This is a genomic window from Alteromonas sp. CI.11.F.A3 (assembly GCF_032925565.1).
Lineage (GTDB): Bacteria > Pseudomonadota > Gammaproteobacteria > Enterobacterales > Alteromonadaceae > Alteromonas.
The window spans coordinates 2016429-2477801 of sequence record NZ_CP136708.1; the positions used below are offsets into that span (position 1 = coordinate 2016429).

A 461373-nucleotide genomic window follows, 5' to 3' on the forward strand; every position below is an offset into this window, starting at 1 on the left:
AGCAGCTTATCGCCAAAGGCACCAGCGCAAAACGGCCTGCTTATTTTTCCCATCACTATCTACCCTTGTTTTTGCCGTTAACGACAGAGGTTCGACAGTACCTTGAAGGTGTTGTTAAAGGGCAAGTGGCGCAACGTTCAGTCAATACCATGTGTACAAATTTTGATGCAATTGAAGTCTCGCCGGAAAATAACGCGCGGTTAACCAACGTGAACACACCAGCGCAGTGGGATGCCGCTAAAAAATTGCTATCTTTGGCCGGAAATTAACGACACTTCAACGAACATGGCCGTACTTGTTAGTGTGTTTATTCATCAGCTAGCTTATGATTTAAACGGTTGTTACCAAGCCGCTTATAGTAAACGACTTGTATAAAATAGTTTGTACCAAAACGCTTGTGCTAAAACGTTAGTAAGACAAAGTTCATCAATTACACCAAATTCAATATTGCTCGTTCAATACATTTAAGGGTTAACGCAATGCTTTGTATCTCTTTACCATCCGCTAAATCTTTTATGCAGATAGCTGGCTTTTGCATTGGCAGCGTAGTGGTTTCTTTCACGGTGAGTGCCGCTAATGTCGAGCGCCAAGCCAGCGTTAGAAACCAAGCCTCGGCGAATGGTCAAGAGCTGCTATCCCCCAGCTTGGTTAACGTTGAACGCTATTCTGAAGCAGATGTTAGCCATCCGGTTCCTCAATTCAAGGTGGATGCAAGCTGGCCTAAAATGCCGAAAACATTGATTATTGGTCAGGTGCCAGGGTTGTCGGTAGATAAAAACGATAACCTGTGGTTACTACACCGACCGAATTCACTAAGTAAGCTTGATGTCGGGCTTACCAACAATATGGGGCTTTGCTGTGAAGCTGCCCCTCACGTTTTACAATTTTCACCACAAGGCGACTTACTGAATGCGTGGGGCGGGCCTGAAATATCACCTTCAATAAACGGTGAAAACCAGTGGCCAGCAACGGTCCATGGATTATACGTGGATGATGAAAATACGGTGTGGTTGGGCGGAAATGGTGACGGTGACCATGTGGTGCTTAACTTCACGGAAAAAGGGGAATTTATTCGCCAGTTTGGTACTCGCGGTAAAACAGACGGAAACTTAAGTAAATCAACGCTAGGTAACCCTGCCGATATTTTTCATAACACCCACACTAATAAAGTTTTTATTGCTGACGGGTATATAAATAAACGGGTGACGGCGTTTAACACAGAGGCCAACGAGTTTGACCAATTATGGGGCGCGTACGGTACAGCACCTGGCGGCGGCACCCGTGAAGGTGCGTTCGATGTTTCTCAAGCCACGGCGAATGCCAGTGCTACCAGCACACAAGCACAAAACTTTGGTGATATCGTACATTGTGTTACTCAAGCAAGTGACGGCAGAATATATGTGTGCGATAGACGAAATAATCGGATTCAAGTATTTAAAGCTGATGAAAGCGGCACGGTTAATTTTATGCAAGACGTAATAGTGGCGGGCGAAACCGGCGGCTTAGGCACAGCCTCTGATATCGCGTTTTCGCCCGACAATAAATACATGTACGTGGCCGATATGATGAATGGTCGCATTTGGATTTTATTACATGAAAACTATCAAGTGCTAGGTAGTTTTGGTCGACCTGGTCGCTATCCGGGGCAGTTTACTTGGCTTCATAGTGTGGTAGCTGATAGCGAGGGTAACCTGTACACCTCAGAAGTCAGTACAGGCCGACGAGTACAAAAATTTGTACTAACCGGCTTTGAGGCTACTCAATAAGATTAATCTACAAGGCTAGTCAATAAAGCTGGGCAGCAGAACTGGGCAACAGAGCTAGCGCTAGACATAAATCCAAACACTTAGCACTCGCGCTAAGCCGAAGAATAAATAGCAGTAATAGGGATGACAATGGCTCGCCATTCAAGCGTTAAATCATATTGTGTAAGAAGTAAGCGTAATAAAAATTTGAGCCTTGGGGCTACTCTATTTATTAGAGGGGCATTTATTAAAGGGCTATTTAGTACAAGGCCGTTCACTACAAGGCGGTTCACTACAACGCTATTACGTTCAATGCCAGTAAGTTCGGTGCTAGCAACATCAGTGTTATCAAGCGCATTACTATTAAGCACAGTGGCTGATGCCAAATTAGATGTAGCTGAACATAATCAAAGCCTAAGCCATTCTGCAGCCTCAAGCCAGAGTGTAAACTTAAGCCAAAACATAAACTTGAGCTCGGGAGCCAAAGGGGTACTGGAAAAGTCTAGCTGCACCGCTAACAATGATACCAACCTTGAAATAAAAGGCGCGGTACTGCTAATACACGGTTGGGCAGGGCAAAAAGATGAAGTGGGCGACTTATATAAAGATTTATCGCACCAGTTAAGCGCGCATTGTATTGCTTCTGTCAGGTTTGATGTTCGAGGGGAAGCGGAACGTGAAGCAAGTAATTATACGCTATCGAGTACCTTTAAAAGCCGGGTAGAAGATGCGCAGGCCGGGCTAGATTACTTGCAAGCGCAGTATCCTAACACGCCATTGGTGGTTGTAGGGTTTAGTTTAGGGGGCGCGACGGCTATGGAGTTGGTTAGTACGCACCCTAAAACCTTTGATGGCATGGTGTTATGGTCTACAGCGCTAAACCCGAATGAAATAGTGACGAATAGTCAAAACTTTAAAGAAGTTCGACAGGCTTTAGAACAAGGGCAAAGCACATTAAAAAGCTGGGTTGATTTAACGCTCACCAGAAAGCATTTGTTGGGCATGTTGGGCTACAATCCCATTCGAAACTTAGGTGAATTTGAAGGGGAACTATTAGCGATAAGAGGCTCGAACGACTATTTACCCGCTCATGAAAAGGTTATTTTTGATGCGAGTAATGCGGTGCGTGAAGATGCCTATTACATAGGTGGCGCCGATCATATCTTCAACGTATATGAACCTAATAAAAGCAAAAAAGAAGAAGTGCTGAATTTATCTGTTAATTGGATCAAGCAGCTACTAAATTAACGAAAGTTGCTGTTTCAGCAAAAGACTGAAACCATCAATTGAATAATTAGTTTCAGAAAGTCCAGCTCACAAGGCCCAGCTTAGAGCGCCCAGCTCAGATAACTCAGCTAAGAACGCCCAGCTCAGAAATGTCAGATCAGTAAGCAAGAGTCGGATAAAGGCGAGGATATAAAAGCTGCTGTGTTAAGTGTTACGGCTTTTCAAAAATTCCATTAACGCGTTTTCGGGTAAGGGTTTTGACCAGAAATAGCCTTGCCCAGTGTCGCAGCCAAGTAACAGCAGCTTTTGCAAGGTCTCTTCATCTTCAATTCCCTCAGCCACCGTCTGCAAGCCTAAACTGGCTGCCATGTTGATAATAGCGCCTACCAAAGACTCATCGTGCTCCGAGAAACACAACGGGCTTATAAACGATCTATCTACTTTAAGCTTTGAAGCGTTAAAGTTTCGAAGATAACCCAAGTTAGAGTAACCCGTACCAAAGTCGTCAATGGCAATGGTAATGCCAAGCTTGCTCAGTGAAGCGAGTTGCTTTTGTATTTGCTCGGTTTCATCAATCAACAACGATTCGGTTAACTCTAGTTCTAATGCTTCTGGAGGTAAGCCCGCTTCATACAATGCACTTTCAATAGTGCGTTGAAGCTGGTCATCTTTAAATTGCATCACCGATAAATTCACTGCCATACGTATGTCAGAATGTCCCTGCTGGCGTAATTGGGCACAAAATTGGGTGGCTTGACGCACTACCCAGCTACCTAACTCATTAATTAAGCCACTACTTTCTGCCAAGGGGATGAATAAGTCTGGCGGGATCATACTCCCATCAGGTTGAGGCCAGCGTAGTAATGCTTCTAGGGTTTTAATGTTGCCACTCTTTAAATCTACGATGGGCTGGTAGTGCAGCTCGAATTGTTGTTCACTCAGCGCTGGGCGCAAGAGTTGTAGCATTTTAAACTTGTTTTCGCTGGCTTTGTCTAAACTCTCATCGTAATGGTGATAGGTATTGCGGCCATCTTGTTTCGCTTTATACATAGCAATATCGGCTTTTCTGCATAGCTGCTTAAAATCGGTGCCGTCTTTTGGTGCGCTAGCTGTGCCTAATGAGGCTGAAACCCTTACTTGGTTTTGAAATATATCGAAAACAGATGCGCACTGCCCAATCAGAGCATTAGCGAGCGATGTCAACTCATCACTTTCAGGGTTGAAAGGGGCAATAACCAGAAATTCATCACCACCGAAGCGGATGAGATATTGTTTTGGCGACAAGATTTCTGTGAGCTGTTGGGTAAGTGATTTAAGCAATTGATCGCCCGCCGCATGGCCTAACGCATCGTTAATTGGCTTAAAATTATCTAAATCAATAAACAGTAATGCTAATGACTGCCCATGTTCTTCACACTCGCTTAGCGATAAATTAAATAGGGTTTCACCATACAGCCGATTAGGTAAATTGGTTAGGCTGTCGTGGTGCGCCAAATGCTGAATTTGCGTGCGACTTTGCGCCACTTTGATATTTTCGCCCTGAAGCGATGTCATTAAGTCTTTGATATCACGAACTAAAATGTAAACACTAAAACCTGTGACGATAAATATCACTAGTGTGAAAATTAAATGCTCCCAACTAGTTGAAGGGATATGGGGTGTAATAATACCTTGGAGCGACAACCCGACAATAAGCACACATTGCAAAGTAACAAAAGAAAGTAGCGTTATGAACAAGCCTACACCGCCTAAAATAGCGGCGAAAATTACTAGGGTGGGGTAACCCAAAATAGCTATGTCGAATAACCCTGCACCGGTTGCAGCTAGGGCGAACAACATGGAAGATAATGACACCAGCAGGGTAGATGCTGAGGCAAGTACTTTATGTTTATATGCGAACACAAACGCGGCAATTAAGCAGGTAAGGCCGACGGCAATAATAATAAAGGTAACATTGCGCGCCACAGAAAGAGAAGCCACCAGCCCGAGAGCAGACACTCCACAAATTTGCATGAGTCTACGACGACGTATTTGATTAAACGCGTCTTTATCTATGGTTAAAGCAAAATTTGGAATTGTAAGCTCTTTCTAGTGACTAATGGTATTGAGAGATATATTTATAATAGCGCACTTTCCTAGTAGGGTAGATTAATTCCAGCGCTTGTATTAATACCTTGTGCCGCTTGCCGATACTTTTGTGCAAAGTGAGAATGTGCTATTGATGGTGTAAAAGCACTTCTTGGTTGCTAGCCCTGCTGCTCTAACAATTTTTTACTCTGCCACTCTGCCACTCTGCCACTCTGCCACTCTGCCACTGGGCTAGTTCAATATATTTGCTTCAATACAGTAGTCACTTCTTTTGACACTTTTTCATACTCTAACGATTCCACAAAGCCTATGGAAAATGTTTTAGGCGTATTCAAAAACTTGTTTTTTTCTTGGCGGCCAAAGCCGAGCACAGTCATGTAAGGGCGGCTTACGTAGTTGTCGGGGTGAGTATCATCGTCATGGTTTAACAAGAAAATCATTCGTGGAGATGATTCATCGCCAAAGGCATACCATTCAGGGTAAGGTAAATCGCCCTTGAATGAATCATTGATAGGGTGGCGTATTTCAGTAGCAGAATTATACCAAAAGTCGGTGTCATCCATGCTACCGCCAGGCACACCTTCATATTGCACCCAATAATGATAGCCGGGGCTTACCGTTGTCATTGTGAAATCACAATGGGTAGGGTAGAAGTCCCACTGTCCTACCCATTTCCCATTCCCGGAAGTAAATGCTATGCGTACGTGATTGTCCTTTTCAAAGAGAACGGTACTTGTGGCACTGTCAGTCCCCGCATTCATGGCGTGAAAATAACTGCCATCTTGTTTATGGATGGCATTGGGGAAGCCGCGGTATTCACCTTTGTGGCCTGAACCCTTAATGTTGTTAAAACCAATCCAGTCTACCCCGTCTTTATCAAGCATGCTCGATAACCCACCACCTTGCTTTTCAAGATAGTAAGTGGCCGACGGGGTTGAAATAATATAGGCAGGTACAGGCCCAGCCGACTCATCTATACCCTCAGTTAAGTTTACCCTGTAATTCTCATTACTCATTAAGCAACCGAAAAGCATGAGAGAAAGTAAACCCATACCTAACCAGTGTGCCAATGTTTGTAGGCTTGATACACAAGTAAAAAACTTGCTTATAAACGCGGTAAATAGCTTTATTCTAAGCATGGCTTTTTACTCAACGATGCGGTGTTACGGGTAAGCTCTTTTTTGGCACTGTGTTTAAGCAGTAAACCTATGGTTAACATGATAAAAGCGCAACCTAAAAACATGAGTCTGCCCCACAGAGGATTAGGAATTAGCATCATAACGAGCATGCCCGCACTCATAATAATAACCATCACACCTAATTTATTGCGTTGTTGGCGGTCGTAATCGTCTTGCTCAAAATCTGCAATTACTGGGGTTTCCACATCGTCAAAGAAACGCTCGGTTTCTGCTTTATGCGCGTCTTTTTCGGGGTTGTAAAACAAGGAGGTTGCACAGAAAAAGCCAGCGGTAATAACCAGTTGAGCAACGATAATAAGCATGAGATTAAGATCAATTGACTCACGGCGGGTAAGTGCTTGTTCTAGCCCAATCCAGCTAGCAAAAAGCTCAGGTGTGAATACATTCATCATTAACCAAGAAACGGTTAGGCCTATGGCGACGGTTACCCAAGGCGCCCACTGGGGCGTTCTTTTAATAAACAGGCCAAATATTAAGGGAATGAGTAGCGGAACTTGAATCATCGTAGATACATTCATCATCAACTCAAACAAACTTAGCTCTTTTAATGATTTAAAGAACAGTGCAACGGCGATAACCATAATACCGCTAATAAAACTGACTAAACGGCTAACATTCAACAGGTGTTTATCTGACACTTGTTTCTGTTTTTTCAGCAATAAAGGTTGGTATAAGCTTCGTACAAAAATACCCGCGTTTTTATTAAGCGCTGAATCCATTGACGACATAGAAGCCGCGAATAACCCCGCCAGCAACAACCCAACAGTGCCAAGGGGCATAGCATTACGGGTGAATACAAGATACACCGCATCGCCCGCTTTATTGCCTAACTCAGGGTAGGCGGTTGCGGCATCAGGATACAAGATGGCCGATGCCCAAGGGGGAATAAACCAAATAATACTGCCAACGCCCATCAATACCATGGCAAGTAATGCGGCTTTTCGTGCGTTAATGGTGTCTTTTGCGTTTAAAAACCTAAACGAATCGTTCAGGTTCATAATGGTGATCAGTTGTTTTGCCAAAAAGAAAACAAAAGTGCCAACAAGCAGTAGGCCGTAGTTCATGTCTGGCCCCATAACAAAATCGACAGGGAAATCGGTTACTAAGGCAACGGGTCCACCTACTTTTACAAGCGCTACAATGGCGCAGGCTATCGAGATAATAGCCACAATAAGGGTTTGTACAAAATCGGACGCTACCACGCCCCAGGCGCCAGACAATACCGATACAAACAGCACGGTAAGGCCAGTAGCAATAATGGTTACACTGATATCGGCATTAAATACGGCACTAGAGAAAACACCAAGGGCGTTTAACCACACGCCAGCGTTTATCATGCTAAAGATGATCAGCGCCCAAGAGAAAAACTGTTCGTTCTGGCTACCGAAGCGACGTTTAATGCCTTCGGTGGGGGTGTCCACACGCATTTGTCTAAAGCGAGCCGAAAAATAGAGCCAGCCACAAAAATAGGCAAAGGTATTAGCGAAGAATACTAAGCTTATGGCAAAGCCATCACTAAAGGCTTTCCCCGCTGCGCCCGTAAAGGTCCAAGCAGAAAATTGTGCCATAAAAGCGGTTGAGCCAACCATCCACCATAGCATTCTACCGCCACCACGAAAGTAGTCGCTGGTGGAATTTTTGGCCATCGATTTAAACGCAAAACCGATACCGAGGATCAGTAAAAAGTACCCTGCAATAACGAGATATTCATAGACCATGGGACACCTTTAATTACAGTTGGCTAACGTCTATCCAATTGTCATTTCGACGAATGAGATCGATGAGTTGCTGGTATTGCGCTCCTTCTTTAAAGGTTTGATAAGGCGCAACGGTTTCACCTTTCACATCGTTCACTAATTCGCGAATTAAATAGCGCCAATTACGTTCGGTGTCACCTTCGCCTTCGGGAGTGTTGTCTATGATGTCTTGCGGTAGTGGCAATTCAGTCCACTGGTTGTTTTCATCATAATAATAAAGTGGGCCGCTGGCATAGTGACCTTTTATAAAGATGGCACTCTTGCTGCCGTAAACAACGATATGGTCGTCGGTAAAGCGGGGTTGTAAACCACCATGTTTAAACAACACCGAGACCGGTTTTGCTGCACGTTCACTTTTTAACTGTGCTAGCACGGTGTACGACCATTCTACATTCGATTCCCCCCATTTGAGATTGGGGTCGTTAAGGTCATTGGGAATAAAGTCGCGGCGCTTTTTGAAGTTATGTACGCCTTCAACAATCGGGGCTTTACCCAAATCATCCCGTACTTCACCCATCATAGATAAGATTTCTTCACCCACAATGGAAGTGACAATTGAAAGCTTATGGGTAAAGTTGTTATTTAAGCGCCCGCCACCGTCTTCTTTGCGGTGCGACCAGCCAAAAGGAATGTCACGCTCTAAGTTAAAGTGTGAAATACACTCTACTTCTAGTGGCTCACCAATCATTCCTTGTTCCACTAAACGTTTGGCGTGAATAACATGAGGCATGTAGCGAAAGCTTGAAGCAAAAGCGGTTTTCACCCCTTTTTCTTTGGCTAATTCATACAGTTTTTTAGCAGAATCACCGGTGGTAGACAGGGGCTTGTCACTAAACACATGGCAGCCAAATTCAATAGCTTGAATAATGGGTGTTTCGTGGGCGCCGCCGGGGGTGGCAATAGACACTATGTCTGGCTTGCAATCTTCAAGCGCTTGTTGCCAGTCGGTACTGAAGTAAGGTATTGAAAGTTCTTTCGCTACGTTCTCTACGACGCTTGGGGTTCTGCCCACAATACCAACCACTTCTGCACCCGCATATCTAAAGGCTTCTGCATGCCCTTGGCCTGCAAATCCAGTGCCTTGAATTAATACCTTAATAGGGTTACTCATGTTCTTTCCTTTATCGAATTTGTTATTACAGCGCTAAATAGCTTTACCAGTTCCACACAGTGCCATCTTCTAATCGGCTCACCGGTAAATAAGAGCGTTTGTAAGGGTATTTTTGCGCTGCTAATTCATCAAAATCTACGCCCAAGCCAGGTGCGTCTAAAATGGCAACCGTACCGTCTTTAACTTCATAGCGATGGGGAAAGATTTCGTTAAGTTGTGCATTACCAAAACCAACGAACTCCTGAATACCAAAGTTTGGTGCCCAGATATTTAAATGCATATGGGCAGCAAAGCACACTGGCGATAAATCGGGTGCTCCATGAGGCGCGGTTTTCACATTATAAATATTGGCAAAATCGGCAATGCGGCGAAGGCCGGTTATACCGCCCGCATGGGTAGCTGCTGTACGGATATAATCAATAAGCTGATCTTGAATAAGGTCTTTGCATTCCCAAATGGTGTTGTAGGTTTCACCTATGGCCAGTGGGGTAGTGGTGTGATGCCTAATTACCTTATAGTTTTCTTGGTTTTCAGCCACGGAAGCATCTTCAAGAAATAACAGGTTATAAGGTTCTAATAGCTTACCCAGTCGCGCCGATTCGATAGGGGTTAGCCGGCTATGCACATCATGAAGTAGGTGAACGTCATTGCCTAAGCGGGCACGGGCTTGCTTGAAAAGGTCTTCCACCATATTAAAGTATTTTAGGGTAGACCAAGGTTCTTCCGGAGGGAGAGGGCGGTTGCCTTGTAATTCAAAGTAGTCTTTCTTATCGCCAAGCACGCCGTAAGTAACCCCTAACCCGGGGATGGCAGTTTGCAAACGTACGGCTTTGAACCCCGCATCAATATGGGCTTGCGCTTTATCAATGGTCTCTTCAATAGTGTCGCCGCTCGCATGTGCGTACAAGGTGACTGCCGTACGGCTTTTTCCGCCCAGCAACTGATAAACAGGCATATTAGCGGCTTTGCCTTTTATGTCCCACAATGCCATATCAATAGCAGCAATGGCGGCCATATTTATCGGGCCTTTACGCCAATACACCCCTTTGTAAAGATATTGCCAGATATCTTCGATGTCGTGAGCATCACGGCCAATCAAGCAAGGTGCAATATGCTCTTCAAGGCATGTGACCACCGCCATTTCTCTGCCATTTAACGTAGCATCGCCAATACCGTAAATTCCGCTATCTGTAATGACTTTCACGGTAACGAAATTACGTCCCGGACTGCACACAAATACCTTAATTTCTTCAATCTTCACCAGTCTTCCCTCAGCGTTGGATGAAAACATAAAACGTTTTAGTAAAACGTTTTAGTTGACTAAACCTAGCATACAAATGCATAATGTCAACAAGTTGTTAACAATGATTCAATGAACCTCAGGCTCTTCGAAAAAGCTATGCAAAAAGTGAAATTGGCGGATGTGGCGCGCCTAGCCAAAGTGTCGAACAGTACGGTATCTCAGTACATTAATGGGCGTTTCGACTATATGTCGAAGGAAACTGAGCTTCGAGTTCGGGCTGCTATTAAAGAATTAAACTATACGCCTAACCGCTTTGCTCAAGGTTTAAAAACCACTAAAACTAAGACAATAGGGGTTATCGTTCGTGATATTACCGGTTTTGATACCAGTCGAACTATTCGTGGTGTGGACGACTTCTGTAAAAAAGCGAATTACAACGCACTTATTTACAACACTGATTTTGATCCCGTGGTTGAAGCCAAGTCGCTAGAGGCATTATTTCAGTTGCAAGTAGACGGAATAATCATAGCGTCATCGGGTAAAAACAATGGCCTCATTGAAGAGTATATTCATAAGGGGCTGCCCATAGTCCACGTGCAATTAGAGCATGACGGCAGCGAGAAGAATCTTGTTTTATCTGATTACCGCAAAGCCGCTTTTGATGCCACAGACTATTTAATCAAATTGGGGCATGAGCGAATTTGTTTTGTGACACAAGAATTCCAGAACGTTAAATCGAGGAATGAGCGTTATTTAGGTTATACCGATGCGCTTAAAAAGCATGGTATTCAATACAACGAGGCGCTAGTGCAGTATTGGCAACGAGAAACAGGATTTGAGCATTCACCAAAGGAAATTCTTCAATCAGATGCGGCACCTACCGCGTTTTTTACTCAGCATCTTGCCATTACTACAGAGCTTTTAGCGCATTTAAACCAGGAAGGAGTGAGTGTTCCTGATGATGTTTCTTTGTTAGGTTTTGATGATATTCCCATGACAGAGTTTTTCAAAGTACCTGTTACGGTAGTAAAACAAGAACCCTACATTATAGGAAAGGAAGCTGCCCAACTTCTTCTTGAATTGATAGAAGATAAAGACAGGCATTCACAAAAAATTATGATTTCCTGTTCCGTAACACAAAGAGACTCTTGCGCTAGCCCCCCCAAAAAAAGGGGGGGGCGATAAACGCTAGCGGAATACGTCAAGCGTGATGTGAGGCGTAGGAATATCACTTTACTTATTGGAAATAAAAAAGCGCTTTCAATGTCCTCATTAAAAGCGCTCTTGTTGCGTTAGTTTATTTGGTTAGAAGCTACCGACTACCGTGACAGAGTCGTTCGCTAAACTCTCATCCACAAAGCCAATAGTATTGGGATTATCAGCAACAAGTTGCAGCATTTCTTCTTGTGTAGATACCTCTTCAGGAGGTGTGCCTTGGCCAGTAAAAACTAATTTAGACCAAAACGCAGAATATTGGCTCTCCGACTTACCTAAAACGCCCGTGTTAAAGGCACCACGAACTTCATTACCTTGTTCAAATGTTAAAGGAAGTGCTTTGCTACCGTCAGGAAATGCTTTCATTTTACCAAGGTAGATTCTTTTGACTGCTTCGGCATCGATACCCGACCCATTTTTTGCACTAACGATAATTACGTTTGCTGCACTTACAGGAAGTGCAAACATTAAACTAAGTAATAGGACCGCTTTCGCTTTCATTTTCATTATTCCTTAAAATACTAAATCTAAAGATACTGCTATTGCAGGGAGCATTTGCTCTATCGTAAGGCGTTAGCGCCGCTGCATCTGTGTCGTCGAATCTAGCATGTATCCTGCTAGGTGCGATAATATGAATTCATTCTTCGAACTCAGAATAGTATAGGTTCGATGTATTATCAGTGAAAGTTTACGAAAAATCTTAGACCTTCTGTACTGAGCGTTAGTATGCCTCTTCCTTAATCAACAAAATAAGTAAAGAATCAAGCTAAGGTTACTGCAAGTCCATGTTAACTATCGCTAAACTGAATACTTCATACAAATGACTGAATACAAGTATAAGGATAGGTTCCTTATTATCATAATAGGTGAAGTTTTCGCGAACTTCCATTTATGGCAGGCTAAGCGTGAACAAACTTGATTGGTATGTTGGTGTATTATCTAAGATTAACCAATGTAGAAAGGTTTCTTATTACATCTACAGATGTTCAAATTCATCTTTGTGGTAAGCAAATTGATTAATAAAGTGGGAATATGGCAAAACCGAACAAGAAAGGGCCAGTTCGAACGGTACAAATAACCTGTGCGAAATGCAAAACGCCTATTTTCAAATACCGAAAAGGTGGCAAAGGCGCGCTGGTTAAGTGCTTTAAAGAGCGTATTGTTGAAGATTATACCACTACACCCTGTATATGCCCTAGGTGCGAGCAACCCTTTGCACGGGAAGCCACAATAAGAGGCGCGCCTGCGTTTAAAATTATTGGTGGGAAAGTGCATATGAAGTAGTGGCAAAGCGCTCGAGAGATTAACGCTTCACCACTATCTAGAGGAGGTGATTTCAACTCCTTTAACGGTAGAAACTTATATCGCGGCCTGTAATTTTTCGTACAGCGTATCTTTTAGCACGGCACGATCATGCTTCAATTGATGCAATGTTTCGTCGGTGGTTGGGCCACCCTTTAGCTCAAGTTTGCGAATTTCTTCATCTAAAGCGTTGTACTGTTTGTTTTCGCTGGCAAACGTACTGTCACTTTCTACCAGTTTCTCAATGGTATCTTTGTATTCGGGAAAGTCAGATTGCAATGAGTGAACTTCACCTAACATAATATGCTCCTAAATTTTTCGATGCGTTAATTTGATTGGATAGTGTTATTTAATATCTTGTACGGCGACGACTAGATCATTCCAATTACGTTGATTTTCCATGTCGTATTCCATGCCTTTAATGTCTGCTTCGTTAAAACGTTTAACAGCGGGGGTTTTACTGGTGGCTTGATATAACCAGTAAGCTTCTGCACGTAACGCTTCATCTATAGGCTTGTCGATAGATTCGTATACCGCTTGTTTACAGGCATTAATCGATTCTGCGGGAAACAGGGCAATGCGTTTAGCTAGGGCATCGACATAAGGACCAATTTCGTCAGGCTCCAGGGCTTTATTAATGGTGCCGTAAGCTTCGGCTTCATCGGCGCTGAAATCACGAGCACTTAGAATAATTTCTAGGGCGCGGCCTAGACCGGTTTGGCGCGCCATGCGAGACGCACCACCGCCGCAAGGCAATATGCCCATGCCGACTTCCATTTGCATAAACTTGTATTTACCACGCGCGGCGAATCGCATATCGCAGGCCAGTGCAAATTCATGACCGCCACCTCGGGCAAAACCTTCAAGTTTAGCGATCGTGGCTTGAGGTAATTTGCTAATACGTTCTAATACCACTTGAAGGTCGAGCAATTTTACATCGCCACGTGCTACCGCTTCTGTAGACATGTCTTTTAGCAGGTTGGTGTCATAGTGACATACCCAAATTTCAGGGTTAGCTGATTGAAATGCCACCACCTTAACGGTGCGGTCGCGCTCAAGGCGCATGGCAAGACCCATTAAGTCTTCTAACATCTCTTGACCTTGCACGTTAACAGGGCCGAAATCGAAAGTAATGGTGAGTATTGCACCGTCTTGCTTTGCGGTAAAAGTGGTGTAGCCGTTATAAGCCATGTTCATATTCCTCTGGTCGCATTCGTTTGTTAATTCATTTTTTAGTTGTGTTTAACTTGCCAATGAAAGACTAGCAGCGATTGAGTGGCTTAATAATCGGTAAAACCGTGAATACAGTTTATGTTTTTTGTTGAAGGTAACAGCTAAATAGGGGATAAGTTGTGATTCAGACATAAGAAAACGGGGGGATATAAAGTGTAAGAGGAATTTTATAAGTTGAACGAACTATCTGTTGCGCTGGACATTTTTCGTAACAATTTCAAATATCATTTGCGACTGCCTACGTTGCGTGACACGCTAAACCTGATTATGCTCCTTCGCGATTATACCTAGGGCAATGCTCCCTTTTTACGGGCAATACTCTCTTTCAAAGGGAATACTCTCTTTAAGGGGCCCCCTCTCTACATGGAATTATAAGATATGAGACGAATCATAACGTTGTTTAGTTGTGTTTTGGCGCTGCTAACGACTCAAGTGTTAGCAAAAGATGTGGAATACCGTTTACCATCTTCCGTTACGCCAACCTTTCAAGACATTCATTTAAACCTAGATCCTGATGCACCAAACTACTCGGGTTCTACCCGCATTAGCATTACGGTTAATTCAGCCACAAAAAAAGTGGGCTTTTATCAGCAAGACCTTACCGTTACACATGCCGAGCTTAGTCAAAATGAGCGCGTAATAGCACTTAATGTTGAACAAGGTGAATACAATATTAATTGGGGCATGGCTGAAGCTGACATTGCGCCGGGCAAATACACCCTAATCATCGACTTCGAAGGCAAGGTGAATACGTCATCTGATGGCATGTATTTGTCTCGATTTGAAGAAACAAACTACATCTTTACGCAGTTTGAAGATATGCATGCACGTAAAGCCTTTCCTAGTTTCGACGAACCCGCATTTAAAATACCTTACCAAATGACCATCACGGCGCCCGAAAAACAAGTGGTGGTATCGAATACGCCGGTTGAAAGCCATGATGTAAGCGAAGGCATGCAGACCGTTAAGTTTGAAAAAACCAAACCTATGCCAACCTACTTAATTGCTTACACTGTAGGGCCATTTGATAGTGTTGAACTAAAAGGTTTGTCGGTACCAGGTAAAATCTACGTACCTAAAGGCTATGCAGACAAAACTAAGTTTGTGGTGAAGCACACCCCTGAAATTTTAGCCACGCTAGAAGACTTTTTCGATATTAAATACCCTTACAAAAAGCTCGATTTTGTCGCTGTACCTAACTTCACTCATGGTGCAATGGAAAACGTTGGGCTAATTACTTACCGCGACAGTTTGTTATTGCTAGCAGACGAGCCGGGTTTAACCGAACGTAAAGGGCCGCTTAACGTTATTGCACATGAGCTGGCGCATCAATGGTTTGGTAACTTAGTGACCATGGCATGGTGGGATGATTTATGGTTAAACGAAGCATTTGCCTCGTGGGCGGCAAGCTACACCATGATGGAACTATACCCAGAGCTTAATTTTGCAGATCGTATTGTGCAAGAGTCTGCGTTTGGTGCCGATGCTAGCCCTACGGTTAAACCAGTTAAAAAAGTAGTGCGCATTCAACCCGATGTTATGGATGGCTTGGGGCTGAACTACTCAAAAGGCGAGTCTATTCTGCAAATGATAGAGTCGTTAATTGGTACTGAAAAGTTCCGTGAAGGCGTGCGTAACTATATGAATACCCATGCATGGGGTAATACGGTTGCTGATGATTTGTGGGCTGCACTTGATGGTGTATCAGACATTAATTTAAGCGCCATGATGAAAGCCTATTTAGAACAACCTGCTTACCCACTGATCTCTATAGACGATAAAGGTACTATTACACAGGAGCGTTTCCATTACGCGGGCGCAACCGTAGATGCACAAACGTGGGCAGTTCCGCTTAAACTTACTTATAAAGTAAACGGTGCAATAAAGCAGGAAGTGGTATTTATTGATAAAGCCAAAACTCAATTGCCTCAACTTGCTGAAGCTGACTGGGTTTTCCCTAACGATAACGCCACAGGCTATTTCCGCTGGGCAATTACAAGTAAGCAACTTGATAACTTACTTGGCGATTTGAATGTGCTTAACAAGCGCGAAAAGAAAAACGTGCTTTATAATATGCAAGCATTGCTTAACGCGGGTAAAGTTAACATTGATAGCATAATGCCAGTATTAAATGCCTTGGCGAAAGATAACGACCCAGTTGTTAAACGTGCTGCGATAGGTGTTTTGGCTGAGTTTGATTACTTAGTTAATGACGACAATAAAGCAAATTATGCTGCATTGTTGAATCAAGAGTACTTGCCTTTGCTAAACGAGCTTACGCTTCAGCAAACTAGCGATGAATCGGAAAGCGTTATTAGCCTACGTAACCAGCTTTACAGCCTGCTTGGAAATAGAGCAAACAACGAAACCTTGATTAAGCAAAGTGAATCGCTTGCTAAGCAATACATTGAAGATAGCAGTGCCGTTCCAGCGGGTATTGCCGGTACCGCTATTGGGGTTACTACGAAGCATAGTGAAGAAGCGCTATATGAAACATTGGTAGCTGCATTTAAAAAAGCACAACTTCCTAATGTTAAACGCACCTTGCTTTATTCAATGCGCTATACCGATGAAGCCACGGTAAATAAAATGCTAGATTTAGCATTAACCGACGACATTACTCCGGCGAATACACTTTATATGTTGGTAAGAGTCTCGCGTAATTTAGAGCTTAAAACCGTGTTGTACAAATGGTTAAACTCAAATCTAGATGCATTGATTGCGAAGATGCCAGATTACCATGTATCGCGTATGCCTGAGTTTGTATCAACTACCTGTAGTGCTGAAAACGTAGACATGGCTAAAGCATTCTACGAGCCAATCAAAGATAAGCATGAAGGCATGGCCCGTAGTTTCGACATTATGTTGGATGAATCGAAACAGTGTTTACGTTTAAAAGCGACATACCAAGAAGACTTTAATAAATTCTTAGCCAAATACGGCAACTGAATATAAGATTAAATTAATATCTTTATAAATCAACAATATTACTGTGATTCGACGCAAGAGGCTGCCATCCGGCAGCCTCTTTTTTATTTTCTACCTCAAAATGTCACAAAAGAGAGCACTAAGCGTCAATTTTGTTACAAGGCCACTTTTTACACAGAATTTGCACAGTTAGTTTTACCTGTACCGAAGTACACTTGAGTTAAACAAAAAATAAACTTATTTAACTAGCGTAAGTTCATGATTTTCATTGTTAAATAAAAAACTGATATTATTTTGCACAAGTTCTTGCTGTGTATACGCAAGTATATAATTTTATACGTTCCTAAAAAAAGTGGACAATAACAACATGGCACAACTGGGTAAACAAGGGCGAGCGAAGTTGAGTAAGTCAGCTTTGTGCGTAAAATTAATATTGGGTAGTGTGCTAACTCTGCCACTTTCTTTTAACGCTTTATCAGATGTAATTTGGGAAGAGAACTTCGACGCAGCCGCATTAGACGGCAAGGGAGCCGTTGGAGGCGACACAGTTACTATCGATATGGATGGTGTATCTCGCTGGAGTATTGATGTTTCAGATGCTGATTTAACGGCGGCTTCTGATTGGTTTAAAGTCGATGGCGGTCAATTAAGTGCTCGTGATGTAGATGGCGAAGCAGTGTGGTTGTCTGAAGTTATTGTCGTAAACGGCTTGACCGACTTGCAGCTTGATGTCGAAGTATCAGAAAGTGGTACGCAAGAAGACTTAGATTATGTTGATGTGATGTACTCAGTTGATGGTGGAGAGTTTGTCTTAGTCACTAATACATTGGGTACAGACACTCATACTCTGGTAGATGACTACACTGGTATAACCGTTAATTCTGCTATTCCTGATGCAAGCACGGTTCAAATAAAACTCGCTATGAAGAACAATGCTGGGACAGAATCTCACTTTGTAAACAGCGTTGTTTTATCAGGCTCAACTGGCTCAGAAGACGGCGGTAGTGAAGGAGAAGGCGGCGATGATGGTGAAGTATCTGACGACACACTTCGTACGTTAACCGAAAGTTGCTTTAACTGCCCTGATTTAACTGCGGTTAAATTACCCAGCGAATATGTTGAGGCTGATTATTATGCGCAGCTTGATACCGCAATAACGAACAATGAAAGCGCTGAAACACTTAAAGCGCTGGCACAAAATATTATCTCGCTAGACCACCATCAGCTTTCTTATTCAGAAGCATGGACTGCCCTTACCGATACCGATCAAGACCCAGCCAACCCAGACAATGTAGTTTTGTTCTACATGGGAACGTCGTTAGCTAAATTTAGTAACGGTAGCGGTACCCAAAGCAGCAACCAAGATAACTGGAACAGAGAACACGTTTGGGCAAACAGCCATGGTTTCTCTAGCAATAGCCTTGCAGCCTACACCGATATTCATCACCTTCGGCCAACCGATATTTCGGTAAATGGTTCTCGGGGTAATTTAGACTTTGATGAAAGCGATGGCGAATTATCGGAAGCGCCAGCGAACAGCATTGATAGTGACTCTTTTGAGCCTCGTGATTCAGTAAAAGGCGATGTAGCGCGCGCTATGTTTTACATGGACGTACGTTACGATGGAAGCGATACCAGTGAATCGGAAGAAGATTTGGTATTGGTTGACCGTTTAACCAGCACTGACGAAGCGGCTCATGGCAAGCTTTGCGTATTGTTGCAGTGGCATGAAAGCGATCCAGTGGATGAATTCGAGGAAGAACGAAACAGTAAAGTTTTCGAATTCCAAGGTAACCGTAACCCGTTCATTGATAAGCCTGAGCTTGCTTCACTAATTTTCAATGCAAGTTGTGATGGCAGTGACGCTGGTGATTCAGATGGCGGTGGTTCAGACGGTGGTGATACAGGCGGTTCAGACGGTGGTGACTCAGATGGAGACACTACGGACGGAAGCACAGGTTCAGGGCATGCAGTATTCATTTCTGAATACATTGAAGGCAGTAGCTTCAGCAAGGCCGTTGAAATTTATAATGGTTCTACAGAAGCCGTAGATTTAAGTAACTATAAACTTAAGCTGCTTTCAAACGGCGCAACCGCAGTAGGTGATGAGAAAGTACTAGCGCTTAGCGGCACATTAGCGTCTGGTGCCGTGGCTACCTTTAGTCATGAGAGCGCTGATGACGCACTGACAACAGGTTCAACGCTAAGTAGCTTTGTGATGAACTTCAATGGTGATGATTACATCGAGCTAAGTTACGGCGATGTGACTATTGATGCTGTGGGTACGTTTGGGGTAAAAACTAACTGGGGTAAAGATGTAACCCTAGTGCGTAAAGCTTCTATTACCGAAGGTAATGCAACCCGCAACCCCGCTTTCGATCCCACTAGCGAATGGGATAGTTACAGCCAAAACACCTTCGATTATTTTGGTTCTCACAACGGTAGTGTAGTAGAACCTACAGATCCAACCGACCCAACTGATCCGACAGACCCTGTTGATCCAGTTGACCCAGTCGATCCGGTAGACCCAACGGTTGAATTGGTACTTATCAGTGAACTGCAGGGTGACGGTGATGCTTCACCATTGGCTGACACAACCGTGATTATTGAAGCGGTTGTGACTAAGGTAGCTGAAGATTTATCTGGTTTCTTCGTTCAAGAAGAAGCGGCTGACTCTGATGGTAACGATGCAACATCTGAAGGTGTGTTTGTGTATGCAACTTCGCTTGATACTTACCCTGGGGTAGGTGATTTAGTGCGCATGCAAGGTGATGTAGTTGAGTATAACGACTTAACTGAGTTTGTATTATCAGGTGAAGTTGAAGTATTAGGTGCGGGCGGCAGTGTGTTATACACCGAACTTAGCATGCCATTTAGTGCTGATACTAACCTTGAAGCCTATGAAGGTATGCAAATTACCTTTACACAATCTTTGTTAGTGAATGATGTGTACAACCTAGGCCGTTACGGTCAGTTTAACGTGGGTTCTGAACGCGTGATGATCCCCACTAACCAATATCCTGCGGGTTCTGCTGGCGCGCTAGCATTAGCGGAAGAAAATGCCCTTAATACGTTATTGGTAGATGATGCTTCAAACAGCCAAAACCTAGATGGTATTCCATTCCCAGTAGGTGGGCTAACTCACACCAATCCACTTCGCCTAGGCGATACGGTTGAAAACCTAACAGGTGTCATGCATTACTCGTTTGGCGAGTACCAATTATTGCCTGTAACCGACCTAGAGTTAGTACGCACAAATGCACGTACAGCTTACCCATTAATCGGCTTAACTGGCGATGTGAAAGTGGCTAGCTTTAACGTACTTAACTATTTCGATGGACCAGACTTCCCGACGTCTCGCGGTGCCACCAATGAATTTGAATTGGTACGCCAAGAAGCAAAAATTGTTGCAGCATTAGCGGCAATGGACGCAGATGTTGTTGGTCTTGTAGAAGTTGAAAATGATGGGCACGGTGAAGATTCTGCTATTGCAACGCTAACTGCAGCGGTAAATGCTGAAATGGGCGGCGATGTTTATAGCTATGTGTCAATTGCTGAAGCGTTGGGTACTGATGAAATTGCAGTAGGCATGATTTATAAGCCTGCAGTAGTTACACCATTTGGTAATGCAGTGACGTCGTCTGAAACACCGTTTGACTATGGTAACCGTCAACCACTTCTTCAATCGTTTACAGTGAACGCCAATGGTGAAGCATTTACTCTTGCCGTAAACCACTTTAAATCGAAAGGAAGCTGTTCTAGCGCTACAGGCGATAATGCCGATTCAGGTGATGGCCAAGGCTGTTGGAACGCATTGCGTACCGATGCGGCAAACGGCTTGGTTGCTATTGTAGAAAACAACAGCGATACCTTGTCTGACCGCTTGTTGATTATGGGCGATTTGAACGCGTATGCCGCAGAGGAGCCTATTTTGGCCCTTGAAAGTGCAGGCTATACCAACCTAGTTAACACCTTTGGTGGCGACTCGGCGTACTCATACACCTTTGATGGCGAGCTAGGTTACCTAGACCATGCACTATCAAGCCCTAGCTTAACCGAATATGTGGTTGATGCGACGGTATGGCACATTAACTCAGATGAGCCTCGAGTGTTTGATTACAACGAAGAGTTTAAAACGGACGCGCAAATCACCGATTATTATGGTGCTGATGCGTATCGCTCTTCAGACCACGACCCAGTATTGGTAGTACTTAACTTCCCAGATGCGGTTCAACCTGGTGATTTTGATGGCGACAACGACGTAGACTACAACGACATTATGGCGTTCTACGGCTTGTTCTTATCAGGTGGCGCGAACGATTTGGCAAATGATTTTAATAACGATGGCGCGGTGAGTTTTTACGATATCAACGCCTTGATGGCCATGTGTACCCGCGCTGGCTGTGCAGTAGAATAAGTAGGAATTAGAAAATGAAAAAATTTATTATTGGTTTATTTGCATTAGTTGGTTTTAGTGCTCAAGCAGCGGTTATTAACATTAGTACTGACCAAGCATCGTATAGCGTGGGTGATACTGTTACGGCTACTGTTAATCTAGATGTAAATGCATTCTTAGCATTGAGTGGAACTCTACCTATAATCGGCTTAGAAAACATTTTTACATATGATCCGATAAGCTTAACTTTTACAGGCGGTTCTGTAACTTTTGGTGACAGTTCAGGTTTTACCTTCTTTGATGGGCTGCTCCCCGGTGTTCCAGGAATGCTAGCAGTGTCTTCAGTTGGTTTCTTTCCGCTTTCTTCAATGTTGGAAATTTTAGAGGATCAGCAATCTCTTGCTGGAAGCTTAGATTTATACACGTTGAATTTTTCAGCAGTAAGCGCTGTGAACGACTTGGCATTCGGTGTTAGTGGTACTGTTCTTAATTCTAATGGCGTACCGTTACAGGCGACGACTTCTTCATCGCAGTTTTCAATTACTGAAGTACCAGCACCAAGCACCGGTGTCTTAGCACTACTTGCTTGCTTCGGTATGATGGTATCGCGGGTTAAGGTTCGTCGCTAATCGAGATATCCTAGCGATAAAGTGAAATAAGCTTTTTACAAAGCGTTTTAATAAAACCCAGCATCTGCTGGGTTTTTTATATTTTAAAACTCGCTAATCATCTTAAATTTCTCGTTCAAGCGACCCGTAAAAAATACGATCAAATTTCTATTTACAACAAGCTTAAAATAAACCACACTGGTTAAAAATACAGTTTAGTGAGAATGTTATGTCTGCCACCCAAATGCGAGGTAATGAAGGGCGAGAATTCGGCCTTAACGATGCTTCATCTTCAGAAAATGCCAATCTTGATACCATTAGTTTTGCTCAGCGTCAGCGGTTGGCGTATATCGATTTTTGTTTGCTGTTTAAAGGGGCGATTTATCGCCAAGATTTAATTGGGCGTTTCGAAGTGGGCTTGTCTGCGGGCTCTCGCGATTTCAGCCTGTATAAAGTGCTGGCGCCAAATAATCTAACCTACGACGCAAGAGATAAGCGTTACTTTCAAACCGATACTTTTGTACCTTTGTTCGAGCACGATCCCCGTAGAACCTTGGTGAAGTTGGCGAACGATATATCAGACGGTTTCGATGCTATCGGAGATATTCATTTTCCGGTAGAAAGTGCATCGTCGTTAAATGTGCCCGATATTTATGTGGTAGCAAAACTAGTGCAAGCCATTGTTAATAATAAAGCGGTGAGTGTTATATATACATCGCTTTCCAGTGGTTCGGGGGCGCGAGAATTGGTACCCCATAGTATTGTAGATAATGGCCAGCGTTGGCATGTACGCGCGTTTGATAGAAAAACAGGAAGCTTCAGGGATTTCGTGCTAACCCGTATTAGTAAAGTCACCTTAAAGACAGCACCAGCACTTAGTGAACAAAGTCTTGCCGATGAAGCTTGGCAACGAAAAATAGCCTTAGAAGTGGTGCCGCACCCGAAGAATATAAATCATCCTACTGCCATAGAGCTTGATTATGGTATGGAAGAGGGGGTACTTCAGCTTGAAGTTCGCGCCGCTATGGCAGGGTATTTACTTCGCCGGTGGAATGTAGATTGTACTAAACATGCCAGTCTGCGAACGGGTGAATACCAACTGTGGTTGCGAAACCAAGAAACGCTGGAAAATACCGATAATCTTGCCATTGCACCAGGGTATATAAGCGAAGAAAAACGCTACGAGTAACAGGGTGTCTGTTACATGGCGGTATATTGATAGTTTATGGGCGCGTTACCACTTTTGTGTAAATTGCTTAATGCTTGAAAGCAGCAAATCTTTATTTAATGGCTTGGTAAGAAAATCATTCATACCTGCGTTTAAGCACTCTTCTTTATCTTCAGGGAAGGCATTGGCCGTAAGGGCGGCGATAGGGGTGTTCACCTTTAATCCGTTGCGAATGATGCTAGAGGCCATAATGCCGTCCATGACGGGCATGTTGCAGTCCATTAATATGAAATCGAATAAGTGCTTAGCACAGGCGGCAACGGCTTGCTCTCCATCTTTTACATGCACAATTTTATAGCCTTCGCCTTCAAGCATAGCTTTCACAATTTCGGCATTAATATCATTGTCTTCTGCAATAAGAATGCGCAGTCGTGGCGTTGCCTTAACGGGAAAGCCGGCAGGCTTACTTGCATGCGACACGAGCTTTTGTAAATCGAGTTCTAAATCTTTACGTATGATCGGCTTAGCATGTGAGCGCCAAATAACGTCTTTTACGGCTTGTTCGCAGTTTAATTGTTCTAGTTCTGCCGAAATCAGAATAATTTTTGGAAATGGCGAGATGTCTAGTTTCACCAATTCGCGTAATAAATCAACGCCGCTCATCTCTGGCATTGCTAAATCGAGAATAATAACATCGTATTTGTTGGGCGTATCTTCTAGAAAGTCCTTGGCGCTTGAATAAGACGTAGGAATAAGCGACATCGCGGCAACGACGTGTTCTAGGTATTCTCGGCTTGTCAGTAAGTCATCCACAATAGCGCATTTCAATGTGGCATCGGTTTTAACTTCGATGGCGGGTAGAGACTGTTCAACCACCGGAAGGATTAGCGTAAATTCACTCCCCGCTCCTAAGGTGGAGGTGGCTAAAATATCACCGTCCATTAATTCCGCTAATTCTTTAGCAATACTTAGCCCCAGTCCAGTGCCCCCATAATGACGGGTGGTAGATTGGTCTGCTTGTTCAAACTTTTGAAAAATGGTCGACAATTTATCAGTATCGATACCTATGCCGGTATCTTTAACTGAGAACCGCAGGGTATTGCCATTCGCTGTCGCAGCCTGGCTAACCGATAAGGTTACGCTACCTGACTCGGTGAACTTAATGGCGTTGCTTAATAAGTTATGTAAAATTTGTGCAATTCGGGTGATATCACCTTGAATAACGGGCGCTAGTGTTTGCTGTTTATTATAATGAAATGCTAAGCCTTTGTTCTGGCAATAAATGCGCTGTATAGATACCACCTCATCAAGCAGTTGAAGCAAGTCGACAGGGCTTTTCTCAACAACAATTTTTCCCGCTTCAATTTTTGATAAATCTAGAATGTCATTTATAAGGGTAAGTAACTGTCGTCCAGCGGCTTTAGCCTTTCTTAAGTAATTTTCACTCTTGCTTGGATTATCCATCGCAAGTTCAATCATGCCAAACAACCCGTTCATAGGCGTGCGTAATTCGTGACTCATGCTCGATAGAAATTCAGATTTAGCTCTATTGGCTTCGTGAGCCTTTTGCGCTTCTGTTTCTGCTTTGTCTGATGCTTCATACAAGTGTTGTATCGTCTTTTTAATTTTTCTATCCATAGGCGCAAAAATGAAAAAAGCTTCAACCCCTAGCAGGAATAATGTGGCAAGCCACAAATAAAACTCTAGTGATGAGACCGCATCAACATTGCTTTTAGCCTCTTTTTCAAAGATGTAAACTACAGTATTTAACTGCTTTAGCAGCCCCGTGGCTTGTTCTATAGGAATGGTAATAGAGGATGAACATTGGGGCGTCTTAACAAGTGCCCTTGCTTGCGCAATGTATTGATTAACTTTGGCATCGAGTTGGCTAGCACCGAAATACATGTCAGAAACAGAGCTTGGTAAAGAGGGCAAAGAAGTAAGTTTTTTATGATTACTTGAAAAGGTACTAATAGCCGCTTCAAGTATGTCAGTAGACGAATCGCTGTCTTCGCCACAGGCATTTATTTTTTGTACAAGTAATGCAATACGCTGGGAGAGCATTCGCTGCTGTCCTGCAATATTGATGATTTCTGCATCGAGACGCTGATCGTTCAGCAGTGTTCGCATTGTAAACACAGATGCCGTGACAAGGCAGGCAATGAGAAGCAGCGCTAGCGTGTACCGTATGCGAATGGACATAAAAATTACGTTTTTCTTAGAGTACCTAAAAGATAATTGATACCAAGCATTTACGCAATTTAAGATCTTCTGAATTAGCCTCAAGTAGTAGATATTGTGCTTACATTGGGTGCCAGTTTTGTAAAATAGCTGCTTTATTGTAAAAGAGGCTTTCTACGTCAGTAAGGGTAGGGCGTGCTTCGTTCTCAAGTGCGCCAGGGCCATGGCTCTTAAATTCAGCAAACCTAGCATCGGTAAGCGGACTAAAATATTTTTTACTCCCTTCCTTTGTCTTACCCGACATGCTACTCCAACCGCTTGTTGAAATGTGGGTGTCCATATAGGTGTTGATATATAGTGAGTGTCCAATAGCGTAAGGTGACGCATACTTTCCATCTGTAAAAGCGGTAGTAGGATGCCAAGGGCGGCCAAGGGCAACGGAATGGTTAGGTACACCGGCTTCACGAGCCAAGTTGCAATTAAAAAATACAAATCCAAATGGCCGAGTGTTAAGGGTGCTTGGCGCCGTTATATAGCCTGTAACGCCTTTCCCAGTATGTCGTTTTCGTGAAACAATATCTACGCTATCGAAAAAAGCGGTGCCACCACCGAAGATAAAATCAATATGTCCTGCCACTAAGCCACCTTTCATGTAGGCTCTGTTTCCTTTGAGATAAAGTGTATCTTGATAGCCCCACAGCTCGATATTATCTAAAAGCGTTTTATCTGCGGTTACTGCGGTTTTTAACGCGACCGCTTGAGTCCCTGATACGCGATTAAGATCATCTTTTGCGCGAATTTCATTCGCAGGATAATCAAAGCTATTCAATATGCTTAGGTTTGAAAGGTGAACGTTTGATGCGGTTATCTCGACGGTGGCGGTTCTTCGAGTGCCAAAAACCTCATCGGTATCTGGATGTATTACCTGACCAGCATACCGAGAAAAGACGATTTTAGTTGTCTTTCTTTCTAAGCCTCTAAGGTGAACGTTAGGCGTTTGAATTACTACCGATTCCTGATAAATGCCAGGTTGAACTTCAATGACCCACATCCCAGAATGCTGGGTAGGAATGGCGTTAATTGCATCAGTTACCCGCGTGTATTGTGGAAGGGGGGAATCCAGTGTGACTTGGCTAACAAGCGCATTTGCTTCGGGTTTTTGCGTTGCTTCTGCGCAACTCATAAAACATAAAAAAAACAGGGCCAAGCGCTTTTGTGAGAAAGCGCTAGCTATATAAAATGCTAACTGAATCCGCTCCTGACATTTACCTTCAATTATTACGCGTAGCCGTTTAAGCATCACGCAATCCCACTTGGTTTCCTGCAATGACAATATTAGATGTCTGTATTGCCTCCACGTTCTCAATGACAGATGGTTTTTCAACAGAGGCAATAGAAATGTCGTGTAGGGACAACCCTGTAATTGGGGTATGATCATAGCCTCTTAGCATAAAGGCTCGGTCTGCGCGTTTTACTGTCATATGCTCTACTGTAATTCCCTCTAGTTTCGGTGGGAAATTTCCAGCATCTCCCTCTTCATAAAAGAAGTTAACTACTATTGCGTCTTTTACATCGCCAATTGAGATATGCCGATAATTCAGATTTTTAAGATGACCGCCTCGTATACTGTTGGTTTTAATTCGTATACCTCTGTCTAAGTTAGGGCTACTCATCACGCAGCGTTGTGCATAAAGGTTACGAACCCCGCCGGAAATCTCACTCCCTATGACTATCCCGCCGTGACCGGCTTTCATTTCGCAATCTTCTATAATGATGTTTTCACTCGGTTGATTTAGCCGTCGGCCGTCTGCATTTCGTCCCGATTTGATGGCAATACAATCATCACCAGTGTCAAAAACACAAGATTGTATGAGAACATCAGTACAGCTTTCTGGATCACACCCATCTGAATTAGGGCCAAAACTTTGGCAGTGAATATTGCTTACCGTCACATTTTTACATAACACGGGATTAACTAACCAAAAGGGAGAGCGCAGTATGGTGACTCCCTCAATTAATACGTTTTCACACAGGTAAGGTTGAATAAAAGGAGGGCGAAGATAGTTTTCGTCAAATACCCGTTCAGAAACAGGCGTGCCATCTTCAACCATAACTTGGAGTGTATCTCTGGTGTACTTTTGATTCTCAACGGCATGATCGCCCCATTCAGAAGTTTTCCACTTTCCTTTCCAAGGCCACCAATTATCGGCAGAAGCCCCGCCATCTAAAGTGCCTTGACCCGTAATGGCAATATTCTTCTGCTTGAAAGCATAAATCAAAGGGGAGTAGCCCATTAATTCCATGCCTTCCCAGCGGGTGTGTACATAGGGCTTGTAGTGTTGACTATCAGTAGAAAAGTGAAGCGTGGCTCCCTCTTCAATATGCAGATTAATATTAGATTTTAAGTGAATGGGCCCTTTGCAAAAAAACTCCCCTTTGGGCACCACGACCTTACCCCCCCCTATAGATACGAGATGCGCGATAGCCGCATTGAGCGCGGGTAGGCTATCGCTATGTAGTGCATTGGGTAAGGCGCCAAACTGCTCAATGAACACGGTATTATTGGCAAAGGTGGGCCTAACTACACGGTCTCGGATTAACTGTGCCTCTTTATCCCACTGTGCTTGGCTTCTTGTCGCGTTTGAGGGCGTACTTGTAGCTGATATAGAGCAACCTGCAGAAAATGGGATAACAGGGGATAACGTAGCGGCCAGCCCTGCTTTTAAAAGATGACGGCGGTGTCTATTTAATGTCATAAAAACTCCGTGGCGGAACACTTCTCAATGATTAGAATTACTTGCCTAGGTATAACGCAGCCAGAATAAACGGACCTACGCCTTTTGCATCATTAGCGCGAATAGGCTCACTAAGGTAATAATCAAAAGAGCCATCTCGATAAGGTTTGCCGCCAAGTCCTGCAACTGCGCAAACTTGGTTTAAGCTGATGACATTATCGGATGGGTTTACGGAAATCATCTGATCAATAAGTCCTGCAAATCCCTTTTCCGCATGGTCTCGGTAATGCTCTGGTAACAGTTTCAACGCTACACCCTTTGCGATAGCGTAGGTGATCATCGACGTCCCAGAGGCTTCTAGATAATTCCCTTCTCGCTGTGCTAAATCGGTAACTTGATACCAGGTGCCCGTATTGTCTTGATAAGCAAGGGTGGCATCAATGAAGGTTTGGAATTTTGATCTCAGCCATACTGATTTAGGGTGCTTTGCTGGCACAATTTCTAACACATCAACCATTGCCATGGCATACCAACCTAGCGCCCGTGACCAATGATGTGCGGATAAACCGGTAGTTTCATCTGCCCACTTCTGGGCTTTCGATGCGTCCCAACCATGACGAGGTAAGCCAGTTTTTTCGTCGTATAGGTTAGCTTCTATAAGTTCAAACTGAAGAAACACATCGTCTAGTTCTGCCATGTCGCCATATCGAACGATATATTCGGCATAAAACGGAGCGCCCATATAAAGCCCATCTAACCACATTTGCTGTGGGTAACGCTTTTTGTGCCAAAAACCGCCTTCGTTGGTTCTTGGATGGCTAACAAGTTGCTTTCTTAATAAATCCGCTGCTTTTTTATATTTAGTTTGCCCCGTTTCTTCATATAAGAAAAACAATACTTTTCCTGGGTTTACCATATCAATATTATATTTCTCAATATCGTATGTACTAATGCTCCCATCGTCATTCACGAGCATGTCGTAGTAGCCAAGTATGTAGTCTAAATAGCGTTGGTCTTTTGTATGCTGGTACACTTTAGAGACTGCCAAAAGGTTCAGGCCATGAACATAATCCCACTGGGCCGATTCATCCCAATCTATTTGCCACGCTTCTGGAAAACGCACCATTTCAGATTCAATCATCCGTTCCGACCATGGTTTGGTGTTATCCAATATTGATGGCTGTGCAACAACCTGTGGGGAAAGAAGTAATACAGTGGCGATCGAAACCACTTTGGCAATACGTTTAATCATAATATGACCTTAAAACAAAGTTAAAACTATAAATGCTACCGGTAGCATAATGAGGTGCATTTATTATCCTGTCAACGAAAAAATACCATAATCTTAACAGCTTGTTTACGCGGTGTGTTTGTCGTTTAAATTGCATTAACTATCTGAAAATAATAGATAATAATTGTTTCGATTACTTTCTTGGCTTAGTTTCTTCTTATTCCCGTTTTTAAAGGGCTGTAGAGGATTAACAAGTAAAGGAATGATAATTTAATAAAAATCGTTGCCACCGGTAGCATTTAAATATAGGATGTAAATCAAATGTAAAGCGTGTTGTTTTTTATACATGGTTTATGTTTTCCCGAGAAGCTAATGTATTTAAGAATTACATACTGTATTGCCCTACAGGCCTTAAATTTTGTCGGGTTATGAATACTGGAAGTTTAAAACTAAAAGTTAATTGGTGTGAAGTTATCAGGAATGATTAAAGGCATTTAAGATAATTGATAAGTCGTCTGTGCTACCGTATATTTACTCAGTTTGTAAATGAAATGTTTCACGGTGGCAAAAGGCTGACGGTCTGTATTTTTAAAAAAGCCACACAACATGACGTTGTAATTCCTGCACCTCAATAAAATATAAAAACCGGAGAAACAACCATGGTACTTAGAAGAAAACAGCTTGCTGTGCTTGTTGCATTAGCGTTGTCAGGTGCGCACGTGAATGCTCAACAAGTCGCTAACGAAAGCGCCGAACCACAGGACGAAAACCTAGAGATTATTGAAGTTTCAGGGTTTCGCGGCTCGCTGAACAAGTCGCTTATGGAAAAGCGTACTTCAGTTAATAATAAAGAATCTATTGTTGCTGAAGACATAGGTAAGTTTCCCGATTTAAATATTGCTGAGTCAATTCAGCGCGTGCCAGGGGTTGCTATTTCGAGAGAGGGTGGAGAAGGAAGACAAATAACGCTACGTGGGCTTAGTCCCTCATTCACCCGAACCACTTTAAACGGGATGGAAGTTCCCGCAAGTACAGATGGCACAGATTCAGGCGGTGGTGTTAACGGCGGTCGTGGGTTCGACTTTAACGTATTTGCGTCGGAGTTGTTTAACCGAGTAGACATTCAGAAATCACCTACAGCCTCAATGGAAGAAGGAGGTATTGCAGGTACAGTCGATTTATATTCTGCCAAGCCTTTCGATTACGAGGGGTTTAAGCTAGTTACTTCGGTGCAGGGTGGTTATAACAATGTGACAGAAGAAACTGATCCTCGTGCCGCATTTATGATTTCAAATCGTTTTGCTGACGATAAAGTGGGTGTGCTTTTCTCCGCAGCGATGTCTGAACGTACGGTTCGACAAGAAGGCTTCGGTACTGTTCGTTGGACTAACCCCGTCCAAGATGGTGGTGGGTTGTATGCAGATACATCTGACACGGTCGTTTCCGGTACACCTGATGTTGGAAGTTGCATAGACGATGGCGTTGAGGTAGACCCCCTAAATTGCCTGTGGACACCACGATTACCTCGGCCAGATTACTTTGGCAATGACCAAGAGAGGGTAGGGTTTACTGGTTCCATTCAGTGGGCACCAAGTAACGATTTAACATTTACGCTTGACGGTTTAGTCTCATCACTAGAAAACACGCGGACGATGTATAACTTTTTCCACATGTTCAGAAGTACGTTCGATGAAATTACGCCTACCGCAATTACGGTGCATCCGAATGGCAAGCAAGTACTTGCAGGCTCTTATGAGGGCATAAAGTCAAGAATTGAAAGTCGATTACAAGAATCCACGACGGATTTTAGCCAGTTTGTTTTGTCCGGTGAATGGTTTGCTTCAGAGAACGTAAAAGTGGAAGCGATGTTTGGTACCGCTGAGTCTGACGCACGTTCAGAGCAGTACCGTTACAACATGACGCTGTTAGAAAGTACAACATATGGCTTTGATTTTACCAACAATGAGAATGCACCAGTGCTTACTTATGGTTACGACGCTAACGATGCTAGCAATTATAACCTCAGTGATGGACGCTTGCGAGCTACCGATGTTGAACGTGAAAATGACACGTTCAAAGTAGATGTTTCTTATTTTGGCGATGAAGTAACCATTAAAACAGGCTTTGCGTATAACGATAGAGTGGTTACGTACGCTGAAGAACAAATTAATGGGTTCCCTGATCAAGATTCAGCGGTAGGCTACGCTGAAATGATGCCGGTGGATGATTTTGGAAGTGGTTTTGACGGCCCTCTTGAGCCTTTCCTTGTTGCTGATTTTGATGCCATAAATGCCAACTTGTTGGATGTGGTTTGGACACCTCGTTCGGCCCAAAGTTGGCAGGTAGGTGAAGAAACCAGTGCCTTGTATTTTGAAATGGATACAAGTTATGAGATTTCGGATATGTTGCTACGTGCCAATTACGGTGTGCGATATGTGAATACGACCACAACGTCTGAAGGGTTTGTTCAGGGAGAAGCGGTTCAAATTGAGAATGACTATAGTAATTTTCTTCCTGCTGTAAATTTAGCGCTTGAAGCCACTGATGATGTAGTAGTTCGACTTGCGGTCACTCAATCGATGACCCGTCCTAGCCTAAATTCATTGAACCCTGGTAATCCAAGCTTCGATTACATAAATGGTTCTGTTTCTGTCGGTAACCCTTTCCTAGACCCTTTCACATCAAACAACGTGGATTTCGGTGTTGAGTGGTATTTCGATGATGAAGCATTATTAGCCGCGACGGTTTTCTATAAAGATATTGATAACTGGATCGTGCGTTCATCAGAAGAACGATTTGTTGACCCTGCTTACTTTGACTTTATCGATAATGATGCCCAGTACGACCCGCAAATTGCGTTAGATCCTCGTGAAGTAGCATATGAGCACAGTAGTCCTAATAATGCAGACGAGCGCAGTATTAGTGGTTATGAACTTATTTATCAGCAGCCACTTACCTTCCTGCCAGGTGTTTTTGAAAATATGGGGGTGGTGTCTAACTATACTCGTGTTAACGCCGATGACATCGAAGGAATGAGTAAGACGTCATACAACTTCACGCTTTATTATGAAACAGATGTTTACGGCGCTCGTATATCGGTCAATAAACGAGACGATTACTTAACAGATTTCACAGGAAGTAATGGAAATGTCGCTCATGGCACGACAGGGCCAACTCAGGTGGATTTCTCATCGTTTTATAACTTCAATGAGGCACTTACTTTTACGTTAGAAGTCATTAACCTTACCGATGAATATGAGAGATTGTTTACGACAGGTGATGGTTCACTAAACCTTGTTCGTGAATATAACCATACCGGAAGACAGATTTTCTTAGGGGCACGTTACTCCCTTTAGCCTAGTGTGTGTGCCGCAACTTGCGGTTGTGTCCTGGCCATCATTTATTGATGGCCTTTTTTTTAATAATGGCAACACGAATAAAACAATGGAAAAATAATGAGACAGAAACGAGCGATTGCGCTTTCACTATTAATTGGAATGGCCAGTGCAAAGGCTGAAACACAGCTACCATCAATTAGTCTTCATCTGGTGGGCGACTCTACCATGTCCAACAAACCTAACTTAGCTTATCCAGAGCGAGGTTGGGGGCAAATTTTACCTGAATTTGGATTGCCTCAGCTTAGCATTAAGAATCACGCAGCCAATGGCCGTAGCACCAAACGTTTTGTCGATGAGGGCAGATGGAGTAGTGTGCTTTCATCACTATCTGCAAATGATTATGTGCTTATTCAATTCGGGCACAATGATCAGAAAAGCGAAGATCCTACCCGTTATGCCAGCGCCGATATAGATTATGCTAATTACCTAAACCAGTTTATAAATGACGTTCAAGATAAAGGTGCCCACGTCATTATTGCCAGTTCTATTTGCCGGCGTCATTACACGGATACTGGCACGCTGAAAAGAACATTAACTGACTATGCAGCGGCTGCACGGCGTGTTGCGCGTGAAAAATCGGTTTTATTTGTGCCCATGAATCATCAAACCTGCCATTTCTTAGCAAAAATAGGCGAGGCTGAAAGCCAACAATACTTTATTCAGGTTCCACCCGATTTATACGGGCGATACCCAGAGGGTAAGGTCGATAACACACATTTGAATGTAATGGGCGCAGCTAAAGTCGCCCAGTTTTTTGTAAGGGAATTAAAAACGTTAGACCACCCCCTTAGCGACTACTTTTACCGAGATACCTTATAAAGCGCTCAATTGAGCGCAGCGTTGGAGGTAATCAGCATCTTTATTGAGAGGAAGGCGCAGTATTAGTTAAAGGCTATGACTTTAGCGGCGGTATGTGACTTGAAAATATACCTGAAGGAATAATCGCGCCAGGGTAGGTAATCACTGTCGCGGCGACTTTTGCCCCAAAACTTGCACTTTCGACAGCAGGTTTGCCTGATAAACGAGCAGCCATGAAGCCGGCATTAAAAGCATCTCCTGCTGCGGTCGTATCTACTACTGCGCTGACGTGTTCGACGGGCACAATACATTGCTCTTTTTGTGCAAGAATGTGAACGCCAATCGCACCGTTTTTCATTACCACTTCGGTAATATTTTTATCCTCGAGGTAGGCGAATATATCATCAGCACATGTGTGACGGAAAAGCATCAAATGATCATCTGCGCCCGGAAATGCTAAATCTGCTTCTTGGTAAGCTCGGGTAGTCCAATGTTGAGCGGTGTCTTCATCTTCCCACAGGCGAGGGCGATAGTTCGGATCAAAGGCGATTTTACAGCCTTTTCTTTTTAGTTTTTTAATTAAACTAAATAGATTTTCACGCTGTGCATTGTCTAAAATTGCGATTGAAATCCCACTAAAGTAAAACCAGTCGGCACTGATATTATCATCAGGCATGAGGTTTATGGTTTGCGTGGCGGCAGACTGAGCGCGCCAATACGCGAAGGTTCGTTCACCCTGATTATCATTACGAATCATATACAAACCCAAGTTGCGCTCGGTAGAGCGAAACACAAGGTCGGTGTTAATCTCGTGCTCCCCCATTTTTAGTAGCAATTCATCACTTAAAAAATCGGCCCCAATGGCGGTTAAGTAACTTATCGATGATACGGGTAAGCAACGCTTGAAATACACTGCAGTGTTATAAGTATCTCCGGCGAAACTTTTAGCCATTGTATCGCCGTGTTGGGTGCGAAGTTCAACCATACACTCGCCAAAAATAATCAGCCTTTTCATACTAATGCCTCACAAATACTAGCAGTAAAATGTCTCACAATAGCTCTCCCAAAAGTAGTTGTAATGTTTCATCAACGCCGCGTGAAGACCATGCGCTTAATGATTTTACTTGCGCTAATACATGGCCGCGAAATACCGAATTTGTACTAAGTTCAGCAAAGATTACGGTTTCATTAAGTAAAGCATTAGTGACTGCAATGGGCTCAAAGGCATTTTGAGAGGCCAAGTTGATTAGTGTGGATGCTTTCGGATCGGTAATGGCGTCACCCGATCTAGCTTTGTGAGTAACAAACAAGCACCATGCTGCGATAGGAACGCACAGCAAATTAATCTCTCGTTTGGCGTGTAGATTGTCACGAATGGTGTCTAGTATTCGAAAAGGCAGTTTTTGTGAGCCATCCCACGCAATTTGAGAAAGCATGTGTCGAATATGCTTATTATGATATCGAGCGACAATATCGTCAGCATACTGATTAAGGGTTTGAATGCTATCGGTTTTAATCGACGGTATAATTTCTCTTTCCAAAAGTTCGCTAATTAGGGCCTGTATTGCAGGAGTAGAAATAGCGTCATAGACAGTCTCCTTGCCAAAAAGCAGGCCAACATAAGCCAGTGTAGAATGGGTACCATTCAGTATCCGTAATTTTGCTTTCTCAAAGAAGGTAACGTCCTTGGTAAAGGTAACGCCTACTTTTTCCCACGGTGGTCGAGGTCCTGAAAAATGGTCTTCTATGACCCATTGAGTGAAGGTCTCACGCTGAATGGGCCAGTCATCTTTAAGTCCTAGGTTGGCACTCACGTTAGATTTCACTTCATCGTCAGTTGCAGGGGTAATGCTATCTACCATAGTGCAAGGAAAAGCGATGTTGTCTTGAATCCAGTGAGCCAATTCTGGTGAAAGGTAATAAGCAAAATCAATGACCGCTTTTGCGAGCTTCTTGCCATTATCGGTTACGTTATCACAGCTTATGATGGTAACGTCGGCATCGCCAGAATGTTCTCGCGCTTTTAAAGCTTGGGTGATAAGGCCTACAGCACTAATGGGAAAGTCTGGGTTTGCAAGATCGTGTTGAATATCAGGGTTCTCTACATCGAGGCTTCCGGTGTTATTTAAGCAGTACCCTTTTTCGGTCACGGTTAAAGATATTATCTTAGTCGCAGGGGAGCATAATGCAGCGGTAATGACACCTCTATCTTCACTTAGCGTAGAGAGAGTCTTAATCGCACCTATCACACGTAAAGATGGCGTATTATCGACAACCGCAAGGGAATAAAGATTGTCTTGGGGGGCCAGTGCTTTTTTCAATGTATTGCTTCGCATCGACACGCCGTGAATGCGCCAATTCCCACCGTAGGCCAATGCTAAATCAGTATAATAAGCTTGATGTGCACGGTGAAAAGCGCCGGGACCAATATGTACAATACCACATTGTGATTTATGCACGTCGTAATCAGGAACGGCAACGTCACGGCTTAGTTGATCGAGTGTTTTTATACTAAGTTGCTTTTCCATGCTTATCCCAACTTATACGCTTGTTTCGCAAAATCGTATGTGACCTTTTTAGCAATACTAGCGGCTTCGGTTTCGCTGATGCGATGCTGAACAACTAGTTCTGCTAAGAATCGACAATCTATCCGCCGGGCAACGTCATGGCGAGCAGGAATAGACAAGAAAGCGCGAGTATCATCGTTGAAACCGACGGTGTTAAAGAAACCTGCTGTTTCGGTTACTTGGTGGCGAAAACGTAACATACCTTCTGGGCTGTCGTGAAACCACCAAGCAGGCCCTAGTTTTAAACACGGATAATGGCCAGCCAACGGCGCTAATTCACGACTATAGGTGGTTTCGTCTAAGGTAAATAAAATAATATTTAAACTAGGCTCATTTCCATACTTTGAAAGCAAAGGGCGAAGCGCACGAACGAAATCCGTCTGCATAGGTATATCGTGACCTTTATCACGGCCAAACTGGTTAAACAGTGTAGTATTGTGATTTCTAAACGAGCCCGGATGAATTTGCATAACCATGCCATCTTCAACGCTCATGCCTGCTAATTCCGTTAGCATTTGAGCCCTAAATAGCTCCTGTTCTTCGGCATTACTTTGCCCGGTGCGAACCTTATCAAACAGAGCAATACACTCGTTAGTACTTAAATCAGCGGTATTAGCAGTAGGGTGGCCATGGTCGGTGGCAGTTGCGCCGTGGGCTCTGAATACAGTGCGTCGGGCTCGAATAGCGTTTAAGTAACCTTGCCAAGTCTGAGTGTCTTCGTTGGTCAATGCACCTAATTTTTCTATATTGGCAACAATATCTTCCCGCGAAGCATCAACCACATCGTCAGGTCTAAATGTGGTGATAACGCGTTTATCCCACCCAGTACCTTTTAATGCACCGTGGTGAGGAAGCTCATCAAGCGCCCCTTCAGTGGTAGCGATGAGTTCTATATTGAATCTGTCCATCAAAGCCCGTGGTTTGAAACTGGCGTCCTGAAGTTTGGTGGTAATATGCTCGTAGTATTCGATGGCATTATTGCTGCACAACATGTCGGTAAGACCAAACACGTCATGAAAGACGGTATCTAGCCACATTCTTGATGGAGTAGCGGCAAACAAATAATAATTGTCTGCAAGGATTTGCCAAATTTTGCGCGGGTCAGACTCAGTCGCCCCGCCATCCCACCGAGGAACGCCTAATGATTCTAGTGAGATACCTTGGCTATACAGCATCCTGAAAACATAATGATCGGGGGTGATGAATAGCTCAGTGGCGTTAGTAAAATTTTTATTTTGTGCAAACCACCGCGGATCGGTGTGCCCATGAGGACTGATAATCGGTAAATCTCGTATTTCTTGATAAAGCGTACGGGCTACTTTTTTAGTGGCCGAGTCAGATGGGAATAGTCTGTCTTCATGTAATAAAATTGATTCCATAACAATCTCTTCTTAAAGCGTGACGCCACGTTTCCAAATAGCAATTTCATGGCTGCCATTTTTCTCGTTGCAGGTTAATTGACCCGATGCTACTGCAAGGCATTGTTGGAGCAGCGCGTTGGCACACTTATCGATAGACATGCCTTCCAACACTTGACCGGCGTTAAAATCTATCCAATGTGGCTTCTTATTAGCGATATCTGAATTTGACGATATCTTTATTGTGGGTACAGGGAAGCCGAGGGGAGTACCTCGACCTGTGGTGAATAAAACAATATGTGCGCCAGACGCGGCCAATGCAGTTGCACTAACTGCATCGTTACCTGGCGCCTGAAGCAAATTTAAACCGTTAACCGTTCTCGGTTGACCGTAGTTGAGTACAGACTGCACCGTCGATTGCCCTCCCTTTTGAACCGCGCCCAATGATTTCTCTTCTAACGTGGTAAGACCCCCAGCTTTATTGCCTGGTGATGGGTTTTCGTAAATGGGTTGATTGTGGGCAATGAAATACTGTTTAAACTGGTTAATTAAGGTTTCTATATCGTCAAAAACAGACTTGTTTTTGGCGCGGTTCATCAGGAGTTGCTCGGCGCCAAACATTTCTGGTGTCTCAGTAAGAATAACCGAGCCACCTAATTGACACGTCAAATCAGTGACTCGACCCACCGTCGGGTTTGCGGTAATACCGCTAAACGCATCGCTACCGCCACACTTCATGCCTAGCACTAACTCGTTGGCACCAATAGGCTCCCGTTTATCCTCATTAAGTGTTTTCAATAAGGAGTAAACAGCATTTACGCCAGCTTCAACTTCGTCTTCAACTTCCTGCGCATTGTAAAAACGCAGCCTCGAGTCGGGCTTATCAATTTCAGGTAACATCGATTTAAGCTGATTGTTCTCACACCCCAGCCCAATAACTAAAACGGCGCCAGCATTTGGATGCGAAGCTAGCGAGGCGAGTATCGTTCTTGTGTCATCTAAATCGTCGCCCAATTGAGAGCACCCAAAAGGGTGGGTGAATGCTCTAAAGCCATCACACTCGCCAAAGTATCGACGCTCACATTCTTGCGCAATGCGTTCTGCAGTTCGATTAACACAACCTACCGTGTTGATGATCCAAACTTCGTTGCGGATCCCTACTTTACCGTTCTCACGGCGATACCCCATAAAAGTGGGGATATGGGCAGGTTTAGCTAATGCTGCGCGTGTCGGTGTGTATTCGTATACTTCACTGCCATTAAGTTTGGTCTTTAAATTGTGGCTATGTACGTGCTCTCCCAATTTAACACTTTGCGTGGCGGCGCCAATTTCAAAGCCATACTTAATAACTGGGGTGTTAACCGAAATATTGCGAAGTGCCACCTTATGACCAGCAGGTATCTGTTCAGTAATAAAAATTTTGTGACTTTCAATAAAGGTACGTGCGGCTATGTCCTGTGTTGCCACTGCAACATTATCACTGGCATGAACTTTCACTAACAAGGTTTGTAAACTCATCGCGTACCCTCAGAATTTGCGTTACTAGCACCAAAAGCTTGGGCTAACGGACGTACTAAACAGATTGGTTGTTTTTAACACTTTGTAATATACGTGCCACCGGTGGCATAGTAAAGGGAAACTAATCATTTTTAGTCGAAGCGGCTAAAAATTAGACTCTTTTTATAGAATCACGAATAATAAGGTGGGGTTTAACTAAGTAGGTCTCTGTTTCACTCACTTCAGTGCCTTCGATTTGAGCGATTATTTTCCGAGCCGCTAGTGCGGCCATATCGCCGACAGGCCTTTGAACTGTAGTTAATGCAGGAATTACACGTGCTGCCAGCAAGTTGTCATCAAAGCCTGCTACCGACAATTCATCAGGAACAGTAATGCCCATTTCATGTGCAACCTTGAGTACACCAGCGGCCATCTCATCATTGTTAGCAAAAATAGCTTTTACTCGAGGCGATTGAATGAGCAAGGTTCTGGCGCACTCAATACCACTTTCGTAACTGTTTTTACCTTCGATAATGCGGTCGATGGGAACTTCAACTTGTAAGTCATTCAACGTTTCCAAAAAGCCTTCAAGTCGCTCCTTAGATGAGTAATAGCGTTGTGGCCCGCTAATAATGCCGATGTCCCTGTGTCCTAAAGACACCATATAGCGGGCTAAGTCACGAAGAGCTGCCCGATCATCAGAGACAACAATGTTGCTGTGGTCATCTAAGTCCACAGAGGCCATTCGAACGTAATTAATCTGCTTTTCTCTGAGTGTTTCAGCTAACTCTTTCGCTTCAGATACCGGTGGCAATATAATGACACCATCTATTCGAGAACGACTGACGAATTGGATACAGTTACTAATAAAGTCGTCGGTATTGTAGTTGCAAGGGTGAACAACCAGCTCATAACCTTTTTCAGAGCAGACACTTAGTACGCCACGCTGAACCTGATCGATATACAGTGCATCGGGGTTATCGTAAATAAGCCCGATAAGAAATGACCTACTGGCAGCAAGCCCTCGGGCTTGCTTATCAGGTGAAAAGCCGGTTTCCTTTATTACTGCATCAATTCGCTCTCGCGTTGTTTTGCCCACATTAGATGCGCCATTAATGACCCGAGATACCGTTCGTTTCGATACGCCAGCAAGGCGGGCTACATCATTAATTGTGGGGCGTTTGTTCATTATCGGTAAGTTTCCGCAGGTTGAGTATTGAATTTACTGAACATTATTGAATGAATAGTACCATAAAATAAAGTCATTCCATTTGACACCAGTTCGTTGTCATATTTTAAAAGCCTAGCGCCCTGGGTAGGGCTTCACTAAACCAGGGAACGTAGGTAACTAACATCAATACAACAAACATGGCAAAGTAGAGAGGGAGCAACGGCTTGATAATATTTTCTAATTTTGTTTTTGCAATCGCACAGGTAATAAAAAGCACCGCACCTACTGGAGGAGAACACAACCCAATAGACAAGTTTAAAACCAGCATTATACCGAACTGTAGTTCAGACATACCCAATTGAATGGCAACAGGTAAAAATATGGGCGTAAAGATAAGTACGGCCGGCGTCATATCCAAAAAGGCACCCACGACAATAAGCAACAAATTGATTAATAGTAAAATTAGAATGGGGTTGTCGCTAATTGCCAGCAATGCATTGCTTAAGGTTTGCGGAATATTTTCATACGACAGTAACCAACTCATTGCGGTAGATGCTGCAATTAATAGCATAACAATCGCTGTGGTTTCTGCGGATTTCAACAATATACTAGGAAGTGCTTTAACTTCAACTTCGCGATAAAACACCACTGCAAGTAACAGAGCATAAACCACGGCAATCGCGCCTGCCTCGGTGGCAGTAAAGATACCGCCCACAATTCCGCCGATGACTAATACAATGAGAAATAATGAGGGCAGGGCAGCCCCTACTTTCTGTAACACTATTGATAAGGGGAGTCGGGCAGACAGTGGATAGCCTTTGGCTTTGGCATAGCAAAAACACACAATCATTAATGCTAGCCCCACCATAATTCCTGGTACATAACCTGCCATAAATAAAGCGGCAATTGACACACCGCCACTGGCGATGGCGTAAACAATGAGGATATTGCTAGGAGGGATTAGCATCCCTGTAGTTGACGCGGCGGCGGTTACTGCAGCGCTGAAATTTGGTTCGTAGCCTGCCTTTTTCATTTCAGGTAGCATAAAGCTGCCAATAGCGGATGTGGCAGCAACCGCAGAGCCTGATATAGCGCCAAATAGCATACAAGACACTACATTGACCAGTGCCAAGCCTCCTGGTAAGGCACCAATAAGCGCCATAGCACATTCGATTAATCGCTTTGCAATGCCACCTCGACCCATAATCAGGCCTGAAAGTACGAAGAAAGGGATAGCCAAAAGGGCGAAACTATTTAATCCTCCAGCCATTCGCTGTGCAATAGTAATGGTTGCAGGGGCTAAATCCATACTCATTAACATCGCGATTAGAGTGGCTAATCCTATACTGATAGAGATGGGGACATTGAGAAGTAAGAGTAAAAAGAACCCGACAAGAAGTACTAAGCCTGTTAATTCCATTCGTTAAGCTCCTTTTCAGGTGAATGCCAAAGCGTAAAAATGTTCACTATGCTGTAAATAACGATAAGTCCGCCTGAAAGGGGAAGTACTAAATAAATTAATCCCATCTTTATGCCTAACGCCGCAGAAATTTGATCGAGTTCTAGTGTTAACATCACTAATTCAGTTCCACCGTAACCCATAACCATCGCACAGAAGATGATGACGCATACTTCGACTAAGGTTAATAGAACGCGCTTTACCACAGGGGATTGACGCTCTACGAGTAAATTAAAACCAAGATGAGCATGTTGGCGATACGCGTAAGCTGCGCCTAGTATGCCTATCCATATGAGAAAAAATCGTGAGAGTTCTTCTGTCACAGACGCGGGATCTTGTAAAATGTATCGCGATATTACCTGCCAAATTACGGTGAATAATATACTTGTCATGGCAATAATTAAGGTTCCAGCCAGTAACTTGTCTAGCGTTTTAATAATCATCAACTTACATCGCTTTTATTTGCGTAATGAGCTCACCAATATGGGTGCCGGCGAAACTATCGTGAAAGGGTTTGACCGCGTCTACGAATGGCTTTTTATCTGGACGAATAACGGTCACCCCTTCTGCTTCAACTTGTGCCAGTGACTCTGAAGTTGAGGTTGTCCAAAGCTGGCGCTGAAACTGAACTGAATCTTGCATTGCTTTGGTTAGCCATTCTTGTTGTTGTGTGCTTAAGCCTTCCCAAACGGGAAGTGAACAAAGCATAACGTCGGGAACACTGGTATGTTCGTCTAAGCTGTAGTATCCAGCTATTTCGTAATGCCTAGAAAGGTGATAACTCGGCGGGTTGTTTTCTGCACCATCTACTACGCCTTGCTGGAGTGCAGTATAAAGCTCTCCCCAAGAAACAGGCGTTGCAGCGCCGCCCAGAGCTCTTACTGTTGCAACAGCGGTAGGGCTATTGAGTACCCTAATTTTCATTCCTTTTAAATCGCTAGGTGTGCGGATAGGGCGATCGTTGGTATAAAAGCTTCGACTGCCCGCATCGTAATAACCCAACCCTTTCAAACGAAAATCTTCAACGCCACTTAACAGGTCGTTACCCAGTTCACTGTTTAGCACTCGCCAAAAATGTTCATTGTTTTTGAAAATATAGGGAATACTGAAGATTTTCATGTCAGGTGAAAAGCCTTCAAGGGGGCTCGCCGAAACCTTGGTCATCGCCAAAGATCCAATTTGTAATAGCTCTATCATTTCCCTTTCGGTACCTAATTGGCTACCGGGATAAATGATGACTGTCATCTTACCATCTGAATAGTATTCAAGGCGTTCACCCAAAAACTCCATGGCTTTATGCACTGAGTGCTGGGTGTCTAGGGTATGACCTAAACGCAGTACGGTGATTTCGCCGCTATTTTCATGCTGAGAGCACGCAAAGAGCGTAAAAACGCTAATTATTAAGATCATAAACTTGCTAAAACACTGCATAATACTATCCATGCCATTCATTAACGTAAGGCTGAAGGTGGGAACTTGTCCATGTCATCGTAGTCGAGGTTTTCACCCGCCATACCCCATATGAACGCATAGCTTCCTGTACCTACGCCACAGTGAATGGACCAGGGTGGGGAAATAATGGCTTCTTCATTTGCCACGAACAAATGACGTGTTTCATTGGGTTCACCCATAAAGTGGCACACACGATTTTCTTCATTCATATCAAAATAGAAATATACCTCGTTCCTTCTATCGTGCTGATGCGCCGGCATTGTATTCCAAACACTGCCATTGTGAAGGCGTGTTAGCCCCATTTGTAATTGGCATGTGTCTACAACGGTATTAATGAGTAATTGCTTAATATCTCGCTCATTAGAGGTTTCTTGGCTGCCTAAATGCAGCACGTTGGCATCGTCCTTACCTACTTTTTTACAGGGGTAGGCATGGTGAGCAGGCGCTGAATTCATGTAATATTTAGCGGGGTTATGCGCATCGTCAGACGCGAAAGAAATCTGCTCATTTCCCTTACCAATGTACAAGGCTTCTTCGGGAGCAAGGTGGTACTCAGTACCATTAACAGTGACTGTGCCTGCACCACCAATGTTGATGATGCCAACTTCACGGCGTGCAGTGAAGTAAGGCATTTTTAACTGATCTTCAATAGTATCAAGGGTTAGTACATTGGTGGTTGGTACTGCGCTTCCCAACATGAATCGTTCATAATGGGTGTAAATCCAAACCACTTCGCCCTTCGACATGAGAGAGGAGGTTAGAAAAGCATCTCGTAGTTCTTCGGTGTTATAAGCGTTAGCTTCTTTTTTGCCAATGGCATAACGAACATCAATATCTGGATTCATCATCTTGTCCTTAATTTATCTTGCGAGAAAACCGCCATCCACCGCGAGGGTGTGGCCGCTTACGTAATTGCTTGCTGAACTTGCTAGAAAAACAGTTGCCCCAGATAGATCGTCAACTTCACCCCATCTCCCAGCGGGAATTCGAGAAAGAATTTCTGCGCTGCGTTTAGCGTCATCTTGTAGGGCTTGGGTGTTATCGGTTTTGATATAGCCCGGCGCAATAGCATTAACTTGAATGTTCGAAGCTCCCCATTCATTGGCGAGCGCTTTGGTTAAGCCCGCGATAGCGTGCTTGCTCGCCGTATAGGCCGGAACCGTTACACCACCACTAAAGCTCAGCATGGAAGCAATATTAATAATTTTGCCGCCACCATGAGAAATCATATGTTTTCCAATGGCTTGACTTAGTAAAAATGCAGCGTCAAGGTTCACTTTCATCACTTGTTGCCAAGCATCTAAAGGAAACTCTGTAGCAGGAGCTCGAAATATAGTGCCGCCATTATTGACCAATATATCGACTCGTTTGCCATGTTTGATGGCTGATTTCGCTAAATTCCCTACTGCGTCTAGGTCGCTTAAATCAGCACTGATCGCCTGTGCACTACCACCTATAGCTTCTATTTTGTGAAGCGTGTTTTCACATCCACCTTCTTGTGAACTCGAGCATATAACGTGAGCGCCAGCACCGGCTAAGGATAAGGCCAGTGCCTGACCAATTCCCCGGCTTGCTCCGGTAACGAGGGCGGTTTTCCCTTCTAAATTAAAGTTCACCATATTCATTTCCTCTCATTTTCAGAAAACGTGTTTTCACTCTAACTAAATTTACACATTAAGTTAACAATTTATAAAATAATTGCCACCGGTGGCATTTGTCAATATATTGTTTGATAAATAATGCATTGTTAATCAGTGATTGGAGATGAAAATATGAGATTTATTATAGGTTTAGTGCTAATTTTGCCAATAATATTAACGGCGTGTTCTGAAGGCGAAAATAATAATATACCCAGTGTGATGGTTAAAAACCCAACAGAAGGTGGGTTTGTCACTCAAGAGGTTTCAATACCATTGGAACAAAAATATCGTGGTTGGTTATTAAAAGAGGTTGCATCGGAATGGCGAGAGAACCCAAATGGTGAGGCCACTTTGTACGCTTACATCGAGATGAAACCCGGTGCAGAAAAAAAACTCTCTTTAGTTCAAACCAAAGAGTCGGTAACCGACACCGCCCACGCTGAGCTATCAGTACGCTCAGGGGGGCAATGGGAAGGCGCGGCTTATACTGCAGGTGGTTTTTCATTTCAGCCTGTAGAATCTTTTACAGCACCTTCACAGCTTACTGACCACTCTTACTTTTTAAAGTATGAAGGACCCGGTTGGGAAAATGACAAGATAGGCTATCGACTGTACCTAGACTGGCGAAATGCTATCGATGTTTTTGCTAAAACGTCGGATGAAGTGATATTGCCACAAGTAGGCAACGATGGTTATGACGCTTATCATAAACTTGCTGATTGGGGCGGTGATGCGTTGAAAGTAGGGAAGTCACTTGGGCTGGGCGCACTAGGAAGACAAGTCGAAGAAGGGGTTCTGCACTTTCAATATGTTGACGATACCCGATGGGCATTAACTGAGAATACCCATTTAACTGCAGCCTTCAATGTTAGCTACAGTAATTGGCGTACACGGGAAGACTCAAATGACGGGGTTGATGTGGAAACCCGCTATAAGATTAATACCGGAGATGCATCAACACGTATAACGGTTAAAACGTCATCTCCTACATCGAATATAGTTACAGGGTTAGTAGCACATGACGGAATGACGAAAATCGCATTTGAAGAAGGCAAATGGGGCGTTATTGCTACATGGGGGGAGCAGAGTGTGTTAAGTGACAGTGACTTACTTGGCCTAGCTGTGTTTTATCAACTAGATGAGGTTAGTGGTGTAGCTAAAGGTGAGTTCGATCATTTGATTACTTTTAAACCCGTTACCTCGTTCGAGTATGAAATTATGGCGTACTGGCCTGCAAGAGATAGAGCAGAAAACCCAAAGGCTAGCTTCGAAACCTTATTGCTTCAAAAGGTTCGGGCGTTAAACCACGGTATACAAGTAATGTAAATTGCAATTGCTGGCGGTTTAAACAATCGCCAGCAAATTGAACGTTATGCGGTGTTTGCTGTAAAAGGGTATTCTCATACCGAGTAATGCCTATTTTGAGATGGCATTATTAGTTTTGCCTACAACGCAGGCAAAATTTCAAATTGAATAGGTTTATAGCGAAAGTTATTCGATTCGCCCGCAGAGCATGCGGTAAGGCCTACAATCATATCCATTTTTGCTTCAAAAATAGTGTAGTCACCAGCTTTACTTGTAGGCGGTAACACGGCAATTTTTCCTTCGGGGCTCACATCCACGTTCATAAAGGTATTGAATGTTGTGCCAATGTGATGTGCAGGAATATCGAACTCAGCAAAAGCGGCCACTAGGTTGCCATGGCATCCAGGTACGGGAGTTTCACTAGGGTAGAAGTGTTTGAAGGTATCCACACTGCAAGGGGTTAAAAGAAAATCGTGTTCTTCCACCGTATCTTCAATTATATCAAACATCACCTGACTCTCATTGGAATAGAGCTTACAGCCAGCTGCAAAATGGGTACTTTCATTATAATCTAGCGAACGGCCTGACGACATGAACTCATTTTTATCGTGGGCATTAAAAGCATATAAATCGGCAACTTGTTCCCCTTCAGGATCAATAACTTTAAGTCTTTCACCTTTTTTAATGGTGAATGCTGTGCCGCTTCTTGGTTGAATGGTTTGTCGCATTGCTGCCTCGTTATTTTCTTTATTTGAATTTGTGTAAATTAGTTTTGACTTGCGTGGAAAGGACATTGCCAACGCTTGGGTTGCTGCTTTCCGCTGTATTGATAAGCTTCTGACTGCTCACCGTGATTTTGCAATAAGGTATTTTTTGACCCACAGAAGGCTTCGTCTTGCTGACGAATGTGGTCTCTTAAATCTTCAAACTTGCCTTGCTCACGAAGTAATTCGAATTGTTCGTGAAGATTAAACACCAGTGCGGGGCGTTCGAAGCGTCTGCTTTTTCGCTTCGCACCTGGGTGGAGTCCAATGATAAAAAACGCTTTACCACCCAAGCTAAAACTAAAGTTAGGGCTATGCGGATTTTCGTCTACTTGGTTATCCCAGTCATGCATACAGGTGTCGATATCATGAAGTTGCTGAAGCTTGCGCCACAGTAATTTATCAAAAACAACCTCGCTCAAAATTTCCGGTTGTTCAAAAGTTAGTACCAGCGAGGAATACATGTCTTTTTCTAGCTCAAAACGATGAATGAAGTCGTAGATGTCCGTCAAGATGTCGGTGTCATTCATGTCGCATCGAAAATTATCGTACTGTTTTACCGTGATTTTACCTTTGTTCAAAGCAGTTTTAGCCCCCACGCAGGGGTACTCAGCTTGATCAATAAATGCAGCAACCTTGTGTTCTAAATCAGGTTTTAAAATAGACATACTCACTCCTTGATTAGTCTTCCCACGAGTTTTAAGCAGATTGCTTAATCATCGCTGTATCGTGTTCTTGCGATGAATTATCGTTTTCAAAGGCCGGTTTTTCGCGCTTAGGCAATTGCAGAACATGAATGCCAGCGGTTTCAAAATCTTCATTAATGTAACCGGCTTCTGCATATGCATTTAGCACATCGATACAAGGGTTAACGCCCCATTTCGCGTGATAACGCTCGGCGTTTCTGACAAAATCTAGAAGGTGATTAATAGGGCAACGGTAATTAGGTCGCTCTGGAGCAAAGGTCTGCAATTCGATTTGATTTAAAGAAAAACCCAGTGAACGACAATTGGTAAAAAAGTCTTCGTCGTTTAGTCCGAAGCCGTCGTAACCTTCATCGAAACCGCCGGTTTTCTTAAAATCTGTCTTGCTAATAAAAAACACTGTAGAACAAATGCTATCGTCACTAAACTTTCCATGATCATCTTCCTGTTGTCTTGACGGAATTTCGTTATTGTCTTCGTCTGGTAATTCTTGGCTTTTAATGTGGCATAAAGTGTCGTGGGGAAAAGTCCATTGTGACTCTGGAACGAATGTCACTTTGGTAAATACCACTGAGCCTGGACACCACGCGTTCATCCCCTTGGCGATGAAATTTTTATCCACGATGGCATCAACATTTATGTAAGCTAAAAGATTACTCTTGGCTTCTTGTAAGCCTCGGTTGCGTGCTCTAGCAATGGGTAACGCGCCGCTAGCCACAAACTTATGCACGATGTTAAATTTCTCACTCTTCGCTAGTGAAAGCGTTGAAGGAGAACACATCCAAACAATGACAAGTTCATCGGGTAGTGGGTTACACGACTCAAGCTGTTCTATGAGTCTGCAGAGTTTTTCTGTACGACTTTTTACTATCGTGACAACACTGACGGGTGAATGCATGTAAACCTCCTAATTTCCCTTTGGTGAGTGATTGATAACTGAACTTCTGTCATCGCTATCAAACGTCGCACTAACTGTCTTATCTGTAATGCTTACTTGCAGGTTAACTAGCAATAATTAGACCTTAGTCTAATATGTTGAAAAGTTTGGAGATTATTTCTTTTGGCGGAAGGCGGTAGCGCTTAGGCTTGCAAAGAATTCACTCAGTGTGAATCTATTTCATAGTTTTAAAATAGGGCCAATACCCCATTTTAGAAAAGGTTTTCTGTTTACTGGGAGGACTCCTACTCACTGGTGAAGAGTGTTAGTCGCATTAACATCACTGGCTTTAGCAGTAACTGGTTGCGGCGTACTTACCTGATTTATTTTAGCTTCTATCCCTATTTCATCTGGTAAGGTTTGTGAATATTCGATGGGTTCATTTCGAACACATAAGGTCTTTAAATTGAAAACTTGGCAGCTGCCTTTATAACGCTGGGTATCGGCTACAAGGTAATGACATGCTTCGCCCTTCGTTTTTGTTTTGCAGGCTTCAAATGCTTCGTTGTGAATATGACCGCTGTGAGCCAAAACTGTCGTCGAGCATGTCATCGCTAGTACCGTTACCAATGAAAGTAGAGGTAAACGTTCGGGTGACTTTTCAAATAATATCTTGAGTGATTTGGCACATATAGACATCATTCATTTACCTCTATACTGCCTTGAGCACCTTGGTAGCAGCCGATAAACATATTTTCTGCCGCACTTGCTGCATGATAGTGATAACCTCTTGTATCGTCCTCATGGCCTCTACATTCATCAAGATCGTAGTCTTCCTCTCCATTGGCATTCAACATGCCGTAGATACCGTAGCCATCAAGTGCATAGCCCATTAGGTTGGCATGCTCATCAATACTGGTTACTACTTCGCTACACCCTAATGACGCGTGATAATGATAGCCTTCAGCGGGGTTCACGTGGCCACCACAATCGTCGAATGCTGCAATGGTATTTGCCGCCAGTATTTGGGACACAGGAGCAGGGCCTGCTATCACTACGCCATTGAGTGAAACGCCCAAGTCAGCACCAATAGAGTCAGGGTTTGATAAAGGCACTGGGGTAACTGGAATAAGAATAGTTTGTTGCATACCGCCGTCGTAATAACTAATTGAACACTGAACGCAGTGATTTTGATATTCTGCTGCTACATTTGGGCGGGCTGCAGCTTCACACGCCACTTGTGTATCGGTCACAAAAATATCGCCAGTATCTTCATCGTATAATTCCCAGTCATCGCCATAAAGGGTTTTAACGTCAACAAAGAATTGCCCTTCCAGCTGATATACGTCGCCACTTCCGTCAAACCATATACCGCCTTTGGTGGCATCGTCTGCAATATTAGAAGGGCAAAAGGGGCCAATTTCCGTATTGGCAGGGGCTCCATTGATAATGACTTTGTAGCATTCGGTAGTGGTACCATCCGTAAGCGTACAAGCTGTGGTAGTAATAGTTTCGGCCAGGCCGGCGGCTAGGAAATAGTCTGGGTTGGGGCCAATAACGACATTGTCGGCGTCGCTATCACCATCGCTATCGCCATCTGAATCTGAGCCAGTGGAAGTATCGCTTGCTGTTGTTGAAGTGTTATTGGAATTGTCGCTATCAGAGCAGGCGGATGTGCCTAGCAACGTAAGTACAAGCAGTGCGTAAAATGACGTCTTCATAAAATGCCCCAGAACTGTCTTTTAGGTTTGAATATTTATTGGAATACCAAATCAAAGACTATCGCTAAAAAGTGCAGTTTAAGTGCAGGTTCAAAGAGGCTTTAATGAAGATGTATAGCAGGCTACTGTACTTTTTTACTGTACTTTGTAGCCTATGCCGTATACCGCATGAATAGGACTGATGTGTTCTGCCGTAGCTAACTTGTGACGTAGGTTTTTCATATGGCTGTCGATAGTGCGGTTACTGACCACTCTGCCATCTTCGTAGCCAAGTTCCATAAGTTGGTCTCGCGAGTAAACGACACCGGGTTTCGTCATCATCGTTTTCAACAACCGAAATTCTACCGGCGTAAGCTCAATAATGTTGCCATCCACAGCGCATTCAAAGCGAGACATATCCAACTCGATGTGGCGAAAAGTGAGTTTTTCTGATGAAGACTCCGTTTTGGTTTGTTGGGTACTACGCCGCAATACAGCTTGTATTCGTGCTACCACTTCACGCGCTGAAAAAGGTTTACATACATAGTCATCGGCACCCGCTTCAAGACCAATAAGTCGGTCTATTTCATCGACTCGGGCGGTCAACATGATAATGGGCACCATGGAAAAACGACGTAACGATTTGCAAATGGTGAGTCCGTCCACACCGGGCAACATCCTATCAAGAATAATGGCCGCGGGAGCTTCTTTTTTTACCGTATCAACCACATGGGTGCCTTCGTTCAGTACGGTAGATGTGAACCCTTCTAAGGCTAGAAACTCAACTAAAATTTGCGCAATTTTATCTTCATCTTCAACAATGAGTACATGTTTGTGCGATGTCATTAGTTATTATCCGTAGTGAAATGTTTGGGCAGCTCTGCTGTAATTTTAACGCCGCCGAGTGACGAAACTGACGCGCTAATTTTGCCACCATGGGCCTCTATAATTTGTTTACTAATGGATAGACCAAGGCCGGCACCTTGCGTTCGACGCCTACGTGAGGCATCTTCTCTAAATAAAGGTTCAAATAATGCCGCTGCATTTTCTTTCGCAATGCTGGGCGCTGAGTCTTGTACAATAATAACAATAAATGAAGGTTGTTCTGAAACCAATAACTCTACAGTACCGGGCGCATCGGTGTACTCACATGCGTTAACTAACAAGTTAAGCATAAGTTGCTTCAAGCGCTGGTGATCGGCATTAATAGTGATGTTGGGCGGGCAGGAAAACGTGAAGGTAAGCCCTTTTGTATCAAAAATATGCGCAAGGCTTTCGCTTTGTTGCGCTATTACTTGGCTCACATCCACTGACGAGAAATGATAAGAAAGCCCGCCAATATCTGACAGTGATAATTGATATAAATCTTCAACCAATAAAGACAAGCGCGAGACCTCTTGGTCAAACGAAGCCAGTTGTTTTTGATCAAGTGGTCGAATTCCTGCTTTTATCAGTTCAATTTCGCCAGACAGTATGGTGAGGGGCGTACGAAGTTCATGAGAAATATCAGCTAGCCATTGGCTTTTAGTATTTTTATGCGCTTCAAGGGTATTTCCCAATGTGTTGATGTGGCGCATTAGCTCGCCAAACTCATCAGGACGGTTTTCTGGCAAGTTGGTTTTATATTGATGTGCGGTAAGGCCTTTAACGCTTTGTAATATAGCCTTAAAAGGGCTTAGCATGCGGGGCGCAACGCCTAATGCCAGTACAAGCGAGGCGATAAGTGATACTAGCCCTATAAAAATAATGGCGTGCAGCTGTTGTGCAGAAAAAGCACGAGCCACATCTGAGTCAGGTGTTTGGGGTGGGTAACTGGTAAGCCAACCTATGAGCTCTCCGTTAACTTCAAGTTGTAAACTGACTTCATTTCGTTCGTTTTCGTCAGCATAGGAATCTTGCCCCGATATGATTTCCCCAGAGGCATTAGTCAGTAATGTAGGTGGGCCGGCAGATATATCGTCAATCTGATGCCTAGGGGGAGGGAATCCACCGGGTCGAGGGCGCATGCCGGGGCGGCGATGAGGCATGCCAGTAGGTGCAACACGCTCTATTTCGATATTTTCCCAACTATTATTATTGCTGCGGTACTCTGCAATAAGCACGCGACGTAAACTCATCAGGCGCTCTCGTTCCTGATTTTGAATAAATTCATTAAAGCCTTGCTCGAAGCTCCATCGTGCAAGTGCTAGTGAAAGCGACAAAGACACACAGGTAAAGCCAACAAGAATAACAAGTAATTTATGGGATAGTTTCATTGTGCTGAGTATATCTATGCTTGTACGTTGCTAACAATTGTTTCTGCTTTTATTCCGTTACTTCTACATGTTCTCTGCACTGAATCTGCACATTTAACGCGTATGCTGAATGTGAGTTAGTTAATCTTCTTAGGAAAAGTCATGAAATTGTTAAAGCTTGTATTCGTTGCCACGCTTCTCACAGGAAGTTTAAGCGCATTTGCGCAACAGGGTCGTCCGAATGGTCCGCCACCTGAAGCTATTGAAGCATGTGAAGATAAATCTGAGGGTGATACAGTCTCTTTTGAAACCCGTCGCGGTGACAGCGTGGAAGGTACTTGCGAATTGGTTGAGGAACAACTGGTAGCGGTTCCTGAAAACCATCGTCAACAACGTTAATTTCCCCAGTATATTATTTCTTTACCCATCTAAAAACGTAAGCTGGCAGTGTAAATATGCACCGTCAGTTTTTGCTTTGTTATTACAGAACGCTCTAACAAAAAAATACCGAATATGTCATACTAGTCAATCATTAAGCTAAGCATTAATAGCGCGCCCTTTTGTTAGGTTTTTCACAGCGCATTAGCTTAAAATATCTTATTGGAGGCCTAGTATGCAATACAGTGACGAGCGCCTTAACGAGCTAGTAAACGCCAGAAATTCAGAGGTTCCAGACGTATTTAGCATTCAGTGTGATGGCATTGAACTTTATGTTCACGTTAGCCCTTACGTATGGATCCGCCCTTGGGAAGGACGTGACCACACGGCTTTTTCAGTGGGACTAGCGCCAGGATGCCCAAATGCCTGTAGGTTGTTCGGTAAAATTGATGTGCCTTATTTGCATATTTCGCTAGAGGCCCTCAAGCAGGCCGCGGTTAAGCGTGTATCTGAAGCGGGAATATCGTTTTTAACCAAACGAGGAGCAGGGGTGAAAAGCTTTGCTATTCACCCTAGAGGCGGTTTGACATCAGTAGACGAAAGCCGTGCTTACCACGACGCTTACGTAAATGGATACCGCTATGTAGTGCATGTTTATCAGTTACGAAGTGGCGGGCTTGGAAAGCGCTTTGCTGAATGGTTTTTTTTCGGAGAGCCAGAGCCGTCTGTGATCTTAACAAAATTACGTCGTCAGCAAGATAATCTTGCAGACTCAATGCATTTTGAAATATGTCAATTGTCGACGGAACTTCCTAAGTCAGCGTAAATCTTAATTAGTATAATAAACTATGGTTCACTTGTGAGCGTATTCAAATCTTTATAAAGTGAGTAAAAGTCAAGTGGAGAGAGTTGTGAACTCTGAATCGGTAGTTGAACTTCGCAACTATGAAAAAAGCCAGTTAAAACAAGTTAGTGTTATTTCTGGTATTTCACCCAATGCCATGCGAAGGGTATTTGGTGGATGGATATTATTTGCTGCATTAGTAGGAATAATTGTTTCTGTTGCACCGGATTTAGACAGTCAGTTTATTGGTTTAACCTTGTTTGTTTTAGTGGCCTTCACCGTTGTAATGTTTTGGCAGAGCCGAATATCTGAAGGGTGGCCAGCCATTATTTGCGATGACGATTACATAGGTGTGGTACGAGATCCTGTTCTGCGTGAATATGTGTGCGTCAAAAAAAGTATTATCACCGATGCTCAACCTTCACTGATTAAACCGAATAAGAAAGCGGTTGAAATGAGTTTAGACACCAGCGCACTTAGCGAAACCGACACCGCCATTTTGAAACAAGCGGTGTGGCCTCGAGAAGACAAACTTATTGGTCTTGCACACTTTAAACGTCGTGAAGAAGCATGCGAAAGCGTAATGTGGTGTGTTAATCACAATACGAAAGCGGTTAGGTCAGTTCCAGCACATCGTGTGCCTACCTAGTCGTAAGCCTTTTCAATATTAAGCCGCTTTATAGCGGCTTTTTACTTTCTGTATTTAGGCTTTTGGCTTTAGTTTCAACCGCGTTAACAGCGGGTAATGATCTGAGCCAATATCAGGTAGTTTCCTAATGTCTTCAAGCATAAAGTGACTTGAATGAAACACATGATCCAATGGCCATTTAACTAATGGGTAGTGGGCATGAAACGTATTGAAAAATGCACGACCAATTCTTGGGTCCAGCATACCGCTTATTTTCTTAAATTTTCGGGTAGTAGGTGACCATGCCACATCGTTTAAGTCACCCGCCACAATAATAGGCCCGTCTTTTTTAGCTATTTCATGGCCTACCATAGTAAGTTCCACATCTCTGGGCTTAGCCGTTTTGTTTTCTGTGGGGCTAGGAGGCTTCGGATGTAAAAAGTAAAGTGTCACATCTTGTCCATCCATATCGATAGTAACAAGCATGGAAGGCACATCATCTTCTACTAAATAGTTGAGCTTGGCAGTTTTCAGTGGGTATTTACTGTATAAGTGCATGCCATACAGATTCTCTAACGGGCAATGCTGCTGGTGAGGATGAGTTTCGTTTAACGCCGATAGGGCTATTTCCCAGCGCTTGTTAGATTCGAGAGTAACGACGAAGTCTGGATTGGTGTCACGCACATGCTTCAATAGCTTGTCGTAATCTTCATTGGGCATAAAAACATTGCTAGATAAAATACTAATACTCTCTCCAGCATCTTGAGAAGATGCTTTAACCACTTCCTTTTTATAAAAGAAGGTATAAGGCAAGATCCAAATAGCTTGGTAAATCGCGCAGGCAATTAATCCAATATAAAGCAATGCGATGATAAGCGTGTTAAATGCAGAAAGTTCCGACGGATACATAACCCCTCGGGTAATCAAGACTATCACCATTAAACCTAGCAGCTGTAGCCGTGGAAATTCCCATACCCTAACCAGCCAATGCTTCGACGGGAGTGAAGGCGCTAAAGTGGCAGCGATAAGAAATATCGCCATGGTGTTCAGTAAAATATTCATTGTCGTTCCTGACTAAGTTGTTTTTTGCATTATTAGCTTGCTTGCAAACGCTTTAAAAAAGGCAAACTCGGCTATTGTTGGATTAATAATAAGTATATTGGTTAATGAATATTCAATTTTCGTTCCGGTTAGGCAAATTGTAGGTAAAAAATGCTCATAGGCCGAAAAGTTTGCAGAGATGTTAACAAGTGATAACTAGGATGAAAGTAGGGTAACTTGTTATAAATCAGTTGTTTGCTATGTTGGCTCGAGTTTCGCATTGGTTATTGGGAGTTTCAACAAAGGAGAACTGTTATGAAACGCACATTACTTTCTATACTTGTAGCGACCTCGATGACAACCGCAGCTTTTGCTGGTGACATGGAGACAGATAACAAATGGGAAAAAGGCGCTAAGGATGCGTGGATAGACGGCAAAGCCGAAGCAACATTACTATTCAACGGCAACCTTGATTCATTCGATATCAATACAGATGTAAACAACGGCAATGTTGTTCTAACAGGTAAAGTAGATCATTCAGTTGATAAGAAATTAGCGGAAGAGCTAGTTTCAAATATTGACGGTGTTATGTCAGTAGACAACCAACTTTCTGTTATTGAAGAGAAAGATATGGAAAAAATGGCAAGCGACATGTCAGATGACGCTGAATCAGAATATGATGAGCAGACGGGCACGCTTACTGATGCCAAAATTGCTACCGTAATTAAAACTCGTCTATTAATGGATAGCGACATCTCTGGCTTCGATATTGATGTAGATGTTGAAGCAGGTAACGTTACACTAACAGGTAACGTAGACTCAGATGCCGAGCGCCAGCTTGCTGTTGAAATAGCCAAAAACGCTTCAGATGTGAAAAACGTTGAAGACAATTTGCAGGTTATTACTGAAACAGCAATGAAAAACTAAGCAGTTATTAGTGAAATAAAAGGGGCCAATGGGCCCCTTTTTTATGTCTGGATAACGGTAGATTTCTATAATAACACCCTGTATTAAGTCAAGAAGTGTTGTTAGCCACTTTTTTCTATATCCCGTTTTTTCGCAGCAATATGTAGTATTTTCCCATCCACTTTACAACTTTTGTCTTACAACCTTTGTCGGATTTTCTTCCTATCCATTGCTGCGTATACTCTTCGCGGTAATGAGGTAGCGTTAAGAAATTTGGAACACAATGTGCAATACAAGTTGTAATTAAGTTTTTAAGTTACAACGTGCAGTAGTCATTTAGAACCAATGCGTTCTTACATGGATAATCGCAAGTTAGTATAAAAGGAAGTGAATGATGAAAGTATTAAATTGGTTAGTTTCAGGTGTGTTGATTTCAATGCTTATTGTACTTGCAGGCGTGTTAACAAATAACATGGCTTATGTAGGTAAAGCGAACGCTGATGATTCAAACAAAGCCCATCACGCCTCTATCGTAAAAATAGAGCGCATACTTGCTCAGACCGAGTTCGATGTATCTCAAAAGCGTGATTTATTACGTAAAACACGTATCGAGTTTTACCTTGCAGAAGCAAAGCAGGCAGACCTGCGTAATTGGACGTTCAAGCGTGATGATTTGATTGACCGCGCAAAGAATATTTTAGTTCACCACCAGACACAGTTTACTGCAACGACAACTGAGTTTGCGAGCATTTAAGCTCGCCAACTCTGTATCAGGTAATTTAGCAACTGTCAGTGGTTTAAAGGCCACGTTGGGTTTCTAGATAGGTAGCAAAGCTACCAAGCCAATGACTCCCCATATAATGCATATCGTTTATAACAGAATCTACTCCCGCTACCTTATGTGCACGTGCTGCACTATTTATTGCTGCTACACGCTTATCGCCTGAAGGCAGTGCTGAAGCGATACCTTCAAGCATCCATGCACGACTTAAATTTAAGCCATCTAAGTGCGCAAGTTTACCATCACTTTTATCCACTACCGTCGCTAGGGTTATCCAAGCAGCATCTCCATCAGTTGGAATGCTGGGTAAAAAAGAAGATAGCCACGTTGCATAATTCTCACTTGAATACACTCGTCGCATCAAATCGGCTTCGGCAATACAGGGGGATAAGAAATCTTGGCCTGATGGTTCATAAGCCAGTGGGCAATTCACATCAGTTGCGTATAACCTGGTGATGGTTTTAGTGAGCAAGTTTTCAAATGCAACATCACCAGCCGTGCGGCTCCAGTCCAACATAAGGCCGAATGCAAACGCGGTTTGACTATGTTCGCCCACGCGAATCGGAAACGACAGTTTAGGAAGCCAATCTGTTACATTAGCCACGATTTTTTGCTCGAGTGGGAGTAGGGTGGTTAGCCATTTTTTTGCCTCAGGTGAATTCCATTCACGTAGTTCACTGGTTAATTGTAAAAACCAAGCAAGCCCATAAGGACGTTCGAAGCTTGTGCCTGTACCCTCACGGTTAAAGTAAGCGACTTCACCAGCGATATTCTCTTCGGTAAAACTGATGTCGAGGTGTTTTATAATGTCTTGGTAGTGAGGCGTTTCTGGATATTGGCTTGCAATTCGGGTTAATAACCAATGCCCATGTACAGATGAGTGCCAATCAAAGCAGCCGTAAAACGCAGGATATAGCTGTTTAGGCGGCTTAACGTGTTCTGCCCCCGTCATCATGTGTTTAATGATGTTTGGGTACTCTTTATGAACACAGGCTAATGCGAGTTGGGCAAAGCGGTTTGCAACCGTTAAGTCACTCGATGATGCATTAGAGTCGGCGTTGTTCGCCATTAGTGATGGAGAGACTAGGGTGAGCACCAGTATAAGCTTACGAAGCAGGGTCAATTTCATAAAATAAATGCCAATGGGTTTTAAGAATGAAAGTGCCAAGTTATTTCCTGTAAGGGTAAAATAACTTGGCGGCAAGAATGGGACTATTTGCCTAGGCGCTTATAAAGGCTTAGGCAACGATGCGATATAGGCTTCAACAACTGTTTTTACGAAGACTTGGCAAGCTTCTGCTGTATCAGGGTTATATTCACCGTGATTGGTAATGTTGTTAGATAAGATACGAATACCAAGAAACGGTACGCCATAAGCATGGGCAATTTGCGCTGCCGACGCAGACTCCATTTCCTCTACGCTGGTACCTAGATTCTTGTGAAGCCATGCAATGCGATCAATTTCGTTGTTCCAAAAATTACCGCTGCCAATGGTGCCTTTCACAACGTTTCCAGTTTTGTGCTCCTTACTTAACGACATGGCGAGTTCAAGTAAGGTTTCGTCACCCGCATAAAAGCGAATTTTTTCAGCATCTGTTGCACTGTCACCTTCGCCGGCACTGCCTTCTGACGCCATTAAATCCATAGGGATCCAATTCAGAGGGCGAGAGCCTTCACCCGCTTCTAGTTTGGGGGTCTTGAAGTTACTCGCATTAACGCTTTTTTCGCCCAATACGATATCGCCGACATTAAGTTTAGGATCGTGCCCGCCTGACGTACCTTGGTTAATGATGATTCTTGGCTGGTAACGGCTTATACCTATGGCCGTTGCCGCAGCTGTATTTTCTAAACCTTTCCCTGTTTTTGCCACCACGATAGGGTGGCCATTTAATGTTCCTAAATAGAAGGTAGCGTTACCTGAGTGCTCAACACGTACGTCGGTTAATAGTGACGCGAAGTATTCTGCTTCAATTGGCATTGGCCCTTGAATCATGATTGGCGCTAATGGGGTTTCAGAAGAGGTTACTGTTACGCTTTTCATGGAAGATTCAGCCATGGTGTTAGCGCTAAGTAGCGCAAAAAGCGCGGAAAAAAGTGGTGCCATTATTTTCATTATTATTCCGTTTAAGTAAGAGTGGTCAGTAAAACTGCAAGTAAAAGACGCCATCCATTTCTACCAGTTCAGTATGTAAATTACAATGTGAATAGGCGGTAGGTGCAGGTGAAATAGCATGATGAATACGCATAAAAAAAGGCAGCCACTGGCTGCCTTTAAAACGTTTTAAGTGCGAATAACGCTTATTCTACTTCGACAATCTTAAGGGTATTAGTTGCCCCAATTTTTTCCATTTCATCACCGTAAGTCAAAATGATGTTGTCGCCACTTTGCACTAAACCTTTGGCTTTAAGTGCCGCCACTACATCATACTTTAACTGACCAGGTTCGCTTTTCGATGAATCGAAATAAACAGGCTTAACACCACGGAACAACGCCATAGTATTTAGTGTGCCTTCATGACGAGACATCGCAATGATAGGTAACGAGGTAGTAATACGCGACATCAATTTAGGCGTGTTGCCGCTTTCAGTTAATCCTACAATCGCTTTTACGCTAGGTAGGTGGTTAGCTGCATATACTGCTGACAACGCAATTGATTCGCTGGTAGATGAGAAAAGCTCATCCATGCGGTGCTTTGAAATTTTAACGCTAGGATGCGTCTCTGCACCTTCACATACACGGGCCATCGCTTGAACAGTTTCAATTGGGAAGCTACCTGCCGCTGTTTCAGCAGAAAGCATAACCGCATCTGTGCCATCGAGAACTGCGTTAGCGACGTCCATAACCTCTGCGCGTGTAGGCATAGGGCTATCAATCATCGACTCCATCATTTGCGTCGCGGTAATAACGATTTTGTTTAGCTGGCGTGAACGGGCAATCAGCTTTTTCTGAACACCCACTAGCTCGGCATCACCAATTTCAACACCTAGGTCACCACGCGCCACCATTACCGCGTCTGAAGCACTGATAATGTCAGTAATAGCTTCATCAGTGGCTACGGTTTCAGCACGCTCTACTTTGGCACAAATTTTCGCATAACAGCCTGCTTCTTCAGCCAGCTTTCTTGCGTAATTAAGATCTTCACCACTACGAGGGAATGAAACCGCAAGGTAATCAACGCCAATCTCAGCCGCTGTGATAATGTCTTTCTTATCTTTTTCAGTCAGGGCTTCAGCAGATAAACCACCGCCTTGACGATTAATGCCTTTGTTGTTTGATAATTTACCGCCGACAGTCACTTCTGTTAGCACTTTACGGCCTTCTACGCCGGTGACTTTAAGTTGAATACGCCCGTCATCAAGTAACAAAATATCGCCAGCACTGACGTCATCAGGTAGCGCTTTGTAGTCGATACCAACTTGCTTAGCATCACCAGCATCGCGGTCTAGTTCAGCATCAAGCGTGAAACTATCGCCGATAGACAATTTAACCGGGCCTTCAGCAAAACGTGCAACCCGAATTTTCGGGCCTTGTAAATCGCCTAAAATGGCAACGTACTTACCTAAATTTTTAGCCGCTTCTCTTACGCGTTTTGCACGCTCGATATGATCTTCTGCTTGTCCGTGTGAAAAGTTCATGCGAACCGTGTTTGCACCGGCGGCAATTAGTTCTTGGATTTTTTCGAGTGAATCAGTGGCAGGGCCAAGCGTTGCAAGAATTTTCGTTCTTCTGGTCATTAGGAGTCCGTCGCAATTTTTAAGTGATGTAGCACAAATAGATATATGGCTAGCCTGTGTAATTTGTACAAAGGTTAACCTGTAATCGCTTTACGTAATTTTATTACAGAATAGTAGATGAATCTGACATAAATGTGAATGAAAGATGAAGAATTGGGAACTGAGCCGACCAGTTACGTCATTCATCTCAATAAAGAGTGTTAATGCCATTCACTGCCTTTTCTGTATTTTAAATAATCAATAGTTAAGCTTGTTTCCACTTAACTAGGGTAGCAGGTATGGAGAGAAAATGTGGTTAATTACCGAATAGGGTAGGAAGCTAGTCGCTTAGCGACGTTCTTAAAATGTAACGAATCCGAGTTAGTCTCCTCAGAATGCAGCAGAACATAAAGATAGACTGACTCGAATGTAATAAAGAGAAATGTTTATTCGTTGCGCTTTTCGTAGCGCGAACCGCGCAGGGTGTCTTTCACCCGCTTTAAATTCTCTCTGAATTTGTTACCGCGGCGTAATGTGAACCCTGTAGCGAGCACGTCAATAAGCGTAAGCTGCGCAATACGTGATGCCATTGGCATATACATATCGGTATCTTCCGGTACCTCAAGAGATAATACGTACGTACATTCATGCGACAATGGACTGTCGGCTGAAGTTATACCCACTACCGTTGCATCGTTCATGCGAGCAATTTGTGCAATCTCTACCAAGCTTTTGGTGCGACCCGTATGTGAAATAAGCACCACAACATCGCCAGTCGAACAATTCATGCAACTCATACGCTGCATCAAAATGTCTTCAAAGTAGACAACAGGCACATTGAAACGGAAAAATTTGTTTAATGCATCGTGTGCCACAGAGGCGGATGCGCCAAGCCCAAAAAACGAAATCTTCTGTGCTTGAGTTAACAAATCTACAACGCGATTAACCACTTGCACGTCTACAGACTGACGCGCAACTTCCAGAGAAGCCATGGTCGATTCGAAGATTTTGTTGGTATAATCTGCTGGCCCATCATTTTCATCAACATGACGGTTTACGTAGGGCGTTCCATTTGCGAGACTTTGTGCTAAATGAAGTTTAAAGTCTGGAAAGCCTTTAGTATCTAAACGTCGACAAAAGCGATTAACTGTCGGCTCACTAACATCCGACATTTTAGCCAAGGTTGCTATACTCGAGTGAATAGCTGTTTGCGGATTCGCAAGGATCACATCAGCCACTTTTCGTTCTGATTTGCTGAATGACGCTTTATTTTGTGTAATTTTTTCTAAAATATTCATACAAAAATGGCAATTAGTAAGGGAAAATTGATGTAGGTTACCCGACTCATAGTACCCAATGTGACGGAAGTGACAAGAAAAATGTAATTTTTTGACATTTTTTATCACTTGCGGGGAACAAAAGGGGGCTGGATAGGGTACTAACCCGTTAATATACAGAAATGAGATTCAATAGTTTCCAAAAGTTGTAATTTTACTACATTTGGTGTTAACTATATGCTAATAACACGTGGATGGCGTTAGAAGGTACGTCTACCTCACGTTAGTTTCACACATACATTTAAAAGGTCGACGAAAATGGTATTGGAAAATTCCTACGAACCCTGTGATTTCGTGCTATTTGGCACATTGGGTGATCTTTCACGACGCAAATTACTGCCGTCTTTATATCAGCTTGAAAAAGCAGAGCTCATTCATCCAGATACAACCATTGTTGGCGTAGCCCGACATGAAATGGAATTAGAAGACTATATAGCCGAAGTCCATACAAACTTAGTAAAGTTTGGCGATAAAGAGCTTTGTGAAGAAACTTGGGAGCGTATGAAAGCCCGTCTTCATTATGCATGCGTCGATATGAAAGATATCGGTAGCTACTGCGTTTTAGAAGATCATGTTGACCCAGCGCGCACCATGGTGTGTTATTTAGCAACACCGCCTTCTATCTATGGTGACATTTGTCGTGGTCTTCACGGCTGCAAAATTATCGATTCAAGTGTACGTGTTGTACTTGAAAAGCCGATTGGTCACGATCTTGAATCGTCAAAAGTGATTAACGAGCAGGTTGCTGAGTACTTCGACGAGAAACAAATTTACCGTATCGATCATTACCTAGGTAAAGAAACCGTACTTAACCTTGTTGCACTTCGTTTTGCTAACTCTATTTTCGCCACCAACTGGGACCATAACTGTATTGACCATGTTCAAATTTCAGTAGCGGAATCAGTCGGTATTGAAGGGCGTTGGGGTTATTTTGACGACGCGGGTCAAATGCGCGACATGGTGCAAAACCACTTACTTCAAATTTTAAGCTTAGTGGCCATGGAGCCACCAACGACACTAGATGCAGACAGCATTCGTGATGAAAAGCTTAAAGTACTTAAAGCACTGCGCCCGATTAATTCATCGAACATTAGCGATAGCACGGTTCGTGGTCAGTACACCGCAGGTTTTGTGAAAGGTGAAGAAGTTCCAGGCTACTTGGAAGAAGAGGGTGCTAACACCCAAAGTAGAACGGAAACCTTCATTGCAATTAAAGCAGAGATTGATAACTGGCGCTGGGCGGGTGTTCCGTTCTACCTTCGTACGGGTAAACGTATGCCGTCGAAAGTCAGTGAAGTGGTTATCTACTTCAAGCGTCAGCCACATAACTTGTTTGGCGATAGCTTTAAGAACTTGCCGCCAAACAAATTGGTAATTCGACTTCAGCCTGATGAAGGCGTTGAAATTACTGTTATGAACAAAGTCCCGGGCTTAACCAGCTCTGGCTCAATGGATTTACAAAAATCTAAGTTGAACTTGAGCTTCTCTGAAGCCTTTGCCGACGATCGTATTCCTGATGCCTACGAAAAGCTGCTTCTTGAAGTCATGCTAGGCAACCAGGCGCTGTTCGTTCGCCGTGATGAAATTGAACAAGCCTGGACATGGGTTGATTCAATTCTTGAAGCATGGAAATCGTCTAATGAACCACCAGAGCCTTATCAGGCTGGCACGTGGGGACCAGTAGATTCAATTGGCCTTTTGGCACGAGCGAATCGCAGTTGGTACGAAAGCAAAACGGTAAGGAAGAAGAAATAATATGGCTTTAACAACCCTTTCATTTGATACACCCGATGCGCTTACCTCAGCATTTGCTGAAGACTTGGTTAGCATTCTTAAAACTGGTATTAAAACCCGCGGGCGTGCTTCGCTTGTGGTAAGTGGCGGCAGAACGCCTCTTGCACTTTTTAAGCAGTTGAGCGAAACCGACATAGAGTGGGACAAGGTAGATATTACCCTTGCTGATGAACGTTGGGTGGAAGAAGGTCATGAAGCCAGTAACACCAGCTTAGTTAAAGCGAATCTTATTCAAAATAAAGCCAGTGCAGCGCATTTCGTTGAATTAAAAAGCGATGTTGCTGATGCTAGTGAAGGCGTAAATGCTGCTGAAAAAGCGATTGCAAGTATGTCCCAGCCTTTTGATGCGCTTATTTTAGGCATGGGTGAAGACGGTCATACCGCATCGCTATTCCCCTGTTCTGAACAAGTCAATGATGGCTTGAGCATGAACAGTGGTCGCACATGTATTGCTGTACAACCTACAACTGCACCCCATCAACGTATATCACTTACGTTGCCGGCGTTGCTAAACAGTCGACATATTTTTCTGCATTTAACCGGTGAAAAGAAAAAGCAGGTACTGCTTGATGCACTGGATAATGCTACCGAAGCGCAAAAGCCCATCACGGCCGTGGTAAACAGAGCCCCGGTAACCTTGATGTGGGCGCCATAGGAGACAATGATGGATTCAAGAATTGCAGAAGTTACGCAGCGTATAATAGAGCGTAGCAAAGACAGCCGTAAGGCATACTTAGAAAAAATTGAACACGCACGCCGCCAAGGTCCTCACCGCGGAGTGTTGTCGTGCGGAAACCTAGCGCACGGTTTTGCAGCGTGTGGAACAGAAGATAAATCTGATTTGCGCTCGATGACAAAAGCAAACGTAGCGATTGTATCTGCTTACAACGACATGCTTTCTGCACACCAGCCTTACGAAACGTATCCTGCGATTATTCGCGATGCAGTTAAAAGTGTAGGCAGTGTGGCTCAGTTTGCTGGCGGTGTTCCCGCTATGTGTGACGGTGTTACTCAGGGTCAAACCGGTATGGATTTGAGCTTGATGAGCCGTGACAACATTGCCCAAGGTGCTGCTATTGCGCTTTCGCACAACATGTTCGACTCAACCCTTATGCTAGGTATTTGCGATAAAATCGTACCTGGATTATTAATGGGTGCGTTAAGCTTTGGTCACTTACCAACGGTATTTGTACCAGCCGGTCCTATGCCTTCAGGCTTACCGAATAAAGAAAAAGCCCGTGTTCGTCAGGAATACGCAGAAGGTAAAGTAGGCCGTGATGCGCTACTTGAAGCTGAATCTCAGTCTTATCACTCTGCGGGTACATGTACTTTCTACGGTACTGCAAACTCTAACCAGTTAGTGGTTGAGATGATGGGCCTTCATTTACCTGGATCTTCGTTTGTAAACCCAGGTACAGAGCTTCGTGATGCCCTAACGAAAGCGGCTTCAATTCAAGCGACACGTATTACTGATTTAGGCGATACATACCGCCCAATCGGTAACATTGTTGACGCCAAAGCTATTGTAAATGGCCTAGTAGGCTTGCTAGCAACAGGTGGTTCAACAAACCACACTATGCACTTAATTGCCGTTGCTCGTTCAGCTGGTTTCATCATTAACTGGGATGATTTCTCAGATATTTCTAATGCTGTGCCATTGATTACTCGTATATACCCTAACGGCTCTGCCGACATTAACCATTTTGTTGCCGCTGGTGGTATGTCATTGCTTATCAAGCAATTGCTAGATGCTGGGTTGTTGCATAATGACGTTAATACCATTTGTGGTGAAGGACTAGACTTCTACACCAAAGAGCCAATGTTGAAAGACGGTGAACTTGAATGGCGTGACGGTCCTACTGAGTCGTTAGACAAAGAAGTCCTTGCTACGGTAGAAGCACCGTTTAAACCAGATGGCGGATTAAGTGTACTAGAGGGTAACCTTGGTCGCGGTGTAATTAAAACATCAGCGCTTCGCACCCCACATTGCACCATTAAAGCGCCAGCGGTTGTGTTTGAAGATCAGTTCGACTTAGACGCTGCATTTAAAGCGGGTGACCTAGACAAAGACTGCATTGTTGTCGTTCGTTTCCAAGGGCCTTCTGCTATTGGTATGCCAGAACTGCATCGCTTAACACCGCCTCTTGGCGTGTTGCAAGACAAAGGCTTCAATGTGGCCTTGGTTACTGACGGTCGTATGTCTGGTGCCTCAGGGAAAGTACCAGCAGCAATCCATGTTACCCCAGAAGCCTATAAAGGCGGCTTGCTTGCAAAAGTTGAAGCGGGTGATTTGATTGAGCTAAATACAGAAACAGGTGCATTAACCTTGCACGTTGATGAAGCTACCCTTGAAGCCCGTGAAGCGAAACCTGCTGATATTGGTCACCACCATATTGGAATGGGCCGTGAAATGTTTGGCGGCATGCGTGCCATACTTACTGGCGCTGAAGAAGGTGCATGCTCGTTGTTCTACAACCAGGAGCAGGCGCTATGAGCCAGAAGTTTGTGGCCGATGTAGGGGGCACTAACATTCGCGTTGCTCGGGTTACCGAAACAGGCGTTACCGATATAAAGAAATACATGTGTAATGATTTTGCCAGTATCGACTTGGCAATTTCACAGTATTTTAGTGATATGCCTGAATACCAATTCACCGAAGGGTGTATTGGTATTGCTTGCCCAGTATTGGGCGACCAAGTCGTGATGACTAACCATAGCTGGGCGTTTTCGCAAAACGCGCTACGCTCGCAGTTGAAGTTAGACTCATTGTTTGTGATTAACGACTTTACCGCGGTGGCACATTCATTACCGGTTCTGAAAGACTCTCAAGTTGTTCAAATTGGTGATGGCACGGCGAAAGCCGGTGGTAATATTGCAGTATTTGGTCCAGGTACTGGCTTGGGTGTAGAGCATATCACGATGACCTCTACTGGGTGGCAAACCCTAGACGGCGAGGGCGGTCATGTTGACTTCTCTCCTGTTGATGAAACCGACGTTGTGGTATGGCGTCACCTGCAAAAAAGTTTCGGCCGTGCTTCTGCTGAGGAAGTGATGTCTGGCAGGGGATTACATAATATCTATACCGCACTAGCACAAGATGCAGGTAAAGAAGCTACATTCGCTGAACCTGCTCAAATTACAGAAGCCGCATTAGCGGGTACCTGTGATATTGCTGCTGCCACGTTAACGCAGTTCTGCAGAATTATGGGCAGCTTTGCCGGTAATTTGGCGTTAAATATGGCCACGACAGGTGGCATTTTCATCGGCGGTGGTATAGCAAACCGTTTCCCTGAATTCATTCAAAATAGTGACTTTAGAGCCCGTTTCGAAGCAAAAGGGCAGATGAAGCACTATGTGAAAGATATTCCTACTTATTTGATAGCAGAGCCTGATCACGGCTTATTAGGTGCAGCTGCTTATCTTCAACAACATACTGCGAGCTGATTTATGACAAGTAAATGGAAATATTCGCCAGCTGATATCTTTGCTGCTGGCCCTGTTGTACCTGTATTGGTTATCAACGATGTGGAAAAGGCAGTTCCGCTAGCAAAAGCGCTTATGGCCGGCGGTATTAAAGTATTGGAAGTAACCCTTCGTACACCAGCTGCTATTGACGTAATCAAACGTATTGCTGATGAAGTGCCTGATTCTCTTATTGGTGCTGGGACAGTAACAAACGCACAGCAGCTTAAAGCGGTAATTGAAGCGGGTGCCAAATTTGCAATTAGCCCTGGTATGACAGCTGATTTGTTAAAAGCGGGTATGGAAGCAGAAATTCCACTTATCCCAGGTATTTCTTCAACGTCTGAACTGATGAAAGGGAAAGACGCGGGTTACACCCATATGAAATTCTTCCCAGCTGAAGCATCTGGTGGTGTGAAAGCGATTAAAGCTATCAGTGGTCCATTCCCTGAATTTACATTCTGTCCAACTGGCGGCATTGGCCCAGGTAACTACAATGATTACCTAGCCCTTAAGAATGTTGTTTGTGTTGGTGGTTCTTGGTTAGCGCCAGACGATGCGATTGAGTCAGGTGATTGGGATCGTATTACGCAACTTGCTAAAGAAGCGGTTGCGGGTGCCAACATCAGCTAATTAAAAACATTAAAAAAAGCCCCGGTAATGGTGACTGATATGACGTCATTTATTATCGGGGCTTTTTATTTAAGCCGTTAAACGGCTCGCTAGCGCATTACACAGGCGTTATCGTTTGCACCATGGCATGAGACTCACTTGGCTGTAGTGTCTTGCCTTGGGTGATAGACGACTCTACACACACCATATGTTTATAACCAAACGGATCCATATCAGAAATTGACGCAGCGCCTTGCCATGGGTTCCATACCACCAACGAGTCATGACCTTTTGAGCCAACATCGGTAAAAGGGGTATCGTTTACCACAATAGACGCCTTTTCTACCGCGCTCATATGAATACGGTCGGTTTCACCGGTAAAAGTATAATTTTCAGGTGTGGGTTTTATCGCCCAGTCATCCAGTTTATCTTTATAGTCACCGGTTATACCGTCAAGGCGAACCGCTTGAATATGATCAACATGAAAGTAACTGTGTAACGCGCAGTTGTAAGTAAAAGGCACTACGCCTGTGTTTTCTGTAATTAACGATACGGTGAGGGCGTCACCTACAGTAATTGATAGGGTAACTGCACAGTCATGTTCAAAGCCTTCCGCTCGCGTGAAGGAAGGGGTAAGTGTAATATGCGTGCCAGTTTCATCTTCGCTTGATGATGTTAATTGCCACACTTGTGTACGCAAAAAACCATGGGCAGGCAGCTCACCTTTCGCTTTGCCATGATCGTCACTAAACCATGGCCAACACACAGGTATTCCACCGCGTATAGGGCGTTCACCGTTAAGGTAGGCATGGGGGCTGACCCATAAGCGTTCTTGCCCATCTTTTTTTGGAATAAAAGATAAAACATGTCCGCCAAATAAACTGATTTTTGCTGACCCGAGGTGGTTATCTACCTCTAAAAACGTCAATCCGTTTGATTCGCTTACTTGCAATGATTCTGTTGACATAAATCCTCCATGAAGCAACGTGTTGATTGTACCGTTGTCGAGATTTCCACAAGGTCTCGCATTCCCATTTAATAATGGCTTATTGTGCTATGAAAACAAAAAAGGTGCGAATAGTATTCGCACCTTTTTTTCAGTCTATTAACAATGTCTTCAATAACTGAGCAACCGAGTTGCCGTTATTGATAAACTTGATTACTTAGAAATGTGAGCAACCAAGTCTAGAACTTTGTTTGAATAGCCCCATTCGTTGTCGTACCAAGAGATAACTTTTACGAATGTGTCGGTAAGTGCAATACCCGCTGTTGCATCAAAAATTGACGTATTAGCGTTGCCGATAAAGTCATTTGATACTACTGCGTCTTCAGTGTAGCTCATGATACCTTTAAGCTCGCCTTCAGACGCTTCTTTCATAGCCGCACAAATAGCGTCGTAGCTAGTTGGTGTAGCTAGGTTAACAGTAAGGTCAACCACTGAAACGTTTGGCGTAGGAACGCGGAAAGCCATACCCGTTAATTTGCCGTTAAGCGCAGGAATAACTTTACCTACAGCTTTAGCTGCGCCAGTAGACGATGGAATGATGTTTTGGCCAGCGCCACGACCACCGCGCCAGTCTTTCATAGAAGGACCGTCAACCGTTTTCTGTGTAGCTGTCGTTGCGTGAACTGTTGTCATTAGGCCGTCTACAATACCGAACTTATCGTTAAGTACTTTAGCTAGAGGCGCTAAACAGTTAGTTGTGCACGATGCGTTTGAAACAATAGTTTCGCCTGCGTAACTTTCATCGTTAACACCCATAACGAACATCGGCGTGTCATCTTTAGAAGGTGCGGACATAACCACTTTCTTCGCACCCGCTTCGATGTGCTTAGCAGCCGTTTCTTTTGTTAAGAACAGACCTGTCGACTCTACAACTACGTCTACATCTACTTCATTCCATTTAAGGTCTGAGGGATCTCTTTCAGAGGTGATGCGGATAGTTTTACCATTTACAACTAAGTCGTTGTTGTCTACTGTAACTTCACCGTCGAATAAACCGTGCGTTGAATCGTATTTTAACAAGTAGGCAATGTAATCTGTATCTAATAAGTCGTTAATAGCAACTACTTCGATGTCTTCACGGGCAGCAGCCGCACGCATTACTAAGCGACCAATGCGACCAAAACCGTTAATACCGATGCGAATTGTCATGACGTACCTCGATTATTTTTGAATATGAAAATAAATTACGTAAAGTATGGATCAAAATGCCATAATTGGCAAAACAAAAACGCTAAACTGTTGGAAAATTACGAACAACAGCTTATGCAATCGTATTCAGTTTTCATAGCGCGACTGTTTCTAGAATAATGTTAATATTTTGTACGTATAAGCAAATTTGCTTAGTGCAAATCAAGCGTGCCTCTCACAGGAATACAGGAACAAGTTACGATGACACAAGATCTTCTGCAACAACTGGTTGAAATGCGTGGAATAGAGACTCAATACGTCGACGCATGGGGCAAACCAGCAACCATCGCAGAGTCAAGTAAGGCAAAATTACTTAACGTGCTGGGTTATGACACCGCCAGTGAAGAAAAGATTCAGTCGCAAATTATAGACGACATTAGCTCAGTATGGTTATCTCCTTTGAACCCTGTTCAAGTGGTTCGTAGCGATGAAGCTATTGTTATCGTTGTGCGCCTACCTATAGAGCTTGTAAACGATGAGCATGTGATTACAGTTCACTGTGAAAACGGAAAAATTGAAAAACATACGTTTATACCGGTAGACCAAGAAATGACGACCATGGCGCACATCGACGAGGTGGAGTTCCATGAGTATGTAGTGTCGTTGCCACTTAACTTACCGCTTGGTTATCACACCATAGCGTTAAGTGCGGACGATGATCAGTTTGCAGAGTCTCGCATTATTGTTGCACCAAAAGCCTGCTATACCCCAGAGCCTATTGCGGCTGGCAAAAAGATTTGGGGATTGAGCGTGCAGCTTTATTGTGTGCGTAGTGAGAAAAACTGGGGAATAGGGGATTTCACCGACCTCGCAACGCTAATTGAAAAAGCAGCTGGCGTAGGGGCAGATTTCATCGGGCTTAATCCTATTCATGCACTTTATCCTGCCAATCCAGACGCGTGTTCTCCCTATGGTCCTAGTTCTCGCCGCTGGCTAAACTACTTGTACATTGATGCTTCTGCTATTGAAGGTTTTGATGACGAAAGTGTTCAGGCCGTTGTGAATGCTGAAGCGTTCCAAAACACGCTGACCCATGCCCGTGAAACAGAACACGTAGACTATGAGGCTGTCGCGCATATTAAATTGGCAGCGCTTAAAGCGGTGTTTGATGTTTACGATGCTCGCCATCTTCGTAAAAATACCAAGCAAAATAAAGCATTCAAAGTGTTTGTTGCCGAAGGCGGTGAAAGCTTAGATATGCTAGCGGTATACGATGCGCTTCAATCTCACCTTAAAGCGAAAGGGAAAGACTGTTGGGGATGGCCTGTATTCCCTGAAGAATACAAAGATTACCATAACCCCGCCGTCGCGAAATTTAAAAAAGCCAATGCTAGCGAAGTTAAATTCTACCTATTCTTGCAATGGATAGCGGCGCAACAGCTAGAAGCGGCAAGCAGCAAAGCCACTGACTGTGGTATGACAATTGGTTTATATCGAGATCTTGCTGTAGGAGTAAGTGAAGGTAGCGCTGAAATTTGGGGCAACAAAGATTTATACTGCACTGATGCAAGCGTAGGAGCTCCGCCTGATATCTTAGGGCCGTTGGGGCAAAACTGGGGTCTTCCTCCAATGGATCCCCGCAAGCTTTATGAACAAGCTTACCAACCTATCATCGACTTATTTTCAGCCAATATGGCGTCGTCAGGCTCGCTTCGTATTGACCACGTAATGGCTCTGCTACGTTTGTGGTGGGTAGTGAAAGGTGATGATGCGAAAGAGGGCGGTTATGTGTATTACCCGGTTGATGATTTGTTGGGTATCTTAGCCCTTGAAAGTCATCGTAACCAAAGCTTAGTTATCGGCGAAGATTTAGGCACCGTGCCTGAAGAAATTCGCAGTAAGTTGGCAGACAATGGTGTGTACTCATACCGAGTTTTCTTCTTTGAGCAAGCAGACGACGGTGGTTTCTTCTCGCCAAGCCATTACCCTGTGCAGTCTATGTCTACGCTCACCACGCACGACATGCCTACACTTATTGGCTACTGGCACTGTTTAGATTTGGCGCTAGGTAAAGACATTGGCCTTTACCCTACAGAGGAAATTCTGCAAACCCTTTATACCGACCGTCACGCGAATAAACAGTCTATATTAGACTCGCTACATGGCCATCACTCGGTAGCAGATAATGTGGGTAGAGATGTTAACGCTACTGGCATGACAGCGGAACTTAGTAAAGGTATGCAAGTACATATGGCTGGCGGCTCAAGTGCTTTATTAAGCTTACAGTTAGAAGATTGGTTACAAATGGACAAGCCTGTGAATATTCCAGGTACATTTAATGAGTACCCTAACTGGCGTAGAAAGCTGACCAGGAATGTTGAGGCTATTTTCGATACTCATGATATAACAGAGTTAGCAGCTCAATTAACGCAAGCGCGTAAGCAAGCTAGCGCTTAAGTTATAATTTCCATTTTTAAAATGAATATGTTGGCGTGCAATTACGTGCGCCTTTGCCTAATATTAGGGCAGTAAACCCGCGTTTTGTTGCGGGTTTTTAATAGGAGTAGCAGATGCAGGTAACGCGGATAAAACAGATAGCGCAGCAATTAGAACATGCAACATGTTCTCAGCCGTTTTCCGTTCTTGGACCAATTGAAACAGGAAGTAAAACTAAGATTCGAGTATGGCGTCCAGACGCTTCATCCGTCGAAATAAGTTGGCCAGATACCGCATTGCCAAAAATTACTCTGAAACCTATCACTGAAGGTGGTTTATTTGAGGGCGAACTCACGAAGGCCCAAAGCGCGCAGGTTTACTCGGTGACTATCACCACTAAAGCGGATAGCTATAGCTATTGCGACCCTTATCAATTCGCTGACAATGCTTATCATGCTGTACATTACATCGACAGCAAACCAGAGAATTTGTATCACCAAGCCGGTGCTCAGCTCATTACCGTTACGCCTGATGAAGGCGAAGCACTCGCTGCCACCCGTTTTTGCGTTTACGCACCAAACGCCTCGTCAGTTTCACTAATTGGTGACTTCAACCAATGGGACGGGCGCTTACACCCTATGGAAAAAACCTCACTGGGGTATTGGGTATTAGTGGTTCCAAACTTAGGCGAAGGCGAACGTTATAAGTACCAGATAAAAGATGCCCACGGGCATGAGTTACCACATAAAACCGACCCATTAGGGTTTAGCGCTGAGCAATATCCTTCTCATGCATCGAAAATTTTCAACCACGACAAATATCAGTGGAACGATGACGCATGGCTAGCATCACGTAAGCAAAATAAATACACGAATCCTATGAGTATTTATGAAGTGCACCTTGGCTCGTGGAAACGCCCTGGGATTGAAAGTGGTCAGCGTTATTTAACCTACGAAGAGTTGGCTAACGACCTTATTCCTTATGCAAAAGAGATGGGCTATACCCATCTTGAACTATTGCCGGTTTCAGAATTTCCGTTTGATGGTTCGTGGGGATATCAGCCAGTAGGCATGTTTGCCCCAACCAGTCGTTTCGGCAACCCAGATGCATTTAAGCACTTTGTCGATAAATGCCACCAAGCTGATTTAGGGGTAATTATTGATTGGGTGCCTGCACATTTCCCAGAAGACGGTCATGGCCTTGCACGGTTCGATGGCAGCCATGTTTATGAGTATGAAGATCCAAGACGAGGCTGGCATCCTGATTGGAATTCGTGCATCTATGATTTTGGTAAACAAACCGTTCGCCAGTTTCTCGTCGCCAATGCATTATTCTGGTTAGACAAGTTCCATGTAGATGGATTAAGAGTAGACGCTGTTGCCTCTATGCTTTATCTCGACTACTCCCGCAATGAAGGCGAGTGGATACCGAATGTCGACGGTGGAAACGAGAATTACGAAGCTATCAGCCTGCTGCGTTGGATGAATGAAGAAGTGTATAAGCACTACCCTGATGCAATGACTATCGCCGAAGAGTCGACTTCTTTTCCGGGAGTGTCACGACCGGTGTTTGAAGGCGGATTAGGTTTTGGCTTTAAATGGAATATGGGGTGGATGCACGATTCTTTAACCTATATTGCTAAAGATCCTGCCTACCGTAATTATCACCATGGCGAAATTACTTTCAGCATGGTTTACGCGTTTGACGAAAACTTTGTACTGCCAATATCTCACGATGAAGTGGTACACGGTAAAGGTAGCCTGTTACACAAAATGCCTGGAGATGAATGGCAGCAAGCCGCCAACTTACGCTGTTATGCTGGCTTTATGTTTGGTCACCCAGGTAAGAAACTAAGCTTCATGGGTAATGAATTTGCACAAAGCAAAGAATGGAACCATGACACCAGCTTAGATTGGCACCTTCTTGAACATAAAAAGCACAAGGGTATTCAAAGCTTGTATAAAGCCTTGAATCAGTTTTATACCCACACCCCTGCCATGTACGAACAAGATCACAGTCATAATGGTTTTGCATGGATTGACCATGAAAATGCAGACCAAAGTGTGGTGTCTTTTGTGCGCACGTCTTTAGATGGTAAGCAAAAAGTATATGTAATTTGTAACTTTACGCCTATTCCTAGAGAACATTACCGCGTAGGTGTAGATGGGGCAGGTGAGTTGGCGCTTGCACTAAATACAGATAGTCAGGTATTTTGGGGTAGCGATTATCCTGTGGACGGCCATGTAACGCCTACTCCGATAGCATGGAATAACCGAGACCACTCAGTTAGTATTAATTTACCCCCATTATCTACCGTATTTTACATTACGAAATAGGAATTACGTTGGACGCGAAACAGAACGTCACAGAGACAAGCCATGTTTTATTGGGTGAAGCGTTTCCACTAGGTGCTACGCCGTATGATGATGGGTGCAATTTCGCAGTTTATGCGCCAGATGCGAAAGCGGTGGCGTTATGTCTCTTTCACAACGATACCGAAGAGCCTATGGAAGAAATATTACTGCCTGAAAAAAGCGGCGATATTTGGCATGGCTTCTTTCCCAATGTAAAAGCAGGCCATTTATATGGTTACCGTGTAGAGCGTGGGGAAGGGCAACTTCACGGCGTGCCTACCGATAAACTACTTATCGACCCTTATGCGAAAAAACTCAGTAGACCCATTCATTGGGATGCAAGGCAATATAAATTCGACTCGCAATTTATGGTGCCAAAGTGTGTGGTGGTGGCTGACGCCGATTACCCTGAAAGTGCTATTCGCAAGGTAGATATTCCAAAACACAAACGTATTGTTTATGAAGCGCATGTAAAAGGGTTAACAAAGTTACACCCCGATGTGCCAAAAGAACACAGAGGCAAATACCTTGGGGCAAGCCATCCTGCGGTTATTGCCCACTTAAAAGCACTGGGCATAACCACGGTTCAGTTCATGCCAATGTGTTCGTTTATGCCAGAGCCTTACATTACGGAAAAAGGGTTAACGAACTACTGGGGCTACAACCCCGTTAACTTTTTCGCACCTGAACCTCGCTATGCCAGCAAAGATGCATTGGCCGAAATTAAGCATATGGTTGATGAATACCATAAAGCGGGGCTTGAGGTGATTGTAGATGTAGTTTACAACCACACGGCAGAGGGCGGTAAAGGCGGCCCTATTTTGTCGTATAAAGGTTTCTGCCCCTACCAAGCGTATTTGTTAGAGCAAACTAAGCGGGGAGAGTTGGTTTATTCGAATCACTCTGGCTGCGGTAATACAGTACACACTTCTCATCCTTACATGATGACCCTCATTTTAGACGCCATGCGTTTCTGGGCAACCACTATCGGGGTAGATGGCTTTCGTTTTGACTTGGCGGTTACCCTAGGGCGCGAGCCTCAAGCCTACAACAAATATGCGGGGCTAATTCGTGCCATCGGACAAGACCCGGTTTTAAAGCAAACTGTATTACTGGCTGAGCCTTGGGACATTGGGCTTGGTGGTTATCAGGTGGGTAACTTCCCCACGCCTTGGCTAGAAGTCAACGATAAGTACCGAGACACGGCGCGGGCGTTTTGGCGCGGTGATGAAGGTCTAGCAGCCGATTTTGCTACGCGCTTTATGGGGTCTCGCGACTTATTTCATAAAGGCTACCGTCATATTTCCACATCGGTAAATAACATTACCTATCACGATGGTTTTACGCTGCATGATTTAGTGAGTTATGCCGATAGGCATAATTTGGCTAACTTGGAAGAAAATCGAGATGGCCACGGGCATAACTTATCGGCTAACTATGGCGCTGAAGGTGAAACCCAAGATAAAAACATATTAGCGCTACGTGAGCGGCAAAAGCGGAATTTATTCGCCACACTTATTTTCTCGCAAGGCACGCCGCATATTTTAGGTGGCGACGAGCTAAGTCGTACGCAAAACGGTAACAACAACGCCTATTGCCAGGATAATCCAATTAGTTGGACGCAATGGGAAATGAACAAGCGTCAACAAGATTTCCTTAGTTTTTGTCAGTATGTTATTCGCCTAAAACAAGGCTCTACCTTGTTAAGCGAGATAAAACTAGAGGATGACCCTTACTCGTTATCCAAAAATGTCAGCCAAATTAATTGGTTCAAACCTGATGGCACCGATAAAGCGTCTGAAGATTGGAACGCAGCACACAACAAAGCTTTTGGTGTCGAAATCAGAGGGTGCGCGGTGGGTGAGCAAACCCCAGAACATTGGTTTATGTGTGTAAACGCCAGTGACAACGACGTGAGATTTAATTTGCCAAGTTTGTCACCGAAAGGAGGGTGGTCGTTGCATTTAGATACTCGTTACGCCTCACTTAGCGAGCAACCTAAAATCTGTATTCAAAAGGTCTTTTTACAAGCGGGTAGGTCTCTTACCTTGTTTAGTTTTAACGAATTTACCTCGTAAGCTTTACCTCTGACGAAAAAAATAGCATACCGAACGGATATCGGCACGGTATGCTGTTCTTTATTGGTACAGGTGGTATTATGCTCTCCCATCTGAATGTGAGGGTTTTTCTATGCAAAATGAAGGTGGAAGTAAGCACGCCACAACAGCGTGTGATATTGGTTTTATCGGTTTAGGCGTAATGGGTAATAACCTTACAATGAACTTGGTAGACCATGGTTATCGAGTAGCATGTTTCGATTTAGATCAGCACAAGGTTGATGCGATTCTTGCAAAAGACGCCAGTGAGCGAGATGCCAACGCTGAACCTCGCGTAGAAGGTTGTAGCTCTTACACCGAATTACTTAGCAAACTAAAAGCCCCTCATCTTATTATTCTTTCTGTTCCAGCTGGCGACCCTGTCGACCACGTGTGCAATCATCTTATTGATGCGGGTATTCATGCCGACGATATCGTGGTTGATACTGGCAATAGCTTGTGGACAGACTCCGTTGCTCGCGAAGAGCAATACAAAGGCAAGTTTATCTTCTTTTCTACTGCTGTTTCTGGTGGTGAAGTAGGGGCACGCTTTGGGCCATCATTAATGCCATCAGGTAACCCTTATGCGTGGACTCGCATTGAACCTGTACTTAAAGCGATTGCCGCTAAGGTAGACCCAGAAACGGGTAAACCTCTCGAGAGTTTCGTGCCAGGTAAACCTATATTAGAAGGCGAACCTTGTGCTACCTATATTGGCCCAGTTGGCGCAGGCCATTATGTGAAAATGGTGCATAACGGTATTGAATACGCCGATATGCAGCTAATTTGTGAAACCTATCATGTTATGCGCGAAGCATTGCAAATGTCGCCTTCTGACATTGCAGCCGTATTTAGACGCTGGAATGAAGGTAAGCTAAATAGCTACCTGATGGAAATTAGCGCTGAAGTGCTAGACCAACTCGACCCTGATACCCAGCAGCCTCTTGTTGACGTAATTCTTGATAGAGCAGGGCAAAAAGGCACTGGCCTTTGGACTGCGGTAAGTGCATTGCAAGTGGGTAGCCCAGCCCAAACCATTACGTCTGCCGTTTTTGCGCGCAGCATTTCTAGTTTGAAAGATGAGCGTGTGGCAGCAAGTAAGGTACTTAGTGGCCCTGAACCTGTTGTTCATTCTGATGAGCAAAAAGAAGACATCATTAATAAACTAGAGCAAGCGTTATACTGCTCTAAAATTTGTGCTTATGCGCAAGGCTTCCAGCTAATGGCTATTGCTGCCAAAGAACACGGTTGGCAGTTAGAGTTTGGTGAAATTGCCAAGATTTGGCGTGCAGGCTGTATTATCCGCGCGGTGTTCTTGCAGTCTATCTCTAAGGCATACGAAAACAACGAAGAGTTGTCGAACTTGCTGATGGACCCTTTCTTTGCCAATCAAATTTCTGAGTTCCAATCTGATTGGCGTCAGTCAATTGCGCAAGCCACTATTGCTGGTGTGCCGTGCCCCGCTATGATGTCATCGTTAAGCTATTATGATTCATACCGCACTGCAGTATTACCGGCTAACTTGCTACAAGGTCAACGAGACTTTTTCGGTGCCCATACATACCAACGTGTAGATAAGCCTGCGGGTAAAAAGTATCACTTAGAATGGAGTGATCCCCAACGTCCGCAAACTTCTATAAAGCGCTAACACGGTCCCTGTACCAAATTGAAAGGTGTGCCAGGTTCTATTGGCGCACCTTTTTTCTTTTTGAGGGTTAAATTTTAGGAGAAACTATGTCTGAGCAAAAATGGCAAGAAACGCTGTCTGAAGAAGAATACCGAGTGTGCCGCAATGCCGGGACAGAGCGACCTTTTACTGGGGCATTGTTAGATGAAGCCCGGGAAGGAACCTATGTTTGTAAGTGCTGTGGTGCTGATTTGTTTTCATCACAAACCAAGTTTGATGCTGGTTGTGGTTGGCCCTCTTTCTTTCAACAACTTGAAAACGATAACGTTGGCTATCGAGACGATAATACCCATGGTATGCATCGCGTAGAGATTTTCTGTAAACAATGTGATTCCCATTTAGGGCATGTGTTTCCAGACGGGCCAGAGCCAAGCGGGCAGCGCTATTGTGTAAATTCAATTTCACTGACGTTTAAAGGCAATGGTGATGTTGTGGTAAAAGGCTAGGCATAAGCGCCGTAGCTAATACATTGAGTAAGTGATTTTCACAAGGTAAACAGTCGAACAAAAAATATACAGTTATGATTGCCTTGATGTTAGAAATAAAAAAATCCGCCTTTATTTGGCGGATTTTTTCTTTTTTTAACACTTATTTTATGCGAAAAAAATGTAATTCATTTTCATTATCACAGCCTATTTAGCTTAAGTGCACTTGCATCGAACTGGCTATTATCAAGAGCAGAGACTATTTCACTCACTACGCTGTCTAAAATATCAATCGGTAAATTAAACTTTTGACCGATTGATTCCCGTCTAGCTGAGGGGATTTTTTCGTCAAAGTATTCACTTACGCCTAGCCATACATAAGCCATTCTGTAGTTTTCTTTATCCATGCCTAACGACACCAATGAGAGGTAAACCGCACTGTCTATATCATCTGCATCCTTGTATAGGCTTAGCGCTTTATACAAGGTATCGATAGTGCGCTCAGGATCGGTTTTAATTTGCGCCGAGGCCAAAGAGATGAGCAATTCAGGATCTTTAACTTTGTTACTCGCGGCATAGCGCTCAAACCGGTGAAATGCCTCTTTATCATTGTGACGAGACCAATGGTAGTAAGAAAGGTAAGGGTCGAGGGAACGTTTCGTTTCACGGGCTAATCGAGTAAGTTCGCGTTGAGCAGTCATTACTCCCTTAAGGCGGGTGGCTTCTTTGCCTTTACGTTTCACGTGTTCAATATGCTGAACTTCTTCCACACACACTAAGTAATCTTCAAATGCTAATAATAATGGGTATTTGAATGCTTCTGAGGTGTCTGCTTGGTGATTGTATCTCAACCTTATAATATCAGCACGTTCATGACGACAACGTGCATCTAGGCTCAAATCTAAACACATCTCACTGTGGGTTTCGCAAATTTCACTAATAGTCGGTTCGAACCAATCGCTACATCCAGACAACATGACGATCATCGATAGCGTGGCAATAACATTTTTATAACCTGTTGGAAAATTACTAAATAAAGTGCCTAGAACTGGCGAATTTTGTGATTTCATGAAATTTATCAACAATTTGGTCATCCTTGTTTGTTTCTTTAAGATACTGCTCGTCACCGTCAGACGAAATCTTCACCTAGTGTACCCTAAAATATTAAAAAACTGACGTGTCACATACCGTTAATTTACGTCGATAAAGGCAAAAACATGAACCAACAGTTTGAGCAGGAATTACAAAGCAGCTGGCAAGAGCGTCAGGAATACGCGGAAATGATGTTGCCCCTTATCGGTAAGCTATACCGAAATAGCGCAGTAGAAATTTCAGTTTATGGCCGCTCTTTATTAAATGCCAGTGCGACTGATGTGATAAAAGCGCATCGCAAAGTACGCTTGCACGAGGGAGTAAAATTGCGACTTCGGGAGAGTTTCCCAATTTTACTCGCGCTAAGCGAAATGCAGATTGCCCCTGCTCAAATTGATATTGGTAAATTGGCCTTCGACTTTAATTACGGTTCGGCGGTAGACAACGACGACTTAAATGCATTTTTAAGTGAGAAGTTAGGCGACGTTATTGATAAAGAGGACGATCAGAAGCCTCAAGACGTTGTACTTTATGGCTTTGGTCGTATAGGTCGTTTATTAGCGCGTTTGCTAATAGAACGCCAAGGTAAAAACAACAAACTACGTCTACGTGCCATTGTGGTGCGTGGCGGGCGCGATGGCGATTTAGAAAAACGTGCTAGCTTGCTTCGCCGCGACTCAGTGCACGGGCCATTTAATGGCAGTATCTCTATTGATCATGAACGTAATGCATTAAAAGCAAATGGCTCATTTATTCAAGTGATTTACGCAAACAGTCCAGACGAGGTTGATTACACACAATACGGTATCGACAACGCGATTATTGTTGATAATACCGGTATTTGGCGTGACCGCGATGGTTTAGGTTTACACCTTAAAGCGAAAGGTGCGTCTAAAACCGTACTAACGGCACCAGGTAAAGGCGATATTAAAAACATCGTTCATGGGGTTAACCATGAAGAGATTACGCCAGACGATACCATTCTTTCAGCAGCAAGTTGTACTACCAATGCGATTACGCCTGTGCTTAAAGCGTTGGATGAAGAATACGGCATTGAAGACGGTCATGTTGAAACCGTGCATTCATACACCAATGATCAAAACCTCATTGATAACTATCACAAGGGTGACAGACGTGGTCGCAGTGCGCCGCTTAATATGGTTATTACCGAAACGGGTGCAGCGAAAGCGGTATCGAAAGCTTACCCTAAGCTTGCTGGCAAGCTAACCGGTAACGCTATTCGGGTGCCTACGCCGAATGTATCATTGGCTATTTTGAACCTTAACTTAACGAAAGGCACAGATAGAGTAGCAGTGAATGAATTTCTGCGTGATGCCGCACTCTTTTCTACCTTGCAACACCAAATTGATTACACGGCCAGTAAAGAGATTGTGTCTACCGACTTAGTGGGCTCTCGAGCAGCGTCAGTGGTCGATTCCCAGGCGACGATTGTAGCCGATAAACGCCTTACGCTTTATGTTTGGTACGACAATGAGTTTGGTTATAGCTGTCAGGTAATGCGTGTTATCCGTGATATGGCAGGACAAAGCTTCCCAACATTGCCGCTTTAATATTCAATTTGAATAAAAAACCGACCACCTAGGGTCGGTTTTTTATTTGTGTAAACAAAACCGTGCCTTCAAGTGGCATAAATAGCGCATTGGCACATGGTATTTGTGTTGCTGACTATGCTAAATTACCGCTCAAATAAAGAGGGAAACGACAGTTTATGCATATTTCTAGTCTATTCGACAGCGGTAATATTGAGGTGCTAAGCGCACAATCACCTGAAGACATTCGTCTTGCTATACCTAAAGATAATCAATCTGAATTTGCTCAATGGTTTCACTTTCGCTTAGTTGGCGAGTCGTTTGTTACCCATACAATGACTATTACTGACTTGGCAAAGTCAGCTTATCCAGATGGTTGGAAAGGCTACAATGTGCTTGCGTCATACGATCGCCAAACCTGGTTTCGTATTCCCAGCGAGTTTGACGGCGATAACCTCACATTCTCACTTACCCTCGAACAGCCTAGCGTTTATTTTGCTTACTTCATCCCTTATAGCTACGAAAGGCATCTTGACCTAGTGCACGATGCGCAGATGTCATTGCTATGTGAACATCGCTTTCTAGGTTTAACCCTAGATGGTCGCGATATGTCTATGCTAGTGATTGGTGAAGAGACACCGAATAAGAAAAAAGTGTGGGTTACCGCCAGACAGCATCCAGGTGAAACCATGGCCGAGTGGTGTGCAGAAGGGCTCATTTACCGTTTGCTTGATGAGCAAGACGGACTGGCGCGACAATTGCTGGATAACGCTGTGTTCTACGTCGTCCCTAACATGAATCCTGATGGTAGCGCACGCGGTCATTTACGTACCAACGCGGTAGGCACCAATTTAAACCGTGAGTGGGCAACGCCTAGTGCAGATAAAAGCCCCGAAGTGCTTTATGTGATGGACGCCATGGAAAAAATTGGCGTAGATATGTTTGTCGATTTGCACGGTGATGAAGCATTGCCGTACAATTTTGTGGCAGGCTGTGAAGGTAACCCAAGTTACTCTGACGAAATCAAAGCGTTAGAGGACACCTTTAAAGATGCATTGTTAAATGCAACGCCAGAGTTCCAAGACGAATTTGGATACGACAAGGACGCGCCAGGTGAGGGGAACCTAACCGTGGCAGCCAATGCAGTAGGTGAGAAGTTTAACTGCATGTCTTACACCGTTGAAATGCCGTTTAAGGACAACGCAGATGTACCAGATGAAATTTATGGCTGGTCTGTTCAGCGCAGCAGACAGCTTGGCGAGGATTTACTTATTGCCGTAAATGCCGTAGTAAAGAAGTTAAATGGTTAATACGTTAAATTAGCATCACAAAAAAGCCCCTTTTCAACGGGGCTTTATTAATAAATACAATAATAGAAATCATAACAACAAGATAATAAAGGGGTGATACCTTGGAAGGGTTATATAGTTTTCTCGTCATACTGGATGGTTTTTTAGGCGGCGCAGGGTGGTTTCCTTACGTATTGCTAGGTGTAGGTTTGTTCTTCACTATCTACCTTAAATTTCCTCAAATTCGTTTTTTCAAACACGCATGGCAAGTGGTAACTGGGAAGTTCGACAAAGAGAGCGATCCAGGTGATACCACCCATTTCCGCGCACTGACTACCGCGTTATCAGGTACGGTTGGTACCGGTAATATCAGTGGTGTGGCGTTCGCCATATTCTTAGGTGGTCCCGCCGCTTTGTTCTGGATGTGGGTAACTGCCTTTTTAGGTATGACTACGAAATTCGTTGAGGTAACCCTTTCTCACAAATACCGTGTGAAAACCGAAGATGGCACCATGGCGGGTGGTCCCATGTACTACATGGACAGACGCTTAAACATGAAATGGTTAGCGGTGGCGTTTGCTATTGCCACTGTAGTGAGTTCATTCGGAACAGGTAACTTGCCGCAGAGTAACGGTATTGCGCAAAGTATCGAAGCCACGTTTGGTTTTGAGCCTTGGGCAGTAGGTAGCGTGTTAGGTATTTTACTTGCGCTAGTTATCCTTGGTGGTATTCAACGTATTGCTGCCTTTACTGCGCGAGTCGTGCCGGTAATGGCGGTTATTTACCTTATTGGTGCGTTAGCGGTAATTTTTGCCAACATCGAAAATATTATTCCGTCATTCACGTCAGTAATCAAAGATGCGTTCACAGGGTCAGCAGCTGCAGGGGGCTTTTTAGGGGCGTCACTTGCGTATGCATTTAACCGTGGTGTAAACCGTGGTTTGTTCTCGAACGAAGCGGGTCAAGGTTCTGCGCCAATTGCTCATGCTGCGGCGAAAACCAAAGAGCCAGCGTCTGAAGGTATGGTGTCGCTACTTGAACCTTTCATCGATACTATCATTATCTGTACGGTGACTGGTTTGGTTATCTTGTCTTCTGGTGTATGGAAGGAGAAGCATGAAAACGTATTCGACCGTTCAGACATGTTCTTCGTTCAAGGCCAATATGATGACAGCGATCAGGCCGATGTCGATAAACTTTACGGTTACCTGAATGATGTAGAAGGTAACGAGATAAAAGCGTACACAGGTAGCATCACGGTAGTAAATGGCACTGCGGTTAGCGATGGCTTTACCTTGTTAAATTCACGCTCAGTTGCTGAAGATGTTAAATACAACATTGGTAGCGAAGACTTGTTTACCGGTACGCTTAAAATCGAAGAGGGTAAACCCGTACGAGACAACCTAGAAGTAAGCGGTAAATCATTGGTGCACTCTGCTGCACTAACGACCATTGCCTTTACACGCGGATATTTCGGTAACTTCGGCCAATACATAGTGTCTATTGGGCTTATGCTGTTTGCGTTCTCAACCGCGATTGCGTGGTCGTATTACGGTGACAGGGCGATGACTTACTTGCTCGGCCCCCGCTCGGTAATGCCATATCGTGTTATTTACGTAGCTGGCTTTGTATGGGCTGCCTTTTCCGATACCACATTGGTATGGGCACTGTCGGCAGTGGCCATTGTAGTAATGACTTTACCTAACCTATTTGGTATTGTGCTGCTCAGTAAAGAAATGAAAGAAACCGTTAATGATTACTGGTCTAGACACAAAAAATAATCGTTAGTGTGAATGTGGTGTGCAAGCCAACGTGGTAGCCTTTTAAGTTTGGCTTTCACACCACAATTTCAATTAAATTATATTAATGCTCATCTGCCTTTGAATAGGCTTTGCAATACGCATTTCAATACGTAAAATACTCACCTCTAAAACCAATGCTACCTGGTTATTTCCGCATCATTCCTACAGGAGCAAACTATGGCACTCGTTGACTGCCCATCGTGCAATAAAAAAACGTCTGACAAAGCAAAAATATGCCCGCATTGTGATTTCAAAATAGGCGATGCTTCCTCAGAAGATATTGAACGTAAGAAAAATCTACAAAAATTCAAAAAGTTACAGAGCATTCAAAATCAATCGCTTATTGCCATGATTATATTTGTGGCGGGATTCGGTTTTATGTATTGGGGCGGAACAAGACCCGGCGACTTGCAACATAATCTCGCTATTGTAGCCAGTATTGCAGGCTTCGTGTGGTATCTTGTCAACCGCGTAAGAATTGTACTTATTAAACGATTCCGTTCATGAATATAGAAGTATTACTAAATAGTATGACGCCAGAGGTGTACGAACGCCTGCGTCAATCGGTGGAAACCGGTAAATGGCTTGATGGAACACCGTTAAGTGAAGATCAGAAAGCCAGCTGTATGCAAGCAGTTATGCTGTATCAAGCAAAAATTGAGAAATCGTCGGAACATATGACGGTAAATGAAAGCGGCGAAATAGTGCATAAAAGTAAATCAGATTTTAAACGTGCACTTTCCAAGCAAGAAGATGATAACAACACTATAGCGCGGTTTAAACAGGATGATATTTAGTCGGTTCTTTGCTCCTTCTCACACCAGTCAGAATCCCGAAAAAAGATTGGAAGCCATTCAAAACCTGTCGCCGGAAAAGCCTACAGACAAAACAATTTTACATGAATTGGCATTTAACGATGCCAATGCTGATGTCAGCCTTGCAGCCCTAAGCAAATTAAATACTTTTGTATTGTGGCTTAAAATGTCACAAAGCGCGCAACATGCGAAAGTGAAAAAAATTGCTGAACGCACCGTTGAAGCCGCATTGATGGGGCAGGGTGATGTCAATATAAACGCGAATGAAAAAGCTTCATTCTTGCGCGAAAGTGCCAATGGTGAATTAATTCAGACCGTGTTGGTTAATGACGCAAAGTTGTTGGCAGACAAAAGCTTAGTAATGACATTGCTTCACAAAGTCGATAAACCTGCTTTTACTCAAACCATTTTTCTTCAACATGCAGATAACGCACTGCAACAGGCTATTTTAGCCACAATTGAAGATAGTAGTGTGCTACAAAAGCTGGAAAAGAAATGCCGAGATAATGCTATTTACGGCGCTATCGTTGCAAAACTTCAGCTATTAAAAGCCCAAGCTGAAAAGCCTATTGAGTTAATGCGACGTGTTACTTTATGTTTGTCTAAGTACCAAGCGTTGGTAGATAAATCAGACGTTGAAGATATTGATAAGCGCCAAGCTGAATTGTTAGCTGAATATAACGACTTAATGTTAGATGCATCGATATTAAGTACAGAAGAAAAGACCGCAGTAGACGCTAAGTTCGCCCGTATTAGCGAAAAAGTAACACGTCACTTATCGCGTATTCGACCTGAATGGGAAGCGCAAAAAACGGCAAAAGAAAAAGCTGATATAGAAGCCCTTTGCAAGCAGCACTTATCGCATGCCACCACGCAAGTTAATTGGCTTTATGGTGAGCGTTTATGCGAGGCTACCCTTGCTGATGTAGCGGTGGTAAATGAATCGGTACGCGCGTTAGAAGTAAGCGCAGAACACATGGCTTCATTAGGTGGCAGCAAAAAACTGCTAGACGAAGTTCGTGCTGGCATAGCGGCATTAAACAACAGTTTAGAAGCCTTTTCGATGCAGCAGCAGTACGGTCAAAAACTTCTAATTTGTTTGTCTCAAGTAGAATCTCTTGCAGAAGAGTCCCTTGCAGAAGAGTCTAAGCAGCAGGCGGCAGGTACGCCTACTGAACCAGCAACAAGTGCCCAAGACGCTAAAGAAAAAGGCGAAACAGAACAAACGACTGACGTGTTAGAAGCTGCAAGCACTGATGCAACTGAAAGTGCTTCTGTTGAAGGCGAAGCTGTTCAAGCCAAAGTCGGTCAAGCCAAAGCCGCTCAAGACAGCAACGTTAGCCAGAAAGCGCCAGAATCGATTGAGGCTGAATTTAAAGCGTTAAGTGAAAAGTATCACGATTTACGCAATGAACTCATTGCAGTACCAAGCGCCCTTAATAAGCGCTGGCATGCAGCTTCCCGTGTTTTCAATCAGAAAAAACAAGCTAAAAAAGCAGAGGTAGACCACGCGCTTCGCCAGTGTAGAAAACAAATCAGTGTGGTTGATAACTTGATTGCCCAAGGTAAATACCGCGCGGCTATTACCAAGTTTGAAAAGCTATCTGCAAGCTTCGAATCTGTGCCTGAGAATGTGAAAAAACAATTGGCTAAGCGTTTTGAGAAAACCGCTGAAGATATTGCTCACCTTGAAGGCTGGCAAGATTATATCGCGGCGCCTAGAAAACCTGCACTGGTAGAAGAAGCGCAGGCGTTAGCGGCAACCCCTGTTGAAGATATTAAACAGCGCGGTGAAGCTATTCGTTATTTACGACAGCAGTGGCTTTCGTTAGGCGCTGGCAGCGACGATGACACACTACAACGTGCTTTCGATGCGGCATTAGAACTTGCATTTCAACCGTGTCGCGAACATTACGCAGCATTAGATGCCGAGCGTGAGAAAGCGCTTAAAGCTCGTCAGGCATTAATTGAGCAAGTTGCTGCCATCGATTTGTCACAAGACGAAACGTTGTTGGCTAAAGTGTTCGATAGAACCGTTAAACAATGGCATGAATGTGGCCAAGTTGAAAAGCGTGATTACGAGTCGTTAAAGCAACGTTGGAATAAAACCATTAGCCCGCTGCAAACGAAAGTGAACCAGTGGCATGGGATGAATAAAAAAGCGAAGCAGGAACTCGTTGCTAAAGCATCAGCGCTGTCAGCACAAGAGGATATTGCTAGTGCCACTGAAACAGCGCAGCAGTTGCAACACGATTGGAAAGCCATAGGCCATGCCGGTAAGCGTGATGAAAGCCGATTGTGGCGTGAGTTCCGCCTAGCAAATGATGCATTGTTTGGACGCTTAAAAGAGCAGCGTAAGGCACAGTCATCTGCATTTAATGAAACCTTTAATACCCTTTTTACTCAATTAAATGCTATTGACTCGGAATCTGATGAATCGGCGATTGCTACTTCAATTCAGGATATTGAAACACGTGCGAAAGATTTGCCTGGTGCAATGCGTGCAAAACTCGATAAGAAAATAACCGGTATTCAAAAGCAGCAGCAAACACGCGCTCAGCAGCGCCACGTTCGTAAAGTACAACAGCGGGCTCAATCGGTTATTTCAGTGTTAAGTGAAAGTTTGCGGGCAGGCGACTTTACTAGTATCAGTGATGATGACGCTGACCTGCTAGGAAAGCGTTGGAAGTCTGCGCTGTCTAAACCTACACCTGTGCAACAAAGTCGTCATTGGCTAACCGTTGCGTTGGAAGCCGCTACTGATATACCCAGCCCCCAGAGCGATAGCAGTATGCGAACCAATGTACAGCTAACCATGATGACGGCGAAACTTGAGAAAGGCGAGAGCCTATCTCCTGCGCAGTTGTTGGAAGATTGGATTGCGCATGGGAAAGTTGATGACCAAGAAACGCATTTACTTGAACGAGTAGTGAATGTATTGGATAACAATCCAGAGGTGGTTGCTTAAAATGAAAAGCCAAGTTGAATTTGGTTTTGCCAGTGAGATGACGGCATATCGTTTTATCAACACGGTTAAACATATGGATGTTGATTCACTTGTCGTGAAGTTTGGACGCAGTGATCGTCACGTGTTGGTATCTTACCGTTACGCGGTAGCTGAGTTTGATAGAACGTTATCAGAGTTAGACGATTTAGCGCGAGAGCTTGGCGGGGAAGAAGTATAAAAAAAAAGCTGATGGACAAAGTCCATCAGCTTTTTTCATGATAAAGCGTGAATTAACAATCTTTATCTTCGGCGTTTGCGCCTTCTTTAACATCTTCACAAGCATCTTCTACTGCGTTGCCTGCATCTGTTACAATTTCGTCTAGCTCTTCGCCTGCATCTTCTGCGTTGTTATCGCCGCATGCGGCAAGTGTTAGTGCGAATGTACCAGCTGCTAAAAGTTTTAATAATGATTTCTGTGAGATCATGTCCGTTCTCCTGTTTCCTAAAAGTATCTTAAAGATTTAAAAATATCTAAAAGCGTAATAAATTTATGCTCGTGGTGACCGACCGCGTAAGGCATTCGCGACTAGTGAAATGACTAGTAAGGCGATGAACACAAAAAATAAAAATTGTGCGATACCTGTTGCTGCACCTGCGATGCCGCCAAAACCAAAAACTGCTGCAATAATGGCGATAATGAAAAAAGTAATTGCCCAACCTAACATAGCTAAATCCTCTTTTTGCTCCGTTACTGACATAGATACTAATGCGAACTCCGTGCCTAAATGTTAAGCTTATGATTTAATACGTTTTATTTTTTATTTGTGCTACTTTAGGCTAGTAATTTCTTTGTGGGATAAACAAGGTTTACAGAGCATTTGCACTTTTTACATAGCTAAAGCAGGTAGGAAGCAAAGAAGCATTCACGATTTGCAGATGCTACTATCACTTTTTAACTCTCGTTATACTAAAGGGCGCGAAATGGCAAAAACTCACTCCGCATTTATAGGTTTAATGCAACGGGCAAGAAATGTGAAACGATGGCCTTTAATGGCACAGTTTCAAGAGGAGATGTTGTCTACACACATCTACGAAGCCTCTATGGTAGCGCATATGCTAGGCGCAATAGCCGCGGATGTGTTTAACGAAGATGTCGACCCTGACCGAGTTGCTGCTATGGCTATATTTCATGAAGGTAGCGAAATTGCGGGTATGAGTGATATTCCAAGCCCTGTGAAATATCACGACCCTGAAACTACTGCTGCTATTAAGAAGCTCGAGCGCAGGTTTGAGGCTATGCTGATACAAACCTTGCCTGAGCCGCTACAGAAGCGTTACCAGCCTTTAATAGAACAAGATAAAGATGACATTCACGTGCGTCTTGCTAAGGCGGCTGATGTTTTATGTGCGTATCTTAAGTGTGATTATGAGTTGTCGAAATCCAACTCAGAATTTTCAAATGCTATGTATGAAATGGAAGTGCAATTGCAACAGTACCGAGAACGATTTCAGTCAGTAGAATATTTTTGTAAAGTTTTCTTAGAAGATGCCAATGCGACGTTAGATGAACAAACAAAAGATCTGGATTGGGTCGAACGTGCTAATACATTACATTTAGACTCCGAAAAAAGTAATAAATAGTATTGCATGTTGAAAATAGAAAGACCGCCAAATGGCGGTCGTTTAACTACACAATATTTGTCAGCTGAAACGCTTATTTAGCGTTGTCAGCCTGATTTGCCAAAATTTCCTGAACAGACATCGCGTTTTTCCCTAAGCTAGCTTTGGTATTGTTCATTCTTACCAAGATAGAAAAGTAAACATCATTAATTTGAGTCTGCGTAACGGTATTTTGTCCCTGGCCTGGTGCAGGTTGTGCCACTTCTGTACATCCTGACATGGTACATTGCTGGTTAGTTGCAAACGGTTGGGGTTTATCCGTGCTGTGAGTTACCGCTCTGGCCATAACAGGTTTTTTATCAACATCGGTTTTAACAATTGCCAACCATTCGTAGTTTTGTTTGTTTGCGAGTTCAGCTGCTCGGCGCAATGCGAATTGCTGAATGACATCGGCAGGGGTTCGGTCAGTAGCTTTAAATAAAACTCGGTATTCATTGTCGGTTAGCTGAACGCTTGAGTAACCGTAACCTTCTTTAGTCACCGCAGATTTGTACGGCGTAGGGGAAGCTATAGGTGTAGTAGTGCACGCGGTAAAAAACACACTGCATGCTAGAGCCGCTATTTTCATTTTTATTGGAAGGCGCATGATAATTCCTAGTATTAAATTTGGTTACTATTATCTTAGAAATGAGAGCGCGGTGGTGCGCACAAAAGTCATAATAGCTTGATTTCTTTTGCTCTTGGGGGCATCAGTATTAATGCCCTTGTAAGCTCCAGCAGCAATAATACCTAATAATACTTCAGGTTTGCCCATAAGCAGCCGACAATCTCGTTTCGCTTCTTCAAGTGATGCTTCTGCGTGATGTTTTTGTGCTAAGTAGTTATGCTGGCACTGTCTAATGTCTTCCAAGTTCTTCTTCAGAAAAATATTCATGATAAGTGCTCCATAGTTGTACGCTGTCGAACGGCAATCCCGTAGTTAAGTGTCGCTACTTCATTAAAGATTGCATTAACGTTGCGAGCCGTTTTAGGTTGATAAAGCGAAACGCACTTTGTGCATACATAAATGCGATGACGCTTAATACACTATTTACGAGTAACAATATAATCATAATAAGAAGTGCCGGCATGCCAGCATGATGCATAGCCAATCCTATACATGAATTGAGTAAAATCCAGCAAAAGCCACCTAATGCAAATGCAGTAAGTGCACCAAATATGGTAACAAAAATAGATTTAGTAATGAGTTGAAGTTCGGCGTTAACCAAGTCAACTAATGCAAAACCTTGATATTTTTTCTGGGTGAAAAGTGCCTTTAGTGAACTAAATGCTTCTTCAAACGAAATGTCTGGGGGAGTGGCGGTAGACGAAGTGCCGGATATGTCTGACTGGTCAGTGCGAAATGTCGCCTGACTTCTCGGAGAAGTCAGGCGAAACGGATTTTCGCTGCTCAGCGTGTATGTGGCATTACGAAAATCTGGTAAAGGCTGCATGCTTTATTTCTTGCGAAACAATGAAGTAACTAACATACCTGCTGCGAATGCCATACCAGCAGTTGCTAATGGGTTTTCGATAGCATACTTACGTACACCAGAAGATTGCCATTTTTGCTCAGCTAAACGTTTTCGTTCAGACATATTGTCGGCAGAGCGACTTGCAGTATTTCGAATATTGTCCTCAGCTACGGCTGCACTATCGGCCAGTTTATCAACTGACGAATGAAGTGTTTCTTTTAACTGATCCGTGACTGGGTGACTAGGCTCGGTTACGCTATTCGCTTTCGCTGTTTTTGGCGTAGTAGTTTGTGTTGCCATAGTACTCTCCTTAAGTTTGCTAGATTGCACATAAGAAGTTGCAACGGTTGTACCAATATTGCAATTTGTTTAGGCTGCTGTTTTTAAAGGTTTTTATTCTTTCCTTAGCGTTGAAGTTAATTCTAAAGTTAAATTCAACGTAAGAGTTTCAAGGTAGGCCGTGTAATTATTTCGTAATTATTTCATGGTGAACAAACTGGGTGGCGTAAAAAGTTAGCAATTTATGGTAACTAACTTAGCCTGGTGGCGTCTTGTTAAGACACCACACTAATTAAATCTTCTTTACTAACAGGCTTTAGAAGTGACTGACTCACGCCTAAATGCTTCATAGTATCTTTATCCGGCTCGTTGCCACTCACAATAACCAGTTTCGCTTTAGGTTGAATTTGATTCAACTCGGCGGCTAGGTCATATCCATGGTAATCAGGAAGCGTTAAATCCATCAATACATGGTCAAATACCACTTCGTTCATACGCTCGATAGCATCCGCGCCCGTATTTGCCGTAATGACATCATGGCCTTGATGAACTAAAAATAATTGCAATAACTCTGCAGCATCCTCATCATCTTCTATTACTAATACTTTCTTTGAAGTCGGTTGAGGTTGAGTGCATTGGGTGACTGTTTTAACGGTTTCTATTTTTGACACGGCTGGTCCTTGAGAGCGCACCAAATATTGGTCGAGCACTTCAGTAAGCGCTGCTCGTTCAATAGGTTTACCAATAACATTATTAAATCCGTCATCCATTAAAGACTGTTTTAATCCTTTACGGCTAGCGGCTGTGACGGCCACAACAGGTACGTTGCTCTTGTGTCGCCTAATTGCATGAAGCGCTTCAATGCCATTCATTACAGGCATATGGATGTCCATTAACACTAAATGAAAGGGGTCGTTATCTTCTTCGGCTTGTAGTACTGCCTCTAACGCTTTAACCCCGTTTTCAGCATAAGCTACAGTAGCGTGACATTGACTGACTAAATGCCCTGTTAAGCGACGAATTTCACGAATATCATCAACAATTAGTACTTTGCCGGTAACTTGTAAATCCAAATTGTTCGATTCTGTTTTGCTAGGTGGCTTAAGCGTAAGATGTGTACGACTTTGCTCACTAATATCACCAGGGTCGATGGAAAATGAAAATCGACTGCCTTTGCCAAACACGGAATCAACACTAATGCTACCACCTAGCTTAGTGACAAGCTCACGGCTTATCGCTAAACCTAATCCAGCTCCGCCATGGTTCGCGCGCATAATATCTTCGATTTGTTCGAAAGGTTGAAAAATTTTATCTAGCTTATCTGGTGGCATGCCAATACCAGTATCTTCAACAATAAAGTGTAATCGCTCATTCGTTTTGCCAGGCGCGGGTGGACGAATCTCTACTGTAACCGTAATTTTTCCGGTATCGGTAAATTTTACGGCATTGCTGACTAAATTGATTAACACCTGGCGCAAACGGGTAGGGTCAGTTTTAACCACTTCTGGAATCTTGGTTTCTGCAATAACGTCGAAAATAAGATCTTTATCTTTGGCGGCCAATCGCATCAATGAGTGAATATCAGTGAGGAAAGGGCTTAAATGTACCTCTTTGATATTCAGCTCAAGTTTGTCTGCCATAATGCGAGACATATCCAACAAATCATTTAACAAGCTTAGTAAATGTTTTCCGTTGGAATGAATAATAGAAAGCTCTTGCGCGAGAGGATCATTACCTTTGTCGTCTAATAGTAGTTCTGTATAACCTAGAATAGACGTAAGCGGGGTGCGAAGTTCGTGACCTAAGTGGGCCAAAAACTTATCTTTCGCTTTATTTTGCTGTTCAACTTTATGTCTTTCTAATCGTTCGTTTTCTATCTCTCGTCGAACCATGGCGTAACGAATGGTTCGCATGAAACGTGGCGACTCAATTTCTGTTTTTTGTAGGTAATCGGCTGCACCTGCTCGCATTACCAATTCGTCAACTTGAGAGTCTGACTGACCAGTTAGAATAACAACAGGGAGGTTGAACTGATTCGATTTTAGTACTTCCAACACATCTACTGCGTTTTCAGCACCTAGCAAATAATCGAGTAAGCACAAGTCGAAATTTCGACGCTGTAACGCGTCTATGGCGTCAGCACTGTTGGTTACCCAGGTAAGCTGGAAACGGGGTTCTTCACATTGAAGTAAATAATCCGATGTTAGGAAATAATCATCTTCGTCATCTTCAATCAGTAAAACCCGGATAACTTCGGTCACTGTGCGCTCCATAAAACATTTAGCCGTAAAACTTAGCGCTGAATAACCAGCACTTTAAAACATTACGGCCCTAATAATTAGCGCCGTACAACTTGAGTAACACTTTATTGAGCCCATCAATATTGACTCATAACACGTTAAATCGGATGAAAAGGGCGATTAATCGTGGGGCAATTCTACAAACTCAATCCAGTAGCGACCTAGCGCGCGCATAAGCTCGACAAGTCCCTCGAAATTCACAGGTTTGGTGATATAGGAAGCACAGCCTAAATCGTATCCGCGAAGCATGTCTTCTTCTTCTTTGGAGGTAGTAAGAATGACTACTGGGATCCCACGTAGTTTAGGGTCAGTTTTCAATTCTTGCAGCGCTTCTCTGCCGTCTTTACGTGGCATGTTAAGGTCTAACAGAATTAAGCTAGGGCGGGGGAATTTGCTGGCATCTGTGTATTTGCCTTCATGACGTAAAAATTCGAGTAATTCCACGCCATCTTCAACACAAAATAAGTTGTTTAACACACGGCTTTCTTTCAGTGCGTCTACGGTTAATAGACGATCGTCCTCATCGTCATCTGCCATAAGGATATTAATAGGTTGGGATTGTTTACGCGTCATGTGTGGTATCTCCATTATTATTTAGAGAGCCAAATGGCTCGCTGTTTGTTGGCAGAAGGATAGTAAAGGTTGCGCCTTCTCCTGGCGAGCTTTTTGCCGAAATTTGACCATTGTGCCGCTCAACAATGCGTCGACATACCGCTAGTCCGATCCCCGTTCCTTTATATTCGCTTCTTCCGTGTAAGCGTTGAAAGGGGGCAAAAATCTTTTCTGCAAAACCTTGCTCAAAACCAATACCGTTGTCTGAGATTTGAATTTTAATCCAGTCATATTCATCAGCTAACAATATGTCTTTCATGTCAGAATCACTAGGCGGGGTAGCGGTAATTTCAATAAGGGGTTCTTTGTCGGCGGTTTGAAATTTTAGCGCGTTAGACAGCAAGTTTAGAAACAGCTGATCAATTTGTGATTTGTCTGCGCGAATAGTCGGAATGTCCTGCACAATCACTTTGGCGCCTTTTTCTTCAATAGCTATTTCTAAGTCGCCTAACACGCCATCGATAACCTCACTAACGTTTACCTGTTCAAAATCTTTACCCCGTGTAGACACGCGAGAAAAAGACAAAAGATCAGATATCAACATAGACATACGCTCTGCCGCATTAAGCATACGGGCGAGAAAGTCTTGCCCACGTTCGTCCATTACATCTTTATAGCCCGAGTCTAATCGATTACCAAAGGCGCGAATTTTCCGAAGTGGCTCTTGCAGATCGTGAGACGCTACAAAAGCAAAATCCTCGAGTTCTCGGTTACTGCGGGCTAACTCATCTGAATAAATACGTAATTCTTGGGTTCGTTCTGAAATTTTATGCTCTAGGTCTTCATTAACATCTACAAGCGTATCTTTGTGTTTTTCATTTTCTCGAATGTTGGCTTTTAACAACAAGAAAATCGAGATAATAAGAAACAGGGTGGTACCTGAAGAAATTAATAAAGTATTCACTGAGTCACGTCTTAGCTTCATTAAACTGGCTAAGTGCGTACCTTGAATATCCCTTTCAGAGGAATCGATGCGCTCGAACATATTTTCGAAGTCGTTGTATAAATCTAGACCTCTGTCACTTTCAAGCAACGTGAAGGCTTGCTCTATATCACCTACTCTTACTAGCTCTACAATTCGCACCATACCGTTAATTTTAACGCGAGTAAGGGCGAGTAGCTTTTCTATCCGCTCTGATTGTTCCGGCAAATCAGACGCCAAAGCACTCACTTCAACTTCATCAGCAAGGGCAGTAAAGTTATTCAGTGTTTGTGTGTACTCCTCCAGATAAGCTTCATCTTCAGTAAGAAGGAAACCACGTTGACCTGATTCGGCGCGCAAAACGGCCACGTGCAGCTTGTTTACTGCACTTATTACGCGACTGGTGGTAAACAAGCGCGCTTCTAGGGCCGATAAGTCATCAAGGGTTTGCACCACATAAAATGAATTCGCAGTAATAATAGCAATCACGAATACCACCATGATTACCCAGCTGTATAGCGAAGACAAAACTTTGTTTAGCATTACATCAATCCAATAATGTGTCGCCAAAATCTGAAGTCATTTCAGAAAGGGAGTCACTGCAGTCTTTAGCACTGGAAATTATTTTATCCAATGCTGCCATCGCTTTTTGGGCGGGAACTTCACCATTAAGCGCCATTTTTACCAATTCAGCTTGCATCGAAATGCGATTCAGCGGTTTGCGTGCATCGTGTACATAGGTGCTCAATCGGGCAAACTCATCTTCAGTCATAACTTTTGTCCTGCCTTACTAGTCTTCTTTGACCAAATCGCCATATGCGTGAAGTCGGTTGTATAGGGTCTTGGTACTTATGCCCAGCATGTCAGCGGCCATGGTTTTATTCCCATTAACCTTCTCAAGCGTGGCATAAATAAGTTCCTTTTCAACATCTTCAATAGTACGTCCTGCTTGAAGTGCTGGTGCTGTACTTTGTTTTTTAGCAAAAGGCGATTCAATCGTTTTAGGAAGCTCTATGACCTGTTTTGTCGGGTCGCTCATAATAGCAGCACGATGAACAAAGTGGCGTAATTCACGAACATTACCTGGCCAATCGTAGGCTTGTAACGTGTTTAGCTGACTTTCTTGCCAACTAAATTTAGAGCCATTATCTTTATTAAACTCTTCAATAAAGGTTTTTGCTAATAAAGGAATATCTTCTTTGCGTTCGCGCAAAGTGGGTATGGTGATTGGAAACACCGCAAGTCTGAAATAGATATCTTCACGCAGCACTTTGCTTTGTGCTATTTCTTCCATGGTTCGGTTGGTCGCTGACACTACGCGGCAGTTAACCGGAATAGTTTTAGTACCGCCAACACGGATAACCACTTTGTTTTCCAATACGCGCAGTAAGTTTGGCTGCATGTCGATAGGCATTTCAGTGATTTCATCTAAGAACAAACATCCGCCCTCAGCTTGTTCGAAAACACCTTCTTTACGGCCAACAGCGCCTGTAAATGCGCCTTTCTCGTGGCCAAATAATTCACTACCAATCAATTCTTTTGAAAAGGCACCGCAGTTAGTCACTACGTAAGGGCCTTCACTTTGTGAAGCGCGGTGAATGGCGGCTGCAACTACCTCTTTCCCTACACCACTTTCGCCAAGTAGCATAACGTTCGCACTTGTTCTGCTTACTCGTTCAATTAATTTGTAGAGTTCTCTCATTGGCGCAGATTCGCCAATAAGCAAGTCGAAATGCTTTTCGATTTTTTCGCTGGTATCTTCAGCAACTTTAGGTTTCCCCGTTAATACTGCTTCAATGTCTTCACGTTGAATAGGCTTAACAAGGTAATCAATATTGGGGCCGCATAAACCTTTAATGACACCCTTTACCGATGGGTGCCCAGTAATAAGGGTAATGCGTGGACGTTTGGGAAGTGCGTTAAGTTCATCGAACAAGTGTGCACCGCTGCCATCAGGCAACATGAAATCAAGTAATATATGATCAAAGGTTTCTTTCTTTAACCAGTCTCTCGCTTCACCTAATGTGGCAGCAGTTAGGACTTCGTGACCGAGAAACTCAATAATAGTGCAGGCCACCTCGGTAAACTCGGCATCATCATCTACAAGCAAAACAGTTAACACTTGAATATCCCTTTTTTATTGACCAACCACTTCCTGATAGCTTGTCTCAGCACATTGGGTGGGTAAGTTGACCAGATTTTATAATTATTTGTGCATTATTACATTCAAACGTAGACGTTGTCGCATTCATACTCAACTTTGGTTGAATAAGGCAGCAATATCTTGGGGCTGACCTCAAGATGCGATCCTCGCATCATGTAAAAGAGGGCTAGCTAAATATAATCCACACACTGACATATCTTTAGCTGATAAAGCACATATTGTGCCGATTGCTACCAGAAAAGCGCAAATTTGAACGCTGACCCACTTCAGTGGCACAGTTATCGCATTATTAATCTCATAGTAGCTTTGTAACCGAACGCAAAAATTCAGCGCTTGTGCGTATTTTTCTGAAAAATTTATCTCAGATTTTTACTTACGGGTCAGCGCAAAATATAAGCGTTATGTACGGTGATACTACTGAATTAATTTAATTTTTGATGGAATACCCAAAGCGTATTGCGCTTCGCTATCACCCAAGACGCATAGGTTTCAATGGAAATTAGGCATAAGCCTTAAGCCATAAATAGGGAATAAAAATGTTTGAGGAAACTGGCGCAAGGTCAATGACACTTTATGAGTTGTTGGGCAAGATGCAGCCCAAAAACACCACCGACGTCATGGCGTTTTCGGAGTTCTGGAATGCCATGGAAAAGAGGGGGTTTGGACCTATGTTGGCTTTGCCTGCGTTTATTGCAGCAACCCCCATAGGTGCCATTCCTGGTGTACCTACCATAACCGGTGTGACAATTTTACTTATCGCAATGCAAATTTTACTCGGTCGCCGTCATCCGTGGCTTCCTGCTACCATTATGAAAATTGAAATGGACGCCGATCGAATTGAATTTTTGGTTAATAAAATGAAACCTGTGGCGGTGCGATGTGACCGATTCTTAATGCCACGGTGGTTTTTTATGCGCCAGCCTGTGTTTCGCTCATTGATTGCACTTAGCTGTGCGGCGTGTGGATTGTTGATGGTGCCACTAGAATTAGTACCCTTTATGGGGTTAATACCGGCGTTTGCGGTATTGATTATGGCTATAGGTATGGCAACGGATGACGGCGCTGTAGCACTCTTTGGGCTATCCATTGCTCTATTTGGTTTCTTGTATGGCGGCCAACAGATAGCATTAGGGATTGGGTAACTTAAGCATTGGGTAAATTAAGTATTGGGTAAATTAAGTATTGGGTAAACCAAGCGCTGGCTAAACTTAATATCGGGCAAATTAGATATTCGTTAGATACCCGAGTTCTTGCTTTTTAGGCTTTGCGTTAAGTACAGCTTAGCTATAACACTTTGCTTTAATTAAACTGCCACAGCTTATGCTATCGATGCAGAGACTCTATGCATTGATCAAGCATGCCATCAGCAGAGGGAAGCTGCATCGATTGATATCTAAGTTCACCGATAAAGCTTCTTGCTGCGGGCCCAAGGCCGTCACCATCTTCAAATGTGAGATAAAGCATAGCGCGACGCAATCCACTGTTGCTATCAATAGGAAGCGGAAGCAACAGCCCTTCTTCTAATTCTTTTTTAATGATAGCGATAGGGAGCCAAGCAAACCCAAGCCCTTGAGAAATCATATCTACCGAGGTTCTAATATGGCTCACCGTCCAGCGCTGCTCGGCGCCAAGCCAACCTGCATCAACTTTACGTTCAGCCGATGAATCTCTTACTACTATTTGACGATGCGACTTTAGATCTTCTAACGTTAACGCGCGGTCAAGTGCGTGCAGAGGATGATCGACATGTGCCACCGCGGCAAAGTCTATCTCGCATAAATCTTCACTGAATCCGCCGGGGTAGGGGAAAGGTGAAATCGCGATATCGACATTACCACTATCAAGTAGGGAGTTTGCCCCGCTTAATACGGTTTCTTCAATTTCGATACGTAGCAGCGGGAACTCTTCAGACACTTTGCTCAGTACGTTATAGAGTAAGTCTGATGGAAAAATAATATCAACGGCGATACGAAGAAGAGTTTCAGTTCCCGCTTGTAAACTAGCCGCTACCGCTTCTAACTTTTGAGCTTCATTTAAAACGAACGCTGCTCGACGATACATCAACTCCCCTTGAGGAGACAGTTTTACCTTGCGTCCACTGTTTTCGAACAACACAACGCCAATGGCATTTTCTAATTTTTGAACCGCGTGATGCACACTAGACTGGCTTTTGTGAACCAATGCGGCAGCTTGATTGAAGCCTCCAGCATCTACCACAGCTTTAAACATGCGCCATTGTTCTAACGTAGATTTTAACATCGCGAGCTCTAATTGATTATTCTGTCACTGTATAGAGCGGTTATACCACAAGCGGCCAGAGGCTGTCAGCGCTTATGCGTCGGTGGCTTGCTTAATATCGCCTATTGAACAGGTTACCACGCTCACATTGTCATACCCCATGTTCATTAGCTGTTCGGCTGCCAATTTAGCGCGAATGCCCGAGGCGCAATGAATATAGATTGGAAACTTGGCATCTTTACATTTTTCGATAACTTTCATTTCGAGCACGCCACGAGGAATATTTAATGCGGCTTCTACAGGGCTAGATGCAGCCTCGGCGGGCTCACGAACATCAAGTAATAAACCATGATTAGAAGATATTTCCTGCATCGCTTCTTTAGCCGTAATACAACGCAGCGGGAAAGGGATATTAGCGAGTCTAGTAGTGATATCAATTAACATTAAAACACCTTGAAAAATAATGATGAGTTTACTATATAAGGAAATTGCTATGTTTTCTAGCACGTATTTTCATTATATATTTTATAAAAAAATGACATTGAGTTTTGGCGTTCGCCGCTATAGTAGTATACTTTAGTATAAGAAGGCGGGTTGGTAGCTCGTCTACGTAAATTTAAAAGTGAGTTGTTATGACTGATAATCTAGCCGTTGATAATCTATCTGTAGATACGAGCGAAATGGCTCAATATACAATGGAAGCTGAGCTTTATCTAAAGCAGTTGGCGAATAAAACCCGTTTAATGGTTTTATGCTCTTTAGTGGACAAAGAGCTATCTGTAACCCAAATGTTAGACCATGTAGACGTTTCTCAGCCTGTGATTTCACAACATTTGGCCCTATTAAGAGAATCTAAGATGGTGGCCACACGCCGGGACGGACAAACCATTTACTATCGACTAGCCGACGAAAGAGTGAAGCAAACCATTGGTCTGCTCCACAAGTTTTTTTGCGCGCAGAACGATTAACCTTAGTTGACGTAAATCTAATTTACTCAAAGGCAGTTAATCGCTCTTGCTCAAATGCTACTCGACTTAGCTAGACAAGCTTCGCATTCGCTATCAACGCCTCTACGTATGCAATATCACCCAACTTATCAAGGTCAACTTCCGGTCTAGCCATCAATCCCTCGTGGGTGAGGTTGACCGAGACATTATGAGAAGACCAATCGATACTTTTGATGTCTGAGGGCAGTACCGCCAGCTTTTTACCACCCGGTAACCAGTTGTTTGTATCTACCACTAACAACTGAATTTTCCAGCCATCAGTATCAAACACAAAATCGCTAATATGCCCAACGTTGTCGTCTTGGGTTGCCACTTCGTAGCCACTAACCTCGCCACAAGCTCTTAAGTGATTCTCAGGTTTATTATCTAACTCTTCTTTACCCATGGCTGCTAGCTCAGGATCGGCTAGTTCATTTGGGTGAGCGAAATCGCCCCACGCGCCTGGGCCAATCCAGTAATAGCCATAACCAAAGTAACGAAACAGCGTTTCTTCGAACTCTCTTGAAACCGGTTTGTGCTCGTCAATTGATGGGCTGTTTTTAAGCGTGTCTGCCGTCATGGAAACATCAACGGTTTCTTCTTCCTGATCAACACGGGTCACCGAGATAGGTGAGATCACCACTTTCCTGCTAAGAGGAAGCCACGTATTCGTATCGGCAACTACGTACCTAACAACGAAATCTTTATCGTCGAAAAGTATGTCTCGTACGCCGCCTATGTCCTTATCGGTAGCATGAATTGAAAAATGTTTAATCTGTTTATATGACACCATCATCGCTGCGCCTCCTTTGCCTTCAGGCTTGGGTAATTCATTAGATATTGTTCTACTATTTTCCAACAGCGTGGTTTGCGTAAAATAGCAATTTCACAATGCTAAGTTATTAATATAGAACCATCTGTTTGAAAATTACAAATATGCAAAGATTTGTTCGGGCACAATCTAGATATGGATCAACAAACAGAAGAATAGCGAGGGAAATATCACAAATATAGGCAACCAGCCCGATTTGCTCTGGGCTGGTTGTTAGTAGGTCGAATGCAAAATTAGGCTACATCGAATGCTTCATCGCTGTAATCTTCATCGTAATCCGATTGGTTACTCGCAGCGCTGCTATGCAATGTGTAGAAGTGTTTCTTGCCTCGAGATAAGCGTACGTACTTGGCCCAAGTGCGCTCTACAGCGTTTTCAGCTTCCACTTTACCACTAATAAAGTCTAGAAAATGAAGCTCATCATCTGTCTCTGGTGATAGCTCCCCGCATTCTAGTGCCAGTAGGGTCTTTCCATAACCGGTTAGTATATCTGCTTCACCAATACTGAAGTCGCCAGATTTTCGAAAGCCATAAGGAAATTTTTGTCTGTCTATAAAAGGTTTTTGAGAAACGCGAATTGATAAATTTTTCATGGTTGTACCCAGCATTGAGTTGTCTTCAAGCGAACTTTTAAGACAAAAGAATCAGAACATAAAACAAAACATTTTTTTCTTCTCAATAAAAAATTTTGTTGGAAAATATAACGCGCAAAAATGTACAAATTTATAGGGTGTGAAAAGCGTGGTTTTGCAAATATCGCTTCTTTCTAATTTGTTTAAGTTATTGATAATTAATTGTTTTTATGGTTTTCTAGATGTGGCAATGAAAAAGCGCTCAGGTCTAGGAGGATTGAGGCAACGAAGCGAATTACATGACCAAAACCCACTACAAAAAATTATTGTCGCAACGATGATAAAAATTCGTTTTCTATTTTTGGTGCCAAGATAATAATGACGAAGTGGCAATAACCTAGAGATAGACATGAGTAAAGACTATCGTTACCAAAGTGAAGAATTGGACTCGGTAGAAGAGGAAGACTTTCACACCAAGAAGGTGGGCACTAAGCGCCACCAAAGCGTAAAAAATAAACAGAATCGTGACTTACAACGTCGAGAAAAACAGCGCCGTTTAATGCACGAAGGCAGTTGATACGCTTCTTAGTTGAAAATAAATACAACGCACTGCTTTAATAGCAGTGCGTTGCTGTGCTTTTGTGTTTACATGCCGTATTATCTGTGACAGTTTACAATCACTTATTTATCGGTTTTGTAAGAAGCATGGATATACGCTTTCTCACCACATTTATTGAAGTTGCAAAAACCCGACATTTTGGCAAAGCAGCTGAAAATCTTTATCTAACGCAATCTGCGGTAAGTGCGCGGATCAAGTTGCTAGAAGAATACTTTCATACCACGCTTTTCATACGCCAGCGCAATAGTATTCAGCTAACCCAATCGGGGGAGAAGCTGTTGCCGTATGCACGCCAGCTTTGCAGTACGCTAAATGAAGCCAAGCAAGAACTGCAAATTCAGTCTTCTGAATATGTGGTGTGTGGGGCAACGCAGTTAGCCAGTGAATTAATGTTGCCTACCACTTTAAGTCACCTTCACAACACATTTCCTGATTGGTCTGTTAAAGCAGAAGTACTTTCTCTCGATGGTTTGTCCCGTCAATTGCACGAGCGTGTAACCGATTTGGCTTTTTCAACCGAACCGCTAAAGTCAGAAGAAGTTAAAAGTGAAGTGTTATTAGAGAACCAGTTAGGGTTATACCGAATTGGTGAAGGCAGTGATGTAGTAGACGCGGCAGAGTTTGTGGCCATTGATTGGGGCAGCAAAGCCAGAGATTTATTGCTTACGTTATACCCTCAACTTCGTGATGCTAAATTACGTACGAACTCGCTCAACTTAGCCCTTAATAACCTACAATATGAAGGTGGCGTTGCTGTACTTCCTAAAGGAACGGTAAATCAACTTGATCCAACTATCACTATTTCACTAATACAGCCTTTAGAAGGTATAACCATGAAAGTTTATCTTCACACCATGAAACAAGTCAGGCGTGTAGGGCTAGAAGCCTTAATTACCAGCATATCGACCATACACCCTGCCTAATAGCAAAGAGAAAATTATGACAACTCAACACCCATTATTACAAATGAACGCGTTCGAACGCCTAGAAGCTAGCGTTGAATTAATTAAAACCTCGGGCAAACTTTTCATTCTTAAAGATGAACATGGTTGCGTGATGTTAACGACAGATGATGAAGATGGCATTCCAGTATGGCCGGAATCATCTCTAGCTTTGCTATGGGCAACTGAAGATTGGTCAGACTGTGAAGCAATGGAAATTTCTACCAAAGACTTTCTTACCAAATGGGTGGGCGGCATGACGCAAGATAACCTTACGGTTATGGTTTGTCCGGTACCAGGAGAGGAGGGTGAAGTGATGGAACCAGAGGAATTTGCACAGCAAATTTAATGATCCCATCATTTGATTTTAGCGTTTCAATATTAACGGATTATTATGATTGAAGAGGAGCTACCATGTTTACTGAACAACCGACTATGAACAGTTTGTTTGAACAGTTAGGGCTAGATAGTAGCGATGAAGCGATAGACAGTTTTATTGAAACGCACAAAGGATTAAATAAGAGCCAACATATTTTCGAAGCGCCGTTTTGGTCTGAAAGCCAAGCGGCTTTCTTGAAAACGGCTATTGAAGATGACGCTGATTGGGCTGAAATTATCGACCAACTCAACGTACGTTTGCATTAGTCGCCTGACGATAAATCATTAATTCTTGATTCTAAATCGGCAAGGGTGGCTTTTACTTCTAGTAAAGCCGCCTTTAGTGTTTCAACGGTATCAGCACTTTCGCTTGTGCTTTCACTTTCACCATTATTGTTATTCGCATTTGGCTGACAAAATGTATGGTTGTAGCGTATCTCTCTTTTACCCGACTCTCTTGGTAGTGAGTAAATAAGTGCATCTGGCTGGTAAGCAAGTAAGCTGCTGATGGTTGCTTCTACATCGCTGATATCAGCAAATTGCGCTAAACGCTGGCATCGGCCTCGCAATTCACCGGGTGTTTGAGGGCCGCGCAGTAAGAGTTCAGTAATAATGGCCTGCTGATGATCGCTAAGTTTTATATCTCCAAATTCGGTATTACAAAAACGGTGGGAATATTTGTCTACTCGGCTACCATAGCCTGATGAAGCTTGAACAATTCGTTTACCTTTCAATCCATCAAGTATTTTAATGACTTCGTCTTCGGTTAACTGAGTGACAGGTAATCGGTTACTTTTTTGGTTACATCCATTGGTGAGCGCATTAAGCGATAACGGGTACTGTTCGGGCGTAGTCACCGACTTTTCAAGTAGTACACCAATAACACGTGCTTCCATATCAGATAAAGTCGTGGTCATGATAAATATTCGGTCTTTAAGTATTTACGTATGAAAGTATAGTAACAACTCTCATGGAAGTTTTATATTCTAACCTGAAAGCAGTTAAAGGAGTGGTTAAGGTTTGATAACGCCGAAAAAAGAGGAGCTTTGGTTTTTGCCGTTAGGGGGAACTGGGGAAATAGGCATGAACCTGAACCTGTATGGGCATGATGGCAAGTGGTTGATGGTAGATTGTGGCGTGTCGTTCGATGAACCGCTTATACCTCCTTATCGCTATACTGGCACAACCAAGCAAACCCATCACAGGGTGGTGGCGCCAGATCCCACCTTCATTGCGGCGCAAAAGGAAAATATTGCCGGCATTGTTATCACCCATGCGCATGAAGACCATGTAGGCGCATTGCCGTATTTATGGGCGCGTTTTCAGTGCCCCATCTATACCACTTCTTTTACTGCCGAAGTATTACGTCGTAAACTTGCGCAAACCAAATTAGTTAATAAAGTACCCATAGTAGAGATAGCCTCTGAGCAAACGCTGACATTAGGGCCCTTTGATGTGAGCTGGTTATCGGTAACCCACTCGCTGCCCGAACCTTATGCGTTAAAAATAGCCACGTCAGCGGGCACGGTTTTACATACTGCCGACTGGAAAATCGATGCGCAGCCAATTACCGGTAAGCCTTTTGACAGTAATACCTATCGCGCACTAGGAGATGAAAACATTCTTGCTATGGTTGGAGATTCTACCAACGCAACAAAACCAGGTTTTTCTATCTCTGAACGCAATTGCTACGACGGTTTGTTAAGCACAGTTAAACCACTGCAGGGCAGGGTCGTTGTGACGTGCTTTGGCAGTAATATCGCGCGATTAATTACCCTTGCTAGGGTGGCCCAAAAAACCGGGCGTTATATTGCTTTGTACGGGCGCTCACTTATCAATATGTACAGCATTGCCCGCCAACAAGGAATCTGGCCTGTAGACTTGCCCGTGGCAGATGCGTTTCATTTAGGCTACTTGCCACCATATGAAGTGCTCGGCGTGGCAACTGGCAGTCAGGGAGAGAAAAATACCGCCCTTTCTCGCATGGCCAATGACAGTCACCCTCATTTGCAGCTAGACAAAGGGGACACTGTTATTTATTCCGCTATTGCCATACCGGGTAACGAAGACAGTATTAAGCGAGTAAACAGTGTGCTTAGTGCTAGAGGCGTTAAGGTCATAATGAGCGAAGATAGCCAACTGCCCATTCATGCAAGCGGACACCCATGCGCTGAAGAACTCAAACTCATGTATCACTGGGTAAAACCTCAAATTGCTATTCCTGTGCATGGCGAAGAGGTGCACCTTAAAGCTCACGCCATGATTGCTAAAGAATGTGGTGTAAAAAAACACTATGTGGGGCAAAACGGTGACTTGTATCGGCTAGCGCCTCAACCAAGCATTCGACGGCAAGTTATTAATACTGGGCGAATTCCTGTTCAACAAGATTAATAAAGTTTAACGCAAGCGCGACTCAGTAACTTAATGGTACTGGCTGCAATTTACTCAAACATTCTGATACACTATAAAAAATAATAATAACGATTCATTCATACGAGTTGTCATGCGCTGGTACCTAATCTCAGTTTTATTTGCTGTTTGTTTCGTTAGCACTGTTAGCTACGCTGAGTCTCCCCGTCTTTCAAATCCAGTATTCCAATCGCTGTCCACTAAAAATGGGCTTCCACAAGATGTTGTGAACGATATTGCGATAGATAAAGATGGCTTTGTATGGATAGCCACTGATGGCGGCGTGGCGCGATGGGATGGCGTAAGAACAAAAATTATAAAGGGTCCCAACGACCTTTTCGTCAATGCTTCAATAAACAAAATTAGCTTAGAAACTGACAAAGCACTGTGGATAAGCACATACGCATCGGGTGTTTACCGCCTTGATTTCAGCACCCAAGCTATCACCAAACAAGTGGCATTACCGTTTTCAACCCAAGAAGATTGGTTTCAGGATGTGAGTCAGTTTTATTGGCAAGATGAAGCTACCTTGTTTATTGCCATGCCTGAACAAGTTGTCCGTTTTGATACTCACACCATGTCTTACGAGACGGTTTTCACACTAAGTGACGAACTCATTGCACAACGGCATTTCATTCGAGATATTATCGTTGTAGACGGCTGGCTATTACTGGCCACCAGTGATGGATTAGATGCGCTCGATTTATCCAACGCTGATGCAAAAACCGTTTCCGTTAATTACCTGAGTGGCGTTGAGCCCGATGTTGATAACCTAAACACTAAATTTCTGATGCACGACACGGAAGGTAGGATTTGGGTAGGTACGGTTAATGGGCTATTTCAAACCACGAAAGTTGAATTATTGTCTCATGTGGGTAGCGATAAGCCCTCGGGGTTCCAGCAAATAGTCAGAAGCCGCAATATCTGGACGATGGAACAGCGTGACGACAACGCATTTTGGTTTGGCACCAACGAAGGTCTATTTGAATTACAACTTAGTCAAAACAAGTGGCTAAGTGAACACATCCTTGAGCCTCATAACGGCAGAACCGAGCTCTCTAACAAACGCATTGTTGATATTGAAACCGATTATGCTGGTAATTTATGGTTAAGTTCGGTTTACGCGGGGGCATTGTATTTTGGCGTAAAAAGCGCCGAAATTTATGCTATTCAAAACAACCGAAATGACAAGAGTACCACCCTAAGTGATAGTGTGGTTTGGTCTCTAACCCAAACCGATAAAGACGTGTTATGGATTGGTACCGAAAACGGGTTGAATCGATTCAACCTCAAAGCGCGCACATCGGAACAATTCATTACCTCTGATAGTGAATTTGTGGCCGAAAGAGAATGGCTAATTGAAAAGTTAGTTCCCACAGGCGATGGCAGGTTGTTTGTGCAAACTTACATGGGGATCCGGTTGTTCGACCCCAGTACAGGAAAATTATCCATACCACCATTGCAATCATCGTTTGATAGCGATGTGTTCAATGCGTGGAATTCAAGTATTACTATAGGCGCTGACGGCGACTTATATTTTGTCGGTAATCATTACTACCGCTACAACTTAGAAGCGGAAAAATTAGATATAATCGATTTGGACGAGGATATCTTCGATATTAATTTTTCCATTGGCTTTTTAGGTGCCTCTCCTTATCACGATAACCGTCTGTTTCTCGCCATGGTTGGCGGTCTATGGTTGGTCGACACCAATACCTTAGAGCATGAGTTGGTATATCGCTTTTCAGAAAAACAACGCGCTAATGAGCGTTCGATAACGTCGTGGGTTATCGATAATACCGGTGTATTGTGGCTAGCTTTTAGTGGTTATGGGTTATTCGGTGTAGATGCCGATACCTTTGAACCGCTTTATAAATTAAACGAAAGTAACTTGCTGCTCTCCAACATCGTTTACGGCTTACAAAAAGACAGTAACGGGGATATTTGGTTTAGTTCGCATTCTGGACTGCACCGATATTCGCCAGCCTCAGCGCAAGTACAAAACTTTATTTACGGCCGAGAATTATCAGTGTCGGAGTTTAATCAAGGGGCATCACTTGAACTTATTGATGGGCGTCTCGCTTACGGCTCAACATCAGGTGTTGTGGTTTTCTCTCCCGCGTTGCTCAAACAAATTGGCAGCAATTCGAACCTCGTTTCCAGACAAACAGCAATTACTGATGTGAGTGTCGATTCACGTGAGCTTATGCTCCCATTAGGCAATCTAAACGGGCAGAATATCAGTTTAGATTATCAAGACTACGGAATGACTATCCATTTTTCATCCTTGTCGATGAATGGAGTAGGTAAAGCCAAGTATCACTACACCTTATTGCGCAACAAACAAGTGGTTAGTGATGGCGTGTCAGAAGACGATAAAATTACCTTAACTAACTTAGAGCCAGGCCGTTATCACTTTACCGTAGGCCCTCTTGCCAGCAGTGTAGAATATACCGTTTTACCCGCCACGTTAACGTTTGATATGCCTTATGTCCCGTGGCGCTCGCCCTTTGCCTATGCAATGTATTTCACCTTGATACTACTGATGATTATTGCGTACGTGGTTTCACGTCAGCGTCATTTACATCGACTCCAAAAAGCGCAGCAGCAAGCGTTACTTTTCAACGATGCGTTTCGCCAAACCCGCGACTGGGTGCTTATTTTTGATAAAAATAAAGTACCTGTAGCTGCAAACCCCGCATTTGAAAACGTATTTGATTTTAACGCCAAAGAATCGTTAGCAAAGCAGATTGACAGGCTTTTCACTCGTTACCCTACATTGGAATGGCAGCTATCTGGTAAGCTCAGTGATCTCAAAGGGGGAGAGTTCTGGAAGGACGAAGCAATTATTGAGGGTGCTGACACTAAGCAGTACGACGTACTTATAGATATTAGTGCCGTTAAAGGAAGTGAAAAAAGCAACGAAGCTGACCATTATTTGCTAGTAGTATCGGACATTACTGAACAAAAAAATGCGGAACGGAAACTGCTTAAATTAGCTAATTATGATGGTTTAACAGGGTTAGTTAATCGCAGTTTGCTGCTGGACAGATTAGAACATGCCATTGCAGGCGCGCGTCAACAAAACACTCATGTAGCAGTATTGTTTGTTGATCTGGACCGCTTTAAAGGTATTAACGACTCACTTGGCCATGATTATGGCGATAAGCTACTTAAAGTGGTGGCAAATCGGATGCGTAATCTAGCCTCTGATGCAGGTACCGTAGCGCGTTTGGGCGGCGACGAGTTTGTGATTGTTATTGAAGATATGGAAACCACCGATGGGCTTACTTCTTTTGTGGCGCAGTTAATCGAGTCGGTTGAAACACCTATTTCGCTGGCTAACGAAGTGCTTCGAGTATCATGCAGTGTGGGTATTGCCTTTTACCCCGACGATGCCACAGAGCCCGCCGAGCTTATCAAACAAGCCGACGTGGCCATGTATTCTGCAAAGAAAGACACCCTGAGTGGTTTCACATACTTCACAAAAGACATGAACGACAGAGCGAAACATAGGCTCATTACAGAAAACTTGATAAAGCGGGCTTATTCAGAAAAAAGTTTCTTTAATCACTATCAGCCCATTATTAATACTCACGACAAAACCACCATCGGGGTTGAGTTGTTATTGCGTGGTGAGCTAGATGGTAACCCTATTTATCCAGACGTATTTATTCCCGTTCTAGAAGAGCTAAGGTATATCATTGAGGTGACTCGGGCGGCCATGCGTAGGGCTGCCGAAGATTTAGCTATTTGGTATGAAGAGGGTTTTAAAGGGTTTGTTTCAATAAATTTATCTGCTCTTCATTTTAAAACCGAATTTGATTTAGAGGGTGTTTTTTCCTTGCTAGAAGAATTCAATCTGCCAAAAGAAGCGTTTCGTTTTGAAATCACGGAAGGTGTATTAATGGATGATAGCGACAATGCGCTGCGTCAAATCGAGCGCTTCGTTGATGCAGGATTCATTCTAGCGTTAGATGATTTTGGCACAGGGTACTCGTCACTAAGTTATCTCAAGCGTTACCCGCTATCGGTACTCAAAATTGATAAAAGCTTCGTTAACGATATGGCACCAGGCAATGCTAACGATGCTTTGGTGTCGACCACAATAACCCTCGCAAGTAGTTTGAATATGTTAAGTGTTGCTGAGGGCGTAGAAACCGAAGAGCAGGCGTTGAGTTTGTCTGAAAAAGGATGTGTGTTACATCAAGGCTACTTTTACGCTAAGCCTATGCCGAACGGTGAACTTTCCTCCTATCTGTTTAAGCAATGGTGAATGAAGCGTACTAATTTAAGTGCGCCGTTATCTTCTAAAATGGTGGAATAATAGGTATTTGCTTAAAATTAACGCGTATTAGATCATCATAGAAGTTAAGTCTAAACTATAAGAAATCTAAATTGCAGGCGCTACGCCACGTCATTCATCGCATGAAATGTAAACGTCCGTTTAAAAAGCTTGTTATTCATCTGAAAATAAGGCTTATTAGAGATCTGTGAAATGATTGTAAAAATAAGCTACATTATAACAACATATGAGTGACCTATGCCGCTAGACATGACAGCAAACGCAAACAGCACTGAAGTGATTAAATCGCCATTAAGTATGTTGTACCACTGGGAGCAAACCAGTGGGGACGACGTTTTCCTTACTCAGCCTGTTAATGGTGAATATCAAGATTATACGTGGAAGCAAGTGGGTAACCTTGCTCGCCGCGTAGCGAAACGACTTGAAGAAATGGCATTGCCTGCAGGCAGCCGTATCGGTATTTTTTCGAAAAACTGCGCCGAATGGTTTATTGCCGATTTAGGTATAATGATGGCAGGGCACGTCTCAGTGCCGATTTTCTCTACTGCCGGACCTGACACCGTACAATACGTTCTCAAGCACGCCGACGTTCAATTATTGTTCGTAGGTAAGTTAGACAATACTGCAGAGCAAGTAGCGTCTATTCCAGCTGAATACAATACTGTTGCCTTTCCCTATCCGAATATTGATACCAAGCAGCAATGGAAAGAGTTTATTGATTGTTCGCCTATAGACGATTCTCCTGTTCAAGATATGAACAGCATCATGACCATTATTTATACGTCGGGTAGTACGGGTCAACCGAAAGGGGTAGTACATAGTTATTACACAATCTGCTGGGCTGCACAGCAATCGCTAGAGCAACTTGATGTTAACCGTGACGATAGGCTTCTAAGCTATCTTCCTCTTGCTCACATCACTGAGCGTGTGCTCGTTGAATTGGCAAGCTATTACAGTGGCGGTAAAATTCACTTTGTTGAAACGCTATCGTCGTTCCAACGTGATGTACTTCATTGTGAGCCTACATTGTTTATTTCTGTGCCTCGTCTTTGGACTAAGTTCCAGATGGGCGTATTGGCTAAAATGCCGCAGAAAAAACTCGATACCTTACTTAAAATCCCCATTATTAATAAGTTAGTAGCGAAGAAAGTACGTAAAGGTATTGGTATCGACAGTGCACGTTTATGGGCCAGTGGTTCAGCGCCGTTAGCACCTGCTGTTATTGAGTGGTTTGCTAAAATTGGTGTTTATATCTCAGAAGGTTGGGGTATGACGGAAAACAGTGCTTATGGTACGAGTAGCGTGCCTTTCCGCCACGACAAAATTGGTTGTATCGGTAAAGCTTATCAGGGCGTAGATGTTCGCATTTCAGAAGAAGGCGAGATTCAAGTTAAAGCGCCATGTAACATGCTGGAATACTATCTTGAGCCAGATAAAACAGCAGAAGTTTTCACTGAAGATAAGTACCTTCGCACGGGCGATAAAGGTGTTATTGATGCAGACGGTTACGTTAAGATCACCGGCCGATTGAAAGATATTTTCAAAACAGCTAAGGGGAAATACGTAGCACCAGCGCCTATTGAAGCTAAATTCATGGAAAACCCAATCGTAGAGCAGGTTTGTGTAACGGGAAATAATCTTCCTCAACCTGTGGCTTTGTTGGTGCTAAGTGAAGATGCGCAAAAGCATGATAAGCCCAGTGTTGAAGCTAGTCTTAAAAAGACTTTCGAACATATCAATGCGAAGCTGGAAAGCCATCAAGTGATGGATCGTGTGGTTATCATGAAAAATGAGTGGAGTATTGAGAACGACTTACTTACGCCAACGCTTAAAGTGAAACGCCATGTGCTTGAAGAGCGTTTTGACGGTGTAATTCAAGGTGAATACAAAGAAAAATTAGTATGGGTAGATGCTTAACTCAATAAGTTAGCAGCGTAAATAATGATAAAGCCGAGCATATTATTATGCTCGGCTTTTTTGTAAGTGCAGCTAGGTAAAAGCGAATAGCCCAATGTCAGTTAAATTAGGCTGTGTATCTTGCCTGAAGCCCTTTATACACGTTGTCACTGAAATTAGCGTCTGATAGGTTTAAGTCATTCATGACTTCAACCAAATGTTCGTTATCTTCACGTCCTTGCCATTCTTTTTTGTAGGTGCCTTCTTTATAACCGTTGTCTTGACGGAAAAAGTTTAGAACGTTTTTGCCCACGTATTGACGATAAAGTTCGTCGGCATGCATATCGCACTGCTCAACAATTTCCATGAAAAGCGGCACACTAAAACGTTTAGCGGCACAAAGCCCTGTCATCAATTCTAAGTTGTCTAACAGCGATTGCTGTTTTGGTTGGTAGTCTCTACCGTCGAAAGTAACGGTTACATCACCTAAAGCTAATTGTGCGGCAATGCTTTCAGCAGCAGTACTGACTTCACCTTCAGAATCGATGATGCACGCAGATAGCGCGAAGTGCCAAATATCGACCAATTCCATTTGCAGTTGTGGCAAATCTTTTTGCTGTGCTTTCCACCATTTCCAGCCGTGGTGTTCAATCGCTTCAACAGATTCCACCATAGCGGCTCGCAAATAACCGTAGCCTGCATTAATCCAATCGGGATTAACTTTTGTGTTCATTTTGTCTTGTAGTGCGAGCATGGTGGCAAGTTGTTGTTGTGTAAGCATTATTATTCCTAAAACGATGTCTTTATCAAATTAAGCGTTACGTTGCGGTAAGCCTAATTTCTAATTGAGGAAATTGTACTGCAATGCGAAGAGTCAGTGAATGTTTATTGATGACTTATTTAGGGTAATGCTGTTGCAGGTTTAGTCCGAAACACGGGCTGAATTCATGGTGCATAAATGGTGCACCTGCACCATTAGTAACCTAAGGAAAGACTTATATAAAACACAGGTTTAATTAAGCTGTTGATTTTATTTGAATTAAAAGTTGGCACTTAACCTGCAAAATCATTTTTGTTAACTGTGTTATGCAGTAGCGCTAACGTGAATGAGCGCCAGGCAACGCTTATTCACGTTGCTACTGGGTAACCCGTAAACCTTACCCATACAGGTTTTTCGTGTCCTGAGGCCTGTATGGGTTTTTTTCTTTTTATTGTCTCTTCCTAGTAGTCATCAACTAAACGCTTTCCTTTAATAATATCGCTTAAATCTGTTTAAATTCAGCTTACCTCTTCATTGAATTACGATACACTCAATATCATAACGCCCGCTGAATACGACAAAGGATTTTCCGATTGCTCGCGCTTTATCCATCGAACAAACTTGAACACCTCAGCTTCCTTCTTACTACGCTAATCAAGCATCAACCTAATGGCGTTTTTACCCCTGAAACCATACTGGTAGAAAGCCCAGGCATGCAGCATTGGGTAAGTATGCAACTTGCTAAAGAGCAAGGCGTGGCGATGAACCTTGATTTTCCTTTACCGGTTCGCTTTATGTGGAACACGGCAAGGTTAGTGTTGGGTAAAGATAAAGTACCTAAGCAGTCGCCTTACCGACGAGAAGTGCTTGCATGGCGCATTGATGCACTTTTACAGGAACCATCTCTACAATCTACAACAGCGTTTGAGCAGGTTAATAAATACTGGTTACAAGCGGGAAGTGAGCAAGAGCAGGGCGTACAGCGATTGCAATTGGCAACCGCATTAGCCGATGTATTCGAGCAGTACTTATTATATCGCCCAGATTGGTTGTTTGCGTGGGAAGAAAACCAGCGCAAAACGAATGATGAGTCTGAAATTTGGCAAAGTGAAATATGGCGTCATCTAGCCAAGCAAGAACCTTTGCACCCAGCAAGGCTACACCAACTTACCCTTACCGCGTTAAATAACGACGGTCATCTTGAAAGCGGCGTTAGCGAATTACCCAACCGTATTGTGGTGTTTGCTATTAACACCATGGCGCCGCAGTTGATTGCCTTTTTCGATGCGCTAGCGGCGCACATCGATATTCATATTTTTCATTTGAACCCCAGTGTTAATTACTGGGGCGATGCGAAAAGCGATAGCGAACTCGCAAGGCAGCTGCGCATGGACGGGCTAGAGAAATGGATGCAGACGGATCAAAGTAACCCGTTATTAGGTAATTTGGGTCAACAGGGCAGAGAGCTTTTTAATTTGCTCACCGATTTAGACACGTTTGAAGTCAGTGCCTTCGATGCCCCCATTCCAGCTGATAGTGAAAGCGGTGAAATCTTATTACTGAACCAAATTCATAACGATATATTAGAAGCGTTACCGGCAACGCCTTTCGCAAGTATAAAAAGCACAGAAGCAGACGCCTGTGGAAACACGGATGACAGTGTCACCATTATGTGTACCCATTCAGCGCTACGTGAAGTACAGGTGCTGCACGATCATTTACTGCACTGGTTATCGCAAGACACTTCACGAACGCCATCTGATGTGCTGGTGATGTGCCCCGCGATAGAAAACTACGCCCCATTTGTAGACACGGTATTTCATCGTGTGGGAACCAAAGCGCTAGGGGGCAATGGACCAGTGCGCTTGCCATGTTCTATTGCCGATAGAAGCCCAATGGATGCAGAGCCTCTTATTGCTGCTTACATGACACTCCTTCATTTGCCAGATAGCCGTTTTGGTGTATCAGATATTGTCGATTACTTGCAACTAGATGCGGTACAAAAGCGCTTTAGTATTGCGCAAGATGATATTGACCAAATGACAGTATGGCTTAAGCAAGCTCATATTCACTGGGGGTTAGACGGCAGCCACAAAGCCAATGTATCGGCAGGAGCCACCCATGAAAACACTTACAGCTGGTGGTGGGGAATTAGGCGTTTATTGTTAGGTATGTTAGCGCCTGATAGCGAAGGTATTATCGATGACATGCTGACCATTCCCGATGTGGAGGGGCAGTCGACGGTAACTCTAGGTAAGCTTATCCATGTTATCGAGCTGCTTGGCAGATTTGCTACTGAGCTTAATACCCCGCGAAGCCCGAATGCGTGGGGTGCCGATTTATTAGCACTGCGTGATACCTGCTTTACCCCAACCAAAGAGCAAGAGCACAGCTGGGATCTTATTGCTAAGGTAGCCGCTGATTTGGCTGCTCGATGTGAAGAAGCAGGTTATACCTACGATTTAAGTTTACGTCAGGTGAGGGAATTACTGCTAAGTCGTTTCTCGTCTCCCGATGCAGGTAACCACTTTATGACGGGGCAAGTCACGGTGTGTTCTATGCTGCCTATGCGTAGTATCCCGTTTAAAAAAGTGTGCATATTAGGGCTTAACGATAGCGAGTTTCCTCGTAAGTCTACACCGTTAGGCCTCGATTTAATGGCGGGGCCTGATAGAAGAGTAGGCGACCGTTCCCGTCGTTTAGAAGACCGCTATCTGTTTTTAGAAGCGATTATTTCGGCCAGAGAAAGCCTGTATTTAAGCTACCAAGGTAACGATGTAAAAAATAACAGTGAGCGTCAGCCTAGCTTAGTATTGGGCGAATTTCTGGATATGTTAGATACGGGCTATCAGGTAAATATTGGCCATTATTTAAAACATGCGCCATTGCACCCGTTCAGTGAAAGTGCGTTTACCGGCACACTTCCTAGCTATGAAACGGGCTGGTTGCGCTTAGCCCAATCACTACGTGATGCTGTTTCGACTGCCGCCGAAACCGAAAGCCCTGAAATAGAAAGCCCTGAAATAGAAAGTTCACTCACGCCTTTGGCGGTAGACAGCACACCTGAAAACACCAGCTTTCAGTGTATGCAGGTGGCACGCGCGTTTCGCGACCCACTAGAGTTCTTTTCGCAGCAACGATTAGGGGTAAACTTATCCCAGTCATTCACCTTGTTAGACAATAGCGAACCTTTTGAAACAAATGCGCTAGTGCGATACCAAGTACTCGATGCTATGTTTTCTTCCAGTGCTTCATTTGATGATGCGAATGCAGCAACCCTTCAGCACAGCGATAGAGTAGTGCAATTCGCCGCGCTTCGTGGTGATATTCCCAATAACCCTGTGGCTCAAGAGGAGCTAGAGCTGTGGAAGGAAAGCGCGGTAGCCCTTACCCAAGCGATGGGGCCCCATGATGCCGAACCTAAACGATCGCAATTTGCAGGCAATCACTTTACCTTTACTGCCAGTGCGCTTGAAGGCGGAAACAGCCTAATGCAGCCGTGCGCAGGTAAGGTGAATGATATAAGAGCCTTAGGGTACTTTATGACCCAGCTGGTGTTTAGCGCAAGCGATGAAGTAACACCCCACACTCAATACCCGCTAGATATCTTTTACTGCGATTGGGTAAAAGGTGAAACCAAGTTAATGAAGCGCACGTTTCCAGCAGTGGACAAAAACACTGCCCGCCAAATTTTGTTAAGTATTGAATCATTATTCGTTGGCATATTAAGCGCCCCAACGCCCGTGTATAGCTCATTAATGAGTTCTGTTGTAAGTGGTACTAAGAAATCACCTGGCACCCTTTTGGCAAACAAAGTCACCTTACCCACATTTCTTGCTAGCCTTGAGGCCCACGGTATACAAGGTATAGAAGATATTGGTGATCAAGGTAGTGTTGATACCGAAAACTCAGAGGAACTCGGCAAGTCGCTCATACCTGATATACGCGCATTTTTTGCCAGTGATGATGCCCAGCGCATACTTAAAAATTGGCTACAGTCATCGGGGCAATTTACCGCTGATATCGCGAGTAACCCTTATGTTAAATGGTTATTTCCTGATGGCGTGAGTTGGGAAGATGTGCCAACCACACACGCATTTTTAGTGTTTGCTTTGGTCGTTAACATTTCATCAGAGGAGCAGTTATGAGCTTTTCTAACCGTGAAGCATCCACAAGTACTTTGTCTACAAGAGCCTCGTCCACAAAAGAAGCCCAATTGCTAAACGTGCCAGCCATGCCATTAAAAGGACGGCATTTAATTGAAGCCAGTGCGGGCACGGGTAAAACCTATAACATCACTCGTTTATACTTACGCTTATTGTTAGAGAAAAAACTTAACGTAAAAGAGATTTTGGTGATGACCTTCACCAAAGCGGCCACCGAAGAAATTAAAGGCCGTGTGGCCAAAACGCTACGAGAAGCCACCGCGTTTTGGGAAGCGTGTTTGGAAGTCGATGACTCTGATACAGGTGTTAGCAGTACAACTGATGAGAATGACAATAGCGCTCTCGGTTTAAATGAAAACACTGACTTAGCTGCGCTATTAAACAGTACCGATCCTGTTTATGCCCATTTATATCGGGCCTGTTCACCTAAAGACAGTTTGGCTCTGCTAAAAGCCGCGCAACTTGAACTCGATGATGCATCTGTCTTTACTATTCATGGCTTTTGCCAGCATGTGATTGGGCAATTAGCGTTTAACAGTGGTTTTGCAATGGCGCTGAACTTAAGTAAAGACACTAGCGACCTTTATTTGCAAGCGGCGCAAGATTGGATAAGAAAAGTCTCGCAGAATGAAGCCGACTTCATGTTGTTGGCTGAACAAGGCTGGCATGTGCCAGAGAGCCTATTAAATGAATTTTCTTCAAGTGTAAGAAGCGCACTTACACCGGTTTTGTTAGATGAAGAAACCATAGAGAAGGCTTTTACCGCTAGCCTGCACGAAAACGAGAGTACTGCGCCTGCACAGTTTACGTTCCATTTTAATAATATTGTGGATAACGAAACGCTTATACATGAGCAATTACTTAAAAAGCCTGATCATAAGGCCGTGCGCACGCCTGAACTCGCTGCACTTAAATCTTGGCTTGAAAGCGCTGAATATGAGCCGTTACCGCCAGAGGGCGCCGCGTTTCTTGATGGCCGCCGGTTTGGACGAAACAAGTCTGGGGTAAAAGAAATTCTTGCGCCTATCAAAGGCTTTGCCGATGCCATATTAGCGGCATGCAAAGAAAAGCAAGATAACCTCGATAAAATTCCTGTTTTTACTCTGGTTAACGATGCTATTAGTTTTATTAAAGCCAATGTGGCGGCGCAAAAGCAGCAACTTGGGGTTATCGATTTTGACGACCTTATTCGTATGCTCGCCGATGAAGTGGTTAAGCCTAATAACAGCTTAGTGCCCGAGCTTAGAAAGAAATTCCCCGTTGCCTTAATTGATGAATTTCAAGATACCGATGCCAAGCAATACGCTATTTTAGATGCGGTCTACCCCAACGCAGACGCTAGTGTCGTCGATGTGAATGCTCCAGAAGACACGGGCTTCGAACCCGGCTTAGCTTTCGAAAAAGATGCTGGCGTTGAATCAAGTGCAGGCAAGCGAAACAGTGACAACGCGCTACTCATGATTGGCGACCCTAAACAAGCGATTTACCGCTTTAGGGGCGGCGACATTTTTACTTATTTAAAAGCAGGGCAGCAGGCGGATTATCGCTGGGTAATGAACACCAACTGGCGTTCGGTGGCCGGCATGGTGAAGGCCTATAACCGGTTGTTTTACGGCGCGCCGGTTCCGCAAACACCTGCGCTACAAGAGCCCGACCTACAAGAACCAAGCTCGCATGCGTCAGTTCCAAAAGAGTCTAGCGCTAGAAATGTGTTTGGCTTTAATATTCAATATAATCCGGTGGAATTTACACCCAAAGCCGCGGCAGCAACGCACCCACTTCACGATCCTAATGCTGAGCGTGATGCAATGAATTACGTGAGTTTTAGTTTAGATGAAAAAAGTGATGCGAATACGCTGCGTCGTGGGTTAGCGCAGTGGATAGCGCAAGAGATTTACCGTTTGTTTAACGAGGTGACTTTTGTAGATGAAAAGAAACCCGCTAGGCCAGTAAAACCTGCTGATATTGCCATATTGGTAAAAAACCGTAATGAAGCCTCGGTAATTAAATATGTATTACAGCAACAGGGGTTAGCCTGCGTTTACTTAAGCGATAGAAGTAATTTATTTGCTACCCCAGAGGCTAAAGATGTACTGCGATTACTCAATGGCGTGTGGCACAACACTGATACTAGCAAGGTGGCCTCTAGTTTGGCTTCACCTTTATGGGGATACACTCCGCAAACCCTCGTTAACTTGTTGTATCACGAAGACGATGCGCTATGGGATGAGGCTTACGACAAGGTCACCTCACTACGTGATATGTGGCTGCAAAAAGGCTGTATGAGCGTATTACTGCACCTGATGCAAGAGAATTACACGCCATATGGTTCTGAAGTAGAGCGTGCGCTTACTAATTACCAGCATCTAGCGGAAACCTTAGAAAAAGCGGGGGCAACGCATCAGCGCCCAGAGCAGTTACTTGATTGGCTACACAAGCAAATTCATCAGCCTGAAAGCGATGAAGAAATGACCCTTAGGCTCGAAAGTGATAGCCAGTTAATACGCTTGGTGACTCAGCATGGCTCTAAGGGCCTAGAGTATCCCATTGTGTTCGTCCCCTTTGCTACAGGTTACCGTGATCCAGCGAAAAGCGGAAAGTCTTACTCGCAAATATTTACTTACTACGATGAACAGAGCCAAGAATTGCAGCTGCAATTGGGCCGCACTAATACGGCAATTGAACGGGTACGCAAAGAGGGCGACGCAGAGGAAATGCGATTAGCCTATGTCGCCGTTACCCGAGCTGCCCATCGATGTTATATGGGCGTATTGCCATTAGACGGGCATGAAAAAAGCGCCTTGGCCCATGCACTTAACATCAACGACGATGAAGGCCGTGATTGGGGCACTATGCTAGACGCCATTGCTAATGAAACCGATGCTCACGCCACTCACATTAGTGCCGATTCGCTAGCGCATGAGTATTCAAGCTTTGACAGCACAGAAGTGGTTGTTCCCTTAAGTACGTTAACTTTTGAAGGGACAAGTAGCGAAGATTGGCGGTTATATTCTTTCTCGGCCATTAGCCGCATGACGGTAATGTCAGCAGGCCAAGCAGCAAAAGAGGTTAGCCAAACAGTACACAGCATTCCTGTTATGCAAACAATGCGAGACGAGGAGATAACATCAGATGATGGTTTTGCGGTTAGCTCGGTTGAGGTTGTTTCTGAGAACCAAATACGCTTTACCTTACAAAAAGGGGCGAGCGCCGGTAATTTACTGCATGACTTACTTGAGCTTAACGATTTTTCAGCGCCCAATTGGAATGAAAATGGGGCTGAACTTGCCGTTAGATTTGGGTTAGAGGCATCGCGTACTGAAGATTTATATACCTGGTTAGACGAAGTACTGGCTACGCCACTGGGTACAAACCAGTCGCCAAGTCATTTAACCCTGTCGGATCTTTCACTGGGGCAAACCCTTCGGGAAGCGGAGTTTTATTTTCCAATGAACGACAGTAAATGGAGTGAACTAAAACACATATTGTTTGAGCATAGAAAGTCTGTGGCAAAGCAGCTTGCATTAGATAACGGTGGCGAATCTGATACCAGTTTATCGATATCAGAGGCTCTTCCAGCAGAGCCAGTACCAGCAGCGCCTGTTCCGTCTTTAATGATGTCGGCTCTTGAAGGCATGATGCACGGATTTATCGACTTAATATTCACCCATGAAGGTAAGTACTATGTTGCCGATTATAAATCTACGTGGCTGGGCGATAGCGTATCGCACTATATGCCTCAGGCATTAAACGCCAATAATCAGCATCATTTGTACGACTTACAGTATTTAATCTATTGCTTAGCACTGCACAGATACCTTAAAAATGCCATTGTTGACTATACGCCGGAAGCGCATTTTGGAGGCGTGTATTATTTGTATTTACGGGGCATGCACCCAAGCAATAAAAACGGGGAGGGCGTCTTTTTCACGCCCATAGATTCGGTAACGCTGCAGGCTTTAGATAACTTGTTTTTAGGCCCAGTGATTTCAGAAGACGAGGCTTCATCAGAAGAGACCTCAGCCCAGAAGCCTTTAAATAACGAGGCATCAAGCGAAGCGTTTTCAGAAGACAAAGCCTCAAATGGCCCGTCACCCGATGCAGTACAAGGGGAGTTGGACCTATGATAAACAGTAACGAGTATTTAGAACAACTTTTCGGTATTGAAGCAATTGATCGTTTTGTCGCACTGGAATTCGCGTATTGCGAAAGGCTAACTGACGCTGAGCAGGTCATTTGGTTACATTTGCTGGTGACGTTGTCATTTATGCAGCGCAGCGGCCACAGTTGCTTATTACTGACTGAAATCGCAGGAACTCGGCTGTTTGTTGAGCCCGAGAGCAATCCAGAGAGCGAGCCCGAACTTGAACCCGGCACTGTTATTCAGTCACAAGCAGAACCTGATCCTATAGGATCAAGTACAGATACATCATCTCGCAAATTAGGCTACGCATTTCCGGGCCTGACCGAAATGATCAGTGTGATTAAAAAGGCACTGGGCAGTGAAAAAGGTGACAAGAATAACAAGCTATTCCCGCTATTTGTCTATCAATCAGGCAAATTGTACAGCCGCCGCTACTATAACTTTGAACAAGAGATTGCTGCCAGTATTGCAAATAGAACGCATGTAACAGCGCTAAGCGAAGACGGTCTATCACGGGTTAAGGCGCTATGGCCAGCTATGTTTCCAACTAACACCACTGATGAGCAAGACTGGCAACAAATCGCGGTGGCGAAAAGTTTAGTGCAGCAATTTAGTGTTATTAACGGTGGCCCTGGCACAGGGAAAACCTACACCGTACTCAGGCTGCTATTAGCGCTGCAAGCATGTAACCAGAATGAGCGCATAGTACTGGCTGCGCCCACCGGAAAAGCGCAGCAGCGCATGACCGAATCTATCGTGAGTAATTTGGAAACCTTAAGGGGTAAAATTGATGACAACCTGTTAAACAGTGTACCTACTGATGCGGTTACGCTTCATAGGTTATTAGGATTACGGGAACACACCATTGCTACGCGCTACAATCAGCAAAGCCCGCTTATGCTCGATGTGCTTATTGTGGATGAAGCGTCCATGGTTGACTTGGCGCTAATGGCCAGAATTATTCGCGCTTTACCGCCTCATGCACGTTTGTATTTTATTGGTGATGCCGATCAGCTGCCTGCTGTAGAGCTAGGTAACGTACTTGAGCAACTTGTACACGATAGCGACGAAGCAGAATTTGCCGAAACAGGTATACATGACAATAGTCATAGCCTAGGCGCAGTCACTAGTGAGCTACGCCAGCATATCGCCACTCTTTGCCCACATCTGCCTTTGCTGCCCGTGAACGAGAATGCCAAAACCTGGGTACATACCTTGCAAGCGCCTCAGCGATTTAAAGGGCAGGTGGCTGAAGTTGCTAGCGCTATCCAGGCCGGAAAAAGTAAACAGGCGCTTGATGCTATGCATTCGGAGGCTCCCGTAGACAAAAGCCCAAGCGAGAAAAAACACTGGCTACACGATGGTGTATTTATTCAACCTGAAAGCCGGTTTACAACCAGCGCGTTAAAAAAACTGGCACAAGAAAGCTACGAACCCGTGTTTAAAGCGCAAAGCGCCAAAGAAGCGCTTAGTTTGCTCAATCGCGTGCGATGGTTAACCCCAGTTCGAAGAGGCGACATGGGCGTTGAGGGGTTAAATATATTGGTGTTCGATGCAATCAAACACAATATTAAACGCCGAGAAGGTTTTTTCTACCAAGGCCAACCCATTATGATTGTGAAAAACAATCATCCACAGCGCTTATCAAACGGTGAGGTGGGAATTATCTGGCCTGATACTAACGGTAAACTATTGGCTTGGTTTGAAACTCAAGATGGCGGCCTACGTTCAATTTCGTTATCTCGGGTGCCTGCGTTTGAAACGGTATTTGCAATGACAATACATAAATCCCAGGGCTCAGAGTTTAAATACGTGGTGTTGTTACTGCCTAGGCCTGAAAGCGAAAAAGCAGCGGGTTTGTTTCATAGAGGGCTGGTTTATACTGGCCTAACACGGGCGAAAGATGGGTGTTTGGTTATAGCGAACACCACAACATTTAGCGCAATGGTAGAGCGGCGAGATAAGCGTTTTTCAGGTTTGTCAGAGGCAATTAAAATGCGTGTGCTAGAAGATGAAGAACGTGTTACCACTCCCAGTTAAAAGCTCAGACGAAACGCCAGTAGCTAAAACTTAGACGCTAAACGCAGGTAGGTTAACGGCTCCTGCTCACCTATTTGCGCATGGCTATATGTTATTAATTACACAGGGGTAAAGTAACATAATCCATATTCTTGAATGTCTCTGGGCGTTTTCGCTAGCAGGTATATGCGAAGCGCCGACGTAAAGCGTAATATTCCATTTTCCGCGCTAATAAATTGTGATGGTAGTGTGGTGGCAGTATTGCCTTTCACATTATCCATGCCAAGGGGATGCTGACCTGAACAAATATTAAAATAAACCAATCCCCCCATATCTACCCATCCTAATAAATTGTCAGGTTTAACAATGAAGCTGTCGTAAGTAAGTAGGTCTGTGTGAAAAGTAATACTCGCACCAAAGACCGGCTTGCTCGCAACCGCAATATCCGCATTACGCGTTAAGCTAAGTTTATACAAGCCATGATGTTCGGCACGAATGTCGTGGTTTGTATTGCTGTTGTCTACTAACGAGAGCATACACACATTGTCATAATGGTTTAAAGATAGATGTAGTGTGGTTTATGTCAGGCAAAATAGCGTTGATATGGATCAAAACGGGCTAAATCTCTCTTTATAGCTTAAGTCCTCGCAAATTATCTGTTTAAAAAATGTACAAATCTGTTTGTGTGAGCCATACTTATTTATCTTAATTCGACATGGATGTATGGATTATGCACACAGGCAGACATGAAGCCCTCAAACGTTACAGCCTACTTTTGCTCATTGCTATTTTGGTGGGCTCTGCATACTACTTTCTTCGAATTCAGCAGAATGAAATTCAGCAAAACCATGGTTACCTGCGGCAGTTAAACGAGGCGGGCAAGAGCCTACAGCAGTCTATTGATATGCTTTTAACAAGCGTGAAAGAAGAGTTTAAGCCTCAAGAAACTAAAAACGAAAGTGGAAATGAGAGCGAAAATAGAAATGAAAAGGTCAGTGAGTTTAAAAAGCGTATTAGTTCGAATGAAAACTTTAAACACCTTGTGATAGTGAATAGTATCACTAAAAATGAAGTAGAAAATGATGTTAGTACTGAAGAACCCGCCAAGGTCGAAGCAAATAAAGAAAATGGCGAATTTGACGCAAAGTCTCGTATTTTTAAAGTTCATGTAGCGCATAACACGGTAACAGTGCCCATCGCTGACCTTATCTCGAGTCATTTAAGCCCGTTTCCATTGCTTGTCATCAGTGATGAGAATGGAGAGGTCATTGCGGAAAAAAGACATAGTAATTTCGCGAAAGCGCTATCTGATCTTCGCTTTTCAAACGTAGAAGAATTACTCGGCGAAAAGGAAAATAATGAAACGGGTGCTAAAGGTAATCTAAAGGCGAGTGATTCTGTAGATAGGCAAATTGCTGGGCTATACCTTCGGGTTTATCGGCAACCCATTACAATAACTGGCCTAAATGCTGGAGGTACAGACGATTCGAAGACTCTCTACCTGTTAGCCTTCGTAGAAAAAAAAGAAGTGGTCCTCAATAACCTTAAAATTGGTAACAATACGGCGTTATGGATAGTACTTTTTTTAACACTGCTCGTTGCTACACTTCCTATTCTTAAAATTCAATACTGCGCTCCCACCTATAGCTATACGCGTTCTGATGTTACCCAATGTATTTTAGGATTATTTATTTTACTTGGGGTTGCCACGATAGCGATAAGTGATCAGCTCTTTTTTAGATATTGGCTTCAACAAAAGACGTTAGATTCTGCACATATACATAAAATGATAAGTTCAGATTTCGATAAAGAGTTATCGGAACTGTTGCTATTAGATTCTCGTTATTTTAAGAGAAGCCAAAGTGAAGTCATTTCAGGCTGTGTAGATTCAGGCGGTAGCGAAAAGAGTGATAACGCTACTGGTTTCTTGAATTGCTCACTTATCAATGAGCAATCAGTCGCTGATACCAGCGCTTATTTTATTGAAAACTGGTTCTTGCTCGGCAAAAGCGGTGTGGTGAGTCGCTATAAAGAGAATAGGCCTGACATGATTTTTCGCCCGCATAAAAACCTCCATAACTTTAAAAAAACACCTTTGAATGAACGGGAGTACTACAAACGAGCGTGGAATGAAGGTATGTGGCGCTTAGACACGCAGCTTGTTGGTAAATTTCACTATAAAACCACAGGGCAAAAAGTTTGCTGTGAACAATTGCTTGAATCCACTAACTCCATACCTCAGCAATTTTTCATTGAACGAATACGCAATATCGATGATGCAAGGTTTAATAGCCAATTGGTTTTCGAACATATCGATAAAGAAGGTGAAAATGGCACAGGCGAAATAACCAAGCGTATAAGCTCTATAGGTACGCTACTGACCAGCTTAAATCAGCGCATAATGCCGAAAAATATAGGGTATGCCGTTATCGACCAAGTGGGGAAAGTGCTCTACCACAGTAACGAAGAGCGAAGTTTAGTGGAGAATTTCGTGGCTGAAAACGGACACGATTTACAGCTTTTAACGACGCTATCCAACTTACAGAATATAGACGTTTACCAGCCCGCGCAGCTACAGTTAGATTATCGCGGAGAAGAACACAGCATGGTTATTGGGCCATTGCACTCTACTATACCTGAATGGGCGCTTGTGGTGTTCTACAACCAAGAAGAAGCGTCGCAAGTTAATATGCTGCTGGTGTTTCTAGCGGTTATCCTTTATTTAATACTTTTAATTCCCTTAGTACTTATAAGCCGATATGTTAGCTCGCAAGGTGTGTGGGCGCGTTTGTTTCATTATCAGTACGATGATGAAAATAGCACCACATCTAACGCAAACGTCATAGGGGGAGAGCGTAAAACCTATCGCTGGTTGGCCTTATGGATTTGGACTGCCTGCGCTATGCAACTTTTCACCATTGGCATTATCGATACCGTTATTCCACGGTTGGCCTTTTTGTCTTTTACGTTAACTTTCATGCTCATCATTTTGCAATTTATCTTTGTGCCCGTTGAAGTAGAGGGTAAGAAGTTATCATTAAAGGCTTTAGCATGGCGATACGTAAGCACGCCTAGTTTATTAGTTCGAATGCCGTTCTTTATTCCGTTGGTTTGCTTCGTCATGCTGTCTTTACTGCTTTTATCGGGAGTTTTCGCAAACACTGAAAACAGCCATGTATCGCATTCAAACTTCGAGTCGTTACTTTTTCCACTAATCGGAATAGGACTATTTTTGTTTAGTACTTATTTGATGTGGATGAAGTCTGTGCGCGAGGGAATTGCTGTTCAACCAAATAAAAAGCCCAGTACGTTGTCTGAGCTGAGCAGTCGCGTGCCGAACAGCTACATTTGGTATTTAGCGGGATGTATTTATCTTATTACGGTGGTACCTACGGTTATATTAGTGAATAGCGTAAACAGCTACATGCTAGAAGGGCAGGCAACCTTCCAGAACCAACATCTATTAGAGATGCAGCAACATGTCTCATTGGAAAGCCAGCAGTATCGAGCATTAATGTATCAAGAGCCATTGAGCTCAAGACAAGGGCTACCCGCTGCTAACCCCGAGATCCCCTTCAAGACTATATTCCCAGCATTAGAACGAGAGAATTGGGTAACATTAGATAAAGCTGAAGACTATTCATCGGTATTGAACAACAACACTGATACTTTTATTAACGCTATTGTCAGTAGTTTAGCGTTGCAAACGGATTCTGCAGCCGAGTATCGATTCAAAGCGGGTACCGATATAAAAACAACCAGTAACCACATACTCCATTACTCTTCACAACGCTTCATGCGAGCATCCAGTGCCTTTTATATTTTACCTGTGCTAATGATTACTGCTGTTTTCGTATTCAGTGTGTTTTGTGCAGCCCTATTGCTGATTAGTCGCAAGCTGTTAGGTGAGCATATCTTTGACAGCTATCGCTTGCGCCCGCCCTCTGAAGCAGAAGAAAGCGAGTATATTTGGAAGCAATTGACGCCACAAAATTCTACACGTATGCAGGTGCAATTTATCAGTCAACTCAGCCAATCTGACTTAGAAAACGCATTTTTAGCCCACGAACATACAATTTTCGAGAATAAAGTAGGTGACATTCAAGATTGGCTCACTCGAGTGAAAGAACCCGATTTCAATAAAATAATTAAAATAGATGAACTTGAGAACACGCCAACCATTATTTTAAAAGGGCTAAATAAAGCACTGCTTGATCATGCCGAACGGGATGCCGCATTTGAGCTTATTCAAACTCTTCAAAAACACAAGTGTCACTTGATATTAGTATCTGAAATGTCGCCGATGCAGTTACTTAGCCACGCCGAGAGCTTCCCTGCGTTTGAAACTGAACATTTACCGAGTAAAAACGAGCTATGGCAGTGGAGCAAATTACTTCGCAGTTTTTCTATACATTATTATTGGGTGGCCAGTAAGAAAAATACCCTCACCACATCGCCTACCGCCATTTCGGTACTGGCGCATGAATCTACACATTGGCCCGATTTACTCGATGTGCAACGGGCGTTTTTAGTTTACCACCTAGAAATAAAACTAAAGCGCTCAGCAGAAAATATTGATGCAGTATTGTCGGCGCTTAATGGCGTTAATGTGACTCACCTAAAAGAGGTGCAACACGCACTTAGACTGGACGATTTCTGGTCTCCTCAGCAAATAGTTGAGTTTTTTGTTCACCATGCCCGGCCTGCTTATCGCATGCGGTGGGAGCAATGCACAACGAACGAGCGGCTTATTCTGTTACAGCTCGCTCAAGGTGCTAAGTTAAACCCAGCCAGTGCTGAAATTGTTGGGCATTTACAACGAAGAGGTCTTATTTATCGAGATTGCGGATGGCACTTGGTGAATGAGAGTTTTAGGCAGTTTGTCATGAGCGCAGAGTCTGCGAAGCACATTGAAGTATGGCTTACAGAAACACGGTCTAGTATTTGGCATAATTTGCGGCCACCATTATTAATGCTGGTGGGGCTATTATTTCTGTTAGTGATTTTTAGTGCCAATATTGCCTTCGACTCTATCATTACTACATTAGCGGCGGTACTAGGCGTGCTACCCATGCTAATTACGAATTTGTCGAGCCTTAGAACATTGGAGATATTGCCTAAGGATTAACAAATTAAAATAGTAAAAGAATAAAAAATCACCTATTTTTTTTGATCTCGACATGCACCAATATGCACCAAATCACAGCATGATTTTTATCGTATTCGGTGCACTTCAATGAATTTGTGATTTAAGCAACTTGAAAAGGAAATGATGAAAAATAAGACCATTGCAACTCATGCTTTTATGCGCCTTTTAGCCCCAATAGTTATATAAAAGCGTGTAATAACTATAACCAGGGTGATAATAACTATGCTGCTAATTTAGGCTATTTTCTCTTAACTTCTAAGATAATAGTCAAAACACGAGTGATGAAATTTCGGCACTAATCCCTCTTCTTGCCAGATAACGGGCGACATTCTATCGTTGCACAATGCCATGTTCCCCTATACCTAAATACCAGAGTTTCACCGCCTTATATGTGGATTCTACGAAAGCTTATGTAAGGAAGAATTAAAAACACAATTTAGCTATTTATGAGCAATGTACATTTTTGAGCATTGCGCGCACTAAATAAGTGCAATGAATTCAGTGGGTTACTTAAAATTCTCACTTGCATGCCCGCTTGTTACCCATTAGTCTAAAATTCGGTGTACATATAAGGCTTAGTGGCAAATGAAACAAGAATTAAAAAATAATCCATCAGTTAACTCATCACGTCGTAAATGGTTAAAGTCAGTTGGTCTAGGTGCTGGCGCAGTTGCGCTAACAGCATGTGTAGACTCTAGCGTTAAAGAACTTAGCGCAGCAGGTATGAAAACGGATCATTTTCCTACTGCTACCCCTAATGTGAGTGACGGCCTTGTTCGTTTATCGTCTAATGAAAACGCCTTTGGCCCTTCAGCTAAAGCCGTAGATGCCATGCAAGGTGAATTATTCAACTTAGCACGCTACTCAGATGCTACGGTGGATGTGCTTAAAAGCAAAATTGCTGCACAAGAAGGGGTATCTGAAGATCAAATTATTGTTACCAATGGATCTTCTCCAATCTTATTTGGTTACGCCGATTGGATTACAAAAAACGGTAATAAACTGGTAACTTCAATGGCTACTTACGAGGGTGTACCTCGTGGCGCTGAATTCATGGGCGCTGATGTAACTTATGTTCCGCTAGATGCAGATATGAATTTCGATTTAGACGCGATTGAAGCTGCTGTCACTGAAGACACTACTGCCGTGTATATCTGTAACCCTAATAACCCAACGGGCACAGTGGTAGATGCTGCTAAGCTTACCGCGTTTGCAAAGCGCGTGTCTAAAAAGGCGCAGGTATTTATCGATGAAGCTTACATCGAAATGTCAGACGCTTATCCTGCTAACGTACAATCAAAGTTAGTGGCAGAAGGGCATGATGTCGTTATCTGCCGTACTTTCTCTAAAATTCACGCCATGGCAGGTCAGCGTTTAGGTTATGCCATTTTACCAGCGGAACAAGCTAAGAAGATGGGTGGCATGTTGCGCATGGGTGGTGTGAACTACTTAGCATTAGTTGCGGGTATGGCCAGCATGGAAGATCATGCAAACCTAAATACCATGCGCACGCGGGTAAAGGTTGAGCGTGAGAAGCTAACAGCCGCAGCTGAATCACTTGGGCAGGCTTATGCGAAAAACCCGCAAGGCAACTTCATCTACATGGATACCGGTATGCCACATGACGAGTTTGCAAAGTTAATGAAAGCGCAAGGTATTAAAGTGGTTGGCCGCACATGGCCTGGCTACGACACATGGTCGCGAATTAGTGTAGGTATTCCTGAAGAAACTGACGCGTGCGTAAAAGCATTAAAAACAGTGTTAGCATAATGCCGAAAGGTCTTTAAGGCCGGTAAGATATTAGAAAGACTAAATGCTGGTGAATTTGTTGTTGGCTTAATTGGTTCTAACAACAGCAAAATCACCGGCTTTTTATGTAGCCTTGATATAGCCTAGACCGACACACATTAGCATTACATACGCTTGTTATTTATTAATAAGGTTGCGCTCAATTTGCTATTAATGGTGTCGTAATGCGTCAATTAGCTCACCTTTGCTCATGGTTGAGCGACCCGAAATACCGACTTCTTTTGCTTTGTCGTACAGTTCTTGCTTCGTACGTTCTTCATACTTTTTACTTTCACCACCTTTTTTCGAGGGCGACTGCGCATCGTTGGCTTGCGCATTGGCAATTCTGGCTGATTTTTCTTTGCTGTAGCCTTTATCCCGAAGTGCTTCATACGTGTCGTCGTTTTTAATCTGTGCAGCGTGTTGGTTGGCCATGGTTATCTCCTTTACTCTTTTTCTCATCGGTAGTACCAAAAAAGTCGATAAGATTAATTTAGCCTTACTTTGTATACTTCAACTTGGCAATTTTGGTGCACTGATAGGTAAGAGGTAATAAGAGTTAATGAGCTAATGTGCGGAATAAACCCCACGTGTTCCTATGTGGCTAGTACCGATCCCTTCATCCATTTGCATACCGAGGGCAAGGATCTGCGAGGGGGCAGGCATCTTGTTGTTCAAAGGTTAGGAGTGAATAAGACGAAATCTGTTCAAACCTTTACACTTTGTTGGCAATTATCTGCTATGCAAAAGATAGGTGAGCATAAGCATGAAGGAATAGGGAGAGTGATAAGACTTAAGGAAAAAAGGCTAACTGAGGAGGGAGATGCAAGTGTGTAAAAAACAAAAACGCCGCGTGAAAAGTGACTCACAGCGGCGTTTTAAAGACGTAGTGTTATAGCAGTAGATTATTTCTCGACGTTAAACGTAAGCCCTGCTTTTTCAGTGAGACGAGAAATTAATTTATCGCCCAACGCAGATGCAGGTGTAAAGAATCCGCCAGAAAGTGACACATCTTTACAAAGGCAAAGGGCAGATTCTGAAATCATTTTACTGGTTGAGCCATAACCTGGGTCTTTATCACCGGTTACCGATACCGCCAGGGTCTCGCCATTAGTTGCCTCACCAATAAACATAACATCGTAAAACCCATTTTCACGTTCTTCTTTACTTGGGCCTTCACCCGGCTTAGGGCCACCCTCACCACCTAATGACTTGTCTTGGGCAACGTGGTTCGCCATCGCTTCGCCTTTCTCGCCCGGGCCAGTAAGCATCATTTCATCATACTGGAAGGCTTTACCGTAGGCGAAGTTCGCCAAGTAGTTAGAACGGTGTACGTTCTTAGTATTAATAGCTGCCATAATAAAAGGCGCAGCCCACGAACCTAAAGACTCGTCGTAGTATGGCTTGGTGCCATCGGGTTGTGGGTGACTTTGGTTAGCATCGGCAAGTGAGAACGGGTTAATAAGTGCAGACATGATTGATTTGTCTTTATGTGCCGCTACCATAGTCGCTTTTAAGCTGGCTGCTGTACCTCCAGAAAACGTACCCTGCATTTTTCTTACACGGCCTTTAACATATTCAATCGCTGCACCAGTTTGCTTTTTAGCGTGTTCTTGTAAAAAGTGAACGCCCAAATCGAAAGGTACAGAGTCGAAACCACACGAGAACACAATATTAGCACCAGTCTCTTTTGCTTTGGCTTCGTACTTGTTGATCATCTGGTGCATCCACGCAGGCTCACCACATAAATCGGTGTAGCCAGTGCCGTTGTCAACGCAGGCTGAAAGTAGTTTCTCACCGTAAATTTGATAAGGCCCTACAGTGGTCAGTACGACTGAAGTACGCTTAGTCAGCACATCTAGTGCTGCGTCGTCATCACCATCTGCAACAATACTTACTACCGCATCGCTAATGCCCAATTCGGCTTTAACATCGGCAAGCTTAGCTTCGTTGCGACCGGCAACAGCCCATTTTACGCTACTGTCGCTGCCATATTGGCGTTGAAAATACTCAGCTACCAATTTACCTGTGAAGCCTGTGGCACCAAAAATTACAACATCAAATTCCCGTTGATCGCTCATAAATATCGTGTCCTATTTTATTTTTCATGGAAGACTTATGTGCAACCAATATACGCAATCCATCAACCTTAAATTATTTTTTTAGGTAATAATTGAGTATTGATTTGGGTGTGAATACAAATGAAATTCACTACCAGTATAAAATGCGCACTCTTTCTTAAATTGATAAAGCAAAATAGATAAAGCAAAACAGTTAAATCGACATAGCTAAAAGCAAAAAAATAACGGCTAGCCAGTATATGTTTCAACAAATCGTTTTATCCGGGCTAAGCCTTCTTTTAACCGGCTTATCTCTGTGGCAAACGATAACCTCACATAACGGGTGGCATTGTGTTCACCAAAGTCATCACCGGGTGTTAATGCCACATATTCTTCTTCCAATAAACGGTCACAGAATTCAATGGCGGTAAGGCCAGTGGGTTCAATATTGATATACGCATAAAACGCGCCGTCTGGTGTGGCATCAATACTCAAGCCCATGTCTGCAATGGCTTGCATCACAAACGTAGCGCGGGTGCGCAATAGTGCTTTCTTCTGTTCACATTGGGCCAGTGATTCTGGTGTAAAGCAGGCGAGCGCCGCTTGCTGAGCAAGGGTAGAAGGGCAAATAAATAAATTTTGCGCTAATCGCTCCATAACTTGTGTCATGCCTTCGGGTACCACACACCAACCTAAACGCCATCCCGTCATACCGAAGTATTTGGAAAAGCTATTAATTACAATGGTATTGTTATGAAGGCTCTCATTCGCCAACACTGTGTTTAGTGGGGTAGGTTGTTCTGCAGTAGAAGGCGAGCCTTCACGTAAATCTAAGTTTAGGTAAATTTCATCAACAATAAGAAAACCATCGTTTTGCTTACAGGTTTCACCAATACTATATAATTCATTTTTAGCAATAGCGGTGCCGGTTGGGTTAGCGGGGCTGGCGATGAGGACGCCTTTGGTTTTACTATCCCAGTGGTGCGTTACATCGTTATGCGTTAACTGAAATTGTTGTTCGCTTGAAGTAGGCACTAATGTAACTTCGCCGCCAAAGGTGTTTAAAAATCGACGGTTACAGGGGTATGAGGGATCGCCAAGTATCACCTTATCGCCGTTTTCAACTAACGCTGCACTCACTAATAACAAAGCCGCAGATGCGCCAGCGGTAACCACAATGCGCGAAGCCGGAATATCAACGTTGTGCTGTGTTTTATAGAACTGGGCTATGGCGCTGCGAAGTTCAGGCAAGCCTAGCGCTGAAGTATACGGGTAATCAGCCTGAGACAGCGACTGCTTCATGGCTTCAACAACCGGTGTGGGCGCGCCAAAATCGGGCTCACCCAAATTTAACCGTATAACATCGTGCCCTTGATTGCTAAGCGCAGTGGCTTTTTCACCATAGGCCATGGCTAAAAAAGGAGATAGGGTGGTGGCTCGTGTAGCGTACTTCAACATGCTTTATTACAACGTGGGGTGACAATGCCCAGTACTATATCAATTGTGCAAACCTAATTACCAACAAAGTCGCCATACCTAATAACAAAAGCAGGTAGCGTTAACGTGTAGTCATTATCAATAGCGGTGCTAGACGCAATCTTTAATAGCAATGCACACAAGTATTAGTTACCAATGGCTAGGCTAGCACCTCACCTATTAAAAATTCCCTTAATTCACAGTGTTTTTCGATGAATAGCCATATGCATAATCAATCACTTACGATAGGGTAGAAGAGGTATAAGTTGTGATGATATAAAAAGTAAAATACAGCGTACGCGTTATTTAAAAGGAAATCAGTCGTGTTGGTCGAAAACAAACAAGGTAATAAAAAGGCGAAGGGTGAGAAGCCGTTCTCATTTAGCGCTGTTCGGTGGTTAATGATTGTCGTCGTGTCCGCTTTTTTCGCGACACCGGTATGGGCAGCCTTACCTACTATCAGCGAATTCACCGAAGAGATGTCCGCCAAAGATGGGCTTATCCCCGTCTATTATGATGATGAAACTGACAAAGTGTATTTATCGATACCCAACGATGAGCAACAGTTTTTATTTCAAAGCAGCTTACCCTACGGTGTAGGCTCTAACGACATTGGCTTAGATAGAGGCCAGTTAGGACGCACTCGCTTAATTACCTTCGAACGCTTTGGCAATAAGCTTATGCTGAAGCAGTTAAATACCAAGTACCGCGCAGCCCATGGTAGCGCAGCTGAAAAACAGAGTATTAATGAGGCCTTTGCTAGTTCGGTATTAGCCGGCTTTGTCATAGTGGCAAAAAGTGATAGCGCTAATTTAATCGACTACACACCTTTTTTATTCAGCGATATTCATGGTATCGGCAACCGGTTGTCAGCTAAAAAACAAGGCAGCTTTAAAGCAGACAAAAACCGCAGCGGGGTGTATTTACCACGCACAAAGGGTTTTGAGAAAAACACCGAGCTTGAAGCCTTAGTCACATTCGCTGGCAGCAAGCCTGGTAACTATGTATCTGATGTCACGCCAGATCCTGAGAACCTTTCCGTACACCTTCATCATTCATTTGTTGCATTGCCTGACGATGGTTATACACCGCGTGCTTATCATCCCTACTCAGGGTACTGGAAATTCCGCTATTTTGATTACTCAACGGCAATTAACGAGCCTACTGAGCAGCGTTTTATCACCCGCCACCGTTTAGCCAAGGTATCACCACATGCACCTATAAGCGAAGCGGTTGAACCTATTGTGTATTACCTAGACCCAGGTATTCCAGAGCCGGTGATGTCTTCATTGAAAGAAGGCGCAAGCTGGTGGAACCAAGCTTTCGAAGCAGCAGGCTACAAAAATGCATTCCAGGTGAAAGTGTTGCCTGAAAATGCCGATCCTATGGATGTACGTTACAACGTGATAAATTGGGTGCATCGCGCTACCCGTGGCTGGTCTTATGGTTCATCTGTGGTCGACCCTCGCACCGGTGAAATTATAAAAGGCCATGTGACGCTGGGTTCACTGCGTGTCCGCCAAGATTATTTAATCGCACTAGGGCTTACCAGCCCATTTTCAGGTGACAATGCGAGTTCGCCAGAACAAGAAGTTATGGCGTTAGATCGCATTAAGCAGCTTTCGGCTCATGAAGTAGGCCATACCCTAGGTATAGCGCACAACTTTGCTGCCAGTGAAAACGAAATGGCTTCAGTGATGGATTATCCACACCCTCGAATTACTTTAAAAGATGGAAAAGTAAGCCTTGAAGGGGCTTATGATAAGGGCATAGGCGCATGGGACAAACACGCTATTGTTTATGGTTATCAAGAGTTTGGTTCAACCAATGAAGAAGCCGAAGGCTTGGCTAAGCAAATTGTTAAAACCCGTAATAAAGGGCTGGCGTTTAAATCAGATTCAGATACAAGAAGCTCTCGTCATAGTTCAGCTAACGGGCACATGTGGGAAAATGGCGCCGATCCGCTAGATGCTTTTGATGAAATCTCTGCGGTTAGACGTCATGCGCTTGATCAACTGGGAATGGATACCTTAAAGCCCAATGCTAGCTTATCTTCATTGGAGAATGCGTTAGTGCCCATTTATTTACTGCATCGTTTTCAACTAGAAGCGGTTGCAAAGCAAGTGGGCGGCTTAATATACGAATACGAGCGTAAGGGAGATTACACTACGCCTCAGGGCCAGCAAGACGTAGCGCCACAAGTACAGCAACGTGCCATGCAGCAGCTTATAACGGCTACTACCGTACCTTATTTAGCTATTCCTGAAGCCGTATTGGCACTTATACCACCCACTGCCTATGGTGACGATGTTACCCGCGAGCATTTTCAAGGAAAAATGGGGCTAATGCTCGACCCAGTATCTGCAGCTGCATCTGCCAGTGATTTTGCATTGTCTTTGTTATTGCATCCAGAACGTTTAAACCGCTTGGCGTGGCAAAGTAGCCGCACAAAAGAACTCATTGGTGTGGAAGGGCTTGTACGTCAAATATTGAACGTACATTGGTATCGTGCGAAACACAAACGCGGCGGTAAAGGGGATTTAGTTGCTACCCGCCTACAATTAGTTGCATTGAATGCCATCATGAAAGCCGCAACGAACCCAGCACTAGCGCCTGAAGCTAAAATGGCCATGCACAGTGCTTTGCTTGAGTTTGATGAATGGCTAGATGATGACAGTGACAGAGATGCTGACGAAGTATTGCACACGTATTTCGATACTTACTGGAAATCAGGGCACTGGTCTGGCGCGTTTGATGTGAAGCCATTACCTCCGGGGTCACCTATCTAACTTCGCGTTAAAAGCGTTGAATGTTACGCGTACATTTATCACTAGCAGCTAGAGCGCAACAGCTAGCACATAAACATAAATAAAAAAGCGGCTAACCTAACAGGTTAGCCGCTTTTTTCTTTTTTAGTTTAGTTGTTAACTGAGTTCTTAGCTTAGTTTTTAGCTTCGTATCTATTTGTGTTATCAAACTCAACGCTATTTCGTCTATTAAGCTAAGTCTATTAAAGCTATTAAGCTAAGTCTATTAAGGCTTTAACTTTGACTTTTTAAGAGCGTCAGGTTTAAGCCTCTTTTACAAACTGCTCATTTAATACCTGATACAAATATTCTGGCTTAACGGGTTTTACAATGTGTGCATTCATACCCACGGCGAAGCTTTTTTCTATCTCTGTTTGCATGGCGTGAGCTGTCATCGCCACAATTGGAACGTCTAATTTTAATTCTTCTCGAATTTTTTGAGCTGCAGTTAACCCGTCCATTACTGGCATCTGCATATCCATTAGAACAAGATCGAAGACGTTCTCTTGCTCCAACATTTGCAAAGCAATTAAGCCATTCTCTGCAACACTGACTTTTGCCTTTGTATCGGCTAAAAATAGCTTAGCAACTTTACGGTTAATCGCATCATCTTCTACAAGCAGGATGTTTTTCTCAGAAAAATCGGGTGGCACATTGGCATCGCTTTCTAATGTCGCCATTTGAGGTTTACCCTTGGTAGACATTTTCAATAAGCAATTCTGCAATGAGCTGCTATTAACGGGTTTTTGCAAATAATATTCCACACCCACCGGGCGGCCAAGGGTCTTAAGTGACTCGATATCATAAGCTGACAGCATCGCTATGTTCGGCTTACCTTGGCTGAACTCTTGGTTAATAATTGATGCTAATTCGATGCCATCAATATCCGCCATTTTCCAATCAATAATAATTAAATCATACGGTGCGTTGCTTGCCATAGCGGTGCGCAGATACATTAACGCTTCTTTACCACCAGTGGCCAAGTCTGGGTTTATATTAATACGCAACAAGGCTTCCGCTATTGCCTGTCTTGAAAGCATAACATCGTCAACCACCAACACTTTTAAATCGGATAAGGTTAAGTTTCCTAAGCTACCGGGCTGTGGCATTTGATTATGCTTTTCAACCAACACCGTAAAGAAGAAAGTAGCGCCTTGACCCAGCTTGCTCTCTACCCATATTTCCCCGCCCATTAGCGAGACAAGGTGCTTACAAATTGATAAACCTAACCCCGTTCCACCATATTTACGGGTAATCGATTCGTCAGCTTGCGTAAAGGCATCGAACAGCGATTCTATTTGATTTGTTGATAGGCCAATGCCTGTATCTTTTACTGAAAACTCAAGTAAAACACCGTGTTCAGAGTATTTTTTATTAACCGATACGAACACCATGCCTTCGTCGGTAAATTTAATCGCATTGCTTAGCAGGTTATTCAGCACTTGCTCAATACGCAGAGCGTCACCAGAGACTTGCAAGGGAACATCTCTTGCCACGTACTGTAATAATTCAATACGTTTCTCTCTGGCATTTAACCCGTGCAACCGAATGACTTGCTCAACCAGTTTGTCGAGTTCAAATGCCTCAGATTCAATATCAAGTTTACCCGCTTCAATTTTTGAAAAATCTAGCACATCGTTTATTACCCCTAGCAGGGTTTGAGACGACTGTTCAATTTGGGTTAAGTTGGTTTTCTGTTCTTCATTAACGACAGATTTTTGTGTCAGCTTGGTAAGCCCCACTATCGCGTTCACGGGCGTTCTAATTTCGTGGCTCATACGGGCCAAAAATTCTGACTTCGCGTCGGTGGCTTTTTGTAGATTTAACGCAAGCTCTCGCAATTCTCGCTTCTGTTTAAGTGTGATAACAAACATAAAGAATAAAAGAACAGCTACGCAGCAAATAGTAACAATGATGTACACTTGAAACGTACTATTTTGTTCTGACAGTTGCTGACTAAGTTCTAATTCAGTAATTTTTTGTATCTTTTGATCGGTTTCCAAACGTGCTCTATTAAACGCTAATTGCTCTGATTGACGCGTATCAAAAACCTGCTGCTTTAATTCTGAATGTTGTAAAAGAAATTGGTAAGCATCACGATATTGGCCTTGAAGTAGCGCAATATTGGCTTGTATCTTTAAGCCTTCATACTGATATTCAGTAATATCTAAATCTTGTGCAATTGATAAGAACTTCAACACCGTTTGGGTGGCTTCATCAATACGTTCTAACTTGAGTAAAACCTCTGACCGCAACGCAAGCCCCGCAAGCTCTCGTTGGCGGTGTTTTCCAGTAACTGCATACTTTATAATATCTTCAGTAACCGCAAGCGCTTCTTCATGGTTACCTAATTGAAGGAGGGTTTTTGCCAGATAGAAATTTAAGATGGGAGCAAATTTATCGGGATCAGTATTTACTTGGTCAATCAATGATTTCGCTTGTTTTATTTCTCCCTTAGCCAACAGGCCCGATACAATAAAACCGTACCCTTGCTCTTCATAATAGGCGTTGCCGCGTTTAATTGATTCAGCAACCAGTTGTTCACCTGTATTTATTAGGTTATCTGCCCATTGATTCGATTTCGCATACAAATTTCCTATGGCTTGCAGCGTATTCTGTATGTAGGTGGTGTCTAACGACTGATGGATACTCAGGCTATTAAGTAGTAATTCTAATGATTCACCGTATAAATCAAAGAAATAAGTTATTATTCCTTGTCGTCTTAACGCTTCGGCAAGTTGCATCTGGTTACCAGCTTCTGTGGCTAGCTTCTTTGCCTGTGTTGCCTTTTCGTAGGCAAGTTGATAGTTACCCTCCAGAATGTACGAATGACTTTTTAGATTAAGCAAGTGAGCTTCATAGGCTGGAAGGTCTTTGTCTGCTAAATACCTCTCGGCTTGGGTAAGAAGCTTCTTTGCGAGGGTGGGGTTAACGAATACATTCTTATCGGCAGTTTGTAATACCTTATCAATATCAACCGTTGCGTCTTGAGGAAACACAGGAAAGCTGGGCAGTGCTAAAAGCACTACCCACAAAAGGCGCAACAATCTCATGAAATTATATCCATCTAGCCAGCATCAACCTATTTCGAGTGACTAATTTCTAGGTTATCTGCGCCTTCAGCCTCACATCGGCTCTTTATCGCATTAACATCGTTTTTAGCACATATTTGAACATCTTCATCAGATAGACCAAATGCTTTAGCCGTGCCTTTAGGATCGCTTACATACTGCTGTTTTAACGTCTCATCTTTATCCATAGCGATTAAAAACTTTACCAACAAATCATTCATTTTTTATTCCTTTATTTTATGTGGTTAGAAATTTAGGTTTTAGCCAAATAGCTTTTGTTCAAAAAGGGCAGGGGTTAAATCTAGTTCTGCCATCGATTTCATATCAAAATCTGGTAACCCTTTAGAGGGGATAACCAACGTAGTAATAGGTTTTGGTATTACAGCGGCCAAATCTTTAAGTTCAAGATATTCTATTCGAGGTGCGGCAATGGGGATAGTAGAGGCTTCATAAACAATAATGGTGTGCTCAGGAGAAAAGTACTTTAACAATTCGTTTCTTAGCTGCGTTAAGCCCGGGTGCGATGCACGATTTTTGTTATGCGTGAAATCGGCAATACTGCCAATCTGCCAGATAATCTGCATCATATGAGGATCTAAGGTATATTGCCTTAGCAGAAACTGAGTTGCCTCATAAGACTGGCATCCATAATGTGCGGGGTCTAGCCCTAAATCTGCTACTAAGCAGTCTTCGGCAGAAATCCCAGGCAGCATTTCGGCGTCATACCCTTCGCTTTTTAATTGTTTAATGGCCTCATGTGAGGGATTGACAAATACCCCAGGGTGACCATAAAACGCCGCCACCACTTTTTTTCCTGCTTTGACTTCATCAACAATGCGTTGGGTCATTTTTTGGTAGGTGAGTGCCCGAGACTTGCCTTGCTCGTAAAGGTGGCGTAAACACACCACATTCGAGTTAATCATTTGCAGATTCACAAGCGCTGACTCTGTTACAACGCTCAATACGATATCGGCTGTTTTAAGTAGGCTTTCCGTAATTAAGGTCATTTGGCCAGATACAGTAATACCTGTACCAACTACTACCAAAGATCCTTTTGATTCTATGTTCATTCCATCCATTTCCATTGAGAGTGGGGTACGTATAGCCTTAATTGAATATAATGGAAAATATATCCATTGTTAATCACTTTGTGGTTATAACCGATATGGTTTTGTCGTAAAGAAAGCGAGTGACTTAACGTTAACATTGATTCGCGCTCATTGGTGACCCTAAATCTATATTACATGCTGGTTAGTTCCAAACGTTTTATCGTTCAGTTTAAAAATAGTATTGTGCAGTTAGAGCACTAAGTTCTGCATTGCCAAGTGGTAAGTAACGTTAGTTAATTTAGGGATTTATAATGTTTAAACATGGTGGTATGACGAAAACCAGTTCAGTTATAAAAAGCTCAGCTTTATTTCTAGTGGCACTGGGCGCATTGTCCACACTGTCTGCTTGTACGTTTAGTCATGATCCTCGTGCTGAAGCCGAGAAGCCAGTTTGTGTTGCAGTTTTAACGAACAAGCTCAATTGCGAGAACGAACCGCTGGCTTATAGTGAAACCAATCCTCATAGTGATTTTGACCAGCAAATGCTTCCGGTCAATCAGCGTGAAGACATGATTGAAAGTGAGTTGGAAGATAATAGACGCAATCGTTAGTACCAATATCGCGTTGCATTTACTTTATTATAAAATGCAACGCGCATGGGTTAATCTTCAATAAGCCCCTTACGGCTGATAAGGCAATGAAGATTGATGCAAAATAATACGCACTTTGCCATCTTCACATTGCTTAAAGACAAAACTTTTGTTCACAAAGATGTGACTGTCGTCTTCCCCAATAAAGTGAACATTGCACTGCACAATGGCTAGTTCACCATTTAAAATAAAATTTTCTTTGCTGTACCACACTTTAACCCAAGGCTTAAGCTTAAAACCGTTGTCGTCGGGGTAGTCGCTGTTTCCACCTACAAAATACGAAAGCGCGCCTTCTTTAGTCGGGCGGAACGTTTGCTGACCAAACGTCAAAGTAGGCTTAAACAACACATGACCATTGTCATAATCATAGCTGTCAGAAAGTACCTGAAGAGAAAACGCTTGAACGTCTCCACCTTCGGTATGAACTTTTCCAACTTTTACTACATTGTCGCACCAAGTTTGTAGTGCCGTATGCACCATCTCTTTAGTAAACATAATGTATACCTCTCCTTTAAAATATCTTTTGTTGGCCTTAAAGCTGGTTACCAAATTTTAAAACGATTTGGGCATTTGCGCAAAACGCCGGCACCGTTTTCACACTTCGTTACTACATAAAAAACGTCGGGTATTGATTAATAATTTATGTTTTTGTTATGTGATAATATAACAATTACAGCTTAAAGATTTGGCTACAGTTAGCAATAGTAATTGGAGATAGCTTTTATCTATCAAGCATTAATGAGCTTCTATTTCATCATCAGTAACACGAGTTAACACAAACAGATTTTTTTATAAATATGTATTGGCATATTAAGGTGCACCCAGTGTGCAAAATAATAGTTACGGTGCGCTTGCCAACGGGGTAGTAAAACTCGAATAGGCTTTTGAAAGCGCTATAATGGCATTTGAAAGCAAGCAAGTTAGGTTGTGGAAGGTTAATAGTAGAAGCGGATAACCTTGGCCATTATCGTTAGCTTGCACTTGGCGAAAAAAAGGCGGTAACAGCCGTGCGCTAATAAAGCGTCAACTTTAAATAAACTGATAGTTATGATTTCTCGGTTTTTGTCTTGCTATCAACGGTTTTTTTTTCTGCATCGACTCGCTCACTAATATGGCCATGCCTTCGAGTCACTTTATCTCGACAACTATGGTATTGTGCTTCGGATTCCTCCCAGCATTGACTTTTATTTCCATCCAAACATTGAGTCAGAACAGCAACTGCCAGTTCTTTACAGGGAACAAATTCAGCGTTTGTTACCGATGCTGTCACCGAGTGGCAAACAAATACTGTTATCAAAAATAGGTAATGTATTTTAAATTTCATATGAACAGCCTAAAAAATTGAAGTCAGTTTTGTTCAGTTTAGTGAGTTTTGCCATATTACAATACAAATAGCGTTTATTGCTAATACGGCTAACGAGGCTAATTCGTTAATAAACCGACTGAGTTTCTAGTCGATGAGGCAGAACCTGAAATAGGTTCAACCATTATTGTTAGATGTATTTTACTATTTGCCACCAGCAATATCGATAAATGATCCTGTCACGTAAGACGCTTCACCTGATAATAACCACGCAATAGCATCAGCAACCTCTTGGGCACTACCACCGCGACCCATTGGGATTTGTGAGCTAAGGCGATTTACGCGGTCGGGCTCCCCTCCGTCTGCATGAATATCAGTGGCAATGAAGCCAGGGCGAACGCTATTGACTCTAATATCTTGGCCGGCAAGCTCTAAGGACATACCTGTGGTGAGTGAATCCATAGCACCTTTCGATGCTGCATAGTCTACGTATTCAAACGGGGCACCTGTACGAGATGCAATCGAAGATACATTCACAATTGCGCCATCACTTTGAACTTGTTTTACAAAAGCTTTCGAGCAAAGAAAGGCGCTTAGTACATTCGTAGTCAATATTGTTTTGAAGCGCTCGGCACCGATATCACAAAATGCAGTTTTGGTAAAAAGCACGCCGACATTGTTCACTAGGTGCGTAACAGCGCCGAACTCAGCGTTTACCCTGTTAAACATATTCTGGACCTCTGCCTCCACGGAGACATCCGCTTTATGCGTAACTGCAACGCCGCCGTTGTCATTAATTGAAGTACACAAAGCTTCTGCATGGTTTTTATTTTTAAGGTAGTTAATGCAAACGCGATAACCTTGTTTAGATAGCGTAAAAGCGGTAGCGGCACCAATACCTCTGCTGGCCCCTGTTATTATTGCAACTTTGGTCAAATTTGGGTCCTTACTAGTCTTACGAGGCACTGTAGCGTATCTGAATGGGATTAAACCAACCATAGGTCGATTCAGCGAAGTACTCTTTATTGTTTACCGCCTTTTTAATAGTAAGTGTTGTATCTGACTCCCACGAAATAATAGGGGCAGCATCGTTAGGGTGCCCATCCATACGAAATATGTTACCAACATCATTTTCCAAGGTTTCATCAGTGTCCAAAATAGAAACCTGAGTGCTAAAACCTGTGGTTGCCCCGCAATCTCTTTGAAAGATTACTGCTTTTAGTTCGCCATTAGGAGACAACGTTTCAGAATAAAAATCGTTACCGCACATATCAGGAAGCCAATTGTAAAAGGTCATGAAAGCGATCACACATATGACAATGGCTATTTTTCCAATGGTATTCAAACGAGAATCCTTTTATGAATTGCGCTTATTTAACGTACATAAAATTCATTCACATTTCGAGCTATTAACGCTACAGCCAGTTGATGGCTGCTACTCAAAGGGCTAGTTATTATTTACCGTCGACACTTTGAATAAACTGCTTATACAAGTCTTCTGAGGGCACTAACATCTTGTAATTTAGCAGGTGGTCTAATTCTGGGGAATCAACATGCTTACAGCGAGATAGCTCGTTTTCTGTCATACGTTGGCAGATAGAAACCGCCATAGAAGAGGATGGCCATATTTCATCCATTCCCCCCGAATATAGCACAACATTACCGCGAATATTCTCAACTGCGATTGTCGCACTTCCGCCATCATTTCTATTTTCTAAAGATTGAGAATATAGGTCTAACAATCCTTCAACAGGTCCAGTTGGGTTGAAGGCAACAAAGGGTAATTCCTTTTCGTTTTGACTCCAGCTGGAGCCAGGTACCGTCTGCCAATCAGCTAGAATACCCGCCCACACCACAGAACTGGGCGCAATGGCGATTACACGATCAAATACAGTGTCGCGGGACGCAAGCAGCAACGCCAACTCGGCGCCTTTAGACCAACCAACCAGCGTGATATGTTTTTGTGCGGGGTGTTTTTGTTGAAGCCACGCTGTTGCTTTTTCGAAATAGGCGAGAGGAATTTTCTCTAATTCTTTGGGAAGTGTAGCGGCTTTAAAATAAGCAACGGCTAATGTTGGGTGACCATTTTCGGCGATGACTTTGGCAAGCTTTGTGGGAATTCCGCCTTCTGAACCACCAAGCACAATAACCGGCTGCTTGTATGAATTGGCGGGTTGCTGATAATAGTGACCCACAATACCATCTTGCTCAACGCTAAGAATTTGAGGGGCTGCACTTGAAGTAAATACTGTCACGAACGAGAATAAAAATAGTAAATAATGCTTCATTTCCAATTTCATATTTTGCTTTACCCTTGATAGCTCTAATGCTGAAAATACCCTTAAACCTTAAGCATTTTACAGAAGAATTAAAGGGTTATGATAAAGTAAATCAGCACGGCCTTTTAACAAAAAGGTTTTAGGAAATGTTTCCGGCAAAACCCTGTCTCGTACTTTTTATATGCAATATATTTAGTGAATGCTGGCGCTACTCTGAGCCAAATATGCCACGAAAAAGGGCGGTAAATACACCTGACATACTGTCTTCTATGGCATCGGTTTCGGGTGAATTCTTTTTAGCGTGCATTACGTTTGATTCTTCTTGTTCTCTTTTTTCTGCGCTAGAAGATGCCCCGTCAAGAAAATCACTCACCGTTTTGTTAGAGGTGGATGCGCACCCTGACGAAATGGCTGACGCTATCAAAACGGCGATTAATTTAGTTTTCATTTAATTCCCTTATTTTGTAAGTATAAAGCGGCAAAATAGAAGCGCTATAATACGAATCAGCGCCCATATTTGCACCCTAGCTTTAATGTTTCAATCTCATTGTTATCTTCGCATTGGTTTATCTCAGCCAAACCAAGATCAATATGCGCCACTATATAACCGTACTCTTTTTTTGAGAGTAAGCCTTGTTTGAATTTTGCTTTGGCCACTGAATGATCCCATTTTTTGTCACAAGGTGGCTGCGGGATTGAGGTGTTTACGCCAATCAGGTATTCATTCTCATCATCGATAGCATAGCCTTTAGCAATAAAGTTTTTCGCGCACAAGCTAAGCGCATACTCCACAGCAAATTTATCTACGCTGGGCAAGCCAGTAAACGCTACATCACAGCCTAAATTGCGCTTGCCACTTTTGTCGGTGTAGTAGAGCTTACCCGTGGTACAGCCACCAATAAATATGAAAATGAGAACGATAAATATAAACTTCAAGTGTTCCACTAGCCTTGTTTATCTAACTAATTCGCCAAGAATATTAACGTGCAATACACTCGCTTTCCTTCAGCGCGATTATTTGTCTTAGGTACTCTGTTCTTTGTATTGCGGCATTTCCTGTTACAAAGATATTGGAAGCCAATAAAATGGCTAGATAACCATTACCAATAGGGGAGATAAACACGTTGTTGATGAGAATAAAAATTACAACGAATAGAAACGCAAAACCGGGGACGTAGTAGGCACGAGAGAATTTTTTCTCTAAGTTCTGAATTTTAGTTATCTTTTGTAAAGCTAATTCAGCATCAATATTGTCCATCTTTTAATAGAACGTTCCTGATTAAATTAACGAGAAATATAACACCCAACTAGCGTTGAGTGGCTACAGCAGATTGTTACAAGACATTTCACACACTGTTGATAGTTTCTTTTCCCAACTCTAAAACGTATTTTTTCTCTTAACTCATATTTTCAATTTACTCCAATCCTTGCATCAAAGCCTAACCAGTTATTAGAGCGCAACTACTTGTGGGCGCGATTAGGGGAGTCGGTAACAGGTAATTACTCCAGCTTGCGGAGCGGATATTTTTTATAGCCAATAGCAACTTACTTTTAAATAAGCAGCTATCCTAGATAAACCCATTGTCATGCAACTACGCCAAAGATTCGACCTACAACTGCTGTTAATGCCATTGCAAGCGCCCCCCAGAATGTCACTCTGATTGCACCTACTGTAATAGATGCTCCGCCAACACGTGCGGCAGTAGCACCCAGAGCGGCATTAAGGCCTCTTCCTTCGTATATCTTTGCAAGTTCTTCTATTTCAGACTCGAAATTCTGTTCCAGCGATTTTTTTTCAATGGCGAGGTCGGCGTTTTCAGTATCTGACTGAGAACTAACCGAAACATATTCACCAGCAGCCATAGACATAGCCCCAGCCACTAAACCTGCAGCACCTGCGAGAAGAATCCCATCATGAGAAGTGCTAGCAGCTGCAACGCCAATAATAAGGCTTGCAGTAGATACAATTCCGTCATTTGCACCAAGTACTGCTGCACGTAACCAACCTACGCGTTGTGAGCGATGTATTTCACTATGAGTCATATATTTTCTCGATGAATCTTTTTACGGATATCGATTAAACAGCAGGCTAAGACATGCAAACCTCTAATCACCATCCGAGCTAATATCTGTATTTCCTGGTGAATTAACCAAAAGTCCTTTTTCTGGGATATCAGTGTTTAACCCTTTAATTATTCCAAAACCAATTATTGGGCCTATGATCGGAACTAACAAAACCAAAGGCTTATGAGCTTTTAATTCACTAATTTTCTGTGCTGTGAATTTGTTTTTCTTTTTATGTTGTAGATTGGATATTACTTTTGAAAATTGAAATAATATCGAGCTTGCTAGAGCAATGTGCACTAAAAAAACGATTGCTAAAGTTATGACAAAGTTCAAACCATTCATTGCATATAGCCTTCAGCGGCCGAAGTGAGTGTGTTGATTGGGTTGTTATGTGCGTACAATTTTAAACCTTTTACAAACCCACTTTATAATAAAAATAATCCTAGCTACAAAGTGGATGGTATTTGTTTTAAGTCATTATTTATTTGCCCATCGGTAACAATAAAACCACCCGACGGGTGGAATCAAGAAGTTGAGCAAGACGGCGTAAATGGCAACCAACCCGATATTGTCAGCCTTTCCTTTAGCAAATTTGATGGTAAAGAAAATTACAACTAACGCGAGAATGAATAGTGCTTGTCCCCAAAACGTTGCATTTAGATTCATAAAAATCCTTATTGATGAAGTTCCCAAGAAGCATATAACTTTTAAATAAGGGGCGTAGACGTGTGGGCTAAAATCCGAACGAAGTGAGCAGCCCACATGTTTGCGTCCCAGCCCGAGCTGCGGGCGAACTTAAATTTTTTGTTATGTTTCAAACCTATGAAGCATAAATGAATAATTCCCTTTTAATGTAATCCGTTTTATCGCGTTGCGAGCTTTAGGCTGATATTCGCGCCAATTCCAATGATTGTCTATGAGAATAATTTTCGATATGCCAAATCGTTCTAAATCATCTAAGCTGTAATCCCATCCTATTAAATCATTGCCAAAAAGAGATGTTAATTTATCCCACATGGTCATTTCATTTTGTCCGTACACAGTAATAAGATTATCGACTCCTATTCTATGATAAAAAGCAGCTTCTCTTTTTCTCATTTTGGGTAAATAGCTAGAATAAAATGATTCGTCAGAATCTGTGGTATCCCACTGTTTCTGCCAAGCACTTCCGTGCCACATTAAAATTGTGTCTTTATGCAAGTATTTAATATTACCTGCGGGTAAAACATAGTTTGCACACGAGGATAAACAGAGATTTTTTATTTCTATATTTAGCTTATTGCTGTGTATCCACTCACCGAGGTCCATCCCTGCACTAATTTCTCCACCTGAACTTGAAATAATAAGTATTTTTGGCTTTTCCTTTGACTTTTCAAATGCTTGAAAAATCGCTAAGTTCGAAGACTTAGTTATCGACCCTTCGTATACTAAAACGTCATTTTGGATGCCTACAAAGAAATTGCTTTCTACATCATTTTTTTCAGCGTCCAACGACGTGCAGGCTACACTCCCTAAAAGAACAAAAATAAAGAGAAATTTCATCTGACATCCACTTGAAACATAACACTAAGTTTTGGGGAGCAGGCACGGGGTTATAATCGCGAAGCGGCCCCGTGTTTGCGTCCCAGCGAACGAAGTGAGTGACAATAGCGTTTTGTTATACGCAATGATACTACCAACCATTGGTAATATATGAAGCAAGGTCAAAAAGTGCGTCTACCTTGTCGCTTCGTCTATGCCAGTTGTCATGTTTATGAGGAAGACCTTTAACTTCGATTCTCTCGTGTTCTTTCATCAACTCGTGACGAAGAATTGCTCGATCCTTTTCGCTGAGCATCAAAGACTGCAACTTTTCAAGTTCGCCAGTATCCAGCCATATTGCACCACAACCTGGGCATTCATCTATTTCAACAGCATGTAATGGACTATAGAAACGTCGTAGCATTACTGTGTCTGAGCACACAGGGCAACTTACTCTTTGCGTAAGATCAGCTACTTCATTATGGAATTGACTTAAATGGTTAGCTAAAGCCTTTCCTCGTTTGTCGCTCGGGCATTCAAAATTTTTGAGAGTTTGATTTTCTAAAAGTACACCGCCACAAGCTTCACTTACATATACGGATACCCTGCCAACATTGACTTTTTTAAGAGGTGTTTTCGTTCTAGGGCAATACATAATTTATAAACATCCTTATTGCAACTAACACCCCAATAACTGGTAATTTCTTGCTGGCGAAAATGGCGCTGCCGCCAGCGAGGAATTGTCCGAGCACGCCGAGCGTGCGTTGTTTATTGGCTTGTTAGGCATCATTGAGCCTTCGTTTTACAAGGGGGCCAACTAACGTGAGTAAGCTGTAAATAGCTAAACTAAATACACCCACCAGTATAAGAGGACCGCTAGATAAGAAAACTAGCATATAAAGAAACTGACCAACAATAGTACCAACATAGATGCTAGCTAACGAAGCGGTTTTAGGGATAGCAGCTATAAAACCCATGATGATCAAAGATACTGAATAGAATAGAGGGAAAGCATCCCAAGGCTCTACTTCGCCAGTTATATAAGGAGACAAGAACCAAACAATTGCGCCTAAAAGTGCTGCAAATATTGCATTTGAAGTAAAATTTTTCATTGTTCCTTCCATGGTGCCTAATTTTAAGCTAACGGGCAGTGACGGAATGGCACAATATGCGAAGCATGCCATTTTGCACCTACCTGATATTTGGTTAGGTGTCTACTTTATAGGGGGAGCTCTCCAGCGAGCCCGCGAGCGAGTTAATGCGTTTGTTATATTTTTTTGCCCTCAACTTTTCAACGAACTGCTCTGTAAATCGAAACCTGCGAACATTTTTCCCGGGCTCCGAATTTTCCGTTACAAAGCCATGAGACTCTAAGATTGCCACTTGATTTTCCAGACTTGAATGTTTATCAATGTAATAAACAAGATAAGGGGCATCGAAGTTGAACATCCATGAGCTGTCTAGTAGATAAAAATTCCGGTGATGTATTAAATCTGGATTTTCTAAATCTTCTTTCATCTCTTTCAGTAGTGGAAGGTGCTGGTTCCAAATGTTTTCGAAAAGAGATGCATCTTGTTTGTTCTTTTCTTTATTTCGTCTCTTATCGGTATATTTATCGGCAAAGTATGTGCCTCCTGCGCCTGTTGCTACACCTATTAGAAAAGCAACTCCAGTTGTAACTATGTCCATAATTGTCACCGAAAAATATAACTTCTAGATAAGGGGCGCAGGCATGTGGGGCATAATGGCGAAGCCGCCCCACGTGTCTGCGTCCCAGCGAACGAAGTGAGTGAGTTGATTGTGTTGTTAGGCTTTGCCACTTTAGCTTATTTAAACCTCATGTTGCATAAGCGCCCAATTTTTATCTTGGTTTTCCATAACGAAACACAATGGTTCCATTTTTTGATTACCTGTAGAGTATGTTGTTACAAAAACACAACCGCCGGACTCTCTAGCTATAACACCTGTGACAAGTGAGTTAGCACCTTCAATTCCATACATGCCAATCTTTTTACGAAAATCTTTTGCAATTTTCTTTATAGTTTTTGACTTTGGTGCGTTGAAATACCAAAAATGCCAAGAGCTCCATCGAATCATAATGCATTTATACTTCTCGTGTTCTTCTTGATTTAGTAGCCGCGCTACAGAATATAAAGACCCTTGTGGTGTGAAGGATAAAAACTCTTGAATGAACCTAGAAATTTCCTTTTCCATTATAAAACCAGTTGCCTATGTGAGAAGCCTAACACCTCGCATAACGGGCACTAACATGGCGCGCATAATAGCCGAAGGCGCGCCGTGTTAGTGTCCCAGCGAACGAAGTGAGCATGTTTATGCGTTTGTTAGGCCTTGTCAAAACGAAGCCACTGAGTTTCTGTGCCTGCTATTGGAACAAAGAACAGTGTTCCAATAGCCCCCTTTTTCTTTGACACAATCAATGAGTCTGATTTGAAGTATAATGTAAACTCCCACCATTCTTTTGCTATGGCACCGCCGCTGTTAACAACTGAACTGCGAGCTACAACAAAACCACCATTTTCACACCCTTTGAATTCGGATGTATTTATACTAAGTGTTTCAACTATTTCGGAATCTAAAAGTAAATCAATGCTTATAGTGCTTGCGGAAGCGACAATCGATACTCTTAACTGATCTGCGAGATGACTATATTGAGCATCGGGGACGAGCATTGCTGATAACTTATCATCTCCATACTCAGAAGAGCGTAAACCCTTGTTGCTCACCAATATGGTTTCGTCTGAACAGTCAGAAAGCAGAGTCCCCCACTCACTAGGATAATCGTCTCTCATTGAACATGAGCCAAGAAATAGAGAAAATAAAATGATCGTCACTGACTTCATCAAAATAGGCCTAACACCCCACTTAGGGGCAAATACACGTAGGCTAAAATTGGAGCGAAGCGACTGAGCCTACGTGTATTTGTCCCAGCCCGCTTGCGGGCGACTACAGTGGATTGTTATGCCTTTTTACACCAAAAAAGCTCCAGATTGAGAATGCGACAACAACCATAAAGAGTAACGCCCCTGCTGAAGTTGATTTACCCACAAATTCATTTTGTGAATAAATCTGACTACCGTTTATAGATACCTCTATTACTTTGCCAGAAGTTGGTGAATCTTTGAAATAGCTAAAGGATACGGATTTACCGATTATTGTGCTTTCTTTCTTCCCAGAGCATCCTGTCCGATAGGCAAATTCTTTAATAACATGAAATTTTGTCTCATCGCCTTTAACTTGAAAAAATGGCCTTGCGTATTTATCGGTAGGACATTCGGCATAATCAATGCGCTGTGCTAAAAGTGACTCTATTGGTTTCTGTACGGGATCACCGTACATCATTTTTACGGAAAGAACTCCGAGCAAAACTAAAAAGACAACTTTAAAAATGAGAACTAATTTTTTCATTTACCTGAGGCATAACTTTTAAATAAGGGGCGCAGACATGTTGGGCATAATGGCGAAGCCGCCCCGCGTGTTTGCGTCCCAGCGAACGAAGTGAGTGACTTGATTTTTTTGTTATGTTCTAAGCCACTGAGATTACTCAACACCATTTTTACCGAACGTGTAACCACAATTGGGCCATGTATCATTGGGTAGTTTAAACCGCTTTAACGAAAGCACAACCTGATTTCTTTTACACTGTGGACAGAAGTGATTAAGCGAATTTATTAATATTGCTATAGCGAAAACGAAGCTGCCGATATAGAACGGGTTAGTATAAAAAGTCATGCTTGGTGCAGAAAACTGAAAGCCAACAATACAGACAATTAAAGCTAATAACCAAAGTTTAAATTTTCTGCTTTTATTCAATTCACTAAATCCATTTAAAGAACATAACTTTTAAATAAGGGGCGCAGGCATGTGGGGCATAATGGCGAAGCCGCCCCGCGTGTATGCGTCCCAGCGAACGAAGTGAGTGGCTTAATTTTTTTGTTATACGCGTTTTTCAACGAAGTGCATACCCCAGCGGTTTGATGCAGAAAGCATAAAGGCAAAATAAACGATTGAAAATACACAGCCCAAGAATGCTTCACTTCCTGTTTTAATGAGTAGAGATTTAAAGAAATTCACTATGAGGCAAAACAGAGTTATAAACCAAATTGCTTTTATAACGTTGTCGTAAGTGTGGTTTTTTAGAATGCCGCTGTGTTCTTGGAAGCTGAAGAAAAAGCCTGAAAGTTTGCAAGTAAGCCAAGTTAAGAAAAAAGATGAAAATGAAATGAAGATTGCAGCTGCTATTTCTTGAGTAAACACGCCAATTAAGAACGCTGAACCACACCAAACTAGTGGTAACTTAAGCCCTAACTTTTGAGTAATGAGAAGATACTTAGGTTTTTTAAGCTGCATTTCTATCCTTGATGCTCATAGCGTATAACTTTTCGATAACGGGCGCAGGCACGTGGGGCATAATGGCGAAGCCGCCCTGCGTGTTTGCGTCCCAGCGAACGAAGTGAGTGACTTAATTTTTTTGTTATACGCCACTTTTTGATTCAATACACTTATTAAGATAGTTAATTAAGCTTTTAATTTGTTGGACTGTCACGTAACTACCTAGAAAGCCGGTGCTACTGAAATAGAGGAAGCCAAGAATATAAGCTTTAACTTTAAACCCTTTTTCTTCATCATATTTTTTGAAACTCAGACGAACTGACATAAATCTACTGACTCTTATTTTTATTGTAGCGCGAGGCTTATTAGGGGTTAGTTGGCTTAATTTTTCGACAATTACTTTCAGTCCGTTAAGGTTACTGGGATCAAACTGTTCTACCGAGTAAGAGCTTTCTCCAGCGCAAAAAATTCTATAACAAAATGAATTTGGTGATTCCTTCGGAGCGCCGAATGTGAAAATAGCTGAATCGATCTTAATTCGAGAATATACCTGCTCAAACTGCAAAAACTAAAAACTCCATGGCGTATAACGCTAAGCTTTGGGGCGCTAGCACGTGGGCTAAAATCCGAGCGAAGCGAGTCAGCCCGCGTGTTAGCGTCCCAGCGACCGAAGGGAGTGGCAACAGCGTTTTGTTAGGCGTACAACTGAAAGTACGCAGCTTTGCTGCCACCACTAGCCAATTAGACCGCGTGTTTAAATTATTAAATTTAAGATAAAACAACCCTGTGCGAAATGCCAGATGTTAACGACATCGCTGGATAAAAGAGCGAGTTTAGAAGACTGGTGATGTTGAATGTTGGCGTTTCGGTGTTGATAAAATGCGCGTTGCTAAAGCCGTTGAAACGACCGAAAAAGCAAGCCGTAAAGACAACCTAGCGAATCAACCTTGTTGCTGGAATGTCACGGCTGAACCTACTTTTGGATGCTGTAAGTAAATGACGCCTAACACCCCGCTTAGGGGCAATAACACGTGGGCTAAAATTTGGAGCGAAGCGACTGAGCCCACGTGTTATTGTCCCAGGGAGCTTGCGACCGACTACAGCGGTTTGTTATGCGTTGTTTAACCTGTCGATCAACGCTTTTCCATTACGATTTTTAGGTAGTTTTGTAGAACGATAGATTAGCTGATCCGGCTTCACTTTCCCGGACTCTATACCTAAATCTCGAACAAAGGAAAAACATTTGACCAACAAAGATGTTAAAGACTTGTAGGTTATATTTGTAGCGAACTTTTTCTTGCGCATATATGCACTCAAATCATTGTGAGCATAAAGTTTATTTCGAATTTTTTTTAAACCTGTTTCTTTGAAATCAGATTTCAAAGATTCAAGTACCGAATGTATTTCTTTTGAGTCGGCTTTATCGCTAATACTAACTAAATAATCTAACGTTAAGTTTTTGTCATTCCCAGAAGAAGCAGGATCAAATAGAGCACTTATTCGGCAAATAATTTCAAAAAAAAGCGCCTCTTGAAGTTTTGCAAAGCATTCAGGGAAAGTTTTGTTAAGGGAAGCTACCGATTCTTCAGTCCCATAAAGTTCTTCATAGAGCTCGATCTTTGTTTGTATTTCCGAAATCCTTTTTTCAATTAGGTAAAATTCGTTCACAGATCCTTCCTAGACGCATAACTTTTAAATAAGGGGCGCAGGCATGTGGGGCATAATGGCGAAGCCGCCCCGCGTGTTTGCGTCCCAGCGAACGAAGTGAGTGACTTAATTTTTTTGTTAGAAGCCTGCACGCCGTTGTTCCTTAAGAGGATCGTGTGGATTTACATTACCACCAAATGTTTGTTTATACACTTTGCCTAAGTCTGACGTGATTTCCAACGTTATAAGATAGGGTGAGCCCAGAGCCGAACGCCAATAGTGATACTGCTTTTGATATTTTTCATTAAAGCTAAAAGTAACAGTAGCTGACGTAAGCCATGATGAGGGAATTTTATGAGAATTCAGCATATTAATGAGTGATTTCCGCATGCTTTTAGCAAAAGGTTCGAAGTGGTTTTTTAAGCTGTTATGCTCTATTTCTAACAGATTGATTGATATAGAAGAGATGTTCTGTTGCTGTGCGAGCAAGCATAGTTGTCCTGTAGTCCAGTAACCAAGATGATCGTTATTGCGGTTATTTAGCATGTGAGCAAAGTTTCTTACAATTCCTTTGAATTCTGAACGACGAGCCATGATTCTCCTTGGCTTCTAACTTTTAAATAAGGGGCGCATACATGTGGGGCATAATGGCGAAGCCGCCCCGCGTGTATGCGTCCCAGCCCGCGCAGCGGGCGAACTTAATTTTTTTGTTAGATACGTTTTTACTATGCAAAAGGAATTGAGGCAACAATACATCCAAAGCCAATTGCAAACATGACTCTAATATTTTGCTTGCATTGAATTAGTAGAGTTAGGGCTTCAGAATTTGTTTCGTTAACTAGAGTATTAGAATTTGAAAAAGCTCTATTCTGTATTTTGTAATAAAGGCTCAATGTGCTTCCGTTGTACCCGATTAGTTGTTTTAGTTTCGAAGCAATTAGTAAGCCTCTGCTACCAAAAAATAAAAAATTAAGCATGCAAGCCAAAAAGAGAAATAATGTCATGGATACCTGCGAGTATCTAACACCCACATAAGGGGCGATAACACATGGGCTAAAATTAGGAACGAAGTGACGCAGCCCATGTGTTAGCGTCCCAGCGAAGCGACTTAATGTGTTTGTTATGTTTCGGTGCTATGAGCACACTTTGCCTCTTCAAACTCCCACACGCCGGCAGATTCTCCTGATTCTAAAATTGAATAAGCTTTAAATATATCAGTTGAAGGCGGTACATCAATACTTAGTAACTTTGATTGAGAGCCTTCATATGTACAGCCAATATTTTCTAGTTTCTGCCAATATTGCCTGAATCTATCACTTTCAAGAACACCAGCTTTGAGCAGTACTCGATAAGTTGAATGACCTGAGTTTTCAACAATTTCTACAACGTCCGGAATTCCATTACCTATTGCTTTTACAACATCAAGATAACTAAAACCATAAGCTGCGAACGGCGAGTTCTGTAGTCTGTAATGACCGTTGCCCAAAGGCTTTGCCCACATAGTTTCTGTACAGGCATTTTGAATATTATCCGATGTCAGCGTAATACTGACTTTTACTAAATTTTCCAAAATATCTTCCGAGAAACATAACTTTTAAATAAGGGGCGCAGACATGTGGGGCATAATAGCGAAGCAGCCCCGCGTGTTTGCGTCCCAGCCCGCGCAGCGGGCGTACTTAATTTTTTTGTTATAAGCCATTTTTAATACAACCTACTTTAGCTAAATTAATCACTACAGCCACCACCAGAACCCTCATTACCCGAATATAAGTTGCTACTACCAGAATTGTCCGCAACTGGATTGCCGCTATTTACTTTAGGGTTTATTGAGCGAAGGACAAGCAAAGTAATAGCAGGACCACCTACCGGAATAAACCGATTAACAAGTAACGTAATAACTCGAGAGCTATTATTGATGAACAATGTGCTGTTAACAGCTAGAGTATTAAAAAATGCCCAAGCCAAATGAAAACAAACAATTCCAGCTAATAAGTAAACCATGAGTTAGGTTTTCCTGGTAGCATATAACTTTTAAATAAGGGGCGCAGGCATGTGGGGCATAATGGCGAAGCCGCCCCGCATGTATGCGTCCCAGCGAACGCAGTGAGTGACTTGATTTTTTTGTTATGTGCGTCCCTAAAATTACCTAGAATTTGCATTTAATCTGATACTCCTTTTCTCCAGTTTTCCATTTTGCTGACTAAACCTGGATAGCGCCAGTCCATGATATAGATAAAAGGCGATAAAAAAAGAACAACCAAAGCCAATAACAACAGAGATTCTCTAATAGAGCTGATACCCAATTGGTCAATTTTGGTTTGAATAATAGATAGGAAGAGCAGCATGCCGAAAATAAAAGGTAGCATTAAAAGATAATGCTTAATCAAATTAGAAACTGTTCTTTGTTTAGCTATATGGCGAGTTTGAAGCCTGCAATGAAGCTCTACAGTTAACGCATTTAGGATAGTTGCAATTACTGCTATTAAAGCTAATTCAAACAATTAAAATATCCATATCATAGAAGCACATAACTTTAAGCTAAGCGGCGCAGTTGCGTGGGGCACAATGGCGAAGCCGCCCCGCGTAAATGCGTCCGAACGACCGAAGGGAGTGACTTAAGCGCTTTGTTAGAAGCAGAGCCTATTCCCTTGGCATTTTTAAAAACTAATAAATCCAGCATACGATTGATTATTAACATAAACAAGTAGAACGACTGTGCAGTGATGTAGTTGATTTGACTGAAGCAAGCCGCCCTATGAATTACCAAGTGCAATGGCGCTTGCTGACTTAAAATAAAAACTAGGCGATGAAGCGCCTATTGCACAACCTTTGAAGTAAGCGCGGTGACATTAAAACTACCAATGCTAGGGCGATGTTGGAAACAACAGAATAGGGTGGTTGAACTGATATTTTTATAAAGCCAAACGCAGTTTAGGCTGCCGCCTTCTAACTTTTCAATAACGGGCGCAGGCGCGTAGGGCATAATGGCGAAGCCGCCCTGCGTGTATGCGTCCCAGCGAACGAAGTGAGCGAGTTAATTGAGTTGTTATGTGCGTTCACGTCATTACCCCGTTTAGCAGCATTCCAGGCATGAAAAAGCTAAAGGCGAATATACCAGAGCCTGTCAAAGCTAATGCCAGACAACAAAATGATGCTTGTAATGCGAAGACGCTAGGTTTTGCAGAATTACTATGCCTGATAGAAATTAATGCGAGATTAAGAATGTTTTTAAACTGTACGTAGAAGCGTTGTAGCCAAGCCGAAAGAGGTTGAAAGGCGACAAGCAAAAATGCAAACGCTACTTCGATACCGCCAAACTGCAAGAGTAGCGCGATTTCGGGAGCTAACGCTGCAATTACCAATATGCAGATGCCTATTACAGCCTTCTGAATGAATGTTAAATTTTCCCAATTTCTCATATAAATCCTTTTAGCACATAACTTTTAAATAAGGGGCGCAGGCATGTGGGGCATAATGGCGAAGCCGCCCCTCATGTATGCGTCCCAGCGAACGAAGTGAGTGACTTGATTTTTTTGTTAGGTGCGTGCCTAAACCAACCTTTAATCAACTTTTTATACTTCCATCTGTAGAGTGGCAGTCTTTGCGATTTTAGAATAAATCATTGCATGGTCATTGTCATTTTGCTCCAAGTATAATTCCGAGATCTCTGTAGCAACCGATACAACGTATGAAAGCAGGTTGTACTTTTGCGCTAATTCAAGAGCCTTTAAATACACAGCTAATTTCACTTCACTATCCACAGTGAAGTCAGCAAGAGTTTCCCACTGAAACGGGTGATCTAGAGCTGAGTTCTTGTGAGTTTCGCAAATGACTCTAAGCTTATTATGTGCTTCCCAGTAAACTTTTGTTGAAGGCTCGTTGGTCATAGTCAAAGCGAGTTCTAGTATTTGTTCATGGAAAGGTGGTTTGAATGCCATTGAAGCACCTAACTTCCCACTAAGGGGCGATAACACATGGGCTAAAATTAGGAACGAAGTGACGCAGCCCATGTGTTAGCGTCCCAGCGAGCGAAGCGAGTGCCTTGAGTGGTTTGTTATAAGCCACTGTTTAAATTAACTTAGTACTAGCCAAAGGCCAAATAACAACGCAATAAGTTTTAATGCAAGTTCCCCGACTGACAGTAGAGCAACTTTTTTTGAGGCATCTGGATTAGACCAACCACCGGCGAGATCCTCATCTAGTGTTACGAAATGGCCCAGAAAAATTAAAAATAAAATTATCAGACCTGGTACACCTGAAATTACCTGATATTGCTCTATTCCTAACAACCTGAACAAGGCAGATAGCATTAGGGAAATGAAGATAGTAGTACCAAAAATAATCTGAAATTTTTTCATCTACAACGTGGCTTATAACTTTTCAATAACGGGCGCAGGCACGTGGGGCATAATGGCGAAGCCGCCCCGCGAGTATGCGTCCCCGCGAACTAAGTGAGTGAGTTAATTGAGTTGTTATATTCGTTCATAAATCGCACCGCAAATTGTAAAAAGTACCAAGCTAGTCCATATCCATAAAGCCACTATATTTGATTTATATCCGCCTTGGCCAAGCTTTGAGCTACTACCTGCAAGTTCTTTGAAAGCCTCTGAAAGAGTTTTCTTTCTAATAAAACCGAAAGACACGGGTAAGCCTATAGATAAAATACAACCAATTGTGAGCGGCCATATCTGGTCATTTGGCACTTCAAAAAGATTGTAAATTGCGATGCCAACTAATAACCCAGATAGAAATAATAGGAAATGGCATAGACTAATCAGCACTGACGGCTCGCGCTCATGATTCATGGCCAAACTTTCCTCAAAGAATATAACTTTTAAATAAGGGGCGCATACATGTGGGCTATAATGCGAAGCAGCCCACGTGTATGCGTCCCAGCGAACGAAGTGAGAGACTTAATTTTTTTGTTATGTGACTTTGCTAATTTAATCTTCGAACTCTTCGGGTATTTCTTGTTTGAATATTTGGATAGCTTTCTCAACAAGAGCAAGCGGTAACTCTTTTTTGTATAAAGTTACTTCTCTTGTTCTTTTCGTATCATCTCTGAAGATTTCCATGATCATTTTTCCATGGCAATAAAACTCTACTCCTATACCATCTCTGTCGCCTACATCACTAGCGATGGTATAAGACTGTATTTCCCAAAATCCCATTTCCATAAGGTCAACAACCAGTCACATAACTTTCCAATAACGGGCGCAGACATGTGGGGCATAATGGCGAAGCCGCCCCGCGTGTATGCGTCCCAGCGAACGCAGTGAGTGTGTTGATTGGGTTGTTATGTTTCATTTGCCTGAGACTGCCACCAAATTGTTCTATTTTTGAATGCATACAGTACAAGAACCAAATAAAAGGTAGATATGATTAGGTAGTTCAATACACTGAATTCATCTAACTCGTAAATCCCGAACAGTTCGTCAATTACAGCGATTACGAACACAGATTGCCAGAACAATCTGGTAAAACACTTAAATCCTACTGAGTAAAATAAACAACCAACCAAAACAAGTGTCGTAATTGAACTTCGAATAAACTGTAACGAATCTGGCGAATCTACGAAGAATGAGTACTTTACGTAGACATAAAGATGAAAAAGAAACCACGGAAACCAGATTAAGCGAAGCGACTTCCATTTAGTGAACTCCATTAAAACTTCCTTGAAACATAACTTTAAGCTAAGCGGCGCAGTTGCGTGGGGCATAATGGCGAAGCCGCCCCGCGTAAATGCGTCCGAACGACCGAAGGGAGTGACTTAAGCGCCTTGTTAGAAGGGAAGCCTATTCCTTTGGCCTAATTAAAAACTAATGAAGCCAGCATACGATTGATTATTAACACAAACAAGTAAAACGACTGTGCAGTGATGGTTTTGATTTGACTGAAGCAAGCCGCCCTATGAATTACCAAGTGCAATGGCGCTAGCTGACTTAAGATAAAAACTTGTCGATAAAGCGCCTATTGCGCAACCTTTGAAGTAAGCGCGGTGACATTAAAACTACCAAAAGCCAGAGCGATTTTTGAAACAACAGATGAGGGTGGTTGAACTGATATTTTTATTAAGCCAAACGTAGTTTAGGCTGCCGCCTTCTAACACTAAGCTTTGGGGCGTAGGCACGGGGCTATAATCGCGAAGCGGCCCCGTGTATGCGTCCCAACGACCGAAGGGAGTGCCAACAGCGTTTTGTTAGTTACCATACCAATACAACCTATAGATGCCAAAGATTAGACAATAGAAACCTGTCACTGAATATATAACCTGAAACACGGTAAATGAATAAGGATGTTTGTCCAAGCTTATCTCAATAGCACTAAATGTTTTTGACACTTGAATAGAGGAATACAATTGCCAGAAAGACAACGATGAAATAATAAATGAGAGTGTCGTGGTAAGTTTGCGATCAAAGGAATTAGTTAAGTAAAAGAATAGCAAAGCAAGGAAAAAGCCCAAGCCAATAATAATAACAGCCCTAGCAATATTGGGAGATGATTTGGCTTTTGAAACTTCCATAGTTCTCTACTTGGTAACTAACTTTCCAATAACGGGCGCAGGCATGTGGGGCATAATGGCGAAGCCGCCCCACGTGTATGCGTCCCAGCGAACGTAGTGAGTGAGTTTATTGGTTTGTTATGTACGTGCCAATTACAACCGCACAAACTTTGTCACCTTATTCTTTAAAAGACGAACAAGTTCGGGCTGCATGCGCTCGTAATTGTCTGGTATGTCTAAGCAAGCCAGTTTTTTACCTTTAAGTAGATCTTTGTACTTTTTGGCGACTTTGATTCTGTGAGATTTTTCCATAACTAAGATGGCGTCGGCCCATTCAATAAGATCGCCTGAAAGCGGTGTTTCGGCATCTGCATTTGTGCCGCACCCGATTGCGTTGATTCCTTCATATTCAGAGAAAACTTCCTCACCGGTTGGGCTACGCAAACGATTTTCTGAACAAACAAATAATAGGTTCATATTTCCTTGAGTACATAACACCCCACTAAGGGGCGATAATACATGGGCTAAAATTAGGAGCGAAGTGACGCAGCCCATGTGTTAGAGTCCCAACGAGCGAAGCGAGAGGCTTGAGTGGTTTGTTATAACTCGTTGTTACCACTACGATTCTCTTTATCTATTGTATCGATTTTTGTGTTTAACTCATCGATTGATAGCTGAATTTGACGCAAAACTGGGTTCGAAAAAGCGTGGTTTCTTATTTCCTCTTCCCTAAATCCTAGCTTTGAATCCAAATAGCCTAAAATTAAAGAACAAACCACAAACAGAACCAATATCACAGGTACTGCCATAAGAGGTCTTTCAATAACGAATTGACTAACAGGGTTGTTTTCTAGTGAGTTAATGAAAACAAATATGATGAGTAAAAATTGAATATAGCCAATATACATCTTTGAACGGTCAATATAGACCTTCCATCGAATCAAAGTCCGTTTATTAAACTTTCCTTTCAAAAGTTTCTCCTAGAGTTATAACCTTAAGCTAAGGGGCGCTAGCGCGTGGGCTAAAATCCGAACGAAGTGAGTCAGCCCACGTGTTAGCGTCCCAGCGACCGAAGGGAGTGAGCTTTAGCGCTTTGTTATATTCGCTCATAAATCGCGCCGCAAATTGTAAAAAGAACCAAGCTAGTCCATATCCATAAAGCTACTTTATTTGATTTATATCCTCCTTGTCCAAGTTTTGAACTACTACCCGCAAGTTCATTAAAAGCCTTTGAGAGTGTTTTATTTCTAACTAACCCGAAAGACACAGGTAAACCTATAGATAAAATACAGCCAATAGTTAGTGGCCATATTTGATTATTTGGTACTTCAAAAAATTTGTAGATTGCGATGCTAACTAATAACCCACATAAAAATAATAGGAAATGGCAAAAACTAATTAGCACTGTAGGCTCGTGCTCATGATTCATGTTCGATATTTCCCCAAAGAATATAACTTTTAAATAAGGGGCGCAGGCATGTGGGGCATAATGGCGAAGCCGCCCCGCATGTATGCGTCCCAGCGAACGAAGTGAGTGACTTTATTTTTTTGTTAGGTGCGTTTATGAAAAATGACACAGACCTGCCTTTTTAATGTAAGGAGCTAAAGCCGCTATCGTTGTGTTGTCACGATACCAAACAATATAAGTATAATCCCATTCCTCTGAGATAACGCATTCTAGTTCTGGAATTACAAACTGATAAAACTGTGAAGAGTCTTTATTCAATGATTGTTCATAGCTATCAAGAACAGTCGAAACGTTGGTTATTTTAGTTAGTGTTTCAGTGCTGCAATTTGCCTTTTGAATTTGAAACTTACTTTCTAAAAGAATTAAGAAATTGTGAAATCTTTGCCACTCATGCTCAGTGACCGAATCCAGTTTGTACTGGTTGTTTTCACCAAGCCAACCAGGCCATAAGGAAATGTATTCCTTTCGAAATTCCGATTTTACGTCCGAATCCTGAAAATATTTGTGATACATGGTTTTACTTGAAGCACCTAACATTTAAGTTAAACGGCACGCTTGCCGAGCAAGAGAAACCCGCCGTTGGTATTCGTGTCCGTTTGAACGTGTTGTTATACGAGCACGAGAATCGATGTAAGGTCTTTTATTTAATTAATTCCGTGTACCTAGCAAATTTTCCCTGTTACTCAGCCGCCGCGCGAGCAGTCTCTCGCAGTTTGAATGCTACACTTTTAGCGTAAGCGATGCCTTTATCAAGCCGCGTCTTATACGGCATCGCTTACGCTAAAAGCGTGACATAAAAGCTCAAACGTTACTACTGACCTTTGGGCCTGTTTACGCAGTTTGTTACGAGTCAGGTGACCTTGGGAACCTGAATGCTCGTGCCGTATAACTTTAAGCTAAGGGGCGCAGTTGCGTGGGGCATAATGGCGAAGCCGCCCCGCGTAAATGCGTCCCAGCGACCGAAGGGAGAGGCTTAAGCGCTTTGTTAGAAGCAGAGCCTATTCCTTTGGCCTTATTAAAAACTAATTAAGCCAGCATACGATTGATTGTTAACACAAACAAGCAAAATGCCAGTGCAGTGATGTAGTTGATTTAGCTGAAGCAAGCCGCCCTATGAATTACCAAGTGCAATGGCGCTTGCAGAATTGAAATAATAACTCGGCAATAAAGCGCCTATTGCGCAACCTTTGAAGTAAGCGCGGTGTCATTAAAACTACCAATGCTTGGGCGATGTTGGAAACAACAGGTGAGGGTAGTTGAACTTATAATTTTATAAAGCCAAACGTAGTTTAGGGTGACGCCTTCTAACTTTAAGCTAAGGGGCGCAGATACGTGGGGCATAATTGGCGAAGCCGCCCCGCGTATAGGCGTCCCAGTGACCGAAGGGAGTGGCTTAAGCGCTTTGTTAGAAGCAGAGCCTGCACCTTTGGCCTTATTAAAAACTAATAAGGTCAGCATACGATTGATTATTAACACAAACAAGTAAAACAACAGTGCAGTGATGTAGTTGATTTGACTAAAGCAAGCCGCCCTATGAATTACCAAGTGCAATGGCGCTTGTTGGCCTAGAAAAAGAACTTGGCGGTAAAGCGCCTATTGCGCAACCTTTGAAGTTAATGCGGCGAAGTTAAAACCACCAAAAGCCAGAGCGATGTTGGTGAAAGCAGGTGAGGGTAGTTGCATTGAGATTTGTATTAAGCCAAACGAGGTTTAGGCTGGCGCCTTCTAACTTTTAAATAAGGGGCGCAAGCATGTGGGGCATAATGGCGAAGCCGCCCCGCATGTATGCGTCCCAACGAACGAAGTGAGTGACTTAATTTTTTTGTTATACGCGCTTTTCAACGAAGTGCATACCCCAGCGGTTTGATGCAGAAAGCATAAAGCCAAAATAGACGATTGGAAATACACAGCCCAAGAATGCTTCACTTCCTGTTTTAGCGAGTAGAGATTCAAAGAAATTCACTACGAGGCAAAACAGAGTTATAAACCAAATCGCTTTTATAACGTTGTCGTAAATATGGTTTTTTAGAATGCCGCTGTGTTCTTGGAAGCTGAAGACAAAGCCTGAAAGTTTGCAAGTAAGCCAAGTTAAGAAAAAAGATGAAAATGAAATGAAGATTGCAGCTGCTATTTCTTGAGTAAGCACGCCAATTAAGAACGCAGAAGCACACCAAACTAGTGGTAACTTAAGCCCTAACTTTTGAGTAATGAGAAGATACTTAGGTTTTTTAAGCTGCATTTCTATCCTTGATGCTCATAGCGTATAACGCCCGCATAAGTGGCGCAACAAAGCTTGGCTATAATAGCGAAGAATGAGCGAAGCCAAGCTTTTTGCGTCCATCCTTAATGCGATTGTTATATTCACTCGTTAATATCGGGCAAAACAGTTGCGTCAAATAATATACGATGTTGGCTCGGATTCCTTTGGCAAAGCAATGTATGCTTTTTATAGTTTTTAGGACCCACAATACATAATTTCATTTCCGATTGACACCATGGACAATCACATGTGATTTTCGAAAGATAAATCCCATCTTTTGTTCCCGCCTCCAAATTATTTAAGCCCCAAAAATGGGTAAACCTAAATCTTTTTAAAGTAAAAGAGAGCATTACAAAAGTTAAAGAGATGCCTAAACCAATTATGAATAAATGAGGGATGTAGCTCAGAGAAGTGAAATATGGGAGTAAAAAACCAATAATGCTCGCAAGACTTCCCCAAGTTCCTAATTTTAAAATAGAGGAACGGTTAGCAACTTTACCATTTGATGACCAGGGTAGGTTTACTAAGTGACGCTTTATATTCAGGATATTCGGATCAATTTTATTCGAGTCATTGTAATTATCGCCAATATGAATAGAGCTATCGACAATTTCTGACCCAATTGTATTTACACTTTTTTTACCACTAGAAATCGAGTTACCACTAGCTTCTTTTTTTGTGCCGCACGAAGAACAAAATATATGTTCAACAGCCATTTCATTACCACAGTTTGAACAAAACACAGATTTGAATACTCCTTGTGAATATAACAATTTAGTGTACGGAAAAAATCCTTTATGCAAGGTGGAAAATTTCCATATTTCATTGATTTATTAACCGAGTCTATTTTTTAAGTTTCTGAATGGCAAGTCATTATTAATAACCCCTGAACCACACCATGGGAAAGGCGGAAAAATTCCGTAATAGATCGAGTATATGCAACTGAATCTTTAACTGTATAAAAAAAACAGTGTTTGTGCGAAGTTATTTTAGTTTGATAAATTCTAAATTACCGCAGTAGTCATTCACTTGCTATGGGTTAGAGTAAATGCGCTAAATATAACTATGTTGATACAAATAGGCAGTTTTTAGCGACTATTACGCCTGCTAAATCTTGTATTCGAATACTATAATGCACTACATAGAGCAGCTTAAACCTTAAGCGCGTCACCAATCTTTTAATAGTGCTTACCTCTGGCTAGGCGGTGACCGCGTAATCAACTTTGGCAGGTAATTTTATGGCGACTAACAACCAATTTGGCCCTAAAGGCTGGACTCCCGAGCGTTTAGGATCTCTTACGGAAAAAGCGTTTCTCATCACTGGCGCAAATACCGGCGCAGGATTTCAGGCTACGCGAATCTTGCTATCGAAAGGGGCTAGTGTGGTAATGCTAAACCGTAACCCTAGCAAATCGGAAGCTGCCATAGCCCGGCTAAAAAGTGAATTTGGTGATGAAGCTAAAGTTAGCTTTATACAATTAGATTTAGCGGAATTGGCGTCAGTAAGGCGCGCGTCGAAAGAAATATTAGAAAAGGTGCCTAAAATCGATGCACTGATGTGTAATGGCGCAATCGCTCAAATCGCCACGCAACAGCTTACCGTTGACGGGTTTGAAAGTCAGTTAGGGGTAAATCATTACGGTCACTTTTTATTATGTGGTTTGCTTTTTGAAAGAATTGACGCATCACATGGCAGAATTGTAGTGGTGTCTAGTGAAGGCCATAAAATGGGTTTAAAAGCTATTCAATTCGATGACATGAATTGGGACAAAAACTACCATCCAAATAAAGTGTATAGCCAAAGTAAGCTAGCTCAAATGATGTTTGCCTATGAACTGCAAGACAAAATCAAAGCGGCTGGGAAGAATGTGAAGGTCTACGTTTGCCACCCTGGGGCTTCAAATACATCCCTTATCAGGGAAAGCGCGAGCTTTATGACGCGGATCTCTTGGGCATTTATGGTTAAAATCGGCTTAGCGCAAACCGCAGAAAAAGGCGCTTACCCAGAGGTAATGTGTGCAACCGAAGAAAACTTAAAAGAGCGTGCTTATTATGGGCCAACTGGCATCATGAATTTTGGTGGCCCAGTAGGTGAGGGTAAGCTTGAATCATTTGTTTTGCAAAAAGACGCGTTAACTCGATTGTGGTCGCTTTCTGAAAAAGAAACCGCTATTGATTGGCCGCTTTAATTTAACAAGTAAGACGCTTTGTGTTTGGGCTAAAAGATGAAAAGATTAATTTTGGGTGTGGGTATCAGTATGTTAATTACAATGAATTCATCGGCTAACGATAGTAGTAAGTTTGCCGATACTCAGCAGGCTGTTCAAAGCTCGGAACAAAGCTCTGATCAAGGTGCAATACAAGATGTTGAGGGCAACGTTTATCGTACAGTTAATATTGGCGATAGAGTATGGCTGGCTGAAAATTTAAGGTCGACTAAATTTCAGGATGGCACTGCGGTAAATACGGGCTTCATTCCTGATGATAACGACAAAAACCTATCAAGCTATGGCAGGCTTTATGATTGGAATGATGTTTCTGACGCCCGAAATATTTGCCCTGTGGGGTGGCGAGTTGCATCAGATGAAGACTGGAAAGCGCTGGAGTCTGCTATTGGTATTGCCGAATCTGATCTGGATAAAGAAGGGTGGAGAGGCGAAAACGACATTGCGATTACACTTAAAGCTTCACAACCAAATACAGTGTTTAAGCGTTTTGACCAGTCCCAAGTAAATAAGCATAAATTTTCTGCCACGCCAGCGGGTGTGAAGTTGGGTAATTGGTATATTACCCAAGGCATGTATACTGAGTTTTGGACAAGCAGCAATGCAACTGAAAAAGAGGCGTTTGCTAGAACACTTGCATATTCGTGGTGGAACTCTCATAAAGGAGAAATTCGCCGCGCCAAACTCAAAAAGAGTTATATGTCCTCGGTTAGGTGCGTAAAAATTTAGGTTTAATAATGTTCCTTTTAACGACTACAAAAACCGTTGCTGTAACGGTTTTATTGCTAATGCTTTTTCATACTGCGGGTTGTGCTAATTCTGAAGCAAAGTCCCTTAACTACCAAGTGGATGATGAGCTGGTGGTGCTAGCCCATGGATTAGGGCGAAGTGATTGGGCGATGTGGCGTTTTGCCCAGCGCTTAGAACACGCGAACTATAAAGTATGTCGATTAGACTACGCTACCATAGGGGTTAGTGTGGCGTCGGTATTAGATGAAACAACCAGCCAAATTGATGCGTGCTTACAAAATGCCCCCAAAGTACATTTTGTAGGGCACTCCCTTGGTGGTTTAGTCATTAGGGCGTATCTGCAAAACCACGAAGAAGCGTTAGAAGCTGTGGATGTGGGTGAGGTAGTACTAATCGGTACGCCAAACAAAGGCAGTGAACTGGCCGACTACTATAGTGATTCTTGGTTGATGAGCCTAGGTGGCGGAGTTAGTCGTGCGTTGGTAACAGGCACAAGAAGCTTGGGCAATAACCTTGATGCAATAGATTTCAATATAGGCGTTATTGCCGGCACCAAGCCATTGGGTTTAACGAACGACAGGTTCAAGGGGCCAAACGATGGTTTGGTATCAGTAGAATCAACCAAATTGGAAGGCATGAGTGATTTTATCACCATCGAGGTTGGCCATTCTCAAATGCGATATAGCGAAGAAGTGGCAAATCAAACTATTCACTTTTTGCAAAAAGGCGCATTTGACCACTAGTACCTAGCACCACACCGCTCACCTTTTTTAGGTGAGCGTTTCGTAATTAGTAAATACTTTATATAGCTGTGTGCCACTTAATACCGATGCCGACGGAAAGTGCAAAATAGGTATTAAATCGCATGGGGCGTTCAATAAACGGCTGCCATTATCGTTATCAAGCTCGTCGATATTTAGAATTTTAGCTAGGGGCTCACCAGCCTTAATATTTTCTCCCGGTTTTGCCATGTATTCCACCATACCGCCCCAGTCAGTAAACAGGGTTTTATAGTCTTTCAGCATTACTCCCAACCGAGTCATATCGTCAGGCTTAACATCACAATTATGCAGTGCGCCTTTTGCGTTTAAGTAACTGAGTATACTTAGCGCATCCACATCGCCTTCGGTGAAATTAATCACCTCCTGGCTACCCATTTCAAGCGTAAAAGCTTCAACGTTAAATTCAATACTTCGCTGCAGATTTGCTTCAATACTTTCTTGTAGCGTCCACCATGGACAAAAAGTAGCTTCATCTAATGCGCCAGCGAAAACGTTGGGAATAAAAATGCAGTGGGGAATATTGAATAGGCTAGCGCTGGGCTTAGCGTACTCAGGCACATAAATATGGCGTGTGGAAACAGGGCCGTTATGTAAATCTAGTACAAAATCAGCATTCACTGCTAATTGCTGTAATTTTAAGTTAAGTTGCTGCGTTAAGCCTAAACCCCAAGGTGTGGCAAGTTTAGTATCAATGGCGCTTGATAAAAACGTTCTGAAACGTTGTTTTATGCCTTGTACCGACTCTTCTGGAGTGACGGTGTTAGCAAATTGCTCAACACTGTCTTTGTCGAAATGATAGCCTCGGTTCCAATTGGTGCCGTTTACAGGATCGAAGCGGCCCATGGTGTACTCACCGGCTTTTATATTCGTGCCCACAGGGTTGCAATTGGGTACCAAGATAACTTCACCACAAATATCCATGTCTTTTAAGCGTTGGATAAGGTGGTAAATCACTACGTTACCTTGTACTTCGGCGCCATGTATCGAGCTTTGAATGTATACGGTGGGGCCGGGTCTTGCGCCTCGCATTCGGTAAATAGGTACATTCATGTTTCTGCCAGAGGCGTTTTGCGCCACGACAATATGTTGTTTAACAACCTTAGTTGTCATAACTCTCTCTTTTTTGTTCGTTGTTATTCATGTCGTTATTTGTTGCTGATGATTTCGCAATCGCTCATCTAAGCTGTTGTATAAGCGCTTACTTTAGCGTATCGCTGATACTTATCATTACTGTCATGCGCTACCGTCGTTATTGTCGGTATCTTTATTTTGCTCACCGCAAACATCACACTGCATAGTATTTGGTAAGGTCCATTGTTGCCATTCATGTTGTAAGCCGTCGAAGGTTAACAAGGTATTCAGCGGCACTGAACCTACTCCCATCAGTACTTGCATGGCAAGCAGCGCTTGGTAGGTGCCTACAATATTCACGATGGGCGAAAAAATGCCTGCTTCTGTACAGCTTAATTCGGGAGCGCTAAACAACCTGCGTAAGCACGCATAGCATTGGCTCTCGCCAGGTTTGGCTACAAATAATTGACCTTCAAAGCGAATGGCCGCACCGGAAATTAAAGGTACGCCGTGTTTATAACATAAGCGGTTTATGAGGTCGCGGCTTTGAGTGTTATCGGTACAATCCAGCACAATGTCGTGCTCGCTAAACAGTTTGTGGGTAGTTATTTCAGTTTTCTCTATTTCTGTAGAATCTGTCTTAGTAGCATATACTCCAGAGTCGCCAATCCCAGAGCTATCTATCTCAGTGCGTTCTGCACCAGAGCTATTTACCCCAAAGTCGTCTTCGCGAGTTAGTGGCGTGTTATCTGGTTGCAAACTCGCTTCAATACCTACAATGTCGCAATCGCTATTTATTTGCGCCAGCCTAGCTTTTGCCGCCATCACTTTTGACTGTCCAATTTGGCTTTCATCGAACAAGGTTTGGCGGGGAAGGTTGGTGTGTTCAACAATATCGTTGTCTATGAGTGTAATTTTGCCCACACCACTGCCACATAAGCTTGTAGCCGCCGCATTACCTAAACCACCTACACCAATCAGTAGAACGCGAGACGATGCCAACAATTCCTGCCCATCTATATCAACTTGAGGCAGCACAATTTGTCGGTTGTATCGCATTACCTGCTTAGTTGATAGCGGGGTTTTCATTTACACAGTACCCTTATAGATGAATTGGTGTTGTTCACGTTGTGCTTTTAAGCCCTACCACTATTTTAAATCATATTGGTACATGGCAATGCGTCATACGACCAACACACAACAATTTTCAGATTAGGCGCTGCATTTTACAAAATAAGCTTTTAAAATCGACGCCTTGTAAAAACGCAGCGCCTGACTAAAAAACCGAAGCGCCGCTAGTGCAGTATATGTTGCCGCATACATCAATGTGGTAAGCTGAACGTAACATGATGTATTAATTAGGCGTACTTTATCAAAGCCTGAATAAATGTCGCATATCAATTTAGGATTTCTTATGTCTGTAGTTAGTCAGCCGCTTAATTTGGCGGTACTTACCATTTCTGACACCCGCACACTTGAAAACGATAAGTCAGGGGATTATTTAACTGGCGCATTAGAAACAGCTGGGCATAACTTAGGCGACAGAGCCTTAGTAAAAGACGATATCTATCAGCAACGCGCTATAGTGTCAGCGTGGATAGCAAACCCCGACATTCACGGAATATTAATTACCGGTGGCACCGGCTTCACGCATAGAGACTCTACGCCAGAAGCTATCAGTGTTTTATTCGATAAACAGGTTGATGGATTCGGTGAATTGTTTCGCCAAGTAAGCTACGAAGAAATTGGTACTTCTACCATTCAATCTCGCGCTATTGCAGGTTTTGCCAATAATACCGTCATCTTTTGTTTACCAGGTTCTACAGGTGCCTGTAAAACCGGTTGGGAAAAAATCATTGCTAGCCAATTAGATGTCGATTTCAAACCTTGTAATTTCGTTAAACACTTGGTGTCGTAATGGCCACATTTAGTCATTTAAACGCGGGCGGCGAAGCTAACATGGTGGATGTTAGTGATAAGGCGGTAACGGTCAGAGAAGCCACTGCTCAAGGCTATTTATATGCTAGCGCAGAGGTTATCAGCCAAATAAGCAATGCTACTATTGCTAAGGGCGATGTATTTGCCGTTGCACGTATTGCAGGTATTCAGGGCGCAAAGCGATGTGCCGATCTTATTCCTTTGTGCCATCCACTAGCGCTCTCGAAAGTCGATATTAACTTTGCCATTGAGCCGGAAAATAACCGTATAAAAACCACTTGTTTTTGTAAGCTAAGTGGAAAGACAGGGGTGGAAATGGAAGCCCTTACCGGCGTTAACGTGGCTTTGCTTACCTTGTTTGATATGTGTAAAGCTATCGATCCTGGTATGCGCTTAGAAGGCATTCAAGTGCTCGATAAAAAAGGCGGTAAAACGGGGCATTGGCAATCTATCGGTGAACCAGTTAGCAGCCATATCAAAGACACGAACCCATTAGGTGAGTAATTTACCTTCATAGGAATCAACATGAATGTAACCGTGAAAACCTTTGCGCAATTACGTGAAATTACCCAAGAGGGCAGCTTTACCTTAACGCTGCCTGATAGTACCGTCACTATGGGGGATGTTATTACTTTGCTAAAAAGCCGAAGTGACAAATGGGTGCAAGCCCTTGGTGCCACTGCTGATAGCGATAATAGCAGTGTACTAATGGCGCGAAACCAGCAACTGTGCGATATACAAACTCATGTTCAACCAGGTGATGAACTTGCCTTTTTCCCACCAGTAACGGGGGGATAATCATGTTTGCATTAATTGGCGATGCCGACTTCGATCAACAATGGTTATATAATCGCTTACGCCAAGAAGCTAGCCAAAAAGCGAAAGGCAACGTAGGCGCTATTGTTACCTTCACCGGCTTGGTACGAGATAACAATGCTGATGGCAATATTTTAGGCATTGAGCTTGAGCATTACCCTGGCATGACAGAGCAAGCCTTAACCGACTTAGTGCAACAAGCCATCACTCGATTTTCGCTAACCTCGGCAGGCGCGGTGCACCGTGTTGGCCGATTGTATAACGACGAGCAGATAGTATGGGTGGGTGCAGCCGCACCCCATCGCGCCGCGGCCTTTGAAGGCGCTAACTTTCTAATGGATATGCTTAAGCAATCTGTCCCCTTGTGGAAAAAAGAGTTTACCCGAGATGATTCACGTTGGGTTGAGGTAAAAGCCTCAGACGACAAGGCCGCTTTGGCGTGGTTACGAGAAAAATAGAAATGGCGGTTAGCGCAAAGATACTTGCTTGTTCACGAATAATACCCGCGAGTTTGAGCACGGGAGTAGGTAAACTTATAGGCAGCGCGGGTACGTTTCTGTCTGTTGTCTTTTTTACTCTGAGCTTTGCTTGCAATGCGGTAGTATCAAACACGTATCTTGAGTCGGATAATGATTCCGCTAATTATGGCAAAGCAGTGCCCATCTTGTCTTCGCCATTACGGGTAGCAGTAGCCGCAAATTTTGCCAAGCCCTTACGAAATATCGCCAATGATTATTTTAAGAAAAGCGGGCAGGAAGTCAGCATTACCGTTTCTTCCAGTGGAACCCTATTTGCACAGCTTACCCATGGTGCACAGTTCGATGTATTCCTCTCTGCCGATACTGCTAGGCCAAATGCGCTGGTAGAAGCCGGGCGTGTTAACGGTGAAGATGTGCATGTTTATGCTAAAGGTAGGTTGGCCTTTCTGTCATCGAATACCACAGCTTCAACACCTAATTTTACCGCTGCTTCCTTGGCTGGGAAAAAGCTGGCTATCGCAAACCCTAAACTTGCTCCTTATGGCAACGCAGCAAAACAGTATCTTGTTAATACCAAGCAATGGAACACTGTTTCCCCGCATATTGTGATGGGGAAAAACGTACTTCAAACCTATCAGTTTTTTACTACAGGTAACGCCGACTATGCCTTGGTGGCATACTCACTTACACTGACAGATAAGCAAATTAATGAGGCTGGTGGGCGTGCTGCTACGGCATTGCTCATTCCCGATACCCTGCATCAGCCTATATTACAAAGCCTTGCGGTTACTGCTGCCGCCGATAGAAAAGCCGCAGCGTCAGCATTTTCTCGTTATTTATTGTCGTTAGAAGTACAGGAAACCTTACCCAATTGGGGTTACCAACCCGCTAATGATTCACCACCGGTTAGCGGAAATTCGCGTATTAGTGAGAGCAAGAAAGTAGACAACAGTGCCACTAGAGGCTTACCGTAAATGCTAGAGAATAACGCCTTTGCCGCAGTAGGCTTAACCCTAAAATTGGCGTTTTTAACCAGTGTGCTATTAATGGTACTGGTTACGCCTTTGGCGTGGAAGTTAGCAAATTGGCAGCATAAATTAAAACCCGTGTTTATGTCGGTGCTTGCATTACCCTTGGTACTTCCGCCCACCGTGCTCGGGTTTTACCTGCTGGTGGCGTTTTCGCCGCAAAGCCCAGTAGGGGAAGGGTGGCAATGGCTCACCGGCCATCAACTTGCGTTTAGTTTTGATGGCTTAGTAATAGGCTCTTTTATTTACTCGCTCCCTTTTGCGTTACAGCCGCTGTATAGCGGCTTTACTCAACTCGATAAACGGTATGTTGAAGTGGCGCATTCATTAGGTTTTGGAAAAATTGAGACGTTTTTTCGCATCATACTCCCCATGTGCAAAGCGCCGTTTATAGTGGCATTTGGCCTTAGCTTTGCCCATACCATAGGTGAATTTGGTGTGGTGCTAATGATTGGAGGCAATATTCCAGGTGAAACCCAAGTGCTCTCAATTGCGTTGTATGAGCATGTTGAAGCCTTAGAATATGGCCAAGCACATGCACTTTCGTTAGGGCTACTGCTGTTTTCATTTTTGCTGCTTACGCTGCTGTATCGCTTTAATGGAAAAGGAGGGCAAGGTTGGAGTTCAATGTCTCGTTAGTAAACCGCATTAGTGCGAAAGCCGTGTTGCCAGATTCCATGCAAGTTGTGGGTATTACCGGGCCGTCAGGTGCCGGGAAAAGCAGCTTGCTTCGCGCGTTAGCGGGGTTCGAGCCTGAAGCGACGGTAAGTGTTAATTGGTTTGGCGAAGGCGCTAAATCAATAGCTAACGCTAAAGCGGGTTCAGCTACAAAGACGGTAAACGCGATAAACAAAAATAGCGCGCTTGCCCCCGTGCGAGTGGGCTTAGTATTCCAACAACCTATGCTATTTCCTCATGTAAATGTAAAAGGTAATTTAGCACTGGCGCAACGTCATGCAGGCAGCAAAGCGTTAGCGCTAGAGCATGCCCTTGCTGGGTGTGAGTGCGAACACTTGTTGCATAAATCAATAGATAGCCTTTCAGGTGGCGAAGCGCAGCGAGTGGCGTTAGCGCGAGCACTAGTTAATGGGCCAGATGTGTTAATGCTTGATGAGTCGTTAAGCGCATTAGATGCTACGTTACGCAGTAAAATCCTACGATTTTTAGTAAAAACCTGTGGGCGCTTAAATATAAAATTGATCATGGTGTCTCACGATGTTCAAGACTTAGCCTTATTTTGTGATGGGCTAATAGCTATTGTAGATGGGGTGGTAGACGTAACCGGCTCAGTAGCTTACGTTATGGCAAAAATCGCCAGCCAAGGTAGCGTAGAAAATCCCTGTGCCATATTAGAAGGTGAGATAATTCGAAACTCGGATGATTTTCCTCACCCGTTTACTCGTTTAAACGTAAGCGGCAATATATTGTACGCTAAAGCGACCGTTCAAAGTGATAACGAACAAAATAACTACACTGAACATGGGCTAAACTCGAACCCGCGTCAAGTGCGAGGAAAAATAGCCGTTTTTGCCAGTGAAGTGAGTATCGATACCAATACACAAGTGAACGTACCCTCTAGTAGTATTTTGAATGCGCTACCGTGCGAGGTGGTGAAAATTTATCACCCTAAAATACTGCAATCAAACAACCCGCAATCTAACAGCCAGCAACTTCAAACCGCAATCGTAATACTTACCCACGGTGATCAAACGCTATATGCCAGAGTAAGTACTTTATCGATTGAAAGGTTGAAACTTGAACCTGGTTTGTCCGTGGTGGCCAGGTTCAAACTTCAGTAGATGTGCAGCGCGCTTTAAAGCGAGGCGTTTGATATTTCCGCGATCTAAATTCCCACGACCTCCATTCTCGCGATATAAATCCTCGCGATCTGAACTCCTGCTTCCTAAATCGCAGTAGAATAGCGCGAGATATGATGGTCTTTATTAAGGTAAGCATCAAACCTTGCACATATTGCTCTTATGTAAATCCGAGACTTATCTGGAACACTAATATAACGGTCGCTAAGCTCAATAATACCGTCGGCCACCAAGGATTTAAGGCTTGTTAATTCAATACAGAAATAGCCATTGAAGTTAATATCGTACTTATCTTCAATGTCTTTTTTGTCTAAATACAAATTGCACATTAAAGACATGATCACATCTCGGCGGATACGATCGTCTAAGCTTAACGCAATGCCATTGGCCGTTAGCGGTGAGTCGTTATCTAACCGGTTATAATAGTCTTTAAGTTGCTTAGGGTTCTGACCATACGCATTGCCTATTGTGCTAATAGCCGATACACCTAAACCAAGTAAGTCACTGTTTTTATGGGTAGTGTAGCCTTGAAAGTTTCGGTGTAATACATGGTTGTGCTTAGCCATGGCTAAAGTATCACTGGGTTTAGCGAAGTGATCTAAACCAATCATCTCAAAACCTGTTTTAGTAAAGCTCTCTACTGCCATTTGGTGCAGTGCCGCTTTTTCATCAGGGGTAGGTAGAGTATCTAACGGTATTTTTCGCTGGGCTGCGAACCTATCGGGTAAATGGGCATAACTAAAAAGAGAGATTCGGTCGGGAGACATGGCTTTTACCGCCACTACCGTGGTGCGAAACTTCTCCATAGTTTGTTTGGGTAAACCATAAATCAAGTCTAGATTAACCGAGGTATAGCCTATGTTTTTTGCACTAAACACTAATTTTGCAATGTGAGCCGTACTTTGAACCCGATTGATAGACTGCTGAACATCCACATTAATATCTTGCACACCGAAGCTAACGCGGGTGTAACCTAACTCATTTAAATCCTCTAAGTAATCACAAGTCACATTTCTAGGATCTAACTCAATCGAAAACTCTGCATCACTGGAAATAAGAAAGTGTTTCTTAATCAGATACATTAAATAGGTATGTTGTATTGCTGAAAGGAAGCTAGGAGAACCTCCACCTAAATGAAGCGCTACCACTTTTTTATCTTTATATAGCGACTTTTTCGCTACCATCTCTTTTTCAATATAGCTAAGGTAATGGTCGGCTTTTTCGTTGTGGCGGGTCACTATTTTATTGCAGCCACAGTAATAGCAAAGCGCTTCGCAGAAAGGGATGTGAATATACAAACTTATGGTATCGGCACCGCAGTTTTCAGACGCGCTCTCTAATAAGCCGTCATTCACCGCCTCAAATTTAAGTGCAGTAGGGTAAGAAGTGTAACGTGGCGCCTGTTGTGCATACTTTGTAATTGTACTTGTGGCTTGTTCAATTGGCGAATTCATAGTTATCTTCTGCTTAGTTTGCTAGTAAAGTAGCGAAAGACCCACATACACGGTGTCTTTCTTTCGTGTTAAACCCATTTCATCATTAATAGTAATGCAAACTAGTAAGGTGTTTATTGATCTCGTTCAAGGTTTTGCTCTTAAACATACTCATTATAGTCAGTTTTCCAATTTTGCTAGTGCAAGGCTTGCGGGTAAGGAAAAAAACGCTCAAATTACCGGAACCTACGGGCAGTAGAGTGGGCTGTTGCCATTGCATTAACAAGGTCGCGAGCAAAGCAGATTTTAAAGACCATGCGCATTCAAAATCTTCATTGGCGTTATTAATTGCGGGAGATTCCGCCGCCGCTGGTGTGGGAGTATCTACCCAAAAACAAGCACTATCTGGGTGGCTAGTGGAAAGCTTATCAGCAAATTACTGCATTAATTGGGAGTTAAAGGCCAAGACAGGAGCTAACAGTACTGATTTGTTATCCATGTTGCAGCGGGCTAAACCAAACTCTGAACCTACTGTTGATTCTAATTCAACGCCGCCTTCACTACTTACTTCTACGCAAATACTCAATTCTACCTATGACTTCCACACGCCTATTGAATGCAGAGCGTTTGACGTGGCGGTAATTTCAATAGGGGTTAATGATGTTACTGGTTTTACTTCTTTGCGGAAGTGGCGTAGCAACCTAACGCAAATAATTGAAATACTAAAAGCGCGATACCAGTGTAAGTTTATTGTATTTACTGCGCTGCCTCCCATGCACGAATTTCCCGCGCTACCTCAACCATTACGGTGGGTATTAGGGCAAAAAGCGAAGTACCTTAATGCAGCCTTGCTAAAGCTGGTGAACAAATATCATGGGGTTAACGTACTCACCCTAACGCTAAATCCAATAGATAATAGCCAATCAAACAACACACACAATTACATGGCCGATGACGGTTTTCATCCGCAAGTTGCGGGCTATCATCTGTGGTCTAACGCTGTTGTGAAGTTAGTGAACGAAGAACTTGATGAATTGGTCGGTAAAAATAGCCATGTTGGTTGAAGCTGGAAGGTTCACCCCTACAATGCATTATTCATTTATCAGGTGTTGAAAAAACAACAATATTTAACGGCTTCGCGCTGGAGGTGCAATGAAAAAAGTAACAATAGATATGGTGTCAGATGTAGTTTGCCCTTGGTGCATTATTGGTTACGAACGTCTACAAAAAGCCATCGCGCAATTAGACGATATAGAAGTAACCATTCAATTCCACCCGTTTGAACTTAATCCGAACATGCCGCAAGAAGGCCAAGACGTTCGTGAACATATAATGGAAAAATACGGGCTTACACCAGCACAAAGCGATCAAAACCGACAACAACTTATTGATGCAGGTGCATCAGTTGGTTTTGAGTTTGATTACTTCGACGGCATGCGCATGGCGAATACCTTCAATGCACACCAAGTGCTGCACTATGCAGGGGAAAAAGGTAAGCAAGAAGCGCTAAAATTACGCTTGTTTGCCGCATATTTCAGCGAAAGAAAAAACGTGAACGATACTGACGTGTTAGTAAGCGAAGCCGTGTCTGTAGGGTTAAACGAGCAAGAGGTACGTGAACTTTTGGCTAATCAAACTTACGCCGATGTGGTTCGAGAGCACGAGAACTTATGGTTGCAACGTGGTATTCAAAGTGTGCCTACTTTTGTGATTGGCAATAATGGTGTTGCAGGCGCACAAGACCCAGACACTTTAGCGCAATTTATTGTGCAAGCATCAACCGAGCAATGAGTAACCAGCTAATACACCTTTTAGCCCAGTGGCATCCGCTAAAGGATTCTCACCAGTGGGTGCTGGGGCTTATTTATAAAACGGAAGGCTCTTGTTACAGAAAAGCCGGGGCTGTGATGTTGTTCAGCGACGCAGGGCACCAGCTTGGTGTGTTAAGTGGGGGCTGCCTTGAGTCAGATATCAACAAGCAAGCCCAGCGGGTAATGCAAGATGGTAAGTATCGCACAGCGGTTTATGATGATAACGACGAAGAAGATATTGCCTTTAAGTTAGGTGTCGGCTGTGGCGGGGTTGTGCATTTAGCGCTGCTGCCCGTAAATAGCGATAATCATTATTTACAGTTACATACTGTGTATTCTCATTTGGTAAGTGGGAAGGCTTGCTTATGGAAGCAAGAAATCAATGGCCAGCTTTCCTCTTCTGTTAGTGTTTGCGACAGTCAACAAGCCAGTTCAAGAGAGCCGGCTGGCACTACCTCTTTGGTGAAGGCTGAAGTTAAAAAAGTGGCTGCTTTACTGGATACCCAAAACGGAAAGCGCTTTTTAACAGTACCTTGTCAACCGCCTCCACACTTACTTATTATTGGCGGTGGATACGATGCAACCTTTGTGGTGAAGATGGCGGTACAGCAAGGATGGTCGGTGAGTGTGTGGGATCCTAGGCCAGCACAGGCAAGGGTAGAGCACTTTACCGATGCTAACTTTATTGTCGAGTCTACTGAAGCCGAAGCACTCAAGTTGCATATCGCAGAGCATAATATTGATGCAGCGGTGCTGATGTCCCATCACCGTCAAATAGACAGCAAAGCCTTAGCAACATTAAGTCGGCACCCGCTGAAGTACGTGGCAATGTTGGGGCCTGTTCATCGTAAAGAAGAAATGTTTGCGCTAGCTGGGGTGACAGAGAGTGACTTTCAGGGCTTCTTTGCTAGCCCGGCTGGGTTTGATATTGGCGGCGATTTACCTGAAAGTATCGCGTTGTCGATTATCGCTCAGTGCCACGCAGTGCTAGCTCAAAAGCTACCATCATTAAAGCAGTAGTGTGGAACTCGCGGTTAATATACACAGCTTTACAAATCGACAGCCCCATAGGAAACGAGAATATGGGGCATTTTTAAATATTTAAAACGCATTAACTTAGCAAAGGCAAACGTTAAAAACGCTTTCTTACCGATACACCAAAGGTGCGAGGTGCGCCGGCGTAAGCCATAATTTTTCCTTCTTGCACTGGCACATCAAAACCGCTTCTGGCGATATATTCTTCATCTAAAAGATTTCGAGCCCATACAATGACTTCGCTGTCCCATTCATCAAGATGAAGTGCAAGTCGAGCGTTAATAATCTCGTATGAACCAGACTGTTTATACGGGTCGTTCGAATCATCCAAATATACATCGCCCGTATATTGATAATCTGCGCTTATTGTAGCGTCGTAACTCGCCACTGAAAAATGGTGGTCTAGCATAGCTGAAAAGCTGTTTTGGGGCTCGAAGCCCACCCTGTCACCGTCTCGTGCGCAATATGGGTCGGTAGGTGACGCTCTGCCCGGATCGTCAATACCAGTATGCCATGAATAAGCCACCCAACATGTACCCTGTTTGAAGGTATCGAAATTGGCTAACGTACGTGATGCATTAAGCTGAAGTTCTGTATTTGCGCTTATCAACCAAGTAGTTTCAACCTCCAGTCCTTTAACATGAATGTCGCCTGCGTTTTGTAGGTTAAACCCTGTGCCAGTAAAAGTGGTCGCTTGAAAATCTTTAATAGTAGAATAATGTGCCGCAACATTTACCCGCACACCATATTCAGGCCAGTCCTGTTTTAACCCTATTTCTGCACTGCGGGCCTTTTCAGCCTCAAAAGTGGCATCTAAAGACGGTGAAATGCGGTCGGTATTAGTGCCGCCAGCCTTATAACCTGTTGCTAAACTAGCATAAATCAGCTGGTTTTTATTAGGCTGATAAGCAAGCTTTACTGTGCCCGTTAGCTGGTTATCATCTATTTTTTCGTTTAAATCGGGTCGTGGAAGCACCGCTGATGATCCTAAGAAGAAATATCCCCAGCCAGCTTGTTGAAAAGGCGCTAGGGCATTTAATGAGGTTGGGCTAATGGCACCTCCAGTACTAAGCGCTGCGCCAATATCGGTTAATGCGATTAACGCCGCTCCTATGTTCGGTTTACTATCGGGGGCGCCGTTTAACCCATCAATGGCAGGGCCTTGTTCGGTGTACCTACCATCTATCGACTTCTTTTCATCGGTAAAACGCAGTCCAGTCGTTAAGGTAAGTGAATCAGAAAGCAACCAGTCAGCTTGAGCAAAAAGAGCAACACTGTCTTGTTCTTGATTTGCTGTATGCATAAATACGGTATTGCTTGGAGCAGCTACCCCAGAAGGGGCGATCAACCCACCTGTGGCTGCGCTGAGTCCATCAATTGCATTTGCCAAGGGAAGTAATTGGGCACCTGCAATGCTAAAGAAGCTATCGAATGCCGACTGTGTCGTGGTATTAAAGGTTAAATCTAAATTTTGGCTGAAGTAATATGCACCCAAAAGTCCACGAATTTTGTCGCTTTTATAATGCAGTCTTAATTCTTGAGAGAAAGACTGTTGTTTTGCATCGTTAGTGGCGGTTAGCAGATCCGCATTTGAAAAATCTGTATCTACATTATCTATGCTGTCAAAAGCCCGATAGGCCGTAATTCCCACTAAAGACCATTGTGTATTAAGAGCTACATCAATTTGAGCCGAGACACCTTTATCTTCCATTTTTGAAAGAGGTGGCTGAGACAACGACGTGGTGAAGTCATAAAAATCGTCTTTGCTATAAATGGTGGCATTAAAGGGAGGCTGTGATAACAACGCATCGGTGCCATATTTTCCAGGAATTTCATTTGCCTGAAAATTATTTTGCCAAGTAAGCGCACCGCAACAACGCTCGTTTAACTCACCGTAATCGGCAATAATACGAACGCTCACGTTTTCTGTTGGCGTATAAAGCCACTGAGCCTTTACCGCTGAGCGATTTTTATTGTTTAAACTTTGCCCAGAAGTGGCATCGGTAATATAACCATCACCCTCGGTCTTAAAGCCAGAAATACGCATGGCTAATACATCACCAATTAACGAGAATGAAGCACCAGCGCTTACTCTCAATAATGAATCATTGCCCGCCAGTACTTCTACAAACCCATCGGTATCAGTATGACTTGGCGCCACAGAGGTAAGTGTCATTGCGCCCGCTGCGGTATTTTTACCAAACAAGGTGCCTTGGGGGCCGCGCAGTACTTCAATAGCGACAATATCGACTAAATCGTTTATAAGGGCATTTTGCCTTGAACGATAAACCCCATCCACATATAAACCCACAGAAGATTCGAAACCGAAGTTTTGTGAAGATGTGCCAATACCGCGAATAGAAAACCCTGAATTAGTCACGCTTTGATTTTGAAAAGCACCAAAAGCTGGTACATAGTTTTGTAAATCAAAAACGTCTTTAACCACAGTTTCAATTAAATCGTCTCCAGATAGGGCGGTGACGGCAACAGGCACTTCTTGTAAATTTTGTGCTGTTTTTTGAGCCTGAACAGTAATGTGCTCTAAGGCGCTATCTTGGCTGTAAGCAAGCGAAGATGTGCAACTCGCCGCAATACCTAGTGAAACACCTAGTGCGACAAGTGTGTGCTTGGGCAGCAATTTTTTCATTTTTATTTTTACCTAACATCTAACCCATTTCAAACGAATAGCGTCGTTTGACTACAGCTAGAACCTTAGCAGTAATTTTACGCTTTGCATCATTATGCAAAAAAGAACGTAACAACCTAGTGTTGTAGTAATTTTAAGTCGTTATAACAATGGTACGCATATTTCGAAAACCAACCGTTTTAACGACATTGTGGCGTGTGTATCCGCCTTATTTCCCCATAGCCTAACATGATGTATTCCCATTCAAAATATCAATTAAACTTATGGCGCTACTTTTCTTACCATGGTTAACATATTGATAACATCAGAGAGTAGTATGACTGACATCTACCTAGTACGCCACGGGCAAGCATCTTTTGGCGCAGCAAACTACGACAAACTCAGCGACTTAGGTGCACAACAGTCCGAGTGGCTTGGGCACTATTTCAAGCAGCGCGATATTACTTTCGATAGTGTTTTTATGGGTGACATGGTGCGCCACAGAGAGACCGCCGAAGGTATTGCAAAGGGGGCAGGTTTTTTACCCCAAGCAAACATCAATAGTGAACTGAACGAATTTAACTTCCAAGCTGTGGCAACGGCATTTTTAACCCGATACCCAGATCAAAAAGTCCCCGAAGGTGCGTCTCGCGCTGAATATTATCGCTTGCTTAAAAAAGCCATGCTGGCATGGGCAGCCAATGAACTGGACCATAACCTGTTAGATGAAAGTTGGGCGGGCTTCGAAGACAGGGTTGCCACCATGCTAAGCGCACTTCAAAGCTCAGAAGCTAAGCGAGTGCTAGTGGTGAGTTCAGGTGGTGCTATTGCCATGATGTTAAAACACATACTCGGATACGACGCTCCAATGGTTATTAACATGAACTTGCAGATTAGAAATGCGAGTTTTTCTCAGTGCTTCGCGAATACTCGCGGCGTGCATCTGAACAATTTCAACAGCGTACCACATTTAGATGTTGTGGATAGATTACACGCTGTGACATACAGCTAAACAGCGCTATCAGCGGATAAGGACAGTTATGAACTTTGAATATAATGAAAGAACACAAACGCTTTTAACGAAATTAAGAGCCTTCATGCAAGAAGAAGTGTACCCAATTGAAAAGGAATATGTTCACGCGGTAGAAAATGGTGAGAACCGGTGGCAAACCCCCGATATGATGCAAACCCTCAAACAACGCGCTAAAGACGCGGGCCTTTGGAATCTATTCTTGCCCGAGGAATACAAACCTTATGGGGCTGGGTTATCAAATGCTGAGTACGCCCCTTTATGTGAAGAGATGGGGCGCGTGTTGTTTAGCTCAGAAATTTTCAATTGTAGCGCGCCAGATACCGGCAACATGGAAGTATTGGCGAAGTACGGAAATGAAGAGCAAAAAAAACAATGGCTAGAGCCGTTGCTTAATGGCGAAATTCGTTCGGCATTTGCCATGACCGAGCCAGCAGTAGCTTCAAGTGATGCGACTAATATTGAAACCTCTATTACCCGCGATGGCGATGAATACGTAATCAACGGACGCAAATGGTACACCAGTGGTGCCATGAACGAAAATTGCAAAATCATGGTGGTAATGGGTAAAACTGATTTTGAAGCTGCTCGCCATCAACAACAGTCGCAAATTTTAGTGCCAATGGATACTAAGGGTGTCACCATTGTGCGCCCAATGGCTGCGATGGGTTATTTTGATGAACCAGTAGGGCATGCGGAAGTATTGTTCGATAACGTGCGTGTTCCAGTAAGTAACTTATTACTTGGTGAAGGCAGGGGTTTTGAAATTGCACAAGGTCGCTTAGGGCCAGGTCGTATTCATCACTGCATGCGTTTAATTGGCTGTGCGCAGCGCGCCTTAGATTTAGCCTGCGAGCGAGTAGAGCAGCGTGAAGCGTTTGGTAAGCCACTTAGCAAGCAGCAGTCAGTGCGAGAGAGTATTGCGCAAATGCATTGTGACATTGAGCAAGCTCGCTTATTAACACTTAAAGCCGCCGATAAAATGGACAGATACGGCAATAAAGTCTCTCGCGATATTATTGCTGCGATAAAAATTGTTGCACCTAAAATGGCGTGTAAGGTTATTGACGAAGCTATTCAAATGCACGGTGCTGCCGGTACAAGCCAAGACTACGCCTTGTCAGCCATGTACGCGTACGCCAGAACCATTCGTTTAGCAGATGGCCCTGATCAAGTGCACATGATGCAACTGGGTCGCAATCTTATTGCCGAAAAGAACGCTTAAGGAGTATCTGTGGCTACGCACACACTAGATATAGACACGTTAAATCGCTACTTAAATAAGGCGTGCCCAGAAATAGGCACGGTATTGTCGGCAGAGAAATTCTCTGGTGGGCAATCTAACCCTACGTTTAAATTAAATGCTGATTCTGGCGTTTATGTGCTGCGTCGCCAACCGCCGGGGAAACTGCTTAAGTCTGCCCATGCGGTTGATCGCGAGTACCGCGTGATTAATGCACTCAGTAATACAGAAGTACCTGTGCCTAAGGTTTATCACTTGTGTGAAGATGCCGACATTATAGGCAGTATGTTTTACATCATGGCTTACGTTGAGGGCGACATCTATTGGAACAGCGCCTTACCGGAAGTCGATAGCCCCAAAACCCGTGGTGCCATGTACGATGAAATGAACCGCGTGTTGGCAGTAATGCACAGTGTTGATATTGAAGCCGCTGGGTTAACGAGTTACGGCAAACCCGGGAGTTACTTTTCACGTCAGTTAAGCCGCTGGACTCAACAATACCGTGCGTCTGAGCTAGAACACGTTGAAGACATCGAACAGCTTATTACCTATTTAGAAGAAAATTTGCCTGAAGACGACGGGCAGATAGCCTTAGTTCACGGTGATTTTAGGTTAGATAATATGATGTTTGATATGTCTAACCTTGATGCACCTAAAGTGATTGCGGTACTTGATTGGGAACTGTCTACCTTAGGGCATCCATATGCTGATTTAGCCTATCAATGCATGCAATTGCGTTTACCGAGTGACATTGCCCACGCTTCCGGCTTAGGCGGGTTAGACAGAGACGCGCTAGGGATTCCTAGTGAAGAAGAATACGTAAATGCCTATTGCAAACGACGGGGCATCGACAAAATAGACAACTGGACGTTTTACCTCGCGTTTAGTTTTTTCCGTTTAGCGGCCATCCTGCAAGGGGTGGTAAAACGAGCCCATGACGGGAATGCATCAAGCGACAAGGCGATGCAATTAGGCGCTATGGTGCGCCCTTTGGCACAAATTGCGAATAAAACAATTCATCATAACGGGTAAACCACCGAATACGGTTGTGAACCTTATTTACTTTGAAACGGGCTTGAACGCCATGCGGATGGTGATTGTGCTCACTCGCGGTACTAATAAATAGGCGCGAGTGGGATTACTTAAGCGCTAATGAACAACTTGTCGCCCGTTGATAAACGAGCGGTAAGCAAAGAAACGAATGATAAGGAGTGGCTATGAAAGCGATTGTATGTGAGGCATTTGGACCAATAGACGATTTAAAATGCAAAGAAATTGACGATCCAGTAATCAAGCCAGGGCACGTAGTCGTGAATGTAGAGGCGGCTGGTGTAAATTTCCCTGATGGGCTACTGGTGCAAGGTTTATATCAAATGAAACCGCCATGCCCATTCGTGCCAGGAAATGAAGTGGCTGGTGTGGTAGCCGAAGTGGGAGAAGGTGTAAAGCATATTAGTGTAGGACAGCGCGTTATTGCATTGTCTAACCTAGGTGGCTTTGCCGAGAAAGTATTGGTGCCTGCTACGCATGTTATGCCATTACCCGATCCTATCGATGTAAAAGAAGGTGCTGCACTAGTGACTGCGCACGCTACTGCCCACCATGCGCTAAAACAGCGAGCCAAAATTCAACCGGGTGAAACCCTTGTGGTAACAGGCGCGGCTGGCGGTACTGGCTTAGCGGCAGTGCAAATAGGTAAGGAAATGGGGGCTACGGTTATCGCCGTTTGCTCTACTGAAGAAAAGCTTGCGCTGGCCAAAGAGCATGGCGCAGATATACTTATTAACTACAAAGAAAAGAACCTAAAAGATGCCATTAAAGAAGCCACAGACGGTAAAGGCGCTGATGTGGTTTACGAATGTGTTGGTGGCGATACTTTTCACGCCTGTAGCCGCAGTATGGCGTGGGAAGGGCGTTTGCTTGTAGTTGGTTTTGCGGGTGGTGAAATTCCTCAATTCCCTGTGAACTTATCGTTAGTGAAAGGCTATTCAGTAGTTGGCGTATTTTGGGGTTCATTCACCCAGCACGATCCAAAAGGCTTTGCCGCTAACATGCAAGAGCTTTTAACCTGGTATGTGCAAGGTAAAGTGAAAGTTGTGGTAGATGAAGCCTTACCCATGGACCGTGCTACCGAAGCCATGGCTAAAGTGATGAACCGCGAAGTAAAAGGCAAAATGGTTATTACACCATAGCGTTTTGGAAAAATAACCTGAAAGCGTTATTAGGTATATACGAAAGATAAAAGCGACAAGGCATGGCTAACGACAGCAGATCACTCTGCTGCCTTCCATGCCTTTTTTATTGTTTAAGACTTTTGAAGCTCAGTGATATGCAATAGTTCGCCGCTAGGGCCCCACAGATAAAATACCTTTCCCCACGCTTCTATCGAAACGTCTGATATCTTGAGTTTATCGGTGGCTTTTTTACATAATGAATGTGCCGCTTCAATATCCTTTACGCAAACCTGCAGCATGAAGTTTTTTGCCAAATCTTCCTGATAGAAATTCTGTAAAAAGAATTGGCAATCGCCATTTTCAAATAAGGTTAATTCATCGGAAACAAATTCACCTTTAAAACCGATTTGGCCGTAAAAACTTTTCGATATTTCGTAATCTTTACTGGGAATGAATACTTTGATGTGGTCAACAACCATGCGCTTCTCCAACCATTGTCTAACTGACTTTTAGCCGTATTGTGGCATACTAATGATGTTGATTATAGGCCGCCAAATGTAGATGAATACAGATAAGTGTAGATGAGAAACGGCGCTTATATCAGCAATGTATTTAGCTGTTGGCTATAATAAGCACATGCCAATAGGCTTAAATAAGCTGGGGTCGAAGCAGGTTGGTCGAGCTAGAAGCAGAGCGGCAATTGCTTACAGGTATGCAAATATTTATGGGCTTACAAGCATTGACTGGTAATTACTGAGCTACAACAATACCTTGTGGCAAAGCTGTATGGAGTAAGCGCGTAGCGTTAGATGCAGAACGCTTTTGTGTTGAAACAGAAATCAAACGTTTAAGCGCAAAAGAAGAAGACTGGCTTCGTACTTTCTTAACGGTAACGGGTGAATTCTGCGTAGGGTTTACAAGCTGAAACCCAGATGTTGATGCTGAAGCAGACGTTGCGTATTGCGTTGATAGCTCGTTGGCTAAACCGTTCGAAGATAGGCCTAAACCAACAACAATGCTGCTCATAGTAATGAAGTGTCTTAATGTCATTTTCATAAGTACTCTTAGCGTATAGCTTCTTAGCGCACAGATTGGCTAGGTAAAAAGTCAGAAGCGACTAACAAGTCGCTTCGTCCGAAGGTTTTGTTTGTTCCGCTTCATTACAACTAAAGTCGCACTAAAACAAAACATCACCCTTTATACTAAGGTATGAAAACTTATACTTTTGGATGCCTGTTTAAACCAGCAACAGGCATCCGCCAAGCGCTTACCATGCAGTGACGCCGCCATCTACCGCAATAGTTTGCCCATTCATGTAACTATTACCTGGTGACAACATAAGGATCATGGCATTTACAATTTCTTGAGGCTCGCCTAAGCGTTTCATTGGGCTTCCCATGCCAAGTTGAGTTTGTGCTTCTTTGGTGTTGTAACCGTCCACATTTAAAATGTTGGTAGGGCTATAAAAAGGGCACACTGCATTTACACGTACATTCTTTCGGCCATATTCAACAGCAGCAGTTCGAGTCACGCCTGCAACCGCATGTTTAGCGGCGGCATACGCGCCACCTTTCGGTGCGCCGCCTAAACCGGCAAGGGAACTCACATTTAATATATGTCCTTGCTTCTGCGATAACATCTGCGGTAATTGATACTTCATGCCAAACATCACGCCTTTTACGTTCACAGCAAACTGAAGGTCTATTATCTCTTCGGTCATTTCATGCATAGGGGCAGGAACATGGGCAATGCCGGCATTGTTGATGGCGATATCTAAGCGACCAAATTTCTCTTTTGCTAACTCCACCAAGGCTTTGTTCAATGCCTCACTGGCAATATCGCCCGCTTTCGTTACCACATCGGTATAGCTTGCAACGTCAGCGCGACATGACGCTAAGTTTTCTTCATTAATGTCCGATAGCACCAGTTTGGCGCCTCGACTCCCTAAACCTTCTGCTAATAAGCGGCCAAAACCGCTGCCCGCGCCGGTGATTAATATTACTTTGTCGCTAAAATCTAACAATGAATCCATGGTGGTTCCCTTAAGCTTGTCCAGTTGCGTTAATAAAAGTGATAAGAAGATCGGCCAATTCAGGTCCTTTATCTTCTTGTACGAAGTGTCCGCCTTTCACTACCGTGGTGTGCTGCACACCTCGACAGCCAGGTATCAAAGACTGCATGAGTTTGTCGCCCCCAGCGGTTACCGGATCGCTGTCACTGAATGCGGTCATAAATGGCGTATTAAATTGTTTTAATCTTTCCCACGCATCTCGGTTTGCTTGGTTTTGGGGATCGTCGGGTGTGGCGGGTACTAATAAAGGAAACTGTCTGGCTCCTTCTTTATATTCTTCAGAGGGGAAAGGGGCGTCGTAAGCATCTAATGTTTCTTGAGAAAGCGTAGATACGGTTCCACCTTTAATTACACCTGATACGGGAAATATCGGCACATCCTGTGAGAATCGACGCCAGTTTAAAAACGCCTCCGGTGGTGTATGTTCACCAGTTGGTAAAAAAGTGTTAGATGCCATAACGCCAGCAAAACGATCTGGCATGTCGGCGACTAATCTTAAGCCCAACAACCCTCCCCAGTCTTGACAAAAGAGCGTGACTTTTCCTTCAATGGTTTGATTAAACCAGTCTTTCAACCAAATAAGATGTCGGGCATAAGTGTAATCTTCCCGCCTGGTGGGCTTATCTGAACGGCCAAAGCCAATTAAGTCAGGCACTAAAACATTAAAGCCTGCATCGGCCAATATCGGAATCATGGTGCGATACAGATACCCCCATGAAGGCTCGCCGTGCAAAAGAAGGATAGTGTGACCATCCTCTGGACCACACTGATAGTAGGCCATGGCTATTTCGGCGCTAACCGTATCGGTAACCTGAACGTACTTCGGCTTATAAGGAAAGTCGGTAATAGAAGAGAATGCACTTTCAGGGGTTTTTAAGACTTGCATACTTGCCCACCTCAAATGTAAATTGTATGTAACAAATTGTCGTGTAAGTTAACAAAAACACTAGTAAGGTAATCTGTCAAATCTTCCTTATACCCTATCGAATATGCGCTCAAGGGGAGTTGGGCACAAATAAAGGGGTTGCTGTCTATATTAAATATTGTGATGAATGTCTATAACACCAATAAACTTGGATGATTGACAACACTGCAATAACATCCGGTTAACGTGAATAACAGGATACCGTTATGACAGAGATGGAAAACAAGGCAGTGGACTACGCAGTCCAACAGGGCGTAGCAACAATCACTATGCAAAGTGCGCCAGTAAACGCACTTTCTCGTGCAGTACGAGTGGGTCTAATAGATGGCATAGAAAGCGCATTAAGCGATGACAGTGTTAGCGCTATTGTAATCACTTCTTCTCTCGCCCTATTTTCAGGCGGCGCTGATATTAGTGAATTTTCCGGTGGCGATTTATCGCCAAACCTTCCTGAAGTACTCGACAAAATCGAAAATGCAACTAAACCTGTAGTGGCTGTATTGCCCGGACCAGCATTTGGTGGTGGTTTAGAAGTGGCGCTAGCGTGTCATCACAGAATTACCTTTGCTGGCAACCAGGTTGGTCTTCCAGAAGTTAACCTAGGCATATTGCCAGGTGCAGGTGGAACGCAGCGTTTACCACGTTTAGCCGATCCTGCTACCGCTTTAACAATGATAGTTACCGGTAAGCCTACTCCGGTAGTGAAGCTTCCAGGTGTATTCGACAAGATTTCTGATAAACCGGAACATTTGCTTGAAGACACTAAGCAGTATCTTGGTGCATTAACTGCTGAAAACGGTATTAAACGTACCAGTGATATTACGCTGACAATGTCAGAAGAAGTGCAGGGCGTATTTGATGCCGTTACCGCCCAAACGAAAAAAGCAGCCCGTGGATTTTTTGCTCCACTAAAATGTATTGAAGCGGTAAAAGGCGCTTATACGTTAGCCTTTGAAGATGGCCTTAAGCACGAAGGTAAGCTGTTCATGGAATGCATGAACACACCGCAAGCCCGAGCTCAGCAGCATTTTTTCTTTGCTGAACGCGCTGCAGGACATGTAAGTGACTTCGATAAAAACACACCTGAACGAAGCATAGAGAAAGTTGCCGTTATAGGCGCTGGCACCATGGGTGGCGGTATCGCCATGAACTTCGCGAACGCGGGTATTCCAGTCACCATGCTAGAGCTTAAGCAAGAAGCGCTAGATAAAGGCTTGGCGCTTATTCGTAAGAATTACGAAAACTCAGCGAAAAAAGGTAAGTTAACCCAAGAGCAAGTGGAAACACGTATGGCGCTACTAAGCGGCACCACCACGTATGACGACCTAGCAGATGTTGACCTTGTTATTGAAGCTGTATTTGAAAAAATGGAAGTGAAGAAAACTGTTTTCACTACCTTAGATAAAGTCTGTAAGCCAGGGGCTATCTTAGCATCTAACACGTCTACGCTTGATGTAAACGAAATTGCTGCGTGCACTTCACGACCTCAAGATGTTATCGGTCTTCACTTCTTCTCGCCTGCTAACGTTATGAAGCTGCTAGAAGTGGTTAAAGCACAAGATACGTCAGCAGACGTTATCAAAACCTGCATGAAGTTAGCCAAGCGCATTAAGAAAGTCGCGGTATTGGTTGGCGTATGTTTTGGGTTCGTTGGTAACCGCATGATTGAACCATATGGCCGTGAAGCTAACCGTTTATTGCTTGAAGGCGCAAGCCCTGAGCAAGTCGACCGTGTGCTTACACAGTTTGGTATGCCTATGGGGCCATTTACCATGGGTGACATGGCAGGGTTAGACATTGGTTACTATGTACGCCAGTCTCGCCAAGCCTTTATTTCACATGACCCTTCTTACGGTGCAGTGGCTGACCGATTGGTAGAGAAAGATCGTAACGGTCTTAAAACGGGTCGTGGTGCTTATCTTTATGAAGCTGGCAGCCGTGTTCCAATTCCAGACCCTGAAGTACTAGAAATTGCTAAACAAGAAGCTGCGCGCCTTGGAGTTACCCAGCGCGATGACATTAGCGATGAAGAAATTCTGGTACGTTGTCTATACACCTTAATTAACGAAGGCGCATGCATTCTTGAAGAAGGTATCGCGGCTAAATCTAGCGATATCGATGTTATCTATGTATATGGCTATGGCTTCCCAGTTTATCGTGGCGGCCCTATGCAGTATGCCGATGAAGTTGGCCTTGGGGAAATCGTAGATAAGCTATCTACCTACGCTGAAAGACTGGGTGACTACGGAAAAATGTGGTTACAACCAAGCGACCTATTAATCAAGCTAGCGCAAGAGCGCAGTAGCTTCGCAAAATTTAAAAACTAAGGAGTACGCTATGCGCGATGCAGTAATAGTTAGTACCGCAAGAACGCCTATTGGCCGTGCCTATAAAGGCGCACTTAATAATTTACCAGCCCCTACATTAGGTGGTCATGCTATTCGCAACGCGGTACAACGTGCAGGTGTCGATCCTGCCAGTATCGACGATGTGATCATGGGCGCAGCCCTAACGCAAGGCAGTGGCGGCATGAACATAGGTCGCTTAGCGGCATTAGCAGGCGATTTGCCGGTGACTGTTGCAGGTATGACTTTAGACAGGCAATGTAGCTCTGGCATGTATGCCATTGCTAATGCGGCAAACAGTATTCGTACTGGCGATACCAATATTATGGTAGCGGGCGGGTTAGATTCTATTTCTTTGGTTCAAACCAAAGCCATGAACATGTCTCGCGCGGTAGACCCACAATTAGTGGCAAAGCATAAAAGTATTTATATGCCTATGCTGCAAACTGCTGAAGTTGTGGCACAGCGTTACGGTATTAGCCGTGACGTGCAAGACGAATACGCTTATCAAAGCCAAATGCGCACTGCGGCAGGTCAAGAAGCGGGTAAGTTTGACGACGAAATTGTGCCAATTACGGCCACTAAAGCCATTTTTAATAAAGAAACTGGCGAGACAAGTGAGCAAGAAGTGACGTTATCGAAAGACGAAGGTAACCGTCCCGAAACCCAACTTGAAGGTTTGCGTTCGCTGAATCCTGTGATTGAAGGCGGTTGTATTACTGCGGGTAATGCGAGTCAATTGTCGGACGGCGCTAGTGCTACCGTGATTATGGATGAACACTCTGCCGCTAAAGGCCAAGCGCAACCATTAGGCATTTACCGTGGTATTGCGGTAGCAGGTTGTGAACCAGATGAAATGGGTATTGGCCCTGTGTTCGCTATTCCTAAATTGTTAAAGCAACACGGCTTAACCATGGACGATATTGGTTTGTGGGAACTTAATGAAGCCTTTGCTGTTCAAGTGCTTTATTGCCGCGACAAGCTGGGTATTCCTGATGAATTACTAAACGTAAACGGTGGTGCAATTTCAATTGGTCACCCTTACGGAATGAGTGGCGCACGTATGGTGGGTCATGCATTAATCGAGGGCAAACGACGTGGTGCTAAATACGTTGTTTGTACTATGTGTATTGGCGGCGGTATGGGTGCTGCTGGTTTATTTGAAGTTATATAGGTATTTGGTATGGAAGGTTATAAAGCTCCACAACGCGACGCCATGTTTGTTACACATGAGCTATTAAACTATCAAGAACATTATCAAAAGCTTGGTTTTGACGAAGCATCAGAAGATTTAGTGTCAGCTATCTTCTCTGAAGCGGCTAAGTTTTCTGAAAACAGCCTAGCACCCATCAACATGTCTGGTGACGAAGAAGGGTGTAAGTGGGTAGACGGTGAAGTGACTACGCCTGCTGGTTTTAAAGAAGCTTATCAACAATACGTTGAAGGCGGCTGGCCAAGTATGTCTCACCCTGAAGAGTTTGGTGGTCAAGCATTGCCATACTCACTGTCATCTATTATTGCTGAATGGTTCTCGGGTGCTAACCACTCATGGGCTATGTACCCTGGCTTAAGCCAAGGGTGTATGGAAACCATCAAAGCACACGGTACTGAAACACTACAAAACCAATATTTACCAAAGCTTATCAGCGGTGAATGGACAGGTACCATGTGTTTAACAGAAGCGCATTGTGGCTCTGATTTGGGTATGCTTAAATGCCGTGCAGAACCACAAGACGATGGAAGCTACAGCTTAACGGGTACGAAGATTTTCATCTCAGCCGGTGAGCACGATATGTCTGAAAATATCGTTCATATTGTACTTGCCCGTTTGCCTGGCGCCCCAGAAGGCACTAAAGGTATTTCGTTATTTGTAGTACCTAAGTTCAACGTTTCTGATGAAGGCGAAAAGCTAGATCGCAACGGCGTTGCTTGTGGCAGTATTGAACACAAGATGGGTATTAAGGCTAGCGCCACCTGTGTGATTAACTTTGACGGTGCGAAAGGCTTTTTGATTGGCCAGCCAAACCGTGGTCTTAATTGCATGTTCACCTTTATGAACACTGCCCGTATTGGTACTGGCCTTGAAGGCTTAGCAGCTTCTGAAGCGTCTTTCCAAGGTGCATTGCGTTACGCTAAAGATCGTATTCAATTTCGTTCTTTAACTGGTCGTAAGAACCAAGATGGCCCAGCAGATCCAATTATTGTGCACCCTGATGTTCGCCGCATGCTACTTACGCAAAAAGCCTTTGCAGAAGGTAACCGTGCATTAGCAGCTTACTGCATGCAGTTGGTTGATGTGACCCTTTACGGTGATGATGCACAAGAGAAGAAACTGGCTGATACCAAGCTTGCTTTCTTAACACCTATCGTTAAAGCCTTCTTGACAGAAACAGCGCAAGAAAGCACAAGCTACGGTATGCAAGTTTACGGTGGCCATGGTTTCATCAAAGAATGGGGCATGGAACAGTTAGCACGTGATACCCGTATTTGTACCATGTACGAAGGCACTACAGGTATTCAAGCTATCGATTTATTAGGCCGTAAAGTGATGGGCTCTAATGGCGAATTGCTTAATGTTTTTGTGCAAGAAGTGCGTGAATATTGCGAATCGCTTCGCGGTAAAGCGCAGTTCAGTGCGTGGACCAATGCATTAACGTCTCATTTAGATGAGTGGCAGCAACTTACCATGGATATTGGTAAAGCGGCAGCCTCTAATCCTGATGAGATTGGTGCCGCGTCGGTGGATTACCTTATGTACTCAGGTTATGTGACAGTCGCTTACTTCTGGTTGAAAATGGCTGTTAAATCACAAGAACAACTTGATGCAGGTAGTACTGAGACCGAGTTCTATAAGAGTAAAATCTTAACCACTGGTTTCTATTTTGATCGCTTACTAACGCGCACCCGTTCACTTGTATCAGCCATGCACTCAGGCTCAGACAACCTTATGTCTATGCCAGAAAGCATGTTTGCTATCGAGTAAATACGATACGTAATGAAATGCCGAGCACCTGCTCGGCATTTTTTTCTTTACTGTTTTGCGAAAGGCTAGATATGCCACTAAACGCAGTAACACCTCACACCATTTCTATTCAACACCACCGTATTTATTATCTAGAAAGAAAAGGGCAAACCTCAGATAACCCGTTACTTATTTTATTTCATGGATTCCCTGAAAATGCCCATGCATGGGAAGCGCTCATCAATGCCTTGCCAACTGATTATCATATTATTGCGCCTGATTTACCGGGCTACCATCAATCAGAGCCGTTAACAGATAGCAGCGATTACCAAGTTCCTTCCTTGGTTTCTCGAATGGGGGAATTTGTTGAAACAGTTAGCCAAGGTCAAAAAGCGATATTAGTAGGTCATGATTGGGGTGGGGCGATAGCGTGGCCGTTAGCCGCTTTTCAGCCTAATTTATTTCACAAGCTGGTGATTTTAAATGCAGCGCACCCAAGCACCTTTACCCAAGCGCTTAAAACAAGTAGCGCACAACGTAAGAAAAGTGAGTACATAAAAGCGCTAATAGCAGACGATGCTGAGGTTGTCTTGCAGCAAACCGATTTTGCGTTGCTTAAGGGGATGTTAGGCTCTGCTATGTTTGACGGCGCCATGCCCAAACACGCCATGTCCAAAAATAAAGACCATAAGGCTAGCCCAGATAGCTACGGGCAAAGACTACTTCGTAGTTGGCGCAATACTCCAACATTGTCAGCCATGCTGAACTATTACCGAGAAATGCCACAAACGGCACCCGATGAGCACGCACCTGAAACAGAATTGTCACGCTTACGTGTCCCGGTTCTACGCGTCACTTTACCTACATTGGTATTATGGGGGCGTTTAGATGATGCGTTTGATGAAGGTATCTTAGATGGTTTAACAGCGTACGTTCCCGACCTACGAATTGTGTATCACGATACGGCAACACATTGGGTTCATAGAGAGCAAGCGAGTTGGGCTGCAAAAGAAATAACTGATTTTGTAACGTAGGATTTTTTAAAAAGAAGTATGAGAAAAGCGATATTGGAAAAGGGGCGTGGCCCCTTTCGGGGCCACAAGCACGGCTTCCTGCCGTTACCATGTTGAACTGCTGTATCTTTACATGGTGCGAAGTATCTTAAAAACTAGATACGTTCGTTAAGTTCGCTAGAGATAGGGCTTGATTGAAGACCTTGCTCAGCAATCCACGCTTGAAGTGTTTTACCGTCTGCTTCTGGGTTTTGTAGTTCACGGCTTGGCATTTTCTTAACCAAAAGTGTACCTACATCTACCGCGTTGTTTACGATAGCAGTACGGATTAGGCTGTTGCCGTTACACGAAATACCTGAATAGTAATCATGCAATTTTAATTTGAAATCTGATTGTACACGACGCATCTTTTTACGTAGTTCGCCTTTATCGTCTGCTTGAACGATAGTACAAATGTTGGCTAGCGCTTCGTTTACATCGGCTTGTGCTGCGTTAGAGAAAGCTAGAGTAGATGCTGCGATAACTAAAGAAGTTTTAACAATTTTCAACATGGTTAATTTCCTTTCGTATTTAATGTTTAATTTAAAGTTTGTCTGTTCGGTTCGGGAATAATTAAAAACCAAATGGGCAAGTCAGAAAACATGCAAGCAAATAACAAGGTATCCCAAAGTATACCTTATACGAAAGTTGTAGAGGTGTTGCTAGGTTCTAGCCCTTTATTTATAAGGTGCCAACTAAAGTATAAGAAAAAATTGAAACGGCAAACCTACGTCAATTTATCGGTGAAAAAAGCGAAAAATAAATTTGAAAAGGTAAATGAACGTGGTTTTTGCTCACCTAGCCAGCTCAGAATCGCTAATTTTTTACGTTTTATTTGAAATTTGTTGGATAACAAGCAGCGTTTAAGGAAAATTTGGCTTTATCAAGAAGAGTGGGCGTGGTGGTGGCGTTATTAATAAGCACTATTGATTAGCGTTGTTGATAAGCACTAATAATTAGCACAATCGAATGGCGGTGTTGAACTGCAGCATTGAATTACATTGATAATAGGCGTAGATAAGTAACCAATACGATGACTCATCTACGCGCTAAGAAAAAACGCACTAAAAAATACGCCCTAAGAAAAAAGCCCGTTAGCTATTAAGCAAGGCTTGGGCAGTGGTTTCATTGGTAATGAGTGAATTGATAAGCTTGGAACGCAAGGCACCTAATATGGCATCTTTTTTATTCATACCTGCCGCAATTCCCACTACTGGTTTTTCTGAGGCTAGGGTTAATTTGCTACTGGTTACCCTTCGATTCACTTCACAATCAACAATAGCGCCTTCACGATTGTAAACCCAACCGATAATCTCTCCAGTGGCACCCAAAGAAGACAAGCTTTGCGTTTCGTTATCATTAATGAACCCATCTACATGCAGTGGAGATGTGTTCCCCAAATTACCAATGCCTACAAAAGTAATATCTGCTTGTCGAGACAGTTTGTGAATACGCGCAATGTGAGCTTGTTGATGCAATTGTTCGCGCTCGGTTTCCGAGCCAGCAATAACAGGTAATGGCATAGGATAATGTTGGGCTTTTACTCTATCGGCAATGTGCACGGCTACATCATAGCGAGTAGCCTCACCGTTGTTGGCAATGTTTCCCACTAAAGACACAATTTTGTGCTGCGGGCAGCTCATCAACGCCAGTTCGTCAGCACACGCGCGTAAAACGCGGCCAGTACCAAACGCAATAGTCTGTGGTGAGTCAGATTTGAGCGAGCGCTCTATGGCACTGGCACCTGCTTGCCCCAAGCCTAAGGTAGAGTTTTCGTCGCCAACCACAGAGGGCACGACCTCACAAAATTGCAGACCAAAGCGCTGTTGAATAGTTTCAGCTAACTCCATGCAACGGGCAATAGGGTGCTCGAGTCGCACCTTCACTAGCCCTTCAGACATGGCCAGCGCCACTAAGCGCTGGGCACTTTGTCGAGAGGTATTTAAACGTTTCGCAATTTCGTCCTGTGTCTTACCGCCTACATAATAAAGCCACCCAGCACGAGCAGCTTCGTCAAGACGTTGATTTTCTAGTTGTTGTTTTTTACTCATTTATTCTTGTTCCATCAATCAGATACCAACATAGGGTAGGCTTGTATAAAGTTATCCCAATGTGAAATGGTTGTCGTGTGGTTTGTTGGCATATCCTTCAAATGACTTCCCCCCGTGTAGTGAATAACCTGCATGTTTGCGGCAATACCAGCCTCAATACCCGCAGGGGAGTCTTCAATAACAATACAGTGTTTAGGCGTAACACCCATTTTTTCAGCCGCGTATAAAAAGAGATCGGGGGCTGGCTTCCCGTGTTTCACAAGAGAACGTGTAAATATATTGCCAGTGAAATACTGGCTTAAGCCAGTACAAGATAAAGCGTACTCTGTGCGCTCCGGCGAACTGCTAGTAGCAAGACAATAGGGAACTTTTAGCCTAGATAGTAGGCTTTCAATGCCCAGAGTCGGCATTAAATCATTAGAAAAGCTTTGCTTAAGCAAAGTGTGAAATTCATCTTTAATTTGAGTGGTGACAGTCAGGCCAAAATCATGATGAATTTGCTGTTCAACATGTTGCATACTTTTACCAAGAAATTTACTGATAAAATATTCCGCGTTAATCGACACGCCATAAGTCTCAAGCAAGCGCTGCCAGCTTTGCATTGATAACACTTCACTATCAATTAACACGCCATCACAGTCGAAAATGACAAGGCTGCTTTCTATTGTCATGTAATTCCTTATGCCCACTTATATATTGCTAGAACAAATTAAAGCCCGAATGAAAGCCTAAATAAAAGTATCGCAGTGTATGCTATCCCTATTGTTTCCTAGGTGTTATTTCCAGTGTTCATTCTAGATACGCATGTACTCTACAAAGATGAAATTTTACGTATAAGCCCAGCAATAAACCACTTCAAGTTTACCTAATTAAGCTATTTATCACTTTTTATGACTATTTCTCACCATTCTTGTCAGTAGAATACTGCCACTAAGGTAAATGAGAGGAGAGTATTAATCAGGCTGCCAGGCCGTATTACTCTAAAATACTTATTTTACTTACGCATAACATATCGTGCCCTTACCGTGTTTTTAAGTCAACAAACCCCTGTGGACATAGCAATAGCAGTTCAACTTAAACAAGAATGAACCTACAAGTAATGACATTTATTGGATACAAATTAACTTGTTAACCGAATTATAACGTTAGGCTTGTTAATTCCGTTTACATTTAAACATCGATATGTAAGTATTGCCCATGAGAAATAACTCACGGCAGTGGCAAATGCCCATTTGAGTTAACGGTTACTGAGCCAAACCTAAAAATTTCTAATTATGTTTTGGGTGTAGGCGTCGTTTTTATGAGTGTTAACGTACTGATAATAATATTCATAACAAGTGTAGTTTTGGTACCTAGCAGTAGAATGCGCAGCGGTCTTACCAAAGCGGTGAATAAAGTAGCGAGATAGAAAATGAAAACAGATTCAAGCAATGTCGACATTGCACAGATAGGTGACGAGCAACTCCCAGTTGCTAAACACCAATTGAAGGGCTGGAAGCACTTCATGGGACTTTATGCTGGTGAGCACGTTGCAGCCACCGAGTTTGTGTTTGGTGCTACCTTTGTTGCCCTAGGCGCAACCATGACCGACATTCTGTTTGGTTTACTTATCGGTAACATATTAGCGGTACTTAGTTGGACGCTAATCACTACGCCCATCGCCGTAGATACACGCCTAAGTTTATATACTTACTTGCACAAAATTGCAGGTGATTCGATGACGAAGCTCTATAACTGGGCCAACGTCATCATATTTACCGTCATATCTGCCGCGATGATAACCGTATCAGCGACAGCGGTCAGATTCGCATTGAATATTCCCGCCCAACTTGATTGGTATCCAACGAACCTTGCGTTTGTAGGTGTTGTTGCAGCGGTTGGCGTTATCGTGGTGTTTGTTGCCATGTACGGCTTCAACGCGGTGTCTGACTTTTCGCGTATTTGTGCACCATGGTTATTCACTATGTTTGTGTGTGGTCCATTAGTGCTTATGCCAGCATTGGCTGATGCAGTGATTGGTCAAACATTCTTAACAAGTTGGGCTGACTTCATGCACATAGGCTCTGTGTCGGTATGGACGGGTTTAACCCCCTCTGGTGAACAGGGCATTGGCTTACTTGAAGTTATTGGTTTCTCTTGGGCTGCCAACACCATCACCCATTTTGGCTTGATTGATATGGCTATGCTTCGTTTTGCAAAGCGTAAAGTATACGGTCTTACTACGTCAGCGGGTATGCTTTTTGGTCATTATGTAGCATGGATTTCTGCCGGTATTATGGGCGCAGGTACTGCTATCATCGTTCAAAAATCTATTACAGAATTAGATCCAGGTGACGTTGCATTCCACGCGCTAGGTTTATCTGGCTTGGTCATTGTTATCGTTGCTGGTTGGACTACTGCGAATGCTAACTTGTACCGTGCAGGCTTAGCAGCGCAGGCTATTTTTAAAGATAAATCTCGAATTAAAACCACCGCCACAGTAGGCATGGTTACCGTTGTTATCGCGTGTTTCCCATTCGTATTTACTAAACTACTTCCTTTATTAACTTATGCTGGACTATTAGTCGTTCCTGTTGGCGGCATTGTATTCGCTGAACACGTCATCTTCCCACGTATTGGTTACACACGCTATTGGGCACATTTCCAAAACTTAACGCACAGTACACCTGCGGTAGCGACCTGGGGATTAGGGCTTGTATTTGGTTTTGGTCTTAACGCATTAGATATTATTTCTTTCTACTATCTGTTTATTCCAACGTGGATATTCACCATCATTGTTTACACCTTATTGGCAGCAAAATATGGTGCAAAACGCCAATACGTTGAAGAAAAAGCAGAAATGGATGCGTTCGATAAAGAAGTTGAAGTGCAGCAGGAGCGTCAAGCCGCCGAGCTTCCAACCCCCGCAATAGACACTTCAATGTTATCGAAATTACTGCAAGTTGTGTCTTGGGGTAGCTTATTGGTGACGACGTTATTAGCCATTAATGCCTTCTCGTTAAGCCCAGATGTAGCCAATTACGAAAGTAACAGAGAACTGTTCTTTAACTTAGCTTTCGTATGCACAATTATTTACTTTACTACTGCTTACTGGTCAATGCGTCGCCACAAAGCACTTGCGAAATAGAGGTTTTTTATGCAACCAGCAACTAATATGCGTTTGAACCGTACTGCGTTATCTTCTCTTGATGAGAGCATCGCTGTACCTCAGTACGATGTATCTCGTGTAGAAGCCGGTATTGTTCATGTTGGCGTGGGCGGCTTCCACCGTGCCCACGAAGCCATGTACGTAGATGCGTATATGAACGTAACAGGTGACACGTCATGGGGTATTTGTGGGGTAGGGCTGCGTGAAGCCGACCGCCATATGCAATCACTATTAAAAGAGCAAGACTACCTTTATACATTGGTAGAAAAGCACGCAAATGGTGAACGTAAAGCCCGTGTTATTGGTGCCCTTACCGACTTTTTGATTGCGGGCGATAGCCCCATGGCCATCATTGATAAAATGGCGTCCGAGGCAATTAAAATTGTTTCGCTGACTATCACGGAAGGTGGGTATAACTTCGACCCCACTACCGGTGAATTTATTTCACAAAACCCTGATGTACAGCATGACTTAGCGAACCCAGAATCACCAAAATTAGTTTTCGGTTATTTAACGGCTGCGCTTAAAAAGCGTAAAAAAATGGGTCTTGCACCTTTTACTGTGATGTCGTGCGATAACATTCAACATAATGGTGATGTACTCAAAGCCATGTTGCTGTCTTATATTCGTCTTGCGGATGATGATTTTGCACATTGGGTTGAGCAAAACGTAAGCTTTCCTAATTCAATGGTCGATAGAATTACCCCAGCGACAACCGATGAAGACAAAGCAGCATTAGTTGAATCAGGTATTGAAGACAACTGGCCTGTAGTATGCGAACCGTTCGATCAATGGATTATTGCTGATAAGTTTTGCAATGAACGCCCAGCGTTTGAAGATGTTGGCGCACAGTTTGTTGATAATGTGGCACCTTACGAAAAATTGAAGTTGAGAATGCTTAACGCGGGTCACTCTGTGTTGGGGTTAACGGGTTCACTTGCCGATCTTGATACAATTCATGAAAGTGTAGCCCAAACAGAACTTCGTTCTCTGCTAGCTACCTTCATGGTAGATGAAGTCATGCCAACTCTAGATCCGGTTGCAGGTATTGATGTTCACGATTACAAAAATATTTTGCTAGCACGATTTGCAAATCCGTACATTAAAGATTCACTGTCTAGAATATGTTTGGAAAGCTCTGCAAAAATTCCTGTGTTTTTGTTACCTACCATTCGTGAGAACTTAGCAAATGGTGGAAAAGTCGATATTAGTGCCCTAATACTTGCAGCGTGGAGTTTCTATTCAGATAAACGCACGTCGCAAAAAGGTACGCCGCTTGTTATTCAGGATCAACTTGCTGATGAATTGCACAACGCTGCTTCACGTTACCAAGATGATGCTTTGTCTTTCTTGAAAGTGAACAGTGTTTTCGGTGATTTAAGTGATGAAGCAGGCTTCACGCCTGTATATCAAGATTACTTGAGCCGAATTTATAGCGGTGAGTCTATTTTAGAAATAGCTAAATCGCTAATAAGTGCACCAAGCGAGCCAGCGCTCGTCTAGTAGATACAAAGAAAAGAGGCGACCTTGTGGTCGCCTCTTTAAGTGCAGATTACTCTGCAACCATGTTGAATCTTTTCACATGGTATGTGAATTCTTTAACTACAGCTCAAGGCGGTTTATAAGCGTCCGTTCAGGACTGTGGCAATTTCATTACCTTCCAAGCCATTTTCAGAAACCCATGCTTGCAACGTTTTACCGTCAGTTTCTGGTGCTGATAAATCACTCTTTGGCATCTTCTTAACTAGCAGTGAACCTGCTTCTACAGCGTTGCTTAGCATTGCGGTACGTATCAGGCTGTTGCCGCTACAGCTAACACCTGAATAATAATCTTTTAGTTTAAGGCGGTAATCTGATTCTACAGAACGCATTTTCTTGCGTAGCTCACCTTTATCATCTGCTTGTACGATAGTACAAATGTTTGCTAATGCTTCGTTTACGTTGGCTTGCGCCATGCCAGATACACCCAAAGTTGCTGCGATAACTAGCGAAGTTTTAACGATTTTCAACATGGTCAATTCCTCGGTTTAATTTAAAAGTATGTTCGTTCGTTGGGTTCTATTAAACGCAAAATAATTGAGGTTAGAAAGTCTGGGTCTAATACTAAGGTATATAGTTTAATATCTAAGTGGCGTTGAAAAGAGAGGCGCAAAAAAAAGGCACACCACTAAAAGAGGTGTGCCTTGGAGAATAATGAATAAACGTTAGTGGCTTTTAAAGTGGCTCGACACTTCCATAATCTGCTCACGCATCCACATATGAGCGTAATCGTGATCTGCACTCACGTGCCAATATAAGAAATACTCGACGGTAGGTAGGTCGAAAGGTAATTCATAAATGGCTAAGTCGTAATGCTTTGCCAAATGAAATGGCAAACAAGCTATAAGGTCGGTTTTCACAATTGTGCTGGGCACAGTTAGAAAGTGTTGGCTTCGCATAACTTCTTTACGGCGTTTACCCATTCTATCTAGCGCTACATCAATAGGGCCTGCACCTGATTTACGTTGCGACACATTAATGTGACCTAAGCGTAAAAAGGTGTCTAAATCTAAACCGTTCTTTAAAGCAGGGTGATTCTTTCGTGCTAACACCACAAATCTATCTTGCGCTATTTTCTCTTTGCATAAATGCGGATCGCTGAATGTAGACGCGTCGGCGAAGAAATCCAAGGTGCCGCTTGCCATCGCAGATACTATCTGACTACGAGGGATCTCGTAATTAGTTAGGCTAATATTGGGCGCTAGGTTTTGTAACCGCGACACCAGTCTTGGCATAATGCTAACTTCTAGTAAGTCTCTGCTAGCAAAATTAAATGCCTTTTCTGCAGTTAGAGGGTCGAAGGTATGACTCTCTTGCACGCTTTTTCTTAGCAAGGCTAAGGCTTGTCTCGCAGGTACAATAATATTCTGTGCAACAGGGGTGGGTGTCATGCTATGACCAGTTCTTACGAACAAAGGGTCATTCAACATTTCCCGCAAGCGAGCCAGTGAATTACTCACCGCAGGTTGTGTAATACACAATACATCAGCTGCTTTTGTTAGGCTTCCCGCTGTATATATGGCGTCGAATACGGCGAAAAGGTTTAAATCAATTCTATTAAGATTCATTGCGCAATCCTTGTCTGGCGAGTGCCAGTATGAAAATACCAAAAAGTTACCGGCGAATTCTTTGGGTTAATATTATTTTTACCTTATTGTAACAAGATTATTTATAAATACCTATTATTAAAAGTTAATTGAAACATTCAATACATCAATAGTACTGTTCGTCTTAAATTAACTACCATTGGTCAAAAATTATGAAAACTCTCATCGACTTAGAAGTTGGGGAAACCCTTGAACAAGCTGAATGGCTCACCATTTCGCAAGACATGATTAATCAATTCGCTGAAGCTACGGGTGACTATCAGTGGATACACCTTGATACTGAACGGTGTAAAAAAGAAAGCCCATTTAGAACTACTATTGCGCATGGCTTTCTAACCGCGTCGGTTATGCCTAAGGCCTTTGAAGGTGTACTTGCAGCATCTGACAAAATTGCATCAACCATAAACTATGGTATCGATTCATTACGTTTTTTAGAGCCGGTGAAATCAGGTGATGCAATCAAATATCACTTCAAATTGGTAGAAGTCGTCAATAAACCCGCTGGAAAGCTATTTAAAATGGAATCAAGTTGCGTGCTGGCCTCGTCAGGCAAACCAGCACTGGTGGGGACTTTTCTCATGTTGGCAGTAATGCAACCTAGCGAGTAAGAAAGTAGCTGTGAGTACTCTATATTTGTACTCTACCGGCTAGGAGGCTCGTTAGCGTTGTTGGGGATGTTGGTAGTTTGAACATCAATACGCGGACTCTCTTGGTCGGTATTAATGGCGCGTATTGGATAGGGAATAATAATCCCTTCTGCGGCATATCGCTTATGTAATGCCTTTATAAACGCTGATTTTATGAAGAAGCGATGGAAGTATTCTTTTGCTCTTAACATCACCGTGAAATTGATGCTGGAATTATCAAAGGTGTGGTACACCACGAAGGTATCGTAATCGTCTATTCCCCATTCGTGAGAAACCAATATTTCTTTGGCGACCTCAAGCGTGACCTTTTCTACGTGCTCAAGATCAGAGTTATAATGTACACCTACATCGACCGGTACTGATAACTCTTTACTCGGGTAGAAATAATTAATTATTTTTGATTCCGCTAATACACTATTTGGCACAATAATAGTGTTATTGGGTAACATTTTTATCCATGTGGAGCGCCAACCAATACGCTCTACAAAACCTTGTTCTTTACTCTCTAATTCAATGAAGTCGCCTACTCTAATAGGCTTGTCCATAACCAGCTGTACCCCTGAAAAGAAGTTTTCCAAAGTGGGTTGAAGGGCAAGCGCAACGGCCAGCGATGTGATACCTAACGACGCGATAATGGGGGTAATTGAAATGCCTAACGTACCCAACATAATCAATATACCAATGCCTACGATAAGGCCTTTCACTATACCTTTAATAATGCCCGTGCTACTTCGAAGTGAATCTGAGCGCTGTGTTTGATTGGCAAGTAATCCAACAGCAAAACGATTTAAGAAAAGAATAGCGGCAGTGATCAGTAATATTTTAGACGCAAGGGAAATAGAGGTCGCATAGGACGCGTTTACAATATCGTACTTATCGAACAGCCAGTTTAAAATCCAAATATCGATGACGAAAATAAGGATAGTGAGGGGCAGGTTTAAAGAGTGCGCCAGTAACGAATCGTAGAAATGTGAAGTGCGATCGGTAAGCGACAAAAACTTTCGTAGAAAGATGCGCTTAATTAAGAACATGAAAAGGTTCGCAAGTATCACAGTAACGGTGATAACTAATTCAGGCACTAACATTAAGCCTGCAAAGTTAACTTCTGGCATGGCTTTCCCTTGACCAATAACATACAAATACGCAACGAAGTCATTCACACTTCAACTGTCTAAAAGCAATGCGTGAATATATACACTTATATATGCAGCAAATAACGTTCCAGCCAAATTTACTCAATTGAACCTAGAAAGTAATTAAGAGTATCGGGGTTAATTATTATCTGCACAGACGTAAGTTGTTATTGCCATAGACCTTTCAGCGCGGGCTGTCGCGGCATGTTTGTGGTTTTCTTAAAAGGCGTGTCAGTGCAAGGCTGCGAAGAAGTAAGCAGGGAGATCGTTTGATTCAATGCTAAACAAATGCATTAAATTAGTGCAAATCTTTTATCTTTCTTTTTGTGTTTTCATCTTCAAATCGTTAAAAAGACATACCAATTGCAAGACCGGCAACCACCGCGCTTTCGTGATTTCTATGATAGTCGTAGTGCAGTTGCGGCGAGACCGTAATGCCAGATATCTCAAACTCATATAATAAACCTAACCGTGCAACTTCCATTTTATGGCTACCGTGAAATTCTACCCCAGGGCCAATCTGGGCGATAAAGTGGTTAGTAATGTGAAGGTCCGCAACCAGTAAATAGGTGTAGGCGTCTAAATCTTCAAATGCATATTCGGCCACGAAGCCAAGCCCCAAGAAGTCGCTGATACGATATTCATAATCAATACCTAGGGTAAACGCGTTACCGCACTCTTCTGTATATGTTGTGCCTACAAGGGCGGAAAGATGATGAGGTGACGTTTGCCAATGATGAGCATTTCCTTTTGCAGCAACAGTGGGGGCAAATGCCAAGGCTGTAATCAATCCTATAGCTATTTGTACTCGCATGGTGTGCTCACTACTCTTTATATATTGATGGTGTATGAATAGAAAAACGCTTCTAACACGCCTTTAATCGTAGGTAAGATATTGAAACCTTACAAATGAACTTTAGTTGCAATGCGCATACAACAGATAAATTAGTCATTCCATTTTGATGACTTAAATAGGTAAACTCTAGGCAAGGGATGCTGACTAGACAGGCAACTGAAAGCTAATCGAGAGGCAATAACGAATTAATAGTAAGGAGCGCTGCGATGAACAACGAAGAAGAAACGACTAAGTTTATTGAGGCTTGTACTACTCAGCTTGTTAGTTTATACAACGCAAGTAAAGAGGGAAAAAACGTAGATGCAGATAAACACCGAGTTCAAGGGTTTATGCATGCAGGCGAGCTTCTTGGGGTAATAAGCAAAGGCGAAGGGCAGGCGCTTATCGCTGAGTTACACTTACAGGTTTTTGGAGAAACTATTGACGATAGAGCAAAAAGAAAGAGTAAACTGGAAGCGTTAAAGGCGTCAGATCCAGATGCCTATATTGAAATTCCAGCGATAGAAAGACGTTAACTGGCATTAAGCATCTGTATTGTAAGCCACGACTATAGGCGTCTACAGCGTGGCCTAAATACAATATTCCTGTGAAATTAATTAGATGCGTCTTCAGCACCTTCTTCAATCGCTTCACCAGCGCTTTGAATATCTTCTCCAGCACCTTCTACCGTTGCACAGCCATTCATACCTACCACAGCAGATGAAAACAACAGAGCTGTGAAACTACCTCTAAGTAATTTCGATGTTAAAAATGACGACAAAACTGACTTTTTCATGGCATATCTCCTGGTTTAATAATCAATGTTTTTTGGTTGCTTCACTCATCGCTTGCTTCGCTATCCGCATCTGGTTGATCGCCAGAACTGCGAGTAGGGTTAGATTCGGTTTTTGATGTGGTCTCTTGCTTTTCAAGCATATTGTTAAGGTTATCGCTTCCCTTGGAATTAAAATCCAATGTACGAATAGGGAAGGGAATTAAGATATCGTTTTCTTCTAATACACGTTTAACAGTACATATCGCTTCGTGGCGCACTACCATAAAGCCGGGATCGCCTGGGTAACGTATCCAAAACCAAAGCAATAGATTGATACTTGAGTCACCAAATGACGCTGCGTAAACCGCAGTTTCATCTTTCTTAATAACGTAATCTTTTTCATTCATTGCATCAGTGATGACTTCGGCCGCTTTTTCCACGTCATCGGCGTAAGAAATACCCACGGGAACTTCTATACGCCTAATCCCTTCAACTGAATAGTTAGTTAAAATATTTCTAAATAGGATTTTATTGGGAATGATTTCACGTTGACCATAAAAGGTTGCTACCAAGGTGTTTCGTAAATTAATTTCTTCTACTGTTCCAAAAACACCCTCAGCTTCTACCACATCGCCAATTTCGAAGGGCTTACGAATACCCATCGCAATTCCCGCAATAAGGTTTTCCGTCATATCTTGAAATGCAAAGCCGATGGCCAAACCCACAATACCCGCACCGGCCAGTAAAGATGTCACCGTACCCTTAAGGCCAACAAAATCCAAAGCGATGAAAATACCGAAAACAATAATGAGAGACTTGATAATAGAAGTCAGTAATTTAGCAATTTGACGAGATTCAAATGCCCTTCGCATGACCTTTCCGACAATATTTCCGACTACTTTTGCCAATATGCCGAAAACAATAGCAATTAATATCGCTACTACAAAGTTGGGTAAGTGCTTAATTCCGCTCTCGATCCAACCCTCAAGCTTCTGGTTTATCAGTTGGTAAACGTCATCAATATTCGGAAAATCCATAGAACTCTTTCATTTATCAAACAATATGCAGTGACTATTCAAGATCTATTCCGTAACATTTTTTCTGTAAGGCACTGTTTTAATGGGTGAAAACTAAATTAAACGTTTTTGGAAGTGAATGATTGATAAGAAAAAAATACAAGAGTGGGAAATAACTACGCAATAACTAAATGAATTTTATAGATGTTAGACAAAAGTTTATGTGGTCTGACCATGTGTAAAATTAATGTAAATATATTATTCACAATAAATTTACAAAGTATGTGATGGCGCTTAACATCAATATTGCAGGTCAAAGATTGTTCATTGACCTTTCACAATAACAATGAGAAATCGTCCAGCCTGTTGCTAGCGGAAAGTGTGGGTTTTGCCGGTAGTGATGCGCCCAGATTTGGAATCACACTATGAAATTTAAAACGCGTAAGACTGCAGTAGCTGCCTTAGTCAGTTCTGCCTTATTTTGTTCTCCTTTTTTAGCCTATGCGCAAGATGCTAACGAAGAAGTTGAAGCTGAATCTAAAAGTAAAAAAGATGTAGAGTTAATTCTTGTTACAGGGAGCTTTGTTCGTCGCAGTGAGAACTTTGAGTCACCTTCACCGTTAGCGGTAGTAGACAGCGTTGCTATCGATTCAATTGGTGCAAAAAATATAGCGGATATTACTCAAACATTAACGATTAATACTGGCGCAGAGAACAACCCTGATGCCTTTACACAAAACGCCACAGCCGGCACCTCAAACATTAACTTACGTGGGTTAGGTGTTGCATCTACCTTAGTATTGTTAAATAACAAACGCCAAGTTGTGACTGCGCAACCTACTAACGAAGGCTTAAATTTCGTAGATACAAGTTCACTCGTGCCTATGATTGCCATTGATAGAATGGAAGTCGTAAAAGATGGTGCATCAGCCTTATACGGTTCTGATGCGGTTGCAGGGGTGGTTAACTTCATTACCAAACGTAATTACGATGGTGCGATGGTCAGTGTTGATTATCAAGACGGCGCCCATGGTGATAACAAAGAATATATATTCCAAGGTTTATGGGGAGCAACAGGCGACAATGGTAGCGTACTAGCAGCCATAAGCTACACAAACCGTTCACCGTTATTTCTCAGTGACCGACGTCTAAGTCGCCCTCAAGATGACACCAGTGCGTTAGGTAACCCTGCATCATACTTTGTGACTATTCCTGGCGCTGGACCATTACCTATTATCGACCCTTACGGGTGTGAGGAGTTTGGTGGTGCACCTAACTTACTTGCCCCTAGTGGCACAATTCCAGGATTAGAAGTTGGTTTCTGCGGCTTCGATTTTGGTAAGTTCTATTCTTATGTTGCCGATGAAAGTCGAATTAATTCCTATGTAAGAGCGGACTATGAGTTTGCTAATGATATTACATGGACAGCTGAGCTTAGTATGGCGCGTAACCGCGCTGAACGTGGCGGGGCGCCAAGTTTCCCTATTCTAACATCACCAATTGTTCCTGATTACCACCCCCAAAATCCATTCGGTCAGTCTGTTGCTTTCTTTGGCCGTGCTGAAGGGAATGGCTTCGACGGCGATCCGGCAAACACAGAATCAGACACTTTTAGATTCAGTACTAATTTACAAGGTGTGACTGATAGCGGTTTCTGGGAAGTAAGTTATACCCGTGCAGTGAATGATTTCTTGTTCAAAGTACCTGATGTACTAAACACAGAGTTCCAGCTTGCCTTGTATGGTTTAGGTGGCTCGGCATGTGATCCTATTGCGGGAACACCGGGCGAAGGGAATTGTGAATTCTTTAATCCTTTTGCTACTTCCTATACATCAGCACCTAACTCAGATTACGTGGTTGATTCATTCACCGGCACTGAGATTATAGATTCAAAAGCTGACCTTGAAGTGTTCGAAGCCTTTACTTCATTCGATATCTTTGAAATGAGCAGTGGTTTTGCTGCATTAGCAGTAGGCGTGCAATATCGTGAAGAGCAGTTGAGCCAAGACTATGATGATTTGGCTAACCAAGATAGCTTTACATTTGTTATTGGTAACCCCGATATTGATGGTAGCCAAGATGTTTGGGCCGCGTTTGGTGAGCTAGCTCTACCATTGAGTGAAGATTTAGATGTGCAACTAGCGGTACGTTATGAAGATTACGGCGGTAGCATAGGTAGCACTGTTGACCCTAAACTCGCTGTGTCCTATCGCGCTACCGATGAGTTTTCACTACGGGGTTCGGTGTCTACATCGTTTAGAGCACCTACTGTGTTCTTAGCACAAGGTGGGGCAACGTCATTACAGCAACTCATCGACCCTGTACAAGGCGCTACAGCGTTTGTTGCGGTGAGAACATCAGGTAACGAAGATCTAAAACCAGAAGAATCTACCGCATATAATATTGGTTTTTCATACGAGCCCTTCAGAGATTTCTCTATAGAGCTTGATTACTGGAACTTTGAGTTTAAAGATTTAATCATTCAGGAAAATGCGCAAGCAGTATTAAATCTTGACCCTACCGATACAGACCGCATTATTCGTGCTGGCGACCCGCTAAATGGTCCTGTGTTACAAGTTAACAATACTTACGTGAATGCAAGTGAGATGGAAACCTCGGGTATCGATTTTGTGACTAGTTACAAAATTGACACTGAGTTTGGTAGTTTCACGCCGTCGTTGAACGGTACCTACACCATGAAATATGACCTGATGGATCCACAAGCGGGTAATATTGATGGGGCAGGGCGCAGAAACTTCAACAATATCGGGGTTTCTTCACCAGAGCTAAGAATGAACTTTGGGCTGGCATGGAAAAACGGCGTTCATGCCGCTAACTTATTTGTTCGTTACATCTCGTCGTATGATGATGACCAAAACTGCGCAGATGGCACCACGAACTTAGGTGCGTGTACAAATGGCTTATACGAAGTAGACAGCCATGTCACTGTAGATGCTCAGTACAATATCGACTTAGGCTCGCTATTTGAGACGGAACAAAGTTATGTTGTCACTGTAGGTGGATTGAATTTGTTTGATGAAGATCCTCCTCAGTTGTTTACTAACAGTGGTTTCGATTCAAAAGTGCATGACCCCCGTGGGCGTCAAATTTATGCACGGTTAGCGGTAGAGTTTTAAAACTTAATCTTCTTAACCTAAAAAACACTAGCGGCCTATGTTGCATGCTCATAATAATGTGCATTCCCATAGGCCGCTTTTTTATGTAAAGATTTCTCGCCAACATTTATATGCCTTCTCCTAGGCTTTCTTACCTAAAAAGCTGAAATCATGATGCGTATTGTTTACATTGCTTACTTCATGCGAAGGAGGCTTATATGAGTACGCGACTAACTAATGAAGAAATTCAAGAAAATCTCGATACCCTAAATGCAGGTTTAGAAGACAACGACCGCTGGGCGTTAGGCGATAATGCTATTGAAAAGACATTTACCTTTAAAAGTTTTATTCGTGCATTTGGTTGGATGTCGCAAATTGCGATTTGGGCAGAAAAATTAAAGCATCATCCGGAATGGTTTAATGTTTATAACCGTGTAGAAGTAAAATTAACAACCCATGATGTGGGTGGTTTGAGTGAATTAGATTTTAAATTGGCAACAAAAATGGAAAGCTTTAAACCGTAAAAGTATAAGTTTTAAACGTAAATTGTTTGATGATTGTACGTTGCGATTAAAAAAGAAGCATGCAGTCAGAAAAGTGAAATAATTAAGTAATAAGTCCTTGTGTTACAAAAGTGCGTATGTATAATACGCCCCACGTTGAAGGGAGACATCAAACACCTCAAGCCAACAACGTTATTTTCTGGCGCGGGATGGAGCAGTCTGGTAGCTCGTCGGGCTCATAACCCGAAGGTCGTAGGTTCAAATCCTGCTCCCGCAACCACAGAAAATTAAACGATTTAAATACTGAGTTGTCTAAGTTTAGAGGCAAGCAGTAAAATGTACAGACGCGGGATGGAGCAGTCTGGTAGCTCGTCGGGCTCATAACCCGAAGGTCGTAGGTTCAAATCCTGCTCCCGCAACCACATTATAACCCTGGCTTTTGCCGGGGTTTTTTGTGTCTGAAATATAAGTGCATGGTCGTTATTTATTAAACGCTACACTTTATTGAACGCTACACCCTTTTAAACGCATTTTCTGTTGCTCTTCTATTTTTAATCATTAAGTACATCCTCCATGTTTCAATTAACCCTCTATGATGTCGATAGTAACGACTCACGCTGATAAGCTAAAACGCAACATTAGAAGAAGATTGTGGCCACACGCGTGGGCAATTTAATTTACAGCGCGTGTTTAATTAGCAATCGTAAAGTGGTAAAAGTAACCCTAATATTAGAAAAAGAAAAAATATACCGTTGGCATATTTAATAATTCTTTAATTCCTTTCGCTTCGAAAAACACGCTTTTGGGTAGTATGATTCAAGAATATTTTACGATAGGGCAAGAGGTAACCTTGCTTGACGGAAGTTATGATTTTGGCTTGGTAGCACTGTCATTAACGATTGCCATTTTTGCGTCATTTATGGCATTTAACGTAGCCAGTCAGGCGTCCGTTTCCACCAATAAACTTAGGAAGTATTCGTTGCTCACTGCCGGTAGTGTTGCCATGGGCGGTGGAATTTGGGCCATGCATTTTTTAGGAATGCTTGCGTTTGAGCTTTGTACTGCTGTTTCATACGATGTTGGCATAACGTTGGCGTCATCGGTACCTGGGATAGCGGCGGCATGGGTTGCGCTCTACCTTATGACAAAGCCTACAATTTCATTTACCGAAATATTAATTGGCGGCGTGTTAGTGGGGGCAGGCATTGGAACCATGCATTACAGTGGCATGGCGGCTATGGAAATGTCGCCATTGCTTCGTTATAACCCCGCATTATTTATACTCTCCATTATTGTTGCTGTGTGCTTAGCGATGCTGGCCCTTTGGATAAAGTTTGGTCTTAGCGCTGTGAGTGGCAAACAATCGAAAATGGGTAGGGACGCTTTTATAGCAAGTTTAGTTATGGGGCTTGCCATTGCCGGTATGCATTACACAGGAATGTTTGCGGCTAGATTTGTTATGCCGCCTGGCATGGAGTTTACCTCCCAACCATCTGAAATATCTGTTTATCTTGCGTTATCTATTGCAATGGTAACGGTCACGCTTATAGCTATCGTGTTGGGTCTTAGTCTGTTGTTCAAATACAAAGACGTGAGTTCCCGGGCTATAGAAAGTGAGAAGGTTCAGCGCGCCATTACCGATACAGCAGTAGATGCCATTATAACGGTTGATAGTACAGGCATTATCCGAACCGCTAATCCCGCTGTTACTGCCGTAACAGGGTATTTACCAGAAGAGCTTATTGGTCAACCAGGTACAATACTGGCACCGGCCGATAAAAAATCCATGTACGGCCAAGATTTTTTACAACAACGGGTAGTGCCAACGGAACAAATAATTGGTACCAGCCGTGAGGTAACCATCGTTGCCAAGGGCGGTGAGTTTATTCCAGTTCAACTAGGCATTGGGTATACCAAGTTAGATGGAAAAGCACTCTTTGTTGGTTTTTTCTCAGATTTAAGAAAACGCAAGGCTATAGAAGATGCACTTCGCGAAAGCGAGGCCAAGTTTAGAAGCTTTATTTCTAATATCCCAGGTATTGCCTACCGATGTTTGAATGAACCAGATTGGCCCATGGTATTTATTAGTGACGCAGTCTGCGAAATTACCGGGTATCCCGCAGATGACTTTATTCTGCCAAACTCTAAAGTTACTTTTGGTTCGCTATGCCACCCCGATGATGTACAGCGAATAACAGATGAAGTTGCTGATAATAAAATGTTCAGTATTGAGTATCGGATTATTACCAAGTCTGGTGATGTCCGATGGGTTACAGAACATGGTGTTCATGTTTTCGATGAAAATGGTGACATTGCCTATTTAGACGGCTTTATTTCAGATATAACGGCGCGTCGGGAAATGGAGGAGGAGCTCAAGACGGCAAAAAATATAGCCGAGCAAGCTGCAGCAGCTCGCACCAACTTCCTTGCCAATATGAGCCATGAAATAAGAACACCAATGAATGCCATTATTGGGTTCAGTGATTTAATGCTTGCGGAAAAAATGCCGCCAGAACAGCATGGGCACCTTACCACGGTGAATCGTTCAGCACGTTCACTGCTGCATCTATTAAACGATATTCTTGATAGCGCTAAGTTAGATAAAGGCAAACTCGATTTAGATTATCGCGACTTCATCATTCGTGATGAAGTTGATACGGTTGTCTCAACATTTTGGTTAGAGGCTAAACGCAAAAAAATTACCTTAGAAGTACAAGTGGGCAGCGAAGTCCGCGAGGCTTACAATGGGGTTCCAGAACGTATCAGGCAAGTACTTAATAACTTAATTGGTAATGCGGTCAAGTTCACCGGCGATGGAAGTGTCGTGTTACAAGTCTCCAGCGATGGCTCATTTGTTTATTTTAAAGTAAAGGATTCGGGTATTGGCATGAATAGCGAACAGGTTAATCGAGTATTCGATGCTTTCGCTCAAGCTGATGCATCAATGAGCAGAAAGTATGGCGGAACAGGGCTAGGTACAACCATATCGAAACAGCTTGTTGAGTTAATGGGCGGAAACATATGTGCGCAAAGTGAACTTGGTAAAGGCAGTACGTTTACCTTCCGGCTGCCATTAGTGCCCGCTATAGCGCCTAGGGCAGTGGAAGAAGGTAAGCCGGTTCAATTGCCTCCAATGCATATTCTTATTGTTGACGATATAGCTCAAAATATAGATTTGCTATCTTTATTACTTGTGCGTTCAGGGCATACCGTTGAAGTGGCGCGAGATGGAAAAGAAGCGCTAGAAAAAATGAAGTTGCCTGGTATTGAGTTGGTATTGATGGATTTACAAATGCCGGTGTTAGATGGCCTTGAAGCATCTGTGCAAAGACGAAAATACGAAGCGCTTAATAATTTGCCGTCACTGCCAATTATTGCATTAACCGCCAGTGTACTAGTTCAGGATAGACATGCCGCAACTGATGCGGGTATGGACGGATTTGCCAATAAGCCTATTGATTACCCGGTGCTTACCCGAGAAATGGCGCGAGTGCTGGGCAAGGAAATTGATGAGTCAGCAACACTCATCGTTAATGACGACAAAGCAGAGCAACCAAAATCAAGTAAAGTGGTAGACGTCAATCGGGCAATTATGCTTTGGGGCGATGCGCAAACTCACCACAATGAAGTGGCGCGATTTACCCGCGAAAACGAAAGTAAAATAGCGCAAATAACGACAGCGATTTTAGATAATGATGCTCCTAAAACAGCCTCACTGGCTCACGGGATAAAAGGCGTTGCTGGAAACCTATGTTTAAACCCTCTGATGTCTGTTTGCCGTGACATAGAGAAAAATGCACATGCTGGCGAATTAGATATTTCCTCAGTACAGCTACTTAAAAAGTCATTTAATGAAGTGATTACGTGGTTGCAAGGCACCACTGAGACAGAAGCGGTGCAGGTTAAGCAAGACGTCGACTATGCTGTGTTGTTAGCACACCTCACTAAATTGAAACGTAGTGTCGAGCAAAACATGCTTGATGAAAGTGAATTACAAGAAGTAAAGACGCTTGCTAGCGGCGAATACAAAGAAGTCATAGCCTCCATTATCATGGATGTTGATGATTTTGAGTTCGAACGTGCCGAAGCGCAGCTCGTTGAGCTTATTGATACTTTGGCCAGAGAGATTGAAACGCAATAATGTTAAGACAAATTGAGAAGCCTACTTTATTACTCGTTGACGACGAGCCAGTAAATTTAAGAGTCTTGAAGCAGTTGTTAGCTGTGGACTACCAACTCATTTTTGCTAAAAATGGTGAAGAGGCCATAAGAATAACGACGGAACGTCAACCACAGCTTATTTTGCTAGATATCATGATGCCTGGGCTGACCGGCTTCGAAGTCTGCAGAATATTAAAAGGCCGAGAAGATACACGCCACATTCCTGTTATATTCGTTACCGCATTAAATGATGAGCATGATGAAGCAGAAGGTTTCGAGGCTGGTGCAGTAGATTATATTACTAAACCCATCTCACCACCGGTGGTAAAAGCCAGAGTAAAAACCCACTTGTCGTTAGTGCAGTCTGATGAACTAATGCGTACTCGATTGCAAGTGGTTCAGCGCTTAGGGCGCGCAGCGGAGTACAAAGATAACGAAACTGGCATGCACGTATTGCGTATGAGTCATTACTCAAAAGAGTTGGCGCTAGCATACGGGTTTAGCGATGAACAAGCTGAAATATTGCTCCACGCAGCGCCTATGCACGATATTGGTAAAATCGGCATTTCTGATAGCATCATGTTGAAGCCAGGTAAACTGACAGACGAAGAGTTTGCAATTATGAAAACTCACCCTGAAATTGGTGCAGAAATTTTAGGTGAATGCGATTCTGCGCTGTTGGTAATTGCAAAGTCGGTGTCACTAACCCACCATGAAAAATGGGATGGCACTGGATACCCCAACGGGCTAGCGGGAGAAGATATTCCTATTGAGGGGAGAATTTGTGCTGTAGCAGATGTATTCGATGCGCTTACCAGCAAACGGCCTTATAAAGAGCCGTGGAGCGTAGATAAAACATTAGCCTTTATGGAAAGTCAGAAGGGAAAGCATTTCGATCCGGCGCTAATTGATTTGTTAATGGCAAAATTACCTCAGATATTAGAAATAAAAGAAAAGTGGAAAGACGAAGACTAGTCAAAGACTAATAGAGCCTGTGCTATGAAGCATGGGCTAACAACTAATAGTCGAGTGCTGTTGCTTAATGTGGCGCCAATCAGTATAATGCGCTCATTAAGTGATGGTAGCGGGCTCCCTCAGTGTTCAGGAAAGTAACGCTTCCATTCTCAGCAAACTATCACCTACCGGTGTTTTTTACCCATGTGTTTGCATTTGTCTTTTCGACAGATATGGGTTCAGAATTTTAATAAAAGCCCCGCTAGTCCGGGGCTTTTTGTTGTATTAGACCCTGGAGTCAGCCTAGCTGAGCTAGGTGATGACAGGTGGGCTTAAGGCCCTTTTTTCGTTTTTGGAGGTTTGCATTGGCAAAACTTGAAGAGAAACTAACCGAAATGCTTAACCCAGGCGTAGAAGCTTTGGGGTTTGAATTGGTTGGGATCGAATTTGTACGAGCGGGGAAACATTCAATTCTTCGCGTTTTTATTGATCATGAAAACGGTATCTCCGTAGATAATTGTGCAGATGTAAGTCATCAAGTGAGTGCGATATTGGATGTTGAAGATCCAATTAGCACAGAGTACAACCTAGAAGTATCTTCACCAGGTATGGATAGACCGCTTTTCAAAGAGAAGCATTATGTTGATTCAGTAGGTGAAGTGGTTCAGGTTCGTTTATCTATGCCGATGGACGACAGACGTAACTTTAAAGGCAAAGTATTGGCTTGCGACAATGGCGTAGTCAGTATTGAAGTGGATGGCCAGCAGTTCCAGTTAGCTGTGGCGAATATCGAAAAAGGTAACGTTGTTCCCACATTCGAATAACGGAACAGCAATGCTTTCATCGACGAAAGCTTGAGTGAGGCTAAAATGAATAAAGAAATTTTGTTAGTGGCGGAAGCCGTTTCAAATGAAAAACAAGTGCCTAGAGAGAAGATTTTTGAAGCGCTGGAATTTGCAATAGCCAGTGCCACCAAAAAGAAAAATGAAGGCGATATTGAAGTACGAGTAAGTATCGACAGAACCTCTGGCGACTTCGACACATTCCGTCGTTGGTTAATTATTCCTGATGATCAGGAACAAGAGAACCCGTTTGCAGAAATCACCCTTTCTGCTGCACAAGTAGAAGAGCCTGAGCTTCAATTAGGCGATTATGTGGAAGATCAGATTGAATCTATCAAATTTGACCGCATAACTACGCAGACCGCGAAACAAGTTATCGTACAAAAAGTACGTGAAGCTGAACGCGCGCAAATGATTGCAGAATACGAAGATAAAGTCGGCGAGTTGGTAACCGGTACGGTTAAGAAAGTAAACCGCGACAACATTATCATCGATTTAGGTAATAACGCCGAGGGTGTTATCTACCGTGACGATATGCTTCCTCGTGAAACGTTCAGACCAGGAGACCGTGTTCGCGGCTTACTTTATGTAATTCGCCCTGAAGCACGTGGTGCTCAATTGTTTATCAGCCGTACTCATCCTGACATGCTTGTAGAGCTATTCAGACTTGAAGTACCAGAAATTGCTGAAGAAACACTAGAAATTAAAGCGGCGGCTCGTGATCCGGGTTCGCGTGCAAAAATTGCCGTTAAAACTAACGACAAACGCTTAGACCCAGTTGGTGCGTGTGTAGGTATGCGTGGTTCACGCGTACAAGCAGTATCGGGCGAATTGGGTGGTGAGCGTGTTGATATCGTATTGTGGGATGAAAACTCTGCACAGTTTGTTATTAACGCCATGGCCCCTGCAGAAGTTGCCTCTATTGTTGTGGACGAAGACAGTCACATGATGGATGTAGCTGTAGAAGCTGACAACCTTGCTCAGGCAATCGGTCGTAGCGGTCAAAATGTTCGTCTTGCTAGCCAGTTAACTGGTTGGGAACTGAACGTGATGACAGTAGAAGATCTGAACAAGAAACATGAAGAAGAAAACGCGAAGGTGTTGAATATCTTTACCGCTGGCTTAGATGTAGACGAAGAGTTTGCTGCTATGTTAGTTGATGAAGGGTTCACCACGTTGGAAGAAGTGGCATACGTGCCAGCAAGCGAGCTTCTTGCCATTGACGGACTTGATGAAGATACCGTTGAAGAATTGCGTAATCGTGCACGTGCATTCCTTACGACCCGTGCATTAGCAAACGAAGAATCGCTTGAAGGCGCAGAGCCTACCGAAGCCTTACTAGGCCTTGAAGGAATGAGTAAGCACGTGGCCTATGTGTTGGCCAGCCGCGGCATTACCGACCTTGAAGAACTGGCCGAGCAAGGCACAGATGAAATTAGTGATATTGATGAACTAGACGAAGCTACTGCGGGTGCGCTGATTATGGCAGCACGTAATATCGTTTGGTTCAATGAAGAGTAAAGGTCAACAGGGGGAATAATACGTAATGGCAGATGTATCTATTGAAAAGCTCGCCAGCGACATTGGTACGACCGTTGACCGATTGGTTGGCCAGTTTAAAGACGCGGGTATTACAAAGAATGCCGGCGCTCAGGTTACTGAAGAAGAGAAAAAGAAACTGTTGGATCATTTAAGTAAGCAACACGGCAGCGCATCCGAACCACAGCGCATGACACTTAAACGCAAGACAACCAGTACTATTAGCGTAGGCAAGTCTAAAGAAGTTAAAGTAGAAGTACGTAAAAAGCGTACATACGTTAAGCGTACTGATGCTGAAGAGCAGCAGCGTTTAGCAGAAGAAGAAGCGAAGTTAGCTGAAGAAGCACGTTTGAAGCGTGAAGCAGAAGAAAAAGCTGCTGCTGAAGCAAAACAAGCTGCTGAAGAAAAAGCGCGTAAAGCGGAAGAGTCAAGAAAAGCTGCTGAGGAAGAACGTGCACGTCGCGTTGAGCAAGCTAAGAAAGACGCTGAAGCACGCAAGAAAGACGAGCCTGAAATGTCGGCTGAAGAAAAAGCTGCTCAAGAAGCTGCTCGTCAGGAAGAAGAACGTCTTCGTAAAGCGCAAGAAGAAGAAGCGCAGAAGAAGCTTGAAGAAGATGCTAAGAAAGCGGCTGATGAAGCACGTAAACTAGCAGAAGAAAACGAGCGTCGTTGGAAAGAAGAAGCGGAAGCTCGTAAGAAAGCAGAAGCCGAAGAAGTTCACTTACATTCAAACCGTTATGCTCAAGAAGCAGAAGACGAGCAAGACGCCCAAGTTGAGCGTTCTTCACGTCGTCGCAGAAAGTCTAAGCGTAATGCGGGCGAGCACTTGAAGCAAGGCTTCAACAAGCCAGCTCAACCAGTAGAGCGTATCGTTAAGCTTGGTGAAACTATCACGGTTGGCGAACTTGCTAGCAAGTTAGCCATCAAGTCGAATGAAGTTATCAAAACCATGATGAAAATGGGTGAGATGGCGACAATTAACCAAGTTCTTGACCAAGATACAGCAGTACTTGTTGTTGAAGAAATGGGTCATAAATTTGAGTTGGTTAACGACAACGCGCTTGAAGAAGAATTGTTAGCTGATGATGGTACAGGCGGTGATAAAACATCACGTGCACCTGTTGTTACTATCATGGGTCACGTTGACCACGGTAAGACATCACTACTTGATTACATTCGTCGCGCGAAAGTGGCAGATGGTGAAGCGGGTGGTATTACTCAGCATATCGGTGCTTATAAAGTACAAACAGATAACGGTGAAATTACGTTCCTAGATACTCCTGGACACGCTGCGTTTACTGCAATGCGTGCACGTGGAGCAACGGCAACTGATATCGTAATCTTGGTTGTTGCGGCAGACGATGGCGTAATGCCACAAACAAAAGAAGCGGTTCAACATGCTCGTGCAGCTGGTGTACCGTTAATCATTGCCGTGAACAAGATGGATAAAGAGTCAGCCGATCCAGATCGTGTTAAAACTGAGCTTTCTCAACTGGAAGTTATTTCAGAAGAGTGGGGCGGTGAGCACCAGTTCTGTAACGTTTCTGCTAAAACCGGTATGGGCGTTGATGGTCTTCTAGAAGCCATTAACCTTCAAGCTGAGTTGTTGGATTTACAAGCGGTAGCGAAAGGCCCAGGTCGCGGTATCGTTATTGAATCTCGTCTTGATAAAGGTCGTGGCCCAGTGGCTTCAGTACTTATTCAAGAAGGTGAGCTGAAAGCGGGCGATATCCTACTGTGTGGCGAAGAGTACGGACGTGTTCGTGCAATGCGCGACGAGCATGGTCAAGAGCTTAAGCTAGCGGGTCCATCTACTCCTGTTGAAGTACTAGGTTTATCTGGTGTTCCAGTAGCCGGTGAAGATGCTGCAGTGGTTAAAGATGAGCGTAAAGCACGTGAAGTAGCGGCTAAGCGTCATCAGAAGAAGCGTGAGCTTAAACTAGCTCGTCAGCAAAAAGCTAAGCTTGAAAACATGTTTGCGAACATGGAAGCCGGTGACGTTAGCGAGCTTAACATTGTACTTAAAGCTGATGTACAAGGTTCTGTTGAAGCAATTGCTGAGTCGTTGATTAAACTTTCAACGGCAGAAGTGAAAGTGAACATTGTAGGTAGCGGCGTAGGTGGAATCACTGAAACTGATGCAACATTGGCAGCAGCGTCTGGCGCTATCGTACTAGGCTTTAACGTTCGTGCCGATGCAACTGCACGTCGCGTGTTAGAAGCTGAAGAAATTGATTTACGTTACTACAGCGTTATCTATAGCCTAATTGACGAAGTGAAAGCAGCAATGAGCGGTATGCTTGCGCCAGAATTCAGACAAGAAATTATTGGTCTGGCTGAAGTGCGTGATGTATTTAAATCGCCTAAGCTTGGTGCTATCGCTGGTTGTATGGTTACAGAAGGTGTGGTTAAGCGTAGCAATCCAATCCGTGTACTTCGTGAAAACGTAGTAATCTATGAAGGTGAACTAGAATCTCTACGTCGCTTCAAAGATGACGTACAAGACGTACGTAACGGTATGGAATGTGGTATCGGCGTTAAGAACTACAACGACGTAAAAGTTGGAGACCAAATCGAAGTCTTCGAAATCGTTGAAGTTAAACGCGAAATCTAATTGCCTAACTAAATCAGTATAAATAAAGCGGGGGCACAAGCCCCCGTTTTTGTCTGTCACTTTTCTAAAAGAGAAGAGGTTGTTTATGAGCTACGCTTTACAAGGCGAAGTTTAATAACCAGAGTGACTGGCAACAATCGCTGATTTAAAGACAGGAGAAACTTATGGCTCGTGAATTTTCACGTACCGACAGAGTGTCACAGCAAGTTCATAAAGAAGTGGCTAGCATTCTGCAAAATGAATACAAACACCGCGTAGGCGATATGCCGTTGATTACTGTGTCTGATGTAGATGTAACACGAGATTTAGCCCACGCTAAAATTTACGTAACTATCTATAACAGCACAGAAGAAGAAGGCAAAAGACAAATAAAACAGCTGGCTGAGTTTCAGCCGTTTATTCGTAGTATTTTGGCTAAGCGTTTACGCATGCGCTCTGTGCCGCACCTGCACTTCTTTGAAGATAAATCAATTATCGAAGGTATGCGCATTTCCAACTTGGTATCGCAAACCGTTGCGGCAGATGACGCAAAACGAGATACCGACGAGTCAGAAGAGAAGGAATAAATGGCAAGGCGTCGTAAAGGCCGTGATATTAACGGCATAGTATTGCTAGATAAGCCATTAGGCGGTTCTTCAAACCAACTACTCCAGAAAGTACGCTGGTTGTTCAAGGCTTCAAAAGGTGGCCACACAGGCGCGTTAGACCCTCTCGCCAGCGGAATGTTACCTCTATGTTTAGGAGAAGCGACTAAATTTTCTCAGTTTTTGCTAGATGCTGAGAAAACTTATGAAGTTACCGCAACCTTAGGTATTCGTACTACTACCTCTGATGCAGATGGTGAAGTGGTTGAAGAAAAGCCGGTGACAGTAGACGAAGATACGGTACGAAACACGTGTTTGCAATTCCTAGGGAAGAGCAAGCAGGTACCTTCCATGTTTTCGGCGCTAAAACACCAAGGCAAGCCTCTTTATCACTATGCTCGTCAGGGTATAACGGTTGAGCGTGAAGCCAGAGATATAGAAATATTTGAACTTGAAGTCATGCGTATTGCGCTTCCTGAAGTGGATATGCGCGTTAAATGCAGTAAAGGCACTTATATCCGCTCGTTAGTAGACGATATTGGACAAATTCTTGAGTGTGGCGCTTACGTTACGCGCTTGCATCGTACTGAAGTGGCCGATTACCCAACGGATAAAATGGTCTCTCTTGATACGCTAATTGCTACTCAAGAAGCGCTTGCTGAGGGCGACTTTGCTGCACTTGATGCCTTTATGATACCTATGGATACCGCGGTCAGTAGACTTCCTTTAGTCTGCATTAATGATGCTGAAAAACATCGTTTCGATAACGGTCAAAGTGTCAAAGGTACCTGTAGCGAAGCATTAGTAGTTGGCCAGCCTTACCGAGTTTACTTTGGTGAAAACGAACAAGGTTTGTTTTTAGGCGTAGGCGAAGGCGTTCAGGATCCCAAGGACCAAGCTGGCTCTAATGGCGATATTTTTGTGAATCCCAAAAGACGGGTTGTGTACAACCAATAAAGTTTACACTTTCCCTTGCTAACTCGCGCGCTGTCATTATAATACGCGCTTCATTCCGTCTGGCTGAATTAGTGATCGGCCGGACATAATTTAGGAGAATGTTATGTCACTAACTAAAGACGAAACTGCAACAATCATTGCTGATTATGGCGTAAAAGAAGGTGATACTGGTTCACCTGAAGTTCAAGTTGCGTTGTTAACTCACAACATCAACAAGCTTCAAGGCCATTTTGCTGATCATAAGAAAGACCACCACTCACGTCGCGGTCTTCTACGTATGGTTAGCCAGCGTCGTAAGCTTCTAGACTACCTTAAAGGCAAGAACGCTGAGCGTTATCTTGACCTAATTAAGCGTCTTGGCCTACGTCGATAAGCTTAAGTTTTTAATGAAAAAAGCACCCTAGGGTGCTTTTTTTATGTCTGTAAAACATTGCCCCCATAGTAAATGTTGCGTATGTTTAGCATTGGTAATGCTTTAAGCATATGGAAATTACTAAAATTAAGAGGGATTTATGTCATCACAGATTGATTACTCAACGTATTCATTAGAAGAATTAAAGCAAGCTCGCGCTACAGTTGACGAAATCGAGCACCCAGAACGGGCGCAAGAGTTAGAAGAGCGAATTGTTCAGTTTGAATCATCAGGAAATCCTTCCACAGAAACGTCCTCCACAGTATCTACCCCAAGTGTTTTAAGAAAAGGTAAGGTTTCCTTTCATGGTACAGCGTCAGAATTCTTTTCTATTTGGATGGTGAACCTATTGCTCACCATTGTGACACTGGGTATCTATTCTGCGTGGGCAAAAGTAAGAACCAATCGATATTTTTATGGGAATACTGAAATTGATGGTCATCGATTTTCCTATCTAGCAAATCCATTACAAATTTTAAAAGGCCGTATTATTGCGGTGTTTTTATTTGCTAGTTATTTTATTTTAAGTGCAGTAAATCCTATTGCAGGCGCATTTATGGTGTTGGCTTTAATGCTACTCACGCCCTTTATGATAGTGCTAGGTCAGCGTTTCAGTATGCGCATGACAGGCTATCGAAATGTTCGATTTAAATTTAACGGCGGCTTTGGTGGCGCGTTCGTGGTTTTTGTAGTTTTGCCTATTGTTAGCCTATTTACTTTGTACTTAATGTTGCCGTGGGCGCTAAAGAAGGTAGACGAATACCTAGTTGACGAATCTGCTTTCGGTGACAGTAGTTTTACTACGAAACTGAGCACGGGATCTTACTATCTTGCGTCACTTGGCGCTGTGGGTATAGTCGCGGCAGTGTTTATCGTTGGTGCTAGTCTAATGGGTTTTGGCTTTAGTAGCCTTATTGAAACATTAGAAAACGGCGCACCTTTATTGATGCTCGCTCTGATCGGCATGTATCTTATTGCTTTTGCTATTTCATCTAGCTTTTATACCGCCCTTATTCGCAATCATATTTATGAAAATAGTGAAATACCAAACGTGGCGCAGTTTAGTTCTAATGTGGGTGTAATGCCGCTGATATGGCTTAGATCCACCAACGTTATTGCTATTGTTCTTTCCTTAGGGTTTGCTATTCCTTGGGCGAAAATTCGCAGTGCTCATTTCTTTGCTAATGCAACTGAGGTTACTGTGTTATCAGGTATTGATAGCGTTACGTCCATTAATACCGGTTCTGTGGGCGCGACAGCTGAAGAAGCGGCTACGTTGTTCGATGTTGATGTCGCGTTAGGCTAGCTTAATGATAGATGGGCAGTTATATCAATCAGAAGGTTCATCGGTTACACCTATTACCGCGAGTATTGAAGATAATATACTGGTCATTCGTTTCAAAAACGAGGATCAGTGTGTTTCTGACAGCGGCCTAGGAATAGACGAAAGTAATACTGTCGTTAATACGAGTTTGGTCAGTGGTGAAAGCGCTGAACCGTTAAGGTTTCAGCAATCTGAAGTTAATGCGAAGTCAAAACTGGGCAACTTGCCACGAGAAATTACCCTACCTAACGACCGTTTACTGGTTTGTGCGCCATCACCACTGTTAAATCAGTGGTTAGATGGTGGGGCAGGTAGTCGTATCTCTCAAATGGAAACGAAAAAGCCTTGGTTAGTTGCGAGTGTTTTATTAGTACCACTTTTACTCTACGTTATTTTTGTACAAGGTATGCCGTGGGCGGCCGTTAAATTTGCTGACCAAATACCTGACTCCATTAAAACCCTAGCTTCACAGCATACGTTAAGTGCACTAGATTATTCTATGCTGGAGCCTAGTACGCTACCCGATTTGCAACGTGAGCAGTTAATGATGGGGTTTAACGCCGTTGTAGAGCAAGTTAGCGAACCCGGTTTTGAGAATAATATACGGGTACATTTCAGAGATTCCGAGCTTATTGGCCCCAATGCTTTTGCGTTACCCGACGGTACCATAGTGTTTACCGATGATTTGGTTACACTGGTAGATGGTAACCAAGCATTACTTGATGCCATATTGTTACACGAAATAGGCCATGTGGCGCAAAACCATTCCATGCAAATGGTGGCCGAGTCTTTATTTGCCACCTTGGCGATAAGTTACTTTTTCGGTGATTTAAGCGGCGCAATTGAGTCTTTTATGGGAATAGGTTCTAGTGTTGTACAAAATCAATACTCGCAAAAGCATGAATGGCAGGCTGACAACTTTGCTATTTCAAAGTTAAAATTAATGCATCGAGATCCCGCTGACTTTGCAGAAGTAATGCGTAAATTATCGATGGAAACTGACCAGCAGGGCGCTGAAAATAGTTGGTTTCAATCTCATCCATCAACAAAAGCACGTATAGAGAATGCTGAAAGCGCAGCATATAATGATTGATTGGTATTGGTCGTTCTAGTGGTAATGCCGAGTGGAATACTTAGTGTTTATACCTAGTAGAATGCCTAGTGTTAATGCCTACAGTTATAAGGGGCTAGCGAGTGTTATCGCCTAGATTTTGGCGTGTTTGTCTGTGTGGAAGATCGTGCGATTTCGGCCGTCGTCTTTCGCCTGGTAAAGCGCGTCATCGGCTTCTTTAATTAATGTTTCAACTTGCAAAACTGTGTCATGTTGCGGCATGAGTATTTGCGTCACGCCAATACTCACCGTAATTCTATCTGCTCGCGAGTAACGTAACTCTGCAATCCTTTCATGCAAATACTTACAATAGAGTCGGGCATTGTCTTGGGTTGAGTTATATAGCACTATCAGAAATTCTTCGCCGCCCCAGCGGGCAACAACATCAGTTTTTCGCGTGGCAGATTTTAATGTTTTTGATAGTAATCCAATAACCTCGTCGCCTACATCATGACCGTGGTTATCGTTAATGTTTTTAAAGAAATCAATATCAATGAGTAAGAAAGACACAGGAACGAATTTTCGATTTACCTGATCGAGTAGCTTACGAATATCCGCCGAGGCAGCACGACGATTAAGTAAGTTTGTAAGCGGGTCGAGTCGGGAAAGTAGTGTGAGCTCGTCGGTTTTTAATTCCAAGCTGTCTCTTACTTCTATGAGCTCTTGATAAAGCTTATCGCGGCTTTTAGCTGAATGCATAGACCAGTAGAGTTGTTCGCCATGCAGTGTAACATTTGCCAGTACAGGTAACCGTTCTTGTTGCGCAGTGACTAACGTCATTTGAAGTTCTGAAAATCTACCCGTCGCGAGTAATGACGGTCTCACATAGCTTTCAAAAAAAATTAAACTCGCCCGCGAAATAATACTGGAAACGTTGCTTCCCGCCATCTCTTCTCGTGAAGAGCCGAGAAATTCCAAAGCATCTTTATTGCAGTAATCAATGCTTCCGGATCGTAAATTCGACACTAAAAGTAAACTTGGAAATAGGTCGAGCAGTTCCTCATTCAAGAGACAAACTGCGCTATTTTTTCTGCAATAGTGACGGGGTTTGTCATATGCAAACAATGGCCGTGAGCGTCAATCACTTCAAGCGATGACAAAGGTGTTTTTTTATGCATATATTTCCCCACTTCGACTGCTGCTAATGAGTCGCTGCGACTTTGCAGAATAAGAGAGGGAAAAGAAATTGTAGGAAGGATATTTCTATAATCGGAAAAGAAGGTGGTCTTTGCAAAAGGTTTCGCATACTTAGGGTCGGTAGAACAAAAGCTGCTTTCCAGTTCTTTTACTAAAGTGGGGTCGTTCTCTCCGCCCATCACTAATGGCGCAAGGTAACTCGCCCAGCCGATATAGTTTTTGTCCATTAAGTTAATAAGCTCTTCCAAGTCTTCTTTTTCGAAACCGCCAAAATAGTCTGGTGGTAAATTCAGGAAACAAGGAGAGGGGCATACCAACACAAAATTTGAAAAATATTGCGGGGCGATAACTGAAGCGAGATAACCAATAATACCGCTTACTGAATGGCCAATAAACGTGACCTCAGTTAACTCAAGCGCTTCACAAATATCGATAACATCTTGTGCATACCCTTCTAATTCTTCATACCGAGATTTATCAAAAGCACTAACATTAGATTTTCCGCAGCCCACATAGTCAAACAGCACGATTTTGTATTTCTGCTCAAGATAGGGGGTAAGGTACTTCCACATGTTTTGGTCACAACCAAATCCATGTGCAAGCATAAGAGTTTTTGTGCCTGAACCAATAATGTTTACGTTATTGTTGTCGATAATATGATTAGCACTGGATTGAAAAATCATAGTTGTAGCCTGTTCTTACTTGAGCAAAAAAATAGCCTCAAAATTGCAACACACAAGGCTCTCCACTTATATAATGTTTATAGCATCGAAGGGGTACAGAATATATGCTACTTATGGTTAATAACATCAGCGCAAAAAAAGGAGCCGATAGGCTCCTTTAAAAATACATTCAAATTTGAGGCTAAGATTAGCCTTCAGATACGCTCACTGCAGACGATGGCGCAGAGTTTGTAGAACTCGTTGTGCTTCGCGAAACTACTTTAGTGGCTATCTCTCTTAACTCATTTTCAAGGCTGGTAATACGCCCAGAAAGGGAGCTGTTACGCTGCTCTAACACCGATAATTTGTCAGACAAGTTGCGTACTTGTTGCTCGCTGCTGCGTTTATCACCAGAAACTTGTTCTAGTTGAACATTCAAGGCCAAAATTTCATCGGCCAAAGAAGCCAATTGATTTTTCACTGAGCCAACTTGGCTCTGCTGGCTAGTCATATCATCGGCAACCTTCTTAATGTTGCCCTGAAGCGCAGTTTGAACGTTACCCACTCTATCACCTAAGTCAGCAATTTCTTTTTGATTGCGGCGCCACGCTGAAGCCCAAAGTTTGTCCATCTGTTCCCACAAATCATTGGTCTTACTGGCTAGTTCATTTACTTTAACCTGCAAAGCAACGGTCGACTCACCCATTTCTTCACCAGTAGCAGAAAGCTTTTTCTCTAATTCAAGAATGCGTTTTTCAGCTTGAGAAGCGACTACTTTTTGTTGTTCTACCAATGTGTACAGGTAGTAACATCCGCCACAGGCACCAAGAGCAATAAGTGCGATAAGGAATACCCAGAGGCCATTACCGCCACCACTGCTTTTTTCTGGGGATTTGGGAGAGGGGCTGGTAGGCGATGAGGAATTCGAAGGCGCTTTGGTTGGCGTAGGCTGACGCTTTTTTTGATAATCGCGACGATCTTCATCATCTAAACGAATAGTTGGAAAATCATCATTATTCGAATTATTTGCCATAAGTTCTCTATTTTCTCTTGTTAAAGCATTGGGTTGACTGCTGCCTACTTAGATGTAGGCGCAGTAACCGAAATATCATTGTTAGCGCATAATAACATCGATATTATATTGAATTAATTATAAATACCAATGGCGATTACGTATCGCTGTCAAACCATTCTACACGATACAAATCGCGACGGCGATCTAGGTAATTCCTAACAGAACCTTCATTTTGAAGTTTAGTCAGCTTATCTAAGTCTAGGTCTACAATCAGCGTCATTTCCGTATTTGGCGTGGTTTCTGACACAATTGCATCGTGGGGGAATGCAAAGTCGCTAGGTGAAAACACCGCAGTTTGACCGTATTGAATATCAACATTGTCTACTTTAGGTAAGTTACCTACACTGCCTGCTATAGCCACATAACATTCATTTTCAATAGCGCGAGCTTGGGCACAACGTCTAACCCGTAAATAGCCGTTCTTGGTATCTGTCCAAAAAGGAACAAATAGAATCTGCATTTCTTGCTCAGACAGCAACCTTGCAAGTTCAGGGAATTCCACGTCGTAACATATCAGTACCCCAATTTTGCCGAAATCTGTATCGAATACTTTAAGGCTATTACCGCCTTTCATTATCCAATCTTTCTTTTCATGTGGGGTAAGATGCAGCTTGTACTGACTTTCTATGGTGCCATCGCGCTTACAGATATAGCTAACGTTGTACAATTCATCTTCTTCTACCACAGGCATAGAGCCCGCGATAATAGTGATATTGTACGACACAGCAAGATGCGAAATAGAAGTCAGAATTTCATCGGTATAGGTGGCTAAGTGCCATATTGCATCAATTGAAGTATCAGACGGGCTTAGCCCCATTAACGGTGCGTTAAAAAATTCAGGAAACAATGCCACATCGCAGGAATAATCCGACAACGCGTCCACAAAATATTCAACTTGCTGAAGAAGTTCTTCCACATTATTGAAGTAACGCATTTGCCATTGAATACAACCGATACGAGCGCTCGATTTACGGCCAGTGATAAGCGATGGATTATTAGGCTCATAATAAATATTGTGCCATTGCAGTAGCGTGGCATAGCCTTTCGAAGCTTCGTCCTCAGGCAAATAGGCACTGAGTACCTGTTTTACTTCAAAACCATTCGATAGCTGAAAAGTAAGAATAGGATCGTAAATGTCTTTAGATTTAACCTGTTCAATGTATTCATAGGGCGACAGTTCTTTTGCGTAATTCTTATAAGTAGGAATACGCCCGCCAGCCATAATTGACTTCAGGTTCAGGTTTCTGCATAGCTCTTTACGTGCCTCGTACAAACGCCGGCCTAGTCTCAGCCCTCGATAGTCGGGGCAGACAATAACTTCAACGCCGTACAACACATCCCCGTTTGGATCGTGAGTAGTAAGATAAGCATCGCCAGTAATTTCATCGTAACTGTGTTTGTCACCGAATTGGTCGTAATCCACTATAACCGAGATAGCAAAGGCCACCACCTTGCCTTTGTCTTCAATACAAATTTGACCTTCTGGGAATGTGGTGACTTGTGCCTTAAAGTTGTTATAAGGCCAAGCACCTCCAACGTTTGCATACACGTTATCCATTAACGCTTTTACGTCGTTGTAATCATCTAGGCGCAAATTACGCAGCGCTAAATGATGTTCGGTTTCTTCAATGACTGTTTGATCCTGACTCATGCCTTTACCACCGGTGGTTGTTTTTCATATTTGAGCATAATTATTTCCGTGGGGCTAACGGTATTAATTTTTGTGTGAACACGTTTTTAAAGCAAGTTTTATTCCTATTAAAACCAATGTGTTACAACTAGGGTGATTAGGTCTTTTAATATTGTTCGTAAACTGTTCATTTATTGCTTGCTGCACTAGTCACTTAAGCGTATAAACCCGCATCCGTTTACTCGCGCTACTGCTGCGCAGAGCCAGAATCAAGCATGGAACGTTTCTCGTTAGATTTACCTTCACCCCTTTATGTTTTTGATGAAAATTATTTCACTAATATCGTCAGCGATTTACACGAAAAGGGCTTTAGTATTAGGCCATTAGGCGTACCAGAGTTTGTTATAAATGCATTGGTCGCCTGCCAAGATACATTGTCTAAGCAAGCATATCGGCGCGCGGGCATTGGTCGGGCTCAACAATTTCAACACCACGAAAAAGTGAGAAGCGATGAGATATGTTGGATAGACGGCTCGTCGTCAGAAGGGCAGTTGTGGCTAGAATGGTGTGAAGCGTTAAGGCTCTATATTAATCGCCATTTGTTCATGGGGTTATTTTCGTTCGAGAGCCATTTTGCCTGTTACGCGCCGGGTAATTTTTACAAACGTCACTACGATGCTTTCAAAGGCCAAAGTAATCGAATGTTGTCGGTGGTGACCTATTTGAATGATGATTGGCAAGCGACCGATGGTGGCGAGTTAGTATTATATGCTAATGAACAAGATAACATTGGTGTGAAGGTATTACCTGAAAAGGGCACTATCGCCATTTTTCTGAGTGAGGTGTTTCCACATGAGGTACTCACCGCAAAACGTGAACGACATTCAGTTGCGGGGTGGTTTAGGTTGAATACCAGTATTAATGAAAATATTGATCCACCAAAGTAATTCACCTATGGCTAAACCCTTGCTTCTAATGCTAGTATCGAGACTATAAGTCAAAAGTATAATTCCCAAGTGATGCAGTTACTGTTAAACCCCAACAGTAGGTTATTGGCTTATAATATCGTAGATAGTTAAACCCTCCATTTAACAGATGTGGTAACTACGGTAAGTCTTAGGGATAAGAAGAAAAGTGATTGGTTGAATGTTGGAAAAAATTCCTGCCCCCACCTCAAAAGAGGATTTGCGCGTTCTGGTTATCGACAACCAGGGTTTAGTGCACGATGTAGTAGCCTCTGCGTTGCATGCTATTGGTATCAAACATGTAGTGAGTGCATTTAATGCCTTTCACGCTATTCGTTTGTGTGAAGAAAAGCGTTTTGACTTTGTGCTGCTTGCATTCAATGTGAGTCACGATAAAGACGGTTTTCATTTATTCGAAGAGCTTAAGCACTTAAATCATATCAATGACACCACCACGGTTATCTTTCTAAGTGCTGAAACGTCGCCAGAATTGGTTAATTGTATTGTTGAGTTGCAGCCTGACGATTTCTGGGTGAAACCATTAAAGCCTAGCAGTATTGAGTCTCGTTTAAATTACTTACTCCAGATACGCTATAAGCTTCATAAAATGCTGCATTGCATGAAGGTTGGCGACTATTCTACTGCGATGTACTATGCAGAGCGCCAATTAAAAGACGTATCACTATCCGACTATCACCCCAGAATTAGGCGCCTTATTGGCGAATGTTTGCTGCAACTGCGTGACTATGAAACGTCTGAAAATTATTACCGTGAACTACTGCAAACCATGGATCATGCGTGGGTGCATATTGGTTTAGCCCGTTCGTTATTGCGTCAGGATGAGCTAGAAGAAGCTCAACTCTTGGTTGAAGATTTATTACTACGTCCAGACACTCGGTTTTTAACCTACGACTTGCTAGCACAGTACTTTATTGAAAAAGAGCAGTTCGAGTTGGCTTACGAGCAAATGAAACAAGCGAGTAAGTTAGCACCTCGTAATATTGAACGTAATAAACGATTGTGGGATTTGGCTAGGCTTAACCACGACAAAGTAGGTCAGTTGTCTGCAGTTCAAAATATGGCGAAGTTTGCCAAAAATTCTATTCATGACTCACCTGAGCTTTCTTTAAATGTAATTCGATCTACCATCGATTTAGCCACTAGCCTTGGTGCTGGGGAAGGCGATAGATACATACAACGGGCGCAAAGTGATTTAGAAGAGATCAGTCAGCAAAAAGGGGTGCAAACCCAACTTGGCGATCAAATTGATGTTATTAAAGCGCGTATGTTGTGCCTTCGAAATCAAAAGAAGTCGGCTGAAGAAATCATGAACGCCAGTTCAGTGCATACTACTGGGCAATCGATGGAAGATAACCTAGACAAAATGAAAGCCTTTCATGAGCTAGGCATGCGTGAGCAGTGCATCAGTATTTTAGAAAAGCTTAAAACGCAAATTGAGGGTGATACCTTTTCTTCCCAAGTCGTCGATGAATATCTCAAACAAGAGTCTATTGAACGCACTGAGATACAGTTCACGACTAAAGAATTGAAGAACATGGCTACGGTGCACTATAAAGAGAACCGGTTGCAGCCTGCTTACAATAACTTGCGACAAGCACTTACTATTTCGCCTAAAGACAAACAAATTGCATTGAGTTTAATGAAGGTGTTGCTTCAACTGCACAGTACTCAGCCATTAAATGATGAGCAGTTGGAAGTGGTCACACTGGCAGCACGTATGTTAACCAACGAAAAGTTATCATCTTCACAAGCGGAAAAGCGCGATCAGTATATTGATAAGTTGGGGCTTGAGGTAGAAGCACCACAGGACAAAGAAGCCTTAGGCGTTCTTGGTCACCCTACACCTTAAATGAGTAAAGCGGACAGTGAATCTGCCTGCGTAAACTAAACCATGCGCCAATAGGGCAATACACGAATACAAAGCAGGTACAAAGTACATATAAAAAGGGGATGGTTTAAAAAACCATCCCCTTTTTTAATTTATAAACCGCCAGCGTTTATTTGTGGCGGTTACGTTTAATAAATTTACTTAGCTGAACGGCGGCGAAAGGTTAGAACACCAGCCATTAATGCTAAGATGAAACCCATAGAGCCGCCTGAATCGTTGTCATCTTCAATAGGATCAGCTTCATCAGGTAATTCTGCTTCTAAGTTGAAGGTTGCAATGAACGGGTCGTGATCTGAGCTGCGGAATGGACCTACATCAGTAAATGCATAGCCGTCTTCATCAGGGTAGTAAGAAAGCGCTTGGTCGTACTGGAATTGGTAAACTTCAGGAGAGTTAATGCTCCAATGTGCACCGTCTACCGCATCAGCAAGCATGGTTTCACTTGCGAGTACATGGTCTAAGCTACCTACTTGCTCTGTACCGTAGAACCAGTAAGAGTAACCTTCAGCATCAAACTCTTCTGCAAGGTTAACGTAACCATAGTTGGCCGTTACTTCTACAGAGGCACCGTCATCCATACCTGTGTTAGCTGCGGTCATTACCGTGTAGCCTTGAGTTTCTGCTGTGTAGTCGGTAAGAACAGCAACAGGATCTTCAGCACTGTATGAGTTCAAATCACCTAATACTAGAATACGCTCTGGTAAGCTATCATTGCTTAGTGCTTCACCAAGGGTAATAGCAGCAGAAACACGAAGCGCGTTACAGCTACCTTGAATAGCATCAGTTTCGCTTACGTCTTCAGCAATATCTTCACCACACTGTGAACCTTTCGATTTAAAGTGGTTAACAGCAACTGCAAATGTTTTTCCACTTTCAACATGGGCAAAAGATTGAATTAAAGAAGGACGCATTTGTGCCACGCTATCTTCATCAATTTGCTGAATTGGCATGTCTACTACTTGTGCATCACCTTCAGGCGTTACAATAGCAGCGCGGTATAACAAACCAACAGTAATAGCATCAGTACCAATTGCTGTGCTATCAGCAGTGCTGATAAACGAGTACTGTTCAGTATCAGCAAGCTCAGCGTTTACCGCAGCAACTAAGCTAACAATAGCACTGTCATCGCCAAAGCCGTCGTTTTCAATTTCCATTAGGCCAACCACGTCAGCGTTTAAGCCTACAATGGCTTCAACGATACGCGCTTCTTGTAAAGCGAATTCAGTTTCGTCTTCTGCGCCACGGTTTAAATCGAAATCGTAGGTTACATCGCCGTTTGCATCTACTTCGCCATTGAAGTAGTTCAAAACGTTGAAGGTAGCAATTGATAAATTACCTTCAGTTACTACTGGGTTCGCTTCGCGAGTAGAGGTTACTGTGATCACATCGGTAGGATTAATTCTAAACGCACCGAAGCTATAGTTTAGCGGGCCGCTGGCAGACACAGTATCACCAATACGAATAGCATTTGCGTAGCTAAAGGTAGGGAAGTAGTTAATAGCGTCTGGGTAACTAGAGCTGCTGTTATCTTCAATTTTAAGTAAGCTAGCTTCTGAAGCGGCAACTGCTTCAACGTATGCATCTGAAAGTGGTGCTGCAACGTCGCTAGGCTGGCGTTTGACGCCGTCACTTACTTGAATTTCACCGTAACGCCATAAATCGTTTGTGCTCGTTACCGTAGCGTCAACAACAGAAGCTAACATGCCTTCAAACGGCTCAAGAGAATAATCGAAAGGCATATCGATAGTCGTCATCAGAACGTCATCGCTTGCGCCACAATCTAGGACAGTTACATCGCTGTCCAGGTTTAGCGTAGTCATGCCGTAATTTTCAACTACTTCACCGTATAGGCGAGCAACGTTACCTACCGCAATGGTAGTACTACCGCTAACGAAAATACCTTCAGAAGTAGCATCATCACCATCGCTATCAGCCGTTTCTTCTTGTAGGAAGAAACCGCCCGCACCCATGCCAGTAACAATGGCTTCAACGATATGCCCGTTGCCTACTTCTTCTGACGCATCGCCACTACCTTGAATGGTGCTAATAAGCGTTGCTGCATCAGCACAAACGCCTAGCTCGATTACTGGCTCTTCTGGTGGAACTTCATCATCACCGCCGCCTTCAGTACTAAAAGTACCTTCAGGGAAGGGCGTAGTTGCGGCAGCATTGGTCGCAGCATCGTCTAATGCGTCAACGCCACTGTAAGTCCAGTTGTCAGACGAGAAAGTACCGCCATTGGCGACTGAACCATCTTTTCGGTAAGCCCAGCCGTCTAGGTATTCCCACGCTGTGCCATTACCATCAACATCAATGTCACCGAAAGTATCAACAACGGCTTCGTTTTCGAAAAGCTCTACCGCATCATCGCCATTAATACCCATGGCCGAAGTATCGTAATCTGGTGCATAACCGAAAAATTCAGTAAAACCATCAATTTCAGATGCGACATAAATATAGCTACCCGCTGAGGCGCTATCTGCTGGGAAAGTAAATTCTACGCCATCAGTACCGCCGCCATTGTTGGCTGAGCCAAGCCCGTATACTGATAAGTCGGCAATATCGTTTACAACGTAAAGCTCAACAGCTTTTGGAAGGCCACCGGTAAGTGACGCATCAACAACACCGCTGATAACTAAGTCGCTGGCATTGGCCGAAAATGCAGTAAGAATACCTGCTGTTATTAGTGACAATGAAGTTTTCACTGGTTGTTTCCCTCTTAGGTCTTTTATTATTAGGTCTGTCAAAGCAGACCCTCTTTGTTATTGCTAGACCTAGCCTATAACTATAATGTCAACGCAGGAATGACTTAACGTTATTCAAGTTTATTTTTAATTAAATAATGATAATCAATAGGTTAACTCATTTAAATAAGGTTATTTATGACATTGGCTCGTCATAAAAGGCATTTCGGCATCTATAAATAACCCTACAACGACTAAAAAGTTTTCAATGCGCTCGCGTTGTCACAAGACAATAAACCCCCGTATTAATTATTTTTTAGCGTATCGCAAAACCAACTGTGATCATCGATAACTTGCTTTGCATAATGGTTAGCACTCGTGATTAGTGCACTATTAGTGTGGTGGTTTAACGCTTTTACAGCGCTTTTTGCAAAACGCGTACTTCGTCTGTCACCACGGCAATGCGCTAAGGCGAGGGTGTACCCGCACAGTTTAGCGAAGTAACCAAAGTCGCCGTTTCGCGCTTTATTTCCCATACCAATATCATGAGGGTCTATTCCTACTTTTGCGTGGTGGCGTGAGCGAATTAACCAGTGAGCGTTGTTCCAAATAACCTCATCTAACAATAAGTCTGGACGGCGCTGCATTCGTCGTTGACTGCGGGCGGTTAAGTGAGCAGGGTTTAATTGATTCACTGGGCACACATTGTCGAAATAGAATAAGGGAGCGGCTTTGCGTTGTTGTTTGACCTCAACAATGTGGCAGTAACGAAAGCTTTCAGCGTTATGCGGTTTTTTAGGGCCAACTAAAAAATAAAAGCGGCGCATATTTACCGAACCTGTGCCGGCATTTTCTCTGCTGGTGATATCGACGATATCATCATCCATATAAGGTGCGAATGCCTTTAATACCTGTTGATGTTCCACTGGGCTCAATGGCGTGTACTTATCGGTGATGTGTTTAAATTTAAGGCCGTCTTGGGTTAAATGAACCGCTTTAGCTAGCGCACTTTTAGATTCAAACTTTTCTCCGCAAGAAGAGCGCTCTAATGCTTTGTTATAGCATTTTTTCAATTTGCCATCAGGCTCTTGTTCCATAGCTTCATTAATAACCGTCGAATTTTCAGTAACCCGCTGGCACGTAGCCACGTACTCTTGAATAAACAGAGATTGAGCATGGTTAACCTGGTGGGTGTCTACCACAGATTTTAACGGGTCTGGCACATCTATTAAAAAGCGGCCTTCAGAAATACCTTTGCAATGGGCTTCTACAAGAGACAGAGAAGTAAGGTAACGAAGAATATCCCAATGTGCATAACCTACACAGGCATCATCAAAATCGTTTGGCGTAAAAATAACGGTGTCACCGTGAGAGCCTTCCTCAGTAAGAAACCCAAAATTAGACGTGTGGCAATCACCCATTACACTGGTTAGTGACATCGAAAAGCATGCCTCTGGCACTACTAGATGGTGATTGGCTAAATCGGCATAAAATAGTTGTGCGCTACCGCGGTAAAACACGAAGGGGCTTTGAGCCATTTTTAAATGTTTAGCTAAGTGGGGAGAAGGTGGGGTGCCATCAATTCTAGCAATTTCTTGATTAAGAAATTTCGCGCGATCCATAACTGCCATGCCGTTGTAACAATGATGGCGTTAACATTACCTTTATTGGTTTTTGAATGCGAGGCTTGCGTGGGGAGGTGGAATGTGAGAAATTTCGCTTGTTCGGGATTTTTGCGATTAATTTATATTATTGATTGGTAAATTTGATTGAAACATTCAAAAATACCAATTAGTTTTTTTAAAAAAAGCGCGCTATTCTTATCACCAGTTTCAACGAAGTCGATTTTGCACAACAGCAATGTGCTGGTAACAAAACGGGCTTTGTAATTTTTCGTACTGTTTGTATTTATAGACTAAGAGTCGTAAATACAAAACAACACTCACTAAATGGAGAAAGTAAACATGGCATTAATTAACACTGCTATCAAACCGTTCAAAGCACAAGCATTTAAAGACGGCGAGTTCATCGAAGTAAGCAACGAAGATATCAGCGGTAAGTGGGCAGTATTTGTTTTCTATCCAGCAGATTTCACATTTGTTTGCCCAACTGAGCTTGGCGATATTGCTGACAAATATGAAGAACTTCAGTCTCGTGGCGTTGAAGTATTTTCAGTATCAACCGATACTCACTTCACTCACAAAGCGTGGCATGATTCGTCTGACACTATCAACAAAATCAAATTTGCAATGATTGGCGACCCTACTGGTGAAATCACTCGCAACTTCGATTGTATGCGTGAAACTATGGGTCTTGCTGACCGTGCAACATTTGTTGTTGACCCAGAAGGTATCGTTCAAGCGATGGAAATTACTTCTGAAGGTATTGGCCGTGATGCAGACGATCTAGTTCGTAAAATCAAAGCTGCTCAGTACGTTGCTTCTCACCCAGGTGAAGTTTGCCCAGCTAAATGGAAAGAAGGCGAAGCTACACTAGCTCCTTCTCTTGACCTAGTAGGCAAAATCTAAGCAACCGCTTAGCGCTTAAAAGTAAAAAGGGAGTGGGTCTCCACTCCCTATCTAATTAATTTCCAATTCCTGCTTATATTGTTAGCCTGAAAAATGGTTGGCGGGGATCGGCGTGTCGAAAATAAGGCAGATTACCGTGTTAACTAAAGAAATTTTACAAGCATTGAAAGGCTATGCTGAGTCAATGCAGAAAAACGTAACCTTCGTCGTACAGACCGGTGAACACAGCAAGCGCGAAGAGCTTGTGTCGTTTCTGTCCGACATTGCTGGTGTAAGTGACAAATTAAGCCTTGAAGAGCGTGACACCAATGGTGTACTGCGCAGCTCTATCAGCTTTTTATTAGAAGCTGATGGTGAAGATACAGGCATTCGCTTTTCTGGTATTCCTGGCGGTCACGAATTTAACTCGCTTATCTTAGGTATGCTTCACGTATCAGGTACCGAGCTTAAAATTGATGACAGCGTAAAAGCGATTGTTAAAGGCGTTAAAGAAGAACTTAACTTCGAAGTATTTATTAGCTTAAGCTGCCACAACTGCCCAGAAGTAGTTCAGGCGCTCAACCAATTTGCGCTACTTAATCCAAACATTACGTCTGAAATGATTGACGGTGGTTTGTATCAAAATGTAGTAGCAGAACGTGACATTCAAGGTGTTCCAAGTGTTTACCTTAATGGCGAGCTGTTTGCTAACGGTAAGGTAGATGCATCGGTGCTTATCGACAAACTTATCGAACGTGACCCTTCGCTAAAAGAGGCGAACAAGGGTGAGTCGTTACCGTTACAAGACGTTACCGTAATTGGTGGTGGTCCAGCGGGTGTGGCATCAGCAATATACAGTGCCCGAAAAGGCCTGAAAGTGACTGTGGTTGCTGACCGTTTCGGTGGCCAAGTGAAAGATACTATGGGTATTGAGAACCTTATCTCAGTATCTAAAACTACAGGTCCTGAGCTTGTAGGTAATTTAATGGAGCACATGAACGATTACGATATCACGCTTAAAGAGCATGTTCGTGTAGATTCTGTAGAACAGGGTAATGTTAAAACCATTACGTTATCGTCTGGCGAACAAATTCGCACTCGTTCAATCGTTGTAGCCACTGGCGCACGCTGGAGAGAGCTGGGTGTTCCAGGTGAAAAAGAAAACGTTGGTAATGGTGTGGCGTACTGCCCACACTGCGACGGCCCTTTCTTTAAAGGAAAAGATGTTGCGGTAATTGGTGGTGGTAACTCGGGTATTGAGGCGGCGCTTGATTTAGCAGGTATTGTTAAGTCAGTAACGGTTTTTGAATTTATGCCGGAATTGAAAGCTGACCAAGTACTGATTGACCAAGCTGAAAAGCGTGAAAATATCACGATTATTCGAAATGCAGCTACCCATCAGATTACCGCCGAAAACGGTAAAGTTAATGCTATTGAGTATCAAGATCGCAATACTAACGAATTACACTCGCTTCCACTATCGGGCGTGTTCGTACAAATTGGTTTAGTGCCAAACAGCCAATTCATGGAAGGTGTAGTAGACATGAGTAAGTACGGCGAAATTGTGATTGATACGAAATGCAATACATCAGCGCCAGGCATCTTCGCGGCGGGCGACGTAACAACGGTGCCATATAAGCAGATTGTTATTTCAATGGGTGAGGGCGCAAAAGCATCACTAGCAGCATTTGAATACTTGCTAAGCCATGAAGTTATTGAAATGGAAGAAGAAACACAAGCGGCTTAGCGCTTTTAAAACGCCACAAATAAAAAAGCTGACGTAAATCGTCAGCTTTTTTGATCGTAGCGTTAAAATCATGCAAATAGGAATGGTTTTTATTTTCATTATTGTTGTTATTTTGGTAAATTATCGGCAAATATAAACGCAACTCTACTAATAAGCATAATAATTAATGAAGCACTCACCCATTACCTTAGCCACACTAGTGGCGCTTTCACATACTGTTTTCCCTCAATTTGTATTTGCACAACAAAGTTCAGATATCGCTGAAAGTGATATAGAAAAAGTTGAAATTGTCAGTAAACGTAGCCCATTTGGTGCAACAAAAACAAATACGCCAATTGTAGATTTAGCGAGAACTATTTCTATTGAATCTGAGATGGATCTCAAACTCAAAGGTGTGCTAAACCTTTCTCAGTCAGCGACCTACATGGCGGGCGTCACAGGGGAATCCTACGGATTTGCCACTCGGGTAGATTCTGTATCATCGCGTGGATTAAGTATTCCTCGTTATAGGGACTCTATTCAAGAACTCTTTGGCAACTATAACTCGACCCGCGCCGAGATATACACCATGGAGCAGGTTGAACTACTCAAAGGCCCAGCGTCTGTACTTTATGGGCAAGGTTCACCAGGCGGCATTGTAAATTATGTATCTAAAACACCTACACTCGGAAAGGGAAGCGAAATAGTGGGTAGTTATGGCTCGTTTGATAGAGCACAAGTGAGCGTTGACTTAAACGCTACTCTTAGCGAAGACGAAAAATGGTTGGGCAGATTCGTTGGTGTATATCGAGACGCGAACACCCAAGTCGACCATGTTAATGACGACACCCAAGTATTCATGCCTTCAGTGTCTTTTCTCCCTTCTGACAATACGACATTGACCTTGATTGGCTTGTTCCAAAACACAGACAGTGACACTGCGGCGCAGTTTATTCCGGTTGAAGGAACACTCTTGCCCTTGGCTGATGGCAGCTATCTACCTGACCAAGACATCTATGCGGGTGAGCCAGGTTTCAACAAATTTGAAACTGAGTCTAATCAGGTAACATTATTAGGGGAGCATATCTTCAACGATACCACGTCTATGTCTTTTACGGCATTATGGCGCGATGGTGAGGCAGATTACCACCAAGCCTGGCCAACATTTACTGGCGGCTCACGCTATCTAAATGCGTTTATTGGGGCACCGGTAGCACCCACTGATACTTATGTTGCCCGCACCTTTTATCAAGCTGATAATACTTTTAATCAACATGCGGTCGATATTCGCCTAAATAAACTCGTTGAAACCGGAATGTTTGAACATGAAATATTGGGTGGTATTCAATATCAGAATGTTGATACTGATGCGAACTCCGCATACTACGCAGGCGGTGGCGTACTTCAGGGCGACTTCCGTTATATATTAGATTTAGCTAACCCGATTTACACTGGGGCACCCGAACAAGCTATTTTCGATGCCATTTATAACGATAGCCCAGAGCAGAATGTTACAGATACGGGCTTTTATCTTTCAGACCACATCAGTTACAACCAGTGGCGCGTTACGCTAGGCCTTCGCCACGACAGGGTGGATAACGATAATGGTGCTTCCGAGCAAAATGACTCTCAAACTTCATACTCTGCGGGCGTCTTGTATCGTTTCGATAATGGCATTTCACCTTACTTGAGCTACGCTGAGTCGTTTGAAACTGTCGTTGGGCTAGATGATAACGATAATCAGCTTAAGCCAGAAGAAGGGCGTCAGTTCGAAGCTGGGGTGAAATATGCATTTTCCGAATTGCCAGGCTATATGACGTTGTCATATTACAATATCGAAATTTCAAATCTTCCTAACCCGAATAGTCTGCCAACTGATGCAAGTCAGCAACAAGGTATAACTAAGATAGATGGCGTAGAATTGGAGGGACGTGTGCAATGGGGGCAAGTATCAGCACAATTTGCAGCTTCTATCATGGATGCTGAGGATCCAAATGGCTTCGACCTCTCTGCACAGCCAGACAGTAATGCCTCACTATGGTTAAGTTGGACGCCTGAAATTCTTGCCGATGTCACGCTTGGTGGCGGAGTTCGTTATGTAGGGAAATCTGTATCAGAAAATGCAGCCCTACGTTATGAAACACCTAGTTATGCTCTGGCAGACCTAATGGCGGCCTATCAGTTTTCAGACAACCTCAACGTTCAGCTTAACGTACGTAATCTAACAGACAAAGAATACCTTACATCTTGTTTATTCAGAGGTGACTGTTTCCCAGGCTTGCGCAGAACGGTGAATGCTAGTGTTACTTACTCATTTTAAAAGGTTTGAAATATGTTGATGTTATTGACAGCAGGTAGCCTATCGATTGCCTCTATGGCGGCCGTTTATGAAAGTTGGCGTCGCCAAAAGTCTTTGGTGCTTTATATAGGCGTAGTTATCTGGCTTCTATCTGCACTGATATGGTCTTATGCCAGTGGATGGGAGTTTGGGGTTTTATATGCATTGTGTTTACCCGGTATTCTTGTGTGGCCTTTTATTGGTAAAAACCAATCGACATTGCCTGTGCCTAGAAATATACCGCAACCGAAAATACTGCACTTTTCACTGCAATCAAGCATGCGAAATTTAGGTCATGCATGTGTGGTGTTGGTTTTGCTGTTAGTGACAAATGTGACGCTAGCGCTAGGGATATGCACGTTACTGCCTTTTGATACCGCTGGAAAATTAGCATCAAGTATTGTGTTGCTTCCTATTCTCTGGGGGCTTGCCGCTTATCATTATTTAGCCACTAAGCGTAAAGTTATCGCAATAATTACATACATTCTCGTTGCAGCAATCAGTACTGCCGTTCTTTACGCAGTGCCGATTTAGGAGAGCACAATGAATAAAGCAACAAAACAATCAGCGTTGAATGCACACAGTTGGATAGGTGTATTTTTAAGTGTACTCCTTTTTTTAGTGTGCCTGTCAGGCACTATTGCCGTGTTCCATTTGGAATTTGAACGCTGGGAACAACCGCATATTCCAGAATTTGAAACCCTAGATGATGGGGCAGTAGAAAAGGCGATGGACAGCTTTTTAGCTCAACATCCAGAGGAAACCGATCACCTATTTGTGGTACTCCCTACATCAGGTATACCTCGGTTAGTGGTTGAAAACGACCATGCAGCATATTTCGCAGATGAACAGGGGAATTTGCTAGAAAGAGAAAGCGTACTTTTCACTGAAATGTTGGTGGACTTGCATTTATACCTCAACCTTCCCAAAAGCTGGGGCATGATTCTTGTGAGTGCTTTGGGTGCGATTATTTGCACGCTTATTGTTACGGGGATTATAGCGCATAAACGTTTGGCGCGAGACGCGTTTAAGTTACGCCGCGGTGGGAATTATCAACAAAGCCAAATTGATTTACATAATCGCTTTGGCCTTTGGGCAGCGCCCTTTCATTTGATTATTGGCGTGACGGGAACGTACTTTGGGTTAGCCGGAATTGTACTGGTTCTTGTGGCACAACTAAATTATGGTGGCGACAGGGAAGCGGTAATAAACCAAGTATTTACGCCCGATCCTGTCATTGAAGCGCAAGAGGGCAAACCTGAAATAGGCAAAGCCATCGCGCAAATGAAAACCATAGCGCCAGAAAACCCGCTTATATTTGTGACTGTTCACGAGGTGAACAAGCCAGAACAATTCATCGAAATTTATGCGCAAGTTCCGGGGCGACTGATTTACGGTGAAGCATACCGATTTGATACTGCAGGTAATTATTTAGGTACTGCCGGTTACGATGATGGCGTATGGGGTAAGCAATTGTTGTGGGCGGTCTACCGCCTTCACTTTGGCGATTTTGCAGGGATACCAAGTAAAGTGCTGTATTTTGTTTTGGGTATTATGCTAACCATGTTGTGCGTATCGGGAATGGAAGTATGGTTATCTAAAAAAGCTCATCCTGTACTGGCCACACGGTTATGGTATTGCACGGTATGGGGCAGCGTAAGTGCATTAGCATTCACGGCAATAGCAGACATGTTCTTCGCGGGTTCGTTAATTGCAGTGTTCTGGGGAATAATGGTTTTAAACGTAGCGCTGACGGTGGCCGTTAAAAGACTTACCAAACCAGTGTGGCTGATAATTTCAGGTATCAGTGTGTTAATGCTATTATTTACTTATAGTGCTGTAAACGGGCAAAATGCACTTTCGGTGGCGTCGCTGCAATTAAACATACCCATGCTGATATATGTGGTGTGGAGTATTTTTCGAGGTAACACTTTGCTTAAGCGTGAAACTCTATTGTTGAATTTTCAAAAAGAAAATCAGGCAGCAATCCCAAATAGTCATAGTGGTAACGAAACTAATAGCGATGAAGATACTCATCAGAGCACGACAAAATCTCATGCGCCTCAATCGCCTATGGCTTAAAAGCACTATCCGATAAACATTAATAGGTTTGTCGTGTGAACGAATACAGCGCGTCTTTTATTTAGTTTATATAACTAAGTGAAAGACGCGTTTTTTGTGCCTAACTTTTGTTTTTTACCTAAACCTTCAGCTTAATCTGCATCTCAGCCTTCATCTAAACCTTCAAAGTTATCTCCGTCCTCATTTTTACTTTCCTCTTAACCTAATCACTTACCCTTTTGATAAAGGTTTATTCACCTACTTAGTGGGCATTGTGTTGTCATGGTTTATCTACCTATAGCGTTTAAACATATTGAATAATCACCAATCTGAATTTAACCCTAGAGTAAGAACATGCTATTGCTACGGTTCTACATTTAGATGGAATTACAAAAGGTAGCGCATGCGAATTATACTAATCATCGCTTTATTGTCAGTGACGGGATATTTACTGCTTTGGCCCGTGCCGGTTGAACCTGTAGCTTGGGAAGCTCCAGAAAATAGCGGTTACAGCGGCGTTCACCTTACTAACGAATCACTATCCCGTTCTGATAGCCTTTCCCTTGGCAACGAATTCGGCCCCGAGGATTTTGCACTGCGAAGTGATGGCACTATTGCTACTGCAACGCATTCTGGTGCCATTTTACTGTTAGCCCCTAACGCTACGCACTTTACACCTTGGGTAAACACTGGCGGCCGACCACTAGGCTTGGAGTACGATGCCAATGATAACCTTATTGTGGCAGATGCCTATCTAGGCTTACTTTCAGTTTCACCCTCAGGCGATATCACCTTGTTAACAGACAGCGTTGATGGAACGGCCATTGTGTATGCTGATGACGTAGATGTGGCAGAAAATGGCATGATATATTTTTCTGACGCCACCACTAAATTTAGTGCTAAAGCCTATGGCGGCACCTTAAGCGGCAGCTTGTTAGAGATTTTAGAGCATAAGGGTCATGGCCGATTGCTAGCGTACAATCCAGATACCCGAGTCACTAGGGTATTAATGGACGGGTTAATTTTTGCTAATGGGGTTGCCATCAGCCAAAACCAGCAGTCTGTATTAGTAAACGAAACAGGCAGCTACCGCGTGTTACGTTACTTCATTTCTGGGCCTAAATCAGGTTTGGTGGATGTGTTCATCGATAACTTGCCTGGCTTTCCCGATAATATTGCCACAGCGCCAGACGGCGGTTACTGGGTAGGGTTTGCTTCACCTCGTTCCGCCTCGTTAGACGATTTATCCAACTCTCCCTTTTTACGTAAAGTGGTACAGCGACTGCCTGCTTCACTGCGCCCTAAAGCAAAAGCCTACGGCCATGTAATAAAAGTTAACGAACAAGGTGATGTGACGAGTGACTTACAAGACCCAACGGGACATTATCCGCTTACAACAGGGGTGTTAGAAACGGCGGATATGCTATACATTAGCAGCTTAACTGCCCCTCATGTAGCGGTGATTGACAAAGCAAATTTACCAAAGGGAGATGATGAATGAAGCGTAATTTACCTGTAGTGCTATCTGTTATTTTATGTGCTTTAGGCAGTGTTTCTACTGCGCTTGCGGCAGATACTCTTGCGGTTAAGAAGAATAACACCGACAAAGTAATCTCTGAAAACAGTTTTAAAACACAGGTTATCCCACAGGCTAATGCAGCCATTGATGAAGGCGAGGGTTGGATATTTTATAGCTACCACAATGATGAAACCTTTGGCACAAGCCAATCATTGGCGGGGATGGCAGTGATTAAACCTGGCGTAGAAATACACCCACCTCACGAACACAGTGACGAAGAGTTTCTATTAGTGACACAGGGCAGTGGGGAATGGAGCGTAGAAGGTGAAGTGTTTAAGGCAAACATGGGTGATATGTTGTACGCCGCACCATGGGATGAACACGGAGTAAAAAATACCGGAGAAGTAGACTTAATCTTTGTGGTATTTAAGTGGCACAGCAAAGGTATTGCTGTGCCTACAAAAAGTGCTTACAAGAAATAAGTAACAAATCACTAGTATTTAGCGATAGGGGAAACTAGCGTTTTGCTGTTGGTTTCCCTCTTCGCTGTGAACTAGGCGTGTTTTGTCCGCTGTTTCTGCCGCCACTTCTGTTAGAAGTGGCGTTATCGCGACCGGCATTTTTTCCGCCTCTATTCTCAGTAGAAGCACCAGCGGCATTATTTTTACCACGACCTTTGCGTTGGAAACTTGGCGGTAAACCGGTGTGTTTGGTTAACGCACGTTCCCCATTTCTACCTTTCGCCGCTTTTTTACGTTTCTCATCCGCGGTTTCTGGTGGCACTAAGTGCTGTGCACCACGGCCTATTAAGTCTTCGCGACCCATACTTTTAAGGGCTTCACGAATTTGCGCGAAGTTTTTGGGATCGTGATATCGAAGCATAGCTTTGTGCAGACGCCTATGTATTTCACCTTTAGCGGAAGGCACGTCTTCACTGTCTTTTGTTACCTTACGAAGTGAGTTTACTTCGGTGTGGTACATAGTCGTCGCTGTTGCCATTGGTGAAGGATAGAAGTTCTGCACTTGATCAAGCTTAAACTTATTCTCTTTCAGCCAAATCGCTAAGTTCAACATATCGTCGTCTGTGGTGCCTGGGTGCGAGGCAATAAAGTACGGAATAAGGTACTGTTTTTTGCCTGCTTCTTGCGAATATTTGTCGAATAACTCTTTGAAACGGTAATAGCTGCCCATACCTGGCTTCATCATTTTCGATAGTGGGCCGTCTTCGGTATGCTCAGGTGCTATTTTCAAATAGCCGCCAACGTGGTGCAAGGCTAATTCTTTTACGTACTCAGGATCTTCAACTGCCAAATCGTAGCGTACACCCGAAGCAATAAGAATTTTCTTCACGCCGGGCAATTCACGAGCACGACGATACAAATCAATAGTCGGTTTATGGTCGGTGTCCATGTGCGCGCAAATACTTGGATATACACAAGACGGGCGACGACAGGTAGCCTCGGCTTTCGGGCTCTTACAGCGCAAACGATACATGTTTGCGGTAGGGCCACCTAAGTCTGAAATAACACCAGTAAATCCAGGTACGGTGTCGCGAATTTCTTCAATTTCACGAATAATCGAGTCTTCAGAGCGGCTTTGAATAATTCGGCCTTCGTGTTCTGTAATAGAACAGAAGGTACAACCACCGTAACACCCGCGCATAATGTTGATACTGAACTTAATCATATCGTAAGCGGGTATAGTGGCATCGCCATACACAGGGTGAGGCACACGCTGATACGGAAGGTCGAATACCGCATCCATTTCCTCTGTTTCTAAAGGCATGGCGGGTGGGTTTATCCAAATATGACGGTCGCCATGGCGCTGCATTAATGCACGAGCACAGCCAGGGTTGGTTTCTTGGTGCAAAATACGTGATGTATGGGCATACAAGACTTTGTTGTCTTTTACCGTTTCGTAAGCCGGCAGCTTCACGTATACATTTTCCCAAGGCTTGCGGCGCGTTGGGGGTTGTATCACAATTGGTGCAGCTTCTGGCGCTTCGCTGTTTGCTTTATCGTTATCTTGCGAGTCGCACTCAGGCTCCATTTGATAAGGGCTTGAGATAGGCTCGATTTTACCAGGGCGATCTAACGAGGTTGAGTCAACCCCTTGCCACTCAGGTAACGCTTCTTTCACAATGATAGCGGTGCCGCGAATATCACGCATTTCGCTGATAGTTTCACCGGCTGCTAAGCGGTGAGTTACTTCAACGAGTGGGCGCTCGGCGTTGCCGAAAAATAACATATCGGCTTTTGAGTCGAACAATACTGAACGACGTACCTTTTCGCTCCAATAATCGTAATGTGCAATACGGCGTAAGCTAGCTTCAATACCGCCGGCAATAACAGGCGTGCCTTTAAAGGCTTCACGGCAACGTTGTGCGTATACGGTAACCGCACGGTCTGGGCGCTTACCGCCCACATTACCTGGTGTATAAGCATCGTCGTGGCGAAGCTTTTTGTCTGCTGTGTAGCGGTTGATCATTGAATCCATGTTGCCCGCAGTAACACCGAAATAAAGATTCGGTTTACCAAGGGTCATGAATGCATCTTTGCTCGTCCAATCAGGTTGAGAAATAATACCAACACGAAAACCATGCGCTTCAAGTACACGGCCAATCACCGCCATACCGAAGCTAGGATGATCAACATACGCATCACCAGTCACTAAGATTACGTCACAGCTGTCCCATCCTAGGGCATCCATTTCCTCTTTAGACATGGGAAGAAACGGCGCAGTACCAAGGCAGTGCGGCCAATATTTAGGGTAGGAAAATAGACCGCGATCGGCCTTAATGGTGGCTTGCATAAGGTTCACATATAGCAGAGAAAAAAAAGAATTAAGTAGGTCAGTACATCATAGTTCATATTGCTTATGGCAAATACAAAACTGCCTAAAGCGCACATAAATCGCTTAAAGCGAATACAAACATTGCAGACCGAATACATATTATACCAGTACACAGCAACCTAGGTATAGCGCTGTCGTTAAATTCACCGCCTTTGTTATACTGCTTTGCTATATCAATTAGGATAATAAAGAGAAAATGTATGGCTTACTGGTTATTTAAGACAGAACCCGATGCATTCGGCATTGATGATTTAAAAACACGGCCTGAGCAAACTGAGCCTTGGGATGGGGTACGTAACTATCAAGCAAGGAACTTTTTGCGGGATAAGGTCGCTATTGGTGATAACGTGTTTATCTATCATTCAAGTTGCAAAACAGTTGGTATTGCAGGCGTTGCAAAAGTGGTAAAAGCAGGTTACCCAGATGAAACCCAGTTTAATCCCGAGTCTAACTACTATGATCCTAAATCGACGCCAGAAAACCCGCGATGGTTTCGCGTAGATGTAAAGTTTGTAGAAAAATTTGAAAGCGTATTGCCGTTATCAGTCATCAAGGCAATGCCTAGTATTACAGAAATAGGGTTGGTGAAAAAGGGCGGTAGGTTATCAATAATGCCAGTGGAAGAAACAGAATGGCAGCAACTTTATGCTACTGCCAAAATGAACTAAACCTGCTATATATAAGTAAATATTTATTTACTTTGTAAAGCTGCTTTACAACCATGCGAATAGTCGTGCTAGTAGGGTTTACTTACCTAAAGCAAAACGTGTATCTGCGTCGCGAAGTATATAAAGCGCAAAACATGCCGCCCACATTGGCCATGCAGCGAAAAATAACAAGTTATTGAAGGCATCAAAGTATTGTGCGAAAGCCGACAACGTAGATCCGCCGTGAAGCAAGAAAATTAAACCGTAGGTGTAACGCTTTGCTATACCGGCAACGAAAGCAAGGACTAATGCCAACTGAAATGCACCTAAAATGTACACGGCCGTCTCTGGTACGCCACCAATTGAATAAAAATGTTGAAAGATTTTCATGCTGTGTGCAGGGTTAACGAATTTGTCTAATGTCCATACGAACATAACAATGAAAACAGAAACACGAAGGGCGAGTAGAGACCAACTGAGGCGATTAGAAATATCAGTGGTTTGTTGAGATTGCATTGTAACTCCTATTTATTTGTGTAGCGATAAAGAACGGGCGTTTTCATATTAAATTTCAAAAACTTTCATAGAAAAAAATAAATATGCTTATGAAATATTTTTAGCCGGGTGTCGGTCTTGTCGAGTAAGCAATCTTGTAAGGTAAAAATACGAATGAAAAATAATATTGGGCTTGCCATCAGTGCACTGGCTCTATCTGTAAGCCAAGGGCTGCAAGCTCAGCAAGCTGACACGCTTGATACCATCGATGCAAATGACATAGAAGTCGTTGAGGTTACTGGAAATCAGCAAGCGCTAAACCCGTTAAACCCTGGCGACAATACGCTAAGTGGTTTATTTGGCGCTGGGATGTCGGCAGCCGATACGCCACGAGCAGTAACGTCTTTATCGGCTGAAGCTATGGATGCGCTAAACATCAATACCTTACATGATATTGTTAAAGCCGCGCCGAACGCCTATGCATCTAGCGGTTTTGGTACGCCTAGCTTGCCTAGTATTCGTGGCCAGTTGGGGGAGCTATTCCAAGATGGTATACGTCGTCAGTCGGGTAACAACGGTTTTGGTTTACCGGTTTCTTTCAACAGTGTTGAACAATTAGATGTGGTTAAAGGTCCATCGCCAGTACTTTTCGGTAGTACACAGCGAAATGGCGGCTTTGTGAATCTGCAAACCAAAACCGCCCCAACAGCAGGAACCGAAGGCAATATCACATTAAGAGCTGGGCGCTGGGATCAATATTCAGCGCAGCTTGATTATGGTACTGCCATTGAAGAAGGCAAAAGCGGTATTCGAGTAAGCGCTGAATGGTTAGATCACGATAGCTTCTTTGATTTTGCAGAGCGTGAAAGCAAAAACCTGTTCATTGCATATAGATACACACCGAGTAATGCTACAACCTGGGATATAAGCGCAGAATACTATGATGCCGAGTACCCAGATATTGCAGGTATTAATCGCCCCACGCAAAACCTGATTGATAACAACCTTTATATAACAGGCCAAGGTGTACAAGCGAATGGCAGTACCGTACCTGGTGCTGGCGCTATTATTTCGCCTACCGGTGAAGTGGTTATTCCCCGCAGCCAAGTTTATACCCATCCTGATGATATTAATGGCGCTGAGTCTGCCGTTCTTCGAAGCAACTTATCTCATCAGTTTTCAGACAGCCTTGTATTACGAAACATGACGTACTATCAGCACCTTACCCGTGAAGAGATTGCACAAAATAGTTTTGTAGAGATTATAGATGGTGCCGATGCGTTCGAGAATCGCACTGAATTAGATGTGGTTTGGAATGATAAGCAAACTACCACATTCGGTTTAGCGCTGCGTTACAACGATGTTTTAGGTTACAGCCAGTTTACGACTGAAGCTGACAGTCCAGTAGATTTAACTGGTCCGTTAAGTAATCGCGTAATTCCGTTAACCGATGCACAGAAAGCCCGCTTGGTTGAGCTTCGCCCCGGTATTTTTGTTTCACCTGGTGGACAGTACGATGTAGATGGCGATGGTGCAGGGGATTACAATCTATCTGACACTACCGATTCAACCACCCTACAAACTGGCTTAGCGTTTCAGCAGCGCTCTCAATGGACAGAATCGTTTTCAACCATTGCCGGTGTTAGATTTGACTATTACGATGTAGAAGCGCGAGATCCGCTTGCTCCTGAAGGTGTCGTTGCGGCTTCTGACACTTATAACGATATACTTGAAAGCGTACAACTAAGTGCGGTGTACAAGCTGACAAAATCACTTAATGCTTATGTGGCGTGGTCAGAAAATGATGCCACGTCTAATAGCATGGCTGGTGGCACCACACTTACCAGTGCAAACGAAATCAACCCGCTAAACTTTGCCACTGAAAATACCCTTTATGAAGTAGGGCTCAAGTATTCTCCTGATAGTCATTGGTATGGTGAGGTATCGGTGTTTGATCAGACACGTAGCCTACGTAACCGTGATGGTAGTAACAGTGGCGTAAAAACCAAAGGCGCTGAGCTACAAGTTTTCTACCAAGGGCAAGATGTATGGGTAAATGCGGCATACAGTTATTTAGATGCACGCTTTGATGATTCGGCCTCTTTCCAAGATACCGCGCAAATCGCCGATGCTTTTGACGATAGCCGACCAGATATTATTGAAGGTAATGGTGTAGGGTCGCCGTCTTTTGCAGCGTTTGCTCCGTCTGACTCGTTAGTGCAGGGTATTCCATCGCAAATAGTGTCAATTAATGCTGGCTGGCAACTTACCGATGATTTACAAATTGGTGCCTCGGCCTTATACACTAAGTCGTTCCCACTCGACTTTCTACAAACCGTATTTATTCGAGACCAAATCAACATTGATGTAAATGCCGATTATCAAGTTAGTGATGATATGCGCCTACGTGTTGATGTTATTAATATTACCGATGAAGAGAATTGGCAGCCTGTGTTTGAGGGGGGCTACTTCGGCGCTACCTTGGCTATGCCGAACACGCCTCGCCACGTTCAATTCACTATGCAATACGCGTTTTAAGCGCAATTAAGGAATAAAACATGTTCAAGAAAATTGCACTTGTCGCCGTGTTGGTGGCTGCCGTTATTGGCTTTTTTTACTTTGATCTAAATACCTATCTTACCCTTGAAGGGTTGAAAGGGTCATTAGATACCTTCACACAACAAATTGAAGAAAACCCACTTGTGAGTATTGGTGTGTTCTTCGCGATTTATGTGGCAGTAACGGCTTTGTCGTTGCCTGGTGCAGCCATTCTTACCTTAGCCGCAGGTGCTTTATTTGGGCTGGTGCAAGGCTTTATTATTGTGTCTTTTGCTTCAAGCGTAGGGGCTACCGTAGCCTTTTTAGTTGCACGCTTTATTCTGCGCGATACGGTAAGAAAGCGTTTTGGCGAAAAGCTTAAAAAGATTGATGAAGGTGTTGAAAAGCAAGGTGCCTTTTACCTGTTCACGCTGCGTTTAGTTCCCGTGTTCCCGTTTTTTCTAATAAACCTATTAATGGGTTTAACATCTATTAAAACATGGACATTCTACTGGGTAAGCCAAGTCGGTATGTTGGCTGGCACCGTGGTATACGTGAATGCGGGTACGCAGCTTGCGCAAATAGACAGCTTGTCGGGCATTGTATCGCCGGGGCTTATTTTATCGTTTGTATTACTCGGTATATTCCCGTGGATTGCTAAGGCCATTGTGGCATTTGTTGAACGCCGCCGCGTTTACAAAGGCTATAAAAAACCCGCTAAATTTGACAGAAATCTTATTGTTATTGGTGCTGGCGCGGGTGGCTTAGTCACCAGTTATATCGCTGCAGCGGTAAAAGCAAAAGTAACGCTAGTGGAAGCCGGTGAAATGGGCGGTGACTGTTTGAACTATGGTTGCGTACCAAGTAAAGCCCTCATCAAAACTGCCAAAGTAGCTAACCAGATGCGTAACGCTGAAAATTACGGTTTGCACGGTGTTGAACCTACTATGTCTTTTAAAACAGTGATGCAGCGTGTGCATAACGTCATTGCTACGATTGCGCCAGTAGATAGTGTAGAGCGTTACACAGGTTTGGGTGTAGATGTAGTGAAAGGCTACGCAAAAATTATCGACCCTTGGACGGTAGAAATTAAGCAAAACGACGGCGGCATGCAAACCCTAACCACCAAAAGCATTGTCGTGGCGACAGGTGCAAGCCCATTTGTACCACCGTTGCCGGGTATTGAAGAGAGCGGCTATGTAACATCTGATACTTTGTGGAGCCGTTTTGCTGAGTTAGATGAAACCCCTAAACGCATGATTGTATTAGGTGGCGGCCCAATTGGGTGTGAACTAGCACAAGCCTTCGCACGCTTAGGCAGTGAAGTAACCCAAGTTGAACGTGCACCGCACCTTATGGGCCGAGAAGACAAAGAAGTCGCTGAATTTTCAGAAGACGTACTCCGCGATAGTGGCGTGAACGTATTAACCAGCCACGACGCCCTTCGTTTTGAAAATAAAGATGGCGTTAAAACCCTTGTAGTCGCCAAAGACGGCAATGAAAGCGCGATTGAATATGATGAAGTCATCGTGGCGGTAGGGCGTAAAGCACGTCTTGACGGCTTTGGTTTAAAAGAGTTAGGCATTCAGTTTGATCGCACTATCGAAACCGATGAATACCTACAAACCTTAATGCCAAATATTTTTGCGGCGGGCGATGTAGTAGGGCCGTATCAGTTTACTCACGTTGCGGCACACCATGCATGGTATGCCGCGGTAAATGCCTTGTTTGGTACCTTCAAAAAATTCAAAGTAGATTACCGTGTTATCCCATGGACGACCTTTATCGACCCCGAAGTGGCACGGGTAGGCCTTAATGAAAACGATGCAGCAGAGCAGGGTATTGACGTTGAAGTAACTCGCTACGAGTTTGAAGAGCTTGATAGAGCCATTGCTGAGAGCGCAATTAAAGGTTTCATTAAAGTACTTACTCCGCCGGGCAAGGATAAAATTTTAGGGGTAACCATTGTTTCTGAACACGCTGGTGATTTATTAGCAGAATTTGTATTAGCCATGAAGCACGATTTGGGCTTAAACAAGTTACTCGGCACTATTCACGCGTACCCAACGTGGGCTGAAGGGGCTAAAAACACCGCAGGTACTTGGAAGCGTGCGAATAAACCAGAAAAGTTACTAAGCTATGTGGAAAAATTCCACACGTGGCGTCGTGGTTAATAAGCGAGTAAATATTATGTTTCCTATTAATGCGATAAAGCTAAAAAAAACAGCGCTAGAGTCAACCTTAGCGTCAAGGTTAGCTTCATATGCAATGGGTGCGTTACTACTGGTTATGCCAGTGGTAGCTCACGCTGAAGCTTCTCTACACCAACCCTTTTCAGCAATGCTAGCTAAATACGTTGTGCCTATTAACCCTGTTGATAAAGGCAGGGGGGATGGAGAGGCGGACTTGCAAGGTATAAGCTCTAAAGGCACGAGCACACAAGTTGTTTATTCGGGCTTTAAATCGTCTCAAACTGAACTCACTGCTTATCTAAAGAGCTTATCAGCAGTGTCACAAGATACGTTTGAACAGTGGGATCAAAACACGCAGTTAGCGTTTTTAATTAATGCGTACAATGCGTATACCATCGATTTAATATTAACTCGCTACCCTGATTTAACCTCTATTCGTGACATTGGGGGTTTCTTTTCGTCACCATGGAAACAAGAGTTTGCTGTGTTATTGGGTAAAAAACGCAGCCTTGATGATATAGAGCACGGGCTCATTCGTGAAAAGGGTGTGTATAACGAACCTCGTATTCACTTTGCGGTAAACTGCGCGAGTATTGGTTGCCCTGCATTACGTGAAGAAGCCTATGTGGGCGATAAGTTAGATGAACAATTAGAACAGCAAACCGTTCGTTTCTTATCTGACAATAGCCGCAACTATTACGATGGGAATACGCTACACATTTCGAAAATTTTCAGTTGGTATAAAGACGACTTCGAAATGAAATGGCGTGATTCATCAAGCCTCAATGGGTTTCTTGCTCATTATGGCAGTGCATTATCATCCAACGATGGTAAGTCACTTGATAACGATGACATAAAAGCGATTAAGTCTGGTAATAGCGAAATTGAGTTTTTGGATTACAACTGGGCATTGAATGACCAAGAGTAATTTAATGTTAGCGGCGTTAGGCAGTTTGTTTCGTCTAACGCCACTGTGCCTGTTTACTACCCCAACTGTAAAACCAAGATCGACTGTAAATGTACAATCAGTTATTCATGTAGCAGTTCAAGTGACAGGCCTCTTAAAAACCGTATTTACCGCAATAGCCGTCGCCATGCTTGCAACGGCGTTAGCTTATGGATCGGAAGCTGCACAATCGCTAGGTCAAATAAACCCTGAAGTTCAAACAAGCACTCGACTAAAAGGCCAGCCTCAAAATCAATCACCAGCTTCTAATCAAAAGCTAGGCGATTCGCCTACCGTGCAGTTTCATGCGTGGGGCGGCAGTGCCCAAGTGAATGGATATATTCAGTGGGTAGGCCAGCAAGTAAGTGACCAATATAATATTACCTTGAACCATGTGAAACTAGCCGATACCAGCGATGCGGTATCTCGGGTACTCGCTGAAAAAGCGGCGGGTAACAACAACCAAGGTAGCGTTAACTTAATTTGGATTAATGGCGAAAATTTTGCTGCCATGAAACGCCACGATTTATTATTGAAAGACTGGGCTAATAGCATTCCTAATTTTGCCCTCACGAACCCGGCTCGTAACCCTGCTATGATCACCGATTTTGGTATTGCTACCGACGGGCAAGAAGCACCGTGGGGCAAGGCATCTATGGTATTTTATTATAATAATCAGTTTGTAGAAAATCCTCCGCTCAATATTCATGAATTACTTGCCTTTGCCAATCAATACCCGGGTCGATTTACTTACCCATTACCCAACGATTATTTAGGCATCAGCTTTTTAAAGTATGCGGCCATAGCGTTAAATCAAGATCATCAAGACTTGCTGTATAAGCCGGTAACTGACAACGCATTAACGAAAATCATCCCCGTGCTTTTTGAATATTTAGATGCGTTACACCCTCTGATGTATAAAGAGGGGGACTATATGGTACGCCAAGCTTCGCAACTTCAGCGTTTAATGGGAACCAGCGAATTATTGTTGGCATTTTCGTTTACCGCCGCCGAAATACCCAGTGCAGTAAACCGATTTGACTTACCTAAAAGCATTCGCACTTACGCGATGCAAGATGGCAGCTTAGCGAACGTGCATTTTATCGGCATTACCTATAACACCGAAAATGTTGCAGCGGCTAAGCAAGTGGTGGATTTTTTATTATCTCCTCAAGCACAAGCAAAAAAGCAGCAGTTGGCGGTATGGGGTGACGATTCAGTACTTGATTTTTCCATGCTAGCTGCCCACGACAAAGCGTTGTTTAAACCCATATCACACCATGCTTCTGCACTTAACAAAGAAAAGACAGTACCACTTTTCGCTGAACCTCATAGCAGTTGGACAGATGCGATACGACAAGCGTGGTTTGCACGCTATGGTGAGCGTTTCTGATGTCGGTTCTAATGTCTGTGCTTTCACGAACTCAATGGCTTCGCAGCATGACGCTTTTTCAACGTATAACGGTGATTGTACGGGTGTTACTTATTTTGCTGTTAAGCCTGCCGGTATTGGCGGGGCTAATTGGCGTGGTGTTACCTGCCTTTGGTTATTTTCCGGCACTGGATGCTCATCATTTTACCTTCAGTGTTTTTGCTCAGCTATTTGCGATAGATGGCATGGGTAAAATGGCATTGTTATCGTTTTCCACCGGCTTATTAGCCACCATGATTTCCGTTGCGAGTGCCTTTTTGCTCTTGGCGGTGTTTTATCGTTCATCCTATTTAAACAAGCTACAAACTTGGTTAAGTCCGCTATTAGTCTTGCCCCATGCGGCTGCGGCCATTGCGCTGTTGTTTGTACTTTCACCTTCAGGCTTCTTTTCGAGCATTGTTACAAATGTGAGTAACATACTAAGTAGTATAGGGATAAGTGAAGCAACAAATGTAGATGGCGCCAGCACACTATTGCCGCCGATGTGGGCATTTCCGTACGACAGTTACGGTATATCTATTATTATTGCGTTGGCACTTAAAGAACTGCCTTTTGTGTTTTTAATGGCAGTAAGTGTGATGTCGCAGCCACACGTTAAACGTAAGTTAGACGGTTATTTTAATAGTGCAACGGCGCTAGGATACTCGCCGGTAACCGTGTTCTTTAAAACCGTTTTCCCCATCGTGTATCCCCAAGTACGTTTACCTATATTGGCGGTGTTAGCTTATGCTACGGCGAATGTGGAAATTCCTTTATTGTTAGGCCCCAATAACCCGCCCACGTTAGCCGTGGCGGTAGTGCAATGGTTTAATCATGTAGATTTGTCGATGCGCTTTCAGGCATCGGCGGCTGCATTGCTTCAAGTCGCTGTAACTTTAGTGGCTATTAGTGTATGGATAGTGGGTGAAAAAGTAGCGAAGCATACACAAGTTCGCTTCTATTCAAATGGGCATCGGCATACAGGGCAAACTCTTAGCACCATAGTCGCCTACGCCATAGTGGCCATTTATACGCTGCTAATACTCTCGATAATCATCAGCACGATATTGTGGTCTGTTGCTACCTTTTGGCAGTTTCCAGCTTTTTTACCAGAAGGTTTTACTTTGCTGCATTGGAAAACCACGCTTGCTGCGCTGGCCGAACCTTTCAACAATACCGTATTGCTTGCTGTGTTAGTGAGCGGTTTTTCGGTGATAGTGGCTACATTGGCGTTAGAAGCAGAATCTTTAAACGGCAATAGCGGCAATATCGCGGATAACGGGCATAAAAGTAATCCCTCATCTTACTTTAACGGTTGGGCAGGGGCGTTGCTGTCACTTACTTTGTTTTTACCACTGCTAGTACCAGGCGTCGCCTTCTTATATGGCCTAGTATGGTTTCAATTAGCCTATTTCAACGAGGCAGTGTGGTTTCATTTGTTTATTAGCCACCTTGTGTATGTTTTGCCTTATGTGTTTATTTCGTTAGCGGTGGCTTATCGTAAGTTTGACCCTAGATATATTCAAGTTGCCTACGGCATGGGAAAAACGCCATGGCAGGTGTTTGTAAAAATAAAACTACCCTTATTGTTTGCTCCCATGCTGGTGGCTTATGCGTTAGGGCTTGCCATTAGTTTTAGCCAATATTTGCCTACCTTACTAAGTACCGGTGGGCGTATTGCTACCGTTACTACAGAAGCGGTGGCAGCGGCTTCGGGCAGCAGTGCTAGGTTAACAGCGGTGTACGTGATAGTACAAACGCTTATGCCCTTACTAGGCTTTATATTGGCGTGGTGGCTACCCACAATTTGTTTTAACCCGATGGGGCGCTATACGCTTCTGCAAACAAGGAAATCGAAATTATGACCTTGAAGTTAGATAGGGTGAGTTTGTTTCGATACACAGATACCTTGCTTTCACTCGATGAAGTAATCAACCCTGGCGAAGTGCTGTCTATCATGGGGCCAAGCGGCTCTGGCAAATCGACCTTATTGAACGCGATTGCCGGGCAGTTAACTGCGCCTTTTTCCATGACAGGAAGTATATACATTAATGATAAGTGCATTGATGACATGCCAGCTCATAAACGTGGGGTAGGCGTGCTATATCAAGATCCTTTGCTTTTTGAACATATGACTGTTGGGCAAAATATTGCGTTTGCATTGCCTTCTAGTGCGCTTAATAAAACGCAGCGCGAGCAACGGGTTAGTGAAATGTTAGTCGAAGTGGGGCTTAACGATTTACAACACAGACCCGTACAGACCTTATCAGGCGGGCAACAGGCGCGTATCGCGTTGTTACGAACTTTGGCTGCGGCACCAAGTGTGGTGTTACTCGATGAGCCATTTAGTAAATTAGATGCTACCACCAAAACTCAAATGCGAACCTGGGTATTCGGTCAGCTTAAAGCTCGTGGGCTACCTACTTTGTTAGTTACGCACGACAATGAAGACGTAGAAGCTGCCCAAGGGCAATTAATAGAGATAGAAACATGTTAGACGCTAAAGTTACGCCTTATATAAAGCCGCTGTTAAGGCCCATGATAGTGGCGCTTAGCAAAGCCTGCGTTACCCCAAATCAAGTTACCTTGGCTGGTTTTGTTATTGGTATGTTGGCGGTTCCTGCCATTATTAATGGGTGGTGGGTATTGGCGTTCATTTGTATCATAGCGAACCGAGTATTCGACGGTATAGATGGCGAACTTGCTCGCTTTCAGCAAAGTAGCAGTAGTGCAGGTGGCTTTTTAGATATTTGTTTAGACTTTCTATTTTACGCGGCAGTACCGTTAGCATTTGGAATTGCAAACCCTAGTGAATGGGGCGTACCTGCGTTAGTGCTAATGGCCGCGTTTGTAGGAACGGGCAGTAGCTTTTTGGCCTTCGCCGTCGCCGCAGAAAAATTTAATATAGAAAAACCACAGTTCAAGAATAAGAGTTTTTATTATATGCAGGGGCTCACCGAAGGCACCGAAACCATACTCTTGTTTTTAGCATTTTGTACATGGCCGGCATATTTTCCGGTGTTGGCTTATGTTTTCGCGGCAGCATGTGGCATTACCATCATAACCCGAGTTTACAGTGGTTTTACCACCCTTAAAGCCGTAGAAGGCATTGATGACTACTGTAGTAACAAAGAAAAAGAGAAGTCATAGTGGATAACACTGCACTTGTTCGAGTTAGTCTATTTTTAGGCATATTCGCGATAATGGCTCTGCTGGAAGCATGGCTGCCAGCGAGGCAATCGGTATTGGGGCGCGCCAGCCGGTGGAAAGGCAATCTGAGTATGGTGGTATTAGGTGCGCTGTGTTCAAGAGTAGTGTTGCCTGCCAGCTTAGTAGGTGTGGCCTTGTGGGCTGATAATACTAATGTGGGGTTATTCAACAGCCTAAATATGAGCCACTGGGTTCTGGTCGCTTTTAGTGTATTGCTGTTAGATATGGTGATTTATTGGCAGCATCGGCTATTTCATAAAATTCCTCTTTTATGGCGTATTCATAAAATGCATCACGCTGACAGCCACGTAGATACCACCACAGGGCTTCGCTTTCACCCTATCGAAATTATATTAAGCTTATTCATTAAAGCGGTGGTGGTTGTCGCTTTTGGGGTACCTGCTGTTGCGATAGTTATTTTCGAAGTGGGTTTGAATGGGTTTGCCCTGTTTAACCATGCAAATATTCGACTGCCACAGAAGTGGGATGACAGAATTGGGATGCTTATTATTACCCAGCGGTTGCATCGCATTCACCACAGCCAGCGTAAAGAAGAATCTAATACTAACTTTGGCTTCAGTGTGTCTTGGTGGGACAAGCTATTTGGTAGTTTTAAAAGCCGTGCAACCATGCGTGATGAAGATATTGCTATAGGCCAAAAAGATTACCCAGCAACCAACGATAATGCAGGCATAATAGCTTTATTGAAAATGCCATTTAATCGCTAAATGCCACGTGGCAATGCTCACTAGCCTATGCCATCCTCACTAGTCTATGCCAGTCTCGTTAGACTATGCCAGAGACTTTGAGTGTTAGGTACACGGTACCTAGCTGAATTATCATTCCTAAGCCAATAAAAACACCATCTCGGTTGGTCATGCCTATAGCTGTTAGTGTTAGTGCAAATGCAGGGAGTGCTACTGCGAAAGGCACAACCTCAAGAGGGATCATACAGAGTGATGCTATAGCACAATAACCCGCTACTATATTTTTCCATGGCGCTTTTGATAGTACTGCTAAGCGTGGTTTTAACAGCTTTTCGGTTTTTTTAACGTAAGGTTTTGCTCTATCTACAGCATTTTCTAGCTTGTCTTGTTTAATTTCCTGTTTGGTAATTCTATTTGGTAGCCAAGGTGCACTTCTGCCCAATGCGACTTGTATGCAAATTAGAAAGAGGATTATACCGCATAGTGAGGGCACGCCAGGAATAGCACCGGTAGGCAGTAGGGCAATTAACGAAGGTATAAGCAGCAGTGGGCCAAAACCTCTGTCTTCAAAGCGAGCAATAATATCTCCTGCGCTTTGCTTTTCGCCTCCGTCTTCATCAATTAACTTGTCCAAAAGCCCACTTATTGACTCATTCATATCAACCCATCCATAAGTTACCTCGCATCTTAATGAAAGAAACTATGGTGAAACATAGCTGCTGTAACTTATTACGTAAGTACCATGTAATGGATTACTGCAAAAATTCTTAACGTTAAATCTATTTGCTGAAAAGCGCGTTTTATTAATATGTACTAAAGTAAAAGCTAATTATTTAACTTCTATAAGGGGTATATGTGAAGCCAAATGAAGGCATAGCATTGTTGCGTTAACTTCCTACGTGTTTATTGTTCAAACGCCTTGGAGAAACAAAGTTTGATGTCAGCACTGCATTTGCACGTCAATTCGGTGAGTCATGTGTATCTGATGCGTTCTTAGACAGCCTACGTTTTTTCGATCCTATTACAAAAGATGAGTTGTCAGGCAGCTATCACCCTTTTGCCATTGCAGAGGAAACACTGCACCTTTGCCAGTGGGTTCGCATACAATCTTATGAAAGAGGAATTCAGTTTTTTATAGAAAGTGCTGTTATTACCGTTGACGGCGTTACCTTAGTGGTGATTAACGCGAAGGCGGTTCAAAATAATTTGTTCATCGCACCTGAAGAGTCTTCACCTGTGGGTAAACACATTGCCTTTAATGGCTTACTTTCAACACTTTCTTCGCAACTGATTAATACTACCAGTGACAAAATTGATAGCCTTATAGAAAATATTCTGGGCGCATTCGGTGAATTCTGCGACCTTGACCGTTGCTATTTATTTGAATTTTATGATGACACAAAGTTTGCCTGTAACACCCACGAATGGGTTGCTGCAGGAGTAACGCCTTATAAAAACGATCTGCAAGCGCTACCGATGGAATCCATGCCTTATCTTAATAGAAAGATTAAGCAAGATGGCCTTTTTAAGGTGAATAATGTGGCCTATTTACCGAAAGAGGCGACGGGAGAAAAAGAGGAATTTGAGCGAGAGCGCATTTGTTCGATTCTTTGCGCCGCGATTGAATTAGATAAAGGCATTTTCGGCTTTATCGGCTGTGATATCACGGGTAGCCCTTACACGTGGCGTGATTATGATATTAAGTATTTACAGCGTATAGCCCAAATGTTGGCTAATACATTACAAAACGCCCATAACGAACGAGCACTGCACCAAGCAAAACAGCAGCTTATAGAGGCCAACCTTAAGTTAGCAAAACTTGCCAATATTGATGGTTTAACGGGGATAGCAAACAGAAGGCTGTTTGATGATACCTTACAAAGCGATATACAAAGAAGTGTGCGATGTAAAACGCCCCTAAGTTTGTTGTTGATTGATGTTGATCACTTCAAAATTTACAACGACTGCTATGGTCACGTAGCGGGCGATAAGGTATTAATTCAGGTGGCGGAAATATTAAAGAAAACCTGTATTGGCAATGATGACGTGGTGGCAAGGTATGGTGGTGAAGAATTTGCGGTCATTATGCCCTTCACTGACATGAGCTCAGCGTTAAAAGTGGCCGAGCGTATTCGCAGCAATATCGAGCAAGCATCCATCGTATTCAAGCAATCTAGCTACAACAGTAGACTGACCATAAGTTTAGGTGCTTCTACTATGGCATTTAGTCACCCAGTGAGCCCTAACGAATTGATACAGCGAGCAGATGCTGCACTTTATTTGGCTAAATCGTTAGGGCGTAATCGCGTTGATATATGGGAAACCCATGAAGCTGCACTGCGTTAAAGCGTAAGCACCAATTTTCCAATATGTGCTTTCTGCTCGAAGTCTGTTTGCGCTTGTTTAATATCTTCAATGGGATAAGTTTTAGAGACAAGCGGGGCAATGTCGCCTGCTTCAATACGCTTCACTACGTTGCCAAATACTTCTTCACAAATCACAGTACAGCCCAGCAATTGTAAATCTTTTAAGTATAGGGTTCTAACATCTAAGGTTACGCTATGCCCAGCAATGGCGCCCGATACTGCGTAGCGACCAAAGGGGCGCATCATATCAAGCAGTTCTGGCCATCTTGGGCCGGCCACTAAATCGATAACAACATCAAAGGGCTTATCTTTCGCATACGCTACCCAATTACAGTCGCGCGTTAGCGTATCGTCGGCCCCTACCGCTTTCAACTCTTCTTGTTTCGATTCACTGGTAATGGCGACTACAAAAGCGCCTCTTGCTTTTGCTAGTTGTACTGCAGCAGAACCAACGCCACCAGACGCGCCAGTAACGAGTACTCTGTCTCCAGCCACTACATTAGCGCGGTGCAGCATGTTTTCAGCGGTAGAATATGAACATGGAAATGAAGCAAGTTCGGCATCGGTCATGGTTGTGTTGATGGTGTAGGCATGTTTTGCAGCTACTTTTGTATATTGAGCAAACCCACCATCACACTCTGACCCAAAATACCAAGGTGCAGGTAATTTAGCACCATTCGCTTCGGTTAAGCAGGGTTCAATAATGACTCGTTCACCAATGCGTGAAGTGCTTACCTCACTGCCTACAGCTACAATATAGCCGCATACATCTGCGCCTTGAATAAGGGGAAGCGCTAGCGGTGTGCCAGACCAAGATGCATCTTCTGCGTCGTTATCGCCTTTTGAATACCAGCCTTTGCGGGTATTTAGGTCTGTATTATTGACACCTGCGGCGGCCACCTTAATAACAACATCAGTGGCAGCTGGAATAGGCAGAGGGAGATTGTGACGAATACTTAGGGCATCAAGGTCGCCATGATGAGTAAGCACCACCCCTTTCATGTGTGAGGGAAGTTGTGACATAAATCGTCTCCTTTAAGACAAACCGTGTTTAATAAGTGTCTGATCTAGCAAAGCTTGCGTTGTGATTAGCGCTTGTTTACCCATGGTTGGCCACGCAGCCGACATCCCTTCATGCATAATGAAAAGTGAATTAGACAGTGATTCGTTTCGGGTTAAGTCAAAAAGCCATTGGCGCACGTCGGCTTTATGCGTATTTACGGCTGTGGTTACCTGTGCGTAGTTTGGGTAGCTAGATAAGGCTTGTAATGACATACACCCGTTAGGGGCGTATTGGGCTAACCACAAGGCCAAACGTGAAAAAACATGCTTTACCGCTGCTTTCATATCGTCTGGGCAGTCTGTTGCTAGAAATGATAAATACCGCTGGTGGCGATGGGTAAGTGCCCCAATGATCATATCTTCCTTAGAAGGAAAATATTTGTATAACGTTTTTAGCGTGGTACCTGTTTGTTCTTTTAAGAAGGCGACATTAGGCTGGGTGAAGCCATAAGCGCTAAAAGCGCTTTCTAACCGTGCAGCAATGTCATTTCTTCGCTCATCGGGCGTCATCTTGCTCTCCAATTTCAGGTCAACGTCTAGGAAAGGGTAGAATGCTTGTTCTACCCTGATGGGGTGAAGGGTAGAGTAATCATTCTACCTTTGCAAGTTGTGTTATAAGATTTGTGAGTAACCTACTTATATTGAGACTTTTTTATGTCATGGGTAACGCTAATTTTTGTTGCTAACGCTTTTGACTAAACCACACATGTGAGCGTTTGTAGTTACTTTTTAATGTGACTATTTATGGTAACTTTGCGAAATGTGATTATTTATAGTAACTTTAATGAAAGTGCTTTATTACGGTAACTTCCAACCGTTGAAATTAACCGCCGAAGTTATATTGCATCTGTATAAAAATACAGGCAATCTAAATTGCGGCTATGATGCAGATAACATAAAAGTGGGTGCAAGCTAGATATGAGTTTTTGATTATTAACCAAAATCAGCTGCTACCCCAAAGAGTAAATAAAGGGAAAGTATGGATAATACGAACAAGCGGCAGGCGGTAATAACCGGTGATATCGCAAACTCCCAGCAGTTAACTAATACCGATTTAGCTCATGTGTTAGAGGTGCTAACCAATGAACTGAAAGAACAATCGGCAATTTACAGCGGACAATACGACGTCTTTCGTGGAGATGCTTTTCAGGTTGTTATTCCAGAGTCTAAAAGTGCCATGCTGGTGGCCATTTGCATCCGGTTAGCATTAAAAGCCTGCACGCCCACTACAGATATACGTATTAGCGTAGGTGTTGGTAAAGTGAGTTTTACTGATGGGAAAGTGAAAACCGGAAATGGTGATGCCTTCGTTCGTTCGGGTAGGACGCTTGATAGTTTGAAGTCACAATATCTTGCCTTTTCTAGTGACAATGAAGCTTTCAATAAACACGCAAGCTTGATGACTGCCTTTGTTGATAGCCATATTACTTCCTTAACGCAAACACAGTCAGAAACCTTACTGGCCTATATTAAAGCAGAAGATAAAGGTCATGAGAATATAGCGAATACGCTGGGGAAAAACCGCAGCAATATCACTCGTATTTTAAACGCCAGTCAATATCATCTCGTCAGTGATTATTTAGATTATATGGCAACAGAAGTGGAAACGGAGCAGTAAGCATGGAGCAACTTAGCATGGTAATAGGGCTATTGGTTGCCCATTTACTCGGAGACTTCTATTTTCAGCCAACTCACTGGGTGGAAAGCCGAAACACTAAACATCTTCAATCCCCTGCATTATACCTTCACGCTTTATTGCATGGGGTATTAGCTCTTATTGCCTTACTCGCGATGTCGGCCATAATGGTACTTACTACAAAAGAGTCGTGTATGGCAGATATCGACTTTACCGCACTTTTAATGGTGGCTGGCGGGATATTAATAAGCCATTTTATTATAGATGCAATAAAGTCTTACGCGGGAAGCACAACCTTAGCATTTGCAATCGATCAAGCGGCACACATTGGCGTTATCGTTATTTTATGGGCGCTGCTTACTGCTCAGGTCGAGGCACTGTTTGAGCAAATTTTACTGATTAACCATCAGCATCTGACCATACTCTTGGCGTACTTAATTATTCTAAAACCAACGTCTATTTTTATAAAACAACTCCTGTCGCCATGGAGTAAAGAGCTTGATGAGCATGCTAAACCAAAAACAGCCAGCACGTTAGTACAGCTTCCCATACAAAATACGCTTGCTATGGCTGGGCAGCGAATTGGTTATTTAGAGCGTTTGCTTATTTTAACTTTTGTACTGATTAATCAATTTGCAGCAATAGGCTTTCTACTTGCCGCTAAATCAATTTTTCGGTTTGGTGATTTGACGAAAAGCGAAGATAAGAAGCTAACGGAATATGTATTGCTGGGTACATTGACGAGTGTGGTAATTACGCTAGCGGTAGGGCTTACCGTTAGATGGTTTATTGGAAAACTTTAGCTTTCGATAGTTTCTAACATCAATGTGGCTGCCGCATCAACCTGTAGAGGAGGGTGGTAGTAATAGCCTTGTATCACATCGCAGCCCATTTCACGCAGTCGCACAAGTTGGTCTTCTGTTTCCACACACTCGCCCACCGTGGCTAGGTTAAGCCCCTTGGCCAACATGACAATTGCGCTCACAATGCCATCGTTAGATTTAGACTTCCCGAGTTTCTGCACAAAACTGCCATCAATTTTCAACTTATCAATAGGCAAGGTGGAAATGTAACTTAAGCAAGAATAGCCAGTACCAAAGTCATCAATAGAGACTTTAAAGCCTAATTTTTTTAACTTTTTCAGTGACGTTAATGCAAATTCCGTAGAACTTATAAACGTGTTTTCAGTGAGCTCAACTTCAATAAGCTCAGGGGGTATTTGATTAGACGCCATAATATCCGCAATTTGCTCGGCGCAATCTAATTGAGTAATAAAACAAGCCGGCAAGTTAATCGCAACAGGCACTAAAGGAACACCTTGCTCCCGCCATTGATGCATCTGAGTACTTACCCGGTTTAATATCCATATACTGAGAGAATTGATAAGGCCAGCTTCCTCAGCAATAGGAATAAAGTCTGAAGGAGGAATATAGTTACCTTCACTATCTTGCCAACGTATTAATGCTTCCATGCCTTGAACACGACCTGTGTAGGCACAAATTTGAGGCTGATAAACCATATGAAAAGCATCTTCAAGTTTTAACGCTTGTCGTAATTGCCCTTCCACAGACAGTCGATTCAGTGAATTTTCTAACATGCCGTTGTTAAAAAAGCAGAACTGACCAGGCCCGTTTTCTTTAGCATGGTACATGCTGGTATCGGCATGCTTTAACAACGTTATGCCGTTTTCACTCTCTGTTTCATATATCGCAATACCAATACTGGTAGAAATGTGAAGTTGATGCCCTTCCAATTGCATGGGTTCACTCAAACTGGTGATGATTTCCTTAGCAAGGTACGCTAAATCATCTTTAGAGTGAGTTTCTTCAACCATAACCACAAATTCATCGCCACCCCATCTAGACACACTGTCTCGTTGCATCACGATTTCAGTCAGCTTCTTTGAAACTTCAATAAGCACTTTATCGCCAATATCGTGGCCCAAACTGTCGTTAATAAGTTTAAAGCGATCTAAATCTAGGAACATGACGGCCAGTGGGCTGCTATATTTATTGGCTTTGCTTACCGCAAGCTCCAACTGATCTACAAAAAGGTGGCGATTGGGTAAGTGCGTTAACGCATCATAATTGGCACGTTGATAAAGCTGGCGAGTTCGAAGTTCTACCAAACTTTCAAGTTCAGTATTGTGAGCCTTTAGCTGCTCTTGGTGATTTTCAACGGTTGCCAAAATATCGTTAACGCCAGAAAATAACTCGCCTAATTCGTCGTTACGTACTTCTGGCAGACGAGTGTGATATTCACGGGATGTGGCTACTTTTCTAATCAGTGAGATCAGTTTGTTGATGGGGCTGGTAAAGAGTTTCTGTAAACGAAAATTAAGCAAGTATGAAAGCAGCATACTTAACAACAATACGCCTATTACCACCATCATTGCTTGATGCTGTTGTGTATCTAGCGAGTACGTACTGGCAGATAGCAAGAGGTAACCAATAATTTCTTTATCAAAAACGATAGGCTCTAGAAAATAAAGCGCATCGTCCTTAAATGTTTCCCCTAGAGGAAGCTGCCTAGGGGAGGTGAGGTCTAAGACACCGTCTCTGGCGTATTCGGCGAATAGGTTAAAGTCCGCATCGTAAACTTTGGCAGTTAATGTAGCTTGTAACTGCGATGCCGCAAACAGTAAATCCTGGGTAGACTGAGCATCATTAAAAAGTACCGATGAGCGGCTAGCCGATGCCAACAATGTAGATTGGCTGCTAAGCACATTCACTAAGTTAGTTTTGTGATCATCGACGAAATTTGAATAAAGCAAACCCGCAACCAGACACAGAGATAAGAAGTTAACCGAAAGGACGGCAAGCAATTGTTTGGTAAAAAACGACGTAGAACGAAATATCATTTTATTTTCGCTACCTTCAACAATTCCGAGCTAATCGTTAACTCAAGACGTTCAGCCTCTGCTAAATCAATTTCAAACCTTAACCGATTGTTTTCTTCATAAAATGTAAATACCGCTGGGCGTTCAATAAGATTGGGTAAATCACTGATAATGATGGTTGAAGTGGCAAGGTTTACTAGGCTGTCATCATTTTCGATGAGATAGGCAAAGGTGCAGCTTTGTTTTCCGTCTAACATAACGATGCGAATGGACGCACCGCTGCTTGTGGGGCGGCTTTCAACTAACTGGGTTAAAAACTGCTGAAATGCTTCATCATTCTGTACACAAAAATTGACTGGATCAGTATTCATACTGCTCCATGTCATAAACTTTGTGAAGTTAAACATGTAAGCCGCTTTAACTTTGTCTAGTTTTTTTAAGTCGGCATAAGCCGAGTGACTAACGGCTAAAGTCAGAGCGACAGCAATGAATAATGAACGCATGTACAACGTTTAATACAACACGGAGAATTGAAGGCCTGCGCGCCACAATTCTTGGGGTTGAGGGCCATTTAGGTTTTGATATACAGGCTTACTGACATCGGCGACCACTTTTAACCAATCAATAGGAACAAACGAAACGCCCCCAAACACACTCACTTTTTCTCCGCCGTATAAATCAGGGTTAGTAATACTGGCAGGGTACGAGTAATTGCCACCTGTGGTAATTTCATCGTCCTGTCCGTGAATAGATTCTGAATAGCCAAATGCTGCACCAGTGAACAATGCCGTACTTTGAGAAAGTGGGAAGTTGTATTTACCACTGAGTTTATAGTTGTTGCCTAAGCGATAGTTTCTATCGTTAGTACCTGTACGAAGCATGGCTGATAGGGTAACGGTAAACGTGTGTTCCCCTTTATTTTGATAGCTTACTTCGATAGGAAAATCGTAGGTTCCTGAGCCTAATTGCATGGTGTAGGGGAGTTGTTGATCACCCGGATCTCTAGGCGTATCGCCTTGCTCATCAATTGAGCCGGTTGGCAGGCTAAGCCCTGCGGTAACCCACCAACTAAACTCACTGTTGTCTTCTAACGCGTAACTTGCTGAAAGCGCAATATCGCCCAAGCCTGAAGATGAAATAACGAAATGATCGTAACCTGGTACCACACTAATATGGTCAGTTTCTTGATGAATAAAAGGAACTTGAATACCGAGCTTTAGGCGTTCATTTACTTGGTAACCTAGTTGAATAATTTTAGCGTGTTGCTTGATAATCGTCGGCACAACAGGGAAGTTACTTGAAGTGCGCGTTTCTTGTCCAAAAGAGAACAACACATCATCAAGGCTCACGTCGCTATCATTGACTTTATAACCATCAAACTCTGCGGCTTTTAGTTGTACAGCGAAACTCCACTTATTAGGCGAAGATTGTTCACTGTCACTTTCGTTTATATCGATATCAAGCAAGGCTTGGAAACTTAATTCTGCGAATTCTGAAGGCGTACTTTGTGCTAGGGCTGCGGGTGTAAAAGAAACTAAGCTAACGCTGGCTATTCTCAGAAACTCTCTCATTAGTGCGCTCCGAGATTGGCCAAGAGGAAAGTAAAAATAAAGTATTGTTATACTATTACAAACTTCTTATATACTCGTCAACCACTATTGCAGCTTATTCAACCAATTGATTAGAAAAGAATAAATTAAAATAAAATGAAGATTTTTCACCTATTTATCGCGTTTAAAGAGCGAGCTTTAAGACTGCTAGAAAACACTATATGCACTATTGGTGCGAATATAAATAGTCGTCTCTTGCTTACTTTTATTCACGAGTTGATGGTTAAAAGTACCAGTAGATTCTACGTAGCTTCCCGCACTTAACGATACCGGTGAAGTAACCTCCACAGATTGATATTCAACGTCACCCGCTATAACTACAGCGCGAAATTCGCTGGCTTGTGTGCCAATAGTACCTTTAAAGCCAGCCGGTAACTTAACCATTGAGCCGTTGATATCGGCGGTGTTGCCCCACAAGTACGTTGATGAAACACCTAGTACACTTATGTTAGGCAGCTGGGCATCGTTTAACCACACTATGTTATCTTTATGCAGGTTTAGTGGACGTTCGCCGTTGTCGAAATGCTCACTAGATGGCTTTACTAGGTAAGGGCCAGAATCTATTTCTAAGTAAATTAAGTTTGCGCTGTCGTTAGCTGCGGTGGTGTGATTTTCACCAGCAGGTTGAGTCCAAAAAGAACCAGCTGGCATCCACATTTTGTCAGCGCTTGGGTCGTCATTGTGCATAGCACCTTCAATCACAATACCGCGATAGGTAATGTTGTGAATGTGCGGTGGAGACTCAAAGCCTTTATTAAAACGTACCAGCATACCGGTTGCCGTATCTTTAGTACGATCGCCCCAAAGATCTGCTGCACCTGGGCTTTTATCGCCGCGAAGCGGGTTTAGGTAACCCCACTCAATATCGGTTGCCGCCACCACCTTAGATGCTGTCTGGGCTGCAAACGCTGCTGTGCCCACCAACGATGTAGAAAGTACTATGGCGCTTGAAAAAGCAAGTGCGAGCGTTGTTGCTTTAATTGTGAATTTCATTTTTTAACCCTTTAACTTGATTGCTTGGGCGTATTTTATGAGCTTACAGACAGTGGAAAAATGGGCAAATAGCAAATACACTTTCGCTAAAACGTGGATAATAAATAAGGTAATTAAATCTATTGTCTCGCTTTAAGCTGTAATAAAGCGGATCTGATTAACGTTTATACCCTCGAACTTACGCAGCGTTAGTCACATTAACTCACGCGCTAGCAATTGAAAAAGAAGATGTTATGAAGACAGAAGACCTGCAAGTATTGCTCAAGGTGGCAGAATTGCATTCAATTACTGCTGCGGCTAATCAACTAGACATTAGTTCTTCTGCCGCAAGCGTTGCGCTAAAGCGCCTAGAGCAACAGTTAGGCACTCAGCTATTTGTGCGAACCACCCGCAAAATTCGGTTATCCCCGGAAGGGGAGCGTTTTCTGCCCTTATGTCAGCAAGCGGTAGATTTGTTGCAACAAGGTGTTATGCGTATCAGTGAAAAGCAGCAAGACATTAATGGCGAAGTGAAAATGGCCATGTCTTCCGAGATGGGCCGTAATCTAATGCGGGTTTTGCTGAACGATATTATGAATGAGCATGAAGACTTGTCGCTAAGGTTGCAGGTAAGTGACAGCCGAGTCGACTTCTATCGCGACGGGGTAGATGTTGCTTTAAGAGCCATGACGAAAAGCGCAGTGCAGGAACTTAATATGTATGGGTTCAAAATTTGTAATATTCCACACTTTATCTGCGCATCTCCCAGTTATATAGAAAACCATGGCGAGCCTACCACTCCTGAAGAATTAGCCAATCATAATGCATTGCTTTACAAATTATACGAGCTAACCCACGACGGTTGGGATCTTTATAAAGGGGAAGGTAAAGAGAAATTCAAAGTGAAAGTGAAAAGCAACCGCGCAGTGAATGACGGCGATATTGTTCGCCGATGGTGTGTGGACGGCGTGGGAGTAGCGAAAAAATCTGTTATCGATATTGCAGAAGATTTAATTGCTGGGCGACTTCAGCGGATCATGCCAGTTTATCACATACCCCTTACGGAAATGTGGCTGGTATTGCCTAGCAGGCAGCTTATTACCCCAGCTATACGGCTCATTCGCGATGAACTGAAAGTGAAAATCAATCAAATAAGAAACGTACTTCTTGATAACAACATGATAAGTAAAGAAGAGTGGCCGTTAGATGAATAAAGCATCAAATAAGGATTTTATGTAAATATAGTTGAAATAAAAAAGGTGTTTAATTACCATGCGCGGCTGATAATGAGATTGGTTATCATTTGCAACTAAACATCGGACACATAATGCACATAAACTTCACACACACTTCTAAAGTTGGCGCAGCGACTGCGATTTTCTCTCTTTTTTATACCACTGCAATTTCAGCACAAGCAGTGCAGTCGGAAGATGCAATACCACTTGCTCAAGCTAGCAAAGAAACACAAAAAGAACAAAAAGTTCAAGATGAAAATTTAGATGTTATTACCGTTTACGGTCGTCACAACAGATTAATTCTTGAATCGGGTACGGCAACGAAGTCAAACATGAGCCTCATGGAAACTCCTGCTGCTGTAGTTGTGGTTGATGGAACATTATTACGAGAGCAAGGCGTTGACACGCTGCAGGAAAGCATTCGTAATATTAGTGGCTTGACCCAAGACGGTAACAATTATGGGGTAGGTGATAACCTTGCCATACGTGGTTTAGGTGTGAATTATACCTACGATGGAATTTATGCGGGTGCTGATTTAGGGAATAGCTATAACCCAACTCGTTCAATGACTAATGTAGAAAGTATTGAAGTGTTAAAGGGGCCGGCAACGGGTCTTTATGGAATGGGTGAAGCTGGCGGTATTATCAACCTTATTGAGAAAAAGCCAGAATTTGAAGAGCAATATGAGATAAAAGCATCGGTAGGTAGCTGGGACAGTTACTCATTAATGTTTGACGCAACGAACGCGATAAATGACTCGTTAGCCTATCGAGTTGTAGCTAATCATGAACAATCTGACGGTTACCGTGGTCTTAGCGATGAACGTAGTGAGTTGTATACTTCGTTACGATATGACCATTCTGCTGATAACAGGTTTTTAGTTTCGGCGGCGTATATTGATGATGCTATTCAAATTGATTCTATCGGTCATCCTGTCCGCCTTATCGACTTAACGTTATTAGACGCAGATGCGGGCAGCATTACTGCGCAAGATCTAGTTAATGATGATACCAACAGCGGTGGTTTACAACTAACCGATGATCAAATAGCCGAGCTAGCAGCATCGTTAACATCTACTGATGGTGTTCAGCCATATGATTTAGGCGATACTAGCCTTATTTCACCGTTGTCAGAACCTAATGAAGGCAAAGAGTTCCGTGTTAAGGTGCGTCAAGATCTGAACTTCGCTGATAATTGGACACTGACACAACAACTTCAATATCGCACCTATGAAACAGATTATATTCGTCAAACCAGTGCATACAACTATGTTTATACAGAGCGTACAGACATCATTAACTTAGCGCCTCGTGCACCATTGGTTATTGATGATGTTCTGTATCCGTTTGCTGCTCGCAGGCAGGAGTACCGAAATATTGTTGCCGATGAAGAAGTGTGGCAATACTTTATTGATGTAACGAATACATGGTCAGCTGGCGGTGTTGAGGGTGAACACTTATTTAGCGCGAACTATGAAGATCATGAAATGTCATATGCACAGTGGTCTATCTGGGACGCTGATGATACGCGAAGTGATGCAGTGCCATACATTTTAGATATTCGTAATCCAAATTGGCCTACTGGCACATTCGATGATTACAACCCATCTTTACGCAGCAAGTATGAAAAAGAAGTATCAAGCTGGGGCGTGAGTTTCCAAGAAGTATTGTACTTCAACGAATACTTTACGGGGCGTTTTGGTGGAGCTTACGGAGCAGTTAAACAAACCTACTTGAACCAATTCAGCGACGGCAACCCTGAGTACGATGCTGATGATGATGGTTTTACTTATAATGTAGGCTTAACCTATAAAGTAACCCCCAATGTCTCTACCTTTATCAACCATTCAAAGGGTAGAACTGCATACAGTGTATTGGGGTCGTTGAGTGAAGAAAATAACCGACCTGATTCAGAATCGATTTCATGGGATTTAGGACTGCGTTTTACTGCTTTGTCTGAGCAGTTGCTTGGTTCAATCGTAGTGTTTGATACCGCAAGAACCAACCTGCAATACACTAACCCACTGTATGAAGATAACATTGACGATCCGGCATATAACATTGATGTTCCTGAGTTTTATTACGATGAACAAGAGCGTACTACCGGTGTTGAAATTGATATTAACTTCGATATTAATGAACAATGGGCATTAAATACTAATGCAACGTACCAAGAACCTGTCACTGAGCCTGGTGATTTTGCAAGCAGTACAGACGAAGAGCAAACCAAAGGTATAGCGGAAAAAACCGCGAGTGCATGGTTAACCTATAGTCATGTGTTTAGTGCATTGCCTGCACCAGTAAAATTCAGCGTAGGGGTGTCTTATGAAGATGAGCGTACTATTTCTGCCTCGTCTTTCGGTATTGACTATGCCTTCGTAGACTCATATACCGTGTGGGATGCAGCTATTAGCTACGTATCAAATGACTGGGACATTCAGCTAAACATCAAAAACCTTGATAATACCGATTACTACAGCAGTGCCATGTACCTTGGTGGACTTCCGGGTGAGGAAAGAAATGCCAAGTTATCTGTAGCTTACCGCTTTTAACAAAAGCATTCACAGTAAGACAGGTAATACAAAGTTTGACTAAAAACGTAGACATTATACTGCGTAGCATAGCCGCCATTATTGGCGGCTATGTGCTATCCGCACTCTCATCAATTTATTTAACCTACGGGTTGGTAAACTTACTATATATAAATGACGGCGTAGCAGTGTTATCCGCTAGCATGCTGAGCTATATCGTATTTTTTGCTTTTTTCATTGCCAGCTTCGCGATTTCCAATATTGCAAAATGGTTAATTTTCTTAATCTTATTGATTGCAGTGGCAGTGTTATTTTTACCCTTGGTTGACGTACTGTGAAAACAACATTTAGAAAATCGATGATATGGCTTCACACATACTTAGGCTTAATAACCGGGTGGTTGCTGTTTACTATTTTTGTGACGGGAACCCTTAGCTATTTCACGCCAGAAATAACCTACTGGATGATGCCAGAGCGACAGGCTATCGTGATAGATGAACAGCAACAAAACCAAGTTTATACACAAGGCCAGCGCTACCAAGTTGAGAAGTCTATAGACTACCTAGAAACGCACGCAACAAATGCCACTTCATGGCGGGTTTATTTACCCACACAGCGAGATCATCATTGGTATGTTCAGTGGAGAGAAGGCAAAACGCGCCATTTAGTAAATTTTAATAAAGATGCCATACCCATAGAGACAACCACAGACACCAAAGGTGGCTTGTTTTTCAGAAACTTTCACTACACCTTGCAGCTAAGAGGCTACGGTGGGCGTTATATTGCAGGGGTTGCTGCTATGGCCATGCTGCTTGCACTTTTTACCGGAATATATACCCACAGACGTTTTTTCAAAGATTTCTTCACTCTAAGAAAGGGTAAGGTAACAAAGTGGACAACTGATTTTCATGCATTAATCGGCATCGTCACGCTGCCTTTCTGCTTAATGATTTGTATCAGCGCTATTATGATTTACGCCATTATGTACATGCCGTTTTCTGCCAATATGCATTTTGAAAAGGGCGAGCGGGGCGTTAATAAAGCCATTATTCCATCGTTGCCGCCGCTTGATAGTAATGCACAAGCGATAAATAGACTAAGTGAAAACCAGGACATTGCTTATTCCGCTATTGTGACGAATCTGCAAGCCCAATGGCAAGAACCCAACGCTATCAGACGAATTACCGTAGAATCGCCATCCAAAATAAATAGCCGATTTATAGTGGAGCGTACTAAAAGCTTATCGGTTTCAAATCGCGCTGAGCGTTTGGTTTATTCGAGTTATACCGCAGCACCCCTTGAAGGTTATGCCGATGAAAGTGCGCCCGCCACGATTAGGCGAATAATGTATGGTTTACATCAAGCTAACTTCGCCACTATTGGTTTGCGCTGGCTACTATTTAGTTTAGGTGTATTAAGTTGTGCACTTATTGCAACTGGGTTAGTGATTTGGACTAACCAGCGCCGTATTAACTATCTTAAAGCTGTTGATATCCGTACTACTCCAGCGATAGGTAAAAACCCGAGCAAGCTCCCCATATCCCTACAGATTATGGAAAAAGGTAATGTGGTAGCAATAATGGGGCTCGCGATTGCCACGTCGGCTTTTTTATTAGCTAACAGAATAATACCCACAGAGGTAACTAATCGTTCAGGCTTCGAAATTAATACGTTTTTTATTACCTGGCTATGCAGTGCAATTCACGCTGCTGTCAGGCCAATAAAATATGCATGGTATGAACAAGCATGCGCAGCCGCAATAAGTTATCTAGTGTTAGCGGGGGGAAGCGTGTGGCTCTTTTATGAGAGAACAATGCATGCATTTAATGCAGTAGATACAATATACCTGAGTTTTATGCTTATGTTCGGTATATGTAGCGTTGGGTTTATTGCCTTAGCTTATTGGTTAAGAGGGCGTTTAGATTATAAAAGGACACCTTCTTATCTGTCTCGATTAAGCAGTGAAACTTGCACAAATGAGATTCAAAATAATACAGAGAGTAAGCGGTAATGCTGGCAGTCACCGTTTTAATTATAGTCGGTATTAGTTTGCTCGCATTAGGAAGCAATAAGCATTTCAAGCGAGTGGGGTCGTTGTTTGGCCGTCAATTTAGTCGCAGTCGAAAACGTTATGTCCAAAACAGCATGCGTATTGGTGGGTGGCTATTGATGATGCTTTCTTTTGTTGAAATAGTAAACACGCCCGAACCGCTGGCAATATCACTGGTGTGGTGGTTTGCTTTAATCGCCGTAGCCATATTGTTAGTCGCGGTACTAATTAATCAGAAAAGTCCTTGATAGCAATTGCAATGGCTAATCACTCTCACGTACTTCCAGCGCTTCAATATTAATAATAGTAGAGCGGTTTAGGGTTATTTTAAATCGCTGAACTTGCTGCTGTTTTTGTTTGTTGGTATGCATTAGTACCACATTGATTTGATAGCGCCGTTCAACCGCCTGCTTAGTTATTTTATTGTTCTCTAATGAATACAGCCTACCTTCGCCTTTTTTCAGAAAGCGTATGAAGGGGGTGAGATTAAAATAGATACGTTGCTGTATGTCGTCGTAGCCAGGTAAGAAGCTTTTCGCATTTACGCGGGTATCACTACGAAAGTGAAGCAACTGTGCAGCTTGTTTATTTTGCTGCCTGCGGGTTTGGTACAACTTATCAACCTGCTTAGGTAAATCTTTATTACGAATGTATTCAAGCCAAATAGTTTGGGTGGCAATTCTACTTTTATTTACACTGTGGCTATAAATAATCTTCCACTTCGGCAGACCTTTTTGAATACGCCGCCAAATTACCCGAGTAATGTCTTCTTTAAAGATTTCTCTTAGCCCGTAAATAACACCAAGAATTCCCACGAAGGCCACTGTCACTTCAGTAAAGTTGGTACGTGCGTTTAGCACCAACACCATCACCGCAGCCATAATTACCGCTGTTACCGTACCCTTAACTAACCGGTTCAAATAGGTGTTGAGGCTTTTCGTTTTCTTTTGAAATACTACGCCGTATTCAATTAAACGCTGTAGTAGTCGCATTTTGTTAGTTATACGATTTGGATCGTCTAACGTAATCTGCGAGTTATATTGATTATCTGCACGGTACTGATTTTCTCGTCTACAAAAGTCGAAAAGAAATTTCCGCTCACTGGAATAATCGCTACTTTTCGGGGCAGAGGACAGCAACTTTAAAAACGACTGTTCTACCTGCCAACTCAAATAATTATCAGCATTCTCAAAATACGCCCGTAACTTTTCATCAGAAGGGGTGTAGCGCCTAAGCTTTTTCAATAGATCTGAGGTTTGCTCTGCTAGCACAATGGCTTGTGGGTAAAACGATTTGCTATCTTTAATCTTTAGCGTTTGCTTTACATCGGTGTCGAGAGCAGTACGGATTTGATACGAGTACAAGTTTAGATTTAAGCGGTAATCACTTTGCTCGCCTTTTTTCTGACTAATAAAACGACTACGCACCAAGGGAACATGGAGTTGATCGGAATGATAAGCACTGTGGTTTTGAATACTGTGGTGAAAATACTGTTCTTCGGTGAGGGTCTTCGAGCTAATACCCATTTCATCAGGCAGTGAAAAAAACAGGTCAAGACGCTGATGATCACTCGGCTGTAGCTGATAATCGACTCTTAAAGACAGGTTTTCATCTTGTGTGAGTTTAATCTTGTGCACTTAGGTAATTTTCGCCTTATTCATCACAGTGTTACCGCTTCTTACGAAAGTATGCACTAATTTGGTTTTGTTACGAACAATACTACGAATTATATCGCACTTATAGGGCGCTATTATACTTTGAAACCATTCATGGCAAATAATTCTGTCTATCTACTTAAGCAATAAACACTGATTTCCACAAATTTTTTTGGTTGTTTTATGAACGATCCATAGATTAGTGCTTAGTGTAAGAAATTGTTCGTGTTCTATCTAATCAGCAATTCTAAAAAGCGAATATTCTAACTGACTGTTGCAACCACCCCTCAAAGCTGTACACAAATAAAACTAAATAGAAAGAATTCGGCTAATAAAAAAGCAAAGTGTACACATTTTAAACCCTCCGTTTCGGATAAAATAAAGCGCCTTAGATTTAGCTCAAATCAATTTTAAACAAATTCAGTCTTTGTCAACGTTGAATTATTAGTGTTATTCCCTTAGTATTTATTTTTATTGAACGATCAATTAATAAAAAATACACATTACTTAGATAGAGTTGAATGTCTTCTCTAGTCTTCAATACTGAATAGAATCGCTACTTGAATTAAAGTTTCGATGATTAAAGCTTCGATTGGCAGTTATATGAGGGTTTCAACGTATTTGTAGACTGCGGTGAAAACGCTATCTGTAAACGTTTTAAAAACAATTAACGGATTCAAGACGTTAATTAAACGGTATGTGTGTTATTCGAGCGCTCAGGCCTGCGTAAAGCAGTAAGCACGCCTGACGAAGTAAATTTGAACAATGTTAGCGAGTTCTAATCTGCTGACAGTTATCAAAATAGGTTTTAATGTGACGACTCCGGTTTATCAAAATTTTATTCATGGCCAGTTCATTGCTAATAAAAGCGGCGAAACATTTGCGGTTAAAAACCCCGCTACCGACGATGTTATTTATCACGTTGAAGTGGCTGATGAAGCTGTTCAACAGGCGGCAATAGCAAGTGCAAAAGAAGGCTTTGCTACTTGGTCTGCCATGGCACCGGTTGAACGCAGTCGTATTTTATTAAAAGCAGTAGCGTTACTACGCGAACGTAACGATGATCTGGCTAAAATTGAAGTGCTAGATACCGGTAAGCCTTGGCAAGAAGCTGAGTGTGTTGATGTTGTAACCGGTGCTGATGTCATTGAGTACTTTGCTGGCCTGGCTCCTACGCAAGTAGGCCAACAGCAGATGGTAGGCGAAGACTTCTACTACACACGAAAAGAGCCACTTGGTATTTGCGCAGGTATTGGCGCATGGAACTACCCATTACAAATTGCGTGCTGGAAATCAGGCCCTGCACTAGCGGCTGGCAACGCATTAATTTTCAAACCTTCAGAAGAAACACCATTAGGTGCCATTAAACTGGCTGAAATTTTCTTCGAAGCGGGCGTACCAGCAGGCGTGTTTAACGTTGTACAAGGTGCAGCAGAAGTAGGCCAATGGTTAACCCAAAACCCTGATATCGAAAAAGTGTCTTTCACTGGCGAAGTCGGTACAGGCAAAAAGGTTGTGGCTAGCGCAGCAGGTTCGTTAAAAGACGTGACTATGGAACTTGGCGGTAAATCGCCATTGTTGGTGTTTGAAGACGCCGACGTATCGCAAGCGGTCAGCGCTGCTATGCTGGGTAACTTTTATACCCAAGGTGAAGTTTGCACCAACTGTACACGAGTGTACGTACACAAATCCGTATACCAAGCGTTTATCGACGAACTTAAAGCTCGGACAGAAGAAAATATTATTGCAGGCGACCCGCTCGATCCGAATGTGAATTTAGGCGCGCTTATTTCTAAGAATCATCAAGACCTAGTGATGAGCTACATCAACAAAGGTGTAGAAGAAGGCGCGACCGTGTTAACCGGTGGTACAACCTTAAGCCCTGAGTCTGCGCCAAATGGCTACTTTGTGGCTCCTACCATTTTTACCGATTGCACCGATGACATGACGATAGTTAAAGAGGAAATCTTTGGCCCGGTAATGAGCGTGTTGGTGTTTGAAGATGAAGCCGATGTGATTAACCGTGCTAACAATACTCACTTAGGTTTGGCTGCTGGCGTATTTACCAAAGATATTAAACGCGCACATCGTGTTATCCATAAGCTACAAGCGGGTATTTGTTGGATAAATAGCTATGGTAATTCACCGGCAGAAATGCCAGTTGGCGGCTATAAGCAATCGGGTATTGGTCGTGAAAACGGGATAGAAACGCTAGATCACTACACACAAACGAAGTCAGTTTATGTAGGCATGACCGACATAGAGAGCCCATTTTAATGAGTAAGCAAGCATATGATTACATCATAGTGGGTGCTGGCTCTGCAGGTTGTGTGTTGGCTAACCGACTATCAGAAGACGCGAACAACAACGTGCTTTTGTTAGAAACCGGCGGCAGTGATAAAAGCATTTTTATTAAAATGCCAACAGCATTGTCGATTCCGATGAATAGCGATAAATACGCATGGCAGTTTCACACCGAAGAAGAGCCGTTTCTAGATAACCGTAAAATGCATTGCCCTCGAGGTAAGGTATTGGGTGGTTCTTCATCTATAAACGGCATGGTATACGTTCGCGGCCATGCAAAAGATTTCGATGAGTGGGAAGAACACGGCGCACAAGGCTGGAACTACCAAGCTTGTTTACCCTATTTCCAAAAAGCCGAGTCTTTCTATTTAGGTAAAGATGAATACCGAGGTGGAAAGGGCCCGTTAGGGGTTAATAATGGCAATGAAATGGCCAATCCTTTATACACCGCTTTTATAAAGGCGGGACAGGAAGCCGGCTACGCAGAAACGGCAGACTATAACGCTGCTCAGCAAGAAGGCTTTGGGCCTATGCACATGACCGTGAAAGACGGCGTGCGCAGTTCAGCCAGTCGTGAATATTTAGATCCAGTCAAATCCCGCAAAAACTTAACATTAGTGACCGGTGCGTTGGCCGAAAAAGTCCTACTTGATGGCAAAAAAGCTGTGGGTGTGCAGTACAGCGTAAACGGTAAACGTATTACTGCAAAAGCGAATAAAGAAGTGGTGCTTAGTGCAGGCTCTATTGGCTCGCCACATCTTCTACAACTTTCGGGCATTGGCGACAGCGACACCCTTAAAGCCGCTGGCGTAGAAGTTAAGCATCACTTGCCGGGGGTAGGGCAGAATCTACAAGACCATTTAGAGTTCTACTTCCAATACAAGTGCAAACAGCCTATTACGCTAAATGGCAAATTAGGGCTGATTTCAAAAGGCTTAATTGGTGCGCGTTGGATGTTTACTCGCAAGGGGCTAGGGGCTACCAATCACTTTGAGTCTTGTGCGTTTATTCGCTCGAAGCCAGGTGTTGAATGGCCTGATATCCAATATCACTTCTTACCAGCCGCTATGCGTTACGATGGGCGCAGTGCCTTTGATGGTCATGGTTTTCAGGTGCATGTTGGTCACAACAAGCCTAAAAGCCGCGGTGCCGTAACCATTAAAACGGCTAACCCTACCGACGCACCCAAAATTCAGTTCAATTACTTGCAGCATCAAGATGACATTGAAGGCTTTCGTGCCTGCGTGCGCTTGACCCGTGAAATTATTGAACAAAGTGCGTTTGACGATTACCGAGAAGATGAAATTCAACCTGGTAAGCATATTCAAACTGACGAAGAAATTGATGCATTTGTGCGCCAAGCAGTAGAAAGCGCCTATCATCCGTCGTGCTCATGCAAAATGGGTGAAGATGCCATGGCAGTTGTGAACTCTAATACGCAAGTGCATGGTATTGAGAGCCTACGGGTAGTGGATTCTTCAATTTTCCCAACAGTACCAAACGGTAACTTGAACGCGCCCACTATAATGGTGGCTGAAAAAGCGGCCGATTTGATATTGGGCAAGCCAGCAGTAACGCATTCACAGGTTAACGTTGCTATATCAACTAATTGGGAAACGGTTCAGCGCAATTCAACGATTTAACCTGAGCCGCTTACACGTGCCAAAAAGGCATTTTTGGTGCGTATGGAAATATAAAAACAGGAAGAAAGATGAAGCATTATCGATTTTTTTGGGGAGCAAGTAATGACCTTATGGCTTAATGCTGGGATCATTTTTACCCTACTAGCCATTGTGGTTATTCTCGCTAAATGGGGAAATGTGAAGTGTATCGGTGTAACACCGGTTAGACTTTTCACCTTTATCGCCATTCTATTTACCTCGGGCTTAGATGTTGGCTTAATCATGTTTCCGCTCACTGAGTTCGGGGGCTATGAAAACGTAACAGCGAATCCTGAATATGCCTTTACCAATCCTATCGCCATTGAATTTGGCTATTGGGGCTTCCTTATTTGGGGCTTCTATTTTCTTACGTGTTTTTATTTTTGCGTAGTAGAGCCTAAGGTTAAGTTTTTCGAAATACCTCTGGTGAAGTTTATCAATAACGTTGTCATTATTGGTACCTGTGCATTCACCGCGTTTTTGCTTTTATCAAATCTGCCATGGTATTTACCTGCTTTAGGGGATGGTGAATCAATAATCCCCGTTTTCTATTTAATCGTATTTGCTGCTATCTGCTTTGCAGTTTACTCAAGTACTGACATCAAATACGTACGATTGTTGAGTATTTCTACCACCTGGTTGTTCATCGCACTAATTGGCTTTATGTGGGCAGGCGCTTTTCTAGGAAGCGATAGCCAAATTGCCGCATTTACCCACAATTTGGAACTAATAGGCAGTTATTTTGGAAACATAGAACATTTTGTATTGCCGCTAAATGATTACCATGAATTTTACTTATTTTGGTGGTTTGCGTGGAGCATCATGATTGGGCAATTTACCTCTCGCTTTGTAGGAGGGTTGAAAACCTATCAAGTGCTAGGCGCAATGCTGGTATTTCCTTCTATACCGATTGCTGTCTGGTTTAGCGTTATTTATCAGTACCACGAGGCAGGCATTCCAACCACAGGGTTGAAAAATTTTGCGATGGCCTTTGTGGGGATAGTGTTCGTTATTAACTCCCTAGATTCGCTTATTCGTTTGTATACCGACAATTTGAATTTGACTGTCAAACGGTTCGGGAAGCTTAAGTACATTGGGTTTAACGTAATCATACTGTCGTTACTTACCCTGCTTTTCAAATTAGAGTTCCTACAGATTCAGTGGGTTGGTGCACTAGTTATTGGTCTGTTCTTTAGCTGCGCAATTTTCATGCTGTACCGTAAGCCAAGAACAGTAAAAAATATCGATAGTTCACCGAAAGACAACAAAATTGATTTCACAAAAATAGATTCAGGGCAGTAAACGTCTTGAACAAAAACATTACTTTACATTTAAAACACTTAATAGAACAAAACACACTTAACGGGAGTTTTATGAACACTTATATGCCAAAAAAGCGTAGTTTCATTGCTTTATCAGTACTTGCAGGGATGTCATTAACATCAATGCATGCGTTAGCTCAAGAAGCGGAAGCGCAAGCAGCTGAAGAAGAAAAAGAAAAAGAAGTTGAATCAATATTGGTGACTGGACGTAATGTTTCTTACGCAAACAGTGCCATTTCAACAGAAATGAAAAAACAACAGACCCCGATGACTAGCGCATTGGCTCTCATCGATAACTTGCCTGGGGTACTGGTTACTGAAGGCGACCCATTTGGCTCTGATGAGTGGTCTACAACAATTTCAATCCGTGGTTTCCAAGTGAACTTAGATTCACAACAAATCGGTATGACTGTTGATGGTATTGCCAACGGTAACTCGAACTACGGTGGTGGTACGAAAGCCAGCCGATATATTGATACCGAAAACTTACGTAGTACGGAAGTTTCTCAGGGTACCGCTGATATCAGTTCTCGTTCGAATGAAGCGCTAGGCGGTACGATGGATTTCACAACCATCATGCCTGCGTTGGACGAGCAATTAACAGTAAGTACAACGTTTGCAGAATACAACGCCAGTAAAATTTATGTTCGTTATGATACAGGCGAGATTGCACCAGATACGTTTGCATGGCTTTCATTATCTACACAGCAAAATGATGATTACATGGATGGGTCAATCACCAATACCCGTGACCATTTAGAAGGTAAAATCATTAGCACAGTAGGTGAAGTAGACCTTACTGGCTATGTGAGTTACGACGATGCACAAGAATACACTTATCAGCGTGTTTATGGTTTAGCGCAGTATGCTCAAAACCCCGATTGGGATGGATTAACGGAAAGTTGGTCTGGCATTCCATATCAAGATCAGGTTTATCGTGGAGGATGGGTTACCGAGCGCGAGAACTTCTTCACCTATTTAAAAGCCGATTTCTCAGTGGGAAGCATCGATTTTAGCACTAACGTTTATTATCACGAAAATGAAGGTACGGGTAAGTGGAACCCATACTATATTGCTGATGTAACCGACGACGGTGCAGGTAATGCAAACTCTGAATTAGATTCGTCTACTACAGCTTATGGCGGTGCGTCACAAGGTTTAATCTACTTTGTAAATAGTGCTGGCGAAGCTTTATCACCGGTTGATGGCTGTGTAAGCTCAATCAGTTCACCTTATGGTGGTGGCGGTGCTGAAGTTGATCCAAATTGCTATGAACAAGGTGCTATTGCAGTAAGCTCTAATCGCCACACACATTACAATAAGAAGCGTTATGGCGTAAACGGTGATTTTGTTTGGCATACAACTATTGCCGATATGGACAACGTAGTTCGCGGTGGTTTCTGGTACGAAGATTATCAGCGTGACGAATACCGCGATTGGCACAAGACCATTGATGCTTCAACGAGTTCTCGCTATGAAAACACTCCTTATTGGGTTCAGTACGACCGAGAATTCCCGGTTGAAACGCTTATGTATTATGTTGAAAACGAACTTGATGCAGGGTTTGCTAAGCTTCGTTTAGGGGCAAAGCAATTTAATGTTGATGTGTCTAAAGAAGACCAATTTACGCCTGAAAATAACTTAAACATATCATCTGATTCTGATGTACTGATTTCAGCTGGTTTCGTTGCACCTTTACCGGTTGACGGTTTAGAGCTTTTCGGTGGGTACGCAGAGAACTTTGCAGCGGTTAAAGATGCTGTATTAGAGCGTGACGATACTGATATCAGTACGGTAGAGCCAGAAACCGCAGACAATATCGATTTCGGTTTGCGTTATTCAACACTAGGGTTTAATGCTAGCTTAACGTATTACACTATTGAATTTGAAAACCGCATTACCTTTGTTAGCAACGAAGATGTAAATGGTATCGATTTCTTAGAATCTGCGGCAGGCGGCTACATCAATGACGGTGGTATTGAATCTGATGGTATAGAAGCATCAGTTGATTACAACATCACTGATTCACTAGGCATATATGTTTCTTATACCAAAAACGATTCAACTTACACTGACGAAGGCGTTAGCGGTAACACCGTAATAGGCTCGCCAGAAGATATGGCTGTGGTTAGCTTTGACTATACTAAAGGTGATTTCTACGCTGGCTTTAGCACCAAATATGTAGGTGAGCGTTTCTTAGACCAAGCTAATACACAAGAAACTGACTCTTACATTGTTAGTGACCTATATCTAGGTAAAACGGCTTACGATATTGGCGGCGGCATTGATAGCGTAGAGCTAAGCTTTACGGTAAACAATGTGTTCGACGAAGACTACCTTGGTTCTATTGCTGCAAACGCTGGATGGATTGGTGCACCTCGCATCGCTTCTTTCAACGTTCGCGTTGCTATGTAATTAGCACTGCGTAATTAGAGCTATGTAATACAATAGATAAAGCCGCAATCAGAATTTCTGGTTGCGGCTTTTTTTTCAATTGCTACCACATATTTTCGCTCTTCAGATTTATTATTTTTCTACTTACTCAATTCACTAAAGCGACTTGTTATTGCCACATAAGGTGTTTCTATGAAGTTTTCGACGCTTAGCCCTGCATTATTGGGTATCTCATTACTGGTATCGGGTAGTCTTGTATCTCATGCGAGTCATGCCTCGGTTAGTATCACAAAAGGCAAAACAGCAATTCCACATGGAAATGCTATTTCCAATCAAGATTTAACCATTCAAAACGATAAATTGGCATTTGCTATAGCAGTAGACTCAGCGCCGCCGTGGGGGGTAGCAAGAGGCTGTATAGTTGATATTGCTAATGTGAAAGCTGATGGCACTTTGAGTAACGACCGCGTTGCTTTTGCCGATTTCATTCCAAATAACTGGTCTAGCTGGCCCAACACCTACACCAAAATTGATATTCTCAAAGACACGGCTGAAGAAGCGGTAGTTAACATTAAAAGAGACTTTGGTGACGCAGAAATAAGTACCACATACCGCCTTTCTGAGGGTTCAGACCTTATTCATGTTGAAACCACCATGACTAATAAAGGTGATAGCGATATAGAAGCGCTTTCGGGCTACACATTATGGCCAGATTCCGGATACAAATTCGCTGTTCCTCGAAATCACACCATCGATAAACCATTAGAAAATAAATGGTTATCAGACCGTTTTGTAGGTTACGACGAAGAATGGGCCATTGCATTACACGCACCTTATATGCGTGAAACTAAAAATCAATCACGTGATTTATACGCGGCACATATACTTAGCCCTTCACAAAGGATGACATTCTCGGGTGATTATCAGGTGTTGCCACGCGGTGACTTAGCGCCCGTTGTTAGCGCTGAAATAAAACGTAAAGGGCTAAAAAACGGGACAATTCAAGCGCACATAAGTACTCAGGAAGGGCAAGACGTAGAACAAGCCGCTATTGTCATATCGCAGAATGGTGTGCCTTACATGTGGGCGATGGGTGATGGCAAGAATGTGGCATTCACACTGCCGGTAGGAGACTACGAAGTGTACGCTACAGGCAAACAACATTCAGACAGTAAAACGCGCCTGATAACAGTTGAAGAGAATGCGACCCAAACACTTTCATTCGATGCGCTTCGCGCACCCGGCAAAATAAGCCTTGATATTACCGATGCAAAAAGTCAGCAGCCCATAGATGCAAAAATTACGATAGAGCAGGGTAACCAACCACTTATCGAATATTTGGGTGCGCGAACCTTTTTTACTGACCTTGATAATATCGGCAACGCCGTATTTGGTTTGGCACCGGGGGAATACGAATTAAGCGTTTCACATGGTGCGGATTTTAATGCCCAAAGTACCATGATAGCGGCAAGTGTTGATGCAAATAAAACAACAACCGTAGCAAGCGCTATTGATGTAAAAACCTATCCCACGAAGCACGGTTGGTACGCGGGCGACCTGCATCATCATGCCGATGTGTTAGAAGGGTCAACTAATCCGAAAAATTTGGTTCGTTCTCAGTTAGCAGCTGGTTTAAACGTGCTGTTTGTTAGCGATCATGATTCCACTAAAAACAACGACACCATTCAAACACTGGCCGATAAGCGCAATGTACCCTTTATACCATCTATTGAAGTGTCGCCGTCTTGGGGGCATTTCAATGCGTTTCCTATTAATAGTGGGGCGCAATTAACGGTTGATCCTGGTGTAGATGATATACACAGTATTATTGAAGATGTTCGGCGCATGGGTGCTACTGTTATTGCCTCAAATCACCCCTACATACCTTATGGCTATTTAAGCAGTTTAGATAAAGGCACAGCGCCAGGGGGATTTAATCCTAGCATTGATTTATTCGAGTTAAATGCAGTGGTGCCTAACACCCCAACCATTAACAAGGCGCACCAGTTGTGGAGTGAAGGATTACCGTACTACTTTACTGCAGGTTCAGACACCCACGACGTATTAAACCAAACCAGTGGATTGAATAGACTATTCGTTTATACAGGAAGTAAACCGACAGCTAAAGCCTTCGCACAAGCAGCAAAAGACGGTCATTCTTACGTATCTTTTGGCCCTGTTATTTACCCCGAAAATGTGATGTTTGGCGATACTTTGAAGCTTGCAAAGGCACAAGCACAAACGATCAGTTTCGATTTGGTGGCGGTAAATGGGCTTAAGTCTGTGCAGTTAATTGGTAGCGATAGCACTGCAACTGCTACCAAAAAGCAAAGTGCCGCGAGCAGTGTAGTGCTTGAAGATAAAAAACTAACTGGGGATCACGATTCCGTTAGTTTTAAAGTACCACAAGTCTCTGGATGGGTAGCGTTAGTTGTAGAGGATAACGAAGGCCGTAAAGCCTATACCAACCCTATTTGGCTTGAGCTGGTTGATGAGAGCCAGTTTTAGTTAATGTTAAACGTGGGTCAGAGTGCTTTTGTTAGTAAAGGTATTCTGACCTCATTTCTTTAGTTCTTATTCGTCAATAAATAGAAAAGCTGATAAAAACGGTCAATCTTGAGGTAGATGTATATTCGTTATTCCTAGAGCTATTTGGTTACATATAAAAAGAGCCATTCGGTTCGCATTTATCGTATTCGACCGAATGGATATAGAAATAGTGTCATTTATTAGTGAGCTTAATGCTTCCCCATATGCAAAATTAGCACATATATCGATAATTTAAAAAATTAGGCCGCTTTGATGATAATTATTTTAAGCCTCGATCATTTATTCGAATAGTACTTGAAATCACTGTACTTCAGACTTCCTAATTTCTAAAAAGTTAGTCACTACTAACCTAAAATTTATGCCAGTATAGATGCATATTTAACCACCAGATATTGGGTTGCAATCAAACACAAAGCTCACTATCTTGTGATCAGACGATGGATTGTAAGAGCGAGAGAAACTCATGGATGAGGAGGGAAAGGCCAGTTAGTGGCTGGCCTTTCATTAACAGGAACTCATTGTGTTTGGTAATGGATCCCAAAGAAGACTAACATTTCCCGTGCGAATCTTCATGCTCAAAGTATCGTAAAACACCATGGAAAATCAATAGAACTAGTTCGTTTTTTTCACTCTATTGCTTAGGTTGTCGGATTTTTTTAAGTATTTCAATGAGCTCCAAAATATTAACAATTTTAGAGTAAAAGAAATGAAAATATTATATTACAAGGATTTATCGTGTCCCTTTAAGTACGGTAAAGTTTGTTTAAACCCTGAACTAGAGCCCATGGTTTGTGATAAGCCTACTATTACTGGAGGGTTTGAATTATGAGCGGCAACTACACTGATGGTAAATTTGTTTACTGCCGATTTAGACGTAAACGCAATAGCTCTGAATTGATGGACGCTCACGACTATGGGTATCAAGCATGGCGAATACCGATAAAAGCTAAAGCTAAGTAGTTGCTAAAATAGTTGGTTGGGGGCTTTATAGCCCCCTTTTTACTTTTTAACTAACTGTTTCTCAACTAGTAGCAAGGGCAGGATTGCGATTACGCAGTTGTAAATAACTTAGTCCCCACATGATAAACCCACCAAAGAACAGCATAGCCGATGCGTAGCCGGTTTCGTTGAAACTAGCGCCAGATGCCAACATAGCACCGCCTAACATAGGGCCAATGGCATTTGCCGTATTAAACGCGCACTGCACTAGGGCGCCTATCATTGCATGTCCCGTGGGTGAAACATCTAACAACATCGACTGAATAACAGCGGCTAAGCCAACACTTGCGCCTAGTAGGAATACGGTAAGGTATAGCCACCAAATATTGCTCGCCGCAAATACGTACATAACAGCTACGCCAACACTACATAGTAATGCTATACCTGTGGTGCGAAGAGGGGATTTGTCAGCAAGTTTACTAATAAACCAGTTACCGATAGTGGTACCAATACCGAACATCATCATGGCTACCGAAATAGTGACTTCTGGTGAGTTAGTCACGTTTAATATGGTATCGGCAAGGTAGGTATAAATACAAAAAACGCCACCAAAACCCACAAATATAATACCTGAAATTGACCATACCAATTTATTTTTAAGTACGCCAAACTCCTCTCGTAAGTTCGTTGGAGTAGTCACCGGGCTACTAGGTACGAACAGATAAATAAGTGCAATGGTGATGAGCGCAAGCACCGCCACTATAGCCATACACACGCGCCAACTCATATTCTGCCCAATCATGGTAGCCATGGGCACACCAACGATTGTGGCAATAGTTAAGCCAGCAAATACCATCGACATATAGCTGGCGCGTTTTCCAGTAGGCGCCATACTAGCGGCAATTAACAACGCGGTGCCGAAATAAGCGCCGTGGGGTAACCCAGACAATACACGATAAAACACCAACTCTGGCAAGCTTGAAGCGATAGCACTTAAGCCATTAGCTATACACATCATTGCTGCAAAGATAATTAATGCAGTGCGACGGTTGGTTTTATTGGTGAGTAACATAAACGAAGGCGCGCCAATGACCACACCAATGGCATAGCCGCTTATTACATTGCCGGCCATAGATGGCGTAACATCGAAACTTTCAGCGATAAGAGGCAACATCGACATAGATGAAAACTCGGTGAGCCCTAACACAAACGTGCCAAGAGCCATCACTAACATAGGCCAAATTACAGTGCTTCGGTTTGAAGGTGATGCAGACATAAATACCTTAAAATTTTAACAGCTACCGCTGATAGGGGCGCCATCAATAACAAATACGTTGTGAGAACTTGTGCGATAGAAAGCAATTAACGCGTTAACGCTAACATTTGATATAGCAACTTGGTGTAGTAGGGATGTTTTGAATCAATGTAGGCCTAATTAACAAAACGAAAATACGCAGCAACATTGAATAGTGAATTTTTATTATTTAAGCATTATACGTTATTAACGCTTCATGTTTCTATTACTAGCGCCATAGATAGCCGAGTTTTATCGGTCAAGTGCTGAGATATCCAAACAGGCTTACTTCTTATTTGCCCATAAATGCAAAAAGCCCCTAAAAGGGGCTTAAAGCGAATTGGTGGAGCTGGCGGGAAGTGCCACCTAGTAAAGAGGCTGATAATTAACCTATACGATACATAGTCTTATACTTGTATGCAAACCCACTTTTATAATAATCATGACACTTAATCGTGACAGCGTGTAATCTCAAACCCTGACCAATGACCCTAAATTAACCTCGAATAATAAATTAACCTTTTTAGTTAATTTATTTTAACTTTTGGGTTGAGTTTTGTCGTGGGTTAGGTTAAGGTTGCATAGTGATATACATTTAGTAAAGCTTCTTGGAGGAGGTTAGCATGGCACTTACAGAGTTTGGAAAAGCCGTCAGAAAAGCCCGTATCGATACAGGATATACGCTTAAGACAATGGCCGAAGAACTAGGTAAATCTGCTGCGTTTTTTAGTAGTATGGAAACGGGTACTAAAAAGATACCGAAAGACTGGGTAGTAAAGATTTCGGAGTTTTTTGAAAGCAAAGATTATTCAGTACCAGAACTTGGTAAATATGCAGATGTTTCAAACCGAAGCGTTTCATTGGACGGTCTTTCACAACAGCAGCAGATGTTGGTTGCAGGGTTAGCTCATTCACCCTTTACACCATCAGAGTTAAAGAAAATAGCGGAAGTTTTGGATCAGTGTAAGAATAAGTAAAAGGGGAAATGTATGCCTGAAAGTTATCAGCTTAGAGGAATAAGAGTAAGACCTTTAAGTGAAATAGAAATTGCAAAAAATGCTTTAAGTGTATGCGAGGCTTTTCGTCTTACGAAACGAAAAGTCAAAAGTATTGACCAGTTTTTTGAGTCTTTATATATCCTTGGCATCACTATAAGCGTCATCGAGTCAGAAGAATGGCTGCAATTGACTAAAGGGTTTTGCAATCCCTCTGAACGCAAAATAATGATACCAGAGCATATATACCAAAATGCTTGTATCGGCGAGAGAGAGGCTCTCGCTGTCATGTTCCATGAGATAGGGCATCTCTTTCTCAATCATCAACCAATTCTACACTTTTCCGACGTTTTGCCAAAAGTGGAAGAAGACGCTGAATGGCAAGCAGATACATTCGCAGAAGTGATTTTAAAACATTTAGGATATGATCTTGAACAGCTTAGTTTAGACTTTTATATGTAAAAAACCCCATCCAAAAAAGGATAGGGTCTTCGCCCCCTGTCAAAGTTGCAGCTTTGATTAGGGATTGTTCTAACCCGAGAATTTAGCGAGTCATAACTTATGTTTTACAAGTTAGAGTATAGACTTCTTTTTTTAAAAATCAAGACACACTTGTGGGCGACGTTCTCTCAACTTGAGAAGAGTAAGCGCTATGAAAAGTGGTTATTGTCCTAAGTGTAAGCAACCTTGTGAAGTTAGCTTTGTCAGCCATTTTAAACGCAATGGCAAAGTTTTCTATCCTAAAAAAGGCAAGCGTTGTTTTGTCATTCCACACTGCACTAACTGCAGTAAATAAGTAGTTGGCCCGCTGTGAGGCGGGCTATTTCTTAGGATTCTGTGATAAAACGAAAATACGTTAAAGCACTGTTTATTTTATTTTTAGCAACGGCAATATGTATCCTCAACGACTATATAAATACCTCAGTTTTAATTCAGGCTCTCTCAAAGCGATAACCGATGCTGAATTAAAATTTACACTCCCGGTTGACTTTAATGACCCATTTGACTGTCTGGCATCATATTCAGATGAGTTTGTGAGCCAAAGTATCAAAGTGCAGCGGAACAATCTCTATGATAGCTCTGGACTCAAGAAATTGTCCCCAGCAAAAAAGTTACTCGCTGGAGGGCGAGCAAAACGTAAAGCTCAGTCGAAGGCCAAGGAAGGAGGGATTTATTCGACTCTAAGAAGTAGTGATATAGGTGTTTTGAGCTTAACCAGTAACAAAGACAACTTATTAATGTGGTCGCATTACTGTAAGAACCATACTGGCTTTGTAATGGAGTTTGAGCCACAGTGGTTTGGTGAAAGAGGGGACTGTGAAAATTCCCTAGTAAGGCTGGAATCGTTAGTCGCTCTTAAAGTTATTTATTCAAAAGAAAGGCCTGTCCTAAATGGAAAGGAATCCGGTCAAGATAGGTTGGATAAGTTGCTATTAACAAAGTCCATAGATTGGGAGTATGAAAGCGAGTACCGCGTAATAGATCATTTGAGAAGAGGCGGAATTCATCCATACAAAAGAGAGCTTTTAAAAGGGGTATATATTGGTGCGGAAATGCGCTCGGAGGATGTTGAAACCATCAAAGAAACGGTCGCCATGACGAACAAAAAGCACAACATGGATGTAAGAGTATTTCAGAAGAAACTGTGCGAAAGGAGCTTTAGTCTAACTGAACACGAAGTCATTCTTTAGTCTCGATGGACCTCCACATATGCAAACGTGTGATTCAAAATTGAGCTTAAAAAAGCGCCACTGGCAAAACAGAAGTAAGTTAAATAAGAAACAACCTGTCTAGTACTTGGTTGCATCTTACTGTTGCCTCATCTGCTTTTCTTATCAAACGTTATTGATAATTTGACATGGGAACACGAACCAATAGGTCAATGTAAGGTAGGTATACAATTCCAGCTCAACACTTGAACATATCTTACTCACAAATTTGATTATAAGGCGAATTGTTTCGTTTCGGCTAGACTTTGACAGCGCTTCACATAGTTCCTCACAGTTTGGGCAGAATACAGCTTGTTTCGGTCAGTCCTTAATCCTATTTGGTTCAGTCTATTTGCCATTTCTCTATAGCTAAGTTTAGTTTCAATCATTGGGCTTAAAAGAGGTAATAATCTTACTGCCCGCTTATTAGCTTCTTCAGTCTTTTTTCTGTTTCGAGCATTAGTCTTGTCGCGTAATCCTCCAAGTTTTGCTCCCTGTTCTTTTTTCTCAAGCAGTGCTGCTTTAGTCCTTATACTAATGAAGTCTCTCTCTTGCTCTGCCAAAGCCGCATAGATATGAAGCTGAAATTTATCTGCGTTTGGCATTGAGGCAACTTTGAACTTCAAAAAGTTGTCTTCCATCAAAGTTGCTATGAAAGAAACTTTTCTGCTCAACCTATCAAGTTTCGAAACGATTAGCGTAGCACTGAGGTGTTTAGCCCTCAATATGGCTTCTGTGAGCGCCTGTCGCGAAGAATCATTACCGCTAACTATATCTGTGTACTCGTCTACTAAATTGCCATCAGAGACGTAATTAGTGATGAAAAGATTTATGTCTCGTCTTTGTGCTTCCAAGCCTAATCCGGACCGACCTTGGTCTTTCGTACTTACTCTAAGGTAGGCAATATATTTTTCGCTCATAAGAGCTCTCCATGAGTGTTGTAAAAAACAACAACGGTGGTTGTGTGTTTTACATCTTAGGATAGCCGCCTTAATATGTCGGGCTAAATCAGCTCATCCAGCCAAAGCATTTTAAGAAGTAACTCGACCCAGATGTCTATTATCCCTTTATTGAACTTAGTGAAAGCAGAGCGAACTTTTATTATTGATACGCTGATTTACGACTCACCATTGCTGGTTGGGGTTGGTCTTAGTTTAGGAACAAATTACTGCCTTGAGATACAGGTTGGAAATGATAGTAGATCGAGGCAACCGCTAAGTAACGTTGACGAGCTAAGAAGATATTTGAATGTGATATCTAGCGACGCTTTCGATGAGGAGGCTCTATCACAAGAGACGAGCATATTTGATTATATCGATACAAGTCAGGCTAAGAAGAGAAGTATAACGAAAAAGACTTTTCTACCATTGAGCTGCTCTCATGCAAAAGCCATAGTAAGCAGCGATAGCGCCCGATTAAAGAATCACGAGTTTCATCTAGGCTCAAGTCAATCTCTTGATGTGTTCATTGTACCCAACCGACACCATGTCCTTTCTAGTAAGAATATCATCGTCAACTTACCTGTGTATGATTTTAACTTAAGCCTGTTGCTTAAAAAATTCGAAACAAAATACAAACACCAATTTGACCGTGTTAACCGGCTCAAAATTATATCCAAAGCAAAGGGGCATTTACACCCCGCTCTGTTCGGGGCGCTTAGATTTTCTATTGAGCATAAGCGCCTCCCTCGCAAATGTGGCAGAAATAGAACGGATGAAGCTGACATGTGGGAGTTTATTAGGCATGACTATGTTGACTCACCTCATACGGCCAATGCAGTTATTTATGAGGGAACTATGATTAGGCAAGAGGATATCTGGAAACAGTATAATGAAACCTATTCGAAATACTTGATTGCCGCAATTTGTTAGTAACCTTCTGTATTTAAAGTAAAAGTCATTTAATCGATGTTATGTCGAATTTCTATCACTTTTAGTGTTTGACCGTGAAAATACGATTTTTCAACGAAATACTTTAGTTGGTTAATATGGATAACACTTTAAACGCTATTCTTAAGCCCGCAGAGGCTCAAGGGGCGAACGTTAATTTATTTTGGACGTTGGCCCAAAACACCCCTCCATCACACCCCTATAACACCATATATGTGCAGTTTACAAAAGCTTATACATGTCGGTCACTAACTATAAGCAGTCAGGCGCACAATTATGTCTAAAATTAGTAGTGCACATATTCATGAGAATCGCCGTAAGCTCGATTCAGCCTACGTTTCAGTAGGTAGGCAATTGCGTGGTGTTAGTAGCGCTCTATTATATGGTCATCTTTACAAGTCTGAGTCTGGTAGAGAGTATGAAAGCAAAGCTGTGGAACACCTTGTTGATGAAAGAAAAAAGCTAATTCTTGAGCAAAGAGAGCTGCCTTGTAACCCCAAGCGCAATAATCGCGATATGCAAAGGACGATGCGACTGAAGAGTCTTCTTGGAGATGGTTATTTCAATTACAAATATAACATTGAACTTACTTACTTATTCGAAGAGCTAAAAGAGTCGGTTGATTTTCGAAAAAGCAAGATTTGTCATATTACCGTTCAATTTAAACATGATGTTAGCGATAGGGCGCGGGCTAGTGAGGGTGAGTTTAAAAAGTTTAAACAAAAGCTCGCAAATCTAATGAAGGGGGCGCTAGGAGAAGATGTAAGAGGTTTTCTTGTTATAGAGAGGTCTTATGTTAAATTCGTGCCCGGCCGCTCTAGAAGTCGTCTCACGGCGCTGCACGCACATTTTGTTATCGAGCATTGCTCAACTTTGTCTAAATCGGATATTAATAACCGAGTGAGACAAAAATTTAAGAGGGTGAGTGAGCTATACGATACGAGCGTAGGTGTATTCCATGATTACACTGTAAGAAGACCCAAAGATGCAAAGGTAAAGACCTTCAAAACACCGGTTGACCTCGGACTAGTTGACTATCTATCGAAAGAATTTGATAAGCCGATGATTAAAGGTGTAAAGAACTACTCAGTCTTTGGTAAAAATCTAAATGTCAGAATCCGGCGTGAGTGGCGTTTCAAGCAACGTGTTGCTCTAGATAGGGCTTATGCGGGACTAGATAAGAAAGTCGGTGTAGAGCGCTTAGAGTTCGATATAGTAGCGTATTTTGAAATGATTATAAATTCTGTATCACGCCCACCTAAGTTAGATAAGTCTCTGTCTGAGGTTGCTTGATTATTATACCATGTCGGTATGCATTTTTTATGAGGCGACTTCATAAGGGGGAAGCTTTGGTTGGTTCAATCACATCGGAAGTGAGGTTTCTTTTAAACAACGGAGTTAATGAGCATCAAGCCAAAACGGCTAAGTTTTGTATATACGCTCATAAGTCTGCTGTGGGTCTTTATATAGGAATGAGTGAAGACCCTGCAAGGCGCTGAAATGAGCACCAGAGAAGCGCTACTGAAGCAATTGATAAGAACCACAACAATCCGTTTAAAGCCGCTCTGAGATCTTTCCGGGAGGCTTTACTCACTTCGTCATTGCGACCGCTAATACTAAGATTGCTGCCTTGAAAAAAGAAAGTGCGGCTATTGATTACTACAAACCTGAATTGAACTCGTCTTCAAATTTGACAAGCTATGAACGAGTTTATGATTTTAGGCCACTAAACATGTCGACAGCTATTTCTTGTGTTTTGAAAGAGAAGAGCAGGTCAAAGAACGACAACTCAAAAACAGACAAAGACAGAGTCACTGTTGAAGCGGTAGTATATCTATCGGGCAATAGGAGACGATTGAAAACTGTTAAGCCGGAACCTTTTGATAAAGTGATGAACATATCGTGCAATAAAGCCGCTCTAGATGATTTTGAAGCTGGAATTATTGTCCAAATTAAAGTAGCTGTAACAGGAGGGCAAGTCAGAAGTGGGTATTTAAAAGCAGCGAATACATAGTTCATTCGAAAAGTCATCGCAAAAGCTAAGTCCTAGATAAAAGTCCTCTTTTAGGTGGGTATGGCTTCATAAAAAAAGCCTAACTCAACTTCGGTTTCTTATACTTATCATTGTCGCTGTTGTTGGCTCGATAGTTTAACAACTTATCGAGCTTATCAGTCATTGACAGCTCCCATCCGGCCACAGCTTTCATAGCCTCATAAACACTCGAAAATAATGGCCGCCTTACGGTCTTTTTTTCCTGTGAATCGTGTCACGCAACTTGTTCGCCAACTCCCAAAGCATCCTCTTTCTACGAATGTTTAGTTGTATGTATGTCATGTTTGACATACAAAATAAGCTTAGTAATCAGTAATTTAATCTTTGATTTCTATGATTTTCTAACTACTCTTTTAATTTGGGTTTTAGAGTGGTTTATGATTAATGAATATTCATAGATTTACAGCTGAGCACAAGGCTTCAAGTCAACCCAAAGTGCCATGTAGCTTATATATTCAGCGTTTAAAAAGACTAATAGCGCGAAGCCTGCTAAGCGAGCAGTCCAAAGAGGACGCGCTGCGGTTATCCAATTCTGAGTATCGTGCTAAGTACAATAGTCGGAAATCTTACATTGAAGTGGATGGTTGCGAAATCTGCCTGAATGTCCTTTATGAGAGTAACTCCGATGGCACTATCAAATATTGTAACTTTAGAAATCGTATAAGAACTTACTCTAACAGGTTGAAAAAGTACGGATTTAAACATGACGAATCCATAGTTGTATTCGCTGCAACCTTTATTAATGTAGAGTGGGCGAGGGTAATCGGCTCAGGTAAAGCCAGGCCATTTCATTATACGGGTAAACATTTTAAGGCATTTACTGGTAGGACCTTCTGCTCTCTGTACCATTTTTTGATAAAGGTTCAACTTCAAGTACGCTTCAAGTTAATACGTTCAAGGTTGAAACAAAAGTGGCCCTTAGATAGAGCTTTACTTGAAGAAAAGCGTGAAGCGAATCGCAACGCTGGTTCTGTATATTGCCTAACGTGTAATCCCAGTCAGAAAAGGTATGTAGGCATTACTTGCGGTAGTATCAACTCTCGGTTTAAAGAGCATGTCAGAGAGGCGTCAACGAACTCAACTAGATTAATAGCTTCCGAGATAAGGCAGTTTGGCGCTGAATCTTTCGGTGTTAAACCCTTAGCCTTAAATGTACCAATTGATAGCCTCGGAGAACTAGAGAGAGTTTACATCGCTAAGCTAAATACTCTCCGCCCGTTTGGGTTAAATGCGAATCGGGGTGGGCAAGTAAGCTATACAGCTGGCAAGCAAATCAAAATCGAAGGCGAGACATTTGAGTCAATTACAATCGCCTCAGAAATCATTAGTGCAAAGACCGAGGGAGCGGTGCCAGCTTATATTATTGAAAGTCGTATTAGGAGCGGTAAGGTTAAATTAGGCGAGCTTATAAAGCCTTGTAGAAGAGCTAGCAAACACAGTGAGGCTGGGACGCCACTGTTCCGAAGACACAAAGACTTGTTAAAGAGAAAGACGCTAGATGAGCGGTGGAAGGTTTACGACTTATTTAAAGCCGATGTGTTAGAAAATATTTCATTTAAAGACGTAGAGGCAAAGAGATTAGTTCTGGCAAAAAAAGACAGCAATCAACCATACTCTAAACAAAACTTCGAATGGGTTTCCAAATTAGAAGTTACAGTTAAGCGTTGTGGGAAGAAGTGTGTGGTTGATGGTCACTTATATGCCTCTGTGGAGGCTGTGGCGAGGTTCTTTGAAATACCTGCAAGCTCTCTTAGGTATGAGATAAAAAATAGCTCTAAAAGTGTTGAGGGGGCGGTTTTTGCGATATTGGAGAGGCGAACTAAAATTACACGCTCGAAGTGATAAGTAATACAGAGGGGTTACGCCAGCGCAGTTCAATAATGTATGTCTAAACTCAACAGAATAAACTATGAAGTAAGATAAGTGTTTCGAAGGTTTGTAATTGCGATTTTCTTGTCTAGTTAATTCAATTCTAATAGGGACCGAACATATTAATAGGTCTAGCTGCAATAGTATTCTGATTCGGACGCTAAAATTGCAAATCTAAAGCAATGTCCTAGGTGTAAGCTATCGCATTGGTGGGTATAGCTTCTTAAAAAAGTTCTTATAAACTTCGTTCCTTATACTTGTAGAGATGATTAATGAAAAATCACCTGGTTAGTAGTGCGTAGAGCTTTGGGTTATATCCACATTGAGCCTCAGTCCGCTTATGTGTCTCTTAACTATCAAATCAACATATTTATCAAACTTTCGCGATAAGTCGCGCTAGCGAGGATTATAGGGCGCTATGTTAGTAACACCAAGGAATGACCGTAGCCATACACAGGTTAGGGAGACAAGATTGTATACAGTAATAACAGAAAATGACGAATCTAAGTGGGTCGACGAAACTGGCTCTCTTTATCATTTTCCGAAGCGATATGAGAAATACCTCCTCGCTGGTACACAAGTCCTTTACTACAAAGGCAAAATTAAAAACGTCCAGTATCGAAACGCCCGACTGTCTGATAGTCCGCATTATTTTGGTGTTGCTAGGATTGGTAAAGTTTACAAGGATAGGCAAAGCTCACAGTGTGCCAGTTTCGACTTATGAAGAGCCTAGAGCTTTAAATCCTGAAGTCGACTTAGTTCCCTTATGTGCAAACTGTCACTCGATAGTACATCGCCGAAAAGACAAAACACTTAGCGTTGATGAACTAAAAGCTATGATTAAAAGCGCCTCTGGTGTTGTATAAGGGTAGTCAGTGAAGTCAGTAGTAACAGCTTTAACTATCTCATGTTTCGCAATCACTCTTAGTCAAGGTCACGCAGCTCAGCATATCAATTTGGTTAAGAAGTCTTCATCCGGCATATGTCATGATGTTGGTAGCCGGTGGCACTCTAAACTTAAGCGCTTCAAAGCCTACGCGACAATCGACGCCTGTTTAGCCAAAGGTGGGCGCATGTACTCAGGTTACCGAGTAACGAATGGGGAGGGTATAGATAGTGAATATAGTAGAGATTTGTTTCCGCACTGGGTTGATGATGACAAAGATTGCCAAGACACAAGGGTCGAGGTTTTAATTACTCAATCAAGTGTCCCAGTTGTATTCGCTGATAAGTCGAATTGTCAGGTAACTACGGGGGGCTTGGTACGACCCCTACACTGATAAAGTATATTACGATGATGATGACCTCGATATTGACCATATAGTGCCTCTAAAGTGGGCTTATGAGCATGGCGCTGATGATTGGTCGCTTGCATTAAGGAGAGAGTTCGCGAACGCCCCTATGAACACAATCGCTGTTTATGGAAGAGCAAATCGGTCAAAGGGGGCAAGAGGGCCTTCAGGGTGGATGCCACCAAATCATTACTATCGATGTGAGTACTTAGAACGGTTTATAGCAATTACCACAATTTACTCTTTAGAATTCAAGCATCGTGAAGTTAGAGTGATTAATCAACAGTTAATTGCCTGTGCAACTGAAATGTAATAAAGAGTGTGATATCGAATCGCTAGTACGGTGTGTTTGTATATTGAACCTGACCATTCTAGATGGGCTACTAAATTCTGTAGCCCCTAATAACTGAGTTTAAACAGGAAAGCCCTTTTCTTTGCTAATGTAGGAAAAAGGAAGTAGTATCAAATTAACTGCCAGAACATAATTTTATTGTTCACATTCCGTCGAAATGTCATTCGTCGCAAAAAGTGCTTTAAAAGCACTAAATCCGCAACAGCTCCGACCAGTTAGGCCTTGCATTTGTGTAGTATTGATGGTGGATGGCTATGAGCCATCTTTACTTTCAATCAAAGCCATGATTAATTTCTGGCAAGGACAACAGCAATGAAGACCATCTCAAAATTCAGAGTACGTCAAAAACTTCAAGTTATATCAAAGCTTGGAGATAGCCACGTTGTGCTTGGGCAAAAGTGTAAAGGTATTACAGACCGATTTTTTATTGTTCGTGATAATTTCGAGCGCATATTGGAAGTTAACTCATCTATTTCTGTTGATGCAGAGTTACAGCGCGATACTAAAACTGGTCGTGTTCGTGTAATAGAACATAACGATATTAGGTTGCCGCTAAATGATATCAAGAATAATTTTGCATTAAACACAGGCGTCTCTGTGAGCTGCTAATTGCCCTTTTTGACTGGTAATGGATTACTGTGCCCCAACTGATAGGACAACACGACAAAGTTATAATCTCATGCACTGATGTTGAAGAAGATGGCTATATTTCGAGTACTTCTGAAAATATCACTATTGAAGAGTTGATTGATGATAATGTCGTAAAAGTAACGATATACACTTTCTCAGATAACAAGGGTATGATTGTTGTTGAGCGCCACGGTATTTCAATTGCTAATTTTAATTTCGATGTACTCTCTGCTCAGCATACACTAGTTCAAGCATTTATGCTTCAGAACAGGGCCGTCGCTCAAATCACCAGCGCTTTAGTAAATGACGCCTTCCGCGGTTATGGTATATCACGCGCTTGCTACTCATTACTAAGTCGCCAATATGTTGTTTGTTCAGATGAAAAGCAAACCCTCGATGGTGCTGCTTTGTGGTATTTTAATATTCCGAAAATTGACGGTATCACAATGCATATTGTCTATCGATACGATAAACCAGATTACATGATTGATGAATGGGCAAGCCAAAAAGCTTGGTCTGGCGACAATGCCTTAGTGAATTTCGCGCTAGATAGCGGAATTCCTGCTACTTGTGATGAAGATCACAGTAAGACTGTTTTCGTTGCAGTACCAAACTTTTACCCTTTCAGTTAGGATTGGATTCTAGTTCGCGTTGCATTGAGCTCAGCTTCCTCATTATCAGTTCAGTCCCTTCTCTTAGTAGTCCTCATTGATGTTCAGAGCGCGTGTGTGAATTAGCTGATGCATTTACTAACGAAGCAATTAATTCTATTTCGTCAACTTGATTTATGAGCTCTATTTTAGTCATGTAATCCCCCTCGCTGTCAGAGGAATTACTATAGACTATGTAGACGCATAGTCGATACTGTACGCAGGGATAGTTAAGTACGAAGACCCTAAACGCCAGAGTACTTTTGCCTCTTGATGAACCTTTCATAAGATACATTTTTCCAATCAAAGCCAAAGTCGATGGCATCAATGTATTTCTTTATGTAAGGGAGGCTGTAGCTGCCGTGGTTGTAAGTTTGAGCGCGCACGCTGTCATCACTATGTCCTGTAACATAATAGCTCTCATCGCGCCTCAGGGGGCTCCCATCGATTTGTGTTTTATCGAGCAGAGAAACAAAGGTGTGCCTAAACGAATGAAACGCTAAGGGAGTGCCTCTGTCATTTTTTCGAGGTACGTTGGCGTACTCAACGAAGAATTCGTTGTACCATCGAGAAACCATATTGCCTTGACCTTTAGTCGAGCTTAGTTTTAAGTCTCCGAACAGTAAACCTGTCTTTTTCCGGCCGATAAATTCAACTAGGCCGGCATTTAAAACCGCTTCAGCGATTGGTATGTTTCGAATTGAATCTGATGTTTTTTTAGACTTTGATACCCCTTCATCTTTAAGGGCTGGCGTTTTCCAAACATCATTGACTGAAAACACGAGTACGCCGTCAACAGTAGTTATATCCTGAACTTCGAGGCAGGCGATTTCCGATATGCGCATCCCCGAGTGTGTCGCAATGAGAGGGGCCCAAAAGTGGAAGCTTTTTGGCATCTCGCGAAAGCGCTTTTCATTCGTATAAATGTAGCTTTCAAAAATCTTCTTTATATGAAGTGATTCATACATGCCTCGTGTTTCTTTGACCTTGCTACCCTTTGATATAGCAACCTTGAGATGCTTTGAGTAGTCCAAATCGACAAAGTGGCGTTCATGTAACCAGGTTAGAAACCCCCTTATGTCTGAAAAGTGCTTTTCAAGCCCTCCAGTCGAAAGGGGAGTTCCAGTTGAGCGTTTGGCAGCTTCAGCCCACCAAGCTGAAATCTCATCTGCCTTCTCTAGATTGACTTTGAGTCGTTCTTTACCAATATTCTTAGGTAATGATTTAAGAGTGTTAAAATAGCGCTCTATTGACCTGCTATCCAAAGATGTCGACATTGTTTCGAAACCGACTATCTCCGCAAACCGAGTAAAGTTTGATAATGCTTGCTTTGTCGTTCTATCGCCCCAGGTGCTCTCTTTATATGCGCAATAGCCGTCTATAAGCTCACCGAGAGAGCGAGAGTTGGTTGGCTTAGGAGTTGAGCTAGGATTTGCCGAAGCCCCTGTGGCTAGAGCTGAGAGCAAAGTATTCTCTTTGTCTTTAGAAAGACGCAATTCGAGCTCTAACCGTTGAACCTTTTCTTCAAGTTGTTCAGTAGATTTGAATACATCGTCGACTTTATTGTCCAATCTTCGCTGTCTGATGGGGGCCATCCACTTAACAATCGAGGGGTCGGTCTTCGCTTCTACAACCTTCTCTATCATTTCTTTTAGAGTGTCTTTAAGTTGAGTGATTTCTGAGTCATTCATATGTTTATTAATTCTAAATTCTGCCAGCATGGAGCTCGCCGAGGGCATAACTGCACAGTAGCGTTCGAATGCGAGAGCGTACTCTTTGGTTTTTAATGAGAATTGAAGTTGAAAATGTCCCTGCTTTGCTTTTGTCAATATACTAAAGCGCAAACAGTAAACACCAAATCTGTTCTTATATAGATAACGGTTTTTCATTTCGTGACACCAAATCGTGACACACCGTTTTAGCAACACAAACAAAAAAGGTGCAAATCATTGTTTTAAAACGATTTGCACCTCTGAATTGGTGGAGCTGGCGGGATTTGAACCCGCGTCCAGAAAATGTCTACCTTTGGTACTACATGCTTAGTTTGTCTTTTCTTTAACTACTTTAGACCCCGACAAACAGGGTTCTTGGTAGCTGTCCCGATACTATTTCGCGGTTCAACCTCAGGAGAGTTTCCCTCGCTAGTTTGCTTGGATGACCTTCCGAATCCACGCTAGCAAACAAAGCTGTGGTGGAAGGGCCTATACCGGTTATTAAGCGGCTAGTGCGTAGTTTTCGTCGTTTGCGACTATTTGTATGCGGCTTTTTTAAGAGGCCAGCCGCACCTCTGCATGCACCTCCGGCTTCCAAGATCCTGTCGAATCCTAATCAGCCCCGAGTGTGAAAGCGCAGTATAACATAACTAGCTTGCGGTTAAATGATTTCTTTATATTTTGCTTTCAAAAGATGCATTTATCGTCAATAAGCATTAAAGTGTACCGGCTTAAAATTACATTTGAAGTGCTAATGTCATCTGACTCAATAATTTATACGCCTTATACCTTACCTTGCGGGGTAGTGGTACGTAATCGCCTTGTAAAAGCAGCGATGGAAGAGAACATGTCGAGTGCTGGCAGTCTACCTGGCAGTGCCTTATACACCCTTTATCGATATTGGGCGCATGGCAACTTGGGCATGGTCATTACGGGTAACGTTATGGTCGATCGTGAATCGATGACGGGCCCGGGCGGCGTTGTGCTAGACAAAGGTTCTCCCTTAGAACCTTTCGAGCGCTGGTCTAAAATTATCAAATCAAATGGCGCGCTGGCGGTGATGCAAATTAACCATCCTGGTCGTCAGGTATTTAAAGCCATGCAAGGCAAAGCAATTGCGCCTTCAGCCGTGCCGCTTGATATGGGTAAGCACTCGAAATTGTTTGCCGTTCCAAAAGAAATGACCTGCCAAGACATTCACGATGTCTGCAAACGCTTTGTTGAAACCGCAGTGCAAGCCCAAAAGGCGGGGTTTGATGGCGTGGAAATTCATGCAGCGCACGGTTATTTACTTACTCAGTTTTTATCGCCGCTTACTAATCAGCGACAAGACGAGTGGGGCGGTTCCATTATTAACCGTGCCCGTTTACTGATTAATATTGTTAGCCAAATACGCGCAGTATGCCCAAGTGGCTTTATTGTTATGGTTAAACTTAATTCTGCTGACTTTCAGCGAAATGGGTTTAGTTTTGATGATGCCTGTGAAGTGGTCCGTCGGTTAGAAGCGTTAAGAGTGGATGTAGTGGAATTATCCGGCGGAAGCTACGAAGCGCCTGCTATGCAAGGGCAAACTCGAGACGATACTACCCTTGCACGTGAAGCGTATTTCCTTGAATTTGCGCACACGCTTGAAACTAAAACCGATATTCCGTTAATGACAACGGGCGGTATTAAGCGAGCTGAAGTTGCCGAAAAAGTCATTCAACAAGGTTGTTCATTGGTGGGGTTAGCCAGTGCTTTGGCTATTACGCCTGATTTAGCCAAAAAGTGGCAGCAAGAATGGCGTTATTCGGGTGTTATTCCGCATTGTACGTGGAAAGATAAATCGTTAGCCAGCTTGGCAAATATGGCCATGGTTCGCCGTCAGCTTAGGCGCTTAGGTAATAACTTAACGACCTTACGTTCGCCATCGCCATTGTGGAGTTTGGTACTTGATATGATGCACCGCAAATCGATGACCAAGCGTGACGTTAATGCTAAAAACGGCAGTGTACAGCTTACCAATCAGACAGGTAGCAGTGGTAAAACCGTTAGCTCTAGTCATGTTAAGGCAAACCAACTCAACAAATAACGTGCAGCTTAAAGTAAAACACAGCGTTAAACGCTGTGTTTCATCATTCTTTCTTTCTGACGCTGCCAGTCTTGATCTTTCAATGAGTCTCGTTTGTCTCGTTCATGCTTACCTTTGGCAAGATTGATTTCTAACTTAACCCAGCATTTCTTCCAATACATGGCAGTGGCCACAATAGAGTAACCTTGTCGGTCTCTTGCGCCCATTAATCGGTCTAGTTCGCGTTTTTTCAATAATAATTTACGCGCACGTTCGGGTTCACACACAACGTGAGTAGATGCTTGGTTTAACGGGCTAATGCGACAACCTACCAAATACGCTTCGGCATTTTGAATAATCACATAGCAATCGGAAATGTTAACTTTACCTGAGCGAATACTTTTAATTTCCCAGCCTTGAAGCTGAATACCGGCTTCAAATTTGTCCTCTAGGAAATAGTCGTGACGCGCCTTCTTGTTTTGCGCGATAGTACCTGTGGTGTTTTTGTTGGCTTTATTCTTTTTCATGCTCGCTATTATACTGATTGCTGTATGAATGTCTGTATACCCATCACAATATTTATTAGTTCATTTACTAATATTTAGTGTTCACTCTAGCGCTCACCCAATACGCGAGGGTAATGTTACCTTACACAACAATGTGGGGGCGAAACGGAAAAAGCGAAGATGAGAGAAGGGGTTTTTCTGTGGTATTTTTTCTATGGTATAATGCGCCTTTCGATATTTATATAGTGAAGTACATGGCGAGTATACAACGCAGTGCATTGGTAGCACACAGCGCCCAGGCTATGTTCGACTTGGTAAACGACGTTGCGGCCTATCCGCAGTTTCTGCCAGGTTGTCGAGACAGCAAGGTTTTAGAAGCATCTGGCGAAAACATGAAAGCCTCATTGCTAGTGGCAAAAGCAGGCATTAAACAATGGTTCACTACCCATAACGAACTTGAACCAGGTAAGCGTATTGATATGCAGCTTGTCGATGGGCCATTTCGCTATTTAACCGGCGGATGGACATTTTCTGCGTTATCCGACGAAGCTTGCAAAATAGAGCTAAACCTAGAGTTTGAATTTACCAACAAGTTAGTAGAAATGGCGTTTGGCAAAATCTTCAATAATTTGGCAGCGAATATGGTTGTTGCGTTTACCGAACGTGCTAGGAGTGTTTACGCGTGAGTGAAGGCTTAATGAATATTGAAGTGGCTTATGCACTTCCTACTAAGCAATCTTTGGTTGATGTGGCGATAAAAGAAGGCGCAACCGTAGAAGAGGTAATTCAAGCGTCGAACCTGCTTAACGAGTACCCAGATATTGATTTATCAAGTACCAAGGTGGGCATATGGAGCAGGGTAGTTAAGTTACGTGATACTGTAAAAGCTGGCGACCGAATCGAAATATACCGCCCGCTTATTGCCGACCCGAAAGAAATAAGAAAACGCCGTGCCGAGAAAGCCAAAGAAGAAGGCCGCGCCGATAAAGTTACTGGTGGCCGGGTAAACCCATTGAAAGCTGCTGACAAACAAACAGGTAAGCAATCTGTCTAAAACCTTGGTTCAAAGCTCGCTTAATGCTCGTTACATTGATGCTTCGCGCTCTCACTGAAAAGCTTTTATAAGTACAAAAAAACAGCCAGCATAAGCTGGCTGTTTTGTTTTATTTTTTCTAGTTTCGTTTTGTCGTAAGCACTGCTTAAGACAATTTACGCAAACAGTATTCACTACACTTAGCTAGGTTTTTCCGAAATACTACCAAGCTCAAGGAACGGTGAAGCATCAATATCTTCAGCATCCATCATGCTTGCAATTCGCTGAACGGTAGCCACCATTTGGCTTTGTTCCCACTCTTTTAGTTGCGAAAAGCGCTCTACGAAGTGTTCTTGCAGTGGGCGAGGGGCATCAATGACTGCCACTTTTCCTTTTTCAGTAAGGAAAACGCCTACTTTACGCTTATCTTGCGTACTTCGGATACGGGTTGCTAAATCTCTGCCTTCAAGGCGATCAAGAATATTAGTAATGGTGGCAGGGCTTAGATTTATGTTTTCAGCGATTTCTCGCACCATAATTCCAGGCTTCTCCTGAATATTTTGCATTACTAACAGTTGCGGGCCTGTTAGCCCAACATGCTTGCTCAATTGTTTGCTGCGTAAATCCACGGCGCGGATCACGCGCCGTAGTGCAACCAACAATTCTTCTTCTTTTCGCATTTTATTCCTAATAAATCTGCAACCCTAACCCAAGCTACTTAAGCAAATGGATAAAGTGTTGATGCTTTTGAAACTGATCAATTACGTCATTAATAACTGAGATTTTCGACCATCCCATAATGTCGTAGTTTTGACCACCTTCACTTAAATGAACTTCTGCGCGATAGTACGTGGGCTTCTCGCCTTCGTCTACCTCTTGTAGCTCACTTGGGCCAAATTCTGGTTGATGAGTGGCTGATGGGTACACTGCGTATACAAAATCAGGGTCGCTACCCATGGTTACCGTTAACATAAGTGATTCATCGGTTTCATCAATCAAAATTTCAAATTGCTGAGTTTCGAACTCTTTACCTACTTCCGACATAGCAGGCTTAACAATTTTTTGCATATAGCGTCTGACGGCATTCTCATCTGGGAAAGTCACAATATTTTCTAATCGGTCTTTCCAGTTTTTATCGCCATCGTTGTGCTGCGGTGTACCTGCAAGCACTTGTAAGCTTTCTCGCTTGTACGCTTCAACTCGTAGTGCTTTTAGTAAGCCCGCAATGGCGATAAGCAGCACTATTGCGAAGGGCAGCGCCGAAGCAATGGTCATGGTTTGAAGTGCCCCCAAACCACCAGCATAAAGCAGAACCGCACTGACTACACCTACACCAACGGCCCAGTAAATTCGTTGCCACAATGGTGTGTCGTTTCTACCGTGCGAACACAGCATGTCTACAACCATAGCACCGGAATCACAAGATGTAACAAAAAACACGATGACCATTATGACGGCAATAAAGCTTAATATCGACGAGAACGGGAATTGCTCTAAGAACACGAATAGGGCGACAGCACTATCCTCGTTAACCATGGTGGCTAATATATCCTTACCATGCACTAACACTTGGTCGATGGCGCCATTACCGAATACGGTCATCCAGAAAAGCGTAAAAGCAGAGGGGATAAGTAATACACCCATGATGAACTCACGAATGCTACGGCCGTATGATATACGTGCAATGAATAAACCTACGAAAGGTGCCCACGCTAACCACCAGCCCCAATAGAAGATGGTCCAGCCACCAATCCAATCGGTTTTGTCATAGGCGAATAAGTTGAAGGTATTTCTAACTAAGTCAGATAGGTAAGCCCCCGTATTTTGCATGTAGGCTTGAAGTAAGAATACGGTTGGCCCCAATACTAGAACAATAAGAAGCAGCAAGATGGCTAAAACCATGTTGGTTTCAGACAAAATACGAATACCTTTATCTAACCCAGTCGCAACCGAAATAACCGCTAGGCCAATTACGCCAGCCATTATTAATATTTGAACGGTGGTATTTGAAGGTAAGCCAAATAAATAGTTAAAGCCTGCATTAACTTGTGATGCACCTAGCCCGAGTGACGTTGAAACACCGAACACGGTAGAGGTGACGGCAAAGATGTCCACAACGTGACCAGGCCAACCGTAAATCCTATCACCAATCAACGGGTACAGTGCAGAACGTAGTGTTAGCGGTAAGTTTTGACGATATGAAAAATAGGCCAATATCAAAGCCACTACAGCATAAATTGCCCATGCATGGACACCCCAATGGAAAAAGGTGGTTTTCATGGCTTCTCGCACTGCATCAATACTTTCCGCTTGTGCAGTTGGCGGTGCAAGAAAATGCATTAACGGTTCGGCTACCCCGAAAAACATAAGTCCAATACCCATACCTGCAGCAAACAGCATAGATAACCAAGTAGTGAACTTAAATTCAGGTACGGCATGGTCGGGGCCCAGCTTAATCTCGCCATAACGAGACATGCCAAGATAAACCACAAACAACAAAACAATTGCTACCGTCAGTACGTAGAACCAACTGCCATTCGTCACTATGACGTCTTGAATAGTTTTGAAAAGTGAATCGGCGGTTTTAGGCAAGGCTGCTGCAAAAATGAGCAGGCAAGCTATAATTATGGAAGACGTGTAAAACACGGGTTTATTTAAGGGTGATGTGTTCTCAGTTTCGCTCACGCTAGTATCAGTCCTTTCTCTTATCTGTCGACTTAGAGTTGTTACGTCGAAATATACAGCATGGAACAACTTTTATAAACTTTGATTGTAATTATTAGAACTGATTCTTTAATTGATTGGTGTTTTTATAATTTCACGTTATTAAACGGGGGGAAACTAAAGTATAAGTGATTAAATAATCGTTAGAGTAGAAATTAATCACCGTTTGTGGGTTAATATAAATGATATCTTTGAACAGCATTTTAAATAAACTCAGTTCAAAGAATAAAAAATCACATAACAGGGAAAACACACATTATGCGTAAAACTCAGCTTAGCTGTGCAATTGTTGCTGCATTGGCATCTACACCGTTGCTCGCTCAAGAATCTGAAGCGCCAGCGAAACTTGAAACTATAGAAGTTACAGCCACTAAACGCGCCGAATCTATCCAAGACGTTCCTGTCGCCGTTACTGCACTTAATGGTAAAGCACTCGAAAATTTAGGCATCGATAATTTTCAAGACTATGTTGAATTCTTACCTAACGTAGTCTTTCAGGGTACAGGCCCAGGCCAAAACGAAATTTATATTCGTGGCGCGGCAACTACCCAATCAAACATCATGTTATCTTCTGTTCAAGCACTACAACCCTCTGTTGCTTTCTATGTAGATGAACAGCCTGTATCAATGGCTGGTCGTAACTTAGACGTGTACGCTACTGACGTTGCGCGTGTTGAAGTGCTTCCTGGGCCACAAGGTACGTTGTTTGGTGCAAGCTCTCAGGCAGGTACAATTCGTTTGATCACGAATAAACCCGACCTAAACAGTTTTGGTGCTGGTTTTGATACTAACATTGGTTTCACCAAAGGCGGTGAAATGAGTAACTCGGTAACGGCTTACTTTAATTTGCCACTGACCGACAAGTTAGGTTTCCGCGTTGCGGCTTACAACGATAAGCAAGGCGGCTGGATAGATAACGTAATGAACGTTCCCGGCGAAGGTGGTTACATTGGAAGTGCGGTAGTTATCGACCGTATCTCTGGCGGCGTACTTGCTGATCCAGTTGCTATGGATCAAAACCGCGTGACTAGCCCAGGCGTTAACTCTAACGAAGAAGCATCTGTTGTATCACCACAAAATGATGCGCTTGTTGAAGAAGACTTCAATGATGCAATCTACACGGGTGCACGTTTCGGTTTGTTATATGAATTTAACGATGACTGGGATTTGTTGGTTCAACATACTCAACAATCGTTAGATACTGAAGGTGTATTTGCATACGACCCTACGCTTGAGGGCGAAAGTTCTGCGCTTCGCTTTCAACAAGAAGAAAACAAAGATGAGTTTGGCTTAACAACGTGGACACTAGAAGGTCGTTTAGAAAAACTAGATCTTGTTTACACTGGTGGTTATTTAGATCGTGAAATCGATACCTTAGCCGATTACACGGGGTACACAAATGGTGGTGCTTTTGCAGCGTACTATGTATGTAACCACTATGAATCTGGTGTTGAAGCTGAAGATCAGCGCTGCTTAGATCCTACCAAGTACTTCAAAGAAGATACCACTACAACCCGTTCTACACACGAGCTTCGTTTTGTTACAACCATGGATATGCCTTGGCGTGTAACCGCTGGTTTGTTCTATGATGATCAAGAAGTGGCCACAGTAGGGCAGTTCAAAATTGCCAATACAGACGGCGAACTAACGCGATTTGGCTTTAATAACCTACAAAGAACCCTAGTAGGTACTGATGGTATTAATAGCGACGGTGGTCCGTTCCCATCAGAAATAAGCTTTATTAACGACATTACTCATACCGTTGAGCAAATTGCGGTATTTGGTCAGTTTGAATACGACATTACCGATTCACTCACCGCTAGTGTAGGCGCACGTTGGTATCAAATTGATGATAAATACACAGGTTCAACTTCTACTGTTGACGTAACACGCCGTGTTCAAGCATTTGGTTCACTTGACCCAGATGAGTTAGCCGCCGTTGGCCTAGACCCAGATGCAGTAAATGCTGCTATTGCTAGTGGCCAGCTAGAAACGGATTTATTAGGTAGCGATGGTGTACTTACCGTTGACGATACTATCTTCAAGTTCTCACTAGATTGGAAGGTAAACGACGATTTATTATTGTTTGCTAACTACTCTGAAGGTTTCCGTCCGCCGGTAACCAACCGTGTTGGTGGTGGTTTGGCGAAAAACCAAAGTGGCGCATTTGAAAACTTCCGTATTCCTGTGTACTCAACCACAGATACCCTCGATAACTACGAGCTAGGTGTGAAGGGCGATTTCTTAGATGGTATTTTACGTGTAAACGCGACGGCGTATTACTCTGAAATTAGCGACTTACAAACGTCGCGTTTTGACCCTACCAATATCTCATTCTTAGTATTTACCGACAACGTGGGTGATGCAGAGATTCAAGGTTTAGATGCTGACATAACTTGGTTAGCCACAGACGATTTAGTGATTAACGCCGCATTCAGTTTACTAAATACTGAATTAACTAGCGTAAATTCTGAATTAGAAGGTATTGCAGCAGGTGTAGGCTCTGAGCTTCCTTATTCTGCAGGTTTCTCTGGTAACATTAACGCCCGTTACTTCTTCGAATTAGAAGGCGACAAGCGTGGTTATGTGAACGGCTCTGTAAGCTACACGGGTGACCGTTATGCGGGCATGGTAATGGACGCTTACGTAATGGAAGATGCAACGCAACTAATTTATGGCACAGGTTCTGGCCTTAAAATTGAAAAGCATGCAGATGTTTACGAAGGGGTAACCTACGCTGATTCAAATGGCAATACCTTCGAAGGTGGCCGTTACGTACAAGAGTCTTACATGCTAGCTAACTTGGCCGTTGGTGTAACTAACGACATTTGGAAAGCCGAGCTTTATATCGATAACGTGTTTGATGAAAGCGCGATATTAAATATTGATACTCAGCAGTTTACACCTAAGGTAGTAACGAATCGCCCACGTACAATTGGCGTGCGCTTTTCTTACGATTACTACTAAACACAAGTTGTGTAATCTGACTTTGGTGTAATTTGAACTTCATGTAATATGTTACACCTACCTAAAACGGCATGCCTTAGGGGATGCCGTTTTTTTATGTTTTTAGGCATGCTGTATTTATGAATTCACAAGAACAACAAACTCTTACTGCACTAAAACAAAGTTTGATGCAGTCTAATCATCAGTATGTTATTGCGCAAAGTAAGCAGTTTCTGAATGCTAAACCCAGCGAAGACGCTACCCGCGAAGCCATGTATGTAATGGCCGTGGCCTATAGACTTGCCGGAGAAATTAAAAGCGCAATAAGTACATTGTTGCAGCTTGTCGAAATATTTCCTGATTACGGCAGAGGCTTTCAAGAATTGGGCTACTGTTATGCACGCGATGCTGCCCATAGCGATGCTGCGAATGCTTTTTATCAAGCTACACGTTTCAACCCCGCACTTGTTGCAGCATGGCAGCAGTTAGAGGCCGTATACAAGCGAGACAATCAACCTCAAGCTTTGGCACTCGCACAACAACACATTAGTTTCCTGCAAAGTCTGCCCAAACCATTGCTTGGCGCACATGACTTAATGCACGAAGGCCAGTTGCATAAAGCAGAACAGGTATGCCGTCAGTTCTTAGCCAAAAACAAACATCACTCTGAAGCCATGATGCTGCTCGCTGAATTAGGGGTACAGTTGAAGGTATATCATGATGCCGAGTTTTTATTAGAAAGCTGTGTTGCGCTTTACCCTGAAAATGATAAAGCCCAAGCGGCTTATCAAAGTTTGCTGGCTAAATTGGGCAAATTCCCGCAGGCGGCTAAAGTGGCACGAGCGCGCTTAGCACAACAGCCAGAAAGCTTTTCCATAAAAGTAAGCTTAGCCCATGCGTTAGTGGGTGTTGCTGAGTTAGAAGAAGCCATTGGTATTTATCATAGTTTACTCGCCGATAAGCAAGATCGCCCCGCACTGTGGGTTGCGCTAGGCCATGCGTTAAAGGCCAAAGGCGATGTGAAAGAGGCAATTGCTTCTTACGAAAAAGCCGCTGTGTTTGCGCCTGATTTTGGCGACGCGTACTGGAGCTTGGCTAATACGAAAACTTATCGTTTTGATGATAACGCTTTGACGGAAATGCAACAGCAAGAAGCGCTTGAAACCACAAAGCTAGACGACAGAATTCACCTTTGCTTTGCGTTAGGCAAAGGCTTTGAAGATGCCAAGCAGGCCCCCAGAGCATTTGAATATTATAACAAAGGCAACATCTTGAAAAAGCGCACGCATCGCTTTGATATTGCTCGCACAGAAGCGGCACTTGAAGCCCAAGCATCGGCTTGCGATGCAGAATTAATGAGTGAGTTCAGCGGCTGCGATGCGCCCGATCCTATCTTCATTGTGGGGTTACCTCGCGCGGGTTCCACCTTATTAGAGCAAATTTTGGCGTCTCACTCTATGGTAGATGGCACCATGGAGTTACATGATATTTTAGGGATTGCATCTAGCTTAAGTAATCAGAAGAAAGCGTATCCGTACAATCTTGCCGATTTATCCGATGAAGCGTGCATTGCCCTTGGCGAAAAATACATGGCGCAAACCCAAGCTTATCGTCAGTCTGCCCCATTTTTTATTGATAAAATGCCGAATAACTTTGTGCATATTGGGCTTATAAAGCGCATTTTGCCAAACGCAAAAATTATCGATGCTAGGCGCGACCCCATGGATTGCTGCTTTAGTGGCTTTAAGCAGTTATTCGGGGAAGGGCAGGAGTTTAGCTACTCCTTAGATGATATTGGCCGTTATTATTGTGCTTATGAAAAATTAATGGCCCACTGGCATTCTGTATTGCCCGATCATATTCTAACCGTTCAGCACGAAGATGTGCTTGATGATTTAGAAGGGCAAGTGCAGCGCATACTTGATTATTGCGGTCTGCCATTTGAACCGGCTTGTTTATCGTTCTATGAAACCAAAAGGGTAATTAAAACCCCCAGTTCAGAACAAGTACGCCAGCCTATTTACAAAACTGGCATGCAGCAGTGGAAGCCTTTTGAAAGTTACTTAGATGAACTTAAGCTAGCATTAACTAAACGAAGCGACATGTCTTAGGAAACGTTATGTCTTTGAAAAATAGCTTCACATTGATGGCTCAATACAATCAGTGGATGAATGAGTCTGTATATTCAGCGGCATTGCAATTAAGCCCCGCTGAATTGAGTGAAGATGTGGGCGCTTTTTTTGGATCTATATTAGGCACGCTTAACCACATATTGGTTGCCGATATTATCTGGCTTCAACGATTTGCACAGCATCCTGATAGGTTCAGCGAGTTAGACAGCGTAATAGCAATGCCGCTTCCTAAAAAGCTAGATGAAACCCTTTTTGACGATATAGCGTTACTACGCGAGCAAAGAGTGAAAGTGGATGAGGCTATTTTGGCCTTCGCTAATGCCTTATCAAGTGAAGTGCTTACCACTGACTTGTCATTTCACGATACTGCGGGCGTGCCGCATACGAAAAACTTCGGTCAACTTATACTGCACTTATTTAACCATCAAACACATCACCGCGGACAAATTACTACATTACTTTCTCAGCGTGGAGTAGATGTTGGGGCTACCGATTTACTGGAGATAATCCCTGAGATTAAGAACACCTAAGTTGTTAAACAAAAAACTCATTTTCATTCTCCAAAATTGTCCTCTCTTCAATTTTCAGACAGGGCTTCAAATCCACTTACCAAGTCGGAAAGCTCTTCATCAATGCCTTGCTGCCTTTGACGGTGAAATTGTCGGGAAAGCTCGGTTTGAATTTCTTCTATATTTTTTTCAGCACGTTGCATGGCAGTTAATCTACTTGCGTTTTCACTGGCCAATGATTCAGTACATGCCCTATACAAAGTAGTAAATAAATACTCGCCAATTAACGCACTAAACGTTTTCTTTGAATCAGTGAGCAATTGAGGTAAGCAACGGGAAGGCCAAGGCGTTACTATTAGCTTTTGTTGCCATTCGTTATCAAGCGGCAATACCTTCTGACTATATGCTTCATACTTTGCATTGGGTAAACTGCGGTTAAACACAATGTGTAGTGCAGATAATTCATTTGATTGCAGTAGTGCTTCTATTTCTTGCAGCAATGAAGTGACCAATCCTGTTACTGCATTAATTGAATTAGGGAGCGCAAATGGCTGCTCTATAGGTATATTCAAACTACTTAAGTGAGTCTGAATACGTTCACCAATGGGCCACACTCGCTTTTCACCTGGCAGCGCATTCATCCTGTTTAACAGATGGGAAACCAACGCGTCGTTGAATTTACCTACTAGTCCCTGATCGGAACCAATGGCGATGAACCCAACTTTCCCTAAAGACGTGGTTTTGTTCGCTGTCGCATAGTTTACGGCTTTGATATTTACGTGATTATGACGAAAATAAGCCACTAACCCGAGCTGTACAGTTTTGTAATAGTCATCGAGTGCTGAAACCGCCATTTCATACTGGCTAATATTGGCTGCTGCCATTGCTTTCATGGTCCTCACCACCGATTTTAAGTCTGTGGCACTATTAATTTTACGCTGTAGTCCGCTGCTCAGCTCTCCCACGTTAGCTCTCTCACATTATCTCTCTCATATACAGCTATACATATTAGCTCTGTCACGTTAACGCTCCTCGCCAGAAAACGTTTTAGTAACGGGTGTTGGTTCCACACTAGCCAGTTGTGTCTTTATCATGGTCAGCACAGTGTCGCTCTCTTCATCGGACAATGGCTGTGCTGATGCTAATTTTTCATGCAATGCTGGGGCTAATGTACCAAGCCCCTCTATGATTGAAGCTTGCGCGCTATCAATTAACGCAAGCGCAATGGTATCCAGAAGCCCTTTGGTAAGGGCGAGTAAAATGGCAATTTGCGCGGCTACTGAAAAGGGATGGGATTCCGCTTGTTTCATGCACGCTCGAATGCGTAATCCATGCTCTATGGCTAAAAGGCTATCGGAGTCTAGTCGTGCACCAAACCGTGCAAAGGTTTCTAGTTCTTCAAATTGGGCATACGCTAGCTTTAGGGCACCAGCGACTTTCCTAAAAGCGGGTCTTTGTGCTTTGCCGCCAACGCGAGACACTGACTTCCCTACATCTACCGCCGGCAGTACGCCAAGGGAAAACAAAGTCGGCGATAAGTATATTTGGCCATCAGTAATGGATATTAAATTAGTCGGTATATAAGCCGACATATTTTGCTCTTCAGTTTCAATAATAGGCAGGGCGGTGAGTGAGCCGCCACCTAGTGCTTCGTTTAGGTGTGTGGCACGCTCTAAAAGCCGAGAATGCAGATAAAAAATATCTCCTGGAAATGCTTCACGTCCAGGCGGTCTGCGAAGTAATAATGATAGTTCGCGATAAGAGCGAGCATGCTGCGTTAAGTCATCGTAAACAATAAGAACATCTTTACCTTGTTGCATAAAATACTCGGCAATACTGGTTGCGGCATAAGGTGCAATGTAATCTAGCCCGGGAGGATCATTTCCCTCTGTTACCATAACTACTGTGTATTCCAGTGCATTGTTGCGTTGTAATGTGGTGATGGTTTTGGCCACTGACGCCGATTTTTGACCTATGGCGCAATAAACGCAAAGTGCATTTTTGTCTTTTTGATTTAAAATAGTGTCGATAGCTATCGCTGTTTTACCCGTCTGACGGTCACCCAGTATTAACTCTCGTTGGCCGCGACCAATGGGCAACAAAGCATCCAACGCTTTTACCCCTGTTTGTAGAGGCTCGGTGACAGGGGAACGTGACATAATTTCTGGTGCCGGTCGTTCAATGGGGAGCCGTTCTCGGGTAACAATATTGCCTTTAGCGTCTAGCGAATTGCCCAATGGGTCGATAACTCTGCCTAGTAGCTCATAACCCACTGCTATATCCATTACGCGGCCAGTCCGCTTAACTTCGTCACCTGCATGCAGCGCAGTGTAGTCGCCTAGCATTATGACGCCAATCTCATGCTCATCAATATTAAATGCTATACCGTAAATATCGTTTGGGAAAAGCAGTAATTCTTCAAAGCCAGCACCGAATAAGCCTGACACAATCGCAATGCCAGCTGATACGCTTTCAATGGTGCCCATTTCCTGCAAGCTGACGTCAGGATGATTAGATTCACGGATATACTCAAATTGATCAAATACATATTGATAGCGTTTTTTTAAGGCATTGGTAGTAGAGTCGTTCATGTTATGACCTTAACTGCTAGCACTTAGCGAATGGTGTTCGTTGTCGACGGGCATACTTGTGCCGTTCTCTTGGTATTGAACATCAAGAGACATTTCTACCTCACGTTGCAATGCATTTAACGTTTCATTAGCGCTCCAACTGAGTTTCCAACCACCAAAAGCAAGTTCTAAACCCGCAATCAACTGAGGATCTACCTCTAAGTCGAGGGTTATAGTCAGACTTTCGCCGCTAGTCTGTTCAGTTAGTAGGCCTTGTAAATATGCTTTTAGACGCTCACATTGTGCTTGCGATAAAGGGGCGATGCTACGTACCTTCGCATGTCCTTGGTTATTTTGGATAGCCTGGTTTAACCCAACGTGTCGCTCTGCATTAAGGGCTTTAAGGTGTGATAAAAGTTTGTCGAACATTTTGTCTTGAAGTTGTTGGTCTGAAAGTTCGCTGATTACCTTACGGCTAAGGGCAAACACTTCTTTCACGCTTTTATTAATCACATCGTTTTGTAACGTTTGAATTTCAGTATTCAAAGCCGCGGTACGTTTTATTGCAAATGCATCTGCTTGTACTTTCGCATTTTGCATGGCGGCTAAGTGTGCTTTCTGTGCTTCTTCTTTAGCGAGTTTAATAATGGCTGAGCGTTCAGCATCTATATTCGTCAGTTTATCCTTGTATTGGTTTTCAAGGGCCTCTGCGTTTTTCTTTTTGGTTTCTGCACTAGATATAACACGTGAAATTTTATGTTCCCGTGCATCAATACCATCAAGAATAGGCTTGTATAAAAAGCGCTTAAGTAGCCACACTAAAATCAGAAAATTGATTATTTGTGCAATAACAGTAAACCAATCGATAGGCATGGCTTAGCCTCCATTTTGGGCGATGATATAATTCCAAAATGGGTTACTGAACAACACAATCATTGAGACTACAAAACAATAGATGGCCGTCGACTCAATCATGGCGAGCCCTACAAATAAGGTTCGGGTAATGGTAGGGGATGCATCGGGCTGCTGAGCCAGCGCGTTTAGCGCACTGGCTACCGCTTTTCCTTCTGCAAGCGATGGCCCAAGCACGCCAATACCTATGGTAAGACCTGCGGTAATGATTGAGCAAATTGCGATTAAAGTAAGACTATCCATTATTCTGCCTTTTGTTGTGGTGGCGTTAGGGTAAGGGAGGCTTTTGCACTAACCGTGCTGGCAGCGGCAATGTAAACCGATGCTAAAACAAAAAAGATGTAGGCTTGAACCATACCGGTCAGCAGGCCAAGCAGCGACATGACAACAGGGAATATCAAAGGCGAAATGACCAGTAGAATAGCTAAAATCATAGCGCCACTCATCATGTTGCCAAACAACCGCACGGCAAGGGCCAGGGTGCGTGAAAGCTCGCCTACAATATTAAAGGGCAACATGAAATACGTGGGTTCAGCGTAAGAAAGCAAATATTGCTTCACCCCTTTGTTTTTTATTCCGTAAAAAGGCACAGATACAAATACACAAAAAGCCAATGCAATAGTGGTGGATAGCGAACTACTTGGCGGCTCAAATCCGGGGAAAATAGTCAGTAGGTTTGCCATTGCAATGAATAAAAACAACGTGCCCAGAAAACCCATGTAGCGTCGTGGTTTTACTAAGCCCGCATCTGAAATTTGTTCATTGATGGTAATGACTATTATTTCCAAGGCGTTTTGCCAGCGTGAGCGATGACTTTTTTTATTGAGGTTACGAGTGATGAAATAGGCACTTACCACCAGTAACGCCATAATGGCCCAAGTAAAAACAAGCGTAGCGCTTATCTTAATAGCACCATACTGCCAATAAACAATTTCATCGGGACTAAGGTGCATGATGGAGTGCTCCTTTTTCTGCGTCGGTAGGATTGGCTTTGTTAATGACTTTAGTCATTAGGATTCTTCCTATCACAAAGCCAACCAAGCAGGCTATAAGGTGCCAAATATCATTATTACCAACCCAGTAAAAAACAGTTATCGCCGTACCCATACGAACTAAGATACTGCCTAAAAACCATAGTGCTGGGTGCGTGGCATTAATGCCTTTTTTCACGGTAAACCACAGGGCATAGAAAAAACAGCAACCTAGTACTGCGCCTATTAGAAAAGGGAAGATAAGCGAGGTTAAATTAACATTTTCAGTGAGTGTCATTACTAGGTAGCTCCTTATTTTTATCCGTTTTCTTTAGTTTTTTCGCCTTTGGCTCAGCGTTGCTCTTAGTGGTGGAAGTAGTCTGAACAGAGAGGCTATGCATTGCTGCATACTCCTTACTCACCCAATTCCACGCAATAAAACAGCCCAACGTTAACCCCGCCAGTAAAAATATAAGGGTATAAGAGCGAGAATCATTGATACTGGCGTCAAGCCAAACGCCTAATGCAATACCCAAAAGCGTGGGAAGTGCCACAGACCAACCCACAACCCCTATTAATCCTAATCCAAACCACACGCCCGGGTGTTTATGGCGCTTAGCATGTAACTTTAATGCCACTTTCTTATCTACTTGGTGAGACATGCTTTGTTTGCGTGGAGGCCTATTGTTTTTAGCATTAATGGGTGGTTTATCCATGAAGCTACTGCTTAGACAGTGACGAAAATTGTTTAAGAAATCCAGATTCCAACTTAGCTAACACAGCCCGCAGGGCTTGTTGTTCCTCATCCAGATTAATAAATTCTTGGGTAACCGCTTGTTGCAAGGTTTCAAGAGATTGCCCACCTATCGCTCTTCTAACGGATATAGATACTTGCTTCCCCGTTTTCACTAACACCCCTTGATCAATAGCAATAAATTGCGGCTCTTGGTTACTACATTGATAAGTTAAAATTCCAGGCAGCAAGGGAGTGATGCAATCTAAACGATGTGGAAGAATGCCGAAGCTTCCTGAAGGAGTTTCAATGATAAGATTGCTGATGCCTGACAGCTGGGCAAATATCTGGTTGGGTAATAGAATATTAACCTGCATGATGTGCCTCATCCTCTGCTTTTTTAGGTGCTTTTTGACCGCTAATGGCGTCATTGATATCGCCAATCATGTACAAGGCGCTTTCGGGATACTCATCAAACTCGCCGCTTAAAATACGTTCGCAGCCTTCTAATGCTTGCTCGATGCTAACGAACTTACCTTGCATGCCAGTAAACTGCTCGGTAGTGAAAAATGGTTGGGTAAAGAAGCGTTCTAAACGACGAGCCCTTGCCACAACATTACGATCTTTCTTAGATAACTGTTCTAAGCCCAACATGGCAATGATGTCTTTTAATTCGTTGTACTGGGCAAGAATATGACGAACCTGTTGTGCTATTTGGTAATGCTTGTCGCCAACCACATTAGGGGTGGCCAGTTTTGAACTGGACTGCAACGGATCGACCGCCGGGTAGAAGCCTTCACTCGCGCGTTTGCGTGACAACACTAAGGTGGCTGATAGGTGAGAAAAGGTATGTACTGCTGCTGGGTCAGTAAAATCATCAGCAGGCACATAGACTGCTTGAATAGAAGTAATGGCACCGCTTTGTGTATTGGCGATACGTTCTTCTAAACTTGATAACTCAGTACCTAATGTTGGTTGGTAACCCATTCGCGATGGCATTTGCCCCATTAGGCCAGACACTTCAGATCCTGCTTGAATAAAGCGAAATATATTGTCGATAAGCAACAGCACATCTTTCTTTTCGTCATCACGAAAGTACTCAGCCATGGTTAACGCACTATGACCTATTCTAAAGCGACTTCCAGGAGGCTCATTCATTTGTCCGAATAACATGACCATGTTGTCTAATACTCCGGCCTGTTTCATCTCGCGATATAGCTCTTCTCCTTCTCTGCAGCGTTCACCAATACCGCAAAATATACTCACGCCTTGTTGGTGGCTTACCATGTTGTGAATCATTTCGGTGAGCAAAACGGTCTTGCCCACGCCAGCGCCACCAAACAAGCCTGCCTTTCCGCCTCGCTCAAGCGGACACAGAACATCAACGATTTTGATGCCAGTTTCAAATATCTGTAGCTGGCTGGAAATACTAACAAGGGGAGGAGGGGATTGATGAACACTACGAAGCTCTGCATCGTCAGTAAAAGGTTTACCGTCTATGGCTTCACCAAACACATTGAACATTCTGGTGAGTATTGAAGGGCCAACAGGCACCTTTAAAGGGCCTTGTGAGCTTTTTACAATCATACCGCGAGCTAAACCCTGGGTAGGCGTTAGCGCAATAGTACGCACTTTTTCTGCTGAGAGTTGAGAAACCACTTCTAACGTTATCTTACCGTCATTAGCGTAAATGATCGTGTGGATATCTGGGAGTTGATTAGTAAAACGAATATCAACAATACTCCCCCTTACCGCTACAATAACGCCATCATGCATCGCATCTATTTGTTCTTTCCGTGAATCTATCACTTGGTGCTCGCTCATTAAAAGATGCTTTTACACCAATAGAATACGCCGTTTATTTATTGAACAATTTGACCTTTATCAAACTTTTGAAAGTTTAATTTAAACACGGGGCCGTTTTAATATTGATCTACTTTGGATATGAACTTCATGCAGTGACAGCATAAGAAGTTGAACATGACTCATGCCGTTGTTTTAAATTGTAGTCGGGTAATGGTATTGTTGGCTAATAGACCGCTGATGTAATCAACATTAGTTTGACAATGCTCACTTAATAAATGGAATTAGTAGTATATGAAAATTTTGTCTCTCGCCATCCTATCTTTAGCGTGTTGCTCCTGTGCCACTGTGAAAACAATTTCCCCTGACAACAACCATGTTCAAATTGAACATCAAGGTAAGAAAAGCTACTGCGAAGAAATTCCTCGTGTATACAGTGGGTTCTCATATAATGTATGTTTGTTAAACGGTGAACCAAGCCGCCGGGAAAATATCGGTTCTACGGTTGGGAAAGTCCCTTTCTTTGTTATTGATGCGGCGTTTTCTATTGTGGCAGACACTATTGTTATTCCATACACCGCAGTACAACAGATAGACAAAGGCAGTATTAAAGTTAACTAAGTTGCACTTTAACTAAATTTATTATAATTCAATAACTTGTGTGAAAGTTGGCAACTTTACGTAAAGGCGATTGTATGATGAACATCGCCTTCGCTAAGGTGGTTATCTTATCGAAGATGAAACGAAGGATTTTTTGCTATGAATATTAATGCAACATTGTTTGGACAAGTTATTATTGTCTTTGCTGTACTGATGGCTGCTGTTGGCTATTATTTAGGGAAGCGAAAAACCCTGTCGCCCATTCTTACCTCTATCATAGCTTTCATCGCTGCACTCGTGCCGCCGTTAGCAATTATATTTCTAATCGTACTGGTACTAAAAAACGATGTGAAAACGTCAGAAATATAATTTTTGATTTACTAAATCTATTCCTTAGGGCGTAGCAGCAGGTTTTAGCCTACGCCATATTTGAAGCGCTCACCTCTGAGTTTATTTTCAAAGTCTATATTGTGACGGTAATACTACTTAACATATTCGGTTACACCTTGGTCTTTGTTTGTACCTCATTTATTGTCTATTCTGCCATTAAGTTTATAAATTACCCCAAAGCATCTATCAGCGGCTTGGTCAGTTTTACATGAAGCAGGGACAATAAACGATGGAAGAAGTTATTGTAGGGGAAGTAGCCAAAGGCCTCTTTAGGGCAGTTGGTTACCTAATTATTGAATTGTTTTTTTGGACCGTTTGCTATTGGGTAGGATGGCCTATTTGCAAAGCCGTAACCCTTGGTGCATACCCTAAGCAAGTTAATCTACGGCACTCAGATATTGAAGACGGAAATTTTGGCGCGCTAAATATAGCACGAATTATAGCGCGAAATAACAACCAGCACAGTGGCGCTTGGTGTGCGTTAGTGGGGCTAGCCGTCGTTATATCTGCATTCTTCTTTGTAATAACCCACTTTTAACAGCCAATGTTTTCGCTAACTACCGTTAATTAAGTCTTTATAAGTAAATAACCTGCGACATTGCTCAGGTTACATGCAATGCTCTAGGCATTAGAACAATTACCTACCAGAGCTATTATGAATTTAGATAAGTCGACAAAACGCATTGCCAAAAGGGTAAAGAAAGGATTTCAAGGCTACCCACAAATTACGTTAACGTATTATGGCGAAACGCCAGAATGCGCAAACGAAGTGGTGATGGGATTTATCGCTGAAGAAGGCGCTGCTCCACAAGAACAGAAATTTGCCAGCAAGACTGACGCAAGAACCGATGAAACCATTCAAACTACGCTACTTAAAGTGATAGAGCGCGCCGATGCAAAAACGGTGACAGAAGCTGAAGGCATTGTAGTTACAAAATAGCGCATGTTTAGCAATTTGGGTGAACCTGTCTCTTTGATTGACCCTAGTTGAATGGCTTAAGTAGAAAGCCCACGTAACGCCATAGCCTATTCTAATGACGTGTTTTAAATTTTAGCGTGAAGAAGAACACCAACAAATAACAGCTGAACGAAAACCAGTAGGGCAGTGAGGCATCTATAGCATAAAGGTATGAGCCTAAAAGCGGGCCTACCGCAAACCCCAAAGGTGGGCAAGCGCCGGCGATGCCGGCTACCGCCCCTTGTTCATCTGATGATACCGCCACCGATACCCCAGCCATAAACCCTGGGCCCGCTATTCCTAATCCTAAACCCAATACGCACATGGCTGACATAAACTGAAATTTAGTGTCACCCGAAGCTAAAATAGCAAACGCTACCATCATGATGGGCATTGAAAGCCGCAGTAACGTGAAAGGCCGTAGCTTTAATCGAGGAATAAGCAGCATTTGAACCAGCAAAGCCGATGCCGCAGAAATCATCAAACTAAATCCCACAATTTTAGCCGTGTCGGTACTGTTTAGCGTGAAGGTGTCTTGAAACCGAAAGGCTATGGTTTGCTGAACGATGGCAAAGCCCATAAACAACAATACGCCTGCAACTATTAAAGGAAATATTCTAGGGTCGGTGTACTTCAACTTTTTGGGTGTTGAAGTCTGTGTAGGCCTAGGCAATACAGGCAAAGAAAACATGGCTAATACCGCAACAGCAACGGTCACCCCCACAGAAAAATAAAGAGGCGTAAGTAAACTTATACTGGCCAACAGCCCACCAATGGCAGGCCCCAAAATTGAGCCAATATTGGTGGCAGCACCTAAAGCGCCCATACCTTTTACACGCTCTTCTACTGTGGTGATGTCAGCCATATAAGCACTTGCCGACGGCGATACGGCAGCCATTACCGTGGCATTGCCCACCCGGGTGATGATAAGCAAACCCAGCGCTGCTAAAGGGGCTAGAAAGCCTAATAGTGCAGCTTGGAATACGCCAGCGAAGACTAAAGTACCCGCAGAATAACCAAACAATCCAATCAACAGCACTTTTCGTCTACCCCAACGATCGCTAGCACGCCCCCACAAAGGGCTTATTAAAAATAACGTAAGAGAAGAACAAGATATAATGGCGCCAATTTGCACTTCTATTAGGCCAATTTCTCGACCCAGTGGCGCTAAAATAGCGAACAGAACGGTTTGCGCAAATCCAATGGCAGCTGCGGCTAATAGCAGTGTATTTTTAGCTAACTTATTAGACGGCATTGATTGTGTCATAGTGAAGATTACTGCTTAATTGAACGGTCAATGGTGAAAGTACTATTTTTATGTATTTTATGTAGGTGTTAGCCACTGTTAGTATTAGCTACTGCGGGCGTTAGCCATTGTGTTGCCAGTCAAGCAATCTCATGGACACTAGCAGCCAAGTAATTAAGAACGCTAGCTATTGTGTGTCTTTGCAAAAGGTTACATAAGCGCTGATGTCGGCGCTTATGTCACTGCTTATGTCACTGCTTCCGTAACTGCTTATGTAAGCGAAGCGAGGGCCTTTCCTGAAAATTCTTCTAGCTCATCAAGTTGATTGTGCTTAATTTTATTAGCCCAGTTTGAATCTTGTAGTAGGGCTCGGCCTACAGCCACCAAATCAAACTCACCTTTTTCTAAACGTTCAATCAAATCATCGATAGCACGGGTGTTTGAACCTTTACCAGTAAACGCGCCGAAGAAATCATCGTTAAGACCCACAGAGCCTACGGTAATGGTTGGCTTGCCGGTAAGTTTTTTAGTCCAGCCAGCAAGGTTTAAATCTTCCCCTTCAAATTCATTTTCCCAATATCGGCGCTGAGAACAATGGAAAATGTCTACACCTGCATCGCTAAGCGGCGCTAAAAACTCTTCAAGTAATTGCGGTGTTTCAGCCAGACGTGCTGTGTAATCTTGTTGTTTCCATTGTGAATAACGAAGCACAATGGGGAAGTCAGGTGACGTAGCTGCGCGGATAGCTTTAATAATTTCTACCGCAAAGCGACCACGGTTTGCCATGCTGCCACCCCATTCATCGGTGCGCACATTAGTGCCACTCCAGAAAAACTGGTCAATCAAATAGCCATGTGCGCCATGTATTTCGATACCATCAAAGCCAATACGTTTAGCATCTGCCGCAGCAGTTGCGAAAGCGTTGATTACCGATTCAATATGTTGCTGAGTCATTGGCTCTGCGCCTTGCTTACCTGGCTTGAACAAGCCTGAAGGGCCTGCACTAGGTAGTTCAGGGTAAGGGGCTTTTTCAGCAACTCGAGCCATTCCAACGTGCCAAAGCTGTGGCATAATTTTACCACCAACACTGTGTACCGCTTTTACTGTTTCTTCCCAGCCTGCTAGTGCCTTATCACCGTGAAAAACCGGAATGCGATGGCTCATATTGGCCACCGGGTCGTTCACCGTGGTGCCTTCTGTAATGATTAATCCTGTTCCACCTTCAGCGCGGCGTCGATAGTAATCAGCAACATCTGAAGTTGGTACACCTTCAGGAGAGAATTCACGTGTCATCGGTGCCATTACAATTCTGTTGTCTACTGATAGCCCTTTGTGTTTGAAAGGGGTAAATAACGCTTGAGTCTTGGTGGTCATGGGCAGTTATATTCCATAGTTGTACGCAGGAATGTACTTAAAAACTTGATAGGGTTTTTAAACGAACATTCAACGCAACAAAATTTATCTGGGAAACCTCAGTAAGCCGCTTAATCGTTTTCGTATCTCTTAAAAAGGGCGCTTTACAAGGGCTCTTTAGAGGGGCTCTTTACACGGCCTTTTCGATACAAGTTCTTCAATACAAGCGTAAAGATCTAAGGTTTCACCAGTTTGCGAGACTGAATATAGTATTAGCAGATGAAGAGGAGTCAATTTATCAATTTGAATGGTCATACCAGTGGTTGTCTGCATGCGGTTTTGATTTAGTAGAAAAATAAATCACCCCTATTGCCATCTTGTTTCGTTATTTAAGAAAACAGGAGAGCAATATGAACGCTTTTACACAACATGATGTATTTCGACCTTTTAGCGTTAAGCCACTTATTTATATAGCAATGAGTATACTTATCACCTTTGGTTTGTTCGCCGTTATGGCTAAGTTGATTGAGAATAATCAGGTGGGGAGCAAAGTTACTGAATACCAGACGGTTGGGCCAGTAGTACTAACCTTAGACGATCCTAAAGTGATTGTACGTACGCCTATAAAACCCATGGAGAAGCCTGTAGCACAACCGCCTATGGAAATACCTAAAGCGGATCCTACGCCCAATGATACCGATACAACGTTTAAGTTTACCCCTCAATTTACAACCAATACGGTGAATATAAATCCCAATTTTCAAAGTGGGAAAAAGGATATGCAAGCTTCTCCGCAATTTCGGGTAGATCCAACCTTTCCCCAAGAGGCGATGCGAAATGGTACAGAAGGGTGGGTTAAGTTAGGTTTTACTGTAGCGTTAAATGGGACGGTACAAGATATTCATATCATTGGTTCCGAGCCCAAGCGTGTGTTCGACCGTGCAGCCCGTCGAGCCCTGTCTAAATGGAAATATAAACCAAAAATAGAAAATGGTGTGCCAGTGGCTCAGCTTGATATGTTTGTTGTATTAGATTTTCGTTTTGAATCCGCACGGTAATAATACGTTTTAATTAGTTTTGTTTGTTCTTAAAGGTAATTAAGGGAGTACGCGTATGAGTTATGCCAGAGCAGGGCTGCTGATATCAGTCAAAGATTGGTTTAGTGCTCCCTTAAGCGATGAAAGCTTAATGGAACGATATGCGCGTACTGGGGAACCTAAAGTCTTATCTCGTTTATACGATCAACATAGCAATGCACTGTATTACTATCTGTTGGTGTTGAGTGATGCCGATATGGCAGCCGATATAACCCAAAAAACCTGGCTAAAGGTAATAGAAAAAAAGCACTTGTATCGCCAAGAAGGAAAATTCTTGGGCTGGCTTTTTACCCTTGGGCGGAACACCCTGCTAGACGAACTTAGAAAACAACATCAACAAAATAGCCATTGTAATCAAGTTGAAAACTTGGTGTCTGATAGCGCCCCGTTAGATGACATTCCAGACTTTCACCAACTATTAAAGCGGTTACCTTTCGAGCAAAAAGAAGCATTTTCCTTGCAACAAGAAGGGTTCACCGTGCACGAGATAAGCACGATTTGTTGTGTCCCTCATGAGACAGTTAAAACACGTCTTCGTTATGCAAGGGAAAAGCTTAGAAAAGCATTGGAGTCACAATCATGAACGACGAAAATGAACAGTTCCGTCAGGCATATCAGCACAGTAAGCATCAACGTAAGGTGCCAAGTCGCATTAAACGTAATGTGATAGGTAATGCCAAACACCATGAGTATTCACGTTTTGTAAGAGGGGAGCGCTTTTGGCAACGCGTGAGGGGTTGGCATAAAGATTGGTTTGCATTTGGCGCGGCGGCATTTGTATTGGTGGTATTGGTCGGCATTTACGACTTTAAAAGCCAAGTAAGTAATACAGCAAATATTGACACTATAGATGTGGCACTTGAAGTACACGGTTTTAGCGATGAAATAGCCGATATAGATATTAACGATTACAGCAAAAAATATAAGGCTTACAGCAGAGCTTATGAACAACAGGTAGTCACATTGAATGCCGTAAGAACAAGCGTAGCGACACTGACGAACATCGATAACCAATGGACGTTAGTAGATTGCTCGGCAAAGCAAATAACCTTGTCTGACAATCTTGTCGCGAGCATGAGAGCCCATCAGCGTATTGCCACTGGTATTGAAATTGGCGACCAAGTCGCATTAGCGTTTAATCAAAATGGATTGATCTTGAATATTACTCGTTCTGCGGCGCCGAAAATGTGCTGATAAGACCGAGTAATTACAAACGTGCTCGGGTTAAACGTAAAACAAGCAAGGCATCACAAAAACGGTGGGGATAGAAACCTAGTATTAAAACGGGTGAAAAGCGTAAGCCTTACGCGGTGTTATAACTAAGAATAACCGCGTAAGACACTATGTTTGAGCGTAGCTATTTACCTATTACTTACCTAAATCATGCGCTCTAAACGCATTAGGCAGTAATTCACCAATGGTGGTTTTGTGGGTTTCACCAGATTTAGTGACCATCACCACAGGGGTGTCATCCGGTGCAAACTCTGCAATTTTTTGTCGACAGCCTCCGCAAGGAAAGCAAAATTCGTCGTTCTGACTCGCCACCACAATAGAATGAATGCGCTTGTGGCCGTGACTAACCATATTTCCAATGGCGCTAGCTTCAGCGCATTGACTAAGCGGGTAAGCGGCACTTTCTACGTTGCAGCCTGCAAAAATATCACCTGACTCAGTAAGTACAGCTGCACCCACTTTGAAATTAGAATAAGGTGAGTGCGAGTGTTGTTGAACTTCTTGTGCTTGTTCTATTAGTTTTTTTATCTTTTTATTATCCATAACTACCTACATTCTCCCGACTTATAACTTTACTTTTTATACTAAATGCGAGAAGGTTGGCGGCATATAAAGCCGCTTACGCATCTGTAACGCGGGATGTTTTTTCTTACTTAAGAATGCTTTTTTACCATGCGTCGAAACGTTAGTCTCATCTTTTTTTTCATATCTGTTGGTATTTTAGGCGGTTGTGCACAAACTCCAGAAGTTTCTCGCCAACCACAAATGGGTAATTTACTGTTAGCAGAGCCTGCGCCAGTTAATCCTCGCTCTGAAATGGCTATTGCCCGTTACAATCAAATTTTGGGTAGCAGTGCCTTGTCTGACGAAGACAAAGCAGAGCTTCACCTACAGCGCGGAATGCTATACGACAGCGTTGGCTTAGGTGGGCTAGCGCAGTTTGATTACAGTCAGGCCATTAATCTTAAGCCCGATTTTGCAGAAGCCTATAATTCAATGGGCATTCACTACATTCAGCAAAGTGACTTTATTCAAGCCTACGATTCTTTCGATTCTACGCTAGAAATTAACCCTGAATACGATTTCGCTTTTTTAAATCGCGGCATTGCCTTGTATTACGGTGGTAGAGCTGAGCTGGCTGTTGAAGATTTAGGCTTATTTCTACAAAAAGACAATTCTGACCCGTTTCGCGCATTGTGGGCTTATTTCGCACATTATGATTTGTCGCCAGAAGAAGGTCAGGCTTATTTAGCGGCTATTCGCCCAGAATTGAACAACGAACATTGGGCAACCACACTTACCGATTTGTTCTTAGGGGTGGTCGATGAAAATGCTGTACTCAATTCGCTACTTGATGGCGTAAAAAGCCAAAAAGCATTAACCGATAGACTGTGTGAAGCGTACTTTTATTTAGGCAAGTACCATAGCCAAGATGGTAATAATGGTATTGCTTCGAATTACTTTAAGTTGGCGCTAAGCACTAACGTCTTCGATTATGTTGAACATCGTTATGCACGTATGGAACTTAACCGTCTTCGTCAAAGTTCGTCAGACGCTCAAGAGTAACAGCGCCTAAACAATGCGTGGATTAACACTAGCGATAATAGCGCTTTTGCTGATTGCGGGCGACAGCGGCCGTTACACTCAGCAGTTAGTGCGTAATGCTACATCGGCAATACAGGCTTACGATAAGCAACTTCTTACAGCCGAACCTCGCTCTAATGAGCCTGATTTGCCCGAGTCATTAATCCCCGAACAATCTTTTTCTGATTCAACTGGCTCTGATATAGCTGCCTCTGATACAGCAAGCACTGATTTAACGTCTAGTACTTCTGCGAATAACCCACCTCCATTAAAGCAAAGTGTTTACGCGCTGCTGTGGCTTGCGGCGCAAAACCATGAACAGTCTGGTACAAGTCAGGGCAGCGATAATGCTAGCGAAGAAGCGCAACGCCTTCTTATTACGCTAGCAAGTAAAAACAACGCCCAATATTGGCTTGAGCAGCTAGCTTCAATTAATAACGCTGACGCTGCATGGGCTTTGTACCAGCTACTTGGTGAAGAGGCCGCTTCCGACCGGCTCGTTCGTTTAGCTGCTCTCGGTAACGTTGCTGAAGCTCAGCTGGCTTTCGCCATGGCCACTGAGAACCCTGAAAAACGAGAAAAATGGCTAATAAGAGCGGCTGAACAAGGTTATATGCCAGCACAAGCGGCACTCGCCGATTGGTATCTATTACACGCTCAACCAGAATTAGCCAAACCTTGGCTCCAAAAAACGGCCATGCAAGATATGCAAAGTGCATTTAAGTATGGCAGGTTGCTGTGGGATGAAAATAATCGCGAAGATGCAAAGGGGTTTATTCAGCGTGCGGCCAAAGAAGGCCATAAACTAGCGCAGCAAATGGCATCCGTTATCAAGCGATACAGCCCAACAACACCTTCTAATGTGCCTCGATATACATGGCAATCAAATACAATGTGCCATCAGCGAATACAACTTGTGGCCACGTCGTTAGCCACGATTGCTCGAGCGGATAAGTTATACAAAGACTATAAGAATGATGAGCGGCTAAGCGAACTTCCATTATGTATTGCGCCGCCTATATGGCTTGAAAATAACGTGCTCGACTGTAACGCTAATTTTCAAGGGCAAGGTAATCTTGCCTGTAACGTAAAGCCGCTCGCTCCCATTGTAAAAGCGCGGGATGTTACCCACGCCATTGTGGTATCAGAGCAAGGCAAAGCCAATGTTCAAAATGGGGTGATGTACTTAGATATAAGCGATGCTTACTCAGTGATGGTGCATGAACTGGCGCACTTCTCGGGTTTCATTGATGAATACGCGCTGTCACGTAATGCCGCGAGGCGTTACTGCTCCAGCGAAGGGTTAAACACGTTTGCTCCTCCTAATCTTACTATGGACGGTGCCATTGCTTATCATCCTCAAAACACGGTAAATCGCTGGGAAACAACAGCCAAAGAAGAATTTTTACCTTTGCGGGTAGGTACGGCTAAAACCTGTGGTGCGATAAACGTAACCAGCTACAAGCCTAGCCGTGTGATCACGTTTATGGAGCACCATGATAGTGGTGTAATACCTGATTTGTATTTGTCGTTGTGGCAAGAGCAATTAGCGAATCCGGCAGCGCAGCGACCCATTTCAATGAATTTGTTCCAAGCATTTCATAAAAACGGACAGCCAGAAGAAGCAGGGCAATGGCTTGCGGCCTACGAAAGCCACAAGGCGAGTGGTGAAATGAATGCGGGTGAGGCAGCAGCAGATGCTGCTACCACTACAAATACAGGCAGTAATAACGATACCGAAGAGTAGGGTATTACACTCGTTTTCTTAATGCCTCATCACGTAATTCACTTACCCACATAGATGTAGCGCCACAAATGGCGACTGGCATAACAATAAAATTCACCACGGGAATAAGTGAAAAGATATTCACCATCACGCCAAAGGACATCGATTTGCCTTTATGTTGTGACAGGTGATTTTGCATGCGCTTAAAGTCAATTTTGTGATTATCGTAAGGGTAATCGCAGTATTGAATGGCCATCATCCAGGCAGAAAACAAGAACCATAGAATTTGCCCGAACACAGGCACAAATATAAACAGTATTAAGAAGCCTATAGCGCGAGGGATATACCAAAATAGTTTGGTGAATTCTCGTCCCAAGGTGCGAGGAATGTCTTTTACCAAGTCGAGCAATCCGTCGTCGCCCATGGCTTGCCCTGTTAAGTGCCGCTCGACTTTTTCTGATAATACACCGTTAAAAGGCGCAGCAATCCAGTTTGCGAGTGTGCCGAATATAAGGGCAAATATAAGCAGTACACTTAATACTGCTAATGGCCATAAAAAGAAATTCACTGCCGTTTTAACCCAACCCAGCCATTCAGGCACTAAGTTGATGACATAGCTTATGCCGTATTCAATTTGGCCAAATAGAAAATAAAATGCGGCGGAAAAAAGCAGGATATTGATAGCCAAGGGAACAAAAACAAAACGTTTTAGGCCCTTAGTTTTGATTAATGAAAACCCTTCAAAAAAATAATGTACACCACTTCGCGAACTCATCATTACTCCATTGCTCGGTTTTACTAAGGCGGTTTTACTGAAACATGTTACTTACACATAGTTACTGGAACATAGTTACTTACACATTATACGTAACACCCTAACGCAAACGAAATGGTAATTGTTACAAGCTGTTAGATTTGGTAAAGTCCAAGCATAATAAAAACCATAAAAATGTGCTTCCTAATGCACTTAGCCAATACGCTAAATATTTCTTTTATAACGTTTAACCCATATCAGCTGGGCACCTCTTGTTACGTAGCTATAGTGCGTAAGGTAGTGTTGTGCGCTTAAAAAAGATCAAGTTAGCGGGCTTTAAGTCCTTTGTAGACCCAACCACAATTCCTTTTCCTAGTGAAATGACTGCTGTCGTCGGCCCAAATGGGTGCGGAAAGTCGAATGTAATCGATGCCGTACGATGGGTGTTAGGGGAAAGTTCTGCTAAGAATTTACGTGGCGATGCCATGACAGACGTTATTTTTAACGGCTCTAGTGCACGTAAACCTGTGGGGCAGTGCAGTGTTGAGTTGTTTTTTGATAACAGTGCAGGGCGAATTGGCGGTGAATATGCTACCTACAGCGAATTATCGGTAAGACGATTAGTCACCCGCGATGCCCAATCTACTTACTTTCTAAATGGCACTAAGTGTCGTCGCCGTGATGTAACCGATCTGTTTTTAGGCACAGGATTAGGGCCTCGCTCTTATGCCATCATTGAACAAGGCATGATTTCTCGGCTAATAGAATCTAAGCCGCAAGAGCTGCGTGTTTTCATTGAAGAAGCGGCCGGTATTTCTAAATACAAAGAAAGAAGGCGAGAAACCGAAAACCGTATACGCCACACGCAAGATAACCTAGAGCGGTTAAATGATGTGCGAGATGAGCTTGGCCAACAACTTGAAAAGCTTCAGCGACAAGCTGCGGCGGCTACACGCTATAAAGCGTTGCGCGAAAAAGTCCGTGAACTCAAAGGGCAGTTAGCGGGTATCCGCTTTTTGAAAAATAACGAACAAACTGAAAATTTGCAGCAGGCGCTACAAGGTCATCAGCAAGCACTTGATGCATTAGTGTCTCGACAACATGGCGACGAAGCGGGCATGCTCACCTACAAAGAGCAACTGGCGCAAAATAAACAAGCCGCCGACGACGTACAGCAGCAACTATTTACCACCAGTAACGCCATTACCCGCATTGAACAAAACGAATTACATAGTCAGCAGCGCAAACAGCAAATTGAGGCCGAACTAGCCACGTTAAACGAACAAACGAACTTGTTGGTTACGGGGTTAGATGAAGCTAACCAAGCGTTAGCTTCATCTAAAACAGGTTTAGATGCCTTGTTGCCCCAGCAAGAATTAAATGATGAAGCCTTGGCGCAAGCCAAAGACATGTTTCAAAATGCCGAGCAAGAGCGCCGGGATTTCAGTACACAAAGCCGTGAGCACGAACAAATCTATCATCGCTTAAAGCAAGAAGTACAAACCTGCCACAGTCAGATTCAGTCGACAATGAACATGCAACTTCGTACTACGCAGCGTATTAGTGAGCTGAATGATGAGCTTACTCAGCTTGATACCGATGATATTAGCGAACGTATTGCGATATTGGCCGCGCAAATTGACGAAGCCGAAGTTCAGGTTAGCGGGGCATTGGAACAGTACAACGGCACCAAGGAAGCCCTAGCAAGCAATCAGCAAGCCTTAGCACAAGCAGAGTCAATGCATAGACAGCTAGATGGCGAACGACAATCATTGCAATCTACCATTGCAGCACTATCTGCACTGCAAGATGACGCTGCTACCAGCAATACAGATGTGCATAGCGACTTACAGCTGTTGTGGCAGCAGCTAACCGTGCCAGAACATTTAAATGACTGTGTGGAAACCGTATTGCGCTATTGGCATCAACCGTATATTGCCGGTTCCCTTGAAGTAAACGAATTAGTTAATCAGATAACGTTTTTGCCCATGGGCGGGCGAGTGTTTGCGCAATCCGCTTTCACTGATGTAAAGCAACCCAACACCCTGGCCGCCGCCTTGCCAAATGAACGGGTACCAGAAGCGTTCAATCATATCCTATTATGTGAAACCAATGCTGATGCACTGGGTAGTGTTAATACCCTTGCAGAAGGACAAACCTTACTTTCTCAAGAAGGGCTTTGGTGTGCCAAAGATTGGGTAGTGAGGGGCGGTGAAGTTGAGAACAGTGTGTTGCATAGAGCATCAAAACTGGCTGAATTAAGTGAAACTCTTAACCGCATTGAAAGCGATTTAACATTAGCTCAAGCAAAAGTAGAAGAAGCTGACACGCTAGTTAATTGTAATGCTGAGCAAAGTGAAAATGCCAAACTCACTTATGAAAACCTTAAAAATACCCTAGTTCAACATACTAATGCCATGTCTGTTTTGGTAATGCAAAACGAACAATTAGCGGCACGGAATGCAAAACTTAAAGACGAATTAAGCAAGCAAAACGTCATGTTAGATAAAGAAGAAGCGCAGCTTATAACATTGTCTGATCAGCTTGAAATACATGAAGCACAGCTCTCAGAATACGAAGAGCGGGTTAGTGAAGCACAAAACAACCGAGAAAAATTTGATAATAAGGTGGCGCAACTTCGCAGTAAGGTAGAGTCGTTAACACATCAGGCTCATGAGATGGCATTGAAAGTACAGCAATTGGAAAGTCATCAAAATTTATACGCGCAACAGGTAACGCGTAACCAACAGCAGCTAACCGATTATCAATCTAGACGAGATACGCTAAGCAAAGAGCTTAACGACTTGTCGGCGCCACAAGCAGTTCAAAAAGTTCAACTACAAGAATTGCTTACCCAAAAAAGTGAGCTCGAAAATAAGCGTTCTGAGTACCAATCTAAGCATGATGAAATAGAACAATTGTTGCGCGAGTCAGAAAAAGGTCAACAGGCGTTGGCTAAAGACATTCAAGAGCGCACCAGCAATATCGAAAAGCTAAATATCGAGATTGAAGGGTTTAAAGTGCGTGCTACCGCTATTTTGGAGCAGCTAGAAGACAGCAAGCTGTCGCTTAAATCTATTCTTGAAACACTGCCTGACGAGGCTGAAGAATCAAAGTGGCAGAAAGAGCTTGAAAGCACCCAAGGGAGTTTGTCACGCTTAGGGGCGGTGAACCTGGCCGCGGTAGAAGAATACGAAACCCAATCGGAACGAAAGTTACACCTTGATACTCAATATAATGATTTAACCGATGCGTTAGAAACATTACAAAGCGCGATACGTAAAATAGATAAAGAAACCCGTACCCGTTTTTCTACTACATTTGAGCAAGTGAACCAAGATTTGAAAGCCCTGTTTCCCAAAGTGTTCGGGGGAGGCTCAGCCTACTTAGCCTTAACCGACGATGACTTACTGGAAACCGGGGTGACCATCATGGCACGCCCTCCTGGTAAGAAAAATAGTACAATTCACCTTTTAAGCGGTGGAGAAAAAGCGTTAACCGCTTTATCATTGGTATTTGCGATATTTAGGCTTAATCCAGCACCATTTTGTTTGCTGGATGAAGTGGATGCACCATTGGATGATGCTAACGTTGGGCGTTTTTGTAACTTGGTTTCAGAAATGTCGCAAACGGTGCAGTTTATTTATATCACCCACAATAAGATTGCGATGGAAATGGCAAGTCATTTAACCGGTGTTACCATGGCAGAACCTGGTGTGTCTAGGATGGTAGCGGTTGATGTTGATGAAGCAATGGCTTTCGCAGAAGCATAACAAAGGGCGACGAAGCTAAATGGAAGATGAATTACGTCTATCACTATTGTTTGCAGGTACCTGCTTTATAATTGCAGTGCTTGCACACGGTATTTGGAAAATTCGCAAAAACACAAAACCGAACAGTAAACCTCGGGTTGAACCTAGGCAGTGGGCAGATACGGGCGAGGAAGAAGGTTCGCAATCAGAAGGTTTTGATGAATTAGGTATTGGCCAAGTTCGCGTGGTGAGCTCTGGCAATGCACAAGAAAATTCACAAAACGATTTCGATGCAATCGATGAGCAAAACCCAAGTGACGCAAGTAGCAATGGACATAGCGATGCCAATCGCACAGCGGCAAATGCCTCTAAAGCAAAAAGCTTTTATGGCACCGATGACAGCTATGGTGATGAAAGCGATGTTAGTAATGTATCGGATAAACTGGCGCCTGAAAACGATACCAGTGATCACCTAGCGACATCTGCACAGAAAGAAGCTAGTACTTCAAACTCTGGTTCAAGTGCTGCCACAAGTGCTAATGGTTCAAAAACGAGTTCTGAAGATTCCGCTTGTGACACAAATGCACCGAAAGAAAAGGTGGTCGATAAACCTAAGCTTTATGGTTCGGTTGTGTCTAATCCAAAGCCGCATCTTCAAAGCAGTTCAGCTCCTGCAAATGAGGACGGTGGTTTCAGTTCAGACTCATTTCCAGAACCTCCAGGGTTTCTATTACGTGAAGGTGACGATGAATCTGCTAGTGAAGCTGCCGCTAGCACTACCAACCAGCCCTCTGCAAATTATAGCGCTGTCGATAATACACCAGTGTCTCATGATGCAGGCAATAGTGAATCAGCACCTGAACACAATTCACCAGAAATCGATGATTTCAGTTTAGATTCACCGGCAACGCAATCTGTGTCGGGGAATACTGCAGAGACAGACCGTAAAGACGCTGAACATCGGGTAAGCGAAGGTGCTGAAGTCGTTAGTGCCAGCGGCCTAGGTCAACAAGCTAAGCGATTTATGAAAGGAAAGCGCAGCAAACCTATTTCTCGCAAGCGCCAAGAGCCTAAATTTGGCGATGATCAAATGCGTATCGATTTTGATGATAGTGCAGCCAGTACCGCCAATGCAGCCAATTCAGAAGGCGCAGAAAGTGCGAATACAGGCAGCCAAGATAACAGTATGCAAAACGCGACTGCTTCTGACAGCCCCACTCAAAATGAAGGCGCTTCTGAGCAAATTGAGCAAGAAGTACTTGTACTCAATGTGAAAGCGCCCGAGGACGACCCAATAGCTGGTGCGGCCTTGTTGCCAATGCTACTTACCCTTGGCTTTAAGTTTGGCGACCAGGATATTTTCCACCGTCATGTGAATTCAAATGGCAAAGGCCCAGTGTTATTTAGCTTAGCCAATATGTTTAAGCCTGGAATTTTCGATATTGATAACCTTGAAACCTTTAACACTCAGGGTGTTTCTTTGTTTATGATCCTGCCCATTGAAGGCGACCCGCATCAAGTGTTCAACATGATGCATAACGCCGCACGTAAGCTGGCAGATGAATTTGGTGGTCAAGTGCTAGATGGTCGTCGTAGCGTGCTAACCAAACAAGGTTTACAGCAATACATGGAAAAAATACGTGAGTTTGAACGCAAACGTATGATTACCCGTCAGTAGTCATTTCCTATACATAGCAGAAAGGGCCTGACTTTTTAGCGGCCCTTTTTTGTTATCTCATGCTACCATTAGGGCAATTATTTGTAGTTAAGTACATCCACTCAATTAACATTGAGTGAGGGTGCTGCTTCTGTTTTAGTTAGCAGAACATAACAGCCATTTCTTTTAAAAAATTACACGCAAGTATCATCATGTCTGACACGTTAGAACAAGCTAAAGCCCGCGCCGAATCACTTCGTGGGCAAATAAATGAATACAACTATCAATACTATGTACTCGATGCCCCAACGGTGCCCGATGCACAATATGATAGAGATATGCAGGAACTCATTAGCATTGAAAAGCAATTCCCTGAATTGCAAAGTGTGAGTTCGCCCAGTCAAAAAGTGGGGGGCGCTGCGCTTTCAGCCTTCGAACAGGTTACCCATGAAGTGCCTATGTTGTCTCTTGATAACGCATTTGATGATGTGTCGCTATTGGCGTTTGAAAAACGAATTTACGATCGCCTGAAAGATAATAAAGTGCTTAACTTTAGCTGCGAACCAAAGCTTGATGGGTTAGCAGTTAGTATTCTTTATGAAAATGGCGAAATGGTACGTGCAGCTACGCGAGGGGATGGCCAAGTTGGCGAGAACATTACGACTAATGTTCGCACCATTGCTAACGTTCCCTTTACATTACGCGGCGAAAACTACCCGTCTCGATTGGAAGTTCGCGGCGAAGTATTTATGCCTAAGAAGGGCTTTGAAGCGCTTAATGATTATCAGCGTGCTAACGATGGTAAAGTGTTTGCTAATCCTCGTAATGCTGCCGCTGGCAGCCTTAGGCAGCTTGATTCAAAAGTAACAGCGAAACGTCCATTAATGTTTTACGCTTATTCTTTAGGTGTGGTTACGCCTGAGGATTTCGAGCTGCCACGTTATCATAGTGCGCGATTAGCGCAATTAGGTGACTGGGGCATACCCTTATGCCCTGATATCGATACTGCAGAGGGTGGCAAAGGCTGCTTAGAGTACTACCAGCGCATATTAACCCTTCGTGACAACTTACCTTACGACATCGATGGCGTAGTGTTTAAAGTTGATGATATTAGCGTACAGCAAACATTAGGCTTTGTAGCACGGGCGCCACGATGGGCAATTGCACAGAAATTCCCTGCTCAAGAAGAAATTACCAAACTGTTAGATGTTGAGTTTCAAGTGGGGCGTACCGGTGCAATAACGCCTGTCGCAAGATTAGAGCCCGTGTTTGTGGGTGGTGTTACTGTGTCAAACGCCACGTTACATAACCAAGATGAAATAGACCGCTTAGGGGTGAAGGTAGGCGACTACGTCATTATTCGCCGTGCGGGTGACGTTATTCCTCAAGTGGTGTCAGTTGTGCAAGCCAAAAGAGATGACAACGTTAAAGACATTGTCTTTCCTACAGATTGTCCAGTTTGTGGCTCTAATGTAGAAAAATTGGAAGACGAAGCCGTTGCTCGTTGTACCGGCGGCCTTATTTGTGCAGCGCAGCGTAAGCAAGCGTTAAAGCATTTTGCCTCTCGAAAAGCATTTGATATCGACGGGTTAGGCGATAAGTTGGTAGATCAACTCGTTGATGCCGATTTAGTGCATAGCCCAGCAGATTTTTTCAATCTTAAATTGGGCGATGTAGTGGGTCTTGAGCGCATGGCTGAAAAGTCTGCTGCCAAGTTGTTGCAGTCACTAGAGGCATCGAAAGCTACTACGCTAGCTAAGTTTTTATATGCGTTAGGTATTAGAGAAGTAGGTGAAGCCACGGCGGCTAATCTAGCGATGCATTTTGAAACCCTTGAGGCTATTCGCAGCGCGAGCGAGGACGAACTCATTGAAGTGCAAGATGTAGGGGGAATTGTAGCGGCGCATTTGCATAACTTCTTTAATGAGCCACACAACACCGATGTTATCGACGCCTTACTAGAGGCGGGTATTCATTGGCCTGCCATTGAGAAGAAGCCACAAAGTGCGCTACCTCTTGATGGACAAACCTGCGTAGTAACAGGAACCTTAAGCGAGATGGGGCGCTCTGACGTTAAGGCGAAACTGCAATTGTTGGGTGCAAAAGTAGCCGGCTCGGTATCGAAGAATACCTCGTTTTTAGTCGCGGGTGAAAAAGCGGGATCTAAGCTGACCAAAGCACAGGAGCTAGATGTTGAAGTGTGGGATGAAGCGACGTTACTCGCTTTTTTAGCAGAGCATGACTAGCACTTTATCACTAGCATTGCTTGAGCAATCAGTATTAATAGCATGCTTACCATTCAAACGTAAAAAGGCGCTTAGAGCGCCTTTTTCGTGTCTGCGTGTGTGGTTTTTTTTGGGTATACAGCTGTGTATTCAAAACATATTTGGTAGGCCATGTACTCGCCTGTACCCGTCTTGTACTCTTCTGTCTAAAAACAGGGACAGCGCGCTACTGTGTTTGTACCTTGGCTTTTGCACGCGCCAATCTTCTGCGTTCCCATGCCTTTTTAACCTGAAAACGCCAAATCCAGTTCAGGGTGAAGTAACCCACAGCGCTGGCGATGATGGAACAAATTGCGCAGCCAACTAAAAATGCGGGGCCAATGGTACTGATGCTTTCTACTACCCATTGCCAACTGAATTGGAATTCAAAGTGCTCAGGCTTGGTCCCAAGTACAGTAGAACCAATTTTATAAGCAGCATAAAATATAGGCGGTATGGTGAAGGGGTTGGTTACCCACACTGTGGCTACCGATAACGGTAAATTCGCACGAAAAGGGATGGCGACACCCGCAGAAAGCCACATTTGAAAGGGTACAGGCCAAAATGCAAAAAACAGCCCTATACAAAATCCGCCTGCCGCTGAACGTCTGTTTAAATGCCATAAATTAGGTTCGTGCAAAACGCTGCCGAACACGCGCAGAATTTTGTTGTTCTTTACAGCCTGCGGTTCAGGCAGGAAACGTCTAATAAATTTCTTAGGCATAACACTCGTTCGTTAACTATCAACATATGGGCTACATTCAGCCAGCTATATTTATTGCTACGTAAAACAATGGTAAATCGTATCACAATTTGGTGTGGCAGTTTTTGTGTTAGCGCAACAACCGCTGCTTTATGGCCCGAGTTGCCATCGCTAAACCTAGTGATGACGCTTGCCATAGGTGGTGGTGTACTGCTGTTCCTATCAAAGTGCAATTTTCACTTTCAAACAATAAGCGGTGAGAAACAAACGTCTTGGATAAAGTTTGTGCTTATTGCAGTTAGTGGCGCTTTTATAGGTGCTACATGGTTGGCGAGTTTAGGGTATTGGCACCTATCTTGGCAACTACCACAGAGCAAAATTCAACAAGATGTCACAATTAATGCGGTGGTTGACCAAGGAGGCTGTCTAAGTGGTCAAAAAAACGCCGAGCTCAGCTTACAAAATAGTGTAAATGCATTAAATGCAGAAAATATAGAAAGCACGGCAAACTCAAGTAAATTAAAACCGACTCAACGCGCAGGGCATGATGCAGGCGAACAGCGATTTATGGCGTACACCGTAAAGGTTAACGCCCTAGATGATTTAGCACTCAGATTCACTCGTAAAATGACATTAAGTCACCGCGTGACCGGTGCCTGTTTACACAACGGTGATAAATTTACGGCCACGGTGAAATTAAAACCAGCCTACGGCACGCTTAACCCAGTAGGTTTTAATCGGCAACAATACCTTGCCAGCCAACGGATTGTGGCCACGGGCTATATAAAACAGCTACACAATGATTCCGTGGTTCATAATCATAGTACTCGTCATAACATGTCAGTTTTTTTATCTACGTTACCTCTTAATCAGATGCGCTGGTTTCAGGCGCTATTGATTGGTGAACGTAGTCTGTTAACTAAAGACGACTGGTATACGATTGGTCAAACCGGTACCGCGCATATTTTCAGTATATCGGGAATGCACTTATCCATAATCGCCATGACAGCGTTTTATGGATGTAGCGCGTTTATTTTTGTTGTCAGCAGCATAATGAAACGAAAATCGGCTTTTATAAACCTAAGGAGTTACGTATTAGTAACTTTGGTTAGTAGTGCGGCGCTGTATGTCATGCTAAGTGGTATGGCACTGCCCGTGGTGAGGGCGTTTGTTTTATTGGTGATGGGCGTAGGCTTTGCCGTGTTCAATAATGTGTTACGGCCATTACACATGGGCGTTTTCATGTTGTTTACCTGTATTGTGTTGTTCCCTTTGTCGTTGTTACAAGCCAGCTTTTATTTAAGTATTGGCGCGGTGATAAGTATTTGGCTGCTTAATTGGCGGTTTCGATTTCAAGGGATGCCTTGGTACAAAGCATTATGTTGCATGCAGTTAGGCGTGAGTGTTGTGATGGCGCCTATCACTCTTTTGTGGTTTGGTACGGCTAGTACAATTGGCATTATTGCTAATCTCTTTGTATTGCCGGTTATTACACTTATTCTTCCTGTTGCACTAATTGCTTTAATGGCAGGGTACTATCTTTCTACAAGCTTAGTTCCTCCAAGCGTAGACTTTTCTGTTTGGGTGCTTCTTAAAATAGATACAGTATTAGGCTGGCTTTTAACCTGTTTAAGTGAAGCGGCATCTTGGCGAATAAGTGCAATTCACTTCTATCCCAGCACGGGTTCAATGCTGTGCCTGCTTATTGCTATGTTATTAGCGTTTTTACCCAAGTGGCGCTACAAATGGGCATGTGTGTTAGTGCTAATACTGCCTGTTATCTTCTCTTTTATTCCTTCTTCTCCAACCCGATGGTTTGTAAATGTATTTGATGCTGGGCAGGGGACTGCCATTGCATTAACTAAAGGTGTACATGCCATCATTGTAGATACAGGGCCTATGTATAACGGTGAAGCGCCGTTAGCAAGTCAGGTAATACCGGCATTTCTTAAACGAAATAACAGTGAACAAGTAGACATGGTTATTCATAGTCATGGCGATACTGATCACGCTGGCGGAAAAACGGCTTTTAAAGATTGGTTAGACAGCAAAGGTATACAACCCTCATGGATAAGCCCGATAGACGGGTGTGAGCGAGGCAGGGGAATTAACTGGCAAGGCTTAACCCTGACTTTTCTATGGCCTGAAAAAGGAAATCAAGAAGACAGTAATGCCATGTCTTGCGTGATAAAAATTGATGATGGACATCACAGTGTTCTACTACCTGGTGATATTGAGCGTGCCAGTGAGTACGCCATATTGCATGCAGAAAAAAAGCAAATGACTGTGGGTGCTAATGCGGGCGTAAGCAGTGCTCAAAATAATAAAAGCCAATTCAAAAGAGTGGTAGTAGATGCTGATGTGTTAATTGCGCCTCATCATGGCAGTAAAACCTCATCTACTGATATATGGATTAAACGTGTTTCCCCTGATGTGGTGATTTATACCCAAGGGTATGAAAATAGATGGAAATTTCCAAGCCAATCAGTATTTTCTCGCTACCAACATTATGGCGTACGCCAATTCACCACCAGCGAATTTGGTTTCATTCGACTTGAGTTCGCAGAAGGTGGCTATATAGTTAGTTCAGAACGAAAAGACGCCCAAAACCGTTGGTATTTGCCACGTTATACGCCAAGGCACCTTATTTCTTCAGAGTTTGAAGTGAAGAAAACGGACATTTTCCAAGCAAAGCATAGGGTTGATTAGGGAAATGACTCAAGTACTAGTACAATAGCTAGGGTGAAAGTAATGAATAACGAACAGGTTAAAACACTTTGATGCAACAAACCGATCCGTCGGCCTTCCAGGTTAAACGCTTTTTACGCTATCTGCGTGAATATAAACTCCCTTTCTTCGTTGCCGTTATTGGCATGGTGGGCTACTCCGCGGTAGATACTTTTGTATTTGCACAATTGCAGCCCATGATTGACGAGTCACTAGGGAAAAACGATCATGCGTACCTGCGGTTGGCCGCCTATGCGATAGTCCCTTTGTTTTTGTTACGGGGCCTATTCAACTTCCTTGGTACTTACACATTAACGTGGATTGGTGCGAAGGTTGTCATGCGCATGCGACAACAGTTGTTCGATAAATATATCCATTTGCCAGTGTCATTCCACGATACGCAAGCGGTGGGCGCGTTAATAAGTAAAGTGACCTACGACACAGAGCAAGTTGCCAATGCTTCTGGTAAAGCTTTGTTAACCTTGGTTCGGGAAGGGGCGCTTGTTATTGGATTACTCGCGGTAATGTTTTATTACTCGTGGCAGTTATCTATTATCTTCTTACTAATTGGCCCCTTGGTTGCCGTTATTGTCTCATTTGTTAGTAAGCGGTTTAGGGTGGTGAGTCGAAACATTCAGCAAGCCATGGGCAACTTAACTTCTGCGGTAGAGCAAGCGGTAAAAGGCCATAAAGTGGTCATTATGTTTGGTGGACAAACCATCGAACAAAAACGCTTCGAGCAGAAAAATAACAATAATCGTCAACAAACCATGAAACTGGCGGTTACCCAAATTTTAAGTGTGTCGTCTATTCAAGTTATTGCGTCTGTTGCGTTAGCCGTAGTGCTTTATATTGCCAGTACGCCTGGCATGGTAGAAAAGCTCTCTGCGGGTGTATTTATTAACGTAGTGTTTTGTATGGTGATGCTATTAAAGCCACTTAAACAGTTAACGACAATTAATAATGAATTTCAAAAAGGCATGACTGCCTGCGTGAGCGTATTTGAAATATTAGACAGAGAAAACGAAGCCGATTCCGGCGACATAAAAGTAGAGCGTGCAGTCGGTAAAATTGAATTCGATGATGTTACCTTTACTTACCCTGGCAAGCATTCTCCTGCGTTAACGAACGTCTCGTTTACCGCAGAGCCTGGCCATTCAGTTGCTTTGGTCGGGCGTTCAGGAAGCGGCAAGTCGACTATTTCGTCGTTGCTTACCCGATTCTATTCCCCGCAAAGTGGGCAAGTCAGGTTGGATGATAATCCTTTAGACAGTATTGATTTGAAATCACTACGGGCACAGTTTGCAGTGGTATCGCAAAACGTGACATTGTTTAACGATTCTATTGCCAATAACATTGCTTATGGTGCGAAAGAAACAGTAACGCAGGCGCAAATTGAGCAAGCCTGTAAAATGGCCCATGTCGATGAGTTTTTAGGTAATTTACCTGAAGGTATCGATACCGTTATTGGTGAAAATGGCCTTATGTTATCGGGCGGTCAGCGTCAACGTATCGCTATTGCGCGGGCTATTTTGGCCGATGCACCTATTTTGATTTTAGATGAAGCAACCTCAGCGCTTGATACCGAATCTGAAAGATTGATTCAAGATGCGTTAGAAACGCTACAGCAACGTTGTACCAGTATTGTAGTCGCACACAGGTTATCGACTATTGAAAATGCCGATACCATCATGGTGGTTGAGCAAGGTCGCATCATTGAAAGTGGTAAGCATCACGAGTTACTTGAGAAAGGTGGGCATTATGCTCAGCTTCACGCGCTGCAGTTTGGTGATAACTAAGTGAGCCGTATGGTGAAGCGCTGGTACGCTGGTCACCCGTTAGTTTGGCTGTTATCGCCACTTGCGATACTTTTCTGGGTGATATCCGCTTTTCGAAGGTTTTTGTTTTCTACAGGCCTGAAAAAAGTGTATCGAGGCCGTGCTAAGGTTATTGTCGTAGGCAATATTTCGGTTGGCGGTAACGGTAAAACACCCGTAGTACTTGCACTCGCGCAGTATTATCGCAATAAGGGTATGCAAGTTGGTATTTTAAGTAGAGGGTATGGCGGTAAGTCTAGCTACTATCCTCGACAAGTTACCGGTAACGATGATGCCAGTGAAGTAGGAGATGAACCTCGATTACTGGCCATTCGTAGTCAAGTGCCAGTGGTCATTGACCCCATTCGCAGTCGGGGAGCAGATTACCTTTCAAATGATCTTAATTGCGACCTAATTATCTGTGATGATGGGCTTCAACATTATGCGTTAGCAAGAGATGTTGAAGTGGTGGTAATGGACGAACGTTTAACCGGCAGTGGCTTCTTAATACCTATGGGGCCGCTTAGAGAAGGTCATTGGCGGCTGGCCACGGTGGATGCTATCGTGCATAACCGTGCTGATAACAAAAAGCCAGAGCTTAAAGCAGGAAAAACTCCTCAGTACCTTATGAAGTTGGTAGCCGGTGAAGTGTGCTCTGTTACAAAGCCCACCGAGCAGACTGAACTGACTAACTTTACTGGTAAAAATATTACCGCAATGGCGGGTATTGGTGCTCCTGAACGTTTTTTCTCTCAGTTAAAGAGTATGGGGGTGAACTTGTCCAGCACATTACCGTTTCCTGACCATCACCAATTTACGGCAAACGATATTCCATCGGGTACGGTATTAATGACCGAAAAAGATGCAGTGAAGGTAAGTGATATCGCCCACAGTGATTGTTGGTATTTGCCGGTTTCGGCAAGTATCGACCAGAATTTTTTCACACAAATAGATAATAAGCTGGTTAATGCTGGCTTAACAATGACGCCTTAGCAAGCAAGGAAATACAATGGCATTTGATAATAAATTATTAGAAGTACTGGCATGCCCAGTGTGCAAAGGTAAATTGGTGCTTAATGATGAAAAAGATAAGCTAATTTGCCGCTTTGACCGTTTAGCTTACGATATTAAAGACGGTATTCCGGTGCTTATCGAAAGCAAAGCAACGGTAATGACACTTGATGAAGTAGACGCAACGCGATAGGTGTGTGATGGCATTTACAGTAGTTATTCCCGCACGATATGGCTCTAGTCGTTTTCCAGGCAAACCCTTAGCGGATATTAACGGCAAACCCATGATTCAGCATGTGGTGGAGCGAGCCATTGAGGCGGGGGCGGAGCGGATAATTGTCGCCACTGACGATATGCGCATTGCCGACGTTGCAAACGAATTCTCTCATGTATGTATGACCGCCGATACACATCAATCAGGCACCGAACGTATTGCCGAGGTCATTGAGAAAGAAAACATTGCTGCTGATAGCATAGTGGTTAATGTGCAAGGCGACGAACCTTTTATTCCAGCGGCGAACATTAAGCAAGTGGCAAGTAATTTGTCGAATGCACCTCAATGTGTGATGGCTACCTTGTCTACGCCCATTTTAGAAAGCGACGATGTATTCAATCCTAATATGGTTAAAGTACTCGTTAACGCACATCAAGAAGCGATGTACTTTTCTCGTTCGGCTATTCCATTTGAGCGTGATCGTATGATGGAAAACCGTCAAAGTGCTGATCCTAAATTGTATTTTCGACATATAGGCATTTATGCGTACCGTGCACAATACGTGCAGCAGTACGTAAGTTATCAGCCTAGTGCTCTTGAGCAAATTGAATCTCTCGAGCAGCTTCGGGCCTTGTGGTATGGCGACAAAATCCATTGTGCTGTGGCAAATGCCAAACCACCAGTAGGTATTGATACACCTGAAGATCTTGCGCGTTTGCTAGCGTCGCTAGGGTAGGCCGCATTTTTACTTGCTTTTTTAGTGGCTGAAAACCAGTAAAGATAAAAAGCTACGTGATATAACGTGTTAAAGAGCATTACGATTTGCCTGCTTAAAGACAAATCTTACTGTTTGAAAAAACGGTTAAAACATACTTTCATTGTGAGTGCATGCAGCCTAGTTATTTCGAAGTACGACTGGCATATTCTAAATTGGGTGCAGCATAAAAATAGGGAGCGTTAACATGAACGTAGTCATTACAGGGGGCAACCGTGGTATTGGTTTAGCCCTCGTTAAACAATACAAAGCGCAAGGTGCAACAGTGTACGCCACCTGTCGTAATAGCTGTGATGAGCTCAATTCTTCTGGCGTTAAAGTCATTACGGGTGTTGACGTGTCGCAGCCAGATACACTGGCAGATAGTTTAGCGGAATTAACAGACGTTAAGATTGACCTGCTTATTAATAACGCTGGTGTGTTAGGCAGAGAAACCTTAGATGACTGGGAACCTCACACCATAGATTATCAGTTTAGAGTAAACGCGATGGGGCCACTGCTCGTCACGCAAACGCTGCTTTCATCAATGGCTGACAACAGTAAGATAGCCATGATCACCAGCAGAATGGGCTCTATGACCGATAACACCTCTGGCGGATATTATGGCTATAGAATGTCGAAAGCCGCGCTAAATGCTGCTGGTGTTTCATTAGCAAACGATCTCAAGCCACAAGGAATCGCGGTAGGTTTGTTTCACCCAGGGTTTGTGCAAACTGAAATGGTGAACGGCAGCGGTGATATTGACGCCGATACTTCAGCTGAAAGGTTAGTGGCTCGAATAGAAGAGATGACCCTTGATAATGCAGGGCGTTTCATTCATTCCAATGGCGATGAGTTGCCTTGGTAAGCCCTAAGTAAATCTTTAAAAGAAAGTTTTTTTAGATTAAAAAACACATAAAAAAACCGGTAAAGCCTTAGGGCTTACCGGTTTTTTCTAAACTGTATTTAGTGTGGCAAGCGAGTTGAAAGCTTGCTGGCTGCTTCTAAAATTAGCCTTGGCTTTCGTCTTCGTCTTGGTCTTCAGACAGCACAGCCCACACGTCGTGTTCATTAGCATGAATGACTTCAGCCCACACTCGTTGACCCGGTTTTACATCGTAAACGCCATTAAGATGAACTAAGCCATCAACCTCAGGCGCATCGGCGTACGTTCGCCCTACAGCACCTTCGCTGTCTACGCTGTCGATAACCACTTGGTATTCGTTACCAATGCGAGCTTGTAAGCGCTGGGCGCTAATTTCACCTTGAACTTCCATGAAGCGCGCTAAGCGTTCTTGTTTAACGTCTTCTGGCACAGGATCAGGTAAGTCGTTGGCGCGAGCACCTTCTACCGGTGAGTAGGCAAATGCACCCACACGATCTAGCTGTGCTTCTCGTATAAAGTCGAGTAGCTCTTCAAATTCTTCTTCGGTTTCACCCGGAAAACCTACGATAAAGGTTGAGCGGATAACCAATGAAGGGCAGGCTTCACGCCATTTCTTAACCCGTTCTAGCGTACGATCTGCACTACCAGGGCGCTTCATTAAACGTAAGATGCGCTTATTGGCATGCTGAAACGGGATATCAAGGTAAGGCAGAATTTTACCTTCATTCATCAATGGAATAAGGTCGTCAACATGTGGGTAGGGGTAAACATAGTGAAGGCGTACCCAAATACCCATTTCGCCAAGTTTTTCACACAATTGCTGCATGTGTGTTTTTACGGGCATACCATCCCAGAAACCTGTTCTATGTTTCACATCAACGCCGTAGGCACTGGTGTCTTGTGAAATAACCAGTAGCTCTTTAACACCTGCAGCTTTTAAACGCTTAGCTTCATCAAGCACACTGCCTACAGGGCGGCTTACCAGGTCGCCACGCATCGAAGGAATGATGCAGAAAGTACATCTGTGGTTACAGCCTTCTGATATTTTTAAATACGCGTAATGACGAGGGGTAAGTTTAACACCGTGATCGGGCACTAAATGTTCAAACGGATTATGTTGAGGCTTAGGTAAGTGTTCGTGAACTTGCTCAACTACTGACTCATAAGCGTGAGGACCGGTAATAGCCAGTACATTAGGGTGTACTTCACGAATTTCATCTTCTTTGATGCCCAAACAACCAGTCACGATGACTTTGCCGTTTTCTTTTAGCGCTTCACCAATGGTATCAAGTGACTCTTCCACCGCGGCATCAATAAAGCCGCAGGTATTAACAATAACTAAATCAGCATCGTTGTATGTAGGAACAACATCGTAGCCCTCGGTACGCAATTGCGTAAGAATGCGCTCGGAATCTACCAAGTTTTTAGGGCAGCCTAAGCTGACAAACCCAATGCGGGCGCCGTTGCTTGCACCTGTACTACGATTTTCAGTCAGTGTTTTCACTGGCGTTTCTAAAGTAGTGGTTTTGTTTGCTGCTTTACTTGGATTGAAGGTTTCTACAGTCATCTAAAATATCACCCGGTAAACGACGCTACTTGTGCCTAAAATGGCCGCGGATTATACAGTAAGTATGACGGGTTCGCAGCTCTTTGAGGTAAAACTTTTTCAACTAACGACAATACTGCCAATTAGTGGAATACTGAACAAAAATTCATCATACTCTTTCGCTCTTCTCAACTGGGTTTAAAACAAACACGGTTTTTTATTTAGATACGCCCCATAAGGGCTCGGCATTGGCGGCATCGGCAATCTGTTATATTGGCTCATCGTTAGTACAAATACCCTATGAACTTAAAAATATGTTTGTTGGTTTACTTGATGCGAAAGGGGTAGATATTGTTCAGTCAGACATGCAGAGCTATCTAACGACACTAAATTCAAAAGCCTCGACTCGTTAAAGCCAGGCCACCCTTTAATGAACACCTTGTATCCTATGCGCATTCAGGGAAAAGCTTATTCAATTATTGGGTCAAAAAAAGAAACAGAATGTGAAAAAAGGGAAGTGTGTTTACTACTTACTGATGGCGTGGTGACCTACGAAAGTGCAGATATACCAGAAGCGCTAGAAAGGCTCATTGTTGTGTCTAAACATAACTCATTTAAATCACCTGATGCCATATCGTTTATATTACAACATTTATAAATCTCTCAAATTGCCAGATATTTTTTTTAAGCGCTTTAAGTTTGTATTATTAGCCCAATAATAATTGAGTTATTAATTATTCTTTTAAGCAAGGTTACTCGTTTTTCATGCTAAAACTGCCATTAAAATACTACGATGAATCTGGCCGAATTTTACCGCCGAAATGGTTGTACGTCATACTGGCACTTTTTAGTTTGGACTGGATTGCCTTTATTTTTTCGTTAGCCTCGCGTTCGCAAACAGAAGCATTACTCAAGCTGTTTTATCCTCAAAGTGAAAGTTTAGGCTTGGCATTATTAAGCAGTGTGCCGATAGTGCTAGGGCTTGCGCTTATATCGCAACGTGAAAGGCTGTGGAAAAAGGGATACACAAGTTGGTCTACTGCATTGTTGCCACTTATTTTAGTGGGAGTGATAGCGTCATTGAGTGTGCAGTTTTATCATATTGTGTCGGTACATTGGGGGTTTGAGATGATAACGGCCATCAAAGTGGTGGTGTCGACTATCAGTTTATATTGTATTAGCCGAAGTCGGCATTTGCGCTGGATGATACAAGACTGGAAAAAGCCTCATTGCGAGTAAATTGCCATTAGATTACATATCGATATTAATTACATGCAAATCGCAAATCGCAAATCGCAAATCGCAAATAGCTAGCGCGTGAGGCAAGAAATAAAAGCCTCACACGAAGAAGTGCAATACAGACCGATTACTGGCGGTGATTACTTACAGATTGGTCGAAATAAGCTTTAACACTAACTTGGCTGTCGTTCACGAGTCGCTCGTAGCAAATACCAGCGAAGGCATAAGAGTTTTCACCTACCACTAATAACACATAAGGCGCTTTGGGATTTGATTGGTCATAAAGCCAGGTTCCACCTACAAAACGCTGGAACGTTTCTCCTACATAGGCTCCAAAGATATTACAAATGGTGAAAACTGCCTCATCTTCTAGCGCGCTGTCATGATATTTGTCTAAAAAACTAAGTAAAATATCATCTACAAGTGAAATACTTTCAGCAGAATAATCTAAGGTTAAACTGAACTCTTCTTGGGCTGTAGCAACCGCATCTTCTGCGCAGTCCTTCATTAATTTTTCGAGCTCTATGGGTGACATTTTATTATCCTTCTCTTTTAACCTTTACGCGATAGTGTGATGTTAGCTATCGTCATTTTTAAACCTGCTGATAACCCAGCTTATAACCCAGCTTGTAACATTGTGCGGTAGTTATTCTCGTTTGTCTATTTATGACCGGTTAAGCGATTGATTACACTGGCTGATGCGAACATACCAAAGGTGGCCGTTACTGTTACCACCGCGCCAAAACCGCCAGCACAATCTAGCCGAGTACCGCCTTCCATCGCCGATTTGTTATAACAAACGCTGCCGTCTGGTTGGGGATAGCGCAACTGTTCAGTTGAATAGATACATTCAACCCCAAAGCGGCGTTTAGGATTTTTGCTGAAATTATAATGGCGTCTTAATTCACTGCGCAATTTAGCCGCAAGAGGATCTTGGGTGGTTTTCGATAAATCGCCCCGAGTGACTTGGGTAGGGTCAATCTGTCCGCCGGCACCACCAACAGTCACAATGGGTATTTTAGCCCGTTTACAATGAGCTACCATGGCAGCTTTCGCTCTAATGCTGTCAGTTGCGTCAATCACGGCATGCATATCTTGGGTTAACAGCTCTGCCGTGTTTTCAGGCGTGACGAAATCTTCAATACATACGATTTCGCAATTCGGGTTGATACGTTTAATACGCTCAGCAATAGCGTCAACCTTTGCGGCGCCTATAGTATCGGCCATGGCATGAATTTGTCGGTTGGTGTTAGTTACACATACGTCATCTAAATCAATCAGGGTGATTTTACCAATGCCAGAGCGCGCAAGTGCTTCTGCACTCCAGCTTCCAACACCACCAATACCCACAACGCACACATGGCTCATTGCAAGTTTTTCTGCGGCTTCTGCGCCGTATAGGCGAACGATGCCGCCAAACCTTTGATCTTCCAATATACTCACTATGTATTCCAGTTCTTGCTATGCCAATAGCCGCTTTGTTAAAACCGCTGCGTCAACGATACTCTGCTGACAATGTTCTGCGAACACGGCTCAGCCAACACTTGGAGGCGGCGAATAAACCCAACAGTTTAAACAAAAATTAAATGCGTTTAGTTAAGGAGCGCATGATCGCAAAAAAGCGTAATATTGCAAGGGATCTTCTTTAAACAATAAGTAAGACATGTCAAAACGGTATGATATTGCCATTGTAGGTGCTGGAATAGTGGGTGCGGCTGTACTTTATGAGTATCAAAAGCGCTATCCACAGCACAAGGTTCACTTAATTGAAAAAGAGCCTGTAGCTGCATTTCATCAAACCGGCAGAAACTCGGGAGTGATCCACGCTGGGGTGTATTACCCGCCTGGTTCGTTAAAGTCACAGTATTGTAGGCAAGGTTTAGAAGATACTATTGCGTGGTGTAGAGACCATCATTTACCGTTTGAGCAATGCGGTAAGCTTATAGTGGCGACGAACATTGATGAGGTGCAAAAGCTTGATAACCTTTTCAATAACTGCGAAATAAACGATTTAAGTCCCGAACGCGTTACCCAATCTAGGCTTCACTCGATGGAACCTAATATTACGGGTAAAGAAGCAATCTTCGTTAATTCAACAGGCATTACCGATTACACGGCTATCACGAAATCGCTAATGGCGGTTGCAACCGAAAATTCAACCGTGACTGCGCAATTCAATACACGGGTCCATGCCATCGACGAACATGACGAATGTGTATCGCTGTTAACCGAAGTAAATGATGTAAAACGACGCATAGAAGCTGATAGGGTTATTTGCTGTGCGGGAGTGTATGCAGATGACTTAATTAGAAAGCAAGGAATAACCCCAGATTTTAAAATCGTGCCGTTCAAAGGGGAATATTATCGCTTATCTTCTAAGTACGATAACGTAAGCGAAAGATTGATATATCCTGTACCCAACCCAGATATGCCATTTCTAGGTGTTCATTTAACAAAAATGATAGGCGGTTATACGACGGTAGGGCCAAATGCGGTATTAGCACCTGGTCGAGAAGCCTATGATACCCTTCCATCCTACAGCGAAATTTTCAGAACCTTATCATACCAAGGGTTGTGGCGGCTGCTCTGGCAATTTAAATCCAGTGTAATATCTGAAATCAAAAGTAGCGTAAGCAAGTCTTATTACGCAAGTTTGGTACAAAAATATTGCCCGTCAATTAATGAAGAGGATTTGCACTACTACCGGCCTGGGATAAGGGCGCAAGCGGTGTCTAAAACCGGAAAAATGATGGGCGACTTTGAATTCTTATCAACTGACAGGGTATTACACGTTGGCAATGCGCCTTCTCCTGCAGCTACTAGCGCCATGCCCATTGCCAAAGCCATCATCGATAAAATGGACGCTACGTAGATTTGCTCTATCTATTCGTTCTAAAAACTAGGAAGTTAAATCCAAAAATACAGGCATTACGTTCAAAGCTATACATGTTTGAATATCACGTTTTAAAATGAATGCTTGGAGAACTAAATGGGATTGCTTGTAGACGGAATATGGCAAGATAAATGGTATGACACGAGTGAGAATGGCGGTAAATTTGAACGTCAAGCGTCTAAGTTTAGAGGTGCAATAGGCGGTGAAGCCGGTGCGCAGCACCCGCCTGAATCTGGTCGATATCACCTTTATGTCGCGTATGCATGTCCGTGGGCCCATCGTGCGCTAATTTTAAGGCAACTTAAAGGGCTCACTGAACACATTGATGTTTCAGTGGTAAACCCCGATATGCTGGGGGACGGTTGGAGTTTTTCAGATTATCCAGGTAGCACTGGCGATAAGCTTTACCACTTTGACTACCTGCACCAGCTTTACACCAAAGCAAAGCATGATGTTACCACCCGGGTAACGGTTCCGGTTTTGTGGGATAAGCAAACCCAATCCATAGTGAATAATGAATCGGCAGATATTATTCGTATTTTTAATAGCGACTTCAATGCCCTTACCGGTGACGAACAAGACTTTTACCCTGTACCACTGCGTGAAGAAATAGACGCTATTAATAAAATGGTGTATCACGCTATTAATAATGGGGTGTATAAGGCGGGTTTTGCTACCACTCAAAGCGCTTATGAAGATGCTGTAAACACGTTATTTGAAGCGTTAGATACGTTAGAAACGCGATTGTCTACTCAGCGCTATTTAGTTGGCCATCAAATTACCGAAGCAGATTGGCGCTTATTCACCACTTTAATTCGCTTTGATGCGGTGTACCATGGCCACTTCAAATGCAATATTCGCCAAATAGCGGATTACCCCAACTTGTTTGGCTACATGAAAGAGTTGTATCAATATCCTGGTGTGGCGAGTACAGTGAATTTTGACCATATCAAACGTCATTATTATTATAGTCACACCATGATTAACCCTACCCAAGTTATTCCCGTTGGCCCAAAGCAAGATTTAATGGCGCCACACAACAGAGAAGCAATAAAGTCAGTTTAATTGCTGAGTAATTTCAAAAGCACATTGCGCGAAGGTGAGGGGTTTTATACCATCTACTTTAGAATGATATTGGTTACTTTTCTTGTAACACTTCTTCTTGTCACACAAGTGACCAATAATAGCTTTAACAGGGAACAGAGACTCTAATACATGACTAAACCAATTACGTGCTTTAAAGCATATGACATACGCGGTGAGCTTAACAGCCAACTTGATGAAGCAACGGCTTACCGCATTGGTTACGCCTTTGCTGAAGAGTTGAATGCGAAAACGGTAGTGGTAGGCAGCGATGTTCGTTTAACGTCCACCCCCTTAAAACTTGCCTTGAGCGCAGGGCTAATTGATGCTGGCGCGAACGTTACCGATATTGGTATGGCAGGAACGGAAGAAATATACTTCGCGACTAAACACTTAGGTGTTGATGGCGGAATAGAAGTGACCGCTAGTCACAACCCCATTAATTACAATGGCATGAAGTTGGTAAAAGCTGACTCTGTGCCCATTAGTGGCGACACTGGCTTAAATGCGATTAAAACACGTGCTGAACAGTTAAGCGATGAAGCTGTATCACAGCGCCTTGCCTATTACACCCAAGGCGAAGCCATCGATGCTGACGCCTTTTATAATGGTCATGCACACATTAAGGTTTCACATTTAACAGACACAGGAAGCTATGTAGAAGACAGCTGTATGTCAGCTTACGTAGATCACATGTTGTCTTACGTTAACCTTGATTCGTTTACGCCACTTAAAATAGTGGTAAATGCGGGCAATGGTGCTGCAGGTCCTGCGCTAGATGCTATTGAAGCCGAGTTAGCAAGCAGACAAGTTCCCATTAGCTTTATTAAAGTACACCACGAAGCAGATGGCACGTTCCCTCATGGTATTCCTAATCCTTTGTTACCTGAAAACCGAGCAGACACTGCCGATGCTGTTATAAAACATAACGCGGACTTTGGTGTGGCATGGGATGGTGACTTCGATCGTTGTTTCTTGTTCGATGCCGATGGCAACTTCATTGAAGGCTATTACATTGTTGGTTTGCTTGCCGCAGCGTTCATTGAGAAAAACCAAGACAGCAAAATTATTTATGATCCACGGGTATTTTGGAATACCGAAGACATCGTGGCGAATGCTGGCGGTACACCCATTAAGTCGAAAACAGGGCATGCGTTTATAAAGGAGCGTATGCGTAAAGAAGATGCTGTTTATGGCGGTGAAATGAGTGCGCACCACTATTTCAGAGATTTCGCTTACTGTGACTCAGGCATGATACCTTGGCTATTAATTGCCGAACTCGTGTGTGTTAAAAAGCAATCATTGGCCAGCATGGTTAAAGCGCGCATTGAAGCGTTTCCATCGTCGGGTGAGATTAACAGCAAGCTTAAAGACGCCGATGCTGCACTTGAGCGCGCGACATCTAAATATAAGCCACTTGCGACAGTTATCGATACTACCGACGGCCTTGGATTGGAATTTGATACATGGCGCTTCAATTTGCGTAAATCGAACACCGAACCTGTTATTCGCTTAAACGTAGAAAGTCGTGGTGATATTGCTTTAATGGAAGAGAAAACGGCTGAGTTGCTTTCGGTAATACGTGACGAATAATATTCCGCTTCTTTACTATTTTTACTGCTGACTTTCTAAAAAACTGAGTAAGTATGAAAAGATAAAAACCGGAACATGAAAATTAGAACAAAAATAAAGCGCGGTCATCATTAATAATGACTGCGCTTTTTTGTGTCTTACTGGCAAGTGCCGTTTTAGCCATTAGTTACCACGTGCAGCCTTAGCAACTACTTACGATGCTGTCCTGACAACATGCGGTGTATATCTACCATGGCAATTAGGCAATTAGGCAATTAGGCAATTAGGTAATGAGGTAAATCATCCATGCATGGCTAATCACCACAACTGAGGTAAGGGCTATACGTAAACTGATGTAACTCACAATTTGGCCTTTAGGAAGGCTAAGCGTGAATTTATCGTAAACTAAAATGGCAACGTAGCTAAGCGATAATACCCCTAAGGTTTTCGGGTCGTGGCTAAACACTAGACAAAGCCAACCGATAATGCTGGGTAGCATGGCGATATACATTTGTTTGCCATAGCGCTGATTACTGATGGAATCCCACCAATGAATACCACCAAAAAATGACAGCAAAACCGCTGAGTACTGCATAAAGTAAATAGCGCTTTGGGTTAATGACAAAAGATTAAGAGAATAGGCTATTGGCATAGCTAAAAATGGGATGAGCCCAGCCACGCCAAGTAACACAACAGAGTAGGGCATGTAACATAATCCTTCTGCGGTTATTTTAATAAACTTGTTTTACAACAGTGATTTCACTAAAACAGAGCTAAAAAAATAGCGCCGTAAGGCGCTATTTTATGAACAAATATTTACCTGTTCACGCTTATTTTAAAGGCGTGTACTTACGCTGGTTGTGACCAGTGTAAAGCTGACGAGGACGACCAATTTTTTGTTTTGGATCGCTCATCATTTCATGCCAGTGTGAAATCCAACCCACTGTACGAGACAATGCGAAGATACACGTAAACATGTTGGTAGGAATACCAATAGCTTTAAGTACGATACCCGAGTAGAAATCTACGTTAGGGAACAATTTCTTCTCTGCGAAGTACGGGTCGCTCAATGCAATTTTTTCAAGTTCCATAGCTACTTCAAGTAGTGGATCTTTAACATTAAGTTCGCTTAGTACTTCGTGACAGCTTTCACGCATTACTGTTGCACGTGGATCGTGGTTTTTATATACACGGTGACCAAAGCCCATAAGACGGAACGGGTCTGCCTTATCTTTAGCACGTGCAATAAACTCAGGAATGCGGTCAACAGTACCAATTTCTTCAAGCATATTTAGACATGCTTCGTTCGCACCACCGTGGGCAGGGCCCCAAAGTGAAGCAACACCAGCCGCAATACATGCGTAAGGGTTAGCACCAGATGAACCAGCTAGACGAACAGTAGAGGTAGATGCGTTTTGCTCGTGGTCAGCATGAAGCGTAAAGATCCGATCCATTGCACGTTCAACCGCAGGGCTAATCTCAAATTCTTCAGCAGGAACTGAGAACATCATGTTCAAAAAGTTAGCTGCATAACTTAAATCGTTACGTGGATAAACGAACGGTTGGCCAATGTTGTATTTGTAACACATGGCTACCAATGTAGGCATTTTCGCAATTAAGCGATGTGCACTACGTTTACGTTCTTCATCGTTAGAAACGTCTAAGTCGCTGTGATAGAAAGATGACATACCACCAACAGTACCGCATAACATTGCCATAGGGTGGGCATCGTTGCGGAAGCCATGGAAGAACATGTTAATTTGCTCATGTACCATGGTGTGGCGTGTAATCGTTGATTTGAATTCTTCATATTCTTCTTTAGACGGCGCATCACCGTGTAGAAGCATATGACAAACTTCAAGGTAGTCTGCATCGCGCGCTAGTTCTTCGATTGGGAAACCACGGTGTAAAAGAACACCAGCAGCGCCGTCAATATAAGTAATAGCTGACTCGCAAGATCCTGTCGCCATAAAACCAGGGTCGTAGGTGAAGTACCCGTGTTGACCCAGTGAACGGACGTCGATTACGTCTTGTCCTTCGGTGCCAGACAAGATAGGAAGCTCGATTTCCTTACCGCCGGCTTTAAGAATGGCTTTCTGATCTGCCATAAAATGCTCTCCTCAGAATGGTTCTGTTTGCAGCGAAAACGGGCGAAAATGCTCGTTTCGTTGGGGAAAAGTGGCGTATTTGTACTTTATTATGTACCAATAAGTCAATTTAATTGCATTTATGCACAATAAATATTCCGAATTACTGAGATTTATAATACTCAGCCGGAATCTATATCGTTAACATTTTGGTAATCGCACTAAACCCGTTTCGGGGTAATTATCAATGTCTTTTCGCAAAAGGTAAACCACCGTTTACCAAATTTATTAACAGCTTAGCTGAAATATTAACCTTTTGTCGATTGAGAATTGCTCGTTTTCATTAAAAGACCTTAATTTTACTAGTGAAAATAGTGTTATTCTGGTTTAGTGCTGATACACTTTACAGCCTTGTTTATTAAGCATTCCATGCTTGTTGTTAGTATTTGTGACTACTTTTCTTTGTATTTATCAGGAAGATTTGTCAAAAAAGACTAAAGTCTTACTGCAGCACAAAAAATTGTAATTATATACTGTGCTGGATATACTCAGCAGTGCATTAAAACAGAATAATTATTCTGTAAATTGCATTAAAGAATAATTCACAAATTGTTAACAACTCATTGGATGAGGTAATTAACAGGTAATAAACGAATTAACTCGCACAGGACATTATAACGGCGAGTAATTCATTATCCCTACGGATTAAACAGGCATACATTGTGAAAAAGCAAAGACCAGTAAATTTAGAACTCAATACTATTAAATTTCCGCCTGCCGCTATTTCGTCAATTCTCCACCGTGTTACCGGTGTCGCAATGTTTTTTGCATTACTCTTTGTTATTTGGGCATGGGCAGTTTCTGTTTCCTCGCCTGAAGGGTTTGCGAACGTACAAGCGATGATGGACGGTATCATTGGAAAAGTGATCGCAATAGGCACTTTATCAGCGCTGACTTACCACATTTTAGGCGGCCTAAGACATGTTGTTATGGATTTAGGTCACTGGGAAGAGTTGGAGTCAGGAAACCTCAGCGCCAAAATAGCTATCGCTCTTTGGATTGTGCTGACAGTAGTATTGGGAGTAGCACTATGCTAGGAAACCAAGCAAGCTTAAAGCGTAATGGTATTCAAGATTACGTGTCACTACGTACTACCGCTGCAATCATTTTTGCTTATACGGTATTCATGGCGTGGTTTTTTATATCCACTGAAAATATTACTTTCATTGAGTGGCGCGGATTATTTTCTGGGCTAGCGATGAAAGTGTTCACATTGGCAGCACTTATCGCCATCATGATCCACGTTCGTATTGGCTTATGGCAAGTACTTACCGATTATGTGAAGGCGTCTGGTTTGCGTGCAATCATTCAGTATGTTCTAAACATCATTGCTTTTGGTTACGTCGCTGTTGGTCTGTTTGTATTGTGGGGAGTGTAAGATGAGTTTACCCGTTCACGAGTTTGACGCAGTAGTTATTGGTGCTGGTGGCGCTGGTATGCGTGCAGCATTGCAGATTTCAGAATCTGGCAAATCATGTGCACTACTGTCTAAAGTATTTCCTACCCGTTCACATACGGTATCAGCGCAAGGTGGTATTACTGTTGCGCTAGGTAATTCCCATGAAGATAACTGGGAATGGCACATGTACGACACTGTAAAAGGGTCGGACTACATTGGTGACCAAGACGCTATTGAATATATGTGTAAAACCGGCCCAGAAGCCATCATTGAGATGGAGAATATGGGGTTACCTTTCTCACGCTTTGAGAATGGTAAGGTTTACCAGCGTCCTTTCGGTGGTCAATCAAGAAATTTTGGTGGCGAGCAAGCAGCTCGAACCGCAGCCGCTGCTGACCGTACTGGTCACGCCTTGCTGCATTTGCTTTATCAGCAAAACGTAAAGAATAAAACGAAGGTCTTTTCTGAGTGGTATGCACTCGACCTAGTTAAAAACCAAGACGGTGACGTTGTTGGTTGTACTGCTATCGATATCGAAACAGGCGAAGTAGTTTACTTCAAGTCTAAAGCGGTAGTACTCGCGACAGGTGGAGCAGGGCGTATTTTCGCTTCTACTACCAATGCACACATTAATACCGGTGACGGTGTTGGTATGGCAATTCGCGCTGGTGTTGCACTACAAGATATGGAAATGTGGCAGTTCCACCCTACGGGTATCGCCGGAGCTGGTACGCTAGTAACGGAAGGTTGTCGTGGTGAAGGTGGTTACCTACTTAATAAAGACGGTGAACGCTTCATGGAACGTTATGCGCCTAACGCGAAAGACCTTGCTGGTCGTGACGTTGTAGCACGTTCAATGATGACAGAAATTCGCGAAGGCCGCGGATTCGATGGCCCTTGGGGACCTCACTGTAAACTTAAACTTGATCACCTTGGTAAAGACGTACTTGAGTCTCGTTTACCAGGTATTCTTGAGCTTTCTCGTACGTTTGCTCACGTTGATCCAGTTAAAGAACCGATTCCTGTAATACCAACATGTCACTATATGATGGGTGGTATTCCCACTACTGTCGATGGTCAATGTCTAACGGTAGATGCTGACGGTAACGATAAAGTGGTAAATGGCTTATTCGCTTGTGGTGAAATTGCTTGTGTATCTGTACACGGCGCTAACCGCTTAGGCGGTAACTCACTACTCGACCTTGTAGTATTTGGTCGTGCGACTGGTCTACACTTAGGTAAAACCCTTTCTGACGTATCGCCATTCCGCGAAGCATCAGAGTCTGACCTTGAAGTGGCTATGTCTCGCTTTAATCGCTGGGAAAACTCAGAAAAAGGTAAGGGCGAAGATCCGGTTCAAATCAAAAAAGATATGCAAGAATGCATGCAGCTTAACTTCTCAGTATTCCGTGAAGGTGAAGCCATGGCAGACGGCCTTAAGCAACTTGGTGAAATTCGTGAACGTCTTCAGAATGCTCGCCTTGATGATAAGAGTGCCGATTTCAATACTCAGCGTATTGAATGTCTTGAGCTTGATAACCTTATGGAAACCGCGTACAGCACAGCAGTAGCAGCGAACTTCAGAACGGAAAGCCGTGGCGCACACAGCCGCTTCGATTTCCCGGACCGTGACGATGAGAACTGGTTATGCCACAGCGTTTACGATCCGAATACTGAAAAAATGCTTAAACGTGATGTCAATATGGCGCCTAAGCTTCGGGAAGCTTTCCCGCCTAAAGTGCGTTCATATTAAGAGAGGCAACGATCATGCAATTACAATTTTCGATATATCGTTACAACCCTGATGTTGATGACAAGCCACGCATGCAAGACTACACTCTAGAAGTAGAGGAAGGTCGTGACATGATGGTGTTGGATGCACTAATTGCTCTTAAAGAGCAAGATCCAACGTTATCTTTCCGCCGCTCGTGCCGTGAAGGTGTGTGTGGTTCAGACGGTGTTAATATGAATGGTAAGAATGGTCTTGCCTGTATTACGCCTTTGTCTGCATTAGGTAAAGGTAAAGTTGTTGTTCGTCCACTTCCAGGTCTGCCAGTAGTACGCGACCTTGTGGTTGATATGACACAGTTTTACACTCAGTATGAAAAGATTAAGCCATTCTTAATCAACGATGATAAACAGCCTCCTGCAAGAGAACACCTTCAGTCTCCTGAAGAACGTGCTAAGCTTGATGGACTGTATGAATGTATTCTATGTGCATGTTGTTCTACGTCGTGCCCATCGTTCTGGTGGAACCCGGATAAATTTATCGGGCCTGCTGGCTTGCTTCACGCTTATCGTTTCCTTATCGATAGCCGTGATACTGCAACCGATGAACGTTTGAACGACCTAGATGACGCATTTAGCGTATTCCGCTGTCACGGTATCATGAACTGTGTAAGTGTATGTCCGAAAGGATTAAACCCGACAAAGGCAATTGGACACATCAAGTCTATGCTTTTACAACGGGCTGTTTAGTACTATATTCTGTTTACTCCTGAGTGACAGAAAGCAATGCTCTAAATAGCCATCCGGATGTGATGGCTATTTTTTTTTGTATTCATCGGTATAACGCTTGGTTATGTCACGAATAACCTTATAATACAAACCGATGGTTAATAGAATTTACAAAACGTAGCAAGGCAAATTAAATGCAAGAAAGCGTGATGAAAGCGTGGTGGGATTCCTCGCATATGGCAGGTGCCAACGCTGCCTATGTTGAAGAATTGTACGAATCGTATTTGGAAGACCCGCAGAGCGTTTCCGATACTTGGCGTCAAATCTTTGATAGCCTACCCAAGGTCGAAGGCGTTGAACTTGAAACCAACCATACTAGTGTTAAAGATCAGTTTAGGAAGCTAGCTGCTCTAGGCCCGACAGCACGAATGTCGAGCGCACCAGTTGAAGGCACTCCGGTCTCGGATGACAGGCAAGTTAAAGTGTTACAGCTTATCAATGCCTTTCGCTTCCGAGGTCACCAGCATGCCAACCTCGATCCGCTAGGATTATGGAAACAAGAGCGCGTTCGTGATTTAGAACTTTCTCACCATAACCTTTCTGATAAAGATTTTGACAGTGTGTTCAACGTAGGGTCTTTTGCCATTGGTAAAGATTCGATGTCATTAGGTGAGTTGTTTAAATCACTTAATAGAACATATTGTGGCTCTATCGGTGCTGAGTACATGCACATTACCGATACAGACCAAAAACGCTGGTTACAGCAAAAAATTGAGTCAGTACAAGCCAAGCCTGAGTTTTCTAAAGATGAAAAACTAACCCTACTTAAAGGGCTAACGGCTGCTGACGGCATGGAAAAATACCTTGGGTCTAAATTCCCGGGTGCAAAACGTTTCTCACTGGAAGGTGGTGATGCGTTGGTTCCAATGCTTAAAAACCTAATCACTAATGCAGGTGCTGCCGGCACTAAAGAAGTGGTTATTGGTATGGCTCACCGTGGTCGTCTGAACGTACTGGTTAACGTGTTGGGTAAAAACCCATCGGTATTGTTCGACGAATTCGCAGGTAAGCATGATGATTCATTAGGTGCTGGTGATGTTAAATACCACGCTGGTTTCTCATCAGATTTTGCTACGCCAGGTGGCAATGTTCACTTAGCGCTTGCGTTTAACCCGTCTCACCTTGAAATCGTTAATCCGGTAGTAATGGGTTCGGTTCGTGCGCGTCTAGAACGTAGAAACGACGATACCAATGCCGTACTTCCTATCACCATTCACGGTGACTCAGCGATTGCTGGGCAGGGCGTAGTGCAAGAAACTTTCAATATGTCACAAACTCGCGGTTTCGCCGTGGGCGGAACAGTACGTATTGTGGTGAACAACCAAGTTGGTTTCACAACGTCAAAAACTGAAGATACCCGTTCTACGCAATATTGTACTGATATCGCTAAGATGGTTCAGGCGCCTATATTCCACGTTAACTCTGACGATCCAGAAGCGGTTGCTTTTGTGACTCAGCTTGCCCTTGAATATCGTAATAAATTCAAGCGTGACGTAGTTATCGATTTAGTCTGTTATCGCCGTCATGGTCATAACGAAGCTGATGAGCCAAATGCAACTCAGCCCCTTATGTACCAAAAAGTGAAGAAGCACCCTGTACCTCGCGCTATTTATGCCGATCAGCTCATTGCTGAAGGGGTTATTGAACAGCGTGATGCCGACCGCTATTTAGAAGAATACCGCGCTGCACTTGATCATGGTGCATGTGTAGTTGAAGAATGGCGTCCGATGACAGAGCACAGTGTAGACTGGTCTCCGTACCTAGGTCATGATTGGGATACTCCCTATGACGGCGCTATTAGTGTTGAAAAACTTCAAGAACTTGGCGAAGCGTTAACAAGTTTCCCTGAAGGGCATAAACTTCAATCTCGTGTAAACAAGTTATACCAAGACCGCAAGGCTATGGTTAACGGTGAAAAGAAACTTGATTGGGGAATGGCAGAAAACTTAGCATACGCATCGTTAGTTGATGCGGGTGAAGATATTCGTATGACAGGTCAGGATTCTGGCCGTGGTACTTTCTTCCACCGTCATGCGGTATTACACAACCAAGCTGATGGCTCGACGTTCATGCCACTGCAAAATATTCGTGAAGGCCAAGGCGAGATCGAAATTTACGACTCTGTGCTTTCAGAAGAAGCAGTGATGGCGTTTGAATATGGTTACGCAACGGCAGAACCTGAGTGTTTAACCATTTGGGAAGCCCAGTTTGGTGACTTCGCGAACGGTGCACAGGTTGTATTTGACCAGTTCTTAAGTTCAGGTGAAGCGAAGTGGGGCCGTTTATGTGGTCTAACAATGCTGCTACCGCACGGTTATGAAGGCCAAGGTCCTGAGCATAGCTCGGCACGTCTTGAGCGCTTCTTGCAAATGTGTGCTGATCACAACTGGCAAGTATGTGTACCTTCAACGCCAGCGCAAGTATTTAACATGCTTCGTCGTCAAGTGGTTCGCCCAATGCGTAAACCGCTTATCGTTATGTCGCCTAAATCTCTGTTACGTCATCCGTTAGCGACCTCTTCTCTTGAAGAGTTAGCGGAAGGCAAATTCCACAACGTGATTAGCGAAATTGACGATATTAATCCGAAAGACGTTAAGCGTGTGGTGATGTGTTCAGGCAAAGTTTACTACGATTTGCTTGACCAGCGCCGTAAAAATGAACAAACAGACGTTGCAATCGTAAGATTGGAGCAACTTTATCCATTCCCACAAGAAGAATGCGCTAAAGTTGTGGCACAATACAGCCACGTTACAGATTGGGTTTGGTGTCAGGAAGAACCGCAAAACCAAGGAGCTTGGTATTGCAGTCAGCACCACTTCTGGCAAGCAATTCCAGATGGCGCCAAATTAACATATGCAGGTCGTGAAGCATCCTCCTCACCTGCAGTAGGTTATGTTTCCGTTCACAATCAGCAGCAAAAAGCGCTGGTTGAAGACGCACTCACTATTAAATAAGGAACAATGATGACAATTGAGATAAAAGTTCCGGTCCTACCAGAGTCAGTTGCCGATGCCACCATTGCAACTTGGCACGTAAAGGCCGGCGACGCGGTAAAGCGTGACCAGAACCTGGTTGACATTGAAACTGATAAAGTTGTGCTGGAAGTTGTAGCACCAGCCGACGGAACTATCGGTGAGCTTCTTAATGAAGAGGGTGCAACGGTACTAGGCGAACAAGTTATTGCTAAATTAGAAGAGGGTGGCGCTGCGCCAGCTAAATCTGAAGCGAAAGCTGAATCTAAAAAAGAAGCAGCACCTGCATCTAGCGGTAAAACGTCAGAAGTTAAAGTGCCTGTATTACCTGAGTCGGTAGCTGATGCAACCATCGCCACGTGGCATGTTGCAGTAGGCGAAGCGGTAAGCCGTGACCAAAACTTGGTCGATATCGAAACTGATAAAGTTGTTCTAGAAGTCGTCGCGCCAGCTGATGGCTCGCTATCTGAAATTGTTGCCGAAGAAGGCGCAACAGTGACAGCTGAAGAAGTGATTGCTAAATTTGTTGAAGGCGCGTCATCAGGTGCAGCTGCATCTGAGTCGTCTGAAGCATCTTCTGATGATTCAGATGAAAGCAGCGATGCACTAAGTCCTTCAGTACGCCGTCTATTGGCAGAAAAAGGTGTAGATGCTGCGAAAGTTAAAGGTACGGGCAAAAATGGCCGTATTACTAAAGAAGACGTAGAAAAACACCTTAAAGGTGGTAGTGCACCAGCGGCTTCAGCACCATCTGCTACAGCCGATACAGCTGAATTACCTACGGGTAATCGCACTGAAAAACGTGTTCCTATGACACGTCTTCGTAAAACGATTGCAACCCGTTTACTTGAAGCTAAAAACTCTACTGCTATGCTAACTACGTTCAACGAAGTTAACATGAAGCCAATTATGGAACTTCGCAAGCAGTATCAAGAGAGCTTTGAGAAACGTCACGGTATTCGTTTAGGTTTCATGTCTTTCTACGTGAAAGCGGTAACTGAAGCCCTTAAACGTTTCCCAGATGTGAACGCATCAATTGACGGTGATGACATTGTTTATCACAACTACTTCGATATCTCTATCGCGGTATCAACGCCTCGCGGTCTAGTTACGCCTATTTTAAAAGATACGGATACACTAGGTATGGCCGGTGTTGAGAAAGGAATTAAAGAATTGGCAATTAAAGGCCGTGATGGCAAATTGTCGATGGCAGACCTTCAAGGCGGTAACTTTACTATCACTAACGGTGGTGTGTTTGGTTCATTGATGTCTACGCCTATCATTAACCCGCCACAGAGCGCAATTTTGGGTATGCATAAAATCCAAGATCGCCCAATGGCTGTTAACGGTAAGGTGGAAATTCTGCCAATGATGTACCTCGCCCTGTCTTATGACCATCGTATTGTTGATGGTAAAGAGTCAGTAGGCTTCTTGGTAACAATCAAAGAGATGCTTGAAGATCCAACACGCCTTCTATTAGACGTGTAAGGCTTTCCTCTCTTGTTATTGTGTGCAGTGGCGTTTCTTATTGAGGTAAGATGCGTTACTGCCACAACGCTGATATTCGCCCTATAATATCAGTCTAATTAATCAAGTCGCGCGAGCGGCTTTTGTCTTACTAAAAATCGGATAGAAACACCATGAATTTGCATGAATACCAAGGTAAGCAGCTATTCAAAGAATACGGTCTACCTGTTTCTGAAGGATACGCAGCAGACACTCCTGAAAGTGCTGTAGAGGCCGCTAACCGCATTGGCGGTAGTGAGTGGGTAGTAAAATGTCAGGTCCACGCAGGTGGTCGCGGTAAAGCAGGTGGCGTTAAGTTAGTAAAAGATACTGACGCAATTAAAGCTTTCGCAGAAAACTGGCTTGGCAAAAATTTGGTGACTTTCCAGACTGACGAAAATGGTCAGCCTGTGAGCAAAATCCTTGTTGAAACTTGCACAGATATCGCTAACGAATTGTACCTTGGTGCAGTAGTTGACCGCACAACCCGTCGTGTTGTGTTTATGGCTTCTACTGAAGGTGGCGTTGAGATTGAAACTGTTGCTGAAGAAACGCCTGAAAAAATCCTTAAAGCTGAAATCGACCCAATTGTTGGTGCTCAGCCTTACCAAGCGCGCGAAATGGCGTTTAAACTTGGTCTTTCTGGCGTTCAAATTAAGCAATTCACTAAGATTTTCCTTGGCCTAGCTAAGATGTTTGAAGATCTTGATGTTGCTTTGATTGAAATTAACCCGCTTGTAATTAAAGAAGATGGTGATCTTCACTGTCTTGACGCTAAGCTAGCTATCGACGGCAACGCGTTATATCGCCAGCCTAAAGTTAAAGCTATGCAAGATCCTACTCAAGAAGATGCACGTGAAGCGCATGCTGCTGAGTTTGAACTTAACTATGTTGCGCTAGACGGTAACGTAGGTTGTATGGTTAACGGTGCAGGCCTAGCAATGGGTACGATGGATATCGTAAACCTACACGGTGGCAAGCCAGCTAACTTCCTAGATGTTGGTGGCGGTGCGACTAAAGAGCGTGTTGCAGAAGCATTCAAAATCATCTTATCTGACGACAACGTTTCAGCTGTTTTAGTTAACATCTTTGGCGGTATCGTTCGTTGTGACATGATTGCTGAAGGTATCATTGGCGCGGTTAAAGAAGTTGGCGTTAGTGTTCCTGTTGTTGTACGTCTTGAAGGTACAAACGCAGAGCTTGGCCGTGAAGTTCTAGCGAACTCTGGTCTTGATATCATTGCTGCTGAGTCGCTAACTGATGCAGCACAGAAAGTTGTTGCTGCAGCGGAGGGCAAATAATGTCTGTATTAATTAACAAAGATACCAAAGTAATCTGTCAAGGTTTCACTGGTGGTCAAGGTACTTTCCACTCTGAGCAAGCGATTGCTTACGGTACGCAAATGGTTGGTGGTGTTACACCAGGCAAAGGCGGCACTGAGCACCTAGGTCTTCCAGTATTCAATACAGTACGTGAAGCGGTAGAAGCAACAGGCGCAACTGCAACTGTTATCTATGTACCAGCTGCGTTCTGTAAAGATTCAATCGTTGAAGCTGCTGATGCTGGCATCGAGCTTATCGTTTGTATCACTGAAGGTATTCCAACGCTTGATATGCTTTACGTTAAAGAATACGTAAACGCAAAAGGCGTTCGCATGATTGGACCAAACTGCCCAGGTGTTATTACTCCTGGAGAGTGTAAGATTGGTATCATGCCTGGTCACATCCACAAGCCTGGTAAAGTAGGTATTGTTTCTCGCTCTGGTACACTTACGTACGAAGCGGTTAAGCAAACTACTGACGAAGGTTTCGGCCAGTCTAGCTGTGTTGGTATCGGTGGTGATCCAATTCCTGGTTCAAACTTCATTGACATCCTACAGTTGTTCCAAGATGATCCTCAAACAGAAGCTATCGTTATGATTGGTGAAATTGGTGGTACAGCAGAAGAAGAAGCTGCTGAATTCATCAAAGCTAACGTAACTAAGCCTGTTGTTTCTTACATTGCGGGTGTAACTGCACCTGAAGGTAAGCGTATGGGTCACGCTGGTGCAATCATCGCTGGCGGTAAAGGTACAGCCGACGAGAAATTCAAAGCATTAGAAGATGCGGGCGTTAAAACCGTTCGCTCTCTTGCTGATATCGGCAAGGCACTTCGCGAAACTACTGGTTGGTAGTAAGCAAAGCGCACGCAAGTGTTTAAGTAAAGCCCGCTCAATTAGCGGGCTTTTTTGTACCTGCTATTAGTTAGCGGTGTCATTATTAATCTATATTTATTCGTAATGAATACTATTCATTTTCCACAGTGTTAACTGTGCTTACCACCTTAATTCTGCCATTTTTCACGGTAACAAAATTACAACATAAAGGGCATTTTGGCGTTAATTTGCGTAATTTTGTTGTTAAATTTCAATAATTTCATGATGATTAATGTTAATGGTGTGTTGAGTATTTTCTATGAATACGTATGCAAGCAATTGTGCAAAGCCCATGTGCTCTATAGGATTGTCAGCGACTGGATACATTGTCATTCGATTGTCATAAAAATAACAAAAAGACAACAAATATAACTGAATGGGACACCTGTTTTATGAAACAATTTAAACCAAATCTCATCAAGGTTGCGCTGATCACTGGTGGCGTAGCTTTTGGTTGTTCGCCTACATTTGCACAAGAAACAAATTCAGAAGCAGCTGATGAAGCTAACGTTGAAGTTATTCAAGTTAGCGGTATACGTGGCAGCTTACAACGCGCTCAAGCAATTAAGATGGATAATACATCTATTGTTGAAGCGTTATCAGCAGAAGACATCGGTAAATTACCGGATACAAGTATTGCAGAATCTATTTCACGTTTGCCTGGTTTAGCCGGTGAGCGTAGAAACGGTCGTACAAGTGGTATTTCAGTACGTGGTTTCAACGAAAACTATGTAGGTACATCACTTAACGGTCGTGAATTATTAGGTATGGGTGATAACCGTGGTGTTGAATTCGACCTTTACCCTACTGAAATCATCTCTAGCATTGTTGTTTATAAAACAGCAGAAGCTGGCATGACTACCCAAAACATTGGTGGTTCGATTGACCTTCAAACAATTAGCCCATTAACAGCAAAAAGTACTTTTGCTATCAATGGCTCGTATGAAAAGAATGCTGAAGATTCTCCTAACCCCGACTTCGACAACAATGGCCATCGTATTTCCGTAAACTACGTTGATCAATTTGCCGACGATACCATTGGTTTAGCATTAACTGTCGCTAGCATGGAGTCTCCTCGTCAAGAACAACACTTCCGTGGTTGGGGTTATGCTGGTGTTAATACAACAGCTGAAGGTACATTCGACGATAACGGCAACCCTCTATGGAACCCTCGCCGTTATGACGGTGCTGATACTGTAGATGTACCTGATGGTACCGTCGTACTTGGCGGCACAGATTCATTTCAACGTTCAGCAATGTTAGAGCGTGACTCTATCGCAGCTGTGGTTGAATGGGCGCCTACCGATAAATTGAATGTGCAAGTAGATGCCCTTTACATCGACTTTGTTGAAGATGATGTTCGCCGTGGTCTTGAAGAAGGCGGTGCTGAGTGGGGTACGAGTGAATATACCATTACTGGTGTTGAAAACGGGTTAGTGACATCAGGCTACTATGATGGCTTCTATTCAGTTATTCGTAATGATGCTCGTACCCAAGAAGCTGATTTAACAACAGTGGGCGTTAACGCTGAATACATTTTGAATGATAACTGGACGCTAGAGTTCGATTACTCTACCGGTAAAGTTGAAAAAGACATTATCGATGTAGAAAGTTATTCAGGTGTAGGCCGTTCGGGTATTGATGGTCGTCCTATTACTGCTCGTAGTTGGGAAATGACGTCGACCGGTGCGGTATATTCTGATCACCCTAGCATTGCACCTGTTGACCTAACTGATGAAAGCCTAATTCGTCTTGCTGGCCCACAAGCTTGGGGGGCACCCATTATTGGTGCCAACGCACAAGATGGTTTTGTTAACCAACCAAACTACGAAGAAGATCTAGATACCTATCGCTTTGACGCCAAAGGTTATGTTGAATGGGGTGTAGTGACGGGCATGTCTGCGGGCGTTATATACTCAGATCGTAGCAAAACCAAAGAAAACAACGGCGCTTACTTAACAGCACCAAGCTTTCCTGGCGATGCGGCTATTCCAGATGTACTAGGTGTAGTACCTCTAGATTTCATCGGTATAGACGGTATTCTTGCGTATGATTCACTTGGTTTGTACCAAAGTGGTTATTACACAGCGACAGACGCAAAGCTTGTTCAGAACGATCGTTTAGGAGATAGCTACACGGTTGATGAAGAGCTACTAACTTTCTACACTAAATTTGATTTAGAAATGGAAGTGGGTGATGTTTATATTCGCGGTAACGTGGGTGTACAAGTGGTTAATGCCGACCAACAATCTACAGGGTTCTCAACTACGTCAGATGCTGAAGGCATGACAGTAGCGATACCGGTTTCTGGCGGCGCGGATTACACGGATGTACTACCAACACTTAACCTTTCTGCAGAAGTAGCCGAAGGTCAGTTTGTACGTTTCGCATTGGGTAAAGTCATTTCAAGACCACGTATGGACGATATGCGTCCAAATACGCAAGCGTCTTTTGCATTCAACGATAACCAAATTACCAGTACCGATCCTGAAAACGGCCCTTGGAGTGGTAGCTCAGGTAACCCTGAACTTAAACCTCTTGAAGCTAACCAGTTAGATATCGCTTATGAAAACTACTTCTCGGATACGGGTTATGTAGCGGCTTCATTTTTCTATAAAGATATTAAAAACTGGCATCGCGATACGAGCGTACTGACTGATTTCTCTGATGTTTACATCCCTGATTTACATGTAGGTTCAGAAGGTCAAACACCAGCTACTTTCCTAGGTTCAGTCGGCAGTGTCCTGGATGGTTTTGAAGGTTATGTGCGCGGTTATGAACTTCAAGGTTCATTACCAGGTGAATTACTTCACGACTCACTTGAAGGCTTTGGCTTGTTCGCAAGTGCTACCTTCATGGAAGGTGAAGTGGATGCAGCACCTACGCAGACAGAAACCCGTATTCCAGGATTGTCTGAAGAGTCATACAGTATGACATTCTTCTATGAAAGCAATGGTTTCGAGTTCCGTGTTGCTGCAACTAAGCGCGATGACTACCTAACAGAAGAACGTGGTACTAGCTTGGCATTGGTAGATGCAACTAAGCAAGGTGGTACATTGGTTGATGCACAAATCGGTTATGACTTTAGCGAGTCTGGTATTGAGTCTCTGGAAGGGCTTCGTGTTACTTTCCAAGCGCAAAACTTAACTGATGAAGATGATATTCAAGCGTCACAGGCAGATTCTCGTCAAATCACGCAATATCAGTCTTACGGCACTAACTACTTGTTAGGCTTTAACTATACCTTCTAATGGTTGAGCGAAAGCCAACATTAGGATAAATACAAACCACCTTGTTGTTTCAGCGCTCGAATATGCATTTTGACGGCGAAGCAAAAGGTGGTTTTTTATTGTATAAAGACAGGCAAACCATCTACAGTGTGGTGAAGTAAGTAGTAAGGGTTGAATATGGCAGTGGCAAATCAAAAAGAGGCGAATCAACAAGCTATGGATCACCAAGAAGCTAAGCATACGCCAGTGAAACGTGTTGTTGTTGCTGGGGGCGGAACGGCAGGGTGGCTAGCGGCCGCGTTACTGAAAAAAGTCATTGGCGAAGCTGTGAATATTACCCTCGTAGAATCTGAAGCTATCGGCACAGTTGGAGTAGGCGAGGCCACCATTCCGCCCATCCGCTTAGTTAACCAAGTGCTAGGTATTGACGAGGCAACCTTTCTTCGTGATACCAAAGCTACCATTAAGCTAGCAATTCGATTTGAAAACTGGAAGCAACAAGGGCAGCACTACTACCACACGTTCGGCGCGCCAGGTAAAAGCATGGCCTTCTGTCACTTTCATCACTTTTGGTTAAAAGCGCGTCAGCAGGGTTTGGAACACGATTTATGGGAGTATGACCTTAACTACTTAGCGGCTGAGGCAGGTAAATTTGCACGCATTAATGCAAAAGATCCCGTTTTAGAGCTTCCTTTTGCTTACCACTTTGACGCTTCACTCTATGCACAATATCTTCGTAAACTCAGTGAAGGAATGGGGGTTAGAAGGGTTGAAGGTAAAATCAGTCATGTATCAAGGCACAAACTCAGTGGCAATGTAAAAGCATTGCATCTCGAAAATGGCCACGCCATTGATGGCGACTTATTTATAGACTGCACTGGTTTTCGAGGGTTGTTGATTAACGAAACACTGGGGGCGGGTTATGATGATTGGTCTCATTTACTCCCCTGCGATTCGGCTATCGCAGTACCTTCTGAACGCCACGAAAATACTGCACCTTACACCCGTTCTATCGCCCATGATGCGGGCTGGCAGTGGCGTATTCCATTGCAACATCGTAATGGCAATGGTCATGTTTATAGTTCACGTTATATTAGTGATAGCCAAGCCCACGACACGCTAATGGCTAACTTAGATACCAAACCACTGGGCGATCCTAAACTGATTAAATTTACTACTGGTCGTCGTAGGCAGCAGTGGTATAAAAATGTGGTTGCGGTAGGCCTCTCTAGTGGGTTCTTAGAGCCTTTGGAGTCTACCAGTATTCACCTGATACAATCAGCCATCGTAAGGTTAATAAAACTTTTCCCACATCAAGGTATCTCAGATAGTGCTGTTGAAGAATACAACGCACAATCAAAAGTAGAATTTGAGCAAATACGAGATTTTCTGGTACTACATTATTGTTTAAATGAACGCGAAGACAGTGATTTTTGGCGAGATATGCGCCACTTAACATTACCCGATTCGTTGACCCACAAAATGGCGCTGTTTAAACAAAATGGCAATTTAGTGCGCGAGCAGAATGACTTGTTTTTAGAAAGTTCTTGGCTACAAGTTATGTATGGGCAAGGGTTAGTCCCTGAAGATTATCATGGGTTAGCGAATAGCTTTTCTGATGAAAAAACGCAAGCTATGTTAGCGTCGTTATATAAGATTAAACGGGAACCAATAGCATCGTTACCAACACATGATGCGTACATTCAATCTATGATTGATAGTGCAAATAAAACGTCTGTGAGCTTTTAATTAATTTGGTTTTTATTGCAGGTGTGTTGCGGGCCTATGTGCTATTTATTTCATTGTATTTAGCATCGCCTCAACATGCTTTGTGCTCGGTTCGCCTCACTGAGCGTTGGTGTGCAGCACAGCTCAAAAATTAACATTCCTTAACACTTTATTATTCTATAGCCCCTTAAGCTTTCCTTAAAGGGGGTTATTCCTCATTTATATTCAACGCCTTACACATCCGATTAAGTTAAGTGTCGCTAATATTTAATGCCGTGTAAATTTAATGTAAATGAATACGTATGCATAGTGTTGCTCTCTTTTTATACAACCCGATACTATTTACGGCAGAACCATAAGTGACGAGTTTGGGTGTGGTATTCCCGAACCGTTGATAAAAAAACAAGGAACGGGGCACCAATGAGAACATTCAAACTTAAGCCTATCATGGTGGCGTTAGTCAGTAGTGGGTTGGCATTTTCCCTGCCGATTTACGCACAGCAAACGTCGGAAGACACTATTGATGAAGTCAGTAATGAAACCTCAATTGAACAATCGCGCGGTCAACCAGCTGCTGATGACATATCTGAAGAAACGCTCGAACGCATAGAGGTGAGGGGGTTTAGTACTAGCCTCATACAATCACTCAATCAAAAACGCTTTTCTGACACGGTGTCAGAACAAATTTCTGCTGATGATTTGGGCGGTTTGCCTGATGTATCTATGGCAGATGCTCTTACACGATTGCCGGGTATATCTGCAGTGCGTACTGGAGGCCAAGCGGCTGAAATAAACATTCGTGGTTTAGCGGGTGACTTTGTGTTTTCTACACTCAATGGTCGTGAGCAAGTGTCTACGAGTGGAAGCCGAGCCATTGAGTTCGACCAGTACCCTTCAGAATTGATCACCGAAGCCAGTGTGTATAAATCGCCTAAAGCATCGCTGATTGAAGGGGGCATTGCGGGAACGGTAGAGCTTAAAACAGCCAGCCCATTAGCCATGGAGGAGCAGCATAAGTTTAGTGCCAACATGCGGGGTATGTATAACGACCGAGCCAGTGAGATATCTGATGCGAGTGAATATGGTCATCGATTGAGCTTTTCCTATCAAGGGAAGTTCATGGACGACACCATAGGGTTATCTCTTGGTTATGCACGTTTGTTTCAACCCAGTGTATCTACCCAGTTCGTTGGCTTAGCGTACAACGGAGCCGTGGACGTCGATGGTATTGAGGGGGACAACGACAGAGTGGGCACAGACTGTCCAGAATGTGAGCTTATTTCGGAAGGCTTCGAAATTCAGCATAAAGGCGGGGAGCAAACTCGCGACGGATATGTCGCAGCAATAGAGTGGGCTCCATTAGAAAATTTCACCTTAAAAGCCGATGCGTTTATTTCTAAGTTCGATTCAGAAGAGTTTGCCCGTGGGTATCGAGTGAAATTAGGTGGGATAACGGCAGGCATCACGAACCCTGTCATTGTGAACAATAGTGTTATCGGTGGCACCTTTTCTCGCACAGATACTAGCTTTACACGGGTTGAGTTAGTTAACGATGACAACCAAGATTTCGATAGCGTTGAAAACTTCGGTATTAACGCAGATTGGGAAATTAGTGCTGACTTGTCGGTGCAATTTGATGTGTCACGTTCCACCGCGAAAAGTGATTTCCGTAATGGCTTGCTATGGTCGTTAGTCAGTGAAGATGCCAACGCCGTGAGCCCAGTGTTTGATGAGAACGTTCAAATTTCGTATTTGCTGAATGGCAATAATCTTCCTGATTTAGCCTTTAATCAAGCAGATGCGTTTTCCGATATCGATAGGGTGATGGTGAGTAAATACGGCATTTACCCCTTTGTGAACAAAGATGAGCTTGATGCATACAAGGTCGATTTCCAATACTTTATCGACATGCCCATCGTGACAGGCTTGGAGTTTGGTTATCGCTATTCCGATAGAGAGTACAGCAACGATCGTTCGGTATTTGAATACGGCAACGACAGTGCGTTTTCTGCAAGTCAGCCTCCGCTGCGTTTAACTAACGATATGGTGGAGCGAGTTGACTGGGCTGGCGATTTCAGCTATTTCCCAAGCTATTTGTCGGTAGATTTAAACAGTGCGCTAAATGCATGGTTTCCGAGCGGCTACCCTCAACCCGTTCAAACCTGGGGACCAGGGGCTGCTGGTGTGATTAATGGTCCAGGTACGGGGCCGTCTACTTCTTGGACTATGCAAGAAAGTGGGCAGGTCTTTGAAACCGTAAACTCTGCTTATTTGATGGCGGGCCTCAATACTGAGATAGCTGGTATGCCAGTTACCGGTAACGTGGGTGTTCGTTACGTAAAAACCAAACAAAGTTCTACCACATACCAGCGTGCTACGTCGTTAATTACCGATCCAGAAACGGGCGTCACAATCGAGATAAGTGATCCTACCGCGGGCGCACAAAACATTACCGATGATGCCGGCTTAATTAACAATTTTTACCGCTTCACAACGCTTACCCATGAATACGATGATGTCTTGCCGTCTATTAACCTTAATTTTGCGCTTACGGATAATACGCAGCTCAGAGTTGCAGCAGCGAAAGTAATGGGTCGTGCGCCTATCAATAGGTTTGCGGCAAATGCTTCTACCACCGTTGAAACGGTGACTGCTGTGCAAGATAGAGACTCGGGAGAAGTGACCTTGTCGCAACCTACCGCCAAGGTAAACGGGAACGCAACAAATAGCCCTTACCTAGAGCCTTTTTATGCCACCCAATATGATATTTCATGGGAATACTACTTTGAGGATACCGAAGGAGCGTTAGTATTAGCGGCATTCTACAAAGATATAGAATCCTTCATTGAAGAAATTAACATAGAGCCTTATGACTTCAGCGGCAACGGCATTGTGGTTCCCGAGTCGGTTCAAGTCCCTGTCTATCTTGAACCTGAATTTGTAGGGCAAGAGGCTGAGTTGTCTCGGGATGCCGATGGTAACCCTATTTTTGTAACGGTTCCTACCGAAAATGGCAGCTATAGCACGGCAGTAAATAACGCTGAAGGTGGTTATATTCGCGGTGTTGAAATTGCCTACACTGAAATTTATAGCAAGTTGCCAAGCTTCTGGTCCGGTTTAGGGGTAACGGCTAGTTACTCATACACAGAAAGTGAAATCCAACGTACGCTGAGCAGTTCGGTGTATTCGGATAGCTTGCCTGGCTTATCTGAAAATGTCGCTACGGTAACCTTGTTTTGGGAATATGAAGGGTTTGAAACGCGTTTGTCTGGGCGTTACAGAGATTTCTTTGTATCAGAACAAGTGGCAGTTAACGATCAAACCGTTAATTTTGATTCTGAACTGGTAGTTGATTACCAAGCATCGTACGAAATCAACGATAAGTGGAGTGTATTGTTTCAAGTAAACAACGTTACCGACGAACCTACCAAAAGCTATTTCACCTCTTCTGAGCAAACCGGCACTATTCAGTTTTTCGGAACACAGTATTACTTAGGGATGACATATCAATTATGAGCATTTCTTCTATTTCTAAAAAACCGAAAATTACGGCAATAATTGCCAATACTGCGTGTATGAAAAAGAAAAAATTGGAGTTATCCATGTTAAAAATACCACTACCAACGCTAAAGGTGTGGCGTATTGCAGCACTTATTTTAACGGCACTTTTTGTAGTAGGTTGCGGGGGCTCAGGTGTTGAATCTGGCTCAAACGATTTACTTACCTGTAATGTACCAAACGTGCCAAATGAAGACGGCACAGCGTGCGTAGCCCCACCACCGATTCAATGTGACGCGCCTACGGTACCAAATGAAACTAATGATGCGTGTGTGGTTGGCGCCGATCCAAGCTTACCACTACCGGTATTTTTCCCCGCCGACAATCAAGCGGTTTTATACTACAACCGCGCGGCAGTTGATGCTGATAATTCAACAAACGACCCCGTGTACGAAGGCTGGCGTTTACATACTTGGAATAACGATGAATGTGACGCTTATGCCGATTCAGATACTGATTGGGCCAATGGACGTCAACATACGGGTATCGATCCTAATTATGGTGCGTATTGGGTTTTAGATTTAAAAAATGATTTTGATGATTGCCACAATTTTATCATTCACTTAGGCACTGACGATGCAGGTAAAGAGCTAGGCGGTTCTGACTTCCAAGCTTCGCTAGTTCAAGATGATGCTACTTACGTGCGAATGAACTTTACCTTATCGGGAGAGCCTACTTTATTTGAATACCCAATTATGTCACTTGGGCCACAGCCAGTGGATATAGACGGGTTTGGCGCACATTGGTTAGATGCGAATACGATATTGTGGGATGTGGCTGATACCGTATCTACGGTGAAGCTTCACTATTCACCGAATGCTGACTTAGAGAGTTCACTGGAAAGTGGAATTAACGGCACGTCAGTAGCGTTAATGCCTGCCACGTTAGACGAGAGCCAAACTGCTAAAGCAGAAAACCTAGCGGGTCTTCAGGCGTGGGAAGGAGACTGGAGCCTAGAGGATGCTAAAACGGTTCTGACCACCCAAGCCGTAGTGGGCGGGTATGACAGTGATGGCATACTGGTAGCAGCAACAGGCTTACAAAATGCAAAGGTTATTGATGCTATCTATACCGCGGGTGATGAAGATGCGAATGAAGCTACTTTAGGCGCTGTTTATACTGATACCGGAATTGCTGTGTCGGTATGGGCTCCCACGGCCCAAAATGTAGACTTGCTAACTTACAACGATAATAAAACCCTCGCAAATCGCCACACCATGTCACGCGACTCCGTTACAGGCATTTGGCAGTTTGAGGGAGACATGTCGTTAGATAGACAGCTTTACCGCTATGAAGTGACGGTTTTTCATCCGCAAACAGGGGCAGTAGAAGTACTTGATGTTACTGACCCTTACTCGGTAAGCCTTAGCACCAATGGCCGTTTCTCTCGCTTTGTTAACTTAGCAGATGACGATTTAAAACCAGAAGGGTGGGATACTCAGAATATTCCTACGTTAGAAAACCCTGAGGATGCCGTTATTTACGAAGGTCATGTTCGTGATTTCAGTATTCGCGATATGTCTACAAGCGAAGCAAATCGTGGTAAATACTTAGCATTTACTGAGCAAAACACGGCGCCCGTTTTACACCTACAAAAATTAGTTGAAGCAGGGCTAAATTACTTTCATATACTGCCAGCGAACGATATTGCCACCATTGACGAAGACCCGACTAAAACGGTTGGTTTATTTGATACGGTTGCAGACTTATGTCGCCTTAATACCGACGCAGCAGTTTGTGAGGAAGAGAACAGTGCCACACTACTCATTGATGTGTACAACAGTTACGACCCATTAGCCGAAGCGGCGAAAGCACAGCAACTCACTAGCGATATGCGTGCTATTGATGGCTTCAACTGGGGCTACGATCCACATCATTTTAACGCCCCGGAAGGCAGCTATGCGTCAAGCGCAGAAGGTGTGGAGCGTATTGTTGAAATGCGAGCCATGATTCAAGCGCTACATGAAATGGGACTTCGCGTTGCTTTAGATGTGGTATACAACCATACCAATGCTTCTGGCGTGTTTGCGAAATCTGTGCTGGACAAGGTAGTACCTGGGTATTTCCATCGTTATGAAACAGACACCGGAGTTATTGTTCGCGAAACCTGCTGCGATGATACTGAGCCGCGCAACGTAATGATGGAAAAGTTGATGCAAGATTCACTACTTATGTGGACAGAGCATTACAAATACGACGCTTTTCGATTCGACATTATGAGCCAAGCTTCTAAAGAGACGATGTTGAAATTGCGCAACAGCGTTCAAGCTTTGGATGAAGATAATTACTTCTACGGTGAGGGCTGGACGCGCATTGACAGAGGTTATGAGCAAGCGAACCAGCTGAATATGGCCGGTACGCAAATAGGCACGTACAACGATAGAATTCGTGAAGCGATTCGCCAAGGGAATATCTTTTCACCTGACTCTGACGCGCTACTAAGTGATCAGGACAAGGTTAAAATGAGCATGGTAGGTACACTACAAGACTATGTGCTTGAAACGTCTGCTGGCGTAGCGAGCAATACCAGCAACTTAGGTGGCTACGCACTCGATCCCGCCGACATTATTAATTATGTGTCTAAACATGATAATGAAACTTTATGGGATCAACTGAACTACACCTTGCCGATGGATATTTCGTTGAGTGAGCGCGTGCGTGCACAGAGCGTTGCTATTGGTATCCCGCTGGTGTCTCAAGGTATTCCATTCTTACAAATGGGAGGGGATTTACTGCGCTCTAAGTCTATGGACAGAAACACCTATGATGCGGGTGATTGGTTCAACTTCGTTGATTTTACCTATGAAACCAATAACTGGAATGTGGGTTTACCGTTAGCAGAAGACAATGAAGTTCGCTGGGAAGAAATGGGTGAATTTATTTATAACCCAGAACGAGCAGCAACTATGACCGATATCATGCTTGCGTCGGATGTATTTAACGAGTTGCTTGCCATTCGTATGGAAAGCCCGCTATTTCGTTTAACTACCGCAGAGGACATCATTGACCGTATTGGCTTTCATAATATCGGTTCAAACCAGCAAAAAGGCTTAATAGCCATGAGTATTGATGATGGTGTTACGGATGATACTGAAAGCCCACGTACCGATCTCGATATGCAAAATGATGCCATCGTCGTACTTGTGAATACGGGGTACGACACGCAATCTATAAGTATCAATACCGCAACCGGGTTTTCATTACATGCACGGCAAATGAACTCAAGTGATGAAGCTGTAAGGGGGGCTACGTTTAACGAAGCTGAAGACGGGAATGGTATATTCACGGTCCCAGCACTGACCATTGCCGTATTTGTGAAGCCGCAATCAGGCGCACAAGGTTATGGTTTGTCGGCGTACGCCACTTCTGGTGCCCCGGATGTTGTGCCTTATGGTGAAACTACGCCTTACCTTCGTGGCGATATGAACGGTTGGAGCACTGATAATCCATTTATTTATAAAGGTGATGGCATTTATGAAGTTGCTGTTGCTCTTGAAGCGAGCACTACTTACGGCTTTAAGTTTGCCTCAGAGGATTGGGAAACGGTTAATTTTGGTGCCGCAGAAGGTGATGATGGTGCACTTGTAGACACTGAGCCTAAAATTTTGGCAAGAAGTAATAACAATCTATCATTCACGCCTGCTATTGGTGCTACGTATCTGTTTACCATAAACGCCTCGGATTCAGAGTCCCCTGTACTCACTATTGTTAATGAGGAGCCCTATGTTGGAACACCTGTGTATATCAGAGGTGCAGTAAACGATTGGGGAACGAATGACGAACTTGTTTATCAAGGGGGGCGTATCTATATGGTGACAATGGATATAGACCCAGGTAGTTATGAATTCAAAGTCGCTTCTGAGGATTGGGATACGGTCAATTTCGGCGCATTGAGTGCTGATGATACAGATAGAAATGTGAATGTTGGTCAAACAACTGCCTTGGCGAGAACAAACGATAACTTGCTTCTGACTATTGAAGACGCTGACCGTTATGTGTTTGTTTTTGATGTAAATGACGAAAGCAATCCCACCATAGGTGTATATAATGAGGCCTATTTCGGTGACACAGAAGTCTACATACGCGGTGGTATGAACGGATGGGGAACCACTGACCTATTTACCTACCAAGGTGAGGGGGAATACACGGTGGATATTGAACTTAGCGTAGGAAGTGCAGAGTTCAAAGTGGCATCAGAAGATTGGAATACGGTTAACTTGGGTAACCCTAATGATGCGGCATCTAACCTTGTAACGCCGGATATGCCAAAAGTGTTGTCATTTAGCAACAATAACCTTGTTATTGACGTCACTGATGCGGGGCTTTACGAATTTAAAGTGTCTGGTCCTAATGGTGAGTCGCCTACACTCACCGTGAGCGCTAAATAAACGTTAGCGTTGAATCAAAAAACTAAAGCCGTGGATTTTCACGGCTTTTTTTATTCCTTAAACAGTTTTTTCCCATTAAGCCAATCAGTTTTTCTCTTACATCTTTCTCGCCTGATTACGGCAAAATTAAAAATTCGCACTATTGGAACATACTTTGCTTTCTTCAACCTAGGTAGTAGATGAACGCTACACAAAATTGCAACTTAGCAACAGTGCATGTTTATGCACGTTGGCGCTTCAGCAATAGGTGTGGTTAATAATAGGCATTGCTGAGTAACATTGTTTACCAGAGCTTTTAGATGGCTAGGGGGCTCCAATAGAGGGATTTAATTAAGCAGTAATTTTATATATTGCTATAACGGAGATTGAGACAATGAAATCAGCTTTAGTGGTAGAAGGTGGTGCGATGCGCGGCGTATTTGCAGCTGGCGTATTGGATAAGTTCATGGAACAAAACCACTATCCGTTCGATTTCGCGATAGGGGTATCGGCTGGGGCAACCAACCTTTCAACTTACGTTGCTAGAATGCCAGGTCTTAGTAAGACCATTATTACGCAGTATGCCACTAAAAGAGAGTTTTTTAGCCCAATACGTTTTATCAAAGGTGGGCACATGACTGATGTACATTGGTTATGGCATCACTCTAAAAAGTCTTTAGGTATACCTGCACCAGGTGAAAAAACAGCAATGCCATTGTATGTTGGGATCACTAATGTCGAGTCTGGTGAATGTGAATACATACAAGCTACGGAAGAAAATGTTGATGCGTTGATGGTGGCATCCTGCGCCATTCCAACAGCGTTTAGAGAACAACCCATAATAGATGGCAACCGCTATGTTGATGGCGGAGTGGCTGATGCTATACCGGCAATAAAAGCTTATGAGATGGGGGCACGTGATATAACGGTAGTGCTATCTCAACCTAAGGGGTTTACAAAACCAGCAGTGAAAACAGCGTGGCTTTTAGAAAAAATGTATGGCGCTCAACCCGCCTTACTAGATAAGATGACGAAAAGATCAAATATTTATAACGAAACATTGAATTTTCTCTTAAATCCGCCGTCTGATTGCAAAATTACTGTTATAGCGCCTGATGAAGCATTTTGTGTTAAGCGCTTAACGATGGATAAAAAGAAACTACTACGTGGCTACGGACAGGGGAGGCGAATGGCAAGACGAGCTATTGCGAACTCGAAAGTAGAGCCGAAGACCACGCAAAGTAATAAAACCGTCGCATAATTAAACTAAAGTATAACGATAATACGCGATTTCAAACTGACTAATAAATTAGAATGGCGTGACATAGTAGTGGCCAAAGTGCCACTATTTAAACATTATTGCGCAACAAAATAACAAAATAACAAAATAACAAAATAACTAATAATAAAAAGAGGTCGTGTGAGTTCCCTTTCGCTATCAAAGCAAACAGTGAGTATCGGGTTAGTAAACCCGAAAAATCCCGTAAACGTTGCCTCTATCTTAAGAGCGGCAGGTTGTTACGGTGTATCAAGCGTGTTTTACACCGGATACCGATACCGTATTGCGAAGAACTTTAATGCTGATACGAAGGCTTTCCATAAAAAGATCCCTACTATCGGCGTTGATGACTTAAAAGAGGTCGTGCCCGAGAATGCAAGTGTAGTAGCCATAGAGCTAGTAGAAGGTGCATTACCTTTACCAGAATTCAAACATCCCGAAAATGCAATGTACATTTTCGGACCAGAAGATGGCAGTCTAGATAAAAGCGTACTTGAGTGGTGTGACCATGTTGTCTACATACCTACTTATTCGTGTATGAATCTAGCTGCTACCGCTAACGTCGTACTTTACGACCGTTTAGCAAAATCAGAGTATATCTCAGGTAATAGCCTCATACGTGAGAGCCGGGATAATAATAATCAATCAAAACTATAAATCGGTTTGAATCGTTGTATTCGAGAGTGAAATTGTGTGTGAGCACAAGGTGAGCTTTTGTCATTCTTTTCAAACTGGGCCTGCTAAATCTATAGAGGACCAAAAATTGAAAAAACGTGTCGCTACTTCACTAAATAAATTAAAAACAATTCATAGCCATATTTCTTCTAACTTGAAGAAGTTGAGAAACAAAAGAAAGAAAAAACAGATGGATGAACTATCAAGTTTTTTCTTTAGTCGTTACTCACTTGTGGTCGCACAAAACAACGAAGACCGAGAGACATGTTTCAGCACAAGACACAAAGTTTATTGTGAAGAAATGAACTTCGAAAAAGAGCGTTCTACGGGATTAGAAATTGATAGATATGATGACTATTCTGTTAATTGTTATATCAAACACTTACCAACAGGGGATTGTGCAGGAACGATTCGTATCATCATGCCTGCTATTCGCAATCAAGCCCTTCCGCTGGAAGAAAAGTGTATCCATGCCATTGAAGATAAAGCGTTAGTACCCGCTCAACTTGGTAGAACTTCTATTTGTGAAATCTCTCGTTTAGCCATTCCTAAATCGTTTAGAGTTAGACAGCTTAAAGCTAAAGCGCCGTTCAAACCCTCTGGTAAACAGAAAGTGAGTAAAGCGGAAAGCGTTTTACTGGAACATATTCCTTATTTATCCTTGGCGCTTTACTTCATAGCTCTGAGTATTTGCGTTGAACAGGAAATGGAATATGCCTATGTATTGATGGAACCTAAATTGGCTCGCCGATTAAAAATGTTTGGGTTTAATTTTGAACGTTTGGGCGACCCGATTGACTATAATGGCTTACGTGCGGTGTATCGAATCAAGCCTCAATCTATAGAGAATGAATTAACGCCAGCGCTACGTAGCTTTTTATTGCGGATTAAAAATGATCTTGCGGGCAGCTTAACTGAAAATATGTTTGGCGCCACTACGAAAGCAGAGGAAGAGTTTACTGCCAGTAAAGCGGCATAGAAACAGTATTGTATTACGCACTTCTCTTTTTTAAAAACGACTAATAAATTAAAGGACAAATCGAAGAACAAGGGAAACGGAACAAAGCAATCACATCGTATTAATTTAGTACTGAATACGTATGGAATTGTTTTAACATTCCCTTAACGAGTATGCTATTGGCAATTCAATGCAAAGGTATGCTTGTAGTGTTAGATAACAAAAAGACAAATCACCTCCACACGGTGAAATGTGCGGCAAAAAATGCGGCACACACTTCTCCTCAACGCGTAAACAAAAAAGTAAACAAAAGCTCGACGGTTAAGAAACTGACAGTAGTGGCTTTATCACTTGGCCTCCTATCATGCATCGCTTACCCACAGTCAGGAGCCGATCTCATGAAAAATGAGAACGCGAATCACCCACGAACAGAAATTCCCTCTAATTCTGGCAAGCCCGTGGTATATCAGGTCTTTACTCGATTGTTCGGGAATACCAATACAACAAATAAACCTTGGGGTACCATCGAAGAAAATGGTGTGGGAAAATTTAGCGATTTTACGCCACAAGCGCTTCAAAGTATCAAAGCCTTAGGTACCTCTCATATTTGGTATACCGGTGTACCACATCATGCCCTTGCCACTAGCTACCTCAATTTTGGTATTACTGATGATGATCCTGATGTTATAAAAGGGCGTGCCGGTTCGCCTTATGCAGTTAAAGATTATTACAATGTTAATCCTGATTTAGCAGACAACCCTGCAAATCGATTACATGAATTTGAAGCGCTTATCCAGCGCACTCATCAGCACGGTATGAAAGTGGTTGTTGATATAGTGCCTAATCATGTTGCACGCCGTTATCAATCCTTTTCGCCACGCCATAATAACTTCGGTGCTAACGATGATAAATCGCAAGAGTATGCGCGAGACAATAATTTCTATTACATACCCAAGACACCTTTCGTATTGCCAGAGGGCGTTGCAGATACCGTTTTAGGCGGCAAAGCTAATGAAAAAAATCAGCATCAATTGGTTGACGGAAAGTTTGACGAATTTCCGGCTAAATGGACGGGCAATGGCAGTCGAGCATCACAGCCTGATATTAATGATTGGTACGAAACCGTTAAAATAAATTACGGTGTAAGACCTGACGGAAGTCATGACTTTCCGGCGTTACCAGAAGCCTATCGTGAAAAGTCAGCGGCAGAGCATGCCGCTTTTTGGGCTGACAAATCATTACCGGACTCTTGGTACAAATTTAAAGATATTGCCATTTACTGGCTAGATAAAGGCGTTGATGGTTTTCGGTTCGACATGGCTGAAATGGTGCCCGTTGAATTCTGGTCATTTTTAAATAGTGCCATTAAACAAAGAAACCCGGATGCGTTTTTGCTAGCGGAAGTTTATCAACCCGATAAATACAGAGACTACATTCAACTAGGTAAGATGGATTATCTCTACGATAAAGTGGGCTTTTATGACACATTGAAGTCGATAATGAAAGGAGAGGGTAAGGTAAGTGAGTTGGTAAGTGTGCACGATGAAGTTAGCGATATTGCGACCCATATGCTGCACTTTCTCGAGAACCACGACGAACAACGTATCGCTAGTCCAGAATTTGCTGGAAGTGCAGAAAAAGGTAAACCTGCGCTCGCCGTTAGCGCACTGATAAGTGCTTCACCAACCCTCTTGTATTTTGGTCAGGATTTAGGTGAGGACGGCAGTGAAGAAGCGGGGTTTGGCGACCCTAGTCGTACTTCAATTTTTGACTATATTGGTGTGCCCGCACATCAGCGGTTTATGAATGGTGGTAAGTTTGACGCAGGTCAGTCTTCAAGCGAAGAAAAAGCATTACACAATTTCTATAAAGAGATTATGGATATTGCTGCTACTAATCCTGCTGTAACCGGAAAATATGAAAGCCTTCATGCATTGAATCTCGCCGCAGACGGCACAGCATACACGGAAATGCAATTTGCTTTTATGAGAGAAAAAAATGAGCATGGTATAGTTGTTATTGCTAACTTTAGTACAGAATCTACTGGGCCTATAACGTTAACCATTCCTATTTCGTCACTGCAAAAAAATACCACTGAACTCACTCTTGAGCCTTTACTTTCTCATAAAGGAATAACATTTAATCTCAGTGGTTCGAATTACACAGCGACACTTTCATTAAACGGATTAGAAACAAGAGTATTCGAATTTTAACTATTTGTGTGAATTTTGCTTCGATTGCAGAATCAAGACCTTCTATTTATGTTAATTCGCATGGATTCTTACATCCGATTCGTGAATACGTATGCATAACATTGGTTCAAATCAATGCGCAGGTTAGTATCTGAATTCTGTCTTTCACTTAACGTTATTTTAACATGGGGTTGATGTGTTCAATTTAAGCCGCGTAAATAAGGCCGTTCGACCAATAGGCATTTCAAAGCGAAAAAGTATTCTAATGGCACTTTTTACATCTGCATTAATACTTCCCGTATTTAACTGTTATTCATCACAAGAAAGTAGTTTAGACGTTTACCCACCTAACTGGTGGGTAGGTATGCATGATAGTAATGTTGAACTGATGATCTATGGCGACGATATAGCTGATGATACGGTTACAATTGTTAATAGCGACGTTGTGCTTCGAGAAAAGCATGCACTTGAAAGCGCGAACTACTTGTTCGTTACATTAGATACTTCAAAAGCAAAAGCTGGAGATGTCAAACTCCGATTTGTCGATACTGATGGCTCTACACGCGACATTAGTTATTCGTTGCAAAAGAGAAGGGATGGTTCAGCGTTACGAAAAGGTTTTGGTCCGCGAGATGCTATCTACTTGATTGCTCCAGACAGGTTTGTCAATGGCGACAAAGACAACGACGATGTTGAGGGATTTATTGATAAGGCGGATCGCTCGTTAAAAGGCGGTCGGCATGGCGGTGACATTGAAGGTATTATTCAACATCTTGATTACATAGAAGCGTTAGGCTTTACCCAACTGTGGTCCATGCCGCTGCTTGAAAACGCTATGGATACATATAGCTATCATGGTTATTCGACTACAGACTATTACCAAATTGACCCTCGCTATGGTACTAACGAAGACTTTTTGATGTTAAGTCGCGCAGCAAATAAACGAGGTATTGGTGTTATCATGGATATGGTTCTCAACCATATAGGTAGCAATCATAAATGGATGGAAGATACCCCTTCAAGTGACTGGATAAACAATGATAGTAAGTTTATTGGTACTACGCATAAACGTGAGTCACTTCATGATCCTCATGCGATAAAGAGTGATATCAAAGGGTTTAGCGATGGTTGGTTTGTGCCTACCATGCCAGATTTAAATCAACGCAATCCTCATCTTGCAAACTATCTTATCCAAAATGCCATTTGGTGGGTTGAAAGTGCTAATTTGAGTGGGATTCGAGTAGATACGTATTCGTACCCCGATAAAGCTTTTTTAAGCGATTGGACAAACCGTCTAATCAGCGAGTACCCGAACCTCAATATAGTAGGCGAAGAATGGTCAGTTAACCCTGCTATAACAGCCTATTGGCAAGCAGGAAGTAAGAGACATGATGACTACGATAGCGCGTTGCCTTCCGTCATGGATTTTCCACTACAAGCAGCAGTCGTTAAGGCGCTGACTAACGAAGAAAGTTGGAATTCGGGGTTTATCAGTATCTATGAGACGCTCGCCACTGATTTCCTTTACGGCGATCCTAACAACTTGGTTATCTTTCCTGACAACCATGACATGAGTCGAATTTATACACAACTTGGTCATGATGTAGAAAAGTGGAATATGGCGATGTCGTTACTGCTTACGACTCGTGGGATACCTCAGGTGTTTTACGGCACCGAAATACTCATGCAAAACGAGGGCAGTGAGGACCACGGCATTATTCGTTCTGACTTTCCAGGCGGTTGGCCTTCTGATAGTAAGAAAAATGCATTTACTGGCGAAGGATTAACTACCGATGAACGTTGGGCTCAGCAACGGATCAAACAACTTCTTCAACTGCGAAAAACGCACCCTTTACAATTTGAAGGCTCTCTTAAACATTACGCCCCAACTGATGGTGTTTATACGTTTTTCCGTGAACCTATTTCAACACCCGAGGGCAAGAAAAATAGTAAGCTTAGCGCACTAACGTCAAATGAAACGCAAGGTGATAAAATTATGGTTATCTTAAATAAAGAACCTGTGGATTTACCGATGACTACCTATGACGAAATGCTGTCTTCACACAAAACGTTAACGCGTGTAAGCGATGGTAAGTCATTCAAAACCACTGATACCATATCTTTACCGGCTATGTCCGCAACCGTTTTTATTGCGCATTAATGCGAATTATCATAGTAAAACAATAAATAGAGCAAAATATGCAAGCAACTCAACCACGCCTTTCTTTCTGGCAAATTTGGAACGTCAGTTTTGGCTTTCTTGGCGTTCAATTTGGCTTTGCACTGCAAAATGCCAATGTGAGCCGAATCCTTTCCGACCTAGGGGCAGATCTACATTCATTATCACTTTTCTGGCTAGTCGCGCCAATTATGGGTTTGATTGTACAACCTATTGTTGGCTCAGCATCTGACAGAACCTGGAACCGTTTAGGGCGAAGACGACCTTTTATTCTTGCCGGTGCTGTAGCTGCAGTACTAGGTATGATTTTATTACCTAATGCGCCTTTATTTGTGGCCTTTTTAGCGCCAATGCTAATGGGGGCGCTGATGGTCGCGCTAATGGATGCATCGTTTAATGTGTGCTTCCAGCCTTTCCGCTCTTTGGTGTCTGATATGGTGCCACCGTCGCAGCGTAACATTGGATACTCTATCCAATCGTTACTCATAAATATTGGGGCCGTTATAGGGTCCATATTGCCATTCGTATTAACTAACGTGGTTGGTCTTGAAAATACTGCACAGATGGGCGAAGTCGCACCTTCTGTTATTTGGGCTTTCTACATTGGTGCTACAGTATTGCTTGGTACGGTAATTTGGACTGTGTTTCGCACCAAAGAGTACTCACCAGAAGAGTACAATAGATACAAAGGCCTAAGCGCTGAAAGTAACGTCGAACCAGAAAATACGCCAAAAGCACCCTTTACCGTGCGTATGAAAGAATTCTTTTCTTTAATTGTTCACATGCCTAAAACCATGAAACAACTTGCCGTTGTACAATTTTTCTCATGGTTTGCCCTGTTTATTATGTGGGTATATACCACACCAGCAATTACCCAGCATATCTGGGGCGTTGATAAAATCTGGTGGGATCCAGCGCACATTGCTTCAGTGGCACAAGTACCAGACGCTATTGTAGCCGCTAAAGGCGCAGCCGGTGACTGGGTGGGTATATTGTTTGCTGCTTATTCGGTATTCGCCGCCATCTTCTCAGTATTCCTTGCCCGACTTGCCGATAAATTTGGTAGAAAAACCATTTATGCCGGGGCGTTAATTTTGGGCGGCGTAAGCTATGTTAGCTTCCTTTTCTTCCAAGACCTCACCATGGTGAATGTGAACTTACTCATAACTGAAGTTACCGTGCCCCTTGGGGCAGTGAAGCTGCTTATTCCAATGATCGGAGTAGGGATTGCATGGGCCGCTATTTTAGCTATGCCTTATGCCATGTTGGCAGGGGCGTTACCCGCCAATAAAACGGGCGTTTATATGGGCATATTTAACTTTACGGTAGCCGCACCACAAATAGTGTCTGGTTTAACCGCAGGTTGGATTTTAAGTAGTGTGTTCGATAACGAGGCTAAATACATCATCGTTGTCGCTGGCGCGTCAATGTTATTGGGCGCCATCGCTGTATTTTTTGTAAAAGAACATGAAGTAATAGGCGCTGAAGTCGCTGATAAGGAACTAGCACAATGATTCATAAAGTAAAAAACCTTACCGTTGCCATTACACTTGCATTGGGTGTAGGCACAATAGTAGGTTGTGCTAATTCGTCAGCAGATTCGCCAAAGCCCAAGGCAGAAGCTAAATCCGCCATGTCAGCTTCAGCAGCTCCTACTAATAAGAATACACAAGTCTCAATTTTAGGTACCACTACGCCGTTTGCCAGCGAAGCCATTTACTTTGTGATGACCGACAGATTCGTTGATGGTGACCCAAGTAATAACCATGAAGCACAAGGCGGGGAGTTTCCAACTTGGCAGCTACCTATGGAAGGTCCTGACGGAGAAAAAGCCTATGTCGGCTATATGGGCGGCGACCTCAAAGGGGTACTGAACAACGGCGATTATATTCGTGATATGGGCTTTACGGCAGTGTGGATGACACCAGTGCTAGAAAACCCAAACCAATCATTTAGTGGAGATGAGCAAATCACCTATGGTGGCGCATTCAAAGACGGCGGCAAAACGGGCTACCACGGTTACTGGGCAACTAACTTTTATAAAGCTGATGAGCATTTGATAAGCAGCGATTTAAGTGTGAAGCAATACACCACAAAAATGCGTGAAAACTTCGGTTTAAAATCGGTATTCGATATTGTGGCAAACCACGGTACGCCAAGCTTTACCATGCCTTCTGACCAACCTGGATACGGTGAAATTTATAACGCCGAAGGCGAATTAGTTGCTGATCACCAGAATCTAGCGCCTGAAGACTTAGATCCAAAAAATAACCCACTCCATGAGTTTTTTCATGATTACCCAGACCTAGTTAAGCTGTCTAATCTTGATGATCAAAACCCCAAGGTAAGAGATTATCTTATTAATAGTTACCTTTATTGGATTTCACAAGGCGCGGATGCATTTCGTATCGACACCATCAGGCATGTACCTCATGACTTTTGGCGGGAAATGTCAGACCGGGTTAGGGCAGAGCATCCCAACTTTTTCATGTTCGGCGAAAGCTTCCAATATGATGCGAACTTTATTGCGCAGCATACCCTTCCAAAAAATGGCGCGGTGAGTGTGCTTGACTTCCCAATGCAAGAAGCCATGGTGAAAGTGTTCGAAAAGCCACTTGAAAGTGACTTCGCTACCTTAGCCGACACTTTGTATCTAACCCATGGGCCTTACAACAACCCTTATGATTTAACTACCTTTTATGACAACCATGACATGGCGCGTATTAACGCTACCGACAATGGTTTTATTAATGCCCATAACTGGTTATTTACGGTTCGTGGTATTCCGGTGGTGTACCAGGGCTCGGAAATTGGCTTTATGCGTGGTACGTCTGAACACCAAGGTAACCGCAATTACTTCGGCCAAGATAATATAGACAACGCAAAGTCTCATCCTATTGCTATTGAACTGGCTAAAATTGCAAATGTGCGTAAAAACACACCCGCACTTCAACGAGGTGTGCAGTTCAACCTTGAGTTAGCTGGGCATGAAGCCGCATTTTACCGTGTGTTGCAAAGTGATAGTGCGCAACAAACCGCGTTGGTACTGCTCAATAAGGCCGATAAACCTGCTGATTTCAGTGTTAATGAATATATGCAAGCTGGCATATGGACTGAACAATTGTCTGGTGAAACACGTGAGTTGGCTTCTGGTGACCCGTTAACAACGTCAGTATCCGCCAATGGTGTTCAAGTATGGGTAAGGGAAGGAGCGTTAGATTCAAATACTCTAGAAGCGGCACTCATCAAGCAGATGTCGGCGCAATAATATTTATTCCACAATATAAAGGCCCTTATTATTCTTTTTAATAGTAATAATAAGGGCTTTTTTTAAAATATTTACAAATTGTGTCTTAGCGGGGTATTCAAGTATTTTTAGATAGACTCGCTAGTGAGGCTGGTCTACTAGTCTTGCTGTTCAGCCTTAGAAAGCTAAGTTTTTACCCCACACGAATGTCTAATTATGACTTCAGCAGGCATTAGGAAATCTTCTACTGTTTCGTTAGAAATTGCCCTAAGCAACGTACTTACTAGTAATTCACCAGCAAGCTTAGTGTTTTGCTGAACGGTGGTTAGCGCAGGGGTTGTGAAGGCCGACACTGCAATATTATCGTACCCCACCACGGCGATATCATCTGGTACTTTAAAGTCTGTTTGTCTAAGCGCACGTAATACACCCATAGCAATTAAATCAGATGCACACACGATAGCGTCAGGTAATTCTGTACCTTTACCTGATGCATCGTTCAACATACCTTGAACGGCATCAAAGCCTGCTTCTTCAGTAGAAACGGCATCGCTTTGCAACGAGCTTTCGTAAAGATTATGGTTTGTTAACGCTTCATTATACCCTTGAAAACGCGCCATAAACTCAGGAGCCTTATTGCCGGAATCACCAATAAACGCAAACCGAGTCCTACCCAGCGCAATTAAATGTTCGGTAATACTGTAGCCACCTTGAAAATTATCACAGCCAACACTCACACCTGGGTGAGCGGCATCGGGTGCGCCCCAACGAACGAAGTGTGTGCCTTGTGACTCAAGTTGTGCCACTTTGCTGCGGTAATCGGTGTAATCACCGTACCCCAATAAAATAATGCCATCTGCTTTATTTGAATCTTCATATTCTGCATGCCAGTCATCTTCCAAATTTTGGAACGACACCAGTAAGTCATAACCCGCCGCAGCACATGCACGAGTAATGCTTCCTAACATGGCGAGGAAGAAAGGGTTAATCATTGAGTCATCTGAGGTAGGATCTTCAAACAGTAAAAGCGCGATGGTACTACTTTTTTGTTTGCGTAAATTACTGGCATTCTTGTCAACTTTATAATTAAGTTCGCGAGCTATACGCTGAACCCGATCACGGGTTTCTTGATTTACCAAAGGGCTATTATTTAGCGCTCTTGATACTGTTGATTGAGAAACGCCTGCCAAATGTGCAATATCAAAAGAGGTTGCTTTTTCTTTCATGGGCACCATGTTTGTCTGCTACGACCGAGTTGTCGACAAGAAGAAAGATACCATACTTTCTTCTAACCACGCTTTTTTTGCTATTCGCATGCTGTTTTTTAATACTAGTGACGATAAAAAACTGTTTCATCGCATTAAAACTAATCACTTGTAAGGCTAGGTGTAATAAAACGTGGTTGTCGGTTTTAGGTCAGTGTTATACTAATTCATAATATTTATTAATTTTACACGTTAAGATTATTTTTTAACGTTAATTCAAACGCTAAGGGGAACACGCGAATGGCCGAGACTGAGCACCGTCCGACCAACTTTATCCGTCAGATCATCGACAAAGACCTTGCCAATGGTGTGCACGAGAGTATTAAAACTCGGTTCCCGCCGGAGCCAAATGGCTTTTTGCATATCGGTCATGCAAAGTCTATTTGCCTAAATTTTGGTGTTGCACAAGATTACGCAGGTTCATGTAATCTGCGTTTCGATGACACAAATCCAGCAAAAGAAGACATTGCTTTCGTTAACTCTATTAAAGAAGACGTTAAATGGCTGGGTTTTGAATGGGATGGTGAAGAGCGCTACTCTTCAAATTACTTTGATCAACTTCATGGCTTCGCCAATGAATTAATCGACAAAGGCTTAGCTTATGTCGATTTTTCAACCCAAGAAGTGATGCGTGAATTACGTGGTACGTTAACTGCGCCGGGTCAAAATAGCCCATACCGTGATACCGACGTTGAAACCAATCAGCGCGAATTCGCTAAAATGACAGCGGGCGATTATAAAGAAGGTGAGTGTAGCCTTCGTGCCAAAATTGATATGGCTTCACCTTTTATGTGCATGCGTGACCCGGTAATTTACCGCGTTAAATTTGCTCATCATCATCAAACAGGTGACAAGTGGTGTGTTTACCCTATGTACGACTTCACGCACTGTATTTCGGATGCAATAGAAGGCATTACGCACTCGTTGTGTACCTTGGAGTTCCAAGACAACCGCCGTTTGTATGATTGGGTAATTGAAAATATCACTATTGATAGCACGCCACGTCAGTATGAATTTTCACGTCTTAACCTTGAATACACTGTGTTGAGCAAACGCCGCTTAATTCAATTGGTTGAAGAAAATCACGTTAGCGGGTGGGACGACCCTCGAATGCCCACCGTTGCAGGTTTACGCCGCCGTGGTTACACCGCGGGTTCGGTACGTGAATTTTGTAAACGTATTGGCGTGACTAAGATGGATAACATGGTTGAAATGTCCATGTTAGAAGCGTGTGTTCGTGAAGACTTAAACGTGAACGCACCTCGTGCGATGGCAGTACTAGACCCGATTAAGCTGGTTATTGAAAACTACCCAGAAAACGACAGCGAAACCTTAGTCGCGCCGAATCATCCAAGTGATGAGTCTATGGGTACTCGCGAAATTAGTTTTGGTCGTGAAATTTGGATTGAAGCAGAAGATTTTCGCGAATCAGCAAACAAAAAGTTCAAGCGTTTAGTGCTAGATAAAGAAGTACGTTTGCGTAATGCGTACGTGGTTAAAGCTAACCGTGTAGAAAAAGATGCAGAAGGTAACGTAACCACCGTTTACTGTACTTATGATGCTGACACTTTAGGTAAAGATCCCGCCGATGGCCGCAAGGTTAAAGGCGTGATTCATTGGGTTGATGCCGGTACTGCGCAGCAAGCTGAATTTAGGTTGTACGATCGCTTGTTCAACGTACCAAATCCAGCCGCTGAAGAGAACTTTACCGATGTGATAAATCCTGAGTCATTAACGGTGCTAACTGGTTGGGCAGAAGCTGGGCTTGCCAAGCGAGGATCTGAAGCAGGTGCATGGCAGTTTGAGCGTACAGGTTATTTTTGCTTAGATGCCGACAGTACTGACGATAAGCCTGTGTTTAACCGCACAGTAGGGTTACGTGATACTTGGGCTAAAATAGGCGACTAAAGCTTGATAGTCGCTAATATTGTCACTGGAATAGTGACTGTTTTAGCCCGTTACTAGCGCACTCAATGAAGTGCGCTAGGCTAAACACAAAGGTTCATCATAAAAAGCCGCGTTTTACGCGGCTTTTTCTTTAGGTATATGTTGATTGTTATCTTTTGCGCTAGCGCTTAGGTTGGCAATCAAGAGATTGACCATTTACATCAATACTGTCGTTACCCATGAGGTAAAGATACATAGGCATGATGTCGGCAGGTGTTTTCAATGTATCAGGGTTTTCAGCTGGAAAAGCCTGTGCCCGCATATTAGTACGTGTGCCGCCTGGGTTAATACAGTTAAAGCGTAGCGACTTATTTTGATACTCGTCAGCTAATGTCTGCATAACACCTTCTGTAGCGAATTTAGATACCGCATACGTTCCCCAAAACGCCCGACCTTTGCGCCCAACGCTAGAGGTAGTGAAAATAACCGATGCATTGTCAGCTTTTTCAAGGGCAGGTATTAATGCTTGAGTTAAAAACACCGTACCATTTACATTGGTTTGCATCACATCAAGCCATTCTTGCTGCTCAATATCTTTAAATGAGCTTAAATGTCCAAGCACCGAAGCGTTGTGCAATACGCCATCTAGTTTACCGAATTGGTCTATAATGGTTTGTGTCATTTGCTGATAGTGTGACGGTGTTGCGCCTTTTATATCTAAAGGTACTATTGCAGGTTCTGGTGCCGGCTCAGCATTCCCAACACTCCCAGCATTTACGATTTCGTCATAAACGGCTTCTAACTTAGAGACGGTTCTGCCTAATAAAATACAGGTTGCGCCATGTTTTGCGTATGTTCGAGCGGCTTGAGCACCGATGCCATCGCCAGCACCCGTGATAAGAATGACTTTACCCTTTAATAAATCGGCAGGGGCTTGATAATCGTTCATCAGTATCCTTAAAAAATTCGCATGTGTTTTTGTGCACAATAGGTTCATATTATATAGGTGCAGATGATACTCACACTGGGCAATAAGTAAAACTTTCGAAGTATAAAAACGCCAAACGTAAAAAAAAATAACATTTAGCGTTAACAAAACTTTGCAAAGTTGCAACAAAGTTAATAAGATTGAGGGAGATACAACTGGTCTAACATGTTTGAAACTCGGTGAGTTTGCAGTAAGAACAAGGCTTTAAAGGTGCCATCTTACAAGCAATGCGAGTTTTAGATACACAGAATAACAACAATGCTTGTAGGGAGTAAGAATGAGAAAACTCATATTAAGTTCCAGTGTGGCCCTTGCGCTGGGTCTAACAGGCTGTGGCGGCTCCGATGATACCCTGTCCGATATTCAGGCCGAGACAGAGGTCCAAACACCATTTTCACGTATCGTGTTTGATCCCGCTAGTGGCGATTTAAATATACCTAACGATCTTTTAATGCTGCCTGGGGATGACGGCTTCTTCGATTATACCCTTAATATTCCGGTAGACGATCCGACAAACTTCGCTGACCCACAAAACGCACTTAACGTACTAGACGGTTGGTCAACTCAGCATCCATTTGCTATTTCAGTAGAGACGCCAGCGGGTGTTTCGCTAGACGCTTCTACCTTAGCAGCGGGTGTATTGATGTTTGAAGCAACCTTAGGGTTGGATTTAAACGATCCAGACTGCGCGCAAATCACAACGCCTTCTGCGGGTTGTAAGCTTGGCGATCAACTGGTTTACGGTGAAGATTATGTACTTTCGCTTGCTGATGAATCAACAATCACCTTTGTGCCATTAAAGCCACTGAAGCCGGCTCAAGGTCACATGTTGGTGATGACCACTGCTTTGAAAGATTCGTCGGGTAAGGCGGTTCAAGGCTCTACATCGTGGGATTTAACGCGACAAGATATCAATACACTGCCTTTATCAAGTGATGATCAATTATTGCTTCAAGGTATTGTGAACTCACTGGTTAACCCCGTAATTAGTGCAGGTTATGAGCGCGAAGATATCACCTATGTTTCTGCATTCACTACCCAATCAATTGAGAATTCACTCGACACTATCAAAAAAGTGATGGTGGGTGAGTTTGCTGCGCGCGCTGCTGCTGGAGACCCAACCGCAGGTGAAGCACTTCCAGTTATTGTAGTAGGGGACGTTGATAGCGCACCTACGGCAATGGAAGCATTAAACTTAGTTACCGAAGATGTGGTGGCTGGTGCAGTTTCGGTTGGTATAGATAATTTACCTGCTGAGGCAGCAGCCTTAGTACCTGTTATCGAAGCCACTGACTTCAGTGCCCTTGAAACGTGTGCTGGGTTAGCGGGTACTGTATCAGGTCAGTTATCTGCCCAATGGGGTGCGGTTAACGATTTCGCTGTAGCTGTGTCAACTGGCATACTTGCTGAAGCGGGCCCGTTTTGTGCGGCACAACGTTATGAAGGTAGCGTATCGCTTCCTTATTTCCTAGGTGTTCCAAGCGCAGAAAACCCAACCGCGCCGGTTAACGAATTTTGGCAAGCAGCCTGTGACAGCGGTATTGTGTTAGCAACGGCTTCTGACGAAGTACTCGCTAGTGCCACACCAGGTCCGAACTTCGAAACGTGCTCGAGCCTTGGCTTATCTGATTTACGTGTTGATGGCGAAATGCTAGATAACGCCCGTAACATCACTAAGTTTAACCCATTCCCTCAGATGACTGGCGGAAACATGGGTGAAGAGACGCTAGATGTGCAGGTGACTATTCCAGACCCAGCAATTGCGGGTGCACTTGGCTTTTCTGTCAGCATGCCTGAAGCGGGTTGGCCAGTGGTAATATTAGCTCACGGCATTACTAGTCAAAAAGAAGACATGTTAGCGATTACGGGGACGTTGTCGTTGGCAGGTATTGCTTCGGTAGCTATCGACCAACCACTTCACGGTACTCGTGGATACGATTTAGACGGTGACGGTACTGACGAAATTAATGCAACAACGGTAAGCGCGACGCATTATATGAACTTGGCAAGTTTGCCAACTGCGCGTGATAACCTGCGTCAAAGCGTGTCTGATTTATTGGGCTTACGTTTAGGTTTAAACGCAGTAGTTGATGCTACCGCAAGCCAGAACGTGTCATTTGATATGTCTCGTGTATCTATCATGGGTGTATCTTTAGGTGCTATTACTGGTGGTAACTTTGCCGCAGTAGCTAACACCAGCATGGGCGAAACATTAGGTGCGTTAGACGGTATGTACGCAGTTAAACAAGCCTCGTTAGAGTCTCCTGGAGGCGGTGCGGCTCAGTTCTTACTTGAGTCTCCTACCTTTGGTCCGCTCATTAAAGGATTGCTGTTATCACAGTCGTCTGAAGAGTTTGTTGCCTTGTTAACTCAGCTTTATGGCACAACTGATGTTTCAGAAGCACAGTTAGTGGGTGCGGTAAGCGCATTTATGGATGCCTTAAGCGATGAACAAGCTGCAGAAGTGAATGCGGTATTTGCTGAATTCGCATTTGCTGCACAAACGGTGATGGACGCTGGTGACCCAACTAACTATGCCACTACGCTTGGTGAAACGACGCCGGTACATATGATGACAGTGGTAGGTGACGGCGGTGAAGAAAACTTGCCTGACCAAGTCATACCCGTTAGTACATCATTACCATTGTCTGGTCAGTTAGCTCTTGCTAATACCATTGGTTTAGAGCAGGTGACAACTACCCAATCTGGTACCGATGCATTAAGTGGTTTGGTTTTATTTAACAGTGGTGCACATGCATCAAGTTTAAGCCCAGCAGCCAGTGCGGCAGTGACGGCTGAAATGCAAAGAGAAGTAGCAGGGTATATCGCGTCTGACGCTACGGTATTACCTATTACTGATGAGACTGTTGTATCTAACTAATGTTATGTAACTAATTGATTCATAAACATGAAAAGGCCGACTTATGTCGGTCTTTTTTTTGCTTATTTACGCTGAAAAATTAAAATGTTGTTTGAATGTTTCTTGTTGTTAATGTAGTGTTAATTGGTCGGATCTGTTGAAGAAAGAAGGATACAGGATCTTGATTTCGAGTATTACAACAATAAGGGACAGTTTGTGAACATACCAAAGAAACATATTTTGCCATATCGTACACTTCTCGCAGCCTCTATTGCTGCCACACTTATAGGTTGTGGAGGGAACGATAATAATTTTGATAACGTTCAAACGCCTACCACGCCTGAGCCAACTCCCGTTGAACCTACACCCGCACCGGTACCCGCTTTTGATACAGATGGCGTATTGACGGCTGACATAACGTGGACGACGTACGGTGTACCTCATGTTAAAGCGGACAATCTGGAAAGTATGGCCTACGGGGTGGGTTATGCGTTTGCTAAAGATAATTTATGTATTTTGGCCGATCAAATTATTAAATATAATTCGGAGCGCTCGAAATACTTCGGTCCCGACAACCAAGCGGGCAGTGGTGATTCAGAGCACCTTATAAATGATTTTGGTTTTTTAACATTGGGAATTCGTGCGCTGGCTGAAGAAAATTTAGCCCGCATGTCAGCTAACTCAAGAGCCATGTTTCAAGGTTATACAGCAGGTTATAATCGCTATTTAGCCGACACACCTGTGGCTGATCAAGACCAGTCGTGTGCTGGGCAGCCTTGGGTAACGGATATCGACAGCACTGACTTGTTAACTTACTCACTGGGTGTAGCTTTATTACCAGGTGCAGCTAACTTTTTAGGCCCAATGTTTTTAGCTGCACCTGAAGGTGAAAGCTACTTACCTACACCGGCAGCGAGCACCAATACCGCTTCGCAAGTCACAGCGACATCACCTAATGCCACTTTGTTGGCAAATGAAAATGCTGCACCATTTAAAATTAACCCGACCATAACGCTACCCGAAAAAAATCCGCAGGACATGGGCTCAAATGGCTGGGGGTTAGGGAGTGATAAAACCACGAATGGCATGGGAATGGTATTGGGGAATCCTCATTTCCCTCACACGGGTAATTTACGTTTTTGGCAGTTCCATACGCAAATACCTGGTTATCTAAACGTGACTGGGGGCTCTTTGACGGGCTTACCAGGGGCGGTGAATATAGGCTTTAACGAAAATGTTGCGTGGACACACACATTTTCTACTGCTGAGCATTTTGTCGTTTACCAATTAACGTTAGATGAAGATGATAACACGGGTCTTACGCATAGAGTCGATGGTAGTAAACGCACCATTTACGAAAAGCCAATGCAAATTGAGGTAGCAGTGGCGCCAGGTCAAACCATCATGCTCAATAAAACAGCCTATTACACTAATTACGGGCCTATGATTGAAGTGCCGGGTAATTTTGAGTGGACGGACACCAATGCGTTTGCCATAAAAGACGCAAACTTGCCGAATTTGGACGTTGTTGATCATTGGCTAGCGATGAATATGGCTGGCTCTATGGATGAGTTCAAACAAGCTTTTAAAAACTATGACGGCGTTATTTTCAATAACACCATGTCTGCTTCTGCTGACGGTCAGGTTTTTTACATTGATGATTCTACTGTCCCTGACTTAACGGAAACTGCCATTTCAGAATTAACCACTAATCCTGTGTTAGTTCAGACCAAAATAGCGGCTGGTTTTACGGTTCTACCCGGTTTTGCCTCGGCGTTTGATTTTGATGGACCTGTGCCTTACGAGGAAGCACCAAAGTATGAGGGAACAGATTCAGTACAAAACTCTAACGACAGTTTTTGGTTAACAAACTTATCGTCGCCCATCACAGGTGTATCGCCTCTTTATGGGAATGTGGAAAATCAACAAAGTCTGCGATCGCGTTTAGCTCAGCAATTTATTGAATCTGAAGCAGGCAGTGACAACACATTCACGCCTGACGAAGTTGAAACTTTGCTACTTAACAATCGAAGCATGTTAGCCGATATGGTGCTACCTAGCTTACTTCAAGCTTGTACCGCGCAAGGCAGTGATCCAGTTTCGGTTAATGGTGAAGACGTAGATATCTCTGGTGGCTGTGCAGCATTAGCCTCATGGGATGGCACCATGAATAAAGACAGTGTTGGAGCACACGTATTTAGAGAGTTTGCGTTTCAATTTGACAGGGATCCCCAGTGGGAAACGCCGTTTTCTGTAGACAACCCAGTTACCACTCCTAGTGGTTTATTGCAGAATGAAACCACAATTAATCAGTTTGCTACAGCGGTTCAAGTTGTTAACCAAGCGGGCGTAGCACTTGATGCAACATTAGGTGAAGTTCAATTTGTAGAGCGTAGCTTGCCGAATGGCACGGCATCGGGTGTGAAACTTCCATGGGCGGGTGCACATAACATTGAAGGTGGCTTTAATGTTTTTAGTATTGTGCCTAACAATAATGGCACCTTGTTACCAAGGCATACCTATGCGCCGCTTAATAGCAATACTATTATGAGCGCAGAAGCAGAGGGTTATCATATTAATTATGGTAGCAGTTGGATGATGGTCATTAACTTTACAGATGAAGGGCCAAAGGGAAGAGGGCTTCTTTCATACTCTCAATCTAGGGCTTATGGCAGTGAACATTCCCTTGATCAAACCGGACTTTATTCGTCTCAACCTACGTTACGTGAGTTGTATTTTACCGACGAAGAAATATCTGCAAATACAATCAGTACATTAACCCTATCGTCAGAGGAAAATTAGACTGCTATTATAGGCGCCATTATATAATGTCGCCTTAATGTAAGTTCTATTTAGACAATAAGGTCGTTAAGGAGGGTCTGACAACAGACCCTTTTATTTTGTACTAGGAGATAGATTTGGAGTTTTTGTACGAATACGGTTTATTTGTGGCTAAGGCCGTTACCTTGGTTATCGCGTTTATTATTGTGGTATCAACCATCGTTGGCGTTGCCAGTAAGCAGAAACAGGGTAAAGGTCAGTTAGAAATAATATCGCTATCAGAGCAACTAAAGGACATTACCCATTACGCTAAGCAAGTACTGCTCGATAAAGCAGCACTGAAGCAATTGGCTAAAAAGCAGAAGAAAGAAGATAAGGCCAAAAGTAAAAATAAGAAAGCTAGCGATGAAGAAGAAAAATCTCGCTTATTTGTGATTGATTTTAAAGGCTCTATGGATGCCAATGAGGTTGAGCATTTACGTGAAGAGATTACCGCTATTTTGTGTGTAGCCAGTAAGAAAGATGAAGTACTTGTGCGTTTAGAAAGTGGCGGTGGCGTGGTACATGGTTACGGATTAGCAGCTTCGCAGTTACAGCGCATTAAAGAGAAAGGTCTCACATTGACCATCGCAGTAGACAAAGTCGCGGCCAGTGGCGGTTACATGATGGCGTGTGTGGCAGATAAATTGTTAGCGTCTCAATTTGCGTATATCGGTTCAATTGGTGTGCTAGCACAATTACCTAACTTCAATAAATTATTGAAGAAAAATGATGTGGAATTTGAGCAGCATACGGCGGGTGAATACAAGCGAACGCTTACCGTGTTCGGTGAAAACAACGATGAAGGTCGCGCAAAATTTAAAGAAGAGATTGAAGAAATCCACACTTTATTTAAAGACTTTGTTCATAGCCAACGCCCAGAAATGAACATAGAGAAAGTAGCAACAGGTGAATATTGGCCTGGTGTTAAAGCGAAAGAATTAGGTTTGGTGGATGATCTTTCAACCTCTGATGACTACATTTTGTCGCACTTCCCAGAACGCGAAATATTTAAAGTGAAGTACTCGTTGAAGAAAAATGTGGCAGAAAAACTAGGGCTGTCTGTTGCTGCTGTGGCCGAACGGGTAGTTATGCAGTCTTGGAATAAAGCAAGACACTGGTTCTAAAATAATTAATATAAATTAATAGGTTGCAGAACCCCGGTTGGTTATGCGTAACCTTTTCACCCCGTTCTAAGCCGTTTCCTGCGTACTGGGACGGGGGTGATTGTACTTAGGTTAAAGAAAAATAAAAAATGGCGAAGCAAACTAAAGCTGATATTTTGGATGCCGCAGAACTGCTCTTTTCAGAGCAAGGGTTCACGCAGACATCGATGCGCGAGATTACTACTCGAGCCGAGGTTAATCTAGCGTCAGTCAATTATCACTTTGGTAGTAAGAAGAATCTTATTCAAGCGGTACTGAAACGGTATTTCGATATCTTAATGCCTGAAGTAAATACCTGCTTAGCTAACAATAAGGTATCTTCTGGTAGTCAAGGTGTCGCTACTTTGTTGTATGCACTTATTCCTCCCATGTTGAAACTCAATTTGCTCAGGCCATCTGGTACAGCCATTTTTGTTCAGCTTTTGGGCCGCGGATATAATGAAACCCAAGGGCATTTACGTCGCTTTATTATGAACGACTATGGCGAGACAATTAGAGCCTTGGTTGACGCTATTCAACAATGCTTGCCCGACCTACCTCAAGAAGAGCTTTTTTGGCGTTTGCACTTTGCAATGGGAAGTTTTGTTTTCTCAATGGCCTCAAGCCGAGCGTTAACAGAAATTGCTGAGTCAGATTTTCATAAGCATGTGAATATTGAAGAGGTGATCAGTCATCTTGTGCCATTTGTAGCACAAGGCGTTGCTGGCAACCTCCCTACACCGCAAAGCAAGGTTAGTAGTTTTAGCTAAACGACCTTAAAGTGGCGGTACAAAAAATTTAAAGTAAGAATGTAATCTGCCCTTATTACTACAAGGAAGTGAAATGTACTACGGCTCCTGCCTGTGTGGCGTGATAAACGTTGAAATTTCTGGCTCGATAGATGACATTATTCATTGTCATTGTTCACTTTGTAGAAAGAATAGCGGTACGGCCTACGCCACCAATGGTTTTATAAACATAAACGAATTCCGCGTTATCGATCATAAGAAGAAACTTGCCACTTACGAATTCAAACCCGGTAAAAATAGACACTTCTGTTCAGTATGTGCTTCACCAATTTATAGTTCAAACGCAGCCAATCCTAAAAAGATTAGAATTCGGCTTGGTATTTTAGATTCAGATATTTCTGAAAGGCCAATCTCTCACAACTTTGTTACTTCGAAGGCAAACTGGGATAACCTAGATGCTGAATTGCCAAGGTATGATAAGTTTGAACCTTCGCGGTCATAGCACCTTAATCCCCATTATCTAATATGGGAGGGTAGTATTTTGAGTAATTGGAAATTGCCATATACATTCACATTCAAGGGCCGTCAGGTAAAGTACGGTATTGAAGGTGAGGGAAGCCCGCTGAAGAAGCGCCTGTAATTTTGGCTAAAGAAATTCATGCTTTCTTTGAGGGTTAGGGTTAACAAGAAGCCCATCAGAACAGCTTGTTAATTTCTATTTCTCATATATTTACAGCAAACTTCTGTTAACCCGATGAATGTGGCTAGCGTTAAATTAAAATTAAAATTAAAATTGGAATTGGAATTATTAATAATGGAACCACTGGAAGTAGAAAAGACCGCCGAACTGGATTCGGCCAGTCAGAATAAAATTAGAAATGAGACGCTTACAACGGAGTTACATTTTGACCTGTTAAAACAATATGCGTGGTTATCATCTGCGGCTATAGGTGCAATCGTTGTTCTCGTTCAATTGAAAGCTGTAGAAGCAAGTAAAGACCTTTATATCTCCCTCGGTTTTTTTGTGGCTTCTATTATCATGTCAATAATGGGGCAAGATCATATAATTGATTCACTGCTCAAAGGTAAGCATATATACGATGCTTCAAAGGTTTTGAAGTTCATTAGAACAATTTCTATGCTGTGCTTTGGTATCGGCGTAGGTTATCTATCAGCAAACGTATTTGACTTTTAATAGCTATTTTCTTATTTTTTTGTGCCCCCAAATTCTATTTGCACTTTAGAACGCACACGAGGGGGCTTTTAGTCATTCTGGCTCTGCGTATGCTAACCATCTGCTAACGTTAAATTCTTCTTTGGGTGCTTCTTGCTTAAGTTAATCATTTCGACACTATTTATATTTTCCGTAAATGCTATATCCGCCGAAACGAATAGTCATAGGGAGCTGTCTCATTATTTAAATGAAGTTCGGGAAAAGAGTAATGTTCCTGCAATGGCTGTAGCTATTATTACTGCTGGTGAAGTGAGTTATATTGATGGTTTCGGCTACCTAGATGAAAAATTAACTACACCAGTAACGGATAAAACTTTATTTAGGGCTGCGTCAATTTCTAAACTTTTCACCGCGCAAGCCTTAATGAAGTTAGTTGAGCTCAAAAAGCTAAGCCTCAGTGACGAAGTAGGCTTATATGTACCACAGCTTGAAAAGTCTCAAATCACTATAAAGCAATTGCTCACCCATTCTTCGGGTTTAAACGACGTTATTAGGCCTGCGAGTGCTAAACAAGGTCGATCGCTGAAGCGTTATTTAGAATTGGTGGGAGATAATACAGCTCCCGAAACGTCTGAAAAACACAGCTTTGTGTATAGTGACACTAATTATAATCTGTTAGGTGAGATCATTCGCTCAGTTAGTGGTCAGCGCTATGACGCTTTTATCTATGACAATATTTTGAAGCCAGCAAAGGTCAAAAAAAGTCATTTTTATGGTGGTACAAATAAGAATCTAGCTGAAGCGCACCCAACCCATAAGGGGAGATTAATAGATAAGCCTCAGCAGCGACCCTATGATTTAGCATTCAATCCCAGTGAGGGGCTCATTGCTAATGTATACGATCTAAGCCGGTGGCTCACGTTAACGCTTAATAATGATCCCGCCATTTTAGAAACGCAATCCTTCGAAGCGATGTTAGTGCCACGAGTTAAAACAACGTGGGGCGAAATATACATGGGGCTTGGTTGGCAGGTTTATGAGAATGAATATGGCAAAGTCGCCAGGCATCCAGGTAGCGTTCGTGGATACAAATCGCTCGTGCTTACGTACCCAGACAATAAAAACGCAATCATTATACTGAGTAATTCAAGTGGTACACCGCGCTGGGAAATTGCAGAGTCCATTACGGATATTTTGAATAAGAACGGGGAATGGTAGCATGGCATGTGTCAAAAGAAATGACGGCAGTAGTGGTTTAAAATCAGTATAATGCTCAATAATTCTATAGGTTCAGCGAGATTGTTGGACTCATTGTATAACAGTAAACTGGAGTGTTTGTGTCAGTAAATAACCTTGAACTTAAACGCTATCTAGATGGCACACTTAGAGCCCATGAGATTAGCGATTATTGCCCTAATGGTCTGCAAGTTGAAGGGAAAGCAGAAATTCAACGTGTGGTTACAGGGGTAACGGCCTCACAAGCGTTAATTGATGCTGCCATTGCAGAAAATGCTGATGCCATAGTGGTGCATCATGGCTATTTTTGGAAAGGCGAATCGCAAGCAATTAGTGGCATGAAGAAAAAGCGCATCAAGGCATTGCTTGAACACGATATAAATCTATTTGCGTACCATCTACCTTTAGATGTTCACCCTGAGTTTGGGAATAACCGACAGCTTGCTGCACTACTTGAAATTGACAATGTGCAAGCCCTTAGTGGCGTAAAACCTACGGGTGTAGTGATGCAAGGGGAATTCGAAAAGCCAATGTCTCAGAATGAGCTACAGCAACGTTTAGCTGATATGTTAGGGCGAACGGTATTAGCGGAAGGTGATGAAACTAAAACCATTAAAACGCTAGCTTGGTGCACTGGTGGCGGGCAAGGATTTATTGAGCAAGCGGTAGCGGCTGGCGTAGATGCGTTTATTACTGGCGAAGTCTCTGAACAAACTATTCATACGGCGCGAGAAATGGGTATTAGCTTTTTTGCGGCGGGTCACCATGCCACTGAACGCTACGGCGTGAAGGCGTTGGGTGAGCATATTCAGTCTGAGTTTAACCTAGACGTGACGTTTATCGATATTCGAAACCCAGCATGACAGAAAAATCAGATCATATTTTTGACGGTATAGCCGCAAAGTTTGCCGATAATATTTATGGCACGACAAAAGGTAAACTTAGGCAAATTATGCTGTGTGAGGCGTTAGCGCCTTTTGTTGAAGTATCAGAAAACACACAGCCTAAAAAGGTGATAGAAGTGGGAGGCGGCACAGGTGTGATGGCCGCTCACTTGGCATCGCTAGGGCATAGGGTACTGTTAACCGATGGTTCGGAAGACGTTCTGGAACATGCCAAAGAGAACTTAAAAACATTCTCTAACGTGGATATTCAACATCAATATTTGTTAGATATTCAAAACATGGAACACTACGACCTTGTGGTTTGCCATGCTGTTTTGGAATGGTTGAATGATCCTTACCAAGCTATTCAATTTCTGTATGACAATATGCGTAAAGGGGCAATATTAAGCCTTAGCTTTTTTAACCGTGATGCAAATCTAATGACCAACGCTATCTATGGTAATTTTGATTATATTGCGCAGGGGATGAAAGTGAGAAATCAAGTTCGGCTGAACCCCAAAAATCCTTTACCGGCTAAACAAGCTAGTGACTTTTGTGAGTCTATTGGTTTTACTGTAAAAGCGAAAACTGGCATACGGTGTTTTCATGACTACTTGAAGAACCCAGAACATCAAACTACCCAGTTCGAAGGGTTGTTAACCTTAGAGCGAACTTACAACCAAACCGAGCCGTTTATGTGGTTGGGCAAGTACTTTCATCTTGTATTGGAAAAGTAGCAAATATTGCTACTTTCCTAATATTCTCTTAAACCTAAGCCTTTAAATCGTATTCGTTAACCGATACCCGTTATGCCCATGACGCTATGCATCTTAAAAGGTACCCGTTAATTTATAGGCTTAACCATATTGTTGTTAACGTTTAGACTGGCGTCACCGGCAATGAAGCACAAGTTATCTAGGGTAATAGCGGCAATTTCACTTAAGGCTTCTTTAGTGAAAAAGCCTTGATGGCCGGTTACCAATACATTTGGAAACGTTAGCAAGCGCTGAAATACGTCATCTTGAATAATGTCTTGGGAGTGGTCGCTGAAAAACAGTTCTGATTCTCGCTCATAAACATCCAAGCCTACATACCCTAAATGCCCATTTTTTAGCGCATTGATTACCGACTTATCATCAATGAGTCCGCCTCGTGATGTGTTGATTAGCATCGCGCCTTTGGGCATTAATGCAATACTCGATTCATTGATAAGGTGATAGCTTTGCTCGGTAAGCGGGCAGTGAAGGGTAACAATGTGGCTTTGGCTAAAAAGTGATTCGAGAGACGTGTAAACAACGCCTTCTTGTTCGAGTTGCTGATTAGGGTAGGGGTCATAACATAATACATTGCAACCAAAGCCTTTCAATATTCGAATCACCGATTGGCCAATGCGTCCTGTACCTATCACGCCTACGGTTTTATCGTGCAGAGTAAAACCCAATAAACCGCTTAATTCAAAGTTACCTTCTTTAACCCTGTTATACGCTTTGTGTGTTTTGCGATTTAGCGTAAGAATTAGCGCTAGTGTGTGTTCCGCTACTGTTTCAGGGCTATAGGCGGGTACTCTAGACACACTGATATTCAACTCATTGGCGGTGGCGATGTCTACATTGTTGAAGCCAGCGCAGCGTAGGGCAATATGTTTAACGCCAGCTTCATGCAGGATATACAAGGTTTTCGCGTTAAGTTCATCATTAACAAAAACACAAACCGCATCGAAACCTTGGCACAATAGCGCGGTTTCAGCGGTGAGTTGATGGGGGAAATAAGTAAAAGAAATAGGGGTGCTTTCTACACGCTCAATGGCGGCCTTAAAGGCAGTTTCTTCATATGGTTTGGCACTAAAAAAAGCGACTTTCATTACATTGCACTCCCTATTCATTAAACGATAATAATTTAGGCTTTTAGTAGTCCATCAATATCACTACTTATTTCACTCGGCTTCGTAGTTGGTGCGTAACGCTTAACAACGTTTCCGTTTGTATCGACAAGAAACTTAGTGAAATTCCACTTTATGCGTTTAGAGCCAAGTAAACCAGGTGCTTCAGATTTTAATTCAACGTAAAGAGGATGCGTCTGGGTACCGTTAACGTCAGTTTTTTTAAATAGTGGAAAAGAAACACCAAAGTTCATAGCACAAAATTGAGCGATATCGTCATCTGACCCCGGCTCTTGGTGGCCAAATTGGTCGCAAGGGAACGCCAATATTTCGAAGCCTTTCGCGCTATAATCTTTATAGAGTTTTTCTAAACCTTCATATTGATTAGTAAAGCCACATTTACTGGCAGTATTGACAATAAGTAAGACTTTGCCTTTAAAGTCTGACATAGCAATAGCTTCGCCGTTATTTTTAACCACTTGGTGACTATATATGCTCATAGCGCTTCTCTTTATTTTAGTTATTGATTTGTTTTAGTTATCAAAAAGTTTGTTACACTTCGCTTCAGTATAATCAGTTATGAAGAGAGTTACACTATGTCAAATGATACAACTACAATGTCTTCATCTGAAGGTTCACTTATCGATAATGCTTCGATTAAGGTCAGTTTTCTAGGGCTTGGCGTAATGGGCTACCCCATGGCTGGGCATCTAGCAAAATCAGGTTTCGATGTTACTGTTTATAATCGCACAAAAGCGAAATCTGATAAGTGGGTAAAAGAGTTTGACGGCAGCTTGGCGCTATCCCCTGCAGAAGCTGCGAAAGATGCTGATATAGTGTTGATGTGCGTAGGTAACGACAATGATGTTAAAGATGTTGCTAGCCAAGCGCTAGGTACAATGGCTCCGGGTACCTTGCTGATAGATCACACGACCGCGTCGGCAGAGGTTGCGCGTGAAATGTTTTCACTATGCCAGCAGCAGTCTATCGCATTTTTAGATGCGCCAGTGTCAGGTGGCCAAGCCGGTGCTGAAAATGGTTTACTCACCGTTATGGTGGGAGGCGAACAAAAAGCGTTTGCTCGCGCTGAAGCTGTATTTTCTGCTTATGCTAGACACAGTCAATTATTAGGTGAAAGTGGTAGTGGTCAGTTAGCAAAAATGATGAACCAAATTTGCATTGCTGGCATTGTTCAAGGGCTAGCAGAGGCACTTCATTTTGGGCAAAAAGCAGGGTTAGACTGTAATGCGGTGATAGATGTCATCAGTAAGGGCGCTGCGCAATCCTGGCAAATGGAAAATCGTGCAGCTACTATGCTCGACAATCATTATGACTATGGGTTTGCGGTTGATTGGATGCGAAAAGATTTATCTATCGCCCTTGATGAAGCGCGTCGAAATGGATCTACATTAGCGCTAACGGCCTTGGTCGACCAATATTATGGCGACGTTCAAAAAATGGGTGGCCATCGTTGGGATACATCCAGCCTGTTAATGCGTTTGAAATAACGCATTACTAGTATGAACTCATCCAGTTAACTCTTACCTAGTTAATTTGCCCGACTGGTAACCCAAGCTTACATCTAACCGCTAGTGGCGCTTGTTGTCTTCGTTGATAGCAGGAGCCATTAGCTTTTCAGCGTTCGCTTGTGCTGCTAAATTTAATTGGGTGAGCCTATGATGGTTACTGTCTGAAAGTGCCATATCAGCAACAACTCTAAGTAATTTGCGAATGCCGTATTTGCGATAAACAGCGGTGTCTGATTCAATCATGCACTGCAATAAATTAAGCCCGAATGCGGCGGTTTCTGGCGATAAATTCAATGCATCGTAAAAATGCTTCATCGCTGGTAAGTATTGTTTATCCATAAACAACTTTGTACCTGTTTCATTTAGCATGACGGCTTGGTCATGATTCAGGCCTAAACGCTCACCACCATTAAAAATGAGATCGTCGTTAGCGACTTGCTCAGAAATAATCTGTAGCTCCGAATTCTTCTGCTTTGCAAGGGCAAGTAATTGGCTCGCTTTCCCTTCCTCGCCCAATCCATGATGCACTTTAGCGGCAATAACCAGCATCGAGGGCTCGGTACGTAAGTAATCATCCATGTAGTCACTTTCAAGTAAGTGAGCGGCTTTTTGATCTTCGCCTTCTAAAATGGCTGAAAAGGCCAGTAGATAGTCTCTTTTTTGTAAAACTTGGCGATCACTTTGACTACGACCCGCTAGGCCAACTAACTTACGCGCCTGGCTTAAGCTTTCTTCTCGATTAGTACTAGGCGCTTCTTCTGCAAGTAGTAAATAAAATTCCGCCAATTCAAAGGTGAAATCATTAAATCTGTCTTTGGCACTTCGATGCATAGCGCGCTTTTTTTGAAGCAGGTCTATGGCTTCTACCACTTTATCCTGTTTTTGATACGCGATAGATTTTAACCTAGCAGCGGGTAAGCTAAGTTCACTGAATTTAATCTGACTTAAATAGGTCTCTACTTGCTCATACGACTTTTGCTCAAAAGACAAAGAGGCTAGCCATTCAAACGCGCTGTCTCGAGCAAGGCTTGAAGTTACCATGTCACTGAGTTCGTCTTGGCAGTCGGGCCAAAGCCCCGCCGCATACTGGCACTTAATTTTGCCCCATTGTGCCCAAAGCACTTTATCTGAACGAGTGAGTACATCGTCATACACTCGCATCGCATGCAAAATATCGTCGTTCTCAAATAAGAGTTTGGCGTAAAGTTTACCCACGTCGGAAGCGAGCCTTGGCGGCACGCCTTCACGCAACTTCTTGCGCAATAGCGTAATAGCAGAAGGGCGTTGTTTGTTATCCATTTCCCGCAACACGGGGTCAATATACTGGCGGTAGCTCAAATAGTGCTTAATTTGACGAGATAATGACGCAATGGTGTAAGGCTTTATAAGCAATGCATCTGGTTGCAAATCCATTATACGCCCGATCGTTTGAGGAGAACGATCGGAGGTAAGAAATATAAGTCCCGTTCCAGGGCGAATAAAACCTGATTCTTTTAAGCTCTGTACCCACTCCACACCCGTTCTTCCTTGGCCTAGGTGGTAATCCATTATAATGAGTTCGAAATGCTGCTTACGTAGCGCAGATTTGAGCTCTACACCTGAACCAAAACTGCTAACGTTTAATTTTGCTATGGGCAAAAGGTGACCTCGCAACGTGGTGCGCGCAGTTGCGTTATCTTCAACGATAGCAATCCGATAATCCAAAAGGTGTCAGTATAGTAGTGTTTTAATAAACATAGCTTATCAGCGCTGAGTGTAAAGTGCATTAGTCGTAAGTTTAACTTTCTAACTGTATGTCTTTATTTATTATTTTGAGGCTAAAGGGGTTAGAATTTTGGGTAAATTACCTTCATATTTGTCACATTTATTTTACATTAACTTTATTTATTTTTGATGTTTACGTTTACGTGAAGGTAAGTTGTTAGATACTGTATTTACGACTGACAACGCTATGGTTGCGTTTCACTTGAAACTAATATTACAAATTACCAATTTATAACCCAGAAGGGCAAGTAACATGAATTTCGACCTTTCAGATGATCAACTCGCCTTTGAAGAAACTGCTCGCCAATTTGCGATGCAGGAGTTTGCACCCCATGCAGCACAATGGGACAGAGACCATCATTTTCCCATAGAGGCCATTAAAAAAGCGGGTGAACTAGGTTTTTGCGGTTTGTATACACCTGAATCAGAAGGCGGATTGGGGTTATCGCGCCTCGATGCATCTATCATTTTCGAGCAGCTTTCTATGGGATGTACCACCACCACGGCCATGCTGACAATTCATAACATGGCCACGTGGATGATTGCGACTTGGGGCCAAGAAGCCGTTAAAAAGCAATGGTGTGACGTACTTGTATCAGGTGAAAAACTGGCGTCTTATTGCCTAACTGAGCCCGGTGCAGGCTCAGATGCTGCTTCATTAAAAACCAAAGCTACGCCAGTAGACAATGGCTATGTGCTTAACGGCGCAAAAGTGTTTATTTCTGGCGCAGGCAGTACCGACGTGCTCGTGGTAATGGCGCGTACCGGAGGAGATGGCCCAAAAGGGATCAGTGCCTTTGCCGTTCCAGCTGATGCTGAAGGTATTATTTATGGCAAAGCAGAAGAAAAAATGGGCTGGAATGCCCAGCCAACCAGAATGATCACTTTCGACAATGTAAAAATTGATGCGTCGTGTCGCCTAGGTGATGAAGGGCAAGGCTTTAAAATGGCTATGCAAGGGTTAGACGGTGGGCGAATTAATATAGCTACGTGCTCCATAGGAACAGCGCAACAAGCGCTCAATGTGGCCAGGCAGTATCTCACTGAACGTGAGCAGTTTGGAAAACCCATAGCTACCTTCCAAGCGTTGCAATTCAAACTCGCGGATATGGCAACCGAATTAGTCGCAGCCCGTCAAATGGTTAGAATGGCGGCCAGTAAGCTTGATAGCAAACATGCCGATAGCAGTACATATTGCGCAATGGCCAAACGGTTTGCGACAGATGTGGGTTTTAAGGTGTGTAACGACGCGTTACAGTTACATGGTGGATACGGTTATATCAAAGAATATCCGCTAGAACGTCACGTAAGAGATGTACGGGTACATCAAATACTAGAAGGCACGAACGAAATTATGCGAGTCATAATCGGTAGGCGCTTGCTAAGCGATGAAAACAGCGTTCTGTGATAACAGGCGCGGTGGCAAAGAATAGGTGATGCAACAAGGAGTAAAAAGTGGAACACACAGAATCAGTAGTGGTTGTTGAAGAAATCACAACAAACTCAGGGCATATTATTGGCGTGCTTACCCTTAATAAGCCTAAAGCCCTAAATGCGTTAGATTTAGAAATGGCGAGTTTGTTATTAGACGCACTACAAGCATGGGAAAATAGAAACGACCTTGTTTGCGTAGTGTTAAAAGCCGCAGGTGAAAAAGCATTTTGTGCCGGTGGCGATATTGTATCTATGTACAACGCCATGCTTGAATCGAATGGCGAAATCCCTGACTTTCTCGCTTCTTTTTTCCGTACCGAGTATACCCTTGATTATACCATTCACCACTATGCTAAACCCATTATTGTGTGGGGGTCTGGCATCGTCATGGGCGGTGGAATGGGGTTAATTTGTGGTGCAAGCCATCGCGTAGTTACCGAAACGTCCCGCCTTGCGATGCCTGAAATAACCATCGGATTGTACCCTGATGTAGGTGGCAGCTATTTTCTGCCACGCTTGCCAGGTAAAACCGGGCTTTTTTTGGGACTTACCGGTGTGCAAATGAATGGGGCTGACGCGTGTTACGTAGAATTAGCTGACGTATTAGTAGCGTCAGATCAACAACCGGCGATGTTTGATGCGCTGCAAAGCTTTTCATGGAAACTTGATGATGAATCTGAGTCCCTTAACGTGCAAGTCACCGCTATATTAGACGGCCTAAACGCACCAGAAAGTAAGCTAACGGAAAATGTAGAATCTCACCGAGCGGTTATTGAGAAATGGTGTGAACCAGTCAACGTCACCGATGTGGTTAATAACCTATTATCAGCGGATGTAAGCGAAGATAAATGGTTAAGTCGGGCGCAATCTACACTGGCTAAAGGGTCGCCTATAACCGCGCACTTAGTGTTTGAAGAGTGCAAACGTGGCGCTGAGTTGTCTTTGGCTGATTGCTTTCGTATGGAAGCGATTATGTCTTGTCGCTGTGGTCAACACGGAGAGTTTCAGGAAGGTGTACGCGCACTACTAATAGAAAAAGACTTATCGCCAAATTGGAAATACAAGAAAGTGGAAGATGTGCCAGAAGAGGTTGTTGCCTCTTTCTTTGACTCACCATGGACCAATGAAGCCCACCCTTTGGCTGATTTGTAGCCAGGCTTCACCGTGTGAGGGTTCCTTCGTGTTAAAACACGTAAACACTTTCACAACCTAGTATCAACGCTGAAGCAGTCACGACACCGGCGGCGAAGTTTGGTAAACTCGCCGCCAATATTAGACAGTTTTACAGTGGACTCTTTTTATGTGGCAATGCCCACTTTGCCGAAGCCCAATCGATATGAGTGCCTCGGTTATTCAATGCAGCAATAATCATAGTTTTGACAAAGCGAAAGCAGGCTACGTTAATCTTCTTCCCGTACAATTTAAAAATTCCAAGTCACCTGGTGACGACAAAAGTATGGTTCGCGCCCGAAGAGAGTTCCACGATCTAAATGGTTATGGCCCCTTAAAGCAGCGCATGACAGATATAGTGGCGCAGTATTACACCGATACCCGTAGTAGTGACAATGCTGATATCAATGCAAAGCCAGAACTTGCGATCTACGATGCAGGGTGTGGAGAAGGGAGTTACCTAAACGCCCTAGTAACAGGTTTAGAAGCCATTGGTATCCACACTAGCGGCAGCGGTAGTGATATCGCGAAAATTGCGGTGGAATTAGCGGCTAAGGCGTATAAATCGCAGCAGTTTGTTGTGGCCAGTAGCTTTGATTTGCCTATTGAGTCAAATACTCAAGATGTGGTTATTCAGGTTTTTGCCCCCGGAAGCAGTGAAGAGTATGTACGTGTGTTGAAAGCGGGTGGGTTTTTACTTACCGTGGATCCTGCGCCCATGCACTTGTTCGAGTTAAAGTCATTGGTATATGACAACCCCGCAAAACATGCTGTAGACAAAGAAACGCGGGTGGGTTTCGAACAATCTATGGATGAAACAGTCAATTATCCCCTGCATTTCGACAACGATGAGCAAAAAATCGCGTTGATTAAAATGACGCCGTATTACTGGCGTTTACCACCGGACAGATTGGCAGAAATTGTTGAGAAGCTAAACCAAGTCACCGTTGATTTTCGTGTTCAAGCTTGGCTAAAAATGCCAGAGACCGCTTGAGTGCATTTGAAGAGAAAGCACAACATGGGTTCACACACAGTTAAAGCCTTATTTTTAGACCGTGATGGGATCATTAATGTCGATCATGGTTATGTGGGGCAGTACGAAAATTTTGAATATGTTGACGGTATATTCTCGCTAATAAAGCGTTTTGAAAAAGCAGGCTATAAAATTATTATCGTTACTAATCAGTCGGGCATTGCACGCGGTTTATATTCCGAAGATGATTTTAACGCTTTGATGAGCGCTGTTCAGCAAGACTTTTACCAAGCCGGTATCGGCGAGGTTTCTGTCTATTTTTGCCCTCATCATCCAGAGCATGGCATTGGCGCGTACAAAAAACAGTGTGAGTGCCGGAAACCAAACCCAGGCATGCTACTTCAGGCCGCAGAAGAGCATGCTATATCACTACCTTTGAGCATCATGGTTGGTGACAGTTGGCGAGATATACAAGCAGGGCAAAAAGTAAGTTTATCCCACTGCTATTTTGTTTCCCGTAAAGCCCCGCCAGCTGGAGTAGAGCTAAGCAATGTCATTCAAGTCACATCTTTGAACGACATTCCTGTTCCCAGTAGCGTTTAACTCACATTTTCCTTAATGCTTTCCTTCACGTTGGCTAATGGCTAATGGCTAATGGCTGGGGCGCTAATTGAGTCTAGTAAGCAGAATGAAGAGAAAGCAAAGCTGTACGTCAAAAGCATTTGCGTTGAGAGTGCGTTAAAAAGCATTTTGAACGGATACAAAAAAGGCGCCCAAGTTTGAAGTGAAGTGGCGCCTTTCACGTTTTAGTTTTGGTTAGAAAACCGAGACAAGTGTTTGATGGCTTGGCTCAATAAATCAACGTTAAGCGGTGCATTGCTGCGTTTGCCTGTAGCAACGTCAGTAATTTCGTAACTACCGTTACTTAACACATCAGTACGTTTTCCATTGTGGAACACCACAATACGCTCACCAGAGGTACTGACTAGCCATTTGCGGTTTGGGTTTAACAAGTTTTGACCCGTCGAGTAGAAGGTTGTAGGCGCCGCGCATCCAAGGGCATTCATAATTGTAGGCGCAAGATCTTCAGTGCTAGCGATATCAGCACTTAGCGACATGTTGCTGTAAAGCATACCTTGCGAGCTTTCGCTCCCGAAACCGGTAGCAATCATTACCTTGTTGGTTTGCAGCATGTTTTGCGTTACGTAGCCTTCAATCGCAGATGCAGGTAAAAATGCCAAGTGTAACCCATTGTGATTGTTTGAAAGAGGCTGGCGATAACTAGTAAACAAATCGTCAGGTAAACTTTCATCAAAATGAATAGAGACAGGCATTCCTAGTCCAACGGGTAAGGCGAGTAGCACAGGGCGCTTTTTACTTAATGAGTCTTGATAAATCTCTGGTACACCAAACAAGGTGGTGGTTATCAACCCTTGTAAACTACTGGCGGTAGAATGGTAGTTTTCTAACGCATCAAGCCCAAGTGTGTCGATACCAGCAATAGGGGCATCATCAATCTGCACTATCACTGTCATGTTCTTACCGGAATCTATAGAGCAATATACAGGCTCCGCAGGATAGCTAATATTATGAATGTCGGTATTAAACTGCAGCTGTTTTCGCTCTTCATAGGCGGCTAAATCAAGTAAGCCATAACGCGACATGGTAGTTTTAGCCGTAGCTGGGTACGACAGCGGAAACATATTATCTTGCTTGATGATAGGCTGATAAAGTTCGGCATCGGCCCAAACATGCACTGCATGACTGGTAACAAAACACACCACAAAAAAGCTGGCTACTGGTACACCAATTTTATGCTGTGAAAAGCGCTCGACCCTTTTCCAAATAGCATTGGCAAGCACAAGTTGAAAGCCTAACCACACTAAAAACAGCATGAATAAATAAGCCCACTGTTGCCAATAGAATTCACTTATTTGCGTTTGTGCTTCAGTTTTAAGCAAATCGGCAGCGTGAAAGCTAATATGAAAACCGGTACGATTAAATAACAACGCATCGAATGCCAGCAAGGCAAGCCCAACCGCAGCAATGATTGACGCACTGGCTTTAATTGCCCTTGGATTGGTGGCTAAATAACACAGGGGCAAAATAAAAATTACAAACCCGAAAAAGGTCATAAAGCCAATATGGCCCAACCAATTGGTGAGTAAATAGAGCGTCCCTACGCCCGTGCCTGGCATGGGTGAAGAAAAAACAAAAATTGATGCAATAACAATGGCTATTATTATGTTCGCTAGTGCGAACCAATGGCCCCAATTAACTAATTTCGTCACTCGCTGGCGGCGAGGAGATTCGGCTAAAATCATAAAAAAGCCTACTTAACCTTGAACACTCTTCTTGAGCACATTAGCAAACTGATCTGCCATGGCTTCGCGTTTGTCAGGACTAACCTGATTCTGTAAAATATGGGTAATCACATTACCTAGTACCATTAGCGATAAATCTCTCCCCGCATCGTTTTCTTCGAGGGTTAGAATGACTTTATTCATTAAGGTTTCAAATTCGGCATTGGTATAACGACTGTTCTGGGGCACTGTTACGCCTCTTTTTTCATGATTTCTTTGATAAAAAGAATGGTTTTACTCGTAAAATGATTATAATCGTTGTTTGAGTGATAACAATCATTCATTCTAAAATCCCGCAATTCCGTTAGTTTTTCTGACATTTTTTAAGCAACAGGACACCCTAATCGCTATGAGTGCACTGATTCATCACTTTGTTGTACACCGTTTAGTCGTTAATAACGAGGATAAAATTGAAGCTATCCCTCGTGACAATTGTTTGGCAGTAACGCCAGAAATTGAGCTTCTCGCACACCAGATTAACCACAGCTTTAATGCTAAGCCAGGTAAAGGGGTGGGTCACTTTGTTTCACAAAGCGATGAAGAAAACACTGATAACGTTGCAGAGTTTTCCGAAGGTCTAAAAAACTACCTAGCGCAGAAAAAAGCGGGCGGCGACAATTTAGAAGAAGAATTTCATAGCTTTTCGTTATCAGCCACTAAGCGATTAGTGAAAACGTTAATAGATACAGGCACAGTAGAAACAGGGTTTCTTATCTTTTGTCAGTATGAATTTTTGGCGACGCAATATTTGATGATTGCGTTGCTAAATACGCGCTCTCACGTTGAAGTGACCAATTCACTGGATTTGTCTGCTCGAGAGCATCTCGATTTGGCACGTATGCAACTGGCAGTTCGTATTGACCTAACCCAATGGGATATACAACCGGAACAGCAGCGCTATGTAAGCTTTATCAAAGGCCGTATGGGCCGTAAAGTGTCTGACTTCTTTATGCAGTTTGTTGGTTGTGAAGAACTGGTTGATGTTAAGCAGCAAAATAAGCAGTTAATTTCGTCGGTAGATGCTTATTTGGCTAGTGAATCGTTAGATCCTCAAGAGCAGCACCAGCACCGCGAAGAAGTGAAAACGTATTTTAAAGAAAAGATTGATGCTGGCGAAAGCTTATCGGTTGATGAGTTAGCGAACAGACTGCCTTCGAACGAAGAAACCAGTAGCAACTTTTCATCATTTACTCAGTCTATGGAAGTACCGCTGGAAAAAGAAATTCAGCCAGATCCCGCCGCACTAAAACAGTTAGCGAAATTTACGGGGCAGGGCGGCGGAGTATCGGTAAGTTTCGAGCGCAAGCTGATGGGCGATCGGGTATTTTACGACCCCGCCACCGATACGTTAACGATTCGCGGAATTCCACCCAATTTAAAAGATCAGCTTAATCGCCAATCTTCTATGGACTAATCACTGCGTTTAACACGTAAAAAACGTATACTAACAACAGAAAACGAACACGATACAAGGGTGTCATGCAACTATTTGTAAACGATTTGACAGTAATGGACTTTTCTTACCTTTGCCCCAAACGCGGCATGGTAGGTGAAAGCTGGATTGTCGATGTAATCCTAACCGGTGAACTTAACGAAGAAAGTATGGTTCAGGATTTTGGAATTGTTAAGAAAGATCTTAAACGACTGATTGACGAATATGTCGACCATAAATTACTTGTGCCTGCAGAATATGCGGGCGCAACGGTTATCCATGATGACGTAAATGAACAGGTTGAAGTGCGCTTTACCTGTGAAGATGCGCGAGAAATTATGCTTCGCTGCCCAGCAGAAGCCTATGCATTTTTGTATTCAGATGTGGTTACCATGGAATCGGTGAGCGTTTATTTAAAAGAGGTGCTTGCCACCCATTTACCCGAAAACGTTGATAACATTACATTGAAGCTGCGTACCGAGGTGATAGAGTCTCCGTTTTATCACTATACCCACGGGTTAAAAAAGCATGATGGAAATTGTCAGCGTATAGCGCATGGTCATCGTTCTCGTATTGATATTTACCTTGATGGTAAAATTAGCGAACAAGAACAAGCTTATTGGGCAAACCGTTGGGACGATATCTATATCGCCACTACGGAAGATGAAATCGCGTACGAAAATCGCAAAATAACCGGTTCAGTCGCTACTCCTAGCGATTATTTCTCGTTTGCTTACGAATCATCACAAGGCTATTTTGAGTTACTTATTCCTAAGGCCGATTGCGAGGTGATCACCACAGATTCAACGGTGGAATGTTTAGCTCAGTACTTGTTAGTTGAGCAAAAGAAACGCACTCCCAACAACCACTGCCAAGTAGTGGCGTATGAAGGTGTGGGTAAAGGTGCCATGGTATCTGACTAATTACCTCATTTTTGTTTAAATATGGTAGGCAAAATCGGGTAAAGACTATTGGCAAGCTTAGGATAAAAGAACAGTACAAGCACGGCACAAGTACTTTATAAATTCGCTATCAATGCGAATCATGTGTGATGAAAGTACGAAAAGGAGTAGTAATGAGTTCTAGGGTTAAGGGGGGAGAGTCTATCCAATCTAGTGTGATTAACTCACTAAAAGTCGCAGCGCGTTCTGCTGGCATGTCAGCCTTACTATTGTTGGGTGGTAGTTTAACTGCCGCTAATGCGCAGCAAGACGGAATAACGTTAAATGGCACTCTAACTCAAGGGAGCTTGATAAGAGGTCAGGTTGCCCCTGATGCTGTCGTTACTCTTGATGGCGAAACATTGTCGCTAAATAGCGAAGGCAAATTCGTTTTTGGTTTTCCTCGCGATGCAGGCCTGTCTCACAAGCTTAAAGTCGAGCTTGCTGATGGCACTATTTCAGTACGAGAAATTACCCTTACTAAACGTGAATACGACATTCAACGTATAGACGGGCTTGATTCTAAAATGGTAACGCCGCCAAAAGCAGTGCTTGAAAGAATTAGGCAAGACAACGTTAATGTGTCGATTGCCAGAAGTAAAGTAACTGATGCCGACGCATTGTTTACACGCTTTGAGTGGCCAGCAAAAGGTCCAATAACTGGCGTTTACGGAAGTCAGCGTGTATTAAACGGTGTGCCTAAGTGGCCACATTTCGGCGTAGACGTGGGAGGCCCAACAGGCGCTCCCGTTACAGCTCCCGTTGAAGGCACAGTCACGTTAGCAGAAGATTTGTATTATTCAGGCAATACGTTAATTCTTGATCATGGAATGGGCGTCTTTTCTACCTTTCTTCACTTAGATTCAATTACAGTGAAAGTAGGCGATACGGTAGCGCAAGGCGAGCAGATTGGCACCATTGGCGCTACAGGTAGAGCAACAGGCCCACACTTAGATTGGCGAATTAACTTGGGCAAAATGCGCCTCGACCCTCAGACGGTAGTGTCGGGAACGCCAGATTAGAGCGGGAACGCCAGATTAGAGCGGGAACGCCTAAATAGACCAACAACGTTCCTTGTCACCTTACAATAAAAAGGGCTACCCAGTGTGGTAGCCTTTTTTGTATTTACTGGTAACTCTTACTATGTGCGTATCTAAAAAAGTGCGAATCTGCAGATACACTAACCTGCAGAGACGTAATTCTACATAAGCAAAGATTAACCGAGGGTGATTAGTTAAGCCCCAACCATGCCGAAAACTTTCTCTCATCCACAATTGAAAAGTGGCACACATCTTCTCGTGCGTTTCTTATATCAAGATCGCCCGTTAGCAATCGGCCATCTCGAATAAGTGAAACGCTGACTTGTCCAGTATTGGTTGCGTCTAAAATCCGCTGTAACTTCGCTTGATTCACCACAAAACCATTTATGGCGATAATGATGTCGTTAACCATAATGCCTGCGTCGGCAGCGGCTAAACCTTCAAAAACTTGCGTAACCGTTAATCCTAATGGAGCTGGCTTACAGTTAGCTCCCAACTGTCGTTTCATGCCCTCGGCACTTGTTTTACCACCCTTATCATCAGCAGATACTTTGCTGCGTGTGATGAGTTCGACACCAATGTTCGACAGCCAATTCTCTAACGGCACGTCTTTAGTGCCGTAAACCACATCGGCAAGGTAGTCAGTAATATCAATATCAAAATCTTGCTTACACAACGTGGCAATAACGTCGTCAGGGGTGCCTTTTTCGTCGCGGCCGTACTGATCCCATAAATGACGCATTAGCGAATCTAAGTTGATTTCGTTATTCGACTTTTCACGTAGCAACAAATCTAGTCCAAAAGCGATAATGCCACCCTTGGTGTAGTAACTAACAATAGAGTTAGCAGCACTGGCATCTTGTTTATAGAACTTTGTCCATGCATCAAAGCTGCTTTCTGCTACAGATTGCTTAAACCTGCCCGCATTTTGCAGTAGTCGAGTTAAGTTCTGCGACACAATATCTAGATATTTTTGTGGGGAGATTGAGCCTGCACGAGCTAATGTTACGTCATCATAAAAGCTGGTAAAGCCCTCATAAATCCAAAGTTGATTGGTATAGGTTTCTTTTTGTAAATCAGGCTTAACCATCACCTCGGGTTTAATACGCTTCACATGCCATGTATGGAAAAGTTCGTGGCTACACAAACTTAAAAACGTAATGTAACCATCGGTTTTCGTATCGCTTTCGCCCACCATAGGTAGGTCGAAACGCGGAAAGAGCAGGGCGGTAGAATCGCGGTGCTCTAAACCACCAAAGCCAGTATCAGCCAATAACGTCATAAACAAATAACGTCTAATAGGCTGGGGATCGCCAAATAACTGCATGTGGTGCTTACAGATTGGGGTTAAGTCATTAGCAATACGCTCTATGTCGAGGTTATTTCTACCAGAGAATAACAACTCGAAGGTAACGCCTTCCACTTCAAAACTGTGAAAGTTACATACCCCAATATAAAGTGGATGGTCGATAAACTCAGCATAGTCTGCCACTTCATATTCCCAACTATCTGGCATATCTTCGCTCATTGGCATACTGGTATAGGCACGCCAATTCGCTACAGCGGGTTTAATAATTTGCAATTTACATGGCTGTTGTTCAAAGCCTTCAACACTTAGAAATGCACTGGTACCGTTAATAAAGGCATACTCGTCATTAATAAACGCAGAACGCACTGATAAGTCGTTGGCATGCACTCGATAAGTAATAGTGACTGCCTCACCCTGGGTATCGGCCTGCCACGTTTGCTTATCTAATTTTGTGCAAGTAACCGGTTCGCCAGAAGCAGTATTGTTAGCCGTTAACGACACTATATTTTTGGCAAAGTCTCTCACCATGTAACTGCCAGGGATCCAAGACGGTAACGTGAGCGATAAAGTTTGTGATTCGTGAGAAGGCACGGTTAACGTTACATCAAACAAATGTTGTTGCCACGAGTAAATCGACAGTTGGTAGTGAAGTGAAGCGCTATTCATGGTGACCTTTATAAAAAATTATTCGTATCTTAAAAATATGGCGACATCATGCCTGATAGAGAAGGTTTTGTCAGCCGACACAAAATTGGTTACATTTAGAGTAAGTATAATAAGAATGTTCTTAAATACATGTCAGATAATGCAGTAAGTAGTCAACTTAACCGACAAGACGTCGATAATTTGTGTGCCTTGCCACCGGGTGCAGTGGTAGATTTACAAATTACGACACCAACGGCGCCTAAGCGTGTGAAAACCGCTTATGTAGGAATGGAACTGGCGACCTGCATGATATTCCAGATACCCACTTCCGCAAAATGGATAGTTGTCAGAGACTTATTGACGGTGGGTAACGACGTAGTAGTACGCTTTGTACTTGAAGGCGATGCCGGGCAAGTTATAGCGTTTAGGGTAAAGGTTCTCAAATTATTGGCTAAACCCTCAGGGTTATTGATTACCAGCTTTCCGCGCCGCATTGAATCTATAGGCCTTCGTGCTAATAAGCGGGCTCAGCCTGGTATAGCGGTTAAAGTGTCGTGTGAAGCCTTCCCTGAATCTGAACATGTGACCGGTATTATTGTGGATATATCTAACGATGGCTGCCGTATAGCTCTGCCGCTTAAGCCTGAATGGCCCATCATGATTGATGAAACTAAAATTGCATTAGTTTATTCAACCGATGGTAAAGAAGCCACGTTGAATGCCACTGTTAAAAATCACCAGTTAGAATCAGACTTTGTTTATTATGGCTTGAAATTCGATAGCGATGACGATGCCGTCAATGCGCTCTTAGCAGGCCATACGCTAATTAGTTAATACGATGTTCACAACAAAAAATTGAAGCAATTATTATAACAATAAGTGGAATTTGCTATGAGAACGATTGAAAAGCTATTACTGCAATACAACGAAAGCCACCAAAATAAAACCAACGTGCTTATTCACGCCATTGCGGTGCCCAGTATCTACTTCGTTACCTTAGGGCTTATTTGGGCAATACCCGTGCCCGATTTCATTGCCGATTTCAATGTGACTTGGGCACACGTTCTTGCCATTCCCATTCTGTTTTATTATTTCAAATTGTCTGGACCCATTGGTGCGGCCATGACACTGCTTACCATTGTTTGCTTCGGTGGTATTAATCTTATTGCCTACTATGGCCTTAATGTTTGGCTGTTCTGTCTATCGCTGTTTGTTGTGATGTGGATACTGCAATTTATCGGTCATAAAATTGAAGGTAAAAAGCCCTCATTTTTGGAAGATCTTCGCTTTTTACTTGTAGGCCCAGCATGGTGGTGGATGCATTGGCTTAAGAGATTGAATATTAGTTATTAGTTGCAGTCACTAATCTTAACAACCCGTGCGACAAGTCGCATATGAAGTACGACCAAGATGCTCCGCAAGGGGCTTACCTTGCGTATAATCTATCAATCAATTCAACCACTGGTAAACATGTGAGCCGCTTTCAGCGCGTTATTGAAAGTAACGAAAGGTTATTTTGGACTTTGCACAGCGCAGGCTGGGCAGGTTTTGCCATCATTTATTATATTGGCTCGTTCCTTCACGATGTAAGGCCAATTTGGGTATTTATAATATTACTCAACGCTTATGCTGGCTGGTTGCTAACTATACCATTGCGTTACGTCTATCGCTGGGCAAGAAAACAGTCGCCGTTGAACATGCTAATGACTGTGATTGCGTCCTGTTATCTGATAGCGTTGCTGTGGGCTGTAGTTAAAAATATAAACTATTGGGAAATATACAAGCATGGCTATCGGCCTGATGCTTGGTACATGTATTTTACCAATACCATTAACTCACTTATCATGGTGGGCTGTTGGAGTGGCGTTTACTTCGGCATTAAGAACTTCCAGATGTTGCAAAAAGAAAAGCAAAATGCGCTTAAAGCCAGCACCATGGCGCATCAAGCGCATATTAAGATGCTGCGTTATCAGCTCAATCCTCACTTTTTGTTCAACACGCTAAACGCTATTTCTACCTTAGTGTTGCTAAAAGAAAACGATACTGCAGAAGCGATGGTCTCTCGCTTGAGCGATTTTTTACGCTATTCTTTGGATAACGACCCTATTAAACGGGTGCCTTTAGGCCAAGAAACAAAGGCCTTGCGGTTATATCTTGAGATTGAAAAAGTACGATTTGATGACAGGCTAGAAGTGGTCTGGAATATTGATGAAGAGTGTGAAAACGCACTTGTTCCTAGCATGATATTACAGCCTATTATTGAAAATGCTGTTAAGCATGCCATCTCTAAAATGGAGAATGGTGGTCAAATTGCTATAACAGCCCGCGCGTTTGGAAACGATTTACTAATGGATGTGGCTGATAATGGGCCCGGTGCCGACATTATAGATGGTCAGTTAAGCCGTGAAAATGGTGTTGGACTGGCGAATATTAAAGAGAGATTGCATTCACTGTATCAACGCAATTTCGCATTTTCTATTGAAGATAATCAGCCGTCGGGTGTACGAGTTCGAATTCGTATTCCCTATGAAGTAAAGGATGTATGCGCATGACAAAGCAAGTAATTAAAACCTTAGTGGTAGATGATGAGCCACTTGCACGCCGTGGACTTCGCGCTAGGTTAGAACGTCATGACGACATTCAGGTGCTTGCTGAGTGTCAAAATGGGCTTGAAGCGGTAAGTAGCATTTCACAACTTCGTCCTGACTTAGTGTTTCTTGATATACAAATGCCTGGGCTAAATGGCTTTCAGGTTATTCATAAGTTGCGTGAGCTCAATCAACCGATCCCCATGGTAGTGTTTGTTACCGCGTATGACAGTTATGCGATTAAAGCATTCGATGTGCATGCGTTAGACTACTTATTAAAGCCAGCAGACGACGAACGTCTTAAAGATGCTTTAGTGAAAGTACGAGAATACTTCGCCACACAGCATCAAGATGAACAGTCTAAACGCTTAGTGAATTTGGTAGCCGAATTGACTGGCGACGATTGCGAAGAAATCTTACGTAAGCTCGCCAATGGTGAACCGGTAGAAACCAATCCTTACCCCGATGTATTGGCCATTAAAGATGGTTCTGAAGTTACCAGAGTGAATGTGCAAGATATACAGTGGATAGATGCAGCAGGTGATTATATGTGTGTACACGCATTAGATGGCATGCACATTATGCGCAAAACGATGAAAGAGCTTGAGCAAGAGCTTAACCCTCAATGGTTTGTTAGAGTGCACCGTTCAGCCATCGCGAATATCCGTTTCGTGAAAAAGTTAGTAAGCCACATTAGCGGTGAATATCACCTCATTTTGCAAAATGACACCGAACTAAAAGTAAGTCGTAGTCATAGAGACAAAGTAAAAGCCGCTATGAAAATGTAAGCTAATAGCTTGAGTGCATGAGCTTTAAACTGATAATGCAAACAACCAATTTAATGAAAAATGCCCGAGAAATCGGGCATTTTTATTTCTACTGACAAATTAGTCTAACTTTTTGATATAAAATATTAAGTTATGGTTATGCGTAACTTTTTCTTCGATGCTATAACAATTAATCAGGCGTATTTCAGTATCGCTCATTCATGATGGTGAGCATGGTTTCCATACTAGAAGGATTTAGTGGTTTGTCCTTCTCCCATGTTTGCGTAAGGGGAATTTCACTGGGCGTACCATTGAGTTCTCCAACCATAACACCGTTGATGTCACTGCCCACTAAATTCACAGCATAGGTGCCTAATTTAGTGGCAAGCAACCTGTCTTGACTCACCGGTGAACCACCACGCTGAACATGACCTAGCGTTACAGGACGAACTTCAGACTGAGTTTTCGAAACCAGTTTGTCGGCCAAATCATTAAGTCCACCAGGCCACACATTTTCAGCTACCACTATGATAAAACTAATGGCACCTTTGAGTTGTCTTCTCTTCTCAATTTGCCCAGTAATTTTATCGAGCTCTGCATCACATTGCTCAAAGGTTTCTGGCAAAATAACGTAATCAGCCGCCGAGGCGAGGGCTGAATTCAACGCAAGAAAACCGGCATGTCTGCCCATCACTTCTACAATGAAAATGCGCTCAAACGCGTCTGCAGTGTCTCTGACTTTATCGATTGATGAAACGACGGTATCGATAGCGGTGTAATAACCAATGGTGGCATCGGTGCCAGCGACATCATTGTCAATGGTGCCTGGAATACCAATAATTTGACCGTGCCAGAAATCTGCCAAATGATCAGCACCTCTAAAAGACCCATCACCGCCAATCACAATAAGGGTATCAATCTCTAGTTTTGTAAGGTTAGTGGCAGCAGTTTTTGCACCTTCGTCGGTTTTGAACGGTTCGCAACGGGCGCTGTGCAGTACGGTGCCTCCTTGCTGAATGAGGTTGTGTGTTGCTTGAGGCGCAAGTATTTCGTACTCTTGCTCAAGTAAGCCGTTATAACCATGCTGGTAACCAAACAGCATAAATCCTTGTCTTTCACAGGCTATAACAATAGCTCGAATACAAGCATTCATTCCTGGCGCATCACCACCCGATGTTAGCACTGCAACGCGTTTCGACATGTTTATATCCTTTTCTTGTCTACTTGATAACGCCTCTTTAAAAGATGTTACTACGAACAAGGCGCTAGACCATACCGTAACATGGCAGCATCAAAACCACACCGCCAATAAAATCTTGTGTTGCCTGATAGTTGCTGGCTTTAAAGCACCGCATAACCCTTGGTATCAAAAACAACCCGCTACTTAATAATCTTTAGGGGGTAAACTTTCTTTGTTAACCGCCGCTTTGGTTTTTTTACCAATGGCTTGTTGCTCACCCTTACAAATAGTGTCGTAATCATCGCGATAATACCTGAAGTTTTCACATTCACTTTCATAACGTTTTTTCGCTGACATAGCTTGCTGAGGGTAGCGATTATCATTCATCACTTTTGACAAGCTTTTGCATACATGTAATTGACGATTTACTTCTACAATATCTTCACAAGGTGGTGTTTGGCTGCATCCATTAAGTGCTAAAACTGAAAGTAGGCTAGCAAGCGCACAGATTTTTTTAATTAGGGTTATTGTCATTATGTAATTCCCATAAAAGTGTCTAAGTCGTTACGTAGCGTAGAGTATTTCTCTTCGTGTTGCGCCTTTAGTGGCATGTCATCAATAAGTTTATAAAGTCGACGACATTCTTTAAATAAATCTGGATCTGGCTTTTGGTTTTTGCTTAATATCTGTAATAAGCACTGTAATAGGTTGAGGGCTACACCTGTATTTACCGGAGAAAAGCCTTGTGCAAGGGCAAAGGAGTCTTTTGCTTTTTCATACTGTCCTTGTTGGTAAAGCTGAATGCCTTCACGGTTGAACTGCTGATAGTTAGTAAGATTCTGCTGGGCTTTGACCGACTCAGAATGCAATAAAAATTCGCTGTTGGAATCGAATTCTAAACTCTGCTGTTTAATAATATCTTGTAATTGCAATGCATCTTCAAATTCCCCAAGGTCGTACATGACTTTAAGACTATCCGGGATAAATGCGATTGGCGGGGTGGTGTACTTTTCGTCTATGGCAGCTTGTGATTGTGCCAAATTCTTTTTGGCATCTAGCATTTTTCCATCAATAGCATTAACGCGGGCGTTAATGATGCTACCAAAAATACTGACATCAAAATCTTCGTCGATACGTAATATATTTTCATCAAACTTACCTCGTTGAAGGGCAAGCAAAGCTTCTTGTTGGTAGCGATTTCGTGTGCGTTTGTCATCGGTATATTCGGCGACATCAAGCAAGCTTCGAATAAATCCACACCAATGCAGGCTGTTCTGATGTACGGTTCTTTTCGATAAGTCCCAAATGGCCAAACTAGACGTAGAGGCTAAAATGTAATCCTTATGGTTTCGGGCTATGGAGCATGCACTAAAATGCCTAGGCAAAGAAAAGGGCGAAAGTTTTATGGCATGATTTATCGCAGAGATCGCGGCTTCGCCCTGATTCTTTGCATCATTGGCTTTCGCCAATACATCATGCGCCTCGGCATTAAACCTGTTGCGTTTGATAATATCCTCGGCAATACCAATGGCTTTATCGAATTTTTCTAAAGCTAGATAGGTTTTCGCCAATGCAACTTTGGCCCAAAGTATTGGCTTTCCATCTAAATAAGGCGCAAGCACATCCAGTGCTTTGTCGTACTGTTCTAGACGCAAATACAATTCAACTAAAAGCTGCTCACACGTGCCTTTATAAGGCGATGGGGTACTAATAAGATCTTCACACAAATCGATAGCATTGTTGATGTTTTCATTGGCCACCTCTTGTAATACTGCCCCTAAAAACTGTCGTTTTTGCCATGCGCGGGTAATACGGGTTTTAAGTTGTACCTGTGAAAAGGGCTTAATAAGATAATCATCAGGGCGCCGTTCAATAGAGCCGAGTACTACCGGGCGCGCACTATCAGCGCTAATTAATATAAACACGGTGGTGGGTTTAATTAAGCGCTTTATTCTCAGCTCTTCAATAAGCTCGAAACCGTTTTTTTTATCTACTCCTAAATGAAGATCGCAAACAACAATATCGAACTTTTGCTTCTTACAGAGGGACAGCGCCTTTTCCGCAGATGACTTGGTAACAACGTCGCTTGCGCCCATGGAATGCAATAATCCACGTAGCAGTAAGAGAAAAGGGCGTTGATCTTCAACAATAAGCACCTGCTTATTCGAAAAGTTCATTTTTCATCCAATGATAACCATGACACTTTAACTACTTGAGAGGTTCTATACATGATTGTTTAAAATAACGATAAGGGCAAGAATAAGCTTAAGAAAAACATTATCTTGCCGACACTATAGGTATGAATTTTCAATCGTCTTATTTTTGTGTCTGATAACGATATAAACACAATTAAATCCATAGACCCCAGTATGGCATGGGAATGGAACGGCACGCTGTCAAAAGCAGCGGGTAATGCCACGCTTTTTGCTTTGTATTTGGCAATGCAACAAAGTGCGTTAGCCGAAACGATATCAATAGAAAGCCCAAGCGAGGACGAAGCCAGTAGTGACATTACGCAACGTTTAGAAGCGCTTAATTTTTACCGTAAAGCACCGCTTTTTGCGAGTGAGTCAGATTGGTTACACATGAATCGACTGTCTCAAAAAATAGCGCATCAAGCAACACAGCAAGAACCCTCATCATTGCAATTTGACGAAGTACGCCTTCACAATGAAATGCACCCAGTGCCTCTTGCACAAACGAATGACGCTAAGAAAATTAGCCAAGATATTATTACTAACTGTTCGTTAGCAACTCAAAAGCGTATTGCCGCTACTTATTCCACCGCTATTGATGAAGACAACACCATGCTTGGTGACATTATTGAGCAGTCTGAGTCCTTTCTTGCCGCCTAGCTGGAAATTTTAAAACTGGTTTGGTATAGTGCGCGCCGCATTTTTGCACTGGTTTTACGTTCCAACTAGCAAAGGTTAACATTACTATGTCTAAATATATCGTTTGCGCGATGTACAAATTTGTTGCGCTTGAAAACTTCGAGGCCATGCGCCAACCACTATTAACTGCCATGGAATCTAATGGCATTAAAGGTACGCTTTTACTTGCCAGCGAAGGCATTAACGGCACAGTTTCAGGCACTCGAGAAGGTATTGATGGATTACTTCAATATCTTAATGCCGACGAGAGAATTAATCCTATCTCTTGTAAAGAATCACTCCACGAAGAACAACCTTTTTACCGCACCAAGGTTAAGCTTAAAAAAGAAATCGTGACCATGGGTGTTGAAGGTATCGATCCACGTAAAACCGTAGGTACGTACGTGAAACCAAACGACTGGAACGCGTTAATAAGCGACCCCGATGTCACCGTGATAGATACCCGCAATGGCTATGAAATCGAAATTGGTACTTTCAAGCATGCTATCGACCCTAAAACTGAGACTTTTCGAGAGTTTCCAGAGTATGTCGCTAAAACATTAAGCCCAGAAAAAAACAAAAAAGTGGCCATGTTTTGCACCGGCGGTATTCGCTGTGAAAAATCTACGGCTTATTTAAAAGAGCAGGGGTTTGATGAGGTATATCATCTGGAAGGCGGTATTCTTCAATATTTAGAAGATGTTCCAAAAGAAGAGTCATTGTGGGAAGGCGACTGTTTTGTATTTGATAATCGTGTGGCTGTGAATCACGATCTTGAAAAAAGTGATTATCATCAATGCTATGCCTGTCGTTTACCGATTACCGATGAAGACATGCAAAGTGAAAAATATGAGTCTGGCGTAAGCTGCCCGCATTGTTTTGGGACCCATACAGAAGATCAACTTTCACGTTTTCGTGAGCGCGAAAAGCAGGTGAATCTTGCCAAGATGAGAAAGCAAGAACACGTGGGTACAGAGGCGCGAATTACCATGGAACAAAAACGTGAAGAAAAGGCTCGTTTACAACGTGAGCGCGCATTAAAAGCAAGAGAAAATCAAGCATAGACACTACTCAATAAGGGCGTTAAACTCACCCTCTATGTAGTTGCTAAAAAAGGGAAAGCGCGTGACCGCTCAACTTTCAGACGAAAAAATTGAAGAAATAAAGAAAGATTTCACCTTCTTCGACCAAGATGGTAATGGTCAAATTGATTTAACGGAGTTTATCGAGTTATTAACCGTTATTTCTCCAAAAACAAAAGCCAGCCATGTACAGGAAGGTTTTAAATTAATAGACAGCAATAACGACGGCTATATCGACTTCGAGGAATTCCTTGAGTGGTGGCAAGAGTGTTGGTGGGAATATTAATACTAACTGAATGTTAAAAAAGCGAGCTTTTAGCTCGCTTTTTTTATAGTAAAATTAACGGTAACAAAATTGAGAGTAAAACCGGCGAGGTTTACTCACGTTATCGTTTAGAAGCAAAAGGGTAAGGACTTTTAGCATGACCTCTGAGGTAACAAAGCGTCTTAATAAATATATCAGTGATACTGGACTGTGCTCACGACGTGAAGCTGATAAATTAATTGAGCAAAATCGGGTTACCATTAACGATAAGCTGCCTGAACTGGGTACTAAAGTAGCGCAGGGCGATCAGGTTAAGGTTGATGGTAAGCTTGTTAAAGCCGTGGCCGAAGACAAATCAGACCGCATTTACTTGGTATACAACAAGCCCATTGGCATTACCTGCACCACCGAGCGCCATGTGAAAGGTAATATTATCGATGCCATTAAGCACAAACAAAGAATCTTCCCAGTAGGCAGACTCGATAAGCCATCAGAGGGATTAATTATTCTGACCAGTGACGGCGATATTGTGAATAAAATCCTGCGTGCTGAAAATGCCCACGATAAAGAATACGAAGTTACCGTTAACCAACCCATCAGTGAACGCTTTGTTCAAAAAATGGCAAGAGGCGTTCCGATTTTAGGCACAGTGACTAAACCGTGTAAGGTAAATGCACGTGGCAAGTTTCAATTTTCAATTATTCTAACCCAAGGCCTAAACCGACAAATCAGGCGCATGTGCGAATTCCTTGGCTACGAAGTGACTAAACTGAAACGCACCCGCATCATGCACTTAGAGCTAGGTAATTTAAAACCAGGCCAATGGCGTAACCTTACGGAAAAAGAGCTAAATCAACTAAATAGCGCTGTTCAAAAATCATCTAAAACTGCAGAGTAGGCGCTATAAAATCAAGCTGCTTAACACACGTGAAGGGCTTTATACGTTATAAGAACAAACCTTGAAGTTGGTCTTTTTGTTCTGTGCTAAGCCCTTTAACTGATTGTAATGCTACACCAAGCGCCTGTTTAGCTTCATCTTCCCTATTAAAATGAAGATAAGCATTGATCAGTGCGGTATGTGCATGTAAAGAATGTGGGTAATTTTCTGTATTCCAATTAAGCAGGGCTAGCGCATCGTCTTGCCTGTTTAAGTACTGTAACCACTGCCCATAACCAGCAGCACGATCTTCGGGAATAATCATCGATGTTTTTAACAATGAGGAACGTGTTGCAAAGATAGCCTGTAAATCGGCTAAGGTTTGCGGTGTTTCAGGTATTGCCCAACCATCAAATAAATACTTCACACCATAGTACTGACCAAGTAAGGCAGTGGTGTTATGCGTTTCATTACTAAACGTTTGGCTGGTTACAGCTAGCTGCTGCTTAGGGTAATGCTCAGTGAGTGCTACAAAGTTGGCGAAGGGCTCAGTCATTGTAGGCTCTTCTTGTGCTATAGAAATATACAAGCGCCCTTGCAAACTGCCTCGCTTTAACGCGGTTTCAGTTAATGTAAGTAACTGGCTTTTATTCCAATATAGAGACGGGCTTACTGCTACAACACCATTGAACAAACCTGGTCGTTTCACTAAAGCATTAATAGCAAATTGACCGCCGTGCGAGGTGCCAGCTAACCCTTGGTAATCTAAAGTACGATAACGCGCTTTTACTTCGGGTATCACTTCTTGCTCAACAAACGCTAAAAACAGGTCTGCATTTGCTAATTGCTCTGGGCTTTGTTTATCTGCACTGGTTAAGGTTAGGTCTCTTTCGCGTGTTTCACGAGGGTTCACAATCCCCACAACAATCATCTGTGGTGCCTGATCGAATTTTGCCAAATAATCTAGCGTACCTGCAGTATGAGGCCCCTGAATATCACCATCTGTAACATACAATACAGGGTAATGTGCATCGCTTTTTAAGTAACCTGCAGGCAAATACACTACAAGGTTACGTGTTTCACCAAGCTTTTTACTATTGATAACTAGGTCTTCAGTTGTAAATACAGCTTCAACTGACCACGCGTTATATTGGCTTCCCAATATAAGCAACAATCCGTAAAGTATCCTTTTCATTACATATTTCCCTATTTTTAAATTGTTATATGAAATTTTAACGGGCAATTAAGATTATCTTTCAAACAACGAGTGAGTAGGGCGCAGCTGTGCAGATAACATGGTGTTAGGCATCCCCTTTAATCACATACAGAATGTTAATAATTGCGGACTTTAACAATAGACCTACACAAGACAATAGGCTCTTGAAGGCCATAATAACCAAGGCCACCCCGACCAGTGAATCTACAGGTAAAAAAGTAGACATGTAAATAGCCTGCCCAAGCATAATGCCTATAAAAATGCTTTCGTAAGAAGCATGCCGATCAATGAGCACTATAAAACCTGCCAATACTAGCGCGCCAGTGTAGTAATAGGATGAGATCCAAGGCTCAATTATCACCGATAAAAAAGGGTGAAAAAAAATAAAATAGCAGCACCAAGCAGGGTTGATACAAACAAACCTAAAAGAAACTGTCTCATTAGCTTTTCCCTTTTCCCAATGCCTAACGAGTTGCCGTTTTAGCGAGATCAAATATTGCCAATTAGAGGTGCGTTGGAGTTTATGGTAAAGCGAAAATACCTTCAGGCGTTAGCAGTTCGAAATAAAGGCTTTAGTAATAGCCCAATTAATTTACAAGCCCAACAACAAGATACAGGGAACAAAAGTATAACCCGATAGCTAAATAGGCCAATGAAAAAAAGCTATTAATGGCCCATATACCGTACCAAAATTTTCCGAAAATAAAGGTGGCTCTCCTTAACTTAGCGTTCAGTAAAGCTAAGGAAGATGGGATTAATAAAGTGGCAGAAAGTCCAAATAAAGGAACGACAACAAACATTAATACTAAGCCGACCGAACTTGCGGCAGACCCACTTGATACCGGAGTTATGATAAACATTGACCAGTACGAAACTACTAGAGCAGCCAGTGCGCATATTAAGCCTAAAATTTGGATGCTACGCATATATTCCTTAAAAATAACAATCTAATGAGGGCGGTAATATGTATGTTAAATAAAGTATCCATGCACCTTTGGATAATTCTAAATCTGATTTGGCTACATCAGTTACCACAACAATAGAACTGACTAAGCGCCATTATAACTAATTACTTCATTGCCAAAATGCGTGTTCAGAGCGGACTGAACATGAATTAACTGGTTGGGTTATATTTGTGCGATCAACTACCCAACAATCCTCATAAATTGAGCAATAACAGAGCTCTATTTCAATATTATCATCTATAGCTAATATATCCGAAACCGACTCACCTTTGTATTTTAGAGGTGTTATAGAGTGACCCGACGGCAAAGTAGTATTGTTTAAATGGGATTGAGATATATTTTTGAATTCTGGAAATTCTGACCATTTTTTTAGAAATTTCGTACCCGAATAAACTTTTGCGTACTTGATGAGCGCTGGGCCAGTTCCCTTATTGGCAACGCCATAACTAAAAGAATTAGTATTATGGCTTCTAGAAATTTCAATTTTAGGCCATACCGAAGCTTTAGCATAAGCGCGGTCAGTGTAAGCAGAGTAAATTGAAATGAAAGCGGTAAGCAGTCCAATAAACAGAGCTGTGAGTGCGATTATCATCTCTGGGTTTCTGTACCATTTTTCTCTTGCCATAAATTTAGCCCTTAAGACACTTATTACGAAGCCAGTTGGCAACAATGTTTACGATTTAGGCCGTGTCAGCCGTTGCTCAATTTATTGTTATACGTCAAAGACTCTACGATGTAAGTAATCAATTTCAACTTCCATTTCATACAAGGTTTTTGTTGATTCTAAATTAAGGCTTTCTCGCATTAATTGACGTTGCTGTTCATATGCAGCGCTCATTTCGATTTTAGCGGCTTGGCGATAGGTTTCTTCATCTGGCCATTGAGCGTAAGCGATAAAAGTATCGTTCTTATGCCTATGTAAACGAGAACCTAGGCTTCCTTTGAATAGGAAAATACCTTGCGTGGTTTTGGGCCATGCGGAAAGAAATTGCTCTTCATATCCAGTCTTTACTACGAACTCAAACATTACGACGAACATTACAATTCTTCCTTGATGTAAACGCCGTAATAGACGGCGAGAAATAATTTACTGATATTTAAAGTAAGCAAACTAACGAGTACTTTCAAGCGCGTGTTACTCGCGTATTTCTACTTTCCACGGCGGATTTAAGCGGTTTGCTCCCGCCCAGTAGAGTTTGATCTTATTACCAGAAGGGTCTTTTAGAATAGCCTCTTTCCAAAGGTAACTTTGCTCAATAGGGGGTTGTAAAAACTGAATACCTTTTTGAGATAAATTTTTGTGAAGCTCAACAAGGTGTTCGTGTTCAAAATAAATTACCGACTTATTTTCAAACACTTCAGTTTCAAGAGATAAAGAAAATGTAGCGTTTCCATCTGGGCAAGAAAATCTAGCATAGTGAGGAGTGTCGACAATTTGGGTGAAGCCAAGATTTAAGTAAAAACCAACAGCATCATCCATATTGCTTACTGGTAAAGTAACCTGATTGAGTTCCATTTATTGACCTACTTTAAAAACTGATTATGTGGCAAGTTTGCAGCTAGAAAGCTTAAACACCCGCTTATTATTAGTTTATTAATTTGTTATACGCTTTTTAGCCAACCATTTTGAGATGCTATTAAGACTACGGCATCACTAATTAATAGGTCTTTGTATTTGTTTTTGTTACCCACTGCCGGTCCAATAATTTCGAATTGCTTGTTTAATTTGCGGGTAAGTTCTTCGCTATGTAATTTTAAACTTTGATTGTCAGCAATGTTAATTACCAGTCGCCCTTGTTCGTCGAGCGCTAATAGAAAATCTGAAGAAGTCGCCCGTTTATTTTGAAAAGACGCTTTTTGCCATTCTAATGCGGTGGAAAAATGGAGTTCACCGTCATGTAGCCAGCTCTCTTCTGTTTCGCCACTTTCCCTGAACTGCTGACTTGCTATATTCGCTAAATCTTCAGGGGAAGGGGAACATGCATACAGGCTTAGTAACAATATTAAAAGTACTGGTTTCATAAATCATCCTTGTTAAACGTCAACATAAGCTTAAGCATTATTGAGCACAGCGACAATAGCGTATTGTTAATTGTCCAAGCGAATTTACGAGCTTAAATGGCCTTTTTGGTGTCAACGGCTACGTTCTGGTGATGAGCATCGCAGTAAGGCAAGAATTTTTCATTCAAAAATTTAATCACTTCCGGGTGGAAATTATTTTGAGGTTGAAAATGATTTCCGTTAGGAACAGCGATATGTTTAAAAGGATGGGGGAAGCCCATTGTTTTTAATCTCTCTATTACTTCTTCTGACATTTCTTGTGAAGGCCATATGTGATCTTTTTCACCGGAAACTAATAATATAGGTCGATTCAGGTACTAGAATCGAATGTCATTGGAATAATGAATACAAATCCAACTAACAAAGTTAATATGATGAGAACTATAAAACTAAAATATTTAACTATTTTCAACACCGTTTGCTTCCTTTCATTTTTTAACAGATGTTACTTTTTGAAGATGGTTACATTAGTATTTAAGATCAGCTAATCGTAGACGGCTAAGAGGCGAAGCAGCAAAAAGGCAGTCACAGACCTTAAGAGGAGAAAACCGCCGCAGGTTATATGCTTTAGTACTATTCATAACCGTCTTCAAAAAGATTCAACTTTTCGTTTATATAATCCATTATTTCATCGAATTTCATCTCATCAATTTTTCCAGCGACAACGTAGCAATTCAAAAAAGAAGACACATAATGGTACTTGTATTGGAGTTTTGAATTTTCATCATGAGAACAGTCTTCTTTAAATTGCTCATCATTTGCTTCTATCATTTCTTTTAACAACTGCCCATCATTCATGTTTTGAGCCTGAGAATAAAAAATAGGAGCGAGCATATACATATTCTCTCTAGGAACTTCATCGCTGCTATCTACAGATTCCAGGGCTTTAGATAAAGCGCTTTCTACTTTTTCAAGCCATTCTTTCATAGTACGCACTTCCAGTTGAGAGAAACATAGCTTCTAAATAAGTAATATTTTAAATCTACTTTTGTTGTGAATCACTTTGGTTTAAGTCGTTACATAATTGGCAGTCGATATTTTTCTTAAAATTATAAGCTCTTCGAGTGGCAAATATAGCTACTGAAATAAAAGACCACGTTATACCAAAAACGACAGAGTAAGAAAGCGTATGCCCTTTAATGTATTGAATACCTGAAAGTAACGCGAATACCAGGGGAAAAGCGATACTGTATTGAAATATCCATTTTTTAATTGGCATGTTGATCCCTAATCAGTTTTGTAGGGCAGCGCGTTTATTTTTCACCTTTTTTGTAACCTATAAAACCTATTACTAAAGCGACACATAAAATAGCTATATCTAAATAAAAGGGTGGATTTTGAGCAATTAACAGTGTGCCAACTGCAGTTAACATGAGACTTATCGGTGTATAGTTATTTTTTGATTTTTACATAATATTTATCCTTATATATTTTACGTCGATTGTAAATGCGAAAATTTTAAAGCCTGCTAACACCCCCATAGCGGGGCAAATTCGTGGGCGATAATAACGAGCGAAGCGAGTGGTTAATGCGCTTGTTACTTTTTAATTCTCACTACTGGCTTTATTTGCATATTTACCAATTGCTTTGCCCGTTGTAGCCCAAACCATTACTCCTCCCCATGCTATTAGAGAAAAGCCCGCGGGAATACAAGCAAGCAATATATATTTGAATTGTTTTCTATTAAAAGCCAAGGCAAGCAATGCTGGAAGGAACCAGAGGATTAATACCCCAACAAGTAAAAAGCCTATAAATGCGTAGTTGTCACTTGCCAAAATACTATCGATGTATTCCATTTTATTCGCCCTTAATATTAACTACTGATTTGATGAAACTGACAATGAAATTTGATTGTCAAAGGTAGTAGTCTTGAATCTAAGAAATTTATTACAGAACCAATCAAAATATTTTCGACACAAAGGAGCAATTGAAACATAACCCCACCAAAAAATGGCAAATATATGTGGGCAAAAATCAGGAGCTAAGAGATACAGCCTATGTATTAGCGACACAGCCCACGAGGTGAGCAAGTTCATTTTTTGGAGGGTGTATTCCTTAACTCATGGGTGCCTACAAGCGCGTCGCCCTGAGTGTATGCGTCCTAGCGAACGAAGTAAGTGAGATTATTGAGTTGTTAGGTGTGCTCATGAATAAACCTAAGTACCGTTTCCGAACTATCCTCTAAATCTATAGTTGAATGTAGTATTGCGCCAGAAGATTCTATGAGCTTTGTAGAGCTGATATTGCTTTTGTAGCAGTGAATATGCACCGCTAAAATACCCATTTTATTCGCTTGCTCAATGGTTTGAGATAGCAAACGTTTTCCAACGCCTTTGCCGCGATAACTCGGCCTTACACCTAACCCGATATGTCCGCCAGCATGTTGTAATGAGTCGTTTAATGTGTGCCGTAAATGGGAGCAGCCAATAATTTCTTGGTTTTCTATGAGCCAGAAAGTGGTATTGGGCACCATGTGACAGGGTAAGTTGATACCCTCTGAATAATCGCTTAGCAACTGAACAAAAGCAGGAAAGTTCGAGCAATCTAAATCCATTGGGTAGGGATAACGTTCTTCGCTACCCAATTCTTTGATGTAGTTTAAATAGCTATCTTCAAGTTCAACTAAAGGATTGATAAGCATTAAATATCCTAGAAGCACCTAACTTTTAAATGAGGGGCGCTTTCATTGTAAAAACAACAACTGCACGTAATCCGCGTCCGACTTGATTTGCTTTGTTAGGTGCTCACGGACCATGAATATACAAACTCGCCATTAAAAAAGCACCCCACGAAAAAAAGCAAATAATGAGACCAACTGATATATAAGATTTCATGCTTCCTAACGTTGCAACAACAATTGACCTGACAACGGAAAAAAACCAGCCCAAAACTAGGAATGGTAAAATCCATAATGAAAGAATTCCAAGTCCGAAATACCATGAACCATACGTACCAATGATAACTGCAGTAAATGGAACAAACCAAATAATCCAGTACACCACACAATAGAATGCTGCACCCATATAAATATACGGTAGAAACTTTAAACTAGTGACACCTAACAATTTATTATGCACTTACTCGCGATCAAGCAGCGCCAACGTACTTTGATCAAACTGTATTTGAATAGGTTTGCCTTCTTTATCCCACGCACCAATGTGAATATGGGGGTTTCGGCTGTATCCATTATTACCGACTTTAGCAACGACAGTGCCACGCTTAACTATTTCGCCTTCTTTTACATCTATCTCTCGTATATGGGCTAGTATTACTGACAATCCATCCTTAGTTTTGAAGGTTATTGAGCTTGCTCTTCCCGGGGTCATAACGCCTGGTTGATTCGTAATTGGATTTAAGTGGATCTTCGTGACTGTGCAATCGCATGGTGCTAGCACATTCTTTTTAAAACCAAACCAATCTTCATTTTCAAAACCGCTGTTTATGAAGGATCTTTGAAATAGCCTTTTATCATCTTCATACCACCCCCCAATAACGCAGTCTGTTCCTAGTGCATCGCCAGCATACTTAAACTGACCATCCCAATGCTCCGTACATGCGAATGTTTCTTTATGGATAGCGTGAATTTCTATAGGTTTTTTCGCATGTAATTTGAAAGGAATCAAAATCACAAGCATAAGTAACTTAGCTTTGATATTCATTTGTCTCATCCTTAAGTGCATAATACCCCTTTAAGCGGTAAAAACCGCTCTTGTTTTTATCCGTCTTCAATGGTTTGTTATGAACTCTACAATTCACAAGTAAACCCGTTGCTTTTAATATATTCATCTTCTGAGGTGGAACAAATCAAAAATGCACCAAGAGACTCACCGCTTTTCTTCTCAGTCAGCTGCCAGTCATAGATGTCTGATGCTTGAAACCCTATGGTCTCTCCACTTTTAGTATCCTCCAAGAGCCGCGGGTTGCTGATAATTACGCCTATATAGAAATCTTTATATTTCTGTACGTCCCCCAACCACAAATATTCAACAGTTTCTCCCTCTGTAAATTTGAGATAAGCGCCATAATAATCATATTTAGAATTCTCAGAACCTCTACCCTCTAAAGCATCTAAAAATAAGCCTCTATGCTGCTTGGCCTTCGCAAAAGCATTAACGACAACTTGATCACCTCTTTCCTTGAGGAAAAACTCATCATTAGAACCCAATATCGGTGTGCATATTAATAAAAGCGGAAATACTGCAAGTCCTTTCACTATATACCTCATGATTCATAACGCCGCCAGCAGGGACAGACAAAGCGCGCAGCGGTTTGGCTGTCCCTCTGGCTGGCTTTGTTATGGTTACGATGTCTTATATACATACCAATTTCCAACGATATGCTCAATATAGATATAGTTATCGTCTGACATTATTGGCACTTCAGTTCCAGTTGGCACAAACAAATAACCAACTGAATTATCCAAGATTCCGCCTATATTGACGTCAACGATGCCACTAGTTGATTCGTATCCTACAAAATTAAAATTTAGATGTTTGGCTGATTCAGTGGCCTTTTCCTGACTTGTTTTAGCCTCCAACGCTATCGTATTTAGGCTATCAATATTCTTATGTAGAAACTCTTTAAGCTCGGAATCCAATTGCAAAGTAAGTAGCATATTCTGATATTGGTGCTCCTCTTCTTTTGTTCGATTAGCTTTGCTTTGAACCTCTTGCAAAGCCATAAAGAACAAACCTGGTAATGCTAGATTTCTGACGGCTGAAATTTTCCATCTGTTTTGGTCATATACTAAATAGATATACCAGTCTTGAGATCTACCGTCCTTTGAGAGCAATACAGCATAAATCTCCCTTTTCGGATTTTTTTCAAGCGCCCTCAGGCTAACCTCGATACCTTTGGGCAAACTCTCGCCCAAAGTAGGTTTATCTAGATAATGCTCCAACATTTCACCGGCATACACTTCTCTTTTATTTTTAATTCCATCTTGGCCAAAAAACTGTTTTACGAGACTAGACTCGTCTGCTAACGCAACCAAAGGTAAAAACAATAGAACGATTAGAATTCGCACCAAACTTCCTTAGTATCCATAACACCCCAAGAAGGGGCAATAACATGTGGGCTAAAATTCGGAACGAAGTGACGGGAGCCCACGTGTTATTGTCCCGCTTACTTGGTTTGTTATACCTTTGATACTAGACTTTTTACAAACCTAATTTTGCTGTTGTTTTCACTGCCTTGATCTTCGTAACCACAAATCTTGTAACCACTTGATATAAGTAGTTGGAGCATATCAGGATATCGATTCATGGATTTGACGCTTATAGAGCAATAGTGATTATTGGCAGCCCATAACTCTTGAGCTTTCCTCAATTTTGTCGCTACTCCTTTTTTTCTGTAATCAGGAGCAACTCCGCCCATCCAACTATAAAATTCAGTTGGAGATACCGCATACCCGACTTTGTAGGCAATAGGCTCAGAGCTAGAACACGCAACTAGAATTAGATAATCTTTACCATCTAATCGAGCTTTAAATTTATCTTGAGTAACTTCTCGATCAAATTCTGGTATTTTGAGATTTACCTGCATTAACTCTCCCAAGGTCCCTGTTCTAATAATAAAACTCATATAAAACATCCAAAATTAGAGTTGGGGTATAGACACAATGACTCCCTGAGAAATGCTAGCCTCCGCATTTTCGTGGGTTAACTTTTCAGCCACCGGAGCGCCGGCCGGAGTCCATTATTAGTTTGCTTAAGACTAAATCATTTGGAGGCTAGCATGAACAAACATAGCATAGTTTTTTTAGGATTAGATACTCACAAAGAATTTCATGAAGTGGCTTATTGTGAAGAGCAGCGTGGAGTAAGTGCGGTGCACTATGGCCGCATTCCTTCTTCAAAAGTCAGCGTCAAAAAGCTTATCCGTCAGTTTGAATCTAAATATCCTGGTGCAACACTTCACGTCGTATATGAAGCTGGGCCTTGTGGATATTGGATCTACCGACTTATCACGAGTTTAGGGCATTGTTGCTATGTTGTAGCGCCGTCCCTTATACCCAAAAAGCCTGGTGACCATATTAAGACTGATAGGCGCGATGCGTTAAAGCTGGTGAAGTTGTTAAAATCGGAAGATCTCACGCCCATTTATGTGCCTGAGCCAGAAGATGAAGCGGTAAGAGATTTATCCCGCGCTCGAGAGCTTGCGATGAAAGATTTAAAAGAAGCCAAATACCAACTCAAAGCGCTGCTGCTGAGAAACAATATTCGGTATGAAGGAACTGCTAACTGGTCGAAGAAACATCTGCGGTGGCTGACTGAACTGATATTACCTCATCCGGCGCAGTAAATCGTATTGCAGGAACAGTTGCAGACTATTGAAGAGCGGATCCGCCGCTTAGAAAGGCTGGATAATGAGCTAACCCATCATGTACACCAGTGGCGTTATTATCCTGTCGTTAAAGCGATCCAAGCCATGCGTGGTGTGAGGCTGCTAGTGGCGGTTGGGGTTGTTGCGGAACTTGGTGATTTACACCGATTCGACCACCCGAGGAAGCTTATGGCTTATTTAGGCTTAGTACCCAGCGAACATTCCTCTGGTGGAAAACGTCATTTGGGCGCTATTACGAAGTCTGGTAACGGCAGAGCTAGACGCTTGTTAATTGAGGGGGCGCACAGCTATCGATATCCAGCAAATGTATCGACTAATATTCAAATTCGCCAAGAAGGGCTACCCAAAGACATCGTCGATATTGCGTGGAAAGCACAGCTTCGTCTGTGCAAACGCTACCAGCGAATGAGTAAAAAAGGTAAGCATTACAATCTCATTATCACCGCAATAGCCAGAGAGATGGCAGCCTACATATGGGCTATCGCTAAAGAAGTGGTGCTTACGCCAGTTAATCAAAAATTGAGATTGAGCAGAGTACCTGCATGATAAAAGAGTTTGAGCTAATGCATTCGGATCAGGTCGCGGAATGTGGCACAACCTACGAGGGCGTTATGACGGCAATAACTTAACGGTTATTGATCCACGAACATAGACTGATGAGAAAGGCTGAGCGGTCACCGGGACACGGCGGAGTGAGTAAGGTAGGCGCTGTTCATTGAAAGATGAATAATCCATTAATACCACTGGGGCGACACTCGCCATGACAACCGACGACATTACTGCCTCATCCGGTGCGTTAGCTCATTTAATATGAGTAAGAACACAGCTAATTATGGACCGAAAAAATGTCAGGGAGACATTCGGTTTTTATTGACAAGGGGAGTCATACCAACACCCCAACTTTGGGGCACAAATACATGGGCTAAGATTACTCGCGAAGCGAGGGAGCCCATGTGTTTGTGTCCCAGCGAACGCAGTGAGCGCCAACAGTTGTTTGTTAGCTACACAACCCCAAATAACCTACGAATTTTAAGGCCAAACATAAACACCATTATTGATATAGTATGATTTGAGATTAGGCAGTGATCTCTTTGCTAATAACTCAGGCACAGATCCAAAACGATGTTGGTATAGCTTAACAGCTGATAATCGTTTCCAGCGATACAAAATAAATGAAGACTTTCGATTTTTTCGTAGCTGATTTTCTCTTGTCGCAAGTCGTTTTATCAAAGTTTGAAACATTGATTTATTGAGAGTAAACCAATTTCTTTCTTTAAGAAATGGACTACCTAGCTCTAATGAATATTTCCTTTTAATTTGTACTCTTCCTTCGTGGAGCTAACGCTAAGCTTTGGGGCGCTAGCACGTGGGCTAAAATCCGAACGAAGTGAGTCAGCCCACGTGTTAGCGTCCCAGCGACCGAAGGGAGTGCCAACAGCGTTTTGTTAGGCTTTATCCAGCTCAATTCTGGATCTTAGTTTACTTACATCTTTAGCTATTTGGTCCATAACCGATTGCATTAATTCACCAGTTTCTTCTGCAAAGCTATCGTAGACTTTTCTTAATTGCTCATTTTCAACTGGAGTTATATCTTCTGGTGATAGAACCTCCTGCATATCGGCTTCTTTCATAAAACCAGACGCTTTTTTACGTAGTTTAGTGAAAATTTCTTCTAACTCGTTTGATATATATAGCTGCTGTTTTATCATTAACTTTCTTAATGATATATATGTAGAATAATAGACAATTCCCCAACCTTCATGAACCTCTGTTGAGAATTCTTCTTCCATTTCTTCAATGTACTTATTTTTAGTATCGAGGAGCTCAAGATATACAGAAACCCCTTTTATCAAAAAATTTTTGATAGAAATCCTGAGAAATACCGCTGAATTGTTCTTGAGCTCTCTTTATAGTCTCTAATTCATGTTTTGTTTTTTCTAAAGCTTCTGTGTTCCTTGCTTTTAATGACTCTATACTTTGTGTCGATTTCGACTTTAACACTTCTAAATCTTGATTAAACCCAGCTTTTAGCGACTCTAAATCTCTGTTGATTTTTGCAGATGTTTGTTTGGCTAACCTATCAGTCCATACCTTACTAAGAAATTTAGCTAGAGCTGCTACTATGACGGCGGCCCCACCAAATGAGCCCATTACTGTGCCTAGTATTTCCAAATTCATGCTTAAATTCCTTTGAAGCCTAACGCTAAGCTTTGGGGCGCTAGCACGTGGGTTAAAATCCGAGCGAAGCGAGTCAGCCCACATGTTAGCGTCCCAGCGACCGAAGGGAGTGCCAACAGCGTTTTGTTAGGCATTGGGCTCAAACTTTGCCTTTGCGGCCAAAATAAAACAACACAGACTAGCAAACGTACCTAAGTAATAGGGGTAATCATTGTACAAATGAATATCATCATATACGGCATTGTCTATTATTGCAGTACCAACAGCTATTGAGACTATTGGGATAAAAATAGATAAGAAAGTAAAACAAAACCCCAGTGAAAGGTACTTGTATACCTGATGACCAGTAAGCTTTGCGCTTTTACGAAAGCTGAAAAATAAGTAACCAAAGGTTAGTAAAACTAACAGCTCAAAAATACCAGAAAGCATACCTTCTGTTCCTAGAAGCTCTAAAAAAAAGTCCATTGTTTACAATTACCTTGAAATGCCTAACTTTTAAATAAGGGGCGCAGACATGTGGGGCATAATGGCGTAGCCGCCCCGCGTGTTTGCGTCCCAGCGAACGCAGTGAGTGACTTAATTTTTTTGTTAGCTGCCACTTAAACCTACTGATTTCAGATAAACATACAAATATGGAATTAGTATTATCAAGATAACAACTACTGTACCAATGTAAAAAAAATGAGCCTCTTTTTCTATTTGGTCAAAATCATAGGTTTGCTCAATACTTTCTAATTCGGATGGATCAACTCCATCTTCTATCGCTCTCTCATTTATCTCTGATATTTTTTCGAACAATTTCTCATGCTCAGCTATTGCTGTTTTATGAATATCTGATTTGAATTTTTTATAATCAAGATAATGTCTATGAGCATGGTATGACCACGCAAGGGTGTATATAAAACAGAGCGAGCTAATCGTTGCGGAAAACTCAAATTGCACAACACTAAAAGCTATTAGAAATATCAAAATACCACAAAGACAATCTAAAATTTCACCTGCCGGTTGATACGGACGTCTTAAGCGATTTTTGTCAAAAAGACCAAAACAGCAACTCAACAAAAAAACGCAACAATAAAAATAACCCCAAACAGGCACTCGGTCTCTCCTTGGCAGCTAACTTTTAAATAAGGGGCGCAGACGCGTGGGGTATGATGCGAAGCAGCCCACGTGTATGCGTCCCAGCGAACGAAGTGAGTGACTTGATTTTTTTGTTATGCGATTTTTAATAACACCCTCGTTCTTTCAATGTTGGATGTATTTACTTTGCCATCTAAGGACTCTCGAAGCGACATTTTTTCTTGTGCGTCTAGTACTGATTCCGAACTCAATAATGCTGTTGAGGTGCCAAGAGTTGAATACCACTCTTCAGAGAATGTTGAGATAAATTGAGATATGGCCAATGCACAAACCTCTACAGAGCTTGGTTCTTCCGTGTATTCAAATTTAGCTGCTGCATTGAGTTCCCGCTCGATAGGACCAAACAACGCAATAAATTCCAAACTAGAGTTTAAAGGTCTAACACATGTATGAATTCTAAAAAAAGGACCAAAAGTGTACTTGTGTATATGAATGAATTGGACCAAATGTTCTCGCTCTCTGACCCAAAACGTTGGCTTGGTTCGCTTAAAGCCAAGTGGCTTGATTTGGTTTGTAAGCCTTCTTAAGACTTTATCTGCATTGGAACGTTCTAATTTTTTATCCATGTTCCACCAATCGCATAACTTTTAAATAAGGGGCGCAGGCACGTAGGGCATAATGGCGAAGCCGCCCTGCGTGTATGCGTCCCAGCGAACGGAGTGAGTAACTTAATTTTTTTGTTATGTGACGTTACCCTAAATAAGAGCATGCTTTTTGTACTTTTTAACAAACACTTTTGCTTCTGCCAACGTTAAAGGGTAAGAAACGCTGCAATAGCTATTTTTGATAGGCCTGATTTTTTGAAAATAGAAACCATGTTGGACGAGGTATGCCACCTTTTTCCATTGTGCGATATCCGACTTTTTTGGTGCTTTGAAATGCCGGCCCAAACTATAAGTAACACCACCACAAGAAACACACTGGCCGTGCAATGGATAATCGCATGGAGCACCAGGAAAGCTGCGTTGAAAAGAGGTTTTGCAGTCGAGGCACGCATACGCCATAGAATACTTGCCACTTGAAAAGGAAGCTTTGTCTGGTTTTATTGGCTTAGCCCTGTAACCAGAATCCCATCTAAGCGCTTTTTTAGTATTTCTATCCATGAATATCCTGAGTCACATAACAATTTACTAGACCCCAAATCGGTCTGTCTGAACACACCAAACTGGTTTTTTTAATTTTATCCATATCGTCAGATTACTCTCTAACTTCTCTAATTAAAACAATAAATCAGCATGGTGTTTTTTGCTCATGAATTAAAAATACCAAACTGGTGTGTTAGGGGCGAGTGGTGTACTTTGCTCAAATGCTGCAACGGCTAACTAATAAATTGATGGGCTATCTATAAACAAAAAGCAAAAAAGGAGCCCTTAGGCTCCTTTGTAATAATACAAATCTTTAACCGAAGAATTATCCGGCTCAAACTATACTTAGCTATTTTTATCGCTATTATTTAAATCTGTATCCACGCTGTCATCTGCATTAACGCCAGATTCAAATTCGGTATCGTCTTCAGGTTCAAGCTCTACTTTTCTGGGCTTGCGTTTCACCGGTGCCATACCAATTTCAGTACCTGCCATGGTGTCTACGCGGCGTACTTTCTTCGCAACAGCAGCTTCTGCACCATCTTGCTTACTGGCTTTATTTTTCTGCGTATCTTGTTTAGGCGTAGGGGCTTTAACCCCTTTAAATTTAGCGGGTAGTGCCTCGTGAGCCTCGCACTCCAGTTCATACTGTAAATGTGCCTTAAGCACTATAAAGCTCTTCCAATCGCGAGGGCCAACAAATGAAGCGGCTTCGCCTTTTTGCCCAGCACGGCCAGTTCTACCAATACGGTGAATGTATTCATCGGCATTTTTCGGTAAATCAAAATTAATAACCAAACCAACTTTAGATAAATCTAAGCCTCTTGATGCCACATCGGTAGTCACTAATACAGAATGCTGTCCGCGGGCGAACTCACTCATAATTGCAGCGCGTTGATTTTGTGGTAAATCACCTCGTAAGGCGATGGCCTCAAGCTTGTCTTTGTTTAACATGGTGGTTAAACGGTCGGTATCTTCACGGGTTGCGGTAAATACAATTGCTTGATTATAAGTACGATTAGAAATTTCGTGATGAAGCAGGGCGTCTTTATGCTCGATATTATCGGCAAAGAAACATTGTTGTTGAATATCGCCATGATGTGCCGTTGAATCACCTACCGATACGCGAACAGCAGCTTTCGTTAAACGCGCTGTCATGTAATTCAGTTCAATGCTATCTAATGTGGCAGAAAACAGCATTGTTTGGCGTTTACGGTGGTTTGCAAACTCATTAATCATGTTTAGCTGTTCTGAAAAGCCTAAATCAAGCATGCGATCGGCTTCATCAAAAATAAGCAGCTCTAGGCCATTTAAAAATACACTTTTGTCTTTCAAATGATCGGCCACTCGGCCAGCAGTGCCCACAATAATATGTGGGTTTCGGCGTAACGCTTTCACCTGATCATTATAGTTTTCGCCGCCCACAACCAACGTGCAAGACAGGTTCAATCCCGTACACATGGTTTTGGCTTCTATGAAAACTTGCTTCGCTAATTCGCGAGTAGGTGCAAGGATAAGCGCGCGAGGGTCTTGTCGACTTAACGCCTTTTGCGACATCATTCTATTTATGGCCGGAATTAAAAATGCGAGTGTCTTACCCGATCCCGTTTTAGATGAGGCAATAATATCTTTACCCTGAATAGCAGGAAGCATACTTTTTTCCTGAATTTCAGTAAGCTCGGTAAAGTTTCTACTTTCGAGTTTGGTAATGATTTTGTGATGAACGGGTAAGTCAGTAACTAGCAAGATTCGGCCTCATGAATAATATCATCGCGTATTATCCCTTAAAGGCCGATATTATGAAAGCTTGCTATGCGTTTACCTTGTCGAAAATGCAGTTATACCTGCATTTCGGTCACATTTTCCGAAACAATCAATTTGCCGCCGGTTTTTGCTTGTATATCTTCAACCGTTACACCCGGAGCACGTTCTTTAAGTAAAAAGGCGCCATCAACCACTTCTAATACAGCAAGATCGGTAATAATTCGGGTTATGCAATTTACACCCGTTAGCGGTAAGGTGCATTCATTGAGGAGTTTTGGGTTACCATGTTTATCGGTGTGGGTCATGGTCACAATAATGTTTTTAGCGCCTGCTACTAAGTCCATAGCGCCCCCCATACCTTTTACGAGCTTTCCGGGTATCATCCACGACGCAATATTACCGTTTACGTCTACTTCAAACGCACCTAGCACGGTAAAATCAACGTGACCGCCACGGATCATGGCGAAGCTTTCCGCAGAGTTAAAAATTGAAGCTCCGGTAATGGCGGTAACGGTTTCTTTACCCGCGTTAATCATATCTGCGTCTAGCTCATCTTCCTGAGGGTAGGGGCCCATGCCCAGCAAGCCATTTTCAGATTGCAGCATTACACTAATGCCTTCAGGCACAAAACTAGCGGCTAACGTAGGAATACCTATTCCCAAATTAACATAATCGCCATCTTTGAATTCTTGAGCCACACGCATTGCTATTTGATCTCGTGATAATGCCATTATTGTGACTCCTTTGCTGTGGTGTTACTTGCCGTTTTTGCGACAACCTTACGCTCTATGCGTTTTTCAAATTCCCCTTTTATGACTCTATTTACATAAATGCCAGGGGTATGAATTTCGCTAGGGTTTAGCTCACCTGGTTCAACAATCTCTTCTGCTTCTACCACTGTAATGGTGCCAGCAGTGGCGGCCATAGGGTTAAAGTTTTGTGCAGTATGACGATAAACACAGTTTCCGTATCGGTCGGCCTTCCATGCTTTCACTATGGCAAAGTCGCCCTTAATAGCTTCTTCTAAGATATAAGGGCGGTCATTAAACGTTTTCACTTCCTTACCTTCGCCTACAGGCGTGCCATAGCCAGTAGCAGTATAAAAAGCGGGAATACCTGCACCACCAGCACGCATCTTCTCGGCTAGCGTGCCTTGCGGTGTAAGTTCAACTTCAAGCTCGCCATTTAATAATTGCTTTTCAAACAGGGCGTTTTCACCTACGTAAGAAGACACCATTTTCTTAATTTGCTTGTCTTCCAGCAAGATGCCTAGTCCAAAACCATCTACACCACAATTATTAGAAACCACAGTAAGGCCTTTAGTGCCCATGGTTTTAACTTGAGCAATGAGTCCTTCTGGTATGCCGCATAGCCCAAAACCACCAGCAATAACTGTCATACCATCGGTCAGCCCGTCCATGGCTTCTTGATAGGTAGTGACGACTTTGTCAAATCCCGACATGGTACTTCCCCTTAAATTAGCATTGATAAAATGTGTTAAGTAAAAGTATCAACAATGTTATCAATTATGTAAAATTGAATTAATCACTCAATTAATAAGTTTTATTTATTAATTGAATGATTAGCGATGGTTATTAATTTTTCGAATTAAGGGCAAGTCAACGTGTTGGCTATTTTGTCGGTTAGCATTTCAAACATAGGGTGTGGGTCTTAGTTGAATGAATATTTCATATAGAAATTTGCAGGCTTTTATTCACGTAGCGCAATCAAGCACGTTTGCTGAGGCGGCTATTAAGCTTCACCTTACCCAGCCGGCACTTTCTTCTGCAATAAAGAAAATGGAAGAACAGCTTGGCGGGAAATTGTTTAGTCGTAGCACCAGGCATGTGGCGTTAACCAAAGAAGGTGAAGCCTTATTACCCAACGCCATTAGAATAATGCGTGACTGGGACGACACTTTTGGTGATATACAGAACCTTTTCGCCATGGCAAAAGGGCGCCTAACCATTGCGGCTATGCCTTCCTTTGCAGAATCACATTTACCGCATTTACTTAAACGGTATCACCAACTTGCGCCTAATATTAACCTTCGAATTTTAGATGTGGTGATGGAGAACGTAATTTATGAAGTTTCTGAGGGCAGAGCCGAGATGGGCTTCACCTTCGAACCGCAGCAAAATGAGGGGCTTATATTTACACCTCTTTTCGACGATTGTTTTGTAGTGGTGGTACACCCCCAGCATGAATTAGCAAAAGCCAAAACGGTTAGCTGGGAAGCATGTATCGAACACCCTATGGTAATGATGAATAGGGGCTCTGCAGTAAGAATGTGGACTCAACAGAAAATAAGTACTGTGGGTGATGCGGTGATTGTTGCCGAAACGGGCCAGTTAGGTACCCTTGGTCAGCTAATTAAACAGGGATTAGGCATCGCTATTATGCCATCGCTGTGTATTGCATCAATGGAAAGCATTGGCCTAACCGTGCTTAATATGAAAGACGATCCCTTAGTGAAAAGGGTAGGTATGGTGAAAAACGCCAAGCGCGATATGTCAGTGGCTGGGCAAGCACTTTGGACTGAAGTGTTACACCACTACCAAAGGTAGCGTATCAAATACTTGTGAACTAGCGCATTACCATTTCTTCTTAGGCGCAAACAACTCGTCTAATTCATCACGCTCTTCTTCTTGTTTCTTCGCTCTATCTTGAGCGTTAACACTCTTAAGGTTGTTCTGAATTTCAGACAGCCATTCGTGCAACGTGGCCAAGCGAGACTGTGTATACTCATCTTGCTGATTTTGATTTTCTAGCGCGGTCTTTGCTTTTTCGTAATACTGACGAGCTGAGCCTAACATATTCGACTGCTGTGCCGCTCTGCCGCGTTTAATTAGCGTTTCAACATTAACCTTAATTTGTAAGCGTTCTAATTGCTTGTCTTCATCATAAAACACTTTGCTTTCTACTTTGCCTTTACTGTGTTCTGAACGAAGTAGAATACGAAGCTTCTTAACAGCCTGAATGTATTGAATAATAAGTTTGTCGTTATCGGGTAAAACGAATTCGTTTGCGCTGACGGCATCAGGGCTTTTGGACGCGGATTTTTGCTCTGCATTGGCAAGTTTTTGTTTGGTTTCTGGCGTACCACCAAGCTCATTAACGGTTTTAAGCGCACCTAACACTCGGTTGTCCATGATTTGTAGCATGCGGCCCGAAATAGGCATGTTTGAGCAAGCTAGAATAACATTCTCTGTTTCATCAACAACAGCGCGTTGTTTAGCCAGATCTGCCCGACGTTCCGAGTCAGCCTTAGCGCGATGTTGCTGCATAGCATTTATAAAGATTGCTGCTATCAGTAATACAACAATCAGAATTATTATTATCATGTACATGCGCGTATTTCCGTTTATTACTTAATTCGAATTATATGTTGGCTTTCACTGCCAAACTATTATGCGTTAATGTTACGGTATTTTTACCCTAAATACACTTCCGCCAAGACTACCGCCATTACTTAAAGAAATCTCTCCTTGCAGTTGGCCTTGCGAGTGAGCCGATGCAATAAGTCTAGCAAAGAAAAGCCCTAACCCGGTTCTACCTTGACTAAGCTGAAAATCGGCTAAGTCTTCGTGGCTTTTTTCAAGCATAGACGTTGGATAGCCGATGCCATCATCTTCCACACAAATATGTAAGCAATCATCTTCAACCTGCGCTGAAATACAAATTTGAGAGGTTCCATACCGAAGGGCATTCACCAGCACATCATTAATTAATAGGTAAATAAGTTCTCTATCTAAATACCAACTTAAATCTAGGTCAACATTCGCATTAACCACAATTTCTTTTTGTTCAATGTAAATATTATTAGAGCCAACTACATCGTCTATTAAGTCACTAACGAAACACTCATCTACTGTTATCGGCAGACTTTCTAATTCTGCACGATAAAGTGATAAAATTTGTACTAGATTGGTATTGAGCCGCGATGCCTCATAATGCACATTAGCCACTTGCTCTCGTGCTTTACTGTTTTCAGGGGCTAAATCATTAGACAGATTTTCAATTGACTGGATAAGAAGAAACAGCGAATTTTTCATATCGTGCACAGCAGCTGCTAGCACCGACGAAAAGTCGATAGGAGAGGTAAGTTGCTTTTTTTCACTCATATGAATAAAACCCGTTATTTTCCTTAAAATTGAAGGCGTTGGACCAATTAAAACATCTGTAAGGATAAAGGAAAACAATTATTCAGTAGGTAACCCATTTTCAGTATTACTTATTTAGCGCAAAATTACCTACTATTTTCTGGGTTAATCTGTCACTTTTGTAATAGCTTATCGTAATTATTAGTAGTTTTGGTTATAACGATAAGGTTATAGTACACAACTGGTTACAAGGAGCGATGTTTTACATGAAATTACAACAGCTACGTTACATAGTAGAAGTACTTAACAATAATCTGAATGTTTCTGCCACGGCAGAAAGTTTATATACCTCTCAGCCGGGCATTAGTAAGCAGGTGAGAATGCTAGAGGATGAGTTGGGTGTACAGATTTTTGGGCGTAGTGGAAAACATCTAACCCATGTTACTGATGCCGGAAACGATGTCATTAATATATCTCGCGAAATCCTGGCGAAAGTAGAAAGTATTAAAGCGGTGGCTCGAGAGCATACGCTACCAGACCAAGGTAAGCTGAATATTGCTACTACGCATACACAAGCACGTTACGCGCTGCCTGATGTAATTCAAGGTTTTATGAGCAAGTACCCGAAGGTGTCTTTACACATGCACCAAGGTACGCCATCGCAAATTAGTGATTTGGCCGCTAAAGGCGAAGCCGACTTTGCTATTGCTACGGAAGCGTTGCATTTATACAACGACTTAGTGATGCTGCCTTGTTATCACTGGAATCGTAGTGTGATTGTGAATAAAGACCATCCTTTGTCGAAGAAAGGCTCTATCGATATCAGTGATATCGCTAAATACCCCCTTGTCACCTATGTATTTGGTTTCACTGGTCGCTCAGAACTCGACCAAGCGTTTGAACGTGCAGGCCTTACACCTAAAATTGTATTCACTGCCACCGACGCCGACGTTATTAAAACTTATGTGCGATTAGGTGTGGGTATTGGTGTTATTGCTTCCATGGCGGTTAGCGATGAACTCGATTCAGATTTAGTGAAAATTGATGCAAGTCATTTATTCGATTACAGCACGACCAAAATTGGCTTTAGAAAAGGCTCTTTCCTACGAAGCTACATGTACGACTTTATCGAGCGCTTCGCTCCGCATTTAACAAAAGATAAAGTTGAAAAAGCCATGATGCTGAAAAACAATGACGAAGTAGAGAAGATGTTCAAAGGGGTAACCTTGCCGGTTAAATAGGCGAGATTAGCATTGAAGAGACAATTGGCTTAATTGAATTGGCGGTTTGCGTATGAAAATACGTAACAGCATAAAAAAGGCGATTTGCGGTGTTTTTACCTATAAACCCCAATCGCCTTTTTTGTATTTACTGGTTTGTCACGTTCAGTGATGTCAGCTAACGTTTAGCATTCAATAATATTAACGGCTAGGCCGCCTCGGGCTGTTTCTTTGTACTTGGTTTTCATGTCGTTACCGGTATCGCGCATAGTTTTAATGACTTTATCTAACGACACCTTGTGCTCGCCGCTACCGCGCAATGCTAACCGTGAAGCGTTTATCGCTTTAATCGCACCCATTGCATTACGTTCAATACAAGGAACCTGTACTAAGCCGCCCACGGGGTCACACGTTAACCCTAGGTTATGCTCCATACCAATTTCAGCGGCATTTTCTACTGCCGGTACAGTACCGCCCATAATCTCTGCCAGCGCGCCCGCAGCCATAGAGCATGCCACACCTACTTCACCCTGACAGCCCACTTCAGCTCCAGAAATTGATGCATTCTCTTTGTACAAGATACCAATGGCTCCTGCGGTAAGTAAGAAGCGGCTTGCCACTTCTTCATCCACTGGGCGAATAAATTTATCTACATAATGTAAAACCGCTGGAATAATGCCGGCCGCGCCATTAGTAGGGGCCGTTACCACGCGGCCTCCAGCCGCATTTTCTTCATTTACCGCTAAGGCAAACAAGTTTACCCAGTCCATGGTTTGCATGGGGTCGGTGGTATGTTCGGTTTGCAGGCGTCTATAAAGTGCAGGTGCACGGCGCACTACTTTAAGGCCACCTGGCAATATGCCTTCACTGTCGATACCACGTTGCACACAGGCCTTCATTACTAACCATATTTCAAACAGCTTTTGTTTTACGGCGTGAGCAGGTTGAAAAGTGGTTTCGTTTTTAAGCATAAGGGCGCTAATACTCAACCCGTTATTTTTGCATTGTTCTAACAACGCAGCACCAGATTTAAAAGGAAAAGGCACAGTCGCTTGAACGGCACCTGCGTGAGCCTTAGTGGCATCAAAATCCTCTTCTTTTACGATGAAACCGCCACCAATGCTGTAGTACGTTTGCTCGCACAGCAATGTGTCGTTTTCGTAGACGTAAAAGGTAAGTGCATTGGCATGTTTGGGAAGTGTTTTACGTCGGTGAAAAACAATCGCATTTTTGTTTGGAAACAAAATGGGCTTCTCGCCATTGAGGTACAAAGACTCT

399 protein-coding genes, 2 tRNA genes, 1 other RNA gene and 1 pseudogene (2 of these 403 running past the window's edge) are annotated in these 461373 nt (G+C 43.0%); 210 read left to right on the plus strand and 193 right to left on the minus strand.

All coding sequences use genetic code 11. From position 1 onward, the window contains the following. From R1T43_RS08665 to R1T43_RS08675, 3 genes are all read left to right on the plus strand, one after another. Nucleotides 1–269, plus strand: the 3' portion of a protein-coding gene (locus R1T43_RS08665; RefSeq protein WP_317355020.1) for a molybdenum cofactor guanylyltransferase. 331 nt of this gene lie to the left of the window's left edge; 269 of the gene's 600 nt are visible here — the last part of the coding sequence; its start codon lies off the left edge, out of view; the stop codon is at nt 267–269. Nucleotides 270–479: 210 nt separating this feature from the next. After that, entirely contained in the window at nt 480–1766 is a 1287-nt protein-coding gene (locus R1T43_RS08670; protein WP_317355023.1) for a beta-propeller fold lactonase family protein, read from the plus strand. Nucleotides 1767–2057: 291 nt separating this feature from the next. Beyond that, nucleotides 2058–2993 carry an alpha/beta hydrolase gene (locus tag R1T43_RS08675; RefSeq protein WP_317355026.1) on the plus strand — a complete coding sequence of 312 codons (936 nt, stop codon included), beginning with the start codon at nt 2058–2060 and terminating at the stop codon, nt 2991–2993. Nucleotides 2994–3176: 183 nt separating this feature from the next. Here R1T43_RS08675 and R1T43_RS08680 read toward each other — a convergent pair whose 3' ends face one another. The 5 genes from R1T43_RS08680 to manD form a co-directional block, all read right to left on the minus strand. Then, nucleotides 3177–4985, minus strand: a complete 1809-nt coding sequence (locus tag R1T43_RS08680) for a putative bifunctional diguanylate cyclase/phosphodiesterase (protein ID WP_317355030.1) — start codon at nt 4983–4985, stop codon at nt 3177–3179. A gap of 311 nt (nt 4986–5296) precedes the next feature. Further along, a complete protein-coding gene (locus tag R1T43_RS08685; RefSeq protein ID WP_317355033.1) occupies nt 5297–6076 on the minus strand; it encodes a hypothetical protein in 780 nt (259 codons plus the stop codon). Between the two features lie 110 nt (nt 6077–6186). Then, nucleotides 6187–7977 carry a sodium:solute symporter family transporter gene (locus R1T43_RS08690; protein ID WP_317355036.1) on the minus strand — a complete coding sequence of 597 codons (1791 nt, stop codon included), beginning with the start codon at nt 7975–7977 and terminating at the stop codon, nt 6187–6189. A 13-nt stretch (nt 7978–7990) separates the two neighbouring features. Continuing rightward, nucleotides 7991–9127: a Gfo/Idh/MocA family oxidoreductase gene (locus R1T43_RS08695; RefSeq protein ID WP_317355038.1), complete on the minus strand. Its 1137-nt coding sequence runs from the start codon at nt 9125–9127 to the stop codon at nt 7991–7993. A 43-nt stretch (nt 9128–9170) separates the two neighbouring features. Continuing rightward, nucleotides 9171–10388 carry a D-mannonate dehydratase ManD gene (manD, locus tag R1T43_RS08700; RefSeq protein ID WP_317355040.1) on the minus strand — a complete coding sequence of 406 codons (1218 nt, stop codon included), beginning with the start codon at nt 10386–10388 and terminating at the stop codon, nt 9171–9173. A gap of 138 nt (nt 10389–10526) precedes the next feature. Between manD and R1T43_RS08705 the strand changes: the two genes are divergently transcribed. Continuing rightward, the gene (locus R1T43_RS08705) at nt 10527–11555 is read left to right on the plus strand and encodes a LacI family DNA-binding transcriptional regulator (RefSeq protein WP_317355043.1); all 1029 of its coding nucleotides are present in this window, start codon (nt 10527–10529) and stop codon (nt 11553–11555) included. A 120-nt stretch (nt 11556–11675) separates the two neighbouring features. On the opposite strand, the gene R1T43_RS08710 is transcribed toward R1T43_RS08705, so the two are convergent. Next, the gene (locus tag R1T43_RS08710) at nt 11676–12053 is read right to left on the minus strand and encodes a phosphate ABC transporter substrate-binding protein (protein ID WP_211071446.1); all 378 of its coding nucleotides are present in this window, start codon (nt 12051–12053) and stop codon (nt 11676–11678) included. 564 nt (nt 12054–12617) lie between these two features. On the opposite strand from R1T43_RS08710, the gene R1T43_RS08715 reads away from it, so the two are divergent. Then, nucleotides 12618–12869 (plus strand): hypothetical protein, encoded by a 252-nt coding sequence (locus tag R1T43_RS08715; RefSeq protein ID WP_317355046.1) that lies wholly within the window; start codon nt 12618–12620, stop codon nt 12867–12869. Nucleotides 12870–12944: 75 nt separating this feature from the next. Here R1T43_RS08715 and R1T43_RS08720 read toward each other — a convergent pair whose 3' ends face one another. Together R1T43_RS08720 and R1T43_RS08725 are read right to left on the minus strand one after the other, a co-directional pair. After that, on the minus strand, nt 12945–13187 hold the full coding sequence (locus R1T43_RS08720; protein WP_211071355.1) for a YdcH family protein: 243 nt from the start codon (nt 13185–13187) through the stop codon (nt 12945–12947). Nucleotides 13188–13232: 45 nt separating this feature from the next. Further along, entirely contained in the window at nt 13233–14078 is an 846-nt protein-coding gene (locus tag R1T43_RS08725) for an enoyl-CoA hydratase/isomerase family protein (protein ID WP_317355048.1), read from the minus strand. A 420-nt stretch (nt 14079–14498) separates the two neighbouring features. On the opposite strand from R1T43_RS08725, the gene R1T43_RS08730 reads away from it, so the two are divergent. The 4 genes from R1T43_RS08730 (at nt 14499) to R1T43_RS08745 (ending at nt 23241) form a co-directional block, all read left to right on the plus strand. Next, nucleotides 14499–17069 (plus strand): M1 family metallopeptidase, encoded by a 2571-nt coding sequence (locus R1T43_RS08730; protein ID WP_317355050.1) that lies wholly within the window; start codon nt 14499–14501, stop codon nt 17067–17069. A 346-nt stretch (nt 17070–17415) separates the two neighbouring features. Then, nucleotides 17416–21465, plus strand: coding sequence for an ExeM/NucH family extracellular endonuclease (locus R1T43_RS08735; protein ID WP_317355052.1), 4050 nt, complete (start codon nt 17416–17418; stop codon nt 21463–21465). 14 nt (nt 21466–21479) lie between these two features. Continuing rightward, nucleotides 21480–22073 carry a hypothetical protein gene (locus R1T43_RS08740; protein ID WP_317355055.1) on the plus strand — a complete coding sequence of 198 codons (594 nt, stop codon included), beginning with the start codon at nt 21480–21482 and terminating at the stop codon, nt 22071–22073. 208 nt (nt 22074–22281) lie between these two features. Continuing rightward, complete coding sequence (locus R1T43_RS08745; protein WP_317355057.1) at nt 22282–23241, plus strand: WYL domain-containing protein; 960 nt, start codon at nt 22282–22284, stop codon at nt 23239–23241. 45 nt (nt 23242–23286) lie between these two features. On the opposite strand, the gene R1T43_RS08750 is transcribed toward R1T43_RS08745, so the two are convergent. The 4 genes from R1T43_RS08750 to R1T43_RS08765 all read right to left on the minus strand — a co-directional run bounded on the left by R1T43_RS08750 (nt 23287) and on the right by R1T43_RS08765 (nt 29388). Next, on the minus strand, nt 23287–25422 hold the full coding sequence (locus R1T43_RS08750) for a response regulator (protein ID WP_317355060.1): 2136 nt from the start codon (nt 25420–25422) through the stop codon (nt 23287–23289). Between the two features lie 100 nt (nt 25423–25522). Then, nucleotides 25523–26584 (minus strand): pectinesterase family protein, encoded by a 1062-nt coding sequence (locus R1T43_RS08755; protein WP_317355063.1) that lies wholly within the window; start codon nt 26582–26584, stop codon nt 25523–25525. A 109-nt stretch (nt 26585–26693) separates the two neighbouring features. Further along, the gene (locus R1T43_RS08760; protein WP_317355066.1) at nt 26694–28157 is read right to left on the minus strand and encodes a glycoside hydrolase family 28 protein; all 1464 of its coding nucleotides are present in this window, start codon (nt 28155–28157) and stop codon (nt 26694–26696) included. 37 nt (nt 28158–28194) lie between these two features. Further along, nucleotides 28195–29388 carry a glycoside hydrolase family 88 protein gene (locus R1T43_RS08765; protein ID WP_317355069.1) on the minus strand — a complete coding sequence of 398 codons (1194 nt, stop codon included), beginning with the start codon at nt 29386–29388 and terminating at the stop codon, nt 28195–28197. A gap of 638 nt (nt 29389–30026) precedes the next feature. On the opposite strand from R1T43_RS08765, the gene R1T43_RS08770 reads away from it, so the two are divergent. Further along, a complete protein-coding gene (locus R1T43_RS08770; protein ID WP_317355072.1) occupies nt 30027–32723 on the plus strand; it encodes a TonB-dependent receptor in 2697 nt (898 codons plus the stop codon). Between the two features lie 99 nt (nt 32724–32822). Then, nucleotides 32823–33584: a rhamnogalacturonan acetylesterase gene (locus R1T43_RS08775; RefSeq protein ID WP_317355075.1), complete on the plus strand. Its 762-nt coding sequence runs from the start codon at nt 32823–32825 to the stop codon at nt 33582–33584. A 73-nt stretch (nt 33585–33657) separates the two neighbouring features. Here R1T43_RS08775 and R1T43_RS08780 read toward each other — a convergent pair whose 3' ends face one another. The 10 genes from R1T43_RS08780 to kduD all read right to left on the minus strand — a co-directional run bounded on the left by R1T43_RS08780 (nt 33658) and on the right by kduD (nt 44686). Continuing rightward, nucleotides 33658–34578 (minus strand): sugar kinase, encoded by a 921-nt coding sequence (locus R1T43_RS08780; RefSeq protein ID WP_317355079.1) that lies wholly within the window; start codon nt 34576–34578, stop codon nt 33658–33660. 34 nt (nt 34579–34612) lie between these two features. Further along, nucleotides 34613–36091, minus strand: a complete 1479-nt coding sequence (locus R1T43_RS08785) for a mannitol dehydrogenase family protein (RefSeq protein WP_317355082.1) — start codon at nt 36089–36091, stop codon at nt 34613–34615. A gap of 2 nt (nt 36092–36093) precedes the next feature. Next, nucleotides 36094–37509 carry a glucuronate isomerase gene (uxaC, locus tag R1T43_RS08790; RefSeq protein WP_317355085.1) on the minus strand — a complete coding sequence of 472 codons (1416 nt, stop codon included), beginning with the start codon at nt 37507–37509 and terminating at the stop codon, nt 36094–36096. A gap of 12 nt (nt 37510–37521) precedes the next feature. Next, complete coding sequence (locus R1T43_RS08795; protein WP_317355088.1) at nt 37522–39006, minus strand: altronate dehydratase family protein; 1485 nt, start codon at nt 39004–39006, stop codon at nt 37522–37524. Between the two features lie 151 nt (nt 39007–39157). Next, nucleotides 39158–40174: a LacI family DNA-binding transcriptional regulator gene (locus tag R1T43_RS08800; protein WP_317355090.1), complete on the minus strand. Its 1017-nt coding sequence runs from the start codon at nt 40172–40174 to the stop codon at nt 39158–39160. A 106-nt stretch (nt 40175–40280) separates the two neighbouring features. After that, nucleotides 40281–41576: a TRAP transporter large permease subunit gene (locus tag R1T43_RS08805; protein ID WP_317355092.1), complete on the minus strand. Its 1296-nt coding sequence runs from the start codon at nt 41574–41576 to the stop codon at nt 40281–40283. Further along, nucleotides 41567–42058, minus strand: a complete 492-nt coding sequence (locus R1T43_RS08810) for a TRAP transporter small permease (RefSeq protein WP_410549003.1) — start codon at nt 42056–42058, stop codon at nt 41567–41569. The genes R1T43_RS08805 and R1T43_RS08810 overlap by 10 nt, the downstream gene beginning before the upstream one ends. 4 nt (nt 42059–42062) lie before the next feature. Then, nucleotides 42063–43025 (minus strand): TRAP transporter substrate-binding protein, encoded by a 963-nt coding sequence (locus R1T43_RS08815; RefSeq protein WP_317355098.1) that lies wholly within the window; start codon nt 43023–43025, stop codon nt 42063–42065. A gap of 41 nt (nt 43026–43066) precedes the next feature. Beyond that, the gene (gene kduI / locus R1T43_RS08820) at nt 43067–43912 is read right to left on the minus strand and encodes a 5-dehydro-4-deoxy-D-glucuronate isomerase (protein WP_317355756.1); all 846 of its coding nucleotides are present in this window, start codon (nt 43910–43912) and stop codon (nt 43067–43069) included. A gap of 15 nt (nt 43913–43927) precedes the next feature. Further along, nucleotides 43928–44686 (minus strand): 2-dehydro-3-deoxy-D-gluconate 5-dehydrogenase KduD, encoded by a 759-nt coding sequence (gene kduD / locus R1T43_RS08825; protein ID WP_317355100.1) that lies wholly within the window; start codon nt 44684–44686, stop codon nt 43928–43930. 153 nt (nt 44687–44839) lie between these two features. Between kduD and R1T43_RS08830 the strand changes: the two genes are divergently transcribed. Next, nucleotides 44840–46033, plus strand: coding sequence for a DUF4861 family protein (locus R1T43_RS08830; RefSeq protein WP_317355103.1), 1194 nt, complete (start codon nt 44840–44842; stop codon nt 46031–46033). A gap of 119 nt (nt 46034–46152) precedes the next feature. Here the strand turns inward: R1T43_RS08830 and R1T43_RS08835 are convergent, their stop codons facing one another. From R1T43_RS08835 to R1T43_RS08865, 7 genes are all read right to left on the minus strand, one after another. Beyond that, complete coding sequence (locus R1T43_RS08835) at nt 46153–46740, minus strand: DUF1989 domain-containing protein (RefSeq protein ID WP_062089052.1); 588 nt, start codon at nt 46738–46740, stop codon at nt 46153–46155. A 38-nt stretch (nt 46741–46778) separates the two neighbouring features. Further along, nucleotides 46779–47444, minus strand: coding sequence for a guanitoxin biosynthesis heme-dependent pre-guanitoxin N-hydroxylase GntA (gene gntA / locus R1T43_RS08840; RefSeq protein ID WP_211071350.1), 666 nt, complete (start codon nt 47442–47444; stop codon nt 46779–46781). A gap of 31 nt (nt 47445–47475) precedes the next feature. After that, entirely contained in the window at nt 47476–48378 is a 903-nt protein-coding gene (locus tag R1T43_RS08845) for a glycosyltransferase family 2 protein (protein ID WP_317355110.1), read from the minus strand. A gap of 288 nt (nt 48379–48666) precedes the next feature. After that, the gene (locus R1T43_RS08850; protein WP_317355113.1) at nt 48667–49059 is read right to left on the minus strand and encodes a hypothetical protein; all 393 of its coding nucleotides are present in this window, start codon (nt 49057–49059) and stop codon (nt 48667–48669) included. Beyond that, nucleotides 49056–50078 carry a YHYH protein gene (locus tag R1T43_RS08855; protein ID WP_317355117.1) on the minus strand — a complete coding sequence of 341 codons (1023 nt, stop codon included), beginning with the start codon at nt 50076–50078 and terminating at the stop codon, nt 49056–49058. The genes R1T43_RS08850 and R1T43_RS08855 overlap by 4 nt, the downstream gene beginning before the upstream one ends. A gap of 135 nt (nt 50079–50213) precedes the next feature. After that, complete coding sequence (locus tag R1T43_RS08860; RefSeq protein ID WP_317355120.1) at nt 50214–50903, minus strand: response regulator; 690 nt, start codon at nt 50901–50903, stop codon at nt 50214–50216. Continuing rightward, nucleotides 50903–52312 carry an ATP-binding protein gene (locus R1T43_RS08865; protein ID WP_317355122.1) on the minus strand — a complete coding sequence of 470 codons (1410 nt, stop codon included), beginning with the start codon at nt 52310–52312 and terminating at the stop codon, nt 50903–50905. The genes R1T43_RS08860 and R1T43_RS08865 overlap by 1 nt, the downstream gene beginning before the upstream one ends. A 141-nt stretch (nt 52313–52453) precedes the next feature. Between R1T43_RS08865 and R1T43_RS08870 the strand changes: the two genes are divergently transcribed. The 3 genes from R1T43_RS08870 to R1T43_RS08880 all read left to right on the plus strand — a co-directional run bounded on the left by R1T43_RS08870 (nt 52454) and on the right by R1T43_RS08880 (nt 54162). Beyond that, entirely contained in the window at nt 52454–52690 is a 237-nt protein-coding gene (locus R1T43_RS08870; RefSeq protein WP_057791175.1) for a hypothetical protein, read from the plus strand. A 214-nt stretch (nt 52691–52904) separates the two neighbouring features. Then, entirely contained in the window at nt 52905–53495 is a 591-nt protein-coding gene (locus R1T43_RS08875; RefSeq protein ID WP_211071344.1) for a hypothetical protein, read from the plus strand. Between the two features lie 85 nt (nt 53496–53580). Further along, entirely contained in the window at nt 53581–54162 is a 582-nt protein-coding gene (locus tag R1T43_RS08880; RefSeq protein ID WP_211071343.1) for a hypothetical protein, read from the plus strand. Between the two features lie 54 nt (nt 54163–54216). On the opposite strand, the gene R1T43_RS08885 is transcribed toward R1T43_RS08880, so the two are convergent. Next, complete coding sequence (locus R1T43_RS08885; protein ID WP_317355131.1) at nt 54217–55203, minus strand: endonuclease/exonuclease/phosphatase family protein; 987 nt, start codon at nt 55201–55203, stop codon at nt 54217–54219. A gap of 294 nt (nt 55204–55497) precedes the next feature. Here R1T43_RS08885 and R1T43_RS08890 point away from each other — a divergent pair, with 294 nt between their 5' ends. Together R1T43_RS08890 and R1T43_RS08895 are read left to right on the plus strand one after the other, a co-directional pair. Continuing rightward, nucleotides 55498–56109 (plus strand): BON domain-containing protein, encoded by a 612-nt coding sequence (locus R1T43_RS08890; protein WP_317355134.1) that lies wholly within the window; start codon nt 55498–55500, stop codon nt 56107–56109. Nucleotides 56110–56479: 370 nt separating this feature from the next. Further along, nucleotides 56480–56842: a hypothetical protein gene (locus R1T43_RS08895; RefSeq protein WP_247670803.1), complete on the plus strand. Its 363-nt coding sequence runs from the start codon at nt 56480–56482 to the stop codon at nt 56840–56842. 43 nt (nt 56843–56885) lie between these two features. Here the strand turns inward: R1T43_RS08895 and R1T43_RS08900 are convergent, their stop codons facing one another. The 4 genes from R1T43_RS08900 to R1T43_RS08915 all read right to left on the minus strand — a co-directional run bounded on the left by R1T43_RS08900 (nt 56886) and on the right by R1T43_RS08915 (nt 61881). Next, complete coding sequence (locus R1T43_RS08900) at nt 56886–57938, minus strand: DUF2891 domain-containing protein (protein ID WP_317355759.1); 1053 nt, start codon at nt 57936–57938, stop codon at nt 56886–56888. A gap of 159 nt (nt 57939–58097) precedes the next feature. Continuing rightward, a complete protein-coding gene (locus R1T43_RS08905) occupies nt 58098–58982 on the minus strand; it encodes a 5'-methylthioadenosine/S-adenosylhomocysteine nucleosidase (RefSeq protein WP_317355137.1) in 885 nt (294 codons plus the stop codon). 185 nt (nt 58983–59167) lie between these two features. Continuing rightward, the gene (gene pyk / locus R1T43_RS08910; RefSeq protein WP_317355139.1) at nt 59168–60604 is read right to left on the minus strand and encodes a pyruvate kinase; all 1437 of its coding nucleotides are present in this window, start codon (nt 60602–60604) and stop codon (nt 59168–59170) included. A 425-nt stretch (nt 60605–61029) separates the two neighbouring features. Further along, nucleotides 61030–61881, minus strand: coding sequence for a MurR/RpiR family transcriptional regulator (locus R1T43_RS08915; RefSeq protein WP_057791191.1), 852 nt, complete (start codon nt 61879–61881; stop codon nt 61030–61032). Nucleotides 61882–62178: 297 nt separating this feature from the next. On the opposite strand from R1T43_RS08915, the gene zwf reads away from it, so the two are divergent. From zwf to R1T43_RS08940, 5 genes are read left to right on the plus strand one after another with little or no spacing between them, the layout of a single operon-like run. Then, nucleotides 62179–63675, plus strand: a complete 1497-nt coding sequence (zwf, locus tag R1T43_RS08920) for a glucose-6-phosphate dehydrogenase (RefSeq protein WP_317355143.1) — start codon at nt 62179–62181, stop codon at nt 63673–63675. A 1-nt stretch (nt 63676) separates the two neighbouring features. Continuing rightward, nucleotides 63677–64369 (plus strand): 6-phosphogluconolactonase, encoded by a 693-nt coding sequence (gene pgl, locus R1T43_RS08925; RefSeq protein WP_211071336.1) that lies wholly within the window; start codon nt 63677–63679, stop codon nt 64367–64369. 9 nt (nt 64370–64378) lie between these two features. Next, nucleotides 64379–66208, plus strand: coding sequence for a phosphogluconate dehydratase (gene edd, locus R1T43_RS08930; protein ID WP_211071443.1), 1830 nt, complete (start codon nt 64379–64381; stop codon nt 66206–66208). Next, the gene (locus R1T43_RS08935) at nt 66205–67158 is read left to right on the plus strand and encodes a glucokinase (protein WP_317355146.1); all 954 of its coding nucleotides are present in this window, start codon (nt 66205–66207) and stop codon (nt 67156–67158) included. Before edd ends, R1T43_RS08935 begins: the two co-directional genes overlap by 4 nt. Nucleotides 67159–67161: 3 nt before the next feature. Further along, nucleotides 67162–67809, plus strand: coding sequence for a bifunctional 4-hydroxy-2-oxoglutarate aldolase/2-dehydro-3-deoxy-phosphogluconate aldolase (locus R1T43_RS08940; RefSeq protein WP_129739037.1), 648 nt, complete (start codon nt 67162–67164; stop codon nt 67807–67809). 97 nt (nt 67810–67906) lie between these two features. Here the strand turns inward: R1T43_RS08940 and R1T43_RS08945 are convergent, their stop codons facing one another. Both R1T43_RS08945 and gap read right to left on the minus strand, forming a co-directional pair. After that, entirely contained in the window at nt 67907–68755 is an 849-nt protein-coding gene (locus R1T43_RS08945; protein ID WP_211071335.1) for a D-hexose-6-phosphate mutarotase, read from the minus strand. Nucleotides 68756–68947: 192 nt separating this feature from the next. Continuing rightward, complete coding sequence (gene gap, locus R1T43_RS08950) at nt 68948–69943, minus strand: type I glyceraldehyde-3-phosphate dehydrogenase (RefSeq protein WP_013783646.1); 996 nt, start codon at nt 69941–69943, stop codon at nt 68948–68950. Between the two features lie 240 nt (nt 69944–70183). Here gap and malQ point away from each other — a divergent pair, with 240 nt between their 5' ends. The 5 genes from malQ (at nt 70184) to msrB (ending at nt 78941) form a co-directional block, all read left to right on the plus strand. Continuing rightward, the gene (gene malQ / locus R1T43_RS08955; protein WP_317355156.1) at nt 70184–72379 is read left to right on the plus strand and encodes a 4-alpha-glucanotransferase; all 2196 of its coding nucleotides are present in this window, start codon (nt 70184–70186) and stop codon (nt 72377–72379) included. A 113-nt stretch (nt 72380–72492) separates the two neighbouring features. After that, on the plus strand, nt 72493–74694 hold the full coding sequence (gene glgB / locus R1T43_RS08960) for a 1,4-alpha-glucan branching protein GlgB (protein WP_317355157.1): 2202 nt from the start codon (nt 72493–72495) through the stop codon (nt 74692–74694). A gap of 8 nt (nt 74695–74702) precedes the next feature. After that, nucleotides 74703–76790, plus strand: coding sequence for a glycogen debranching protein GlgX (gene glgX / locus R1T43_RS08965; RefSeq protein WP_317355158.1), 2088 nt, complete (start codon nt 74703–74705; stop codon nt 76788–76790). 112 nt (nt 76791–76902) lie between these two features. Continuing rightward, complete coding sequence (gndA, locus tag R1T43_RS08970; RefSeq protein WP_057791213.1) at nt 76903–78456, plus strand: NADP-dependent phosphogluconate dehydrogenase; 1554 nt, start codon at nt 76903–76905, stop codon at nt 78454–78456. An 86-nt stretch (nt 78457–78542) separates the two neighbouring features. Beyond that, entirely contained in the window at nt 78543–78941 is a 399-nt protein-coding gene (gene msrB / locus R1T43_RS08975) for a peptide-methionine (R)-S-oxide reductase MsrB (protein ID WP_013783651.1), read from the plus strand. Between the two features lie 179 nt (nt 78942–79120). On the opposite strand, the gene R1T43_RS08980 is transcribed toward msrB, so the two are convergent. Next, on the minus strand, nt 79121–79990 hold the full coding sequence (locus R1T43_RS08980) for a DUF2989 domain-containing protein (RefSeq protein WP_317355162.1): 870 nt from the start codon (nt 79988–79990) through the stop codon (nt 79121–79123). A 147-nt stretch (nt 79991–80137) separates the two neighbouring features. On the opposite strand from R1T43_RS08980, the gene R1T43_RS08985 reads away from it, so the two are divergent. The 7 genes from R1T43_RS08985 to R1T43_RS09015 all read left to right on the plus strand — a co-directional run bounded on the left by R1T43_RS08985 (nt 80138) and on the right by R1T43_RS09015 (nt 88653). Then, the gene (locus tag R1T43_RS08985; RefSeq protein ID WP_211071330.1) at nt 80138–81583 is read left to right on the plus strand and encodes a glyceraldehyde-3-phosphate dehydrogenase; all 1446 of its coding nucleotides are present in this window, start codon (nt 80138–80140) and stop codon (nt 81581–81583) included. Nucleotides 81584–81741: 158 nt separating this feature from the next. Beyond that, nucleotides 81742–82872, plus strand: a complete 1131-nt coding sequence (locus R1T43_RS08990; RefSeq protein ID WP_317355166.1) for a M14-type cytosolic carboxypeptidase — start codon at nt 81742–81744, stop codon at nt 82870–82872. Between the two features lie 101 nt (nt 82873–82973). Then, on the plus strand, nt 82974–84632 hold the full coding sequence (locus R1T43_RS08995; RefSeq protein WP_211071328.1) for an alanine/glycine:cation symporter family protein: 1659 nt from the start codon (nt 82974–82976) through the stop codon (nt 84630–84632). 198 nt (nt 84633–84830) lie between these two features. Then, nucleotides 84831–85160: a zinc ribbon domain-containing protein gene (locus R1T43_RS09000; protein ID WP_013783656.1), complete on the plus strand. Its 330-nt coding sequence runs from the start codon at nt 84831–84833 to the stop codon at nt 85158–85160. Continuing rightward, nucleotides 85157–85450, plus strand: coding sequence for a YeaC family protein (locus R1T43_RS09005; RefSeq protein WP_013783657.1), 294 nt, complete (start codon nt 85157–85159; stop codon nt 85448–85450). The genes R1T43_RS09000 and R1T43_RS09005 overlap by 4 nt, the downstream gene beginning before the upstream one ends. Next, nucleotides 85440–88436: a DUF349 domain-containing protein gene (locus R1T43_RS09010; RefSeq protein ID WP_317355175.1), complete on the plus strand. Its 2997-nt coding sequence runs from the start codon at nt 85440–85442 to the stop codon at nt 88434–88436. The genes R1T43_RS09005 and R1T43_RS09010 overlap by 11 nt, the downstream gene beginning before the upstream one ends. 1 nt (nt 88437) lies before the next feature. Then, nucleotides 88438–88653, plus strand: a complete 216-nt coding sequence (locus tag R1T43_RS09015; RefSeq protein WP_061997703.1) for a hypothetical protein — start codon at nt 88438–88440, stop codon at nt 88651–88653. Between the two features lie 52 nt (nt 88654–88705). Here R1T43_RS09015 and R1T43_RS09020 read toward each other — a convergent pair whose 3' ends face one another. Together R1T43_RS09020 and R1T43_RS09025 are read right to left on the minus strand one after the other, a co-directional pair. After that, a complete protein-coding gene (locus R1T43_RS09020; protein WP_211071326.1) occupies nt 88706–88900 on the minus strand; it encodes a hypothetical protein in 195 nt (64 codons plus the stop codon). 63 nt (nt 88901–88963) lie between these two features. After that, the gene (locus tag R1T43_RS09025) at nt 88964–89140 is read right to left on the minus strand and encodes a DUF1328 domain-containing protein (protein WP_041452796.1); all 177 of its coding nucleotides are present in this window, start codon (nt 89138–89140) and stop codon (nt 88964–88966) included. A gap of 256 nt (nt 89141–89396) precedes the next feature. Between R1T43_RS09025 and yfbR the strand changes: the two genes are divergently transcribed. Next, nucleotides 89397–90056 (plus strand): 5'-deoxynucleotidase, encoded by a 660-nt coding sequence (gene yfbR / locus R1T43_RS09030; RefSeq protein ID WP_211071325.1) that lies wholly within the window; start codon nt 89397–89399, stop codon nt 90054–90056. Between the two features lie 73 nt (nt 90057–90129). Here the strand turns inward: yfbR and R1T43_RS09035 are convergent, their stop codons facing one another. The 9 genes from R1T43_RS09035 to R1T43_RS09075 all read right to left on the minus strand — a co-directional run bounded on the left by R1T43_RS09035 (nt 90130) and on the right by R1T43_RS09075 (nt 97784). Beyond that, nucleotides 90130–90681, minus strand: a complete 552-nt coding sequence (locus tag R1T43_RS09035) for a CC0125/CC1285 family lipoprotein (protein ID WP_317355184.1) — start codon at nt 90679–90681, stop codon at nt 90130–90132. A 30-nt stretch (nt 90682–90711) separates the two neighbouring features. After that, nucleotides 90712–90969 (minus strand): hypothetical protein, encoded by a 258-nt coding sequence (locus R1T43_RS09040; protein ID WP_317355186.1) that lies wholly within the window; start codon nt 90967–90969, stop codon nt 90712–90714. Nucleotides 90970–91024: 55 nt separating this feature from the next. Beyond that, nucleotides 91025–91528, minus strand: a complete 504-nt coding sequence (locus R1T43_RS09045; RefSeq protein ID WP_317355189.1) for a hypothetical protein — start codon at nt 91526–91528, stop codon at nt 91025–91027. Nucleotides 91529–91531: 3 nt separating this feature from the next. Then, nucleotides 91532–91849 carry a DUF883 domain-containing protein gene (locus tag R1T43_RS09050; RefSeq protein WP_317355192.1) on the minus strand — a complete coding sequence of 106 codons (318 nt, stop codon included), beginning with the start codon at nt 91847–91849 and terminating at the stop codon, nt 91532–91534. Nucleotides 91850–92103: 254 nt separating this feature from the next. After that, complete coding sequence (locus tag R1T43_RS09055; protein WP_317355195.1) at nt 92104–94089, minus strand: response regulator; 1986 nt, start codon at nt 94087–94089, stop codon at nt 92104–92106. Between the two features lie 159 nt (nt 94090–94248). After that, nucleotides 94249–94701 (minus strand): response regulator, encoded by a 453-nt coding sequence (locus tag R1T43_RS09060; protein ID WP_317355198.1) that lies wholly within the window; start codon nt 94699–94701, stop codon nt 94249–94251. Continuing rightward, nucleotides 94691–96205, minus strand: a complete 1515-nt coding sequence (locus tag R1T43_RS09065; RefSeq protein ID WP_317355201.1) for a sensor histidine kinase — start codon at nt 96203–96205, stop codon at nt 94691–94693. The genes R1T43_RS09060 and R1T43_RS09065 overlap by 11 nt, the downstream gene beginning before the upstream one ends. A gap of 4 nt (nt 96206–96209) precedes the next feature. Then, complete coding sequence (locus R1T43_RS09070; protein ID WP_057791242.1) at nt 96210–96434, minus strand: hypothetical protein; 225 nt, start codon at nt 96432–96434, stop codon at nt 96210–96212. Between the two features lie 18 nt (nt 96435–96452). After that, a complete protein-coding gene (locus R1T43_RS09075) occupies nt 96453–97784 on the minus strand; it encodes a sigma-54-dependent transcriptional regulator (RefSeq protein WP_126873401.1) in 1332 nt (443 codons plus the stop codon). Nucleotides 97785–98362: 578 nt separating this feature from the next. Between R1T43_RS09075 and R1T43_RS09080 the strand changes: the two genes are divergently transcribed. Further along, nucleotides 98363–98968: an exopolysaccharide biosynthesis protein gene (locus R1T43_RS09080; RefSeq protein ID WP_211071320.1), complete on the plus strand. Its 606-nt coding sequence runs from the start codon at nt 98363–98365 to the stop codon at nt 98966–98968. A 181-nt stretch (nt 98969–99149) separates the two neighbouring features. On the opposite strand, the gene R1T43_RS09085 is transcribed toward R1T43_RS09080, so the two are convergent. Together R1T43_RS09085 and R1T43_RS09090 are read right to left on the minus strand one after the other, a co-directional pair. After that, the gene (locus tag R1T43_RS09085) at nt 99150–100085 is read right to left on the minus strand and encodes a LysR family transcriptional regulator (protein ID WP_211071319.1); all 936 of its coding nucleotides are present in this window, start codon (nt 100083–100085) and stop codon (nt 99150–99152) included. A gap of 72 nt (nt 100086–100157) precedes the next feature. Then, complete coding sequence (locus R1T43_RS09090; RefSeq protein WP_317355208.1) at nt 100158–100508, minus strand: rhodanese-like domain-containing protein; 351 nt, start codon at nt 100506–100508, stop codon at nt 100158–100160. A 188-nt stretch (nt 100509–100696) separates the two neighbouring features. Between R1T43_RS09090 and R1T43_RS09095 the strand changes: the two genes are divergently transcribed. Further along, a complete protein-coding gene (locus R1T43_RS09095) occupies nt 100697–101032 on the plus strand; it encodes an ArsR/SmtB family transcription factor (protein WP_172602883.1) in 336 nt (111 codons plus the stop codon). 70 nt (nt 101033–101102) lie between these two features. Here the strand turns inward: R1T43_RS09095 and R1T43_RS09100 are convergent, their stop codons facing one another. Together R1T43_RS09100 and maoP are read right to left on the minus strand one after the other, a co-directional pair. After that, the gene (locus tag R1T43_RS09100) at nt 101103–101846 is read right to left on the minus strand and encodes a PRC-barrel domain-containing protein (protein WP_211071317.1); all 744 of its coding nucleotides are present in this window, start codon (nt 101844–101846) and stop codon (nt 101103–101105) included. Between the two features lie 269 nt (nt 101847–102115). Continuing rightward, complete coding sequence (gene maoP, locus R1T43_RS09105; RefSeq protein WP_317355213.1) at nt 102116–102475, minus strand: DUF413 domain-containing protein; 360 nt, start codon at nt 102473–102475, stop codon at nt 102116–102118. A 388-nt stretch (nt 102476–102863) separates the two neighbouring features. Between maoP and R1T43_RS09110 the strand changes: the two genes are divergently transcribed. The 4 genes from R1T43_RS09110 to R1T43_RS09125 all read left to right on the plus strand — a co-directional run bounded on the left by R1T43_RS09110 (nt 102864) and on the right by R1T43_RS09125 (nt 104659). Further along, entirely contained in the window at nt 102864–103031 is a 168-nt protein-coding gene (locus R1T43_RS09110) for a hypothetical protein (RefSeq protein ID WP_172602882.1), read from the plus strand. Nucleotides 103032–103159: 128 nt separating this feature from the next. Next, complete coding sequence (locus R1T43_RS09115; protein ID WP_317355218.1) at nt 103160–103996, plus strand: LysR family transcriptional regulator; 837 nt, start codon at nt 103160–103162, stop codon at nt 103994–103996. Nucleotides 103997–104012: 16 nt separating this feature from the next. Then, entirely contained in the window at nt 104013–104363 is a 351-nt protein-coding gene (locus tag R1T43_RS09120; protein ID WP_057791259.1) for a DUF2750 domain-containing protein, read from the plus strand. Nucleotides 104364–104428: 65 nt separating this feature from the next. Next, a complete protein-coding gene (locus R1T43_RS09125; protein ID WP_211071315.1) occupies nt 104429–104659 on the plus strand; it encodes a DUF2789 domain-containing protein in 231 nt (76 codons plus the stop codon). Here R1T43_RS09125 and R1T43_RS09130 read toward each other — a convergent pair. After that, nucleotides 104656–105309, minus strand: a complete 654-nt coding sequence (locus R1T43_RS09130; protein ID WP_211071314.1) for a YceH family protein — start codon at nt 105307–105309, stop codon at nt 104656–104658. The two genes, R1T43_RS09125 and R1T43_RS09130, sit on opposite strands and share 4 nt — an antisense overlap. A 166-nt stretch (nt 105310–105475) precedes the next feature. On the opposite strand from R1T43_RS09130, the gene R1T43_RS09135 reads away from it, so the two are divergent. From R1T43_RS09135 to R1T43_RS09145, 3 genes are all read left to right on the plus strand, one after another. Next, entirely contained in the window at nt 105476–106783 is a 1308-nt protein-coding gene (locus tag R1T43_RS09135) for a ribonuclease J (protein WP_410549004.1), read from the plus strand. Between the two features lie 112 nt (nt 106784–106895). Then, on the plus strand, nt 106896–111077 hold the full coding sequence (locus R1T43_RS09140; RefSeq protein ID WP_317355224.1) for an EAL domain-containing protein: 4182 nt from the start codon (nt 106896–106898) through the stop codon (nt 111075–111077). A 267-nt stretch (nt 111078–111344) separates the two neighbouring features. After that, complete coding sequence (locus R1T43_RS09145) at nt 111345–113024, plus strand: AMP-binding protein (RefSeq protein ID WP_317355226.1); 1680 nt, start codon at nt 111345–111347, stop codon at nt 113022–113024. 106 nt (nt 113025–113130) lie between these two features. Here R1T43_RS09145 and R1T43_RS09150 read toward each other — a convergent pair whose 3' ends face one another. Further along, the gene (locus R1T43_RS09150; RefSeq protein WP_317355229.1) at nt 113131–113784 is read right to left on the minus strand and encodes a dUTP diphosphatase; all 654 of its coding nucleotides are present in this window, start codon (nt 113782–113784) and stop codon (nt 113131–113133) included. A 572-nt stretch (nt 113785–114356) separates the two neighbouring features. On the opposite strand from R1T43_RS09150, the gene recC reads away from it, so the two are divergent. Genes recC through recD form a run of 3 tightly spaced genes read left to right on the plus strand, consistent with a single transcriptional unit; the run spans nt 114357 to nt 124113 of the window. Next, nucleotides 114357–117911 carry an exodeoxyribonuclease V subunit gamma gene (gene recC / locus R1T43_RS09155; protein WP_317355231.1) on the plus strand — a complete coding sequence of 1185 codons (3555 nt, stop codon included), beginning with the start codon at nt 114357–114359 and terminating at the stop codon, nt 117909–117911. Beyond that, complete coding sequence (recB, locus tag R1T43_RS09160) at nt 117908–122056, plus strand: exodeoxyribonuclease V subunit beta (protein WP_317355234.1); 4149 nt, start codon at nt 117908–117910, stop codon at nt 122054–122056. Before recC ends, recB begins: the two co-directional genes overlap by 4 nt. Next, on the plus strand, nt 122053–124113 hold the full coding sequence (gene recD, locus R1T43_RS09165; RefSeq protein ID WP_317355237.1) for an exodeoxyribonuclease V subunit alpha: 2061 nt from the start codon (nt 122053–122055) through the stop codon (nt 124111–124113). Before recB ends, recD begins: the two co-directional genes overlap by 4 nt. Before the next feature lie 98 nt (nt 124114–124211). On the opposite strand, the gene R1T43_RS09170 is transcribed toward recD, so the two are convergent. Then, on the minus strand, nt 124212–124628 hold the full coding sequence (locus tag R1T43_RS09170; protein ID WP_211071306.1) for a hypothetical protein: 417 nt from the start codon (nt 124626–124628) through the stop codon (nt 124212–124214). Between the two features lie 194 nt (nt 124629–124822). Here R1T43_RS09170 and R1T43_RS09175 point away from each other — a divergent pair, with 194 nt between their 5' ends. Further along, complete coding sequence (locus R1T43_RS09175) at nt 124823–129220, plus strand: hypothetical protein (protein ID WP_317355241.1); 4398 nt, start codon at nt 124823–124825, stop codon at nt 129218–129220. A gap of 606 nt (nt 129221–129826) precedes the next feature. Then, on the plus strand, nt 129827–131011 hold the full coding sequence (locus tag R1T43_RS09180; protein WP_061997686.1) for a pyridoxal phosphate-dependent aminotransferase: 1185 nt from the start codon (nt 129827–129829) through the stop codon (nt 131009–131011). Between the two features lie 189 nt (nt 131012–131200). Here R1T43_RS09180 and R1T43_RS09185 read toward each other — a convergent pair whose 3' ends face one another. The 3 genes from R1T43_RS09185 to R1T43_RS09195 form a co-directional block, all read right to left on the minus strand. Continuing rightward, entirely contained in the window at nt 131201–131464 is a 264-nt protein-coding gene (locus R1T43_RS09185) for a Rho termination factor N-terminal domain-containing protein (protein ID WP_317355246.1), read from the minus strand. Between the two features lie 470 nt (nt 131465–131934). Continuing rightward, complete coding sequence (locus R1T43_RS09190; RefSeq protein WP_317355249.1) at nt 131935–133110, minus strand: saccharopine dehydrogenase family protein; 1176 nt, start codon at nt 133108–133110, stop codon at nt 131935–131937. 228 nt (nt 133111–133338) lie between these two features. Continuing rightward, nucleotides 133339–134547: an aminotransferase class I/II-fold pyridoxal phosphate-dependent enzyme gene (locus R1T43_RS09195; RefSeq protein ID WP_410549005.1), complete on the minus strand. Its 1209-nt coding sequence runs from the start codon at nt 134545–134547 to the stop codon at nt 133339–133341. Nucleotides 134548–134966: 419 nt separating this feature from the next. Here R1T43_RS09195 and R1T43_RS09200 point away from each other — a divergent pair, with 419 nt between their 5' ends. Beyond that, a complete protein-coding gene (locus R1T43_RS09200; RefSeq protein ID WP_317355764.1) occupies nt 134967–137354 on the plus strand; it encodes a zinc-dependent metalloprotease in 2388 nt (795 codons plus the stop codon). Between the two features lie 281 nt (nt 137355–137635). Here the strand turns inward: R1T43_RS09200 and R1T43_RS09205 are convergent, their stop codons facing one another. Genes R1T43_RS09205 through R1T43_RS09215 form a run of 3 tightly spaced genes read right to left on the minus strand, consistent with a single transcriptional unit; the run spans nt 137636 to nt 141513 of the window. Further along, nucleotides 137636–140425 carry a response regulator gene (locus R1T43_RS09205; protein WP_317355251.1) on the minus strand — a complete coding sequence of 930 codons (2790 nt, stop codon included), beginning with the start codon at nt 140423–140425 and terminating at the stop codon, nt 137636–137638. A 29-nt stretch (nt 140426–140454) separates the two neighbouring features. Then, nucleotides 140455–140664 carry a hypothetical protein gene (locus tag R1T43_RS09210; protein ID WP_211071299.1) on the minus strand — a complete coding sequence of 70 codons (210 nt, stop codon included), beginning with the start codon at nt 140662–140664 and terminating at the stop codon, nt 140455–140457. A gap of 39 nt (nt 140665–140703) precedes the next feature. Beyond that, complete coding sequence (locus tag R1T43_RS09215; protein WP_317355253.1) at nt 140704–141513, minus strand: SAM-dependent methyltransferase; 810 nt, start codon at nt 141511–141513, stop codon at nt 140704–140706. Nucleotides 141514–141803: 290 nt separating this feature from the next. Here R1T43_RS09215 and R1T43_RS09220 point away from each other — a divergent pair, with 290 nt between their 5' ends. Next, entirely contained in the window at nt 141804–142103 is a 300-nt protein-coding gene (locus tag R1T43_RS09220) for a hypothetical protein (protein ID WP_317355255.1), read from the plus strand. A 69-nt stretch (nt 142104–142172) separates the two neighbouring features. Here the strand turns inward: R1T43_RS09220 and R1T43_RS09225 are convergent, their stop codons facing one another. The 34 genes from R1T43_RS09225 to R1T43_RS09390 form a co-directional block, all read right to left on the minus strand. Next, nucleotides 142173–142637, minus strand: coding sequence for a hypothetical protein (locus R1T43_RS09225; RefSeq protein WP_317355257.1), 465 nt, complete (start codon nt 142635–142637; stop codon nt 142173–142175). Nucleotides 142638–143187: 550 nt separating this feature from the next. Continuing rightward, a complete protein-coding gene (locus R1T43_RS09230; protein WP_317355259.1) occupies nt 143188–143466 on the minus strand; it encodes a hypothetical protein in 279 nt (92 codons plus the stop codon). Nucleotides 143467–143649: 183 nt separating this feature from the next. Then, nucleotides 143650–144381, minus strand: a complete 732-nt coding sequence (locus R1T43_RS09235; protein ID WP_317355261.1) for an SDR family oxidoreductase — start codon at nt 144379–144381, stop codon at nt 143650–143652. A 19-nt stretch (nt 144382–144400) separates the two neighbouring features. Further along, nucleotides 144401–144790 (minus strand): DUF5412 family protein, encoded by a 390-nt coding sequence (locus tag R1T43_RS09240; RefSeq protein ID WP_317355263.1) that lies wholly within the window; start codon nt 144788–144790, stop codon nt 144401–144403. 109 nt (nt 144791–144899) lie between these two features. Then, nucleotides 144900–145745, minus strand: coding sequence for an acyl-CoA thioester hydrolase/BAAT C-terminal domain-containing protein (locus R1T43_RS09245; protein WP_317355265.1), 846 nt, complete (start codon nt 145743–145745; stop codon nt 144900–144902). Between the two features lie 187 nt (nt 145746–145932). Continuing rightward, nucleotides 145933–146172, minus strand: coding sequence for a hypothetical protein (locus R1T43_RS09250; protein WP_211071294.1), 240 nt, complete (start codon nt 146170–146172; stop codon nt 145933–145935). 56 nt (nt 146173–146228) lie between these two features. Further along, complete coding sequence (locus R1T43_RS09255; RefSeq protein WP_317355268.1) at nt 146229–146669, minus strand: hypothetical protein; 441 nt, start codon at nt 146667–146669, stop codon at nt 146229–146231. A 34-nt stretch (nt 146670–146703) separates the two neighbouring features. Next, the gene (locus tag R1T43_RS09260; protein WP_211071292.1) at nt 146704–146982 is read right to left on the minus strand and encodes a hypothetical protein; all 279 of its coding nucleotides are present in this window, start codon (nt 146980–146982) and stop codon (nt 146704–146706) included. A 326-nt stretch (nt 146983–147308) separates the two neighbouring features. Then, on the minus strand, nt 147309–147767 hold the full coding sequence (locus R1T43_RS09265) for a VIT1/CCC1 transporter family protein (protein ID WP_317355272.1): 459 nt from the start codon (nt 147765–147767) through the stop codon (nt 147309–147311). A 63-nt stretch (nt 147768–147830) separates the two neighbouring features. Continuing rightward, a complete protein-coding gene (locus R1T43_RS09270; protein WP_317355275.1) occupies nt 147831–148133 on the minus strand; it encodes a hypothetical protein in 303 nt (100 codons plus the stop codon). A gap of 465 nt (nt 148134–148598) precedes the next feature. Beyond that, entirely contained in the window at nt 148599–149333 is a 735-nt protein-coding gene (locus R1T43_RS09275; protein WP_317355278.1) for a hypothetical protein, read from the minus strand. A gap of 130 nt (nt 149334–149463) precedes the next feature. Then, nucleotides 149464–149967 carry a zf-TFIIB domain-containing protein gene (locus tag R1T43_RS09280; RefSeq protein ID WP_317355281.1) on the minus strand — a complete coding sequence of 168 codons (504 nt, stop codon included), beginning with the start codon at nt 149965–149967 and terminating at the stop codon, nt 149464–149466. 124 nt (nt 149968–150091) lie between these two features. Further along, entirely contained in the window at nt 150092–150424 is a 333-nt protein-coding gene (locus tag R1T43_RS09285) for a hypothetical protein (RefSeq protein ID WP_317355283.1), read from the minus strand. Between the two features lie 94 nt (nt 150425–150518). Then, nucleotides 150519–151001: a hypothetical protein gene (locus R1T43_RS09290; protein ID WP_317355285.1), complete on the minus strand. Its 483-nt coding sequence runs from the start codon at nt 150999–151001 to the stop codon at nt 150519–150521. Nucleotides 151002–151142: 141 nt separating this feature from the next. Continuing rightward, nucleotides 151143–151526 (minus strand): hypothetical protein, encoded by a 384-nt coding sequence (locus R1T43_RS09295; RefSeq protein ID WP_317355288.1) that lies wholly within the window; start codon nt 151524–151526, stop codon nt 151143–151145. A gap of 128 nt (nt 151527–151654) precedes the next feature. Then, on the minus strand, nt 151655–152173 hold the full coding sequence (locus tag R1T43_RS09300) for a hypothetical protein (protein ID WP_317355291.1): 519 nt from the start codon (nt 152171–152173) through the stop codon (nt 151655–151657). Between the two features lie 103 nt (nt 152174–152276). Continuing rightward, nucleotides 152277–152738, minus strand: coding sequence for a hypothetical protein (locus R1T43_RS09305; RefSeq protein ID WP_317355294.1), 462 nt, complete (start codon nt 152736–152738; stop codon nt 152277–152279). 528 nt (nt 152739–153266) lie between these two features. Beyond that, nucleotides 153267–153680, minus strand: coding sequence for a hypothetical protein (locus R1T43_RS09310; protein ID WP_317355297.1), 414 nt, complete (start codon nt 153678–153680; stop codon nt 153267–153269). Nucleotides 153681–154772: 1092 nt separating this feature from the next. Beyond that, nucleotides 154773–155330, minus strand: coding sequence for a hypothetical protein (locus tag R1T43_RS09315; RefSeq protein ID WP_317355299.1), 558 nt, complete (start codon nt 155328–155330; stop codon nt 154773–154775). A 117-nt stretch (nt 155331–155447) separates the two neighbouring features. Then, on the minus strand, nt 155448–155903 hold the full coding sequence (locus R1T43_RS09320; protein ID WP_214995183.1) for a hypothetical protein: 456 nt from the start codon (nt 155901–155903) through the stop codon (nt 155448–155450). 526 nt (nt 155904–156429) lie between these two features. After that, nucleotides 156430–156879 (minus strand): DUF4265 domain-containing protein, encoded by a 450-nt coding sequence (locus R1T43_RS09325; RefSeq protein ID WP_317355305.1) that lies wholly within the window; start codon nt 156877–156879, stop codon nt 156430–156432. 155 nt (nt 156880–157034) lie between these two features. After that, nucleotides 157035–157310: a hypothetical protein gene (locus R1T43_RS09330; protein ID WP_317355307.1), complete on the minus strand. Its 276-nt coding sequence runs from the start codon at nt 157308–157310 to the stop codon at nt 157035–157037. A 158-nt stretch (nt 157311–157468) separates the two neighbouring features. Next, a complete protein-coding gene (locus R1T43_RS09335) occupies nt 157469–157810 on the minus strand; it encodes a hypothetical protein (RefSeq protein WP_317355310.1) in 342 nt (113 codons plus the stop codon). Between the two features lie 555 nt (nt 157811–158365). Further along, complete coding sequence (locus tag R1T43_RS09340) at nt 158366–158728, minus strand: hypothetical protein (protein ID WP_216028492.1); 363 nt, start codon at nt 158726–158728, stop codon at nt 158366–158368. Nucleotides 158729–158881: 153 nt separating this feature from the next. Further along, nucleotides 158882–159247, minus strand: a complete 366-nt coding sequence (locus R1T43_RS09345; protein WP_317355315.1) for a hypothetical protein — start codon at nt 159245–159247, stop codon at nt 158882–158884. 135 nt (nt 159248–159382) lie between these two features. Beyond that, on the minus strand, nt 159383–159667 hold the full coding sequence (locus tag R1T43_RS09350) for a hypothetical protein (protein ID WP_317355317.1): 285 nt from the start codon (nt 159665–159667) through the stop codon (nt 159383–159385). Between the two features lie 114 nt (nt 159668–159781). Continuing rightward, on the minus strand, nt 159782–160114 hold the full coding sequence (locus R1T43_RS09355) for a hypothetical protein (protein WP_317355319.1): 333 nt from the start codon (nt 160112–160114) through the stop codon (nt 159782–159784). Nucleotides 160115–160252: 138 nt separating this feature from the next. Further along, nucleotides 160253–160486 (minus strand): hypothetical protein, encoded by a 234-nt coding sequence (locus R1T43_RS09360; RefSeq protein WP_317355322.1) that lies wholly within the window; start codon nt 160484–160486, stop codon nt 160253–160255. 1478 nt (nt 160487–161964) lie between these two features. After that, on the minus strand, nt 161965–162288 hold the full coding sequence (locus R1T43_RS09365; RefSeq protein WP_317355323.1) for a phosphotyrosine protein phosphatase: 324 nt from the start codon (nt 162286–162288) through the stop codon (nt 161965–161967). 122 nt (nt 162289–162410) lie between these two features. Next, complete coding sequence (locus tag R1T43_RS09370; protein ID WP_063457411.1) at nt 162411–162782, minus strand: hypothetical protein; 372 nt, start codon at nt 162780–162782, stop codon at nt 162411–162413. A 125-nt stretch (nt 162783–162907) separates the two neighbouring features. Further along, nucleotides 162908–163240: a hypothetical protein gene (locus R1T43_RS09375; protein ID WP_214995185.1), complete on the minus strand. Its 333-nt coding sequence runs from the start codon at nt 163238–163240 to the stop codon at nt 162908–162910. Between the two features lie 132 nt (nt 163241–163372). Next, nucleotides 163373–163792 (minus strand): hypothetical protein, encoded by a 420-nt coding sequence (locus R1T43_RS09380; RefSeq protein ID WP_317355327.1) that lies wholly within the window; start codon nt 163790–163792, stop codon nt 163373–163375. 1312 nt (nt 163793–165104) lie between these two features. Beyond that, complete coding sequence (locus R1T43_RS09385; RefSeq protein ID WP_317355330.1) at nt 165105–165518, minus strand: hypothetical protein; 414 nt, start codon at nt 165516–165518, stop codon at nt 165105–165107. A gap of 122 nt (nt 165519–165640) precedes the next feature. Continuing rightward, complete coding sequence (locus tag R1T43_RS09390; RefSeq protein WP_317355333.1) at nt 165641–166255, minus strand: hypothetical protein; 615 nt, start codon at nt 166253–166255, stop codon at nt 165641–165643. Nucleotides 166256–166777: 522 nt separating this feature from the next. Here R1T43_RS09390 and R1T43_RS09395 point away from each other — a divergent pair. The 3 genes from R1T43_RS09395 to R1T43_RS09405 are packed head-to-tail and all read left to right on the plus strand — an operon-like array spanning nt 166778 to nt 169257. Then, a complete protein-coding gene (locus R1T43_RS09395) occupies nt 166778–167728 on the plus strand; it encodes an SDR family oxidoreductase (RefSeq protein WP_317355336.1) in 951 nt (316 codons plus the stop codon). A 36-nt stretch (nt 167729–167764) separates the two neighbouring features. Further along, a complete protein-coding gene (locus tag R1T43_RS09400; RefSeq protein ID WP_317355339.1) occupies nt 167765–168493 on the plus strand; it encodes a fibrobacter succinogenes major paralogous domain-containing protein in 729 nt (242 codons plus the stop codon). Nucleotides 168494–168501: 8 nt separating this feature from the next. Continuing rightward, a complete protein-coding gene (locus tag R1T43_RS09405; RefSeq protein WP_317355341.1) occupies nt 168502–169257 on the plus strand; it encodes an alpha/beta fold hydrolase in 756 nt (251 codons plus the stop codon). Between the two features lie 27 nt (nt 169258–169284). Here the strand turns inward: R1T43_RS09405 and R1T43_RS09410 are convergent, their stop codons facing one another. Together R1T43_RS09410 and R1T43_RS09415 are read right to left on the minus strand one after the other, a co-directional pair. Beyond that, on the minus strand, nt 169285–170406 hold the full coding sequence (locus R1T43_RS09410) for a succinylglutamate desuccinylase/aspartoacylase family protein (RefSeq protein ID WP_317355344.1): 1122 nt from the start codon (nt 170404–170406) through the stop codon (nt 169285–169287). Between the two features lie 123 nt (nt 170407–170529). Beyond that, complete coding sequence (locus tag R1T43_RS09415; protein ID WP_317355346.1) at nt 170530–171456, minus strand: HesA/MoeB/ThiF family protein; 927 nt, start codon at nt 171454–171456, stop codon at nt 170530–170532. Nucleotides 171457–171781: 325 nt separating this feature from the next. Between R1T43_RS09415 and moaB the strand changes: the two genes are divergently transcribed. From moaB to R1T43_RS09450, 7 genes are read left to right on the plus strand one after another with little or no spacing between them, the layout of a single operon-like run. Next, a complete protein-coding gene (moaB, locus tag R1T43_RS09420; protein ID WP_061997063.1) occupies nt 171782–172285 on the plus strand; it encodes a molybdenum cofactor biosynthesis protein B in 504 nt (167 codons plus the stop codon). Further along, on the plus strand, nt 172285–172809 hold the full coding sequence (gene moaC / locus R1T43_RS09425) for a cyclic pyranopterin monophosphate synthase MoaC (RefSeq protein WP_317355349.1): 525 nt from the start codon (nt 172285–172287) through the stop codon (nt 172807–172809). Before moaB ends, moaC begins: the two co-directional genes overlap by 1 nt. Before the next feature lie 21 nt (nt 172810–172830). Beyond that, a complete protein-coding gene (locus R1T43_RS09430; RefSeq protein ID WP_317355351.1) occupies nt 172831–173103 on the plus strand; it encodes a MoaD/ThiS family protein in 273 nt (90 codons plus the stop codon). A gap of 2 nt (nt 173104–173105) precedes the next feature. Further along, entirely contained in the window at nt 173106–173579 is a 474-nt protein-coding gene (locus R1T43_RS09435) for a molybdenum cofactor biosynthesis protein MoaE (protein WP_317355354.1), read from the plus strand. Then, entirely contained in the window at nt 173561–174574 is a 1014-nt protein-coding gene (modA, locus tag R1T43_RS09440) for a molybdate ABC transporter substrate-binding protein (RefSeq protein ID WP_317355356.1), read from the plus strand. Before R1T43_RS09435 ends, modA begins: the two co-directional genes overlap by 19 nt. Next, nucleotides 174575–175267, plus strand: coding sequence for a molybdate ABC transporter permease subunit (modB, locus tag R1T43_RS09445; RefSeq protein ID WP_317355358.1), 693 nt, complete (start codon nt 174575–174577; stop codon nt 175265–175267). It begins immediately after the preceding gene. Continuing rightward, nucleotides 175246–176427: an ATP-binding cassette domain-containing protein gene (locus R1T43_RS09450; protein WP_317355361.1), complete on the plus strand. Its 1182-nt coding sequence runs from the start codon at nt 175246–175248 to the stop codon at nt 176425–176427. Before modB ends, R1T43_RS09450 begins: the two co-directional genes overlap by 22 nt. 104 nt (nt 176428–176531) lie before the next feature. On the opposite strand, the gene hemN is transcribed toward R1T43_RS09450, so the two are convergent. After that, a complete protein-coding gene (hemN, locus tag R1T43_RS09455; protein ID WP_317355364.1) occupies nt 176532–177899 on the minus strand; it encodes an oxygen-independent coproporphyrinogen III oxidase in 1368 nt (455 codons plus the stop codon). Nucleotides 177900–178138: 239 nt separating this feature from the next. Here hemN and R1T43_RS09460 point away from each other — a divergent pair, with 239 nt between their 5' ends. From R1T43_RS09460 to R1T43_RS09470, 3 genes are all read left to right on the plus strand, one after another. Continuing rightward, complete coding sequence (locus R1T43_RS09460) at nt 178139–178942, plus strand: SGNH/GDSL hydrolase family protein (protein ID WP_317355368.1); 804 nt, start codon at nt 178139–178141, stop codon at nt 178940–178942. Between the two features lie 88 nt (nt 178943–179030). After that, nucleotides 179031–179669 carry a DsbA family oxidoreductase gene (locus R1T43_RS09465; RefSeq protein ID WP_317355371.1) on the plus strand — a complete coding sequence of 213 codons (639 nt, stop codon included), beginning with the start codon at nt 179031–179033 and terminating at the stop codon, nt 179667–179669. Continuing rightward, nucleotides 179666–180709 (plus strand): XdhC/CoxI family protein, encoded by a 1044-nt coding sequence (locus R1T43_RS09470; RefSeq protein ID WP_317355373.1) that lies wholly within the window; start codon nt 179666–179668, stop codon nt 180707–180709. The genes R1T43_RS09465 and R1T43_RS09470 overlap by 4 nt, the downstream gene beginning before the upstream one ends. Nucleotides 180710–180821: 112 nt before the next feature. On the opposite strand, the gene R1T43_RS09475 is transcribed toward R1T43_RS09470, so the two are convergent. After that, nucleotides 180822–183371 (minus strand): TonB-dependent receptor, encoded by a 2550-nt coding sequence (locus R1T43_RS09475; protein WP_317355376.1) that lies wholly within the window; start codon nt 183369–183371, stop codon nt 180822–180824. 316 nt (nt 183372–183687) lie between these two features. On the opposite strand from R1T43_RS09475, the gene R1T43_RS09480 reads away from it, so the two are divergent. The 4 genes from R1T43_RS09480 (at nt 183688) to R1T43_RS09495 (ending at nt 187815) form a co-directional block, all read left to right on the plus strand. After that, nucleotides 183688–184362: a histidine phosphatase family protein gene (locus R1T43_RS09480; protein WP_317355379.1), complete on the plus strand. Its 675-nt coding sequence runs from the start codon at nt 183688–183690 to the stop codon at nt 184360–184362. 28 nt (nt 184363–184390) lie between these two features. Beyond that, entirely contained in the window at nt 184391–185605 is a 1215-nt protein-coding gene (locus R1T43_RS09485; protein WP_317355382.1) for an acyl-CoA dehydrogenase family protein, read from the plus strand. A gap of 9 nt (nt 185606–185614) precedes the next feature. Continuing rightward, complete coding sequence (locus R1T43_RS09490; RefSeq protein ID WP_211071075.1) at nt 185615–186655, plus strand: phosphotransferase family protein; 1041 nt, start codon at nt 185615–185617, stop codon at nt 186653–186655. Nucleotides 186656–186840: 185 nt separating this feature from the next. Further along, nucleotides 186841–187815, plus strand: a complete 975-nt coding sequence (locus R1T43_RS09495; RefSeq protein WP_211071074.1) for an NADPH:quinone oxidoreductase family protein — start codon at nt 186841–186843, stop codon at nt 187813–187815. Nucleotides 187816–187928: 113 nt separating this feature from the next. Here the strand turns inward: R1T43_RS09495 and R1T43_RS09500 are convergent, their stop codons facing one another. The 4 genes from R1T43_RS09500 to R1T43_RS09515 all read right to left on the minus strand — a co-directional run bounded on the left by R1T43_RS09500 (nt 187929) and on the right by R1T43_RS09515 (nt 190754). Next, nucleotides 187929–188276: a lactoylglutathione lyase gene (locus tag R1T43_RS09500; protein WP_317355387.1), complete on the minus strand. Its 348-nt coding sequence runs from the start codon at nt 188274–188276 to the stop codon at nt 187929–187931. A 271-nt stretch (nt 188277–188547) separates the two neighbouring features. Continuing rightward, a complete protein-coding gene (locus R1T43_RS09505) occupies nt 188548–188853 on the minus strand; it encodes a hypothetical protein (protein WP_211071072.1) in 306 nt (101 codons plus the stop codon). 211 nt (nt 188854–189064) lie between these two features. Continuing rightward, entirely contained in the window at nt 189065–189829 is a 765-nt protein-coding gene (locus R1T43_RS09510; RefSeq protein WP_317355391.1) for a glucose 1-dehydrogenase, read from the minus strand. Nucleotides 189830–189839: 10 nt separating this feature from the next. Further along, nucleotides 189840–190754 carry a haloalkane dehalogenase gene (locus R1T43_RS09515; protein ID WP_317355393.1) on the minus strand — a complete coding sequence of 305 codons (915 nt, stop codon included), beginning with the start codon at nt 190752–190754 and terminating at the stop codon, nt 189840–189842. Nucleotides 190755–190999: 245 nt separating this feature from the next. Between R1T43_RS09515 and R1T43_RS09520 the strand changes: the two genes are divergently transcribed. The 4 genes from R1T43_RS09520 (at nt 191000) to R1T43_RS09535 (ending at nt 197134) form a co-directional block, all read left to right on the plus strand. Further along, a complete protein-coding gene (locus tag R1T43_RS09520; protein WP_317355395.1) occupies nt 191000–193120 on the plus strand; it encodes a 3-hydroxyacyl-CoA dehydrogenase NAD-binding domain-containing protein in 2121 nt (706 codons plus the stop codon). A 10-nt stretch (nt 193121–193130) separates the two neighbouring features. Further along, nucleotides 193131–194312, plus strand: a complete 1182-nt coding sequence (locus R1T43_RS09525) for an acetyl-CoA C-acyltransferase (protein ID WP_126872766.1) — start codon at nt 193131–193133, stop codon at nt 194310–194312. A gap of 9 nt (nt 194313–194321) precedes the next feature. Next, nucleotides 194322–196121, plus strand: coding sequence for an acyl-CoA dehydrogenase C-terminal domain-containing protein (locus tag R1T43_RS09530; RefSeq protein ID WP_317355398.1), 1800 nt, complete (start codon nt 194322–194324; stop codon nt 196119–196121). 71 nt (nt 196122–196192) lie between these two features. Continuing rightward, nucleotides 196193–197134 carry an alpha/beta hydrolase gene (locus R1T43_RS09535; RefSeq protein ID WP_317355401.1) on the plus strand — a complete coding sequence of 314 codons (942 nt, stop codon included), beginning with the start codon at nt 196193–196195 and terminating at the stop codon, nt 197132–197134. Nucleotides 197135–197268: 134 nt separating this feature from the next. Here the strand turns inward: R1T43_RS09535 and R1T43_RS09540 are convergent, their stop codons facing one another. The 3 genes from R1T43_RS09540 to R1T43_RS09550 all read right to left on the minus strand — a co-directional run bounded on the left by R1T43_RS09540 (nt 197269) and on the right by R1T43_RS09550 (nt 199874). Further along, nucleotides 197269–197664: a DUF3718 domain-containing protein gene (locus R1T43_RS09540; protein WP_013783794.1), complete on the minus strand. Its 396-nt coding sequence runs from the start codon at nt 197662–197664 to the stop codon at nt 197269–197271. Between the two features lie 582 nt (nt 197665–198246). After that, the gene (locus R1T43_RS09545; RefSeq protein ID WP_211071067.1) at nt 198247–199203 is read right to left on the minus strand and encodes a sugar-binding transcriptional regulator; all 957 of its coding nucleotides are present in this window, start codon (nt 199201–199203) and stop codon (nt 198247–198249) included. 14 nt (nt 199204–199217) lie between these two features. Further along, entirely contained in the window at nt 199218–199874 is a 657-nt protein-coding gene (locus tag R1T43_RS09550; protein WP_211071066.1) for an HAD family hydrolase, read from the minus strand. 740 nt (nt 199875–200614) lie between these two features. Between R1T43_RS09550 and R1T43_RS09555 the strand changes: the two genes are divergently transcribed. Continuing rightward, nucleotides 200615–202330 carry a hypothetical protein gene (locus R1T43_RS09555; protein WP_317355407.1) on the plus strand — a complete coding sequence of 572 codons (1716 nt, stop codon included), beginning with the start codon at nt 200615–200617 and terminating at the stop codon, nt 202328–202330. 9 nt (nt 202331–202339) lie between these two features. Next, entirely contained in the window at nt 202340–203854 is a 1515-nt protein-coding gene (locus R1T43_RS09560; protein ID WP_317355409.1) for a mannitol dehydrogenase family protein, read from the plus strand. A gap of 116 nt (nt 203855–203970) precedes the next feature. Here R1T43_RS09560 and R1T43_RS09565 read toward each other — a convergent pair whose 3' ends face one another. Both R1T43_RS09565 and R1T43_RS09570 read right to left on the minus strand, forming a co-directional pair. Next, complete coding sequence (locus R1T43_RS09565; protein ID WP_211071063.1) at nt 203971–204363, minus strand: DUF3718 domain-containing protein; 393 nt, start codon at nt 204361–204363, stop codon at nt 203971–203973. 192 nt (nt 204364–204555) lie between these two features. Beyond that, nucleotides 204556–205458, minus strand: coding sequence for a LysR family transcriptional regulator (locus R1T43_RS09570; protein ID WP_013783800.1), 903 nt, complete (start codon nt 205456–205458; stop codon nt 204556–204558). A gap of 191 nt (nt 205459–205649) precedes the next feature. Between R1T43_RS09570 and R1T43_RS09575 the strand changes: the two genes are divergently transcribed. Continuing rightward, nucleotides 205650–206105: a MaoC family dehydratase gene (locus R1T43_RS09575; protein ID WP_211071062.1), complete on the plus strand. Its 456-nt coding sequence runs from the start codon at nt 205650–205652 to the stop codon at nt 206103–206105. A gap of 32 nt (nt 206106–206137) precedes the next feature. Here the strand turns inward: R1T43_RS09575 and R1T43_RS09580 are convergent, their stop codons facing one another. Further along, on the minus strand, nt 206138–207256 hold the full coding sequence (locus tag R1T43_RS09580) for a mechanosensitive ion channel family protein (protein ID WP_317355766.1): 1119 nt from the start codon (nt 207254–207256) through the stop codon (nt 206138–206140). Nucleotides 207257–207623: 367 nt separating this feature from the next. Next, nucleotides 207624–208091 (minus strand): hypothetical protein, encoded by a 468-nt coding sequence (locus tag R1T43_RS09585; RefSeq protein WP_211071061.1) that lies wholly within the window; start codon nt 208089–208091, stop codon nt 207624–207626. Between the two features lie 248 nt (nt 208092–208339). On the opposite strand from R1T43_RS09585, the gene R1T43_RS09590 reads away from it, so the two are divergent. Next, on the plus strand, nt 208340–208648 hold the full coding sequence (locus tag R1T43_RS09590) for a hypothetical protein (RefSeq protein WP_317355419.1): 309 nt from the start codon (nt 208340–208342) through the stop codon (nt 208646–208648). A gap of 77 nt (nt 208649–208725) precedes the next feature. Here R1T43_RS09590 and R1T43_RS09595 read toward each other — a convergent pair whose 3' ends face one another. Both R1T43_RS09595 and R1T43_RS09600 read right to left on the minus strand, forming a co-directional pair. Further along, nucleotides 208726–208908, minus strand: coding sequence for an entericidin A/B family lipoprotein (locus tag R1T43_RS09595; protein WP_057791438.1), 183 nt, complete (start codon nt 208906–208908; stop codon nt 208726–208728). 41 nt (nt 208909–208949) lie between these two features. Then, the gene (locus tag R1T43_RS09600; protein ID WP_317355425.1) at nt 208950–209924 is read right to left on the minus strand and encodes a mechanosensitive ion channel; all 975 of its coding nucleotides are present in this window, start codon (nt 209922–209924) and stop codon (nt 208950–208952) included. 404 nt (nt 209925–210328) lie between these two features. Between R1T43_RS09600 and R1T43_RS09605 the strand changes: the two genes are divergently transcribed. From R1T43_RS09605 to R1T43_RS09670, 14 genes are all read left to right on the plus strand, one after another. Beyond that, the gene (locus R1T43_RS09605; protein ID WP_317355428.1) at nt 210329–213040 is read left to right on the plus strand and encodes a TonB-dependent receptor plug domain-containing protein; all 2712 of its coding nucleotides are present in this window, start codon (nt 210329–210331) and stop codon (nt 213038–213040) included. A 197-nt stretch (nt 213041–213237) separates the two neighbouring features. After that, the gene (locus R1T43_RS09610) at nt 213238–213543 is read left to right on the plus strand and encodes a 4a-hydroxytetrahydrobiopterin dehydratase (protein ID WP_317355430.1); all 306 of its coding nucleotides are present in this window, start codon (nt 213238–213240) and stop codon (nt 213541–213543) included. 182 nt (nt 213544–213725) lie between these two features. Continuing rightward, nucleotides 213726–213802, plus strand: a tRNA-Met gene (locus R1T43_RS09615). A gap of 65 nt (nt 213803–213867) precedes the next feature. Further along, a tRNA-Met gene (locus R1T43_RS09620) sits at nt 213868–213944 on the plus strand. Nucleotides 213945–214333: 389 nt separating this feature from the next. Beyond that, nucleotides 214334–217663, plus strand: coding sequence for an MHYT domain-containing protein (locus R1T43_RS09625; protein ID WP_317355433.1), 3330 nt, complete (start codon nt 214334–214336; stop codon nt 217661–217663). Next, nucleotides 217663–218658 (plus strand): two-component system response regulator, encoded by a 996-nt coding sequence (locus R1T43_RS09630; RefSeq protein WP_211071055.1) that lies wholly within the window; start codon nt 217663–217665, stop codon nt 218656–218658. The genes R1T43_RS09625 and R1T43_RS09630 overlap by 1 nt, the downstream gene beginning before the upstream one ends. Nucleotides 218659–219002: 344 nt before the next feature. Next, on the plus strand, nt 219003–219461 hold the full coding sequence (gene rimP, locus R1T43_RS09635; RefSeq protein ID WP_013783811.1) for a ribosome maturation factor RimP: 459 nt from the start codon (nt 219003–219005) through the stop codon (nt 219459–219461). A 45-nt stretch (nt 219462–219506) separates the two neighbouring features. Next, nucleotides 219507–221000, plus strand: a complete 1494-nt coding sequence (gene nusA / locus R1T43_RS09640) for a transcription termination factor NusA (RefSeq protein ID WP_013783812.1) — start codon at nt 219507–219509, stop codon at nt 220998–221000. A 25-nt stretch (nt 221001–221025) separates the two neighbouring features. Next, a complete protein-coding gene (infB, locus tag R1T43_RS09645) occupies nt 221026–223632 on the plus strand; it encodes a translation initiation factor IF-2 (protein ID WP_211071054.1) in 2607 nt (868 codons plus the stop codon). 164 nt (nt 223633–223796) lie between these two features. Further along, nucleotides 223797–224198, plus strand: a complete 402-nt coding sequence (gene rbfA, locus R1T43_RS09650) for a 30S ribosome-binding factor RbfA (protein WP_013783814.1) — start codon at nt 223797–223799, stop codon at nt 224196–224198. Continuing rightward, entirely contained in the window at nt 224199–225173 is a 975-nt protein-coding gene (gene truB / locus R1T43_RS09655; protein ID WP_317355437.1) for a tRNA pseudouridine(55) synthase TruB, read from the plus strand. A gap of 103 nt (nt 225174–225276) precedes the next feature. Further along, nucleotides 225277–225546, plus strand: coding sequence for a 30S ribosomal protein S15 (gene rpsO, locus R1T43_RS09660; protein WP_013783816.1), 270 nt, complete (start codon nt 225277–225279; stop codon nt 225544–225546). Between the two features lie 139 nt (nt 225547–225685). After that, on the plus strand, nt 225686–226891 hold the full coding sequence (locus R1T43_RS09665) for a YjgN family protein (protein WP_317355440.1): 1206 nt from the start codon (nt 225686–225688) through the stop codon (nt 226889–226891). A 4-nt stretch (nt 226892–226895) separates the two neighbouring features. Continuing rightward, the gene (locus R1T43_RS09670; RefSeq protein ID WP_317355442.1) at nt 226896–228002 is read left to right on the plus strand and encodes a M48 family metallopeptidase; all 1107 of its coding nucleotides are present in this window, start codon (nt 226896–226898) and stop codon (nt 228000–228002) included. A gap of 111 nt (nt 228003–228113) precedes the next feature. On the opposite strand, the gene R1T43_RS09675 is transcribed toward R1T43_RS09670, so the two are convergent. The 4 genes from R1T43_RS09675 to R1T43_RS09690 all read right to left on the minus strand — a co-directional run bounded on the left by R1T43_RS09675 (nt 228114) and on the right by R1T43_RS09690 (nt 232545). Beyond that, nucleotides 228114–228986: a GGDEF domain-containing protein gene (locus R1T43_RS09675; protein ID WP_317355445.1), complete on the minus strand. Its 873-nt coding sequence runs from the start codon at nt 228984–228986 to the stop codon at nt 228114–228116. A gap of 38 nt (nt 228987–229024) precedes the next feature. Beyond that, entirely contained in the window at nt 229025–229840 is an 816-nt protein-coding gene (locus R1T43_RS09680) for an alpha/beta hydrolase (RefSeq protein WP_317355448.1), read from the minus strand. A gap of 187 nt (nt 229841–230027) precedes the next feature. Then, nucleotides 230028–230852, minus strand: a complete 825-nt coding sequence (locus R1T43_RS09685; protein WP_317355451.1) for a hypothetical protein — start codon at nt 230850–230852, stop codon at nt 230028–230030. 136 nt (nt 230853–230988) lie between these two features. Beyond that, nucleotides 230989–232545, minus strand: coding sequence for a bifunctional GNAT family N-acetyltransferase/carbon-nitrogen hydrolase family protein (locus R1T43_RS09690; RefSeq protein ID WP_057791465.1), 1557 nt, complete (start codon nt 232543–232545; stop codon nt 230989–230991). 254 nt (nt 232546–232799) lie between these two features. On the opposite strand from R1T43_RS09690, the gene R1T43_RS09695 reads away from it, so the two are divergent. Both R1T43_RS09695 and R1T43_RS09700 read left to right on the plus strand, forming a co-directional pair. Beyond that, nucleotides 232800–233471 (plus strand): 2OG-Fe(II) oxygenase, encoded by a 672-nt coding sequence (locus R1T43_RS09695; protein ID WP_317355454.1) that lies wholly within the window; start codon nt 232800–232802, stop codon nt 233469–233471. Between the two features lie 199 nt (nt 233472–233670). Continuing rightward, complete coding sequence (locus tag R1T43_RS09700) at nt 233671–235359, plus strand: response regulator (protein WP_211071045.1); 1689 nt, start codon at nt 233671–233673, stop codon at nt 235357–235359. A gap of 176 nt (nt 235360–235535) precedes the next feature. On the opposite strand, the gene R1T43_RS09705 is transcribed toward R1T43_RS09700, so the two are convergent. Together R1T43_RS09705 and R1T43_RS09710 are read right to left on the minus strand one after the other, a co-directional pair. After that, nucleotides 235536–238103: an ExeM/NucH family extracellular endonuclease gene (locus R1T43_RS09705; protein ID WP_317355457.1), complete on the minus strand. Its 2568-nt coding sequence runs from the start codon at nt 238101–238103 to the stop codon at nt 235536–235538. Nucleotides 238104–238387: 284 nt separating this feature from the next. Beyond that, complete coding sequence (locus R1T43_RS09710) at nt 238388–239704, minus strand: DUF2252 family protein (protein ID WP_317355459.1); 1317 nt, start codon at nt 239702–239704, stop codon at nt 238388–238390. Between the two features lie 342 nt (nt 239705–240046). Between R1T43_RS09710 and ahpC the strand changes: the two genes are divergently transcribed. The 7 genes from ahpC to R1T43_RS09745 all read left to right on the plus strand — a co-directional run bounded on the left by ahpC (nt 240047) and on the right by R1T43_RS09745 (nt 248715). Next, a complete protein-coding gene (gene ahpC / locus R1T43_RS09715; protein ID WP_057791475.1) occupies nt 240047–240610 on the plus strand; it encodes an alkyl hydroperoxide reductase subunit C in 564 nt (187 codons plus the stop codon). 136 nt (nt 240611–240746) lie between these two features. Beyond that, nucleotides 240747–242336 (plus strand): alkyl hydroperoxide reductase subunit F, encoded by a 1590-nt coding sequence (gene ahpF, locus R1T43_RS09720; protein ID WP_317355768.1) that lies wholly within the window; start codon nt 240747–240749, stop codon nt 242334–242336. A gap of 166 nt (nt 242337–242502) precedes the next feature. Then, a complete protein-coding gene (locus R1T43_RS09725; RefSeq protein ID WP_317355464.1) occupies nt 242503–244635 on the plus strand; it encodes a TonB-dependent siderophore receptor in 2133 nt (710 codons plus the stop codon). Nucleotides 244636–244647: 12 nt separating this feature from the next. Continuing rightward, nucleotides 244648–245187: a hypothetical protein gene (locus R1T43_RS09730; RefSeq protein ID WP_317355466.1), complete on the plus strand. Its 540-nt coding sequence runs from the start codon at nt 244648–244650 to the stop codon at nt 245185–245187. A gap of 9 nt (nt 245188–245196) precedes the next feature. Further along, nucleotides 245197–246735 carry a PepSY-associated TM helix domain-containing protein gene (locus tag R1T43_RS09735; RefSeq protein WP_317355469.1) on the plus strand — a complete coding sequence of 513 codons (1539 nt, stop codon included), beginning with the start codon at nt 245197–245199 and terminating at the stop codon, nt 246733–246735. 382 nt (nt 246736–247117) lie between these two features. Next, nucleotides 247118–248215 (plus strand): SMP-30/gluconolactonase/LRE family protein, encoded by a 1098-nt coding sequence (locus tag R1T43_RS09740; protein ID WP_317355471.1) that lies wholly within the window; start codon nt 247118–247120, stop codon nt 248213–248215. Beyond that, on the plus strand, nt 248212–248715 hold the full coding sequence (locus tag R1T43_RS09745) for a cupin domain-containing protein (RefSeq protein WP_317355474.1): 504 nt from the start codon (nt 248212–248214) through the stop codon (nt 248713–248715). Before R1T43_RS09740 ends, R1T43_RS09745 begins: the two co-directional genes overlap by 4 nt. A 34-nt stretch (nt 248716–248749) precedes the next feature. Here R1T43_RS09745 and R1T43_RS09750 read toward each other — a convergent pair whose 3' ends face one another. After that, nucleotides 248750–251044, minus strand: coding sequence for a YgiQ family radical SAM protein (locus R1T43_RS09750; RefSeq protein WP_317355476.1), 2295 nt, complete (start codon nt 251042–251044; stop codon nt 248750–248752). A 242-nt stretch (nt 251045–251286) separates the two neighbouring features. Between R1T43_RS09750 and R1T43_RS09755 the strand changes: the two genes are divergently transcribed. After that, a complete protein-coding gene (locus R1T43_RS09755) occupies nt 251287–251754 on the plus strand; it encodes an EVE domain-containing protein (protein ID WP_317355479.1) in 468 nt (155 codons plus the stop codon). A 78-nt stretch (nt 251755–251832) separates the two neighbouring features. On the opposite strand, the gene R1T43_RS09760 is transcribed toward R1T43_RS09755, so the two are convergent. Then, nucleotides 251833–252249 (minus strand): hypothetical protein, encoded by a 417-nt coding sequence (locus tag R1T43_RS09760; RefSeq protein ID WP_317355482.1) that lies wholly within the window; start codon nt 252247–252249, stop codon nt 251833–251835. Between the two features lie 153 nt (nt 252250–252402). Here R1T43_RS09760 and R1T43_RS09765 point away from each other — a divergent pair, with 153 nt between their 5' ends. The 8 genes from R1T43_RS09765 (at nt 252403) to R1T43_RS09800 (ending at nt 263253) form a co-directional block, all read left to right on the plus strand. Beyond that, entirely contained in the window at nt 252403–254766 is a 2364-nt protein-coding gene (locus R1T43_RS09765) for a TonB-dependent receptor (protein ID WP_317355484.1), read from the plus strand. Between the two features lie 20 nt (nt 254767–254786). Next, nucleotides 254787–256940 (plus strand): FAD-dependent oxidoreductase, encoded by a 2154-nt coding sequence (locus tag R1T43_RS09770; protein WP_317355487.1) that lies wholly within the window; start codon nt 254787–254789, stop codon nt 256938–256940. A 94-nt stretch (nt 256941–257034) separates the two neighbouring features. Continuing rightward, a complete protein-coding gene (locus tag R1T43_RS09775) occupies nt 257035–257886 on the plus strand; it encodes a DUF547 domain-containing protein (RefSeq protein ID WP_410549015.1) in 852 nt (283 codons plus the stop codon). Further along, nucleotides 257873–259297, plus strand: coding sequence for an ABC transporter substrate-binding protein (locus tag R1T43_RS09780; protein ID WP_317355491.1), 1425 nt, complete (start codon nt 257873–257875; stop codon nt 259295–259297). The genes R1T43_RS09775 and R1T43_RS09780 overlap by 14 nt, the downstream gene beginning before the upstream one ends. Continuing rightward, nucleotides 259297–261180: an ABC transporter permease gene (locus R1T43_RS09785; protein ID WP_317355494.1), complete on the plus strand. Its 1884-nt coding sequence runs from the start codon at nt 259297–259299 to the stop codon at nt 261178–261180. Before R1T43_RS09780 ends, R1T43_RS09785 begins: the two co-directional genes overlap by 1 nt. After that, on the plus strand, nt 261177–261812 hold the full coding sequence (locus R1T43_RS09790) for an ATP-binding cassette domain-containing protein (protein WP_317355496.1): 636 nt from the start codon (nt 261177–261179) through the stop codon (nt 261810–261812). The genes R1T43_RS09785 and R1T43_RS09790 overlap by 4 nt, the downstream gene beginning before the upstream one ends. Further along, nucleotides 261806–262465: a CDP-alcohol phosphatidyltransferase family protein gene (locus R1T43_RS09795; RefSeq protein WP_317355498.1), complete on the plus strand. Its 660-nt coding sequence runs from the start codon at nt 261806–261808 to the stop codon at nt 262463–262465. The genes R1T43_RS09790 and R1T43_RS09795 overlap by 7 nt, the downstream gene beginning before the upstream one ends. Next, entirely contained in the window at nt 262465–263253 is a 789-nt protein-coding gene (locus R1T43_RS09800) for a sterol desaturase family protein (protein WP_317355501.1), read from the plus strand. Before R1T43_RS09795 ends, R1T43_RS09800 begins: the two co-directional genes overlap by 1 nt. A gap of 58 nt (nt 263254–263311) precedes the next feature. On the opposite strand, the gene R1T43_RS09805 is transcribed toward R1T43_RS09800, so the two are convergent. Next, the gene (locus tag R1T43_RS09805; RefSeq protein WP_317355503.1) at nt 263312–263890 is read right to left on the minus strand and encodes an exopolysaccharide biosynthesis protein; all 579 of its coding nucleotides are present in this window, start codon (nt 263888–263890) and stop codon (nt 263312–263314) included. A 248-nt stretch (nt 263891–264138) separates the two neighbouring features. Here R1T43_RS09805 and R1T43_RS09810 point away from each other — a divergent pair, with 248 nt between their 5' ends. Then, nucleotides 264139–265578 carry a sensor domain-containing diguanylate cyclase gene (locus tag R1T43_RS09810; protein ID WP_317355505.1) on the plus strand — a complete coding sequence of 480 codons (1440 nt, stop codon included), beginning with the start codon at nt 264139–264141 and terminating at the stop codon, nt 265576–265578. Here R1T43_RS09810 and R1T43_RS09815 read toward each other — a convergent pair. Then, nucleotides 265575–266621, minus strand: a complete 1047-nt coding sequence (locus R1T43_RS09815; RefSeq protein WP_317355507.1) for an alcohol dehydrogenase family protein — start codon at nt 266619–266621, stop codon at nt 265575–265577. The genes R1T43_RS09810 and R1T43_RS09815 overlap by 4 nt on opposite strands. A 12-nt stretch (nt 266622–266633) precedes the next feature. Next, entirely contained in the window at nt 266634–267170 is a 537-nt protein-coding gene (locus R1T43_RS09820) for a TetR/AcrR family transcriptional regulator (protein WP_317355510.1), read from the minus strand. A 469-nt stretch (nt 267171–267639) separates the two neighbouring features. Here R1T43_RS09820 and R1T43_RS09825 point away from each other — a divergent pair, with 469 nt between their 5' ends. Next, complete coding sequence (locus R1T43_RS09825) at nt 267640–268278, plus strand: hypothetical protein (protein WP_211071025.1); 639 nt, start codon at nt 267640–267642, stop codon at nt 268276–268278. A 2-nt stretch (nt 268279–268280) separates the two neighbouring features. Next, nucleotides 268281–269099: a DUF3307 domain-containing protein gene (locus R1T43_RS09830; protein WP_317355514.1), complete on the plus strand. Its 819-nt coding sequence runs from the start codon at nt 268281–268283 to the stop codon at nt 269097–269099. On the opposite strand, the gene R1T43_RS09835 is transcribed toward R1T43_RS09830, so the two are convergent. From R1T43_RS09835 to R1T43_RS09850, 4 genes are all read right to left on the minus strand, one after another. Next, nucleotides 269096–271156, minus strand: coding sequence for an EAL domain-containing protein (locus tag R1T43_RS09835; protein WP_317355517.1), 2061 nt, complete (start codon nt 271154–271156; stop codon nt 269096–269098). The two genes, R1T43_RS09830 and R1T43_RS09835, sit on opposite strands and share 4 nt — an antisense overlap. Next, on the minus strand, nt 271153–271638 hold the full coding sequence (locus tag R1T43_RS09840) for a YfiR family protein (protein ID WP_211071022.1): 486 nt from the start codon (nt 271636–271638) through the stop codon (nt 271153–271155). Before R1T43_RS09840 ends, R1T43_RS09835 begins: the two co-directional genes overlap by 4 nt. A gap of 9 nt (nt 271639–271647) precedes the next feature. Next, nucleotides 271648–272706, minus strand: coding sequence for a hypothetical protein (locus R1T43_RS09845; protein WP_317355520.1), 1059 nt, complete (start codon nt 272704–272706; stop codon nt 271648–271650). Between the two features lie 186 nt (nt 272707–272892). Then, entirely contained in the window at nt 272893–273738 is an 846-nt protein-coding gene (locus R1T43_RS09850) for a DUF4437 domain-containing protein (RefSeq protein ID WP_317355523.1), read from the minus strand. A 233-nt stretch (nt 273739–273971) separates the two neighbouring features. Between R1T43_RS09850 and R1T43_RS09855 the strand changes: the two genes are divergently transcribed. From R1T43_RS09855 to R1T43_RS09875, 5 genes are all read left to right on the plus strand, one after another. Next, on the plus strand, nt 273972–274931 hold the full coding sequence (locus R1T43_RS09855) for a LysR family transcriptional regulator (RefSeq protein ID WP_317355524.1): 960 nt from the start codon (nt 273972–273974) through the stop codon (nt 274929–274931). Nucleotides 274932–275044: 113 nt separating this feature from the next. After that, the gene (locus R1T43_RS09860) at nt 275045–277504 is read left to right on the plus strand and encodes a TonB-dependent receptor (RefSeq protein ID WP_317355526.1); all 2460 of its coding nucleotides are present in this window, start codon (nt 275045–275047) and stop codon (nt 277502–277504) included. 35 nt (nt 277505–277539) lie between these two features. Further along, entirely contained in the window at nt 277540–277821 is a 282-nt protein-coding gene (locus R1T43_RS09865; protein ID WP_211071017.1) for a hypothetical protein, read from the plus strand. Continuing rightward, entirely contained in the window at nt 277818–279494 is a 1677-nt protein-coding gene (locus R1T43_RS09870; RefSeq protein ID WP_317355531.1) for a PepSY-associated TM helix domain-containing protein, read from the plus strand. The genes R1T43_RS09865 and R1T43_RS09870 overlap by 4 nt, the downstream gene beginning before the upstream one ends. Further along, nucleotides 279494–279781 (plus strand): DUF3325 family protein, encoded by a 288-nt coding sequence (locus tag R1T43_RS09875; protein ID WP_317355534.1) that lies wholly within the window; start codon nt 279494–279496, stop codon nt 279779–279781. The genes R1T43_RS09870 and R1T43_RS09875 overlap by 1 nt, the downstream gene beginning before the upstream one ends. A gap of 15 nt (nt 279782–279796) precedes the next feature. Here the strand turns inward: R1T43_RS09875 and R1T43_RS09880 are convergent, their stop codons facing one another. Next, complete coding sequence (locus R1T43_RS09880) at nt 279797–281170, minus strand: hypothetical protein (protein ID WP_317355537.1); 1374 nt, start codon at nt 281168–281170, stop codon at nt 279797–279799. Between the two features lie 831 nt (nt 281171–282001). On the opposite strand from R1T43_RS09880, the gene betB reads away from it, so the two are divergent. The 5 genes from betB to R1T43_RS09905 all read left to right on the plus strand — a co-directional run bounded on the left by betB (nt 282002) and on the right by R1T43_RS09905 (nt 291377). After that, entirely contained in the window at nt 282002–283465 is a 1464-nt protein-coding gene (gene betB, locus R1T43_RS09885) for a betaine-aldehyde dehydrogenase (RefSeq protein ID WP_317355539.1), read from the plus strand. Next, nucleotides 283465–285135, plus strand: a complete 1671-nt coding sequence (betA, locus tag R1T43_RS09890; protein ID WP_317355541.1) for a choline dehydrogenase — start codon at nt 283465–283467, stop codon at nt 285133–285135. The genes betB and betA overlap by 1 nt, the downstream gene beginning before the upstream one ends. A gap of 102 nt (nt 285136–285237) precedes the next feature. Next, a complete protein-coding gene (locus tag R1T43_RS09895; protein WP_317355543.1) occupies nt 285238–286455 on the plus strand; it encodes a BCCT family transporter in 1218 nt (405 codons plus the stop codon). Between the two features lie 71 nt (nt 286456–286526). Continuing rightward, nucleotides 286527–288890, plus strand: coding sequence for a TonB-dependent receptor (locus R1T43_RS09900; protein WP_317355547.1), 2364 nt, complete (start codon nt 286527–286529; stop codon nt 288888–288890). 171 nt (nt 288891–289061) lie between these two features. Further along, nucleotides 289062–291377: a CehA/McbA family metallohydrolase gene (locus R1T43_RS09905; RefSeq protein ID WP_317355549.1), complete on the plus strand. Its 2316-nt coding sequence runs from the start codon at nt 289062–289064 to the stop codon at nt 291375–291377. Nucleotides 291378–292440: 1063 nt separating this feature from the next. On the opposite strand, the gene R1T43_RS09910 is transcribed toward R1T43_RS09905, so the two are convergent. Next, nucleotides 292441–293634 carry an MFS transporter gene (locus R1T43_RS09910; protein ID WP_317355551.1) on the minus strand — a complete coding sequence of 398 codons (1194 nt, stop codon included), beginning with the start codon at nt 293632–293634 and terminating at the stop codon, nt 292441–292443. Nucleotides 293635–294275: 641 nt separating this feature from the next. On the opposite strand from R1T43_RS09910, the gene R1T43_RS09915 reads away from it, so the two are divergent. The 3 genes from R1T43_RS09915 (at nt 294276) to R1T43_RS09925 (ending at nt 296338) form a co-directional block, all read left to right on the plus strand. Further along, nucleotides 294276–294629: a helix-turn-helix transcriptional regulator gene (locus R1T43_RS09915; protein ID WP_317355554.1), complete on the plus strand. Its 354-nt coding sequence runs from the start codon at nt 294276–294278 to the stop codon at nt 294627–294629. Between the two features lie 12 nt (nt 294630–294641). Beyond that, the gene (locus tag R1T43_RS09920; protein ID WP_317355557.1) at nt 294642–295109 is read left to right on the plus strand and encodes an ImmA/IrrE family metallo-endopeptidase; all 468 of its coding nucleotides are present in this window, start codon (nt 294642–294644) and stop codon (nt 295107–295109) included. Between the two features lie 431 nt (nt 295110–295540). Further along, nucleotides 295541–296338: a DUF2971 domain-containing protein gene (locus tag R1T43_RS09925; RefSeq protein ID WP_317355559.1), complete on the plus strand. Its 798-nt coding sequence runs from the start codon at nt 295541–295543 to the stop codon at nt 296336–296338. Between the two features lie 251 nt (nt 296339–296589). Here R1T43_RS09925 and R1T43_RS09930 read toward each other — a convergent pair whose 3' ends face one another. Then, nucleotides 296590–297276 (minus strand): recombinase family protein, encoded by a 687-nt coding sequence (locus tag R1T43_RS09930; protein ID WP_317355563.1) that lies wholly within the window; start codon nt 297274–297276, stop codon nt 296590–296592. 132 nt (nt 297277–297408) lie between these two features. On the opposite strand from R1T43_RS09930, the gene R1T43_RS09935 reads away from it, so the two are divergent. From R1T43_RS09935 to R1T43_RS09965, 8 genes are all read left to right on the plus strand, one after another. Further along, a complete protein-coding gene (locus R1T43_RS09935) occupies nt 297409–298227 on the plus strand; it encodes a hypothetical protein (protein ID WP_317355567.1) in 819 nt (272 codons plus the stop codon). A 294-nt stretch (nt 298228–298521) separates the two neighbouring features. Then, the gene (locus R1T43_RS09940) at nt 298522–299538 is read left to right on the plus strand and encodes a hypothetical protein (protein ID WP_317355569.1); all 1017 of its coding nucleotides are present in this window, start codon (nt 298522–298524) and stop codon (nt 299536–299538) included. A 337-nt stretch (nt 299539–299875) separates the two neighbouring features. Continuing rightward, nucleotides 299876–300259 (plus strand): hypothetical protein, encoded by a 384-nt coding sequence (locus R1T43_RS09945; RefSeq protein WP_317355571.1) that lies wholly within the window; start codon nt 299876–299878, stop codon nt 300257–300259. A 720-nt stretch (nt 300260–300979) separates the two neighbouring features. Next, complete coding sequence (locus R1T43_RS09950; RefSeq protein WP_317355572.1) at nt 300980–302140, plus strand: GIY-YIG nuclease family protein; 1161 nt, start codon at nt 300980–300982, stop codon at nt 302138–302140. Nucleotides 302141–303042: 902 nt separating this feature from the next. Then, nucleotides 303043–303447: a hypothetical protein gene (locus R1T43_RS09955; protein WP_317355574.1), complete on the plus strand. Its 405-nt coding sequence runs from the start codon at nt 303043–303045 to the stop codon at nt 303445–303447. Nucleotides 303448–303490: 43 nt separating this feature from the next. Continuing rightward, nucleotides 303491–303772: a DUF1524 domain-containing protein gene (locus tag R1T43_RS20070; RefSeq protein ID WP_410549006.1), complete on the plus strand. Its 282-nt coding sequence runs from the start codon at nt 303491–303493 to the stop codon at nt 303770–303772. Between the two features lie 351 nt (nt 303773–304123). Further along, nucleotides 304124–304420, plus strand: a complete 297-nt coding sequence (locus R1T43_RS09960; protein ID WP_317355577.1) for a hypothetical protein — start codon at nt 304124–304126, stop codon at nt 304418–304420. Between the two features lie 29 nt (nt 304421–304449). Continuing rightward, nucleotides 304450–305073: a hypothetical protein gene (locus R1T43_RS09965; RefSeq protein WP_317355580.1), complete on the plus strand. Its 624-nt coding sequence runs from the start codon at nt 304450–304452 to the stop codon at nt 305071–305073. A gap of 263 nt (nt 305074–305336) precedes the next feature. On the opposite strand, the gene R1T43_RS09970 is transcribed toward R1T43_RS09965, so the two are convergent. Together R1T43_RS09970 and ssrA are read right to left on the minus strand one after the other, a co-directional pair. Further along, entirely contained in the window at nt 305337–306980 is a 1644-nt protein-coding gene (locus R1T43_RS09970) for a tyrosine-type recombinase/integrase (protein WP_317355582.1), read from the minus strand. A gap of 89 nt (nt 306981–307069) precedes the next feature. Then, nucleotides 307070–307427: a transfer-messenger RNA gene (gene ssrA, locus R1T43_RS09975) on the minus strand. Between the two features lie 130 nt (nt 307428–307557). On the opposite strand from ssrA, the gene R1T43_RS09980 reads away from it, so the two are divergent. Then, complete coding sequence (locus R1T43_RS09980; RefSeq protein ID WP_317355585.1) at nt 307558–308874, plus strand: NADH:flavin oxidoreductase/NADH oxidase family protein; 1317 nt, start codon at nt 307558–307560, stop codon at nt 308872–308874. 26 nt (nt 308875–308900) lie between these two features. Here R1T43_RS09980 and smpB read toward each other — a convergent pair whose 3' ends face one another. Next, on the minus strand, nt 308901–309380 hold the full coding sequence (gene smpB / locus R1T43_RS09985; protein WP_013783878.1) for an SsrA-binding protein SmpB: 480 nt from the start codon (nt 309378–309380) through the stop codon (nt 308901–308903). A 233-nt stretch (nt 309381–309613) separates the two neighbouring features. Here smpB and R1T43_RS09990 point away from each other — a divergent pair, with 233 nt between their 5' ends. Further along, nucleotides 309614–310045: a type II toxin-antitoxin system RatA family toxin gene (locus R1T43_RS09990; RefSeq protein ID WP_013783879.1), complete on the plus strand. Its 432-nt coding sequence runs from the start codon at nt 309614–309616 to the stop codon at nt 310043–310045. Further along, nucleotides 310042–310413 carry an RnfH family protein gene (locus tag R1T43_RS09995; protein WP_317355590.1) on the plus strand — a complete coding sequence of 124 codons (372 nt, stop codon included), beginning with the start codon at nt 310042–310044 and terminating at the stop codon, nt 310411–310413. Before R1T43_RS09990 ends, R1T43_RS09995 begins: the two co-directional genes overlap by 4 nt. A 179-nt stretch (nt 310414–310592) precedes the next feature. Here the strand turns inward: R1T43_RS09995 and R1T43_RS10000 are convergent, their stop codons facing one another. Together R1T43_RS10000 and R1T43_RS10005 are read right to left on the minus strand one after the other, a co-directional pair. Then, the gene (locus tag R1T43_RS10000) at nt 310593–311072 is read right to left on the minus strand and encodes a MarR family transcriptional regulator (protein WP_317355593.1); all 480 of its coding nucleotides are present in this window, start codon (nt 311070–311072) and stop codon (nt 310593–310595) included. Nucleotides 311073–311106: 34 nt separating this feature from the next. After that, nucleotides 311107–313077 carry a choline BCCT transporter BetT gene (locus tag R1T43_RS10005; protein ID WP_317355597.1) on the minus strand — a complete coding sequence of 657 codons (1971 nt, stop codon included), beginning with the start codon at nt 313075–313077 and terminating at the stop codon, nt 311107–311109. A gap of 297 nt (nt 313078–313374) precedes the next feature. On the opposite strand from R1T43_RS10005, the gene R1T43_RS10010 reads away from it, so the two are divergent. The 3 genes from R1T43_RS10010 to R1T43_RS10020 all read left to right on the plus strand — a co-directional run bounded on the left by R1T43_RS10010 (nt 313375) and on the right by R1T43_RS10020 (nt 318724). Continuing rightward, nucleotides 313375–316083 carry a TonB-dependent receptor gene (locus R1T43_RS10010; RefSeq protein WP_317355599.1) on the plus strand — a complete coding sequence of 903 codons (2709 nt, stop codon included), beginning with the start codon at nt 313375–313377 and terminating at the stop codon, nt 316081–316083. 119 nt (nt 316084–316202) lie between these two features. Then, nucleotides 316203–318173, plus strand: a complete 1971-nt coding sequence (locus tag R1T43_RS10015) for a tetratricopeptide repeat-containing sulfotransferase family protein (RefSeq protein ID WP_317348500.1) — start codon at nt 316203–316205, stop codon at nt 318171–318173. Nucleotides 318174–318181: 8 nt separating this feature from the next. Beyond that, nucleotides 318182–318724: a DinB family protein gene (locus R1T43_RS10020; protein WP_211070993.1), complete on the plus strand. Its 543-nt coding sequence runs from the start codon at nt 318182–318184 to the stop codon at nt 318722–318724. Between the two features lie 47 nt (nt 318725–318771). Here R1T43_RS10020 and R1T43_RS10025 read toward each other — a convergent pair whose 3' ends face one another. From R1T43_RS10025 to atpD, 9 genes are all read right to left on the minus strand, one after another. Beyond that, the gene (locus tag R1T43_RS10025) at nt 318772–319596 is read right to left on the minus strand and encodes a F0F1 ATP synthase subunit gamma (RefSeq protein WP_317348503.1); all 825 of its coding nucleotides are present in this window, start codon (nt 319594–319596) and stop codon (nt 318772–318774) included. Between the two features lie 129 nt (nt 319597–319725). Then, entirely contained in the window at nt 319726–321294 is a 1569-nt protein-coding gene (locus R1T43_RS10030; protein ID WP_317348505.1) for an alternate F1F0 ATPase, F1 subunit alpha, read from the minus strand. Nucleotides 321295–321303: 9 nt separating this feature from the next. Beyond that, entirely contained in the window at nt 321304–322146 is an 843-nt protein-coding gene (locus R1T43_RS10035; RefSeq protein ID WP_317348507.1) for a F0F1 ATP synthase subunit delta, read from the minus strand. A gap of 3 nt (nt 322147–322149) precedes the next feature. Then, nucleotides 322150–322428, minus strand: a complete 279-nt coding sequence (locus R1T43_RS10040; protein WP_317348509.1) for a F0F1 ATP synthase subunit C — start codon at nt 322426–322428, stop codon at nt 322150–322152. Next, the gene (locus R1T43_RS10045) at nt 322428–323138 is read right to left on the minus strand and encodes a F0F1 ATP synthase subunit A (protein WP_317348511.1); all 711 of its coding nucleotides are present in this window, start codon (nt 323136–323138) and stop codon (nt 322428–322430) included. Before R1T43_RS10045 ends, R1T43_RS10040 begins: the two co-directional genes overlap by 1 nt. Continuing rightward, on the minus strand, nt 323128–323454 hold the full coding sequence (locus R1T43_RS10050) for an ATP synthase subunit I (protein ID WP_317348513.1): 327 nt from the start codon (nt 323452–323454) through the stop codon (nt 323128–323130). The genes R1T43_RS10045 and R1T43_RS10050 overlap by 11 nt, the downstream gene beginning before the upstream one ends. Continuing rightward, nucleotides 323441–323872: an AtpZ/AtpI family protein gene (locus tag R1T43_RS10055; protein WP_317348516.1), complete on the minus strand. Its 432-nt coding sequence runs from the start codon at nt 323870–323872 to the stop codon at nt 323441–323443. Before R1T43_RS10055 ends, R1T43_RS10050 begins: the two co-directional genes overlap by 14 nt. 4 nt (nt 323873–323876) lie before the next feature. Beyond that, nucleotides 323877–324266, minus strand: coding sequence for a F0F1 ATP synthase subunit epsilon (locus R1T43_RS10060; protein WP_317348518.1), 390 nt, complete (start codon nt 324264–324266; stop codon nt 323877–323879). Continuing rightward, nucleotides 324256–325665, minus strand: a complete 1410-nt coding sequence (gene atpD / locus R1T43_RS10065; protein ID WP_410549016.1) for a F0F1 ATP synthase subunit beta — start codon at nt 325663–325665, stop codon at nt 324256–324258. The genes R1T43_RS10060 and atpD overlap by 11 nt, the downstream gene beginning before the upstream one ends. Nucleotides 325666–325986: 321 nt before the next feature. Between atpD and R1T43_RS10070 the strand changes: the two genes are divergently transcribed. From R1T43_RS10070 to R1T43_RS10085, 4 genes are all read left to right on the plus strand, one after another. Next, complete coding sequence (locus tag R1T43_RS10070) at nt 325987–326313, plus strand: YceK/YidQ family lipoprotein (protein ID WP_057791568.1); 327 nt, start codon at nt 325987–325989, stop codon at nt 326311–326313. Between the two features lie 138 nt (nt 326314–326451). Then, nucleotides 326452–326661 (plus strand): hypothetical protein, encoded by a 210-nt coding sequence (locus R1T43_RS10075; RefSeq protein WP_317348523.1) that lies wholly within the window; start codon nt 326452–326454, stop codon nt 326659–326661. A gap of 250 nt (nt 326662–326911) precedes the next feature. After that, complete coding sequence (locus tag R1T43_RS10080) at nt 326912–327220, plus strand: hypothetical protein (protein WP_317348524.1); 309 nt, start codon at nt 326912–326914, stop codon at nt 327218–327220. Between the two features lie 117 nt (nt 327221–327337). Further along, nucleotides 327338–327622, plus strand: coding sequence for a hypothetical protein (locus R1T43_RS10085; RefSeq protein WP_211070982.1), 285 nt, complete (start codon nt 327338–327340; stop codon nt 327620–327622). Between the two features lie 91 nt (nt 327623–327713). On the opposite strand, the gene R1T43_RS10090 is transcribed toward R1T43_RS10085, so the two are convergent. Both R1T43_RS10090 and R1T43_RS10095 read right to left on the minus strand, forming a co-directional pair. Further along, nucleotides 327714–328907 (minus strand): MFS transporter, encoded by a 1194-nt coding sequence (locus R1T43_RS10090; RefSeq protein WP_317348527.1) that lies wholly within the window; start codon nt 328905–328907, stop codon nt 327714–327716. 249 nt (nt 328908–329156) lie between these two features. Beyond that, nucleotides 329157–330260 carry an NADH:flavin oxidoreductase gene (locus R1T43_RS10095; protein ID WP_317348529.1) on the minus strand — a complete coding sequence of 368 codons (1104 nt, stop codon included), beginning with the start codon at nt 330258–330260 and terminating at the stop codon, nt 329157–329159. Between the two features lie 389 nt (nt 330261–330649). On the opposite strand from R1T43_RS10095, the gene R1T43_RS10100 reads away from it, so the two are divergent. The 3 genes from R1T43_RS10100 to R1T43_RS10110 are packed head-to-tail and all read left to right on the plus strand — an operon-like array spanning nt 330650 to nt 332530. After that, a complete protein-coding gene (locus R1T43_RS10100; RefSeq protein WP_317348532.1) occupies nt 330650–331297 on the plus strand; it encodes an energy transducer TonB in 648 nt (215 codons plus the stop codon). A 55-nt stretch (nt 331298–331352) separates the two neighbouring features. After that, on the plus strand, nt 331353–331919 hold the full coding sequence (locus R1T43_RS10105; RefSeq protein WP_247670753.1) for a sigma-70 family RNA polymerase sigma factor: 567 nt from the start codon (nt 331353–331355) through the stop codon (nt 331917–331919). Continuing rightward, nucleotides 331916–332530 carry a hypothetical protein gene (locus R1T43_RS10110; protein WP_317348536.1) on the plus strand — a complete coding sequence of 205 codons (615 nt, stop codon included), beginning with the start codon at nt 331916–331918 and terminating at the stop codon, nt 332528–332530. The genes R1T43_RS10105 and R1T43_RS10110 overlap by 4 nt, the downstream gene beginning before the upstream one ends. Before the next feature lie 174 nt (nt 332531–332704). On the opposite strand, the gene cdd is transcribed toward R1T43_RS10110, so the two are convergent. Beyond that, the gene (gene cdd, locus R1T43_RS10115) at nt 332705–333112 is read right to left on the minus strand and encodes a cytidine deaminase (protein WP_317348539.1); all 408 of its coding nucleotides are present in this window, start codon (nt 333110–333112) and stop codon (nt 332705–332707) included. 129 nt (nt 333113–333241) lie between these two features. Here cdd and nlpI point away from each other — a divergent pair, with 129 nt between their 5' ends. Together nlpI and R1T43_RS10125 are read left to right on the plus strand one after the other, a co-directional pair. Then, the gene (gene nlpI, locus R1T43_RS10120; RefSeq protein WP_211070977.1) at nt 333242–334135 is read left to right on the plus strand and encodes a lipoprotein NlpI; all 894 of its coding nucleotides are present in this window, start codon (nt 333242–333244) and stop codon (nt 334133–334135) included. A gap of 13 nt (nt 334136–334148) precedes the next feature. After that, nucleotides 334149–335900 (plus strand): sel1 repeat family protein, encoded by a 1752-nt coding sequence (locus R1T43_RS10125; protein WP_317348543.1) that lies wholly within the window; start codon nt 334149–334151, stop codon nt 335898–335900. 4 nt (nt 335901–335904) lie between these two features. Here the strand turns inward: R1T43_RS10125 and cysZ are convergent, their stop codons facing one another. Continuing rightward, nucleotides 335905–336654, minus strand: coding sequence for a sulfate transporter CysZ (cysZ, locus tag R1T43_RS10130; RefSeq protein WP_211071101.1), 750 nt, complete (start codon nt 336652–336654; stop codon nt 335905–335907). A gap of 284 nt (nt 336655–336938) precedes the next feature. Here cysZ and smc point away from each other — a divergent pair, with 284 nt between their 5' ends. From smc to ligA, 3 genes are all read left to right on the plus strand, one after another. After that, nucleotides 336939–340406 (plus strand): chromosome segregation protein SMC, encoded by a 3468-nt coding sequence (gene smc / locus R1T43_RS10135; RefSeq protein WP_317348546.1) that lies wholly within the window; start codon nt 336939–336941, stop codon nt 340404–340406. A gap of 19 nt (nt 340407–340425) precedes the next feature. Further along, a complete protein-coding gene (zipA, locus tag R1T43_RS10140) occupies nt 340426–342063 on the plus strand; it encodes a cell division protein ZipA (protein WP_317348548.1) in 1638 nt (545 codons plus the stop codon). Between the two features lie 191 nt (nt 342064–342254). After that, a complete protein-coding gene (gene ligA / locus R1T43_RS10145; protein WP_317348550.1) occupies nt 342255–344288 on the plus strand; it encodes an NAD-dependent DNA ligase LigA in 2034 nt (677 codons plus the stop codon). A gap of 205 nt (nt 344289–344493) precedes the next feature. Here the strand turns inward: ligA and R1T43_RS10150 are convergent, their stop codons facing one another. Next, nucleotides 344494–345030, minus strand: coding sequence for a DUF2062 domain-containing protein (locus tag R1T43_RS10150; protein ID WP_317348553.1), 537 nt, complete (start codon nt 345028–345030; stop codon nt 344494–344496). 69 nt (nt 345031–345099) lie between these two features. Between R1T43_RS10150 and R1T43_RS10155 the strand changes: the two genes are divergently transcribed. The 6 genes from R1T43_RS10155 to R1T43_RS10180 all read left to right on the plus strand — a co-directional run bounded on the left by R1T43_RS10155 (nt 345100) and on the right by R1T43_RS10180 (nt 352400). Next, nucleotides 345100–347718 carry a DNA internalization-related competence protein ComEC/Rec2 gene (locus R1T43_RS10155; protein WP_211070972.1) on the plus strand — a complete coding sequence of 873 codons (2619 nt, stop codon included), beginning with the start codon at nt 345100–345102 and terminating at the stop codon, nt 347716–347718. A 71-nt stretch (nt 347719–347789) separates the two neighbouring features. Beyond that, the gene (gene msbA, locus R1T43_RS10160; RefSeq protein ID WP_211070971.1) at nt 347790–349535 is read left to right on the plus strand and encodes a lipid A export permease/ATP-binding protein MsbA; all 1746 of its coding nucleotides are present in this window, start codon (nt 347790–347792) and stop codon (nt 349533–349535) included. A gap of 9 nt (nt 349536–349544) precedes the next feature. Next, nucleotides 349545–350546, plus strand: coding sequence for a tetraacyldisaccharide 4'-kinase (lpxK, locus tag R1T43_RS10165; RefSeq protein ID WP_317348557.1), 1002 nt, complete (start codon nt 349545–349547; stop codon nt 350544–350546). A gap of 16 nt (nt 350547–350562) precedes the next feature. Next, nucleotides 350563–350757 (plus strand): Trm112 family protein, encoded by a 195-nt coding sequence (locus R1T43_RS10170; protein ID WP_013783967.1) that lies wholly within the window; start codon nt 350563–350565, stop codon nt 350755–350757. Nucleotides 350758–350764: 7 nt separating this feature from the next. Further along, nucleotides 350765–351514, plus strand: coding sequence for a 3-deoxy-manno-octulosonate cytidylyltransferase (gene kdsB / locus R1T43_RS10175; RefSeq protein ID WP_305443048.1), 750 nt, complete (start codon nt 350765–350767; stop codon nt 351512–351514). A gap of 226 nt (nt 351515–351740) precedes the next feature. Further along, nucleotides 351741–352400 carry an SDR family oxidoreductase gene (locus R1T43_RS10180; protein ID WP_317348565.1) on the plus strand — a complete coding sequence of 220 codons (660 nt, stop codon included), beginning with the start codon at nt 351741–351743 and terminating at the stop codon, nt 352398–352400. Nucleotides 352401–352542: 142 nt separating this feature from the next. Here R1T43_RS10180 and rimO read toward each other — a convergent pair whose 3' ends face one another. After that, on the minus strand, nt 352543–353985 hold the full coding sequence (gene rimO / locus R1T43_RS10185; protein ID WP_211070967.1) for a 30S ribosomal protein S12 methylthiotransferase RimO: 1443 nt from the start codon (nt 353983–353985) through the stop codon (nt 352543–352545). A gap of 227 nt (nt 353986–354212) precedes the next feature. On the opposite strand from rimO, the gene R1T43_RS10190 reads away from it, so the two are divergent. The 3 genes from R1T43_RS10190 to R1T43_RS10200 all read left to right on the plus strand — a co-directional run bounded on the left by R1T43_RS10190 (nt 354213) and on the right by R1T43_RS10200 (nt 355203). Next, a complete protein-coding gene (locus R1T43_RS10190) occupies nt 354213–354377 on the plus strand; it encodes a hypothetical protein (protein ID WP_211070966.1) in 165 nt (54 codons plus the stop codon). A 17-nt stretch (nt 354378–354394) separates the two neighbouring features. Further along, nucleotides 354395–354622, plus strand: a complete 228-nt coding sequence (locus tag R1T43_RS10195; RefSeq protein ID WP_211070965.1) for a hypothetical protein — start codon at nt 354395–354397, stop codon at nt 354620–354622. Between the two features lie 107 nt (nt 354623–354729). Beyond that, nucleotides 354730–355203 (plus strand): DUF2919 family protein, encoded by a 474-nt coding sequence (locus tag R1T43_RS10200; protein WP_211070964.1) that lies wholly within the window; start codon nt 354730–354732, stop codon nt 355201–355203. Between the two features lie 127 nt (nt 355204–355330). On the opposite strand, the gene R1T43_RS10205 is transcribed toward R1T43_RS10200, so the two are convergent. Beyond that, nucleotides 355331–355738 (minus strand): hypothetical protein, encoded by a 408-nt coding sequence (locus tag R1T43_RS10205; protein WP_057791609.1) that lies wholly within the window; start codon nt 355736–355738, stop codon nt 355331–355333. A gap of 125 nt (nt 355739–355863) precedes the next feature. Continuing rightward, nucleotides 355864–356646, minus strand: coding sequence for a tRNA cyclic N6-threonylcarbamoyladenosine(37) synthase TcdA (gene tcdA, locus R1T43_RS10210; RefSeq protein WP_410548969.1), 783 nt, complete (start codon nt 356644–356646; stop codon nt 355864–355866). 220 nt (nt 356647–356866) lie between these two features. Between tcdA and lhgO the strand changes: the two genes are divergently transcribed. From lhgO to R1T43_RS10225, 3 genes are all read left to right on the plus strand, one after another. Then, nucleotides 356867–358075, plus strand: coding sequence for an L-2-hydroxyglutarate oxidase (lhgO, locus tag R1T43_RS10215; RefSeq protein WP_317348577.1), 1209 nt, complete (start codon nt 356867–356869; stop codon nt 358073–358075). Nucleotides 358076–358192: 117 nt separating this feature from the next. Continuing rightward, nucleotides 358193–359161, plus strand: a complete 969-nt coding sequence (locus R1T43_RS10220) for a glutathione S-transferase family protein (protein ID WP_211070962.1) — start codon at nt 358193–358195, stop codon at nt 359159–359161. Nucleotides 359162–359311: 150 nt separating this feature from the next. Then, entirely contained in the window at nt 359312–360772 is a 1461-nt protein-coding gene (locus tag R1T43_RS10225; protein ID WP_211070961.1) for a phosphomannomutase CpsG, read from the plus strand. 262 nt (nt 360773–361034) lie between these two features. On the opposite strand, the gene R1T43_RS10230 is transcribed toward R1T43_RS10225, so the two are convergent. Continuing rightward, a complete protein-coding gene (locus tag R1T43_RS10230) occupies nt 361035–361457 on the minus strand; it encodes a DUF3429 domain-containing protein (protein WP_057791617.1) in 423 nt (140 codons plus the stop codon). Nucleotides 361458–361581: 124 nt separating this feature from the next. After that, entirely contained in the window at nt 361582–362859 is a 1278-nt protein-coding gene (locus tag R1T43_RS10235) for a citrate synthase (protein ID WP_057791619.1), read from the minus strand. Nucleotides 362860–363560: 701 nt separating this feature from the next. On the opposite strand from R1T43_RS10235, the gene sdhC reads away from it, so the two are divergent. The 8 genes from sdhC (at nt 363561) to sucD (ending at nt 373465) form a co-directional block, all read left to right on the plus strand. Next, a complete protein-coding gene (sdhC, locus tag R1T43_RS10240; RefSeq protein WP_013783979.1) occupies nt 363561–363935 on the plus strand; it encodes a succinate dehydrogenase, cytochrome b556 subunit in 375 nt (124 codons plus the stop codon). Beyond that, nucleotides 363929–364276: a succinate dehydrogenase, hydrophobic membrane anchor protein gene (sdhD, locus tag R1T43_RS10245; protein ID WP_211070960.1), complete on the plus strand. Its 348-nt coding sequence runs from the start codon at nt 363929–363931 to the stop codon at nt 364274–364276. Before sdhC ends, sdhD begins: the two co-directional genes overlap by 7 nt. A 1-nt stretch (nt 364277) precedes the next feature. Continuing rightward, nucleotides 364278–366050 (plus strand): succinate dehydrogenase flavoprotein subunit, encoded by a 1773-nt coding sequence (sdhA, locus tag R1T43_RS10250; protein ID WP_013783981.1) that lies wholly within the window; start codon nt 364278–364280, stop codon nt 366048–366050. A 14-nt stretch (nt 366051–366064) separates the two neighbouring features. Further along, nucleotides 366065–366775 carry a succinate dehydrogenase iron-sulfur subunit gene (locus R1T43_RS10255; protein ID WP_317348584.1) on the plus strand — a complete coding sequence of 237 codons (711 nt, stop codon included), beginning with the start codon at nt 366065–366067 and terminating at the stop codon, nt 366773–366775. 173 nt (nt 366776–366948) lie between these two features. Then, nucleotides 366949–369768: a 2-oxoglutarate dehydrogenase E1 component gene (gene sucA / locus R1T43_RS10260; protein WP_317348586.1), complete on the plus strand. Its 2820-nt coding sequence runs from the start codon at nt 366949–366951 to the stop codon at nt 369766–369768. Between the two features lie 9 nt (nt 369769–369777). After that, a complete protein-coding gene (odhB, locus tag R1T43_RS10265) occupies nt 369778–371274 on the plus strand; it encodes a 2-oxoglutarate dehydrogenase complex dihydrolipoyllysine-residue succinyltransferase (RefSeq protein WP_317348588.1) in 1497 nt (498 codons plus the stop codon). Nucleotides 371275–371426: 152 nt separating this feature from the next. Continuing rightward, entirely contained in the window at nt 371427–372593 is a 1167-nt protein-coding gene (gene sucC, locus R1T43_RS10270) for an ADP-forming succinate--CoA ligase subunit beta (protein WP_159530111.1), read from the plus strand. Then, the gene (sucD, locus tag R1T43_RS10275) at nt 372593–373465 is read left to right on the plus strand and encodes a succinate--CoA ligase subunit alpha (protein ID WP_032094181.1); all 873 of its coding nucleotides are present in this window, start codon (nt 372593–372595) and stop codon (nt 373463–373465) included. Before sucC ends, sucD begins: the two co-directional genes overlap by 1 nt. 225 nt (nt 373466–373690) lie before the next feature. Here the strand turns inward: sucD and R1T43_RS10280 are convergent, their stop codons facing one another. Then, nucleotides 373691–373819 carry a hypothetical protein gene (locus R1T43_RS10280; RefSeq protein WP_317348592.1) on the minus strand — a complete coding sequence of 43 codons (129 nt, stop codon included), beginning with the start codon at nt 373817–373819 and terminating at the stop codon, nt 373691–373693. A 59-nt stretch (nt 373820–373878) separates the two neighbouring features. On the opposite strand from R1T43_RS10280, the gene R1T43_RS10285 reads away from it, so the two are divergent. The 11 genes from R1T43_RS10285 (at nt 373879) to R1T43_RS10335 (ending at nt 396920) form a co-directional block, all read left to right on the plus strand. Beyond that, nucleotides 373879–376737, plus strand: a complete 2859-nt coding sequence (locus tag R1T43_RS10285; RefSeq protein WP_317348594.1) for a TonB-dependent receptor — start codon at nt 373879–373881, stop codon at nt 376735–376737. A 195-nt stretch (nt 376738–376932) separates the two neighbouring features. Then, the gene (locus tag R1T43_RS10290) at nt 376933–378465 is read left to right on the plus strand and encodes a tryptophan halogenase family protein (protein ID WP_317355774.1); all 1533 of its coding nucleotides are present in this window, start codon (nt 376933–376935) and stop codon (nt 378463–378465) included. Nucleotides 378466–378864: 399 nt separating this feature from the next. Next, nucleotides 378865–381960 (plus strand): TonB-dependent receptor, encoded by a 3096-nt coding sequence (locus tag R1T43_RS10295; protein ID WP_317348597.1) that lies wholly within the window; start codon nt 378865–378867, stop codon nt 381958–381960. Between the two features lie 86 nt (nt 381961–382046). Continuing rightward, a complete protein-coding gene (locus tag R1T43_RS10300) occupies nt 382047–386390 on the plus strand; it encodes an alpha-1,6-glucosidase domain-containing protein (RefSeq protein WP_317348600.1) in 4344 nt (1447 codons plus the stop codon). Nucleotides 386391–386763: 373 nt separating this feature from the next. Then, nucleotides 386764–387630, plus strand: a complete 867-nt coding sequence (locus R1T43_RS10305; protein ID WP_317348603.1) for a patatin family protein — start codon at nt 386764–386766, stop codon at nt 387628–387630. Between the two features lie 159 nt (nt 387631–387789). Continuing rightward, nucleotides 387790–388305: an RNA methyltransferase gene (locus tag R1T43_RS10310; protein WP_057791637.1), complete on the plus strand. Its 516-nt coding sequence runs from the start codon at nt 387790–387792 to the stop codon at nt 388303–388305. A gap of 106 nt (nt 388306–388411) precedes the next feature. Further along, nucleotides 388412–389302, plus strand: coding sequence for a PEP-CTERM/exosortase system-associated acyltransferase (locus tag R1T43_RS10315; protein ID WP_317348606.1), 891 nt, complete (start codon nt 388412–388414; stop codon nt 389300–389302). 377 nt (nt 389303–389679) lie between these two features. Then, the gene (locus R1T43_RS10320) at nt 389680–391494 is read left to right on the plus strand and encodes an alpha-amylase family protein (protein ID WP_317348608.1); all 1815 of its coding nucleotides are present in this window, start codon (nt 389680–389682) and stop codon (nt 391492–391494) included. Between the two features lie 244 nt (nt 391495–391738). Then, nucleotides 391739–393634, plus strand: a complete 1896-nt coding sequence (locus R1T43_RS10325; RefSeq protein ID WP_317348610.1) for a glycoside hydrolase family 13 protein — start codon at nt 391739–391741, stop codon at nt 393632–393634. Between the two features lie 38 nt (nt 393635–393672). Next, nucleotides 393673–395166, plus strand: a complete 1494-nt coding sequence (locus R1T43_RS10330; RefSeq protein ID WP_317348612.1) for an MFS transporter — start codon at nt 393673–393675, stop codon at nt 395164–395166. Then, entirely contained in the window at nt 395163–396920 is a 1758-nt protein-coding gene (locus tag R1T43_RS10335; RefSeq protein WP_410548970.1) for an alpha-amylase family glycosyl hydrolase, read from the plus strand. The genes R1T43_RS10330 and R1T43_RS10335 overlap by 4 nt, the downstream gene beginning before the upstream one ends. A 164-nt stretch (nt 396921–397084) precedes the next feature. On the opposite strand, the gene R1T43_RS10340 is transcribed toward R1T43_RS10335, so the two are convergent. Beyond that, entirely contained in the window at nt 397085–398125 is a 1041-nt protein-coding gene (locus R1T43_RS10340) for a LacI family DNA-binding transcriptional regulator (RefSeq protein WP_317348614.1), read from the minus strand. 279 nt (nt 398126–398404) lie between these two features. Between R1T43_RS10340 and glnS the strand changes: the two genes are divergently transcribed. Next, nucleotides 398405–400072: a glutamine--tRNA ligase gene (gene glnS / locus R1T43_RS10345; protein ID WP_317348616.1), complete on the plus strand. Its 1668-nt coding sequence runs from the start codon at nt 398405–398407 to the stop codon at nt 400070–400072. A gap of 160 nt (nt 400073–400232) precedes the next feature. On the opposite strand, the gene R1T43_RS10350 is transcribed toward glnS, so the two are convergent. After that, nucleotides 400233–401000, minus strand: coding sequence for a YciK family oxidoreductase (locus R1T43_RS10350; protein ID WP_211070946.1), 768 nt, complete (start codon nt 400998–401000; stop codon nt 400233–400235). 316 nt (nt 401001–401316) lie between these two features. On the opposite strand from R1T43_RS10350, the gene R1T43_RS10355 reads away from it, so the two are divergent. The 9 genes from R1T43_RS10355 (at nt 401317) to R1T43_RS10395 (ending at nt 412644) form a co-directional block, all read left to right on the plus strand. Beyond that, entirely contained in the window at nt 401317–403920 is a 2604-nt protein-coding gene (locus tag R1T43_RS10355; RefSeq protein WP_317348617.1) for a VolA/Pla-1 family phospholipase, read from the plus strand. A gap of 195 nt (nt 403921–404115) precedes the next feature. Further along, nucleotides 404116–406701, plus strand: a complete 2586-nt coding sequence (locus R1T43_RS10360) for an acylase (protein WP_317348619.1) — start codon at nt 404116–404118, stop codon at nt 406699–406701. Between the two features lie 116 nt (nt 406702–406817). Further along, nucleotides 406818–407846 carry a protease SohB gene (gene sohB / locus R1T43_RS10365; RefSeq protein WP_317348622.1) on the plus strand — a complete coding sequence of 343 codons (1029 nt, stop codon included), beginning with the start codon at nt 406818–406820 and terminating at the stop codon, nt 407844–407846. Nucleotides 407847–407974: 128 nt separating this feature from the next. Beyond that, nucleotides 407975–408634: a TetR/AcrR family transcriptional regulator gene (locus R1T43_RS10370; RefSeq protein ID WP_317348625.1), complete on the plus strand. Its 660-nt coding sequence runs from the start codon at nt 407975–407977 to the stop codon at nt 408632–408634. A gap of 73 nt (nt 408635–408707) precedes the next feature. Then, nucleotides 408708–409115, plus strand: a complete 408-nt coding sequence (locus R1T43_RS10375; RefSeq protein ID WP_317348627.1) for a GFA family protein — start codon at nt 408708–408710, stop codon at nt 409113–409115. Nucleotides 409116–409427: 312 nt separating this feature from the next. Further along, nucleotides 409428–409808, plus strand: coding sequence for a hypothetical protein (locus R1T43_RS10380; RefSeq protein ID WP_317348629.1), 381 nt, complete (start codon nt 409428–409430; stop codon nt 409806–409808). A gap of 258 nt (nt 409809–410066) precedes the next feature. Further along, entirely contained in the window at nt 410067–411005 is a 939-nt protein-coding gene (locus R1T43_RS10385) for a serine hydrolase domain-containing protein (protein ID WP_317348631.1), read from the plus strand. Between the two features lie 119 nt (nt 411006–411124). After that, nucleotides 411125–411886, plus strand: coding sequence for a Nif3-like dinuclear metal center hexameric protein (locus R1T43_RS10390; protein ID WP_317348633.1), 762 nt, complete (start codon nt 411125–411127; stop codon nt 411884–411886). Beyond that, entirely contained in the window at nt 411883–412644 is a 762-nt protein-coding gene (locus R1T43_RS10395) for a methyltransferase (protein WP_211070938.1), read from the plus strand. Before R1T43_RS10390 ends, R1T43_RS10395 begins: the two co-directional genes overlap by 4 nt. Before the next feature lie 107 nt (nt 412645–412751). Here the strand turns inward: R1T43_RS10395 and R1T43_RS10400 are convergent, their stop codons facing one another. Next, complete coding sequence (locus R1T43_RS10400; protein ID WP_317348636.1) at nt 412752–413768, minus strand: 2-hydroxyacid dehydrogenase; 1017 nt, start codon at nt 413766–413768, stop codon at nt 412752–412754. A 35-nt stretch (nt 413769–413803) separates the two neighbouring features. Continuing rightward, nucleotides 413804–414286: a glutathione peroxidase gene (locus R1T43_RS10405; RefSeq protein WP_211070931.1), complete on the minus strand. Its 483-nt coding sequence runs from the start codon at nt 414284–414286 to the stop codon at nt 413804–413806. A gap of 117 nt (nt 414287–414403) precedes the next feature. Between R1T43_RS10405 and R1T43_RS10410 the strand changes: the two genes are divergently transcribed. After that, nucleotides 414404–415294: an NAD(P)-dependent oxidoreductase gene (locus R1T43_RS10410; protein ID WP_410549017.1), complete on the plus strand. Its 891-nt coding sequence runs from the start codon at nt 414404–414406 to the stop codon at nt 415292–415294. An 81-nt stretch (nt 415295–415375) separates the two neighbouring features. On the opposite strand, the gene R1T43_RS10415 is transcribed toward R1T43_RS10410, so the two are convergent. Then, nucleotides 415376–417001: a response regulator gene (locus R1T43_RS10415; protein WP_317355780.1), complete on the minus strand. Its 1626-nt coding sequence runs from the start codon at nt 416999–417001 to the stop codon at nt 415376–415378. Nucleotides 417002–417332: 331 nt separating this feature from the next. Here R1T43_RS10415 and R1T43_RS10420 point away from each other — a divergent pair, with 331 nt between their 5' ends. The 4 genes from R1T43_RS10420 (at nt 417333) to R1T43_RS10435 (ending at nt 421259) form a co-directional block, all read left to right on the plus strand. Then, nucleotides 417333–418487: an acyl-CoA dehydrogenase family protein gene (locus tag R1T43_RS10420; protein WP_317348641.1), complete on the plus strand. Its 1155-nt coding sequence runs from the start codon at nt 417333–417335 to the stop codon at nt 418485–418487. Nucleotides 418488–418534: 47 nt separating this feature from the next. Beyond that, nucleotides 418535–419665 (plus strand): enoyl-CoA hydratase/isomerase family protein, encoded by a 1131-nt coding sequence (locus R1T43_RS10425; RefSeq protein ID WP_317348644.1) that lies wholly within the window; start codon nt 418535–418537, stop codon nt 419663–419665. 148 nt (nt 419666–419813) lie between these two features. Further along, nucleotides 419814–420677 (plus strand): putative RNA methyltransferase, encoded by an 864-nt coding sequence (locus tag R1T43_RS10430; protein ID WP_317348646.1) that lies wholly within the window; start codon nt 419814–419816, stop codon nt 420675–420677. Nucleotides 420678–420701: 24 nt separating this feature from the next. After that, complete coding sequence (locus R1T43_RS10435) at nt 420702–421259, plus strand: HAD family hydrolase (RefSeq protein WP_317348647.1); 558 nt, start codon at nt 420702–420704, stop codon at nt 421257–421259. Between the two features lie 203 nt (nt 421260–421462). Here R1T43_RS10435 and R1T43_RS10440 read toward each other — a convergent pair whose 3' ends face one another. Both R1T43_RS10440 and R1T43_RS10445 read right to left on the minus strand, forming a co-directional pair. After that, on the minus strand, nt 421463–422980 hold the full coding sequence (locus R1T43_RS10440; protein ID WP_317348648.1) for a DUF3413 domain-containing protein: 1518 nt from the start codon (nt 422978–422980) through the stop codon (nt 421463–421465). A 12-nt stretch (nt 422981–422992) separates the two neighbouring features. Then, nucleotides 422993–423208 carry a DUF1414 domain-containing protein gene (locus R1T43_RS10445; protein ID WP_211070924.1) on the minus strand — a complete coding sequence of 72 codons (216 nt, stop codon included), beginning with the start codon at nt 423206–423208 and terminating at the stop codon, nt 422993–422995. A gap of 160 nt (nt 423209–423368) precedes the next feature. On the opposite strand from R1T43_RS10445, the gene yejK reads away from it, so the two are divergent. From yejK to R1T43_RS10460, 3 genes are all read left to right on the plus strand, one after another. Continuing rightward, nucleotides 423369–424433: a nucleoid-associated protein YejK gene (gene yejK, locus R1T43_RS10450; RefSeq protein ID WP_317348650.1), complete on the plus strand. Its 1065-nt coding sequence runs from the start codon at nt 423369–423371 to the stop codon at nt 424431–424433. A 65-nt stretch (nt 424434–424498) separates the two neighbouring features. Beyond that, nucleotides 424499–425374, plus strand: coding sequence for a 6-pyruvoyl trahydropterin synthase family protein (locus R1T43_RS10455; RefSeq protein WP_211070922.1), 876 nt, complete (start codon nt 424499–424501; stop codon nt 425372–425374). Between the two features lie 152 nt (nt 425375–425526). Further along, the gene (locus R1T43_RS10460; RefSeq protein WP_211070921.1) at nt 425527–426414 is read left to right on the plus strand and encodes a M23 family metallopeptidase; all 888 of its coding nucleotides are present in this window, start codon (nt 425527–425529) and stop codon (nt 426412–426414) included. A 208-nt stretch (nt 426415–426622) separates the two neighbouring features. Here R1T43_RS10460 and R1T43_RS10465 read toward each other — a convergent pair whose 3' ends face one another. After that, nucleotides 426623–428407: a M61 family metallopeptidase gene (locus R1T43_RS10465; protein ID WP_317348654.1), complete on the minus strand. Its 1785-nt coding sequence runs from the start codon at nt 428405–428407 to the stop codon at nt 426623–426625. A 129-nt stretch (nt 428408–428536) separates the two neighbouring features. Between R1T43_RS10465 and R1T43_RS10470 the strand changes: the two genes are divergently transcribed. From R1T43_RS10470 to R1T43_RS10485, 4 genes are all read left to right on the plus strand, one after another. Next, a complete protein-coding gene (locus R1T43_RS10470; RefSeq protein ID WP_211070919.1) occupies nt 428537–429220 on the plus strand; it encodes a PilZ domain-containing protein in 684 nt (227 codons plus the stop codon). 57 nt (nt 429221–429277) lie between these two features. Further along, a complete protein-coding gene (locus tag R1T43_RS10475; RefSeq protein WP_317348657.1) occupies nt 429278–429739 on the plus strand; it encodes a DUF962 domain-containing protein in 462 nt (153 codons plus the stop codon). Nucleotides 429740–429858: 119 nt separating this feature from the next. After that, complete coding sequence (locus R1T43_RS10480) at nt 429859–430938, plus strand: sensor histidine kinase (protein ID WP_211071093.1); 1080 nt, start codon at nt 429859–429861, stop codon at nt 430936–430938. Beyond that, entirely contained in the window at nt 430935–431762 is an 828-nt protein-coding gene (locus tag R1T43_RS10485; RefSeq protein ID WP_013784030.1) for a LytR/AlgR family response regulator transcription factor, read from the plus strand. Before R1T43_RS10480 ends, R1T43_RS10485 begins: the two co-directional genes overlap by 4 nt. Before the next feature lie 184 nt (nt 431763–431946). On the opposite strand, the gene R1T43_RS10490 is transcribed toward R1T43_RS10485, so the two are convergent. From R1T43_RS10490 to R1T43_RS10500, 3 genes are all read right to left on the minus strand, one after another. Then, nucleotides 431947–432942 (minus strand): ATP-dependent 6-phosphofructokinase, encoded by a 996-nt coding sequence (locus tag R1T43_RS10490; RefSeq protein ID WP_317348662.1) that lies wholly within the window; start codon nt 432940–432942, stop codon nt 431947–431949. A 183-nt stretch (nt 432943–433125) separates the two neighbouring features. Next, nucleotides 433126–433455 carry a hypothetical protein gene (locus R1T43_RS10495; protein WP_317348663.1) on the minus strand — a complete coding sequence of 110 codons (330 nt, stop codon included), beginning with the start codon at nt 433453–433455 and terminating at the stop codon, nt 433126–433128. After that, nucleotides 433455–435098, minus strand: a complete 1644-nt coding sequence (locus R1T43_RS10500; RefSeq protein ID WP_317348666.1) for a response regulator — start codon at nt 435096–435098, stop codon at nt 433455–433457. Before R1T43_RS10500 ends, R1T43_RS10495 begins: the two co-directional genes overlap by 1 nt. 192 nt (nt 435099–435290) lie before the next feature. Here R1T43_RS10500 and R1T43_RS10505 point away from each other — a divergent pair, with 192 nt between their 5' ends. The 4 genes from R1T43_RS10505 to rluF all read left to right on the plus strand — a co-directional run bounded on the left by R1T43_RS10505 (nt 435291) and on the right by rluF (nt 438039). Next, nucleotides 435291–435776 (plus strand): VC2046/SO_2500 family protein, encoded by a 486-nt coding sequence (locus R1T43_RS10505; protein ID WP_317348669.1) that lies wholly within the window; start codon nt 435291–435293, stop codon nt 435774–435776. Between the two features lie 86 nt (nt 435777–435862). Continuing rightward, nucleotides 435863–436858: a rhodanese-related sulfurtransferase gene (locus R1T43_RS10510; RefSeq protein ID WP_211070912.1), complete on the plus strand. Its 996-nt coding sequence runs from the start codon at nt 435863–435865 to the stop codon at nt 436856–436858. Between the two features lie 61 nt (nt 436859–436919). Continuing rightward, nucleotides 436920–437162, plus strand: coding sequence for an EF-hand domain-containing protein (locus R1T43_RS10515; RefSeq protein ID WP_013784036.1), 243 nt, complete (start codon nt 436920–436922; stop codon nt 437160–437162). A gap of 136 nt (nt 437163–437298) precedes the next feature. Further along, nucleotides 437299–438039 (plus strand): 23S rRNA pseudouridine(2604) synthase RluF, encoded by a 741-nt coding sequence (gene rluF / locus R1T43_RS10520; RefSeq protein WP_211070911.1) that lies wholly within the window; start codon nt 437299–437301, stop codon nt 438037–438039. Nucleotides 438040–438085: 46 nt separating this feature from the next. Here the strand turns inward: rluF and R1T43_RS10525 are convergent, their stop codons facing one another. The 14 genes from R1T43_RS10525 to R1T43_RS10590 all read right to left on the minus strand — a co-directional run bounded on the left by R1T43_RS10525 (nt 438086) and on the right by R1T43_RS10590 (nt 447843). Further along, nucleotides 438086–439213 (minus strand): alpha/beta hydrolase, encoded by a 1128-nt coding sequence (locus R1T43_RS10525; RefSeq protein WP_317348675.1) that lies wholly within the window; start codon nt 439211–439213, stop codon nt 438086–438088. 1095 nt (nt 439214–440308) lie between these two features. Then, a complete protein-coding gene (locus R1T43_RS10530; RefSeq protein ID WP_057791713.1) occupies nt 440309–440824 on the minus strand; it encodes a hypothetical protein in 516 nt (171 codons plus the stop codon). 87 nt (nt 440825–440911) lie between these two features. Further along, nucleotides 440912–441238 carry an antibiotic biosynthesis monooxygenase family protein gene (locus tag R1T43_RS10535; protein ID WP_057791715.1) on the minus strand — a complete coding sequence of 109 codons (327 nt, stop codon included), beginning with the start codon at nt 441236–441238 and terminating at the stop codon, nt 440912–440914. A gap of 96 nt (nt 441239–441334) precedes the next feature. Further along, on the minus strand, nt 441335–441715 hold the full coding sequence (locus tag R1T43_RS10540) for a VOC family protein (protein WP_317348681.1): 381 nt from the start codon (nt 441713–441715) through the stop codon (nt 441335–441337). An 86-nt stretch (nt 441716–441801) separates the two neighbouring features. Further along, nucleotides 441802–442221 carry a hypothetical protein gene (locus tag R1T43_RS10545; RefSeq protein ID WP_317348683.1) on the minus strand — a complete coding sequence of 140 codons (420 nt, stop codon included), beginning with the start codon at nt 442219–442221 and terminating at the stop codon, nt 441802–441804. A 92-nt stretch (nt 442222–442313) separates the two neighbouring features. Continuing rightward, complete coding sequence (locus R1T43_RS10550) at nt 442314–442514, minus strand: hypothetical protein (RefSeq protein WP_317348684.1); 201 nt, start codon at nt 442512–442514, stop codon at nt 442314–442316. Nucleotides 442515–442833: 319 nt separating this feature from the next. Next, nucleotides 442834–443187: a hypothetical protein gene (locus R1T43_RS10555; protein WP_211070906.1), complete on the minus strand. Its 354-nt coding sequence runs from the start codon at nt 443185–443187 to the stop codon at nt 442834–442836. 55 nt (nt 443188–443242) lie between these two features. Next, complete coding sequence (locus tag R1T43_RS10560; protein ID WP_317348686.1) at nt 443243–443479, minus strand: hypothetical protein; 237 nt, start codon at nt 443477–443479, stop codon at nt 443243–443245. A 325-nt stretch (nt 443480–443804) separates the two neighbouring features. After that, on the minus strand, nt 443805–444056 hold the full coding sequence (locus R1T43_RS10565; RefSeq protein ID WP_057791723.1) for a superinfection immunity protein: 252 nt from the start codon (nt 444054–444056) through the stop codon (nt 443805–443807). A 338-nt stretch (nt 444057–444394) separates the two neighbouring features. Then, the gene (locus R1T43_RS10570) at nt 444395–444901 is read right to left on the minus strand and encodes a GNAT family N-acetyltransferase (RefSeq protein WP_317348688.1); all 507 of its coding nucleotides are present in this window, start codon (nt 444899–444901) and stop codon (nt 444395–444397) included. A gap of 436 nt (nt 444902–445337) precedes the next feature. Then, entirely contained in the window at nt 445338–445919 is a 582-nt protein-coding gene (locus tag R1T43_RS10575) for a M23 family metallopeptidase (RefSeq protein ID WP_211070903.1), read from the minus strand. An 86-nt stretch (nt 445920–446005) separates the two neighbouring features. After that, nucleotides 446006–446473 carry a DUF2314 domain-containing protein gene (locus R1T43_RS10580; protein ID WP_317348690.1) on the minus strand — a complete coding sequence of 156 codons (468 nt, stop codon included), beginning with the start codon at nt 446471–446473 and terminating at the stop codon, nt 446006–446008. 87 nt (nt 446474–446560) lie between these two features. Further along, the gene (locus R1T43_RS10585) at nt 446561–447286 is read right to left on the minus strand and encodes a hypothetical protein (protein ID WP_317348692.1); all 726 of its coding nucleotides are present in this window, start codon (nt 447284–447286) and stop codon (nt 446561–446563) included. Nucleotides 447287–447396: 110 nt separating this feature from the next. Then, nucleotides 447397–447843 carry a GNAT family N-acetyltransferase gene (locus R1T43_RS10590; RefSeq protein WP_211070900.1) on the minus strand — a complete coding sequence of 149 codons (447 nt, stop codon included), beginning with the start codon at nt 447841–447843 and terminating at the stop codon, nt 447397–447399. 153 nt (nt 447844–447996) lie between these two features. Here R1T43_RS10590 and R1T43_RS10595 point away from each other — a divergent pair. Beyond that, nucleotides 447997–449151: pseudogene (locus R1T43_RS10595) on the plus strand (IS110 family transposase). Between the two features lie 63 nt (nt 449152–449214). On the opposite strand, the gene R1T43_RS10600 reads toward R1T43_RS10595, so the two are convergent. From R1T43_RS10600 to R1T43_RS10645, 10 genes are all read right to left on the minus strand, one after another. Next, a complete protein-coding gene (locus R1T43_RS10600) occupies nt 449215–449382 on the minus strand; it encodes a hypothetical protein (RefSeq protein ID WP_317348697.1) in 168 nt (55 codons plus the stop codon). A gap of 668 nt (nt 449383–450050) precedes the next feature. Then, nucleotides 450051–450395 (minus strand): hypothetical protein, encoded by a 345-nt coding sequence (locus R1T43_RS10605; protein WP_317348699.1) that lies wholly within the window; start codon nt 450393–450395, stop codon nt 450051–450053. A gap of 34 nt (nt 450396–450429) precedes the next feature. After that, entirely contained in the window at nt 450430–450783 is a 354-nt protein-coding gene (locus R1T43_RS10610) for a hypothetical protein (protein ID WP_317348701.1), read from the minus strand. 126 nt (nt 450784–450909) lie between these two features. Then, nucleotides 450910–451248, minus strand: coding sequence for a hypothetical protein (locus R1T43_RS10615; protein ID WP_317348703.1), 339 nt, complete (start codon nt 451246–451248; stop codon nt 450910–450912). Nucleotides 451249–451371: 123 nt separating this feature from the next. After that, complete coding sequence (locus R1T43_RS10620) at nt 451372–451881, minus strand: hypothetical protein (protein WP_317348706.1); 510 nt, start codon at nt 451879–451881, stop codon at nt 451372–451374. Nucleotides 451882–451997: 116 nt separating this feature from the next. Then, nucleotides 451998–452489, minus strand: coding sequence for a hypothetical protein (locus R1T43_RS10625; RefSeq protein ID WP_317348708.1), 492 nt, complete (start codon nt 452487–452489; stop codon nt 451998–452000). A 129-nt stretch (nt 452490–452618) separates the two neighbouring features. Beyond that, entirely contained in the window at nt 452619–453026 is a 408-nt protein-coding gene (locus tag R1T43_RS10630) for a hypothetical protein (protein ID WP_317348709.1), read from the minus strand. A gap of 327 nt (nt 453027–453353) precedes the next feature. Then, nucleotides 453354–454754: a DEAD/DEAH box helicase gene (locus R1T43_RS10635; protein ID WP_317348711.1), complete on the minus strand. Its 1401-nt coding sequence runs from the start codon at nt 454752–454754 to the stop codon at nt 453354–453356. 92 nt (nt 454755–454846) lie between these two features. Next, nucleotides 454847–455503, minus strand: a complete 657-nt coding sequence (locus R1T43_RS10640) for a CoA transferase subunit B (RefSeq protein WP_317348713.1) — start codon at nt 455501–455503, stop codon at nt 454847–454849. Further along, nucleotides 455503–456234, minus strand: coding sequence for a CoA transferase subunit A (locus tag R1T43_RS10645; protein ID WP_317348716.1), 732 nt, complete (start codon nt 456232–456234; stop codon nt 455503–455505). Before R1T43_RS10645 ends, R1T43_RS10640 begins: the two co-directional genes overlap by 1 nt. A gap of 217 nt (nt 456235–456451) precedes the next feature. On the opposite strand from R1T43_RS10645, the gene R1T43_RS10650 reads away from it, so the two are divergent. Next, nucleotides 456452–457339, plus strand: a complete 888-nt coding sequence (locus tag R1T43_RS10650) for a LysR family transcriptional regulator (RefSeq protein WP_317348717.1) — start codon at nt 456452–456454, stop codon at nt 457337–457339. 27 nt (nt 457340–457366) lie between these two features. Here R1T43_RS10650 and R1T43_RS10655 read toward each other — a convergent pair whose 3' ends face one another. Together R1T43_RS10655 and R1T43_RS10660 are read right to left on the minus strand one after the other, a co-directional pair. Next, nucleotides 457367–458122: a hypothetical protein gene (locus R1T43_RS10655; protein WP_317348718.1), complete on the minus strand. Its 756-nt coding sequence runs from the start codon at nt 458120–458122 to the stop codon at nt 457367–457369. Nucleotides 458123–458194: 72 nt separating this feature from the next. Continuing rightward, a complete protein-coding gene (locus R1T43_RS10660; RefSeq protein ID WP_317348720.1) occupies nt 458195–458896 on the minus strand; it encodes a HAMP domain-containing sensor histidine kinase in 702 nt (233 codons plus the stop codon). Nucleotides 458897–459141: 245 nt separating this feature from the next. Between R1T43_RS10660 and cysB the strand changes: the two genes are divergently transcribed. Next, on the plus strand, nt 459142–460116 hold the full coding sequence (gene cysB / locus R1T43_RS10665) for an HTH-type transcriptional regulator CysB (protein WP_013784052.1): 975 nt from the start codon (nt 459142–459144) through the stop codon (nt 460114–460116). Nucleotides 460117–460280: 164 nt separating this feature from the next. Here the strand turns inward: cysB and R1T43_RS10670 are convergent, their stop codons facing one another. Next, nucleotides 460281–461373, minus strand: partial view of an L-serine ammonia-lyase gene (locus R1T43_RS10670; protein ID WP_211071906.1) — the 3' portion only. 281 nt of this gene lie beyond the right edge of the window; only the last 1093 of its 1374 coding nucleotides appear in the window; the start codon falls outside the window, past its right edge — the gene reads right to left on this strand; its stop codon occupies nt 460281–460283.

Excerpts from the sequence above, each read along its gene's own strand:
- R1T43_RS09270 (WP_317355275.1), bottom strand. The coding sequence starts at position 148,133 with ATGAATGGTTTGAACTTTGTCATAACTTTAGCAATCGTTTTTTTAGTG.
- R1T43_RS08980 (WP_317355162.1), bottom strand. The coding sequence starts at position 79,990 with ATGAAATCACAAAATTCGCCAGTTCTAGGCACTTTATTTAGTAATTTT.
- R1T43_RS09015 (WP_061997703.1), top strand. The coding sequence starts at position 88,438 with ATGAAAAGCCAAGTTGAATTTGGTTTTGCCAGTGAGATGACGGCATAT.
- R1T43_RS09730 (WP_317355466.1), top strand. The coding sequence starts at position 244,648 with ATGTTGATGTTATTGACAGCAGGTAGCCTATCGATTGCCTCTATGGCG.
- R1T43_RS10490 (WP_317348662.1), bottom strand. The coding sequence starts at position 432,942 with ATGTCGAAACGCGTTGCAGTGCTAACATCGGGTGGTGATGCGCCAGGA.
- R1T43_RS09190 (WP_317355249.1), bottom strand. The coding sequence starts at position 133,110 with ATGAGCGATCAACGGGAATTTGATGTTGTAATTTTTGGTGCCACAGGC.
- R1T43_RS08985 (WP_211071330.1), top strand. The coding sequence starts at position 80,138 with ATGAACCAACAGTTTGAGCAGGAATTACAAAGCAGCTGGCAAGAGCGT.
- R1T43_RS09390 (WP_317355333.1), bottom strand. The coding sequence starts at position 166,255 with ATGGCTGTTGAACATATATTTTGTTCTTCGTGCGGCACAAAAAAAGAA.
- R1T43_RS10055 (WP_317348516.1), bottom strand. The coding sequence starts at position 323,872 with ATGGATAAACCACCCATTAATGCTAAAAACAATAGGCCTCCACGCAAA.
- R1T43_RS10290 (WP_317355774.1), top strand. The coding sequence starts at position 376,933 with ATGGATCACCAAGAAGCTAAGCATACGCCAGTGAAACGTGTTGTTGTT.
- R1T43_RS09385 (WP_317355330.1), bottom strand. The coding sequence starts at position 165,518 with ATGCAGCTTAAAAAACCTAAGTATCTTCTCATTACTCAAAAGTTAGGG.
- R1T43_RS10150 (WP_317348553.1), bottom strand. The coding sequence starts at position 345,030 with ATGCCTAAGAAATTTATTAGACGTTTCCTGCCTGAACCGCAGGCTGTA.
- R1T43_RS09210 (WP_211071299.1), bottom strand. The coding sequence starts at position 140,664 with ATGAATGATTTGTTGGTAAAGTTTTTAATCGCTATGGATAAAGATGAG.
- R1T43_RS09750 (WP_317355476.1), bottom strand. The coding sequence starts at position 251,044 with ATGCAAGCCACCATTAAGGCCGATCGCGGTCTATTTTCCTACCCTAAA.
- R1T43_RS08670 (WP_317355023.1), top strand. The coding sequence starts at position 480 with ATGCTTTGTATCTCTTTACCATCCGCTAAATCTTTTATGCAGATAGCT.
- R1T43_RS09050 (WP_317355192.1), bottom strand. The coding sequence starts at position 91,849 with ATGGCAACACAAACTACTACGCCAAAAACAGCGAAAGCGAATAGCGTA.
- R1T43_RS09500 (WP_317355387.1), bottom strand. The coding sequence starts at position 188,276 with ATGGTTGTTGACCACATCAAAGTATTCATTCCCAGTAAAGATTACGAA.
- R1T43_RS09630 (WP_211071055.1), top strand. The coding sequence starts at position 217,663 with ATGTTAAGACAAATTGAGAAGCCTACTTTATTACTCGTTGACGACGAG.
- R1T43_RS09520 (WP_317355395.1), top strand. The coding sequence starts at position 191,000 with ATGACAGAGATGGAAAACAAGGCAGTGGACTACGCAGTCCAACAGGGC.
- R1T43_RS10610 (WP_317348701.1), bottom strand. The coding sequence starts at position 450,783 with ATGAATTTGGAAATACTAGGCACAGTAATGGGCTCATTTGGTGGGGCC.
- R1T43_RS09585 (WP_211071061.1), bottom strand. The coding sequence starts at position 208,091 with ATGCGAGTACAAATAGCTATAGGATTGATTACAGCCTTGGCATTTGCC.
- R1T43_RS09120 (WP_057791259.1), top strand. The coding sequence starts at position 104,013 with ATGACAACTCAACACCCATTATTACAAATGAACGCGTTCGAACGCCTA.
- R1T43_RS10015 (WP_317348500.1), top strand. The coding sequence starts at position 316,203 with ATGAATTCACAAGAACAACAAACTCTTACTGCACTAAAACAAAGTTTG.
- R1T43_RS10470 (WP_211070919.1), top strand. The coding sequence starts at position 428,537 with ATGTCAGATAATGCAGTAAGTAGTCAACTTAACCGACAAGACGTCGAT.
- R1T43_RS08895 (WP_247670803.1), top strand. The coding sequence starts at position 56,480 with ATGATGAAAGTATTAAATTGGTTAGTTTCAGGTGTGTTGATTTCAATG.
- R1T43_RS10170 (WP_013783967.1), top strand. The coding sequence starts at position 350,563 with ATGGCATTTGATAATAAATTATTAGAAGTACTGGCATGCCCAGTGTGC.
- lhgO (WP_317348577.1), top strand. The coding sequence starts at position 356,867 with ATGTCAAAACGGTATGATATTGCCATTGTAGGTGCTGGAATAGTGGGT.
- R1T43_RS10180 (WP_317348565.1), top strand. The coding sequence starts at position 351,741 with ATGAACGTAGTCATTACAGGGGGCAACCGTGGTATTGGTTTAGCCCTC.
- R1T43_RS09400 (WP_317355339.1), top strand. The coding sequence starts at position 167,765 with ATGAAAAGATTAATTTTGGGTGTGGGTATCAGTATGTTAATTACAATG.
- R1T43_RS09090 (WP_317355208.1), bottom strand. The coding sequence starts at position 100,508 with ATGTTAATTGATATCACTACTAGACTCGCTAATATCCCTTTCCCGCTG.
- R1T43_RS10230 (WP_057791617.1), bottom strand. The coding sequence starts at position 361,457 with ATGCCCTACTCTGTTGTGTTACTTGGCGTGGCTGGGCTCATCCCATTT.
- R1T43_RS09215 (WP_317355253.1), bottom strand. The coding sequence starts at position 141,513 with ATGAACATAGAATCAAAAGGATCTTTGGTAGTAGTTGGTACAGGTATT.
- R1T43_RS09570 (WP_013783800.1), bottom strand. The coding sequence starts at position 205,458 with ATGAATCTTAATAGAATTGATTTAAACCTTTTCGCCGTATTCGACGCC.
- R1T43_RS08780 (WP_317355079.1), bottom strand. The coding sequence starts at position 34,578 with ATGAAAAGGCTGATTATTTTTGGCGAGTGTATGGTTGAACTTCGCACC.
- R1T43_RS09095 (WP_172602883.1), top strand. The coding sequence starts at position 100,697 with ATGACTGATAATCTAGCCGTTGATAATCTATCTGTAGATACGAGCGAA.
- pyk (WP_317355139.1), bottom strand. The coding sequence starts at position 60,604 with ATGACCAGAAGAACGAAAATTCTTGCAACGCTTGGCCCTGCCACTGAT.
- R1T43_RS10125 (WP_317348543.1), top strand. The coding sequence starts at position 334,149 with ATGCGTGGATTAACACTAGCGATAATAGCGCTTTTGCTGATTGCGGGC.
- R1T43_RS09555 (WP_317355407.1), top strand. The coding sequence starts at position 200,615 with ATGAAAACAGATTCAAGCAATGTCGACATTGCACAGATAGGTGACGAG.
- R1T43_RS10040 (WP_317348509.1), bottom strand. The coding sequence starts at position 322,428 with ATGGATAGTCTTACTTTAATCGCAATTTGCTCAATCATTACCGCAGGT.
- R1T43_RS09145 (WP_317355226.1), top strand. The coding sequence starts at position 111,345 with ATGCCGCTAGACATGACAGCAAACGCAAACAGCACTGAAGTGATTAAA.
- R1T43_RS09045 (WP_317355189.1), bottom strand. The coding sequence starts at position 91,528 with ATGCAGCCTTTACCAGATTTTCGTAATGCCACATACACGCTGAGCAGC.
- R1T43_RS10225 (WP_211070961.1), top strand. The coding sequence starts at position 359,312 with ATGACTAAACCAATTACGTGCTTTAAAGCATATGACATACGCGGTGAG.
- R1T43_RS08940 (WP_129739037.1), top strand. The coding sequence starts at position 67,162 with ATGACAAGTAAATGGAAATATTCGCCAGCTGATATCTTTGCTGCTGGC.
- R1T43_RS09230 (WP_317355259.1), bottom strand. The coding sequence starts at position 143,466 with ATGAAATTTAAAATACATTACCTATTTTTGATAACAGTATTTGTTTGC.
- R1T43_RS08875 (WP_211071344.1), top strand. The coding sequence starts at position 52,905 with ATGCAATACAGTGACGAGCGCCTTAACGAGCTAGTAAACGCCAGAAAT.
- R1T43_RS10395 (WP_211070938.1), top strand. The coding sequence starts at position 411,883 with ATGACAGAAAAATCAGATCATATTTTTGACGGTATAGCCGCAAAGTTT.
- moaC (WP_317355349.1), top strand. The coding sequence starts at position 172,285 with ATGGCCACATTTAGTCATTTAAACGCGGGCGGCGAAGCTAACATGGTG.
- R1T43_RS09575 (WP_211071062.1), top strand. The coding sequence starts at position 205,650 with ATGAAAACTCTCATCGACTTAGAAGTTGGGGAAACCCTTGAACAAGCT.
- R1T43_RS09405 (WP_317355341.1), top strand. The coding sequence starts at position 168,502 with ATGTTCCTTTTAACGACTACAAAAACCGTTGCTGTAACGGTTTTATTG.
- R1T43_RS08730 (WP_317355050.1), top strand. The coding sequence starts at position 14,499 with ATGAGACGAATCATAACGTTGTTTAGTTGTGTTTTGGCGCTGCTAACG.
- R1T43_RS09980 (WP_317355585.1), top strand. The coding sequence starts at position 307,558 with ATGTCATCTGACTCAATAATTTATACGCCTTATACCTTACCTTGCGGG.
- R1T43_RS10095 (WP_317348529.1), bottom strand. The coding sequence starts at position 330,260 with ATGACCACCAAGACTCAAGCGTTATTTACCCCTTTCAAACACAAAGGG.
- R1T43_RS08740 (WP_317355055.1), top strand. The coding sequence starts at position 21,480 with ATGAAAAAATTTATTATTGGTTTATTTGCATTAGTTGGTTTTAGTGCT.
- R1T43_RS08945 (WP_211071335.1), bottom strand. The coding sequence starts at position 68,755 with ATGTCAACAGAATCATTGCAAGTAAGCGAATCAAACGGATTGACGTTT.
- R1T43_RS09355 (WP_317355319.1), bottom strand. The coding sequence starts at position 160,114 with ATGAATCATGAGCGCGAGCCGTCAGTGCTGATTAGTCTATGCCATTTC.
- R1T43_RS09740 (WP_317355471.1), top strand. The coding sequence starts at position 247,118 with ATGCGAATTATACTAATCATCGCTTTATTGTCAGTGACGGGATATTTA.
- R1T43_RS10200 (WP_211070964.1), top strand. The coding sequence starts at position 354,730 with ATGCTAAAACTGCCATTAAAATACTACGATGAATCTGGCCGAATTTTA.
- R1T43_RS10105 (WP_247670753.1), top strand. The coding sequence starts at position 331,353 with ATGAGTTATGCCAGAGCAGGGCTGCTGATATCAGTCAAAGATTGGTTT.
- R1T43_RS09310 (WP_317355297.1), bottom strand. The coding sequence starts at position 153,680 with ATGCAGCTTAAAAAACCTAAGTATCTTCTCATTACTCAAAAGTTAGGG.
- R1T43_RS10420 (WP_317348641.1), top strand. The coding sequence starts at position 417,333 with ATGAATTTCGACCTTTCAGATGATCAACTCGCCTTTGAAGAAACTGCT.
- zwf (WP_317355143.1), top strand. The coding sequence starts at position 62,179 with ATGGTATTGGAAAATTCCTACGAACCCTGTGATTTCGTGCTATTTGGC.
- R1T43_RS08785 (WP_317355082.1), bottom strand. The coding sequence starts at position 36,091 with ATGGAAAAGCAACTTAGTATAAAAACACTCGATCAACTAAGCCGTGAC.
- R1T43_RS10505 (WP_317348669.1), top strand. The coding sequence starts at position 435,291 with ATGGCATGGGAATGGAACGGCACGCTGTCAAAAGCAGCGGGTAATGCC.
- R1T43_RS09550 (WP_211071066.1), bottom strand. The coding sequence starts at position 199,874 with ATGACAATAGAAAGCAGCCTTGTCATTTTCGACTGTGATGGCGTGTTA.
- R1T43_RS09685 (WP_317355451.1), bottom strand. The coding sequence starts at position 230,852 with ATGGCAAATAATTCGAATAATGATGATTTTCCAACTATTCGTTTAGAT.
- sdhA (WP_013783981.1), top strand. The coding sequence starts at position 364,278 with ATGAGTTTACCCGTTCACGAGTTTGACGCAGTAGTTATTGGTGCTGGT.
- R1T43_RS09920 (WP_317355557.1), top strand. The coding sequence starts at position 294,642 with ATGCCTGAAAGTTATCAGCTTAGAGGAATAAGAGTAAGACCTTTAAGT.
- R1T43_RS09680 (WP_317355448.1), bottom strand. The coding sequence starts at position 229,840 with ATGATTTTTCAATCCAGTGCTAATCATATTATCGACAACAATAACGTA.
- R1T43_RS09625 (WP_317355433.1), top strand. The coding sequence starts at position 214,334 with ATGATTCAAGAATATTTTACGATAGGGCAAGAGGTAACCTTGCTTGAC.
- R1T43_RS09260 (WP_211071292.1), bottom strand. The coding sequence starts at position 146,982 with ATGGACAATATTGATGCTGAATTAGCTTTACAAAAGATAACTAAAATT.
- R1T43_RS09700 (WP_211071045.1), top strand. The coding sequence starts at position 233,671 with ATGTTGGAAAAAATTCCTGCCCCCACCTCAAAAGAGGATTTGCGCGTT.
- R1T43_RS09670 (WP_317355442.1), top strand. The coding sequence starts at position 226,896 with ATGATAGATGGGCAGTTATATCAATCAGAAGGTTCATCGGTTACACCT.
- R1T43_RS09430 (WP_317355351.1), top strand. The coding sequence starts at position 172,831 with ATGAATGTAACCGTGAAAACCTTTGCGCAATTACGTGAAATTACCCAA.
- R1T43_RS08865 (WP_317355122.1), bottom strand. The coding sequence starts at position 52,312 with ATGAAACTATCCCATAAATTACTTGTTATTCTTGTTGGCTTTACCTGT.
- R1T43_RS09280 (WP_317355281.1), bottom strand. The coding sequence starts at position 149,967 with ATGTATTGCCCTAGAACGAAAACACCTCTTAAAAAAGTCAATGTTGGC.
- R1T43_RS10375 (WP_317348627.1), top strand. The coding sequence starts at position 408,708 with ATGTACTACGGCTCCTGCCTGTGTGGCGTGATAAACGTTGAAATTTCT.
- R1T43_RS08830 (WP_317355103.1), top strand. The coding sequence starts at position 44,840 with ATGAGATTTATTATAGGTTTAGTGCTAATTTTGCCAATAATATTAACG.
- R1T43_RS10195 (WP_211070965.1), top strand. The coding sequence starts at position 354,395 with ATGAACACCTTGTATCCTATGCGCATTCAGGGAAAAGCTTATTCAATT.
- R1T43_RS08795 (WP_317355088.1), bottom strand. The coding sequence starts at position 39,006 with ATGAGTTTACAAACCTTGTTAGTGAAAGTTCATGCCAGTGATAATGTT.
- gap (WP_013783646.1), bottom strand. The coding sequence starts at position 69,943 with ATGACAATTCGCATCGGTATTAACGGTTTTGGTCGCATTGGTCGCTTA.
- R1T43_RS10495 (WP_317348663.1), bottom strand. The coding sequence starts at position 433,455 with ATGACAATAACCCTAATTAAAAAAATCTGTGCGCTTGCTAGCCTACTT.
- R1T43_RS10305 (WP_317348603.1), top strand. The coding sequence starts at position 386,764 with ATGAAATCAGCTTTAGTGGTAGAAGGTGGTGCGATGCGCGGCGTATTT.
- R1T43_RS08905 (WP_317355137.1), bottom strand. The coding sequence starts at position 58,982 with ATGAAAATAATGGCACCACTTTTTTCCGCGCTTTTTGCGCTACTTAGC.
- R1T43_RS09535 (WP_317355401.1), top strand. The coding sequence starts at position 196,193 with ATGCCACTAAACGCAGTAACACCTCACACCATTTCTATTCAACACCAC.
- sucD (WP_032094181.1), top strand. The coding sequence starts at position 372,593 with ATGTCTGTATTAATTAACAAAGATACCAAAGTAATCTGTCAAGGTTTC.
- R1T43_RS10405 (WP_211070931.1), bottom strand. The coding sequence starts at position 414,286 with ATGAGCATATATAGTCACCAAGTGGTTAAAAATAACGGCGAAGCTATT.
- R1T43_RS09130 (WP_211071314.1), bottom strand. The coding sequence starts at position 105,309 with ATGACCACGACTTTATCTGATATGGAAGCACGTGTTATTGGTGTACTA.
- glgB (WP_317355157.1), top strand. The coding sequence starts at position 72,493 with ATGCAGGTAACGCGGATAAAACAGATAGCGCAGCAATTAGAACATGCA.
- R1T43_RS10475 (WP_317348657.1), top strand. The coding sequence starts at position 429,278 with ATGAGAACGATTGAAAAGCTATTACTGCAATACAACGAAAGCCACCAA.
- R1T43_RS09475 (WP_317355376.1), bottom strand. The coding sequence starts at position 183,371 with ATGAAAAAATTGCTGCCCAAGCACACACTTGTCGCACTAGGTGTTTCA.
- R1T43_RS08745 (WP_317355057.1), top strand. The coding sequence starts at position 22,282 with ATGTCTGCCACCCAAATGCGAGGTAATGAAGGGCGAGAATTCGGCCTT.
- R1T43_RS09845 (WP_317355520.1), bottom strand. The coding sequence starts at position 272,706 with ATGAGAGAGTTTCTGAGAATAGCCAGCGTTAGCTTAGTTTCTTTTACA.
- R1T43_RS09195 (WP_410549005.1), bottom strand. The coding sequence starts at position 134,547 with ATGTTGAAGTACGCTACACGAGCCACCACCCTATCTCCTTTTTTAGCC.
- R1T43_RS08915 (WP_057791191.1), bottom strand. The coding sequence starts at position 61,881 with ATGAATATTTTAGAAAAAATTACACAAAATAAAGCGTCATTCAGCAAA.
- R1T43_RS09935 (WP_317355567.1), top strand. The coding sequence starts at position 297,409 with ATGTCTATTATCCCTTTATTGAACTTAGTGAAAGCAGAGCGAACTTTT.
- atpD (WP_410549016.1), bottom strand. The coding sequence starts at position 325,665 with ATGCATGATGGCGTTATTGTAGCGGTAAGGGGGAGTATTGTTGATATT.
- R1T43_RS08750 (WP_317355060.1), bottom strand. The coding sequence starts at position 25,422 with ATGTCCATTCGCATACGGTACACGCTAGCGCTGCTTCTCATTGCCTGC.
- R1T43_RS10090 (WP_317348527.1), bottom strand. The coding sequence starts at position 328,907 with ATGACACAATCAATGCCGTCTAATAAGTTAGCTAAAAATACACTGCTA.
- R1T43_RS10340 (WP_317348614.1), bottom strand. The coding sequence starts at position 398,125 with ATGAAAGAAAAAGCAACCTCTTTTGATATTGCACATTTGGCAGGCGTT.
- R1T43_RS09580 (WP_317355766.1), bottom strand. The coding sequence starts at position 207,256 with ATGCCAGAAGTTAACTTTGCAGGCTTAATGTTAGTGCCTGAATTAGTT.
- cysB (WP_013784052.1), top strand. The coding sequence starts at position 459,142 with ATGAAATTACAACAGCTACGTTACATAGTAGAAGTACTTAACAATAAT.
- R1T43_RS10285 (WP_317348594.1), top strand. The coding sequence starts at position 373,879 with ATGAAACAATTTAAACCAAATCTCATCAAGGTTGCGCTGATCACTGGT.
- R1T43_RS09375 (WP_214995185.1), bottom strand. The coding sequence starts at position 163,240 with ATGAATCATGAGCACGAGCCTACAGTGCTAATTAGTTTTTGCCATTTC.
- R1T43_RS10500 (WP_317348666.1), bottom strand. The coding sequence starts at position 435,098 with ATGAACTTTTCGAATAAGCAGGTGCTTATTGTTGAAGATCAACGCCCT.
- recD (WP_317355237.1), top strand. The coding sequence starts at position 122,053 with ATGATAAACAGTAACGAGTATTTAGAACAACTTTTCGGTATTGAAGCA.
- R1T43_RS09665 (WP_317355440.1), top strand. The coding sequence starts at position 225,686 with ATGTCATCACAGATTGATTACTCAACGTATTCATTAGAAGAATTAAAG.
- R1T43_RS09110 (WP_172602882.1), top strand. The coding sequence starts at position 102,864 with ATGAGTAAAGACTATCGTTACCAAAGTGAAGAATTGGACTCGGTAGAA.
- R1T43_RS10010 (WP_317355599.1), top strand. The coding sequence starts at position 313,375 with ATGCGTAAAACTCAGCTTAGCTGTGCAATTGTTGCTGCATTGGCATCT.
- ligA (WP_317348550.1), top strand. The coding sequence starts at position 342,255 with ATGTCTGACACGTTAGAACAAGCTAAAGCCCGCGCCGAATCACTTCGT.
- R1T43_RS09435 (WP_317355354.1), top strand. The coding sequence starts at position 173,106 with ATGTTTGCATTAATTGGCGATGCCGACTTCGATCAACAATGGTTATAT.
- rimO (WP_211070967.1), bottom strand. The coding sequence starts at position 353,985 with ATGACTGTAGAAACCTTCAATCCAAGTAAAGCAGCAAACAAAACCACT.
- R1T43_RS10060 (WP_317348518.1), bottom strand. The coding sequence starts at position 324,266 with ATGCAGGTTAATATTCTATTACCCAACCAGATATTTGCCCAGCTGTCA.
- R1T43_RS09925 (WP_317355559.1), top strand. The coding sequence starts at position 295,541 with ATGTATCCTCAACGACTATATAAATACCTCAGTTTTAATTCAGGCTCT.
- R1T43_RS10050 (WP_317348513.1), bottom strand. The coding sequence starts at position 323,454 with ATGACACTCACTGAAAATGTTAATTTAACCTCGCTTATCTTCCCTTTT.
- rpsO (WP_013783816.1), top strand. The coding sequence starts at position 225,277 with ATGTCACTAACTAAAGACGAAACTGCAACAATCATTGCTGATTATGGC.
- R1T43_RS09080 (WP_211071320.1), top strand. The coding sequence starts at position 98,363 with ATGTTTGAGGAAACTGGCGCAAGGTCAATGACACTTTATGAGTTGTTG.
- R1T43_RS08890 (WP_317355134.1), top strand. The coding sequence starts at position 55,498 with ATGAAACGCACATTACTTTCTATACTTGTAGCGACCTCGATGACAACC.
- R1T43_RS08770 (WP_317355072.1), top strand. The coding sequence starts at position 30,027 with ATGGTACTTAGAAGAAAACAGCTTGCTGTGCTTGTTGCATTAGCGTTG.
- nusA (WP_013783812.1), top strand. The coding sequence starts at position 219,507 with ATGAATAAAGAAATTTTGTTAGTGGCGGAAGCCGTTTCAAATGAAAAA.
- R1T43_RS08725 (WP_317355048.1), bottom strand. The coding sequence starts at position 14,078 with ATGGCTTATAACGGCTACACCACTTTTACCGCAAAGCAAGACGGTGCA.
- R1T43_RS10070 (WP_057791568.1), top strand. The coding sequence starts at position 325,987 with ATGAAAATTTTGTCTCTCGCCATCCTATCTTTAGCGTGTTGCTCCTGT.
- R1T43_RS10550 (WP_317348684.1), bottom strand. The coding sequence starts at position 442,514 with ATGTCAGAAGAAGTAATAGAGAGATTAAAAACAATGGGCTTCCCCCAT.
- R1T43_RS09785 (WP_317355494.1), top strand. The coding sequence starts at position 259,297 with ATGTCGGTTCTAATGTCTGTGCTTTCACGAACTCAATGGCTTCGCAGC.
- R1T43_RS09820 (WP_317355510.1), bottom strand. The coding sequence starts at position 267,170 with ATGACGCCCGATGAGCGAAGAAATGACATTGCTGCACGGTTAGAAAGC.
- R1T43_RS08885 (WP_317355131.1), bottom strand. The coding sequence starts at position 55,203 with ATGAATATTTTACTGAACACCATGGCGATATTTCTTATCGCTGCCACT.
- R1T43_RS08760 (WP_317355066.1), bottom strand. The coding sequence starts at position 28,157 with ATGACATTAAATAGACACCGCCGTCATCTTTTAAAAGCAGGGCTGGCC.
- R1T43_RS09025 (WP_041452796.1), bottom strand. The coding sequence starts at position 89,140 with ATGTTAGGTTGGGCAATTACTTTTTTCATTATCGCCATTATTGCAGCA.
- R1T43_RS09830 (WP_317355514.1), top strand. The coding sequence starts at position 268,281 with ATGGAGCAACTTAGCATGGTAATAGGGCTATTGGTTGCCCATTTACTC.
- R1T43_RS09380 (WP_317355327.1), bottom strand. The coding sequence starts at position 163,792 with ATGTATCACAAATATTTTCAGGATTCGGACGTAAAATCGGAATTTCGA.
- gntA (WP_211071350.1), bottom strand. The coding sequence starts at position 47,444 with ATGTCTATTTTAAAACCTGATTTAGAACACAAGGTTGCTGCATTTATT.
- R1T43_RS09540 (WP_013783794.1), bottom strand. The coding sequence starts at position 197,664 with ATGTTGAAAATTGTTAAAACTTCTTTAGTTATCGCAGCATCTACTCTA.
- R1T43_RS09180 (WP_061997686.1), top strand. The coding sequence starts at position 129,827 with ATGAAACAAGAATTAAAAAATAATCCATCAGTTAACTCATCACGTCGT.
- sdhD (WP_211070960.1), top strand. The coding sequence starts at position 363,929 with ATGCTAGGAAACCAAGCAAGCTTAAAGCGTAATGGTATTCAAGATTAC.
- R1T43_RS10540 (WP_317348681.1), bottom strand. The coding sequence starts at position 441,715 with ATGGAACTCAATCAGGTTACTTTACCAGTAAGCAATATGGATGATGCT.
- R1T43_RS08935 (WP_317355146.1), top strand. The coding sequence starts at position 66,205 with ATGAGCCAGAAGTTTGTGGCCGATGTAGGGGGCACTAACATTCGCGTT.
- R1T43_RS09560 (WP_317355409.1), top strand. The coding sequence starts at position 202,340 with ATGCAACCAGCAACTAATATGCGTTTGAACCGTACTGCGTTATCTTCT.
- R1T43_RS09470 (WP_317355373.1), top strand. The coding sequence starts at position 179,666 with ATGAGTAACCAGCTAATACACCTTTTAGCCCAGTGGCATCCGCTAAAG.
- R1T43_RS09060 (WP_317355198.1), bottom strand. The coding sequence starts at position 94,701 with ATGACGCGTAAACAATCCCAACCTATTAATATCCTTATGGCAGATGAC.
- R1T43_RS09100 (WP_211071317.1), bottom strand. The coding sequence starts at position 101,846 with ATGATGGTGTCATATAAACAGATTAAACATTTTTCAATTCATGCTACC.
- lpxK (WP_317348557.1), top strand. The coding sequence starts at position 349,545 with ATGGTGAAGCGCTGGTACGCTGGTCACCCGTTAGTTTGGCTGTTATCG.
- R1T43_RS09695 (WP_317355454.1), top strand. The coding sequence starts at position 232,800 with ATGGAACGTTTCTCGTTAGATTTACCTTCACCCCTTTATGTTTTTGAT.
- R1T43_RS10440 (WP_317348648.1), bottom strand. The coding sequence starts at position 422,980 with ATGATTTTAGCCGAATCTCCTCGCCGCCAGCGAGTGACGAAATTAGTT.
- R1T43_RS09910 (WP_317355551.1), bottom strand. The coding sequence starts at position 293,634 with ATGTCTGCATCACCTTCAAACCGAAGCACTGTAATTTGGCCTATGTTA.
- R1T43_RS09735 (WP_317355469.1), top strand. The coding sequence starts at position 245,197 with ATGAATAAAGCAACAAAACAATCAGCGTTGAATGCACACAGTTGGATA.
- R1T43_RS10350 (WP_211070946.1), bottom strand. The coding sequence starts at position 401,000 with ATGAACGATTATCAAGCCCCTGCCGATTTATTAAAGGGTAAAGTCATT.
- R1T43_RS10000 (WP_317355593.1), bottom strand. The coding sequence starts at position 311,072 with ATGCGAAAAGAAGAAGAATTGTTGGTTGCACTACGGCGCGTGATCCGC.
- R1T43_RS09930 (WP_317355563.1), bottom strand. The coding sequence starts at position 297,276 with ATGAGCGAAAAATATATTGCCTACCTTAGAGTAAGTACGAAAGACCAA.
- R1T43_RS09365 (WP_317355323.1), bottom strand. The coding sequence starts at position 162,288 with ATGAACCTATTATTTGTTTGTTCAGAAAATCGTTTGCGTAGCCCAACC.
- R1T43_RS09605 (WP_317355428.1), top strand. The coding sequence starts at position 210,329 with ATGAAATTTAAAACGCGTAAGACTGCAGTAGCTGCCTTAGTCAGTTCT.
- R1T43_RS09115 (WP_317355218.1), top strand. The coding sequence starts at position 103,160 with ATGGATATACGCTTTCTCACCACATTTATTGAAGTTGCAAAAACCCGA.
- R1T43_RS10110 (WP_317348536.1), top strand. The coding sequence starts at position 331,916 with ATGAACGACGAAAATGAACAGTTCCGTCAGGCATATCAGCACAGTAAG.
- R1T43_RS09875 (WP_317355534.1), top strand. The coding sequence starts at position 279,494 with ATGCTGGCAGTCACCGTTTTAATTATAGTCGGTATTAGTTTGCTCGCA.
- R1T43_RS09010 (WP_317355175.1), top strand. The coding sequence starts at position 85,440 with ATGATATTTAGTCGGTTCTTTGCTCCTTCTCACACCAGTCAGAATCCC.
- gndA (WP_057791213.1), top strand. The coding sequence starts at position 76,903 with ATGCAAAATGAAGGTGGAAGTAAGCACGCCACAACAGCGTGTGATATT.
- R1T43_RS09805 (WP_317355503.1), bottom strand. The coding sequence starts at position 263,890 with ATGAATGAGTCAATAAGTGGGCTTTTGGACAAGTTAATTGATGAAGAC.
- R1T43_RS10575 (WP_211070903.1), bottom strand. The coding sequence starts at position 445,919 with ATGAATATCAAAGCTAAGTTACTTATGCTTGTGATTTTGATTCCTTTC.
- R1T43_RS09125 (WP_211071315.1), top strand. The coding sequence starts at position 104,429 with ATGTTTACTGAACAACCGACTATGAACAGTTTGTTTGAACAGTTAGGG.
- R1T43_RS09065 (WP_317355201.1), bottom strand. The coding sequence starts at position 96,205 with ATGCTAAACAAAGTTTTGTCTTCGCTATACAGCTGGGTAATCATGGTG.
- R1T43_RS08685 (WP_317355033.1), bottom strand. The coding sequence starts at position 6,076 with ATGAGTAATGAGAATTACAGGGTAAACTTAACTGAGGGTATAGATGAG.
- R1T43_RS10300 (WP_317348600.1), top strand. The coding sequence starts at position 382,047 with ATGTTAAAAATACCACTACCAACGCTAAAGGTGTGGCGTATTGCAGCA.
- R1T43_RS09530 (WP_317355398.1), top strand. The coding sequence starts at position 194,322 with ATGGAAGGTTATAAAGCTCCACAACGCGACGCCATGTTTGTTACACAT.
- R1T43_RS10410 (WP_410549017.1), top strand. The coding sequence starts at position 414,404 with ATGTCTTCATCTGAAGGTTCACTTATCGATAATGCTTCGATTAAGGTC.
- R1T43_RS09960 (WP_317355577.1), top strand. The coding sequence starts at position 304,124 with ATGAAGACCATCTCAAAATTCAGAGTACGTCAAAAACTTCAAGTTATA.
- edd (WP_211071443.1), top strand. The coding sequence starts at position 64,379 with ATGGATTCAAGAATTGCAGAAGTTACGCAGCGTATAATAGAGCGTAGC.
- R1T43_RS10535 (WP_057791715.1), bottom strand. The coding sequence starts at position 441,238 with ATGTTCGTCGTAATGTTTGAGTTCGTAGTAAAGACTGGATATGAAGAG.
- R1T43_RS10320 (WP_317348608.1), top strand. The coding sequence starts at position 389,680 with ATGAAAAATGAGAACGCGAATCACCCACGAACAGAAATTCCCTCTAAT.
- R1T43_RS09725 (WP_317355464.1), top strand. The coding sequence starts at position 242,503 with ATGAAGCACTCACCCATTACCTTAGCCACACTAGTGGCGCTTTCACAT.
- hemN (WP_317355364.1), bottom strand. The coding sequence starts at position 177,899 with ATGAATTCGCCAATTGAACAAGCCACAAGTACAATTACAAAGTATGCA.
- R1T43_RS09915 (WP_317355554.1), top strand. The coding sequence starts at position 294,276 with ATGGCACTTACAGAGTTTGGAAAAGCCGTCAGAAAAGCCCGTATCGAT.
- R1T43_RS10220 (WP_211070962.1), top strand. The coding sequence starts at position 358,193 with ATGGGATTGCTTGTAGACGGAATATGGCAAGATAAATGGTATGACACG.
- R1T43_RS08690 (WP_317355036.1), bottom strand. The coding sequence starts at position 7,977 with ATGGTCTATGAATATCTCGTTATTGCAGGGTACTTTTTACTGATCCTC.
- R1T43_RS09690 (WP_057791465.1), bottom strand. The coding sequence starts at position 232,545 with ATGAGTCAGGATCAAACAGTCATTGAAGAAACCGAACATCATTTAGCG.
- R1T43_RS10255 (WP_317348584.1), top strand. The coding sequence starts at position 366,065 with ATGCAATTACAATTTTCGATATATCGTTACAACCCTGATGTTGATGAC.
- R1T43_RS09035 (WP_317355184.1), bottom strand. The coding sequence starts at position 90,681 with ATGCGCCTTCCAATAAAAATGAAAATAGCGGCTCTAGCATGCAGTGTG.
- R1T43_RS10035 (WP_317348507.1), bottom strand. The coding sequence starts at position 322,146 with ATGCCTATCGATTGGTTTACTGTTATTGCACAAATAATCAATTTTCTG.
- R1T43_RS09710 (WP_317355459.1), bottom strand. The coding sequence starts at position 239,704 with ATGGATCGCGCGAAATTTCTTAATCAAGAAATTGCTAGAATTGATGGC.
- nlpI (WP_211070977.1), top strand. The coding sequence starts at position 333,242 with ATGCGTCGAAACGTTAGTCTCATCTTTTTTTTCATATCTGTTGGTATT.
- R1T43_RS10155 (WP_211070972.1), top strand. The coding sequence starts at position 345,100 with ATGGTAAATCGTATCACAATTTGGTGTGGCAGTTTTTGTGTTAGCGCA.
- R1T43_RS08855 (WP_317355117.1), bottom strand. The coding sequence starts at position 50,078 with ATGAAGACGTCATTTTACGCACTGCTTGTACTTACGTTGCTAGGCACA.
- R1T43_RS08870 (WP_057791175.1), top strand. The coding sequence starts at position 52,454 with ATGAAATTGTTAAAGCTTGTATTCGTTGCCACGCTTCTCACAGGAAGT.
- R1T43_RS09300 (WP_317355291.1), bottom strand. The coding sequence starts at position 152,173 with ATGAAGTCAGTGACGATCATTTTATTTTCTCTATTTCTTGGCTCATGT.
- R1T43_RS09495 (WP_211071074.1), top strand. The coding sequence starts at position 186,841 with ATGAAAGCGATTGTATGTGAGGCATTTGGACCAATAGACGATTTAAAA.
- R1T43_RS10330 (WP_317348612.1), top strand. The coding sequence starts at position 393,673 with ATGCAAGCAACTCAACCACGCCTTTCTTTCTGGCAAATTTGGAACGTC.
- cdd (WP_317348539.1), bottom strand. The coding sequence starts at position 333,112 with ATGGATAATAAAAAGATAAAAAAACTAATAGAACAAGCACAAGAAGTT.
- R1T43_RS08735 (WP_317355052.1), top strand. The coding sequence starts at position 17,416 with ATGGCACAACTGGGTAAACAAGGGCGAGCGAAGTTGAGTAAGTCAGCT.
- R1T43_RS08810 (WP_410549003.1), bottom strand. The coding sequence starts at position 42,058 with ATGATTATTAAAACGCTAGACAAGTTACTGGCTGGAACCTTAATTATT.
- R1T43_RS10485 (WP_013784030.1), top strand. The coding sequence starts at position 430,935 with ATGACAAAGCAAGTAATTAAAACCTTAGTGGTAGATGATGAGCCACTT.
- R1T43_RS09770 (WP_317355487.1), top strand. The coding sequence starts at position 254,787 with ATGTTCAAGAAAATTGCACTTGTCGCCGTGTTGGTGGCTGCCGTTATT.
- R1T43_RS10545 (WP_317348683.1), bottom strand. The coding sequence starts at position 442,221 with ATGAAACCAGTACTTTTAATATTGTTACTAAGCCTGTATGCATGTTCC.
- R1T43_RS09990 (WP_013783879.1), top strand. The coding sequence starts at position 309,614 with ATGGCGAGTATACAACGCAGTGCATTGGTAGCACACAGCGCCCAGGCT.
- R1T43_RS10030 (WP_317348505.1), bottom strand. The coding sequence starts at position 321,294 with ATGAACGACTCTACTACCAATGCCTTAAAAAAACGCTATCAATATGTA.
- R1T43_RS09905 (WP_317355549.1), top strand. The coding sequence starts at position 289,062 with ATGAAGTTTTCGACGCTTAGCCCTGCATTATTGGGTATCTCATTACTG.
- malQ (WP_317355156.1), top strand. The coding sequence starts at position 70,184 with ATGACACAAGATCTTCTGCAACAACTGGTTGAAATGCGTGGAATAGAG.
- R1T43_RS09340 (WP_216028492.1), bottom strand. The coding sequence starts at position 158,728 with ATGAGAAATTGGGAAAATTTAACATTCATTCAGAAGGCTGTAATAGGC.
- R1T43_RS10605 (WP_317348699.1), bottom strand. The coding sequence starts at position 450,395 with ATGGAAGAAGAATTCTCAACAGAGGTTCATGAAGGTTGGGGAATTGTC.
- sucA (WP_317348586.1), top strand. The coding sequence starts at position 366,949 with ATGCAAGAAAGCGTGATGAAAGCGTGGTGGGATTCCTCGCATATGGCA.
- R1T43_RS10590 (WP_211070900.1), bottom strand. The coding sequence starts at position 447,843 with ATGAGTTTTATTATTAGAACAGGGACCTTGGGAGAGTTAATGCAGGTA.
- R1T43_RS10645 (WP_317348716.1), bottom strand. The coding sequence starts at position 456,234 with ATGTCGGGATTTGACAAAGTCGTCACTACCTATCAAGAAGCCATGGAC.
- R1T43_RS09600 (WP_317355425.1), bottom strand. The coding sequence starts at position 209,924 with ATGGATTTTCCGAATATTGATGACGTTTACCAACTGATAAACCAGAAG.
- R1T43_RS09565 (WP_211071063.1), bottom strand. The coding sequence starts at position 204,363 with ATGTTGAAAATCGTTAAAACTTCGCTAGTTATCGCAGCAACTTTGGGT.
- R1T43_RS09760 (WP_317355482.1), bottom strand. The coding sequence starts at position 252,249 with ATGCAATCTCAACAAACCACTGATATTTCTAATCGCCTCAGTTGGTCT.
- R1T43_RS10020 (WP_211070993.1), top strand. The coding sequence starts at position 318,182 with ATGTCTTTGAAAAATAGCTTCACATTGATGGCTCAATACAATCAGTGG.
- R1T43_RS09410 (WP_317355344.1), bottom strand. The coding sequence starts at position 170,406 with ATGACAACTAAGGTTGTTAAACAACATATTGTCGTGGCGCAAAACGCC.
- R1T43_RS09140 (WP_317355224.1), top strand. The coding sequence starts at position 106,896 with ATGCGCTGGTACCTAATCTCAGTTTTATTTGCTGTTTGTTTCGTTAGC.
- R1T43_RS10510 (WP_211070912.1), top strand. The coding sequence starts at position 435,863 with ATGTCTAAATATATCGTTTGCGCGATGTACAAATTTGTTGCGCTTGAA.
- R1T43_RS09610 (WP_317355430.1), top strand. The coding sequence starts at position 213,238 with ATGAGTACGCGACTAACTAATGAAGAAATTCAAGAAAATCTCGATACC.
- R1T43_RS09895 (WP_317355543.1), top strand. The coding sequence starts at position 285,238 with ATGACCTTATGGCTTAATGCTGGGATCATTTTTACCCTACTAGCCATT.
- R1T43_RS08715 (WP_317355046.1), top strand. The coding sequence starts at position 12,618 with ATGGCAAAACCGAACAAGAAAGGGCCAGTTCGAACGGTACAAATAACC.
- R1T43_RS09245 (WP_317355265.1), bottom strand. The coding sequence starts at position 145,745 with ATGAAATTGGAAATGAAGCATTATTTACTATTTTTATTCTCGTTCGTG.
- R1T43_RS09780 (WP_317355491.1), top strand. The coding sequence starts at position 257,873 with ATGACCAAGAGTAATTTAATGTTAGCGGCGTTAGGCAGTTTGTTTCGT.
- R1T43_RS10600 (WP_317348697.1), bottom strand. The coding sequence starts at position 449,382 with ATGTCGTCGGTTGTCATGGCGAGTGTCGCCCCAGTGGTATTAATGGAT.
- R1T43_RS09360 (WP_317355322.1), bottom strand. The coding sequence starts at position 160,486 with ATGGAAATGGGATTTTGGGAAATACAGTCTTATACCATCGCTAGTGAT.
- R1T43_RS09225 (WP_317355257.1), bottom strand. The coding sequence starts at position 142,637 with ATGTTTACTAAAGAGATGGTGCATACGGCACTACAAACTTGGTGCGAC.
- R1T43_RS09330 (WP_317355307.1), bottom strand. The coding sequence starts at position 157,310 with ATGGTTTACTTATTAGCTGGAATTGTTTGTTTTCATTTGGCTTGGGCA.
- R1T43_RS10625 (WP_317348708.1), bottom strand. The coding sequence starts at position 452,489 with ATGGATAAAAAATTAGAACGTTCCAATGCAGATAAAGTCTTAAGAAGG.
- R1T43_RS09745 (WP_317355474.1), top strand. The coding sequence starts at position 248,212 with ATGAAGCGTAATTTACCTGTAGTGCTATCTGTTATTTTATGTGCTTTA.
- R1T43_RS10400 (WP_317348636.1), bottom strand. The coding sequence starts at position 413,768 with ATGAAAGTCGCTTTTTTTAGTGCCAAACCATATGAAGAAACTGCCTTT.
- R1T43_RS09040 (WP_317355186.1), bottom strand. The coding sequence starts at position 90,969 with ATGAATATTTTTCTGAAGAAGAACTTGGAAGACATTAGACAGTGCCAG.
- R1T43_RS10435 (WP_317348647.1), top strand. The coding sequence starts at position 420,702 with ATGGGTTCACACACAGTTAAAGCCTTATTTTTAGACCGTGATGGGATC.
- R1T43_RS09545 (WP_211071067.1), bottom strand. The coding sequence starts at position 199,203 with ATGAGTAAAAAACAACAACTAGAAAATCAACGTCTTGACGAAGCTGCT.
- kduI (WP_317355756.1), bottom strand. The coding sequence starts at position 43,912 with ATGAATCCAGATATTGATGTTCGTTATGCCATTGGCAAAAAAGAAGCT.
- R1T43_RS09480 (WP_317355379.1), top strand. The coding sequence starts at position 183,688 with ATGACTGACATCTACCTAGTACGCCACGGGCAAGCATCTTTTGGCGCA.
- zipA (WP_317348548.1), top strand. The coding sequence starts at position 340,426 with ATGGAAGATGAATTACGTCTATCACTATTGTTTGCAGGTACCTGCTTT.
- R1T43_RS08860 (WP_317355120.1), bottom strand. The coding sequence starts at position 50,903 with ATGACATCGCACAAACATGTACTCATTGTTGAAGATGAAGATAAAATT.
- R1T43_RS08900 (WP_317355759.1), bottom strand. The coding sequence starts at position 57,938 with ATGGCGAACAACGCCGACTCTAATGCATCATCGAGTGACTTAACGGTT.
- R1T43_RS09590 (WP_317355419.1), top strand. The coding sequence starts at position 208,340 with ATGAACAACGAAGAAGAAACGACTAAGTTTATTGAGGCTTGTACTACT.
- R1T43_RS10455 (WP_211070922.1), top strand. The coding sequence starts at position 424,499 with ATGCAACTATTTGTAAACGATTTGACAGTAATGGACTTTTCTTACCTT.
- R1T43_RS09175 (WP_317355241.1), top strand. The coding sequence starts at position 124,823 with ATGCACACAGGCAGACATGAAGCCCTCAAACGTTACAGCCTACTTTTG.
- R1T43_RS09795 (WP_317355498.1), top strand. The coding sequence starts at position 261,806 with ATGTTAGACGCTAAAGTTACGCCTTATATAAAGCCGCTGTTAAGGCCC.
- R1T43_RS10085 (WP_211070982.1), top strand. The coding sequence starts at position 327,338 with ATGAATTTAGATAAGTCGACAAAACGCATTGCCAAAAGGGTAAAGAAA.
- R1T43_RS10295 (WP_317348597.1), top strand. The coding sequence starts at position 378,865 with ATGAGAACATTCAAACTTAAGCCTATCATGGTGGCGTTAGTCAGTAGT.
- R1T43_RS10660 (WP_317348720.1), bottom strand. The coding sequence starts at position 458,896 with ATGAGTGAAAAAAAGCAACTTACCTCTCCTATCGACTTTTCGTCGGTG.
- betA (WP_317355541.1), top strand. The coding sequence starts at position 283,465 with ATGAGTAAGCAAGCATATGATTACATCATAGTGGGTGCTGGCTCTGCA.
- R1T43_RS09005 (WP_013783657.1), top strand. The coding sequence starts at position 85,157 with ATGAATATAGAAGTATTACTAAATAGTATGACGCCAGAGGTGTACGAA.
- R1T43_RS09070 (WP_057791242.1), bottom strand. The coding sequence starts at position 96,434 with ATGACTGAAGATGAGTTTGCCCGATTGAGCACCTATGTACACGATGCA.
- R1T43_RS08720 (WP_211071355.1), bottom strand. The coding sequence starts at position 13,187 with ATGTTAGGTGAAGTTCACTCATTGCAATCTGACTTTCCCGAATACAAA.
- R1T43_RS09000 (WP_013783656.1), top strand. The coding sequence starts at position 84,831 with ATGGCACTCGTTGACTGCCCATCGTGCAATAAAAAAACGTCTGACAAA.
- R1T43_RS10325 (WP_317348610.1), top strand. The coding sequence starts at position 391,739 with ATGGCACTTTTTACATCTGCATTAATACTTCCCGTATTTAACTGTTAT.
- maoP (WP_317355213.1), bottom strand. The coding sequence starts at position 102,475 with ATGAAAAATTTATCAATTCGCGTTTCTCAAAAACCTTTTATAGACAGA.
- R1T43_RS10460 (WP_211070921.1), top strand. The coding sequence starts at position 425,527 with ATGAGTTCTAGGGTTAAGGGGGGAGAGTCTATCCAATCTAGTGTGATT.
- R1T43_RS08815 (WP_317355098.1), bottom strand. The coding sequence starts at position 43,025 with ATGATCTTAATAATTAGCGTTTTTACGCTCTTTGCGTGCTCTCAGCAT.
- R1T43_RS09170 (WP_211071306.1), bottom strand. The coding sequence starts at position 124,628 with ATGCTCTCGTTAGTAGACAACAGCAATACAAACCACGACATTCGTGCC.
- glnS (WP_317348616.1), top strand. The coding sequence starts at position 398,405 with ATGGCCGAGACTGAGCACCGTCCGACCAACTTTATCCGTCAGATCATC.
- R1T43_RS09860 (WP_317355526.1), top strand. The coding sequence starts at position 275,045 with ATGCACATAAACTTCACACACACTTCTAAAGTTGGCGCAGCGACTGCG.
- sucC (WP_159530111.1), top strand. The coding sequence starts at position 371,427 with ATGAATTTGCATGAATACCAAGGTAAGCAGCTATTCAAAGAATACGGT.
- R1T43_RS08835 (WP_062089052.1), bottom strand. The coding sequence starts at position 46,740 with ATGCGACAAACCATTCAACCAAGAAGCGGCACAGCATTCACCATTAAA.
- R1T43_RS09465 (WP_317355371.1), top strand. The coding sequence starts at position 179,031 with ATGAAAAAAGTAACAATAGATATGGTGTCAGATGTAGTTTGCCCTTGG.
- R1T43_RS09775 (WP_410549015.1), top strand. The coding sequence starts at position 257,035 with ATGGGTGCGTTACTACTGGTTATGCCAGTGGTAGCTCACGCTGAAGCT.
- ahpC (WP_057791475.1), top strand. The coding sequence starts at position 240,047 with ATGGCATTAATTAACACTGCTATCAAACCGTTCAAAGCACAAGCATTT.
- R1T43_RS09855 (WP_317355524.1), top strand. The coding sequence starts at position 273,972 with ATGAAGACAGAAGACCTGCAAGTATTGCTCAAGGTGGCAGAATTGCAT.
- R1T43_RS09485 (WP_317355382.1), top strand. The coding sequence starts at position 184,391 with ATGAACTTTGAATATAATGAAAGAACACAAACGCTTTTAACGAAATTA.
- modB (WP_317355358.1), top strand. The coding sequence starts at position 174,575 with ATGCTAGAGAATAACGCCTTTGCCGCAGTAGGCTTAACCCTAAAATTG.
- R1T43_RS10045 (WP_317348511.1), bottom strand. The coding sequence starts at position 323,138 with ATGCACCTTAGTCCCGATGAAATTGTTTATTGGCAGTATGGTGCTATT.
- R1T43_RS10615 (WP_317348703.1), bottom strand. The coding sequence starts at position 451,248 with ATGGACTTTTTTTTAGAGCTTCTAGGAACAGAAGGTATGCTTTCTGGT.
- kduD (WP_317355100.1), bottom strand. The coding sequence starts at position 44,686 with ATGGTGAACTTTAATTTAGAAGGGAAAACCGCCCTCGTTACCGGAGCA.
- R1T43_RS08705 (WP_317355043.1), top strand. The coding sequence starts at position 10,527 with ATGCAAAAAGTGAAATTGGCGGATGTGGCGCGCCTAGCCAAAGTGTCG.
- cysZ (WP_211071101.1), bottom strand. The coding sequence starts at position 336,654 with ATGAGTTCGCGAAGTGGTGTACATTATTTTTTTGAAGGGTTTTCATTA.
- smpB (WP_013783878.1), bottom strand. The coding sequence starts at position 309,380 with ATGAAAAAGAATAAAGCCAACAAAAACACCACAGGTACTATCGCGCAA.
- R1T43_RS10355 (WP_317348617.1), top strand. The coding sequence starts at position 401,317 with ATGAGAAAACTCATATTAAGTTCCAGTGTGGCCCTTGCGCTGGGTCTA.
- odhB (WP_317348588.1), top strand. The coding sequence starts at position 369,778 with ATGACAATTGAGATAAAAGTTCCGGTCCTACCAGAGTCAGTTGCCGAT.
- R1T43_RS10465 (WP_317348654.1), bottom strand. The coding sequence starts at position 428,407 with ATGAATAGCGCTTCACTTCACTACCAACTGTCGATTTACTCGTGGCAA.
- R1T43_RS08765 (WP_317355069.1), bottom strand. The coding sequence starts at position 29,388 with ATGATTAAACGTATTGCCAAAGTGGTTTCGATCGCCACTGTATTACTT.
- R1T43_RS08800 (WP_317355090.1), bottom strand. The coding sequence starts at position 40,174 with ATGAACAAACGCCCCACAATTAATGATGTAGCCCGCCTTGCTGGCGTA.
- R1T43_RS09305 (WP_317355294.1), bottom strand. The coding sequence starts at position 152,738 with ATGAAAAAATTAGTTCTCATTTTTAAAGTTGTCTTTTTAGTTTTGCTC.
- R1T43_RS09150 (WP_317355229.1), bottom strand. The coding sequence starts at position 113,784 with ATGCTTACACAACAACAACTTGCCACCATGCTCGCACTACAAGACAAA.
- yfbR (WP_211071325.1), top strand. The coding sequence starts at position 89,397 with ATGGCAAAAACTCACTCCGCATTTATAGGTTTAATGCAACGGGCAAGA.
- R1T43_RS10430 (WP_317348646.1), top strand. The coding sequence starts at position 419,814 with ATGTGGCAATGCCCACTTTGCCGAAGCCCAATCGATATGAGTGCCTCG.
- R1T43_RS09595 (WP_057791438.1), bottom strand. The coding sequence starts at position 208,908 with ATGAAAAAGTCAGTTTTGTCGTCATTTTTAACATCGAAATTACTTAGA.
- R1T43_RS10280 (WP_317348592.1), bottom strand. The coding sequence starts at position 373,819 with ATGACAATGTATCCAGTCGCTGACAATCCTATAGAGCACATGGGCTTT.
- R1T43_RS10630 (WP_317348709.1), bottom strand. The coding sequence starts at position 453,026 with ATGGATAGAAATACTAAAAAAGCGCTTAGATGGGATTCTGGTTACAGG.
- rluF (WP_211070911.1), top strand. The coding sequence starts at position 437,299 with ATGACCTCTGAGGTAACAAAGCGTCTTAATAAATATATCAGTGATACT.
- R1T43_RS10565 (WP_057791723.1), bottom strand. The coding sequence starts at position 444,056 with ATGGAATACATCGATAGTATTTTGGCAAGTGACAACTACGCATTTATA.
- R1T43_RS08710 (WP_211071446.1), bottom strand. The coding sequence starts at position 12,053 with ATGTTTGCACTTCCTGTAAGTGCAGCAAACGTAATTATCGTTAGTGCA.
- R1T43_RS10080 (WP_317348524.1), top strand. The coding sequence starts at position 326,912 with ATGGAAGAAGTTATTGTAGGGGAAGTAGCCAAAGGCCTCTTTAGGGCA.
- moaB (WP_061997063.1), top strand. The coding sequence starts at position 171,782 with ATGTCTGTAGTTAGTCAGCCGCTTAATTTGGCGGTACTTACCATTTCT.
- R1T43_RS10335 (WP_410548970.1), top strand. The coding sequence starts at position 395,163 with ATGATTCATAAAGTAAAAAACCTTACCGTTGCCATTACACTTGCATTG.
- R1T43_RS10385 (WP_317348631.1), top strand. The coding sequence starts at position 410,067 with ATGGCTGTAGCTATTATTACTGCTGGTGAAGTGAGTTATATTGATGGT.
- R1T43_RS09250 (WP_211071294.1), bottom strand. The coding sequence starts at position 146,172 with ATGAAAACTAAATTAATCGCCGTTTTGATAGCGTCAGCCATTTCGTCA.
- R1T43_RS08755 (WP_317355063.1), bottom strand. The coding sequence starts at position 26,584 with ATGAGTTGCGCAGAAGCAACGCAAAAACCCGAAGCAAATGCGCTTGTT.
- R1T43_RS10380 (WP_317348629.1), top strand. The coding sequence starts at position 409,428 with ATGGAACCACTGGAAGTAGAAAAGACCGCCGAACTGGATTCGGCCAGT.
- R1T43_RS09970 (WP_317355582.1), bottom strand. The coding sequence starts at position 306,980 with ATGAAAAACCGTTATCTATATAAGAACAGATTTGGTGTTTACTGTTTG.
- yejK (WP_317348650.1), top strand. The coding sequence starts at position 423,369 with ATGAGTGCACTGATTCATCACTTTGTTGTACACCGTTTAGTCGTTAAT.
- infB (WP_211071054.1), top strand. The coding sequence starts at position 221,026 with ATGGCAGATGTATCTATTGAAAAGCTCGCCAGCGACATTGGTACGACC.
- truB (WP_317355437.1), top strand. The coding sequence starts at position 224,199 with ATGGCAAGGCGTCGTAAAGGCCGTGATATTAACGGCATAGTATTGCTA.
- R1T43_RS09265 (WP_317355272.1), bottom strand. The coding sequence starts at position 147,767 with ATGACTCATAGTGAAATACATCGCTCACAACGCGTAGGTTGGTTACGT.
- R1T43_RS09020 (WP_211071326.1), bottom strand. The coding sequence starts at position 88,900 with ATGATCTCACAGAAATCATTATTAAAACTTTTAGCAGCTGGTACATTC.
- R1T43_RS10655 (WP_317348718.1), bottom strand. The coding sequence starts at position 458,122 with ATGTACATGATAATAATAATTCTGATTGTTGTATTACTGATAGCAGCA.
- R1T43_RS10235 (WP_057791619.1), bottom strand. The coding sequence starts at position 362,859 with ATGGCAGATCAGAAAGCCATTCTTAAAGCCGGCGGTAAGGAAATCGAG.
- R1T43_RS08775 (WP_317355075.1), top strand. The coding sequence starts at position 32,823 with ATGAGACAGAAACGAGCGATTGCGCTTTCACTATTAATTGGAATGGCC.
- R1T43_RS10650 (WP_317348717.1), top strand. The coding sequence starts at position 456,452 with ATGAATATTTCATATAGAAATTTGCAGGCTTTTATTCACGTAGCGCAA.
- R1T43_RS10370 (WP_317348625.1), top strand. The coding sequence starts at position 407,975 with ATGGCGAAGCAAACTAAAGCTGATATTTTGGATGCCGCAGAACTGCTC.
- R1T43_RS10025 (WP_317348503.1), bottom strand. The coding sequence starts at position 319,596 with ATGAAAGCAATGGCAGCAGCCAATATTAGCCAGTATGAAATGGCGGTT.
- R1T43_RS10525 (WP_317348675.1), bottom strand. The coding sequence starts at position 439,213 with ATGAAAAGGATACTTTACGGATTGTTGCTTATATTGGGAAGCCAATAT.
- R1T43_RS09290 (WP_317355285.1), bottom strand. The coding sequence starts at position 151,001 with ATGGACATAGTTACAACTGGAGTTGCTTTTCTAATAGGTGTAGCAACA.
- R1T43_RS09135 (WP_410549004.1), top strand. The coding sequence starts at position 105,476 with ATGAACCTGAACCTGTATGGGCATGATGGCAAGTGGTTGATGGTAGAT.
- R1T43_RS10205 (WP_057791609.1), bottom strand. The coding sequence starts at position 355,738 with ATGTCACCCATAGAGCTCGAAAAATTAATGAAGGACTGCGCAGAAGAT.
- recB (WP_317355234.1), top strand. The coding sequence starts at position 117,908 with ATGAGCTTTTCTAACCGTGAAGCATCCACAAGTACTTTGTCTACAAGA.
- R1T43_RS10560 (WP_317348686.1), bottom strand. The coding sequence starts at position 443,479 with ATGCCAATTAAAAAATGGATATTTCAATACAGTATCGCTTTTCCCCTG.
- kdsB (WP_305443048.1), top strand. The coding sequence starts at position 350,765 with ATGGCATTTACAGTAGTTATTCCCGCACGATATGGCTCTAGTCGTTTT.
- R1T43_RS09525 (WP_126872766.1), top strand. The coding sequence starts at position 193,131 with ATGCGCGATGCAGTAATAGTTAGTACCGCAAGAACGCCTATTGGCCGT.
- R1T43_RS09825 (WP_211071025.1), top strand. The coding sequence starts at position 267,640 with ATGGATAATACGAACAAGCGGCAGGCGGTAATAACCGGTGATATCGCA.
- R1T43_RS10100 (WP_317348532.1), top strand. The coding sequence starts at position 330,650 with ATGAACGCTTTTACACAACATGATGTATTTCGACCTTTTAGCGTTAAG.
- R1T43_RS08680 (WP_317355030.1), bottom strand. The coding sequence starts at position 4,985 with ATGCAAATTTGTGGAGTGTCTGCTCTCGGGCTGGTGGCTTCTCTTTCT.
- pgl (WP_211071336.1), top strand. The coding sequence starts at position 63,677 with ATGGCTTTAACAACCCTTTCATTTGATACACCCGATGCGCTTACCTCA.
- R1T43_RS09415 (WP_317355346.1), bottom strand. The coding sequence starts at position 171,456 with ATGAAAACCCCGCTATCAACTAAGCAGGTAATGCGATACAACCGACAA.
- R1T43_RS08675 (WP_317355026.1), top strand. The coding sequence starts at position 2,058 with ATGCCAGTAAGTTCGGTGCTAGCAACATCAGTGTTATCAAGCGCATTA.
- R1T43_RS08695 (WP_317355038.1), bottom strand. The coding sequence starts at position 9,127 with ATGAGTAACCCTATTAAGGTATTAATTCAAGGCACTGGATTTGCAGGC.
- msbA (WP_211070971.1), top strand. The coding sequence starts at position 347,790 with ATGCAACAAACCGATCCGTCGGCCTTCCAGGTTAAACGCTTTTTACGC.
- R1T43_RS09815 (WP_317355507.1), bottom strand. The coding sequence starts at position 266,621 with ATGTCACAACTTCCCTCACACATGAAAGGGGTGGTGCTTACTCATCAT.
- R1T43_RS09345 (WP_317355315.1), bottom strand. The coding sequence starts at position 159,247 with ATGGCATTCAAACCACCTTTCCATGAACAAATACTAGAACTCGCTTTG.
- R1T43_RS09840 (WP_211071022.1), bottom strand. The coding sequence starts at position 271,638 with ATGCGTTCATTATTCATTGCTGTCGCTCTGACTTTAGCCGTTAGTCAC.
- R1T43_RS09200 (WP_317355764.1), top strand. The coding sequence starts at position 134,967 with ATGATTGTCGTCGTGTCCGCTTTTTTCGCGACACCGGTATGGGCAGCC.
- rbfA (WP_013783814.1), top strand. The coding sequence starts at position 223,797 with ATGGCTCGTGAATTTTCACGTACCGACAGAGTGTCACAGCAAGTTCAT.
- R1T43_RS09755 (WP_317355479.1), top strand. The coding sequence starts at position 251,287 with ATGGCTTACTGGTTATTTAAGACAGAACCCGATGCATTCGGCATTGAT.
- R1T43_RS09205 (WP_317355251.1), bottom strand. The coding sequence starts at position 140,425 with ATGAGATTGTTGCGCCTTTTGTGGGTAGTGCTTTTAGCACTGCCCAGC.
- R1T43_RS10075 (WP_317348523.1), top strand. The coding sequence starts at position 326,452 with ATGAATATTAATGCAACATTGTTTGGACAAGTTATTATTGTCTTTGCT.
- R1T43_RS09940 (WP_317355569.1), top strand. The coding sequence starts at position 298,522 with ATGTCTAAAATTAGTAGTGCACATATTCATGAGAATCGCCGTAAGCTC.
- R1T43_RS09185 (WP_317355246.1), bottom strand. The coding sequence starts at position 131,464 with ATGGCCAACCAACACGCTGCACAGATTAAAAACGACGACACGTATGAA.
- R1T43_RS10530 (WP_057791713.1), bottom strand. The coding sequence starts at position 440,824 with ATGGCAAGAGAAAAATGGTACAGAAACCCAGAGATGATAATCGCACTC.
- R1T43_RS09835 (WP_317355517.1), bottom strand. The coding sequence starts at position 271,156 with ATGATATTTCGTTCTACGTCGTTTTTTACCAAACAATTGCTTGCCGTC.
- R1T43_RS10570 (WP_317348688.1), bottom strand. The coding sequence starts at position 444,901 with ATGCTTATCAATCCTTTAGTTGAACTTGAAGATAGCTATTTAAACTAC.
- R1T43_RS09285 (WP_317355283.1), bottom strand. The coding sequence starts at position 150,424 with ATGAAAAATTTTACTTCAAATGCAATATTTGCAGCACTTTTAGGCGCA.
- R1T43_RS09395 (WP_317355336.1), top strand. The coding sequence starts at position 166,778 with ATGGCGACTAACAACCAATTTGGCCCTAAAGGCTGGACTCCCGAGCGT.
- R1T43_RS09295 (WP_317355288.1), bottom strand. The coding sequence starts at position 151,526 with ATGGAAAAGGAAATTTCTAGGTTCATTCAAGAGTTTTTATCCTTCACA.
- R1T43_RS09085 (WP_211071319.1), bottom strand. The coding sequence starts at position 100,085 with ATGTTAAAATCTACGTTAGAACAATGGCGCATGTTTAAAGCTGTGGTA.
- R1T43_RS09765 (WP_317355484.1), top strand. The coding sequence starts at position 252,403 with ATGAAAAATAATATTGGGCTTGCCATCAGTGCACTGGCTCTATCTGTA.
- R1T43_RS09850 (WP_317355523.1), bottom strand. The coding sequence starts at position 273,738 with ATGAAATTCACAATTAAAGCAACAACGCTCGCACTTGCTTTTTCAAGC.
- R1T43_RS08805 (WP_317355092.1), bottom strand. The coding sequence starts at position 41,576 with ATGGAATTAACAGGCTTAGTACTTCTTGTCGGGTTCTTTTTACTCTTA.
- R1T43_RS09505 (WP_211071072.1), bottom strand. The coding sequence starts at position 188,853 with ATGAAAATGACATTAAGACACTTCATTACTATGAGCAGCATTGTTGTT.
- R1T43_RS09510 (WP_317355391.1), bottom strand. The coding sequence starts at position 189,829 with ATGGATTCATTGTTAGATTTTAGCGACAAAGTAATATTAATCACCGGC.
- R1T43_RS08845 (WP_317355110.1), bottom strand. The coding sequence starts at position 48,378 with ATGCATTCACCCGTCAGTGTTGTCACGATAGTAAAAAGTCGTACAGAA.
- R1T43_RS10555 (WP_211070906.1), bottom strand. The coding sequence starts at position 443,187 with ATGAAAGAATGGCTTGAAAAAGTAGAAAGCGCTTTATCTAAAGCCCTG.
- R1T43_RS08990 (WP_317355166.1), top strand. The coding sequence starts at position 81,742 with ATGCATATTTCTAGTCTATTCGACAGCGGTAATATTGAGGTGCTAAGC.
- R1T43_RS09515 (WP_317355393.1), bottom strand. The coding sequence starts at position 190,754 with ATGCAAGTCTTAAAAACCCCTGAAAGTGCATTCTCTTCTATTACCGAC.
- uxaC (WP_317355085.1), bottom strand. The coding sequence starts at position 37,509 with ATGGAATCAATTTTATTACATGAAGACAGACTATTCCCATCTGACTCG.
- R1T43_RS09350 (WP_317355317.1), bottom strand. The coding sequence starts at position 159,667 with ATGAAAAAATTTCAGATTATTTTTGGTACTACTATCTTCATTTCCCTA.
- R1T43_RS08850 (WP_317355113.1), bottom strand. The coding sequence starts at position 49,059 with ATGATGTCTATATGTGCCAAATCACTCAAGATATTATTTGAAAAGTCA.
- R1T43_RS09320 (WP_214995183.1), bottom strand. The coding sequence starts at position 155,903 with ATGGCTCGTCGTTCAGAATTCAAAGGAATTGTAAGAAACTTTGCTCAC.
- R1T43_RS09900 (WP_317355547.1), top strand. The coding sequence starts at position 286,527 with ATGAACACTTATATGCCAAAAAAGCGTAGTTTCATTGCTTTATCAGTA.
- R1T43_RS09275 (WP_317355278.1), bottom strand. The coding sequence starts at position 149,333 with ATGAAATTTCTCTTTATTTTTGTTCTTTTAGGGAGTGTAGCCTGCACG.
- msrB (WP_013783651.1), top strand. The coding sequence starts at position 78,543 with ATGTCTGAGCAAAAATGGCAAGAAACGCTGTCTGAAGAAGAATACCGA.
- R1T43_RS10640 (WP_317348713.1), bottom strand. The coding sequence starts at position 455,503 with ATGGCATTATCACGAGATCAAATAGCAATGCGTGTGGCTCAAGAATTC.
- R1T43_RS09220 (WP_317355255.1), top strand. The coding sequence starts at position 141,804 with ATGTTTAAACATGGTGGTATGACGAAAACCAGTTCAGTTATAAAAAGC.
- R1T43_RS09790 (WP_317355496.1), top strand. The coding sequence starts at position 261,177 with ATGACCTTGAAGTTAGATAGGGTGAGTTTGTTTCGATACACAGATACC.